Annotated in this window: 371 protein-coding genes, 1 tRNA gene, 3 rRNA genes, 5 pseudogenes and 1 riboswitch; of the genes and pseudogenes, 189 read left to right on the top strand and 191 right to left on the bottom strand. The window is 72.1% G+C overall.

Annotation, left to right across the window (positions count from 1 at the left end; all coding sequences use genetic code 11):
• Positions 1-34: 34 nt before the first annotated feature.
• The 3 genes from murC to ACZ5GH_RS25540 all read right to left on the bottom strand — a co-directional run bounded on the left by murC (position 35) and on the right by ACZ5GH_RS25540 (position 2,857).
• Positions 35-1,444 carry a UDP-N-acetylmuramate--L-alanine ligase gene (gene murC / locus ACZ5GH_RS25530; protein WP_464335329.1) on the bottom strand — a complete coding sequence of 470 codons (1,410 nt, stop codon included), beginning with the start codon at positions 1,442-1,444 and terminating at the stop codon, positions 35-37.
• 109 nt (positions 1,445-1,553) lie between these two features.
• Positions 1,554-2,015: an indole-3-glycerol phosphate synthase gene (locus ACZ5GH_RS25535; protein ID WP_387757975.1), complete on the bottom strand. Its 462-nt coding sequence runs from the start codon at positions 2,013-2,015 to the stop codon at positions 1,554-1,556.
• 56 nt (positions 2,016-2,071) lie between these two features.
• Positions 2,072-2,857, bottom strand: a complete 786-nt coding sequence (locus ACZ5GH_RS25540; protein WP_464335330.1) for a pyrimidine reductase family protein — start codon at positions 2,855-2,857, stop codon at positions 2,072-2,074.
• Positions 2,858-2,967: 110 nt separating this feature from the next.
• Here ACZ5GH_RS25540 and zapE point away from each other — a divergent pair, with 110 nt between their 5' ends.
• The 5 genes from zapE (at position 2,968) to ACZ5GH_RS25565 (ending at position 8,849) form a co-directional block, all read left to right on the top strand.
• Positions 2,968-4,011 (top strand): cell division protein ZapE, encoded by a 1,044-nt coding sequence (gene zapE, locus ACZ5GH_RS25545; protein ID WP_387758041.1) that lies wholly within the window; start codon positions 2,968-2,970, stop codon positions 4,009-4,011.
• A 304-nt stretch (positions 4,012-4,315) separates the two neighbouring features.
• Positions 4,316-4,624 (top strand): helix-turn-helix domain-containing protein, encoded by a 309-nt coding sequence (locus tag ACZ5GH_RS25550; protein ID WP_464335331.1) that lies wholly within the window; start codon positions 4,316-4,318, stop codon positions 4,622-4,624.
• A 44-nt stretch (positions 4,625-4,668) separates the two neighbouring features.
• A complete protein-coding gene (gene uvrB, locus ACZ5GH_RS25555) occupies positions 4,669-6,759 on the top strand; it encodes an excinuclease ABC subunit UvrB (RefSeq protein WP_387757983.1) in 2,091 nt (696 codons plus the stop codon).
• Positions 6,760-7,037: 278 nt separating this feature from the next.
• Positions 7,038-7,616, top strand: coding sequence for a TerD family protein (locus tag ACZ5GH_RS25560; RefSeq protein WP_387757985.1), 579 nt, complete (start codon positions 7,038-7,040; stop codon positions 7,614-7,616).
• 252 nt (positions 7,617-7,868) lie between these two features.
• Entirely contained in the window at positions 7,869-8,849 is a 981-nt protein-coding gene (locus ACZ5GH_RS25565; RefSeq protein ID WP_387757987.1) for a TerC family protein, read from the top strand.
• Between the two features lie 123 nt (positions 8,850-8,972).
• On the opposite strand, the gene ACZ5GH_RS25570 is transcribed toward ACZ5GH_RS25565, so the two are convergent.
• Both ACZ5GH_RS25570 and ACZ5GH_RS25575 read right to left on the bottom strand, forming a co-directional pair.
• Complete coding sequence (locus tag ACZ5GH_RS25570; RefSeq protein ID WP_387757989.1) at positions 8,973-9,626, bottom strand: MBL fold metallo-hydrolase; 654 nt, start codon at positions 9,624-9,626, stop codon at positions 8,973-8,975.
• A gap of 45 nt (positions 9,627-9,671) precedes the next feature.
• Entirely contained in the window at positions 9,672-10,406 is a 735-nt protein-coding gene (locus tag ACZ5GH_RS25575; RefSeq protein WP_387757990.1) for a maleylpyruvate isomerase family mycothiol-dependent enzyme, read from the bottom strand.
• Between the two features lie 267 nt (positions 10,407-10,673).
• Between ACZ5GH_RS25575 and uvrA the strand changes: the two genes are divergently transcribed.
• From uvrA to ACZ5GH_RS25630, 11 genes are all read left to right on the top strand, one after another.
• Positions 10,674-13,583 carry an excinuclease ABC subunit UvrA gene (gene uvrA, locus ACZ5GH_RS25580; protein WP_464335332.1) on the top strand — a complete coding sequence of 970 codons (2,910 nt, stop codon included), beginning with the start codon at positions 10,674-10,676 and terminating at the stop codon, positions 13,581-13,583.
• Between the two features lie 122 nt (positions 13,584-13,705).
• Positions 13,706-14,149 carry a Rieske (2Fe-2S) protein gene (locus ACZ5GH_RS25585; RefSeq protein ID WP_387757993.1) on the top strand — a complete coding sequence of 148 codons (444 nt, stop codon included), beginning with the start codon at positions 13,706-13,708 and terminating at the stop codon, positions 14,147-14,149.
• Between the two features lie 84 nt (positions 14,150-14,233).
• Complete coding sequence (gene uvrC / locus ACZ5GH_RS25590) at positions 14,234-16,273, top strand: excinuclease ABC subunit UvrC (RefSeq protein ID WP_387757995.1); 2,040 nt, start codon at positions 14,234-14,236, stop codon at positions 16,271-16,273.
• A 118-nt stretch (positions 16,274-16,391) separates the two neighbouring features.
• Positions 16,392-17,276, top strand: a complete 885-nt coding sequence (gene rapZ, locus ACZ5GH_RS25595; RefSeq protein WP_037830760.1) for an RNase adapter RapZ — start codon at positions 16,392-16,394, stop codon at positions 17,274-17,276.
• A 63-nt stretch (positions 17,277-17,339) separates the two neighbouring features.
• Positions 17,340-18,437, top strand: coding sequence for a gluconeogenesis factor YvcK family protein (locus ACZ5GH_RS25600; RefSeq protein WP_387758043.1), 1,098 nt, complete (start codon positions 17,340-17,342; stop codon positions 18,435-18,437).
• Positions 18,428-19,408: a DNA-binding protein WhiA gene (gene whiA / locus ACZ5GH_RS25605; RefSeq protein WP_049649611.1), complete on the top strand. Its 981-nt coding sequence runs from the start codon at positions 18,428-18,430 to the stop codon at positions 19,406-19,408. The genes ACZ5GH_RS25600 and whiA overlap by 10 nt, the downstream gene beginning before the upstream one ends.
• A 348-nt stretch (positions 19,409-19,756) precedes the next feature.
• A complete protein-coding gene (gene gap, locus ACZ5GH_RS25610) occupies positions 19,757-20,764 on the top strand; it encodes a type I glyceraldehyde-3-phosphate dehydrogenase (RefSeq protein ID WP_030238422.1) in 1,008 nt (335 codons plus the stop codon).
• Between the two features lie 154 nt (positions 20,765-20,918).
• On the top strand, positions 20,919-22,130 hold the full coding sequence (locus tag ACZ5GH_RS25615; protein ID WP_387757997.1) for a phosphoglycerate kinase: 1,212 nt from the start codon (positions 20,919-20,921) through the stop codon (positions 22,128-22,130).
• 6 nt (positions 22,131-22,136) lie between these two features.
• A complete protein-coding gene (tpiA, locus tag ACZ5GH_RS25620) occupies positions 22,137-22,922 on the top strand; it encodes a triose-phosphate isomerase (RefSeq protein ID WP_387757999.1) in 786 nt (261 codons plus the stop codon).
• An 87-nt stretch (positions 22,923-23,009) separates the two neighbouring features.
• Positions 23,010-23,246 (top strand): preprotein translocase subunit SecG, encoded by a 237-nt coding sequence (gene secG, locus ACZ5GH_RS25625; protein WP_380668215.1) that lies wholly within the window; start codon positions 23,010-23,012, stop codon positions 23,244-23,246.
• A 205-nt stretch (positions 23,247-23,451) separates the two neighbouring features.
• On the top strand, positions 23,452-23,739 hold the full coding sequence (locus ACZ5GH_RS25630; RefSeq protein ID WP_223245297.1) for an RNA polymerase-binding protein RbpA: 288 nt from the start codon (positions 23,452-23,454) through the stop codon (positions 23,737-23,739).
• Positions 23,740-23,824: 85 nt separating this feature from the next.
• Here the strand turns inward: ACZ5GH_RS25630 and pgl are convergent, their stop codons facing one another.
• The 5 genes from pgl to tkt form a co-directional block, all read right to left on the bottom strand.
• Positions 23,825-24,613: a 6-phosphogluconolactonase gene (pgl, locus tag ACZ5GH_RS25635; RefSeq protein ID WP_387758000.1), complete on the bottom strand. Its 789-nt coding sequence runs from the start codon at positions 24,611-24,613 to the stop codon at positions 23,825-23,827.
• Positions 24,610-25,719, bottom strand: a complete 1,110-nt coding sequence (gene opcA, locus ACZ5GH_RS25640) for a glucose-6-phosphate dehydrogenase assembly protein OpcA (protein ID WP_464335333.1) — start codon at positions 25,717-25,719, stop codon at positions 24,610-24,612. Before opcA ends, pgl begins: the two co-directional genes overlap by 4 nt.
• Positions 25,716-27,272, bottom strand: coding sequence for a glucose-6-phosphate dehydrogenase (zwf, locus tag ACZ5GH_RS25645; RefSeq protein ID WP_387758004.1), 1,557 nt, complete (start codon positions 27,270-27,272; stop codon positions 25,716-25,718). Before zwf ends, opcA begins: the two co-directional genes overlap by 4 nt.
• Positions 27,273-27,333: 61 nt before the next feature.
• Positions 27,334-28,476: a transaldolase gene (gene tal, locus ACZ5GH_RS25650; RefSeq protein WP_387758006.1), complete on the bottom strand. Its 1,143-nt coding sequence runs from the start codon at positions 28,474-28,476 to the stop codon at positions 27,334-27,336.
• A gap of 90 nt (positions 28,477-28,566) precedes the next feature.
• Positions 28,567-30,666 (bottom strand): transketolase, encoded by a 2,100-nt coding sequence (gene tkt, locus ACZ5GH_RS25655; RefSeq protein ID WP_387758007.1) that lies wholly within the window; start codon positions 30,664-30,666, stop codon positions 28,567-28,569.
• Positions 30,667-31,129: 463 nt separating this feature from the next.
• On the opposite strand from tkt, the gene ACZ5GH_RS25660 reads away from it, so the two are divergent.
• Positions 31,130-32,077, top strand: coding sequence for a heme o synthase (locus tag ACZ5GH_RS25660; protein ID WP_387758009.1), 948 nt, complete (start codon positions 31,130-31,132; stop codon positions 32,075-32,077).
• A gap of 51 nt (positions 32,078-32,128) precedes the next feature.
• On the opposite strand, the gene ACZ5GH_RS25665 is transcribed toward ACZ5GH_RS25660, so the two are convergent.
• Positions 32,129-32,770, bottom strand: a complete 642-nt coding sequence (locus ACZ5GH_RS25665; RefSeq protein ID WP_464335334.1) for a DUF2461 domain-containing protein — start codon at positions 32,768-32,770, stop codon at positions 32,129-32,131.
• 73 nt (positions 32,771-32,843) lie between these two features.
• Between ACZ5GH_RS25665 and ACZ5GH_RS25670 the strand changes: the two genes are divergently transcribed.
• The gene (locus ACZ5GH_RS25670; RefSeq protein ID WP_464335335.1) at positions 32,844-33,179 is read left to right on the top strand and encodes a hypothetical protein; all 336 of its coding nucleotides are present in this window, start codon (positions 32,844-32,846) and stop codon (positions 33,177-33,179) included.
• Between the two features lie 69 nt (positions 33,180-33,248).
• Here the strand turns inward: ACZ5GH_RS25670 and ACZ5GH_RS25675 are convergent, their stop codons facing one another.
• The 4 genes from ACZ5GH_RS25675 to ACZ5GH_RS25690 all read right to left on the bottom strand — a co-directional run bounded on the left by ACZ5GH_RS25675 (position 33,249) and on the right by ACZ5GH_RS25690 (position 36,307).
• Positions 33,249-34,412 (bottom strand): methyltransferase domain-containing protein, encoded by a 1,164-nt coding sequence (locus ACZ5GH_RS25675; RefSeq protein WP_464335336.1) that lies wholly within the window; start codon positions 34,410-34,412, stop codon positions 33,249-33,251.
• Entirely contained in the window at positions 34,409-34,543 is a 135-nt protein-coding gene (locus tag ACZ5GH_RS25680) for a hypothetical protein (protein WP_387758013.1), read from the bottom strand. Before ACZ5GH_RS25680 ends, ACZ5GH_RS25675 begins: the two co-directional genes overlap by 4 nt.
• 366 nt (positions 34,544-34,909) lie before the next feature.
• Positions 34,910-35,392 (bottom strand): ATP-binding protein, encoded by a 483-nt coding sequence (locus tag ACZ5GH_RS25685; RefSeq protein WP_464335337.1) that lies wholly within the window; start codon positions 35,390-35,392, stop codon positions 34,910-34,912.
• Between the two features lie 135 nt (positions 35,393-35,527).
• Entirely contained in the window at positions 35,528-36,307 is a 780-nt protein-coding gene (locus ACZ5GH_RS25690) for a GntR family transcriptional regulator (protein WP_464335338.1), read from the bottom strand.
• A 17-nt stretch (positions 36,308-36,324) separates the two neighbouring features.
• Here ACZ5GH_RS25690 and ACZ5GH_RS25695 point away from each other — a divergent pair, with 17 nt between their 5' ends.
• The gene (locus ACZ5GH_RS25695; protein ID WP_464336870.1) at positions 36,325-36,786 is read left to right on the top strand and encodes an NUDIX hydrolase; all 462 of its coding nucleotides are present in this window, start codon (positions 36,325-36,327) and stop codon (positions 36,784-36,786) included.
• A gap of 49 nt (positions 36,787-36,835) precedes the next feature.
• On the opposite strand, the gene ACZ5GH_RS25700 is transcribed toward ACZ5GH_RS25695, so the two are convergent.
• Positions 36,836-37,756, bottom strand: a complete 921-nt coding sequence (locus ACZ5GH_RS25700; RefSeq protein WP_464336871.1) for a COX15/CtaA family protein — start codon at positions 37,754-37,756, stop codon at positions 36,836-36,838.
• A 259-nt stretch (positions 37,757-38,015) separates the two neighbouring features.
• Here ACZ5GH_RS25700 and ACZ5GH_RS25705 point away from each other — a divergent pair, with 259 nt between their 5' ends.
• Both ACZ5GH_RS25705 and ACZ5GH_RS25710 read left to right on the top strand, forming a co-directional pair.
• Positions 38,016-39,341 carry a choice-of-anchor A family protein gene (locus ACZ5GH_RS25705; RefSeq protein WP_464335339.1) on the top strand — a complete coding sequence of 442 codons (1,326 nt, stop codon included), beginning with the start codon at positions 38,016-38,018 and terminating at the stop codon, positions 39,339-39,341.
• A gap of 373 nt (positions 39,342-39,714) precedes the next feature.
• Positions 39,715-40,413, top strand: a complete 699-nt coding sequence (locus ACZ5GH_RS25710) for an LAETG motif-containing sortase-dependent surface protein (protein ID WP_464335340.1) — start codon at positions 39,715-39,717, stop codon at positions 40,411-40,413.
• An 86-nt stretch (positions 40,414-40,499) separates the two neighbouring features.
• On the opposite strand, the gene ACZ5GH_RS25715 is transcribed toward ACZ5GH_RS25710, so the two are convergent.
• Positions 40,500-41,219, bottom strand: a complete 720-nt coding sequence (locus tag ACZ5GH_RS25715) for an ABC transporter permease (RefSeq protein WP_387758048.1) — start codon at positions 41,217-41,219, stop codon at positions 40,500-40,502.
• 47 nt (positions 41,220-41,266) lie between these two features.
• Positions 41,267-42,193: an ABC transporter ATP-binding protein gene (locus ACZ5GH_RS25720; protein ID WP_464335341.1), complete on the bottom strand. Its 927-nt coding sequence runs from the start codon at positions 42,191-42,193 to the stop codon at positions 41,267-41,269.
• Positions 42,194-42,348: 155 nt separating this feature from the next.
• On the opposite strand from ACZ5GH_RS25720, the gene ACZ5GH_RS25725 reads away from it, so the two are divergent.
• From ACZ5GH_RS25725 to ACZ5GH_RS25760, 8 genes are all read left to right on the top strand, one after another.
• Positions 42,349-43,215 (top strand): helix-turn-helix transcriptional regulator, encoded by an 867-nt coding sequence (locus ACZ5GH_RS25725; protein ID WP_464335342.1) that lies wholly within the window; start codon positions 42,349-42,351, stop codon positions 43,213-43,215.
• Positions 43,216-43,224: 9 nt separating this feature from the next.
• On the top strand, positions 43,225-44,640 hold the full coding sequence (sufB, locus tag ACZ5GH_RS25730) for a Fe-S cluster assembly protein SufB (RefSeq protein ID WP_387758023.1): 1,416 nt from the start codon (positions 43,225-43,227) through the stop codon (positions 44,638-44,640).
• Between the two features lie 62 nt (positions 44,641-44,702).
• Positions 44,703-45,935: a Fe-S cluster assembly protein SufD gene (gene sufD, locus ACZ5GH_RS25735; protein ID WP_464335343.1), complete on the top strand. Its 1,233-nt coding sequence runs from the start codon at positions 44,703-44,705 to the stop codon at positions 45,933-45,935.
• Between the two features lie 5 nt (positions 45,936-45,940).
• Positions 45,941-46,258: a bifunctional 3-phenylpropionate/cinnamic acid dioxygenase ferredoxin subunit gene (locus ACZ5GH_RS25740; protein ID WP_153463212.1), complete on the top strand. Its 318-nt coding sequence runs from the start codon at positions 45,941-45,943 to the stop codon at positions 46,256-46,258.
• 6 nt (positions 46,259-46,264) lie between these two features.
• Complete coding sequence (gene sufC / locus ACZ5GH_RS25745; protein WP_380455919.1) at positions 46,265-47,029, top strand: Fe-S cluster assembly ATPase SufC; 765 nt, start codon at positions 46,265-46,267, stop codon at positions 47,027-47,029.
• On the top strand, positions 47,026-48,294 hold the full coding sequence (locus tag ACZ5GH_RS25750; RefSeq protein WP_387758027.1) for a cysteine desulfurase: 1,269 nt from the start codon (positions 47,026-47,028) through the stop codon (positions 48,292-48,294). Before sufC ends, ACZ5GH_RS25750 begins: the two co-directional genes overlap by 4 nt.
• Positions 48,295-48,314: 20 nt before the next feature.
• Positions 48,315-48,767, top strand: a complete 453-nt coding sequence (sufU, locus tag ACZ5GH_RS25755) for a Fe-S cluster assembly sulfur transfer protein SufU (RefSeq protein WP_387758029.1) — start codon at positions 48,315-48,317, stop codon at positions 48,765-48,767.
• A 109-nt stretch (positions 48,768-48,876) separates the two neighbouring features.
• On the top strand, positions 48,877-49,209 hold the full coding sequence (locus tag ACZ5GH_RS25760; RefSeq protein ID WP_078860786.1) for a metal-sulfur cluster assembly factor: 333 nt from the start codon (positions 48,877-48,879) through the stop codon (positions 49,207-49,209).
• Between the two features lie 711 nt (positions 49,210-49,920).
• Here ACZ5GH_RS25760 and ACZ5GH_RS25765 read toward each other — a convergent pair.
• The 11 genes and pseudogenes from ACZ5GH_RS25765 to ACZ5GH_RS25815 all read right to left on the bottom strand — a co-directional run.
• Positions 49,921-50,373: a hypothetical protein gene (locus tag ACZ5GH_RS25765; RefSeq protein WP_387758030.1), complete on the bottom strand. Its 453-nt coding sequence runs from the start codon at positions 50,371-50,373 to the stop codon at positions 49,921-49,923.
• A 753-nt stretch (positions 50,374-51,126) separates the two neighbouring features.
• Entirely contained in the window at positions 51,127-51,801 is a 675-nt protein-coding gene (locus ACZ5GH_RS25770) for a YdcF family protein (RefSeq protein ID WP_387758031.1), read from the bottom strand.
• A gap of 9 nt (positions 51,802-51,810) precedes the next feature.
• Positions 51,811-52,359, bottom strand: a complete 549-nt coding sequence (locus ACZ5GH_RS25775) for a hypothetical protein (protein WP_387758032.1) — start codon at positions 52,357-52,359, stop codon at positions 51,811-51,813.
• Positions 52,360-52,535: 176 nt separating this feature from the next.
• A complete protein-coding gene (locus ACZ5GH_RS25780) occupies positions 52,536-53,429 on the bottom strand; it encodes a hypothetical protein (RefSeq protein ID WP_387758033.1) in 894 nt (297 codons plus the stop codon).
• 141 nt (positions 53,430-53,570) lie between these two features.
• Positions 53,571-54,059 carry an NUDIX hydrolase gene (locus ACZ5GH_RS25785; RefSeq protein ID WP_387758035.1) on the bottom strand — a complete coding sequence of 163 codons (489 nt, stop codon included), beginning with the start codon at positions 54,057-54,059 and terminating at the stop codon, positions 53,571-53,573.
• A gap of 167 nt (positions 54,060-54,226) precedes the next feature.
• The gene (locus tag ACZ5GH_RS25790) at positions 54,227-55,183 is read right to left on the bottom strand and encodes a thiopeptide-type bacteriocin biosynthesis protein (RefSeq protein ID WP_464335344.1); all 957 of its coding nucleotides are present in this window, start codon (positions 55,181-55,183) and stop codon (positions 54,227-54,229) included.
• Positions 55,184-55,190: 7 nt separating this feature from the next.
• A complete protein-coding gene (locus ACZ5GH_RS25795) occupies positions 55,191-56,372 on the bottom strand; it encodes a lanthionine synthetase C family protein (protein WP_464335345.1) in 1,182 nt (393 codons plus the stop codon).
• On the bottom strand, positions 56,369-59,302 hold the full coding sequence (locus ACZ5GH_RS25800) for a lantibiotic dehydratase (protein ID WP_464335346.1): 2,934 nt from the start codon (positions 59,300-59,302) through the stop codon (positions 56,369-56,371). Before ACZ5GH_RS25800 ends, ACZ5GH_RS25795 begins: the two co-directional genes overlap by 4 nt.
• A gap of 207 nt (positions 59,303-59,509) precedes the next feature.
• Positions 59,510-59,656, bottom strand: coding sequence for an FxLD family lanthipeptide (locus ACZ5GH_RS25805; RefSeq protein WP_387758329.1), 147 nt, complete (start codon positions 59,654-59,656; stop codon positions 59,510-59,512).
• Between the two features lie 64 nt (positions 59,657-59,720).
• Positions 59,721-60,956 carry a methyltransferase, FxLD system gene (fxlM, locus tag ACZ5GH_RS25810; protein WP_464335347.1) on the bottom strand — a complete coding sequence of 412 codons (1,236 nt, stop codon included), beginning with the start codon at positions 60,954-60,956 and terminating at the stop codon, positions 59,721-59,723.
• Between the two features lie 25 nt (positions 60,957-60,981).
• Positions 60,982-61,290 (bottom strand): annotated as a pseudogene (locus tag ACZ5GH_RS25815) (ATP-binding protein); the annotation flags it as partial.
• 390 nt (positions 61,291-61,680) lie between these two features.
• On the opposite strand from ACZ5GH_RS25815, the gene ACZ5GH_RS25820 reads away from it, so the two are divergent.
• Positions 61,681-63,021 (top strand): hypothetical protein, encoded by a 1,341-nt coding sequence (locus tag ACZ5GH_RS25820; protein ID WP_464335348.1) that lies wholly within the window; start codon positions 61,681-61,683, stop codon positions 63,019-63,021.
• Here ACZ5GH_RS25820 and ACZ5GH_RS25825 read toward each other — a convergent pair.
• Positions 63,018-64,046: an NAD-dependent epimerase/dehydratase family protein gene (locus tag ACZ5GH_RS25825; protein ID WP_387758337.1), complete on the bottom strand. Its 1,029-nt coding sequence runs from the start codon at positions 64,044-64,046 to the stop codon at positions 63,018-63,020. The two genes, ACZ5GH_RS25820 and ACZ5GH_RS25825, sit on opposite strands and share 4 nt — an antisense overlap.
• A gap of 127 nt (positions 64,047-64,173) precedes the next feature.
• Between ACZ5GH_RS25825 and ACZ5GH_RS25830 the strand changes: the two genes are divergently transcribed.
• On the top strand, positions 64,174-64,821 hold the full coding sequence (locus ACZ5GH_RS25830) for a Uma2 family endonuclease (RefSeq protein ID WP_387758338.1): 648 nt from the start codon (positions 64,174-64,176) through the stop codon (positions 64,819-64,821).
• 455 nt (positions 64,822-65,276) lie between these two features.
• Here the strand turns inward: ACZ5GH_RS25830 and ACZ5GH_RS25835 are convergent, their stop codons facing one another.
• On the bottom strand, positions 65,277-66,608 hold the full coding sequence (locus ACZ5GH_RS25835) for an MFS transporter (protein WP_387758340.1): 1,332 nt from the start codon (positions 66,606-66,608) through the stop codon (positions 65,277-65,279).
• Positions 66,609-66,966: 358 nt separating this feature from the next.
• Between ACZ5GH_RS25835 and ACZ5GH_RS25840 the strand changes: the two genes are divergently transcribed.
• Positions 66,967-68,589 (top strand): hypothetical protein, encoded by a 1,623-nt coding sequence (locus ACZ5GH_RS25840; RefSeq protein WP_464335349.1) that lies wholly within the window; start codon positions 66,967-66,969, stop codon positions 68,587-68,589.
• Between the two features lie 54 nt (positions 68,590-68,643).
• Here the strand turns inward: ACZ5GH_RS25840 and ACZ5GH_RS25845 are convergent, their stop codons facing one another.
• Positions 68,644-69,117 carry a VOC family protein gene (locus ACZ5GH_RS25845; RefSeq protein ID WP_387758344.1) on the bottom strand — a complete coding sequence of 158 codons (474 nt, stop codon included), beginning with the start codon at positions 69,115-69,117 and terminating at the stop codon, positions 68,644-68,646.
• 138 nt (positions 69,118-69,255) lie between these two features.
• On the opposite strand from ACZ5GH_RS25845, the gene ACZ5GH_RS25850 reads away from it, so the two are divergent.
• Together ACZ5GH_RS25850 and ACZ5GH_RS25855 are read left to right on the top strand one after the other, a co-directional pair.
• Complete coding sequence (locus ACZ5GH_RS25850; protein ID WP_464335350.1) at positions 69,256-70,638, top strand: hypothetical protein; 1,383 nt, start codon at positions 69,256-69,258, stop codon at positions 70,636-70,638.
• Between the two features lie 208 nt (positions 70,639-70,846).
• Positions 70,847-72,337, top strand: a complete 1,491-nt coding sequence (locus tag ACZ5GH_RS25855; protein WP_464335351.1) for an alkaline phosphatase PhoX — start codon at positions 70,847-70,849, stop codon at positions 72,335-72,337.
• On the opposite strand, the gene ACZ5GH_RS25860 is transcribed toward ACZ5GH_RS25855, so the two are convergent.
• On the bottom strand, positions 72,325-73,968 hold the full coding sequence (locus tag ACZ5GH_RS25860; protein WP_464335352.1) for a PucR family transcriptional regulator: 1,644 nt from the start codon (positions 73,966-73,968) through the stop codon (positions 72,325-72,327). The two genes, ACZ5GH_RS25855 and ACZ5GH_RS25860, sit on opposite strands and share 13 nt — an antisense overlap.
• A 145-nt stretch (positions 73,969-74,113) precedes the next feature.
• On the opposite strand from ACZ5GH_RS25860, the gene ACZ5GH_RS25865 reads away from it, so the two are divergent.
• The 4 genes from ACZ5GH_RS25865 to ACZ5GH_RS25880 all read left to right on the top strand — a co-directional run bounded on the left by ACZ5GH_RS25865 (position 74,114) and on the right by ACZ5GH_RS25880 (position 78,796).
• On the top strand, positions 74,114-74,710 hold the full coding sequence (locus ACZ5GH_RS25865) for a PadR family transcriptional regulator (protein ID WP_387758350.1): 597 nt from the start codon (positions 74,114-74,116) through the stop codon (positions 74,708-74,710).
• A complete protein-coding gene (locus ACZ5GH_RS25870) occupies positions 74,707-75,795 on the top strand; it encodes an FAD-dependent monooxygenase (RefSeq protein ID WP_464335353.1) in 1,089 nt (362 codons plus the stop codon). Before ACZ5GH_RS25865 ends, ACZ5GH_RS25870 begins: the two co-directional genes overlap by 4 nt.
• Before the next feature lie 282 nt (positions 75,796-76,077).
• Entirely contained in the window at positions 76,078-77,706 is a 1,629-nt protein-coding gene (gene pruA, locus ACZ5GH_RS25875) for an L-glutamate gamma-semialdehyde dehydrogenase (protein ID WP_387758354.1), read from the top strand.
• A gap of 160 nt (positions 77,707-77,866) precedes the next feature.
• A complete protein-coding gene (locus ACZ5GH_RS25880) occupies positions 77,867-78,796 on the top strand; it encodes a proline dehydrogenase family protein (protein ID WP_387758356.1) in 930 nt (309 codons plus the stop codon).
• 59 nt (positions 78,797-78,855) lie between these two features.
• Here ACZ5GH_RS25880 and ACZ5GH_RS25885 read toward each other — a convergent pair whose 3' ends face one another.
• Positions 78,856-79,449 carry a Uma2 family endonuclease gene (locus ACZ5GH_RS25885; protein WP_387758358.1) on the bottom strand — a complete coding sequence of 198 codons (594 nt, stop codon included), beginning with the start codon at positions 79,447-79,449 and terminating at the stop codon, positions 78,856-78,858.
• 147 nt (positions 79,450-79,596) lie between these two features.
• On the opposite strand from ACZ5GH_RS25885, the gene ACZ5GH_RS25890 reads away from it, so the two are divergent.
• Entirely contained in the window at positions 79,597-80,289 is a 693-nt protein-coding gene (locus ACZ5GH_RS25890; protein ID WP_464335354.1) for an RraA family protein, read from the top strand.
• A 4-nt stretch (positions 80,290-80,293) separates the two neighbouring features.
• Here the strand turns inward: ACZ5GH_RS25890 and ACZ5GH_RS25895 are convergent, their stop codons facing one another.
• The 4 genes from ACZ5GH_RS25895 to ACZ5GH_RS25910 all read right to left on the bottom strand — a co-directional run bounded on the left by ACZ5GH_RS25895 (position 80,294) and on the right by ACZ5GH_RS25910 (position 84,754).
• Positions 80,294-80,782 carry an N-acetyltransferase family protein gene (locus tag ACZ5GH_RS25895; RefSeq protein ID WP_464336872.1) on the bottom strand — a complete coding sequence of 163 codons (489 nt, stop codon included), beginning with the start codon at positions 80,780-80,782 and terminating at the stop codon, positions 80,294-80,296.
• Between the two features lie 85 nt (positions 80,783-80,867).
• Entirely contained in the window at positions 80,868-81,833 is a 966-nt protein-coding gene (locus ACZ5GH_RS25900; protein WP_464335355.1) for an SGNH/GDSL hydrolase family protein, read from the bottom strand.
• Positions 81,834-81,958: 125 nt separating this feature from the next.
• Positions 81,959-83,314: a TerD family protein gene (locus tag ACZ5GH_RS25905; RefSeq protein WP_464336873.1), complete on the bottom strand. Its 1,356-nt coding sequence runs from the start codon at positions 83,312-83,314 to the stop codon at positions 81,959-81,961.
• Positions 83,315-83,485: 171 nt separating this feature from the next.
• Complete coding sequence (locus tag ACZ5GH_RS25910; RefSeq protein ID WP_464335356.1) at positions 83,486-84,754, bottom strand: hypothetical protein; 1,269 nt, start codon at positions 84,752-84,754, stop codon at positions 83,486-83,488.
• Positions 84,755-85,083: 329 nt separating this feature from the next.
• On the opposite strand from ACZ5GH_RS25910, the gene ACZ5GH_RS25915 reads away from it, so the two are divergent.
• On the top strand, positions 85,084-85,587 hold the full coding sequence (locus ACZ5GH_RS25915) for an SsgA family sporulation/cell division regulator (RefSeq protein WP_387758363.1): 504 nt from the start codon (positions 85,084-85,086) through the stop codon (positions 85,585-85,587).
• 58 nt (positions 85,588-85,645) lie between these two features.
• Here ACZ5GH_RS25915 and ACZ5GH_RS25920 read toward each other — a convergent pair whose 3' ends face one another.
• Positions 85,646-87,085, bottom strand: coding sequence for a GAF domain-containing protein (locus ACZ5GH_RS25920; protein WP_464335357.1), 1,440 nt, complete (start codon positions 87,083-87,085; stop codon positions 85,646-85,648).
• A 529-nt stretch (positions 87,086-87,614) separates the two neighbouring features.
• Here ACZ5GH_RS25920 and ACZ5GH_RS25925 point away from each other — a divergent pair.
• From ACZ5GH_RS25925 to ACZ5GH_RS25935, 3 genes are all read left to right on the top strand, one after another.
• The gene (locus tag ACZ5GH_RS25925; protein ID WP_464335358.1) at positions 87,615-88,283 is read left to right on the top strand and encodes a phosphatase PAP2 family protein; all 669 of its coding nucleotides are present in this window, start codon (positions 87,615-87,617) and stop codon (positions 88,281-88,283) included.
• Positions 88,284-88,398: 115 nt separating this feature from the next.
• On the top strand, positions 88,399-89,520 hold the full coding sequence (locus tag ACZ5GH_RS25930) for a TIGR03364 family FAD-dependent oxidoreductase (RefSeq protein WP_464335359.1): 1,122 nt from the start codon (positions 88,399-88,401) through the stop codon (positions 89,518-89,520).
• An 11-nt stretch (positions 89,521-89,531) separates the two neighbouring features.
• Positions 89,532-90,206 (top strand): phosphonatase-like hydrolase, encoded by a 675-nt coding sequence (locus tag ACZ5GH_RS25935; RefSeq protein WP_464335360.1) that lies wholly within the window; start codon positions 89,532-89,534, stop codon positions 90,204-90,206.
• Between the two features lie 62 nt (positions 90,207-90,268).
• On the opposite strand, the gene ACZ5GH_RS25940 is transcribed toward ACZ5GH_RS25935, so the two are convergent.
• The 10 genes from ACZ5GH_RS25940 to ACZ5GH_RS25985 form a co-directional block, all read right to left on the bottom strand.
• Positions 90,269-90,898 (bottom strand): hypothetical protein, encoded by a 630-nt coding sequence (locus ACZ5GH_RS25940; protein WP_464335361.1) that lies wholly within the window; start codon positions 90,896-90,898, stop codon positions 90,269-90,271.
• The gene (locus ACZ5GH_RS25945; protein WP_464335362.1) at positions 90,895-91,581 is read right to left on the bottom strand and encodes a hypothetical protein; all 687 of its coding nucleotides are present in this window, start codon (positions 91,579-91,581) and stop codon (positions 90,895-90,897) included. Before ACZ5GH_RS25945 ends, ACZ5GH_RS25940 begins: the two co-directional genes overlap by 4 nt.
• The gene (locus ACZ5GH_RS25950) at positions 91,571-92,899 is read right to left on the bottom strand and encodes a putative T7SS-secreted protein (RefSeq protein ID WP_464335363.1); all 1,329 of its coding nucleotides are present in this window, start codon (positions 92,897-92,899) and stop codon (positions 91,571-91,573) included. The genes ACZ5GH_RS25945 and ACZ5GH_RS25950 overlap by 11 nt, the downstream gene beginning before the upstream one ends.
• Complete coding sequence (locus ACZ5GH_RS25955) at positions 92,896-93,192, bottom strand: hypothetical protein (protein ID WP_387758378.1); 297 nt, start codon at positions 93,190-93,192, stop codon at positions 92,896-92,898. Before ACZ5GH_RS25955 ends, ACZ5GH_RS25950 begins: the two co-directional genes overlap by 4 nt.
• Before the next feature lie 211 nt (positions 93,193-93,403).
• On the bottom strand, positions 93,404-93,727 hold the full coding sequence (locus tag ACZ5GH_RS25960; RefSeq protein WP_387758379.1) for a DMT family transporter: 324 nt from the start codon (positions 93,725-93,727) through the stop codon (positions 93,404-93,406).
• 1 nt (position 93,728) lies between these two features.
• Complete coding sequence (locus ACZ5GH_RS25965) at positions 93,729-94,490, bottom strand: HAD family hydrolase (protein ID WP_464335364.1); 762 nt, start codon at positions 94,488-94,490, stop codon at positions 93,729-93,731.
• 61 nt (positions 94,491-94,551) lie between these two features.
• Positions 94,552-95,637 (bottom strand): ABC transporter ATP-binding protein, encoded by a 1,086-nt coding sequence (locus tag ACZ5GH_RS25970; RefSeq protein ID WP_464335365.1) that lies wholly within the window; start codon positions 95,635-95,637, stop codon positions 94,552-94,554.
• Positions 95,638-95,658: 21 nt separating this feature from the next.
• Positions 95,659-96,504, bottom strand: a complete 846-nt coding sequence (locus tag ACZ5GH_RS25975) for an ABC transporter permease (protein ID WP_464335366.1) — start codon at positions 96,502-96,504, stop codon at positions 95,659-95,661.
• Complete coding sequence (locus ACZ5GH_RS25980) at positions 96,492-97,469, bottom strand: ABC transporter permease (RefSeq protein WP_387758385.1); 978 nt, start codon at positions 97,467-97,469, stop codon at positions 96,492-96,494. The genes ACZ5GH_RS25975 and ACZ5GH_RS25980 overlap by 13 nt, the downstream gene beginning before the upstream one ends.
• Before the next feature lie 43 nt (positions 97,470-97,512).
• Positions 97,513-98,682 (bottom strand): ABC transporter substrate-binding protein, encoded by a 1,170-nt coding sequence (locus tag ACZ5GH_RS25985; RefSeq protein ID WP_464335367.1) that lies wholly within the window; start codon positions 98,680-98,682, stop codon positions 97,513-97,515.
• A gap of 340 nt (positions 98,683-99,022) precedes the next feature.
• On the opposite strand from ACZ5GH_RS25985, the gene ACZ5GH_RS25990 reads away from it, so the two are divergent.
• Complete coding sequence (locus ACZ5GH_RS25990; protein ID WP_464335368.1) at positions 99,023-99,853, top strand: GntR family transcriptional regulator; 831 nt, start codon at positions 99,023-99,025, stop codon at positions 99,851-99,853.
• A gap of 27 nt (positions 99,854-99,880) precedes the next feature.
• Here the strand turns inward: ACZ5GH_RS25990 and tmpA are convergent, their stop codons facing one another.
• Entirely contained in the window at positions 99,881-101,464 is a 1,584-nt protein-coding gene (gene tmpA, locus ACZ5GH_RS25995; RefSeq protein WP_464335369.1) for a 2-trimethylaminoethylphosphonate dioxygenase, read from the bottom strand.
• A 257-nt stretch (positions 101,465-101,721) separates the two neighbouring features.
• Here tmpA and ACZ5GH_RS26000 point away from each other — a divergent pair, with 257 nt between their 5' ends.
• A complete protein-coding gene (locus ACZ5GH_RS26000) occupies positions 101,722-103,359 on the top strand; it encodes an APC family permease (RefSeq protein WP_387758390.1) in 1,638 nt (545 codons plus the stop codon).
• Between the two features lie 155 nt (positions 103,360-103,514).
• On the opposite strand, the gene ACZ5GH_RS26005 is transcribed toward ACZ5GH_RS26000, so the two are convergent.
• A complete protein-coding gene (locus ACZ5GH_RS26005) occupies positions 103,515-104,600 on the bottom strand; it encodes a pyridoxal-phosphate-dependent aminotransferase family protein (RefSeq protein ID WP_464335370.1) in 1,086 nt (361 codons plus the stop codon).
• A gap of 92 nt (positions 104,601-104,692) precedes the next feature.
• Here ACZ5GH_RS26005 and ACZ5GH_RS26010 point away from each other — a divergent pair, with 92 nt between their 5' ends.
• The 6 genes from ACZ5GH_RS26010 to ACZ5GH_RS26035 all read left to right on the top strand — a co-directional run bounded on the left by ACZ5GH_RS26010 (position 104,693) and on the right by ACZ5GH_RS26035 (position 110,840).
• Complete coding sequence (locus tag ACZ5GH_RS26010; RefSeq protein ID WP_464335371.1) at positions 104,693-105,784, top strand: amidohydrolase family protein; 1,092 nt, start codon at positions 104,693-104,695, stop codon at positions 105,782-105,784.
• Positions 105,785-105,922: 138 nt separating this feature from the next.
• A complete protein-coding gene (locus ACZ5GH_RS26015) occupies positions 105,923-106,600 on the top strand; it encodes a uracil-DNA glycosylase (protein WP_387758394.1) in 678 nt (225 codons plus the stop codon).
• A 126-nt stretch (positions 106,601-106,726) separates the two neighbouring features.
• The gene (locus ACZ5GH_RS26020) at positions 106,727-107,701 is read left to right on the top strand and encodes an SCO1860 family LAETG-anchored protein (RefSeq protein ID WP_464335372.1); all 975 of its coding nucleotides are present in this window, start codon (positions 106,727-106,729) and stop codon (positions 107,699-107,701) included.
• A 185-nt stretch (positions 107,702-107,886) separates the two neighbouring features.
• Entirely contained in the window at positions 107,887-108,909 is a 1,023-nt protein-coding gene (gene glnII / locus ACZ5GH_RS26025) for a glutamine synthetase (protein WP_387758397.1), read from the top strand.
• A 172-nt stretch (positions 108,910-109,081) separates the two neighbouring features.
• Positions 109,082-109,657, top strand: coding sequence for a hypothetical protein (locus tag ACZ5GH_RS26030; protein ID WP_464335373.1), 576 nt, complete (start codon positions 109,082-109,084; stop codon positions 109,655-109,657).
• A gap of 115 nt (positions 109,658-109,772) precedes the next feature.
• Complete coding sequence (locus ACZ5GH_RS26035; RefSeq protein WP_464335374.1) at positions 109,773-110,840, top strand: cobalamin-independent methionine synthase II family protein; 1,068 nt, start codon at positions 109,773-109,775, stop codon at positions 110,838-110,840.
• A gap of 83 nt (positions 110,841-110,923) precedes the next feature.
• On the opposite strand, the gene cobC is transcribed toward ACZ5GH_RS26035, so the two are convergent.
• Both cobC and ACZ5GH_RS26045 read right to left on the bottom strand, forming a co-directional pair.
• Positions 110,924-111,970, bottom strand: coding sequence for an Rv2231c family pyridoxal phosphate-dependent protein CobC (gene cobC / locus ACZ5GH_RS26040; RefSeq protein WP_464335375.1), 1,047 nt, complete (start codon positions 111,968-111,970; stop codon positions 110,924-110,926).
• A complete protein-coding gene (locus tag ACZ5GH_RS26045; protein WP_464335376.1) occupies positions 111,967-112,467 on the bottom strand; it encodes a cobalamin biosynthesis protein in 501 nt (166 codons plus the stop codon). The genes cobC and ACZ5GH_RS26045 overlap by 4 nt, the downstream gene beginning before the upstream one ends.
• Positions 112,468-112,857: 390 nt before the next feature.
• Here ACZ5GH_RS26045 and ACZ5GH_RS26050 point away from each other — a divergent pair, with 390 nt between their 5' ends.
• The 3 genes from ACZ5GH_RS26050 (at position 112,858) to ACZ5GH_RS26060 (ending at position 116,350) form a co-directional block, all read left to right on the top strand.
• Positions 112,858-114,306, top strand: coding sequence for an MFS transporter (locus ACZ5GH_RS26050; protein WP_387758405.1), 1,449 nt, complete (start codon positions 112,858-112,860; stop codon positions 114,304-114,306).
• Complete coding sequence (locus ACZ5GH_RS26055) at positions 114,303-115,334, top strand: TolB family protein (RefSeq protein WP_387758407.1); 1,032 nt, start codon at positions 114,303-114,305, stop codon at positions 115,332-115,334. Before ACZ5GH_RS26050 ends, ACZ5GH_RS26055 begins: the two co-directional genes overlap by 4 nt.
• A 122-nt stretch (positions 115,335-115,456) precedes the next feature.
• Entirely contained in the window at positions 115,457-116,350 is an 894-nt protein-coding gene (locus tag ACZ5GH_RS26060; RefSeq protein WP_387758408.1) for a hypothetical protein, read from the top strand.
• A gap of 105 nt (positions 116,351-116,455) precedes the next feature.
• Here ACZ5GH_RS26060 and ACZ5GH_RS26065 read toward each other — a convergent pair whose 3' ends face one another.
• The gene (locus tag ACZ5GH_RS26065; protein WP_387758410.1) at positions 116,456-117,409 is read right to left on the bottom strand and encodes an EamA family transporter; all 954 of its coding nucleotides are present in this window, start codon (positions 117,407-117,409) and stop codon (positions 116,456-116,458) included.
• Positions 117,410-117,555: 146 nt separating this feature from the next.
• Between ACZ5GH_RS26065 and ACZ5GH_RS26070 the strand changes: the two genes are divergently transcribed.
• From ACZ5GH_RS26070 to ACZ5GH_RS26080, 3 genes are all read left to right on the top strand, one after another.
• Positions 117,556-118,068, top strand: coding sequence for a MarR family winged helix-turn-helix transcriptional regulator (locus ACZ5GH_RS26070; RefSeq protein WP_387758412.1), 513 nt, complete (start codon positions 117,556-117,558; stop codon positions 118,066-118,068).
• A gap of 117 nt (positions 118,069-118,185) precedes the next feature.
• Positions 118,186-119,808, top strand: a complete 1,623-nt coding sequence (locus tag ACZ5GH_RS26075; RefSeq protein ID WP_464335377.1) for an SMI1/KNR4 family protein — start codon at positions 118,186-118,188, stop codon at positions 119,806-119,808.
• 109 nt (positions 119,809-119,917) lie between these two features.
• A complete protein-coding gene (locus ACZ5GH_RS26080; RefSeq protein ID WP_387758416.1) occupies positions 119,918-120,364 on the top strand; it encodes a prevent-host-death family protein in 447 nt (148 codons plus the stop codon).
• A 128-nt stretch (positions 120,365-120,492) separates the two neighbouring features.
• On the opposite strand, the gene ACZ5GH_RS26085 is transcribed toward ACZ5GH_RS26080, so the two are convergent.
• Positions 120,493-121,686, bottom strand: a complete 1,194-nt coding sequence (locus ACZ5GH_RS26085) for an FAD-dependent monooxygenase (protein ID WP_387758417.1) — start codon at positions 121,684-121,686, stop codon at positions 120,493-120,495.
• A gap of 117 nt (positions 121,687-121,803) precedes the next feature.
• Here ACZ5GH_RS26085 and ACZ5GH_RS26090 point away from each other — a divergent pair, with 117 nt between their 5' ends.
• A complete protein-coding gene (locus ACZ5GH_RS26090; protein ID WP_464335378.1) occupies positions 121,804-122,415 on the top strand; it encodes a TetR/AcrR family transcriptional regulator in 612 nt (203 codons plus the stop codon).
• Positions 122,416-122,541: 126 nt separating this feature from the next.
• On the opposite strand, the gene ACZ5GH_RS26095 is transcribed toward ACZ5GH_RS26090, so the two are convergent.
• Genes ACZ5GH_RS26095 through ACZ5GH_RS26115 form a run of 5 tightly spaced genes read right to left on the bottom strand, consistent with a single transcriptional unit; the run spans position 122,542 to position 129,164 of the window.
• Positions 122,542-123,939: a cobyrinate a,c-diamide synthase gene (locus tag ACZ5GH_RS26095; protein WP_387758420.1), complete on the bottom strand. Its 1,398-nt coding sequence runs from the start codon at positions 123,937-123,939 to the stop codon at positions 122,542-122,544.
• A 4-nt stretch (positions 123,940-123,943) separates the two neighbouring features.
• Positions 123,944-124,549, bottom strand: a complete 606-nt coding sequence (gene cobO, locus ACZ5GH_RS26100; RefSeq protein WP_387758422.1) for a cob(I)yrinic acid a,c-diamide adenosyltransferase — start codon at positions 124,547-124,549, stop codon at positions 123,944-123,946.
• A gap of 6 nt (positions 124,550-124,555) precedes the next feature.
• Positions 124,556-126,664, bottom strand: a complete 2,109-nt coding sequence (locus ACZ5GH_RS26105; RefSeq protein WP_464335379.1) for a putative cobaltochelatase — start codon at positions 126,662-126,664, stop codon at positions 124,556-124,558.
• Positions 126,661-128,175 (bottom strand): cobyric acid synthase, encoded by a 1,515-nt coding sequence (locus tag ACZ5GH_RS26110; RefSeq protein WP_387758426.1) that lies wholly within the window; start codon positions 128,173-128,175, stop codon positions 126,661-126,663. Before ACZ5GH_RS26110 ends, ACZ5GH_RS26105 begins: the two co-directional genes overlap by 4 nt.
• On the bottom strand, positions 128,172-129,164 hold the full coding sequence (locus ACZ5GH_RS26115; RefSeq protein WP_387758428.1) for a cobalamin biosynthesis protein: 993 nt from the start codon (positions 129,162-129,164) through the stop codon (positions 128,172-128,174). The genes ACZ5GH_RS26110 and ACZ5GH_RS26115 overlap by 4 nt, the downstream gene beginning before the upstream one ends.
• A 107-nt stretch (positions 129,165-129,271) precedes the next feature.
• Positions 129,272-129,404, bottom strand: a riboswitch (cobalamin riboswitch).
• Positions 129,405-129,725: 321 nt separating this feature from the next.
• Here ACZ5GH_RS26115 and ACZ5GH_RS26120 point away from each other — a divergent pair.
• Both ACZ5GH_RS26120 and ACZ5GH_RS26125 read left to right on the top strand, forming a co-directional pair.
• Complete coding sequence (locus tag ACZ5GH_RS26120) at positions 129,726-130,847, top strand: alpha/beta hydrolase family protein (protein ID WP_464335380.1); 1,122 nt, start codon at positions 129,726-129,728, stop codon at positions 130,845-130,847.
• A gap of 664 nt (positions 130,848-131,511) precedes the next feature.
• Positions 131,512-132,837 carry a hypothetical protein gene (locus ACZ5GH_RS26125; RefSeq protein ID WP_464335381.1) on the top strand — a complete coding sequence of 442 codons (1,326 nt, stop codon included), beginning with the start codon at positions 131,512-131,514 and terminating at the stop codon, positions 132,835-132,837.
• 93 nt (positions 132,838-132,930) lie between these two features.
• Here ACZ5GH_RS26125 and ACZ5GH_RS26130 read toward each other — a convergent pair whose 3' ends face one another.
• From ACZ5GH_RS26130 to ACZ5GH_RS26170, 9 genes are all read right to left on the bottom strand, one after another.
• A complete protein-coding gene (locus ACZ5GH_RS26130; RefSeq protein WP_387758432.1) occupies positions 132,931-133,809 on the bottom strand; it encodes a CDP-alcohol phosphatidyltransferase family protein in 879 nt (292 codons plus the stop codon).
• Complete coding sequence (locus ACZ5GH_RS26135) at positions 133,796-134,488, bottom strand: phosphatidylserine decarboxylase (RefSeq protein ID WP_049655656.1); 693 nt, start codon at positions 134,486-134,488, stop codon at positions 133,796-133,798. The genes ACZ5GH_RS26130 and ACZ5GH_RS26135 overlap by 14 nt, the downstream gene beginning before the upstream one ends.
• Before the next feature lie 489 nt (positions 134,489-134,977).
• The gene (locus ACZ5GH_RS26140; protein ID WP_387758434.1) at positions 134,978-136,180 is read right to left on the bottom strand and encodes an acyl-CoA dehydrogenase family protein; all 1,203 of its coding nucleotides are present in this window, start codon (positions 136,178-136,180) and stop codon (positions 134,978-134,980) included.
• 174 nt (positions 136,181-136,354) lie between these two features.
• Positions 136,355-136,858, bottom strand: coding sequence for a MaoC family dehydratase (locus ACZ5GH_RS26145; protein WP_387758436.1), 504 nt, complete (start codon positions 136,856-136,858; stop codon positions 136,355-136,357).
• 2 nt (positions 136,859-136,860) lie between these two features.
• Positions 136,861-137,823, bottom strand: coding sequence for an HpcH/HpaI aldolase/citrate lyase family protein (locus ACZ5GH_RS26150; protein ID WP_387758438.1), 963 nt, complete (start codon positions 137,821-137,823; stop codon positions 136,861-136,863).
• Positions 137,824-137,850: 27 nt separating this feature from the next.
• Positions 137,851-139,896 carry a protein meaA gene (locus ACZ5GH_RS26155; protein ID WP_387758440.1) on the bottom strand — a complete coding sequence of 682 codons (2,046 nt, stop codon included), beginning with the start codon at positions 139,894-139,896 and terminating at the stop codon, positions 137,851-137,853.
• 10 nt (positions 139,897-139,906) lie between these two features.
• A complete protein-coding gene (gene ccrA / locus ACZ5GH_RS26160) occupies positions 139,907-141,244 on the bottom strand; it encodes a crotonyl-CoA carboxylase/reductase (protein WP_464335382.1) in 1,338 nt (445 codons plus the stop codon).
• A 368-nt stretch (positions 141,245-141,612) separates the two neighbouring features.
• On the bottom strand, positions 141,613-142,536 hold the full coding sequence (locus ACZ5GH_RS26165) for a TetR family transcriptional regulator (RefSeq protein ID WP_387758443.1): 924 nt from the start codon (positions 142,534-142,536) through the stop codon (positions 141,613-141,615).
• Positions 142,537-142,739: 203 nt separating this feature from the next.
• A complete protein-coding gene (locus ACZ5GH_RS26170) occupies positions 142,740-144,515 on the bottom strand; it encodes a 3-hydroxyacyl-CoA dehydrogenase family protein (protein ID WP_387758445.1) in 1,776 nt (591 codons plus the stop codon).
• A gap of 567 nt (positions 144,516-145,082) precedes the next feature.
• Between ACZ5GH_RS26170 and ACZ5GH_RS26175 the strand changes: the two genes are divergently transcribed.
• From ACZ5GH_RS26175 to ACZ5GH_RS26185, 3 genes are all read left to right on the top strand, one after another.
• On the top strand, positions 145,083-146,561 hold the full coding sequence (locus ACZ5GH_RS26175; RefSeq protein WP_387758446.1) for a type I glutamate--ammonia ligase: 1,479 nt from the start codon (positions 145,083-145,085) through the stop codon (positions 146,559-146,561).
• Between the two features lie 3 nt (positions 146,562-146,564).
• On the top strand, positions 146,565-147,683 hold the full coding sequence (locus ACZ5GH_RS26180; RefSeq protein ID WP_464335383.1) for an amidohydrolase family protein: 1,119 nt from the start codon (positions 146,565-146,567) through the stop codon (positions 147,681-147,683).
• A 253-nt stretch (positions 147,684-147,936) separates the two neighbouring features.
• Complete coding sequence (locus tag ACZ5GH_RS26185) at positions 147,937-149,424, top strand: S8 family peptidase (RefSeq protein ID WP_387758449.1); 1,488 nt, start codon at positions 147,937-147,939, stop codon at positions 149,422-149,424.
• Positions 149,425-149,549: 125 nt separating this feature from the next.
• On the opposite strand, the gene ACZ5GH_RS26190 is transcribed toward ACZ5GH_RS26185, so the two are convergent.
• The gene (locus ACZ5GH_RS26190; protein WP_464335384.1) at positions 149,550-150,449 is read right to left on the bottom strand and encodes a HipA family kinase; all 900 of its coding nucleotides are present in this window, start codon (positions 150,447-150,449) and stop codon (positions 149,550-149,552) included.
• 91 nt (positions 150,450-150,540) lie between these two features.
• Between ACZ5GH_RS26190 and ACZ5GH_RS26195 the strand changes: the two genes are divergently transcribed.
• From ACZ5GH_RS26195 to ACZ5GH_RS26235, 9 genes are all read left to right on the top strand, one after another.
• Complete coding sequence (locus ACZ5GH_RS26195; protein ID WP_359903353.1) at positions 150,541-150,981, top strand: SRPBCC family protein; 441 nt, start codon at positions 150,541-150,543, stop codon at positions 150,979-150,981.
• Between the two features lie 245 nt (positions 150,982-151,226).
• Positions 151,227-152,381, top strand: coding sequence for a glycosyltransferase (locus tag ACZ5GH_RS26200; protein WP_387758452.1), 1,155 nt, complete (start codon positions 151,227-151,229; stop codon positions 152,379-152,381).
• A 397-nt stretch (positions 152,382-152,778) separates the two neighbouring features.
• On the top strand, positions 152,779-154,302 hold the full coding sequence (locus tag ACZ5GH_RS26205; protein WP_464335385.1) for a sugar transferase: 1,524 nt from the start codon (positions 152,779-152,781) through the stop codon (positions 154,300-154,302).
• A gap of 6 nt (positions 154,303-154,308) precedes the next feature.
• A complete protein-coding gene (locus tag ACZ5GH_RS26210) occupies positions 154,309-155,682 on the top strand; it encodes an O-antigen ligase family protein (RefSeq protein ID WP_464335386.1) in 1,374 nt (457 codons plus the stop codon).
• Positions 155,679-157,418, top strand: coding sequence for a murein biosynthesis integral membrane protein MurJ (murJ, locus tag ACZ5GH_RS26215; protein WP_387758458.1), 1,740 nt, complete (start codon positions 155,679-155,681; stop codon positions 157,416-157,418). The genes ACZ5GH_RS26210 and murJ overlap by 4 nt, the downstream gene beginning before the upstream one ends.
• A 127-nt stretch (positions 157,419-157,545) precedes the next feature.
• Positions 157,546-158,259 (top strand): polysaccharide deacetylase family protein, encoded by a 714-nt coding sequence (locus ACZ5GH_RS26220; protein ID WP_387758460.1) that lies wholly within the window; start codon positions 157,546-157,548, stop codon positions 158,257-158,259.
• Entirely contained in the window at positions 158,256-159,371 is a 1,116-nt protein-coding gene (locus tag ACZ5GH_RS26225) for a glycosyltransferase (RefSeq protein WP_464335387.1), read from the top strand. Before ACZ5GH_RS26220 ends, ACZ5GH_RS26225 begins: the two co-directional genes overlap by 4 nt.
• Positions 159,372-159,410: 39 nt before the next feature.
• A complete protein-coding gene (locus ACZ5GH_RS26230) occupies positions 159,411-160,493 on the top strand; it encodes a Wzz/FepE/Etk N-terminal domain-containing protein (protein WP_464335388.1) in 1,083 nt (360 codons plus the stop codon).
• Positions 160,490-161,647: a GNAT family N-acetyltransferase gene (locus ACZ5GH_RS26235; RefSeq protein WP_464335389.1), complete on the top strand. Its 1,158-nt coding sequence runs from the start codon at positions 160,490-160,492 to the stop codon at positions 161,645-161,647. Before ACZ5GH_RS26230 ends, ACZ5GH_RS26235 begins: the two co-directional genes overlap by 4 nt.
• Before the next feature lie 4 nt (positions 161,648-161,651).
• On the opposite strand, the gene ACZ5GH_RS26240 is transcribed toward ACZ5GH_RS26235, so the two are convergent.
• On the bottom strand, positions 161,652-162,893 hold the full coding sequence (locus ACZ5GH_RS26240; RefSeq protein WP_464335390.1) for a glycoside hydrolase family 26 protein: 1,242 nt from the start codon (positions 162,891-162,893) through the stop codon (positions 161,652-161,654).
• 373 nt (positions 162,894-163,266) lie between these two features.
• Here ACZ5GH_RS26240 and ACZ5GH_RS26245 point away from each other — a divergent pair, with 373 nt between their 5' ends.
• The 9 genes from ACZ5GH_RS26245 (at position 163,267) to ACZ5GH_RS26285 (ending at position 170,445) form a co-directional block, all read left to right on the top strand.
• Positions 163,267-164,289, top strand: a complete 1,023-nt coding sequence (locus tag ACZ5GH_RS26245; RefSeq protein ID WP_464335391.1) for a hypothetical protein — start codon at positions 163,267-163,269, stop codon at positions 164,287-164,289.
• A gap of 273 nt (positions 164,290-164,562) precedes the next feature.
• Positions 164,563-166,161 carry an ABC-F family ATP-binding cassette domain-containing protein gene (locus ACZ5GH_RS26250; protein ID WP_387758470.1) on the top strand — a complete coding sequence of 533 codons (1,599 nt, stop codon included), beginning with the start codon at positions 164,563-164,565 and terminating at the stop codon, positions 166,159-166,161.
• 327 nt (positions 166,162-166,488) lie between these two features.
• Positions 166,489-166,722: a helix-turn-helix domain-containing protein gene (locus tag ACZ5GH_RS26255; RefSeq protein WP_030059940.1), complete on the top strand. Its 234-nt coding sequence runs from the start codon at positions 166,489-166,491 to the stop codon at positions 166,720-166,722.
• Positions 166,723-167,029: 307 nt separating this feature from the next.
• Positions 167,030-167,836, top strand: coding sequence for an enoyl-CoA hydratase/isomerase family protein (locus ACZ5GH_RS26260; protein ID WP_464335392.1), 807 nt, complete (start codon positions 167,030-167,032; stop codon positions 167,834-167,836).
• Between the two features lie 215 nt (positions 167,837-168,051).
• Positions 168,052-168,534 (top strand): Asp23/Gls24 family envelope stress response protein, encoded by a 483-nt coding sequence (locus ACZ5GH_RS26265; protein WP_387758530.1) that lies wholly within the window; start codon positions 168,052-168,054, stop codon positions 168,532-168,534.
• Positions 168,535-168,591: 57 nt separating this feature from the next.
• Complete coding sequence (locus ACZ5GH_RS26270) at positions 168,592-168,783, top strand: hypothetical protein (RefSeq protein WP_387758474.1); 192 nt, start codon at positions 168,592-168,594, stop codon at positions 168,781-168,783.
• Positions 168,783-169,148: a hypothetical protein gene (locus ACZ5GH_RS26275; protein ID WP_464335393.1), complete on the top strand. Its 366-nt coding sequence runs from the start codon at positions 168,783-168,785 to the stop codon at positions 169,146-169,148. Before ACZ5GH_RS26270 ends, ACZ5GH_RS26275 begins: the two co-directional genes overlap by 1 nt.
• Positions 169,145-169,801, top strand: coding sequence for a DUF6286 domain-containing protein (locus tag ACZ5GH_RS26280; protein WP_464335394.1), 657 nt, complete (start codon positions 169,145-169,147; stop codon positions 169,799-169,801). The genes ACZ5GH_RS26275 and ACZ5GH_RS26280 overlap by 4 nt, the downstream gene beginning before the upstream one ends.
• Positions 169,798-170,445 (top strand): Asp23/Gls24 family envelope stress response protein, encoded by a 648-nt coding sequence (locus tag ACZ5GH_RS26285; RefSeq protein ID WP_464335395.1) that lies wholly within the window; start codon positions 169,798-169,800, stop codon positions 170,443-170,445. The genes ACZ5GH_RS26280 and ACZ5GH_RS26285 overlap by 4 nt, the downstream gene beginning before the upstream one ends.
• 26 nt (positions 170,446-170,471) lie before the next feature.
• Here the strand turns inward: ACZ5GH_RS26285 and ACZ5GH_RS26290 are convergent, their stop codons facing one another.
• Entirely contained in the window at positions 170,472-171,242 is a 771-nt protein-coding gene (locus tag ACZ5GH_RS26290; protein ID WP_387758482.1) for an SDR family oxidoreductase, read from the bottom strand.
• Positions 171,243-171,426: 184 nt separating this feature from the next.
• On the opposite strand from ACZ5GH_RS26290, the gene ACZ5GH_RS26295 reads away from it, so the two are divergent.
• Positions 171,427-171,834, top strand: a complete 408-nt coding sequence (locus tag ACZ5GH_RS26295) for a MerR family transcriptional regulator (protein ID WP_387758484.1) — start codon at positions 171,427-171,429, stop codon at positions 171,832-171,834.
• Positions 171,835-171,837: 3 nt separating this feature from the next.
• Positions 171,838-172,170, top strand: coding sequence for a thioredoxin (gene trxA / locus ACZ5GH_RS26300; RefSeq protein WP_387758486.1), 333 nt, complete (start codon positions 171,838-171,840; stop codon positions 172,168-172,170).
• 12 nt (positions 172,171-172,182) lie between these two features.
• Here the strand turns inward: trxA and ACZ5GH_RS26305 are convergent, their stop codons facing one another.
• Positions 172,183-172,980: an SURF1 family cytochrome oxidase biogenesis protein gene (locus ACZ5GH_RS26305; protein WP_387758487.1), complete on the bottom strand. Its 798-nt coding sequence runs from the start codon at positions 172,978-172,980 to the stop codon at positions 172,183-172,185.
• Positions 172,981-173,011: 31 nt separating this feature from the next.
• The gene (locus ACZ5GH_RS26310; protein ID WP_387758489.1) at positions 173,012-174,007 is read right to left on the bottom strand and encodes a DEDDh family exonuclease; all 996 of its coding nucleotides are present in this window, start codon (positions 174,005-174,007) and stop codon (positions 173,012-173,014) included.
• 125 nt (positions 174,008-174,132) lie between these two features.
• Here ACZ5GH_RS26310 and ACZ5GH_RS26315 point away from each other — a divergent pair, with 125 nt between their 5' ends.
• From ACZ5GH_RS26315 to moaA, 4 genes are all read left to right on the top strand, one after another.
• Positions 174,133-175,176, top strand: coding sequence for a zinc-dependent alcohol dehydrogenase family protein (locus tag ACZ5GH_RS26315; RefSeq protein WP_464335396.1), 1,044 nt, complete (start codon positions 174,133-174,135; stop codon positions 175,174-175,176).
• Positions 175,177-175,512: 336 nt separating this feature from the next.
• Positions 175,513-175,869, top strand: a complete 357-nt coding sequence (locus ACZ5GH_RS26320; RefSeq protein ID WP_387758492.1) for a DUF485 domain-containing protein — start codon at positions 175,513-175,515, stop codon at positions 175,867-175,869.
• Positions 175,866-177,485, top strand: a complete 1,620-nt coding sequence (locus ACZ5GH_RS26325; RefSeq protein ID WP_464335397.1) for a solute symporter family protein — start codon at positions 175,866-175,868, stop codon at positions 177,483-177,485. The genes ACZ5GH_RS26320 and ACZ5GH_RS26325 overlap by 4 nt, the downstream gene beginning before the upstream one ends.
• 76 nt (positions 177,486-177,561) lie before the next feature.
• Positions 177,562-178,551 carry a GTP 3',8-cyclase MoaA gene (gene moaA / locus ACZ5GH_RS26330; RefSeq protein ID WP_387758532.1) on the top strand — a complete coding sequence of 330 codons (990 nt, stop codon included), beginning with the start codon at positions 177,562-177,564 and terminating at the stop codon, positions 178,549-178,551.
• 96 nt (positions 178,552-178,647) lie between these two features.
• Here the strand turns inward: moaA and ACZ5GH_RS26335 are convergent, their stop codons facing one another.
• The 6 genes from ACZ5GH_RS26335 to ACZ5GH_RS26360 form a co-directional block, all read right to left on the bottom strand.
• Entirely contained in the window at positions 178,648-178,896 is a 249-nt protein-coding gene (locus ACZ5GH_RS26335) for a hypothetical protein (protein ID WP_387758496.1), read from the bottom strand.
• A 264-nt stretch (positions 178,897-179,160) separates the two neighbouring features.
• Positions 179,161-179,544 carry a DUF3099 domain-containing protein gene (locus ACZ5GH_RS26340; protein ID WP_387758498.1) on the bottom strand — a complete coding sequence of 128 codons (384 nt, stop codon included), beginning with the start codon at positions 179,542-179,544 and terminating at the stop codon, positions 179,161-179,163.
• Positions 179,545-179,704: 160 nt separating this feature from the next.
• Positions 179,705-180,253, bottom strand: coding sequence for an RNA 2'-phosphotransferase (locus tag ACZ5GH_RS26345; RefSeq protein ID WP_387758534.1), 549 nt, complete (start codon positions 180,251-180,253; stop codon positions 179,705-179,707).
• A 29-nt stretch (positions 180,254-180,282) separates the two neighbouring features.
• The gene (locus ACZ5GH_RS26350) at positions 180,283-181,680 is read right to left on the bottom strand and encodes a metallopeptidase TldD-related protein (RefSeq protein WP_387758499.1); all 1,398 of its coding nucleotides are present in this window, start codon (positions 181,678-181,680) and stop codon (positions 180,283-180,285) included.
• A complete protein-coding gene (locus ACZ5GH_RS26355; RefSeq protein WP_387758535.1) occupies positions 181,680-183,233 on the bottom strand; it encodes a TldD/PmbA family protein in 1,554 nt (517 codons plus the stop codon). The genes ACZ5GH_RS26350 and ACZ5GH_RS26355 overlap by 1 nt, the downstream gene beginning before the upstream one ends.
• Before the next feature lie 177 nt (positions 183,234-183,410).
• Positions 183,411-184,556 carry an MBL fold metallo-hydrolase gene (locus ACZ5GH_RS26360; RefSeq protein WP_387758501.1) on the bottom strand — a complete coding sequence of 382 codons (1,146 nt, stop codon included), beginning with the start codon at positions 184,554-184,556 and terminating at the stop codon, positions 183,411-183,413.
• 312 nt (positions 184,557-184,868) lie between these two features.
• On the opposite strand from ACZ5GH_RS26360, the gene fabG reads away from it, so the two are divergent.
• Together fabG and fabI are read left to right on the top strand one after the other, a co-directional pair.
• Positions 184,869-185,588 carry a 3-oxoacyl-[acyl-carrier-protein] reductase gene (gene fabG, locus ACZ5GH_RS26365; protein WP_464335398.1) on the top strand — a complete coding sequence of 240 codons (720 nt, stop codon included), beginning with the start codon at positions 184,869-184,871 and terminating at the stop codon, positions 185,586-185,588.
• Between the two features lie 2 nt (positions 185,589-185,590).
• Positions 185,591-186,358, top strand: coding sequence for an enoyl-ACP reductase FabI (gene fabI, locus ACZ5GH_RS26370; protein WP_359911482.1), 768 nt, complete (start codon positions 185,591-185,593; stop codon positions 186,356-186,358).
• Between the two features lie 81 nt (positions 186,359-186,439).
• Here fabI and ACZ5GH_RS26375 read toward each other — a convergent pair whose 3' ends face one another.
• Positions 186,440-187,114, bottom strand: coding sequence for a FadR/GntR family transcriptional regulator (locus tag ACZ5GH_RS26375; RefSeq protein ID WP_387758505.1), 675 nt, complete (start codon positions 187,112-187,114; stop codon positions 186,440-186,442).
• 116 nt (positions 187,115-187,230) lie between these two features.
• On the opposite strand from ACZ5GH_RS26375, the gene ACZ5GH_RS26380 reads away from it, so the two are divergent.
• The 3 genes from ACZ5GH_RS26380 (at position 187,231) to ACZ5GH_RS26390 (ending at position 189,347) form a co-directional block, all read left to right on the top strand.
• A complete protein-coding gene (locus ACZ5GH_RS26380; RefSeq protein WP_464336874.1) occupies positions 187,231-188,526 on the top strand; it encodes a CynX/NimT family MFS transporter in 1,296 nt (431 codons plus the stop codon).
• Positions 188,527-188,572: 46 nt separating this feature from the next.
• Positions 188,573-188,695 carry an SGM_5486 family transporter-associated protein gene (locus tag ACZ5GH_RS26385; RefSeq protein WP_387758507.1) on the top strand — a complete coding sequence of 41 codons (123 nt, stop codon included), beginning with the start codon at positions 188,573-188,575 and terminating at the stop codon, positions 188,693-188,695.
• A 124-nt stretch (positions 188,696-188,819) separates the two neighbouring features.
• Entirely contained in the window at positions 188,820-189,347 is a 528-nt protein-coding gene (locus tag ACZ5GH_RS26390) for a SixA phosphatase family protein (RefSeq protein ID WP_464335399.1), read from the top strand.
• Positions 189,348-189,453: 106 nt separating this feature from the next.
• On the opposite strand, the gene serB is transcribed toward ACZ5GH_RS26390, so the two are convergent.
• On the bottom strand, positions 189,454-190,710 hold the full coding sequence (gene serB / locus ACZ5GH_RS26395; RefSeq protein ID WP_387758510.1) for a phosphoserine phosphatase SerB: 1,257 nt from the start codon (positions 190,708-190,710) through the stop codon (positions 189,454-189,456).
• A 222-nt stretch (positions 190,711-190,932) separates the two neighbouring features.
• Here serB and ACZ5GH_RS26400 point away from each other — a divergent pair, with 222 nt between their 5' ends.
• The 3 genes from ACZ5GH_RS26400 (at position 190,933) to ACZ5GH_RS26410 (ending at position 195,608) form a co-directional block, all read left to right on the top strand.
• Positions 190,933-193,527, top strand: coding sequence for an ABC transporter ATP-binding protein/permease (locus tag ACZ5GH_RS26400; protein WP_387758512.1), 2,595 nt, complete (start codon positions 190,933-190,935; stop codon positions 193,525-193,527).
• A 334-nt stretch (positions 193,528-193,861) separates the two neighbouring features.
• Positions 193,862-194,959 carry a GAF domain-containing sensor histidine kinase gene (locus ACZ5GH_RS26405; RefSeq protein WP_464336875.1) on the top strand — a complete coding sequence of 366 codons (1,098 nt, stop codon included), beginning with the start codon at positions 193,862-193,864 and terminating at the stop codon, positions 194,957-194,959.
• Positions 194,952-195,608, top strand: a complete 657-nt coding sequence (locus ACZ5GH_RS26410) for a response regulator (RefSeq protein ID WP_387758514.1) — start codon at positions 194,952-194,954, stop codon at positions 195,606-195,608. The genes ACZ5GH_RS26405 and ACZ5GH_RS26410 overlap by 8 nt, the downstream gene beginning before the upstream one ends.
• 33 nt (positions 195,609-195,641) lie before the next feature.
• On the opposite strand, the gene ACZ5GH_RS26415 is transcribed toward ACZ5GH_RS26410, so the two are convergent.
• Positions 195,642-196,445, bottom strand: a complete 804-nt coding sequence (locus ACZ5GH_RS26415; RefSeq protein WP_464335400.1) for a hypothetical protein — start codon at positions 196,443-196,445, stop codon at positions 195,642-195,644.
• A gap of 150 nt (positions 196,446-196,595) precedes the next feature.
• On the opposite strand from ACZ5GH_RS26415, the gene ACZ5GH_RS26420 reads away from it, so the two are divergent.
• The 7 genes from ACZ5GH_RS26420 to ACZ5GH_RS26450 all read left to right on the top strand — a co-directional run bounded on the left by ACZ5GH_RS26420 (position 196,596) and on the right by ACZ5GH_RS26450 (position 202,701).
• A complete protein-coding gene (locus ACZ5GH_RS26420; RefSeq protein WP_097235722.1) occupies positions 196,596-197,387 on the top strand; it encodes an ABC transporter ATP-binding protein in 792 nt (263 codons plus the stop codon).
• Positions 197,388-197,507: 120 nt separating this feature from the next.
• Positions 197,508-197,930: an NfeD family protein gene (locus tag ACZ5GH_RS26425; RefSeq protein ID WP_387758517.1), complete on the top strand. Its 423-nt coding sequence runs from the start codon at positions 197,508-197,510 to the stop codon at positions 197,928-197,930.
• Positions 197,931-197,940: 10 nt separating this feature from the next.
• Positions 197,941-198,990 (top strand): SPFH domain-containing protein, encoded by a 1,050-nt coding sequence (locus tag ACZ5GH_RS26430; RefSeq protein WP_387758518.1) that lies wholly within the window; start codon positions 197,941-197,943, stop codon positions 198,988-198,990.
• 206 nt (positions 198,991-199,196) lie between these two features.
• Entirely contained in the window at positions 199,197-199,955 is a 759-nt protein-coding gene (locus tag ACZ5GH_RS26435; protein WP_387758519.1) for a sulfite exporter TauE/SafE family protein, read from the top strand.
• A gap of 46 nt (positions 199,956-200,001) precedes the next feature.
• Complete coding sequence (locus ACZ5GH_RS26440; RefSeq protein ID WP_387758521.1) at positions 200,002-200,181, top strand: DUF1272 domain-containing protein; 180 nt, start codon at positions 200,002-200,004, stop codon at positions 200,179-200,181.
• 63 nt (positions 200,182-200,244) lie between these two features.
• The gene (locus ACZ5GH_RS26445) at positions 200,245-200,550 is read left to right on the top strand and encodes a 4a-hydroxytetrahydrobiopterin dehydratase (protein ID WP_387758522.1); all 306 of its coding nucleotides are present in this window, start codon (positions 200,245-200,247) and stop codon (positions 200,548-200,550) included.
• A gap of 120 nt (positions 200,551-200,670) precedes the next feature.
• Entirely contained in the window at positions 200,671-202,701 is a 2,031-nt protein-coding gene (locus ACZ5GH_RS26450) for an outer membrane protein assembly factor BamB family protein (protein WP_464335401.1), read from the top strand.
• 106 nt (positions 202,702-202,807) lie between these two features.
• Here ACZ5GH_RS26450 and ACZ5GH_RS26455 read toward each other — a convergent pair whose 3' ends face one another.
• Positions 202,808-203,338: an HNH endonuclease gene (locus ACZ5GH_RS26455; RefSeq protein ID WP_387758525.1), complete on the bottom strand. Its 531-nt coding sequence runs from the start codon at positions 203,336-203,338 to the stop codon at positions 202,808-202,810.
• A gap of 292 nt (positions 203,339-203,630) precedes the next feature.
• Between ACZ5GH_RS26455 and tyrS the strand changes: the two genes are divergently transcribed.
• From tyrS to ACZ5GH_RS26485, 6 genes and pseudogenes are all read left to right on the top strand, one after another.
• Entirely contained in the window at positions 203,631-204,899 is a 1,269-nt protein-coding gene (gene tyrS, locus ACZ5GH_RS26460) for a tyrosine--tRNA ligase (RefSeq protein WP_387758540.1), read from the top strand.
• Between the two features lie 593 nt (positions 204,900-205,492).
• A 16S ribosomal RNA gene (locus tag ACZ5GH_RS26465) occupies positions 205,493-207,016 on the top strand.
• Positions 207,017-207,287: 271 nt separating this feature from the next.
• Positions 207,288-210,408, top strand: a 23S ribosomal RNA gene (locus ACZ5GH_RS26470).
• 108 nt (positions 210,409-210,516) lie between these two features.
• Positions 210,517-210,633: ribosomal RNA gene (rrf, locus tag ACZ5GH_RS26475) — 5S ribosomal RNA — on the top strand.
• The 16S, 23S and 5S rRNA genes sit together here, the layout of an rRNA operon.
• Positions 210,634-211,370: 737 nt before the next feature.
• Positions 211,371-212,114 (top strand): annotated as a pseudogene (locus tag ACZ5GH_RS26480) (hypothetical protein); the annotation flags it as partial.
• Positions 212,115-212,225: 111 nt separating this feature from the next.
• The gene (locus tag ACZ5GH_RS26485; RefSeq protein ID WP_464336876.1) at positions 212,226-213,191 is read left to right on the top strand and encodes a tetratricopeptide repeat protein; all 966 of its coding nucleotides are present in this window, start codon (positions 212,226-212,228) and stop codon (positions 213,189-213,191) included.
• 102 nt (positions 213,192-213,293) lie between these two features.
• On the opposite strand, the gene ACZ5GH_RS26490 is transcribed toward ACZ5GH_RS26485, so the two are convergent.
• Positions 213,294-214,664, bottom strand: coding sequence for a DUF1015 family protein (locus tag ACZ5GH_RS26490; protein WP_387758826.1), 1,371 nt, complete (start codon positions 214,662-214,664; stop codon positions 213,294-213,296).
• A gap of 93 nt (positions 214,665-214,757) precedes the next feature.
• Between ACZ5GH_RS26490 and ACZ5GH_RS26495 the strand changes: the two genes are divergently transcribed.
• Both ACZ5GH_RS26495 and ACZ5GH_RS26500 read left to right on the top strand, forming a co-directional pair.
• A complete protein-coding gene (locus ACZ5GH_RS26495) occupies positions 214,758-215,435 on the top strand; it encodes a tetratricopeptide repeat protein (RefSeq protein ID WP_387758827.1) in 678 nt (225 codons plus the stop codon).
• Positions 215,436-215,583: 148 nt separating this feature from the next.
• Positions 215,584-216,621 carry an HAD-IIA family hydrolase gene (locus tag ACZ5GH_RS26500; RefSeq protein WP_387758829.1) on the top strand — a complete coding sequence of 346 codons (1,038 nt, stop codon included), beginning with the start codon at positions 215,584-215,586 and terminating at the stop codon, positions 216,619-216,621.
• 79 nt (positions 216,622-216,700) lie between these two features.
• On the opposite strand, the gene ACZ5GH_RS26505 is transcribed toward ACZ5GH_RS26500, so the two are convergent.
• Complete coding sequence (locus ACZ5GH_RS26505) at positions 216,701-217,048, bottom strand: alkyl sulfatase C-terminal domain-containing protein (protein ID WP_387758830.1); 348 nt, start codon at positions 217,046-217,048, stop codon at positions 216,701-216,703.
• Positions 217,049-217,226: 178 nt separating this feature from the next.
• Between ACZ5GH_RS26505 and ACZ5GH_RS26510 the strand changes: the two genes are divergently transcribed.
• From ACZ5GH_RS26510 to ACZ5GH_RS26525, 4 genes are all read left to right on the top strand, one after another.
• On the top strand, positions 217,227-218,087 hold the full coding sequence (locus ACZ5GH_RS26510; RefSeq protein ID WP_464335402.1) for a hypothetical protein: 861 nt from the start codon (positions 217,227-217,229) through the stop codon (positions 218,085-218,087).
• Positions 218,077-218,325 carry a hypothetical protein gene (locus ACZ5GH_RS26515; protein ID WP_387758834.1) on the top strand — a complete coding sequence of 83 codons (249 nt, stop codon included), beginning with the start codon at positions 218,077-218,079 and terminating at the stop codon, positions 218,323-218,325. Before ACZ5GH_RS26510 ends, ACZ5GH_RS26515 begins: the two co-directional genes overlap by 11 nt.
• A 36-nt stretch (positions 218,326-218,361) precedes the next feature.
• Entirely contained in the window at positions 218,362-219,168 is an 807-nt protein-coding gene (locus tag ACZ5GH_RS26520) for a TlyA family RNA methyltransferase (RefSeq protein ID WP_464336877.1), read from the top strand.
• Positions 219,169-219,261: 93 nt separating this feature from the next.
• The gene (locus ACZ5GH_RS26525; RefSeq protein WP_387758836.1) at positions 219,262-220,167 is read left to right on the top strand and encodes an NAD kinase; all 906 of its coding nucleotides are present in this window, start codon (positions 219,262-219,264) and stop codon (positions 220,165-220,167) included.
• A gap of 132 nt (positions 220,168-220,299) precedes the next feature.
• Here the strand turns inward: ACZ5GH_RS26525 and yczR are convergent, their stop codons facing one another.
• Positions 220,300-221,799: a MocR-like transcription factor YczR gene (gene yczR / locus ACZ5GH_RS26530; protein WP_464335403.1), complete on the bottom strand. Its 1,500-nt coding sequence runs from the start codon at positions 221,797-221,799 to the stop codon at positions 220,300-220,302.
• Between the two features lie 131 nt (positions 221,800-221,930).
• On the opposite strand from yczR, the gene yczE reads away from it, so the two are divergent.
• From yczE to ACZ5GH_RS26545, 3 genes are all read left to right on the top strand, one after another.
• Positions 221,931-222,671, top strand: coding sequence for a membrane protein YczE (yczE, locus tag ACZ5GH_RS26535; RefSeq protein WP_387758839.1), 741 nt, complete (start codon positions 221,931-221,933; stop codon positions 222,669-222,671).
• A 64-nt stretch (positions 222,672-222,735) separates the two neighbouring features.
• The gene (gene recN, locus ACZ5GH_RS26540) at positions 222,736-224,493 is read left to right on the top strand and encodes a DNA repair protein RecN (protein ID WP_387758841.1); all 1,758 of its coding nucleotides are present in this window, start codon (positions 222,736-222,738) and stop codon (positions 224,491-224,493) included.
• A gap of 166 nt (positions 224,494-224,659) precedes the next feature.
• Positions 224,660-225,838 (top strand): glycosyltransferase family 4 protein, encoded by a 1,179-nt coding sequence (locus ACZ5GH_RS26545; RefSeq protein WP_387758843.1) that lies wholly within the window; start codon positions 224,660-224,662, stop codon positions 225,836-225,838.
• 17 nt (positions 225,839-225,855) lie between these two features.
• On the opposite strand, the gene ACZ5GH_RS26550 is transcribed toward ACZ5GH_RS26545, so the two are convergent.
• Complete coding sequence (locus tag ACZ5GH_RS26550) at positions 225,856-227,850, bottom strand: glycoside hydrolase family 15 protein (RefSeq protein WP_387758845.1); 1,995 nt, start codon at positions 227,848-227,850, stop codon at positions 225,856-225,858.
• Positions 227,851-228,568: 718 nt separating this feature from the next.
• Between ACZ5GH_RS26550 and ACZ5GH_RS26555 the strand changes: the two genes are divergently transcribed.
• From ACZ5GH_RS26555 to ACZ5GH_RS26600, 10 genes are all read left to right on the top strand, one after another.
• Positions 228,569-230,248 (top strand): CTP synthase, encoded by a 1,680-nt coding sequence (locus ACZ5GH_RS26555; RefSeq protein WP_464335404.1) that lies wholly within the window; start codon positions 228,569-228,571, stop codon positions 230,246-230,248.
• Positions 230,249-230,356: 108 nt separating this feature from the next.
• A complete protein-coding gene (locus tag ACZ5GH_RS26560) occupies positions 230,357-231,004 on the top strand; it encodes an NUDIX domain-containing protein (protein WP_387758848.1) in 648 nt (215 codons plus the stop codon).
• A 260-nt stretch (positions 231,005-231,264) separates the two neighbouring features.
• Entirely contained in the window at positions 231,265-233,364 is a 2,100-nt protein-coding gene (locus ACZ5GH_RS26565) for an AAA family ATPase (protein ID WP_464335405.1), read from the top strand.
• Between the two features lie 260 nt (positions 233,365-233,624).
• Positions 233,625-234,740 carry an alanine dehydrogenase gene (gene ald, locus ACZ5GH_RS26570; protein ID WP_387758850.1) on the top strand — a complete coding sequence of 372 codons (1,116 nt, stop codon included), beginning with the start codon at positions 233,625-233,627 and terminating at the stop codon, positions 234,738-234,740.
• Positions 234,741-235,165: 425 nt separating this feature from the next.
• Positions 235,166-236,233 carry a ParA family protein gene (locus ACZ5GH_RS26575; RefSeq protein ID WP_369808367.1) on the top strand — a complete coding sequence of 356 codons (1,068 nt, stop codon included), beginning with the start codon at positions 235,166-235,168 and terminating at the stop codon, positions 236,231-236,233.
• A gap of 41 nt (positions 236,234-236,274) precedes the next feature.
• Positions 236,275-236,862 (top strand): hypothetical protein, encoded by a 588-nt coding sequence (locus ACZ5GH_RS26580; protein ID WP_464335406.1) that lies wholly within the window; start codon positions 236,275-236,277, stop codon positions 236,860-236,862.
• A 349-nt stretch (positions 236,863-237,211) separates the two neighbouring features.
• A complete protein-coding gene (locus ACZ5GH_RS26585) occupies positions 237,212-238,075 on the top strand; it encodes a segregation and condensation protein A (RefSeq protein WP_464335407.1) in 864 nt (287 codons plus the stop codon).
• Between the two features lie 284 nt (positions 238,076-238,359).
• On the top strand, positions 238,360-238,953 hold the full coding sequence (scpB, locus tag ACZ5GH_RS26590) for an SMC-Scp complex subunit ScpB (RefSeq protein WP_387758950.1): 594 nt from the start codon (positions 238,360-238,362) through the stop codon (positions 238,951-238,953).
• A 62-nt stretch (positions 238,954-239,015) separates the two neighbouring features.
• Positions 239,016-240,329, top strand: coding sequence for a pseudouridine synthase (locus tag ACZ5GH_RS26595; RefSeq protein WP_464335408.1), 1,314 nt, complete (start codon positions 239,016-239,018; stop codon positions 240,327-240,329).
• A gap of 361 nt (positions 240,330-240,690) precedes the next feature.
• Entirely contained in the window at positions 240,691-241,698 is a 1,008-nt protein-coding gene (locus tag ACZ5GH_RS26600) for a helix-turn-helix domain-containing protein (RefSeq protein ID WP_387758856.1), read from the top strand.
• Positions 241,699-241,816: 118 nt separating this feature from the next.
• Here ACZ5GH_RS26600 and ACZ5GH_RS26605 read toward each other — a convergent pair whose 3' ends face one another.
• The 3 genes from ACZ5GH_RS26605 to ACZ5GH_RS26615 all read right to left on the bottom strand — a co-directional run bounded on the left by ACZ5GH_RS26605 (position 241,817) and on the right by ACZ5GH_RS26615 (position 245,964).
• Positions 241,817-242,179, bottom strand: a complete 363-nt coding sequence (locus ACZ5GH_RS26605; RefSeq protein ID WP_464335409.1) for a DUF952 domain-containing protein — start codon at positions 242,177-242,179, stop codon at positions 241,817-241,819.
• Between the two features lie 86 nt (positions 242,180-242,265).
• Complete coding sequence (locus ACZ5GH_RS26610) at positions 242,266-243,813, bottom strand: mucoidy inhibitor MuiA family protein (RefSeq protein WP_464335410.1); 1,548 nt, start codon at positions 243,811-243,813, stop codon at positions 242,266-242,268.
• A gap of 3 nt (positions 243,814-243,816) precedes the next feature.
• Entirely contained in the window at positions 243,817-245,964 is a 2,148-nt protein-coding gene (locus ACZ5GH_RS26615) for a DUF4139 domain-containing protein (protein ID WP_464335411.1), read from the bottom strand.
• A gap of 349 nt (positions 245,965-246,313) precedes the next feature.
• Between ACZ5GH_RS26615 and ACZ5GH_RS26620 the strand changes: the two genes are divergently transcribed.
• The 3 genes from ACZ5GH_RS26620 (at position 246,314) to der (ending at position 249,995) form a co-directional block, all read left to right on the top strand.
• Positions 246,314-247,399, top strand: a complete 1,086-nt coding sequence (locus ACZ5GH_RS26620; RefSeq protein WP_387758864.1) for a prephenate dehydrogenase — start codon at positions 246,314-246,316, stop codon at positions 247,397-247,399.
• Between the two features lie 256 nt (positions 247,400-247,655).
• Positions 247,656-248,369, top strand: coding sequence for a (d)CMP kinase (cmk, locus tag ACZ5GH_RS26625; RefSeq protein ID WP_401118832.1), 714 nt, complete (start codon positions 247,656-247,658; stop codon positions 248,367-248,369).
• 171 nt (positions 248,370-248,540) lie between these two features.
• Positions 248,541-249,995, top strand: a complete 1,455-nt coding sequence (gene der / locus ACZ5GH_RS26630; RefSeq protein ID WP_387758868.1) for a ribosome biogenesis GTPase Der — start codon at positions 248,541-248,543, stop codon at positions 249,993-249,995.
• Positions 249,996-250,168: 173 nt separating this feature from the next.
• Here the strand turns inward: der and ACZ5GH_RS26635 are convergent, their stop codons facing one another.
• Together ACZ5GH_RS26635 and ACZ5GH_RS26640 are read right to left on the bottom strand one after the other, a co-directional pair.
• Positions 250,169-250,993: a hypothetical protein gene (locus ACZ5GH_RS26635; protein WP_464335412.1), complete on the bottom strand. Its 825-nt coding sequence runs from the start codon at positions 250,991-250,993 to the stop codon at positions 250,169-250,171.
• A 290-nt stretch (positions 250,994-251,283) separates the two neighbouring features.
• Entirely contained in the window at positions 251,284-252,177 is an 894-nt protein-coding gene (locus tag ACZ5GH_RS26640; RefSeq protein ID WP_464335413.1) for a hypothetical protein, read from the bottom strand.
• A 592-nt stretch (positions 252,178-252,769) separates the two neighbouring features.
• On the opposite strand from ACZ5GH_RS26640, the gene ACZ5GH_RS26645 reads away from it, so the two are divergent.
• The 7 genes from ACZ5GH_RS26645 to ACZ5GH_RS26675 all read left to right on the top strand — a co-directional run bounded on the left by ACZ5GH_RS26645 (position 252,770) and on the right by ACZ5GH_RS26675 (position 258,794).
• Positions 252,770-253,555, top strand: a complete 786-nt coding sequence (locus ACZ5GH_RS26645; protein ID WP_387758872.1) for a transglycosylase family protein — start codon at positions 252,770-252,772, stop codon at positions 253,553-253,555.
• 364 nt (positions 253,556-253,919) lie between these two features.
• The gene (locus ACZ5GH_RS26650; RefSeq protein WP_464335414.1) at positions 253,920-254,342 is read left to right on the top strand and encodes a transglycosylase family protein; all 423 of its coding nucleotides are present in this window, start codon (positions 253,920-253,922) and stop codon (positions 254,340-254,342) included.
• 26 nt (positions 254,343-254,368) lie between these two features.
• The gene (locus ACZ5GH_RS26655) at positions 254,369-255,058 is read left to right on the top strand and encodes an alpha-ketoglutarate-dependent dioxygenase AlkB family protein (RefSeq protein WP_387758951.1); all 690 of its coding nucleotides are present in this window, start codon (positions 254,369-254,371) and stop codon (positions 255,056-255,058) included.
• 192 nt (positions 255,059-255,250) lie between these two features.
• Positions 255,251-256,120 (top strand): acyl-CoA thioesterase, encoded by an 870-nt coding sequence (locus ACZ5GH_RS26660; RefSeq protein WP_387758876.1) that lies wholly within the window; start codon positions 255,251-255,253, stop codon positions 256,118-256,120.
• A gap of 194 nt (positions 256,121-256,314) precedes the next feature.
• Complete coding sequence (locus tag ACZ5GH_RS26665; RefSeq protein ID WP_387758877.1) at positions 256,315-257,106, top strand: DUF1684 domain-containing protein; 792 nt, start codon at positions 256,315-256,317, stop codon at positions 257,104-257,106.
• Positions 257,107-257,185: 79 nt separating this feature from the next.
• Positions 257,186-258,583 carry an MFS transporter gene (locus ACZ5GH_RS26670; protein WP_464335415.1) on the top strand — a complete coding sequence of 466 codons (1,398 nt, stop codon included), beginning with the start codon at positions 257,186-257,188 and terminating at the stop codon, positions 258,581-258,583.
• Positions 258,584-258,720: 137 nt separating this feature from the next.
• Positions 258,721-258,794 (top strand) — tRNA-Pro (locus tag ACZ5GH_RS26675).
• A gap of 115 nt (positions 258,795-258,909) precedes the next feature.
• Here the strand turns inward: ACZ5GH_RS26675 and ACZ5GH_RS26680 are convergent.
• Together ACZ5GH_RS26680 and ACZ5GH_RS26685 are read right to left on the bottom strand one after the other, a co-directional pair.
• Positions 258,910-260,109: a tyrosine-type recombinase/integrase gene (locus tag ACZ5GH_RS26680; RefSeq protein ID WP_464335416.1), complete on the bottom strand. Its 1,200-nt coding sequence runs from the start codon at positions 260,107-260,109 to the stop codon at positions 258,910-258,912.
• Between the two features lie 10 nt (positions 260,110-260,119).
• Positions 260,120-260,779 carry a helix-turn-helix domain-containing protein gene (locus tag ACZ5GH_RS26685; RefSeq protein ID WP_464335417.1) on the bottom strand — a complete coding sequence of 220 codons (660 nt, stop codon included), beginning with the start codon at positions 260,777-260,779 and terminating at the stop codon, positions 260,120-260,122.
• A 93-nt stretch (positions 260,780-260,872) separates the two neighbouring features.
• Between ACZ5GH_RS26685 and ACZ5GH_RS26690 the strand changes: the two genes are divergently transcribed.
• The 3 genes from ACZ5GH_RS26690 to ACZ5GH_RS26700 all read left to right on the top strand — a co-directional run bounded on the left by ACZ5GH_RS26690 (position 260,873) and on the right by ACZ5GH_RS26700 (position 262,579).
• Entirely contained in the window at positions 260,873-261,154 is a 282-nt protein-coding gene (locus ACZ5GH_RS26690) for a hypothetical protein (protein WP_464335418.1), read from the top strand.
• A gap of 197 nt (positions 261,155-261,351) precedes the next feature.
• Positions 261,352-261,549, top strand: a complete 198-nt coding sequence (locus tag ACZ5GH_RS26695) for a hypothetical protein (protein WP_464335419.1) — start codon at positions 261,352-261,354, stop codon at positions 261,547-261,549.
• 556 nt (positions 261,550-262,105) lie between these two features.
• Positions 262,106-262,579 carry a TIGR00725 family protein gene (locus ACZ5GH_RS26700; protein ID WP_464335420.1) on the top strand — a complete coding sequence of 158 codons (474 nt, stop codon included), beginning with the start codon at positions 262,106-262,108 and terminating at the stop codon, positions 262,577-262,579.
• A 254-nt stretch (positions 262,580-262,833) separates the two neighbouring features.
• On the opposite strand, the gene ACZ5GH_RS26705 is transcribed toward ACZ5GH_RS26700, so the two are convergent.
• The 15 genes and pseudogenes from ACZ5GH_RS26705 to ACZ5GH_RS26775 form a co-directional block, all read right to left on the bottom strand.
• Entirely contained in the window at positions 262,834-263,025 is a 192-nt protein-coding gene (locus ACZ5GH_RS26705) for a hypothetical protein (protein ID WP_464335421.1), read from the bottom strand.
• Positions 263,026-263,080: 55 nt separating this feature from the next.
• Positions 263,081-265,075, bottom strand: coding sequence for an ABC transporter ATP-binding protein (locus ACZ5GH_RS26710; protein WP_464335422.1), 1,995 nt, complete (start codon positions 265,073-265,075; stop codon positions 263,081-263,083).
• Between the two features lie 161 nt (positions 265,076-265,236).
• Positions 265,237-265,725: an NUDIX domain-containing protein gene (locus ACZ5GH_RS26715; RefSeq protein ID WP_464335423.1), complete on the bottom strand. Its 489-nt coding sequence runs from the start codon at positions 265,723-265,725 to the stop codon at positions 265,237-265,239.
• A gap of 50 nt (positions 265,726-265,775) precedes the next feature.
• Complete coding sequence (locus tag ACZ5GH_RS26720) at positions 265,776-266,255, bottom strand: N-acetyltransferase family protein (RefSeq protein WP_464335424.1); 480 nt, start codon at positions 266,253-266,255, stop codon at positions 265,776-265,778.
• Positions 266,256-266,307: 52 nt separating this feature from the next.
• On the bottom strand, positions 266,308-266,892 hold the full coding sequence (locus ACZ5GH_RS26725; protein ID WP_464335425.1) for a P-loop NTPase family protein: 585 nt from the start codon (positions 266,890-266,892) through the stop codon (positions 266,308-266,310).
• The gene (locus ACZ5GH_RS26730; protein WP_464335426.1) at positions 266,889-267,329 is read right to left on the bottom strand and encodes an NUDIX hydrolase; all 441 of its coding nucleotides are present in this window, start codon (positions 267,327-267,329) and stop codon (positions 266,889-266,891) included. Before ACZ5GH_RS26730 ends, ACZ5GH_RS26725 begins: the two co-directional genes overlap by 4 nt.
• A gap of 383 nt (positions 267,330-267,712) precedes the next feature.
• Positions 267,713-267,910 (bottom strand): annotated as a pseudogene (locus tag ACZ5GH_RS26735) (trehalase-like domain-containing protein); the annotation flags it as partial.
• Positions 267,911-267,936: 26 nt separating this feature from the next.
• On the bottom strand, positions 267,937-268,398 hold the full coding sequence (locus tag ACZ5GH_RS26740) for a hypothetical protein (protein ID WP_464335427.1): 462 nt from the start codon (positions 268,396-268,398) through the stop codon (positions 267,937-267,939).
• On the bottom strand, positions 268,395-268,589 hold the full coding sequence (locus ACZ5GH_RS26745; RefSeq protein ID WP_464335428.1) for a hypothetical protein: 195 nt from the start codon (positions 268,587-268,589) through the stop codon (positions 268,395-268,397). Before ACZ5GH_RS26745 ends, ACZ5GH_RS26740 begins: the two co-directional genes overlap by 4 nt.
• Positions 268,590-268,673: 84 nt before the next feature.
• Positions 268,674-268,904 carry a hypothetical protein gene (locus ACZ5GH_RS26750; RefSeq protein WP_464335429.1) on the bottom strand — a complete coding sequence of 77 codons (231 nt, stop codon included), beginning with the start codon at positions 268,902-268,904 and terminating at the stop codon, positions 268,674-268,676.
• Positions 268,901-269,422 (bottom strand): hypothetical protein, encoded by a 522-nt coding sequence (locus tag ACZ5GH_RS26755; RefSeq protein WP_464335430.1) that lies wholly within the window; start codon positions 269,420-269,422, stop codon positions 268,901-268,903. Before ACZ5GH_RS26755 ends, ACZ5GH_RS26750 begins: the two co-directional genes overlap by 4 nt.
• 29 nt (positions 269,423-269,451) lie before the next feature.
• Entirely contained in the window at positions 269,452-270,987 is a 1,536-nt protein-coding gene (locus ACZ5GH_RS26760; RefSeq protein WP_464335431.1) for a Mur ligase domain-containing protein, read from the bottom strand.
• Between the two features lie 75 nt (positions 270,988-271,062).
• Positions 271,063-272,463, bottom strand: a complete 1,401-nt coding sequence (locus ACZ5GH_RS26765) for a glutamine synthetase family protein (RefSeq protein WP_464335432.1) — start codon at positions 272,461-272,463, stop codon at positions 271,063-271,065.
• The gene (locus ACZ5GH_RS26770) at positions 272,460-273,956 is read right to left on the bottom strand and encodes an amino acid permease (protein WP_464335433.1); all 1,497 of its coding nucleotides are present in this window, start codon (positions 273,954-273,956) and stop codon (positions 272,460-272,462) included. The genes ACZ5GH_RS26765 and ACZ5GH_RS26770 overlap by 4 nt, the downstream gene beginning before the upstream one ends.
• A gap of 66 nt (positions 273,957-274,022) precedes the next feature.
• A complete protein-coding gene (locus ACZ5GH_RS26775; RefSeq protein WP_464335434.1) occupies positions 274,023-275,003 on the bottom strand; it encodes a hypothetical protein in 981 nt (326 codons plus the stop codon).
• 251 nt (positions 275,004-275,254) lie between these two features.
• Between ACZ5GH_RS26775 and ACZ5GH_RS26780 the strand changes: the two genes are divergently transcribed.
• Positions 275,255-276,613, top strand: coding sequence for a helix-turn-helix transcriptional regulator (locus tag ACZ5GH_RS26780; protein WP_464335435.1), 1,359 nt, complete (start codon positions 275,255-275,257; stop codon positions 276,611-276,613).
• Here ACZ5GH_RS26780 and ACZ5GH_RS26785 read toward each other — a convergent pair.
• The 3 genes from ACZ5GH_RS26785 to ACZ5GH_RS26795 form a co-directional block, all read right to left on the bottom strand.
• A complete protein-coding gene (locus ACZ5GH_RS26785) occupies positions 276,591-278,378 on the bottom strand; it encodes a S9 family peptidase (protein WP_464335436.1) in 1,788 nt (595 codons plus the stop codon). The genes ACZ5GH_RS26780 and ACZ5GH_RS26785 overlap by 23 nt on opposite strands.
• Before the next feature lie 158 nt (positions 278,379-278,536).
• On the bottom strand, positions 278,537-279,220 hold the full coding sequence (locus tag ACZ5GH_RS26790; RefSeq protein WP_464335437.1) for a RibD family protein: 684 nt from the start codon (positions 279,218-279,220) through the stop codon (positions 278,537-278,539).
• 42 nt (positions 279,221-279,262) lie between these two features.
• The gene (locus tag ACZ5GH_RS26795; protein ID WP_464335438.1) at positions 279,263-280,669 is read right to left on the bottom strand and encodes a helix-turn-helix transcriptional regulator; all 1,407 of its coding nucleotides are present in this window, start codon (positions 280,667-280,669) and stop codon (positions 279,263-279,265) included.
• Between the two features lie 177 nt (positions 280,670-280,846).
• On the opposite strand from ACZ5GH_RS26795, the gene ACZ5GH_RS26800 reads away from it, so the two are divergent.
• The 11 genes from ACZ5GH_RS26800 (at position 280,847) to ACZ5GH_RS26850 (ending at position 291,561) form a co-directional block, all read left to right on the top strand.
• Positions 280,847-280,984 carry a hypothetical protein gene (locus tag ACZ5GH_RS26800; protein WP_167745851.1) on the top strand — a complete coding sequence of 46 codons (138 nt, stop codon included), beginning with the start codon at positions 280,847-280,849 and terminating at the stop codon, positions 280,982-280,984.
• 14 nt (positions 280,985-280,998) lie between these two features.
• On the top strand, positions 280,999-282,189 hold the full coding sequence (locus ACZ5GH_RS26805) for a cupin domain-containing protein (protein ID WP_464335439.1): 1,191 nt from the start codon (positions 280,999-281,001) through the stop codon (positions 282,187-282,189).
• A gap of 29 nt (positions 282,190-282,218) precedes the next feature.
• Complete coding sequence (locus ACZ5GH_RS26810) at positions 282,219-283,031, top strand: aldo/keto reductase (protein WP_464336878.1); 813 nt, start codon at positions 282,219-282,221, stop codon at positions 283,029-283,031.
• Positions 283,012-283,860 (top strand): hypothetical protein, encoded by an 849-nt coding sequence (locus tag ACZ5GH_RS26815; protein ID WP_464335440.1) that lies wholly within the window; start codon positions 283,012-283,014, stop codon positions 283,858-283,860. Before ACZ5GH_RS26810 ends, ACZ5GH_RS26815 begins: the two co-directional genes overlap by 20 nt.
• Positions 283,861-283,863: 3 nt before the next feature.
• Positions 283,864-284,694: a hypothetical protein gene (locus tag ACZ5GH_RS26820; protein WP_464335441.1), complete on the top strand. Its 831-nt coding sequence runs from the start codon at positions 283,864-283,866 to the stop codon at positions 284,692-284,694.
• Between the two features lie 52 nt (positions 284,695-284,746).
• Positions 284,747-285,466, top strand: a complete 720-nt coding sequence (locus ACZ5GH_RS26825; protein WP_464335442.1) for a class I SAM-dependent methyltransferase — start codon at positions 284,747-284,749, stop codon at positions 285,464-285,466.
• 705 nt (positions 285,467-286,171) lie between these two features.
• The gene (locus ACZ5GH_RS26830) at positions 286,172-287,128 is read left to right on the top strand and encodes a Rossmann-fold NAD(P)-binding domain-containing protein (protein WP_464335443.1); all 957 of its coding nucleotides are present in this window, start codon (positions 286,172-286,174) and stop codon (positions 287,126-287,128) included.
• The gene (locus tag ACZ5GH_RS26835) at positions 287,125-288,552 is read left to right on the top strand and encodes an FAD-dependent monooxygenase (protein ID WP_464335444.1); all 1,428 of its coding nucleotides are present in this window, start codon (positions 287,125-287,127) and stop codon (positions 288,550-288,552) included. The genes ACZ5GH_RS26830 and ACZ5GH_RS26835 overlap by 4 nt, the downstream gene beginning before the upstream one ends.
• Positions 288,549-289,337: a nucleotidyltransferase domain-containing protein gene (locus ACZ5GH_RS26840; protein WP_464335445.1), complete on the top strand. Its 789-nt coding sequence runs from the start codon at positions 288,549-288,551 to the stop codon at positions 289,335-289,337. Before ACZ5GH_RS26835 ends, ACZ5GH_RS26840 begins: the two co-directional genes overlap by 4 nt.
• Complete coding sequence (locus ACZ5GH_RS26845; RefSeq protein ID WP_464335446.1) at positions 289,334-290,449, top strand: radical SAM/SPASM domain-containing protein; 1,116 nt, start codon at positions 289,334-289,336, stop codon at positions 290,447-290,449. Before ACZ5GH_RS26840 ends, ACZ5GH_RS26845 begins: the two co-directional genes overlap by 4 nt.
• A 17-nt stretch (positions 290,450-290,466) precedes the next feature.
• Positions 290,467-291,561, top strand: a complete 1,095-nt coding sequence (locus ACZ5GH_RS26850) for a radical SAM protein (protein WP_464335447.1) — start codon at positions 290,467-290,469, stop codon at positions 291,559-291,561.
• 60 nt (positions 291,562-291,621) lie between these two features.
• On the opposite strand, the gene gltX is transcribed toward ACZ5GH_RS26850, so the two are convergent.
• Positions 291,622-292,983, bottom strand: a complete 1,362-nt coding sequence (gene gltX, locus ACZ5GH_RS26855) for a glutamate--tRNA ligase (protein WP_464336879.1) — start codon at positions 292,981-292,983, stop codon at positions 291,622-291,624.
• Between the two features lie 250 nt (positions 292,984-293,233).
• Between gltX and ACZ5GH_RS26860 the strand changes: the two genes are divergently transcribed.
• Positions 293,234-293,617 carry a GNAT family N-acetyltransferase gene (locus ACZ5GH_RS26860; protein ID WP_464335448.1) on the top strand — a complete coding sequence of 128 codons (384 nt, stop codon included), beginning with the start codon at positions 293,234-293,236 and terminating at the stop codon, positions 293,615-293,617.
• Between the two features lie 203 nt (positions 293,618-293,820).
• Complete coding sequence (locus ACZ5GH_RS26865; protein ID WP_464335449.1) at positions 293,821-294,582, top strand: hypothetical protein; 762 nt, start codon at positions 293,821-293,823, stop codon at positions 294,580-294,582.
• A gap of 239 nt (positions 294,583-294,821) precedes the next feature.
• Here ACZ5GH_RS26865 and ACZ5GH_RS26870 read toward each other — a convergent pair whose 3' ends face one another.
• The 4 genes from ACZ5GH_RS26870 to ACZ5GH_RS26885 all read right to left on the bottom strand — a co-directional run bounded on the left by ACZ5GH_RS26870 (position 294,822) and on the right by ACZ5GH_RS26885 (position 298,584).
• Positions 294,822-296,003: a cytochrome P450 family protein gene (locus tag ACZ5GH_RS26870; RefSeq protein WP_464335450.1), complete on the bottom strand. Its 1,182-nt coding sequence runs from the start codon at positions 296,001-296,003 to the stop codon at positions 294,822-294,824.
• Between the two features lie 2 nt (positions 296,004-296,005).
• Positions 296,006-297,250 (bottom strand): MAB_1171c family putative transporter, encoded by a 1,245-nt coding sequence (locus ACZ5GH_RS26875; protein ID WP_464335451.1) that lies wholly within the window; start codon positions 297,248-297,250, stop codon positions 296,006-296,008.
• 18 nt (positions 297,251-297,268) lie between these two features.
• Positions 297,269-297,766, bottom strand: a complete 498-nt coding sequence (locus ACZ5GH_RS26880) for a regulator component (RefSeq protein ID WP_464335452.1) — start codon at positions 297,764-297,766, stop codon at positions 297,269-297,271.
• A 107-nt stretch (positions 297,767-297,873) separates the two neighbouring features.
• Positions 297,874-298,584 carry an SDR family oxidoreductase gene (locus ACZ5GH_RS26885; RefSeq protein ID WP_464335453.1) on the bottom strand — a complete coding sequence of 237 codons (711 nt, stop codon included), beginning with the start codon at positions 298,582-298,584 and terminating at the stop codon, positions 297,874-297,876.
• A gap of 421 nt (positions 298,585-299,005) precedes the next feature.
• On the opposite strand from ACZ5GH_RS26885, the gene ACZ5GH_RS26890 reads away from it, so the two are divergent.
• Entirely contained in the window at positions 299,006-299,830 is an 825-nt protein-coding gene (locus ACZ5GH_RS26890) for an MmyB family transcriptional regulator (protein WP_464335454.1), read from the top strand.
• A gap of 4 nt (positions 299,831-299,834) precedes the next feature.
• On the opposite strand, the gene ACZ5GH_RS26895 is transcribed toward ACZ5GH_RS26890, so the two are convergent.
• A complete protein-coding gene (locus tag ACZ5GH_RS26895; RefSeq protein ID WP_449808045.1) occupies positions 299,835-300,278 on the bottom strand; it encodes a Secondary metabolite protein in 444 nt (147 codons plus the stop codon).
• Positions 300,279-300,856: 578 nt separating this feature from the next.
• On the opposite strand from ACZ5GH_RS26895, the gene ACZ5GH_RS26900 reads away from it, so the two are divergent.
• From ACZ5GH_RS26900 to ACZ5GH_RS26940, 9 genes are all read left to right on the top strand, one after another.
• Positions 300,857-301,012 (top strand): hypothetical protein, encoded by a 156-nt coding sequence (locus ACZ5GH_RS26900; protein WP_464335455.1) that lies wholly within the window; start codon positions 300,857-300,859, stop codon positions 301,010-301,012.
• Between the two features lies 1 nt (position 301,013).
• On the top strand, positions 301,014-302,051 hold the full coding sequence (locus tag ACZ5GH_RS26905) for a hypothetical protein (RefSeq protein WP_464335456.1): 1,038 nt from the start codon (positions 301,014-301,016) through the stop codon (positions 302,049-302,051).
• Positions 302,051-302,758 carry an ATP-binding protein gene (locus tag ACZ5GH_RS26910; protein ID WP_464335457.1) on the top strand — a complete coding sequence of 236 codons (708 nt, stop codon included), beginning with the start codon at positions 302,051-302,053 and terminating at the stop codon, positions 302,756-302,758. The genes ACZ5GH_RS26905 and ACZ5GH_RS26910 overlap by 1 nt, the downstream gene beginning before the upstream one ends.
• Before the next feature lie 109 nt (positions 302,759-302,867).
• Positions 302,868-303,443, top strand: a complete 576-nt coding sequence (locus ACZ5GH_RS26915; RefSeq protein ID WP_449808049.1) for a WhiB family transcriptional regulator — start codon at positions 302,868-302,870, stop codon at positions 303,441-303,443.
• The gene (locus ACZ5GH_RS26920; protein ID WP_464335458.1) at positions 303,440-304,459 is read left to right on the top strand and encodes a DUF2637 domain-containing protein; all 1,020 of its coding nucleotides are present in this window, start codon (positions 303,440-303,442) and stop codon (positions 304,457-304,459) included. The genes ACZ5GH_RS26915 and ACZ5GH_RS26920 overlap by 4 nt, the downstream gene beginning before the upstream one ends.
• An 84-nt stretch (positions 304,460-304,543) precedes the next feature.
• Positions 304,544-304,768, top strand: a complete 225-nt coding sequence (locus tag ACZ5GH_RS26925) for a hypothetical protein (RefSeq protein WP_464335459.1) — start codon at positions 304,544-304,546, stop codon at positions 304,766-304,768.
• 179 nt (positions 304,769-304,947) lie between these two features.
• The gene (locus ACZ5GH_RS26930; protein ID WP_464335460.1) at positions 304,948-305,370 is read left to right on the top strand and encodes a MobC family plasmid mobilization relaxosome protein; all 423 of its coding nucleotides are present in this window, start codon (positions 304,948-304,950) and stop codon (positions 305,368-305,370) included.
• Positions 305,367-307,112, top strand: coding sequence for a relaxase/mobilization nuclease domain-containing protein (locus ACZ5GH_RS26935; protein WP_464335461.1), 1,746 nt, complete (start codon positions 305,367-305,369; stop codon positions 307,110-307,112). The genes ACZ5GH_RS26930 and ACZ5GH_RS26935 overlap by 4 nt, the downstream gene beginning before the upstream one ends.
• A 110-nt stretch (positions 307,113-307,222) precedes the next feature.
• Positions 307,223-307,621, top strand: a complete 399-nt coding sequence (locus ACZ5GH_RS26940; RefSeq protein ID WP_464335462.1) for a hypothetical protein — start codon at positions 307,223-307,225, stop codon at positions 307,619-307,621.
• Positions 307,622-307,812: 191 nt separating this feature from the next.
• On the opposite strand, the pseudogene ACZ5GH_RS26945 reads toward ACZ5GH_RS26940, so the two are convergent.
• Positions 307,813-308,088 (bottom strand): annotated as a pseudogene (locus tag ACZ5GH_RS26945) (N-acetyltransferase family protein); the annotation flags it as partial.
• Between the two features lie 352 nt (positions 308,089-308,440).
• On the opposite strand from ACZ5GH_RS26945, the gene ACZ5GH_RS26950 reads away from it, so the two are divergent.
• Positions 308,441-309,031, top strand: coding sequence for a hypothetical protein (locus tag ACZ5GH_RS26950; protein WP_464335463.1), 591 nt, complete (start codon positions 308,441-308,443; stop codon positions 309,029-309,031).
• A complete protein-coding gene (locus ACZ5GH_RS26955; protein ID WP_464335464.1) occupies positions 309,028-311,562 on the top strand; it encodes a TIR domain-containing protein in 2,535 nt (844 codons plus the stop codon). Before ACZ5GH_RS26950 ends, ACZ5GH_RS26955 begins: the two co-directional genes overlap by 4 nt.
• Positions 311,563-311,567: 5 nt before the next feature.
• On the opposite strand, the gene ACZ5GH_RS26960 is transcribed toward ACZ5GH_RS26955, so the two are convergent.
• From ACZ5GH_RS26960 to ACZ5GH_RS26980, 5 genes are all read right to left on the bottom strand, one after another.
• Positions 311,568-312,113 carry an NUDIX domain-containing protein gene (locus ACZ5GH_RS26960; protein ID WP_464335465.1) on the bottom strand — a complete coding sequence of 182 codons (546 nt, stop codon included), beginning with the start codon at positions 312,111-312,113 and terminating at the stop codon, positions 311,568-311,570.
• 653 nt (positions 312,114-312,766) lie between these two features.
• Entirely contained in the window at positions 312,767-313,096 is a 330-nt protein-coding gene (locus ACZ5GH_RS26965) for an esterase (protein ID WP_464335466.1), read from the bottom strand.
• Positions 313,097-313,182: 86 nt separating this feature from the next.
• On the bottom strand, positions 313,183-313,395 hold the full coding sequence (locus ACZ5GH_RS26970; protein WP_360466860.1) for a hypothetical protein: 213 nt from the start codon (positions 313,393-313,395) through the stop codon (positions 313,183-313,185).
• Between the two features lie 523 nt (positions 313,396-313,918).
• Positions 313,919-314,659 carry a hypothetical protein gene (locus ACZ5GH_RS26975; RefSeq protein WP_464335467.1) on the bottom strand — a complete coding sequence of 247 codons (741 nt, stop codon included), beginning with the start codon at positions 314,657-314,659 and terminating at the stop codon, positions 313,919-313,921.
• Between the two features lie 28 nt (positions 314,660-314,687).
• Positions 314,688-315,035 carry an SPDY domain-containing protein gene (locus tag ACZ5GH_RS26980; protein WP_464335468.1) on the bottom strand — a complete coding sequence of 116 codons (348 nt, stop codon included), beginning with the start codon at positions 315,033-315,035 and terminating at the stop codon, positions 314,688-314,690.
• Between the two features lie 198 nt (positions 315,036-315,233).
• Between ACZ5GH_RS26980 and ACZ5GH_RS26985 the strand changes: the two genes are divergently transcribed.
• Entirely contained in the window at positions 315,234-315,485 is a 252-nt protein-coding gene (locus ACZ5GH_RS26985) for a hypothetical protein (protein WP_464335469.1), read from the top strand.
• Between the two features lie 7 nt (positions 315,486-315,492).
• Here the strand turns inward: ACZ5GH_RS26985 and ACZ5GH_RS26990 are convergent, their stop codons facing one another.
• The 12 genes from ACZ5GH_RS26990 to ACZ5GH_RS27045 form a co-directional block, all read right to left on the bottom strand.
• Positions 315,493-315,978, bottom strand: a complete 486-nt coding sequence (locus tag ACZ5GH_RS26990; RefSeq protein ID WP_464335470.1) for a hypothetical protein — start codon at positions 315,976-315,978, stop codon at positions 315,493-315,495.
• A 29-nt stretch (positions 315,979-316,007) separates the two neighbouring features.
• Positions 316,008-316,862, bottom strand: coding sequence for an SPDY domain-containing protein (locus tag ACZ5GH_RS26995; RefSeq protein ID WP_464335471.1), 855 nt, complete (start codon positions 316,860-316,862; stop codon positions 316,008-316,010).
• 18 nt (positions 316,863-316,880) lie between these two features.
• Positions 316,881-317,666 (bottom strand): SPDY domain-containing protein, encoded by a 786-nt coding sequence (locus ACZ5GH_RS27000; RefSeq protein WP_464335472.1) that lies wholly within the window; start codon positions 317,664-317,666, stop codon positions 316,881-316,883.
• 97 nt (positions 317,667-317,763) lie between these two features.
• Positions 317,764-318,974, bottom strand: a protein-coding gene (locus tag ACZ5GH_RS27005) for an IS3 family transposase (protein ID WP_464334099.1) whose coding sequence is annotated in 2 segments (ribosomal slippage) — positions 317,764-318,680 and positions 318,680-318,974 — 1,212 coding nt in all. Because the reading frame shifts where the segments join, the coding sequence is not laid out codon by codon here.
• Positions 318,975-319,216: 242 nt separating this feature from the next.
• Entirely contained in the window at positions 319,217-319,918 is a 702-nt protein-coding gene (locus tag ACZ5GH_RS27010) for a winged helix-turn-helix transcriptional regulator (protein ID WP_464335473.1), read from the bottom strand.
• A 15-nt stretch (positions 319,919-319,933) separates the two neighbouring features.
• Positions 319,934-320,776 (bottom strand): hypothetical protein, encoded by an 843-nt coding sequence (locus ACZ5GH_RS27015; protein ID WP_464335474.1) that lies wholly within the window; start codon positions 320,774-320,776, stop codon positions 319,934-319,936.
• Entirely contained in the window at positions 320,773-321,420 is a 648-nt protein-coding gene (locus ACZ5GH_RS27020; RefSeq protein ID WP_464335475.1) for a hypothetical protein, read from the bottom strand. Before ACZ5GH_RS27020 ends, ACZ5GH_RS27015 begins: the two co-directional genes overlap by 4 nt.
• Positions 321,420-321,908, bottom strand: coding sequence for a hypothetical protein (locus ACZ5GH_RS27025; protein WP_464335476.1), 489 nt, complete (start codon positions 321,906-321,908; stop codon positions 321,420-321,422). Before ACZ5GH_RS27025 ends, ACZ5GH_RS27020 begins: the two co-directional genes overlap by 1 nt.
• Positions 321,905-322,651, bottom strand: a complete 747-nt coding sequence (locus ACZ5GH_RS27030; RefSeq protein WP_464335477.1) for a glycosyl hydrolase — start codon at positions 322,649-322,651, stop codon at positions 321,905-321,907. The genes ACZ5GH_RS27025 and ACZ5GH_RS27030 overlap by 4 nt, the downstream gene beginning before the upstream one ends.
• Positions 322,648-323,238, bottom strand: coding sequence for a DUF4913 domain-containing protein (locus tag ACZ5GH_RS27035; RefSeq protein ID WP_464335478.1), 591 nt, complete (start codon positions 323,236-323,238; stop codon positions 322,648-322,650). The genes ACZ5GH_RS27030 and ACZ5GH_RS27035 overlap by 4 nt, the downstream gene beginning before the upstream one ends.
• A 135-nt stretch (positions 323,239-323,373) precedes the next feature.
• Positions 323,374-324,087, bottom strand: coding sequence for an HAD family hydrolase (locus ACZ5GH_RS27040; RefSeq protein WP_464335479.1), 714 nt, complete (start codon positions 324,085-324,087; stop codon positions 323,374-323,376).
• A gap of 29 nt (positions 324,088-324,116) precedes the next feature.
• Positions 324,117-325,325 carry an MFS transporter gene (locus tag ACZ5GH_RS27045; RefSeq protein ID WP_464335480.1) on the bottom strand — a complete coding sequence of 403 codons (1,209 nt, stop codon included), beginning with the start codon at positions 325,323-325,325 and terminating at the stop codon, positions 324,117-324,119.
• A gap of 899 nt (positions 325,326-326,224) precedes the next feature.
• On the opposite strand from ACZ5GH_RS27045, the gene ACZ5GH_RS27050 reads away from it, so the two are divergent.
• Together ACZ5GH_RS27050 and ACZ5GH_RS27055 are read left to right on the top strand one after the other, a co-directional pair.
• Positions 326,225-326,965 carry a hypothetical protein gene (locus tag ACZ5GH_RS27050; RefSeq protein WP_464335481.1) on the top strand — a complete coding sequence of 247 codons (741 nt, stop codon included), beginning with the start codon at positions 326,225-326,227 and terminating at the stop codon, positions 326,963-326,965.
• Between the two features lie 134 nt (positions 326,966-327,099).
• Positions 327,100-330,465, top strand: coding sequence for a hypothetical protein (locus ACZ5GH_RS27055; protein WP_464335482.1), 3,366 nt, complete (start codon positions 327,100-327,102; stop codon positions 330,463-330,465).
• Between the two features lie 161 nt (positions 330,466-330,626).
• On the opposite strand, the gene ACZ5GH_RS27060 is transcribed toward ACZ5GH_RS27055, so the two are convergent.
• The 17 genes from ACZ5GH_RS27060 to ACZ5GH_RS27140 all read right to left on the bottom strand — a co-directional run bounded on the left by ACZ5GH_RS27060 (position 330,627) and on the right by ACZ5GH_RS27140 (position 346,733).
• Positions 330,627-331,202, bottom strand: a complete 576-nt coding sequence (locus tag ACZ5GH_RS27060; RefSeq protein WP_464335483.1) for a hypothetical protein — start codon at positions 331,200-331,202, stop codon at positions 330,627-330,629.
• Positions 331,199-332,113, bottom strand: coding sequence for a DnaB-like helicase N-terminal domain-containing protein (locus ACZ5GH_RS27065; protein ID WP_464335484.1), 915 nt, complete (start codon positions 332,111-332,113; stop codon positions 331,199-331,201). Before ACZ5GH_RS27065 ends, ACZ5GH_RS27060 begins: the two co-directional genes overlap by 4 nt.
• A 45-nt stretch (positions 332,114-332,158) precedes the next feature.
• Entirely contained in the window at positions 332,159-332,377 is a 219-nt protein-coding gene (locus ACZ5GH_RS27070) for a DnaB-like helicase N-terminal domain-containing protein (protein WP_464335485.1), read from the bottom strand.
• Positions 332,378-332,596, bottom strand: a complete 219-nt coding sequence (locus tag ACZ5GH_RS27075) for a hypothetical protein (RefSeq protein ID WP_464335486.1) — start codon at positions 332,594-332,596, stop codon at positions 332,378-332,380.
• Positions 332,597-332,624: 28 nt separating this feature from the next.
• Positions 332,625-333,110 carry a hypothetical protein gene (locus ACZ5GH_RS27080; RefSeq protein ID WP_464335487.1) on the bottom strand — a complete coding sequence of 162 codons (486 nt, stop codon included), beginning with the start codon at positions 333,108-333,110 and terminating at the stop codon, positions 332,625-332,627.
• A complete protein-coding gene (locus ACZ5GH_RS27085; protein ID WP_464335488.1) occupies positions 333,107-334,888 on the bottom strand; it encodes a type IV secretory system conjugative DNA transfer family protein in 1,782 nt (593 codons plus the stop codon). Before ACZ5GH_RS27085 ends, ACZ5GH_RS27080 begins: the two co-directional genes overlap by 4 nt.
• A gap of 104 nt (positions 334,889-334,992) precedes the next feature.
• A complete protein-coding gene (locus ACZ5GH_RS27090) occupies positions 334,993-336,276 on the bottom strand; it encodes a hypothetical protein (protein WP_464335489.1) in 1,284 nt (427 codons plus the stop codon).
• Between the two features lie 132 nt (positions 336,277-336,408).
• Positions 336,409-336,906, bottom strand: a complete 498-nt coding sequence (locus tag ACZ5GH_RS27095) for a hypothetical protein (RefSeq protein ID WP_464335490.1) — start codon at positions 336,904-336,906, stop codon at positions 336,409-336,411.
• Between the two features lie 33 nt (positions 336,907-336,939).
• Complete coding sequence (locus ACZ5GH_RS27100; RefSeq protein WP_464335491.1) at positions 336,940-337,701, bottom strand: hypothetical protein; 762 nt, start codon at positions 337,699-337,701, stop codon at positions 336,940-336,942.
• A 93-nt stretch (positions 337,702-337,794) separates the two neighbouring features.
• Positions 337,795-339,348 carry a hypothetical protein gene (locus tag ACZ5GH_RS27105; protein ID WP_464335492.1) on the bottom strand — a complete coding sequence of 518 codons (1,554 nt, stop codon included), beginning with the start codon at positions 339,346-339,348 and terminating at the stop codon, positions 337,795-337,797.
• 17 nt (positions 339,349-339,365) lie between these two features.
• Positions 339,366-340,868 (bottom strand): ATP-binding protein, encoded by a 1,503-nt coding sequence (locus ACZ5GH_RS27110; protein WP_464335493.1) that lies wholly within the window; start codon positions 340,866-340,868, stop codon positions 339,366-339,368.
• A 24-nt stretch (positions 340,869-340,892) separates the two neighbouring features.
• The gene (locus ACZ5GH_RS27115) at positions 340,893-341,342 is read right to left on the bottom strand and encodes a DUF6238 family protein (RefSeq protein WP_464335494.1); all 450 of its coding nucleotides are present in this window, start codon (positions 341,340-341,342) and stop codon (positions 340,893-340,895) included.
• A 34-nt stretch (positions 341,343-341,376) separates the two neighbouring features.
• Positions 341,377-342,846: an SCO6880 family protein gene (locus tag ACZ5GH_RS27120; protein WP_464335495.1), complete on the bottom strand. Its 1,470-nt coding sequence runs from the start codon at positions 342,844-342,846 to the stop codon at positions 341,377-341,379.
• A 144-nt stretch (positions 342,847-342,990) separates the two neighbouring features.
• Positions 342,991-344,442: an SCO6881 family protein gene (locus tag ACZ5GH_RS27125; protein WP_464335496.1), complete on the bottom strand. Its 1,452-nt coding sequence runs from the start codon at positions 344,440-344,442 to the stop codon at positions 342,991-342,993.
• A gap of 22 nt (positions 344,443-344,464) precedes the next feature.
• A complete protein-coding gene (locus tag ACZ5GH_RS27130) occupies positions 344,465-345,160 on the bottom strand; it encodes a hypothetical protein (protein ID WP_464335497.1) in 696 nt (231 codons plus the stop codon).
• On the bottom strand, positions 345,160-345,468 hold the full coding sequence (locus ACZ5GH_RS27135) for a DUF6112 family protein (RefSeq protein WP_360462222.1): 309 nt from the start codon (positions 345,466-345,468) through the stop codon (positions 345,160-345,162). Before ACZ5GH_RS27135 ends, ACZ5GH_RS27130 begins: the two co-directional genes overlap by 1 nt.
• A 77-nt stretch (positions 345,469-345,545) precedes the next feature.
• The gene (locus ACZ5GH_RS27140; protein ID WP_464335498.1) at positions 345,546-346,733 is read right to left on the bottom strand and encodes a C40 family peptidase; all 1,188 of its coding nucleotides are present in this window, start codon (positions 346,731-346,733) and stop codon (positions 345,546-345,548) included.
• 572 nt (positions 346,734-347,305) lie between these two features.
• Here ACZ5GH_RS27140 and ACZ5GH_RS27145 point away from each other — a divergent pair.
• On the top strand, positions 347,306-348,052 hold the full coding sequence (locus ACZ5GH_RS27145) for a DNA-methyltransferase (protein WP_464335499.1): 747 nt from the start codon (positions 347,306-347,308) through the stop codon (positions 348,050-348,052).
• Between the two features lie 90 nt (positions 348,053-348,142).
• Here ACZ5GH_RS27145 and ACZ5GH_RS27150 read toward each other — a convergent pair whose 3' ends face one another.
• The 7 genes from ACZ5GH_RS27150 to ACZ5GH_RS27180 form a co-directional block, all read right to left on the bottom strand.
• Positions 348,143-349,078, bottom strand: a complete 936-nt coding sequence (locus ACZ5GH_RS27150) for a DUF5655 domain-containing protein (protein ID WP_464335500.1) — start codon at positions 349,076-349,078, stop codon at positions 348,143-348,145.
• Positions 349,079-349,256: 178 nt separating this feature from the next.
• The gene (locus tag ACZ5GH_RS27155; RefSeq protein ID WP_464335501.1) at positions 349,257-350,813 is read right to left on the bottom strand and encodes a type I restriction-modification system subunit M; all 1,557 of its coding nucleotides are present in this window, start codon (positions 350,811-350,813) and stop codon (positions 349,257-349,259) included.
• Positions 350,810-352,270, bottom strand: a complete 1,461-nt coding sequence (locus tag ACZ5GH_RS27160; RefSeq protein WP_464335502.1) for a restriction endonuclease subunit S — start codon at positions 352,268-352,270, stop codon at positions 350,810-350,812. Before ACZ5GH_RS27160 ends, ACZ5GH_RS27155 begins: the two co-directional genes overlap by 4 nt.
• Positions 352,267-355,860: a type I restriction endonuclease subunit R gene (locus ACZ5GH_RS27165; protein ID WP_464335503.1), complete on the bottom strand. Its 3,594-nt coding sequence runs from the start codon at positions 355,858-355,860 to the stop codon at positions 352,267-352,269. Before ACZ5GH_RS27165 ends, ACZ5GH_RS27160 begins: the two co-directional genes overlap by 4 nt.
• Before the next feature lie 144 nt (positions 355,861-356,004).
• Positions 356,005-358,695: a TIGR02391 family protein gene (locus ACZ5GH_RS27170; protein WP_464335504.1), complete on the bottom strand. Its 2,691-nt coding sequence runs from the start codon at positions 358,693-358,695 to the stop codon at positions 356,005-356,007.
• A 135-nt stretch (positions 358,696-358,830) separates the two neighbouring features.
• Positions 358,831-359,478 (bottom strand): GNAT family N-acetyltransferase, encoded by a 648-nt coding sequence (locus tag ACZ5GH_RS27175; protein ID WP_464335505.1) that lies wholly within the window; start codon positions 359,476-359,478, stop codon positions 358,831-358,833.
• A gap of 161 nt (positions 359,479-359,639) precedes the next feature.
• Positions 359,640-360,395 (bottom strand): transposase family protein, encoded by a 756-nt coding sequence (locus tag ACZ5GH_RS27180; RefSeq protein WP_464335506.1) that lies wholly within the window; start codon positions 360,393-360,395, stop codon positions 359,640-359,642.
• Between the two features lie 111 nt (positions 360,396-360,506).
• Here ACZ5GH_RS27180 and ACZ5GH_RS27185 point away from each other — a divergent pair.
• Positions 360,507-361,717 (top strand): IS3 family transposase gene (locus ACZ5GH_RS27185; RefSeq protein WP_464334099.1). Its coding sequence is split into 2 segments (ribosomal slippage): positions 360,507-360,801 and positions 360,801-361,717, totalling 1,212 coding nucleotides; the frame shifts between segments, so codons are not numbered across the junction.
• A 133-nt stretch (positions 361,718-361,850) separates the two neighbouring features.
• Here ACZ5GH_RS27185 and ACZ5GH_RS27190 read toward each other — a convergent pair.
• From ACZ5GH_RS27190 to ACZ5GH_RS27230, 9 genes are all read right to left on the bottom strand, one after another.
• Positions 361,851-362,330: a hypothetical protein gene (locus tag ACZ5GH_RS27190; RefSeq protein ID WP_464335507.1), complete on the bottom strand. Its 480-nt coding sequence runs from the start codon at positions 362,328-362,330 to the stop codon at positions 361,851-361,853.
• Between the two features lie 225 nt (positions 362,331-362,555).
• On the bottom strand, positions 362,556-363,440 hold the full coding sequence (locus ACZ5GH_RS27195) for a Pvc16 family protein (RefSeq protein ID WP_464335508.1): 885 nt from the start codon (positions 363,438-363,440) through the stop codon (positions 362,556-362,558).
• Between the two features lie 28 nt (positions 363,441-363,468).
• Positions 363,469-365,514 carry a collagen-like triple helix repeat-containing protein gene (locus ACZ5GH_RS27200; RefSeq protein ID WP_464335509.1) on the bottom strand — a complete coding sequence of 682 codons (2,046 nt, stop codon included), beginning with the start codon at positions 365,512-365,514 and terminating at the stop codon, positions 363,469-363,471.
• Positions 365,507-367,561, bottom strand: a complete 2,055-nt coding sequence (locus ACZ5GH_RS27205) for an ATP-binding protein (RefSeq protein ID WP_464335510.1) — start codon at positions 367,559-367,561, stop codon at positions 365,507-365,509. The genes ACZ5GH_RS27200 and ACZ5GH_RS27205 overlap by 8 nt, the downstream gene beginning before the upstream one ends.
• 7 nt (positions 367,562-367,568) lie before the next feature.
• The gene (locus ACZ5GH_RS27210; protein ID WP_464335511.1) at positions 367,569-369,488 is read right to left on the bottom strand and encodes a hypothetical protein; all 1,920 of its coding nucleotides are present in this window, start codon (positions 369,486-369,488) and stop codon (positions 367,569-367,571) included.
• 9 nt (positions 369,489-369,497) lie between these two features.
• Positions 369,498-371,048, bottom strand: a complete 1,551-nt coding sequence (locus tag ACZ5GH_RS27215) for a phage tail protein (RefSeq protein WP_464335512.1) — start codon at positions 371,046-371,048, stop codon at positions 369,498-369,500.
• Complete coding sequence (locus ACZ5GH_RS27220; RefSeq protein WP_464335513.1) at positions 371,045-373,135, bottom strand: baseplate J/gp47 family protein; 2,091 nt, start codon at positions 373,133-373,135, stop codon at positions 371,045-371,047. Before ACZ5GH_RS27220 ends, ACZ5GH_RS27215 begins: the two co-directional genes overlap by 4 nt.
• Positions 373,132-373,512 (bottom strand): GPW/gp25 family protein, encoded by a 381-nt coding sequence (locus tag ACZ5GH_RS27225; protein ID WP_464335514.1) that lies wholly within the window; start codon positions 373,510-373,512, stop codon positions 373,132-373,134. The genes ACZ5GH_RS27220 and ACZ5GH_RS27225 overlap by 4 nt, the downstream gene beginning before the upstream one ends.
• A gap of 2 nt (positions 373,513-373,514) precedes the next feature.
• Positions 373,515-373,889 carry a hypothetical protein gene (locus ACZ5GH_RS27230; RefSeq protein WP_464335515.1) on the bottom strand — a complete coding sequence of 125 codons (375 nt, stop codon included), beginning with the start codon at positions 373,887-373,889 and terminating at the stop codon, positions 373,515-373,517.
• 208 nt (positions 373,890-374,097) lie between these two features.
• Here ACZ5GH_RS27230 and ACZ5GH_RS27235 point away from each other — a divergent pair, with 208 nt between their 5' ends.
• Positions 374,098-375,825 (top strand): IS1634 family transposase, encoded by a 1,728-nt coding sequence (locus ACZ5GH_RS27235; RefSeq protein ID WP_464333317.1) that lies wholly within the window; start codon positions 374,098-374,100, stop codon positions 375,823-375,825.
• An 84-nt stretch (positions 375,826-375,909) separates the two neighbouring features.
• Here ACZ5GH_RS27235 and ACZ5GH_RS27240 read toward each other — a convergent pair whose 3' ends face one another.
• The 7 genes and pseudogenes from ACZ5GH_RS27240 to ACZ5GH_RS27270 form a co-directional block, all read right to left on the bottom strand.
• On the bottom strand, positions 375,910-377,451 hold the full coding sequence (locus tag ACZ5GH_RS27240; protein WP_464335516.1) for a phage baseplate assembly protein V: 1,542 nt from the start codon (positions 377,449-377,451) through the stop codon (positions 375,910-375,912).
• 3 nt (positions 377,452-377,454) lie between these two features.
• On the bottom strand, positions 377,455-378,072 hold the full coding sequence (locus ACZ5GH_RS27245; protein ID WP_464335517.1) for a CIS tube protein: 618 nt from the start codon (positions 378,070-378,072) through the stop codon (positions 377,455-377,457).
• 2 nt (positions 378,073-378,074) lie between these two features.
• Entirely contained in the window at positions 378,075-378,236 is a 162-nt protein-coding gene (locus ACZ5GH_RS27250; RefSeq protein ID WP_464336950.1) for a hypothetical protein, read from the bottom strand.
• Between the two features lie 324 nt (positions 378,237-378,560).
• Positions 378,561-379,226: pseudogene (locus ACZ5GH_RS27255) on the bottom strand (eCIS core domain-containing protein); the annotation flags it as partial.
• Positions 379,227-379,238: 12 nt separating this feature from the next.
• Positions 379,239-379,679, bottom strand: a complete 441-nt coding sequence (locus ACZ5GH_RS27260) for a hypothetical protein (protein ID WP_464335518.1) — start codon at positions 379,677-379,679, stop codon at positions 379,239-379,241.
• Between the two features lie 20 nt (positions 379,680-379,699).
• Entirely contained in the window at positions 379,700-380,143 is a 444-nt protein-coding gene (locus ACZ5GH_RS27265; protein ID WP_464335519.1) for a phage tail protein, read from the bottom strand.
• A 6-nt stretch (positions 380,144-380,149) separates the two neighbouring features.
• On the bottom strand, positions 380,150-382,045 hold the full coding sequence (locus ACZ5GH_RS27270; RefSeq protein ID WP_464335520.1) for a phage tail sheath subtilisin-like domain-containing protein: 1,896 nt from the start codon (positions 382,043-382,045) through the stop codon (positions 380,150-380,152).
• 333 nt (positions 382,046-382,378) lie between these two features.
• Here ACZ5GH_RS27270 and ACZ5GH_RS27275 point away from each other — a divergent pair, with 333 nt between their 5' ends.
• Both ACZ5GH_RS27275 and ACZ5GH_RS27280 read left to right on the top strand, forming a co-directional pair.
• A complete protein-coding gene (locus tag ACZ5GH_RS27275; RefSeq protein ID WP_464335507.1) occupies positions 382,379-382,858 on the top strand; it encodes a hypothetical protein in 480 nt (159 codons plus the stop codon).
• A gap of 58 nt (positions 382,859-382,916) precedes the next feature.
• Positions 382,917-383,750 (top strand): transposase family protein, encoded by an 834-nt coding sequence (locus ACZ5GH_RS27280; protein WP_464335521.1) that lies wholly within the window; start codon positions 382,917-382,919, stop codon positions 383,748-383,750.
• A gap of 84 nt (positions 383,751-383,834) precedes the next feature.
• On the opposite strand, the gene ACZ5GH_RS27285 is transcribed toward ACZ5GH_RS27280, so the two are convergent.
• The 4 genes from ACZ5GH_RS27285 to ACZ5GH_RS27300 all read right to left on the bottom strand — a co-directional run bounded on the left by ACZ5GH_RS27285 (position 383,835) and on the right by ACZ5GH_RS27300 (position 386,405).
• Complete coding sequence (locus tag ACZ5GH_RS27285) at positions 383,835-384,194, bottom strand: hypothetical protein (RefSeq protein WP_464335522.1); 360 nt, start codon at positions 384,192-384,194, stop codon at positions 383,835-383,837.
• Positions 384,195-384,828: 634 nt separating this feature from the next.
• On the bottom strand, positions 384,829-385,182 hold the full coding sequence (locus ACZ5GH_RS27290; protein WP_380456145.1) for a hypothetical protein: 354 nt from the start codon (positions 385,180-385,182) through the stop codon (positions 384,829-384,831).
• 71 nt (positions 385,183-385,253) lie between these two features.
• Complete coding sequence (locus ACZ5GH_RS27295) at positions 385,254-385,382, bottom strand: hypothetical protein (RefSeq protein WP_464335523.1); 129 nt, start codon at positions 385,380-385,382, stop codon at positions 385,254-385,256.
• 90 nt (positions 385,383-385,472) lie between these two features.
• Positions 385,473-386,405: an ISAs1 family transposase gene (locus tag ACZ5GH_RS27300; RefSeq protein WP_464335524.1), complete on the bottom strand. Its 933-nt coding sequence runs from the start codon at positions 386,403-386,405 to the stop codon at positions 385,473-385,475.
• A 295-nt stretch (positions 386,406-386,700) separates the two neighbouring features.
• Between ACZ5GH_RS27300 and ACZ5GH_RS27305 the strand changes: the two genes are divergently transcribed.
• The 3 genes from ACZ5GH_RS27305 (at position 386,701) to ACZ5GH_RS27315 (ending at position 392,124) form a co-directional block, all read left to right on the top strand.
• Positions 386,701-387,303 carry a toll/interleukin-1 receptor domain-containing protein gene (locus ACZ5GH_RS27305; RefSeq protein WP_464335525.1) on the top strand — a complete coding sequence of 201 codons (603 nt, stop codon included), beginning with the start codon at positions 386,701-386,703 and terminating at the stop codon, positions 387,301-387,303.
• A 73-nt stretch (positions 387,304-387,376) separates the two neighbouring features.
• A complete protein-coding gene (locus tag ACZ5GH_RS27310; protein WP_464335526.1) occupies positions 387,377-388,339 on the top strand; it encodes a toll/interleukin-1 receptor domain-containing protein in 963 nt (320 codons plus the stop codon).
• Between the two features lie 1,238 nt (positions 388,340-389,577).
• On the top strand, positions 389,578-392,124 hold the full coding sequence (locus ACZ5GH_RS27315) for a WD40 repeat domain-containing protein (RefSeq protein ID WP_464335527.1): 2,547 nt from the start codon (positions 389,578-389,580) through the stop codon (positions 392,122-392,124).
• Between the two features lie 118 nt (positions 392,125-392,242).
• On the opposite strand, the gene ACZ5GH_RS27320 is transcribed toward ACZ5GH_RS27315, so the two are convergent.
• The 6 genes from ACZ5GH_RS27320 to ACZ5GH_RS27345 all read right to left on the bottom strand — a co-directional run bounded on the left by ACZ5GH_RS27320 (position 392,243) and on the right by ACZ5GH_RS27345 (position 396,631).
• Positions 392,243-392,770: a hypothetical protein gene (locus ACZ5GH_RS27320; RefSeq protein WP_464335528.1), complete on the bottom strand. Its 528-nt coding sequence runs from the start codon at positions 392,768-392,770 to the stop codon at positions 392,243-392,245.
• Positions 392,771-393,314: 544 nt separating this feature from the next.
• Entirely contained in the window at positions 393,315-393,503 is a 189-nt protein-coding gene (locus tag ACZ5GH_RS27325) for a hypothetical protein (RefSeq protein WP_464335529.1), read from the bottom strand.
• A gap of 257 nt (positions 393,504-393,760) precedes the next feature.
• Positions 393,761-394,444, bottom strand: a complete 684-nt coding sequence (locus ACZ5GH_RS27330; protein ID WP_464335530.1) for a fascin domain-containing protein — start codon at positions 394,442-394,444, stop codon at positions 393,761-393,763.
• A 328-nt stretch (positions 394,445-394,772) separates the two neighbouring features.
• Complete coding sequence (locus ACZ5GH_RS27335) at positions 394,773-394,916, bottom strand: hypothetical protein (RefSeq protein WP_464335531.1); 144 nt, start codon at positions 394,914-394,916, stop codon at positions 394,773-394,775.
• A 223-nt stretch (positions 394,917-395,139) separates the two neighbouring features.
• Positions 395,140-396,069, bottom strand: coding sequence for a ribosome-inactivating family protein (locus ACZ5GH_RS27340; RefSeq protein WP_464335532.1), 930 nt, complete (start codon positions 396,067-396,069; stop codon positions 395,140-395,142).
• Between the two features lie 412 nt (positions 396,070-396,481).
• Positions 396,482-396,631 (bottom strand): hypothetical protein, encoded by a 150-nt coding sequence (locus ACZ5GH_RS27345; protein WP_464335533.1) that lies wholly within the window; start codon positions 396,629-396,631, stop codon positions 396,482-396,484.
• A gap of 547 nt (positions 396,632-397,178) precedes the next feature.
• On the opposite strand from ACZ5GH_RS27345, the gene ACZ5GH_RS27350 reads away from it, so the two are divergent.
• Positions 397,179-397,631, top strand: coding sequence for a hypothetical protein (locus ACZ5GH_RS27350; protein ID WP_387758932.1), 453 nt, complete (start codon positions 397,179-397,181; stop codon positions 397,629-397,631).
• A gap of 268 nt (positions 397,632-397,899) precedes the next feature.
• On the opposite strand, the gene ACZ5GH_RS27355 is transcribed toward ACZ5GH_RS27350, so the two are convergent.
• On the bottom strand, positions 397,900-399,078 hold the full coding sequence (locus ACZ5GH_RS27355) for a cupin-like domain-containing protein (protein ID WP_464335534.1): 1,179 nt from the start codon (positions 399,076-399,078) through the stop codon (positions 397,900-397,902).
• 407 nt (positions 399,079-399,485) lie between these two features.
• Here ACZ5GH_RS27355 and ACZ5GH_RS27360 point away from each other — a divergent pair, with 407 nt between their 5' ends.
• The 5 genes from ACZ5GH_RS27360 to ACZ5GH_RS27380 all read left to right on the top strand — a co-directional run bounded on the left by ACZ5GH_RS27360 (position 399,486) and on the right by ACZ5GH_RS27380 (position 406,097).
• On the top strand, positions 399,486-400,421 hold the full coding sequence (locus tag ACZ5GH_RS27360; protein ID WP_464335535.1) for a TauD/TfdA family dioxygenase: 936 nt from the start codon (positions 399,486-399,488) through the stop codon (positions 400,419-400,421).
• A gap of 177 nt (positions 400,422-400,598) precedes the next feature.
• Positions 400,599-402,344: a fatty acyl-AMP ligase gene (locus ACZ5GH_RS27365; RefSeq protein ID WP_387758936.1), complete on the top strand. Its 1,746-nt coding sequence runs from the start codon at positions 400,599-400,601 to the stop codon at positions 402,342-402,344.
• Positions 402,341-404,029, top strand: a complete 1,689-nt coding sequence (locus ACZ5GH_RS27370) for an acyl-CoA dehydrogenase family protein (RefSeq protein ID WP_387758938.1) — start codon at positions 402,341-402,343, stop codon at positions 404,027-404,029. The genes ACZ5GH_RS27365 and ACZ5GH_RS27370 overlap by 4 nt, the downstream gene beginning before the upstream one ends.
• Complete coding sequence (locus ACZ5GH_RS27375) at positions 404,026-405,768, top strand: acyl-CoA dehydrogenase family protein (protein WP_387758940.1); 1,743 nt, start codon at positions 404,026-404,028, stop codon at positions 405,766-405,768. The genes ACZ5GH_RS27370 and ACZ5GH_RS27375 overlap by 4 nt, the downstream gene beginning before the upstream one ends.
• 53 nt (positions 405,769-405,821) lie before the next feature.
• On the top strand, positions 405,822-406,097 hold the full coding sequence (locus ACZ5GH_RS27380) for an acyl carrier protein (RefSeq protein WP_387758942.1): 276 nt from the start codon (positions 405,822-405,824) through the stop codon (positions 406,095-406,097).
• 82 nt (positions 406,098-406,179) lie between these two features.
• On the opposite strand, the gene ACZ5GH_RS27385 is transcribed toward ACZ5GH_RS27380, so the two are convergent.
• Positions 406,180-407,340: a cytochrome P450 gene (locus ACZ5GH_RS27385; RefSeq protein ID WP_464335536.1), complete on the bottom strand. Its 1,161-nt coding sequence runs from the start codon at positions 407,338-407,340 to the stop codon at positions 406,180-406,182.
• Positions 407,341-407,895: 555 nt separating this feature from the next.
• Between ACZ5GH_RS27385 and ACZ5GH_RS27390 the strand changes: the two genes are divergently transcribed.
• Genes ACZ5GH_RS27390 through ACZ5GH_RS27400 form a run of 3 tightly spaced genes read left to right on the top strand, consistent with a single transcriptional unit; the run spans position 407,896 to position 455,950 of the window.
• Positions 407,896-420,801, top strand: a complete 12,906-nt coding sequence (locus ACZ5GH_RS27390; RefSeq protein ID WP_464335537.1) for an amino acid adenylation domain-containing protein — start codon at positions 407,896-407,898, stop codon at positions 420,799-420,801.
• Positions 420,801-439,973 carry a non-ribosomal peptide synthase/polyketide synthase gene (locus ACZ5GH_RS27395; RefSeq protein WP_464335538.1) on the top strand — a complete coding sequence of 6,391 codons (19,173 nt, stop codon included), beginning with the start codon at positions 420,801-420,803 and terminating at the stop codon, positions 439,971-439,973. The genes ACZ5GH_RS27390 and ACZ5GH_RS27395 overlap by 1 nt, the downstream gene beginning before the upstream one ends.
• Positions 439,973-455,950, top strand: a complete 15,978-nt coding sequence (locus tag ACZ5GH_RS27400; protein WP_464335539.1) for an amino acid adenylation domain-containing protein — start codon at positions 439,973-439,975, stop codon at positions 455,948-455,950. The genes ACZ5GH_RS27395 and ACZ5GH_RS27400 overlap by 1 nt, the downstream gene beginning before the upstream one ends.
• A 105-nt stretch (positions 455,951-456,055) precedes the next feature.
• Here ACZ5GH_RS27400 and ACZ5GH_RS27405 read toward each other — a convergent pair whose 3' ends face one another.
• Together ACZ5GH_RS27405 and ACZ5GH_RS27410 are read right to left on the bottom strand one after the other, a co-directional pair.
• Entirely contained in the window at positions 456,056-456,715 is a 660-nt protein-coding gene (locus tag ACZ5GH_RS27405; protein WP_387760771.1) for a response regulator, read from the bottom strand.
• Positions 456,712-457,917 (bottom strand): sensor histidine kinase, encoded by a 1,206-nt coding sequence (locus ACZ5GH_RS27410; protein WP_387760772.1) that lies wholly within the window; start codon positions 457,915-457,917, stop codon positions 456,712-456,714. The genes ACZ5GH_RS27405 and ACZ5GH_RS27410 overlap by 4 nt, the downstream gene beginning before the upstream one ends.
• A gap of 134 nt (positions 457,918-458,051) precedes the next feature.
• On the opposite strand from ACZ5GH_RS27410, the gene ACZ5GH_RS27415 reads away from it, so the two are divergent.
• The 3 genes from ACZ5GH_RS27415 to ACZ5GH_RS27425 all read left to right on the top strand — a co-directional run bounded on the left by ACZ5GH_RS27415 (position 458,052) and on the right by ACZ5GH_RS27425 (position 460,773).
• The gene (locus ACZ5GH_RS27415; RefSeq protein ID WP_387760773.1) at positions 458,052-458,963 is read left to right on the top strand and encodes an ABC transporter ATP-binding protein; all 912 of its coding nucleotides are present in this window, start codon (positions 458,052-458,054) and stop codon (positions 458,961-458,963) included.
• Positions 458,960-459,814 carry an ABC transporter permease gene (locus tag ACZ5GH_RS27420; protein ID WP_387760774.1) on the top strand — a complete coding sequence of 285 codons (855 nt, stop codon included), beginning with the start codon at positions 458,960-458,962 and terminating at the stop codon, positions 459,812-459,814. The genes ACZ5GH_RS27415 and ACZ5GH_RS27420 overlap by 4 nt, the downstream gene beginning before the upstream one ends.
• A 104-nt stretch (positions 459,815-459,918) precedes the next feature.
• Positions 459,919-460,773 carry an ABC transporter permease gene (locus tag ACZ5GH_RS27425; RefSeq protein ID WP_464335540.1) on the top strand — a complete coding sequence of 285 codons (855 nt, stop codon included), beginning with the start codon at positions 459,919-459,921 and terminating at the stop codon, positions 460,771-460,773.
• The last annotated feature ends 600 nt before the right edge of the window (positions 460,774-461,373 follow it).

A 461,373-nucleotide genomic window follows, 5' to 3' on the forward strand; every position in this document is an offset into this window, starting at 1 on the left:
CTCCCGGTCGCGGCGTACGTCGGACGGACGTGGGTCAGACGTTGGAGGCAACGTTCGCGAGGTGCCGCAGGATTTCCGGCCCCAGGTTGGTGACGTCCCCGGCGCCCATCGTGAGCAGCAGGTCGCCCGGGCGGGCGAGGCCGGCCAGCAGGGCGGGGGCGGCGGCGAAGGAGTGCTCGGCGGTGACCTCGGCGCCGGCCCGGCGGGCGGCGTCGAGGATCAGCTCGCTGGTCACGCCGGGGATCGGGTCCTCGCGGGCCGGGTAGATGTCCAGCACCACCGAGGCGTCGGCCAGGGCCAGGGCCCGGCCCATCTCCTCGGAGAGCTGCTGGGTGCGGCTGAACAGGTGCGGTTGGAAGACCACCAGCACCCGGCCCCCGCCGGTCAGGCCCTCGCGGACGGCCTCCAGGTCGGCGGTCATCTCGGTGGGGTGGTGGGCGTAGGAGTCGATCACCTGGACCCCGCCGGCCTCGCCCTTGAGCTGGAGGCGGCGGCGCACGCCGGTGTAGGCGCCGAGGGCCTTGGCCAGGTCGGCGGCCGGGACGCCCAGCGCGACGCCGGCGGCCAGCGCGGCCACCGCGTTGTGGGCGTAGTGCCGGCCGGGCACCGAGACGGTGAAGGCCAGCTCGGTGCCGTCCAGCAGCACGGTGACCTCGCTGGTCATGCCGTGGGCGACCACCGACAGGACCCGCAGGTCGGCGTCCTCGGCGGAGCCGACCGTCACCACGTTCAGGCCCTCGCGGCCGGCCACCCGGGAGGTGAGCTCGCGGGCGCCGTCGTGGTCGGCCGAGACCACCAGGGTGCCGCCGGGCACGATCCGGCCGACGAAGGTCTCGAAGGACTCGTAGATCTCCTCGATCGAGGCGTAGTTGGCGTGGTGGTCCAGCTCCACGTTGAGCACGATCGCCACCTCGGGCGCGTACTTGTGGAAGCTGCGGTCGCTCTCGTCCGCCTCGGCGACGAAGATCCCGCCGGCGCCGTGGTGGGCGTTGGAGCCGGGCGCGTCGAGGTCCCCGCCGATCGCGTAGGACGGGTCCAGGCCCAGCTCGCCGAGGGCGACGGCGAGCATGCTGGTCGTGGTGGTCTTGCCGTGGGTGCCGGCCACCGCCAGCGCCCGGCGGCCGCCCATCAGCGCGGCCAGCGCGTCGGAGCGGTGCACCACCGGGATGCCGCGCTCGTGGGCGGCGACCAGCTCCGGGTTGTCGGCGCGGATCGCGCTGGAGACGACCACGCTGCTGGTGCCGTCCGGCACGTGCTCGGCGGCGTGGCCGACGTGCACGGTGGCGCCGAGGGCGCGCAGCGCGAGGACGGTCTCGGACTCCTTGGAGTCGCTGCCGGAGACGCTGGCCCCGCGCACGGCGAGGATCTTCGCCAGGCCGGACATCCCGGCGCCGCCGATGCCGATGAAGTGCGGGGCGTGCAGGTCGTGCGCGGCGTCGTTCAAGGCGTGGCTCCGTACGGGCGGGGGCAGACAGGTCGGGCGGACGGAATCGTCCTCGCGGGCGGACCGCAAGGACGATTCTGCACCACCGGCGCTCCGGGCCAGGAGTCGCTCAGGAGTCGCTGGCGAACAGTCGGAGCACCGGGACCCCCACCTTGTGCCGGGCCTGGGAGGCCCAGTCGCGGTGGAAGAACTCCTCCACGAAGTGCGGCGAGGTGAGCACCACCACCTCGTCCGCCCGCTGCTCCTCGACGACCGTGCGCAGCCGCTCCAGCGGCTTCTCCTCGACCAGCTCGCCCACCGCCTCGGCGCCGGCCGAGCGCAGGTGGCGCAGGCTGTGCTCCAGCGACTCGCTGGCCACGGTCGGCGCGGTCTCGGACTCGTCGTGCTCGTGCACCACCTTGTCGAGGTGGCCGAGGGCGACGTCGTCGAGAGCCCGCAGCAGCTCGTCCTGCTTGCCGCGCGGCTGCATCAGGACGACGAAGGACACCTTCTCCTCGCCGTGGAGCGTGGTGACGAGCTCCACGTCCGCGTCGGAGAGAGCCTTTTCGATCATCAGTACCGTCTTGAACACGTGAGTCCTTCCAGTGGCCGGCCCCCGGGCCCCGGCATCGCATAACGGGATCACGATCAGGGGGTCACGGGGTCATCCGAACCCGGGTGACGCAGGTAGCGGGTGAAGAGGAATCCTTTCTGCTCGATCAATGAGACCAGCCGCATCCGCTGCACGTCCGGCATTCGGGCATCGTGCAGGATGCGCGGCGCGTCGCCGCCGGTGAGCAGCGGGGCCAGCGACAGGCACAGCTCGTCCACCAGGCCGGCCGCCGTGAGCTGCCCCAGCAGACGCGGGCCGCCCTCGGCCAGCAGCCGGGTCCAGCCGCGCTCGGCCAGGGCGGCCACGCCCGCCCGCAGGTCCACCGAGCCGGTGCCGGCGACCACCAGGTCGGCCACCTCGGCGACCGCCCGGCGGCGCTCCGCCGAGGCGTCCTCGGTGGTGATCACCACCGTCCTGACCAGCGGCTCGGTGAACAGCGGCGCGGTCAGGTCCAGCTGCAGCGAGCGGGTCACCACGGCGATCGCCGGGGCGGGCGCCTGCCCGGCCGCCGTCCGGGCCGCTGCGAACTCCCTGCGCGCCCGGGCCGGCCGGTAGCCCTCGGCGCGGACGGTCTCCGCGCCCACCAGTACCACGTCCGACAGCGCCCGCAGCACCCCGAAGATCCGCTTGTCGGCGTCCCCGGAGAGCCCCTCGGACAGCCCGTCCAGCCTGGCCCCGCCGTCCAGACCGGTCACCATGTTGGCACGCAGCCAGGGGCGCCCCTGATTCACCTGTTCGGGGTACGCGTACACGGCGGCGAGCGATTCCAGTGCGGCCGGATCGGCGAGCCGCCCGCTCAGCGGGCTGATCAACTGTTGCATGCACCCAGTCTTCCACCGCGGGGCCGCGGGCCGTTCGGACCGCGTACGGGGCAGGCGTACCCTCTACTGATGTGCCCGCAGCCTCCCACTCCGCAACCGCGACCGAGCCGATAGCCGCCGCACCCGTGTCCGGCTCCCCGATCGCGCTCACCGACCGCCGCCCCGTCGTGCCCGCCGAGCGGCTGGTCGCCGAGATGGTCCCGCCGCCCCGGTTCGCCGACGTGAGCTTCGGGACGTACCTCCCGGACCCGACCCAGCCGAGCCAGTACGAGGCCGTCCAGGTCCTGGAGCAGTTCGCGGCCACCCTCGGCGGAGGAAACGGTTCCGCGCCCAAGCGCAGCTGGTTCCGCCGCTCCGCGCCCGCGCCCACCGGCCCGGCCGGGGTCTACCTCGACGGCGGCTACGGCGTCGGCAAGACCCACCTGCTCGCCTCGCTCTGGCACGCCGCCCCCGGCCCCAAGGCCTTCGGCACCTTCGTCGAGCTGACCAACCTGGTCGGCGCGCTCGGCTTCCAGCAGGCCGTGCGGACCCTCTCCGGGCACACGCTGCTCTGCATCGACGAGTTCGAGCTGGACGACCCGGGCGACACCGTGCTGGTCTCCACCCTGCTCGGCCGGCTGGTCGAGAACGGCGTGAAGCTCTGCGCCACCTCGAACACCCTGCCGGAGAAGCTCGGCGAGGGCCGCTTCGCCGCCGCCGACTTCCTGCGCGAGATCCAGGGCCTGTCCGCGCACTTCCGCCCGATGCGGATCGACGGCCAGGACTACCGCCACCGCGGCCTGCCGGACGCCCCGCCGCCGTACACCGACGAGGCCGTCGGCGCGGCCGCGGCCCGCACCCCCGGCGCCTCGCTGGACGACTTCGACGCCCTGCTCGCCCACCTCTCCGCCGTCCACCCCAGCCGCTACGGCGCGCTGCTGGACGACGTCACCGCGGTCTGCCTGCGCGGCGTCCGGCAGGTCGACGACCAGTCCACCGCGCTGCGCCTGGTCGTGCTGGCCGACCGGATGTACGACCGCGAGCTGCCGATCACCGCCTCCGGCCTGCCGTTCGACCAGGTCTTCCCGGAGGAGATGCTCCGCGGCGGCTACCGCAAGAAGTACCTGCGGGCCATCTCCCGCCTGGTCGCCCTCGCCCGGGACAGCGCCAAGTAGGACCCGCGCCCGTAACCCCGACGCCGGTCACGCGTTGCTCCCTGGCGGAGCGAAGGGGGACGCATGGCCGGTGGAGGGTCCGCAGCGGGCTACTCGGTCGAGATCGAGCCCGAGGTCCGCGAATGGCTGCAGCAGTGCTCGCTCCCCGAGTACCGTGCGGTCGAGCGTGCCGCAGACCGACTGACCGAGGACGGCGAACTCCTGCCGTTCCCGCTCTCCAGCCATCTCGGCGGTGGGCTGCGGGAGCTACGGGTCGGCCCCGTGCGGATCACGACCACGAGGTCTACGACCGGGAGGAGCAGCGGTGAGCAGTGGCTATCACACGCGGTGGGTCGTGCCACCGGAGCACCGCGAGAGTGAGGAGTACCGGGCGGCGGGGCGGCGGATGGCGCTGGCCGAGGCCGTGTACGCCCGCCGCTCCGCGCTGGGATGGAGCCCGGCCCAGCTCGCCGAGCGGGCCGGACTGAGCGAGGAGACGGTCGAGAGCATCGAGGAGAGCGGGGTGGATCGGACGCTCCCCCTGATCGAGATGCTGGCCGCCGCCTTCGACTCCGTGGTCCGGATCGACCCGGCCCGCGCGCCCGCCATAAGGTTCGAGGCCCACGCGGCCTGACCGTAGCCGCCCCGGTTGTCGGTGGTGGGTCGTACGGTGGAGGCGTGCGTCCCATCACGAGTATTGAGCGGTCCGTGGCGCCTTTCGAGGTCGTCAGCCCCTTCCAGCCGAACGGCGATCAGCCGGCGGCGATCGCCGAGCTGGAACGGCGGATCAGGGGAGGGGAGAAGGACGTCGTGCTGCTCGGTGCCACCGGCACCGGCAAGTCGGCCACCACGGCCTGGATGATCGAGAAGCTGCAGCGCCCCACCCTGGTGATGGCGCCGAACAAGACGCTGGCCGCGCAGCTGGCCAACGAGTTCCGCGAGCTGCTGCCGAACAACGCGGTCGAGTACTTCGTCTCGTACTACGACTACTACCAGCCCGAGGCGTACGTCCCGCAGACGGACACCTACATCGAGAAGGACTCCTCGATCAACGAGGAGGTCGAGCGGCTGCGCCACTCGGCCACCAACTCGCTGCTCACCCGCCGGGACGTGGTCGTGGTCGCCTCGGTCTCCTGCATCTACGGCCTCGGCACCCCGCAGGAGTACGTGGACCGGATGGTGCGGCTCAAGGTCGGCCAGGAGATCGACCGGGACGACCTGCTGCGCCGCTTCGTCGACATCCAGTACGCCCGCAACGACGTGGCCTTCACCCGCGGCACCTTCCGGGTCCGCGGCGACACCATCGAGATCTTCCCGGTCTACGAGGAGCTCGCCGTCCGGATCGAGATGTTCGGCGACGAGATCGAGGCGCTGTACACCCTGCACCCGCTCACCGGCGAGATCATCAGCCAGGACGACTCCGTCCACGTCTTCCCCGCCTCGCACTACGTGGCCGGCCCCGAGCGCATGGAGCGCGCGATCACCGGCATCGAGAAGGAGCTGGAGGGCACGCTCGCCCGGCTGGAGAAGCAGGGCAAGCTGCTGGAGGCCCAGCGGCTGCGGATGCGCACCACCTACGACATCGAGATGCTGCGCCAGATCGGCACCTGCTCGGGCGTCGAGAACTACTCGATGCACTTCGACGGCCGCGAGCCGGGCTCCCCGCCGAACACCCTGCTCGACTACTTCCCGGAGGACTTCCTCCTGGTCATCGACGAGTCGCACGTCACCGTCCCGCAGATCGGCGCGATGTACGAGGGCGACGCCTCGCGCAAGCGCACCCTGGTCGAGCACGGCTTCCGGCTGCCCTCCGCGATGGACAACCGCCCGCTGAAGTGGGAGGAGTTCCTGGAGCGGATCGGCCAGACCGTCTACCTGTCGGCGACGCCGGGCCCGTACGAGCTGTCGCGCGGCGACGGCCAGGTCGAGCAGATCATCCGCCCGACCGGCCTGATCGACCCCGAGGTGATCGTCAAGCCGACCGAGGGCCAGATCGACGACCTGGTGCACGAGGTCCGCAAGCGGGTCGAGCGGGACGAGCGCGTCCTGGTCACCACGCTGACCAAGAAGATGGCCGAGGACCTCACCGACTACATGCTCGGTCTGGACATCCGGGTCCGGTACCTGCACAGCGACGTGGACACCCTGCGCCGGGTGGAGCTGCTGCGCGAGCTGCGGGCGGGCCGGTACGACGTGCTGGTCGGCATCAACCTGCTGCGCGAGGGCCTGGACCTGCCCGAGGTGTCGCTGGTGGCGATCCTGGACGCGGACAAGGAGGGCTTCCTGCGCTCCGGCACCTCGCTGATCCAGACGATCGGCCGAGCCGCCCGCAACGTCTCCGGCCAGGTCCACATGTACGCGGACAAGATCACCCCCGCGATGGAGAAGGCCATCGACGAGACCAACCGCCGCCGGGCCGTGCAGCAGGCCTACAACAAGGAGCACGGGATCGACCCGCAGCCGCTGCGCAAGAAGATCGGCGACATCCTGGACACCCTCGCCCGCGAGGACGTGGACACCGACGAGCTGCTCTCCACCGGGTACCGCAACCAGGGCAAGGGCAAGGCCCCGGTGCCGGCGCTGGGCGGGGAGCGCAAGCCGGCCAAGTCCCTCCCGGCCGCCGAGCTGGCGGACCTGATCCAGGAGATGACCGAGCGGATGCACACGGCCGCCGCCGACCTCCAGTTCGAGGTCGCGGCCCGGCTGCGCGACGAGGTCAAGGAACTGAAGAAGGAGCTGCGGCAGATGCGCGAGGCCGGTGTGGCGTAGTCGCACCGGAGGGGCGCGCCGGAGGGGAGACCCGCGCGGCGACCGGCACTGGCCGGAATGGCACCGGTCAAGTCCGCGGGTGTCTCAGCCTTGCCACAAACGGGGAAACCCGGGAGAGGCCGGGGTGCCGCAGGCCCTAGGCTGGCCTGCGGCATCGTGCCCTCGGGACGGGGTTGCGGGCCGTACGCAGAGGGGGCCTCAGCCGGGGGACGGCGACGGGGTGTTCCACCGTGGAGCCGCGCGGGTGTGACCGCGCGGCCGGCAGAGAGGGCAACGTCGTGTCGGTGAACCTGGCCAAGGGGCAGCGGGTCAGCCTCCAGAAGGGTCAGGGCGACGCCCTGACCGTGGTCCGGATGGGCCTCGGCTGGCAGGCCGCCCCCAAGCGCGGGCTGTTCGGCAGCCGCACCCGGAAGATCGACCTGGACGCCTCGGCGCTGCTGTACGCCGAGAAGACGCCGTCCGACGTGGTGTTCTTCTCGCACCTGGAGAGCGACGACGGCTCCGTCCGGCACACCGGCGACAACCTGGAGGGCGGCTCCGGGGCCGAGGACGACGAGGCGATCCTGGTCGACCTGGTGCACGTGCCGGTGAACATCACCCAGGTGGTGTTCACGGTGAGCTCGTACACCGGGCAGACCTTCGCCGAGGTGGAGCGGGCGCACTGCCGGCTGGTGGACGAGACCACCGGCCTGGAGCTGGCCCGCTACGAGCTGGCCGGCGGCGGGCCGCACACGGGGCAGATCATGGCCAAGGTGGTCCGGGACGGCAACGGCGGCTGGGAGATGCAGGCGATCGGCGCGCCGGCCAAGGGGCGGACCTTCCAGGACCTGCTGCCGGCGATCGACCCGTTCCTGTAGCCGTGCCGCCCGGGTGGCCCGTCAGCCCGGGTGGTTCCCGCGGGCCGGCCCCGGCAGCTCCGCGGTCTTTACCTTCTTTACCTTTCCTTGGAGCTCCTGTTACTCTCGTTGGCAGCGGAGGGGAGTATTCCTCGACAGCCGACCCCGTCATCACGGATGCCCGTCGCGGCACCCCGGGGCGCTGGCCCGATGGGCGGAAGAGACCTCCGGCAGTGACGATGACTGTCTCGCCTACCTGCCGGAGGAGCAGTAGTGGACGTTTCCGTAACCATGTGGGTCTCCACGATCCTGGTGCTGATCGCACTGGTCGTGGCCGACTTCTTCATCGGAGGGCGCAAGCCGCACGAGGTCTCGATCAAGGAGGCCGGGATCTGGACGGCCGTCTGGGTCGCCCTGGCGGTGCTCTTCGGCGGCTTCCTCTGGTGGCACTCCGGCGCGGAGCCGACGGGCGAGTTCTTCGCCGGGTACATCACCGAGAAGTCGCTCAGTGTCGACAACCTCTTCGTGTTCATCCTGATCATGGGCAAGTTCGCGGTGCCCAGGATCTACCAGCAGCGCGTGCTGATGTTCGGTGTGATCATCGCGCTGGTGCTCCGGGCGGTGTTCATCGCCGGCGGTGCCGCGCTGGTCTCCGAGTTCTCCTGGGTGTTCTTCATCTTCGGCGGCTTCCTGATCTGGACGGCCTGGAAGCTGATCAAGGAGGCCCGCGCCGAGGAGGAGGGCGAGGAGGAGTTCGAGGAGAACCGCCTGCTCAAGTCGATCACCCGCCGCTTCCCGGCCACCGAGGACTACCGCGGCACCAGGCTGTTCGTCCGGGAGAACGGCCGTCGGCTGATCACCCCGATGCTGATCGTCATGCTGGCGATCGGCACCACCGACGTGCTGTTCGCGCTGGACTCGATCCCGGCCATCTTCGGCCTGACCCAGGACCCGTACATCGTCTTCACCGCCAACGCCTTCGCCCTGATGGGGCTGCGTCAGCTGTACTTCCTGATCGGCGGCCTGCTGAAGAAGCTGGTCCACCTGTCGTACGGCCTGTCGGTGATCCTCGGCTTCATCGGCGTGAAGCTGGTGCTGCACGCCGCGCACGAGGCGGGCGCGGAGTGGGCCCCGGAGATCGGCATCCCGTTCTCGCTGGCCTTCATCGTGGTGGTCCTGGCGATCACCACCTTCACCAGCCTGCGGGCGTCGAAGAAGGCCGAGCAGGCCGAGCGCGAGAAGCTCGACGCCTGACGCCTGACGCCTGACGCCTGACGCCCGGCGCCGGTGCCCCGAGCCCGGCGCCGGCGCCCGGCACCGCCGAGGCCCCCGTGACCGCTTCCGGTCCCGGGGGCCCCGGCCGTTCGGCGGCGCGGCCTACCAGCCGCGCTCGCGCCACTCGGCGAGGTGCGGGCGCTCGGCTCCGAGGGTGGTGTCGTTGCCGTGGCCGGGGTAGACCCAGGCCTCGTCGGGCAGGACGTCGAAGATCTTCTCGGTGACGTCGCGGTAGAGCGTCCGGAACGCCTCCGGGTCGCCCCAGGTGTTGCCCACGCCCCCGGGGAAGAGGCAGTCGCCGGTGAAGACGTGCTGGTGGCCCTGGGGGTCGTCGTAGACGAGCACGATCGCGCCGGGGGTGTGGCCGACCAGGTGCCGCACGGTCAGCGCCACGTCGCCGACCCGCAGCTCGTCGCCGTCCGCGAGCAGCAGCTCGGTGGGGACCTCGATGCCCTCGGCGTCGTACTGGCCGGCGGCCGTCCGGGCGCCGGTGGTGGCGACCACCTCGGCCAGCGCCCCCCAGTGGTCGTGGTGCCGGTGGGTGGTGACGACCGTCGCGAGGTCGTCGCCGACGGTCTCCAGCAGGGTCGGGGCGTCGGCGGCCGCGTCGATCAGGAGCTGTTCGTCGGTGGCCCGGCAGCGCAGCAGGTAGGCGTTGTTGTCGTACGGTCCGACGGCCACCTTGGTGATGATCAGGTGGGCCAGCTCCCGCACGTCCGGCGCTCCGCCGACCTTGACCGCTCCGTGGTACGTCATCCGTTCGCTCCCTCTGCAGTGGCTCCTGGGATCATCCTCGCGCCGTCAGCCCAGCGGGGGAAGCTGGGGCAGGGCGGTGTCGGGGGTGCGGCGCAGGCCGTCCCCGGCGGAGCGGCCGGAGAGCCAGGCGGTCAGGGCGCGGACCGGGCCCTCGACGGTCAGGGCGGGCTCGCCGGTGCCGATCTGGCCGCGGTGCCCGGTGTCCTCGGCGACCAGCCGGACGGCGGGCAGGTCGGTGCCGTGCAGCTTGTCGGCGAGGCGGTCGAACTCGGCCACGGCGAACGGCTCGGGCCACTCGGCGAAGGTGTAGTCGGCGCCGAGGTCGACGACGTGGTACTCGATCTCGGCGAGGCGCTTCCAGACGAGGTCCGCGGCCGGGAAGACGGCGCCGGAGCGGTGGCGCACCTCGGCGGCCCAGTCCTCGTCGCGCAGCAGCGCGGCGGCCGCCGCGAAGGCCTCGTGGGATTCCCGCAGGTCGGCGAGCTGGACGTCCAGCGGGCGGCCGGCGCCGTCCTCGATGCCCTGGTCGCGGGCCTGCTCGCTGGCGTACTGCGGGATGTCGGTGCCGGTGCGGACGCCGGTCAGCAGGTTGACCAGCGAGTCGGCGTTGCGGGCGAGGTGGGCCAGCACGTGGCCGCGGGTCCAGCCGGGGAGCGCGGAGGGCTCGGCGACGGCCTCCGGCTTCAGCGCGGAGACGGTGTCCAGCATGCGCCGGGTGCTTGCCTCGACCAGGTCCAGTCGTCCGGCGGCCAGCGCGGCGGCGGAGTGCGAGTCGGTCATCGAATCTGCCTTCTGTGCGGGACGGCGCGTTGCCCGTGGGGGCCTCGCTCGTTGACCAGGCGACGCTACCGCCGAATCCGGCCGCTGAGCAGGGCCTTTTTCGGTCCGGATACGGACGGTCCAGGGGTCGTCCTCACTCGTTCGGGTGGTCTCCGCTGGACAGAGTCGATATTCGAACGTCTGAGCTATAGGCTGGCTGCCGCATGCTGGAAGAAGTACCGACTCTCATCGCAAGCCGTCTTGCCCCGGAGAAAGGCGCCAGAAGCAGTGGCCGACCGCCTCATCGTCCGCGGTGCTCGTGAGCACAACCTCAAGAACGTCTCGCTCGACCTGCCCCGCGACTCCCTCATCGTCTTCACGGGCCTCTCCGGCTCCGGCAAGTCCTCGCTCGCCTTCGACACGATCTTCGCCGAGGGCCAGCGCCGCTACGTCGAGTCGCTGTCCTCCTACGCCCGTCAGTTCCTCGGGCAGATGGACAAGCCCGACGTGGACTTCATCGAGGGCCTCTCCCCGGCCGTCTCGATCGACCAGAAGTCCACCAACCGCAACCCCCGTTCGACCGTCGGCACCATCACCGAGGTCTACGACTACCTGCGCCTGCTGTTCGCCCGGATCGGCAAGCCGCACTGTCCGCACTGCGGCCGCCCGATCGCCAAGCAGTCGCCGCAGGCGATCGTGGACAAGGTGCTGGAGCTCGCCGAGGGCACCCGTTTCCAGGTGCTGAGCCCGGTGGTGCGCGAGCGCAAGGGCGAGTTCGTCGACCTCTTCGCCGACCTCCAGTCCAAGGGCTACTCCCGCGCCCGCGTCGACGGCGCGACGGTCCAGCTCGCCGAGCCGCCGAAGCTCAAGAAGCAGGAGAAGCACACCGTCGAGGTGGTGATCGACCGCCTCACCGTCAAGGACAGCGCCAAGCGGCGGCTCACCGACTCGGTGGAGACGGCCCTGCGGCTGTCCGGCGGCATGGTCGTGCTCGACTTCGTCGACCTCCCCGAGGACGACCCGGAGCGCGAGCGGATGTACTCCGAGCACCTCTACTGCCCGTACGACGACGTGTCGTTCGAGGAGCTGGAGCCGCGCTCGTTCTCCTTCAACTCGCCGTTCGGCGCCTGCCCGGACTGCTCGGGCCTGGGCAACCGGATGGAGGTCGACCCGGAGCTGGTCGTCCCGGACGTCGAGCGCTCGCTGGACGAGGGCGCGATCCACCCGTGGTCGGCCGGGCACGCCAAGGAGTACTTCCAGCGCCTGATCGACGCGCTGGCCGGGGAGCTCGGCTTCCGCACCGACATCCCCTGGGCCGGGCTGCCCGCCCGCGCCCGGAAGGCGCTGCTGTACGGGCACAAGCACCAGGTGGAGGTCCGCTACCGCAACCGCTTCGGCCGGGAGCGCTCGTACAGCACCGGCTTCGAGGGCGCGATCCCGTTCATCCAGCGCCGGCACACCGAGGCGGAGAGCGACAGCAGCCGCGAGCGCTTCGAGGGCTACATGCGCGAGGTGCCCTGCCCGACGTGCCAGGGCACCCGGCTCAAGCCGGTGGTGCTCGCGGTCACCGTCGAGGGCAGGTCGATCGCCGAGGTCTCCTCGATGTCGATCAGCGACTGCTCCGAGTTCCTCGGCGCGATGAAGCTCAACGCCCGGGACAAGCAGATCGCCGAGCGGGTCCTCAAGGAGGTTAACGAGCGCCTGCGCTTCCTGGTCGACGTCGGCCTGGACTACCTCTCGCTCGACCGCGCGGCCGGCACCCTGTCCGGCGGCGAGGCCCAGCGCATCCGGCTGGCCACCCAGATCGGCTCCGGCCTGGTCGGCGTGCTGTACGTGCTGGACGAGCCGTCCATCGGCCTGCACCAGCGGGACAACCACCGGCTGATCGAGACGCTGGTGCGGCTGCGCGACATCGGCAACACCCTGATCGTCGTCGAGCACGACGAGGACACCATCAAGACCGCGGACTGGGTGGTCGACATCGGCCCGGGCGCCGGCGAGCACGGCGGCAAGGTGGTGCACTCCGGCTCGCTGAAGCAGCTGCTCTCCAACAAGGAGTCGCTGACCGGCCAGTACCTCTCCGGCAAGCGCTTCATCCCGATCCCGGCCGCCCGCCGCGAGCGGGACAAGAAGCGCCAGCTGACCGTCCACGGCGCCCGCGAGCACAACCTCAAGGACGTCACGGTCGGCTTCCCGCTCGGCACCTTCACCGCGATCACCGGCGTCTCCGGCTCCGGGAAGTCGACGCTGGTCAACGACATCCTGTACACCCACCTCGCCCGGGAGCTGAACGGCGCCCGCAGCGTGCCCGGCCGGCACACCCGGATCACCGGCACCGACCAGGTGGACAAGGTGGTGCACGTCGACCAGTCGCCGATCGGCCGCACCCCGCGCTCCAACCCGGCCACCTACACCGGGGTGTTCGACCACGTCCGCCGGCTCTTCGCGGAGACGCAGGAAGCCAAGGTCCGCGGCTACCTGCCCGGCCGGTTCTCCTTCAACGTCAAGGGCGGCCGCTGCGAGAACTGCTCCGGCGACGGCACCATCAAGATCGAGATGAACTTCCTTCCGGACGTCTACGTGCCGTGCGAGGTCTGCCACGGCGCCCGGTACAACCGGGAGACGCTGGAGGTCCACTACAAGGGCAGGTCCATCGCCGAGGTGCTGGACATGCCGATCGAGGAGGCGCTGGACTTCTTCGAGGCCGTCCCGGCGATCGCCCGCCACCTGCGGACGCTCAACGACGTCGGCCTCGGCTACGTCCGGCTCGGCCAGTCCGCGCCCACCCTGTCCGGCGGCGAGGCGCAGCGCGTCAAGCTCGCCTCGGAGCTCCAGAAGCGCTCCACCGGGCGGACGGTCTACGTGCTGGACGAGCCCACCACCGGCCTGCACTTCGAGGACATCAGCAAGCTGATCAAGGTGCTCAGCGGGCTGGTGGACAAGGGCAACACGGTGATCGTCATCGAGCACAACCTCGACGTGATCAAGACCGCCGACTGGGTCGTCGACATGGGCCCCGAAGGCGGCTCCGGCGGTGGCACGGTGGTCGCCGAGGGCACCCCGGAGCAGATCGCCGCCGTCGCGGAGAGCCACACCGGCAAGTTCCTGCGGGACATCCTGCCGGTCGGCTTCGCGGACGCCCCGGCCACCCCGGCGAAGAAGGCGCCGCGCAAGCGCGCGGCCGCCGTCAAGAAGTAGTCCCGTCCGACCGCCCCGCCGCTCCCGCCACCCGTACCGTCCGGGTGGCCCGGGAGCGGCGGCGTGGTGCGGCATAGACTTCCGTGGTCCCTCGCAGCCGCAGCAACCGTAGGAGCGCACCGATGTCCGAGGCCCCCGAGACCAGCCCCACCGCCTCCCGTCGCACCCTGCTCTGCGGGGCCGCGGCCGTCCTGGCGGCCGGCGGCACCGTCGCGGTCGCCGGCTGCGGCTCGTCCTCCTCTTCCTCCTCCGGCGCCGGCGCCCCCAAGGGCCCGGTCGACCTCGGCCCGGCCTCGGCGGTTCCCGAGGGCGGCGGCAAGGTCTACCGCGAGCAGAAGATCGTGGTGACCCAGCCCACCGCCGGCCAGTACAAGGCGTTCAGCGCCAAGTGCACCCACGCCGGCTGCGTCGTGGACCAGGTGAAGAACGCCCAGATCCAGTGCCCCTGCCACGGCAGCCGGTTCGCCATCGCGGACGGCGCCGTGCAGGACGGTCCGGCCCCGACCCCGCTGCCCGCGTACACCGTCACGGTCGAGGGCGGCAACCTCAAGGTGACCCCGAGCTGAGCCAGTTGACCGCCTCCCGACCGCCACGGTCCCCCCTGACGATCTCCGCCCCGCGGCCCCGCCCCCACTCGGTACGGTGGTCCCATGGCTGACCCGAGCACCTACCGCCCCGCGCCCGGTGCGATCCCGACCTCCCCCGGCGTCTACCGGTTCCGCGACGCCCACGGCCGGGTCATCTACGTCGGCAAGGCCAAGAGCCTGCGGCCGCGGCTGTCGTCCTACTTCCAGGACCTGGCCGGGCTGCACCCGCGCACCGCGACCATGGTCACCACCGCGGCCTCGGTGGAGTGGACCGTGGTCGGCACCGAGGTCGAGGCGCTCCAGCTGGAGTACTCCTGGATCAAGGAGTTCGACCCGCGGTTCAACGTCAAGTACCGCGACGACAAGAGCTATCCGGAACTCGCCGTCACCCTCAACGAGGAGTACCCGCGGGTCCAGGTGATGCGCGGGGCGCACCGGAAGGGCGTGCGCTACTTCGGACCGTACGGGCACGCCTGGGCGATCCGCGAGACGGTCGACCTGCTGCTGCGCGTCTTCCCCGTCCGCACCTGCTCCAACGGCGTCTTCAAGCGCGCCCGCCAGGTCGGCCGGCCCTGCCTGCTCGGCTACATCGGCAAGTGCGCCGCGCCCTGCGTCGGCAAGGTCTCCGCGGACGAACACCGGGCGCTGGCCGAGGACTTCTGCGACTTCATGGCCGGGCGCACCGGCAACTACCTGCGCCGGCTGGAGGCCGAGATGCAGGAGGCCGCCGCCGAGCTGGAGTACGAGAAGGCGGCCCGGCTGCGCGACGACATCGGCGCCCTCAAGCGCGCGATGGAGAAGAACGCCATCGTGCTCGCCGACGCCACCGACGCCGACCTGCTGGCCCTCGCCGAGGACGAACTCGAAGCCGCCGTGCAGATCTTCCACGTCCGCGGCGGCCGGGTCCGCGGCCAGCGCGGCTGGGTCACCGACAAGGTCGAGGACGTCGACACCGCCGGCCTGGTCGAGCACGCCCTCCAGCAGCTCTACGGCGGCGGCGAGTCCGTCCCGCGCGAGGTGCTCGTCCCGGCCCTGCCCGAGCCGGTGGAGCCGGTCCGCGAGTGGCTGGGCGGCCTGCGCGGCAGCCAGGTCGACCTGCGCATCCCCCAGCGCGGCGACAAGAAGGACCTGATGGCCACCGTGCAGCGCAACGCCCAGCAGGCGCTCGCGCTGCACAAGACCAAGCGCGCCTCCGACCTCACCACCCGCAGCCGCGCCCTCCAGGAGATCGCCGACGCGCTGCAGCTGGACTCCGTCCCGCTGCGCATCGAGTGCTTCGACATCTCCCACCTCCAGGGCGAGGACGTGGTCGCCTCCATGGTCGTCTTCGAGGACGGCCTGGCCCGCAAGAGCGAGTACCGGCGCTTCCAGATCAAGGGCTTCGAGGGCCAGGACGACGTCCGCTCGATGCACGAGGTGATCAGCCGGCGCTTCCGCCGCTACCTCCAGGAACGCGAGCAGACCGGCGAGTGGGCCGTCCCCGAGGAGGACGACGCCGACACCGGCGACGGCGGCGCCCGGGGCGAGGACGGCCGCCCCAAGCGCTTCGCCTACCCGCCCCAACTGCTGGTCGTCGACGGCGGCCAGCCGCAGGTCGCCGCCGCCAGGCGCGCCCTGGACGAGCTCGGCATCGACGACGTCGCCCTGTGCGGCCTGGCCAAGCGCCTGGAGGAGGTCTGGCTGCCCGGCGAGGACGACCCGGTGGTGCTGCCGCGCTCCAGCGAGGGCCTCTACCTGCTCCAGCGGGTCCGCGACGAGGCGCACCGGTTCGCGATCAGCTATCAGCGCAACAAGCGTTCCAAGCGACTCACCGCCGGGGAACTGGACTCCGTCCCGGGCCTCGGCGAGACTCGCCGCCGGGCGCTGCTCAAGCACTTCGGCTCGCTGAAGAAGCTCCGGGCCGCCACCGTGGACGAGCTCTGCGAGGTACCCGGCATCGGACGCCGCACCGCGCAGACTGTTGCGGAGGCGTTGTCGTCCCGTACACCCGCCGCACCCGCGGTCAACACCGCGACCGGCGAGATCATCGAGGACGGGGTCGTCGAGACCACCGAGCCGATGGCAGCAGCACCCCAGACCGCACCATCCCAGGAGACGCCATGACGGCCGACGCCGCCCGTCAGCCGGTGCGCCCCGGCCCCGCCCGCCTGCCCGGGCCGGGGAAGGGCGGCCGAGCCGTGCGCGTTCTCCCCAGCAGAAAGACCGAGAGCGGGGAACCGAAGTGACCGTGTCAGACGTGGCCGAGAACGCGCCGGAGCTGGTGATCATCTCCGGCATGTCCGGAGCCGGCCGCTCCACCGCCGCCAAGTGCCTGGAGGACCTCGGCTGGTTCGTGGTGGACAACCTGCCGCCGGCCCTGATCCCGACCATGGTCGACCTGGGCGCCCGCTCCCAGGGCAACGTCGCCCGGATCGGCGTGGTCGTGGACGTCCGCGGCCGGCAGTTCTTCGACGACCTGCTCACCTCGCTCGACGAGCTGGAGAAGCGCGGCGTCCGGCTCCGGGTCGTCTTCCTGGACTCCTCCGACGAGGCGCTGGTGCGCCGCTTCGAGAGCGTCCGCCGCCCGCACCCGCTGCAGGCCGACGGCCGGATCGTGGACGGCATCGCCCAGGAGCGCGACCTGCTGCGCGACCTGCGCGGCGAGGCCGACCTGGTGATCGACACCTCCAACCTCAACGTGCACCAGCTGCGCGCCAAGCTGGACGCCCAGTTCGCCGACCACGACGAGCCCGAGCTGCGCGCCACCGTGATGTCCTTCGGCTTCAAGTACGGCCTGCCGGTCGACGCCGACCTCGTGGTGGACTGCCGCTTCCTGCCCAACCCGCACTGGGTGCCCGAACTGCGGGCCCGCACCGGCACCGACGCGGACGTCGCCGACTACGTCTTCCAGCAGCCCGGAGCCAACGAGTTCCTGGACGGTTACGCCGAGCTACTCCGGATCGTGACCGAGGGGTACCGCCGCGAGGGGAAGCGCTACATGACGCTTGCCGTAGGCTGCACCGGTGGCAAGCACCGCAGCGTCGCCATGTCCGAGCGTCTGACCAAGCGTCTCATCGCCGACGGAGTCGAGACGGTGCTCGTTCACCGTGACATGGGACGGGAGTAACCGCCGCCTCCCTGCCGGGCCCGCCGGCGGAGTGGTCGGCGGGCCGAGGAACGCGAGGTGAGTGTGGCGGGATACGTGCCCGGGCGGCAGCCGCAGAGCAGGACCGGTGACCGGGCCGGGAGCCCGGCCCGGCCCACGGCGCCGGGCCGCCCGCGCAGCAGTCCCTCCCGCGCCAATCCGGCTCCCCGGATCACCGCGCTCGGCGGCGGACAGGGCCTGTCCGCCTCGCTGTCCGCGCTGCGCCGGCTCACCAGCGACGTCACCGCCGTGGTGACGGTCGCCGACGACGGCGGCTCCAGCGGGCGGCTGCGCGAGGAGCTGGGCGTGCTGCCCCCGGGCGACCTGCGCAAGGCGCTGGCCGCGCTGTGCGGGGACGACGACTGGGGCCGCACCTGGTCCGAGGTGATCCAGCAGCGCTTCACCGGCAACGGCGAGCTCGGCGGCCACGCGGTCGGCAACCTGCTGATCGTCGCGCTCTGGGAGAAGCTGGGCGACCCGGTGGCGGCGCTGGACTGGGTCGGCCGGCTGCTCAACGTGCAGGGCCGGGTGCTGCCGATGTCGGCGGTGCCGCTGGACATCGAGGCGACCGTCCGCGGCCACGACCCGGCCCGCCCCGGCGAGGTCACGGCCGTCCGCGGCCAGGCCGACGTCGCGGTGACGCCGGGCACCGTGCAGTCGATCCGGCTGCTGCCGGACGAGCCGCCCGCCGTCCCGGAGGCGGTCACCGCCGTCCGGGAGGCGGACTGGGTGGTGCTCGGCCCCGGCTCCTGGTTCACCAGCGTGCTGCCGCACCTGCTGGTGCCCGAGCTCGCCGCCGCGCTCACCGAGACCCGCGCCCGCCGCCTGCTCACCCTGAACCTGGCCCCCCAGCCCGGGGAGACCGAGGGCTTCACCCCGCAGCGCCACCTGGAGGTCATCGCCGACCACGCCCCCGGCCTCGCGGTGGATGCGATCCTGGTGGACGAGCGCGCCGTCACCGGCGGGGCCTTCGGCCAGGCCGACCTGGACGGCCTGGAGAAGGCCGCCGAACGGATGGGCGCCGCTCTGGTGCTCGGCTCGGTGGCCCGCACCGACGGGACGCCGCGACACGACCCCGAGCTGTTGGCGGCAGCGTACGACCGGATTTTCCGGACACATGGAAGGATCGGGCCATGGCGATGACTCCAGCGGTGAAGGACGAGATCAGCCGGCTCCCGGTCACCCGGGCCTGCTGTCGCAAGGCGGAGGTGTCGGCGATCCTGCGGTTCGCGGGCGGGCTGCACATCGTGAGCGGCCGCATCGTGATCGAGGCGGAGCTGGACACCGGCGCGGCGGCGCGGCGGCTGCGCAAGGACCTGCTGGAGATCTTCGGGCACTCCTCGGACCTGGTGGTGATGGCCCCCGGCGGGCTGCGCCGCGGCAGCCGCTTCGTGGTCCGGGTGGTCAAGGACGGCGAGCTGCTCGCCCGCCAGACCGGGCTGGTCGACGGCCGCGGCCGTCCGATCCGGGGCCTGCCCCCGGCGGTCGTCTCCGGCGCCACCTGCGACGCCGAGGCGGCCTGGCGCGGGGCCTTCCTGGCGCACGGCTCGCTCACCGAGCCGGGCCGCTCCTCCTCGCTGGAGATCACCTGCCCCGGCTCCGAGGCCGCCCTCGCCCTGGTCGGCGCCGCCCGCCGGCTCGGCATCCCGGCCAAGGCCCGCGAGGTGCGCGGCGTGGACCGGGTGGTGATCCGGGACGGCGACGCGATCGGCGCCCTGCTGACCCGGCTCGGCGCGCACGAGTCGGTGCTCGCCTGGGAGGAGCGCCGGATGCGGCGCGAGGTGCGCGCCACCGCCAACCGGCTGGCCAACTTCGACGACGCCAACCTGCGCCGCTCGGCCCGCGCCGCGGTGGCGGCCGGCGCCCGGGTGGCCCGCGCGCTGGAGATCCTCGGCGACGAGGTGCCCGAGCACCTGGCCGCGGCCGGCCAGCTGCGGATGCAGCACAAGCAGGCCTCGCTGGAGGAGCTGGGCGCGCTCGCCGACCCGCCGCTGACCAAGGACGCGGTGGCCGGCCGGATCCGCCGGCTGCTGGCGATGGCCGACAAGCGCGCCTCCGAGCTCGGCCTGCCGAGCACCGAGGCCAGCCTCACCGACGAGATGGCGATGAACTGACGTTCACGCTCCGTGACGAGACCACGGCCGGCGTCCCGCTCCCGGGGCGCCGGCCGTCGGCGTTCCCGGACGGCTCCCGGAGGGTCCCGCGGAACGGCTCCCGAACGGGCTTCCGAGCCCGCCGGTACTCCCGAATTGGTAGAGACCACTGGTCCGGGACCAACTGCCCGGCGGCTCAGGGCCGGTCGGCCTGAAATCGGGTTTCGGCCGCGCCACGCCCAGTCTCAGCAGGCGGCGCGATGTGCCGTCCCAGGCCCGGGAGGGGTAGGGTCATAGGCGGTCGGGGACTTCCCAAATCTCACCCCCGTCGGGGCCCTGCCCCGGCGTACCTAACGAGGAGATCGGTTCGTGACGATCCGGGTAGGCATCAACGGCTTCGGCCGCATCGGCCGCAACTTCTTCCGCGCGGTCAAGGCTCAGGGCGCGGACATCGAGGTCGTCGGTGTCAACGACCTCACCGACACGAAGACCCTGGCTCACCTGCTCAAGTACGACACCACCCTGGGTACCTTCCCGGGCGAGGTCTCGCACACCGAGGACAGCATCACCGTCGACGGCCACACCTTCAAGGTGACCGCCGAGCGTGACCCCGCGAACCTCCCGTGGGCCGCCCTGGGCGCCGACATCGTCGTCGAGTCCACCGGCATCTTCACCAAGGCCGAGGCCGCGAAGAAGCACCTCGCCGCCGGCGCGAAGAAGGTCATCATCTCGGCGCCCGCCACCGACGAGGACGTCACCATCGTCCTGGGTGTCAACGACGAGAAGTACGACGCCGCCAACCACCACGTCATCTCCAACGCCTCCTGCACCACCAACTGCGTGGCGCCGATGGCGAAGGTGCTGAACGAGAGCTTCGGCATCGTCAAGGGTCTGATGACCACCGTCCACGCGTTCACCAACGACCAGGTCACCCTGGACTTCCCGCACAAGGACCTGCGCCGTGCTCGTGCGGCCTCGCAGAACATCATCCCGACCTCGACCGGTGCCGCCAAGGCGACCGCCCTGGTCCTGCCGGAGCTGAAGGGCAAGCTGGACGGCACCTCGCTGCGCGTCCCGGTCCCGACCGGTTCCATCACGGACCTGGTCGTCACCCTGGAGCGCGAGGTCACCAAGGACGAGGTCAACGCGGCCTTCCAGAAGGCCGCGCAGGAGGGCCCGCTCAAGGGCATCCTGGCCTACACCGAGGACCCGATCGTCTCCTCCGACATCGTGAACGACCCGGCCTCCTGCATCTTCGACTCGCAGCTCACCATGGTGCAGGGCAACCAGGTCAAGGTGCTCGGCTGGTACGACAACGAGTGGGGCTACTCGAACCGCGTCGTCGACCTGGTCACCCTCGTCGGCGGGCAGCTCTGACCTTGCGGGAGCTGACGTGATGTAGGGGCGAGGGCCCGGACGGCGTACGGTGCCGACCGGGCCCTCGTTCCGCGCTCAAGGACTTCTCAGGCGGCCCCTGCGCCGTGCCGCCTCACTGCGCATCAACCATCTCCCCAGGAGAAACCGAATCCCCGTGAAGACCATCGAAGAGCTCATCGAAGCCGGTGTCGAAGGCAAGCGCGTCTTCGTGCGCGCCGACCTGAACGTGCCGCTGGACGGCGACACGATCACCGACGACGGCCGGATCCGCGCCGTCGCGCCGACCATCGCCAAGCTGGCCGCGGCCGGTGCGAAGGTCGTCGTCGCCTCGCACCTCGGCCGCCCCAAGGGCGCGCCGGACCCGCAGTTCTCGCTCGCCCCGGCCGCCGAGCGCCTCGGCGAGATCCTCGGCAAGGACGTCGCCTTCGCCACCGACACCGTCGGTGACAGCGCCGAGGCCGTCGTGGCCGCGCTGGGCGACGGCGAGGTCGCGCTGCTGGAGAACCTGCGCTTCAACGCCGGCGAGACCAGCAAGGACGACGCCGAGCGCAAGGCCTTCGCCGAGCAGCTGGCCGCGCTCGCGGACCTGTACGTGGGCGACGGCTTCGGCGCCGTGCACCGCAGGCACGCCTCGGTCTACGACCTGCCGGCCCTGCTGCCGCACGCCGCCGGCGACCTGATCGCCACCGAGGTCGGCGTGCTGAAGAAGCTCACCGAGGACGTCGCCCGTCCGTACGTGGTGGTGCTCGGCGGCGCCAAGGTCTCCGACAAGCTCGGTGTGATCGACAACCTGCTGAAGAAGGCCGACCGGATCCTGATCGGCGGCGGCATGGCGTACACCTTCCTCAAGGCCAAGGGCCACGAGGTCGGCATCTCGCTGCTGCAGGAGGACCAGATCCCGACCGTCCTCGGCTACCTGGCCGAGGCCGAGCAGCGCGGCGTCGAGTTCGTGCTGCCGAAGGACGTCCTGGTCTCCGCCGACTTCCCGGACCTCAAGACCAAGGCCCCGGCGAACCCCTCGACCGTCGCCTCGGACGCCATCCCGGCCGACCAGGAGGGCCTGGACATCGGCCCGGAGACCCGCGAGCTGTACGCGGCCAAGCTGGCCGACGCGGGCACGGTGTTCTGGAACGGCCCGATGGGCGTCTTCGAGCACCCGGACTACGCGGACGGCACCAAGGCCGTCGCGCAGGCCCTGATCGACAGCGACGCGTTCACCGTGGTCGGCGGCGGCGACTCCGCCGCGGCCGTCCGCATCCTGGGCTTCGACGAGACGAAGTTCGGGCACATCTCGACCGGCGGCGGTGCCAGCCTGGAGTACCTGGAGGGCAAGACCCTCCCCGGCCTCGCCGCTCTGGAGGACTGAAAACACATGACCGACCGTCTCCCGCTGATGGCGGGCAACTGGAAGATGAACCTCAACCACCTCGAGGCCATCCAGCACACCCAGAAGCTGGCCTTCGCGCTGGCCGACAAGGACTACGAGGCCGTCGAGGTCGCCGTCCTGGTGCCGTTCACCGACCTGCGCTCGGTGCAGACCCTGGTCTTCGGCGACAAGCTGAAGATCAAGTACGGCGCGCAGGACATCTCGCAGCACGACGGCGGGGCCTACACCGGTGAGGTCTCCGGGCCGATGCTGGCCAAGCTCCAGTGCACCTACGCGGTGATCGGGCACTCCGAGCGCCGCCAGTACCACGGCGAGAACGAGGAGATCGTCAACGCCAAGGTGAAGGCCGCCTACCGCGCCGGGGTCACCCCGATCCTGTGCGTCGGCGAGCCGCTGGAGATCCGCAAGGCCGGTACCCACGTCGAGTACACCCTGGCCCAGCTGGACGGCGCCCTGGCCGACGTCCCGGCCGACCAGGCCGAGTCGATCGTGGTCGCCTACGAGCCGGTCTGGGCGATCGGCACCGGCGAGGTGGCCACCCCGGAGGACGCGCAGGAGGTCTGCGCCGCCATCCGCGGGCGGATCGCCGAGCTGTACGACGCCGAGCTGGCCGGCAAGGTCCGGGTGCTGTACGGCGGCTCGGTGAAGTCGTCGAGCGCGGCCGGCCTGATGGCCAAGCCCGACATCGACGGCGGCCTGGTCGGCGGTGCCTCGCTGGACGCCGACGAGTTCGTCAAGATCGTGCGCTACCGTGAGCAGGCAGTAGGCTAACGCCGCCGCAGCAACGTAGGCTTTGGGGCCGGACCGCCGTACGCGGCCCGGCCCCTTCGCCGAAGATACGAGAGAGTTGGTCCCGTCGTGGTTCTCGGGTTCTCGATTGCCCTGATCATCTTCAGTCTGCTGATGATCCTGCTGGTGCTGCTGCACAAGGGGAAGGGTGGCGGCCTGTCGGACATGTTCGGCGGTGGCGCGATGTCCACCGGCGGCGGCTCGGCGGTGGCCGAGCGCAACCTGGACCGCATCACCATCGTCGTGGGCGTGGGATGGTTCGCGTCCATCATCGTGCTTGGCCTGCTGATGAAGTCCTCGGTCTGACGTATTCCTGACGCCCCGTAGCCCGAGCGCCTATCCTGGAGCGGTCGGGTGCGGAGGCGATGGTGGCGGATGCTTAACACCTGCTTACACTAGGACGACTTTCGCCACCGACGCGCACCGCGGCGGGTCGGCGCACCAGTACGCAGGGAGTCAGACCGTGGCAAGTGGCAATGCCATCCGTGGCAGCAGGGTCGGGGCCGGCCCGATGGGCGAGGCGGAACGCGGCGAGTCCGCCCCGCGCAACCGGATCTCCTTCTGGTGCGCGAACAAGCACGAGACCCGTCCCAGCTTCGCGGCCGAAGCGGCGATCCCGGAGACGTGGGACTGCCCGCGCTGCGGCTTCCCGGCCGGTCAGGACCAGCACAACCCGCCGGCGCCCTCGCGCAACGAGCCGTACAAGACCCACCTCGCCTACGTCCGCGAGCGGCGCACCGACGCCGACGGCGAGGCGATCCTGGCCGAGGCGCTGGCGAAGCTCCGCGGCGAGATCTGAGCACCTGCCGAACGGTCCGGGCACGACAGCACGAAGGGCGCCACCGTCCGACGACGGTGGCGCCCTTCGGCGTTGCCGGTACCGGTCAGGCCGAGGCCGGCGGGTAGAGCTGCGGCGGGATCCGCTCCGCGGCGGCGCGGTCCAGCAGCCACAGGGTGCGGCTGCGGCCGTACGCGCCGGAGGCGGGCGCCTGGAGCTCGCCGGGGCCGGACAGGGCCAGCGCGACCGCGCCCGCCTTGTCCTCGCCGGCGGCCAGCAGCCAGACCTCGCGGGCGGTGCGGATCGCCGGGAGGGTGAGCGAGATCCGGGTCGGCGGGGGCTTGGGGGCCCCGCGCACGCCGATCACGGTCAGCTCGGTCTCCCGCACGCCCGGGTGCTCGGGGAAGAGCGAGGCGACGTGGGTGTCCGGGCCGACGCCGAGCAGCAGCACGTCGAAGGCCGGGACGCCGAGCCGGTCGGCCGGGCCGGCCGCCTTCGCCAGGTCCTCGGCGTAGCGGGCGGCGGCGGCCTCCACGTCCGAGCCGTCCACCCCGTCCGAGGCGGGCATCTCGTGCACCCGCGCCGGGTCGAGCGGGACGGCGTCCAGCAGCTCGGCGCGGGCCTGGACGGCGTTGCGGTCCGGGTCGGCGGCGGGCAGGAAGCGCTCGTCGCCCCACCAGAGGTCCAGCCGGGCCCAGTCGACCGCGTCGCGCGCCGGGGAGGCGGCGATCGCGGCCAGCAGGGCGTTGCCGTTGCGACCGCCGGTGAGCACCACCGAGGCGCTGCCGCGGGCGGCCTGGGCGTCCACGATCCGGGTGATCAGCCGGGCCGCGGCCGCCTGGGCCATCAGCTCCTTGTCCCGGTGGACGACCAGCTGCGGGGTCGCGTTGGTCATGCGCCTTCCTTGCTGCCGCGCTTGCCGGCGGCCTTCCGGGCGGGCTTCTTGTCCGTCGCCTCGACGGTGACCCGGTCCGGGTTGGCCACGGCGGCCTCGACGGCCCGCTCGACGGCGTCCTCGGCCTCCTCGGAGACCTCCCGGGCGACCTTCTCGGCCGCCTCGGTCTCCGCGTTGGCCGGCTCGTCCAGCCGGTCGACGGGCGTGCGCACGGCCGTCGCGTAGATGTCGTCCGGGTCCAGCCGGCGCAGCTCCTCGGCGATCAGCTCCGAGGTCTCGCGCCGCTTGAGCGCCACCTGGCGGTCCGGCGAGCCGGGCATGGAGAGCGTGCCCAGCAGGCCGTCCGGGCGGTCCAGGGTGATGTCCCCGTCCTTGGTGCGCAGGTGCACCGCGGTGATGCCCGGGCCGTTGGTGACGACCCGTTCGACCGGCACGCGCAGCCGGTTGTTCAGCCACAGGCCGAGCAGCTCGACGCTGGGGTTGTAGGACTCGCCCTCGACCACCGCGGAGACGATGGTGGACGGCCGCTGGTCCAGCGCGGCGGCCAGCATCGAGCGCCAGCCGGTGATCCGCGTCCAGGCCAGGTCGGTGTCGCCCGGGGTGTAGCTCTGGGCGCGCTGGGCGAGCTGGCCGACCGGGGACTCGGCGGTGACGGCGTCGGTGATCCGGCGCTGGGCGATCGAGCCCAGCGGGTCCTGCGCCGGGTGCAGCGGCGCGTTGTCCGGCCACCAGACGACGGTCGGGGCGTCCGGCAGCAGCAGCGGCAGGACCACCGACTGGGCGTGCGCGGCGAGTTCGCCGTGCATCCGCAGGACGACCGTCTCGCCGGAGCCGGCGTCCGAGCCGACCAGGATCTCGGCGTCCAGCCGGGTCTCGGCGCGGGCCCGGGGCGAGCGCCCGGCGCGCTTGATCACCGCGAGGGTGCGCATCGGGTGCTCGCGGGAGGCGTCGTTGGCGGCCTTGAGGGCGTCGTAGGCGCTGCCCTCGTCGGTCACGATCACCAGGGTGAGCACCATGCCGGCGGCGCCGGAACCGCGGGCCCGGCGCGCCTCCATCAGCGCGGCGTTGATCTTGCTGGACGTCGTGTTGGTGAGGTCGATCTTCATGGCCGGCGCCAGCTCCTGCCGTCTCGTGCGAGCATCTCGTCCGCCTCGACGGGGCCCCAGGTCCCCGCCGCGTACTGGGCGGGCTTGCCGTGGGCGTCCCAGTACTTCTCGATCGGGTCGAGGATCTGCCAGGAGAGCTCGACCTCCTGGTGACGCGGGAACAGGTTGGCGTCGCCGAGCAGCACGTCGAGGATGAGCCGCTCGTACGCCTCCGGGCTGGACTCGGTGAAGGACTCGCCGTAGGCGAAGTCCATCGTGACGTCCCGGACCTCGAAGGAGGTGCCCGGCACCTTGGAGCCGAACCGCACCGTCACGCCCTCGTCCGGCTGGACCCGGATGACCAGGGCGTTCTGCCCCAGCTCCTCGGTCGCGTAGGAGTCGAACGGCAGATACGGGGCCCGCTGGAAGACGACCGCGATCTCGGTGACCCGGCGGCCCAGGCGCTTGCCGGTGCGCAGGTAGAACGGGACGCCCGCCCAGCGGCGGTTGTTGATCTCCAGCTTGATGGCCGCGTAGGTGTCGGTCTTGGACTCCGGGTCGATCCCGTCCTCGTCCAGGTAGCCGACGACCTCCTCGCCGCCCTGCCAGCCGGAGGCGTACTGGCCGCGCACGGTGTGCCGGCCGAGGTCGGCCGGGAGCTTGACGGCGCTGAGCACCTTGAGCTTCTCGGCCACCAGCGCCTTGGGGTGGAAGGACGCCGGCTCCTCGATGGCGGTGAGCGCCATCAGCTGGAGCAGGTGGTTCTGGATCACGTCACGGGCGGAGCCGATGCCGTCGTAGTAGCCGGCCCGGCCGCCGATGCCGATGTCCTCGGCCATGGTGATCTGCACGTGGTCGACGTACGACCGGTTCCAGATCGGCTCGAACATCTGGTTGGCGAAGCGCAGCGCCAGGATGTTCTGGACCGTCTCCTTGCCCAGGTAGTGGTCGATCCGGAAGACCTCGTCCCGGGGGAAGACCTCGTGGACGACCTTGTTGAGCTCCTGCGCGCTCTCCAGGTCGTGCCCGAAGGGCTTCTCGATGACCGCGCGGCGCCAGGAGCCCTGCGGAGGGTCGGCCAGGCCGTGCTTCTTGAGCTGCTGGACGACGGTCGGGAAGAACTTCGGCGGCACGGACAGGTAGAAGGCGAAGTTGCCGCCGGTGCCCTGGGCCTTGTCCAGGTCCTCGATGGTCTCGCGCAGCTTGTCGAAGGCCTCGTCGTCGTCGAAGGTCCCGTGGACGAAGCGCATGCCCTTGGCGAGCTGCTGCCAGACCTCCTCCCGGAACGGGGTGCGGGCGTGGTCCCGGACGGCGTCGTGGACCTCCTTGGCGAAGTCCTCGTCGTCCCACTCGCGGCGGGCGAAGCCGACGAGGGAGAAGCCCGGCGGAAGCAGACCGCGGTTGGCCAGGTCGTAGATGGCCGGCATCAGCTTCTTGCGGGACAGGTCGCCGGTGACCCCGAAGATGACCAGACCGGACGGCCCCGCGATGCGCGGGAGCCGTCGGTCCGAGGGGTCACGAAGCGGGTTGACGGGGGAGGGCGGGAGGTCGTCCGCGTCCGATTCCGAAGTCAACTCAGGGAAATCAGTGCTCACTTGATGGGCTCCGCTTTCGTGCGCTGGCTGTGAGCAGGGGTCACTTCTCGGCGGCGAAGGAGGCCAGCGAGGCGGTGACGGTGTCGAGCAGCTCGTTCCAGGACTGCTCGAACTTCTCGACGCCCTCGTCCTCCAGGACCTGGACGACGTCGTCGTAGTCCACGCCGGCGGCGGCGATCGCGTCCAGCACGGCCTTGGCGTCGGCGTAGTTCGGGACGATGGTGTTGCCGGTGACGACGCCGTGGTCGCCGGTGGCGTCGAGGGTGGCCTCGGGCATGGTGTTGACGGTGCCGGGGGCGACCAGCTCGGTGACGTACAGGGTGTCCGGCAGGGCCGGGTCCTTGACGCCGGTCGAGGCCCACAGCGGGCGCTGCGGCTTGGCGCCGGCGGCCTCCAGGGCGAGCCAGCGGGCGCTGCCGGCGGTCTTGCCGTCGACGCTGCCGAAGACCTCCTCGTACGCCTGGTAGGCGAGGCGGGCGTTGGCCAGCGCGGCCTTGGAGCGCAGGTTCCTGGCGTCGCCGCCGATCTTGTCGAGGCGCTTGTCGATCTCGGTGTCCACGCGGGAGACGAAGAAGGAGGCGACCGACTCGATCTGGGAGAGGTCCAGGCCCTTGGCCTTGGCGGTCTCCAGGCCGGTCAGGTAGGCGTCGATGACGGCCTTGTAGCGCTCCAGCGAGAAGATCAGCGTGACGTTGACGCTGATGCCCCGGCCGATGACCTCGCTGATCGCGGGCAGTCCGCCCATGGTGGCGGGGATCTTGATGAAGACGTTCGGGCGGTCGACCAGCCACCACAGCTGCTTGGCCTCGGCCACGGTGGTGGCGGTCTCGTGCGCCAGGCGCGGGTCGACCTCGATGGAGACGCGGCCGTCGCGGCCGTTGGAGGCGTCGTAGACCGGGCGCAGCACGTCGGCCGCGTCGCGCACGTCGGAGGTGGTGATCATGCGGATCGCCTCCTCCGTGGTGACCTTGCGCACGGCGAGGTCGCGCAGCTGGCCGTCGTAGGAGTCGTCGCCGGCGCCGGCGATCGCCTTCTGGAAGATGGTCGGGTTGGTGGTGACGCCCACCACGTGCTTGTTCTGCACCAGTTCGGCCAGGTTGCCGGAGTTCAGCCGCTTGCGGCTGAGGTCGTCCAGCCAGATCGCAACGCCTTCGTCGCTGAGGCGCTTCAGTGCGTCAGTCATGGTGCTTCAGTCCCTTGTTCTTCGTGCTTCGTGGGGTGGTCGGAGGGGGCCGCGTGCCCGCGTGCGGGCGGACACGCGGCCGCTGTGCCGCTAGCGGCTGACGGCTTCGAGGGAGCGCAGGGCGTTGTGGGCCTCGGCCACCACGCGCTCGGCGGTGATGCCGAACTCCTCGAAGAGCACCTTGTAGTCGGCGGAGGCGCCGAAGTGCTCCAGCGAGACGATCCGGCCGTGGTCGCCGACCAGCTCGCGCCAGCCCTGGGCGATGCCGGCCTCGACCGACACCCGGGCCTTGACCGACGGCGGCAGCACGCTGTCGCGGTAGGCCTGGTCCTGCTCCTGGAACCACTCGAAGGACGGCAGCGACACCACGCGGGTGGCGATGCCCTCGGCCTCCAGCACCTCGCGGGCCTTGACGGCCAGCTGGACCTCGGAGCCGGTGCCGAGCAGGATCACCTGCGGGTCGCCGGTGGAGGCCTCGGCCAGGACGTAGCCGCCCTTCGCGGTGCCCTCGGCGGAGCCGAAGACCTCGCGGTCGAAGGTCGGGACGCCCTGGCGGGTCAGGGCCAGGCCGACCGGGCCGGGGTGGCTGGTGTGGCGCTCGACGATGGTGCGCCAGGCGACGGCGGTCTCGTTGGCGTCGGCCGGGCGGACCATGGCCAGGCCCGGGATGGCGCGCAGCGAGGCCAGGTGCTCGACCGGCTGGTGGGTCGGGCCGTCCTCGCCGAGGCCGATCGAGTCGTGCGTCCAGACGTAGGTGACCGGCAGCTTCATCAGCGCGGCCAGGCGGACGGCCGGGCGCATGTAGTCGGCGAAGACCAGGAAGGTGCCGCCGTAGACGCGGGTCCTGCCGTGCAGGGCGATGCCGTTCATGGTCGAGCCCATGGCGTGCTCGCGGATGCCGAAGTGGATCGTCCGGCCGTACGGGCCGGCCGACTTCAGCGGGTTGCCGTCGGGGAGGAAGGAGCTGTCCTCGTCGATGGTGGTGAGGTTGGACTCGGCGAGGTCGGCCGAGCCGCCCCACAGCTCCGGGATCACCGCGCCGATCGCCTTGAGGGTGTCGCCGGAGGCCTTGCGGGTGGCGACGTCCTTGCCGGCCGGGAAGGACGGGACGGCCTTCTTCCAGCCCTCGGGCAGCTCGCCGGCCTGGATGCGGTCGAACTCGGCGGCGCGGTGCGGGTTGGCGGCGCGCCAGGCGTCGAAGCCCTGCTGCCACTGGTCGCGGGCGGCCTTGCCGCGCTTGATGACCAGGCGGGCGTGCTCGATGACCTGGTCGCTGACCTCGAAGGTCTTCTCCGGGTCGAAGCCCAGGACCTTCTTGGTGGCGGCGATCTCGGCGGCGCCGAGCGCGGAGCCGTGCGCCTTGGCGGTGTTCTGGGCGTCCGGGGCCGGCCAGGCGATGATGGTGCGCATCGCGATCATGGACGGGCGGGAGGTCTCGGCCTTGGCCGCGGCCAGCGCCTCGGCGAGGGCGGCCACGTCGATGTCGCCGTTGGACTTCGGGACGACCCGCTGGACGTGCCAGCCGTACGCCTCGTAGCGCTTGAGGACGTCCTCGGAGAAGGCGGTCTCGGTGTCGCCCTCGATCGAGATGTGGTTGTCGTCGTAGAGGGCGACCAGGTTGCCCAGCTTCTGGTGGCCGGCCAGCGACGAGGCCTCGGCGGAGATGCCCTCCTCCAGGTCGCCGTCGGAGACGATGGCCCAGACGGTGTGGTCGAAGGGCGACTCGCCGGCCGGGGCGTCCGGGTCGAACAGGCCGCGCTCGTAGCGGGCGGCCATCGCCATGCCGACCGCGTTGGCGATGCCCTGGCCGAGCGGACCGGTGGTGGTCTCCACGCCGGCGGTGTGGCCGTGCTCGGGGTGACCGGGGGTGCGGCTGCCGGCGACGCGGAAGGCCTTGAGGTCGTCCAGCTCCAGGCCGTAGCCGGAGAGGTAGAGCTGGGTGTAGAGGGTCAGGCTGGTGTGCCCGGGGGAGAGGACGAAGCGGTCGCGCCCGACCCAGGACGGGTCGGTCGGGTCGTGGCGCAGGAACCGCTGGAAGATCAGGTACGCGGCCGGGGCCAGCGACATGGCCGTCCCGGGGTGGCCGTTTCCGACCTTCTGGACGGCGTCCATGGCCAGGACGCGCGCGGTGTCAACCGTGCGCTCGTCCAGATCGGTCCACTCGAATGCGTTCGTCGGCGCAGTGCTCACCCTGTCTCAGGGCTCCTTCCGTATTGAAGAGTGACCCCGTGAATGGGGACCGGGTCGGCCACGGCGCTGTGGTCCCGACGCTGGGTGGTGCCGGTCACGGAGGGTAGATCCCGCTTCTGCGTGCGAGCCTACCGTCCGGGCCGTGGCTCACCCTCCGTGCTGGGACAACCGGCAATTCCGCATGCAGATTCCCACTGGGACGGTCCGCGTTGATTTGTCCCAGGCTCTCCCGATTCTCCGCCCCGCGCCGCTCCGGTGGTCAGGACGGGGTAGAGCGTGCCGCCGGAGGCTCCCGGAGGCCCCGGCCGGGCGGTTCACCCGGGGGTGTGCGTTCCGCCTCGCCGGGGGACCCCGGAGCCGGATGCGATATATGGAGCGTCTATGGTGTCGTGGTACGCGCAGAGCGGACGATTCGGGACCCTTCGTTCCTGTGGACGCCTGCGAGGATTCATCTTCAGTTGGGGTGTTAGTGACCGCCGTCGAAACCCGTCCCGCCGGGGTCACCGGGGCGACTCCTGCGCACCGGCCCTTCGGGGCCCGTGTCGGCGCGTTCGTCGCACTGACCAAGCCGCGCATCATCGAGCTGCTGCTGATGAGCACCGTGCCGGTGATGTTCCTGGCTCAGCAGGGCGTGCCGAACATGCTGCTGGTGCTGAAGGTCGTCGTCGGCGGCTACCTCTCGGCGGGCGGCGCCAACGCCCTCAACATGTACATCGACCGGGACATCGACGCGGTGATGTCGCGCACCGAGCGGCGGCCGATCGTCACCGGGATGGTGTCGCCGCGCGAGGCGCTGGTGTTCGGCGTCGTGCTGGCGGTCGTCTCGACCCTGCTGCTGGGCTACGGGGTCAACTGGCTGTCCGCCTGGCTGGCGCTGGGCGCGCTGCTGTTCTACGTGTTCGTCTACACGCTGGGGCTCAAGCGGCGCACCTCGCAGAACATCGTCTGGGGCGGCATCGCGGGCTGCATGCCGGTGCTGGTCGGCTGGTCCTCGGTGACCGACTCGGTGTCCTGGGCCGCGGTGGTGCTGTTCCTGGTGGTGTTCTTCTGGACGCCGCCGCACACCTGGGTGCTGTCGATGAAGGTCCGCGACGACTACGAGCGGGCCGGCGTGCCGATGCTGCCGGTCGTCAAGGGCAACGTGGCGGTCGGCAAGCAGGTCGTCGCCTACTCCTGGGTGATGGTGGCGGTCTCGCTGGCGCTCTGGCCGCTGGGGCACATGAGCTGGCTGTACCCGGTCGCCGCGGTGCTGCTGGGCGGGGCGTGGCTGCGCGAGGCGCACGCGCTGTACGGGCGGGCCAAGGCCGGGATCGTGGGTGCGAAGCTCAAGGAGATGCGGCTGTTCCACTGGTCGATCACCTACCTGTCGCTGCTGATGGTGGTCTGCGCGATCGACCCGTTCGTGAAGTAGGTCCTTGCAGGAGAAGAGCCCCGGTCCGTGCGGACCGGGGCTCTTCCCGTTTCAGCGGGCGGGCAGCCCGGAGGGGCCGACGTGGTCGTCCAGCCAGTCCCGCAGCGGCTGGGAGGCGTGCAGGAAGCCGGTGATCCGGGTGTAGGCGGCGCGGGTGCCCAGCCACTTCGCGGGCTCCCACTCCTGCCAGGCCACCAGGCCCTTGTGGCGCAGCAGCGCGATCCGGGGGTGGTCCTTGGGATAGCCGCGCGGGGCCGACTTGAGGGAGTCCCGGCCGACCACCCGCGGGCCCTCCCGCTCCACCCGGGCGATCACCCGCTCCAGCTCGGCGCCGGTGACGTCCTCGGCGACGGCGGCCCGGTAGCGCTCCAGCTGGTCCGGGGCGAGCTGGTACAGCCCGTTGCCGCAGGCCAGGCCGTCGGCGGAGAGCTGGATGTAGCCGCCGCTCTCCAGGTGCGCGCCGATGTGCGTCTTGTACGGGGACTTGTCGGCGCTGAAGCGGACGTCGCGGTTCGGGCGGAAGACCTTGCCCGGTCCGAACTCGGGCTCCAGCTCGGCGAGCAGCCGCTCCATCGGGGCCCGTACGGCGTCCTCGTACCGGTCCTTGTGGGCCTGCCAGAAGGTCCTGGAGTTGTCGGCTTCGAGCTGCTCGTAGAAGTCGAGCGCCTCGGCGGGCCAGCCTCTGAACGTCACCTCTCCAGTATGTGGCCCGGTGCACAGGGCGCTCCCGTCGCCAGGGCGCCTACCGGTGGGTAGCATGCGGGGCATGAGCAGCGCAGAGACCTCCACCGCCGCGTCGGACGCCCGTACCGAGCGCCGCGCCAAGCGCATCGCCAAGAACCTGACCAGCTTCGCCCGGCAGCACGGGGGCAGCGCCGACGCGGTCGTCGAGTACGTCGGCGCCGTGGCCACCCGGATCGTCGTGGTGGGCGCGGACGGCGCCTGGGGCGACCAGGTGGCCCCCAGCTACGCCGTCGGCCGCCGGGCCGCGGAGCTGGCCGGGCTGACCCTGCACGACGACTTCGAGGGCGAGCTGGGCCTCAAGGTGAAGACCGGCGAGTACGAGTGGAAGCGGATGGCCGGCATCCAGATCGGCGGCTGAGGCCCCCTTCAGCGACGACGGCGGCCCGGCTCCCTTCCCGTACGGGGGAGCCGGGCCGTTGTTTCGCGGTCACAACATGTCTGTGCGGACGGGAAGGGATGGACGGTCCAGCCGAGCCCACTGACTGTCCGCGGTGACGGTGAGCCCGAAGCGTTCGGGTGCCGGGCGGTCGTGCTCGTCCCACCAGCGGTGGGCGGTTTCGATCTCGTCCCAGAGCCGGCGCGGGCCGTGCTGCCAGACGGTGAACTGCTCGGCTCGACGCTCGACGGCCGCCCATGACCGAGCGTCCGTCGTCGCGACCCGGAGCCGTTCTTCGTCGTCCTCCCAGGCTGTCCAGACATCGCCCAGCCACAGGCCGAGAGCGAACCGCGCGTCCCAGTGGGCGCCGGTGACCTCCCATGGTGACAGCGTCGTCCCGGACTCCTCCGGCGTGTGCTCGTCGCGGACGACATCGCGGAAGATCCGCAGATCCTGCCGCTGGTTGCGCATCAGCATGAACGCGGAATGCGGGCTGAAGCGCCCCTGCGCGCGATCACGTTCGACGGTGAGCTTGAGCAGCCCCCAGCAGAGCATCGGGTTGTCCCAGGGGGTGAGGATGGTGCCGCCGGGCCGGGTCTGCTCGATCCACGCCCAGGGCACGCGGCGAACCGAACAGGTGGAGATGATCCGGTCGTACGGGTGACGGCGCGGCCGGCCCACGGAGCCGTCCCCGCAGATGAGCTCCACGTCCACGCCTGCCGCGTTCAGGGAGGCCCGCGCCTGCTCGGAGACCTCGGAGTCGATCTCGATCGAGGTGACGTGTCCGGCGCCCACGCGGTGCGCCAGCAGAGCCGCGTTCCAGCCGGTGCCGGTGCCGATCTCCAGGACGTCCATTCCGGGCCGGAGGTCGAGGTCGCGGAGCATGCGGACGACGACCGAGGGAGCCGAGGCGGAGGAGGACGGCCAGGCATCGGCCGGATCGGCCGATGCCTGGCCGTCGTCGAGCTGGGTGACGATGGGCACGTCCGCGTAAGCCGCCTCGAACCACCGCCGCTGGTCGGTCGAGAGGTCGCACGGTTCGTAGCCGCCCCGGTCGTCCTCCAACCAGATCCGCTCCGGCAGGAAGCGATGGCGCGGGACCGCCTCGATAGCCTGCTTCCACTCGCGGGGGACCGGGCCGCCAAGCGCCTCGCCTACGGTTCGGAGCAGGCCGCATACGGCGGCCGGCTCCGGTCGATGCGCAGGGTCCGTCACTTCTCGCCCTCGTCCTTCTTGTGCTTCGGCTCGGGCGCCGGGCGTGCCCCGTCGGGGGACGGCTTGCTGGTGCCGGGATCCTTCTTGCCCCCGTGCTTGCCGCCGCTGCTCTTGTCGGTTCCCCAGCCCATGGGTCCTCCTGTGATCGGTTCGTCGTCGGTGGTGCGGTGGTCGTGAGGTGCCGAGCCCCTACCGGTTCGGCGGCCGGGGCGTGGGCGGGTTCGGCGGCCGCGGCCTGGGCGGCTTCGGATCGCGCTCGGACATGCCGGTGCTCCTTTCGAGGTCGGGAGACGGGTCGGTGATCCCGCCCGCGCCGCCGGGCCGGCGGCGCGGGCGGGGGCTTCAGGGGGACCGGTTGACCAGTACCAGGGCTGCCAGCACGACATGCGATCCGGCAGCGGCGGATACCCCGTAGGCGGCCCAGACGCGCGTGGGATCAGGAGGGGATGGCAGCGGTGCGTCGTCGGGGCCGGAAGTGTCCTCCGGCGGTTGCGAGTTCACCGGGGGATCGGCGGGGGCGTCGCGAGGTCGGCGTGGACGACCTTCCCGAACGGGAGGAGCGTGACGCCCCAACGGCCGCAGGTGAGCCGGTGGACCATCGCCAGACCCCGGCCCGACGTGGCGTCGGGTCCGGCCTGGATCACCACGGGCATCGAGCGGGAACCGTCACCGACGAGGATGCGGACGGTCCGGCCGGTCGGACGGCGGACACCGACGAGCATGCGGGTCCGGCAGCCGGTCTTGAGGGAGTTGGTCGTCAGCTCGCTGACGATCACTACGGCGTCGTCCACCAAGACCTCCAGCCCCCACTCTCGCAGCTGCGCGCCGACGAACCGGCGCGCAGCTGCCACCGATTCCGGCTGGTAGGGCAGCAGCAGGTCGGCTGCCGCCAACACCGACGTCGGGTCGGAGCCAGGAGTCGCACGACTCTCCAACGAAGCGTGCTGCATGGGAACGTCCAGGACGTTGGCCTCGAACACGACCATCTCCTCTATATGAGATGCCTCCATGCACTCATGTACATGAGTAACGAGGAGAAGAATGCCTGACTCCTGTATATGAGTCAACCCGTGGCGAGAGGAATCTCGCCACGGGTTGAGGAAGTTGATCGTGAGTCAGTCGTGCGCGGGGAAGCGATAGTCCAGAACGAACTGATCGGCGGCCATGACGGTGTCGCACACTTCCACCACGCGTCCATCGGTGGTGATGGCCTCACGAACGAGATGGATCACCGGCGCACCAGGGCTCAATGAGAGCGCTTTGGCCTCGGGCTTGGTCGCGAGCCTGGCCCGGACGGACTCGGTGAACTCGGCGAGGGGGTGGCCGTGCTCTTCGAGGCGGGCGTAGATGCCGCCGCCACCGGGGTTCTCGGCGAAGACCTCAGGGATGTCCTTGACCACATCCCAGGGCAGGTATGACGTGGCCTCCTCGGTGGGTACCCCGTCGCGGAAGTACCGGCGCTTGCGGGCCAGCACCTGGGCGCCGACGGGAAGGCCCAAGCGACCGGCGATCTCAGGAGACGCTGCGGTGGGGCCTACGAACAGCACGGTCACGGATGGGACGCCGCCGGAGGTCTCCGTCTCTGCAAGGTACGCCGCCTTGCCGGCCTTGCGGTGGGCGCGGCGGAACCGGTCCGCAGACTTCCGCTGTACCGGCGGGCGCGAGCGGACGAATGATCCTCGACCGTGATGCGTCTCGATGAGCTGAGACGTTCGGAGTTCGGCGATGGCCTTGCGAACCGTCCCGGATGCGACTCCGTACCGCTGTATGAGCTCCGCCTCGCTGGGCACGGTGGCGCCGGGAGCGAGAGCGCCCGACTTGATTTGTGCGGCGAGATCAGCCGCGATCTGCAGGTACTTCGCTGTGGCCGACGAGGCCACCTCACCACTCGCCATAGTCCTTCAGGGCTCCTATCCTCCTGCACATGAGTAACAGCGTCGGGAAGTCCCAGTCAACGCCGCTCCACTCGGTGTCCGTCGCGGGGGTGGTGGTGCGCGAGGACGGCCGGGTCCTGGCGATTCGGCGGGCTGACAACGGGACCTGGGAAGCCCCGGGTGGTGTGCTGGAGCCGGACGAGGCCGTCGAGGACGGCGTGCGCCGCGAGGTCTACGAGGAGACCGGGGTCAAGGTCGGCGTGGACAGGCTGACCGGCGTCTACAAGAACGTGACCCGGGGGATCGTCGCCCTCGTCTTCCGCTGCCGACCGGAGGGCGGGGCGGAGCGACTCTCGGACGAGGCGGTCGAAGTCGCTTGGCTCACACCGGCCGAGGTCTCCGAGTGCATGGGCGAGGTCTATGCCGTACGGGTCCTGGACGCGCTTCGGGACCACACGGCACCGAGTATCCGGACCCACGACGGGCGGCACCTGCTCTGACAGCACGGCGAAGGCCCCCATCGGTTGCGATGGGGGCCTTCTGCGTGGCTCAAGCTGCGGCGGGCTCCGGCGTCCGTGGGGCCGGGGCGGCGGCGGTCTCCTCGGCCGGGCGGGTGCGCAGGGCGAGGGGGATGCGGAGGGCGGCGATCCAGGTCAGGGCGGCGAGGAACATGTGCAGGCCGACCATCAGCTCGGGGGCGTCGGTGAAGTACTGGACGAAGCCGAGTACGCCCTGGAGCAGGAGGATCGCGAGCAGTTCCTTGGCGCGGGCCCGGGCGGGCTGCGGGGCCTTGACGGCCGCGAAGACGAAAATCACCGCGATGGCCAGGCCGACCGAGACGAAGGCCAGGTCGGCGTGGGCCTGCGCCAGGCGGTCGTAGTCGATCGGGATGCGCGGGACGATCTTGTTGTCCCGGGGGGTGCCCGGGTGGTGGCCGGCGCCGGTCACCAGGGTGCCGGCGGCGACCAGCAGGCCGATGACGGTGACCAGGACGTACGAGAGCTGGTGGATCGGGCGGGCCACCGAGAGCTTCGGCGGGCCGTCCCCTTCCTTCGCCCGCTCCCACATCAGCAGCGCCACCCAGACCAGGGCCATCGCGGCGATCATGTGCAGGGCCACGGTGTACGGGTTGAGGCCGGTCAGCACGGTGATGCCGCCGAGCACGGCGTTGCTCATCACCAGCCAGAACTGTGCCCAGCCGAGCTTGGTCATGCTGTGCCGCCACGGCCGGTGGCAGCGGGCGGCCAGGATCGCCCAGCCGACCGCGGCGCTCAGCACGTAGGTGAGCATCCGGTTGGTGAACTCGACCACGCCGTAGTAGCCCATCTCGGGCGTCGGGATCAGGCTTTCCGGCGTGCAGCGCGGCCACGTCGAACAGCCGAGGCCGGAGGCGGTGAGCCGGACGGCGCCGCCGGTGACGACGATCACCACGCTCATCACCAGCGCGGCGAACGTGGCGCGGCGGACCATCGCGGCGGAGGGCTGCCAGCGCTCGGCGAGCCAGGAGAAGGGGTTAGGCACGGGGTCAATCGTAGGCGGCCTTACAGGCGATCTTGCGGCGGGGCGCGGCGCCGCGGGGCGCCGGGCGGGCGGACCGCAAAGCGGACTGTTCGGGCAAGGCGGTCATTGGTCTTGACCAATCACCGGTTTGGCCGAAAGAGTGCGGATTGGTCCATACCTTTTTTCGGGCCTCTCCCACTCCTCCCGCACGTAAGCGGAGATCCTGCACATGCGCATATCCACTTCCGCCGCCGCGCTCGCCGTCGGTGGCTCTCTCGCACTGGCCGGCCTCATCGCGCCGGCCGCCCAGGCCGTCGGCGCCGATCAGGAGTGCCGCAGTCTCGGGGTCGCCAACCTCTACGGCGAGTTCATCGAGGGCGACGACACCCACACGCCCGACGCCGAGGGTGCGGTCGCGGTCGGCGGCAACGCCGACTTCACCGGCGGCTTCTCGGTCGGCCAGGAGCTCACCGCGGCCCAGGTCGACGCGCTGCCCGGGAAGAACGCCCTGGTCGTGGCCGGCAAGATCACCGGCCACAACACCCAGGTGATGAAGGGCAACGGCGTCTTCGGCTCCAAGGCCGACGGCGCGGTGGTCCAGGCCCACCAGGGCACCGTCGGGCAGGGCCCCTCGCCGATCGACTTCAAGGCCGAGTTCGCCAAGCTGCGCGCCGCCGCGGCCTCGCTGGCCGCCGTGCCGCAGACCGCCGGCGCCGGCGTCCAGGCCGAGGGCGCCAAGCTGACCCTCACCGGCGGGGACGCGAAGTACAACAGCTTCACCGTCGAGGCGGCGAAGCTGCAGGGCGCCAAGGACGTCTTCCTCAAGGTGCCGGCCGGCTCGGTGACGGTGGTAAACGTGACCGGCGGCTCGTACGACATGGCGGCGGCCGGGACCTCCGGCTTCCACCTGTGGGACGAGGGCAGGAAGGCCTTCGTGCTGGACGACAAGCTGCAGAGCGCCGCGGGCGGGGCGGTCCGGGCCAAGCTGCTCTGGAACTTCCCGACCGCCACCAAGGTGGTCAAGAACAGCCAGGCCGCCTGGGCGGGCACCGTGCTCGCGCCGAACGCCGCCTTCGACCTCGGCAGCGGCGGGCCGGTCAACGGCTCGGTGATCGCCGCCTCGCTGACCGGCAAGGGCGGTGCGGAGACGCACCACTACCCCTTCACCGGCTGCCTGCCGGGCACCACCGTCCCGACGCCGTCCGGCACGCCGACGGTGCCGCCGACCGTACCGCCCACGGGGCCGACCGGCTCGCCGTCGGGCACGCCGAGCGCGTCGGCCTCCCCGAGCGGTTCGGTGAGCCCCTCGGGCAGCCCGTCCGTTCCGGCGACCGGCAAGCCCGGCCCGAGCGGCTCGGCCAGCCCGTCGGCCGGTGCCTCGACAGCCGCTCCGGCGGCTCCGGGCGGCCCGTCCGCCTCGCCGGACGCGGGCGGCAACCTGGCGCACACCGGCTCCGGTCCGGTGCTGCCGCTGGCGATCGGCGGTGCGGTGGTGCTGGCGGCCGGCGGCGCGATCGTGGTGGCCGCCCGGCGCCGGGCGGCGAAGAGGGCCTGAAACCGCTGAACCGGCGGTGACGGCCCGGAAGGGTCGAGCCGCCGGGAAGGCCGGGAAGGCCGGAATGGTCCGGATGTTCGTCGGCTGACCGAATCGGCGCCCCTGGTGATTGAACCCGATCACCAGGGGCGCCGTTCTGTCTTGAAGGTGACGAAGTTCATTCACGTTTGCCGAATCCACGTTCTGCGAGGTGACGGCTGTGATGGGCTGGTCATGCACATCGGAAAGACGGACGGACCGTCGATATCCGGTCGTGCGGCGGGGTGTGGCGGGGTGCGGGAGTGCCGGTAGAGTCCCCCGGACAGTCGTAGCGGGCCACCGCGAACCACTCAACACGCCTGCTGCACAGGACCGTTCGGAGGGGAAAAAGGTAATGGCACGACAGCAGCGGCACTTCGCGATCGGTGCGACGGCACTCGCCGGCACGGCTGCGGCCGGTTTTCTACTGCCCCTGGCACTGGCCACCAACGCCTCGGCGCACGTGCCGAGTTGGACGGTGACCTGCGACAAGATCGTGATCGATCTGATCAACTACAGCCCCAAGGCCGACGTGAAGAACACCGTCAGCCTCACCATCGACGGCGAGAAGGTCCTGGACGCCAAGGCCTTCCCCGCGGAGTTCCACGGCTCCTTCCCGGTGAAGGACCACAACAGCCCGATCAAGGCGAACCTGGTGGTCACCACCACGGAGAACCCGAACGAGAAGGGCTGGAACATCAACGAGACCAAGACCATCGAGCCGTGCCACACGCCGACTCCGACCCCGACCCCGACCAAGACCCCGACGCCCACCCCCACGCCCACCCCCACCAAGACGCCGACGCCGACCCCGACGCCGACCGTGACCCCGTCCACCCCGCCGGTCACGCCCCCGGCCACCCCGACCCCGTCGGCCACGCCCACCCCGAGCAAGTCCCCGACCCCGTCGCCCACCAGCAGCGCCCCGGCGCTCGCCCAGACCGGTAGCAGCGACGCGACCCCGATGATCGCGGCGGCCGGCGGCGGCGTGCTGCTGGTCGGCGGCGCGCTCGTGCTGCTCGCCCGCAAGCGCCGCGGCGGCAGCGCGAGCTGACGCTCCGCGAGCCGGCAACGGCGACCGCAACCACGACGCCCCCCGGCCACCTGGTGGCCGGGGGGCGTCGTGCGCCGAGCCGCCGGTCACTCCCAGCGGAAGAAGCGGGCGGCCGCGGCCAGGCCGAGCACCGACCAGCCGGCCAGGATGCCGAGGTCCGCCCACGGCACCCCGGCGCCGTCCTGGAGCACCGACCGCAGGCCGTCCGAGAGCGCCGAGATCGGCAGCAGCTCCAGCACCGACCGGACGGCCGAGGGGAACCTGCTCAGCGGCACGATCACCCCGCCGGCGAGCAGCAGCAGGACGAACACCAGGTTGGCGCCGGCCAGGGTGGCCTCGGCCTTCAGGGTGCCGGCCATCAGCAGGCCGAGCCCGGAGAAGGCGGCGGTGCCGAGGACCAGCAGCGCGGCGACGGTCAGCGGGTCGCCGTGCGGGGACCAGCCGAGGGCCAGTGCGATCACCGACAGCAGCGCCACCTGCAGCGCCTCCGTCACCAGGACGCAGCCGGTCTTGGCGGTCAGCAGCGCCCAGCGCGGCAGCGGGCTGGCGCCGAGCCGCTTCAGCACGCCGTAGCGGCGCTCGAAGCCGGTGGCGATCGCCTGGCCGGTGAAGGCGGTGGACATCACGGCCAGCGCGAGCAGTCCGGGGGCCAGGAAGTCGACCCGCTTGCCGGGGCCCTCGACCGCGACGATGTCCACGGCGGAGAACAGCACCAGCAGCACGGTCGGGATGACCACGGTGAGCAGCAGCTGCTCACCGTTGCGCAGCAGCATCCGGGTCTCGAACGCGGTCTGGGCGAGCAGCATTCGGCCGACGGGCGCGGCGCCCGGCCGGGGCGAGTAGTCCGTACGTGTCACGAGCGCAGCTCCCGTCCGGTCAGGTCGAGGAAGACGTCCTCCAGGCTGCGGCGCTGGACGGACAGCCGTTCGGGCAGGATGCCGGAGGCCGCGCACCAGCCGGTGACGGTGGCCACCAGCCGGGGGTCGACGGGCGCCTCGACGCGGTAGCTGCCGGGCGCGGTCTCGACGGCGGTGGCGCCCTCGGGTAGTTCCTTGAGCAGCGGGCCGAGGTCGAGGCCGGGCGGGCCGTCGAAGCGCAGCGCGCCCTCGGCGCCGTCGCGACACAGCTCCTCGACGGTACCGTCGGCGATCACCCGGCCGCGGTCGACGACGGCGACCCGGTCGGCGAGCTGCTCGGCCTCGTCCATGTGGTGGGTGGTGACGACCACGGTGACGCCGTCCCGGCGCAGGTCGCGCACCAGGTCCCAGGTGGCCCGGCGGGCCTGCGGGTCGAGGCCCGCGGTCGGCTCGTCCAGGAAGACCAGCTCGGGGCGGCCGACCACGGCCATCGCCAGGGCGAGCCGCTGCTGCTGGCCGCCGGACAGCCGCCGGTACGCGGTGCGGCCGCAGGAGCCGAGGCCGAGGCGGTCGACCAGGGCGTCCACGTCCAGCGGGTGGGCGTGCAGCCGGGCGGTGTGCCGCAGCATCTCGACGGCGCGCGCGCCCGCGTACACGCCGCCGGACTGCAGCATGACGCCGATCCGGGGCCGCAGCGCGGCGTTCTGGGCGACCGGGTCGAGACCGAGGACGCGGACGGTGCCGGCGTCGGGCCGGCGGTAGCCCTCGCAGGTCTCGATGGTGGTGGTCTTGCCGGCGCCGTTGGGGCCGAGGACGGCGGTGATCGCGCCGGCCGGGATGGTGAGGTCGAGGCCGTCCACCGCGACCTTGTCGCCGTAGCGTTTGACCAGCCCGGCGATCTGGACCGCGGGTTCGGAGTGCATACCGGCGAGTGTAAGAGGGCCCGACAGGACCGCCGGACGGCGGCCTGGATGATCGTTTTCCCAGTTCAGGTAAGGCTTACCTGCGTGATCGATGCCACCGATGAGGCATGGGTCACGGCTTGTCCCCGCGGAAGGAATTACGCAACACTGGTGTTGTGAAAAACATGCGCGAGCACGCCCAGCAGCAGGAGGTCGAGTCGGCCTCCTCCTGCGACGTGCCCGTGACGGCGGCCGAGGTGCTGCTGGACGGCCACCGGGCCACCCGGGACCGGGTCGCCCGGTCGATCCTGGACCACGGCCCGTCCTCCGCCGCCGATCTGGCGAGCCGGCTCGGCCTCACCGCCGCGGCCGTCCGCCGCCACCTCGACGGGCTCGCCGCCAGCGGCCTGGTCGAGTCCCGCGACCAGCGGGTCTACGGCAGCCGCGGCCGGGGCCGTCCGGCCAAGGTCTTCGCGCTCACCGACGCCGGCCGGGACGCCTTCTACCAGGCGTACGACCAGCTCGCCGCTGACGCGCTGCGCTGGATCGCGGACTCGGTGGGCGGCGGCAAGGCGGGCGAGGAGGCGGTCGCCGCCTTCGCCCGCGCCCGGTTCGGCAAGCAGGCCGAGAAGTACCTGGAGGCCCTGCGCCTGGCCGCCGCCGGCGAGCGCACCGAGGCGCTCGCGCAGGCGCTGAGCGCGGACGGGTACGCTGCCACGGTGCGGCGTGTCCCGTCGGCCGCGGCCAAGGCCCCGGCGGGCGCCCAGCTCTGCCAGCACCACTGCCCGGTCGCGCACATCGCCGAGCAGTTCCCCCAGCTCTGCGAGGCGGAGACCGAGGTCTTCTCCCAGCTCCTGGGCACCCATGTGCAACGGCTGGCCACGATCGCCCACGGCGACGGGGTCTGCACCACCTATGTGCCGGCACCCGGTGCCGCATCGTCGTCCGCCCGGCTGCCTTCGGGCCGCGGCTCCGATGCGGTGCCGACTGCCAGCACGTCGGAAAATTCCGCGTCCACCGAAGATTCTGCGTCCGCGCGTTAGGAAGCTCGCATGACTGACACCGTTTCGCACCCCGAGCTCGAGGGCCTGGGCAATTACGAGTACGGCTGGGCCGACCCGGACACCGCCGGTGCGGCGGCCAAGCGCGGGCTCAGCGAGGAGGTCGTCCGCGACATCTCCGCGAAGAAGAACGAGTCCGAGTGGATGCTCAACCTGCGTCTCAAGGGCCTGAAGCTGTTCGGCAAGAAGCCCATGCCGACCTGGGGCTCGGACCTCACCGGCATCGACTTCGACAACATCAAGTACTTCGTCCGCTCCACCGAGAAGCAGGCCGAGTCCTGGGAGGACCTGCCGGCGGACATCAAGGCGACGTACGACAAGCTCGGCATCCCGGAGGCGGAGAAGCAGCGCCTGGTCGCCGGCGTCGCCGCCCAGTACGAGTCCGAGGTCGTCTACCACCAGATCCGCGAGGACCTGGAGGAGCAGGGCGTCATCTTCCTGGACACCGACACCGCGCTGCGCGAGCACCCGGAGCTGTTCAAGGAGTACTTCGGCACCGTGATCCCGGCCGGCGACAACAAGTTCGCCGCGCTGAACACCGCGGTGTGGTCCGGCGGCTCGTTCATCTACGTGCCGAAGGGCGTGCACGTGGACATCCCGCTCCAGGCCTACTTCCGGATCAACACCGAGAACATGGGCCAGTTCGAGCGGACGCTGATCATCGTCGACGAGGACGCCTACGTCCACTACGTCGAGGGCTGCACCGCCCCGATCTACTCCTCCGACTCGCTGCACTCGGCGGTCGTGGAGATCATCGTCAAGAAGGGCGGCCGCTGCCGTTACACGACGATCCAGAACTGGTCGAACAACGTCTACAACCTGGTCACCAAGCGCGCCGTGGCGTACGAGGGCGCGACCATGGAGTGGGTCGACGGCAACATCGGCTCCAAGGTCACCATGAAGTACCCGGCCGTCTACCTGATGGGCGAGCACGCCAAGGGCGAGACCCTGTCGATCGCCTTCGCGGGCGAGGGCCAGCACCAGGACGCCGGCGCCAAGATGGTCCACATGGCGCCGAACACCTCGTCCAACATCGTCTCCAAGTCGGTGGCGCGCGGCGGCGGCCGGACCTCCTACCGCGGTCTGATCGAGATCGGCGAGGGCTCCAAGGGCGCCAAGTCCAACGTGCTCTGCGACGCGCTGCTGGTCGACACGATCTCCCGCTCGGACACCTACCCCTACGTGGACGTCCGCGAGGACGACGTGTCCATGGGCCACGAGGCGACCGTCTCCAAGGTCAGCGAGGACCAGCTGTTCTACCTGATGAGCCGCGGCATGACGGAGTTCGAGGCGATGGCGATGATCGTCCGCGGCTTCGTCGAGCCGATCGCGCGCGAGCTGCCGATGGAGTACGCGCTGGAGCTCAACCGGCTGATCGAGCTGCAGATGGAGGGCGCGGTCGGCTGACGACCGGCCGGACCCCGCCCACCGACTTTCGAGTTTTCGAGGAAGAGAGCACCACGACAGCCATGGCTGACGTTCAGAACACCACCGGGGCGACCACCGCCGGTTCGATCGAGGTCGGCACCGCCGGCGCGGGCGCGCAGCTCGCCGGCCCCGGCACCGGCCGGACCACCGTCCAGCAGCCGATCGACGCGCGCGTCGCGGTCAAGCCGTCCTTCGACGTGAACGACTTCCCGGTGCCCACCGGCCGCGAGGAGGACTGGCGGTTCACCCCGCTGCACCGCCTCGCCGGGCTGCACGACGGCACGGCCGCCGACGGCGAGCGGGGCGAGGACAAGGTCGAGTTCGCGCTGCCGGACGGCGTCACCGCCGAGACCGTCGGCCGGGACGACGCCCGGCTCGGCAAGGCCGGCATGCCGGTCGACCGGGTCGCCGCGCAGGCGTTCAGCGGCTTCGAGCAGGCGCTCGTGGTGACCGTCCCCCAGGACGCGGTGCTGACCGAGCCGGTCCGGATCGACGTGCGCGCCGCGGGCGGGGTCCGCTTCGCCCACGTGGTGATCGACGTCAAGCCGTTCGCCGAGGCCGTCGTGGTGCTCAACCACGAGGGCACCGGCACCCGGGCCGCCAACGTCGAACTGCTGGTCGGCGACGGCGCCAAGCTGACCTTCGTCTCGGTGCAGGACTGGGAGCGGGACGCCGTCCACGTCGCCCAGCACAACGCGCTGGTCGGCCGGGACGCCACGTTCAAGTCCGTGGTCGTGACCTTCGGCGGCGACCTGGTCCGCCTGCACCCGCGGGTCAACTACACGGGCCCCGGTGGCGAGGCCGAGCTGTTCGGCCTGTACTTCGCCGACGCGGGCCAGCACCTGGAGCACCGCCTGGTCGTCGACCACGACACCCCGCACTGCCGCTCCAACGTCGCGTACAAGGGCGCCCTCCAGGGCCAGGACGCGCACGCGGTCTGGGTCGGCGACGTGCTGATCCGCGCCGCCGCGCTCGGCACCGACACCTACGAGCTCAACCGCAACCTGGTGCTCACCGACGGCGCGCGGGTCGACTCGATCCCGAACCTGGAGATCGAGACCGGCGAGATCGTCGGCGCCGGCCACGCCTCGGCGACCGGCCGCTTCGACGACGAGCAGCTGTTCTACCTGATGGCCCGCGGCATCCCGGCCGACGAGGCCCGCCGCCTGGTGGTGCGCGGCTTCTTCGCCGAGCTGCTCCAGCAGATCGGCGTGGCCGAGGTCCAGGACCAGCTCATGGAGAAGATCGACGCCGAGCTGGAATCGGCGGTCTGAGCGAGATGACCTTCCTCCGTGCCTGCGCGCTGAGCGACCTCCAGGAGGACGTTCCCAAGCGCGTGGACCTCAACGGCGTGCCGGTCTCCGTCGTCCGCACCGACGAGGGGGTGTTCGCGATCAACGACATCTGCTCGCACGCGAACGTCTCGCTCTCCGAGGGCGAGGTCGAGGACTGCATGATCGAGTGCTGGCTGCACGGCTCCAGCTTCGACCTGCGCACCGGCAAGCCCTCCGGCCTGCCCGCCACCAAGCCGGTCGCTGTCTACCCCGTAAAGATCGAAGGGGACGATGTGCTCGTCTCCGTCAACCAGGAGTCCTGAGTACACATGGCAACCCTTGAAATCCGCGACCTGCACGTCTCCGTGGAGGCCGAGAACGGCCCGCGCGAGATCCTGAAGGGCGTCGACCTGACCGTGAAGCAGGGCGAGACCCACGCCATCATGGGTCCGAACGGCTCCGGCAAGTCCACCCTGGCCTACTCGCTGGCCGGCCACCCGAAGTACACCGTCACCGGCGGCTCGGTGCTGCTGGACGGCGAGGACGTCCTGGAGATGTCCGTCGACGAGCGCGCCAAGGCCGGCGTCTTCCTGGCCATGCAGTACCCGGTCGAGGTCCCGGGCGTCTCGGTCAGCAACTTCCTGCGCACCGCCGCCACCGCCGTCCGCGGCGAGGCCCCCAAGCTGCGGCTGTGGGTCAAGGAGGTCAAGGAGGCGATGGCCGCCCTGCAGATGGACCCGGCCTTCGCCGAGCGCAACGTCAACGAGGGCTTCTCCGGCGGTGAGAAGAAGCGCCACGAGATCCTCCAGCTGGAGCTCCTCAAGCCGAAGATCGCGATCCTCGACGAGACCGACTCCGGTCTGGACGTCGACGCGCTGCGGATCGTCTCCGAGGGCATCAACCGGGTCCGCTCGACCGGCGAGGTCGGCACCCTGCTGGTGACCCACTACACCCGCATCCTGCGGTACATCAAGCCCGACCACGTCCACGTCTTCGCGGGCGGCCGCATCGTCGAGTCCGGCGGCGCCGAGCTGGCCGACAAGCTGGAGAACGAGGGCTACGAGGCGTACGTGAAGGGGGGCGCGTCCGAGTGACGCATCCGTTTACGGGTCATAGCGGCCTCCTCGACACCGACGCGATCCGCAAGGACTTCCCGGTCCTCCAGCGACTGCTGCACGACGAGAAGCCGCTGGTCTACCTGGACAACGCGGCCACCTCGCAGAAGCCGCGCCAGGTGCTGGAGGCCCTGAACGCCTACTACGAGCGGCACAACGCCAACGTCCACCGCGGCGTGCACGTGCTCGCCGAGGAGGCCACGGCACTGTACGAGGGCGCCCGCGACAAGGTCGCGGCGTTCATCAACGCGCCGAGCCGCAACGAGGTGATCTTCACCAAGAACGCCTCGGAGTCGCTCAACCTCGTCGCCAACATGCTCGGCTGGGCCGACGAGCCCTACCGGGTGGACGCCGACTCCGAGATCGTCATCACGGAGATGGAGCACCACTCCAACATCGTCCCGTGGCAGCTGCTCTCGCAGCGCACCGGTGCGAAGCTCAAGTGGTTCGGGCTGACCGACGAGGGCCGGCTCGACCTGTCGAACATCGACGAGCTGATCACCGAGCGGACCAAGGTGGTCTCCGTCACCCTGGTCTCCAACCTGCTGGGCACGGTCAACCCGGTCGAGACCATCGTCCGCAAGGCCCAGTCGGTCGGCGCGCTGGTCGTCGTCGACGCCTCGCAGGCCGCCCCGCACATGGTGCTGGACGTGCAGGCGCTGGAGGCCGACTTCGTCGCCTTCACCGGCCACAAGATGCTGGCCCCGACCGGCATCGGCGTGCTCTGGGGCCGCCACGAGCTGCTGGAGGACCTCCCGCCGTTCCTCGGCGGCGGCGAGATGATCGAGACCGTCACCATGGGCTCGTCCACCTACGCCCCGGCGCCGCACAAGTTCGAGGCCGGCACCCCGCCGATCGCCCAGGCGGTCGGGCTCGGCGCGGCCGTCGACTACCTCCAGGGCATCGGCATGGAGAAGATCGCGGCGCACGAGCACGCGATCACCGAGTACGCCGTCGAGCGGCTGCTGGAGGTCCCGGACCTGCGGATCATCGGCCCGCGCACGGCCGTGGACCGCGGTGCCGCGATCTCCTTCACCCTCGGCGACATCCACCCGCACGACGTGGGCCAGGTGCTGGACGAGCAGGGCATCGCCGTGCGCGTCGGCCACCACTGCGCGCGGCCGGTCTGCCTGCGGTACGGAATTCCGGCGACCACGCGGGCGTCGTTCTATCTGTACTCGACGCCGGGCGAGGTCGACGCGCTGATCGACGGCCTGCACCACGTCCGGAACTTCTTCGGCTGACGGGACGGGGCAGGACGACCATGAAGCTCGACTCGATGTACCAGGACATCATCCTGGACCACTACCGCAACCCGCACGGCAAGGGGCTGCGGGACGGCGACGCCGAGGTGCACCACGTCAACCCGACGTGCGGCGACGAGATCACCCTGCGGGTGAAGCTCGACGGCGCGACGGTGGCCGACGTCTCGTACGAGTCCCAGGGCTGCTCGATCAGCCAGGCGAGCGCCTCGGTGCTCAACGACCTGGTCGTCGGCAAGAGCGTGGGCGAGGCGCAGGCCGTCCAGGAAGCCTTCCTGGAGCTGATGCAGAGCAAGGGCCAGGGCGAGGGCGACGAGGAGGTGCTGGAGGACGCGGTCGCGTTCGCCGGCGTCTCCAAGTACCCGGCACGGGTCAAGTGCGCCCTGCTCAGCTGGATGGCCTGGAAGGACGCCACCGCCCAGGCGCTCGCCCAGAACCCCACCGCGAACGACTGAACCCGCAGAGGAGGACAAGACCATGAGTGACGAGAGCACCACCACCGGCGCCGCCACCACCGGTGCCACCGGCGCCGAGGCCTCCGCTGCGGAGGGGCAGCAGCCCGGCATGATCGTCGGCACCACCGCCGGCACGGTCTCGGTCGAGGACCTGACCGAGGCCCTGATGGACGTCGTCGACCCCGAACTGGGCATCGACGTCGTCAACCTGGGCCTGATCTACGGCATCCACATCGACGAGTCCGACGTGGCCACCATCGACATGACGCTCACGTCGGCGGCCTGCCCGCTGACCGACGTCATCGAGGACCAGGCCAAGACCGCCACCGACGGCCTGGTGCAGGACCTGCGCATCAACTGGGTCTGGATGCCGCCGTGGGGCCCGGACAAGATCACCGACGACGGCCGCGACCAGCTCCGGGCGCTGGGCTTCAACGTCTGAGGTCTTCCGCCGTCAACGCCGCTGCCGCGCGAACCCACGGGGTCGCGCGGCAGCGGCGTTTCCGGGCTGCTCCTTCGCCCACCGCAGGGTGAACACCCGTGCGTGATCTGGTGTGTTGGGTAGGTCCACCGCCGTTCCCCACCATCCACCCCCCACCCGCCTGCCGGCGGGTGCCCGCCCCGGGCCCGGCCGCGTGCCGCCCGGCCGGGCGGCACGCGGCGCTGGTGGAGCCGGGTGACGTACCCGCCGGGGCCCGTCGGACCGGCAGGACAGCGTCTCTCAGGTGGCGTAGGAGTCCCCGATACGGGCCATGCGATAGCCGCAGCTTGCGCACTTCAGCTTGCCCGGCTTCATGGCGTCGATGAGGAGGACCCGCTTCTCAGCACGGTGGCAGTGCGCTGGGCTGCCGTCTCGAAGCCGAAGGAAACACAAGGGGTCGTGGAGGCCGTGGCTGAACTGCGAGCCGCAGAAGCACAGTTGGACCGATTCCACGCCGACGATGCGGAAGGCTTCTACTCCGGAGCCTCCGCGGAGTGTCGCACACCCCTCCACGGTTGGTGGTCTGAGCGCCCCGTCTCCCTTCGCCCATGCACCACGGGCCCCGCGCTACCGGGGCTGCCGCCGGAGTCGTGCGGTGAAGGGGTCGCGTCGCTTACGAGTAGCCGTAGCCGGTAGGGGCGTGGACGATGCGGCCGCGGATAGCGAATCCCGCTATCGCGGGATTGACTTAGCGAAAGCTGCTAAGTCAGCTTCTAGCTTCTTACGGAGCTTTGGAAGCGGCTGACTCTCTGCCGGGACATCGACGCGTGACATTGCGTGTGCCGTGGCAGCCACAAGGATTGCGGAGCCCTTCATCCGCTGGAAGATTTCACCAGCCCCCAAGGGGGCGAACAGCATGATGTCGGGCTCATGTTCCTCGAAGAAAGTCGAAGCCGCATTTTGTGCATATGAGATGTGTGAAAGGGTGACTTTAGCTCTTTCTGGCCTGAGGATCGGAGTGCTCGGAATGGCCTCAATGAGGATCTTTGTAAGCCGGTAAAGCTCACGGTAGATGGAACCCATTCGGCCACTTGGCCGGGCTTGGCGCACGTGGATCCCGCCGTTGATCATTCCAGCCTGAACGGCGAAATCAACATCGCTGCCGTTGATCTGATTCTCGATCATGTTCCTCCCGCCCTGTCTGCAACAGGGTAGGGCGGGTCACTCGGTTGGTCTAACCCGCGCGCCTCGGAGTACGCCGAATGGCGGGATGTGCGGTCGTTGGTGGATCACGGGTCACGGATTACGTAGTCCGTGGCTCAGGGGAGGGAGAGGAAGTCATGCGCACGCGGTGCCTTGACTGTAGGGGGTGGGCTACCAGCGGCGGCCGGTGCGACGAGCACCGTCGGGCCTACGAGGCTGGCCGTACCGGGCAGTCCCACCGGAAGCGCAAGGCGGCTATCTCTGCCGATGCCAATGCCGCGGCTCGTCTACGGAAGGCCGGGTGCAGCGACTCCGCGTGTGGTGGTCGCTACCAAGTTCTGTACGGATGCCCACGGGAAAGCCGCCGCACGGGCCCGCAAGGCCACGGAAGCGGTCACAAGAAGCCGCCCAACGCCCACAGGGCCTACGGGGGACCGCTACCCGGCACTCCGGGCCATCTGGGACGCCGTGGCCGCCCAGGTCGCTACCGAAGGCGTCATGGTGGCCGGCTCTTCCGGCGTACCGGTCGCACACCCGCTGCTGCGCTTCCTGGGGCAGCTCGACACCTCGCTGTCGGCACACGAGCGGGCCAGCGAGGCAGCCAGCGAAGCCGACCCCCATCGCGGTGGCCCAGGCTGCCGTCCGGACTGCCATGGAGGCTTACCGCCGTGAACAATCAGGGGAAACAGGTTGGGCTGATGGATGGCGCACGTCCGGCCAAGCGGCAGCCGGATATCAGGACTTGATGAGCCGTGTGTCGAAGCCGGCGCGGCTGAGCCGGTCGTAAGCGGCATGGACTTCCTCCGGGACCTCCTGCTCGACGGCGAACCCGAGCTTCGGGTACTCGACCACCCGCTGCATGTCTCCGACGAGCATGTCGATGACGTGTTTCTCGCTCCCGATGACCTTCACGTAGTCGTTGAACTCCAGCGGTACCGAGGAGCAGATCACCTCAACGTCCGGCCACAGCTTGCGGCAGGTGGCGAACGCGCGCCTCTCCATGTACGGCATGGCGATCAGCATCACGGACCGGACCTCACGGCCGGCCGAGGCCAGCACCTCACGTGAGAGGCTGATGTTCTGTCCGGTGTTCGTGGCGTTCGGCTCCAGCAGGATCGCGGACTCCGGGACGCCGAGCTCAAGGGCGTGCTCGCGAAAGTGCACCGCCTCGCCCCGGGGGAACCGCTCCGGATGGATGGGATTGGGACCACCGGTGAAGACCAGAGTCGGAAAGAGACCCTGGTGGTACAGCTCGGCCGCGTAGACCGGCACGCCGAGATCGTGACTGCCGAGACCGATCGCGGCATCGCAAGGCCGTGCTTCGTGGTGCATCTGGTGGTAGTCCCAGATGGTCTGAGCATCCCGCCACTGCTCATCCGTGATCACAAGCTGAATGTCCGCCACCCGCATACTCCTTGATCACCGGCGTCCCAGAGCAGGCCGGCGGCCGTAGTCCCGCCGGATACCGTCGATGCTCTGTAGTCGGTGACTCATACCGTACTTTGCGGCCAGTCCGGCAGCCGCGGCGAGAACGGCGAGCCCGTTCGTGGCGGTAGCCGGATCGGACAGGAGGATGTGCCCGTGCGCAGTGTCGAGGCGGACCCGCTGCATAGGCGAGTCGAGCGCGCTCGTTGAGCGGGCGATGTCGATGAAGTGCAGTGCTCCGGACAGGTCGCCGGCTCCGCGGTGCGCCAGAGCGAGCTTCTGTTGGGCGATCAACCAGTCCTTGACCTCGGACAGGTTCTCGAAGTCCCGGCTGGCGGCCCGCATGACGGAGGCAGCGTAGTCATGGTTCCCGTTCTTGCTGAGTGCGGTCCCGACCCACATGCGCGCCCTGGCCCGATCCCGGAGGCTGAGCCGGTCATCCATGGCCAGCTGTTCGTACTGACCGGCTGCGCTGTCGTGCTGCCGCGCGAACCTGCGGGTTCGCGCGGCAGCGGCGTTTCCGCGCTTCGGGCGGGTGGACACCCGTCGTGATCCGGTGTGTTGGGTAGGTCCACCGCCATTCCCCACCATCCACCCCCCTCCCGCCTGCCGGCGGGTGCCCCCCTGGCCGCGCGCCGCCCGGCCAGGCGGCGCGCGGCGCTGATGGAGCAGGGTCACGCGCCTGTCGGAGCCTCTGAGGACCGGTGGTACAGCGTGTCTCAGGCGGCGACGCGCGCAGGTCGGACCCCGGTCATCGCGGAGCGCAGAGCAGCTCGGACCCGGGCGGCGCCGGCAGCTGCCACGTCCGCTCCCTGGCCGATCGTGGGGGTTCGGGCTGCCAGACCGGCGCACGGGCGGCAGATGCCCGGTCGGGGCACGGGGTCGTGGCATTTGGCGCACTCGGCGTACCGGGCCGGTGACCGTGCGGCGGACCGGGCGGGCGGCATCTTGTGCTCCAGGCGGTAGCGGAGCACGGCGGCCGCCGAGTGCATCGGGACGGGCAGGCCCGGCAGCAGGGCGTGGGCGAGGTCGGTCGGCGTGCTGCCGCGAGCCAGCCACTGGGCGACCAGGGGAGCGAGTTCGCGCGCTTCGGCCTCGCCCAGGCGCAGGCGGGGTTCGGGGCGGATCACTCGGAACAGAGTGGCCACCGCTTCCCGCACCTCTTCGGTCTCGGAGACCTCCTCCCGTCCTTCCGGATCGACGCCGTCGCGCGGACCGGCGGGGAGGGAGGATTCTTGGTGCCGGTTCTTTACAACAGGGCCGACAGTACGACCGGCGGCCGCTTCACCGGAGGCCGGAGGGGTGGCACTCGGTTGCGCGAGCTGCGGGGTGTCGTAGACGTGGGTTTCGGTGATGATCGTGCCGTCGGGCATGCGGATCTTCTCGACGCGGTAGTACCCGGCCTCGGCCAGCTCCTTCAGCGCCTTGCGGACCGCGCCGCGCCCCTGCGGGCTGGAGTCGGCCATGTGTCGACCGTCCTCTCGCCAGCCGTCGGGTCGGGAGAGCAGATCTGCGAGCAGGCCGCGGGCGGTGTAGCTCAGCCGCCGGTACTGGAGCAGGGCGTTGGACAGCACGGTGAAGTTGCGCACGTGGGCGCTACGATGGACGCGCATCGGGAGGTTGGACTCCTGTTGCCGGACCCCGGGGTGTTGGTAGCACCGCCGGGGTCGCCTGTTTTCGGTTGGATTACGGAACGTATCACGGCAATTGACGCCGAGTGAGGCCTTTGTGAAGGCGTGACCATCTGTTTGCGGTTACCTGATGGTGAGGAATTCCCCACGTTCGACCGCCTTGCGGAGGACCACGGCGATCTCCTGGGGCAGGAGGTTGAGTGCGTCGAGGGCCCCGGCGGTGAGGGGGATCTCCTGCAGGAGGTACTTGCCCCGGCCCCGCTGGCGGAACTCGGGGCCGGTGCGGTCCTCGAAGCTCCACTTCTCGATGGTGGCGAGGTAGAAGTCCTGGCGCTCGTCGGCGGTCTGGATGGTGTGGAGGAGGCTGACGATCTCGGCCTCGCCCGCGATCTCCTCGCGGACCTCGCGCAGCAAGGCTTCCTCGGGGCTGGCGTCGGTCGGCTCGACCTTGCCGCCGACGACCACCCAGTACGGGTCGATGCCGGGTCGGATGCGCTTGATCAGCAGCATGGTGTCATTCGGGGTAAGGAGGACGGCTCGGACGCGGTGCTGCACGGTGGCTGCTTCCTGTTCGTTGGCGCGGGGCGGGCCAGTGGCGGATCCAGTCGCCATCGATGTGCAACGACTGGCCGGTGATGAAGGACGCATTGGGGCCGGAGACGAAGGCGACATCCTCGGTGGCTCCGGTCAAGGAACGCCGGGGTCGTTGGCACTAACGCCACAGGAGCGTTCTCACGATTCGAGTATGGATGTTCCGCATCGTCCGTCCCTCGATGAGTTCATCGCCTCAGTGTGGGGACTCCGAGGATGTGGTTGCGTGCGGCACGGGCGAGGGTGGCCTGATGCGGGGTGGGGATCGCGGCGCGGTTCCAGTGGAAGGCAATCATGTGCGCGAGGACGTCGCGCAGGCCACGGGTGAGGCTTCCGCACAGCGCGAGGTCGGCCAGTTCACGGCCCGCGCGGGCGAAGGCGTGGACGCGATCGGCTTCTGCGTGGAGGGCTTGGCCAGGGGCGGTCATGGCGAGGGTGTCGGCGGACAGTAGCGCTCCGATCTTGTCAGCGCCCGGTTGCGGTGGTTCTGCGGGTGCCGGGCGCATGGCGGCGACCCGGGCCCAGACATCACCCTGCTCCGTCCACTCCTGGCCGGCGGCACGGAGCATGGTGCTGCACAGCAGGACGGACAGTTCTCGCCGCCCGACGCGCCGGGTGTCCGGCCGATGGCCTTCGGCCAGGACGGCACGGCTGTCGGCGTGGAAGAGGGCGTGCGCCGCTTCGATGCCCAACGGGCCGCCGAGGGCTTCGGTTTCGGGCTCGTAGATGCCGGGTGACCAGGACGCGATCGTGCCCTGGTGCTGGAGCCGGTCCAACTGCTCGGCCAGATGGGTGCAAAGTGCGGGGTGGCCGGTGTGCAGGCGAAGCCGCCAGTACGGGTGCTTGCGGACGTACCACCAGGAGGTGACGGCGCCTCGGATTTCGGCGTCGCGCAGCGTGGGCGCGAGGTGGGCGGCCATGGCGGCCTCGGCGCTGTGCCATTCGGTGGGCCGGATGTTGACTTGCACCCAGGTGTCGGGCGGGGTGGAGATGGCGGAGCGGCCGGCGGTGCGGTAGGTCTCGGCGGCGGTGGCCAGGTCGGCGGCGTCGATGCCGAGGCGGGCGGCCTCTCGGGTGGTGTCGGCTCCGGTGAGGACGGCGAGGATCGCCTGTTCCAGACACGGCGGTTCGCTGTGGCGGGCCATGAGCGCTTCAGGCGAGGAGCAGGCAGGCGTCCCAGCCGGTGGCGGGGGCGCCGCCGCGGTCGGCCGCGTGCAGGGCCAGGCGCGCTCCGGTGGTTCCGTCGAGGAACCCCGGCTCTCGGGCGGGGAGTCGGGCGTGGAGGAGGGTGCGCAGGGCGGGCAGGTGGGCGGTGAACTGGTCCGGACTGGTGGCGTCGTGGGCGACGCGGTGGACGCTGTGCAGGAGCCCGGCGGCTCCGTGACACAGGCCGGCGTCGGTGACCAGGTCGAGTTGGGCGGGGTCGGTGATGCAGCGCAGCAGGACGTGTTCGGCGGAGCGCTTGCGGTGGGGGTCCCCGAGGGCGATGGCGGCGAGTTGCTGGGCGCGGGCTTGGCCGGGGGTGCCGTAGCACCAGCTGGGCCGGGGCGGGCCTTGCTGGAGGACTACACCGAGGCGATGTTCGTCCGCTGTGACCCACTGGGGCCACCAGGGTTCTCCGGAGAGACCGGGCTGACGGAGGGAGTCGAGCCAGTCGAGGATGCGCAGAATGGCGGCGGTGTGGCCTTCGACGGTGGCTCCTGCGAGCTTGGCCAGGGCGAGGAGGGCAAGGGGGCCGGTGATGCCGTGGGCGAGACCGAGGTTGCCGTGGCCGTCGGGGAAAGCGGCGGAGGTTCGTCCGGCGGGGTCGTAGCGAACCCACCAGCCGGGCAGGTCGGTTCCGGGCAGCGGCTCGGTGAGGCGGACGAGGTAGGTGAGGACGTCGTGCAGGGTGTCGCCGTGCGGGTCGCGCCTGAGCAGGTAGGCGCCGAAGCCGGTGAGCCCGTACAGCAGGTCGTACTCGGCAGCACGGGCGAACTCGCCGGAGTTGATGCGGGCGTGGGCCTGGTCGAGGCGGCGATGGACGAGCTGGTGGATGGCCTTGTCCAGGGTGAGCAGCGTCTTCGCGTAGCGCTCGCTGCCTGCGGCGGCGGTGTGGAGGGTGAAGGCCAGGGCCGGCGCGCCGATGAATAGGGCGGCGTTGTCAGAGCCGATGAGGGCCTGGCCGGTCATGCCGGTCAGCCAGTCCTGGACGGTGCTCCAGGAGGTGTGTCCGAGTGCGGCGCGTTCGATGTGGAGCAGGGTGATGCCCACGGCGCCGGTGGCCAAAGACTGGGCGGCGTCTGCGTCGGCGGGGCCGCACGACGCGGTGCTGCGGGCGGTGGCGGGATTCATCGGGGGCGGCTTCCCTGGTGTCGGTGGGTGAGGGCGAGCGCGGTGGCGCGGGAGAGGCGGTGGCAGTCGCGCTCGCTGTCCTGGTCGATCCCGGCGGCACGGATGTGGTGCATGTGCAGGAGCGAGGCGAGGACGGAATCCGGGTCGGGCCCGGTGTGGGTGCGTAGGGCGGCACGGTAGGCGTGCACGGCGGTGCGGCGTATCTCCCAGGCACGGATGATCTCGGTTCCGGTCTCGGCGCGTAGCCCGGCCCGGGCGTCGTCCGGATCGGCGAGGTGCAGCGTCTGCGCGAGTACGGCTCGGTCGAGGCACGGAGCACCGTCGGTGCGGGTGATGCGTTCGGCCAGCCAGGCCGCCCCGGTCCCGGTGTCGCCGGTGAAGGCGGCAGCGAGGTCGATGAAGCTGGCGGCGGTGAGGGCCTGTCGGCTCAGGCGGCCAGGCCCGGTGTGGCGTTGCTGGGCGAGGGCGGCGGTGGAGTCGGCGACGAAGACGGCTTCGGCCAGCTCCAGCAGGAGGCCGGTTCCGTAGCGTCCGGTCTCGGGCTGATAGGTGTCCCACTGGAGGCGGCCGGTGACCAGGCCCGCGGCACGCAGGGCGCTGGTCCAAGCGGCGGTTCGTCGGGCGAGGCAGTCGAACGGGCCGCTCTGACGGATGCGGAGGCGCAGGTGAGGCTCCGGGTCGCGGTAGGGGACGAACCAACAGTCCGGACCTGCGAGGGTCGCGAGCAGCTCGGGTAGGCGGGCCAGAATCGCGCTGTGCCGCACCGGCTGGGCATAGACCTTGGCGTACGCCCAGCGACTCCGAGGATCGGCCGGTTGCTCGCCGGACAACGCCGTGGCGACGGCCCCCAAGTCCACTGCCGCCGGCCGGTGCGGCTTCTGGAGACAGACGAGCGGTAGGACGATCTCCGTAGCTCGGCCGTCCGCCCAGCCGAGGTCGTTCGGGCCGGGGGCCTGCCGCAAGACGGTCCTGCCGCTGCGCTCCAGCTGGGCGCGAAGCAGTTGCCGGTGCGAGCGCTGGTCGAGGTCGAGCCGCAGGCGCTGGTCGCCGTTGCCGAGGTCGACGTACGTGGGGATCCGCAGGCGGTGGCGTACGCCGTCGAAGGCCCGCTCCCATTCCGCCGGGTTCTGGCCTCGGGCGGGGAGATCGGCGGCGTTGAGTCGCCATCGGGCGGTGGCCAGGATGATGCGTCCGTGCCGGACGGCGGGCAGCACCGGCAGGGCCTCGGCCAACGTCCCCCAGGAGAAGGGGACGAGAACGGCCGCGCGGGCGCGGGGCAGCTCGGTGAGGAACCGGGCGAGCGGGTGGGCGAAGTTGACCGCCTCGACGGCGTTGAACACCGCCGGCTCGATCACCTGCCCGGAGGCCCGGGAGAGCAGGCGCATCCGCCGGGCGTCGGAGGTCACCAGCAGGTCCCGCAGCGGCAGAGTCCCCTGGGCGTGCTCGGCGACGGCGATCACGTCGTCCAGGACCCGCGGTGTGCGGGCGACGTTGTCGGTGTCGGCCCACAGCGGCGGGCAGGATACCTGGACCCGCCGGGCATCGGTGCTCAAGGTAGGGACGTCGCGCAGCTGGGCCGAGAGGCGGCGCAGATCGGCATGGGGCAGGTGCAGGAATCTGCCGATGGTCGTGCCCGCACCCTGTGACAGGCCGGTGACCACGAGGCGGAAGTCGCGGTCGTTGAGATGCTGTCGGCTGGCGGCGTGGATCCGGACGCAAAGGTCGAGGTGGGGCGGTAGGTGATCGGCCTGCTCCCCGAGACCGGGCAGCAGCTCGGAAAGTTCGATGGCGTCCGTCGCGTCGAGGGCGGCGAGCTGCGCGGCCTTGACCAGTTGCTTGTCGCGGGCCGTCACCGGGGCGATCGGAAGATCCAGGACACTGGTGCGGTACCCGGCCGGGAAGCCCAGCCCGGTATCGGGATTCACCAGGTCCAGCAGCGGCACCAACGCTCCGATGCCGTACCGCTCCAGGAACCGCAGCTGGTAGTCGCGCCATGCCGGAGAGCCGTTCGGGTGGGGGCTGGCCTGGGCGAGCAGGGCGGCGGCAGTCTCCGCTTCGCGGGCCACCGTGTGCGGGATGACCAGGTCGGCGCCGAGCTGGAGGTCGACGGCGAGAGCGGGACGATCCGCTCCGCCGGTCAGCTCCCGCAGGCGGGCGCGCTCCTCCCGCTGTGCTCGGCTCGGAGCCACGTTGTGTGCGGTAGTCCTGCGGGCGATGTCGCCCAGCAGTCGGACGATGCCTACGACCGCGGGGATCGACTCGGCCTCGGCCTCGGTGAGCCGGTCCAAGACGTGTTCCAGCGGGTTGCAGGTCATCGGTGGCCGCAGGGCGGTGGCCAGAACGCCGTGGTGGACCAGTTGCGCGAGCATTCGGTGGGTCTGCTCGGGGCCGGCGCCGGGGTGGGCGTCTAGCACGAGTTCGGCCAGGTGGCCGAGGCGGATCGGTTGCCGGGCCGAGTCGATCGCGATACGGACAGGCTCGGTGCAGCGCAGGGCGACCTCGGTGGGTGCTCCGACGGGCTGGTGGTGGTCAGGCCGGCGGAGCGGTACCACCAGGTGGTCGCCACGCACCTTGCAGGTCTGATCGGCCGTTACCGGCAGGCGCGGCAGCAGCTCGGGGTCGCGCTCAAGCAGGTCGGCCACACCTGCGAGCCACCGGGCGTCGGGCCGGACGATCGCGCGGTGGTCCATGTTCCAGGTGCCTTCCAGCGCGTGGCCGGCCCGTACCGGGACGACGCCGGCGAACAGACCGAAGGGAGTGGCGCGGTGGCGCTGGCGCAGCAAGTAGCGGACGAGCGTCCCACCGGCCTTGCGAACGGCACGAGGAGCATCCACCCGGCCGTCGATGATGTCCTCGACGCGCGCGGCGTAGGCGGGATTGGCCAGGAGGACGGCCTCGGCGAGTTGCGGGTCCGCCCAGGTGTGGGACATCCAGGACCGCCACGCCGTTGTCGCGGTCGGACCGGCATCGAGGTCCGGCCATGGGCGGACCTCGGGTGTGCCGGTGTGTACGACGGCGCGTAACAGCGCCACGTCCAGAGCCCGGTACATGTGCGCCTCCAGCTCGGGGTCGGTGAGGTCGTTGCCCGCACCTGGTGCCGGGGCCGTGCTGGCCCCGGCACCAGGTGCGGGTGTGGATCAGGCGATGCAGCCGCTGTTGGAGCAGGCCGACTGGCAGGTCTTGCCACAGCCGTCATCGGTGCTGCTCATCAGCTCGCCGATCACGGGGCCCTGCTCGATGATCGTGACGTCCAGCTCGAAGCCGTCGTCCTGGTCCTGAGCCATGGCTCGTACCTCCTGGAGGAGTTGGGGAAGGGTGAGGTGGTGCTTCACCTGGCATCGGGGCCGGTCACGGCTTTCCGGGCCAGGAGATGGCGATGCGGGTGTGGGTCTTGTCGACCACACGGCCCGCGGGCAGCCGGTCGTCCGGAGTGCCGGCCGGGTGGACCTCGAAGCGGGCACCGGGGCCGCTCCGGTGCTCCTGGTCCCAGACGCGGATCTCGCGGACGAGGTGGGCGGCGATAGCGGCGGCGGCCGGGCCGTGCCCGTACGCGCCGAGTTCGAAGCGGGCGCGGGTCTCGTCGGTGGGCCGGACGGTGCGGTACGCGAGAGTGCCGCCCACCACGACCGTGGCCACGCCGAGCGGGGAGGCGGACGCGACAATCCCCTTGTCCCGTGCGGCCGGTGTGGCCGTCAGCCGCGTGTGACCGACCAGCGCGGTGGCCAGCCACAGGTCCAGGTCGTCGATCGGCTCCTCACCGCCGACCGTCACACCCGACCACACCTCCTGCCGAGGCGACGCCAGAGCCGCGCGCAGGGCTTCGACGTCCACCTGATCGCCGTCGTCCAGCCGCAGCCCGACCTCCTCGCCCGGCACCTCGTGCAGCAGTACCAGGCGTTCGCGGTTCTCCTCCAGGCCCTGCATCGGCACGAACCCACAGAGCTCGTACCCGGTGCTCACCAGGTGGTCGTCCTCGCGGACGAGCACGACCGACCGCATCAGGCCTCGAAGGCGCAGCGGCACGACGATCCGCCCACCAGGAGCCAGTTGCTCCACCCAGGCCGGTGGAACGTCCGGGGCCCCGACCGTGACCACGACCAGATCGAACGGAGCACGCTCCGGAACGCCGAAAGCGCCGTCTGCGGTGATAACCCTGACGTGCTCGTAGCCGGCGAAATTGAGCAGTCGGCGGGCACGGCCGGTGATCTCCGGGTCGATGTCCATGGTGGTGACCGCACCGTCGGGAGCGACGAGTTCGGCCAGGTAGGCGGCGAACATGCCGCCGGAGCCGATCTCCAGAACGTTCTCCCCGGGCCGGGGGCCCGCCTGCTCCAGCATGAACGCCTGGATACGCGCGGCGGAGACGGAACTGATGGCGAGCCCGTCCTTGTCGCGCTTGGTCACCACGGCGCGCTCCGGGTCGTAGGCGTCGGCGGGCTGCGCCTCGGGGGTGAAACGCTCGCGCGGGACACGGCCCATGACCTCGGCGATGCGCGCGGTACGGATCGTCCCGTCCTCGCGCAGCGCCGCGACCATGGCGGCGCGCAGGGTCTCCGGGGCGTTCGGTGCGGGTTCGGTGGTCACGATGTCTCCTTGGTGTTGGTACGCGCTACAGGCAGCGGGGGCGAGCCAGGACGTCGGCGATTCGAACGCTCACCCAGACCTTCTTGGTGGTGGCCGCCAGCTCCTCTCCCATGGCGTGCGCCAGGCTCCGAACGAGGAGCAGCCCGCGACCATGTTCGTCGTCGCCGTCGGCCTGAACCGCGAGCAGAGGCAGGTCGGGGCGGGAGTCCAGGACCTCGATGCGGCAGTAGCCGTCGGTCTCGTCAACCAGCACCCTGACGACGTCGCCCGGCTTGCTGGCGTGCCGGATCGCGTTCGTCGTCAACTCGACGAGGACGAGCAGGACGTCGCGAGCCCTTTCGCCGTCCGATTCTCAGCCCCACTCCCGGAGCTTGGAACGCACGATGCGACGTGCCGTGGGAACCGAGGCCACCTCCGCAGGGAAAGCGCCCTTCCAGCGATGGAGAAACCTCTCACATCCGATGGCCACCATGTGCATCGCTCCGATCGGCAGGAGCGCTTGAACGCCCCCGTTCTTGGTTGCCTGCGGGGATCAACCTTGGACTGGTAGCCGGGACAGAACTACTGGCAGACCCTGGACACTTGCCGCTCTTTGGGGTGACCGGTGGAGACAGTCCGCGGACAGTTCGGAGACACTTCCGCGCGAGTCGTGTGAGCTGAAGCCCGGCGGTGGTAGGCAGGGAACAGACGCAGTTCGCACCGGGCTGCGGCGAAGGGAACGGCGATGAACCTGTTCGATGCCTTGGTCACCGAGTCCGGCATGGACTTCCGCGGTTTCCTGGCCGAGTACAGGCGGGCCGCCGCACTGCTCCACGAGAGGACCGGCGATCTCGCCTTCAGGAACGTCGACCTGACGGACAAGAGCTTCATGCGGTGGCGCTCCGGCCAGGTCGCGCGACCCCATCACCCAGCGCCCGCGATCCTCAAGCACATCTTCGGTAGGTCGGTGAACGAGCTCTTGGCTCCTCGGAGTGACGAGCAAGTCCGATCGCTGCTCGCAGTGGTGGACCCTGTGCTCGATGAAGGAGAGATGGCCATGACCGCACGAGATGCCCGCGTCCACGCCGCCGACGCGGCTGCTCGACTCCTGCCGGATCTCAGCCTCGACCAGCTCGAAGACGACCTGGTACGCCTGGCCCGGGACACCGGGGCCAAACCGCCGCATCTGATCTTCATGTCAGCGAAGGAACTGCTCGGCGTCGCAAGGGTTCAGCTGGATCGCACCCAGGCGTTGTCGCAACGAGGACGTCTGTACCGCGTGGCCGGCCAGGCCTCAGCGCTCCTGGCCGCTTGCGCCTTCGACCTCGGCGCCATGCCCTACGCGTTCGAACTGACGCGGGCAGCAGCCCTGTACGGCCAGGTTGCCGAGCACCAGCCCCTGCAGGCATACGCCCACGGCTACCTGGCTGTCCTGTACTACTGGAGCGGTAACCCCGCCCAAGCCGTCCGCAAGATCGAGGAGGCTCGGTCGTTCTCCGGCATCGGTGCCACGGGCAGGGCGCGGCTGGCTGCGATCGCGGCCCGTGCATACGCGCATCGAGGCCGAGCTGACGAAGCTCACCGGGCGATAGTGGAGAGTGTGGCCGAGCGCGGGCGTGTCGAGGATGACTTGCACGACGGCGTGGGTGGCGAGTTCGACTTCGACCTGGAGCGGGTCGAGATGAGTAACAGCGCCAGCTTGTTGCTCCTGCGGGACAGCGCTGGCGCCGAGGCCTCTGCCCGGCGGTCACTGGAATTGATCGCTGCCCGCTCCGCGAACTCCAACCCTCTTGTCATTGTTCCCCAGGCCCGGGCCGATCTGGCTTCCGCCCTCCTGATGCGCCATGATCTGGACGGCGCCGCTGATGCGCTTGCCCCGGTGCTCACCCTCCCCCGAGAGTGGCGCGGTGCGGGCCTTACGGGCAGGGTCAACGCGGTCCGAGCCGAGTTGGCGTTGCCGGCCTTTCGTAGTGCTCAGCTAGCGCGGGATCTTGCGGACCAGATCGACGACTTCACCTTGGTAGCTGCGCCTCAGGTTCTGGGACCTGGCACGACGCGGATCGCCCTCGGTGGAGGCGGTCACTAGCGCACGCTGTTCAGGACGGCCTGCTCCTTGGCGGGCTCGATTCCGTGCTTGGCCCAACGCCTGTGCGGAACAGGCATGTTGCCTTGCCTCAGCCATTGCCAGGTGTCGGCCACGGTCTCTGCGAGCGGCCGGCTGTGGAAGCCGGCCGCGATCGCCGAGGACGAGTCGATGACGGACACGCCAGGGTGCTTCCACCACAGTGGCAGTTCGGTCCACTGTCGCAGGCCGTGGCGAAGCAAGATCTCGTCCTCCACCCAGAGCAGCTCTCCGGTACTGCCGGTCACGTCCATACACGCCTGGAGGAAGCCGCCCATCGTCTCCCGGCCGATCGGACTACCGAGGTTGTGGACCTGATGACCGACAGATAGAGCTTGGTCGAGCGCGAAGGTGGCGACGTCCCGAACATCGACCGCTTGGACCCGTCGTGTGGGGTCCCCAGGCGCGAGAATGACTCCGCCCCGCTCGGCTCGGCGCAGCCACCACGGCAGTCGGCCGACGTACTCCCCGGGGCCGAGGATCACGCCCGGCCTGAGGAGGCTCGTTCGGGCGAGACCGAACGTCTCGGTCACCATATGCTCGGTACCCGCCTTCCGTTGCCCGTAGTCGGGGTTGATGCCCGAGGCGCTGTCCGACGGCCGAACAGCGTCCGGCCCGGCACCGGCCGAAGCCACCCAGACCGGGGAACAGATGTTCAGGGGTTCAGCGGGCCAGCCTTCGTACACCGCGACCGTGGAAACGTACACGTAGCGGCCGACGACCGGCTCCAAGACGTGTGCGCCCGACCGGACAACATGCGGCGACAACTCCGAGGCCGAGGTGTCGATCACGGCGTCCCATGGGCCTTCACTGGCCAGGCGCGCCAGGTCTTCGGGGCGTTCCCGGTCGCCGTGCACGGAGGCCGCCCCGGGCACCGGGACACCGGACAGTCCCCGCGTGAACGTGGTCACCTCCCAGCCTCGTTCCAGCGCGCCACTCACGACCGCGCGGCCCAGGAACCAGCCGCCACCCAGCACGAGAATCCTCATGCGTTGATCCTGGCAGCAGCGCACTCCGGAGATAAGTCGTCAACCTCCTACTGCGCAAACCTCTCCTTTGGCGGAAAGAACTGTGTGCCACTGGTAGGGCTGCTCGCGGGCGGTGTAGGTGGGGCTCATGTCGTCTGTTGTTGCGCTCGGGCAGTGGGTCTTGCCCGAATCGCCATACGTGCTCTGGGCTCGGGGCGCGCTCGATGAGCAGCTGGGGCTACCTGAGGTGCTGCGGGTTGAGGTGGTCGGCGGAGAGTTCGTTGTGACGCCGTATCCGCCCGTGAATCACGCCTTGATGCTTCGGGACATCCACGAGTGGCTGTTCCGTGGCGAGTCCAGAGACGGGGGCTTCCCGTGGCGGGTGGTGCAGCATGTCGGCGTCGATCTTGCGGAGATCGGGGACGGTTACAGCCCTGACCTCATTGTGGTGACCGCCGAAGTGGACCTGTTGGCAAGGGCGGAGGACCGATGCCTCAGCCCGAACGAGATCAGTTTGGTGGCCGAGGTCACCGCGTGTCCCAGCGCGCACAACGACCGGCGTCCCGTGTCAGGCAAGCCCACGAAGTGGAGCGGGTACGCGCGGACCGGGGTGCCGTTCTACCTGCTGGTGGACCGTGACCCGAGGCAGCCTGGCATCACCCTGTTCGGGGAGCCGAACAGGCGCGAGGGGACGTACGAGGTGCTGGGCGAGTGGAAGTTCGGCGAGTCCGTCCGGCTGCCGAAGCCGTTCGACGTCAAGATCGACACCGTTGCCTGGAAGCCCTGGAACGCATAGGTGCAGGTGAGACGCCGCTGTCCGGGACTTCCGAAGACGTCCCGGGCAGCGGCTTTCGGTGTGGGGGCCAGGGGACGATTGAGGTTGGTGACCGCTACTGGAAGCGCATGACCGAGGCCCTTCCGGACGGCTGCACCGAAGCCCCGGCTCCGGCCGTCAAGGACATCGGCGTCCGGACCCGTTGGTGTGGCACGGGTGCCGCCCGCCGGATCCACGACGGAGGGCCTGCTTCATGAGCGCCGCGCGCCGCCCGGCCGGGCGGCGCGCGGCGGAGGCGGGGGCGGGCACCCGCCGGGAGGCGGGTGGGGGGTGGATGGCGGGGAACGGCGGGAAACCCGCTCACCGAAGCAGACGATGCGCGGGTGTTCACCTCGCGACGGGCGAAGCGGGAGTGTGGAAACGCCGCTGCCCGGGACTTCGGGGGAAGTCCCGGGCAGCGGCGTTCAGCGAGTGGGTCAGGCTGCCTTGGGCTTGCGGGCGACGGTGAGGGCGAGGGCGGCGCAGGCGAGGGCGGCGAGGGCGGCGAAGCCGCTGACGGAGGGGAGGAGGCCGTAGCGCTGGACGAGGGCGCCGACGGCGATGATGGGGGCGGAGCTGCCGAGGTAGACGATGACCCACAGGGAGCTGAGCTCGGAGCCGCGGCGTTCCGGGTCCATCGCGCCGACGGCGCTGGTGAACAGGGAGCGGAAGGCCACGCCCTGGGAGATGCCGCCGAGGACGCTGCCGATGAAGAGCAGCGCGGGGGTGCCGGTGTAGCCGGCGGCGACGACCAGGCCGAGGCCGGTGGCCAGGCCGGTCATGCCGAGGGCGGTCACCACGCGGTCGGAGGTCGGCGGCACGATCAGCTGGGTGGCGGCCGAGGAGCCGAGCAGCAGGGCGGCCACGATCGCGCCGACCAGCTTGGAGTCGGTGTGCAGCAGCTTGGCGGCGAAGGCCGGGGCCAGGCTGAGGTAGACGCCGAACACCGCGTAGGAGACGAAGCCCGCCGAGGCGGCGAGCTTGAACTCGCGGCGGCCGGTGCGCGGCAGCCGCAGGCGCTGGGGGCGCAGGTGGGCCGGGGTGGTGATGCGCGGCGGCGATGCGGGCGGGCGGTTGCGGCCGGGCATCCGCGGGTGGACCAGGGCCAGCGGCACGCAGAGCGCGACCAGGGCGACGGCGTGCAGCAGGAACGGGGTGAGCAGCGGGTCGGAGCCGCCGGCCAGCAGGGCGCCGACCACCGGGCCGAGGGCGACGCCGCCGGCCGAGCAGGCCAGGGTGATCTTGGCGGCGAGGGTCGGCTGGTCGGGCAGCAGGTCGCCGAGGGCGGCCCCGGCGGCGCCGGTGGACAGGCCGACGGCGATGCCCTGGACGGCGCGGCCGAGCGCGAGCTGCCAGAAGCTGCCGGAGGTGGCGAAGACGAGGTCGCCGGCGGCGGCCAGTGCGACGGCGGGCAGGATCAGGGCGCGCCGGCCGAGGTGGTCGGACCAGTGGCCGACCACGGCCAGTACCGGGACGAGCGCGAAGACGTAGACCGCGAACAGGACGGTGGTGTCCAGCGCGGTGAGGTGGAGCTGCTGCTGGAGGAGCGAGTAGATCGGCGTCGCGAGGTTGGCGCCGATCAGCATCAGCAGCAGGGCGGCGGCCACCAGGCCGACGCGGATGCCGCGCAGCGCGTTCCAGCGGCTGATCGCGGCGAGCTGGAGCTGGGCGCGCGGCGCGAGCTCCAGGGGAAGCAGGGCCTCCGACAGTCGGCGTCCGTCGAGCTGCGCGGTGCGCAGGCCGGAGCCGGCGGGGGAGAGGTCCGCCATGGCAGGGGTCTCCTGTGGCCGGGCACCACCGGGGTCGGCGGGGTGTGCCGGCGCGCCCGTCCGGAGGCGCTGTGGTGGTGGCCGCGGGTACGGGCTCCCTGGTGGGGCGAGGTGAGCTGAAGAGGGCCCCTCCGGCCCGGGGCGGGCGGAGGGCGGTGGGCTTCGTTGCCCTGGTGGTGCGCGCGGGGTGTGCGCGCTACCAGACCGAAGGATAAGGGGTGGGCGCACGCCCACGGCGCGCGCCCCTGGGTGCGCCCCGTACGGCCGGGCGTCGGGGGTGCCCGGCCTATACGCTGAGGTGGTGGATCGGTACGCGGCGCTGTTGGGCTGACCGCTGGCTGAGGGAGAGCGCACGACGATGGCCGGACGACGTCGCAAGAACACGGGGGCCCCCGCGGGGGAGGGCGCGGCCGAGGCGGTGCTGCCCGCCGACCTGGAGCTCCAGGACCTCTACGGGGCGTTCGCCGCGCACGGGCTGGACGACGAGGACCTGGACGACGCGGCCGTCCTGGTCCCGCCGGTGAAGCTGCCCGCCGACCGCGAGCTGGCCGAGCAGGCGAAGGCCGTACCGATGTTCGGGTACGCGCTGGCGCTGGCCCGCTGGGCCGCCCCGCACCGGACGGTGGACGAGTTCGGCGACCTCGTCGAGGAGGACCGGGCCCCCGCGGCCCGGCTGCTGGGCCTGGCCCCGGCCGAGGGCGAGGTGCCCGAGGAGGCCGAGGTCGAGGCGCTGCGGGCCTGGTCGCTGGCCTGCGACCTGGACCTGGTGGAGCTGGGCACGACCACGGAGGGCGAGCACGTCGCCGTCCCGGGCCCGGATCTGGAGCCCGCTGAGCAGGGCGACCCGGAGACCGTCCTGGAGCTGTGGCTGACCGCCGCCGGGATCGTCCGGGAGCTGGCGGTGGAGGCCGACTCGCTGCCGGAGGAGGACGGCGAGGCCGGGGAGACGCCGGCCGGGGAGGCCGAGGAGGACGAGGACGGCCTGAACGAGGTCGAGGAGGCCCGCGACGAGGCCGCCGAGCTGTTGGACGAGGCCCTGCAGGTGCTCTACGAGACCACCGCCTTCGCCGAGCCGGGCAACGAGACCGTGCCGCTGGGCGTGCTGGCCGCGCTGCTGGTGGTCCCGGAGGGCGAGGAGCCGAGCGAGGAGCTGCTCGGCGACATCACGGACGTGATGGTCGCGCTGGACCCGATGCTGGGCGACCTCGCCGAGCTCGGCCTGCTGGAGTACCGCCCGATCGACCCGGAGCTGTTCGACGAGGAGGACGGCGAGGAGCCCGCCGTGGTCGGCGAGGAGCCGCTGGACGAGGAGGAGTCGGCCCGCTTCGGACTGGTCCGGCTCACCCCGCTCGGCCAGTACGGCATCCGGCAGTGGCTGCTGGAGGACGGCTACGACGCGCCGCTGGTCGGCGACCTGGCCCGGGGGGACGCGGCCGAGCTGCTGCGCGGGGTGTGCGAGTCGGCCAACGTGCTGCCGGAGGAGGAGCTGCGGGTGTGGACCGCGGGCCGGGAGCCGGTGGCGGCGGCGCGCGAGCTGCTCGCGGCGGCGCGCGGCGCGGACGGCTACGGCCCGCTGCGCCGGATGCTCTGCGTCTCGGCGCTCAACCTGCTCGGGCCGGACGCGGCGCCGGCCGTCCGGGAGGTCATGGACGACCCGGAGCTGGGTGGCGCGGCGCGGGCCTGGCTGACCGCGCAGGGGGCGACGGACGTGCCGGTGCCGGACCGGGCGATGGCGCTGTGGACGGTGGTCGACACCTTCGCCGCCCAGCTGCTGGACAACGGTGGGGACGCCGAGCTGCTGCGCGAACTGATCACCGACCTGCCGGTGAACGGCGATCCGGCCGGGTGGTTCGGCGAGCTGTGGCGGGTCGACCACCCGTACACGGCGGATGTCTTGGAGGCGATCGGGGAGCTGCACCCGGACCGGACGCTGGCCAAGGAGGCGCGCAAGGCGGCCTTCAAGGCGCGCTCCAGGAACTGAGCGGGCAGGCTCCCGGGCGGGTGCGGGTGCGGGTGCGGGTGCGGGTGCGGGTGGTCAGGGCAGGTCCAGCGAGCCGTCCTCGGTGAAGGGGAAGAACGGGTTGTGGGCCAGCTCCCAGAGGTGGCCGTCCGGGTCCTCGAAGTAGCCGGAGTAGCCGCCCCAGTCGGTCGGCACCGGCGGCTTGACCACCACGGCGCCGGCCTCGACCGCCGTCCGCAGCGCGGCGTCCACCAGCGCGGGGGACTCCAGGTTCACCGCGAGGGTGACGCCGCGGAAGGAGGGCTCGCCGGTGGCGGGCACGCCCGCGTCGGCGGCCAGCTCCTCGGTGGGGAAGAGGCCGAGCGCCGAGTCGGCGGTGCGGAACCAGACGATCTCCGGGCTGGAGGCGGCGGAGCGCTTCCAGCCGAGCGCCTCGTAGAAGCGGGCACTGCGGTCGAGGTCGGTCACCCCGAGGGTGACGATGCTGATCCGGGCGGGGAAGGCGCCCTCGGCGGCCCGGTCCTGTGCTGCGTCGTTCTGTGCTGTCATGCCGCCCAGGGTAGGGAGGGCGGCTGACAACCGGGCCTCCTGACACGGCCGGCGCCCCCGTCCGGGGGGCGGAGCTGATGACCCGGCAGCTGCGGGCACGTAAGGTGGCGTCAGCGGTGCGGGTGCGAGGAACCGGGGGTGCGGCACAGGATGATGCGGGAGAGCGGCGGCAGGCACCAGAAGCGGGACACCGGGTTTCCGGGGTCCGCCCCGGCTCCGGGCGGGCCGGTCCGGGAGGACCGTTTCGCCGGTCCGCCCGTCGATCAGCCCGTCGACCGGCCGCTGGACCGGGCGGCCGACCAGCCCGTCGGATCCGCCGACCGGTCCGCGGAGCGGCCCGCCGACCGGTTCGCCGACCAGGAGGAGTTCTCCCGCCGGACCCTGGCGGCGGCCGACTTCCCGGTGTACGGCGTGACCGCCGGGACGGCCTCCGCCTCCGCCTCCGGCCCCGCCCCCGCCTCCGGCCCCGCCCCCGCCGACGGTGCGCCCGCCGACGCGACGCCCGCCGCCGAGGCCCGGGCCGGTGAGGCGCTGGCCGCCTTCGAGACCTCCGGCGGCGAGCTGCGCTGGGTCGAGGTGCAGTGCGGCGACTGGCGCTCGGCGGCCGGCCCGTACGTGACCGTGCGCACCTACCGGCCGGGCGCCGACCGGGTCGAGCAGCTGCCCGAGCTGGAGGACCTGGTCGAGGACGAACGGGACCGCGTCTACGAGCAGTTGGGCATCGACGAGGGCGACGGGCCGGGCCGGGTACGGGCGTTGCGCGCCTGGATCACGGTGGACGGCGAGCCCTGCGCGGTGGAGGTGCACGAGGACCGGCCGGTGCCGGAGCCCGGCGCCCCGGCGGCGGACGGGTCGGCGCCGGTGTGGGCCGGGCGGCTGCGGGTCGGCGGGCTGACCGTGACGGTGTGCGGACGCGGGGTGGACCCCGGCGCCGTGGAGCTGGGCTCGATCGGCGACTTCGAGCGCTGCCTGCGCGGGCGCACCGAGCTGCTGCGCGACCTGGCCGCCCGGCGGGCCCGCCACGTGCCGGTCGAGGAGCGCGAACTGCCGCCCGCCGTCGGGATGGAGGCGCACCGGGCGCTGATCGCGCAGACCGTCGCCGAGTCCGCCGCGATCGAGGCGCAGGTGCGGGTCGGGCGTACCCCGCGGTTGCCGCGCGGGCTGCGCGGGGAGGTCGGCGCGGTGCGCTGGGAGGCGGCGGTGCGCCAGCAGATGCGGCTGGCCACCGAGAGCCGGCAGGAGGCCGTGGCGGCGGTCACCTCGATGGTGAACCACGTCAACCGGCTTTCCCAGCAGACGCATTGGCTGGTCGGCACGGCGGAGGGCGAGGCGGCCGTCGAGGAGGTCGTCCGGTACACGGTGTTCGCGAGCGAGGTGGCGAGCCTGCCGGCCCAGCGGGCCTGGGAGCAGCTGTGGCGGGAGCGGCCGGGCGGCGGCGGGGCGGGGGTCTGGGAGGAGCAGCGGCTGGCCGAGCAGCTGTGGCTGTCGGCCTGGGAGCAGTGGCGGTCGGCGCGGCGCTGACGGGGCCGTCCGGGACGGCCGCAGGGGCTCCGGCCTCGGCGGTTCTGACGGGGACACGCGTAAAGCGGCGGTCATGCGACGGTCATCGGTCGGCAAATGGCCGCCTGGGTGTGAGGTGGACGTCATGTCGGGTTCACCCGTCCGGCGGAGCCTGCTGGGCGTCGGCATCCCGCACCGACGCCCCCGCTCATCCTCAGGAGTTGCTGCCATGTCGCTGTCCCGCCGGGACTTCGTCAACCGTTCCACCCTCGTCGGGGCCGGCGTGCTGATCGCCGGCAGCGCCGAGGCGCTGGCCAGCGCCCCGGGCGCGATCGCCGCCCCGGTCGGTGGCGAGGTCCCGGCCGCCGCGGCCGCCGGGACCAACTCGGCCGCCGGCACCGCCGTCGGCTACGGCCAGCTGGTCCAGGACCCGGCCGGCCTGCTGTCGCTGCCGAAGGGCTTCTCGTACAAGGTCCTCAACCGGGCCGGCGTCACCAAGCTGCGCACCGGCGAGTTCACCCCGAGCAACCACGACGGCACCTCCGCCTTCGAGGACGAGCGCGGCGGCAACCTGATGGTCGTCAACCACGAGCTGTCCGGCTCCCGCGACAAGTGGCCGCACCCGGTGCCGCTGACCGAGGGCCACGTCTACGACCCGGGCGCGGCGGGCGGCTGCACCATCGTGCACGCCAAGCGGGACGGCTCGGTCGAGCAGTGGGTCGGCATCGCCGGTACCTCCACCAACTGCGCCGGCGGCGTGACCCCGTGGGGCACCTGGCTGTCCGGCGAGGAGACCGAGGACAAGGCCGGCAAGAACGGCTTCACCAAGGACCACGGCTACATCTTCGAGGTCGACCCCTTCGACGACGACTACAACCGCGACCCGCAGCCGGTGAAGGCCTTCGGCCGCTACGCGCACGAGGCCGTCGTGGTGGACCCGAAGCGCGGTCACGTCTACCTGACCGAGGACGCCTCGAACCCCAACGGCCTGCTGTTCCGCTGGACCCCGCCGGCCGGCTTCAAGCACGGCCGCTACAAGCTGCGCCAGCTGGCCGCCGACGCCGGCGTGCTGGAAGCCTTCAAGGTCTTCGACGCGCAGGGCAAGTTCGTCGACGACCTCTCCCGCGCCACCAAGGTCGGCACCACCTACGGCGTGGACTGGGTGAAGGTCCAGGACCGCGACGCCAGGACCGTCTCGGTGCGCAAGCAGTTCAAGGACGGCGAGGTCACCCGCGCCCGCAAGCTGGAGGGCATGTGGTGGGGTGACGGCGGCTTCTACTTCGTCTCCAGCTACGCCCGTTCGGAGAGCCCGCTCCAGCACGACGGCCAGGTCTGGTTCTACAACCCGAGCCGCCGCACCATCACCCTCAAGGTGCTGCTGGGCGTCAACAACGACGTCTGGGGCGACCACGACAACTTCGACGGCCCGGACAACATCACCGTCTCGCCGTACGGCGGCATCGTGATCGCCGAGGACGGCGAGGGCGTCTCGCACCTGTTCGGCGCCACCGAGGACGGCCTGGTCTTCCCGATCGCCCGCAACGAGCTGAACATCGGCACCGCCGAGAAGCCCGAGTTCAGCGAGTTCACCGGGGTGACCTTCTCGGACGACGGCAAGACCCTGTTCGCCAACATCCAGACCCCGGGCATCCAGCTGGCCATCAGCGGCCCGTGGCGCCGGCTGAACGAGCACAAGCGCGGCCAGGGTTACGGCGAGTGACCCTCGGAGTGTGACCGGCTGCCCGCGGACCACTCGTCCGCGGGCAGCCGCAGTTGCAGCATCGCCAGCAGGCGCTGCTGCGGCTGGGCGAGGTCGATGCCGGTCAACTGCTCGGCGCGGCGCACCCGGTAGCGCAGGGTGTTGGGGTGGATGTGCAGGGCGTCCGCGGCCACCCGGACCTCGCCCAGCGCGTCCAGCCAGGCCAGCACCGACTCGGCGAGCCGGGTGCCGTGCCGGCGGTCGTACTCGGTGAGCGCGGTCAGCCGCGGGTCGCGCAGGCCGGTGCGCTCCTGGAGCAGCGCGACCATCTCGCTGACCAGCACCTCCGCCTGGACGTCGATCAGCGCCGCGACGTCGAGGTCCACCCCGCCGCGGCCCATCGCGTCCAGGATGCGGTCCGCCTGCGCGCGGGACTCGGGGACCCGGGCCAGGGCGTTGACGGTCGAGCCGATCGCGGCACGCAGCGGGACGCCCAGGTGCTCGCGGGCGGCCGTCACCACCTCGGAGGCCCAGTCGCGCACGGTGGTCATCGGCAGGCCGGGCGGCAGCTCCGGCAGCAGCACGTACACCCGGGAGTCGATCGGGGCGAGCAGCGCGGTGCGGTGCCGGGCGGCGGTGTGCACCGAGATCAGGCCGGTGACGTCGGAGCGGTGCAGCGCGTCGGTGGTGCGCGCGCTGTAGGCCAGCACGGTGGCCGGGCGGCGCAGGTCCAGGCCGAGGTGGGTGGCGAGCGACTGGGGGCCGGTGGAGCCCTCCAGCAGGCCGGTGAGCAGGGTCTGGGTGAGCCGGACGTCGGCGGACAGCTCCCGGCGGCGGCGCACCAGCTGGGCGGCCGCGACCCGGGCGGCGCCGACCAGGGCCTGTTCGGCCAGCGGGGCCAGCGGCTGGGCGCCCTCCTGCACCCAGATGGTGCCGAGCGGCTGCGCCCCGGCCCGGATGCCGACCGCCAGGCGGCGGCGCAGGCCCAGCTCGGGGTGCGGCTCGACCGCGATCGGGGCGTCCGAGCTGCGCAGGTGCTGGAAGATGCCCCACTCCCGGAGCTTGGACAGGTACGGCTCCGGGCCCTGCCAGCCGAGGATGGACAGCCGGCGCAGGTCGTCGACCTCGTCGGAGTCGGAGGAGCGGGAGTAGGCCAGCACCCGGCTGGAGGTGTCCTCGATCGAGACGATGCCGTTGGTGAGCACGGCGACGGTCTGGGCGAGGGAGAAGAGGTCGCCCGCGTTGGGCTCGGGGGCGCCGGGGGCGGCCGGGGCGTCCGGGCCGGCGATGATCGCCCGGGCCAGCGAGTCGAGGTGCTCCCAGCGGGTCTCGCGGCGCACCGAGAGCAGGGCGACGCCGGCGTCGGTGGCGGCCTCGCGCAGCGCGTCGGCCTGGCCGGGGCCGTCCAGCTTGACCGCGACGGCGGCGGCGCCGGCCCGGCCGGCCGCGCGCAGGGCGGGCAGCGCGGCGCGGCCGCGGGCGCCGATCGCGAGCACGAGTTCGCCGGGGGCGGCGGTCGGCGGGTCCTCCGGGTCGAGGATGGCGACGTCGCGCACCGGGACGTCCAGGCCCTGCGGGGCGGCCTGCAGCTCGACCAGCGGTTCGCCCAGCGACATCAGCAGTTGACGGAGCGGCAGGCCGGGCGTGGTCAATCCGGGCCTCCTTCATCCGCTCGGACAACGGCGTGTGGTTGATTTTAGCCGGGCGGACAGAGTCCGGACCCGTCATTTCAAAATAGTTGACTCTGACTATTCGGGACTGGATAGTCAGTACTGACCAAGAGATGAGGCACGTCTCATGGCGAAGCGACGCAAGGTGTCGAACCCGTTGGCCCTCGCGGTCCTGGCCGAACTCCTGGCCGAGCCGTTGCACCCGTACGAGATGGGGCGCCGGCTCCAGGAGCACGCGAAGGACCGCAACATCAAGTACAACCGCGGCTCGCTGTACATGGTCGTGGAGCAGCTGCGGAAGGCCGGGTTCGTGGCCGAGCAGGAGACCGTCCGCGACACCCAGCGGCCGGAGCGCACCGTCTACGCCATCACCCCCGACGGCAGGACGGAGCTCCGCGACTGGATGCGCGAACTCGTCGCCGAACCGCAGCACGAGTACCCCGCGTTCGGGGTCTCGCTGTCGCTGCTCATGGTGCTCCCGCCGGCCGAGGCCGTGGAGCTGCTGGAGCGGCGGAAGGCCGCGCTGACCGCCGAGGTGGCGGGCATCACGGCGGAGCTGCGCAAGGCGGCGGCCGAGGGCGTCGGCTGGCTCTTCCTGATCGAGGAGGAGTACCGGGTCGGCGTACTGCGGGCCGAGACCGCCTTCGTCGAACGCCTGGTCGAACAGCTCCGGGAGCCGGAATTCGTCCGGACCTGGCACGAGACCTTCGGGAGGCTGCAATGAACGAGACGCGAACCGTGGACAGGGCCCTGGTCATCGGTGGCGGGATCGCCGGACCTGTGACGGCGCTGGCGCTGCGCCGGGCCGGCGTCGAGGCGGAGGTCTTCGAGGCCTACCGGACCTCCGCCGAGGGCATCGGCGGGACCTTCATGATCGCGCCCAACGGACTGGCCGCGCTGGCCGCCGTCGGGCTGGAGGCGGAGGTCGGCGCGGTCGGCCAGCCCGTCGGACGGACGGTCATCGAGGACGCCCGGGGCGGCGTCCTCGCCGAGCTGCCCGACGTCCGCGGCCGGGTGATGCGGCGCGCCGAGCTCTACGCGGTGCTGCAGCGGCGGCTGCGGGAGGAGGGCGTCCCCGTCCGGTACGACAAGCGGCTGGTCGGCGTCGAGGAGCACGCGACCGGCGTCACCGCCCGGTTCGCCGACGGCACCACCGCCGCCGGCGACCTGCTGATCGGCACCGACGGCACCCGCTCCGTCGTCCGCGGGCTGATCGACCCGGCCGCGCCCGGCCCGCGGTACACCGGCCTGATCGGGGTCGGCGGGTACAGCGCGCACCGGCTCACCGGCCCGCGCGCGGCCGGGGAGTCCATCCACTTCGCGCAGGGCGCGCGGGCGTTCTTCGGCTACTGGGCGCTGCGGGACGGCGCCGGGACCGCCTGGTTCAGCAACATCCCGAGGCCCGAGCAGCTGACGCCGGAGCAGGCCCGCGAGGTGTCGCGGGAGGACTGGCTGGCGCTGGCCCGCGACCTGCACGCCGACGACCTGCCCGCCCGGGAGGTCCTGGCGGCGGCGGACACCGCGAGCGTCGAGGTCTTCCCGCGGCTGGAGATCATGCCGTCCGTCCCGCACTGGTACCGCGACCGGATGGTGCTGGTCGGCGACTCGGTGCACGCCCCGTCCAACAGCTCCGGCCAAGGGGTCTCCCTGGCCGTCGAGAGCGCCGTCGAACTGGCCCGCTGCCTGAGCGGGCGGCCCGACCTGCCGAGCGCCCTCGCGGCGTACGAGGCGGCCCGGCGGCCGGTGGTGGAGGAGGTCGCCGCCAGGGCGGCGGTGGTGAACGGCCGGAAGGCGAGCGCCGGCGTGTGAGCCGGTGGTGCGCGCTGGGATCCGAGCCGGGGTTCGAGCCGGAGCTCGGACCCCCGGTCCGAGCCGGGGCGTGTGAGCCGGTGGTGTGACCGGTGCGGCCGGTGAGGGCGGTTCGTGACCGCCGCGTGACCCGATTCGTCGGGCCGGACAACGCCGTACGGGGGAATTTAGCCGCTCGGCCAATCATGTGGCCCGGTGGCCAGGAATAGCGTTCGTGCTGTGGCCGGCGTGCGACCCGCGCCGGCAGTCCCCCCGCACTGAACGAAGGAGAGCGTGCGCTCTATGGACGCTGTGACCCAGGTCCCCGCGCCGGTGAACGAGCCGGTCCACAGCTACGCCCCCGGGAGCCCGGAACGGGCTCGTCTGGAGGCCAAGCTGAAGGAGCTGGGCGGCCAGGAGCCGGTCCAGCTGACCATGACGATCAACGGTGAGCGCCGGATGGGCGGCGGCACCGAGATCCACGTCGTCCAGCCGCACAACCACGCGGCTCGGCTCGGCACCCTGCGCAACGCCACCCAGGCCGACGCGCAGGACGCCATCGACGCTGCCCTGGCCGCTGCCCCGGCCTGGCAGGCGCTCTCCTTCGACTCCCGCGCCGCGATCTTCCTCAAGGCCGCCGACCTGCTGGCCGGCCCCTGGCGCGAGACCCTGGCCGCCGCCACCATGCTCGGCCAGTCGAAGACGGCCCAGCAGGCCGAGATCGACACCCCCTGCGAGCTGGTCGACTTCCTGCGCTTCAACGTGCACTTCGCCCGCCAGATCATGGCCGAGCAGCCGATCTCCTCGGACGGCGTCTGGAACCGCAGCGACCACCGCCCGCTCGAGGGCTTCGTCTACGCGATCACCCCGTTCAACTTCACCGCGATCGCCGGCAACCTGCCGACCGCGCCCGCGCTGATGGGCAACGTGGTGCTGTGGAAGCCGTCCCCGACCCAGCAGTTCTCCGCGCACCTGCTGATGCAGCTGCTGGAGGAGGCCGGCCTGCCCAAGGGCGTCATCAACATGGTGACCGGCGACGGCCTGGCCGTCTCCGAGGTCGCGCTGAAGCACCCGGCGCTGGCCGGCATCCACTTCACCGGCTCCACCGCCACCTTCCAGCACCTGTGGCGCGAGGTCGGCAACAACATCGCCGGCTACCGCACCTACCCGCGGATCGTCGGCGAGACCGGCGGCAAGGACTTCCTGGTCGCCCACCCGTCCGCCGACCCGAAGGTCCTGAAGACCGCGATGACCCGCGGCGCCTTCGAGTTCCAGGGCCAGAAGTGCTCGGCGCTGTCGCGGGCCTACGTCCCGGCGTCGATCTGGGCCGGCCTCAAGGACGAGTTCGCCGCCGAGGTCGACGGCCTCACCATGGGCGACGTCAGCGACCTGTCCAACTTCATGTCGGCCGTCATCGACGAGCGCTCCTTCGCCAAGAACAAGGCCGCGATCGACCGCGCCCAGGCCGACCCGCAGGTCGAGGTCCTGGCCGGCGGCACCTACGACGACTCGGTGGGCTACTTCGTCCGCCCGACCGTCCTGGTCTGCCAGGACCCGGCGAGCGAGTACTTCAAGGACGAGTACTTCGGCCCGATCCTGGCCGTGTACGTCTACGAGGACGAGAAGTACGAGGAGATGCTGGCCCAGATGGAGTCGGTGTCCGCGTACGGCCTGACCGGCTCGATCATCTCCCAGGACCGCGCCGCGGCCCAGGACGCGATGCACAAGCTGCGCTTCGCCGCCGGCAACTTCTACATCAACGACAAGCCGACCGGCGCCGTCGTCGGCCAGCAGCCCTTCGGCGGCGGCCGGGCCTCGGGCACCAACGACAAGGCCGGTGCCAAGCAGAACCTGGCGCGCTGGACCTCGACCCGCTCGGTCAAGGAGACGTTCGTCCCGCCGACGGACTACCGCTACCCGCACATGGGCTGACCAGCCCCTCCGACCGCACGGCTCGTCCAGTAGCCACCGGTCACCCGCGACGCCCGGTCCCGCAGCCGGGCGTCGCCCCTCCGGGGCGGCGGGCACACCCCCGCCGCCCGCCGCCCCGGCCTTTCTGCCACCCTTGGAAACACCAGCTCCAGGAGTCACGATGCTCCGTTCCGCCCTTCTCGCGGCCTCCCGGTCCCCGCAGGTCCGCACCGTGGTCGAGAAGTTCCCCCCGACCCACGCGATAGTCGAGCGCTTCGTCGCCGGCGACGTCCTCGACGACGCCGTCACCGCCACCGACGACCTGATCGCGACCGGCCGCAAGGTCACCCTGGACCACCTCGGCGAGGACACCCAGGACGCCGCCCAGGCCGCCGGCACCGCCGAGGCGTACGAGCACCTGCTCAAGGCCCTCAAGGAGACCGGCCTCGCGGCCGGCGCCGAGGTGTCGGTCAAGCTGTCGGCCGTCGGCCAGTTCCTCCCGGTGGACGGCGAGAAGATCGCGCTGGAGAACGCCCGCCGCATCTGCGCGGCCGCCGCCGACGCGGGCACCACCGTGACCCTCGACATGGAGGACCACACCACCACCGACTCCACCCTGGCCATCGCGCGCGAGCTGCGGGCGGACTTCCCCTGGCTGGGCGTCGTGCTGCAGGCCTACCTGCGCCGCACCGAGGCCGACTGCCGGGAGTTCTCCGGCGCCGGCTCCCGCGTGCGCCTGTGCAAGGGCGCCTACAAGGAGCCCGAGTCGGTCGCCTTCCAGGGCAAGCACGAGGTCGACCTCGCGTACGTCCGCGCCCTGAAGATCCTGATGGCGGGCGAGGGCTACCCGATGATCGCCTCGCACGACCCCAACATGATCAAGATCGCCGGCCAGCTGGCCCAGTGGAACGGCCGCAAGCGGGACTCCTTCGAGTACCAGATGCTGTTCGGCATCCGCCCCGAGGAGCAGCTGCGCCTCGCCGGCGAGGGCAACACGATGCGCGTGTACCTCCCGTACGGCCAGGAGTGGTACGGCTACTTCATGCGCCGCCTCGCCGAGCGCCCGGCCAACCTGACCTTCTTCCTGCGCGCCATGGCCACCCGCGGCTGACCCGGCGCCAACAGGCCACGGCCCGCACCCCTGACGGGGGGTGCGGGCCGTTCGCGTTCCTAGAGGAAGTCCTTGGTGTCCAGCTCGAATTCGAACGGGGTGGGAAGGGCGAGCGGTTCGCCGAAGGCCGCCAGGTGTACCTCCGTGTACTCCTCACGGTGCGGCTGGCTGAAGAGGCTGACCTGGGACTTCTCCCGATCGATGAGGAGATAGAGCGGGATGCCGGCTCGCGCGTAGCAGTGGCGCTTGGCGATGCGGTCCTGGTCGGGCTTGCTCGATGTGACCTCGGCGACCATGGCCACGCCGTCCGGTTCCATCCAGGGCGGGGCGCCGCGGAAGAGGCGGAGTTCTCGCGGCGCGAACGTCGCATCGGGGATGACGTGGTTCTTCGGACAGAGGCCGCCGCTGATCAGGCGGAGGCCCTTGCCGCCGGACACTTGCATGTGGACCGCTGATTTGGCCTTCACCTGGTCGATGAGAAGGTCGATGTAGTCCTCGTGATCGCCGTCCGGCGGTGGTGCCACGATGATCTCTCCCTCGATGAGCTCGGCCCGGAAGCCTTCGGGGGAGTGCAGGCTCAGGAAGCTCTCCAGCAGGATGTCGGCCTGCGATGGGGAGCCCGTGATCGGTTGCTCATGCGCCACAGCACTCATGATGCCCCTCCTTCAGGTGGTCGTCACGCTATTCGCTGCTCGGCGGGGTTGTGCCGTATGCGGCGGAGTTTCACTCGATGGTGTGAGTTTGAAGCCCGGCATAGGATCCGGGCTGGTGAACTTGGCTGTCGGTGAGAGGAGTTGGGGATGCTGAAGGAATTCTCGGAGCTGTCGACGCCGTTGGTGGCGGATGCCTGCGTGCGGCTCGGGGTGGGGTTGCGGGTGGCGCCGGCGGGGGTGGGGGCGGTGGTGTCCGGGGCCCGGGTGGCGGGGCGGGTGCTGCCGGTGCGGCACTACGGGAGCGTGGACGTGTTCCTGGAAGCGTACGGGGCGGCCCGGGACGGGGACGTGCTGGTGGTCGACAACGGCGGGCGGACCGACGAGGCCTGCATCGGGGACCTCGCGGTGCTGGAGGCGCGGGCCGCCGGGGTGGCCGGGATCGTGGTGTGGGGGCTGCACCGGGACACCCCCGAGCTGCGGGAGATCGGGCTGCCGGTGTTCAGCTACGGGGCGCTGCCGCTCGGACCGCTGCGACTGGACGACCGGGAGCCGGAGGCGCTGCTCACGGCGGGGTTCGGGCCGCACCTGGTGAGCACCGGGGACGTGGTGTTCGCCGACGCGGACGGGGTGCTGTTCGTGCCCGCCGACCGGGCCGCCGAGGTGCTGGAGACGGCCGGTGCGATCGCCCGGACCGAGCGCGCGCAGGCCGCGCGGATCGCCGCCGGGGACACCCTGCGCCGGCAGACCGCCTTCGACGAGTACCTGGAGCGGCGCGCCGCCGACCCGGCGTACAGCTTCCGGCAGCACCTGCGGCGGGTCGGCGGGGCGATCGAGGAGTAGGGGGTTACAGCGGCCGGTACATGACGTGCAGGCCGACGTAGCCCTCGACCGGGTGGTGGAAGGCCTCGGGGACGGTGCCGACGATCTCGAAGCCGAGCGACTCGTAGAGCTTCACGGCGTGGTGGTTGGCGGCGACCACCGCGTTGTACTGCATGGCGCGGAAGCCGGACCGGCGGGCCCAGTCGAGGGTGTACTCGACCAGGGCCCGTCCGATCCCCCGGCCGTGGTGGGCCGGGTCGACCATGTAGCTGGCGCTGGCCACGTGCGAGCCGTTGCCGGGGCGGTTGCGGTTCATGTTGGCGGTGCCGAGGACCCGTCCGTCCTCGTCCACCGCGACCACCGTGCGGTTCGGGGCGGCGAGCATCCACCACTCCCGGCCCAGCTCGGACGGCATGTCCAGGGGGTAGGGGAAGGTCTCGCCGGCGGCGACGATGGTGCGGAAGAAGGGCCAGATGGCGGGCCAGTCCTCGGGGACGGCCTCGCGGATGTCGATGGGCATCGGACCAGGATGGGGCCCGGCGGGCGGGCCGGCCAGCGGTTTTCCGCGGCCCGCCCACCCACCGGGCGCGGGCCGGCGGTCAGCCGCCGAGGACGGCGTCCTCGATCAGGGCGGCGGTGTGCGCCTGGCCGGTCGCGTTGGGGTGCACCACGGCGTACTTGAGGGGCAGGACGCTGGTCAGCACGCCGTCCAGCCAGTGGTCGGCGTCGCAGACGCTGTGGCCGGCGCTGGCGGGGTAGAGGTCCACGAAGGTGTCGCCGTGGGCGGCGGTGCTCCGGGCGACGACCGCGTTGAGCGGCTCCAGCAGCGCGGTGCGGGCCCAGGCGAGGTCGCCGGTGGTGAATGTGCCGAACTGCAGGGGGTTGCCGTACTGGCAGCGGGCGGCGTCCTCGGGGACGAGGTGCGGGTAGCCGACGGTGAGCACCCTGGCGGACGGGGCCTTGGCGTGCAGCGCGGTCAGCATCCGGTCGTAGTCGTCGCGCAGCCGGTCGAGGCGGTCGGGCAGGCTCGCGTCGAACTTGTCCTTGCAGGGCGTGCCCCGGCCGAGCTGGACGGCGCCGAGTTCGATGCAGCTCTTGAGGATCTCGGCGAAGCCGAGGTCGTTGCCGCCGATCCCGACGGTGACCAGGTCGGTGGCCGGGTCGACGGCGTCGATCTGCGGCGGGACGGCCGGGTAGGGGCCGTTGGGGTCGGTGCCGAGCGGCGGGAGCGGACGGCCGAGCGGGGACTGCGCGCTCGCGCGGACGCTGTCGGTGGTGGCGCCGCTGCAGCTGACGTTGCGCAGCTCGACCAGGGAGCCGAGGTCGCGGCGGAGGATCTCGGGATAGGACTTGACGGTGCGGGCGCAGCCGTCGCGTGGCTCGGTCTCGGCGCCGGTGGCCTCGATGACCCCGGCGGTGTAGGAGTCGCCGAGGGCCGTCCACCGCAGTGCGGTGGCGCGGTCGCCGGGCCGGGCGGCGGCCTGGGCGGTGGTGGGTGTGACCAGCCCGGCGGCGAGCACGGTGGCGGCGCCGGCGACGGCGAGGCGGGACAGGAAACGTGGCACGGCTCTCCTCCTCGGGGTGCGGGGGAGAGTGCGATTCACCCCCCGGAGAGTCAATCGAGTCGTCGCGGAGACGACTTGATGCCCCTGGGGGGTGAATCCGCGGGTGCTGAGGTGACGCGGGTGGGCTACAGCGCGGCGGCGGCGGGCTCGATCATCGCCCGCGCGGTCTTGCCGTCGACGTACTCGCCGAGCGCCGTCATCTCCCACTCGCCGCCCGGGCGGCGGACCAGCTTGCACATCATCACACCGGTGTGGGGCTCGGAGTTGGTGAGGTCGAAGCGGACCAGCTCCTCCTCCGTCCGGGCGTCCAGCAGGCGGCAGTAGGCGTCGCGCACGTCGGTGAACTTCTGGCCGGAGAAGGAGTTCACGACGAAGACCAGCCCGTGCACCTCGGCCGGCAGGCCCTCCAGGTGGACGGTGATCACCTCGTCGTCGCCGCCCCGGCCGCCGACCAGGTTGTCGCCGGAGTGGGAGATCGCGCCGTCGAAGATGCTCAGCTTCATGAACCAGGCCGTCTCCAGCCGCTTGTGCCGGGCGTCGAAGGCCAGGCAGGAGGCGTCCAGGTCGACGTCGCGGCCGCGGGCGGCGGACTTCCAGCCGAGGGCCATCCGGACGGAGGAGAGGAACGGGCGGCCGTTCTTGACCAGGGAGACCGAGCTGCCCTTGGCGAGGTTGACCCGGCCCTTGTCCAGGGTGATCTTGGCGGGGGCGGCCGGGGCGGGGGGCTCGGCGTACGCCGGGGGTGCCGCGGGCGGGGCGGCCGGGACGGCGGTCTGGCCGGTGGCGAGGGCGATCCGCGGGTCGACCGGGGCGGTCGTCGGCGCGGGAGGTACGGGAGGCACCGGAGGCGCCGGGGACACGGGCGGTGCGGCCGGCGGGGTCGGAAGCTGGACGGTCCGGTCCAGCGGGCGGGGCGGGGCGACCGCGGCCTCGGGAGCCGGCGGCGCGGCCGGCGCGGCGGGGGCCGGGGTGGACGCCGGGGCCGGGGAGTCCTCGACGGAGACGCCGAAGTCGGTGGCGATGCCCGCCAGGCCGTCGGCGTAGCCCTGGCCGACCGCGCGCACCTTCCAGGCGCCGCCCCGCTGGTAGACCTCGACCACGATGAGCGCGGTCTCCACGCCCAGCCGCGGCGGGGTGAAGGTGACCAGCACCTCGCCGGTGTCGGCGTCGCGGACGGTGGCGGTGGGCTCCATCCCGGCGAAGGTGGAGACCTGGTCGGCGGGGCTCGCGGTGACCACGATCTTGGTGATGCCGGCCGGGACGGCCCGGGTGTCGACGGTGATCGCGTCCGGGGTGCCGGCGGTGGCCGGGCGGTGGCTGACGCCGGGGCCGTCCGGGGCGTTGAAGAAGACGAAGTCGTCGTCCGAGCGGACCTTTCCGGCGTCGGTCAGCAGCAGGCCGGAGACGTCCAGCGCCTTGGGCGCGGCGACCTCCACGGTCACTCGCGCGGCGGTCAGCGGTGCGTTGCCGCCTTGGGTCAGGACGGTGGACACGGACTCCTCCTCGGGTGCGGAACGGCGGCCCGGCCGGGGCCGTCGGGGGCGCCGGGCCGGGTGCTGCTCACAGTAACGAACGAGGGTGCGGGGATGCGCCCGTCGGGAACGGCCTGCCGACGGATCGTCGGAGGACTGTTACACCCGGCCGTCGGCAGGTCAGCGCGCCACGGTGGCCGGGGCGGTGGTCGGGGCGGTGCCCGGGACGGCGTCCGGCTCGGGGGCCGGAGCGGCGGGCGGGACACCGGGCGCGGACGGTTCGGCGGCCGACGCCGGCACCGGCCCGAACCCGCCGAGCGCGGCGACCGCGCGGGGGTGGTCGAGGGCGAAGGCGGAGACGCTCCAGCTCTCCGCCGGGGCCGCCTTGCGCGCCGTGACGGACGGTTCGGCGGCCGGACGGGCGCCGCGGACCACGAAGGTGTAGTGGCCGGGCCGGACGTCGGTGCCGGGCGGGGTGGTGAAGCGGTAGACCAGGGTGCCGCGCTCCTGCTGGGCGGTCACCACGGCGCCCGGCAGGTCGGTCCAGGCGGCGCCGGGGCCGGGGGCCGACTCGCCCGGGGCGAGCCGGAACTCGGCCTGGAAGGCGGTGACCGGCTCGGCCACCGCGAGGGCCAGCTGGTGGCGCAGCCCGTCGCGGCCGAGCGGGGAGAGCAGGGCGGCGCCGGACAGCGCGTGGTCCGCGTCCGGGGCGGTGCCGGGGCCGGCCGGGCCGCCCGCGTCCGGGGCGCCGGCGGCGCCGACGGTGTCCGGGAGGGGCGCGGCGGGCGGCGCCGGGTACGCGGGCGCGGCCGGCCGCGGTCCGGGGACGTTCGGCGCCAGGCCGGAGCCGGCCGGCGCGTAGCCGGGCTGCCCGGAGCCCGGGGGCGGCACCGAAGGGGAGGGGGAGGGCGAGGCGCCGGTCGGGGCCGGGACGCCGGCCTCGGTGCCGGTGAGCTGGGTGCCGGGGGCCGGCGCGTCCTGCCCGGCCGAGGCCTGGCCGCCGGTCTGGGGCGTGCCCGGGCCCGCGGTGCGGGGCGCGGGCGGGGTGACGGCGACCGGCGCGGCCGCCCCCGAGGGGCGGGCCGGGACGTGGGCGGAGGCGTGCGTCGAGGGCCGGCCCGTGGCGGGGCGGCCGGAGGCGGCGGACGACGGGCCGTCGGTCGGGGTCTGCGCCGAGACCGTCTCGGCCTGGTCGTCGGCGCCCGGCGTGGGCGGCGGGGTGCTGCCGACCCGGGCGACACCGGCCCGGCGGCCGATCCCCTGCTGTTCGTTGAGCAGCAGCGTGGTGGCGATGCTGATGCCGACCACGGTGGACATCGCCATCGCGGCGCCGGAGAAGCGCACGGTGGGCAGCCGGAACAGGCCGCCGAACGGGCGCGGCCGACCGTGCCGGCCCTGCCGTGCGGGCTCGTGCCGTACGTCCCGCGCGGTGTCCTCGCGCACAGCCAACGGACCCCTCCCTCCCCGAAGCCGCCGTCGCGTCGCCGTATTCTCCCACGCGCCGCCGCCGGGCCCGGCTCCGGCCGCACGGGGCCGGTGTTCCGCGCGGGCCCGCGCGGGGAGGGGGAGAGCGTACCAGCGGGGCGACCGCATGCCGATCACCCGCGTCACTTCGTGGACGGCCCTTCCCCACACGGAAGTTGACGCTCCATCCGACAGGGGCGAGGGGCGGCGGCCGCCCCGGCCGGGGGGTCGTTGCAACCCCCTTGCAACCCTTGCCCGCCCTACCGGGCGTGACGCAGGCTGAGGACATCCCACGCCGTCCCGGAGAGACCGTCATGCCGCCCGACCCGCTGTCCGCAGCCTCCAGTGCACCCCTCGCCGCCACCCCCACGGGCGGCGATGGGGTCGGCTCCACCGCCGCTCCGGCGGCGGTGGAGGAGGAGGTCCTGATCCTGCGGATCTCGCTGGGCGAGGAGGTGGTCGGCGAGGTGCGCACCCGGTTCCGGTTCGACGCCGCGCGCCCGTACGAGGTGCTGCTGACCTTCCACCTGGGGCGGCCGGACGAGGCCGACTGGGTGTTCTCGCGCGAGCTGCTGCGCGACGGCCTGCGCACGCTGAGCGGCCAGGGCGACGTCAAGCTGTGGCCGGCGTACTGCCCGTGCCACGGCGCGACGCTGCACCTGGCGCTGGAGTCCCCGCACGGCAGCGCGCTGCTGGAGGCCTCCAAGCCCCGGGTGCAGGCCTGGCTGGACCGCACCTACGCGCTGGTCTCCGAGCACCAGGAGCGCCGCTGCGGCCCCACCGACGCCGATCTGGCCGCGCTGCTCGCCGACGGCTGACGCGCCCCGCGACGCGCCGGGGGCGGCGTCGGGCGACCGGACGGCAGGGGGCGGCGCGTCAGCGGCGCTCCGGCGACTCGGCGACGCGCGGCGGCGGGAGGGGCGGCGGAGCGCCGGGCAGCCGGGCCGTCCCGGCGGCCAGCGCGGCCCGCAGCCGCCGGACGGCCGGGGCCGAGGAGGCGGGCAGCAGGTCGTACGGGTCGTCCGGCCCGTCCACGGTGACCAGCACCGACTCGGCGATCCGGTACGGCCGGTGGGCCAGCAGTCCGCCCAGGTAGCGGCGCAGCCGGGACAGCTCGGCGCGGACCGTCACCGTCCGGCCCGCGTCGCCGAACAGCGCCTCGGCGAGCTGGGCGGCGGTGCTGCCCTCCCGCCCGGTGGCGAGCAGGAGCAGCAGCTCGGCGTGGCGCGGGCTGAGCGGGTGCGACCAGCTGTCGGACGCGCCCCGGACGGACACCTCGGGGCGGTCCGGGCGGCGCAGGTCGAGCCGGAGGTGGGCGCCCTCGGCCTGTTCGGCGGTCACCGTCCCGGCGCCGTCCTCCTCGGCCGGCCGGACCGGGCGCACCAGCCAGCCGTCGGCGAGCGGCTCCAGCACGCACTCGCCGAGGCCGGGCACCCAGTGCACGGTGGCCGGGGTCCAGCCCTCGCTGGGCACCCGCAGCCGGCTGGGCGGCGGCAGCCCGGCCGCGGCGGCCGTCCACCCGGCCGCGTCCACCACCAGGGCCGGGCCGCCGACCCGGGCGAGCAGCGGGGCGGCCAGGGCGCGCAGCTGGTGCAGCGCCTCCAGCCGGTGGGCGCGCAGCTCGGTCTCGGCGAGCCGGGCGGCGGTGGCGGTGAGCTGGAGCAGGTACGGGCGGACGGTGTGCGCCGGGCCGCTCAGGTTGACGGCGCCGACCAGCTGGCCGGTGCCGGGGTCGCGCACCGGCGCGGCCACGCAGGTCCAGGAGTGGTGGCTGCGCAGGTAGTGCTCGGCGGAGTGGACGTGCATCGGGCGCTGGGTGCGCAGCGCGACCGCGATGCCGTTGGTGCCGACGCTCTCCTCGACCCAGCGGGCGCCGGTGATGAAGCCGATCCGGTCGGCGCTGCGGCGCAGGCCGCGCTCACCCTCCTGCCAGAGCACGTGGCCCTCGGCGTCGGCGACGGCCAGCAGCAGTGGGGCCGCGCCGCCCACCTCCAGCAGGGTCTCGCGCAGCACCGGCAGGACGGCGTCGAGCCCGCTGGTGCGGCGGCGCTGTTCTATTTCGCCGGGGCCCAGCAGGACGGTGGCGGCGCCGGTGTCGGGGTCGAGGCCGAGGCGGCGCAGCCGGGCCCAGGAGTCGCCGATCTCGGGGCGGGGGTCGAGCCGGCCGGGGCCGTCGGCCTCCTCGGCGCGGGCGGGAGCGGCCAGTTCCCGGGCGGCGGCGTCGGCGAGGGTGCGGTCGTGGACCTTGGCCAGCTCCGCCGCGGTCGGCGGGGTGCGGCGCTCTGGTCGTCGGGACTGCCGTCCGGTCTGCCGCACTCGTTCCGCTCCTCGCCGCCGTTCGAGGACGCGTCGGGGCCGACGCGCTGACGAAAGCGTACGGGTGCGGTGGGCCGCTGGGGACGGGGTCCGGCAAGTCCGCATACCGGGCGGTACGAAACGGGGGCCGGCGTCGTGGGTCCGGTGCTGGGCGGTCGGCCGTGCCCGGGGCGTGACCGGCGCACGGAGGCGCGTGGGGGGCGCGTGTCCGGATGCTGGGCAGGCGAGGGGGCGCGGCCCGGCCGGTGGGCGCCGGGCCGGTCCGTACGGTGGCCGCCGGCCGGGCCGGCGTGGGGGCGGTCGGAGGGGCCGCGCGCTGCCCGTCCCCACCGTACGGGAGGTCCGCGTCGCCGCGGTGCGCGCCGGGTGCCCGCGGCAGTGCGCACCGGTGACGCGCTGGGTTCGTCCGTACCCGGAAACGACGGATATCTGCTGCGGATCATCGGTCTGGTAGTAGTTGTCTCCTGTTCCCCATTGTTCTCGAACTGTTTCGCGCCCGTCGGGTGCGACGTCACGGAGGTGACGCGTGATGCCCTCCCGGGTGCTCGCCGTGTACGACGGCAGCGGTATCGACGGCGACCTGTACACCCGGGTCAACCGCTGGGCGCAGTCGGCCCCGCACTGGCTGGACGAGCTGATCAAGGTCTGGTCGGCGTTCGGCCTCGGGCTGTTCGCGGTCTTCATGGTCCTCGCCTGGTGGCGGGCGCGCGGCGCGGACTCGGCCGTGATGGCCAGGGTGCTGGCCTCGCCGGTGGTCGTGTTCGTCGCCTACGGCGTCAACTCGGTCTTCAAGGGCGCGGTCGAGGAGATCCGGCCGTGCGCGCAGATCCACGGCAGCGTCGCGCTGGAGACCTGCCCGGGCACCGGGGACTGGTCCTTCCCGAGCAACCACTCGGTGATCGCCTTCGCCGCCGCGGCCTCGCTCTGGTTCGTCGACCGGCGGCTCGGCTGGGTGGCCGGCCTGTTCGCGGCGCTGATGGCCGCCTCCCGGGTCTGGGTCGGCGTGCACTACCCGCACGACGTGGCGGCGGGCGCGCTGGTCGGGTTGCTGGTCGCGGTGGTGCTGACGCCGCTCGCCGGACGCTGCGGACCGCTGGTGGACCGGATGCGGGCGGGCGCGCTGCGGCCGCTGCTCGGGGCGGGGGAGCTGCCGCTGGTCGGCCACGGCCACTCCGCCTACCGGGCGCAGCAGTACTGACCCCCGGCGCCGCCGGAGGATGACCGGCGGGTTGTCTGTACAACTTTTCAGGTGGTTCATCTGCGGGACGGCGCGCCGACGCCCCCTGGACACCTGGGCGCACCAGCCTGGCCGCATGAGAGTCATCGTCGTAGGAGCGGGCGTGCTGGGCACCATGCACGCCTGGCAGGCAGTCGAGCGCGGCCACGAGGTCGTCCACCTGGAGCGCGAGACCGAGGCGCGCGGCGCCTCGGTGCGCAACTTCGGCCTGGTCTGGGTCAGCGGCCGGGCGCGGGGCGAGGAACTGGACACCGCGCTGCGGGCCCGCGAACTGTGGGAGTCCATCGGCGCCCGCGTCCCGGACCTCGGCTTCCGGGCCAACGGCTCGCTCACCGCGATCCGCACCGAGGCCGAGTTCGCCGTCGCGGAGCAGGCCCTGGCCCTGCCGGACGCCGCCGCCCGCGGCTACCGGCTGCTCGACGCCGACGAGACCCGCGCCGCCAACCCGGCCCTGCGCGGCGAGCTGCTGGGCGCCCTGTGGTGCGGGCGTGACGCCGCCGTCGAGCCCCGCACCGCCCAGCCCGCGCTGCGCCGGTACCTGGAGTCCACCGGCCGGTACACCTTCCTGTCCGGACGCGAGGTGCGCGACGTGGTCGGCGAGAACGCCGTCCGCGACGACCACGGCGACGTCCACACCGGCGACCTGGTGGTCCTCTGCACCGGCGCCTGGCTCGGCGGCCTGGTCCGCGAGCTCGCCCCCGCCCTGCCGGTCCGCCGGGTCCGGCTCCAGATGATGCAGACCGACCCGCTCGGCGAGACCCTGACGACCTCCGTCGCCGACGGCGACAGCTTCCGCTACTACCCCGCCTTCGCCGGCACCGCCCTGGACCGGCTGCGCGCGACCCAGCCGCAGCCGCCGGTCGCCGCCGAGCACCGGATGCAGCTGCTGATGGTCCAGCGCCGCGACGGCGGACTGACCATCGGCGACACCCACGAGTACGACCAGCCGTTCGGCTTCGACGTCGTCGAGGACCCGTACGACCACCTGGCCGGCGTCGTCGAGGACCTGCTCGGCCGCCCGATGCCGCGGATCCGCCGCCGCTGGGCCGGGGTGTACGCGCAGTGCGTCGACTTCACCCGGGTCGTCCACCGCGAGCGGGTGCGCGACGGCGTCTGGCTGGTCACCGGCCCGGGCGGCCGCGGCATGACCTGCTCGCCCGCCATCGCCGAGACCACCGCCGAACTCGCCAACCTGTGAGGACCACTGTTGTGACTACCGACATCCGCCTGGTCGTGCTCGACATGGCCGGCACCACCGTGGCCGACGACGGCCTGGTCGAGCAGGCCTTCACCGCGGCCGCCGCGAAGCTCGGCGTCGAGGCCGGCAGCCCGGAGTTCGACCCGATGCTGGCCCACGTCCGCGCCACCATGGGCGAGTCCAAGATCTCCGTCTTCCGCCACCTGTTCGGCGAGGAGGAGAAGGCCCAGCTGGCCAACGCCGCCTTCGAGGCCGCCTACGACGAGCTGGTCGACGCCGGCCACTGCGCCCCGCTGCCCGGCGCCGCCGAGGCCATCGCCGAACTGCGCGGCCGAGGCCGCAAGGTGGTGCTCACCACCGGCTTCTCCCGGACCACCCAGGACCGCATCCTGGACGCCCTCGGCTGGCAGTCCGTCGCCGACCTCACCCTCTGCCCGGCCGAGGCCGGCCGCGGCCGCCCGTACCCCGACCTGGTGCTCACCGCCCTGCTGCGCACCGGCACCGACTCGGTGCGCCGGGTCGCGGTCGCCGGCGACACCGGCTACGACATGCTGACCGGCACCCGGGCCGGCGCCACGGTCGTCGCCGGCGTCCTCACCGGCGCCCACGACGAGGCCCGCCTGCGGGCCGACGGCGCGACCCACGTCCTCGCCTCGATCGCCGACCTGCCCGCCCTGCTGGGCTGACCCGGCACACCGGCGACGGGCGGGCACCACGCGGTGCCCGCCCGTCGCCGGGGCGAATGCGCTCAGGCGGGCGACGGACCGGGCCTGCGTACGGACCAGAGCACGGTGCCGGCGATCAGCACGTTGCAGCCGATGAACAGCAGCGGGTAGGCAGGGGAGCCGACCTCGCCGGGCAGCTTGGGGGCGACCCGCCCGGCCGGGTCCATCCGGACGGCGACCACGTCACCGCGCTTGAACCGGGCGTCGGGCTCCTCGAGCGGGCCACCGGGGACCTCGTCGTTCAGCTCCGTGGCGGCGAGGGTGTACGCCCGTCCGGTGCCGTGGAGCGAGTCGGTGACCTTCTCGTCGAGGACCACGGCATCCACCGTCCGGCCCGAGCCCAGGATCAGGTTGGTCCAGGCTACGGAACCCGAGAGGTACGCGACGAAGGCGACCGCGCAGACGGCCGTGCCGTAGACGAACATCCTCTTCTGGAACGCGGGGTTGGTGTCGGCGTCGCGGCGCAGGGCGAACGCGATCAGCATCACCAGGGGGTAGCCGAACCCCACCACGGTGGCGAGGAACGAGTTGACGTAGACGTCCAGCGCGATGACGGCGACGAGCATGGCGGTGGAGAGGGCGACGAGGACCAGCGCACCCCCGACTCGGCGCGGCCCGCTCCGAGTGCCCTGCTCGGACTGGTCGAGGGTCACCCGAAGGCCTTCCGGATGTTGTCCCACTGCTCGCGCGGCAGGGCGTCGCGGCTCTCGTCCCGGGGCGGGTGGAAGGAGATGCCCCGGTACGCGGCGGCGACCAGCGGCAGCCACTCGTCCCAGTGGTCGACGTCCTCGGTGGTGAAGACGGCGGCGACCACGTGCCGGCTCCACGGGTGCGGGACCAGCAGTTCGAGCTGGCGGACCGTGGTGACGGCCGGCTCCGGCACGCCCCAGACCGCGCCGGGCACCGGGACGGTCAGTTCGCGGGCGGCCAGGGCGGCGCGGCCGATCGGCAGCTCCACCACGCCGACGTCGGCGTCCGGCCAGGCCTCGGCCAGCTCCGCGGCGACCCGCGCCGGGTAGCTGCCCGACGGGCCGAGGTCCTGCGGGCGGAGGAAGACGGAGAGCACGCCGTGGATCGGACCGCCGTCCTCGGCCCGGACCAGACAACCGGAGACGTGGACCGCGCCTTCCCGCAGCTGGGCCTGGAGCGCGGTCTCGGACGCGATCACGGCGGCGAGCTTCTGCTCGGCCCCGGCCTCGGGGAAGAGCGCGTCCAGTCGCTCCGCGAGCCGGGCCATCCGGTCGCCCGGGTCCTCGTCCAGGTCGACGGCCGTGAAGCCCGCGGGCAGGTCGAGCCAGAGCGGAGGGTTGGTGGCCCCCGGAGTCTCAACGGCCATAGCCGGCCGCCCATCCGCCCATGCCGAGCAGGTTGCCGACGGTGGACACGCTGCCGATGACGACGTTGGCCTTGCCGCCTCCGGCCACCATGCCCGCCGAGCCGACGACGCTGTTGCCGCCGGTGGTGTAGTTGACCGCACTGGCCAGGTCGTCGCTCGGGCTGTCCTGCGTGAGCGCGTACGCGGTCGGGGTGTTGAGCCCGGCGGTGGTGGCGGCCTGCACGCCGTCGGAGATGTTCATCGCCGCGGCCCTGGAGACGCCGAGCTTGACGGCCGGCTTCTCGATCGCCGTGGTGAACACCGGGTTGGCCGGGTCGATCGCCCGGGCGGCGGTCCGGACCTCGGTGGATCCGGCGGAGACCGCGCCGCGCACGCCCGCGCCGGCGGCGCGGGCCTCCCGGACGGCGGTCACGCCCTTGGCCGCGACGCCGACGCCGGGGATCGCGCCGAGGACGTCGCCGCCCAGGGTCAGCCAGTTGCCGATGTACTTCTGCGGCGGCCACAGCTGCCCCTTGGCCGCGTACTGGGTCGCGTGCGCGCCCGCGGCGGCGGCGCTCAGCAGGAGAGCCGGCAGCGCGAAGGCGGGGAAGAAGATCGCCGCGACGCCGCAGACGCCGGCCGCCACCGTCAGGAGGTCCGCGCCGTGGTTCTTGAACCAGTCGCCGACCTTGCTGAGCCAGCCCGGCTCCGGCGGCGCCTTGCTGTCGGCGGCCTTGCGGACGGCTTCGGCCGTCTTCCGGGCGTCCGACTCGTGGGTGCCGGCCAGTTCGTGGGCCTGCTGCTGGAGGCCGGCCAGCTCGTTGGTGGCGCTGGTGAGCAGGTTGGCGGCCGAGTCCAGGTGGCTCTTCGCCTTGTTGTAGCGCTGTTCGGCGGCGGCGAGGCCGGCGTCGTCGGGGAAGTGCTGCCCGGCCAGTCGGAGGTCGGGGGCGGCGGCCGCGGCGCTGTGGGCGTGCTCCGCCTCCTCCTTGCGCTTCTTGGCGGCGACCGCGGAGGCGGCCAACTCGGCGGCCTTGGGCTGGTGTTCGGTCAGCGCCTGGTACCAGACGTCGAGTGCCGTGTAGGCGGCGGTGATCGAGTCGGAGGCGTCCTGGAGGTAGCCGGGCAGCTTGCCGAACTGCGTGGCGAACTGCTTGGCCGCCTCGCCCGTCCACTCGCCCTGGTTGCCGGAGAGCTGGGCGAGCGTGGTGTGCACGCCGCTCAGGTGCTGGCCCACCCGGCGCAGGCCGTTGCTGAGCGCGGTGACGGCGGCGGGGTCGCCGGGGGTGGGGTTGAAGCCGAGGCCGGACCAGTCGGGCGCCGGCGGCGTCGGGGCGGTCACGACTTCCCCGCCGGGGCCAGGACCTTGACGATGCTCTGCTCGGTGCCGTCGTAGTTCTTCCGCACCTGTTCGAGGCCCTGGTCCAGGACCTTGACGCACTCGCGGACCTTCTTCAGGCCGAACTGCCACTTGTCCTTGAAGTGCCCGCAGGCCTCGTCCAGGAAGTCGAAGCCGGTGCCGGTGTGGCCGGCCGCCTCGAAGGCCTTGAGCCCCTGTTCGAGCTCGTCGCCGCAGCCTCTGAGGTCCTGGGCCAGCTTGGTGAGGAATTCGGTACTGACTCTGAAGTCGGCCACTTTCGCCCCCCGATGCGTCTTTTGTCGGACCGGGCGAGCATAGCCCCGACCAGTGCGTCGATGATCGCCGCTGCGGGGGTCGGGGACAGGATGTTTGCGCGACCTTTACGGGCCGTCGACGCACTCTTGACGCCGACGGTCCCAGTGTGAGGCGTACACGGACGATGGGGTGCCGGCGGCGCCGGTGGTCGGTACCGGAGGTGACGGCACGTCAGGAATGGCCGCCCTTGAGGTTGAGCACGACCACCCCGACGATCACCAGCGCGATGCCCAGCCACTGGAGCCTCCCGAGCGACTCGCCGAAGGCGACCACGCCGATCCCGGCGACCGCCGCGGTGCCGGCCCCGGACCAGACCGCGTAGGCGATCGAGACGGGTATGTGCTTGAGCGCGCGGCCGAGCAGCACGAAGGAGAGCGCGTAGCCGACGCCGACGCCGAGGCTCGGCCAGAGCCGGGTGAACCCCTCGGTGAGCTTGAGGCAACTGGTGGCGCAGACCTCGCTGACGATGGCGAGGGCGAGCAGGAGATAGGGCATGTCAGGGTCGAACCGCGCCGGCCGCGGCGAGCTTCCCGAGCAGGGCGAGGTCGGCCAGCTCCAGGCTCGCGAGCAGGGTGATCCGCTCGCCCCGCGGCATCGGCACCGCGGTGGACGGCACGGCGAGCACGGCGCAGCCGGCCGCGGTGGCGGAGGCGACGCCGGTCGGGGTGTCCTCGACGGCGAGGCAGACGGCCGGGTCCAGGCCCAGCCGCTGGGCGGCGGCGAGGTACGGGTCGGGCGCGGGCTTGGTGCGCTCGGTGTCCTCGGCGGCCAGGGTGACGGCGAACCAGTCCCGGCCGATGGCGGACAGCACCAGGTCCACCACCCGGCGCGGGGAGGCGGAGACCAGCGCGGTGGGCACCCGGGCGTCGCGCAGCGCGGCGAGCAGGGCGAGCGCGCCGGGGCGCGGCACGGTCTCGGCGGCGACCTTGGCGGCGAAGGACTCGCCCAGCCGGGCGGCGAGTTCGGCCTCGCCGAGGGCGGTGCCGCTGACCCTGTGCAGGTGGGCGGCGGTGTGCTCGACGGCCTGGCCGAGCACCTCGGGGGCGTCCCGGTCGGTGAGCGGGTGGCGCAGCTCCTCGGCGAGTTCGGCGGCGGTCCGCCACCACAGCTGCTCGGTGTCGACCAGGGTGCCGTCCATGTCGAACAGGACGGCGGCGGGCAGCGCGGCGGCGGGCCGGGCGGGGTGCGCGGGTCCGGCGGAGTGCGCGGATCCGGAGGAATCGGGCCCGGTGGAGTCGGGCACGGCGGTGTCAGGCATGGCGGTACCTTCGGTGGTTCTTCCGGTGGTTCTTCGGACGGAGCGGGGAGGTACGAGGCTCTCAGGCGGCGCGGCGGTCCACCAGGACCGGGCGGTCCGGCAGGGTGAGCGCGGCCCGCGCGCCGGCCGGCAGCGCGGCGGCGGCCTCGGTGGGCAGGTCGGCCTTGACCTCGGTGCCGTCGTCCAGCCGGACGGTGAGCCGGGTGACGGCGCCCAGGAAGGACGCGGTGACCACCAGCGCGGGGCCGTCCTCGGCCGGGGCCAGGAGGACGTTCTCCGGGCGCACCAGCACCTGGAGCTCGCCGTCGGCCGGGATCGCGCCGTCCACCGGGTGCCGGCGGCCGAGCACCTCGACGCCGTCCGACGTCCGGGTGCACGGGATGCGGCTCATGGTGCCGACGAACTCGGCGACGAAGGCGGTGGCCGGTCGGCCGTACAGCTCGGACGGGGCGGCGCACTGCTCCAGCCTCCCGGCGCGCAGCACCGCGACCCGGTCGGCCATCGACAGCGCCTCCTCCTGGTCGTGGGTGACGAACAGGGTGGTGATGCCCAGCTCCTGCTGGAGGCGGCGGATCTCCTCGCGCAGCTGGAGGCGGACCTTGGCGTCCAGCGCGGACAGCGGCTCGTCCAGCAGCAGGACGCGCGGCTGGAGGGCGAGCGCGCGGGCGAGCGCGATGCGCTGCTGCTGGCCGCCGGACATCTGGTGCGGGTAGTGCTCGGCGCGGTGCGGCAGGCCGACCAGCTCCAGCAGCTCCTGGGCCCGCCTGCGGCGCTCGGCCTTGCCGGTGCCGCGCATCCGCAGCCCGAAGGCGACGTTGTCCAGCGCGGTCAGGTGCGGGAAGAGGCTGTAGGACTGGAACACCATGCCGGCGTCGCGCTTGTGCGCGGGGATCGCGGTGATGTCCCGGCCGTCGACCAGGACCTCACCCGAGTCGTGCTGCTCGAAGCCGGCCAGGATGCGCAGCGCGGTGGTCTTGCCGCAGCCGGACGGGCCGAGCAGGGCGAGCAGTTCGCCCGGGCGGACGGTCAGGTCCAGGCCGTCGAGGGCGGTGGTGGCGCCGAACGCGCGGCGCAGGGAGCGGAATTCGACGGTGGCGCTGCCGGGGGAGAGCGTGACGCCGTCGGCGGTGGCGGTGGCCGTGGTCATGACTGGTGACTCCGGGGGGTTTCAGGAGGTGGCGGTCTTGGCGTGGCGCTCGCGCCCGGCGGTGGCCAGCAGGAGCAGCAGCAGCCAGGTGAGCAGCAGGCTCAGGATGGAGACCGCGACCGACATGTGGGCCTGGCTGTTGCCGACCGAGTAGATCCAGACCGGGAAGGGCTGGAAGCCGAGGATCGACGCGGCGGTGAACTCGCCGAGCACCAGGGCCAGGGTGAGGAAGGAGGCGTTCAGCAGGGCCCCGCGCAGGTTCGGCAGGACGACGGTGAACACCGCGCGCGGCCAGCTCGCGCCGCAGTTGCGGGCGGCCTCGACCAGGGTGCGCACGTCCATCGAGCGCAGGCCGGCGTCCAGGGCGCGGTACGCGAGCGGCAGGGCCATCAGCACGTAGGCGATGACCAGCACCAGCGGGAAGTCCGGGTCCTGGACGAACACGAAGGTCTGGAAGAACGGGGTGTCCATCAGGTAGTCCGGTCCCCAGCGGAGCACGCCGATGAGGCCGGCGGTCAGCGCGACCGGCGGGACGACCAGCGGCAGGGTGCAGAGCACGTCGATGACCGGGCGCAGCTTCGGCGAGCCGAGCCGGACGGCGATCAGCGCCGGGACCAGCAGGAGCAGCAGCACCACCACGGTGACCAGGGCGAGGCCGAGGGTCAGCCAGAGGCTGTCCAGGAAGCCGGGGGCGGAGAGCAGCCCGGTGTAGGCGTCGAGGCTGAGGCCCTTGGGGTCGTCGATCGAGAACCAGAAGGAGGCCGCGAGCGGGACGAGGAAGTAGACGCCGGCGAGCAGCAGCACGGCGCCGCGCCACCAGCGCACGGTGCGGCGGCCGGGGCGGGCGGGGGTGGTCAGCTGAGCCATCGGGCGCTCCGGCGCTGGAGGGGGAGGTACACGGCCATCACCAGGACGGCCACGACGATCATGTTGAGGCTGAGGGCGAGGGCGAGGTTGCCCTGGCCGACCAGCACGTTGCCGGAGAGCGCGTCCGCGATCGAGCGGCTGACCAGCGGGACGGTCGCGCCGACCATGGCGGCGGCCGTCGCGTACGCGGCGAAGGCACTGCCGAAGAGCAGCACGAAGCCGCCGAGCAGGGAGGGCAGCAGGATCGGCAGCGCGACGTGCAGCCAGTACTGGAGGGTGGTGGCGCGGTTGTTCTGGGCCGCCTCGCGCCACTGGGTCCGCAGGCCGTCCAGGGCCGGGGTGATGGTGAGCACCATCAGCGGGACGAGGAAGTACAGGTACACGATCGTCAGGCCGGTGAAGGAGTACAGCGACCAGCCGTGGTCGGTGAGGTGCAGCAGCTTGGTGATCTCGCCGGCGTTGCCGAGGGTGGCGACGAACGCGAAGGCGAGCGGCAGGCCGCCGAAGTTGGCGAGCACGCCGGAGGCGGTGAGCACCGCCTGGCGCAGCCAGCCGTGCCGGGAGGTGACGACGGCCTGGGCGAGCGGCAGGCCGAGCGCGGTGGCGAGCAGCGCGGTCAGCGCGGAGAGCTTGAGGCTGCTCAGCATGGCCGTCCGGTAACCGCCCTGCACGGAGGCCGTCAGGTTGTCGAAGGTGAACTGCCCGGCGCCGGTCTCCGCGTCGCTGGAGGTGGTGAACGCGCCGATCACGATGGCGACGGTGGGCAGCCCGAAGCCGATCAGGAAGAACAGCAGCAGCGGTACGGCGGCCAGCCAGGACGCGCCGCCGAGGCGGGCGAGCGGGCGGCGCCGCGGGGTGGGCGCGGTGGTGGCGGGGGAGGTCGTGGCGGTGGCGGACGCCCCCGCGCCGCCACCGGGGGAGGTGGCGGCGGGGGTGGTCGGCACCGGGGTGGGAGCCGTGGTCATGAGTGCCTTTTCTCAGCCCGAAGTGCGGTGCGCGGCGCGGGTGTCAGCCCGCGATGGCCTTGGTCCAGTTCTCGGTGACGACCTTCTTGGCCGCGTTGATCTGGTCGACGGTCGGGAAGGTGGTGAACGGCTTCTCGACGGTGGGCAGCTTGGCGGCCGCGGGGGCGTCCAGGGTGCCGTCCTTCTTCAGCGCCTCGAAGGTGGAGGGGGTGGCGTAGCCGCCGAGGAAGAGGTTCTGGCCCTCGGTGCTGAACAGGTACTCCTGCCACAGGCGGGCGGCCGCCGGGTGCGGGGCCCACTTGTTGACGCCCTGGTTGTAGAACTGGGCGTAGGAGCCGTCGACCGGGATGGAGACCTTCCAGTCGACGCCCTTGTCCTTGAACTCGTCGGTGTAGCCGGCGTTCAGGTAGGACCAGTCGATCGAGATCGGGGTCTCGCCCTTCTCGATGGTGGCCGGGGTCGACTCGACCGGGTTGAAGTTGCCGGACTGCTTCAGCTTGCCGAAGAAGTCGATGCCGGGCTGGATGTCGTCCAGCGAGCCGCCGTTGGCGAGCGCGGCCGCGTAGACGCCGCCGAAGGCCGAGCCGGACTTGGTCGGGTTGCCGTTGAGGGCGACCTGGCCCTTGTACTCCGGCTTGAGCAGGTCGGCGAAGGTCTTCGGGCAGTTGGCGATCTTCTTGGCGTCGCAGCCGATGGAGACGTAGCCGCCGTAGTCGTTGACGGCGGCGCCGTTCGCGTCCTTCATGGTGTCCGGCACCTTGTCGAAGGTGGCCACCTTGTAGGGGGCGAGGATGCCGTCCTTGACCGCCTGGAGGGCGAAGGCGCTGCCCAGGTCGACCACGTCGGGGGCGCGGTCCTGGCCCTTGCGGGAGTTGATCGCGTTGATCTCGTCCTGGCTGGAGCCGTCCGGGTTCTCCTCCTCGACCTCGATGCCGTACTTCGCCTTGAAGCTGTCGATGATCCTGCCGTAGTTCGCCCAGTCCCGGGGCAGCGTGATGACGTGCAGCTTGCCCTCCTTCTTGGCGGCGGCGACCAGGCCGTCCATGCCGCCGAAGTCGGCGGCGGAGGTGGCCGTCTTGGCGTCCTTGGCGCCGCCCTTGGCGGTGTCGCCGGACTTGGCGCTCGAACCGGCGGAGCCGCAGGCGGTGAGGGAGAGCGCGGCGGCGGTCAGGACGGCCGCGAAGGCGGCGGCGCGGGCGCGGTGCACGGTCACGGGGAGGTCTCCTGTTGAGGGGGCGTACTGCGAGGGGCGTTCGCGGGGGGCCCGCGGGCTTGCGTCTCGCGAAGGGCGGCGGACCGGCCGGCTGAGCGATCGATCGACGTCGTCCGAGTTGACTAGCCAACTTCGCTGACGGCAGTAAGTACGCCGGAGCCCGGTGACGGGAAGGTGAACGGACGGCCCAGAACCGGGGTCGGCTGCGGGAACGGTGGAATCCGGCCATCGGAGCGCGATCCGTTCGGTGCGATGCTTCGAAGGCGCAGCGGGATAAGGTCGGGCTGTCCGCGCCGGTACGGCTGCGCAGGACACCGCCCCAGGAGGGACATTGACTGACGTGGCAACTGAGCCCCAGCGCCCCGAGGCCGAGGGGCGCCCGGCAGCCGGGGGCCACTCGGCCGCCGGGGAGAGCCCGGCCGAGCGCCCCGGCGCGCTGTACCGGAAGGTGGCCGCCGACCTGCGCGAGGCGATCACCACCGGCGCGTTCGGCGAGGCCGGCCGGCTGCCCGCCGAGGGCGCGCTGGCCGAGCAGTACGGCGTCTCCCGGGGCACCGTCCGCCAGGCGCTCGCCGTGCTGCGCTCCGACGGACTGGTCACCTCCCGCCGCGGCACCCGCCGGGTGGTGCTCGGCGGCGCCCGGGTGCAGAGCTTCTCCGAACTGCTCAGCTTCACGCACTGGGCGTACTCGATGGGCGAGGAGCCCGGCGGCATCCTGGACTCGCTGGTGCGCCGCCCGGCCGACGCCGCCGAGCGCGAGCAACTGCGCCTGGAGCCGGGCGCCGAGGTGTACGTCATCGTCCGGCTGCGCACGCTGTCCGGCACGCCGGTGATGGTCGAACGCACCGTCTACCCGCCGCGGGTGGGCGAGATCGTCGCAGAGCTGCCGCCGGACGTGGTCTCGCACACCGAGGTGCTGCGCGAGCACGGCATCCTGTTCACCGACGCCGACCACACCATCGACATCGTCCCGGCCAACGCCGAGGACGCCCGGCTGCTCGGCTGCCGCCGGGGCGGTCCGCTGCTGCGCGAGCGGCGCCGCACGACCGACCCGACGGGCACGCCGGTGGAGTGGTCCCAGGACCGCTACCTGCCCGGGACGGTGGCGTTCAGCGTGCACAACTCCCTTGCCACTTCGGCCCTTTCGCGGCACGCGCGGGAGCTGGACTGAGCCGGCCCCCGCGCCGCGCCGGCGTCCTCACCGCATGAGCGCGGCGAGCAGCGGGCGGTAGTGCTCGAAGCCCGGCACCGGGGCGCCGGCCACCTTCGCCCGCTCGTCCCAGCGCCGTACCGCCACCGCGTCCCGGGCGCCCGGGAGTTCGGCGAAGGCGGCGGCCCGCCGCTCGTCCATCGGGCCGCCCTGGACCTCCAGCGTGTACGCGGAGGCAGCGGAGAGCCGCTCCCGGTACCCGGGCTCGACCGCGCACAGGTAGCGCTTGGCGGCCACGTGCAGCCGGACCGGCTCGGTGACCTCCGGGCCGAACCACTGGGCCAGCCAGTCGGCCCCCGAGTCGCTGTGGCGGTTGTCCCGGCCGTCCATCAGGTCCCGGCCGTGCAGGGCGCCGTGGAAGTGCCCGACGTCGTGCAGCAGTGCGGCGGCGACCAGGTGCGCCGGCGCCCCGGCGGCCTCGGCGGCAGCGGCGGCCTGGAGCATGTGCTCGGCCATGGTGACCTCCTCGCCCAGGTACTCCCCGGCGCCCTCGCCGGCGAACAGCTCGGCGATGGTGTCCAGGGCGGCGGCGCGGCGGTGCAGCACGGCGAGGGTGCTGTTCAGCGCGTCGAGGTCGGCGTAGCAGCCCTGGAGGTGCCGGTGGCCGTCCTGCTGGAACGCCGTGCGGGCGTGCAGCAGACGGGTGTTGTCGAAGACCAGGCAGTCACCGGGGCCGAGGCGGAAGGCGAGCCGGAGGCCGGGGCGCAGGGTGACCGCGGCGAAGCGGCGGTAGGCGGCGTAGAAGGCGTCCAGGTCGTCCGGGCCGATCCCCCGGACGGTGCCGATCGAGCGGTCGTTGAACCTGACCTCGCGGATCCGGCCCCGCGGGTCCACCTCGATCAGCGGCCGGTCGGCGCGCAGCTCGGTGCGGCGGTCGCGGAAGACGAACGGGACGGGCGTGCGGGTGAGGACCTCGAACGCGTCCGGCGCCTCCTCCCGGAGGACCGCGGCGGCCCGGAACCCGTCCACCAGCCCGGAGTCGCCTCCGGTCGCCGAGTTCTCCAGGCAGTGCAGCAGCTGGAGGGTCGGCACCGGGTCCCGGTACGGGTTGTCGGTGTGCGGAGCGATGGCGGCGCTGGTGAAGGCGAGGTTGTTCGGGTCCGGCTCGACCCGGACGTCGAACAGCTCCCCGTAGTTGGTGACCCGGACGTACCCGAAGCTCTCCGCGACCCGCAGCACCTGCCGCTCCACGGCCGGCACCCCGCGCAGCACGGCGAAGCCGTCGCGCCGTACGGCGGCCAGCACCGCGGCCCGCTCGGCGGGGTCGTCCAGGTAGGCCTCCCACCGCGCCCCGGGGAGGCCGGCCGCGAAGTCCGCGGCCGTCCAGAGCCGCTTGCCGTGCTCGGTGCGTCCGTCGTCGCCGTCCGCCCGGTCGAGCCACTCCAGCGGGTAGCGGGAGCGGTGCCCGTCCGACCAGCGCACCTCCAGGTGCCCGTCGGCCTCCGTGCTCCCGGCGACCGCCAGGCCGTCCGGCAGGTCGTCGATCCGGAACAGCTTCTGCCCGTTGCGCGGGTCCCGGCACTCGGGGCACGGGCAGTTGTCGCGCAGCCAGTACGGCGGCAGCTCGGTCACGGTCTCCTCCTCGGCGGCACTACGGCTGTCGTAGGGCCTGAAGTTGTATAGCCAACTTCGGGCTCTATCCGGGAGCCTGCCTGCCTCCGGTGAGTTCCACGTGCCGGGCGGGTGAACGCTTCGGGAACTGTGCCGGCGGGCGCCTGCGACCGGCTGTTCGAGTGAGGGGCGCGGGGCGCGGGGCGTTTCGGGGCGGGGCGGCGGTGGCGCTGCGGCACTGTCGGAGGACTTCCTCCTGCTTCGAGAGGCGATCGGCCATGGCCCATTCCTCATCCAATCCGCCCGGCTCGGGGCACACCGCGCTGCGGCGCGAGGTCGGTGTCATCGGACTGCTCTGGGCCTCGGTCGGCGCGATCATCGGCTCCGGCTGGCTGTTCGGGGCGCAGAAGGCGGCGGTGGCGGCCGGGCCGGCCGCGCTGCTGTCCTGGGGCATCGGCGCGGTGGCGATCATCCTGCTGGCGCTGGTGCACGCCGAGCTGGGCGGGCTGTTCCCGGTGGCCGGCGGCACGGCCCGCTACCCGCACTACGCCTTCGGCGGGTTCGCCGGGATGTCATTCGGCTGGTTCACCTGGCTGCAGGCCGCGACCATCGCGCCGATCGAGGTGCAGGCGATGATCAACTACGCCCGGCACTGGACCTGGGCGCGCGGCCTGCTGCACGACGACCTGACCCTCACCGGGACCGGCTTCGTGGTCGCCGCCGTGCTGCTCGGGCTGTTCGTCGCCATCAACTTCCTCGGCGTGCGGCTGCTCGCGCACACCAACAGCGCGGCCACCGTGTGGAAGGTCGCCGTCCCGGTGCTGGCCATCTTCGCGCTCGGTCTCACCGAGTTCCACGGCTCCAACTTCGACGTGCACGGCTTCGCGCCGGACGGCGCCAAGGGCGTGCTCACCGCGATCAGCAGCAGCGGGGTGATCTTCGCGCTGCTCGGCTTCGAGCAGGCCATCCAGTGGGCGGGGGAGAGCCGCAACCCGCGCCGGGACATCCCGCGCGCGGTGCTCGGCTCGGTGGTGATCGGCACGATCGTCTACGTGATGCTCCAGGTGGTGTTCATCGGCGCGCTGCCGCCGGAGACCTTCGCCCAGGGCTGGAGCGCGCTCGACTACCCCGGGATCAGCGGGCCGTTCGCCGGCCTGGCGACCCTGATCGGCCTGGGCTGGCTGGCCACCGTGCTGTTCATCGACGCGGTCGTCTCGCCGGCCGGCACCGGGCTGGTCTACATCACCTCCAGCTCGCGGGTCACCTACGGCCTGAGCCGCAACGGCTACGCGCCGCAGGCGCTGCAGTCCACCGACAGGCGCGCGGTGCCCTGGCTCGGCCTGCTCATCGCCTGGGCGGCCGGGGTGATCTGCTTCCTGCCCTTCCCGAGCTGGCAGCGGCTGGTCGGCTTCATCACCTCGGCGGTGGTGCTGATGTACGCGGGCGCCCCGCTGGCCTTCGGGGTGCTGCGCAAGCGGCTGCCGAAGATGGAGCGCTCGTACCACCTGCCCGGCGGCGCGGTGATCTCGCCGCTGGCCTTCGCGGTGGCCAGCCTGGTCATCTACTGGTCCGGCTGGGACACCCTGTGGCGGCTGGGCCTGGCGATCGTGATCGGCTACCTGCTGCTCGGCGGGTACTCCTGGTACGCGCGCTCCAAGGGGGTGCCGAACGCGCCCCGGATGGACTTCCGGGCCGGGCAGTGGCTGCCGGTCTACCTGATCGGGATGGGCCTGATCTCCTGGCAGGGCACCTTCGGCGTGGGCGCGCGCGGGAACCTGCCGCTCTGGTGGGACATCGTCGTCGTGGTGGTGTTCTCGCTGGTCGTCTACTACTGGGCGCTGGCGATCGCGCTGCCGGCGGAGGAGATCGAGCGGAACATCCGCGGCGTCGAGGTGGTGGGCGTCAACGGGCACTGACACCCGGACACGGCAGCGGCCCTCGGAGGACGTCCTCCGAGGGCCGCTGCCGCGCGTGGTGCCGGCTGCCCCGGGCCGCCGGGCCCGAACGGTCGCGTTCCGGCCCGGGCCCGAACGGTCGCGCGCCGGCCCGGCCCGGACCGCCGTGCCCCGGCTCAGGCCCGGACGGTCGCGCTCCAGGCGGCCTCGGCGGCGGCCAGGGCGGGCGCCGGGTCGGCCGAGGTGGCGGCGGCGAGGCCGGTGAGGCAGGCGCGGACGGTGTCCAGCGCGGCCGCCTGCCCGTAGTGGTTGACCCGCAGCATCGAGCCGGCCAGCGCGCCGCCGCCCGGCTGGACCGGCAGGGCCGGGTCGAGGCGCGCGGCGAGGGCGGTCGCGTCCACGCCGTCCGGGGTGCGCACGGTGGTGGCGACCGGCGCCGCGTGGGCGTCCTCGACGACGTACGGGGCCAGGGTGCCGAGCGCGCGGACGCCGGCCCGGGTGGCGGCGGAGGCGGCGCGGTGGCGGGCGATCACGGCCGGCAGGCCGTCGGCGGCGATCCGGTCCAGGCAGGCGCCGAGCGCGAGCATCTCCAACTGGGCCGGGGCGTGCGGCAGGACGGCGCGGCCGGCGTCGGTCCAGCGCTCCTTCCAGTCCAGCAGCGAGAGGTAGGAGCGGCGCGGGGCGGCCGGGTTGGCGGCGATCCGCTCCCAGGCGCGCTCGGAGACGGAGACGGCGGAGACCCCGGCCGGGCCGCCCATCGCCTTCTGGCCGCCGATGACGCACAGGTCGACGCCCCACTCGTCGGTGAGCAGCGGCTCGGCGGCGACGGAGGCCACCGCGTCGAGCATCAGCAGCGCGCCGTGCTCGCGGACCGCGGCACCGATCCCGGCGACCGGGTTGGTGTTGCCGGTGGCGGCCTCGGCGTGCACCAGGGAGACGAAGTCGATCTCCGGGTGGGCGTCCAGGGCCTCGGCCACCTGTTCGGCGCTCACCGCGCCGTCGAAGGGCACGGCCAGGTCGACGACCTCCGCCCCGCAGGAGCGCAGCCAGTTGCCGAAGGTCTGGCCGTACGGGCCGGTGACGATGTTGAGGGCGGTCGAGCCGGGGTGCGCGGCGCCGCGGATGGCGGCCTCCAGGGGCAGGAGCGCCTCCCCCTGGGTGACGATCACGTCGGCCCCGGTGTGCAGCAGCGCGGCCACCCGGTCCTCGATCGCCGCGAACTCGGCGGCGCTGAGCGGGGGCAGGTCGAGGAAGGGACTCACGTCTTGATCGCCTTTCGCGGGGTGGGGTGCGGAAACGAGTCTGCCGCATCGTGACTGCTTACACGGCACCCGCCCGTCGGTAGAGTGCGGCCATGAACGATGGCGCGGTGCTGCACGTGCGGGGTCGGGTGCTGGTCGGTCCGCAGGACGTCCGGGACGAACTCTGGGTGGTGGACGGCCGGGTGAGCTTCACCCGCCCGCCGACCGCCGGGGACGTGCGGACGGTGACCGGCTGGGTGCTGCCCGGTCTGGTGGACGCGCACTGCCACGTCGGCCTGGACGCCCACGGCGCGGTGGACGCCGAGACCAGCGAGAAGCAGGCGCTCACCGACCGGGACGCCGGCACCCTGCTGATCCGCGACGCCGGCTCGGCCGCCGACACCCGGTGGATCGACGAGCGCGAGGACCTGCCCCGGATCATCCGGGCCGGGCGGCACATCGCCCGCACCCGCCGCTACATCCGCAACTACGCGCACGAGATCGAGCCCGGGGACCTGGCCGCCTACGTCCGGGCCGAGGCCCGGCGCGGCGACGGCTGGGTGAAGCTGGTCGGCGACTGGATCGACCGCGAGCGCGGCGACCTCGCCGCCTGCTGGCCCGGGGACGCGCTGGCCGAGGCGATCGCGGCCGCGCACGAGGAGGGCGCCCGGGTCACCGCGCACTGCTTCTCCGCCGAGTCGCTGCCGGACCTGCTGGCGGCCGGGATCGACTGCGTCGAGCACGCCACCGGGCTGACCGAGGAGCTGATCCCGGCCTTCGCCGAGCGCGGGGTGGCGATCGTGCCGACCCTGGTCAACATCGCCACCTTCCCGGACCTCGCGGCCGGCGGCGAGGCCAAGTTCCCGGCCTGGTCGGCGCACATGCGGCGGCTGCACGAGCGCCGGTACGACACCGTGGGCGCCGCGCACGACGCCGGCATCCCGGTGTTCGTCGGCACCGACGCGGGCGGCTCGCTGGCGCACGGGCTGGTCGCGGACGAGGTGGCGGAGCTGGTCAGGGCGGGGCTGAGCCCGGCCGAGGCGCTGTCGGCGGCGAGCTGGGGGGCGCGCGCGTGGCTGGGGCGGCCGGGGCTGGAGGAGGGCGCGCCGGCCGACTTCGTGGTGTACGCCCAGGACCCCCGGGTGGACGTCCGGGTGCTCGCGGACCCGCGGCTGGTGGTGCTGCGGGGGCGGCCGGTCGGGTAGCCGCGCCGGGGGTCGCGGGAGCGGCCGGCCGGGTCGCCGCGGGGGCCGGCCGGACGGCCGCGGACCCCTCCCGACCGGCGTCGATCGCATGATCATCCGCTGAAAGCCCTGTCGGTGTAGGCCGATAGGGTGGCGACCATGGCACCGCGTCCACTGAACGAGATCGTCGAGCCCGGCTGGGCCGCCGCCCTGGAACCCGTCGCCGGACGGGTCGCCGCGATGGGCGACTTCCTGCGCAACGAACTGGCCGCAGGCCGTACCTACCTGCCCTCCGGCCCGAACGTGCTGCGCGCCTTCCAGCAGCCCTTCGCCGACGTGCGGGTGCTGATCGTCGGGCAGGACCCGTACCCCACCCCCGGCCACGCCGTCGGGCTCAGCTTCTCGGTGGCGCCGGAGGTGCGGCCGATCCCGGCGAGCCTGATCAACATCTACCGGGAGTACGGTACCGACCTCGGCCTGCCGCAGCCCTCCAACGGGGACCTCACCCCGTGGACGAACCAGGGCGTGCTGCTGCTCAACCGGGTGCTCACCGTCCAGCCGCGCAAGAGCGGCGGGCACCGGGGCAAGGGCTGGGAGGCGGTCACCGAGCAGGCGATCCGGGCGCTGGTGGCGCGCGGCGGGCCGCTGGTGGCGATCCTGTGGGGCAGCGACGCCCGCAACCTGCGCCCGCTGCTGGGCAGCGTCCCGTCGGTGGAGTCGGTCCACCCCAGCCCGATGTCGGCCGACCGCGGTTTCTTCGGCTCGCGGCCGTTCAGCCGGGCCAACGAGCTGCTGGTGCGGCAGGGGGCGCAGCCGGTGGACTGGCGGCTGCCGTAGCAGAGGTGCGTAAGCACAGAACGCCAATCTCACTCCAACGGGTGAAATGACTTTCTGTGTTACTCATGTGACGGATTGTTCGAGAAGACTGGCGGCTCATCGTTTCATCTGTGTGGGGGTATCGCCATGTCTTCTCGTCGAATCGTTTCCGCCGCCGCCGCCGCCGCGGCCGCGGCCGTGGCGGCGAGCACACTGCTCACCGCCGCTCCCGTCCACGCCGCCGAGCCCGCCCCGTCGCCCGGTAAGGCGCGCGCCGTCACCGCCGAACTCGACCTGGACGTCAGCCTGTTGAACAAGTCGGTGGACGTCCCGGTGAACATCGCGCTGAACAAGGTGGAGTCGCCGGCCCAACGCGACAGTTCCGTCCTGACGGCCACGGTGGCCGGGGTCGACCAGACCGGCCCGGTCGAGCTCGTCAAGGCCGACGTCGGGAAGTCGGTGACCCGCGTCGACGCCAAGGGCGCCACCGCCTCCGTCAAGCTGGTCAACGCCGACGTGCACGCCCCCGGACTGCCCGCCACCGCGCTGCTCGGTCTGGAGGCGATGAGCGCCGAGGCGACCTGCCCGGTGGACGGGCGGCCGACCGCCGACGTCCTCGCGCCGGTCAGGCTCAGCGTGCTCGGCAAGCCGGTCACCGTCGGGCTGTACGGGCCGACCAAGGTGGACGTGCCGCTGATCGGCAGCGTCTCGGTGGAGTTCTCCAAGAAGACCGTCACCACGACCACCGCCGCCGCCTCGGCCCTGGAGGTGCAGGTGGAGGTGAACCCGCTCAACCTGAACGTCGCCAAGGTCACCGGGAAGATCACCGTCGCCTCGGTGAGATGCGAGAAGCCCTCCGCGCCGGCGGCCACCCCGTCCGGCCCGGCCACCCCGAGCCCCGCGCCCACCAGCGCGGCCGCCGCCCAGCCCGTCGCCGACACCACCGCCTCGCGCACCGCCGTCCCGCAGGCCGCGGTGGAGAAGGCGGAGAAGCTGGCCGCCACCGGCGGCAGCAGCGCCACCGGGCCGCTCGCCGCGGGGGCCGCTGCCCTGGTCGCGGGCGGAGCGGCCGCGCTGTGGGCCACCCGGCGCCGTCGCGCCGCGCACGCCCGTCGTCACTGACCACGCCGGTGCCGTCACCGGCGGCACCCGGAGCGGCGGGAGTGCCGCCCCCGGCACTCCCGCACCGTGACCGTGCCAATGCGGACGGTTGGTTCACCTGCGTGTTACATGAGAGGAACAACCGGGAAACGGCGGCTTGCGACGCTACGCGGGCACCCACCACCCAGCAATGCGAGGGACACGCCGTGGCAATCAAGGCCGAGTACATCTGGATCGACGGCACGAAGCCGACCGCGAAGCTCCGTTCCAAGACTCGCGTCCTGCCCAACGCCGACAAGATCCCGACCTGGGGCTTCGACGGTTCCTCGACCAGCCAGGCCGAGGGCCACGCCTCGGACCGCGTGCTGGACCCGGTGAAGGTGGTGCCGGACCCGATCCGCGGCGGCGACCACATCCTGGTGCTCTGCGAGGTCCTGGAGACGGACGGCACCCCGCACGTCTCCAACACCCGCGCCCTGCTGCGCGAGGTCGCCGAGAAGTACGCCTCCCAGGAGGCGATCTTCGGCATCGAGCAGGAGTACACCTTCTTCAAGGGCTCCCGCCCGCTCGGCTTCCCGGAGGGCGGCTTCCCGGCCCCGCAGGGCGGCTACTACTGCGGCGTCGGCGCCGAGGAGGTCTTCGGCCGCGAGATCGTCGAGCTGCACCTGGACCGCTGCATCGACGCCGGCCTGGCCATCTGCGGCATCAACGCCGAGGTCATGCCCGGCCAGTGGGAGTTCCAGATCGGCCCGGTCGACGCGCTGAGCGTCTCGGACGACATGTGGATCGCCCGCTACCTGCTCTACCGCACCGCCGAGGAGTTCGGCATCGACGCCACCCTCGACGCCAAGCCGGCCCGGGGCGACTGGAACGGCGCGGGTGCCCACACCAACTTCTCCACCAAGGCGATGCGCGAGGGCTACGACGCCATCATCACCGCCTGCGAGTCGCTCGGCGCCTCCCAGGAGAAGGTGCTGGAGCACGTCAGCCAGTACGGCGACGACATCCAGTCCCGCCTGACCGGCAAGCACGAGACCGCCCCGTGGAACGTCTACAGCTACGGCGTCTCGGACCGCGGCGCCTCCGTGCGCATCCCGTGGCAGGTCGAGGTGGAGAAGAAGGGCTACATCGAGGACCGCCGCCCGAACGCCAACGTCGACCCCTACGTCGTCACCCGCCTCCTGATCAACACCTGCTGCGAGGCCCTGGAGAAGGCCGGCCAGGTCTGATCCACCGCCGCACCCGGCACCCGCACCGCACCGCGGTGCACCCGCAGCACGCCGCAGGCCCCCTCCCGCCCCGGGACGGGGCCTGCGGGCGTTCCCCGGTGCCCGGTACGGGGCCCGATCGTGACCCGCGAACCGCTGGTCAAGCGTCTCCGCCGGGCCGAGAATTCAAGGCATGACCCAGCAGCCCCTGCTCCTCCTCGACGTGGACGGACCGCTCAACCCCTACGCCGCGCCGAAGCGGAAGCCCGAGGGCTACGCCACCCACCGGCTGCGCCCGTCCTGGTGGGTGGCGAAGCAGGAGCACCTGGCGGCGGTCCAGGCGCGGCAGGCGACGCGCGCCAGGCACGCCAAGCCGCCCGCCGTCCGGGTCAAGCCGCTGCGGGTCTGGCTGAACCCGTCGCACGGCGAGGAGCTGCTGGCGCTGCCGTACGAACTGGTTTGGGCCACCGGGTGGATGGGCGAGGCGAACACCCTGATAGGGCCGCACATCGGCCTGCCCGAACTGCCGTACATCCGCTGGACCGACCTGTTCGGCGTGAACCCGGACGGACTGCACTGGAAGACCAGGGACGTGGTCGCCTGGGCCGCCGGGCGCCCGTTCGTCTGGGTGGACGACGAACTCGGCCCGCGGGACCAGGAGTGGATCACCGCCCACCACCCCGGGCCGGCGCTCGCCCTGCACGTCAACCCCCGGATCGGGCTGCTGGCCGAGGACTTCGCCAGGCTGCGGGAGTGGGCCGAACGCTAGTGCTGCGACGGGGGCGTGAACCGGGGGCGTGGGGGCGCGCAAGGTGTGAAGGGCCGGGGGGAGTGCGCCGCGCGCCCCATTGTGGACCCGGCACCACCCTTTCTAACGTCCACTCATGACCATCATCACGGAGCCCATCGGCAGCATCCCGCGGCCGCGCATCCTGCTGGACGCCCTCGCCGAGCACGCCGAAGGGCGGCTCTCCGACACCGATCTGAAGAAGCTGCAGGACGAGGCCACCGCCGACACGCTGGCCAAGCTGGAGGAGCTGGGGTGCCCCGTCCTGGTGGACGGCGAGCAGGCCAAGCCGAGCTTCGTCACCTACCCCCTCGCCGGGCTGGCCTCCCTCGCCGGGGACGGCGCCGTCATCCCCTTCGCCGACGGGCACACCCGGCAGCTGCCGCGGCTGACCGCCGGCCCCTTCCGGTACCAGGTCCGGGCCGAGAGCTATCTGCGCGACGCCCGCCGCCACACCGCGCGGCCCGTCAAGCAGGCCGTGATCGCGCCCTCGGCGCTCAGCCTGCTCTACCCGGCCGACGGCATCGACGGGTACTCGCGCGAGGAGTTCCTGCGGGACCTCGCCGCCGAGGCCGAGGCCGACATCCGCGGCTGCCTGGACGCGGGCGCCCACGTCGTCCAACTCGACTTCACCGAGGGGCGGTTGTCACTCAAGCTGGACCCGTCGGGCGGCCTGCTGGAGGACTTCGTGGCCCTCAACAACCAGGTGCTGGAGCGGTTCACCGAGGAGGAGCGGGCCCGCCTCGGCGTGCACACCTGCCCGGGCGGGGACCAGGACTCCACCCACAGCCTGGACGTCGACTACGCGGAGCTGCTGCCCAGGCTGTTCCGGCTCAAGGTCGGCAACTTCTACGTGCAGCTGGCGAGCGAGGCCGACCCCGAGCGCGTCCTCGCCGTCATCGCGGATCAACTGCGCCCGGGGATCCGGGTGTTCGTCGGCGTGACCGACCCGATCGACCCCCGGGTGGAGAGCCCGGAGGAGGTGCGCGACCGGGTGCTGGCCGCGGCCCGGTACATCCCGGTCGACCAGCTCGGCACCACCGACGACTGCGGGTTCTCGCCGTTCGCCGACGACGCCTCGACCTCGCGCGACACCGCCTTCGCCAAGATCGCGGCCCGGGTGCGGGGCACGGCCCTGGCGGCGGAGGCGCTCGGGGTCCGGTAGGCCCGCGCCACGCGCCGTGTCCGGCCCTCCTCGTCCGTCCGGCCGGTCGGGCGGGCCGGCGAGGAGGGCCGATCCCGCGGCGTTCAGGCCGAACCGAGCACGGCCCCCAGGGCATCGAGGAAGCGGTCGGTGGTGGCCTCGTCCCGGACGGCGATCCGCAGCCACTCCTCGCCCAGCCCCGGGAAGGTGTCCCCGCGCCGGACGGCGAAGCCGTGCTCGCGCAGCCGCTGCCGGACGGCCGCCGCCTCCGGCAGCCGTACCAGGACGAAGGAGGCTGCCGGTTCGCCGTACAGCCGTACGGACGGGAAGGCGGCCAGGCCCTTCACCAGGTGCTCGCGCCGGAGCGCCAGTTCGGCCGCCGCCCGCTCCGCCTCGGCGAGCGCCGCCGGGGCGCTGCACGCCTCGGCGGCGGCCAGCGCCGGGGTGGAGACCGGCCAGAGCGGCTGGGCGGCGCCCAGCTCGGCGATCAGCGGCGCCGGCCCGAGCACGTAGCCGATCCGAAGCCCGGCCAGGCCCCAGGTCTTGGTGAGGCTGCGCAGCACGACGACCCGGCCGGGCAGGCCCCGGACGGAGGCGAGGGACTCCCGTTCGCCCGGCACGGTGTCCATGAACGCCTCGTCCACCACCAGGGTGCGCCCCGGCCGGGCCAGGGCGGCGACGGCCTCGGCGGGGTGCAGCACGGAGGTCGGGTTGGTCGGGTTGCCGAGGACGACCAGGTCCGCCGCCTCGGGGACGGCGCCCAGTCGGAACCCGTCCCCGGGGGAGAGCAGCACCCGGTGCACCCGGTGTCCGGCGTCCCGCAGGGCCGCCTCGGGCTCGGTGAACTGCGGGTGCACCACGACGACATGACGAGGTGTCAGCACCCGCGCCAGCAGGACGAAGGCCTCCGCGGCGCCCGAGGTGAGCAGCACCTCCCCGACCGGGCGGGCGTGCCGGGCGGCCACCGCGGCGCGCGCGGCGCTCTGGTCGGGGTAGGCGGCGAGGTCGCCGAGGGTGGCCGCGAGGTGCTCGCGCAGCCAGGCCGGGGGAGTACCGGTGCGGACGTTGACGGCGAGGTCGACCAGGCCGAGCCCGTCGGCGCGGACCTCGGCGTCGCCGTGGTGGCGCAGGTCGGGTTCGGGGGCGGTCACGAGGGATCTCCTAGCGGGGCGGTGCCGGCGGTGCCGGGGGTGGGCGGTGCCGCTGCGGGCGGACGGTTCGGGTGGTCGTCGGGGCTCGCGCCGGGCGCGGCGGAGCGGGCGATCGCGACCGTGGCCCGTGCCGACTTCCGCTTGGTGACCACGAGCCGGCCGCCCGGCGCGCTGGCCAGCGCCGCCGCCTCGGCGACGCTCGCGGTGCCGACGGCGGTACCGACCGCGGGGGAGGGGTTCGGCACCGGCACGCCCGCCAGCGCCTCGGGCGGGTGCTCGTCCACCGGTACCCCGGGGAGGTGGTCGGCCGTCCAGCGCACCGCCGGATGGTCCGCCTTGCCCGCCACGGTGGCCAGCCGGGCCACGGCGGCGAGCGGCAGTCCGGCCTCCCGGAGGGTGTCCGTCAACAGCCGCAGCACCTCGGTCCGTTCGGCGCCGCTGCTCGCGCCGATGCCGACCACCAGGGTGCGCTGGGCGACGGCGACCAGTCCGCTCACGTGCCGCACCCTTTCGTCCCGAGCTCCGGTGATCCCACCACGCCCGGCCGGAACGGGTCAATCGCGGCGGGTGTGACGTCCGACGCCGTTCCCGGCGGGCGGAGCGGGGGCGGGGCTGGTGGGGCGTCCGACGCCGTTCCCGTCGCCTCGGTCCGTCGCGGGCCCACCCGGGCACTGCAGCTGTTCGCCTGTTCTTCACCCGCGTTGTGCGGTACACGACACCATGACGCTCCTACTGTTCTCGGCGCTCCCGCCCGGGAAGCCCCGACATCCGGAGGACCCCATGGCCTTCGCACGACCGCGCACCCCCGTGACCCCCGCCCCCGGCGCCCCCGCCGCCACCCCGCCCTCGCGCCCCGGCCGCGCCACCGGATCCCGGAACTGACGCCCGTGTACGTCGCGGACTCCCGCAGCTCGAAGGCCCCGGCCGCGTCGGGCCCCACCGCGTCGACCCCCGCCGGGCCGGCCGCCGGGCGGGGGCGACGGGCCGCCGTGCCCGGCGCGGTCGTCGCCCTCGGCGCGGTCAGCCTGGTCACCGACGTCTCCTCCGAGATGGTCACCGCCGTCCTCCCCCTCTACCTGCTCACCGGCCTCGGCCTCTCCCCGCTCGGTTTCGGCCTGCTCGACGGCATCCAGAACGGCTTCAGCGCCCTGGTCCGGCTGGTCGGCGGCCACCTCGCCGACCGCCGCGGCCGCGACGGGGCCGCCCGCCACAAGGCCGTCGCGGCCGTCGGGTACGGGCTGTCCGCGCTGTGCCGGCCGCTGCTGCTGTTCGTCCACACCGTGCCGCTGATCGGTGCCGTGATCGCCGTCGACCGCACCGGCAAGGGCCTGCGCACCGCGCCCCGGGACGCGATGATCTCGCTCGCCACCGAACCCGCCCACCGCGGCCGGGCGTTCGGGGTGCACCGGGCGATGGACACGGCCGGCGCCCTGCTCGGCCCGCTCACCGCCTTCCTGGTGCTGCGGCTGGCCGGCGGTCCGCTGCTCGCCGACGGCGGCGAGCGGCACGGCTACGACGCGGTGTTCACGGTCAGCTCGTGCGTCGCGGCGCTCGGCGTGCTGATCCTGCTGCTGTTCGTGCCGAACCGGCAGCAGGGTGACGACTTGTCGACTTCCGCGCCCTCGCTGCGCGACAGCCTCACCCTGCTGCGGCTGCCGGGGCTGCGCCGGTTGACGCTCTGCGCCGTCCTGCTCGGCCTCACCACCGTCAGCGACTCCTTCCTCTACCTGCTCGTCCAGCGCCGGCTGGACCTGCCCGTCGGCCTGTTCCCGCTGCTGCCGCTGGGCACCGCCGCCGCCTTCCTGCTGCTCGCCGTCCCGCTCGGCGCGCTCGCCGACCGGATCGGCCGCCACCGGCTCTTCCTCGCCGGGCACGGGGTGCTGCTGCTCGCGTACGGGCTGCTGCTCTCCCCGCTGCGCGGGCTGCCGGTGGTGGTCTGCGTACTGGTGCTGCACGGCACCTTCTACGCGGCGACCGACGGCGTGCTCGCCGCCGCGGCCGCCGACGCCGTGCCCGCCGAGCAGCGCGGCGCCGGGCTGGCCCTGGTCGGCACCGGGCAGGCGCTGGCCCGGTTCGCCTGCTCGCTGCTGTTCGGCGCGCTGTGGGGCGTGGTCGGCGGCCCGGCGGCGCTGGGCTGGTCGGCGGGGGCGCTGGCGCTGTGCGTGCTCGGCGCGGCGGCGGTGCTGCGCCCGTCCGGACCCGCCGCGGACGGGTCCCGGTCCGACGCCGGGCGGCCCGAGCCGGGCGCCGGGCAGCCCGAGCCCGACGCCGGGCTGCCCAGCGCCGCCGGGCAGCCCGATCCCGATGCCGCCAAGACCCAGGAGGAGACCCGATGAACCTGCGGAACCGGACCAGGGTGATCATCCTGCTGGTGGCCGTCGTGCTGCTCGGCGCGGTCGGCACCGGGGCCGTCCTGTACGCCGCCGACCGCACGGCCCGCCGGGACCGGGCCCAGCCCGGCGGGCCGTCCGTCGAGTCCGGCCCGGTGTCCCTCCAGGCGCACGACGGCGGACGACGGCTGCTGTTCCGCAACATGGCCTGGGGCCCGCACCGGGACGAGGTCACCTCCGTCGCCGCCGACCACCCGGACGGCCCGCGCACCGCCTCCGGCGTCCAGTGCCTGCGCTTCCACGCCGCCGCCGGCACCGGCGTCTGCCTCCAGGCCCAGCACGGCGCGCTGGAGGACACCTACCGCGCCGTGGTGCTGGACGACCGCCTGCGCGAGCTCCGCTCGTTCCCGGCGGCCGGCATCCCCACCCGCTCCCGGGTCTCCCCGTCCGGGCACCTCGCCGCCTGGACGGTCTTCGTCAGCGGCGACTCCTACGCGGGCAGCGACTTCTCCACCCGCACCTCGATCGTGGACGTCCGGGACTGGAACCTGCGGGAGAACCTGGAGGACTTCGCCGTCGTCCTGGACGGTCACCCGTACCAGGCGCACGACGTCAACATCTGGGGCGTCACCTTCGCCGACGACACCACCTTCTACGCCACCCTCGCCAGCGCCGGGCGGACCCACCTCGTCCGCGGCGACCTCGCCGCCCGCACCCTGACCACCCTGCACGACAACGTCGAGTGCCCCTCGCTCTCCCCGGACGGCACCCGCGTCGCGTACAAGAAGCGCGTCCCCGGCCTGCCCGCCGACTCCCCGTGGCGGCTGTACGTGCTCGACCTCGCCACCATGACCGAGACCGCCACCGCCGAGCAGCGCAACATCGACGACCAGGCGCTCTGGTCCGGCGACGGCACCCTGCTCTACGCGCTGCCCGGCGACTACGGTGCCGACCTGTGGACCGTCCCGGCGGACGGTTCGGGCAGCGCGCGGCAGGTCACCGGGGCCGCGGTCGCCCCCGCCTACCTGGGCTGAGGAACTCTGGGCTACGGTCCCACGTCGAGCAGAGTGTGACGTCCTGATCAGGCGTCCGGAACGAATGTCCTGATCAGGCGTCCTGATCGAGCGTTCTGATCGAACGGGGGAGCGAGACAACCGTGGACGGCATCCCACCCGAGCGCATGGTGACCGACTCGTGGCCGGCCCTGCACGGCCGCCCGGTCCTGCGGCGCACCGTCGCCGTCGGACTGGTGCTCTGCGTGTCCGTCGCCGCCGCCCTGGTGGTGCGCGGCGTCAACACGCTGACCGCCGGCCGCGTCGGCCGCGAGACCGACCGCGACCGCGCCGAACGCCTGGCCGGCCTCCACCCCTCCCAGCACCCCGGCCTCGGCCGCTTCTACGTCCCGGTCGGCGCCGTCTACACCCACACCTCCGACGGCGCCCCGGTCGCCTACCTGCACTACCGCCTCGGCGGCGGCAGGGCCCCGGGCCTCGGCGACTTCCTCAGCGCCTACGACCTGCCCTCACCCGGCCCGGCCGCCCGGCTGCCGGCCGACCTGCTCGCGGCCCTCGGCGGCGACGAGCCGGCCGAGGCACCGGAGCTCCCCGAGTCCCCGCTGCCGCCGGCCGTCGGCCCCTCCCCCGCTCCGTCCGGGACCGCCGCCGAGAGCCCGGCACCGACGGCCGATCCCGCCGACCCCGGCGGCCCGCCCGGCCTCGCCACGGAGCCCGGTGAGCCCCCGGCCGACTCCGGGGGGCTCACCGCCGACTCCGAGGCGTCCGTCGCCGATCCGACCGTCGCCGACCCGACCGTCGCCGACCCGGAGGCCCCGGCCGCCGAGCCGGCCCCCGCCGTCGCCCCGGCTCCGGCGCTGGAGGAGCCCACCCCCGAGGACCCCGCTCCGGCCGTGACCCCCACCCCGACCTGGACCGCCTCGCCGAGCCCCACCGGCCTCCCCGGCCACGCGCCCACCGCCCGCCGGATCTATGTGGCCACCATCCCCGGCGGCCTCCCCGGCGCCGCCGACATCTACGTCCGCGCCACCGGCTGACCCACCGCCCGCGGCCCGTCCGCGCGCCCCTGTCGGCCGTCGGCAGCACGCCCGCGCCCCCGCCGTGGACTTCGGCGGGGGCGCGGGCGTTCGGGACGGTGCCGGTCAGCGGGTGACGGCCGGTTCGCGCCGGGGGGCGGGGAGGACCGGCGCCGCGGCCGGCACCGGCGCCGGAGCGGGGGCCTGGCTCGGGGCCGCGGCGCGGCGGGCGGGGGCCTGGCCGGCGAGCATGGCGGCGAGGGCGAGGAGGAGGCCGAGCACCTGCCAGGGGGTCAGGGTCTGGCCGAGGACGACGAGGCCGCCGAGGGTGGCGACGACCGGGTTGATCAGGCCCAGGAACGAGGCCGGGCCGGCGCCGAGGTGCTCGATGCCGCGGAACCAGAGGAAGTAGCCGAGCGCGGTGCCGACCAGGCCGAGGTAGCCGAAGCCGGCCAGGTTGGCGGCGCTCAGGGCGGGCGGCGCGCCCTCGACGACGGCGGCGAGCGGGACGAGGAAGACCGAGCCGGCCAGGAGCTGCCAGGCGGTGAGGTCGAGCAGGGTGGCGCCCTCCGGGCGGCCCCAGCGGCGGGTGAGGACGGTGCCCATGGCCATCAGCGCGACCCCGGCGACCATCGCGGCGATCCCGACGCCGTTCAGCCGGGCACCGCTCTTGAGCACCAGCAGGGCCACTCCGCCGACCCCGACCAGTCCGGCGACCACCGCCCGCCGGCCGGGCCGCACCCGCAGCACGCCGATCGAGAAGCCGGTGACCAGCAGCGGCTGGATCGCCCCGATGGTGGCGGCCACGCCGCCGGGCAGGCGGTAGGCGCCGACGAACATCAGCGGGAAGAACAGCCCGATGTTGAGCATCCCGAGCACGGCCGCGCGCCCCCACCAGCGCCCCTTGGGGAGTCGGCGGCCGATCAGCAGCAGGAGCAGTCCGGCGGGGAGCGCGCGGAGCGCGGCGAGCAGCAGCGGGCGGCCCTCGGGCAGCAGCTGGGTGGTGACCAGGTAGGTGGTGCCCCACGCGGCCGGGGCGAGAGCGGCGGTGGCGGCGATCGCTGCGCGCTTGCGGTCCATGACGTCCCCCTGAACGTTGATTATCTGAACGTTGAGATATTTCTACGCCCAGGATCGGCGAACGTCAAGTATGTGAATGTTAAGATATCTGTGTAGGGCAGACGGACGGACGACTTCGGACAGACGGCTCCGGGAGGGCGACGGACATGCAGCAGCAGCGCGACACCGTGGACGACATCGTCGAGCAGTGGGCCCGGGCCCGCCCCGACCTGGACGCCGGGCCGATGGCCCTGATCGGGCGGCTGCGACGGCTCAACGCCCGGGTCGACAACGCCCTGCGCGAGTACTTCACCGAATGCGGCCTGGACTCCTCCGAGTTCGACGTGCTGGCCACCCTGCGCCGCTCCGGCGAGCCGTACGAGCTCAACGCCCGCGCGCTGCTCAAGTCCGCGATGGTCACCTCCGGCGCCATCACCAACCGGGTCGACCGGCTGTCCGCCAAGGGCCTGGTCGAGCGCAACCCCTGCCCGACCGACCGCCGCGCCGTCCTGGTCCGCCTCACCCCGGCCGGCAAGGACCTGATCGACGGCGCCCTGGCCGGCCACGTCCGGAACGAGGAGCGCATCCTCTCGGCCCTCGATGCGGAGGAGCGCACCCGGCTGGACGCCCTGCTGCGCAAGCTCCTCATCGCGCACGGGGACACCGAGCCGCTCCTCTGAACCCGGTCGAACCCGGTGCCGGGCGCCTCCGGGGCGGGGTGCGGCACCCCGCCCCGGGCGGCTGTCGGCGGCCCCTGCCATGCTGTCCCGCACCACGGAGCACGAGGGGGCGGGGCAGTGATCGAGGGCACCGGGCAGGTCGAGGAGCCGATGGCCGGCGTGGCGCGGCGGATCGCCGAGGGCATCGCCGCCGCGGCGCCCGAGGGCTGGACGGAGGCCGTGCTCGCCGTCTCGGCGGGGCCGGGCGGGCTCTCGTACTCCGGTGACCACGTCGTGCCCGGCGCGGCCGGCCGCGGCACACCTGTGCAGGCGCGCTTCGGGGAGCTGTACGAGCTGTCCGAAGGCGTCCGGCGGGCCCGCGGCTGGCAGCGGATGTCGCTGGAGCTGCGCTGCCGCCCGTCCGGGGAGCACGAACTGACCGCGTTCGACGACTCCCTCGACAGCCTGCGCTCGTCGGGCGACGGCTTCCTCGCCGTCCTGGACGACGACTACCGGCTGCCGGTCCCCGGCGCGGACCAGGAGCCCGGTACCGCCGCCCCGGCCGGCGACCCGGCCCTCGCCGTCGCGCACTTCCGCACGTACCTGGAGCGCCGCGCCGCCGTCCTCGGCCGTCCGGACCAGCTGCCGCCGGCCGCCTCCGACGCCGGGATCGAGGCCGTCGAACGCCGCCTCGGCCACGCCCTGCCCGCCGATCTGCGGGCCCTCTACCGGATCGCCGACGGCGACCGGGTCGACGGCCGGCACGGCCACCTCGTCGGCGGCTACGGCTGGCTGTCGCTGGCCGGCGCGGCCGCCGTCCACGAGCGCGTGAGCGCTCCCGACTGGTTCGGCTGGAGCCTGGGCTGGAACGCGGTGGTCCTCGACGCCGACCCGCCCCAGACGGTGCGCCGCTGCGGCGCCCACCCGGCCTGGCTGCCGTTCGCCACCGGCGGGGACGGCAACTACCTCGCCGTCGACCTCGCTCCGGCCCGCGACGGCCGGCCCGGCCAGGTGATCCGGATCGGCCGCGACCACGACGAGGGGCCGCAGTACGTCGCCGAGTCCGTCACGGCCCTCTTCCGCCGGTACTCGGACCAGCTGGCGGCGGGCGCGTACGAGGTCGACGAGGACTGGATCGGGCTGACCGGCGAGGCCTTCCGGGAGGAGGCGTCCGGCACCGACCGGGCGTCCGTCCGGCGGGAGGTCATCGGCGCCGTCCCGGATCCCGTCCCGCCGCAGCTCCAGGCGCTGCACGTCAACGACGCGGCCGGGTCGGTCGACCTCTCGCCCCTCGCCGCCGCGCCCCTGCTGCGGCGGCTGCACCTCAACCGCTCCGTCACGGCGGACCTGACGCCGCTGCGCGAGCTGCCCGTGGAGTCCCTGCGGGTCACCCTGGCGGGCGGCGACCTGACCCCGCTGGCGGGCCACCGCGAGCTCCGGGCACTGGAGTTGGCGACACCCGCGGACGGTGACGCGGTGCCGCTCGACCTCGCCGCGCTGCGGACGGTGCCGAACCTGCGCGCCCTGGACCTCTCCGGCGCCGCCGTCCGCGACCTGACCGTCCTGGCGGACCTCCCCGAGCTGCGCTACCTCGCGCTCGACGGCCGGCAGTGGGCGCGGCTCTCGGCGGCCGACCGGATCCCGGCCGGCCTCGCCGCCGTGCGCCTCGCGGACCGTGCGGCCCCGATGGCCGACGCCCTGGCCTGGGCCGCCGGTCTCGGCCTCGACACCGGGGGCGCCCTCCGCCTGCGGCTGCGCTGACGGGCGGCGCGGCCCGTCGCGGGGCGAGCGGACCGCCCGGGGCCGGGGGCCCGATCGGCATTGACCTCGGAAGAAGTTCCGAACTACCTTCTGGCCATGCCGACCCCCCGTGTCGTTCTCCGAGCTGTCGAAGAACTCCAAGCGTGTCGCGGACACCGTGGAGCGGGCCCGGCGCGTGCGCGTCACGCGGCGGGACGGTGAGGACCTGTACCTCACCACCGAGCGCCACGACCGTCAGCGCGAGGAGACGGCGGACGTCACCGCGCGTCTGTTCGCCGCGCTGATCGGCAGCGACGAGGGCGCGCGGGCCGTGCTGCCGGCCCTTCCCGCCGTCTTCCCCTGGACCAATCACCTGTCGGCCGAGGAGGTCCGCGAGTTCGTCGTCGACCTCGTCGACGCGACGCGTGACGTCGTCGAGCTGGACGTGCACGCCGGTCTGCACCGGGTGACAGCCGAGTGGCGGGCCACCGCCAGAGTCCTCGCGGACCCGGACCTGACGGCCGAGCTCACCGCACCCCTCCCCGGCGACGATCACGGCGAGGTGGTCGAGCCGTGAGCCCTGGCCGTGGCGACGACGTCCCCGTCGCCACCCGTCGGCGGTCGGTCGTCGCGCCCGGCCGGGTGCCGGTCAGGCCTCGGTAGCGGTGCCCGGCGTCGATCCCGTTCGGCGGTGGGGTGCTCCGCTCACCGTGCTCCGCGCAGGGCCGGCGGCTGCCAGTCGTACGTCGGGGCGGAGCGGCTCAGCAGGGCGCGGGCGGGGAGGAGGCCGGCGAGGGTGAGGGCGGTGGTGCGCAGGGCGGTGGCGGCGGGGGAGCGGAGGGCGACGAGGTCGCCGATGCGGCGGGAGCCGGCGACGACGGCGGTGGTGCGGGGGAGCCGGGCGGCGGTGTAGTCGGGCAGGGCGGCGGCCGGGTCGGCGCCGGGGGTGAGCATGGAGGCGAGGACGAGGGCGTCCTCGATGGCCTGGCAGGCGCCCTGGCCCAGGAAGGGGCACATCGCGTGGGCGGCGTCGCCGAGCAGGGCGACCCGCCCGTGGTGGTGGGCGGGCAGCGGGTCGGCGAGGTCCCAGACGTCGTGGCGCAGGACGCGCTCGGGCTCGGCCAGGGCGAGCAGTTGCGGCACGGGGGCGCACCAGTCGCCGTACCGGCGCAGCAGTTCGGCCCGCTCGTCGCCGTCGGCGGCGCGCTCGCCGGCCGGGGCGAGGGCGGCGCCGTAGAGGTAGACCCGGCCGTCGGCGAGCGGGACGATCCCGGCGAGCCGCCCGCGGCCCCACACCTCGCCGACGGCCGCCGGGTGGCGGTCGGGGGCGACGATGGTGCGCCAGGTGGTGAAGCCGCTGTAGCGGGGGCCGGGATGCCCGGGGAAGAGCAGGCCGCGGGCCGCGGAGCGGATGCCGTCGGCGGCGACCACCAGGTCGGCGCTCTCCTCCCCGTCGGCGGTGCGGACGACGGCGGGCCCGGTGGCGTCGCCCGGGGCGACGAGGGTGGCGGGCGATCCGGTGCGGACGGTGCCCGCCGGGAGCGCGTCGACCAGGGCGTTGATGACGTCGGCGCGGGCCACGGCGGCGATGGTGTCGCCGAAGCAGGCCTCGAACGCCGAGGTGCTGGTACGGGCGAGCCAGCGGCCGGAGGGGTGGCGCAGGCCGATGGCGGGGTGCGGGGTGGCCAGGGCGCGCAGGCGCCCGCCGACGCCGAGCCGGTCGAGGGAGCGCAGGGCGTTGGGGGCCAGGGCGAGCCCGGCGCCGACGGGTTCGAGGGAGTCGGCGCGCTCGTGGACACGCACGGGGAAGCCCTGCCGGTGGAGGGCGAGGGCGGCGGCGAGCCCGCCGATGCCGCCGCCGATGACGATCGCCTGATGCCTGTCCCGCGGGCTGCCCATGGGTGGGCTCCTCTCCTCGCACTACATCCGTAGTGTCCGTCTGCCGGCACCGTACTACAGATGTAGTTCGCGGGGCACTGCTGCTGTAGTGAATTGGCTCGCCCGAGGAGAAGGGCCATGATCGGACCCATGACACCCCCGCGCCCGATCCTGATCGCCGACGCCGCCATCGCCCTGATCGCCGAGCGCGGCCTGCGCGGGCTGACCCACCGCGCGGTGGACGAGGAGGCGGGCCTGCCCGCCGGCTCGACCTCCAACCTCGCCCGGACCAGGGCCGCCCTGCTCGAACTCGCGCTGACCCGGATCGCCGAGCGGGAGACCGAGGACCACCCGGACCTCATCGCCGAGCCCCCCGCGGCGGCCCCGCCCACCCCCGCCGCCGCGCGGGACCTCCTGGTCCGGGTCGGCGCCGATCTGCTGCACCGGGCGCTCACCAGCGGCCGCCGGCTCACCGTGGCGCGGCTGGAACTCGCCCTGGAGGCCACCCGGCGGCCCGAACTGCGGGTGGTCTACGACCGCTTGGGCGGGCGCTTCGCCGACATCGCCGCGGCGCTGCTCGCGCAGTGCGGTTCGGCCGAACCGACGGCGGACGCCCGCCGTCTGATCCGCTGGTGCGACGGGGTGCTGTTCAACGCGACGGCGGGCAGCGGGCACTGGAACATCCCGGCGCCGGAGGAACTGCGCGACGAGGTGGCGCGCTACCTGGCCGCGCTGCTCGACCGGCGGTAGCCCGCCGCCCCCGTCCCGGCCGCCTACCGCCCGGCCGTCTACCGCGCGGCCGTCTACCGCGCGGCCGTCACCCGCGCGGCCACCGCCGGCTCGCAGCGCCCCCGACCCCGAGCCCCGGCCGCCGAACTACGCGGCCCCGCCCGGCCCCGCCGCGAGGTCCCGCGCCGCGAAGTCCGCCGCCGCGGCCGCGAAGGAGGACGCCAGCGCCGGTGCGCCCGCCCAGTGCAGGTGCAGGTACGAGGCGTGCACGTTGCCGCCCGCGAAGCCCTCCGTGCGGGGGCCGGTCGGCAGGCGCCAGCCCCAGGCGGGGAGTTCGCCCGCGCCGGGCTCGCAGACCGTGCGGTGGAACTCGTGGCCGCGCAGCCTGGTGCCGGCCGGGGCCAGCGGGGAGTCGTGCAGGGCGACCGCCTCCCGGTAGCCGAGGGTGAGCCGTTCGGTCATCCGGGCGTCGGTGGGCAGCACGCCGCACATCGGCAGACCGTCCAACTCCCGCCCCAGGTAGAGCAGTCCGGCGCACTCGGCGGCGATCGGCCCGCCCGCGGCCGCGAACCCGGCGATGGCGGCGCGCAGCGGGGCGTTGCCGCTCAGCTCGCGCACGTACAGCTCGGGGAAGCCGCCGCCGATGACCAGGCCGGCCGCCCCCTCGGGCAGTGCCGAGGCGTGCAGCGGGTCGAACGGGACCACCTCCGCGCCCGCCGCGCCGAGCAGTTCGGCGTTCTCGGCGTACGAGAAGGAGAAGGCCGGGCCGCCCGCGACCGCGATCCGCGGCCGGCCGGCCACCGGGGTGGCCTCGGCCGACGGGTCCCACGGCTCGGCGTCCAACTCCGGGGCGGACCGGGCGAGTTCCAGCACGGCGTCCAGGTCGACCGAGGAGGCCACCAGTTCGCCCATGTCGGCGACCGCCTTGAGGGCCTCCGCCGAGCGCTCCACCGCCGGGATCAGCCCGAGGTGGCGCGACGGAGTGGCGACCGCCGCGGAGCGGCGCAGCGCGCCCAGCACCGGGACGCCGGAGCCCTCCTCCAGGGCCTCGCGCAGCAGTTGCTCGTGCCGGTCGGAGGCGACCCGGTTGAGGATCACCCCGGCGAGCCGCACCTGCGGGTCCCAGGAGGCGAAGCCGTGCACCAGCGCGGCCACCGAGCGGGACTGCGAGGAGCCGTCCACCACCAGCACCACCGGCGCCCGCAGCAGCTTGGAGACGTGTGCCGTGGACGCCAGCTCCCCGCGCCCGGAGGCGCCGTCGAACAGGCCCATGACCCCCTCGACCACCGCGACGTCCGCCCCGGCCGCGCCGTGCAGGAACAGCGGCGCGATCCGCTCGGGCCCGCACAGGAAGGCGTCCAGGTTGCGGCCCGGGCGCCCGGCGGCGAGCGCGTGGTAGCCCGGGTCGATGTAGTCGGGGCCGACCTTGTGCGGCGACACCGCCAGCCCGCGCGCGGCGAGCGCCGCGATCAGGCCGGTGGCGACGGTGGTCTTGCCGGCGCCCGAGGAGGGCGCGGCGACGACGAGGCGGGGGATGCTGCTCAACGGTCTACCACTCGATGCCGCGCTGGCCCTTGCGGCCGGCGTCCATGGGGTGCTTGACCTTGGTCATCTCGGTGACCAGGTCGGCGAAGCCGGTCAGCGCGTCGGGGGCGTACCGGCCGGTGATGACGACGTGCTGGCTTCCCGGGCGGTCCGCGAGCACGGCCACCACCTCCTCCGGGTCGATCCACCCCCAGTGCATCGGGTAGGTGAACTCGTCCAGCACGTAGAAGCGGTAGGTCTCGGCCGCGAGGTCCCGCTTGACCTGCTCCCAGCCCTCCTTGGCCGCCTCCTCGCTGGACATCTCCTGCTCGGCGGAGCGCTGGATCCAGGACCAGCCGGAGCCCATCTTGTGCCAGTCGACGGTGCCGCCCTCGCCGGAGGCGCCGAGCACGCGCAGCGCGTTCTCCTCGCCGACCTTCCACTTGGCGGACTTCACGAACTGGAACACCCCGACCGACCAGCCCTGGTTCCAGGCCCGCAGCGCCATGCCGAACGCGGCCGTGGACTTGCCCTTGCCGGGGCCGGTGTGCACGGCGGTGATCGGCAGCGTACGGCGCTGGCGGGTCGTCAGGCCGTCTTCGGGGACGCTCTCGGGGACACCCTTGGGCATGTCGGCTCAGGCCGCCTTTCGCATCGAAGCAGTCGAAGTGGCACCACGGTTCCCGGTGCGGTTCTCGCGGACGAGCGAGGCCACGCCCTCGGCGCGCAGCTCGTCCAGGCTGACGGCGGTGCCGCCGAGCAGCCCGGCCAGGGTACGGGCCAGGCCCAGGCGGACCGGGCCGGACTCGCAGTCCAGCACCACGCTCGCGGTGCCCTGCGCCGCGAACAGCGCGGCCGCGCGGCGCGACCGGGCGAGCGCGTCCTGCCCGCCGGTGGCCCGGCCGTCGGTCACCACGACCAGCAGCGGGCGCCGGCTCGGGTCGCGCAGCCGCTCCACCCGGAGCACCTCGTGCGCGCGCAGCAGGCCGGCGGCCAGCGGGGTCCGCCCGCCGGTGGGCAGCGACTCCAGCCGGGCCGCGCCGACCTCCACCGAGGAGGTGGGCGGCAGCGCCAGCTCGGCGCCGGCGCCCCGGAAGGTGATCATGCCGATCTTGTCGCGGCGCTGGTAGGCGTCCATCAGCAGCGACAGCACCGCGCCCTTGACGGCGGTCATCCGCTGCCGGGCGGCCATCGAGCCGGAGGCGTCCACCACGAACAGCACCAGGTTGGACTCCCGTCCCTGGCGCACCTGTTCGCGGAAGTCGTCCTTCTTCAGGACCAGGGCCCGCCCGGTGCGCCCGCGCGCCGCCTGGTGGGGCGCGGCGGCCTGGAGGGTGGCGGTCAGGTGCAGCCGGCCGAGCACGCCCTGCGGGCGGCGGGCGCGGATGGTGTGCCCGCCGGTGGTCTCGGCGGGGGAGCGGCGGCCCTGGGCGCCGTGCCCGGTGCCCTTGACGGTGAACAGCCGGGTCCGGTACGGGTCCCCGGCCGCGACCGGCGCCGACTCCCGCGCGGGGGAGGGCTGTTGGGCCGGTACGGGCGGCTGCGCGGGCTCCTCGGCGGCCTCCGGGCCGTCCGGGCCCTCGCGGCCGTCGAGACCGCCTTCGGGGCCGGACGGCTCGGGGGCGCCACCGCCGTCGGGGCCACCGCCGTCGGGACCGTCCCCGTCCGGACCGCCGTCCTCCGGACCGCCGTCGGGACCGGGCCCGTCACCCTCGGGCTCCGGGTCGTCCTGCTGCGCGTGCTCCTCCAGCGTCCGGTCCAGCTGCTCCTCGTCCAGCCCGGGCGCGTCGAAGGGATTGCGGCGGCGCCGGTGCGGCAGCGCCAGCCGGGCGGCCTTGCGGACGTCCTCCTCCAGCACCTCGGTGCGCCCGTCCCAGGCGGCCAGCGCGACGGCGGTGCGGGCCATCACGATGTCCGCGCGCAGCCCGTCCACCTCGAACGCGGCGCAGACGGCCGTGATCTGACGCAGCGCCACGTCGGCCAGCTCGACCTGGGGCAGCAACTCCCGCGCCGCGGTGATGCGTTCGGCGAGCGCCCGCTCCTCCTCGGCGAACCGCGCGGCGAAGCCGGCCGGGTCGGTGTCGTACGCGAGCCGTCGGCGGACCACCTCGGCGCGCTCGGCCGGGTCCCGGGTGGCGGCGATCTCGACGGTCAGGCCGAACCGGTCGAGCAGCTGCGGCCGCAGCTCGCCCTCCTCCGGGTTCATGGTGCCGACCAGCAGGAAGCGGGCCGCGTGCCGCACCGACACGCCCTCGCGCTCGACGTAGGAGCGGCCCATCGCGGCGGCGTCCAGCAGCAGGTCCACCACGTGGTCCTGGAGCAGGTTCACCTCGTCGATGTAGAGCACGCCGCGGTGGGCCCTGGCGAGCAGTCCGGGCTCGTAGGCCTTGACGCCCTCGGCCAGCGCCCGCTCCAGGTCGAGCGAGCCGACGATCCGGTCCTCGGCCACGCCGACCGGCAACTCGACCAGCTGGGAGGGCCGTTCGGAGGCGGACGGGGAGACGTGCGGCCCGTCCGGGCACTGCGGGTCGGGCGCGCCCGGGTCGCAGGCGAAGCGGCAGCCGTCCACGGTGGCGATGGACGGCAGCAGGCCGGCCAGCGCGCGCACCATGGTCGACTTCGCGGTGCCCTTCTCGCCGCGCACCAGCACGCCGCCCACGGCCGGGGAGACCGCGTTCAGCAGTAGCCCGAGCCGCAGGTCGGCCATGCCGACGATCGCGGTGAACGGATAGCGGACGTCGGTCATGCGTCACTCCCAGGGGCCCCGGGCGGCAGGAACGGCAGCGATCCGGCCGCCGGCACCCCGCCCTCGATCAGCTTCCACAGCGCGTCGGTGTCCGCGTGTTCCTCGATCAGGTCGCCCAGCCGGTCCAGCCGGGCCTCGCGCGCCGCGGCGAAGGAGGTGTCCGGCGCCGGGACGAACGCCCGGCCGGACGACTCGGCGACCTCGCGCAGGAGTTCACGGCGGAACCCGTCGTTCTCCAGCGCGCCGTGCCAGGTCGTGCCCCGGACCGCGCCCACCCGGCAGCCGTCCAGGAACGGGGTGCCGCCCTCGACCGCCACCACCCCGTGGTGGATCTCGTAGCCCTCGACCCGCTGCCCGTACGCCTCGCCGACCGGCCGCGCCAGCACCTTCTCGGCGCCGAACCGCACCCGGGTCGGCAGCAGGCCGAGCCCGTCGACGGCGCCCGCCTTCGACTCGACCTCGTCCACGATGGAGTGCGCCAGCATCTGGTAGCCGCCGCAGACCCCGAGGACCGGCAGTCCGGCCGCCGCCCGTGCCTTCAGGGCCGGCTCCAGGCCGCGCTCGCGCAGCCAGGCGAGGTCCGCGACGGTGGCCCGGGTGCCGGGCAGCACCACCAGGTCGGCGTCGGCCAGCTCCTCCGGCCTGGTCGCCCAGCGGACCAGCACGCCCGGCTCCTGCGCGAGCGCGTCCAGGTCGGTGAAGTTGGACAGCCGGGGGAAGCGCACCACGGCCACCCGCAGCACGTCCGCGCCGAGCGGTCCGGGCCCGTCCGTCCGGTCGACCACGGTGGACAGGTCCAGCGAGTCCTCGGCGTCCAGCCAGAGCCCGGGCAGCATCGGCAGGGTGCCCAGCACCGGACGTCCGGTCAGCTCGTGCAGCATCTCCAGCCCGGGCGCCAGCAGCCGCGAGTCGCCGCGGAACTTGTTGACGAACCAGCCCGCCACGTGCCGCTGGTCCTCCGCCGACAGCAGTGCCAGCGTCCCGTACATCGCGGCGAAGACCCCGCCGCGGTCGATGTCCCCGACCACCACCACCGGCAGGGCGGCGGCCGTGGCCAGGCCCATGTTGGCGATGTCGCGGTCGCGCAGGTTGATCTCGGCCGGCGAGCCCGCGCCCTCGCAGACCACCACGTCGTAGCGGCTGCGCAGGTCGGCCAGGCACTCCAGGGCGCGCTCCAGCAGGACGGGCTTGCGCTCGCGGTAGTCCAGCGCGCCCACCTCGGCCACCGGCCGGCCGAGCAGCACCACCTGGCTGCGGCCGTCCGCGCCGGGCTTGAGCAGCACCGGGTTCATCGCCGCCTCCGGCTCCACCCGGGCGGCCTGCGCCTGCATCGCCTGGGCGCGGCCGATCTCGGCGCCGTCGGCGGTGACGAAGGAGTTGAGCGACATGTTCTGCGCCTTGAACGGCGCGACCCGCACGCCCTGGCGGGCGAGCCAACGGCAGATCCCGGCCGTCACCACGCTCTTGCCCGCGTCCGAGGTCGTCCCCGCGACCAGCAGCGCGTTCGTCATGCCCGCCCCCTCTTCTTCATCAGCGTCCGCAGCAGGACGTGCCCCGCGACCGTCGTACCCAGCGCCAGTGCGCCCACCCGCCGGGAGAGCGCGCAGGCCCGTTCGATGTCGTCCACCGTGACCGGGCGCAGCTCCGCGCCCAGCACCGGCCGGTCCTCCACCTGCTCGCCGTACCGCAGCGTCCCGCCCAGCCGCACGCCCACCGCGCCGGCGAACGCCGCCTCGGCCTGGCCCGCGTTCGGGCTCGGGTGCGCGGAGCCGTCGCGCCGCCAGATCCGCCAGGCGGTCCGGGGTTCGGGCGCGGCGGCCACCGTCAACAGTGCCGTCAGCCGGGCGCCGGGCCAGCCCGCCAGGTCGTCCAGCCGGGCCGAGGCCCAGCCGAACCGGGCGTAGCGCGGCGAGCGGTGGCCCACCATGGCGTCCAGGGTGTTCACGGCGCGGAAGGCCAGCAGTCCGGGGGTGCCGGCCAGGGTGCCCCAGGCCAGCGCGTTCACCACGGCGTCGGCGGTGTTCTCGGCCACCGACTCGACCACGGCCCGGGCGATCTGCTGCCCGTCCAGCGCGCTCGGGTCCCGCCCGCACAGGTGCGGCAGCCGCTCCCGGGCGGCCGCGAGGTCGCCCGCGGCGAGCGAGCGGCCGATGGTGCGCGCCTCCCGGGTCAGCGAGGTGCCGCCGAGCACGGTCCAGGTCGCGGCCGCCGCCAGCGCGGCCCGGCCCAGCGGGCGCCGGCCCACCGTACGGTCCAGGGCGAGCGCGCCCGCCGCGACCGCGCCCACGCACAGCGCCGTGTACCCGGCCCCGGCGGCGCGGCCGTCGCGCCACACCCTGCGCTCCAGCCGGATCGCGGCGCTGCCGAAGACGGCCACCGGGTGGCCCCGGCGGGGGTCGGCGAAGCGGGTGTCGGCGGCGTAGCCCGCGGCGGCGCCGAGCGCGAACGCGGCGGCGCGGGTCAGCGGGCGCGGAGCGGGGGAGGCGGTGGGCGGGGTCATCGGCCGCACGGCGGAAGGCAGCTCGGAGTCCGGCCGGGCGGGGCAGCCTGCATCGCGTGCGTGTCCTCACTCAGGGTCCGCGCCCTGGATCGACGTGACGGGGGCGAGAGTCTCCTGGCTTCCGGGTCGAACGCACTCCCGGAGCCTTCCAGCGGCCGTCGACGGCCCGCCGTGGCGATGTTCCGAGCGTGCTCCCCGGTGACAGTGGCGGGACCGCGCCGGACTTCCACCGGCTTCCTCTCCATGCCTCCGTTTGGCCCCAGGATCCCATCACGGGCCCGAACCGGGAGTCAACCGAGGTCACGGAGGGGTTGGTCACACGCCGGCCCGCTGGCACCCCGTGGGATCGCCCGGCACCGGCAGGCGCCGGCAGCGGCACCGGCCCGGGCGGTCGCCCTCCCGACCGTCCCCTCCTCGGGCCCGCCCGCCCGCCGCCCGCCCGCCGCCCGGGCGACCCGGACGGCCCATCGGGGTGGCCGTCCGGGTGGCCGTCCGGGCGGGGCGCAGGTGAACTGGTGCTCGAACACCGTCCGGTCCGAGAGCAACAGAGCGGGGAGCGATATGCGTTGGGGAACCGCCGCCGTCGTGGCGGCCGCCGCGGTCGGGGCCACCGCGGCCGGGGCCGCCGTGCTGGTGATCGGCCGTCGGGCCTCCGAGCGGATGGTCCGTCCGGCGCCCGCCGTCCAGGAGTCGGCGCCGGTGGTGGTCCGCGGCCTCGCCCCCGGCCGGGTCACCTTCACCCGCGGCCCCGCGAGCCTGCGCCCCGGCCGCTGGGCGGTCGAGTGGGCGGACGGCGGGCACGCGGTGGTCGAGGAGGTCCTGCACGGCGACGAACGGGGCGTCACCCGCCGGCTGGTCCGCGCCGACCGGGGCACCCTCGCCCCCGGGACCGAGGTCCGCTTCACCCCCCGGGTCCACCTCGGCGACCCCTCCGAGGCGCTCGGCCTGGCCTTCGCCGACACCGCCGCCGACGGCGAGCTCGGCGCGCTGCCCGCCTGGCGGCTCCACGGCAAGCGCGGCACCTGGGTGATCCTGGTGCACGGCCCCGGGGCCGACCGCCAGCAGACCCTCCCGGTGTTCCCCGTGCTCGACCGGCTCGGCCTGCCCGCCCTCGCCGTCACCTACCGCGGCGACCGGGGCGCCCCCGACTCCCCGGACGGGCTCAGCCACTTCGGCGAGACCGAGTGGCGCGACGTCGAGTCGGCGGTACGGCTGGCGCTCGACAGCGGCGCGGGCAAGGTGGTCCTGTACGGCTGGTCCCTCGGCGCGACCATGGTCCTGCAGACCGCGGCCCGCTCCGTCTGGTCGCACGCCGTCCGGGGCCTGATCCTCGACTCTCCCGTGCTCGACCTCCCGGCCTCCGCCCGCCGGGACGCCGCCCGGGCCGGTTTCCGGGGCGTCGCCGCAGAGCTTGGCGCCCTCGCCGCCGAGGGCCGCACCGGCGTCGACCTCGCGGACTCCGCCCGTCTCGCCGAGGGCACCGACCTGCGGGTGCCCACCCTCGTCCTGCACAGCCCGGAGGATCGGATCGCCCCCTTCGGCACCGTCGAGAAGCTGGCCGCGGCCCGCCGCGACGTGGTCAGCCTCCAGCCCTTCCCCGGCGCCGACCACGCCACCCTCTGGAACACCGCCCCGGACCGCTACACGGAACTCCTCCGCCGCTGGCTCACGCCGCTGCTGTAGCCCGGGAGCCCCCCCTCGCGCGCGCCGCGTTTTCGGCCGGGTCACGACGGTTTCCCGCCGCGCTTCCCCCCGGTCCGCGAATGGCGCTTTCTCCCGTTCCGCCCGGCGTGCACGAGAAGTCGGCCCGGCCGACTTCTCGTGCGGTGCGCTTCCCCCGCCCCGCCCGCCATCCGTCCGGAATCGGGCTGGACAGCCCCGCCGGGCCGGGGCGGCGCGGATCCCCCGCGCGAAAACCACCCCGCGGTCGGGGGCAACAATGGGCCCCGGCTCGTTACCCCCCACCCGTACGCAGGGTGACCGGGCGAGCATTCCCGGCAACCGGGGGGTGACGAGTGGCATGGCCAGGTCACACGTTTCCGGCCAGGCGGTATGCCGTTGTTGCCCGATCTTGCGGAGGTGCCGCCACCGGTCGCCCGGTCGTACGGACAACCGGATGTGACAGAAGGCCGGTGCAAGGGGAAGACTGCTCGACGTGACGTCTCGGAACCCGCGCGACCGTGATGCCCCGCTCCCGCCGACGATCGGTACCGGTGCGACGGTGACCCGTCTCCCCGGAACGGCCCAACGGCCCGCCGGTGGCAGGCCGGGCGGGGCGGGTGTCCCCCGTAACGGAGTACCCCGGCGACGAGGGCCCGCTCCGGCTCCCGGGCGCGGCAGGGTTCCCGTGCCGGAGGGCTTCCCGGCACCCGCCGAGCTGGCGCCGCTGGCCCGCCGGATGCTGGTGGACGCCGTCCGGGTCGCCCGCTGGGCCGGCGAGCTGGCCGAGGTCGACAAGCGCGGCGAGCTGCTCCCGGAGGACGCCCGCGCGGCGGGCCGGGCGCTGGCCATGACGGTCGGCGCGGCCACCAAGGCCTGGGGGCGGGCGCTGCTGGTGGGCCTGGTGGAGCCCCGCGACGGCGGAGCCGGCCCCGGCTGGCGCCTGCACGCCTGGGAGCACGACGACGAGGCCGTGGTGCGCGGCTGGTCGGCGCTGTTCGACGCCTGGACCCTGCTCGCCCCGGTGCCGCCCGCCGCGCTGCGCGGCGTGTTCGCCGTCCTGGCCGGGCAGGCCGTGGACCAGGCCCCGCAGCTGCTCTCCTTCCTCCACCTGGTGGACGGCCCGGTCGCCGAGAGCGAGCTGCTGGAGCTGCTGCGCCGCGGCCTGGACGAGCGCCGGGTCGGTGCGGGCCTCGGCGGGCCGGGCCTGTCGCCGGTGCCGCACGCGGCCTCGGCGGTCTCTGCCGTCCGGGGCACCTGCCGCGCGCCGCAGATCGACACCCCGGCCGCGCCCTCCGACGTGGCCGCCGTCCTGGACTGGATGCTGGACGGCCTGGCGGCCGTCGGCGCCCTGGAGCGCAGGAACGACGCCGCGGAGCTGTCTCCGCTCGGCCACTGGGCGGTGCGGGCGAAGCTGGAGGAGATCTGCACGGTCGCGCAGACCGCGGCCGGGCACATCGAGCAGAGCGCCTTCGAGCTGCTGAACGCCTGTGCGGACTACTCGCCGGGCCCGGCCCGCGCCGAGTTCCGGGCCTGGGTCGCGGCCCGGCCCGCGGACCGGGCGGTGGGCGAGCTGCTGGACGCCGCCCAGGGCGACGACGCGCTGGTGCGCGGGCTGGCCTTCGAGGCGCTGCGGGTGGCCGGCGGTCCGGCCGAGCAGGCGGTGCGCGCCGCCGTGGACGAGCCGGTGCTGCGCCCCTACGCGCTGCTCTGGCTGGCGGAGCGCGCGGACGAGGGGGTCTCCCCGGCGGACGTGCTGGGCGCGGAGGACGCGGCCTGGCTCTGGGTGGACACCGCGGCCGCGGTGCTCGACCACGGCGAGACCGAGCTGCTGGTGGGCCACGTCGAGGGCGCCTCGGCGGGCGACCCGGTCCGGCTGTTCGCCCGGGCCCGGCAGTCCGGCCACCCGCGGGCGGCCTCGGTGCTGACGGCGGTCTCCGGCGTGCACCCGGACCCGGCCGTGGCCCGGGCGGCCCGCCGCTCGGCGTTCAGCGTGCACACCGGCGGCGCCTGAGCCCGCGGCCGCGGCGCCCGACCGCGACGACGCACGGGAAAGGGCCCGGAACCACCAGGTTCCGGGCCCTTCGCCGTGCGACGGCTTCGGGGATCAGCCGATCCGCGACTCCGCCCGCCGGGCGCGGACGTCGCCGACCTTCTGGCCCACCTTCCGGCGGATGACCAGCAGCGGCGCCATCGCGGCGAGCGTGATCTGGGCGAACGCGCCGACGTGCATCAGCCTGTCGCCACCGGGCAGACCGGTGGCCCAGGCGGCCAGGCAGCCGATGGAGACCACGATCCAGCAGAGCGTGGCGGTGGCCAGCAGCCCCTGCGGCTTGGGGTACTCGATCCGGCTGACCATCAGGTACGCGGCGCCGAAGATGGCGAGCAGACCGGGCAGGAACGGCGGGTCGAGCAGCACGATGGCGATCACCGTCATCGCGCCCATCGGGCAGGGCATGCCCTGGAACACCCCCGGCCGCATCTTGACGGCCGAGAAGCGGGCCAGCCGCAGGACCACCGCGAGCAGCACCGTGATGGCGATGAGCGCGGACAGCTTGCTGTTGGAGCCCTGGGAGACCATGCCCCAGACCGCGACGAAGTAGGCCGGCGCGATGCCGAAGCTGATCAGGTCCGCCAGGTTGTCCAGTTCCGCTCCGAGGGCGGAGGAGCGCAGCTTGCGCGCCACCAGGCCGTCGAAGAGGTCGCACATCGAGCCGATCAGCAGCAGCGTGACCGCCGTGGCGGCGCTGTGCCGGTCCGGCGCCGCGTCCGGGTTGGTGATGTGCGGGACCAGGACCCCGGTGGTGATCGAGTAGATCGCCAGGAAGCCGCAGACGGCGTTCCCCAGGGTCAGGAAGTCGGCGGTGGACAGGTGTTGGGGAGAGCGCGGGGCGCGCAGCTCGCGGTCGCGCGCCCAGCGGCGGCGGCGCAGGGCCGTCTCCTCGTCGTCCAGGCCGACGATTGTCTCAGGTTCAGTCACGGTCAAGGCGCGTCACCCCGGCTGTGGTCTTCTGGCCGACCTCGACGCCGACCTCGACGCCGGCCGGCAGGTAGGTGTCGACCCGGGAGCCGAACCGGATCAGACCGATCCGGTCGCCCTGCTCGACCTTGGTTCCGGCGTCGACGTACGGCACGATGCGGCGGGCCACGGCCCCCGCGATCTGGACCATCTCGATGTCGCCGAGTTCGGTGTCGAAGTGCCAGACGACCCGCTCGTTCTGGTCGCTGTCCTTGTTGAACGCGGGGACGAAGCCGCCCGCGACGTGCTCGACCGACGTCACCGTGCCCGGCAGGGGCGCGCGGTTGACGTGGACGTTCAGCGGGCTCATGAAGATCGCGACCCGGGTGCGGCCGTCCGGCCAGGCGTCGATGCTCTGCACCACGCCGTCGGCGGGGGAGATCACTCTGCCCGTGCCGATCTCACGCTCGGGGTCGCGGAAGAACCACAGCATGCCGGCGCCGAGCGCGCAGGCGGGAACCGCCGCCAGGGCCCACTTGCCGCTGCGCCGGGTGAGGGCGGTGGTCACGGCGGCCGTGGCGAGGGTGGGGACGAACCAGGGGGTGGCTCCGCGCGCGATGGTCACGCGGGGTCGCCGACCGGCCGTCGGGGCTGCGAGGGCATCGCGGTCCGTGACGGAGGTGTGAGGGGACGGGCTGATGGGCATCGAAGACCTTTGTCGCGGGGGATCATGGCCGCTGGACGGGGGCCACCGCGGGATCGGTAATAGAGGGACGGCTTGCTGTCCCGGTGGATGCTATCGGGAGCACACGGTGGGTGGGCAACCCGCCTGCTCGTTCATGTGTCCGGTGGCGGCGCGTGTGCGCGTCCACTCCTACGACCGTAGCTCGACCCGGTCCGGTTCCCAAGGGACCGGACAGGGCTGGTGACTCTTGTCTCAACGGGTGCGCCGACGGAACCCGGCGGGGGAAACGGCCGTAGCGGCCGGAAGCGGGTGTGCGGAAGCGGCCGCAGGGCGCGTCCTTGCAGCTGTACGCCCTGCGGCCGCTTCCGGAGGGCCGTGCCGGACCGGGGCGGACCAGGCCCGGGCCCGTGACGGGGCACGGCGCTCCGCCGGGACGGGCCCGCACGCCCGTCGACCGGCGGTTCGAGGGGGCCGCCCGGCGACGTGTTCGGTCGGCGGGCGGCCCGGGGATCAGTCGGCGATCCGGTACTCCTCCAGGAGCCGGCGCCCGACGATCATCTTCTGGATCTCCGCAGTACCTTCACCGATGAGCAGCATCGGGGCCTCGCGGTAGAGGCGCTCGATCTCGTACTCCTTGGAGAAGCCGTAGCCGCCGTGGATGCGGAAGGCGTCCTCGACGACCTCCTTGCAGTACTCGGAGGCGAGGTACTTGGCCATGCCGGCCTCGAGGTCGTTGCGCTCGCCGCCGTCCTTCTTGCGGGCGGCCATCACCATCATCTGGTGGGCGGCCTCGACCTTGGTGGCCATCTCGGCGAGCTTGAACTGGATCGCCTGGTGCTCGGCGATCTTCTTGCCGAAGGTGGAGCGCTGCTGGGCGTAGGAGATGCCGAGTTCGAAGGCGCGGCGGGCGACGCCGCAGCCGCGGGCGGCGACGTTGACGCGGCCGACCTCGACGCCGTCCATCATCTGGTAGAAGCCGCGGCCGGGCACACCGCCGAGGACGCGGTCGGCCGGGACGCGGACGTCCTGGAGCACCAGCTCGGTGGTGTCGACGCCCTTGTAGCCCATCTTCTCGATCTTGCCGGGCACGGTCAGGCCGGGAACCCGGGGGTTCGGGCCGAAGCCGGCCTCCTTCTCGATCAGGAAGGTGGTCATGTTCTTGTACGGGGTGTCGCCGCCCTCGTCGGTCTTGCAGAGGACCGCGACCAGGGTGGAGGTGCCGCCGTTGGTGAGCCACATCTTCTGGCCGTTGAGGACGTAGGACTCGCCGTCCTTGACGCCCTTGGTGGAGATGGCCGAAACGTCGGAGCCCAGGCCCGGCTCGGACATCGAGAAGGCGCCGCGGATCTCGCCGGCCGCCATCCTGGGCAGGAAGTGGTCCTTCTGCTCCTGGGTGCCGTGGGCGTTGATCATGTGCGCCACGATGAAGTGGGTGTTCACGATGCCGGAGACCGACATCCAGCCGCGGGCGATCTCCTCGACCACCAGGGCGTAGGTGAGCAGCGACTCGCCGAGGCCGCCGTACTCCTCGGGGATGGTGAGGCCGAACAGGCCGAGCTGCTTCATGCCCTCCACGATGGCGGTCGGGTACTCGTCCTTGTGCTCCAGCTCGGTCGCGACCGGAATGATCTCCTTGTCGACGAAATCCCGCACGGTGGCGAGGATGTCCCGCTGGATCTCGGTGAGGCCGTCGGTCTGTGCGAGGCGTCCCATCGTGCGGCTCCGGAAGTCTGAAAGTGGCGGGGGGGGGGGGATTCTTCGGGGGCCCTGCCGGCGTGGCTGCGGCAGCAGGGCCCCCGACCGGGTGGGGGTCGGCCGATGACGGCGGCCTTCCCCTCCGGGGTCTGGAGAGGGGCCCCTATAAGAGGGGCCCGGTGAAGGGGAGGGTCAGGAGAGCGGGGTGGGACGGCCGGGCTGCTCGCCGCCGCGCTCCTGGGTGTACGTCGCGGTCGGCACCATCACCTTGCGGCGGAAGACGCAGACGACCGTGCCGTCCTGCTTGTACCCCTTGGTCTCGACGTACACGATGCCGCGGTCGTCCTTGGACTTGGACGGCCACTTGTCGAGCACGGTGGTCTCGCCGTAGACGGTGTCGCCGTGGAAGGTCGGCGCGACGTGGCGCAGCGACTCGATCTCCAGGTTGGCGATCGCCTTGCCGGAGACGTCCGGGACGGACATGCCGAGCAGCAGCGAGTAGACGTAGTTGCCCACCACGACGTTGCGGCCGAAGTCGGTCGTCTTCTCCGCGTAGTTGGTGTCCATGTGGAGCGGGTGGTGGTTCATGGTGAGCAGGCAGAAGAGGTGGTCGTCGTACTCGGTGACCGTCTTGCCGGGCCAGTGCTTGTAGACCGCGCCGACCTCGAACTCCTCGTAGGTGCGTCCGAACTGCATGGTCACGCCTCCGGGATCTCGAACTTGGTGGTGCGCTGCATGCCCGCGGCCCGGCCCTTGCCGGCGACGACCAGCGCCATCTTGCGGCTGGCCTCGTCGATCATCTCGTCGCCGAGCATCGCGGAGCCCTTGGCGCCGCCCGCCTCGGAGGTGCAGTAGTCGTACGCGTCGAGGATCAGCTCGGCGTGGTCGTAGTCCTCCTGCGAGGGCGAGTAGATCTCGTTCGCGGCGGCGACCTGGTCCGGGTGGAGCACCCACTTGCCGTCGAAGCCGAGCGCGGCCGAGCGGCGGGCGACCTCGCGGTAGCCCTCCTGGTTGCGGATCTGGAGGTACGGGCCGTCGATCGCCTGGAGGTCGTTGGCGCGGGCGGCCATCAGGATGCGCATCAGGATGTAGTGGTAGGCGTCGGCGTCGTAGCCGGGCGGCTGCTCGCCGACCACCAGCGACTTCATGTTGATGGAGGCCATGAAGTCGGCGGGGCCGAAGATGATGGTCTCCAGCCGGGGCGAGGCCTCGGCGATGGCGTCGACGTTGATCAGGCCCTTGGCGTTCTCGATCTGCGCCTCGATGCCGATCCTGCCGACCTCGAAGCCCATGGTCTTCTCGATCTGGGTGAGCAGCAGGTCGAGCGCCCTGACCTGCTCGGCGTCCTGCACCTTGGGCAGCATGATGCAGTCGAGGTTGGGGCCGGCACCCTCGACCACGGTGATCACGTCGCGGTAGGTCCAGTGGGTGGTCCAGTCGTTGACGCGCACGACGCGGGTCTTGTCGCCCCAGTCGCCGTTGTTGAGGGCGTCGACGATGTTGTGGCGCGCGCTCTCCTTGACCAGCGGGGCGCAGGCGTCCTCCAGGTCCAGGAAGACCTGGTCGGCCGGGAGGCCCTGGGCCTTCTCCAGGAAGCGCGGGTTGCTGCCCGGTACGGCGAGGCAGGAGCGGCGCGGGCGCAGGCGGTTGACAGCAGTCATGAGGGTCTTTCGGTTCCTTCCCAGTGGTCAGCTGGTCAGCTGGTCAGTCGTGGCCGCGGTCGGTGCGGGCGTCCACGGCTGGAGCTTGTTGGCCAGCCGGATCTCGTCCACGATCCGGCCGATGATGGTCGTGATCCCGAAGTCCTTCGGGGTGAACACGGCGGCGACGCCCGCGGCCCTGAGGGCCTCGCCGTCCGCCGCCGGGATGATGCCACCCACGATCACCGGGACATCCTCCACCCCGGCGCGGCGCAGCCGCTTCAGGACGTCGGGTACCAGCTCGCCGTGCGCGCCGGAGAGGATCGACAGGCCCACGCAGTGCACGTCCTCCGCGACGGCGGCGGAGACGATCTGCTCCGGGGTCAGCCGGATGCCCTGGTAGACCACCTCGAACCCGGCGTCGCGGGCCCGGACGGCGATCTGCTCGGCACCGTTGGAGTGCCCGTCCAGGCCGGGCTTGCCGACCAGCAGGCGCAGCTTGCCGGCGCCCAGCTCCTCGGCGGTGGCGGCGACCGCGGCGCGGACCTGCTCCAGCTCGCCGCCGGGCTCGGCGGCCACCGCGACGGGGGCGCCGCCGACGCCGGTGGGCGCGCGGTACTCGCCGAAGACCTCGCGCAGGGCGAAGGCCCACTCGCCGGTGGTGACCCCGGCCCGGGCGCAGGCGAGGGTGGCCGGCATCAGGTTGGCCTCGGTGGCGGCGACGGCCTTGAGCCCGGCCAGCGCCTCCTGGGCGGCGGCCTCGTCGCGCTCGGCGCGCCAGGCCTCCAGGGCGGCGAGCACGGACTGCTCGGAGGCCGGGTCGACCACCATGATCGCGGTGTCGAGGTCGGCCGTGAGCGGGCTCTCCTCGGTGGTGTCGAAGCAGTTGACGCCGACGATCCGGTCCTCGCCGGACTCGATCCGGGCCCGGCGGGCGGCGTGCGAGGCGACCAGGTTGGACTTCAGGTAGCCGGACTCGACGGCCGGGATCACCCCGCCCATCTCCAGCACCTTGTCGATCTCGGCCTCGGCGCCGGCCAGCAGCTCGGCGGTCTTGGCCTCGATCACCTGGGAGCCGTTGAAGATGTCGCCGTACTCCAGCAGGTCCGACTCGTAGGCCAGCACCTGCTGGATGCGCAGCGACCACTGCTGGTCCCAGGGCCTGGGCAGGCCGAGCGCCTCGTTCCAGGCGGGCAGCTGGACGGCCCGCGCGCGGGCGTCCTTGGAGAGGGTGACGGCCAGCATCTCCAGGACGATCCGCTGGACGTTGTTCTCCGGCTGCGCCTCGGTCAGGCCGAGCGAGTTGACCTGGACGCCGTACCGGAAGCGGCGCTGCTTGGGGTCGGTGACGCCGTAGCGCTCCAGGGTGACCTTCTCCCACAGCCGGGCGAAGGCGCGCATCTTGCACATCTCCTCGACGAAGCGCACGCCGGCGTTGACGAAGAAGGAGATCCGGGCGACCACCTCGCCCATCCGCTCGGCCGGCACCTGGCCGGAGTCGCGCACGGCGTCGAGCACCGAGATGGCGGTGCACATCGCGTAGGCGATCTCCTGGACGGGCGTCGCCCCGGCCTCCTGCAGGTGGTAGCTGCAGATGTTGATCGGGTTCCACTTGGGGATGCTGCCGACCGTGTAGGCGATCATGTCGGTGATCAGCCGCACCGACGGGCCGGGCGGGAAGACGTGCGTCCCGCGCGACAGGTACTCCTTGACGATGTCGTTCTGGGTGGTGCCGGTGAGCTTGGCGACGTCCGCGCCCTGCTCCTCGGCGACCACCTGGTAGAGCGCCAGCAGCCACATCGCGGTGGCGTTGATCGTCATGGACGTGTTGGTCCGTTCGAGCGGGATGCCGTCGAACAGGGTGCGCATGTCGCCGACGTGGCCCACCGGGACGCCGACCCGGCCGACCTCGCCGCGGGCGAGGACGTGGTCGGAGTCGTAGCCGGTCTGGGTCGGCAGGTCGAAGGCGACGGACAGGCCGGTCTGGCCCTTCGCCAGGTTCCGCCGGTAGAGCGCGTTGGAGTCGCTCGCGGTGGAGTGGCCGGCGTAGGTGCGCATCAGCCAGGGCCGGTCGCGCTTCTGAGGCTCAGTCATCGGACCCGTCTCACACGTTGCGGAAGCGGTTGATGGCGGGCAGGTGCTTCTCCCGCAGCTCGTGGTCGGTGACGCCGAGGCCCTCCTCGGGCGCCAGGCAGAGCACGCCGACCTTGCCCTGGTGCTTGTTGTGGTGCACGTCCAGGGCGGCCTGGCCGGTCTCCTCCAGGGAGTAGACCTTGGACAGGGTCGGGTGGATCCTGCCCTTGGCGATCAGGCGGTTGGCCTCGAAGGCCTCGCGGTAGTTGGCGAAGTGCGAGCCGACGATCCGCTTGAGCGACATCCACAGGTACCGGTTGTCGTACTGGTGCATGTAGCCGGAGGTGGAGGCGCAGGTGACGATGGTGCCGCCCTTGCGGGTGACGTACACCGATGCGCCGAAGGTCTCCCGGCCCGGGTGCTCGAAGACGATGTCCACGTCCTCGCCGCCGGTGAACTCGCGGATCTTCGAGCCCAGGCGCTTCCACTCGCGCGGGTCCTGGTTGTTCTCGTCCTTCCAGAACCGGTAGCCCTCCGCCGAGCGGTCGATGATCGCCTCGGCGCCCATGGCGCGGCAGATCTCGGCCTTCTGGTCGCTGGAGACCACGCAGATCGGGGTGGCGCCGCCGGCCAGGGCGTACTGGGTGGCGTACGAGCCGAGGCCGCCGCTGGCGCCCCAGATCAGCACGTTGTCGCCCTGCTTCATGCCGGCGCCGTTGCGCGAGACCAGCTGGCGGTAGGCGGTGGAGTTGACCAGGCCGGGGGAGGCGGCCTCCTCCCAGCTGAGGTGCCTCGGCTTGGGCAGCAACTGGTTGGTCTTCACCAGGGCCAGCTGGGCCAGGCCGCCGAAGTTGGTCTCGAAGCCCCAGATGCGCTGCTCCGGGTCCATCATCGTGTCGTTGTGGCCCTCGGGGGACTCCAGCTCGACCGAGAGGCAGTGCGCGACGACCTCGTCGCCGGGCTTCCAGGCGTTGACCCCGGCGCCGGTGCGCAGCACCACGCCGGCGAGGTCGGAGCCGAGGACGTGGTACGGCAGGTCGTGGCGCTTGGTGAGCGGCGACAGCTGGCCGTAGCGCTCCAGGAAGCCGAAGGTGGAGACCGGCTCGAAGATCGAGCTCCACACGGTGTTGTAGTTCACCGAGCTGGCCATGACGGCGACCAGGGCCTCGCCCGGGCCCAGTTCGGGCAGGGCGATGTCGTCGAGGTGAAGGGACTTGCGGGGGTCCTTGTCGCGGCTGTCGAGGCCGGCGAACATCTGCTCCTCGTCCTTGTGGAGCGTCACCGCCCGGTAGGACTCGGGGAGCTTGAGCGCCGCGAAGTCCGCCGACGTGCTGTCGGTGCTGAGGATCGCGTCGAGGATTTCCTGCATGGCTGCCTCCGAAGGCGTACCTGTGTGAGGGGCACAGGGCGTCTGGGGGAGCCGGGAGCGGACACCGGCTTCGCTGAGGTGGGTGGTGGGTGGGTCAGGCTGGGTGCCCGGGGTGGACCGGGCCTGCTGGCTCTGCTCCCGGGGTGTGGGAGCGCCGGACGACGGCGCGCCGAGGTGGGGAGCCGCGGCGCCGCGACCGGTGGGTAACAAGGTAGTGGCACCCTGTGCCACTCGTAAAGACACCGGGTGTCACGAATTCGGACGGCCTCCGGGGTCGCTCGACGCGCGTTGCGCGGGCATGCGAAGGGCCCGCGCCGACTGCTCGGCGCGGGCCCTCGACACTGCTCTGACCTGCGTAAACGTTGCCGCTATGACTCCCGGGCGCCACTCAGCGCGGCCCGGATGCTGTCCACCACGACCTCCAGCGGAGCGTCCGTCCGGGCGACTGTGATGAGTACCTCACCTCCGGGACTGGCACTCAGTGCGCTCTCCGCCCCGGTGTCCCCGGGGGTCCCGTTGGCACCCGGTGCCACCACCGATCCCCGGCGTCTGGCACCCGGTGCGCTGGCGGCCCAGAAGGTCCGCCGGATCACCTCGAAGGAGTGGTCCAGCTGCGCCTCGACGTCGCCCCGGCCGCCGGCCCGCAGCCAGCGCCGCAGCACGTGGTTGTGCGCCGCGACCACCGCCGCCGCCGAGACCTCGGCCAGCATCGAGTCGTCCTCGCCGCCGCGCTGCCAGCCGGACGGGATGGACTCGCCGGTGTCGAAGCGCCCCAGCAGGTAGCGGGTGAACAGCCGCTCGTAACGGGCCACCACGGCGATCTCCCGCTCGCGCAGCGCCGGGACCTGGCGGATCAGCTGGTACCGCGCGACCGACACCCCCGGGGTGGAGGCGTACATCCGCAGCACCTCCTTGATGCCGCGGCAGACCACGTCCAGCGGGTGCTCCTCCGGCTCGGCACTGGCCAGCAGGTCGGCCACCCGCACCAGGGTGTCGTCGTGGTCCGGGAAGATCGCCTCCTCCTTGGACCGGAAGTACCGGAAGAAGGTGCGCCGGGCCACCCCGGCGGCGGCCGCGATCTGGTCGACCGTGGTCTCCTCGTAGCCCTGCGAGGCGAACAGCTCCATCGCGGCCGTGGCCAGGTCCTGGCGCATCTGCTGGCGCTGCGCCGCCGCCCGGCGGCTGCCCGGCCCGCCCTCCGGTCCGGTGCCCCCGGTCGAGGGGGCGGTCCGGTCGGTGCCGCCGTGCGGCCCGGCGGGGTGCTGCGGGGAGGTTGACTGAACCCGATCCATGTCCGGAACGCTACACGGCCCGGACGGAGCGGCCGCGGCCCTTCCCCGCCGCACCGGCGCGACCGGGCCGGTCACGGCCGGGCGGGGCCAGCGGGAGGACACCGTCCCGGGGCTCCAGCCGGGGCGCGTGGAGGCCGCGGAGGGCGCGGAGCCGTACGGCGGGGCGCCGTTCCCGGCGGCCGTGCCACCGGCCTGCGGCGTGGTCACCGGCGCGCGTGGTCGCGGAAGCCGCGGCCGGTCTTGCGGCCCAGGCAGCCCGCCGCGACCAGGTGCTCCAGCAGCGGCGCGGCGGCCAGGCCGGGCTCGCGGAACTCCTGGTGCAGCACCTGCTCGATGGTCAGCGAGACGTCCAGGCCGACCACGTCCAGCAGCTCGAACGGGCCCATCGGGTAGCCGCAGCCGAGCTTCATCGCGGTGTCGATGTCGTCCACCGTCGCGTAGTGCTCCTGAAGCATCCGCACCGCGTCGTTCAGGTACGGGAAGAGCAGCGCGTTGACGATGAAGCCGGCCCGGTCGCCGCACTCCACGGGGTGCTTGCGGACCTTGGCGGTCAGCTCCAGCACGGTCGCGGTGACGTCCGGCGCGGTCAGCACCGTGGAGACCACCTCGACCAGCTTCATCGCCGGGGCCGGGTTGAAGAAGTGCATGCCGATCACGTCCTGCGGCCGCGAGGTGGCGGTCGCGCAGCTGATCACCGGCAGCGAGGAGGTGGTGGTGGCGAGCACCGCGCCCGGCCTGACGATCTTGTCCAGGGTGGCGAAGAGCTCCCGCTTGACCGCCAGGTCCTCGGCGACCGCCTCGACCACCAGGTCCACCTCGGCCAGCTCGGCGTACTGGCCGACCGGGGTCACCAGCGCCAGCGCGGCGTCCCGCGCCTCGGCGGACAGCCGGCCCTTGGCCACCGAGCGCTCCAGCGACTTCGCCAGCTGCGCCTTGGCCCGCTCGGCCTTCTCCTGGCTGCGGGCGGCCAGCAGCACCGGGTGCCCGGCCTTGGCGAACACCTCGGCGATGCCGGTGGCCATCGTCCCCGAGCCGCAGACGCCGACGGTGCGCACCTCCCGGCCCGGCACCTTCGGCAGGGCCGGCCCGGTGGCCGCGTCCACGGCCCGGGAGGAGCCCGGCGCCTCGTAGGTGTAGAAGCCGCGGCCGGTCTTGCGGCCCAGCAGCCCGGCCGCGACCAGCTGGCCGAGGATCGGGGCGGGGGCGTGCAGCCGGTCCCGGGACTGCTCGTACATCGCCTCCAGCACGGTGCGGGCGGTGTCGACGCCGATCAGGTCGAGCAGCGCCAGCGGGCCCATCGGCAGGCCGCAGCCGAGCCGCATCGCGGCGTCGATGTCCTCCCGCGAGGCGTACTTGGACTCGTACATCGCGGCGGCCTGGTTCAGGTAGGCGAACAGCAGGCCGTTGACCACGAAGCCGGCCCGGTCGCCGGCCGCCACCGGCTCCTTGCCGAGGTCCCGGGCGAAGGCGGCGGCGTCCTCGGCCGTCCGCGGCGAGGTCAGCACGGTGCGGACCACCTCGACCAGCTTCATGCTGTGCACCGGGTTGAAGAAGTGCAGGCCGAGCACCCGCTCCGGGCGGGCGGTCGCGGCGGCGATCCGGGTCACCGAGAGCGCGGTGGTGCCGGTGGCCAGCACGGTGGTCTCCGGGCAGATCCGGTCCAGCTCGGCGAAGACCTCCCGCTTCAGCTCCAGCTGCTCGGGCACCTCCTCGATCACCAGGTCCGCGTCCGCGGCGGCGGCCAGCTCGTGGCCGACCGAGAGCCGGGCCAGCAGCCCGGCGCGCTCCTCGGCGGTCAGCCGCTCCCGGTCCACGGCGTGCGCGGTGGCCTCCTCGATCCGGGCCAGCGCCCGGGCGGCCGAGTCCTCGGTGGCCTCGATGCCGATCACCCGGCGGCCGCTCTTGGCGACCGCCACGGCGACGCCGGCACCCATCGTGCCGAGGCCGACGACGGCGACAGTGGGGAAGGGACGCTCCATCTGTCCTGACTCCTAGTCATGAAGGGCCCGCGCGTGCTCCGGCGGGCACGCCGCCGCGCCCGTACGCCGGGGGCGGCCGCCGCCGGAGGAGGGTCCACGCGCGGGGGCTGGGGAGATGACGGGTGCGGCGCATCGGGCAGCGGCCGGTCCGCTCCGGCCGAACTGCGGATGTGCCGTGGTGCTCAGGCGCTCGAAGGTGAAGGAAGCGACTCTGATACGAGGAGGAGACCCGGCCCGCCGCGGTCCGCGGCACCTGCCGGTGAAGAGCGCACCGCGCGGGCGCCGGAGAAACGGCGACCGCGGCCTGCCGCCGGTGCGGCTCCCGAAGCCCGGCGGTGGTGCGTGTCCGGCCACTGTAGCGAAGCTACTCGCGAGTAGGAAGGGGGCGGAGGCGAAAACCCGCCACCGCCTGCCCTCGCACGCGGACGCCGACCACCTGGAGCGGACCGCGCGGCGGAGCCGGCCGCCGGGTTCGCCCCGAACGGGTGAACGGGTGAACAGGGCTGCCAATAGGACCACCCGATAGGGGAGTTACCCGACCGTGACCGGCGGGGCAGCATGGGAGGCATGACCCCCGGAACCGCCTCCGCCGGCCCCGCCGCGCCCGATCCCACCGCTCCCGGTCCCGCCGAGCCGCCCGTCAGCGCCGACCGGCTCGCCGCCGCCGCGGCGGCGGCCGTCGCGCTGCCCTCGCGCGCCGAGCGGGCCGAGCGGGCCGGGGAGGTGGCCGACCGGCTGCGCACCGAGGCCGTCGAGGCGGTGGCCGTCACCTGGGTGGACAACGCCGGCGTCACCCGGGTCAAGGCCGTGCCGCTCGGCGGCCTGGCGCACGCCGCGCAGTGGGGCGTCGGCACCGCGCCCTGCTTCGACGTGTTCCTCGCCGACGACACGATCACCACCAGCCCGATCATCGGCGGCCCCACCGGGGACCTCAGGCTCTACCCGGACCTCGACCGGGTCGTCCCGCTGGCCGCCCAGCCCGGCTGGGCCTGGGCCCCGGGGGACAGGTACACCCAGGCCGGCGGCTCGCACCCGGGCTGCCAACGGCTGTTCGCCCGCCGGGCCCAGGCCGTGGCGGCCGCGCGCGGGCTGAGCCTCAAGGCCGGCATCGAGGTCGAGTGGACGGTCGCCCTGGCCGGCACCCCGCAGGATGAGCCGCGGTACCCGACGCACGGCCCGGCGTACGGGATGCACCGGGTCACCGACCTCTCCGACTACCTGCGCGACGTCCTCACCGCCCTCGGCAGGCAGGGGCTGGGCGTCCTCCAGATCCACCCCGAGTACGCCCCGGGCCAGTTCGAGGTCTCGGTCGCCCCCGAGGGCCCGGTCGCCGCCGCCGACACCTCCGTCCTGGTCCGGCACACCGTCCGGGCCGTCTCCGCCCGGCACGGCCTGCGGGCCTCCTTCGCCCCGGTGGTCGAGACTGGCGTCGTCGGCAACGGTGGGCACCTGCACGTCAGCCTCTGGCGGGACGGCCGCAACCTCGGCCACGGCGGCCCCGGCCCGCACGGCCTGACCGCCGAGGCCGAGGGTTTCCTCGCCGGGGTGCTCGACGCGCTGCCCGAACTGCTGGTGCTGGGCTGCTCCAGCCCGGCCGGGTACCTGCGGCTGGTGCCCTCGCACTGGGCCGGCGCCTACCAGTGCTGGGGCCTGGAGAACCGCGAGGCCGCGCTGCGCCTGGTGACCGGCTCCACCGGGGAGCGGGCCGCCACCGCCAACGCCGAGGTCAAGTGCTTCGACGCGAGCGCCAACCCGTACCTGGCGGTCGGCGGGGTGATCGCGGCCGGCCTCGCCGGGCTGGACCAACGCCGAGCCCTCCCACCGGAGTTCACCGGGGATCCGGCGGCCGCCGAGCCCGGTACGGTGCCCCGGCTGCCGACCGGCCCGGCCGAGGCGATCGCCGCGTACGAGCGCTCCGCGGTGCTGCGCGAGGCGCTCGGCGAGCCGCTCTACCAGGCGGTGCTGGCGGTGCGCCGGGCGGAGCGGGAGCAGTACGCGGCCGTCACGCCCGAGGAGCTGGTCGCGGCCACCCGCTGGCGGTACTGAGCGGTGGCCCGGCCGCAGGGCCCCGCGCTGGTCGACCACCACTGCCACAGCGTGGTGGCGGCCGAGCTCACCGACGACGCCCTGGCCGGGCTGCTCACCGAGTCCGACCGCCCGCCCGCGCCCGGCTGCTCGCCCTTCGACAGCGCGCTGGGCCTGGCGGTGCGGCGCTGGTGCCCGCCCGTGCTCGGCCTGCCGGCGCACGCCCCGGCCGCCGACTACCTGGCCCGGCGGCGGGAGTTGGGCGCGGCCGAGGCCGCCGGGCGGCTGCTGGCGGCGGCCGGGCTGGACACCTGCCTGGTGGACACCGGGCTGACCACCGCCGCGGGCCACCCGCTGCTGCCGCCCGCCGAACTGGCCGAGGCCACCGGCGCCTCGGTGCGCGAGGTGGTCCGGTCCGAGTCGGTCGCCGAGACGGTGGCGTGCGGCGCCGCGGACTGGCCGCGGGCCGTCGCGCAGGCGCTCGGGTCGGCCGCCGCCGGGGCCGTCGCGGTCAAGTCGGTGCTCGCCTACCGGCACGGCCTGGCCGCGCCCGCCGAACGCCCCGCCACCGCGGCCGTGGTGGCCGCGGCCGGTGCCCACCTGCGCGCCGGGCGGGTCCGGCTGACCGACCCGGTCCTGCTGCACCACCTGCTCTGGACGGCCGTGGACGTCTGCGCCGAGCTCGGCCTGCCGCTCCAACTCCACACCGGCTTCGGCGATCCGGACCTCACCCTGCACCGGGCCGACCCGTCGCTGCTGACGGACTTCGTGCGGGCCGCCGAGCCCAGCGGCGTCCCGCTGGTGCTGCTGCACGGCTACCCGTACCACCGGCAGGCCGCCTGGCTGGCCCAGGCCTTCCCGACGGTGTACACCGACCTCGGGCTGACCGCCTCCTACACCGGGCCGCGGGCGGCCGCGGTGCTGGGCGAGATGCTGGAGTTGGCCCCGTTCGGGAAAATGCTGTTCTCCACCGACGCCTACGGCCTGCCCGAACTGTATTTGGTGGGCACCTGTCAGTTCCGGTACGGACTGGGTGCGCTGCTCGCGGCCTGGCGGGCCGACGGAGCCTGTTCCGCGGCCGACGCCGAGCGGCTGACGCGGTCGGTCGCGGCCGACAACGCCCGTCGGCTGTACGCGTTGTAGGGATGCGATCAGTGCTGGTGGCCGATGTCGTGACGGGTGTGGCCGCACGTCGGCGAACCATCACTTTTTAACACTCTTGACCTCTGTTTCCTGTGTTGGGGCCGGTTGTCCGTAGGCCCTGTTCCTGGTCACGATGTGACGATTAGATGACTACCCCTTGCGCTTATAACCAAATATTCATTAGCGTCCCGGTCATTCCCAAGCGCACCTGCCCATCGCAGCTGCCGCCTGACGAGCCGGGAGGCCAACCCTCATGCGTGTTCCTCGGATCAGTCGTACCCGGTACGCGGCGGTGGGCGTCGTACTCGCCACCGCCGGCGCCCTCGCGCTGCCGGCCGGTACCGCTGTCGCGGCCCCCACGGCCGACTCGACGACCGGTCCGCTGCTGAGCTACGTCGTCAACACCAAGGCCAACCACGGCCAGGTGCAGAAGGTCGAGAAGGCCATCGCCGGCCTCGGCGGCACGGTGGTCCAGTCGTACGAGCAGGTCGGCGTCGTGGTCGCCCGCTCCAACGACACCAAGTTCGCCGAGAAGCTGCGCCTGGCCAAGGGCGTCGACTCGGTCGGCGCCAGCCGCACCAAGGGCATCCAGGCCTCCGACCAGGGCAAGGCCGAGGTCGCCACCGACTCGGCCGCCGTGGCCGCCGCCCCGGGTGAGGACCCGGACGAGGCCTACCAGTGGGACATGCGGCAGATCGGCGCCGACAAGGCGCACAAGATCTCGCTCGGCAGCCGCAACGTCACCGTCGGCGTGCTGGACTCCGGCATCGACGCCACCCACGAGGACCTGGCCGCCAACGTGGACGCCTCGCAGTCGGTCTCCTGCCTCGACGGCAAGACGAACACCGACTGGAAGGCCTGGCAGCCGACCACCAGCGACCACGGCACCCACGTGGCCGGCACCATCGCCGCCGCCAAGAACGGCAAGGGCATCGTCGGCGTCGCGCCGAACGTGAAGCTGGCCGCCGTCAAGGTCGTCGACGACGGCGGGTTCATCTACCCGGAGAACGCGGTCTGCGGCTTCGTCTGGGCCGGCGAGCACGGCTTCAAGGTGACGAACAACAGCTACTTCGTCGACCCGTGGATGTTCAACTGCAAGACGGACAAGGACCAGGCCGCGATCTCGGAGGCCGTCCGCAAGGCCGTCGCCTTCTCGCAGCGCAAGGGCGTCCTCAACGTCGCCGCCGCGGGCAACGAGAACATCGACCTGGCGCACAAGACCGTCGACGTGGCCAGCCCGGACGACACCACCCCCACCACCCGCCCGGTCACCAACGACTGCCTGTCGCTGCCGACCGAGCTGCCCGGTGTGGTCGCCGTCTCCGCGGTCGGCTCCGACGGCGTCAAGGCGTACTACTCCAGCTACGGCAAGGGCGTCGTGTCCGTCACCGCCCCGGGTGGCGACCGCCGCTTCCAGTTCCCGAACACCCCGGACAAGGACGGCCGCATCCGGTCCACCATTCCCGGTGGCAAGTACGGCTACATGCAGGGCACCTCGATGGCCACCCCGCACGTCGCCGGCGTGGCCGCGCTGCTCGCCAGCACCTTCCCGTGGGCCAGCCCGGACGAGCTGACCGAGCTGCTGACCACCCACGCCGAGTCCGTCCCGTGCCCGACCGGCGAGTTCAACCCGGGCGGTGCCGGCACCTGGAAGGCCACCTGCGAGGGCGGCGCCGACGACAACGGCTTCTACGGCGCGGGCCTGGTCAACGCCGAGAAGGCGGTCCAGTGGTGGCGCTGACGCGCTGACCGCGGACAGCTCTGAACAGTAGAACCGGGGAGCGGGCCCAGTGGGTCCGCTCCCCGGTCGCGTTCCCGCACCGAAGGCCCGCGGCGGCCTCCGCCCCCGCACGCCGGCCGGCCCGGTCAGTCCTCGTCGAAGTGGTGCTCCCAGACCGTCTCCACCGACGGCTTGCCGTGCAGGTCCGGCACCTCCTGCAGCCAGGCCGGCCGCCCCGCCCGGGTCCGGGCCGCCCGGCGCCGCTCCGCCTCGCGCAGCTGCTCGGGCGTGGCGAAGCCCTCCGGCAGCCACTCCTCGGAGAGCACCACCCGGGCGGCCAGGTGGGTGACGTAGGCGTGCCGGACGGCGTCCACCGAGTCGAAGCCGGGCTCGTCGGCCAGCCACTCGTCCGGGACCAGCGCCACCACCTCCTCCAGCAGCGGCACGGTGACCAGCGGTCCGAGCTCCTCGTCGGCCAGCCGGACGTCCGGGGCCGAGCCGCCGAGCGCGTGCGCGCTGAGGTCGTACCGCCTGCCGACCGACGCCTCGGCGCCGGCCCAGCGGTGGTGGAAGATCAGCGCGGCGCCGTTGTCGATCAGCCAGAGCCGCCCGTGCCAGACCACCAGGTTGGGGTTGTGCACGGTGCGGTCGACGTTGCCGGTCAGGGCGTCCAGCCAGACCACCCGGCCGGCCTCGGCGGAGTCCACCGCGATCATCCCCGGCCGGAAGTCCCGCGCGCCGGGCAGCAGGTCCATCCCGAGGTTCAGCCCCGCGCTGGCCTTGAGCATGTCCTGGATCTCGGTGTCCGGCTCGTCCGCGGCGACGACCGGGTCGAAGTCCACCAGCCGCAGCTCCGGCACCCGCAGGCCCAGCCGCCGGGCCAGCTCGCCGACGATCACCTCGGCGATCAGCGCCTTGCGGCCCTGCGCGGCCCCGGTGAACTTGACCACGTACGTTCCCAGGTCGTCGGTCTCCACCACGCCGGGGACGGAGCCGCCGGCGCGCAGCGGGTCGACGTAGCGCACAGCAGTCACCAGATCGAGCACACCGGCCACCCTATCCCGGCGCGTCGCGGGCGTGAGCCTGTGATTGGCTTGCCGGACAGAGCGGTTCCCACCGGACGAGGAGAGCAAGGTCATGGGACAGGTGCAGGCCACCACCGAGCGGGTCTACGACGCCGCCCCCGAGCGGGTGTACGAGGCGCTGGCCGACTACCAGGTGACCCGCCCGAAGCTGCTGCCCGCGCAGTACAGCGAGTACGAGGTGCGGGTCGGCGGCACCGGCGCCGGCACCCAGGTGCACTGGCGGCTCCAGGCCACCGAGAAGCGGGTGCGCGACTGCCTGTTCACCGTCTCCGCGCCGGAGCCCGACCAGCTGGTGGAGAAGGACGCCAACTCCAGCATGGTGATCACCTGGACCGTCTCGGCCGTCGGCGAGGGCCGTTCCAAGGTCACCGTGACCGCCACCTGGCAGGGTGCGACCGGCATCGGCGGCTTCTTCGAGCGCACCTTCGCCCCGAAGGGCCTGAACCGGATCCACGACCAGGTGCTGGCCAACCTCGCCGCCGAGGTCCGCTGAGGCCACCGGCGTCCGCCGGATCCACCGAGGTCCCGCCCGGGTCCGGTCCCGTCCGGGTCCGCGTGCCTCGATCCGCGTGCCCGGACCGGCGAGCCCGGATCCGGCCATGCGATCGAATCGCTTGGAGATCCGATCGGTTCGGCCACCCGTACGACCCGAAAGCCGTACGGGTGGCCGAACCGCCACCTGCGGGTGACGGGGGCCGCCCGGCACGGGGGAGCCACCCTAGGCTCGCCGCCGTGCATATGACGATCCTTCACATTTCGCAACCGGTGGACGGCGGGGTCGCCCGCGTCGTCGCCGATCTGGTCCGGGGGCAGCGGGAGGCCGGCCACCGCGTCCTGGTCGCCTGTCCGCGCGGCGGGCGGCTGGCCGAGGAGGCCGCCGCCGTGGGCGCGCTGGTCCAGGACTGGCCCGCCCGGCGCCCGCCCGGCCCGGGCACCCCCGCCGAGGCCTGGCGGCTGCGCCGGATCGTCCGGGCGGCTTCACCCGACGTGGTCCACCTGCACAGCGCCAAGGCCGGGCTGGCCGGACGGCTCGCGGTGCGCGGCACGGTGCCGACCGTCTTCCAGCCGCACGCCTGGTCCTTCGCCGCCGTGGACGGTGCGACGGCCGCCGCCACCCTGCGCTGGGAACGCTTCGCGACCCGCTGGGCGCACCGGCTGCTCTGCGTCAGCGTCCAGGAACGGGCCGACGGCGTGGCGGCCGGGGTGCACGCCGACTGGGCGGTGGTCCCCAACGGCGTGGACGTGCGCCACTACGCGCCCGCCGACCGCCGAGCCGCCCGGATCGCGCTCGGCCTGGACCTGGACGCCCCGCTCGCGGTGTGCGTCGGGCGGCTGTGCCGGCAGAAGGGCCAGGACGTGCTGCTGGCCGCCTGGCCGGAGGTGCTGCGCCGGGTGCCGCGGGCCCGGCTGGCGCTGGTCGGCGGCGGGCCGGAGGAACAGCGGGTGGCCGAGCTGGTCCGGGCGAGCGCCGAGCCGTCCCGGGTCCGGTTGGTCGGGGACGTGCCGGACCCGCGGCCGTGGCTGGCGGCGGCCGACCTGGTGGTGCTGCCCTCGCGCTGGGAGGGGATGGCGCTGGCCCCGCTGGAGGCGATGGCGGGCGCCCGCCCGGTGCTGCTGACCGACGTGCCCGGCGCCCGGGAGTGCCTGCCGCCGTCCGAGCTGGCGCACGCGGTGGTCCCGCCCGAGGACGCGCCGGCCCTCGCCGCCCGAATGGGGGACGCGCTGTCGGATCCGATCGAATGCGAGCGGCGCGGCGCCCGGCTGCGCGACCACGTGGTCGGCCGGCACGACGTGCGCACCGTGGTCGAACAGGTGGACGTCCTCTACCGCCACCTGCTGGGCGCGGGACCGGCCTCGGGGCGGCGCCGGGCCCGTGTCCCAGAGCGGATCTGATCGTTTCACATGCCGTGAATGCCCGCCGTTTCCGGCGTTGTCGTATTCGCACCCTCGACCGGATACGGAGGCGAGGCGTCAAATCCGAAATAACTATTAATGGGCGGCGGGAAATGAATCGGCAAGTCAACTCCCGCCCTGTACCGCCCGGTTCTGTATTGTCGGATTTTGCCTGCTTCGTTCGGATTTCCTTCCGGGAATTAACGGCTGAGCCCCTCGCGACCGACTTCTCGCTGACCGGTTCCTTCGCGATCGGCCCCGCCGCCGGGCCCACGAAAGCCCCATGCGGCAGCAGGCGCTGTCAGGACCGCGCCCGCCGGGCCGGGACGGCCGCCCCGCGCCAACCGGTGCCGGGGCACCGTCACCCCGGGCACACAGCAGGGGAGATCGTGCGCTGATGACCATTGACCACGACCGTGTGCACCGACCGGCCGGGCCCCTGTCCGGCCCCCGCCGCCCCGGCACCGGGCTGCTCGACCGGCCGGCCGGAGCGGCGCACCCCCGGGCCGTCCCACCGCCGCACCGGCCCCGCGGGACGGCCCGCTCCCGGCTGGCCCTGTCACTCGCCCTGGTCCAGGCCGACGTCATCGCGCTGTGCTCCGCCGGCGGCATCGCCAACCGGGCCGTCGACCCCGCCGCCCCGCTCGACCCGCTGCTCGGCGTCCCCGCCGTCCTGCCCCTGCTGCTCCTGCTCAACCTGACCGGCGGCCTCTACCGCTCCCGGCTCACCCTCTCCGTCCTGGACGAACTGCCCGCACTGGCCGCCCGGGCCGTGGTCGCCACCGCCTTCGCCGTCACCCTGTCCGGCTGCCTCGCCGACCACTGGCTCGGCTTCGGCCCGGTCGGCCCGGCCCGGCTCACCGTCCTGCTCGGCGCCCAGCTGCTGATCGCCGCCGTCGGCCGCGCCGTCCTCTACCACCTGGTCCGGCGCAGCCGCCGCAGCCGCCCCAGCCCCGTCCTGGTGCTCGGCGCCGGCCGGCTCGGCCGCCGGGTCGCCGTCGCCCTGCGCGAGCACGGCGAGTACGGGATGCGCCCGGTCGGCTTCCTGGACACCGACCCGCCGCTGCTGCCCGGTGACAACGACCTGCCCGTGCTCGGCGGCAGCGAAGTACTGGAGCGCGAGGTGCGCCGGCACGGCGTCCAGCACGTGATCGCCACGGCCGGCGCCGCCGACGAGGCCGAGACCGCCGCCACCCTGCGCGAGGCCGCCCGGCTCGGCTGCCAGGTCTGGCTGGTGCCCGCGCTGCGCGAGTACGGCTCGCTGGCCACCGCCCCGGTCACCGGCGGCGACCACCTGTGGGGCTACCCCTGCCTGCGGGTCGGCCGCCCCGCGATGCGCCGCCCCGGCTGGGCCGCCAAGCGCGCCCTGGACATCACCGCCGCCGCCCTCGGCCTGCTGCTGCTCGCCCCCGTCCTGGGGCTCTGCGCCCTCGCCGTCCGCTTCGACACCGGCCCCGGCGTGCTCTTCCGCCAGCAGCGCACCGGCCTGAACGGCCGGGTCTTCACCGTCCTCAAGTTCCGCACCCTGCGCCCGAACGACGAGCACGAGTCCGCCACCCGCTGGAACATCTCCCAGGACCACCGGATGGGCGCCGTCGGCCGGCTGCTGCGCAGGAGCTCGCTGGACGAGCTGCCCCAGCTGTGGAACGTCCTGCGCGGCGACATGAGCCTGGTCGGCCCGCGCCCCGAACGGCCGTACTTCGTCATGCGGTTCGGCCAGGCCTACCCCGAGTACGCCGACCGCCACCGGGTCCCGGTCGGCCTCACCGGCCTGGCCCAGGTCAACGGCCTGCGCGGGGACACCTCCATCGAGGACCGGGCCCGCTTCGACAACCGCTACATCGAGAGCTGGAGCCTCTGGCAGGACGTCAAGATCCTGTGCCGCACCGCGGTCCTGATGCTCCACCCGGACGGGAGCTGACCCCGCGTGGCCCTGACCCTCCCCGCCTTCCCCCGCCCGGCGTTACGCAAGGCCCTGCCCGCGCTCGCGGAGCGCACCAGCCCGCTGGCCGCCGCCACCGTCCTGCTGGTCTGCGTGCCCACCGGGGAGAAGGACGTCGCCGCCGCCGTCCACGTCACCGCCGCCGACCTCGCCTCGCTGGCCCTGGTCGCCCTCACCGCGCTCAATCTGCTGCGCGGGCGGCTGCCCGCGGTCGACCGCACCACCTGCGCGCTGTTCGGCGGGATCGTCGCCGCCGCCGCCGTCGCCACCATCGGCTCGATCGACCCGGCGGCCGCCGTCACCGGCTTCGTCCGGCTCACCCAGGTGTTCGTCCTGGTCCCCGCCGCCGTCCTCTGCTCGTTGCGCGACCGCACCGACCAGCGCCTGGTCCTCGGCTCCTTCGTGCTCGCCGCGCTGATCCAGGGCGTGGTCGGCGCGAAGCAGTACCTCACCCACACCGGCGCCTCCTACACCGGCGAGCCGATCCGGGCCGTCGGCACCTTCGGCGCGCTCGACGTCATGGCGATGTCCAGCGTGGTCAGCTTCGGGCTGCTGGCCGCCCTGGCGCTGGCCCTCGGCGAGCGCGGACCGGGCGGCGACGCCCGGCTGCGCCGCGCGATGTTCGCCGCCGCCGCCTTCCTCGCCTTCCCGCTGGCCGTCTCCTTCAGCCGCGGCAGCTGGATCGCCACCGGCCTCGCCGCCACCGTGCTGCTGCTGCGCGCCGACGCCCGGCTGCTGGTGCGCGGCGCCGTCCTCGGCCTGGCCGCCGCGGTCGTCCTGGTCGGCGGCCTCGGCCTCGGCGGCTCCGGCGTCACCAAGCGGCTCGGCTCGATCGGCTCCGTCTCGGCCGCCCCCGACCAGTCCGTCTCCGACCGGTACGACCTGTGGTCCACCGCCGGCCGGATCTGGCAGGACCACCCCGTGCGGGGCGCCGGACCCAAGGCCTTCCAGCAACTGCGCGACAGCCACGCCCCGTTGCGGCTGTCCTCCGGCAGCGACGCCGCCGACGCCACCATCGGCTTCCAGCGCGAACCGCTGCTCTCCCCGCACAACATGTACTTCCTGGTGCTCAGCGAGCAGGGCCTGATCGGCATCACCGCCTACGCCGCGCTCTTCCTCACCCTGCTGATCGGCTGCCTGCGCCACCGCCACGGCCCCGGGCTCGCCGCACTCGCCCTGCTCACCTGGGTGCTGGTGGACTTCCTGTACGCCGACATCGGCGGCACCACCACCGTGCTGACCTCCGTCGTGCTCGGCCTCGCCGCCCGCGCGGCCGCCCACCGCCCCGAGCCCCCCGCCACCGGCCCGGCGACCACCACGGCGACCACCGGTCCAACGACCACCGGAGCCGCCCGGTGACCACCGACCGGCCGACCGCCGTCGCCTCCTCCCTCCCGGCCCCCCGCGGCGCCCCCGGCGGGGCCCCCGCCGCCGAGCCCCTCCCGGCTCCCCGACGCGGCTTCCTCGCCAAGGCCTTCGGCGTCACCGCCGTGCTCAGCGCGGCCGGCTCCGGCCTCGGCCTGCTGCGCGACCTCCTGCTGGCCCGCTACTTCGGCGCCAACCAGGGCACCGACGCCTTCCTGGTCGCCTGGACCGTCCCCGAGACCGCCGCGCCGCTGCTGATCGAGGACGCCATGTCCTTCCTCATGGTGCCCGCCTTCGCCCTCGCCCTGGTGCTGCGCGAGGAGGACCCGGACGCCCCCGACCCGGTCCGCCAGCTGGTCCGCGCCACCCTGCCGTGGCTGCTGACCGCGCTCAGCGGCCTCGCCCTGGCCGCCGCCCTGCTCGCCCCGCAACTGGTCGCCCTGCTCGCCCCCGGCCTGCCCGACCCCGGCCTGGCCGTCACCTGCACCCGGATCACCGCGGTCACCGTGCTGCCCTTCGGGGTGGCCGGCTACCTCGCCGCCGCGCTGCGCGCCCACCACCGCTTCACCTCCCCGGCCGGCATCTACGTCGCCTACAACCTCGGCATCCTCGCCGTCCTGCTCTGCCTCCACTCCTACCTCGGCGTGCGCTCCGCCGCCCTCGGCGTCGCGGCTGGCAGCCTGCTGATGGCCGGCCTGCTGGTCGGCCCGTTCCTGCGCCGGCTGCGCCAGGGCCCGCCCGGCACCGGCCGCGGCCGCCGCGCACGCCGGACCCTGGTGCTGATGCCGCTCGCCCTGCTGCCGGTGGCCGCCTTCACGCTCACCCGCCAGTCCCAGGTCTTCGTCGAGCGCTTCCTCGGCTCGGCCCTGCCGCCGGGCACCATCTCGCACCTCAACTACGCCGCCAAGGTCTCCCAACTCGCCATGACGGCGGGCATCCTGATCTGCACCGTCACCTTTCCGCTGGTCGCCCGGGCACTCGCCGCCGGGGACCTCACCGCGGCCCGCGACCGGGTGGAGAAGGACCTCGGCCAGGCGGCGGCGGTCGTCCTGCTCGGCACCGCCTTCCTGATGGCCTGCGCCCCCTCGGTGGTCTCGCTGCTGTTCGAACGCGGCGCCTTCGGCCCGCACGACACCGCCGCCACCGCCGACGTCATCCGGGTGTACAGCTTCGGACTGCCCGCCCAGGCGCTGATCGGCGTGATGATCCGCCCGTACTTCTCGCTGCGCCCGGTGGTCCGCCGGGCCGACGACCCGGGCGCCGAGGACGGCCGCCGCCGACTGCTCGACTGGTACCCGGCCGCCGCGATGGTGCTCGGCCTCGGCGTCACCGTCACCACCGGCCTGCTCGCCACGCCCCGCTTCGGCGCCCTGGGGCTGGCCGCCGGCAACGCGGCCGGCATCACCGCCACCGCCGCCCTGCTGCTGCACGGCCTGGTGCTGCGCGGCATCCCGCTGCGGCTGCGCCGGGTGCTCGGCGGCCACGGCCGGCTGGTGGCCGCCGCCGCCGGGGCCACCGTGCTCGGCGCCGCCGTCGCCGGACCGCTCGCCGACCCCCTGCTCTCGACCCTCCTCGGAGGCCTCACCGTGGCGCTGGCCTTCGCGGCCCTCGGCACCGGGCTCGGCGCCCGTGAGGTGCGCGGCCCGGTCCTCGCCGCCGCGCGGGCCCTGGGGCCCGTCCGGAACCCGCCAACCGTCGCCGAAGAAGGGAAGCGTCCCGATGGACGATGAACCGGGAACCGTCCGGTCGGTTCGGGCGGGCGCCGGCAGCGCACCGCCGCGCCGGGCACGACCGCCCCGGAGCCGCCAGCCGGCCGGTGGACCGCCGGTCTCCGGCTCCGCCTCGCCGTGGATCCTGATGTACCACTCGGTGGCGGTCGAGAAGGAGGACCCCTACCGGCTCACCGTCAGCCCCGAGCGGTTCGCCGAACAGATCGCCTGGCTGCACCGGCGCGGCCGGCGCGGCGTCTCGGTCCGCGAGCTGATGCGGGCCCGAGCCCTCGGCCGGGACGACGGACTGGTCGGCCTCACCTTCGACGACGGCTACGCCGACTTCGCCCGGTACGCGGTGCCGATCCTCCAGGCGTACGGCTTCACCGCCACCGCGTACGTGGTCGCCGACCTGCTCGGCCGGGACAACGACTGGGACACCGAGGGCCCGCGCAAGAAGCTGCTCACCGTCCAGGAGGTCACCGAACTCGCCGCCGCCGGCTGGGAGATCGGCTCGCACGGCCTCGGCCACCAGGCGCTGCCCGGCCTGCCGGCCGAGGCCCTCGCCGTCCAGGCCCGGGAGAGCCGGCGGCTGCTGGAGGAGGCCGTCGGCGGCCCGGTCACCGGCTTCTGCTACCCGTACGGCGCCGTCGACCTGCCCGCCGCCCTGGCCGTGCGCGACGCCGGGTACGACCACGCCTGCGCCATCGCGCACTCCCCGCTCACCGGCCGCTTCGCCCTGCCCCGCTGCTACGTCGGCGACCGCGACGGCGCCTGGCGGCTGCGCGCCAAGAGGGGCCGGCACCGGTGGCGCGACGTGGTCACCGGGCTGCGCCACGGCCGGCGGGGGAGCCGGCCATGAGGGTGCTGCACATCGTCACCGGCCTGGCCTCCGGCGGCGCCGAGCGCCAACTCCACCTGCTGCTGCGGCACCTGCCGGCGCACCAGCAGTGCGAGGTGCTCGCCCTGACCAACCCCGGCGCGGTCACCGCCGCGCTGCGGGCCGACGGCGTCACCGTCCACCACCTCGGCATGCGCGGCAACCGGGACCTCGGCGCGCTGCCCCGGCTGGTCCGGCTGGTTCGGGCCGGCCACTACGACCTGGTGCACACCCACCTCTACCGGGCGCAGCTGTACGGCCGGCTGGCCGCCCGGCTGGCCGGGGTGCGCGCGGTGGTCTCCACCGAGCACTCGCTGCACGCCGGGGTGATCGAGGGCCGCCCGGTCACCCGGGGCGTCAAGGGCCTCTACCTGGCGGCCGAACGGCTCGGCGGCACCACCGTCGCGGTCTCCCGCCAGGTCGCCCAGACGCTGCGCTCCTGGGGCGTCCCGGCGGCCCGGATCGCGCTGATCCCGAACGGCATCGACACCGCCCGCTACAGCCTGCCGCCCGCCGAACGGGCCGCCGTCCGCCGCCGGATCCGGGCCGAACTCGGCCTGCCGTACGGCGGTTGGGTGGTCGGCGGGGTGGGCCGGCTGGTTCCCGGCAAGCGCTTCGAGGTGCTGGTCGAGGCGCTCGCCGACCTCGACCCGGCCACCCGGCTGGTGCTGGTCGGCGAGGGCCCGGAGCGTGCCGCGCTGGAGCGTCGGGCCGAGGAACTCGGCGTCCGGGACCGGCTGGTGCTCACCGGGGAGCGCGACGACGTGCCCGAACTGCTGGCCGCCCTGGACGTGCTGGCCGCCCCCTCCGACGCGGAGACCTTCGGCCTCGGCGTCCTGGAGGGCCTCGCGGCCGGGCTCCCGGTGCGGCACAGCGCCTGCCCGGCGCTCGACGAACTGCCGCCCGGCGCCGCCCCCCAGGCCCGCCGCATCCCCTCCGAGCCCGCCGCCTACGCCGCCGCCCTGCGCGACCTGCGGCCGCTCGGCGGGCACACCGCCGACCCGCTGCCGCACCCCCCGGCCGTCGGCCACTACGACATCGCCCGGGTCGCCTCCGACCTGGGCGCCCTCTACGACCGGCTGGCCCGCGTCTGACCGCCAGCCACCGCCGTACCAGACCCAAGGAGCAACCCCATGACCACACCGCGCCGAAGCGCCCGCCGCCTGGTCCGCCGCTGGTGGCCGGTGGTGCTCGCGGTTCCGCTGGGTGCCGCGGCCGGCGCCGGGTACGCCGTCGTCGCCCACCCGTCGTACGCCGCCAACGCCTACGTCCTCGTGGTCGCGCAGAACCCCGGGGAGGCCGCGATCGCGACCAACTTCGCCCAGGCGTACGGCCGGCTGGCCGGCCAGCCGCAGGTCCTCGCCGTGGCGGCCGCCGAGACCGGCCGCACCCGGTCCGAGCTGGCGTCCCTGGTGCACGGGACGACCTCCCCGGACGCCCCGATGATCGAGATCACCGGCACCGGGCGGCGCCCCCAGGAGGCCGCCCGGAACGCCGACGCGGTGGCCCGCTCGCTGGTCTCCTTCGCCAACACCAGCAGCCGGGACACCAACGTCCGGCTGGTGACGCTTTCCCCCGCCGCCGCGCCGGACAGGCCGACCACGCCCTCCGGGAAGCTGGACGTGGCGGTCGGCGGCGCGGCGGGGCTGCTGCTGGGCTCGCTGGTGATGATGACCCGCCGCCGGGGCGGCTCGGGGACGCCGGAGGCCGCCGACGGGAGCCCCGAGGCGCCGCGGACGCTGCGGGCGCTGCGCGCCGCGAAGGCGTCGGAGGCCCCCGCCGCCGCGCCGGTGGCGGTCCCGACGACGCCCCGCCCGCGCCGCGAGGAGCCGGCCACCGCCGGGGCCGGGCCCGACTCCGCGCCCCTCGCGCCCGAGGCCGCGAGCACGCCCGAGCCCGCGGCCGAGGCGGCCGCGACCGAGGACGCCAAGGCGGAGGCTGCTAAGGCGGAGGGCGCGAAGGCGGAGGGCGCGAAGGCGGAGGACGCGAAGACCGAGGGCGCGAAGGGCGAGGGCCAGAAGAGCGAGGCCGGGAAGGCCGACAGGAAGGCCGGGAAGAAGACCGCCGGGAAGGCCGGCCGGCGCACCGGCGCCGAGCCCGCGGCGGCCGAGCGGCCCCCGGTCGAGGAGCCGGCCCCCGCCGTGGACGAGCCGGCCCCCGCCGCCGAGGAGCCGCCCGCCGTCCAGGAGAAGGCCGCGGCCGGGAGCGGCCGATGAGCACCGGGACCCGCAGAAGCAGCCTGCCCGCCCAGCTGACGGCGCCGGTCTGGACCACCGAACTGCGGTCCGAGGACGACGCCCTGGACGTCCTCGCCGGGGAGTGGGACGACCTGGCCGCCCGCTGCCGGTCCGCCACCTTCTTCCAGGCCGCCGACTGGCAGCGCTCCTGGTGGCGCCACTACGGCCGCCCCGGCCGCCTCCTGGTGGTGCTGGTCCGCCGGGCCGGCCGGCTGGTCGGCGCGGGTGCCTTCGTGCGCCGCGGCGGACCGCTCGGCGGCCTGACCGGCCTCGGCGGCGGGCTGGTCGACTACACCGACGTCCTGCTCGACGACGAGTTCGCCGACCGGGCCGCCGCCGAGTTCGCCGCCGCGCTCCCGCTCACCCGGCCCTGGCACTGGCTGGAACTGCGCGAGGTGCACCCCGAGGCGGCGGTGCACCGGGTCTACCAGCACTGGCGCGGCAGCCGCCGCCGGTACCAGGACTCGCTCTGCCAGTACCTGCCGGCCGTCCCGATGGACCGGCTGCTCAAACGGGTGCCCGGCAAGACCGCCCAGCGCAGCCGGGTGAAGCTCCGCAAGATCGCCGAGGCGGGGGTGAAGGTCCGCACCACCCCGGTGGCCGAGGTGCCGCAGGCGGTGGACGGGTTGCTGCGGCTGCACTTCCTGCAGTGGCGGGCGCGCGGCGTCACGCCCGAGCACCGCACCGAGCGGTTCGCCCGGCACCTGACCGAGTCCACCACCGGGCTGGTCGCCGCCGGCCGGGCCACCGTCCACCAGTTCCACCTGGACGGCCAGCTGGTGGCGGTGAACCTGCTGCTGCTCTGCCCGTCCTTCGGCGGGCTCTACATGTACGGCGCGCACCCGGTGCTGCGCGAGCGGCTGGACATCGCCGGACTGCTGTTCGGCGCGGCGCTGGACGAGACGGTCGGCGCGGGCGTCCCGGTGCTCGGTCTGCTGCGCGGCCAGGAGCCGTACAAGCAGCGCTGGCGTCCGGACCAGCTCGCCAACCAGCGGCTGCTGCTCGGCCCGGCGGGCGCGGCGCCGGCGGCCGCCGTCCGGGCCGCGGCGGTGCGGGCCCGGCAGACGGCGGCGCACCAGCTGCGCACCCGCTTCCCCCGGCTCAAGGAAGCGCTGCTGGCCCGCCGCCGCTGACGTCTCAGGGCCGGCCGTGCGCCGCGCCCGTCGGCCGGCCCGTCGACTTGCCCTTCGCCGGGCGGGCCGACGGGCCGGCCTTCGCGCTGGGCGCGGCACCCGGCACGGCCGGTGCGGCCGGTACCGCGTGCGACTCCGGCGGGCTGGGCGGCCCCGCCACCGCGGGAACGTCCGACGCGGCCGCCGACGGCCCGGCGGTCGGCGCCGGCGCCCCCTTCGACCCGGACATCAGCTGCTTGAACGCCGCCGTCGAGCGCGGATTGCGTTCGCACTGGAAGAAGCCGTGCGGACAGTAGTCGGTGACGGTCTGGTAGGCGGTGTCGTGGGTGCGGATCCAGTCGACCATCCGCTGCACGAACTCGGGGTTGTCGCCGTTGCGGAACAGCCCCCACTCCGGGTACGAGACCGGCTTGCCGCGCTTGGCGGCGAACTCCACCTGGTCCTGGAGGCCGTACGGCTCGTGCACGTAGTCGTCGAAGTCGGCGCCGGCGGGCTGGTCGTAGTTGTCCATGCCGATGATGTCGACCACGTCGTCGCCGGGGTAGCACTTGGTCCACGGGATGGCGTCCAGGCCCCGGCTGGGGGCGAAGTCGAAGCGGAAGCGCTGCCCCGGCACCGAGCGCATCACCCCGACGATCCGCCGCCAGTACGTCTTCCAGGCGGACGGGTCGGGCTTGCAGCGGTGGGTGTACGTGGTGCCGTTCATCTCCCAGCCGAGGGTGAGCACGGTGTCCGCGCCGCCCATCGTGACCAGTCGGCGCGCGAGTTTGAGGAAGTGCCCGTCGAAGTCCCCGCGCGCCCCCTGGCCGAGCAGCTTCTCGACCTCGTCGTCCGACACGCCCGCCTCGTTGGGCACCAGCATCGGCACCCCGAGCACCAGCAGCCGGGACGGATCGGCCTGCCGCCACTGCGACCACAGGCCGAGCACCGCCGGCTCGCCCTCGATGTCGCTCCAGCCGTTGCCCGCCAGGTAGGTGTGGCCGACCTGGATGTTGGCGTCGCCCAGCCACTGGGCGTACCGGCCGATCTGCGGGATGTAGTCGTCCCAGGAGCCGACGAAGGCGCCGAACGGCGGTTCGTGGCTCGGCCGCTGGACCACCGGGCGGGGTGCCGGGCCGCGCGGCTCGATGGCGTCCGAGGAGAGGGCGTGCCGTTCGGTCTGGCTGAACGGCGTCCCGGCCGGGACGCTGGCCGTGGCCATCAGCAGCAGGGTGGCGGCGGCCAGCGTCAGGCGGCCGATTCGCATGGGTGCTCTCCTCCGGGACGTCGTGTGAGCGGGGCGTCACGGTCTCGGCGTGGACGGACCGTGACGCCCCGCTCGCCGACAGTAGGCCCAAAGGAGGACCGAAACCCCGGATGTCACCCCAAAGTGGGCGCCAATCGAACGCCGTCTGACGCAACGGCCGGCCGCCGGCGGCCATGTATCAGCTCTGTAACGGTCCCGTCGGGCCCCTCCGGCCCGCTCCGGCGCACCCTCCGGGGCGCGCCGCGGCCCCGACGGCGCAGGTGGGCGGGTGGACGTGCGGGGAGGGCGCGCGGACCCGGGCGGACGCCCGGCAGCGCGTTCCGGCGACGGAACCGGGCTGACTCGCGAGCCCGGTGACAGGTACGCTCCGGCCGTGTCCTGGAAGCCGCTGCGTGTACTGACCCCCCGCTCGATCCTGCCTGCCTCGGCGGTGATGCTGGTCCTTGCGGCCGGAGCGGCGGCGCACGCGAACAAGCCGGTGCCGTTCGGCGACCGGGTCGCGGGGCCGGGCGACGCGGGCGCGACCCCGGTGAAGTCCGAGTCGCTCAGCTCGGCCGACCTCGACCTGCGGGTCGGCCCCGGCCTGGAGGCCTTCCACAAGGGGACCGGTGAGCAGGCCTGGTCCTACCGCCGCGAGGGCGCCGAGGCGCTCCACCTGGCGATGGCCGGCGACAACGCGATCGTGGTCTGGGACGACGGCATGGTCACCTCGGTGCGCCCCGGTGACCACGAGGTGCGCTGGCACCGCGCGGTGCCGGGACTGTCGGACTGGCTGCGCGGCGACGGCGAGCCCGGCGCCGACAAGCGGACCGACGCCCAGCGCAAGCAGCTCGCCAGGCAGCGGGCCGCGGGTGCGCTGCACACCGTCCAGCGGGACGGCTCGCCGTGGCTGGCGCTGGTGACGCCGAACCTCACCATGGGCCTGCGCGACGCCGACGGCGACCTGCGCTACAACGACAAGCCGGCCAACGGCTGCGTCTACGACCCGCTGCGCGCCGTCCACACCGACTACGCCGTGCTCATCCCGCGCACCTGCACCAACAGCGCCGGGCAGGCCGTCTCCGGCGGCATCACCGGCTACCGGCTGGACAGCAACGGCTGGGCGACGAGCACCGGTCCGGCCGCCACGGTCAAGGTGCTGGACCGCAGCCGGGTGGAGATCACCGACGGCCCGATCGTCCCGCCCAGGGTCTTCGACACCAAGGCGGCCGCGCCCGAGACGGCCTGCGGCAGCGTGGACGCGCCGTTCGCGGCGGTCCGGCCGCAGGGCGGCTGCGCGGCGGAGCCGACCCCGGTCGACCCGGCGGCCGCGGGCACCGCCCCGGACGCCGCCGCACCGGACGCCGCGGCGGCCACCGGAGCCCCCGCGGGGGACCAGCCGCCCGCGCCGCAGTAGCGGGCCGGGCCCGCCGGCGCCGGCCCGCGGCCGGGGACCGGCAGCGAGAGGGCCGACGGGCGAGGGGGTCGGTGGATACCCCGGGACGGTACTTCCCCGGGGCCGGCACGGCGCCCGGTAGACTTGCCGCCATGGCTATCTTCTCCGGGCAATAGCGGGCGGCGGCGCCGCGAGGGCCGCGCCGACCGCCGATGAAGCCCCCCCTCACGCCAACCCGGCCCCGGGTACGTCCCACCCGGCCGCCCGCCCACGTCCCAGGAGTAGTCCCCAGCCATGATTTCCGCCAACGCCCTCGAACTGCGCGCCGGTGCCCGGATCCTGATCGAGTCCGCGAGCTTCAAGGTCGCCGCCGGCGACCGGATCGGTCTGGTCGGCCGCAACGGCGCCGGCAAGACCACGCTCACCAAGGTGCTGGCCGGCGAGGGCCTGCCGGCCGCCGGTACCGTGACCCGTTCGGGCGAGGTCGGCTACCTCCCGCAGGACCCGCGCACCGGTGACCTGGACGTCCTCGCCAAGGACCGCATCCTGTCCGCCCGCGGCCTCGACACCGTGCTGAAGAAGATGCGCGAGAACGAGGACCGGATGGCCAATGGCAAGGGCGCCACCCGCGACAACGCGATGAAGAAGTACGCCCGGCTGGAGACCGAGTTCCTCACCAAGGGCGGGTACGCCGCCGAGGCGGAGGCCGCCACCATCGCCGCCGCGCTGGGCCTGCCGGACCGCATCCTCAACCAGCCGCTGCACACCCTCTCCGGTGGTCAGCGCCGCCGCGTCGAGCTGGCCCGGATCCTCTTCTCGGACTCCGACGTGCTGCTGCTCGACGAGCCCACCAACCACCTGGACGCGGACTCGATCGTCTGGCTGCGGGACTTCCTGAAGACGTACAAGGGCGGGTTCATCGTGATCTCGCACGACGTCGACCTGGTCGAGACGGTCGTCAACAAGGTCTTCTACCTGGACGCCAACCGCTCCTGCATCGACGTCTACAACATGGGCTGGAAGCAGTACCAGCAGCAGCGCGAGGACGACGAGAAGCGCCGCAAGCGCGAGCGGGCCAACGCCGAGAAGAAGGCCGCGACCCTGAACGCGCAGGCCGACAAGATGCGCGCCAAGGCCACCAAGACGGTGGCCGCGCAGAACATGGCCCGCCGCGCCGACAAGCTGCTCTCCGGCCTGGAGCAGGTGCGCCAGAGCGACAAGGTCGCCAAGCTGCGCTTCCCGGAGCCGGCCCCCTGCGGCAAGACCCCGCTGACCGCCAGCGGCCTGTCCAAGTCCTACGGCTCGCTGGAGATCTTCACCGACGTCGACCTGGCGATCGACCGCGGCTCCCGGGTCGTCGTGCTGGGCTTCAACGGCGCCGGCAAGACCACCCTGCTGCGGATGCTGGCCGGGGTGGAGCAGCCGGACACCGGCGAGGTGATCCCGGGCCACGGCCTGAAGATCGGCTACTACGCCCAGGAGCACGAGACCCTGGACCCGGACCGCAGCGTGCTGGAGAACATGCGCTCGGCCGCGCCGGACACCGACCTGGTGCAGATCCGCAAGATCCTCGGCTCCTTCCTGTTCTCCGGCGACGACGTCGACAAGCCGGCCGGGGTGCTCTCCGGCGGTGAGAAGACCCGTCTGGCGCTGGCCACCCTGGTGGTCTCCTCCGCCAACGTGCTGCTGCTCGACGAGCCCACCAACAACCTCGACCCGGCCAGCCGCGAGGAGATCCTGGGCGCGCTGCGCGAGTTCTCCGGCGCGGTCGTGCTGGTCACCCACGACGAGGGCGCGGTCGAGGCGCTCGACCCGGAGCGGATCATCCTGCTGCCGGACGGCGTGGAGGACCTCTGGAACCCGTCGTACGCCGATCTGGTCTCGCTGGCCTGACCGGAAGTAGACGCGAGATCCGCTTTTCGGATGAGAATATCTAGTCCTTTCGGCGTGTCCGGGAATGAAGTAGACCCGGATTCCGTTTAAGGACTTTCCGTCGGCCCGCCACTCGATCGTGGTCGGGCCGACGCTGCTGATCAGCCCTTTCTCGGCGAACGCCGACATCCGCCCGGGGGCGTGCACGCTGGGTGAGCGCCCCGATGCGCTCGGATCACCACCGACGGACCACGCATTTCCGACATCGACCTTGTCGAATGGGTGGCCAGGACGCGGTGGATGGGTGATCATGGGAATCTGACCGAGCAACGCTACGAGGAGGCACGGGTGGCCGAGACTCTGAAAAAGGGCAGCCGGGTGACCGGTGCCGCGCGTGAGAAGCTCGCGGCCGATCTCAAGAAGAAGTACGACTCCGGGGCGAGCATTCGCGCTCTCGCGGAGGAGACCGGTCGTTCGTACGGCTTCGTGCACCGGATGCTGAGCGAGTCCGGAGTGATCCTCCGGGGCCGCGGCGGTGCCACGCGGGGCAAGAACAAGGCGACCGCCGGGGCCGGTTCCTGACGGCTCGTCGGCTATTGGCTCGATGACGCGGCGGCAGGGCGCCGACCGAGGAGACGACGGCTGGCCATCAGCCCGGCGTCCGCCCTCGGGTCGTGTGGACCGGCCGCCGATCGTCATGTCCGGGGTTTCGTCCGTCCCCCGTTGATTCGATTCCGTTCGTTTTTCCTTCGTTCTCCATTTCTCCTCGGCCGCGCCCGCCGTCGAGCGCCGCGAGCCCCGTCGATCTTTCCGGTCCGGGGCCCCTGCCCTCGCGCGTCGAGTTTTGTTACTCTCCGGTAGCCAAGTCCCTCGCCACCGGAGGCCCCCCATGACCGCTCCCGCCACCGACCCGCAGGCCCCGAGCTGGGAGCGGGACGGCGTCCGCCTGGAGATCGACGGCGAACTCGCCGTCGTCACCCTGTGCCAGCCGAAGCGGCGCAACGCCCAGTCGCCCGCGCTCTGGCGCGCCCTCGCCGCCGCGGGCCGCGAGCTGCCCGGCAGCGTCCGGGTGGTGCTGCTGCGCGCGGAGGGGGTCTCCTTCTCCGCCGGGCTGGACCGGGCCATGTTCACCCCCGAGGGCATCCCCGGCGAGCCCACCTTCCTCCAGCTCGCCGCCTCCTCCGACCAGGAGCTGGACGACGCCATCGCCTCGTACCAGGAGGCCTTCACGTGGTGGCGCCGCCCGGACCTGGTCTCCATCGCGGTGGTCCAGGGCCACGCCGTCGGCGCGGGCTTCCAGCTGGCCCTCGGCTGCGACCTGCGGGTGGTCGCCGAGGACGTCCAGTTCGCGATGAAGGAGACCTCGCTGGGCCTCGTCCCGGACCTGGCAGGCACCAAGCCGCTCACCGAACTCGTCGGCTACGCGCGGGCGCTGGAGATCTGCGCGACCGGCCGCTGGGTGGGCGCCGAGGAGGCCGCCGCGATCGGGCTGGCCAACCTGGCCGTGCCGGGCGAGGAGCTGGACTCCGCCGCCCGCGACCTCGCGGCGGCCCTGCTGGCCGCTCCGCGCGGAGCGGTGATCGAGACCAAGGCCCTGCTGCAGGGGGCCGCCGGGCGCTCCTTCGACGGGCAGCGTTCGGCCGAACGGGCGGCCCAGGCCCGCCGGCTCCGGGAGCTCGCCGGGATCGGCGACTGACCGTACGGCCACGACGCGGGGCCCGGCCCCGGGGAGACCTCCCCGGGGCCGGGCCCTTTCCCGTGCGCGGGGGCGGGTTCTCCCGTACGGGTGCGGGCGTCGGCGCTCGACGGGCGGGGGACGTGGCGAAATGCCAGAGTTGGGGAGGTTTGCGATATAGCTGGAGCCGTACGACGGGAGAAGCGCCCATGCCTGACACTCCGACGCCCGCGACCATGCACAAGCACACCGGTGCCGCCCCGATCTCCGGTCCGCCGGGTGGCGGCGGCGCCAAGCCGGTGGGGGAGCGCGGCCGCACCGCGCTGGCCGTCGGCGTGGTGGAGAAGATCGCCGGGATGGCCGCCCGCGAGGTCGCCGGGATCCACGCGCTCGGCTCCGGGCTCGCCCGGACCTTCGGCGCGATGCGGGACCGGGTGCCCGGCGGCGGCAAGCCCAGCGTCGGGCGGGGCATCAAGGCCGAGGTCGGCGAGAAGCAGACCGCGATCGACATCGCCCTGGTGGTCGAGTACGGCGTGGTCATCCCCGAACTCGCCCGCCAGGTGCGGGAGAACATCATCAACGCGGTGGAACGGATGACCGGGCTGGAAGTCGTCGAGGTCAACATCGCGGTCAACGACGTCCACCTCCCGGACGAACCGGAGTTCGAGGAGGAAGAGGAGCCGGTGGCCGCGTCCGGGCAGCGGCCGAAGCTCAAGTAGCGCGTCCCGAACGCGGGTTCGGGTCCGACGGGGTAGCGGGAGACGAGGGAGTAGCGGATGAACCTGGCCATCGTCGGCCTGGTGGTGGGTATGGCCCTCGGCTTCGCCGGGTACTTCGGCGGGTTCGCGGCCTTCCTGCTGGTGGCCGCGCTCGGGCTGGTCGGCTTCGTGATCGGACGCCTGCTGGAGGGCGACATCGAGCTGGGCGAGCTCGGGGACCTGCTCCGCGGCCGTGACCGGCGCCGCTGATGGCGGGCTCCGCGTCGGCTCCGGCCCCGGTGTCCGGTCCGGTCCCCGCGCCGGGGCGTCGCGGGCGGCTCCGGGTCGCCGACCGGGTGTACGCCCGGATCGCGGCCCGGGCCGTCCGGGAGGTGCTGGCCGAGGCCTGGCCCGCCGGACGGGCGAAGGGGGCGCCGCCGCACGTCTCGGTGGCCGTGCCGGGGAGCACGGTGACGGTCCGGGTGGTGCTCGAACTGCCGTTCCCCTCCGACATCGCGGCGCTGGCCGCGGCGGTGCGGGCGCGGACGGCCGAACGGGTGGCGGGGCTGACCGGGGCGAGGGTGTCGGAGGTGGTCGTCGTGGTCGAGAAGCTGGTGACGGGGAGCGCCCGGTGAGCGAGGAGGTGCCCGGACCGGAGGCGGCGCCGGAGGGCCGGCGGGGGAGGGTGCGACGGCTACGGGCCCCGCGGACGGCCGCGGCGGCGCTGGTGGCGACCGGGGTGCTGGTGGTGGCGGGGGCGCTGCTGTACGACGTGGTCGCGGTGCGGGCCGGGCACTCGGCGCGGCGATGGCGGGCGCAGCTCGCGGACGAGCTGGCGACGCGCCACCTCGACGACCTGGCGGTGCTGGTGGGGGCCGGCGCGGCCACCCTGCTCGGCGGCTGGCTGCTGTGGCTGGCCGTCACGCCCGGGCTGCGGCGGTGGCTGGTGCTGCGGCCGTACGGGGGCACGACCGCGGCCGTCGACCGGGCCGGGGTCGGGCACCTGCTGGCGGACCGGGCGGCGGGCCTGGACGGGATCGACCACCTGCGGATCGGGGTCGGGCGGCGGCGGGTCCGGATCTCGCTGGTGGGAGTGGCGGACCCGGCGCTGGTGCAGCGGCAGCTGCGGGACGAGCTGGAGCGGGTGGGGTTGGGGCGGCCGCTGCGGCTGGACGTACGGATGGCGCGGGGGGCCGCGGCCGCGGTGGCGGAGGAGCCGGACCCGGGGGCCGGTCCGGGCGCTGCGACGGGTGCCGGGACGGCTGGCGGTGAGGGGGTGGCGGGGTGACGCGCACGGTCGTCAACCGGGTGCTGCTGGGGGTGGTGGGGGCGGTGCTGCTGGCGGCCGGGGTGCTGGTGCTGGCGGGCGGGCTCGACCTGTACCGGCGGCTCGGCGTGCACCCGCCGCACTGGTGGCCGCTCACCTCGCCCGACCAGCCGGTGGTGAGCGGGCGTTCGCGGGGGCGCTGGGTGGCGTCGGCCTGGTGGTGGCCGACGGTGATCGGCGGGCTGGCCGTGCTGGTGGCCGGGACGGCGTGGTGGCTGGTGGCGCAGCTGAGGCGCACCGGGCTGTCCAGCATCGCGGTGCCGACGCCGGGGGTGGGCGGGCTCCGACTGCGGGTCGGTGCGCGGGCGTTGGAGGAGGCGATGGAGGACCGGACGGTGGAGCTGCCGGAGGTCGAGCGGGCCGGGGTGCGGCTGGTGCGGGCGTCCGGCCACCCGCGGTTGCGCGGGGCGGTGCGGTTGTGGCCGGGCGGGGACCCGGCCGCGCTGGTGGAGCACTTCGAGGACGGGCCCCGGGCGGACGCGTGCGGGAGCCTGCGGCTGGCGGAGCTGCCGGCCGAGCTGCGGATCCGGGTCCTGCAGGCGGCCTCCGCCGAGCCGCGGCACGGGCGGGGCCGACGGGGGCGGAGGCGGCCCAGGGTGGAGTAGCGGGGCGGGCCGGGCGGCGGCGGGCGTCAGAGGGTGCGCAGGGCGCCGCCGTCGACCGGGACCATGAGGCCGGTCAGGTAGGAGGCGGCGGGGGAGAGCAGGAAGGCGGCGACCTTGCCGAACTCCTCGGGGGTGCCGTAGCGGCCGAGCGGGATGCCGGCGCTGGCCTGGGCGCGGGCGGCGTCCGGGTCCGGCGCGAGGCCGTCGAGCTCGCGGACCCGGTCGGTGTCGATCCGGGCCGGGAGCAGGCCGACCACCCGGATGCCGCGCGGGCCGAGCTCGTCGGCGAGGCCCTTGGCGGCCATCGCGAGACCCGGGCGCAGGCCGTTGGAGATGCCCAGGCCGGGGATCGGCTGGCGGACCGAGCTGGAGAGCACGAAGCCGATCACCCCGCCGTCGCCGAGGGCCGCGGCGGCGGCCCGGGCGATGCGCAGGGCGCCGAGGAACACCGACTCGAAGGCGTCGCGCCAGGCGTCCTCGGGGGTGGTTTCGACCGGGCCGGCCTGGGGGCCGCCGACGCTGATCAGGACGCCGTCGAGCCGGCCGAACCGCTCGGTCGCCTCCCTGACCAGCCGATCGGCGGTGCCGGGGTCGGAGTTGTCCGCCACCAGGCCGTGCGCGGTGCCGGGGCCGGCCAGGGCGTCCAGTTCGGCGACGGCCGCGTCCACGGCCTCCTTGCTCCGGCCGCTCACCAGCACCCGGGCGCCGTCGGCGGCCAGCTCCCGGGCGGCGGCGAAGCCGAGGCCGCGGGTGGCGCCGGTGACGACGTATGCCTTGTCCTTCAGTCCGAGATCCATGGGGACATCCTGCAGGGTGCCGGCGGGCCGGGGTAGCGGAGGGGGTCGTCGGACGGAGGCCGACGGGCGTGCGGACCCGGGGACGGCTGCCGGTGTTCCCCCGGCCGCTGGCATTGACGTGGGTGTCAAGGTCTACCGTCGTTCCGGCGGCGCGCGCAGGCGCGCCGGGAGGAGCGGGTTCAGCATGCGGATCGGGGAGCTGGCGGAGCGGGCGGGGACGACCACGCGGGCGTTGCGGTACTACGAGCAGTTGGGACTGCTGCCGGCCCGGCGGGCGGGCAACGGGTACCGGGCGTACGACGAGGGGGACCTGCGGCTGCTGCGGGAGATCCGGACGCTGCAGGACTTCGGGTTCGGCCTGGAGGAGACCAGGCCGTTCGTGGAGTGCCTGCGGGCGGGGCACCCGGAAGGGGACTCGTGTCCGGCGTCGCTGGAGGTGTACGAGCGCAAGCTCGCCGAACTGGACGACTGCATCGCGCGGCTGCGGGAGGCGCGGGCGCGGGTGGCCGGGCAGTTCGAGCGGGCGGTCCGGGCGCGGGACGACCTCGCTGCCTCCGAAGGATCACCACGGTGTGAACTGACGAAGGAGTAGACGATGGTGCGGATCGCAGGGGTGCCGGCGGTGACGGACGACACGTTCGCCGCGGAGGTGCTGGCGGCCGAGGGGCCGGTGCTGGTGGACTTCACGGCCGACTGGTGCCCGCCGTGCCGGATGATGGCGCCGGTGCTGGCGGACATCGCGCGGGAGGAGGCGCACCGGCTGCGGGTGGTGAGCCTGGACGTGGACCACAACCCGCGGACGCAGGCGGCGTACGGGGTGCTGTCGATGCCGACGCTGATGGTCTTCCGGGACGGGCAGCCGGTGCGGTCGGTGGTGGGCGCGCGGGCGAAGGCCCGCTTGCTGCGGGAGCTGGACGACGTGCTGTAGGGCCCGTCGGCGCTACGCCGGCACGGCGTCGAGCGGCACTTCGGCCTCGGCGGCCTGCTTGGCGCGGTCCCTGGCCTCGCGGCGGGCGAGCACCCAGACGCCGACCGGGATCATCGCGGTGAACAGCCACCACTGGACGGCGTAGGCCATGTGCGGGCCGATGTCGGAGTGGTTGGGCTCGGGGATCAGCTGGGGCTGGTCGGCCGGGGCCGGGGTGGTGCCGGTGAGTTCGAGGTAGCCGCCGAGGAGGGCGGCGCCGGTCAGCCTGGCCTGCTCGTCGGTGTTGATCAGGTTGAACTGGCGGTCCGGCAGGCCGGTGCGGTCCTTGATGCCGCTGCCGCCGTACGTCTCCTCGGCGCGCATCCGGCCGGTGAGGGAGACCTCGCCGGCCGGGGCGGCCGGGACGGGCGGGTACTCGGTGGCCCCGCTGCCGGAGGCGACCCAGCCGCGGTTGACCAGGACGGTGCCCTTTCCGTCGGCGAGCCGGAAGGGGGTCACGACGAAGTAGCCGATCGTCCCGTTGGAGTCGGTCCGCTTGCGGACCACGAACTCGTGTGCCGGGTCGTACTGTCCGGTGGCGGTCGCCGCGCGCCAGGTGAGGTCCTTGGGGACCGCGAAGCCGGGGGTCGGCGACAGGGTGTCGAAGGGGACGGGCGCGGCCGTGAGGGCCTGGCCGATCAGCTCGTTCCGGGCCACCCGGGCCTCGTGGCGGTGCAGCTGCCAGAACCCCAGCTTGATCGTCGCGGGGATCAGCAGCAGCGCGACCAGCATGGTGATCAGCCACTGGCGGGTCAGCAGAAAACGGTACACATGGGAACGGTACGCCGACCTCACAACCGGCTCACGCACCGGGGTGCGGGGCGACCTCGCGCAGCAGCTGGAGGAAGGCGTCCTCGCGGACGATGGGCGTGCCGACGTCACGGGCCTTGCGGGCCTTGCCGCTCCAGCTGTCCGGTTCGTTGGTGACCAGCAGGCTGGTGAGGCGGCTCACCGAGGTCGCGATGTGCAGGCCGGCCTCGACCGCGCGGTCCTCCAGGACCTCGCGGTCGGTGGCGGTGTCGCCGGTGATGGCCACCCGCATGCCCTGGACCAGCGGCTTGCCGTCCTCCCAGCGCCCCGGGTTGGGGTACGGGCAGGGCGGCCGCTTCCTGGCCTGGCGGTACGAGTTGCCGGTCCAGGTGCTGCGGCCGGGCGCGGCGGGCTCCTCCTCGCCGAGGTCGGTGACCGCGACGCACTTCTGCAGCGGCAGCGGCACGCCGCCGTCGCGGGCGAGGTGGAGGCTGGGGCGGAAGGCCTCGGCGAGCACCCGGGCGTCGTCCAGGGCGTTGTGGGCGTGGCGCTGCCGGACGCCGAAGTGGGCGGCGAGCGAGGACAGCTTGCCGTTGGGCAGCGGCAGGCGCAGGTCGCGGGAGAGGACCATGGTGCACAGCCGGTGCTCGACCGGGGCGCGCAGGCCGGCCCGGGAGAACTCGCGGGAGATCATGTTCCAGTCGAAGAGCGCGTTGTGCGCGACCAGGACGCGGTTCTCCAGGCGGGTGGCGAACTCGTCGGCGATCTGCGGGAAGGTCGGGGCGGTGGCGAGCAGTTCGGCGGTGAGGCCGTGGATCCAGACCGGCCCCGGGTCCCGCTCGGGGTTGACCAGGGTGTACCAGTGGTCGACGACGTCGCCGTCCGGGTCCAGCTGGTAGACGCCCGCCGAGATGACGCGGTCCGAGCGGCCGAGACCGGTGGTCTCGACGTCGACGACCGCGAAGCCCCCGGTGGGTGCGGCGGAGCGCTGCGCGGGGACCGGTGCGGTCCGCGGCGCTCCGTACGTCTCGGGCTGGATCGGTTGCATGGTCCAACAGGATAAGGGGCCGGACGGGTGGCTCCGGCCGGAATGTTCCGACCGACCGTCCGGAATAGAGTGGTCGGCGGGGGTGTCGTACACCTGGTCGATATCGTTCAGCTAAGGAACAGCGCATGCGTGCCACCGTGATTCACGGCCCCAACGACATCCGGATCGAAGAAGTCCCGGACCCGGTGATCCAGCAGCCGACGGACGTGGTGCTCCGGGTGGTGAACGCCTGCATCTGCGGCAGCGACCTGTGGGCCTACCGCGGGGTGGCGCAGCGGGTGGCCGGGCAGCGGATCGGGCACGAGTTCCTGGGCGTGGTCGAGGAGGTCGGCGCCGACGTGCGCGGCTTCGCCAGGGGCGACCTGGTGGTCGCGCCGTTCGTCTGGTCCGACGGGACGTGTGACTTCTGTCTCGAGGACCTCCAGACCTCCTGCCCGCACGGCGGGTTCTGGGGGCAGGTCGGTTCGGACGGCGGCCAGGGCGAGGCGGTCCGGGTGCCGTTCGCGGACGGGACGCTGGTGAAGCTGCCGAAGGAGGCGGCGGGCGACGAGAAGCTGCTGCCCGGGCTGCTGGCGCTGTCCGACGTGATGTCGACCGGGCACCACGCGGCGGTCTCGGCGCGGGTGCGGCCCGGCTCGACGGTCGCGGTGGTCGGCGACGGCGCGGTGGGCCTGTGCGGCGTGCTGGCGGCGCACCGGCTGGGCGCGGGCCGGATCATCGCGCTGGGCCGGCACACCGCCCGTACCGAGCTGGCCGTGCGCTTCGGGGCCACGGACGTGGTGGCGGAGCGCGGCGAGGCAGCGGTCGAGGCGGTGAAGGAGCTGACCGGCGGTCAGGGCGCGCACGCGGTGCTGGAGGCGGTCGGCACCGAGGAGTCGATGCGGACGGCCATCTCGATCGCCCGGGACGGCGGCGCGGTGGGGTACGTCGGGGTGCCGCACGGCGGCAGCGCGGGCGTCGACATCGGCCAGATGTTCGGCCGAAACGTTTCGCTGAACGGCGGCGTCGCCCCGGCCCGCGCGTACATCCCCGAACTGCTGCCGGACGTGCTCTCGGGCGCCATCGAGCCCGGTCTGGTCTTCGACCGCACCGTCGACCTGGACGGCGTCCCGGACGGCTACCGCGCGATGGACGACCGCTCGGCCCTGAAGGTGCGGATCGCCTTCTGACGCCTCGGCCTCCCGGCCGCCGGCCCGTGCCGCCCCCCGCCCGGGGGCGCGGCACGGGCCGGTCGCGTTTCCCGGTGCCGTTTCCCGATGTCGTTTCCCGAGGGGTCTCCCGGTGGCGGTGGGACCCGGGACCGTGTGCGGCGTGGTGCCAAGATGGGATGTTTTTCGGCCAATCGGATGGTGCGAGGGGGCGAACGGTCGACTGATCGCGATCAACCCCTTCCGGGGCGGGCAGGACGCTCCTAGCATTGCGCGGCGCGCACCAGACGTGTGACGCCCCTCACGTTCGATCGTTCCCCCCGTGTGACTAATACGCCGAAGGAGTGAGGAGACAGCGTGGATTCGCCGCCGCTCACCACCGCCGCCACGGAAGCCCAACTCATCGACGACAGCGATGAGTTCAGGAAGCTGCGGCGCTCGTTCCGGAGCTTCGCCTTCCCGGTCACCATCGGTTTCGTGCTCTGGTACCTGCTCTACGTGCTGCTCTCCTGCTACGCCCCGGGGCTGATGCGCACCAAGGTCCTCGGGCACGTCAACCTGGCCCTGGTGCTCGGGCTGCTGCAGTTCGCGACCACCTTCGCCATCGCCGCCTGGTACGCCCGCTACGCGGACCGGCGGATCGACCCGTCCGCCGCGGCGATCCGCGAGGCGCACGGCGCCGTCGTCCACGCTCCCCGGGAGTCCGCCGAATGAGCCTGCTCGCCAGCTCCGCCACCGAGCACCGCGGCCTGACGATGACCCTGTTCGGGGTCTTCGTCCTGGCCACCCTGGTCATCACCGTCCGGGCCGGGCGGCAGAACCGGAGCGCCTCCGACTTCTACGCCGGCGGCCGCGGCTTCACCGGCTTCCAGAACGGCCTGGCCATCTCCGGCGACTACATGTCCGCCGCCTCCTTCCTCGGCATCGCCGGGTTGATCGCGCTCAACGGCTACGACGGCTTCCTGTACTCGATCGGCTTCCTGGTCGCCTGGCTGGTCGCGCTGCTGCTGATCGCCGAACCGCTGCGCAACTCCGGCCGGTTCACCATGGCGGACGTGCTCGCCTTCCGGATGCGCCAGCGCCCGGTGCGCACCGCGGCCGGGGTGTCCACCATCGTGGTGTCGATCTTCTACCTGCTCGCCCAGATGGTCGGCGCCGGGGCGCTGGTGGCCCTGCTGCTGGGGGTCACCGGGGACGGCGCCAAGCGCTGGACCATCCTCGCGGTGGGCGCCCTGATGATCATCTACGTGGTGATAGGGGGCATGAAGGGCACCACCTGGGTGCAGATCGTCAAGGCGGTGCTGCTGATCGTCGGCGCCGCGCTGATGACCGTCCTGGTGCTCGCCAAGTACCACTTCAACCCCTCGGAGCTGCTCGGCGCGGCCGCCTCCGCCAGCGGCAAGGGCACGGCCTTCCTCGAACCCGGGCTGAAGTACGGCGCCAGCGACACCTCCAAGCTCGACTTCATCAGCCTGGGGATCGCCCTGGTGCTCGGCACCGCCGGACTGCCGCACATCCTGGTCCGCTTCTACACCGTGCCCACCGCCAAGGCGGCCCGGAAGTCGGTGCTCTGGGCGATCGGCATCATCGGCGTCTTCTACCTGATGACCCTGGCCCTCGGCTTCGGCGCCGCGGCACTGGTCGGCCGCAGCGGCATGGTGGCCGTCGAGGGCAAGACGCCGTCCGGGAACACCGCGGCGCCGCTGCTCGCCGAGCAGCTCGGCGGCGGGGCCGGCACCACCGGCGGGGCGGTCATGCTCGCGGTGATCTCGGCGGTCGCCTTCGCCACCATCCTCGCCGTGGTCGCCGGTCTCACCCTGGCCTCCTCGGCCTCTTTCGCCCACGACCTGTACGCCAACGTGATCCGGCGCGGCAGGGCGAGCGAGCGGGAGGAGGTGCTCTCGGCGAAGTGGGCCGCCGTCGCGATCGGCGCGGTCTCCATCGTGCTCAGCCTCTACGCGGGCAAGCTCAGCACCGCCGCCCTGGTCGCGCTGGCCTTCGCGGTGGCCGCCTCGGCGAACCTGCCGACCCTGCTCTACTCGCTGTTCTGGAAGCGCTTCACCACCACCGGCGCGGTCAGCTCGGTCTACGCCGGCCTGGTCTCCTCGGTGGTGCTGGTGATGTTCTCCCCGGTGCTGTCCGGAAGCGACAAGTCGCTCTTCCCGCACTCCGACTTCCACTGGTTCCCGCTGGAGAACCCCGGGCTGGTCTCCATTCCGATCGGCTTCCTGGCGGGCTGGATCGGCACCCTGCTGTCCGGGGAACGACCCGACCCGGCGAAGTACGCTGAACTGGAGGTCCGCTCGCTGACCGGACTGGGCGCCCACTGATCGTCCCGCGATGACTATGCTGGCCCGGCCCGCCGTCACGGTGGCCGGGCCGGTCGCATCTCGGGGAAGGACGCACGTGCTGCTCGACACCTTCGGACGACAGGCCGTTGACCTGCGGGTCTCCCTCACGGACCGGTGCAACCTGCGGTGCACCTACTGCATGCCGGAGGAGGGCCTGCAGTGGCTGGCCAAGCCTGACCTGCTGACCGACGAGGAGATCGTCCGGCTGGTCACCGTCGCGGTGCGCGACCTGGGCGTGCGCGAGGTCCGCTTCACCGGCGGCGAGCCGCTGCTGCGCCCCGGACTGGTCGCCGTCGTCGCCGCCTGCGCGGAGCTGGAGCCGCGCCCCGAGCTCTCGCTGACCACCAACGGCATCGGGTTGGCCCGTACCGCGACCGCGCTGCGCGACGCCGGGCTCGACCGGGTCAACGTCTCGCTGGACACCCTCGACCCCGAGGTGTTCCACACCCTCACCCGCCGCCACCGCCACCAGGACGTGCTGGACGGGCTGGCCGCCGCCGAGGCCGCCGGGCTGGCGCCGGTGAAGCTGAACGCGGTGCTGATGCGCGGGGTCAACGACCACGAGGCGGCCGACCTGCTGTCGTGGTGCCTGGAGCGGGGCTACGAGCTGCGCTTCATCGAGCAGATGCCGCTGGACGCCCAGCACGGCTGGGACCGCTCGTCGATGGTCACCGCGACGGAGATCCTGGAGCTGCTGCGGGCCCGCTTCGAGCTCACCCCCGAGCCGTCCGCGCGCCGGGGCGCGGCACCCGCCGAACGCTGGCTGGTGGACGGCGGGCCGGGCCGGGTGGGCGTGATCGCCTCGGTCACCCGCCCGTTCTGCCGGGCCTGCGACCGCACCCGGCTGACCGCCGACGGGCAGGTGCGCAACTGCCTGTTCGCGACCGGGGAGACCGACCTGCGCACCGCGCTGCGCTCGGGCGCGGACGACGTCGAGCTGGCCGCGCTGTGGCGGGCGGCGATGTGGGGCAAGAAGGCCGGGGCCGGGATCGACGACCCGGAGTTCCTCCAGCCCGACCGGCCGATGTCCGCGATCGGCGGCTAGGCCGGCGCCCCGGGCGGCCGTCCGGCGGCTCGGCGGTCAGGCCGACGTCCGGCGGTCAGGTCGGCGCCCCGGCGGCTCTGCCGGCCGTCCCGGCGGTCAGGCCGGCTTCTCGGAGTCCCCGGTGCCCTCGGCGTCCTCCGGGGTCCAGTCGGCGAAGGCGACGACCTCCTTGAGGAAGCCGCGCACCCCGAGGAACTGGGACAGGTGCTCGCGGTGCCCGTCGCAGGCGAGCCAGGTCTTGCGGCGGTCCGGGGTGTGCAGCTTGGGGTTGTTCCACACCAGCACCCAGCCGGCGTCCGCCCGGCAGCCCTTGGCGGAGCAGATCGGCGTCTGCGGGGTGTCCATCGGGCCGTCCTCAACGATTGGCGGGTACGTCTGCACCGCCAGTCTGTCACGCCCGCGCGGGCCGGCCGGATCCGGGCATGGCGACGCCGGGCAGCCACGGGGGGAGCCGCCCGGCGTCGGTCCGTCGCTCCGACGGGGGATGCGGAGCGCGTACGCAGTATGTCACGCCAAGACCCTCGGATGGGGAGGTCTTGCATGATTAATCTGAGGTTCTTCTGAGCTTTCGCCAAGCCGAACGGGGGTGAAGCGACACGAAACGGACGGTCAGTCCACGTCCTGTGAAGGATCGGTGGGAACCGCCTCCGCCTCTTGCGCACCGGCCTTCGCGCCCGCCCCACCCGTCCCACCGGGGCCGAGCATCAGCGGGGTGTCGAGCGGGATGTCGAAGGTGCTCGGCAGCCCCGGGGCCCGCTCCCGGCCCGCGTTGGCTATCAGCACCGCGAAGTACGGCAGCAGCACGGCGCCCGCCAGCGCGGCGAACGCCAGCACCCGCTGGACGTCCCACAGCACCACGGCGAGAAGCACGCACGCCGTACGGGCCAGCATCGAGATGACGTAGCGGCGCTGGCGCCCCCGGACGTCCTCGGTGAGGCTGCTGCGCGCACCGGTGATCCGGAAGACCTGCCCGCCGTCGGCACTCTTGCCCATGTGTCCTACCGCCCTCGTCACGCACCCCCGCGCCTGGCCGCGCGGCCTCCTCACGGTACGCCCGGACACGGGCGGCGACGAGACCGGGTGGGCCGGACCCACCCGGTCGGGTACGCGAAGGGCCCTGTCCGGCGGAGCGGACGGGCCCTTCGGGTCGCGGTTACGAGCGCCGGGAGAGGTACTGCGGGGGTACGGCGTCGGTCAGCCAGACGCCGTTCTCGCTGAGCCGGAACTCGTGGCCGGCCGCCGTCATCGCCGCCGCGTTCACGGTCAGCACCACCGGACGGCCGTGCCGGGCGCCGACCCTGGTCGCCGTCTCGGTGTCCGCCGAGAGGTGGACGTCCTGGCGGGCCATCGGGCGCAGGCCCTCGTCGAAGATCGCCGCCAGGTGCCGGTCGGCGGTGCCGTGGTAGAGCACGGGCGGCGGCACGGCGGCGGCCAGGCCGAGGTCGACCGCCACCGTGTGGCCCTGGTTGGCGCGGATCGAGAGACCGTCCGGCGAGTAGCCGAAGCGGCGCTTGTTGTTGCTCGCCACGACGTGGTCCAGCTCCGCCCGGGTGAGCGGCCGGCCCCGGGCGGCGAGCGCGGCGAGCAGCTCGTCGACCCGGACCCAGCCGGCCGCGTCCAGGGAGACCCCCACCAGCCCGGGCTCGTGCCGCAGGATGCGCGACAGCATCTTGCTCGACCTGACCAGGCGCTTCTCGTCCATCATGTCCCTCGTCCCCCGTCGGTCAGTGGCTAGGAGGCCTGGCTGACCGAACTCATGTTGAAGTCCGTGACTCGCACGGGCGGCATCGCGGTGCGGGTGACGTCGTCACTCCACTCGCGGGGCAGGCAGCGCTCGGTGCGGCCCACCTCGGTGATCCGGTTCAGCAGGTCCACCGGGGACTCGTTGAACCGGAAGTTGTTGACCTCGCCGACGACCTCGCCGTTCTCCACCAGGTAAACGCCGTCCCGGGTGAGGCCGGTGAGCAGCAGCGTCGCCGGGTCCACCTCGCGGATGTACCAGAGGCAGGTGAGCAGCAGGCCGCGCTCGGTGCGGGCGATCATCTCGTCCAGGGTCGGCGCGGACTCCTGGTCGGCCGTCTCCAGCACGAGGTTGTCGATCGCCGGGCGCAGCGGCAGGCCGGTGAGGGCGGCCGCGTGGCGGCTGGTGATCAGGTCGTTCAGCACGCCGTCGCGGATCCACTCGGTGGCGGCGATCGGCTGGCCGTTGTCGAAGACCGAGAAGTCCCCGCCGGTGGAGTGGGTGAGCACGAACGGCGCGGCCTCCAGGCCGGGCTCGTGCGGGTCGGAGCGCAGCGTCAGCGGCAGGGGGCTGAGCTTCTCGCCGATCCGGGTGCCGCCGCCGGGCTTGGCGAAGACCGTCCGGCCCTCCTGGGCGTCCCGGCCGCCGGAGGACCAGTTGAGGACGATCAACAGGTCGGCGACGGCCGAGGGCGGCAGCAGCGCCTCGTAGCGCCCGGCCGGCAGCTCCACCTTGCGGGCGCCCCAGCCGAGCCGCCTGGTCAGCTCGGCGTGCAGGGCGGTGACGTCGACGTCGGCGAAGTCCCGGGTGGCGGCGCCCACCCAGGCCGAGCCGGACGGGTCGGCGGACTTGGCGTTGATCTCGACCATGCCGGTGGGCTGGTCGTGGCGCAGCCGCAGGCCGGTGGAGCTGCCGAGGTAGCTGGAGGTCATCTCGTGCCGGGCGAAGCCGTACAGCAGTTCGCCCTGGGCGGCGGCGCGGGCGAAGGCCTCGCCGAGGGCCGGGCCGAAGGCGTCGAAGACCTCGATGGAGGTCACCGCGGGCGGTTCGGTGAAGTCCGGCGAGGCGGGCCGGCCGGCGATCAGCGGCTGGGCGTCCTCGGCCGGTCCGGCCGCGCGGGCGGCCTCCTCGGCGGCCCGCACGAGGTCTTCCACCTCCTCCGCGGTGACGGCCTCGCGGGAGACCACGCCGGAGGCGGTGCCCTCGGCGCCGGCCACGGTGGCGATCACGGTGAGGCGGCGGCCGCGGGTGACGCCGTTGGTGGTCAGCGCGTTGCCGGCCCAGCGCAGGTTGGCGGTGGACTCCTCGTCGGCGATCACCACGCAGCCGTCGGCGCGGGAGAGGCCGAGTGCCAGCTCGACGAGTTCGTGGGGCTGCTTCGCGGTCATCAGTGACCCGCCTCCTGCTGGGTGTTGAGCACGTTGACGTTGCGGAACAGCGCCGACGGGCAGCCGTGGCTGACCGCCGCGATCTGGCCGGGCTGGGCCTTGCCGCAGTTGAAGGCGCCGCCGAGGAGGTAGGTCTGCGGGCCGCCGACCGCCGCCATCGAGCCCCAGAAGTCGGTGGTGGTCGCCTGGTAGGCGAAGTCCCGGACCTGGCCGGCGAGTTCGCCGTCCTTGATGGCGTAGGCGCGCTGCCCGGTGAACTGGAAGTTGTACCTCTGCTGGTCGATCGACCACGAACGGTCGCCGACGATGTAGAGGCCGTTCTCGACCTGGGCGAGCAGGCCCGCGGTGTCCGGGCCGTCGGCGGCCGGCTGGAGCGAGACGTTGGCCATCCGCTGCACCGGGACGTGCGCGGGGGAGTCGGCGAAGGCGCAGCCGTTGGAGCGCTCGAAGCCCTTCAACGCGGCGATCCTGCGGTCGAGTTGGTAACCGACCAGGACGCCGTCGCGGACCAGGTCCCAGGACTGGGTGGCCACGCCCTCGTCGTCGTAGCCGATGGTGGACAGGCCGTGCTCGGCGGTGCGGTCGCCGGTGACGTGCATCAGCTCGGAGCCGTACCTGAGCGAGCCCAGCTGGTCGAAGGTGGCGAAGGAGGTGCCGGCGTAGGCGGCCTCGTAGCCGAGCGCGCGGTCCAGCTCGGTGGCGTGGCCGACCGACTCGTGGATGGTCAGCCAGAGGTTGGTCGGGTCGAGGACCAGGTCGTAGCGGCCCGCCTCGACGCTCGGCGCCCGCATCTTCTCGGCCAGCAGGACGGGCAGTTCGGCGAGCTCGGCGTCCCAGTCCCAGCCGGTGCCGGTGACGTACTCGTAGCCGCGGCCGACCGGCGGGGCCAGGGTCTGCATCGAGTCGAAGGCGCCGGTGCGCTCGTCGACCGAGGTGGCCTCCAGGTCGGAGTGCACCCGGATCCGCTGCTGGGTGGTCACCGTGCCGGCGGTGTCCGCGTAGAACTTGTTCTCCTGGACGGTCCGCAGCGCCGCCTGGACGTGCGAGACGCCCTCGGCGGCCAGCAGCCGGGAGCTGCGCTCGGCGAGCAGCGCGGTCTTCTCGGCGTCCGGCACCTCGAAGGGGTTGACCTCGTACGAGGAGACCCAGGTGACGTCCCGGTACACCGGCTCGTCGGCCAGCTCGACCCGCTCGGTGGAGCCGGCCGCCCGGCCGATCCCGCCGGAGAGGCGGGCCACCGCGACGGCCTGCTCGGCGACCCGGGCGGCCGCCTCGGGGGTGAGGTCCACGCCGGCGGCGAAGCCCCAGGCGCCGTCCAGCACCACCCGGACGGCGAAACCGAGCCGCACGCTGTCGGAGGTGCCGGCCGGCCGCGCGTCGCGCAGCCGCCAGGAGGCGCTGCGGATCCGCTCCAGGCGGAAGTCGGCGTGGCTCACGCCCAGTTCGCGGGCCCGGGTGAGAGCCGCGTCGGCGAGGGGGCGCAGCGGCAGGGCGAGGAACAGCGGGTCGACGGCGCGCCCGTTCGGCGCGCCGGAGCGATCGGCCGGAGGGATCGGAGGCAAGCGGGCTCCCAGGTCACGGAGGGTGGTGGTGCGGCGCCACAGGGGCGCCCGCACCGCATCATTTCCCGTCCACCGGGTTTCCGGCCAGCGCATTTCGACCGGTGCGCCGCGGTTCTGGCCAGGACGGCCCCCGCCGGGTCCCGCCCCGCCGGGGGCCGGTGCGGGCCGTCAGCCGACGGCCTCCCACCAGCCGTCGAGCTCCGGCGGGTTGTCGACGTCGACCCGCTCGCCGGGGCGCGGCACCGCCAGCGGGACGGCCTGGTCCTTGGCGGCCTTGACCAGCCGCTCGATCGGCTCGGCCCAGGGGTGCAGGCCCAGGTTGAAGGTGCACCAGTGGACGGGCACCAGCAGGCCGGCGGTCAGGTCCCGGTGGGCGAGGACGGCGTCCTCGGGGGTCATGTGGATGTCCGCCCAGGCCGCGTCGTAGGCGCCGATCTGGACCAGCGCGGCGTCGAACGGGCCGTGCTGCTCGCCGATCCGGGCGTAGCCCTCGAAGTAGCCGGAGTCGCCGGTGTAGAAGACCCGGCGGTTCGGGCCGGCGACCACCCAGGAGCCCCACAGGGTGGTGTTGCGGGTCAGCCCCCGGCCGGAGAAGTGGTGCGCCGCGGTGAGGGTGAGCACCAGGCCGCCCAGGGTGCAGGTCTCGTCCCAGTCCAGTTCGATGATCCGGTGCTCGGGGACGCCCCAGCGGCGCAGGTGGGCGCCGATGCCGAGCGGCACCGCGAACGGCGCGGACTGGCTGCGCACCAGGCGCTTGACCGTCGCCATGTCCAGGTGGTCGTAGTGGTCGTGCGAGATCAGCACCGCGTCGACCTGCGGCAGCTCCTCCAGCTCCACCGGCACCGGGTGCAGCCGCTTGGGGCCGACGTGCGCGGCGGGGGAGCAGCGGTCGCTCCAGATCGGGTCGAGCAGCACCCGGAAGCCCTCGACCTCCACCAGCACCGAGGCGTGCCCGTACCAGGTGACCTCGACGCCCTCGGCGGCCGGCCCGGGCGGGGAGGCGGGGCGGACGGTCGGCACCGGGTGGGCGGGGACGCGCCCGGCCCGCTCGAACAGCATCCGGCGGGCGGTGGCGCCGTCGAAGCCGGGCGCCCCGGCGGTGCGGGCGAGCGTGGAGGGCGCGTTGTGGAAGACGCCGTCGCGGTACTGCGGGGAGTTGCGCACCCGCTCCTCGCGCTCGCCGTCCGGCCGCCGCCCGAACGCCGCGGGCAGGTCGCGCAGCGACCACGCGGCCGCGCCCAGGCCGGCCGCCAGGGCGGTGAGGGCCAGCAGTCGTCCGCGCCGGGGGGTGCTCCCGGGCCGTGCCTTGGTCATCCGTTCTGCCTTCGTCGCTCGCCGGGACGGTAGGGGATCGGTACGGCAGGTCCCGGGCCGGCCCGCACCACGGGGGCAACGGGTGCGCCCGTCCGTGTGGTTCCCGTACAGTCGCCCCGATCCGGGCAGCGCCCGGGCCTGGGCGGTGTCCGCGGCCGGGGCGGCCGGGGTGGCCGCGGATTGTCGGATTGCGACAGATCCGCCGGTAAGGCGCTGTGGGAGCCCGATGCGCCGCCGCCGCCGACCGCCCGATAGCGTCACACTGCGTACGCATTCCGACGTACGCGCTCACACACGGAGAGAGGTGGATCGTTGAGCCGCTCGGTTCTCGTCACCGGAGGAAACCGGGGCATCGGCCTCGCGATCGCCCAGGCCTTCGCCGAAGCGGGCGACAAGGTGGCCGTCACCAGCCGCTCGGGCGAGGTGCCCGAGGCGCTGGCCAAGCACGACGTCCTCGCGGTCCGCTGCGACATCACGGACGCCGCGCAGGTCGACGCCGCCTTCACCGAGATCGAGCAGAAGCACGGTGCGGTCGAGGTGCTGGTCGCCAACGCGGGCATCACCAACGACACCCTGCTGCTGCGCATGACGGAGGAGGACTTCACCTCCGTCGTGGACACCAACCTGACCGGCACCTTCCGGGTGGTCAAGCGCGCCTCGAAGCTGATGATGCGCGCCCGGAAGGGCCGCGTCGTGCTGATCTCGTCCGTGGTGGGCCTGTCCGGCTCCCCGGGCCAGGCCAACTACGCCGCCTCCAAGGCCGGCCTGGTCGGCTTCGCCCGGTCGCTGGCGCGCGAGCTCGGCCCGCGCAACATCACCGTCAACGTGGTCGCCCCCGGCTTCGTCGACACCGACATGACCGCCGTGCTCAGTGACGAGCGCCGCGCGGAGATCGTCTCGGGCGTGCCGCTGGGCCGCTACGCGGCGCCCGCCGAGGTCGCCTCCACCGTGCGGTTCCTCGGGTCGGACGAGGCCGCGTACATCACTGGAGCCGTCATTCCCGTCGACGGCGGATTGGGCATGGGTCACTGATCATGAGCGGAATCCTCGAAGGCAAGCGGATCCTGATCACCGGTGTGCTGATGGAGTCCTCCATCGCCTTCCACACCGCCAGGCTCGCGCAGGAGCAGGGCGCGGAGATCATCCTCACCGCCTTCCCGCGCCCGAGCCTGACCGAGCGGATCGCCAAGAAGCTGCCGCACCCGGTCAAGGTGCTGGAGCTGGACGTCTCGAACCCGGAGCAGCTGGCCGGCATCGCCGACCAGGTCCGTGAGCACCTGCCGACCCTGGACGGCATCGTCCACTCGATCGGCTTCGCCCCGCAGGACGCGCTGGGCGGCAGCTTCCTGGACACCCCGTGGGAATCCGTGGCCACCGCCATGCACGTCTCGGCGTACTCCCTGAAGTCGCTGACCACGGCCCTGCTGCCGCTGATGCAGGACGGCGGTTCGGTGGTCGGCCTGACCTTCGACGCGCAGTTCGCCTGGCCGCAGTACGACTGGATGGGCCCGGCCAAGGCCGCCCTGGAGTCGACCAACCGCTACCTGGCGCGCTACCTGGGCGAGCGGGACATCCGCTGCAACCTGATCTCGGCCGGGCCGATCGGCTCGATGGCCGCCAAGTCCATCCCGGGCTTCGGCGACCTGGCCGACACCTGGAACCACCGCTCCCCGCTGAAGTGGGACCTGAGCGACCCGGAGCCGGCCGGCCGCGGCATCGTCGCGCTGCTGTCGGACTGGTTCCCGAAGACCACCGGCGAGATCATCCACGTCGACGGCGGTCTGCACGCCATCGGCGCCTGACGCTCCGCCCGTACGCCGCTGCCCGGCACCCCTCCTCGGGGGTGCCGGGCAGCGGCGTTTCCGGCTCGCGCGGGCGGGCGGTCAGGCCTCGGCGGTGGCGCAGGCGCCGATGGCGCGGCCGGCCTCGACCGAGGCGCGCTGGGCGTCGCCGGCCCGGATGGCCTCCAGGATGGTGTGGTGGCCGATGTAGCGCTCGGCGATCAGCTCGGGGCCGACGTCGTGCCGCAGGTGCTGGCGGGTGACCTCGCCGAGGTCGGCGTAGACGGCGAGCAGGACGTCGTTGTGGGAGGCGGCCACCACGGCCTGGTGGAAGGCGGCGTCGGCCTGGACGAAGTCCTCGGCGTCGCCGGAGTGCCAGGCGGCCTCCCGGCGGGCCAGCGCGCCGTCCAGCAGCTCCAGGTCCCGGGGGGTGCGGCGGTGGGCGGCGAGGCCCGCCGCCGAGGTCTCCAGCGCCGCCCGAAGCTCGGCGACCTGGCCCTGGTCGGCGTCGGCGAAGCGGCGGTGCATCACCCCGGCGAGCTCGCTGGTGGCCAGCACGTAGGTGCCGGAGCCCTGTCTGATGTCGAGCAGGCCGTTGTGGGCGAGGGCGCGGACGGCCTCGCGGACGGTGTTGCGGGCGACGCCGAGCTGCTCGACCAGGGCGGCCTCGGTGGGGATGCGCGAACCGACCGGCCACTCCCCGGAGGTGATCTGGGCGCGCAGCTGGGCGATCACCTGGTCTGACAGCGGGGTGCGCCTCGGCGAGGACAGCGCCACGGGGGACTCCTTGCGACTACGGCTCGGGTGGGGCCTGGGTGGGAGGTGGCCGGAGGATGAACGGTCGGCACATCATGCCAATTCCAAGGTGCATCAATTCATCCCATCATTCTATGATGCTCTCCATGTCCGTAGCAGAGACCACCGCTTCCGCCCGGACGGAGGGCCGGCCGCCGCGCGCGGAGCAGCCCGCCGCCTCCGGCTCCGCCAAGTACCTGGGCTGGCTGTTCGCCGTCGCGATCGCCGCCGCCTTCAACCTGCGCCCCGTGGTCACCAGCCTCGGGCCGCTGCTCGACCAGGTCCGCGACGACCTCGGGATGAACCCGACGCTCGCCGGGCTGCTCACCGCCGTCCCGTCGCTGTGCTTCGCGCTGTTCGGCTTCGCCGCACCGGCCGCCGCCCGCCGGATCGGCCCGATCGCGGTCGTCACGGCCGGGATGGGCGCGATCACCGCGGGCGTGCTGGCCCGCTCCTTCGCCGGCGGCACGGCCGTGTTCCTGCTGCTCACCGCGCTCGCGCTGGCCGGTGTCGCGGTCTCCAACGTGCTGCTGCCGGTCGTGATCAAGCGCTACTTCCCGGAGAAGGTCGGTCCGATGATCGGCCTGTACTCCATGGCGCTGTCCGCCGGCACCGCGCTGGCGGCCGCCGTCACCGTGCCGCTGACCAGCGCGCTCGGCGGCGACTGGCGCTACGGCCTCGGCGTCTGGGCCGCCCTCGGCGCGCTCGCCCTGGTGCTCTGGCTGCCGGTGCTGATCGCCAGGCGCGAGCGCGGCGAGCGGTCGGGCGGCGCCGCCGTACCGGTCAGGCTGCCGATCACCCGCAGCCGTACCGCCTGGGCACTGGCCTGCTTCTTCGGCTTCCAGGCCACCGGCGCGTACGTGGTGATGGGCTGGCTGCCGAAGATCTTCCAGGACGCCGGCATCGACAAGGGCACCTCCGGGGTGCTGCTGGCGGTCACCATGGTGATCGGCGTGCCGGTTTCCTTCGTGCTGCCCAACCTGGCCGCCCGGCGCGGCGACCAGCGGCTGTTCGTGGTCGTGCTGGCGGCCTGCGGGATCGCCGGGTACACCGGGCTGGCACTCGCCCCGGCCGGCGGGTCCTGGGTCTGGGCGGCCCTGGTGGGCCTGTCCAACTGCGCCTTCCCGCTGGTGCTGACGATGATCGGCCTGCGCGCCCGGACGGCCGGCGGCGTCGCGCAGCTGTCCGCCTTCGCCCAGGGCGTCGGCTACCTGATCTCCATCCCCGGCCCGATCCTGATCGGCCGGCTCTACGACGTCACCGGCGAGTGGTACCTGCCGCTGGGCTTCCTGGCGCTGCTGCTGGTGCCGCAGATGCTGTTCGGCCTGCGGGCGGCGCGCGCCCGGCACATCGAGGACGAGGCGGTGCACCCGGCGGAGCGCGCCGCGGCGTGACGCCCCGGCGGCCGGCGGGCGTGTTCGGGATGGGAGAATTCCGGACATGCCCGTTCTCGACCCCAACCCCACCGACGGCCGCAAGCAGCTCGGCCGCATCGCCCTCGCCATCGCCGCCATCGTGGTGCTGGTGGCGATCATCGCCACCATCGCCCCCAACCTGGACTGACGGACGCCCGTACGCCGCCCGGCGCCCAGGTGAACGGGGCGGTGGCGACACTCCTCGTCCCTCGGAGTGGCGGCATCCGGGAGCGTCGCGCCACCGGGCCGCTTTTCTGCCAAGCTTGCTGGGTATGAGCGCCGACACGCCCCGCAGGATCATCGTTCTCCGCCATGCCAAGGCCGACTGGCCGGACGGCGTGGACGACCACGACCGGCCGCTGGCCGACCGGGGCCGCCACCAGGCCCCGGACGCCGGCCGCTGGCTGGTCGACTCCGGCATCAACCCCGACTACGTGATCTGCTCCACCGCGCTGCGCACCCGCGAGACCTGGAAGCTGGCGGTGCACGAGCTGCCGCACCGGCCGCAGAAGACCGTCTACGAGGAGCGGGTCTACGAGGCCAGCCCCGGCGAGATCATCGCCGTGCTCCAGGAGACGCCCGAGGAGTACTCGGACGTGGTGCTGGTGGGCCACAATCCGGGGGTGCTGGGGCTGACCCAGGTGCTGGCCGGGGACGCGGGCGACCCGGACGCGCTGGAGCGGCTGCGGCTCGGCGGCTTCCCGACGGCGGCGATCGCGGTGCTCAGCTTCCGCGGCTCCTGGAAGGGCGTCGAGCCGGGCGCGGCCGAGCTGGTCTCGTACCACACGCCGCAGGAGTGATCCCCGGAACTGACCCGAAGGGCGCGCGGAGCTGATCCGCGCGCCCCTCGGGCGCGTCCGCGGCCGTGCGGGGCGGGGCCCACGCCACCGGCCGGGGCCGGGCCGTCTACTCGGTCGGGGTGCCGTGCAGCGCGTCGGCCGCCTCGACCTCCTCGCGGGTGATGCCCAGCAGGTACAGCACGGTGTCCAGGAAGGGCACGTTCACCGCCGTGTCGGCGGCCTCCCGCACCACCGGCTTGGCGTTGAACGCCACCCCGAGCCCGGCCGCGTTCAGCATGTCCAGGTCGTTGGCGCCGTCGCCGATCGCCACCGTCTGCTCCAGCGGCACCTTCGCCTGCTCGGCGAAGCGGGCCAGCCAGCGGGCCTTGCCCGCCCGGTCCACGATCTCGCCGACCACCCGGCCGGTGAACCGGCCGTCCACCACCTCCAGGGTGTTCGCCGCCGCGAAGTCCAGGCCCAGCTGCTCCACCAGGTGGTCGGTGACCTGGGTGAAACCGCCGGACACCACCGCGACCTGGTAGCCGAGGCGCTGGAGCGTACGGATCAGGGTGCGCGCGCCCGGCGTGAAGCGGACCTCGGCGCGGACCTTCTCGGTCACCGAGGCGTCCAGCCCGGCCAGCAGTGCCACCCGGGCCCGCAGCGACTCGGCGAAGTCCAGCTCGCCGCGCATCGCCGCCGCCGTCACCTCGGCGACCTCCTCCTCGCAGCCCGCGTGGGCGGCGAACAGCTCGATCACCTCGTCCTGGATGAGCGTGGAGTCGACGTCCATGACCACCAGGCGCTTGGCCCGGCGCTCCAGCCCGGCGGCGACCACCGCGACGTCCACCCGCTGGGTGGCCGCCTCCTGGGCCAGCGCGGCCCGCAGCTCGTCCGTGGCCACACCGGAGACGGCCAGCTCGACCGCCGTCACCGGGTACTTGGCGAGCCGGAAGACCCGGTCGATGTTGCCGCCCGAGGCGGTGATCCGGGAGGTGAGCGCGGAGACGGCGGCGGCGGTCAGCGGGTTGCCGAGCACCGTGACGTGCGAACGGCCCTCGCGGCGCGGCCGGTTGTCACCGATGCCGGAGAGGATCTCGGCCTGGAGCTTCTGCTCGTCGGCCCAGCGGTGGACGGTGGCCCGCAGCCCGCCCTCGGCGCCGGGCGAGGGGGGCGGGGTGATCAGGGCGCACAGCGTGATGCGGCCACGGGTGACGACCTGCTCGATGTCGATGACGTCGACGCCGAAGCCGGCCAGCGTCGCGAAGAGGCCGGCGGTGATGCCGGGGCGGTCCTTGCCGAACACCTTGACGAGCAGGGTGCGCTCGTCCGCGGTCCGGTGCTGGGCGGCGGGGAGGGGCTCAGCGGCCAGGGGCGATGCGTTCATGGTGGCTCCCACGCTACCGGGCGCCCGACGGCCCGGGGGCACCCGTCCCACCTCGCGGGACGGCACCGGCCGGGGCTCGGTCGCAGCCTGGTCACAGTCACCCGGGCCGACTTTCATCGGCGGTCGACGGGCTGGAATGATTCCCCCCGTCAGTCACAGGAACATCGCACCCCGGCCGGGGGCCACAATTCGGGGGAACCGAGAGAGCGGGGCAGGCGCGCAGTGCCGCAACTCGTCATTGAGATCAACGGACAGCAGCGGACTCTGGAGCCCGGGCGGTCCTACACCATCGGGCGCAACCCGCAGTCGGACTTCCCGTTCGACGACGCACGGGTGTCCTGGCACCACGGGACCATGAGCTTCAACGGCAGCGGATGGCAGCTGGACGACCACGGCAGCACCAACGGGACGTACGTGGCCGGCGCCCGCACCATGCAGGCCCAGCTGTTCCCCGGTGCCGTGGTCAACCTGGGCAACCCGGAGAACGGCCCCCGGCTCGGCTTCTCCGCACCCGCGCACGCCGCGGCTCCGCAGGCCGCCCCGATGCACGAGGCCGCCACCAGCCGCGGCCCGGTGCCCGCACCCCACCAGCCCGCCCCGCAGCAGGGCTGGCCGCAGCACGACCCGTACCAGCAGCCGCAGCAGGCCTGGCCGGGCCAGCCGCAGGCGCAGCCGCCGTTCCCGCAGCAGCAGTACGCGCCGCCGCAGGCCCAGCCGGCCCCGCAGCAGCCCCAGCACGGCGGCTTCCCGGAGCAGCAGGGCTTCCCGGCCCCGCCGCAGCACGGCGGCGGTCCCCAGCCGACCGTCATCCGCAACCTGACGTCGGCGATGCGCACCGTCCGGATCGGCCGTGCGCTCGACAACGACATCGTGGTGTCCGACCTCCAGGTCTCCCGCCACCACGCCGAGCTGCGCCAGCTCCCGGACGGCCGCTACGAGATCGTCGACCTCGGCAGCCACAACGGCATCTTCCTCAACGGCCAGCGCGTCCAGCGCCAGCTGATGGGGCCGCAGGACCGCCTGACCGTCGGTCACTCCGGCTTCGTCCTGGTCGGCGACCAGCTGCAGGAGTTCGTCGAGACCGGCGCCGTCTCCTTCTCCGCCCGCCACCTGACCGTCGAGGTCGAGCACAAGGGCGCCAAGAAGATCCTGCTCAACGACGTCAGCTTCGGCGTCCCGGAGAAGTCCCTGGTCGCGGTCATCGGCCCGTCCGGCTCCGGCAAGTCGACCCTGCTGCGCGCCCTCACCGGCTACCGCCCGGCCGACCGCGGCGACGTCCTGTACGACGGCCGCAACCTCTACAAGCAGTTCGCCGAACTGCGCTCGCGCATCGGCCTGGTGCCCCAGTCGGAGATCCTGCACAAGGAGCTCACCGTCCGCACCGGCCTCAAGTACGCGGCCCGGCTGCGCTTCCCCGGCGACACCGAGGCGCGCGAGCGCGAGGCCCGGATCGACGAGGTGCTGTACGAGCTGCGCCTGGACAAGCGCGCCGACAACAAGATCACCGCGCTCTCCGGCGGTCAGCAGAAGCGTGTCTCGGTCGCCCTGGAGCTGCTCACCAAGCCGTCGCTGATCTTCCTGGACGAGCCCACCTCGGGCCTCGACCCGGGCATGGACCGCGAGGTCATGCAGATGCTGCGCGGCCTCGCCGACGACGGCCGCACCATCCTGGTCGTCACCCACTCGGTGGCCGAACTCGCGCTCTGCGACCGGCTGCTGGTGATGGCTCCGGGCGGCTCGGTGGCCTACTTCGGCCCGCCGGACGAGGCGCTGCACTTCTTCGGGTACGAGACCTGGGCGGACGTCTTCCAGGCCTTCGAGAACTACCCCGACCACGACTGGGCCGGCCGCTACCGCGGCTCGGTGCACTACCAGCAGTACTCCGCCCCCGACGTGGAGTCGGGCGAGGCGAAGCACGTCCAGGTCGCCCAGGAGGCGATCCGCCCGCCCAAGCCGCAGAGCTGGGGCTCGCAGCTGTGGACGCTGATGCGCCGCTACATGTCGGTGCTCGCCTCGGACCGCGGCTTCCTGGCCCTGTCGGTGCTGCTGCCGGCGGTCATCGGCGCGGTCAGCGTGCTGATCCCCAACGAACCGGGGCTCGCGCCCAACCCCAAGACGCAGCTCCACCTCAACAGCGGCGCCGCGACGATCATGCTGATCCTGGCGATCGGCGCCTGCTTCTCCGGGGCGGCCAACTCGGTCCGCGAGTTGATCAAGGAACGGGCGATCTACGAGCGAGAACGAGCCACCGGGCTCTCCCGCTCGGCGTACATGATGTCCAAGATCATCGTGCTGGGCTTCTTCAGCGTGATCCAGGGCGCCATCATCTCCGCCGTCGGCTTCCTGCCGCGCAAGCTCCCCGAGACCGGCCTGATCGTCAAGAACCTGCCGGTCATCGAGATGACCCTCGGCATGATCCTGCTGAGCTTCGCCGCGATGATGTTCGGCCTGATGATCTCCGCGCTGGTGAAGACCGCCGAGAAGACCATGCCGCTGCTGGTCATGTTCGCCATCGTCCAGGTCGTCTTCACCGGCTGCCTCTTCCAGATCTTCAGCAAGCCCGGACTGGAGCAGGTCGCCTGGCTGATGCCGGCCCGCTGGGGCACCGGCATCGTGTCCACCACGCTCGACCTCTCCGTGCTCATGGGCCCCTGGAACAAGGACTTCCAGAACCCCAACTACGACCCGCTGTGGGAGCACAGCGTCGCCCAGTGGGCGATCGACGCCGGCGTGCTGATCGTCATCTCCGTCGTCATCGGCGTCATCGTGACCCGGCTCCAGCGCCGGCACGAGCCCGAGGTCATGCAGAAGGGCTGACCCCTTCTCCGACTCCGCCCGAGGGGCGGCCTCCCACCGGGGGGCCGCCCCTCGGGCGTTCCCGGCGTTCCCGGCGGTCGCGTCGCGGCCCGGGCGGTCGAGAGCGGTCCCGCCCGCCCCGGACGGCGCTCGGCGGCCCCGGGGCGGGCCCTGCGGCCTAGGTCCCCGGACCTGGGCCCGGAGCGGCCGGGGACGGACGCGGCGCCCGTCACGGCGGCGGTAGTTTGGCGGTATGCCCAGCACCACCGGAGACCACCGGGCCCACCACGGCCCGCTGCCCGCCTGCGAACCGTGCTTGTCCGGCATCGAGGCCGTCAGCCAGGCCCTGCTCGCCATGAGCCGGCACCTCGAGGTCCGTGAGGTGCTGCGCCGCATCACCGCCTCCGCCCGCGGACTGCTCGGCGCCGAGTACGCGGCCCTCGGCGTGCCCGACGACCACGGGGGCTTCGCCCAGTTCGTCGTCGACGGCGTCACCGACGAGCAGTGGCGGGCCATCGGCCCGCTGCCCCGGCAGCACGGCGTGCTCGGCGCGATGCTGCACGAGACCGGCCCCACCCGGCTCGTCGACGTCCGCAAGGCACCCGCCTTCGAGGGGTGGCCCGCGGCCCACCCCGACATGGACGCCTTCCTGGGCATGCCGATCCTGGACACCGACGCGGCCGAGGACGAGCCGCAGGTGATGGGCGTCATCTTCCTCGCCAACAAGCGCGGCGGCGGCCTCTTCACCGACCACGACGAGGAACTGCTGCGGATCCTCGCCGCGCACGCCGCCCTCGCCCTGTCCAACGCCCGGCTGTACGAGCGCAGCCGCGAACTCACCCTGGCCGGCGAGCGCGCCCGGATCGCCCACGACCTCCATGACGCCGTCTCACAGAAGCTCTTCTCGCTCCGGCTCACGGCCAAGGCGGCCGCCAAGCTCGTCGACCGCGACCCGGCCCGGGCCCGCGCCGAGCTCGCCGAGGTCGCCCGGCTGGCCGCCGAGGCGGCCGACGAACTGCGCGCCGTCGTCGTGGAACTGCGGCCCGCCGCCCTGGAGGAGGACGGGCTCAGCGCCACCCTCGCCTCCCAGGTGCAGGTCCTCGACCGGGCGCACACCGCCGACGTCGCCTTCGCCGCCGACGGCGTCCGGGCGCTGCCGCCCGCCCAGGAGGCCGCAATGCTGAGAGTCGCCCAGGAAGCGCTGCACAACGCGCTGCGCCACTCCGGCGCCCGCCGGGTCACCGTCACGCTGGCCGGGACACCGGCCCGCGGCGCGCTGCTGCGGGTGCACGACGACGGGCGCGGCTTCGATCCGGAGTCCGTCCGCCGGGCCGGCCGCCACCTCGGCCTGGCCTCGATGCGCGACCGCGCGGCCGCCGTCGGCGGCACGCTCACCCTGGAGTCGGCCCCCGGCCGGGGGACGCTCGTCGAGATGGAGGTCCCCGGTGCCTGAGAGCACACCGTCGATCCGCGTGCTGCTGGTCGACGACCACCAGGTGGTCCGGCGCGGACTGCGCACCTTCCTGGAGGTCCAGGACGACATCGAGGTGGTCGGCGAGGCCGCCGACGGGGCGGAGGGCATCGAGCGGGCCCGTGAACTCGACCCCGACGTCGTCCTGATGGACCTCAAGATGCCCGGCGTCGACGGCATCGAGGCGCTGCGCACGCTCAAGGGGGAGGGCAGCCGGGCCCGGATCCTGATCGTCACCAGCTTCACCGAGCACCGCACGATGGTCCCCGCGCTGCGGGCCGGAGCGGCCGGGTACGTCTACAAGGACGTGGACCCGGAGGCGCTGGCCGGGGCGATCCGCTCGGTGCACGCCGGCCACGTCCTGCTCCAGCCCGAACTGGCCGAGGCGCTGCTCTCCGACGACGGCCCGCGCGCGCCGCAGGGCCGCGGCGGCACGCTCACCGAGCGCGAGCGCGAGGTGCTCGGCCACATCGCCGACGGCCGCTCCAACCGGGAGATCGCCCGCAGCCTGCACCTCTCGGAGAAGACGGTGAAGACCCACGTGTCCAACATCCTCATGAAGCTGGACCTGGCCGACCGCACCCAGGCGGCACTCTGGGCCGTCCGCCACGGCGCGACCCGGGAGGGGTAGCGCGCGCGACGGCGGCCCGGGACCCGGCACGCCTCAGCGGTCGTCCCGCTCGTCGACGAGGGCGTTGTAGGCGGCCACCTGGGCGCGCCGGGCGGTGCGCCGCAGCGGGGCCAGGACAGACTGGCGGGCCGCCATCTCCGAGGCGCTGACGGCGGCGCCGTGCCCGCCGGAGGCGATGGCCAGCAGCGCGGACACCTGACGGGCCGACTCCAGGACCCGGGCGGCCCGGGGCGGGTAGCCGGGGGCGAGCAGCTCGCCGTGGCCGCGGCGGCGGTAGGCGTCCAGCGCGCGCAGGGCCTCGGGCCCGGCACCGGCCACGTCGAGGCGGGTGAGCAGCACGGTCGCCTCCCGCAGCCCGTCCGCCAGCTCCCGCTCGGCCTCGTGCAGCGAGGGAACGTCCGCCGGAGGGGCGTCGTCGACCTCGGAACAGCGCCACAGCACGGTGGCCGAGCGGTCGCCGGCCGGGCCGTACACCTCCACCTCCGGCACCAGCCCGAGCGGCGCGCCCACGGCCAGGACGGCCTCGCCCGCGTCCATGGCCCGCTCGTTGAACGCCTTCGGACCGGTCAGCCCGATCGGGTGCCCGGCCGAGGGCAGCGCGAGCCGCAGGCCCCGTACGCCGAGCACCCGCAGCCGCCCCAGCGCCCAGGTCAGCCCGTGCCGCTCGCCGGGCTCGTCACCGGGCAGCCCGGTCACCCGGTGGACCTCGTCCGAGCCCAGGACGGCCGCGGCGGCGTCGTCCGGCGGCACCAGGCCCGCCAGCAGGGCGTTGCCCCATGCGGTGAGCCGCCCCGAACGGGGCTCTTCGTACGGATTGTCGGCAGGAGTCACGAGCATCCGGCCAGCCTACGGAATCGGCGGTCATCCGCGTGGCGTAGGTTTGCCCATGCGTGTGCGGCGCACTTACCCCGTGCCCACCGGCCGCCGGAGTAGGCTCGCCGCCCGCACCGACGGCCGAGAATCTTGTTTTTTGGGGAAGGCATAGGCATGAGCGACGTGCTGGAGCTGGTGGACGTATCCGTGGTCCGGGAGGGGCGCGCGCTGGTCGACCAGGTCTCGTGGTCCATCTCCGAGGGCGAGCGCTGGGTCATTCTGGGCCCGAACGGCGCCGGCAAGACCACGCTGTTGCAGATCGCCTCCTCGTACCTGTTCCCGACCTCGGGCAAGGTCACGGTGCTGGGCGAGAAGCTCGGCGAGATCGACGTCTTCGAGCTGCGCTCCCGGATCGGCCTGGCCGGTGCCGCGATGTTCGACAAGCTGCCGGCCGAGCAGACCGTGCTCCAGACCGTCCTCACCGCCGCGTACGGCATGACGGTCAGCTGGCAGGAGACCTACGAGCAGTCGGACGAGGGCCGGGCCCTCGCCCTGCTCGACCGCCTCGGCATGGCCGGCCTCACCGACCGCAAGTTCGGCACCCTCTCCGAGGGCGAGCGCAAGCGCACCCTGATCGCCCGCGCCCTGATGACCGACCCCGAGCTGCTGCTGCTCGACGAGCCGGCCGCCGGCCTGGACCTCGGCGGCCGCGAGGACCTGGTCCGCCGGCTCGGCGCGCTCGCCCAGGACGAGTTCGCCCCGGCGATGGCGATGGTCACCCACCACGTCGAGGAGATCGCGCCCGGCTTCACCCACGTCCTGATGATCCGTCAGGGGAAGGTGCTCACCGCCGGCCCGATCGACACCGAGCTGACCGCCCGCAACCTCTCCAAGTGCTTCGGCCTGCCGCTGACCCTGGAGCGGCACGGAGACCGCTGGTCGGCCCAGGGTCTGCCGCTGGGCTGACGCCCCGTCCGTCCGCCCTCCGGAAGGCCGTCGGGAACCGGTCGTACGCGCGACCGGTTTCCGCCCCTCGACCTGCGGGAACTGTCCGCCTCGAAGGCCTTCGCTCCCTAGGATGGACGTGTGGACAGCTGGATCTGGTGGCTCCTGGCCGCCGCAGGGCTCGGCATACCGCTGGTGCTGACCGCGATGCCGGAGTTCGCCATGTTCGCGGTCGGGGCGCTGGCCGCCTCCGGCGTGGCCGCACTGGGCGGGGGAGTGGTCCTGGAGACCGTGACCTTCGTCCTCGTCTCGGTCGCCCTGGTGGCGTTCGTCCGCCCGATCGCCTACCGGCAGCTCCAGCGGGGCCCGCAGGTCAAGATGGGCATCGAGGCGCTCCAGGGCGCCACCGCGGTCGTCGCGGAAACCGTCGACGGGGAGGGCGGGCGGATCAAGCTGAACGGCGAGATCTGGTCGGCCCGTGCGCTCCACCCGGGCCAGGTGTACCAGCCCGGGCAGCAGGTCGACGTCGTCGAAATCCAGGGCGCGACCGCCCTGGTCGTCTAGGGGAGAGTCCGTGGAACCCGTCCTTATCGTTTTGGTCGTCCTGGTCGTGGTGGCCTTCATCGCGCTGATCAAGACGATCCAGGTCATCCCGCAGGCCAGCGCCGCGATCGTGGAGCGCTTCGGCCGCTACACCCGGACGCTCAACGCGGGGCTGAACATCGTCGTCCCGTTCATCGACCGGGTCCGCAACCGGATCGACCTGCGCGAGCAGGTCGTGCCGTTCCCGCCCCAGCCGGTGATCACCCAGGACAACCTGGTCGTCAACATCGACACCGTCATCTACTACCAGGTGACCGACCCCCGCGCCGCGACCTACGAGGTCGCCAGCTACATCCAGGCGATCGAGCAGCTCACCGTCACCACCCTGCGCAACATCATCGGCTCGATGGACCTGGAGTCCACCCTGACCTCGCGCGAGGTCATCAACGCCGGCCTGCGCGGCGTCCTGGACGAGGCCACCGGCAAGTGGGGCATCCGGGTCAACCGGGTCGAGCTGAAGGCGATCGAGCCGCCGACCTCCATCCAGGACTCGATGGAGAAGCAGATGCGCGCCGACCGCGACAAGCGCGCCGCGATCCTCACCGCCGAAGGCCAGCGCCAGGCCCAGATCCTCAAGGCCGAGGGTGAGAAGCAGGCCGAGGTGCTCAAGGCCGAGGGTGAGGCGCAGGCCGCGGTGCTGCGCGCGGACGGTGAGGCGGCCGCGATCCGGACGGTCTTCGAGGCCATCCACGACGGCGACGCCGACCAGAAGCTGCTCGCCTACCAGTACCTCCAGACCCTGCCCGAGCTGGCCAAGGGCGACTCCAACAAGCTGTGGATCATCCCCAGCGAGGTCGGCGACGCGCTCAAGGGCCTCGGCGGCGCCTTCACCGGCCTGACCGGCAACGGCGGCGTGAACGGCGGCGCGGTCGCGGCGCCCAGCGTCCCGCAGACGGCCCCGGCGGCCACCCAGGTGCCGCTGGACCCGGCGTCCGGCCCGCGGCCGGTGGACACCGAGAAGGGCGCCGCCCGCCCCCGGGTGGACCCGGCGCGGGAGTACCCGAAGATCGACCCGGAGTGACGGCTCGGACCGTGCCGGCGCGTGTCTGACGGTTCGCCTCGGATCAGGGCCCGTCGCCGGGAGGCGGCGGGCCCTCGGCCTGTCGCGGCGCCGGCCCGGGCGGACCGGGCGCTGTGGCGTGCGTCCCGAATCGTGGGAGGGTCTGGTCGGGCCGTACGGCCGTCCGGCATGATCCCCTCGGACAGGACCGAGAGGAGAGCCGACCCATGACGCTCTGGGAGTCGATCGCCGTCCTGGTGGCGGGCGTCGGTGCCGGGATGATCAACGTGATCGTCGGTTCCGGCACCCTGATCACCTTCCCGGTCCTGCTCGCCGTCGGCATCCCCCCGGTCACCGCCAACGTCTCCAATGCCTTCGGCCTGGTCCCCGGCTCGCTCAGCGGCGTGATCGGGTACCGCCGTGAACTGGCCGACCAGGGCCGCCGCGTGCTGCGGATGGGCACCGCCTCGCTGCTCGGCGGGCTGCTCGGCGCGCTGCTGCTGGTCAGGCTGCCGAGCGGGGCCTTCGACGCGATCGTCCCGGCGCTGATCCTGCTCGCGCTCGTCCTGGTGGTGGTCCAGCCCCGGGTGGCCAAGGCCGTCGCGGCCCGCCGCCGCCCCGACGGCGATCCGGACGGCGGCCCGGTGCTGCTGGTCGGCGTGTTCCTGACCGGCATCTACGGCGGCTACTTCGGCGCCGCGCAGGGCGTGCTGCTGATGGCGCTGATGGGCATGCTGCTCCAGGAGGAGCTCCAGCGGATCAACGCGGTGAAGAACGCCCTGGCGATGATCGTCAACGCGGTCGCAGCGCTCTTCTTCCTCTTCACCTCGACCGTGAACTGGGCCGCCGCCGGGCTGATCGCGGCGGGCTCGCTGGTCGGCGGTCTGCTCGGCGCCAAGGTCGGCCGCCGGCTCCCGCCGACCGCGCTGCGCGCCGTCATCGTGGTGGTCGGCCTGGTGGCCGTCACCAAGCTGTTGCTGAGCTGAACGAACGTCAGACCGTCTGACCGTCCGCACATCGGAGGAGTACGCCATGGCCCTGGAGATGCGTGAGCGCTGCGAGCGCTGCGAGGTGTCGCTGACCGCGGACGGCGGCGCCTCGATATGTTCCTACGAGTGCACCTTCTGCCCGGACTGCACCGAGGCCATGGCCGGCGCCTGCCCCAACTGCGGCGGCGAGCTGGTGGTCCGTCCGCGCCGGAAGGCCGCCTGACACCGGACCCCGGACCTCCTGGGGCCCGGTACCCCGGACCGACGACCCACCAGGAGCGCGGCGATGAGCAGCAGGGCACGGCTGAGCGAGGACGAGATCACGGCGGCCCTGGCGGCGCTGCCGCAGTGGGAGCGGGAGGGCGGCAGCATCGTCCGGACCGCCGCCGCCCCGGACTTCCCGGCCGCGATCCGGGTGGTCGGCGCCGTCGCCGAGCAGGCCGAGGCGCTCGACCACCACCCCGACATCGACATCCGCTGGCGCACCCTGCGCTTCGTGCTGTCCACCCACAGCGCCGGCGGCCTCACCGGTCTGGACCTCACCCTCGCCGCCCGGATCGACGAGGCCCTGCGCGCCGAGTCGGCCGGCTGACCGACCGTACGGCCGGAAGCGGGGGACCCGGACGACCGAGGGCCCGGGCCGCGCCCCCGGGCGGGCGTGAGATGCTGACTGCCGCATCGGCAGGCAGGCGGCTCGGGAGGGACGGAACGGATGGCGCAGGAGCCCTTCGGAGACGCCCACCCCCGACAGCCCTGGCCGCCCCGGGGCGACGCGGACTGGCCGAACGACGGGTACGGGGGGTACGCCGAGCAGCAGCAGGCGCCGGAGCAGCCGTCGCCGTGGCAGCCGCAGGCGGGTCACGGCCCGGAGGCGTACGGGCAGCAGCAGCCGCAGGCCGGCCAGGGCGACCAGATCGGCTACGGGCACACCGGTTACGACCACGGCGGGTACGGCCAGAGCGGGTACGGGCAGGGCGGTTACGACCAGAGCGGCTACGGGCACGCCGGTTACGACCAGGGCGGGCACGGCCGGACCGGCCAGGCCGAGGGCGGCTACGTCCAGGGCCAGTACGGCGAGCAGGGGCAGTACCAGCCGTATCCGCCGTACCAGGACCACCCGCTGCAGCACCAGCCGTACGCGCCGTACGCCGCCGCGCAGCAGCCCGCCGGTGACGGGCTGTACGTCCCGGCGGGGGCGGAGTACTCGGCGGACGGCTACGTGCACATCGAGGAGGCCGAGCCGGCGCCCGCGCCCGTCCCGGAGGAGCCCGCCGAGACCTCTCCGCAGGCCCCCGGCGTGACGGCCGAGCCCGTCGCGCCGTCGCGGGCCGCCGCCCGCCGGGGCGCCGGCGGCGGTTCCGGCACCGCCGCGGGCTCCGGCTCCGCACTCTCCGCCAGGGCCCGGAAGGCCGCCGGCGCGGTGCTGACCGGCGATCACGTGCCCAGTCGCAAGGCCCTGCTGGTGCGGACCGGCGCCGGGGTGGCCGCGCTGGGCGTGCTGGCGGTGGCCGGGCTGATGGTCGGCACCGAGGGCGGCGGCAGCGCGGCGGCGAGCAGCGGCGGTGAGCCGGGCTTCGCGGTGGCGCACACCCGGGCGTGGGCCGCGCAGCCCGCCGCGGCCGGTCCTGCCGGGGGCGACGACACGCTGGTCGGCAGCTGGCCGCTGGCCGACGCGGTGGTCCGGGCCGACGGCTCCGGGGTGCACGCGTACGACCGGGCGGGCGGCAAGCTCGCCTGGTCGGTGGAGCCGCCGGCCGCCGGGGCCGTCCCGTGCGGGCTGTCGGCGGGGGTGAACCAGGCGGGCCTGGGCGCGGCGCTGTTCCGTCCGCAGGCCGATCCGAAGAGCCCCTGCACGCTGGTGGTCGCCGTGGACACCAAGACCGGCAGGACCGCCTGGACCAAGGCCCTCTCGGACGCCAAGGGCGCCTACTCGGCCCGGGTCGGCGTCACCGAGGACAAGGTGATCGCGGTCGGCGACGACCGGGTGCTGGCCTGGGAGTCGGCCGACGGGAAGGACGTCTGGCAGTACACCGGCCAGGGCAAGTTCTGCACGCTGTCCGGCGGGGTCAGCGGCAAGACGGTGCTGGTCGCCTCCTCCTGCGCCGACTCGACCCCCACGGACCAGGCCGTCGCGCTGAACACCGCCGACGGCAAGGTCAGTTGGTGGCGGGGCCTGAACAACCAGCCGAAGACGGTGACCGTGCTGTCCGCCGAGCCGGCCGTCGTCCTCACCACCGGCGAGAAGCCGGAGAACGACCGGGTGTTCGCCTGGGGCACCGCCGGCGACCCGGCCGCCGAGATCCCGGTGGCCGTCGACGGCGGCCGGCTGGACGTCGCCCACGGTACGTTTTCGGCCACTCCCGGCGTGTACTTCGAGGGCCGCACGATGGTCACCACCCTGACTCCGCCGAACGGCGGCGGGCAGGTGGCCGCGGTCGGCTACGACCTGGACACCGGCAAGCAGCGCTGGAAGGTGCCGACCGCCGCCAAGGGCGCCGTCCGGGCCGTCGGCATCGACGGCGGGTCGCTGGTGCTCGCCGCCGACGAACGCCGCGACCAGCCCGCCCGCCTCAGCCGGTTCCCGCTGGCGGGCGGCCAGGAGGCCACCGGCGGCAACTTCCCCTCCGGCACCGGATCGCTGCTGATCTCCGGACGGGTGCTGATCGGCGGCGGGCAGGTGGTCGTGGTGCCCGAGCACTCGACCAACTACGGCACGGCGGCGGGGTACCAGGCGAAGGACTGACGCCTTCCGCCCTGCCTGCTCCACGCCCGCCGCCGTCACCGCCGTTGCCGGCCGCCGTCCGTCGCCTCCAGTCGCTTTCAGTCGCCGGGTGTCGTCGGATGTGTGCTCAGGCCGCCGAGACGGGCCGGCCCGGTACGACCGGCAGCCAGTCGGCGAGGTCGCGGACCTCCGAGCTGCGCAGACCGAGCGCCAGCATCAGGCTGGCCTGCGGCGTCGGCTCGAACGGGCGGCGCAGCAGCTTCATCCCGGCCTGCTCCGGCGTGCGGTCCGCCTTGCGCTGGTTGTCCTCCGCGCACGCGGCGACGGTGTTGATCCAGCTGTCGGCACCACCGCGCGACCTGGGCTGGAGGTGGTCCACCGTGGTGGCCCGCCGCCCGCAGTACGCGCAGAGGTGCTGGTCCCGGGCCAGGACACCCCGCCGCGACCACGGAGCCCGTTGTCGGAACGGCACCCGTACGTACCGTTGCAGTCTGATCACCCGCGGCACCGGGACGGCCACGCCCGTCCCCCGGATCGAGCGCAGCGGATGCGCCTGCTCCACCACCGCCTTGTCCTGGAGCACCAGGACGACGGCGCGCTGGAGCGACACCGTCGTCAGGGGCTCGTAGCTCGCGTTCAGAACCAGCGTGTTGCGCACTCGGCACACCCTTCCCGCGGGCGTGCCACGGCGGCACGACCGTCTCCACACACGTCACTGCCGCCGCACGGCGGTGGAACCACTCTGAATGGGCCCGCAGCCGTCGAACAACGGAATTTCCGGTATCGGGGAGGGGCCGGGGGACGGACGCCGCCCGACCGGTGTGGCGCCTCGGGGGAAACTCGCTGGCCGGGACCGCGTAGGCTCTATCAGGCTGGAGTCGTACCGACCCGGGGCCCGACCGAACCGGGCCGGCACTGGGCGGACGCCCGATCGAAGGAGAAGCGTGACCGTGACGGACATCGTCGACGAGCTGCGGTGGCGTGGGCTGATCGCCCTGTCCACCGACGAGGACGCACTGCGCAAGGCGTTCGCGGACGGCCCGGTCACGTTCTATTGCGGCTTCGACCCGACGGCCCCCAGCCTGCACCTCGGCAACCTGGTGCAGATCCTCACCATGCGCCGCATCCAGCAGGCGGGGAACCTCCCGCTCGGCCTGGTCGGGGGCGCCACGGGCCTGATCGGCGACCCGAAGCCCACCGCCGAGCGCGTGCTCAACGACCCCGAGACGGTGGCCGGCTGGGTCGAGCGGCTGCGCGGCCAGATCTCGCGCTTCCTGGACTTCGACGGCCCGTACGCGGCGCGCATGGTCAACAACCTGGACTGGACGTCCGGGATGTCGGCGATCAGCCTGCTGCGTGACGTGGGCAAGTACTTCCGGGTCAACAACATGATCGCCAAGGAGGCCGTCGCCCGACGGCTCAACTCCGACGCGGGCATCAGCTACACCGAGTTCAGCTACCAGATCCTCCAGGGCATGGACTACCTGGAGCTGAACCGCCGCTACGGCTGCACGCTGCAGACCGGCGGCAGCGACCAGTGGGGCAACCTCACCGCCGGCACGGACCTGATCCGCAAGGCCGACGGCAAGTCCGTCCACGCGCTGGCCACGCCGCTGATCGTCAAGGCCGACGGCACCAAGTTCGGCAAGACCGAGTCCGGCACGGTCTGGCTCGACCCCGAGCTGACCACCCCGTACGCCTTTTACCAGTTCTGGCTGAACGCGGACGACCGGGACGTCTCCAACTTCCTGCGGATCTTCAGCTTCCGCTCGAAGGAGGAGATCGAGGAGCTGGAGCGCGAGACCACCGAGCGCCCCGCCGCCCGCCTCGCCCAGCGGGCCCTCGCCGAGGAGCTCACCACGCTGGTGCACGGCGCGGAGCAGTACGAGCGCGCGGTCGCCGCGTCCAAGGCACTGTTCGGTCAGGGCGACCTCGCCGACCTGGAGGCCCCGACCCTGGCCGCCGCCCTGGCCGAGGTCCCGAAGGCCGAGGTGACCGAGCTCCAGACGGTGGTCGACCTGCTGGTCGCCGTCGGCCTGTCGCCGAGCCGCTCGGCCGCCCGTCGGACGATCAAGGAAGGCGGCGCCTACCTCAACAACGTCAAGGTGACGGACGAGGAGGCGGTGCCGTCCGAGGCCGACCTGCTGCACGGCCGCTGGCTCGTGCTGCGGCGCGGCAAGCGGAACCTGGCGGCGGCGGAGCTGGTCGCCGCCGGCTGACGCTTGGCGCGCTTGGCTGAGAACGCACCCGCTCTGAGCTGCGGCTTTGAGCCCCGAGGGCCGGATCTGGACAGATCCGGCCCTCGGGGTTTGACGGTGTCGTCCCGATGGCCTAGTGTTGAACGAGTCGCTGGAGCGGCCATCCACTCAGCTCGACCCACCCTCACCCCGGTCCCCATGAAAGTGGGCTCATTGGCGTTCCCGTCAACCAGGGTGAGTGTGAATTTCGAGTGACACTCGGAATGAGCTAAAGTGGTGGACGTCGCGAAAGTGGCCCCGGCCAGTTCGGGAAATCGGATGAATGAAACTCCGGAAAACGGGGCGGAAAGCGTCTGATAAGCTGGAAACACGGAAGAACGAAGCCCGGAGGGCCTGCTGGAAGGCGGCTCGAAGGAAGCGTCCGTTCCTTGAGAACTCAACAGCGTGCCAAAAGTCAACGCCAGATATGTTGACATCCCCGGCCTCGGTCGTTTGATCGGGGTTGGAGATTCCTTTTGAAACAAACACTAGCGAGGACGCAGTGCGCGGGGCCGCCCTATTCCGGTGGTTGCCGTGCCGCTCAACGCGGGTGTCGACCCGATTACGGGTAAACATTCACGGAGAGTTTGATCCTGGCTCAGGACGAACGCTGGCGGCGTGCTTAACACATGCAAGTCGAACGGTGAAGCCCTTCGGGGTGGATCAGTGGCGAACGGGTGAGTAACACGTGGGCAATCTGCCCTGCACTCTGGGACAAGCCCTGGAAACGGGGTCTAATACCGGATACGACCTTCCTCCGCATGGGGGTTGGTGGAAAGCTCCGGCGGTGCAGGATGAGCCCGCGGCCTATCAGCTTGTTGGTGGGGTAATGGCCTACCAAGGCGACGACGGGTAGCCGGCCTGAGAGGGCGACCGGCCACACTGGGACTGAGACACGGCCCAGACTCCTACGGGAGGCAGCAGTGGGGAATATTGCACAATGGGCGAAAGCCTGATGCAGCGACGCCGCGTGAGGGATGACGGCCTTCGGGTTGTAAACCTCTTTCAGCAGGGAAGAAGCGCAAGTGACGGTACCTGCAGAAGAAGCACCGGCTAACTACGTGCCAGCAGCCGCGGTAATACGTAGGGTGCGAGCGTTGTCCGGAATTATTGGGCGTAAAGAGCTCGTAGGCGGCCTGTCGCGTCGGATGTGAAAGCCCGGGGCTTAACCCCGGGTCTGCATTCGATACGGGCAGGCTAGAGTGTGGTAGGGGAGATCGGAATTCCTGGTGTAGCGGTGAAATGCGCAGATATCAGGAGGAACACCGGTGGCGAAGGCGGATCTCTGGGCCATTACTGACGCTGAGGAGCGAAAGCGTGGGGAGCGAACAGGATTAGATACCCTGGTAGTCCACGCCGTAAACGTTGGGAACTAGGTGTTGGCGACATTCCACGTCGTCGGTGCCGCAGCTAACGCATTAAGTTCCCCGCCTGGGGAGTACGGCCGCAAGGCTAAAACTCAAAGGAATTGACGGGGGCCCGCACAAGCAGCGGAGCATGTGGCTTAATTCGACGCAACGCGAAGAACCTTACCAAGGCTTGACATATGCCGGAAACACCTGGAGACAGGTGCCCCCTTGTGGTCGGTATACAGGTGGTGCATGGTTGTCGTCAGCTCGTGTCGTGAGATGTTGGGTTAAGTCCCGCAACGAGCGCAACCCTTGTTCTGTGTTGCCAGCATGCCTTTCGGGGTGATGGGGACTCACAGGAGACTGCCGGGGTCAACTCGGAGGAAGGTGGGGACGACGTCAAATCATCATGCCCCTTATGTCTTGGGCTGCACACGTGCTACAATGGTCGGTACAAAGGGCTGCGATGCCGTGAGGCGGAGCGAATCCCAAAAAGCCGGCCTCAGTTCGGATTGGGGTCTGCAACTCGACCCCATGAAGTTGGAGTTGCTAGTAATCGCAGATCAGCATGCTGCGGTGAATACGTTCCCGGGCCTTGTACACACCGCCCGTCACGTCACGAAAGTCGGTAACACCCGAAGCCGGTGGCCTAACCCGTAAGGGGAGGAGCCGTCGAAGGTGGGACCAGCGATTGGGACGAAGTCGTAACAAGGTAGCCGTACCGGAAGGTGCGGCTGGATCACCTCCTTTCTAAGGAGCAATATGCCGCTTGCAGGCGAATGTCCTGCACGGTTGCTCATGGGTGGAACGTTGACTATTCGGCACAGGAAGAGATCGGACGTTAGTACTGCTTCGGCGTGGAACGCGTTCTGGGATTGACTGTGTCGGGCACGTTGTTGGGTCCTGAGGGAACGGGTTGACCGTTGTCTCAGTGCCGGCCTCACTTGAGGTGGTCTTCGGATCGTCGAGGGTGGGTGACTGGTCGTTGTTTGAGAACTGCACAGTGGACGCGAGCATCTGTGGCCAAGTTTTTAAGGGCGCACGGTGGATGCCTTGGCACTAGGAACCGATGAAGGACGTGGGAGGCCACGATAGTCCCCGGGGAGCCGTCAACCAGGCTTTGATCCGGGGGTTTCCGAATGGGGAAACCCGGCAGTCGTCATGGGCTGTCACCCGCTGCTGAACACATAGGCAGTGTGGAGGGAACGCGGGGAAGTGAAACATCTCAGTACCCGCAGGAAGAGAAAACAACCGTGATTCCGGGAGTAGTGGCGAGCGAAACTGGATGAGGCTAAACCGGAATGGTGTGAGACCCGGCAGGGGTTGCCGTTTCGGGGTCGTGGGATTTTTCTTGACCGGTCTGCCGGCCGGTCGGCGAGTCAGAAACCGTATGGGTAGTCGAAGGACATGCGAAAGGTCCGGCGTAGAGGGTAAGACCCCCGTAGACGAAATCTGTACGGCTCGTTTGAAGAACACCCAAGTAGCACGGGGCCCGAGAAATCCCGTGTGAATCTGGCGGGACCACCCGCTAAGCCTAAATATTCCCTAGTGACCGATAGCGGATAGTACCGTGAGGGAATGGTGAAAAGTACCGCGGGAGCGGAGTGAAATAGTACCTGAAACCGTGTGCCTACAAGCCGTGGGAGCGTCGTTCACGTCTTCGGACGTGGGCCGTGACTGCGTGCCTTTTGAAGAATGAGCCTGCGAGTTTGCGGTGTGTAGCGAGGTTAACCCGTGTGGGGTAGCCGTAGCGAAAGCGAGTCCGAATAGGGCGGTTGAGTTGCATGCCCAAGACCCGAAGCGGAGTGATCTAGCCATGGGCAGGTTGAAGCGCGGGTAAGACCGTGTGGAGGACCGAACCCACCAGGGTTGAAAACCTGGGGGATGACCTGTGGTTAGGGGTGAAAGGCCAATCAAACTCCGTGATAGCTGGTTCTCCCCGAAATGCATTTAGGTGCAGCGTCACGTGTTTCTTGCCGGAGGTAGAGCACTGGATAGGCGATGGGCCTTACCGGGTTACTGACCTTAGCCAAACTCCGAATGCCGGTAAGTGAGAGCGTGGCAGTGAGACTGTGGGGGATAAGCTCCATGGTCGAGAGGGAAACAGCCCAGAACACCGACTAAGGTCCCTAAGCGTGTGCTAAGTGGGAAAGGATGTGGAGTCGCAGAGACAACCAGGAGGTTGGCTTAGAAGCAGCCACCCTTGAAAGAGTGCGTAATAGCTCACTGGTCAAGTGATTCCGCGCCGACAATGTAGCGGGGCTCAAGCACATCACCGAAGTCGTGTCATTGCAGCGTGAAGACCTAACGGTTGCTGTGATGGGTAGGGGAGCGTCGTGTGCCGGGTAAAGCGGCGGTGGAAACCAGTCGTGGACGGTATACGAGTGAGAATGCAGGCATGAGTAGCGATACAAGAGTGGGAAACTCTTGCGCCGATTGACCAAGGGTTCCTGGGTCAAGCTGATCTGCCCAGGGTAAGTCGGGACCTAAGGCGAGGCCGACAGGCGTAGTCGATGGACAACGGGTTGATATTCCCGTACCCGCTTTGAAGCGCCAACGCTGAACCTCTTGATGCTAAGCCCGTGAAGCCGGCCTGGAGTCTTCGGACGAAGGGACGTGGTGGAGCCGGTGACCCAACGGGGTAGTAGGTGAGCGATGGGGTGACGCAGGAAGGTAGTCCAGCCCGGGCGGTGGTTGTCCCGGGGTAAGGGTGTAGGCCGTGAGGTAGGCAAATCCGCCTCACATGAAGGCTGAGACCTGATGCCGAGCCGATTGTGGTGAAGTGGATGATCCTATGCTGTCGAGAAAAGCCTCTAGCGAGTTTCATGGCGGCCCGTACCCCAAACCGACTCAGGTGGTCAGGTAGAGAATACCGAGGCGTTCGGGTGAACTATGGTTAAGGAACTCGGCAAAATGCCCCCGTAACTTCGGGAGAAGGGGGGCCATTCCTGGTGATGGGTCTTGCACCTTGAGCTGGGGGTGGCCGCAGAGACCAGCGAGAAGCGACTGTTTACTAAAAACACAGGTCCGTGCGAAGCCGTAAGGCGATGTATACGGACTGACGCCTGCCCGGTGCTGGAACGTTAAGGGGACCGGTTAGCTTGGTTTCGACCAGGCGAAGCTGAGAACTTAAGCGCCAGTAAACGGCGGTGGTAACTATAACCATCCTAAGGTAGCGAAATTCCTTGTCGGGTAAGTTCCGACCTGCACGAATGGCGTAACGACTTCTCGACTGTCTCAACCATAGGCCCGGTGAAATTGCATTACGAGTAAAGATGCTCGTTTCGCGCAGCAGGACGGAAAGACCCCGGGACCTTTACTATAGCTTGATATTGGTGTTCGGTTCGGCTTGTGTAGGATAGGTGGGAGACTGTGAAGCAGCAACGCCAGTTGTTGTGGAGTCGCCGTTGAAATACCACTCTGGTCGTGCTGGATGTCTAACCTGGGTCCGTGATCCGGATCAGGGACAGTGTCTGGTGGGTAGTTTAACTGGGGCGGTTGCCTCCTAAAGGGTAACGGAGGCGCCCAAAGGTTCCCTCAGCCTGGTTGGCAATCAGGTGTTGAGTGTAAGTGCACAAGGGAGCTTGACTGTGAGACTGACGGGTCGAGCAGGTACGAAAGTAGGGACTAGTGATCCGGCGGTGGCTTGTGGAAGCGCCGTCGCTCAACGGATAAAAGGTACCCCGGGGATAACAGGCTGATCTTCCCCAAGAGTCCATATCGACGGGATGGTTTGGCACCTCGATGTCGGCTCGTCGCATCCTGGGGCTGGAGTAGGTCCCAAGGGTTGGGCTGTTCGCCCATTAAAGCGGTACGCGAGCTGGGTTTAGAACGTCGTGAGACAGTTCGGTCCCTATCCGCTGTGCGCGTAGGAGTGTTGAGAAGGGCTGTCCCTAGTACGAGAGGACCGGGACGGACGAACCTCTGGTGTGCCAGTTGTTCTGCCAAGGGCATGGCTGGTTGGCTACGTTCGGGAGGGATAACCGCTGAAAGCATCTAAGCGGGAAGCCTGCTTCGAGATGAGCACTCCCACCTCCTTGAGAGGGTAAGGCTCCCAGTAGACGACTGGGTTGATAGGCCGGATATGGAAGCCCTGTGAGGGGTGGAGTTGACCGGTACTAATAGGCCGAGGGCTTGTCCTCAGACGCTCGCGTTCACTGTGTGGTTCCCGGGTAACGAACAGTTATCACCGGCGAACAAGAAAACACTTATCAACTGAAAAGTGTGTTTCGCTGAATACCCGATAGGGTTTCGGTGGTCATAGCGTGAGGGAAACGCCCGGTTACATTCCGAACCCGGAAGCTAAGCCTCACAGCGCCGATGGTACTGCAGGGGGGACCCTGTGGGAGAGTAGGACGCCGCCGAACAATTATTCAAGGCCGCGGCCCCAGCGACTCGCTGGGGCCGCGGCCTTTTTGTGTTTTGCGAACGTGAAGAAGGCCGGCAGAACCGGGACTTCCGCCCAGACGCGGAGGGACCCGGCATGTCGGACAATGGAGAAGGTACGCGGGCCAGCAGGCCGGCGTCGAAACCGCGTGGCGGCAGCGGAGTTGATCGCTCGGCCCGCGGTGAAGCTGAAGCAGCAGAAGGAGTCACCACGATGTCGAACCAGCCCCAGGACCGTCCCGAGCGCCGATCGGACGACGGCCGAGGCTACGAGCCCCGGTCCCGCGGGGGCTGGTCCAACGACCGTGGTGGCCACCGTCGTGACGACCGTGATGACCGTCCGCGTCGTGACGACCGCCCGGCCGGTGGCGGCTACGGCCGTGACCGCGACGACCGCGGCGGCGACCGCGGTGGCTTCCGTCGTGACGACCGTCCGTCCGGTGGTTTCAACCGCGACCGCGGCGACCGCCCCTCCGGTGGTGGCTTCCGCCGTGACGACCGCCCCTCGGGTGGCTTCAACCGTGACCGCGACGACCGTGGCGGCGAGCGCGGCGGTTTCCGTCGTGACGACCGTCCGTCGGGTGGCGGCTTCCGTCGTGACGACCGCCCGAGTGGCTTCCGTCGCGATGACCGTGATGACCGTCCGCGTCGGGACGACCGTCCGGCCGGTGGCGGCTACGGCCGTGACCGCGACGACCGCGGCGGCGACCGCGGTGGCGACCGCGGTGGCTTCCGCCGCGACGACCGCCCGTCCGGTGGTTTCAACCGCGACCGCGGCGACCGCCCCTCCGGCGGCGGCTACGGCCGTGACCGCGACGACCGTGGCGGCTTCCGCCGCGACGACCGTCCGGCCGGCGGTGGCTTTCGCCGCGACGACCGCCCCTCCGGTGGCGGCTTCCGCCGTGACGACCGCCCCTCGGGTGGCTTCAACCGTGACCGCGACGACCGTGGCGGCGAGCGCGGCGGTTTCCGCCGTGACGACCGCCCGGCCGGCGGTGGTTTCCGTCGTGACGACCGTCCGGCCGGTGGCGGCTTCAACCGTGACCGCGACGACCGCGGCGGCGACCGCGGTGGCTTCCGCCGCGACGACCGCCCGTCCGGTGGTTTCAACCGCGACCGCGGCGACCGCCCCTCCGGCGGTGGTTTCCGTCGCGATGACCGCCCCTCCGGTGGCGGCTTCCGTCGTGACGACCGCCCGAGTGGCTTCCGTCGCGATGACCGTGATGACCGTCCGCGTCGTGACGACCGTCCGGCCGGTGGCGGCTACGGCCGTGACCGCGACGACCGCGGCGGCGACCGTGGCGGCTTCCGTCGTGACGACCGTCCGTCCGGTGGTTTCAACCGCGACCGCGGCGACCGCCCCTCCGGTGGCGGCTACGGCCGTGACCGCGACGACCGTGGCGGCTTCCGCCGCGACGACCGTGGTGGCGAGCGCGGCGGGTTCCGCCGGGACGACCGCCCCTCCGGTGGCGGCTACCGCCGGGACCGTGACGACCGTGGCGGCGACCGCCGGGACGACCGCGGCCGTCGGGACTACGACGACCGCCGGGGCAACTACGAGCCCGTCAAGCGCCTGCCGATCCCGGAGGACGTCACCGGCTTCGAGCTGGACGCGGACGTGCGCCAGGAGCTCAAGAGCCTGCCCAAGACCCTCGCGGACGACGTCGCCCGCAACCTGGTGATGGTGGCCCGACTGCTCGACAGCGAGCCGGAGGAGGCCTACCAGTTCTCGCGCGTCGCGCTCCGTCTGGCCTCCCGCGTGGCGGCCGTCCGTGAGGCGGCCGGCTTCGCCTCCTACATGACGCAGCGTTACTCCGAGGCGCTGACCGAGTTCCGCGCCGCCCGTCGGATGACCGGCCGGGCCGACCTGTGGCCGGTGATGGCGGACTGCGAGCGCGGTCTGGGCCGTCCGGAGCGGGCGCTGGCGATGGCCGGCGAGCCCGAGGTGAAGCAGCTGGACAAGGCCGGCCAGGTCGAGATGCGCCTGGTCGCGGCCGGTGCCCGCAGCGACATGGAGCAGTACGACGCCGCCGTCGTGACGCTGCAGAGCCCGGAGCTGGCCTCCAGCGCCGTGCACCCGTGGACCGCGCGCCTGCGCTACGCGTACGCCGAGGCCCTGATCGCGGCCGGTCGCGCCGACGAGGCCCGTGACTGGTTCGCCAAGGCCGCCGAGGCCGACACCGAGGGCAGCACCAACGCCTCGGAGCGGCTGGCCGAGATCGACGGCGTGGAGTTCACCGACACGCTCGACCCGGAGCTGGACGAGGGCGAGACCGAGTCGACGGACGCCCCGGCGAAGAAGCGCGGTGGCGGCGACAACGCCGACGACCGCGTGATCTTCGAGGACGAGGAGGACGTCGAGGAGTTCTACGACGAGGACGACCTCGAGATCGACGAGGACTTCGACGGCGTCGTCCCCGAGCGCGCCCAGCAGGCCCGGGACACCAAGGCCGAGGACACCAAGGCTGAGGACACCGAGTCCGAGGTCGCCGAGGCCGAGGAGACGAAGGCCGCCGAGGCCGACGCCGACAAGAGCTGAGCGGACTCCCGCGCAACGCCGTGAGGCCCCGCCGTTCCCGAGGAATCCGGGAACGGCGGGGCCTCACGGCGTTCCGGCCCGAGATCGGGCGGGGTGGTGGTGTCAGCCCAGTGCGAGGTTGCGCAGCACCAGCCCGGTGGCCGGCTTCGGACCGAAGGAGGTGGACTTGCGCGGCATGGTGACGCCCTGTTCGGCCAGCCGTCGGACCACGGACTCGCGGACCGGGTGCAGCAGGACGGCGGTGCCGCCGGTGCGCGCGGCCTCCTGCTCGGCGGCCACGGCGGTGTGCAGGTAGCCGATGTCGTCCGGGCCGTCGGGTACGTGCCAGGTGTGGTCCAGCAGGGTGGCGTGCAGGACGGTGGCGTCCAGATGGCGCCACTCCTCGGGGCGGCCGTGCGGCACGGTGGCGTCGAGCAGGGACTCCTCGGGCTCTCCGAGGAGCCAGTAGACGCCGTCGCCGCCGGTCACCACGAAGCCGTTGCCGCCGTGCCGCTTCTGGTCGGCCAGGGCCTGGAGGGCGGCGGTCAGCGGCCCGGGGACCTCCTTGACCTTCCACTGGTCGCCGAGCCGCTCCAGCGCCTCGGCCACCGGCAGCCGGTACAGCACGCGGTGGATGGCGCGGACCCGCAGCGGGTAGCGGGCGGTGTCCACCAGGAGCACCATGCCGCGGTCCCAGGGGCTGCGCGGCAGGTGGCGGTGTTCGCGCTGGAGACGCAGGTACATCTCCCAGCGGTGGTGTCCGTCGGCGATCAGCGCCCGGCAGGTGGCGAGGTCGCGGCTGATCTCGGCGAGCTCGGCGGGGTCGGTGACCGCCCACAGCCGGTGGTGGGTGCCGTCGCTGGTGGCGGTGGAGAGCAGCGGCTCGCCCTCGACGGTCCGCTCGATCACGCCGGAGGCGCCGCCGTCGCCCCGGTAGGTGAGCAGCAGCGGTTCCAGGTTGGCCCGGGTGGTGCGCATCAGGCCGACCCGGTCGGCGACCGGCCGCGGCATCACGTCCTCGTGCGGGAGTACCACGCCGCCCTCCCGGCCGCTCACCGCGAGCGCGCCGATCAGGCCGCGCTGGAGCAGCTCGGGGGAGTCGTCGGTGGCCGGCACCCGTTGCTCGTAGACGTAGAGCGCGGGCTCCGGGTCGGCGGCCAGGACGCCCTCGCGTTGCCAGTCGGCCAGCAGCCGGGCGGCGTGCCGGTAGCGGGTGTCGCGGTCGGGGCGGTCTCCGGCGTCCTCGGGCTCGGGCCTGGGCAGGATCAGCCGGACCACGTTGTGCGGGTCGGCCGTCTCCAGGTCGAGCCGGCGGCCCGGGTCGACGACGTCGTACGGCGGGGACATCACCGCGGCCAGCGCGCCGACCCGGTCGGGGACGTAGCGCAGGCCGCGGAAGGGGAACAGGGACAGGCCGGCCGTGGCGACGTGCCCGGGGTTGCCGGGGCCGCCCTCGGGAGTCTCGACTCCGTCTTCTGCACTGGGTGTGCTCATTCTGGGCATCGTAACCGGGTACGCGTTGTTGAGAGATCGGAATGCCCGTGCCGTCTTCGTGGGCCGGGTGTGCGACCGAGGGCGAGGTACGGCATGGACGACGGGCAGGAACGGGTGGAGGACGGCGGCCCGGCCGGGTCGGGCGGGCCCGTCGGCGACACCCACGGGAACGCTCCGACCGACGGCGCTCCGGGCCCTGGCGCGGACGACGACGGCCTGGCGGGCGGAGATCCGCCGGGCGGCGGAGTGCCGCGGCAGAGCCGCTCCGGGGAGCCCACCGGAGACGTGTACGACTGGTTCCGCCGGGGCGCCCGGCTGCTGGCACAGGGGCACCCGGCGGCCGCCGAGCAGCTGCTCAGCCGGGCGGCGGCGGCGGAGCCGCACTCGCGCAGCATCCGGGAGGCGCTGGCGCGCGCCCAGTTCGACGCGGGTGCGTACGCGGCGGCGCTGGAGAACTTCCGGGCCGTGGCGCTCGCCGACCCGGCCGACGACTACGCTCAGTTCGGGTGGGGTGTCGCGGCGGCCCGACTGGGAGACTTCGAGACCTCCGCCGAACACCTGGCGCTGGCCGTGGCGATGCGGCCGGAGAGCGACCACTACCGGCAGGCGCTGCGGCAGACCCGGGCGACCCTGGCGGCCCGCGCCGGGGCGTACGGTCCGCTGCTGCCGGGAGCACCCGGATACCTGGCGCCCCCGGCGGGCGGCGGGGAGCCGGCCGACGGGACGGCGGACGACGGTGGTGCCGGCCACGGTGCCGATGGCGGGCCCTGACCGCTCGGGGCGGCCCCGCGGACTCCCCGACAGGCCCCTGACGGGGGACGTGCCGCACAAGGGCGTGCGGGACGGACGGCGCGGTGAACGACGGCGCAGTGAACGACGGCGCAGTGAACGACGACGCAGTGAATGAGGTAGCGCAGCCATGACCGAGACGGCCAACCCCGTGCGACGGACCGCCCCCGGCGGCAGCGAGCGGCCGCTGACCGACGCCTACGACACCGCGCTGCTGGACCTGGACGGCGTGGTCTACGCGGGAGCCCACGCGATCGAGCACGCGGCGGACGCGCTGGACGCCGCCCGGGCGGCCGGGATGCGGCTCGCGTACGTGACCAACAACGCCTCCCGCCCGCCGCGGGTGGTGGCCGAGCACCTGACCGAGCTGGGTATTCCGGCCGAGCCGACCGACGTGATCAACTCGGCCCAGGCCGCCGCCCGGCTGGTCGCCGAGAAGGTGCCGGCCGGGTCGAAGGTGCTGGTCGTCGGCGGCCTGGGGCTGGAGGAGGCGCTGGCCGAGCTGGGGCTGGTCGCCGTCCGCTCGCTGGCCGACGGGCCGCTCGCGGTGGTCCAGGGCTTCGACCCGTCGGTGGGGTGGAAGGACCTCGCGGAGGCCTCGTACGCGGTGCAGAGCGGGCTGCCGTGGGTGGCGTCCAACCTGGACCTGACGGTGCCGAGGGCCCGCGGCATCGCGCCCGGCAACGGCACCCTGGTGGCGGCGGTGCGGGCGGCGACCGGGGTGGAGCCGGAGGTGGCGGGCAAGCCGCTGCCGCCGATGCACCGGGAGACCGTGCTGCGCACCGGCGCGCAGCGGCCGCTGGTGGTCGGGGACCGGCTGGACACCGACATCGAGGGCGCGTTCAACGGCGGGGTGGACAGCCTGCTGGTGTTCACCGGGGTGACCACCCCGGAGCTGCTGCTGGCGGCCCCGGTCGAGCACCGGCCGACCTACCTGGCGGCGGACCTGCGCGGACTCCTCGTCCCGCACCCGGCGGTGGCGGCCGTGGACGGCGGCTTCGGGTGCGGCGGATGGGTCGCGGGCGTCGGCTCCGGCGTGCTGCGGCTGTCCGGGACCGGTGACCGCTGGGACGGCCTGCGGGCGCTGTGCGCGGCGGCGTGGACGGTGCTGGACGCCGGCGGCGCGCCGGTGGACGGCCGCAAGGCGCTGGCCGACCTGGGGTTCTGAGCACCGGTCCAGGGCCGTCGGGGGCCGCTCCAGTGGCGCGGCCCCGCCGTCCTCGGCGGCGCGGCCCCGGCGGCCGGGCTCAGAGCAGGGTGCGCAGCCGCAGCAGGTCGCGGAACCCCGCCTCCAGCTTGACCCGGCCGCTTGCCCACGCGGAGGCGAAGTTGAGCCCGCCGCCGACCAGCGCGACCAGGTCGTCGCTGCTCATGGTGAGCCGGATCTCCGCCTTCTCGGCCGGGGCGCCCGGGGACGCCACCACGTCCTGGATCCGGCCGTCCCGCAGCTGCCCGGTGAAGGTCAGGTCGAGGTCGGTGATCCGGCAGCTCAGCGAGCGGTCGAGGGCGGCGGCCTTGCGGACGTCGCCGGTGGACTTCGCCATGTTCCGGCTGAGCTGCTCCAGTGCCTCCTGGCACTCCTCGGCGTTCGCCACGGGGCGGGCTCCCTCCCCCGGTCGCTACGGTGCTGACTGCGGGCCACGGTACCTCAGGAGGGTTTTGGCGGTAGCGTCGTCAGTGGGGTGCCCGGAAACGCCCGGGTACTGAGGGCGACGCAGCGACGCGCGTAGGCGATTGGGAGGCACCCGGATGCTGCCGAGGACGGTTCGGGGAGTGGTGGAGACCGCCGCCGGGGTGGTGGAGGAGGTCGGCAGGCGGGTCGTCGGGACGGCGAGTTCGGTCCTGGAGAAGGCCGGGGTCGACCTGGCCGGGGTCGAGCGTCGGTTGGGCGGCCAGTTCCCGCCGTCGGTGGAGACCCTCCAGACCCTCGCCGGGGAGGCGGTCACCGCCGGGCGCGCCGGGGTGGACCTGGCGGTCGGCGTGGCGCGCACCGAGGCGGAGAAGGTCTTCGAGAAGGTCGGCGACCAGGTGACCAAGGTCGGCGTGGTGCTGGCGTACCTGGAGACCAAGCTGCGCGAGGTCGAGGAGGAGGCCCCGGCGGCCGCGTCCGGGCCGGGGCCGGACGAGCCCGAGGAGCCGGTGCCGGCGCCGCGGGCCGCCGACCTGTTCGGGCGCGGCTGGGAGTTCGAGGAGGAGCGGTCGGCTGCCGGGACGCCGGGCGAGCCGATAGTCGCCGAGCGGGTGGAGGTGGACGAGCCGGTCGAGTTCGATCCGCCGGTGCCGCCCGTCCCTCCGGCGGCCGGAGCCGCCCGGGCCCCGCTGGAACAGCCCGCGGCGCCGGAGGACGACGCCGCCGGGAAGAGCGCGGAGCCGAAGAGCACGGCGAAGAAGTCCGAGCCCGGGCAGACCGCGGCGAAGAAGTCCGCGGCCAGGAAGACCCCGGCGAAGAGGACGCCGACGACGAAGGGGAGCACGGCCGAGAAGGCCGCCGCGAAGAAGACGACCACGGTCAGGAAGACCGCCGCCGCGCAGGCCGAGGCCCAGCCGGGGACGCCCGTGAAGCGGGCGGCGAGCAGGAAGACCACCGTCCGCAAGGCCACCAGCGCGAAGAAGCCCGATGCCCGTGACGAATGAACCGCCCCTGCCCGGGTGCCCGCCCGAGCCCGTCCGGGGCGCCGAGCCACCGGGCGCCGTGCCGCCGGAGGCGGAGCCGCTGGGCTTCGAGCCGGTCCCCACCGGCCACCCCGGGGTGGACGCCGGCCTGGCCCGGCTGGAGGCTCTGGACGGGGCCCCGGCGGAGGCACACGTCGCGGTGTACGAAGATGTTCACCAGCGGCTCGTCGACACACTGGCCGCGCTCGACCAGGAATGACCCGCAGGATCCGTAGGAGCTGAAACACCAGTGGCAGTGGCACGACGCCGACTCGACGCGGAACTGGTCCGCCGCAAGCTGGCCCGGTCGCGTGAGCACGCGTCCGAGCTGATCGCGGCCGGCCGGGTGACCGTCGGCGGCACCACCGCGACCAAGCCGGCCACCCAGGTGGAGACCTCGGCGGCGGTCGTGGTGGCCAAGGACGAGAACGACCCCGACTACGTCTCGCGCGGCGGTCACAAGCTCGCCGGCGCGTTCGCGGCCTTCGTGCCGCAGGGCCTGGTGGTCGAGGGCCGCCGGGCGCTGGACGCGGGCGCCTCCACCGGCGGGTTCACCGACGTGCTGCTGCGGGCCGGGGCCGCGCACGTGCTGGCGGTGGACGTCGGCTACGGGCAGCTCGCCTGGTCGCTGCAGAGCGACGAGCGGGTCACCGTGATGGACCGCACCAATGTGCGCGAGCTGACCCCGGAGCTGATCGGCGGCACCCGGGTGGACCTGGTGGTGGGCGACCTGTCGTTCATCTCGCTGGGCCTGGTGCTCCCGGCCCTCGCCTCCTGCGCGGCCGAGGACGCGGACCTGGTGCTGATGGTCAAGCCCCAGTTCGAGATCGGCAAGGAGCGCCTGGGCAGCGGCGGGGTGGTGCGCAGCCCGCAGCTGCGCGCCGAGATGGTGTGCCAGGTCGCCGAGCAGGCGTGGGAGCTCGGACTGGGCGTGCGCGCGGTCACCGCGAGCCCCCTGCCAGGGCCGTCCGGCAACGTCGAGTACTTCCTCTGGTTGCGCCGGGACGCTCCGCGGCTGGACCCCGCGGAGGCGGACCGGGCCGTGGCGGAGGGCCCCCGGTAGGGTGCCTTGCGAGCGTCCGGCCCGTCATGTCGTATGGCGTGGCCGCACCGGGGCCAAGGGCGACCCGGCAGGCGTTAGGGAGAGGGCAGCGGCATGAGCGATGAAGCACGTACGGTCTTCCTGATCGCGCACACCGGCCGGGAGGCGGCGCTGCGCAGCGTCGAGGCCTTGGTGCACGGGCTGCTGAAGGCCGGGCTCCGGATCAGACTGCTGGAGGCCGAGGCGGTCGACCTGGACCTGCCGGAGGGCGTCGAGAAGGTGGCCGAGGGCCCCGGGGCGGCGGACGGCTGCGAGTTGATCCTGGTGGCCGGCGGGGACGGGACGCTGCTGCGGGGGGCGGAGCTGGCGCGGTCGCACGGGCTGCCGATGCTCGGGATCAACCTGGGCCGGGTGGGCTTCCTCGCCGAGGCCGAGCGGGACGACCTGGCCGTGGTGGTCGAGCGGGTGGTGGACGCCGACTACGAGGTCGAGGAGCGGATGACGATCGACGTCATCGTCCGCACCAACGGCGATGTGGTGCACGAGGACTGGGCGCTGAACGAGGCCTCGATCGAGAAGGCGGCGCGGGAGCGGATGCTGGAGGTGGTGACCGAGGTGGACGGCCGCCCGGTCTCCAACTTCGGCTGTGACGGCGTGGTGTGCGCGACGCCGACCGGGTCCACCGCGTACGCGTTCTCCGGCGGCGGGCCGGTGGTGTGGCCGGAGGTGGAGGCGCTGCTGATGGTGCCGATCTCCGCGCACGCGCTGTTCGCCCGCCCGCTGGTGACCTCGCCGGAGTCGGTGCTGGCGGTCGAGGTGCAGCCGAAGACCCCGCACGGCGTGCTCTGGTGCGACGGGCGGCGCTCGGTCGAACTGCCCGCCGGGGCGCGGGTGGAGGTCCGCCGGGGCCGGACCCCGGTGCGGCTGGCCAGGCTGCACCGGGCGCCGTTCACCGACCGGCTGGTCGCCAAGTTCGCGCTGCCGGTGACGGGTTGGCGCGGCCGGGCCGACCACCACTAGCGGTGTCCGGCCGCCACCGCCGGCCGGCGGTGACCGGTCGGCCGGCCTCCCTTGGCCGGTACGGGCGTTCGCGCCCGTACCGGCCAAGGGCGTTCGGGCGGCCGTGTTCGACCGCCGAGTGCTGACGTGTCGTCAGACCGCCAGCGGCTGGGCCTCGTCGGCCGGTTCGAGCCGGCCGCCGGCCGCCGCCCGGGCGGCCACCGCGGCGAGGCGTTCGACGGCGGCGGGAACGGTCGCGGCGGGCACGGTGAGCGGGATGCGGATGTGGTGCTCGAAGGCGCCGTCCGAGCCGAAGCGGTTGCCCGAGGCGATCCGGACCCCGCCGCGCTCCCCGGCCCGGGCCAGCGCGGCGCCGGACAGGCCGCCGGTGGAGACCCACAGCGCGAGTCCGCCGGGCGGCATCGTGAAGGTCCAGGCGGGCAGCCGTTCGGGCAGGGCGGCGGCGAAGGCGTGCGCGCTGGCCCGCAGCCGGGCCAGCTGGTGCTCGCGGACCTCGGGCAGCGGTTCGCCCAGCAGCTCGGCGGCGATCAGCTGGTCCAGCACCGGGGTGCCGACGTCGCTGTGGACCCGCTCGTTGGCCAGCCGGCGCACCAGCGCGGGCGCGGCCCTGACCCAGCCGATCCGCAGGCCGCCCCAGAGCAGCTTGCCCGCCGAGCCGACGGTGACCACCTGGGCGGAGCGGTCCAGGGCCGCCGTCGGGCGCGGCAGCGGCGTGGCCGGCGGGACGCCCCAGCCGAGTTCGGCGGTGGTCTCGTCGGCCAGCACGACGCTCCCGGCGGCCCGGGCGTCGGCCAGCAGCTCGCGGCGCCGCTCCTCGTCGACCAGCGCGCCGGTCGGGTTGTGGAAGTCCGGGATCACGTAGGCGACCCGCGGCCCGGCGCCGCGCAGCACCCGCCGCCACTCGTCGAGGTCCCAGGTGGGCCGTGGCGTCCAGGTGTACGGCACCGGGACCAGCCGGGCGCCGGTCAGCCGCAGTGCCGACAGGGTGTGGGCGTAGCTGGGCGCCTCCACGGCGACCCGGTCGCCGCGGCCGATCAGCGCCCGCTGGACGAGGTGCAGGCCGCCCATCGCCCCGGTGGTGATCAGGATCTGGTCGGGTGTGGTGGGCAGGCCGCGGTCGGTGAAGCGGCGGGCGACGGCCTCGCGCAGCACCGGGACGCCGGTGGGGTAGTGGCCGTGCCCGGAGGCGTAGTACGGCAGCTGTTCGACGGCCCGGGCGGCGGCCCGGCCGAACCAGGGCTGCGGGGCGGGCGGGGCGGCGACGCCGAGGTCCAGGATGCGGTCCTGCTCGTGCGGCGGGACGGGGTGCAGGGCCTCGCCGGGCGGCGGGGCGCCCTCGGGCAGGGCGGTCCAGCTGCCCGCGCCGCGCCGGCTGTGCAGGTAGCCGTCGCCGCGCAGGGTCTCGTACGCGGTGGCGACGGTGGTGCGGCTCATCGCGAGGGCGGTGGCCAGCTCGCGTTCGGCGGGCAGCCGGGCGCCGACCGGCAGTCTGCCCTCGGTGACCAGCAGCCGGATCTGTCCGGCCAGGGTGCGGTAGGCGGGTCGGCGGGCGGCGGCCGGCTCGGGGAGCCGGGCGGTGGAGAGCAGCCGGGCCAGCGCGGGCGGCGTGACGGTGGTGTGCCAGTCGGCCATGGCGAATCAGTCCACTCGCTCGGGATTGGCCCTGGAGGGGGCCGTTTTGGCCTGGCCATCATGGCAGGGCGGCCGTACCGGCCGCCACCGCCGGGCCGTCCCGGTGGTGCAGCACCACCGCAGGAGCACCATTGGCCACCCCGTCCACCGCGGCCCCGTCCACCCCCGCCGTCCGGTCCACGACCACCTCCGCCACGACCGCCGTGGGCCCGGTGCCCGCCGCCACCCGCCCGGCCGGGCTCGCCGTCCGGGTGTTCGGCGACACCCATGCCCTGGGCCGCCGGATCCCCCAGCTGTTCGTCGGCCTCGCCCTGTACGGCGTGAGCATGGCGCTGATGCTCCGGGCCGGCCTCGGCCTCGACCCCTGGGACGTCCTGCACCAGGGCCTGCAGCGCACCGTCGGCCTCTCGGTCGGCGCCTGGGTGACCGTCTGCGGCGCCCTTGTCCTGCTGCTGTGGATCCCGATGCGCCAGCGCCCGGGCCTGGGCACCGTCGCCAACGTGCTGGTGATCGGCGTGACCATGGACCTCACTCTGCGGGTGATCGGCGGCCCCGGCGCCCTGCCCGCCCGGATCGCCCTGACGGCCGCGGCGATCGCGCTGAACGGCCTGGCCAGCGGCCTCTACATCGGCGCCCGGCTCGGCCCCGGCCCGCGCGACGGCCTGATGACCGGGCTGCACCGGCGCACCGGCCGCTCGCTGCGGCTGATCCGCACCGGCATCGAGGTGACGGTGCTCACCGTCGGGCTGCTGCTCGGCGGCACCGCCGGGGTCGGCACCGTCGCGTACGCGCTGGCCATCGGCCCGCTGGTCCAGCTCATCCTGCCCTGGTGCACCGTGCCGGCACCCGCGGAGGACTCCCGGAAGGGATGAACTTCGGGGCACGGAGTTGCCGCGCGCCGTTGTCGCTCGTCGCGCGCCGGGGGTGGAACCTCGTATGGTCGTCTCCGTGTTGGACGAGATGCGGATACGGGATCTTGGGGTCATCGACGACGCGGTGGTCGAACTCGCCCCCGGCTTCACCGCCGTGACCGGTGAGACCGGCGCAGGAAAGACCATGGTGGTGACCAGCCTCGGCCTGCTGCTCGGCGGCCGCGCCGACCCGGGCCTGGTGCGCAACGGCACCGGACGCGCCGTCGTGGAGGGCCGGCTGGAGCTTCCCGCCGACTCCCCGGCGGCGGCCCGCGCGATCGAGGCCGGGGCCGAACTGGACGACGGCGCGCTGCTGATCAGCCGGACCGTCTCCGCCGAGGGCCGCTCCCGGGCGCACGTCGGCGGCCGGTCCGTCCCGGTGGGGCTGCTCGCCGAACTCGGCGAGGACCTGATCGCGGTGCACGGCCAGACCGACCAGCAGCGCCTGCTGCGCCCGGCCCGCCAGCGCGGCGCCCTGGACAGGTACGCGGGCGCCTCGGTGGCCGAGCCGCTGGCCCGCTACCGGGAGACCTACCGCGCCCTGCGGGAGGTCTCCGCGACCCTGGAGGAGCTGACCACCCGGGCCCGCGAGCGCGCCCAGGAGGCCGACCTGCTGCGGTTCGGCCTGGACGAGGTCGCCGCCGCCGAGCCGGTGGCCGGCGAGGACGTGGAGCTGGCCGCCGAGGCCGAGCGGCTCGGCCACGCCGACGCGCTGTCCTCCGCCGCGACCCTCGCCCACGCCGCCCTGGCCGGCGACCCGGTCGACCCGGAGGCGCTGGACGCGGGCACCCTGCTCGCCCAGTCCCGCCGGGCCCTGGACGCCGTGCGCCACCACGACGAGCGGCTGGCCGCCCTGGCCGACCGCCTCAACGAGGTCGGCTACCTGCTCGCCGACGTGGCCGGCGACCTGGCCGGCTACGCGGACGACCTGGACGCCGACCCGGTGCGCCTGGCCGCCGTCGAGGACCGCCGGGCCGTGCTGGCCCAGCTGCTGCGCAAGTACGGCGGCGAGGAGAACACCCTCGCCGAGGTGCTCGCCTGGGCCGAGGCCGGGGCGGCGCGGCTCGCCGAGCTGGACGGCGACGACGACCGGATCGACGAGCTCGGCGCCCGGGAGACCGAGCTGCGGGCCGAGCTGGCCGAGCTGGCCGCCGAGGTCTCGCAGGCCCGGCACGACGCGGCCGGCCGGTTCGCCGAGGCGGTCTCCGCCGAGCTCGCCGAACTGGCCATGCCGCACGCCCGGGTGACCTTCTCGATCAGCCAGGTCGACGACCTGGCCGGGATCGAGGTCGGCGGGCGCACCGTCGCCTACGGCCCGCACGGCGTGGACGAGGTCGAGGTGCTGCTCGCCCCGCACCCCGGCGCCCAGCCGCGCCCGATCGCCAAGGGCGCCTCCGGCGGTGAGCTGTCGCGCGTGATGCTCGCCGTCGAGGTGGTCTTCGCGGGCGCCGACCCCGTCCCCACCTACCTGTTCGACGAGGTGGACGCGGGCGTCGGCGGCAAGGCGGCGGTCGAGATCGGCCGCCGGCTGGCCAAGCTGGCCGAGTCGGCCCAGGTCGTGGTGGTCACCCACCTCCCGCAGGTGGCCGCGTTCGCCGACCGGCACCTGGTGGTGGAGAAGACCAACGACGGCACCGTGACCCGCAGCGGTGTCAAGGTGCTGAACGACGAGGAGCGGGTGCGCGAACTCTCCCGGATGCTGGCCGGTCTGGAGGACTCGGAGCTGGGCCGCGCCCACGCCGAGGAACTGCTGGCCGCCGCCCGGGCCCCGCGCCGCCGCTAGCCGGAGCCGGCGGCCCCCTGCGGACACCGGCGACGCGCCCCGTGGCGCCGACTGTCCAAGAGGGCCGCCGACCTGGCATGGTGGCGGCTGGACACTGGCTTCCCAGCCCCGAGCGCCGCCCGGCGGGCAATCCTCGCGAAGCGGCGCGCGAACCTGATCGAGTCGGATGCGAGACGACGTGGACCATTCCGCCGCCCGGGCCACCGCGGCCGTCCCCGAACCGGGGCAGCTGCACGTGGTACTCGTCCTGGCCGCCAGCACCGGCGGCATCGGTGCGCACGTGCGCTCCCTGGCCCAGGGCCTGGTCGCGCACGGAGTGAACGTCACGGTCTGCGCGCCGGCCGGTACGGACGCGCTGTTCGGTTTCTCCCGTACGGGGGCCAGGTTCCACACCGTCGACATCACCCCCACCGCCGGCGCCCGCAGCGACGCCACCGCGATCGGCGAGCTGCGCCGGGCCTTCACCGGCGCCGACGTGGTGCACGCCCACGGGCTGCGCGCCGGGCTGCTCTCCGACCTGGCGCTGCGCACCGCGGGCCGCTTCCCGGGCCTGCGCCCGGAGACCCCGCTGGTGGTCACCTCGCACCACGCGCTGCTGGCCACCGGCATGGAGCGCCGGCTGCAGCGGCTGATGGAGCGCCGGGTGGCGCGCGCCGCCGACCTGGTGCTCGGCGCCTCCTCCGACCTGGTCGCCCGGGCCCGCGAGCTGGGCGCCACCGACGCCCGGCTGGGCCCGGTGGCCGCCCCGCCGATGCCCGAGGGCCGGCTCGGCCGCCCCGAGGCGCGCGCCGCGCTGCTCGGCGACGGCCCGGACCGCCCGCTGGTGCTGGCGGTCGGCCGACTCGTCCCGCAGAAGGCCTTCGGGCTGCTGCTGGACGCCACCCGGGAGCTGTCCTCGCTGACCCCGGAGCCGCTCGTCCTGCTCGCCGGGGACGGCCCCGAGGCGGGCGCGCTGCGCGAGCGGGTGGCCGCGGAGAAGCTGCCGGTGCGGCTGCTCGGCTACCGCACCGACGTGCCCGACCTGCTGGCCGCCGCCGACGTGGTGGCGGTCTCCAGCCGCTGGGAGGCCCGCTCGCTGGTGGTGCAGGAGGCGGTGCGGGCCGGCGTGCCGGTGGTCGCCACCGCCGTCGGCGGCATCCCCGAACTGGTCGGCGACGCCGCCGTGCTGGTGCCCTCCGGCGATCCGGCGGCGCTCGGCCGCGCGGTGCGCGACCTGCTGGCCGACCCGGCCCGCCGCGAGCGGCTGGTGGCGGCCGGCCGGCAGCAGGCCGAGACCTGGCCGGACGAGTCCGCCACCGTCGCCCAGGTGCTCAGCACCTACGACGAGCTGGTGCAGCGCGGGTAGGGACGGCCCCCGGACGGTCAGACGGTGGCCCGCTCGACCCGGTCGGCGGCCGGCCCGTCCGGCTGGGCGGACAGGTACGCGGCGCCGCAGGCGGTCAGCCGCAGGGCGGTGTCGATCAGCGGCACGTGGCTGAAGGCCTGCGGGAAGTTGCCGACCTGCCGCTTGAGCCGCGGGTCCCACTCCTCGGCGAGCAGCCCGAGGTCGTTGCGCAGCGAGAGCAGCTTGTCGAACAGCTCGCGGGCCTCCTGGACCCGGCCGATCATGGCGAGGTCGTCGGCCAGCCAGAACGAGCAGGCCAGGAAGGCGCCCTCGTGGCCGGAGAGGCCGTCGACGTTGTTGCCGCTCTCGTCGTGGGTCGGGTAGCGCAGCACGAAGCCGTCCTCGGTGGACAGTTCGCGCTGGATCGCCTCGATGGTGCCGATCACCCGCTTGTCGTCCGGCGGCAGGAAGCCGACCTGGGGGATCAGCAGCAGCGAGGCGTCCAGCTCCCGGCCGCCGTAGTACTGGGTGAAGGTGTTGCGCTCCGGGTCGTAGCCCTTCTCGCAGACGTCGGCGTGGATCTGCGCGCGGAACTCGCGCCAGCGCTCCAGGTGGCCGCCGGCCGGGGCGTCCTCGGGGGTCTGCTCCAGCAGCTTGATGGTGCGGTCGACGGCGACCCAGGCCATCACCTTGGAGTGGACGAAGTGCCGGCGCGGGCCGCGGACCTCCCAGATGCCCTCGTCCGGCTCCTGCCAGTGCTCCTCCAGGTACTCGATCAGGCGCAGCTGGAGGTGGTGGGCGTGGTCGTTGCGGACCAGGCCGGTCATGTGGGCCAGGTGCAGCGCCTCGACGACCTCGCCGTAGACGTCGAGCTGGAGCTGGCCCGCGGCGCCGTTGCCGACCCGGACGGGCTGGGAGCCCTCGTAGCCGGGCAGCCAGTCCAGCGAGGACTCGGTGAGCTCGCGCTCGCCGGCGATGCCGTACATGATCTGGAGGTTCTCCGGGTCGCCGGCGACCGCCCGCAGCAGCCACTCGCGCCAGGCGCGGGCCTCCTCGCGGTAGCCGGTGCGCAGCAGCGAGGAGAGGGTGATGGCGGCGTCGCGCAGCCAGGTGTAGCGGTAGTCCCAGTTGCGTTCGCCGCCGATGTCCTCGGGCAGCGAGGTGGTGGGGGCGGCGACGATGCCGCCGGTGGGGGCGTAGGTGAGGCCCTTGAGGGTGATCAGGGAGCGGATCACGGCCTCCCGGTAGGGGCCCTGGTAGGTGCACTGGTCGGCCCACTCGTGCCAGAAGTCGGCGGTGGCGTCCAGCATCTCCTCGGCGTCCGGGGGCCGGGGCGGGTCGAGGTGGGAGGCCTGCCAGGTGAGGGCGAAGGCGATCCGCTCGCCGGCGGTGACGGTGAAGTCGGCGTAGGTGGTGAGGTCGCGCCCGTAGGTCTCGGCCTCGCCGTCCAGCCAGACCGAGTCGGGGCCGGCGACGGCGACGGTGCGGTGGCCGCCGTCGGCCTGTTCGACGCGGTGCACCCAGGGCACGATCCGGCCGTAGGAGAAGCGCATCCGAACGGCCGAGCGCATCCGCACGGCGCCGGAGACGCCCTCGACGATCCGGATCACCTGGGGGACGGCGTCCTTGCCGGCCAGCGGGCGCGGCGGCATGAAGTCGATCACCCGGACGGTGCCGCCCCGGGTGTCCCACTCCTGCTCCAGGATCAGCGAGTCGCCCCGGTAGCGGCGGCGGTCCGCCGGCACGGCGGGGACGGCGGCGGTGGGCGGCGGGACCCGCAGGTCGGTGTCGGCGATGCGGGCCCGGCCGTCGGCGGGGCGCGTGGCGGCGGCCGGGGCGGAGGCCCCGGTCGGGCCGACCTCGGCCGGGCCGATCCGCCAGAAGCCGTGTTCATCGGTGCCGAGCAGGCCGGCGAACACGGCCGGCGAGTCGAAGCGGGGGAGGCAGAGCCAGTCCACCGCCCCGTCCCTGCTGACCAGGGCAGCGGTCTGCATGTCCCCGATGAGTGCGTAGTCCTCGATACGGCCGGCCACGTGGATCTCCAGTTCGCAATGTGGTCAGGGCATCGGCGAGCGGAGGGAGCGAGCGGGTTGCGGGGCCGGAGGTCCACCCCGGGACGTCCGGCCCGCCGGGGGTGGTGGCGGGCCCTGCTGGAGTGTCCGCGGGGCTCGGTCGAGCCCCTGGAGTGGGTGGGGATGAGCGGGAATACGGGGAGGTCCGGTCGCGCATCGGGGACCGGGAGTCGTCCTGACCCTCCCACGCCCTCCGCGTGCTCGTGCTGTCGGCGATGCGTCCGAGCAGCTTACGACGGACGAAAGGGGCGAAGCACGCGGGCGCAGCCCGGTGTGGCGCCGCAATTCGGCGGAAATGCCGTGCATCGCGAGGGCGTGGCGCAGGATGGTCCGGAAGGATCAGCTCCGCCTGGTCCGCCCGGAGGAGCCGGAATGGTCCGTACGGGCACCTCGCTCTGGCCCGGTCCGGTGGGTTGTGCGACCGGTGTGACACCTGCGGCGTGTGATGCGCCGGTGGTGCGCCCCGCGCGCGCTCCCGGCGCGGCGCGCGTGGCCCGAACGGCGACCGGGTCGACGCACTGATACCCTGGTATCCCGTGGACCGGCGGGATCAAACGCCCCGGACCAGCCGAACCGACGACCCAACGAGCGCCGCGCACCGAGCCGGCCTCCCGTCGCCCGGCGAACCCCGAGCTCCCGCCCACGTCTCCTTCGACACGCGACCCACGGGAGCCCCCTCTTGGCACAGCCCCATTCCGGCAAGGCAGCGAACGGCCGCGCCGTGACGACCAAGCACCTCTTCGTCACCGGGGGTGTCGCCTCTTCGCTCGGAAAGGGGCTGACCGCCTCCAGCCTGGGCGCGCTGCTCAAGGCCCGCGGCCTGCGCGTGACGATGCAGAAGCTCGACCCGTACCTCAACGTGGACCCGGGCACCATGAACCCGTTCCAGCACGGCGAGGTGTTCGTCACCGACGACGGCGCCGAGACCGACCTGGACATCGGCCACTACGAGCGGTTCCTGGACACCAACCTGCACGGCTCGGCGAACGTCACCACCGGCCAGGTGTACTCGACCGTCATCGCCAAGGAGCGCCGCGGCGAGTACCTGGGCGACACCGTCCAGGTCATCCCGCACATCACCAACGAGATCAAGTCCCGGATCCGCCGGATGGCGACCGAGGACGTCGACGTGGTGATCACCGAGGTCGGCGGCACCGTCGGCGACATCGAGTCGCTGCCGTTCCTGGAGGCCGTCCGCCAGGTCCGCCACGAGGTCGGCCGGGACAACGTGTTCTTCGTGCACGTCTCCCTGCTGCCGTACATCGGCCCCTCGGGCGAGCTGAAGACCAAGCCGACCCAGCACTCCGTCGCCGCGCTGCGCAACATCGGCATCCAGCCCGACGCCATCGTGCTGCGCGCCGACCGCGAGGTCCCGCAGGCGATCAAGCGCAAGATCTCGCTGATGTGCGACGTGGACGAGGAGGCCGTGGTCGCGGCCATCGACGCCAAGTCGATCTACGACATCCCCAAGGTGCTGCACGGCGAGGGCCTGGACGCCTACGTGGTGCGCCGCCTGGACCTGCCGTTCCGCGACGTGGACTGGACCACCTGGGACGACCTGCTGCGCCGCGTCCACGAGCCGCAGCACATCGTCAAGGTCGCCCTGGTCGGCAAGTACATCGACCTGCCGGACGCCTACCTGTCGGTGACCGAGGCGCTGCGCGCCGGCGGCTTCGCCAACAACGCCCGGGTCGAGATCAAGTGGGTCACCTCGGACGACTGCGAGACGCCCGAGGGCGCCCGCGAGCAGCTCGGAGACGTGGACGCGATCTGCATCCCCGGCGGCTTCGGCGACCGCGGCGTCAACGGCAAGGTCGGCGCCATCACCTACGCCCGCGAGAACAAGGTCCCGCTGCTGGGCCTGTGCCTGGGCCTGCAGTGCGTGGTCATCGAGGCGGCCCGCAACCTGGCCGGCCTGCCGGAGGCCAACTCCACCGAGTTCGACGCCGCCGCCAAGCACCCGGTCATCTCCACCATGGCCGAGCAGCTGGCCATCGTCGACGGCAAGGGCGACCTGGGCGGCACCATGCGCCTGGGCCTGTACCCGGCCAAGCTCGCCGAGGGCTCGATCGTCCGCGAGGTCTACGGCGGCGAGCAGTACGTCGACGAGCGCCACCGCCACCGCTACGAGGTCAACAACGCCTACCGCGCGGACCTGGAGAAGACCGGCCTGGTGTTCTCCGGCCTCTCGCCCAAGGGCGACCTGGTCGAGTACGTCGAGTACCCGCGCGAGGTGCACCCCTACCTGGTGGCCACCCAGGCCCACCCGGAGCTGAAGTCCCGTCCGACCCGCCCGCACCCGCTGTTCGCGGGCCTGGTCAAGGCGGCCATCGAGATCATGACGGCGGACTCCGAGTAGTCCCCGGCCGCCGTAGACAGCGGTCGTTCACCGGACGGCGGCCCCGCGATTCCCGCGGGGCCGCCGTTCGGCGTTAGATTGTGTCGTACTGACGAAAAGGGGAGAGCGATGGACGAGCAGAGCCGCCAGGTGATCGCCGACGTGGCCGAGGAGTGGGAGGTCCGGGCGAGCGGGACGCCGTTCCAGGGCAAGGTCACCGGCGTGCGCAGCGAGGAGGTCCGGATGCCCGACGGCAGCTGGGCCCGCCGCGACTACCAGACCCACCCCGGCTCGGTCTCGGTGCTCGCCCTGGACGACGAGCAGCGGGTGCTGGTGCTGCGCCAGTACCGCCACCCGGTGCGCCAGCGGCTCTGGGAGCTGCCGGCCGGCCTGCTCGACGTGCCCGGCGAGAACCCGTGGCGCGCCGCGCAGCGCGAGCTGTACGAGGAGGCGCACTGCAAGGCCGGCACCTGGCGGATCCTCGCCGACTACTACACCTCCCCGGGCGGCACCGACGAGGCGCTGCGGATGTTCATCGCCACCGACCTGGCACCGGCCGACGGCGACCGCTACGCGGCCGAGGGCGAGGAGCAGGAGATCGAGGTCGCCTGGGTGCCGGTGCCGGAACTGATCCGGCTGATCCAGGCCGGGAAGCTGCACAACCCGACCCTGATCACCGGCGCCCTCGCCGTGCACGCCGCGCTCACCGGCCCGGACGGGCTGGACGCGCTGCGCCCGGCGGACTCGCCCTGGCCGGCCCGTCCCTTCGAGGCCTGAGCCCGCCCCGGCGGGGTGCGCGCGGCCCGTGCGTCGCCCCCTGCCGCCCCGGCATCGCCCGGCGCGTCGCGGCGGACGTTGAGTCGTTGGGGTGATTTGCCGATTCGTACGACCGGATGTCACCTCGGCTGAGCCGGACGGTCGAACTACGCTTCGCAGACAGGGCGCCCGTACCGGGCCGCCCCCGCTGAGCTCGGGGGCCGGGCACCGGAAGCCGAGCGTCGGATGCCGAGCGCGGGATGACGTCGGGAGTGGCACGGGTGGCGAGGAAGACGGCGACGATGGATCCCGGCCCCGGCGCGCCCGCCGGGGCCGTCCCGGGCCTGGAGCGGCTGCCGGCCGGGCCCGCGCTGTTCGTGGGGCGGCGCGCCGAACTGGCCGCGCTGCGGGCGGCCGCCGCCCGCCCGGCGAGCGGGCGCTGCCCGGTGCTGGTGCTGGCCGGGCGCCCCGGCTCCGGACGGACCACGCTGGCCGCCCGCTTCGCCCGTACCGTCGCCGCGGACTTCCCGGACGGCGTGCTGTTCGTCCGGATGTCCGCCCCGGACGGCGGCCGGGTGCCGCCCGCCCGGGCCGCCCGGCTGCTGCTGGAGCAGCTCGACCCGCGGACCGCCGTACCGCTGCCCGGCGCGGGCGAGGACGGGCGGGACGAGCCCGGCTGCGTGGCGCTGCGCGAGGCGCTCGCCGGGCTGCGGGTGCTGCTCGTGCTGGACGACGTCCGGGACGCCGGGCAGGTGTGGCCGCTGCTGGCCGACGAGCCCGGCTGCCTGGTGCTCGCCACCACGGCCGGGCCGCTCACCGGGATCGAGGACATCGACCCGGTGATCCTCGGCGGGCTGGACCGGCAGGCCTCCGGCGAGCTGCTGGCCGACCTGGTCGGCGGCACCCGGATCTCCTGCGACCCGGTCGGCGGGGCCGACCTGGCCGAGGCCTGCGCCGCCCGGCCGGCCGCGCTGCGGCTGATGGCGGGGTGGCTGCGCGGGAACCCGAAGACCGCGGTCACCGACGCGGCGCGCGAGCTCAACCGGGTGGTGGGGGAGGAGACGGGAGCCGCCAGGGCCTCCGCGGAGCCGGCCGCGGCCGCCGCGGTGGAGGAGAAGGAGAAGGACAGGGGGAGGGAACGGGCCGGGGCGCCGAACAAGAACAAGAAGGAGAAGGAGGGGGAGCGGGCGGCGAAGCCCCCGGGTACTCCTCCGGCCGGGCCCGCCAAGGCGGCCGCCGCCGCGGTGACCGGGTCGGCCGGCGACCCGGCGGCCTGGGTGAAGCCCGGACCGGAGCCGGCCGAGCCGGTGCCCGTCCCCGACAACGACCCGCTGCTCGGCGCGTTCACCCTGCTGTACCGCGGGCTGCCGGCCGCCCAGGCGCGGATGCTGCGCACCCTCACCCTGGCGCCGGCGCAGACCGCCGACCCGCGCACCGCCTCCGCCCTGGTGGGCTGCCCGGTGCCGGACGCGGCCGCGACGCTGGCCGCGCTCGCCGAGCGGGAGCTGCTCGGCGAGGAGGCGCCGGCCGCCGACGGGACCCCGCGCTACCGGGTGCCCGGGCGGCTCTACCCCCGGCTGGTCCGGCTGCGCGAGCAGGAGGACCGGCCCGCCGAGACCGAACTCGCCCGGGCCCGGCTGCTGGAGCGGCTGGTCCGGCTCACCGAGTCGGCCCGGGCACTGCTGGACCCGGCGGCCGCCCCCGGCCCGGAGCCGCTGCCCGCCCCGCTGCGGCTGCGCTCGGCGGCGCACGCCCGGGAGTGGCTGCTCGGCGAGCGGGAGCTGCTGCTCGGCGCGGTGGCCGACGCGATCGGCCAGGGCGACCTGGACGGTTCGGCCGGGCGGCTGGTCACCGCGCTGCTGCGGACGCTGCCGCTGACCGGCGCCGCCGCCCCCGCCGACCTCTACCGGCTGCACGAGCTGGTGCTGACCGTCGCCGAGCGCGGCGCCCGGCCCCGCCGGGCCTCGGCCGCACTGCTCAACCTGGGCGACCTCCAGGCCTCGGCGGGCCGCTGGGAGGCGGCCGCCGTCCACTACCGGGCCGCCCTGGAGCACGCCCGGAAGGCCGACGACGAACCGCTCTGCGCCCGGGCCCTGGAGAGCGCCGCCAACTGCCACCGGGCGCTCGGCGACGCGGTGCGGGCCGCCGACTGGTACGGGCGGGCGCTCGGTCTGCGGCAGGCGCTCGGGGACCACGCGGCGGAGGCCCGGCTGCTCGCCCGGGTGGCCGAGGCGCACACCGCGCAGCGCCGCTTCGACGAGGCCGACCGGGAGTACCGGGCCGCGCTCGCGGTGCTGCGCCGGCTGGGCGACGAGCGGGGCCGGGAGGCCGTCGCAACGGCCCTCGCGGACCTGCGGGAACGCGTCGACGCCGGGTGGTGACGGGCGTTTCGGAGGTATTGTCGAAGATGCCCGGTTAGGACGTCTTTGGCGGGTAAGTCGCAGGGGAAGCCTACGAACCTGCCAATGTGTGCGGGAAAATTATTCACTTTGGAAGGCTGACACGCCGACTGGGCTTCATTACACTCGGACTCAGTCGCGCAGCGATCCCCGCCCCGGGCTGCCCGGAGGCTTCCCCACGTGCGCGTCGCCCACCGGTCTTCTCCGGTCGGGACCCCCATGGCAAGAGGACGTGTTCAGTCGTGAAGGTCGGCATCCCCCGCGAGGTCAAGAACCACGAGTACCGCGTGGCCATCACGCCCGCCGGCGTGCATGAGCTGGTCCGCAACGGACACGAGGTCTACATCGAGGACAACGCCGGTCTCGGCTCCTCGATCCCGAACGAGGAGTACGTGGCCGCCGGCGCCACCATCCTCCCCACCGCCGACGAGGTGTGGGCCACCGCCGACCTGCTGCTGAAGGTCAAGGAGCCCATCGCCTCGGAGTACCACCGGCTGCGCAAGGGCCAGACCGTCTTCACGTACCTGCACCTGGCGGCCGACCGGGCCGGCACCGACGCGCTGATCGCCTCGGGCACCACCGCCATCGCGTACGAGACCGTGCAGCTGTCGAACGGCGCGCTGCCGCTGCTCGCCCCGATGTCCGAGGTCGCGGGCCGGCTGGCCCCGCAGGTCGGCTCGTACCACCTGATGCGTCCGGCCGGCGGCCGCGGCACCCTGCCGGGCGGCGTGCCCGGCACCCACCCGGCCAAGGCCGTCGTCATCGGCGGTGGCGTCTCCGGCTGGCACGCGGCCACCATCGCCATCGGCATGGGCTACGACGTGACCCTGCTGGACCGCGACATCAACAAGCTGCGCGAGGCCGACCGCATCTTCGGTACGAAGATCAAGGCCATCATGTCCAACTCGTTCGAGCTGGAGAAGGCCGTCCTCGACGCCGACCTGGTCATCGGCGCGGTGCTGATCCCGGGCGCCAAGGCCCCGAAGCTGGTCACGAACGAGCTGGTCTCCCGCATGAAGCCGGGCTCGGTGCTGGTCGACATCGCGATCGACCAGGGCGGCTGCTTCGAGGACTCGCACGCCACCACGCACGACGAGCCGACCTTCAAGGTCCACGACTCGGTCTTCTACTGCGTGGCCAACATGCCGGGCGCCGTCCCGAACACCTCCACCTACGCGCTGACCAACGCCACCCTGCCGTACGTGCTGGAGCTGGCGAACCGCGGGTGGAAGGAGGCGCTGCGCCGCGACGCCGCGCTCGCCAAGGGCCTGAACGTGCACGAGGGCCAGATCACCTTCCCGGCCGTGGCCGAGGCCTTCGGCCTGGAGTCGGTCTCCCTGGAGAGCGTGCTCGCCTGAACCCTCTGACCGCCCGGCGGTCGTTCGCCCCCGACCCGATCACTTCGGGCCGGGGGCTTCGCCGTGCCCGTGATCAGCGGGTCGACCGGGTAGGTCGCTCTGTCGTCAATATCCGTCGGTCATGTCACCCGCCCGCAGAAACGTTGGGGCCGGTGACCCTCTCATCCCTTGACAGCAGCCCGCTCGATAGTCGACACATCCTGCCCACTACCGTGGATTGTGTTGCTGCGAACGCCTTGAACGGCCTAGAGTCGCAAACCGTCGGCATGCTGCCACGCTGACGAATCGACATAGAGTCCTGGATGCCCAAGGAGGTAAGACGACTTGTGAATGAGTCGACAATTGCTCCCGGGGGTGGTCAGCCAGGACTGGCGGAACTCACCGCCGGCCAGCCGAGTGAGGAGCCCGGGGCCCGGCAGCCCTCCGTGGGCTCGGCCGAGGTCGGCTCGGTCGCACTCCGTACCTTCGAAGCACGCCAGAACACAGCACAGGTGACCACGGTGACCGATCACGACGCCGACTTGGCGGCCTACGGCCTGGCCTACGGCGAGTTCGCCTACGGCGCCTACGACGACCCGGACGCCGAGTACGAGCCGGACCCGGAGTACGCCGCCACGCTGGCCCCCGACGCCGCGCGCCAGCGCCGCGAGCGGGTCGGCCCGACCGGCCGCCCGCTGCCGTACTTCCCGATCCCCGCGCCGGTGGCCGAGCACGGCCCCGCCCAGATCATCGCCATGTGCAACCAGAAGGGCGGCGTCGGCAAGACCACGTCGACCATCAACCTGGGCGCGGCGCTGGCCGAGTACGGCCGCCGGGTGCTGCTCGTCGACTTCGACCCGCAGGGCGCGCTCTCGGTCGGCCTCGGCGTCAACCCGATGGAGCTCGACGTCACCGTCTACAACCTGCTCATGGAGCGGGGCCTGACGGCCGATGAGGTGCTGCTCAAGACGGCGGTCCCGGGGATGGACCTGCTGCCCTCCAACATCGACCTCTCCGCCGCCGAGGTGCAGCTGGTCAGCGAGGTGGCCCGGGAGTCCGCGCTGGCGCGCGCCCTGAAGCCGCTGCTGCCCGACTACGACTACGTCATCATCGACTGCCAGCCCTCGCTGGGCCTGCTGACGGTCAACGCGCTGACGGCCGCTCACAGCGTGATCGTCCCGCTGGAGTGCGAGTTCTTCGCGCTGCGCGGTGTCGCGCTGCTGACCGAGACCATCGAGAAGGTGTGCGAACGGCTCAACCCGGACCTGCGCCTGGACGGCATCCTGGCCACCATGTACGACTCGCGCACCGTGCACAGCCGCGAGGTGCTGGCTCGCGTCGTCGAGGCGTTCGGCGAGCACGTCTTCCACACCGTCATCGGGCGGACCGTGCGCTTCCCGGAGACCACCGTCGCCGGCGAGCCCATCACGACGTACGCGACCAACTCGGTCGGGGCCGCCGCCTACCGCCAGCTCGCCAGGGAGGTGCTCGACCGGTGCCGCCCCGCCGAGTGAGTCTCCCGGGTGCCGACGAGCTGTTCCGGACCACGGGGGGGATGGCGCTGTCGCCCTCCCTCGCGCCGCGTCCGGCCGCCGAGGCAGCCAGACCGGAGACCGCGCGGACCGTCAACGGCCAACCGGACGGCGCCGAGGCCGCCACGACCGCCCAGGGCGCCCAGGACGACCGGCAGGTGACGCCGGAGCAGCAGGCGGCCGCCACGGTGCCGGCGCCCGCGCAGCCGCCCGTCCAGCGGGCCGGCACGGCCGCCGGGCCCGCACCCGCCGCAGGCGTCGCCGCGGCCGGGAAGACCGTCTCGGGGGGTCGCGGTGCCGGCTCGGCCCCGGCGCCCCGGACGCACCAGGGCGCCGTCGAGGAGCAGCCCGGTGCCGCCGGGCGCGCCCGGCCGCGCGGCCGCGCGCCGCGCCGGCCCAGCGGGCGCGAGCGGCACGACGAGAAGATCACGGTGTACGTGTCCGCCGAGGAGCTCATGGACCTGGAGCACGCCCGGCTGGTGCTGCGCGGCGAGCACGGCCTGGCCGTGGACCGCGGGCGGATCGTCCGGGAGGCCATCGCGGTCGTCCTGGCGGACCTGGAGCAGCGGGGCGAGGCCTCGATCCTGGTCCGGCGGCTGCGCGGCCGGTAGGCGGCGCGGAGGGCGGCCGGCGGTTCCGCCGGGCGTCGAGGGGGGCCGCTGGCCCGGCGTGGGGAGGCCGCCGGTCGGGCGGCAGGGCGCCGCGGGGCCCCGGGCGGGGCCGCGGGGGCCGAGAGCCTCGGGACGGCCGCCGTAGGGCGCTCCTGGGCCTGTGGGGCCGTCTGAGGGAAGCGGGACGCCGTGGCTGGTCCGGTTGGACCGGATCGACGGGACGGGCGCGCCTGAGGGCCCCGTACGGGCTCGTGGAAGCCGGCGGGCGCCGGTTCCGGACCCGCTGGAGCGGCGTGTCGGGTGGCCCCGGGGCGGAGGCGGGGACGGGGACGGGCGAAGATGGACCGTCATGCCCAGGACCGCCGAACCAGCCGCCGCCGCGAACGCGACCGAGGACGAGTCGCGGGGCGGCTTCCGGGTACGGCTGGACAACTTCGAGGGCCCCTTCGACCTGCTGCTCAGCCTGATCGCCAAGCACAGGCTGGACGTCACCGAGGTGGCGCTGGCCACCGTGACGGACGAGTTCATGGCGTACATCCGGGCGATGGGCCCGGACTGGGACCTGGACGCGGCGACCGAGTTCCTGGTGGTGGCCGCCACCCTGCTCGACCTCAAGGCCGCCCGGCTGCTGCCCGTGGCCGAGGTCGAGGACGAGGCGGACCTGGCGCTGCTGGAGGCCCGCGACCTGCTGTTCGCCCGGCTGCTCCAGTATCGGGCGTACAAGCGGGCGGCGGCGCTGTTCGGCGAGCGCTGGGCGGCCGAGCTGCTGCGCCGGCCCCGGACCGCCGCCCTGGAGCCCCGGCACGCGGAGCTGCTGCCCGAGGTGGTCATCACCGTCGGGCCGCGGCGGCTCGCCGAGCTGGCGGCCAGGGCGATGGCGCCCCGACCCGCGCCGGTCGTCTACGTGGACCACATCCACACCCCGCCGGTGAGCGTGCGCGAGCAGGCGGGGCTGGTGGTGGGGCTGCTCACCGAGCTGGGCGAGGCCTCGTTCCAGCGGCTGGTCGAGGACGCGCCGGACGACCTGGTGGTGGTCGCCCGCTTCCTGGCGCTGCTGGAGCTGTACCGGGAGCGGGTGCTCGCCTTCGAGCAGCCGGAGGCGCTCGGCGAGCTGCTTGTGCGCTGGGTGGCCGAGGAGGGCCGGGCGGCGGTCGAGGTGACGGACGAGTTCGACCGGCCGACGGGCGGGGTCGGGGAGGACGGACGGCGATGAGCGGCGGGAACGAGGGCGGGCGGCCGGTGCGGCGCCCGCTGGGGCTGCCGGGGCGGCCGCGGGCCGAGGAGTGGCTGGAGCCGGCCTTCGAGCTGCTGCCGGACCCGGTGGAGGCCGCGGAGGCGGTGGAGGCGGGGGAGCCGGTGGCGGACGAGGCGCGTGTCGTGCACCAGAAGTCGGCTCCGTCGACTTCCGGTGTCCCTGATGCCTCCGGTGTCCCCGGCGCCTCCACGGCCGAGGGGGCCGCCGACGCCGGGCTGCGGGCCGATCTGGAGGCCGTCCTGATGGTCGTCGACGAGCCGGTGGCGGAGGAACGGCTGGCCGAGGCGCTGGAGCGGCCCCGGGCCGAGGTGGCGGCCGCGCTGCGCGAACTGTCCGCCGAGTACACCTCCCAGGGCCGCGGCTTCGACCTGCGGCTGGTCGCCGGCGGCTGGCGGTTCTACAGCCGGGAGAGCCGCTCCGCGGCCGTCGACCGCTTCCTCCTGGACGGCCGGCAGGCCCGGCTCACCCAGGCCGCGCTGGAGACCCTGGCGGTGGTCGCGTACCGGCAGCCGGTGTCCAGATCGCGGGTTTCCGCCGTCCGTGGTGTGAACTGTGACGGCGTGATGCGTACCCTGGTACAGCGAGGACTGGTGGAAGAGGCCGGATCCGAGCCCGAAACAGGTGCGATCCTGTATCGGACGACGAACTACTTCCTGGAACGGATGGGGCTCCGCGGCCTGGACGAGCTGCCGGAACTCGCTCCCTTCCTGCCCGAGGTCGACGACGTGGAAGCGGAGTCCCTGGAGGGCACGATGATCGCGGAGGCGGTCGCCGCCGCTGCCGCGCAGGCCGCGGACGGCAGTGGCGAGGCCGGTCGGGCCGGGCCCGATCGGTAGGGGGCGGTGAGGTCGGCCGAAACGACCGCACATCCCAGACGGAACGACGTACGGACACTTTGATGCGTAGCAGTGGCAACGGCAGGAACAGCAGCGGCGGCGGGAGCGGTCGCGGCGGACAGGGCGGGGGCCGGGGCGGCGGCTCCTACGGCGGCAGCGGCGGCGGTCGCGGCGGCTCGGGCTCGCGCGGAGGTTCGTACGGCGGCAGCGGCGGTGGCCGCGGCGGCTCGGGTTCGGGCGGAGGTTCGTACGGCGGTGGCCGCGGCGGCTCGGGTTCGGGCGGAGGTTCGTACGGCGGTGGCCGCGGCGGCTCGGGTTCGGGCGCGGGCTCGCGCGGCGGTTCGTACGGTCGTGACGACCGGCGCGAGGGCCGCCGGGACGACCGTCGCTACCCGGACCGCCCGCTGCGGCCCGAGGAGCGCCGGTACGACCGCCCCGAGTACGGCGGCGGCCCCAACGCCACCCCGGCCCGCGGCGGCTTCGCCGGCCGGCGCCCCGGCCCGGCCCCGCGCCCGCGCCGCGAGGGCCAGGGCGCCCCGGGCGACCCGCGCCGCCAGCCGCAGCGCTCCCGCGAGCTCCAGGCCAAGATCGAGGACGCCGTCCTCGCCCGGCACGACAAGCCGGCCGTCAAGCTGCCCAAGACCTTTGGCGAGCCCGAGGGCGAGCGCCTCCAGAAGGTGCTGGCCCGGGCCGGCATCGGCAGCCGCCGCGCCTGCGAGGAGCTGATCGAGCAGGGCCGGGTCGAGGTCAACGGCAAGCGCGTCACCGAGCAGGGCAAGCGGGTCGACCCGCAGAACGACGAGATCAAGGTGGACGGCCTGACCGTCGCCACCCAGTCCTACCTGTTCTTCGCGCTGAACAAGCCGGCCGGCGTGGTCTCCACCATGGAGGACCCGGACGGCCGCCAGTGCCTGGGCGACTACGTGACCAACCGGGAGACCCGGCTGTTCCACGTCGGCCGCCTGGACACCGAGACCGAGGGCATCATCCTGCTCACCAACCACGGCGAGCTGGCCCACCGCCTCACCCACCCGCGGTACGGCGTGACCAAGACCTACCTGGCCGCGATCCAGGGCCCGATCCCGCGCGACCTGGGCAAGCAGCTGGCCCAGGGCATCGAGCTGGAGGACGGCTACGCCCGCGCCGACAGCTTCAAGGTCATCTCCAACGTCGGCAAGAACTACCTGGTCGAGGTGACCCTGCACGAGGGCCGCAAGCACATCGTCCGCCGGATGCTGGCCGAGGTCGGCTTCCCGGTCGAGAAGCTGGTGCGCACCCACTTCGGCCCGATCGCCCTGGGCGACCAGAAGTCGGGCTGGCTGCGCCGCCTGACCAACCCGGAGGTCGGCCAGCTGATGCGCGAGGTCGGCCTCTAGACCCCGCCGTCGACGGGCCCCGGGCCCGTCCGCTCCGCCGGAGCCCCCGGTCGCACCTTTCGCGGCCGGGGGCTCCGGCGTTCGCGGGCGGTCGTTCGCGGGCGGTCGTTCTCGGGCGGTCGTTCCCGGGGGGGGTGAACGTCCGCGCATGGATGTCCACGTTCCGGACAGGTCGTGTGAGCCGGGACGCAACCGCTGGTCACGGCCTTGTCAGTGTCATGATCCGTGGCCGAGGATGGCCACCGGAGCACCACCCGCCGCGTGGCGGGACTGCGCCAGCACGGGGCGTGCCGGCCGGGGTGGGTGCGGGCCGAGGGAAACCGGGCCACCGGAGAACGGGCGAGCAGGGGGAGAGGGCGTCGTGTCCGATGCAGCACTGGGGCGGGTCGGCGGACAGGCCCTCGGCGCGCTGGGACTGGCGGAGCCGGACGGGCAGGTCTACGCGGCGCTGGTGGCCAACCCGCAGTCCACGGCCGAGGAGCTGGCGGAGAGCTGCGGGCTGACGTTCCAGCAGAGCGTGCGCGCACTGGACCGGTTGGCGCAGCAGGGCATGGCCACCCGGGCGCCGGTGGACCGGCACCGCTACCTGCCGGTGCCCCCGGACGTCGCGATCGGCACCCTGATCGGCCACCGGGAGTCGGAACTGCGCTACGCCCGGGCCGAGATGCACCGGTTGATGGACGCCTTCCGGGAGGCCTCGCGGTACACCGACCCGGCGCACTCGGTGGAGGTGCTGACCGGCGGCGAGGCGATCGCCCAGCGGCTGGAGCACATCACCGAGACCAGCCAGTACCAGGTGCGCGGCTTCGACCGCCCGCCGTACATCCAGGACCCGGTGGCGCCGCTGACCCTGCAGCGGCGGCGGCTGCGCGAGGGCGTGAAGTTCCGGACGGTCTACGACCGGGAGGCGGTGGCCTGGCCGGGGCGGCTGGAGAAGAACATCCTGGTCGGCGTCGCGGACGGCGAGGAGGCGAGGGTCCGGCCGACCCTGCCGATGAAGATGATCATCTCGGACGACCGGATGGCGATCATCCCGATCAGCGTCGGCGACAGCGTGCTGGACGCCGCGTACGTGATCCACCCCTCCGCGCTGCTCCAGGCGCTGGACACGCTGTTCGAGGCGGAGTGGGAGCGGGCCGTCCGCCTGCAGGCGGCGGTCGGCGCCGAGGACGCCGGGGCGGAGCCGGAGGCCGACCACCGCAAGCTGCTGGGCCTGCTGGCGGCCGGGCTCACCGACGAGTCGATCGCCCGCTCGCTCGGCTGGAGCGCCCGGACCACCCAGCGCCGGCTCCAGAGCCTGATGCGCTCGCTGGGCGCCACCACCCGCTTCCAGGCCGGGATGGCGGCCCGGGAACGGGGATGGCTGTAGGGCCCGGTCGGTTCGTCGGTCGGCCGGCGCGGGCGCGGGGACGATCGGCGGGGCGGGGCCGGGGAGGATCGGCGGGGCGGGGCCGGGGAGGTGACCTCGCCCGGCCCCGCCCGCGCCGTCAGCTCCAGGGGCTGAGCGAGGCCCAGCGGCCGTCCGGCCCGCGCTCGACCTTCTCCAGGCCGACCACGGCGGTGCGGTTCAGCCGCCCGTAGATGTGCGGGAACAGCACGCCGGGGGTGGCCCCGGGCGGCGGGGCGCCGTGCGGGGCCTCCCACTTCACCATCGGCTCCACCAGCGACTCCTCGATCAGCAGCACCATCAGCGGGTCGGGAGCGTCGGCGAAGAAGGCGTTGGCCACCGCCAGCGCCGTCGGCTCGTCCGCCGAGCAGTGGATGAACCCGTCGGTGAGCAGCGAGGTGGTGGCGTACGGGCGGCCCGGGTCGGCGAGCCAGTCGTCCAGGGGGGCGAGATGGAGGATCATGCTTCCTTTTCTACCCGTTGTCTCCGGTTCGGACCTGAGCGGCCGTCATCGGCACGGTGGTGTCCGCCGCCGGGCCGCCCCCGCGGTCAGAGCCCGGCCACCTTGGCGGAGGCGGACACCTCGTACACCAGGGTGAGGGTGCGCCGGGCGCCGGGGGCGAGCGGGACGTCCCAGCGGACGATGCCCTCGCTGTCGAAGGAGTCCGGCGCCGGAGAGCACTCCTCCTTGCGCAGCCGCACCTCGACCGCGGACACCTCGGAGACCGGCACCCGTTCGCGCACGGTCACGATCCGCTCGTCGTGCTCCTCCGGGCCGGAGAAGCGGGACAGGTGCAGCCGGACCGTCCGGGTGGTGGTCTGGCGGCCGGTGAGGCCGGCGGTGGCCTGGCGCTCCTCGACCTCCCGGACCACCCGGTAGCCGTCCGAGCTGCCGAAGGACAGCTCGGCGTCGGCGCCGGCGGCGGTGAAGCGCAGCTCGCCGCGGCCGGTGAAGCCGCTGCCGCGGACCAGCTCGACCGGGCCGGACAACAGCGGGTGCCCGGCCGCGTTGCGGAACCGGACCACCTGGGTGACCAGCGGGGACAGCTCAGGGGCGCAGGCGTACTCGCCGGCCGCCGCGGCGGTGAAGGCCCCCAGCGGCACCCGGTGCGCGCGGCCGTCGGAGGGCACGGTCGCGGGGGCGGGGGCGGGCAGCACCCGGACCTCGCCGCCGTCGTCCACGCCCGGCACCCCGGAGGACGGGCCCAGGGTGGCGACCGCCTCCTCGCGCAGCTCGACCTCGACCGTGCGGCGCTCCTCCTCGGTGCGCTCGCGCAGCACCAGGACGTCCTCGGCGACCGCGGGCGGGGCGGTGGCGAGGGCGGAGCGGGCGGTGGAGAAGGTGAGCCGGGCGTTCGTCCAGTCCTCGCCGGTGCGCTGCCAGACCACCGCCTCCGACTCCAGGCGCAGCTCGCCGCCGTCCAGGGTCGCCCGGTAGGAGGGGCGCCACAGCGCACAGGGCACCAGGTGGGAGACGGTCAGCTCGGCCGGGCCGGGGCGCGCCGCCTCGACGGTGAGCTCCAGGTGGGCGGTCAGCTCGGCCGGGTCCTCCTCGGCCTCGTCCAGCGCGATCAGGGCCTGCGAGCGCTGCTGCTCCAGGCGGCGCAGCCGGGAGTGGGTGGCGCGCAGCTCCTCGCCGTGGCGCTCGCGCTCGGCGTCCACCCGGCCCAGCTCCCGCGCCCAGCGGTTGGGTTCGAGCTCCCCGAGGCCGGCGCCCTCGCCGATCTCGCGCAGCAGGTCGGCGGAGAGCTGGGCGAGCAGCGCCAGCCGGGCCTCCAGCCGGGCCCGGGTCTGGTCGGCCAGCCGGGTCTCGGCGTCCAGCCGGTGCAGCCGGTGGCGCAGCTCGGAGTCCTCCGGGCCGGGCGGCAGCGGGGTGCGCGGCATCCAGCCGCGCACCAGCCGGGCGTCCAGTACGCGGACGCCGTCGGTGGCGGACTCGGCGCGCAGGGTGCGGTCGACGGCGAGGGCGGTGAGCGGGCCGAGGCGCAGCCGCTGCACGCCCGCGGCGAGCCCGATCGTGGTGCCGCGCTCGACCTGGCTGCGGTCCTCCAGGCAGGTCACGGCGGTGACGGGGAGGGGAAGGGTCTCGACGGTCATCGCTCAGTTCCTCCGGTTTCCGCCGACGATGGCCTTTCCTGCCGGGATCTTGATCAGGTAGCCGCCGTCCAGCTCGGCGCGTCCGCCCGGGGGCAGGTCGACCCGCCAGAGCCGGGTGCTGGGCGGGCAGTCCGGCGTGGAGACGGTCGGGGCGTGCCAGTCGGCCCGCTCCTCGATCCGGATCTCGGCGTCGGAGGTGACCGGCACCCGCTCGCGGACCTCCACGGTGACGGCGCGTGCCAGCCGGTTGGCCAGCTGGACGTGCACCCGGTGGTCGAGGACGGTGCTGTTGCCCTTCAGCATGCCGGTGGCGGACTCGTGCAACTCGGTGCGGCGCGCCACCTCGATGCTCTCGGCGACGCCGATGCCCAGCCGCCTGGTGCCGCCGGGCGCCAGGGTGGGCAGGGCGGCGGTGAGCAGGAACTCGTCGTCCACGGTGACCTCCACCGGGCCGGCCAGGACGGCCCGGTCGGTGCGGTTGGCCAGCACCAGGGTCGCGTACACCTTCTCCTCGACGGCGGGGACGGTGACGTACTCGGGGCGGACGGCGAGCGGGATCTCGTCGACGGTGACGGTGTGCCAGGTGCCGTCGGACGGGATGTCGGCGGGGGCGGCGGCGTCGAAGCGGTGGTCGAAGGAGCCGGCGGACTCGCGGGGCGGGACGGCGTGCCGGGGCAGGGTGAGGGTGCGGAGCTGTGCGGTGCCGCCGGCGCGCAGTGGCCAGGCCTGTTCGATCCGTTCGGGGCGGGGGTGGAGGGTGCCGCGGCGGGCGGCGGGCTCCTCGGGGCCGGCCAGGACGAGGTCGGGGTAGTCGAGCAGGGTGGCGTCCGGGACGATGCCGGGCGGCGGCGGGGGCGGGGCGGCGTGGCCGACGCGGCGGCGGGCCTCCGCGGGCGGGAGGCCGCCCGGGGCCTGGGGCAGCGGTGCCACCGGGGCGGCGGCCGGGGCCGGCGGCGGTGGGCCGCCGTAGCCGGCGAAGCCGCCGGGGGCTGGGGGCGCGGGCATCGGCTGGTCGGCGTTCAGCAGGCCGCCGCCGTACGCGGCGGGGGCGATCCGGTCCTCGGCGGCGAAGGCCTCGGCCCGGGGGCCGCCCGGGCGGGCGCCGCCCAGCCGGGCGGAGCGGGCGGCGCCGCCGGGGACGGGACGGCGGGTGGCGGGCTCGGGGCGGTCGGCGCCGGCCGCGTCGTAGCCGGCGAAGAGGTCGTTCAGGCCGGCCGGGGGCTCGCGCCAGCCGGAGGGCGGCGGGGCGGGCTGGCTGCGGCCGATCCGCAGCGAGGCGAGCCGGGGCAGGTCGGTGCGGCGGTCGAGGTCGGCGGTGGACAGGGCGAGGCGCACGCCCGTCCAGTCCTCGCCGGTGCGCTGGGCGACGGCGGCGCGCAGCACCAGGTGGGCGGTGTCGGCGCCGGTCCGGTAGGACAGCCGGTAGGCGGGCACCCAGCGGGCGGCGGGGACGCCGTACTCCAGTTCCAGTTCGAGCGCTGGGGCGGGGGGCGGCTGAGTGCCCGCGGTGCCCGGGGTGGCGAGGGTGAGCAGGACGGTGGTGCTGGTCCCGACCGGCTCGGCCCGGTCGGCGGTGGACGCCCGCTCCAGCCGGTCCTCGGCCAGGTAGAGCTCGTGGTCGGCGAGTTCGAGCTCCTGGGTGAGCTCCTCGGCGCGTTCCTGGAGCCGGGCCAGCCGCTCGTCGACGAAGTCGGCGAGCTCCAGCCAGGCGTCGGCGGGCGTGCGGCGCAGCGGCTCGTCACGGCGGCGCTGCGGCGGTACGGCGCGCAGCGCGGCGGTCTCGGCGATCGCGGCCAGGACCAGCCGCCGGCGCTCGTCGAGCGCGTGATGGTGTTCGCGTGCTTCCTCCAACGCCCGCTGCAACTCCGGGAGTTCGTCCTCCTCGCGGAGTTCGGCGAGCAGTTCGAGGCGGGCCTCGGTGACCGCGGTGCCGGCCGGTCCGGAGAGCACCCGGGCGCGCAGCGAGCGGCCGTCCAGGGCGGCGGGCAGGCCGGTCAGCCGCAGCCGTCCACCGGGCGGGACCGGGACGGTGGCGCGCCGGCGGCACACCGCACCCTCGGCGTACACCACGACGGAGTCCAGGACCGACGGGTGGGCCGGTACAGCCGGCGGTTTCGACTGCCCGCTCCGGCCGCTGTGCTGATCGTCCATGCGCAACCCCTTCGTTCGCGTGGCGCCCGCCGCGTGGCGCTCGTGGTGGTGCCTGTGGTGTCCGTGCTGCTGTTCGCGGTGCTGCTCGTGGTGTTGCCCGCCTTCTCCGGGCGGCCAGTCTGCCCGGCTTCGGTGCGGGCGTCGCAGGATTTCCGGGTGCGGCGTGTGCACTGTGTGGGACGGGGGCGGGTCCGTGGCGGTTGCCGGCGCCGGAAGCTGCCGGGACCGCCGTACCGGTTGCCGGGTGGAGTGTGGGGACTTCGGCGGGGTCGATGAGGGAGGATGGGCCGCGGGTGCTCCCGGACGGTCCCGGCACCTTCGAGAATCGTGATGAGGAGAGCGACCCGCCATGCGCACTGCCGTCGTCGTCGGCACCGGACTGATCGGCACCTCCGCCGCGCTCGCGCTCACCGCCCGCGGGCTGACGGTCCATCTGGAGGACGCCGACCCGGACGCGGCCCGCACCGCCGAGTCGCTCGGCGCGGGCACCACCGACCCGGCCGACGGCCCGGTGGACCTGGCGATCATCGCCGTGCCGCCCGCGCTGGTCGGCAAGGTGCTGGCCGACTGCCAGCGCCGCAACCTGGCGCACTGGTACACCGACGTCGCCAGCGTGAAGGCCGGCCCGGGCAGCGAGGTCGCCGAGCTCGGCTGCGACACCGTCCACTACATCGGTAGTCACCCGATGGCCGGCCGTGAGCGCTCGGGCCCGCTGGCCGCCCGCGCCGACATCTTCGAGGGCCGCCCCTGGGTGCTCACCCCGACCGCCGACACCGACACCGAGACGCTCAACGCCGCGCTGGAGCTGGTCGCGCTCTGCGGCGCGGTGCCGATCGTGATGGACGCCGCCGAGCACGACCGGGCGGTCGCCCTGGTCTCGCACGCCCCGCAGCTGGTCTCCTCACTGGTCGCGGCCCGGCTGGAGAACGCCGACGAGACCGCCATAAGGCTCTCCGGGCAGGGCGTGCGCGACGTCACCAGGATCGCCGCCTCCAACCCCGGCATGTGGGTCGACATCCTCTCCGCCAACGCGGGCGCGGTCGCCGACGTCCTGGAGGGCGTGGCCCGCGACCTCGGTGAGACGGTCACCGCGCTGCGCGCCATGGAGGCCGCCGAGGAGGGCGAGCGCCAGGCGGGCGCGGCCGGGATCGAGGCGGTCATGCGGCGCGGCAACACCGGCCAGGCCCGCATCCCCGGCAAGCACGGCGCGCCGCCCACCCGGTACGAGACCGTGGCGGTCGTGCTCGGGGACCAGCCGGGCGAGCTGGGCCGGCTGTTCGGCGAGGTCGGCGACGCCGGGGTCAACATCGAGGACGTCGCCATCGAGCACTCGACCGGGCAGCAGGTCGGCTTCGTCCAGCTGTCGGTGGCGCCGACGGCGGTGAAGCGGCTGACCAAGGCGCTGCGGGCGAGCGGCTGGAGCGTCCGGGACTGAGGCTCCGGGCGGGGCCGGGGATACCGGGGCCGGGGTCCAGGGGCCGGGGCCGGCGATGCCGGGCCGTCGGGCCTGGTTGATCGGCGGCGTCGGTTGGTCGGGGCGGTTGCTCAGGGTCGACTAGTCTGGGTCGGTTGATCGGCCCGGACGGCCGCGGAGTCCGTCCCGGCGGCGGTCCATTAACCTTGAGGGAGACAATCCCCGGCCGCCCGCCTGCCCAGGCCCCGGCTCCCATGCTCAGAGAGAGGTTCGCCCCGTGGACACTGCCGACCGAGCGCACGCCCCGGTCGTCGTCGCCATCGACGGACCCTCCGGCTCCGGCAAGTCGACCGTCTCCCGGGCGGTCGCGGCCCGGCTGGGCCTGAGCTTCCTGGACACCGGCGCCATGTACCGGGCGATGACCTGGTGGATGCTGGCCAACGAGGTCGACGTCGAGGACGCGGAGGCGGTGGCCGTCGCGTGCGGCAAGCCGGTGATCGTCTCGGGCACCGACGCCGACGGCCCCACCATCACGGTGGACGGCCAGGACGTGTCCGGCCCGATCCGCGGCCCCGAGGTGACCGCCAAGGTCAGCGCCGTGTCCGCGGTGCCGGCCGTACGGTCCCGGCTGGTGGAGCTCCAGCGCGGCTGCGCCGAGGTCGCCGAGCGCGGCATCGTCGCCGAGGGCCGGGACATGGGCAGCGTGGTGTTCCCGGACGCCACCGTCAAGGTCTTCCTGACCGCCTCCGAGGAGGCCCGGGCCACGCGCCGGGCCGCCGAGCTGCGCGCCAAGGGCGTGGACGAGGCGACCATCACCGCGATGGCCGCCGACCTCGCCCGCCGGGACGCCGCCGACTCCTCCCGGAAGACGGCCCCGCTGACCCAGGCCGCGGACGCGGTCCTGGTGGACACCAGCGACCTCACCCTGGAGCAGGTGATCGACCGGATCGCCGGATTGGTGGAGGAGCGGGCCGGACTGTCCGCGGTCTGACCGGCCGCCGTCGGTCCGACCAGGGCCGGCCCGAACCCCTTCGGGCCGGCCGACGAGTGAACCGCGGGCCGTCGAGGTGCCGCGGAGACAACCATCGCGCTGCCCCGAGCGGGGCAGGTACGCACGGCACGCCCCTGGGAAGGGCCGGGCCGGGAAACGGAACAGACGAACATGACCGCAGAGCACGCCGCCACCGGCCACGGTGAGCTGGACGCCGCCGACTACGCCGAGTTCATGGCGCTCGCCGCCGAGGAGGGCTTCGACCTCGACGGCTTCGACGCCGGGGACGGCGCCGAGCATGTCCGACTGCCGGTGCTGGCCGTGGTCGGCCGGCCCAACGTCGGCAAGTCCACCCTGGTGAACCGCATCATCGGCCGCCGCGAGGCCGTCGTCGAGGACAAGCCGGGCGTCACCCGCGACCGGGTCACCTACGAGGCCAGCTGGAACGGCCGCCGCTTCAAGGTGGTCGACACCGGCGGCTGGGAGATCGACGTCCTCGGCATCGACGCCATGGTGGCCGCCCAGGCCGAGCTGGGCATCGAGCAGGCCGACGCGGTGCTGTTCGTGGTGGACGCCACCGTCGGCGCCACCGACACCGACGAGGCCCTGATCAAGATCATCCGCCGGGCGGGCAAGCCGACCGTCCTGTGCGCCAACAAGGTCGACGGCCCCTCCACCGAGGCCGAGGCCGCCTACCTGTGGTCGCTCGGCCTCGGCGAGCCGTTCCCGGTCTCCGCCCTGCACGGCCGCGGCTCGGGTGACCTGCTGGACGCCGTCATGGACGCGCTGCCCGAGGCCCCGCCGCAGACCTTCGGCGACGCCGCCCCCGGCGGCCCGCGCCGCATCGCGCTGATCGGCCGCCCGAACGTCGGCAAGTCCAGCCTGCTGAACAAGGTCGCCGGCGAGGAGCGCGTCGTCGTCAACGAGCTGGCCGGCACCACCCGCGACCCGGTCGACGAGATGATCGAGCTCGGCGGCAAGACCTGGAAGTTCGTGGACACCGCCGGCATCCGCCGCCGGGTCCACCTGACCGCCGGCGCCGACTTCTACGCCTCGCTGCGCACCGCCTCCGCGCTGGAGAAGGCCGAGGTCGCGGTCGTCCTGATCGACGCCAGCGAGACCCTCGCCGAGCAGGACACCCGGATCATCTCGATGGCCGTCGAGGCCGGGCGCGCCGTCGTCGTCGCCTACAACAAGTGGGACCAGCTCGACGAGGAGCGCCGCTACTACCTGGAGCGCGAGATCGAGCGCGACCTCGTCCAGGTGCAGTGGGCCCCGCGGGTCAACGTGTCGGCCAAGACCGGCCGGCACATGGAGAAGCTCGTCCCGGCGATCGAGACCGCGCTGGAGGGCTGGGAGACCCGCATCCCGACCGCGCGCCTGAACGCCTTCCTCGGCGAGCTGGTCGCCGCCCACCCGCACCCGATCCGCGGCGGCAAGCAGCCGCGCATCCTGTTCGGCACCCAGGCGGGCATCCGTCCGCCGCGCTTCGTGCTGTTCGCCTCGGGCTTCCTGGAGGCCGGCTACCGGCGCTTCATCGAGCGCCGGCTGCGGGAGGAGTTCGGGTTCGTGGGGACGCCGATCTCGATCTCGGTGCGGGTCCGGGAGAAGCGCAGGAAGAAGTAGTACGGGAGAGGGAACGGTCGGTCCGCTGACCGACCGACGGCCGGAGGGCCTCGCCACGGTGGTGGCGGGGCCCTCCGGTGTTTTTGGGGGGTGGTGCGGGCCGGGTTCGGCGGGGCGTGGTGGGGCGAGGTGGAGCCGGTGCGGGGATACGTGCGCGGGGCGTGGGCCGGGCGTCAGTGGAGCTCGACGGCGGGGCCCGGGGGCAGGGAGAGCATCTGGCGGTGGCGGCCGCCGGAGGGCCGGGTGGGGACGAGGCCGGTGACCGTACCCGTCACCGGGGCGGGCGCGGGCGGCGCCGGGGGCACCGGCGCGGGGACCGACACCGGGTGCGGGGCCGCGCCCAGGTAGCCGGCCGCGACCCAGCCCTGTCCGTTGGTGAACTGGGCTGCGGGGACGGCGGGTTGGTCCTGGGCGGGGATCGCTGCGGCGCGGCCGGGGGCGTCGCCGGTGGGGGCGGTGGAGGTGGCGGGCTCGGGGTGGCCGACGGAGTGGCCGTGCCCGTGGCCGTGGTGGTGGCCGGTGGCGGGACCGCCGGTGTGGGAGTGGGAGTGGCTGTTGGCGTGGGCACCGGGCTGGCCGCCGCCGTGGCCGTGTTGTTGGGCGGTGGTGTGGCCGTGCGGTTGGGCCGTGGCCTGGCCGTGCGGTTGGCCGCCGGTGGGGCCGGGGCCTTGGTGCTGGTGGCTCGGCATGAACTGGGGGAGTCCCGGCGTCTGCCCGGCGAGGGTGTGGAAGGCCTGCTGCTGGGGCGGGTACGGGCGTTGCTCGCCGACCATCGGGTAGCCGTCGCGGACCGCGAAGCCGGTGAACTTCAGGTCCTCCTCGCCCGAGCGGTCGCCGGGCAGGGCACGGAAGAGGCGCCGGTACTCGGAGTACAGCTCGTCGTAGATCGGCGTGGCGGAGTGCGGGTGCTCGGCGTCGTACGACGGGCGCATGCCCGGGATCGAGCGCGAGGCGGTGGCGGACCGGCCGGGGGACGCGGAGACGTCGTAGCTGTACACGTAGGGGCCAACGAGTGAGAGGGGCGGGGGATGCGGGGGCGGGAGCGGGGGCGCTTCCACACGCCGGAGTGCGGGACGGGCGGCCGCGCCGGGTGGGGAGCGGGCACGCCGGGGGTGCGAGCGGGCGCGCCGGGGCGGGGCGCGGGTCGGCTCGGCTCGGGTCGCGGGGGCTGGTCGGGTCGCGGGGCGGCAGGCGTTCGCCGGAAGGCGGCCACGGGGGTGGGTGGCCGCCTTCCGGCGGGTCGGGGCGCGGAGGCGGGGGAGGCGGGGACGCGGGACGCGGGGGCGGATCAGGTGCCGGCGAGCGGGAGGGAGGCGGCGACCACCTGGCCCAGCGCCACCGCCCGCTCCAGCGCCTGGCGCAGCAGGTCCTCGCGGGGCTGGCGGCCGACCATGCCGGCCGGGACGGCGTACATCGTCACCTCGGACAGCTGGCTCGCGGCCATCCGCCAGGCGTCGGTGACCTGGAGCGGCTGGTGCGCCTGCCACCAGCCGGTGCTGCCGCCGGCCGCGGCGGGCTGGAGGATCGCGTGCAGCTTGCCCATCGCGACCAGGACCGACCAGCCGGGCAGCTGGTCCGGGGTCTCGTCCAGATCGGTGACGGGCTGGAAGCCGGCGTCCTGGAGCAGATCCAGGAACTCGTCCTCGCCCGAGGTGCTGCCGGGCCGGCCGACGGGCCCGGTCGGCTCGACCACCAGCGAGGCGTGCCCGACCTTGCCGTGCAGCACCAGTCCGCAGGTGATGCCGAGGATGGCGGCCTGACCGGGGGCGGTCGGCTGGGTCGGGGCGGGGCCGACGGGCGCGGCCGGGGCCGGTGCGGGGGCGCTCGGTGCGACGGCGGGGGTGCCGGGGAAGCCGGGGGCACCGGGAACGCCGGGGGCGGCGAGGTCGGGGCCGCCGCCCGGCTGGGACTGGCTGATGCTGCGGACGGCGCCGACCAGCTGCTCCTCGGCGACCGGCACGACCTGGGAGGGGATGCAGCGGGCGTGCGCGAAGGCGAGGACGGCGGTCTCCTCACCGACGAACAGCACGGTGCTGGTGGGCTCCATGTGCGTGTCGCCGGGGGTCCGGCAGGAGGTGCACTCGTAGCTGTCGGGAGCGCGGTCGCCGCCTAGCAGGCGGTCGGCCTCGTCGTCGCCGATCTCGGACCGGACCTCGTCGCTGACGTCGAGCATGCGCGGCACAGGGTCTCCTCGGATGGGTGTGGATGGCGGTTCGCGGGCGGACACGGGGAGGTCGCCATGCCCAACGGGCCCTTGTGTCGGGCGTCACGGGTGCCCGTCGAGGCTGACGGGAATTGCCTCGGATCCGACCGCGCGGCGTGTTGTCGTGGTCGCAATCTGTCGATGTGGGTGCCGGGACTGCCGGAATCAAGCGGTGAGGTGAATCACGGAATCCGGGTGTTTGATCTAGGAAACAATGGCCAAACCCGACATTTCGGGCGTGATTCCCTGGTCATTACCGCCGGTAACCCTTGGCTGAGCTGGGCGGACCGTTGAAGTTTTGGCTTCCCCGTCGACCGCCTCGTAGCTTCTTGGTCGGCGCAACGAGCGCCACCCGGGTTCACCCCCGACGCACGGCCCCCCGGTCCGCCGGGCGCGGCAGGTGCCCGCCGACACGATCGCTCGAACAGGTCGTCGGCGCGCGGCTGGGTGACCGGGGCGGCAGCGGCACGTCCGATACGTGCACGGCCGTCCGACGGACGCGGCAAGCGAACGCGGCCCCTCACGGGGTCTGGTTCCGCATGCCCGCCCCGGGGCTGTCGAGAGGAACCTCATGACCTTCCGTAACGAGACCGCCGCTGCCACCACCTCCACCGCCACCAAGCGCAACCGCGTTCGGATGGCCGTCGTGGCGGGCGCCGCTGTCGCGGCCCTGCCGGTGGCCGGCCTCGTCACGGCCACCTCGGCCTCCGCCGCCTCCGTCGCCACCTGGGACGCCGTCGCCCAGTGCGAGAGCGGCGGCAACTGGGCCATCAACACCGGCAACGGTTTCTACGGCGGTCTGCAGTTCACCTCCAGCACCTGGGCCGCCTTCGGTGGCACCGCCTACGCCTCGCAGGCCAACCTGGCCACCAAGGCGCAGCAGATCGCCGTCGCCGAGAAGGTCCTCGCCTCGCAGGGCCCGGGCGCCTGGCCCGTCTGCTCCGTCAAGGCCGGCCTGACCAAGGGCGGCGCCCCGGCCGCCGTCGACACCTCGGCGGGCTCGACCGCCGCCAAGCCGGCGCAGGCCCCGAAGGCCGCCGCCAAGCCGGCCGAGGCCCCGAAGGCCGCCCCCAAGGCCCAGGCCGCGCCGAAGAACGACGCCGTCGCGCCGAAGGCCGCCGCCAAGGCCGACGCCCAGAAGTCCGCGCCGAAGGCCGACCAGGGCGCCAAGTCCTGGAACCGCTCGAACGACGCCAAGCCGGCCGCCAAGGGCAGCTACACCGTCAAGGCCGGTGACACCCTGAGCTCCATCGCCGCCGCGCAGGGCCTGGACTGGCACGACCTGTACCAGAACAACGCCAAGGTCATCGGTGGCAACCCGGACCTGATCCTCCCGGGCCAGACCCTCAGCATCTGAGGTCCGCTCGGGCGCCTGGGGCCCGGTGCGTAGCCGGTACCGGCTACGCGGGCTCCGGCGGTACGTCGGCGCCGCCCTGCGGTGCCGCCCGCTCGGGCGGCGATCTGCTGACGTGGCGATGTGCTCGGCTTCCACGGCCGCTTCTCCGCCGCGCGGGTTCCTCCCGCCGGTCGGGGGAGCGGCCGTCGGCGTTGCGCGGGGTGCGTGGGGTGCGCGGGGTGCGCGGCGTTGTGGGGTGTTGTGCGGTGTCTCGCATTGCTGACGCCATTCACAGCGCTTACGGCGGTTTCGAGGTCTAACGCGTTTGTGGCGTTCGGCCGAGTGCATGGGCGAGGGGCGGGCGGCGCCCCTAGGGTCGGCTGCCATGCCACCTTCATGTGATGAGCGCTCAGGTCTCGGCCGGTTCGTGGTGGGCGCGGGCACCGCCGTGGCGGTGCTGCTGGCCGTCTCGTCGGGCGGGGTACGGGTCCGGGCGGCCGTCCGGGTCGCCGACCTGGTGTGGGACGAGCTCGCCGACTGCGAGAGCGGCGGCGACTGGCGGGCGGACACCGGCAACGGCTTCTACGGCGGCCTGCAGATCCGGCCGTCCACCTGGGCGGAGGCCGGTGGTCCGCGCTTCGCCGACCGGCCGGACCACGCGAGCCGACGCGAGCAGACGACCGTCGGCGAGGATATCGTCCGCCGTCAGGGGTGGGAGGCCTGGCCGTCCTGCGCCCGGGAGTTGGGGCTGCTCGGGGGCGCGCCCGCGGCCGGCGCCGGGGCTGGGCCCGGGGCTGGGCCCGGATAGCCGCGGTGCGGGAGGATGGTGGGGTGATCCAGGACGAGCTGTTCAGCGATCCGGGCGGGTCCGCGGGCGCGCGCGAGCGCTCCGAGCCGGCCCCCGGTGCCGTCCTGCTCCCCGGCTGGCTGGACCTCGACGCGCAGCGCCGCCTGGTCGCGGCCTGCCGGGAGTGGGCCCGTCCGCCGGCCGGTCTGCACACCGTGCGGATGCCCACCGGCGGGATGATGTCCGTCCGGATGGTGAGCCTCGGCCTGCACTGGTACCCGTACGGGTACCGGCGGGTCGCCGAGGACGGCGCGCCCGTCAAACCGTTCCCGCCGCTGCTCGGCGACCTGGCGCGCAGGGCCGTCGCCGAGGCGTACGGGACCGCGCTGGGGGAGGTCGCGGGCGCGGCGTCGTACGAGCCGGACATCGCGATCGTCAACCACTACGCCCACGGTGCGAAGATGGGCCTCCACCAGGACCGCGACGAGCGGGCGGACGCGCCGGTGGTCTCGCTCTCGCTGGGTGACGGCTGCGTGTTCCGGCTGGGGAACACCGAGACCAGGACCCGGCCGTGGACCGACCTGGAACTGCGCAGCGGGGACCTGCTGGTGTTCGGCGGCCCGGCCCGGTTCGCGTACCACGGGGTGGTGCGGACGCTGCCGGGGACGGCCGATCCGGCGCTGGGGCTGGTCGGGCGGCTCAACATCACGGTGCGGGAGTCGGGGCTGGGGGAGTAGGGGGAGGGTGGGGTTCGTCGGGGCTGCTGGCCTACTCCTCTCCTCGTTCACCCGGTTACGCGTCTACTCGTCTACTCGTCTACTCGTTCGAGTGAACTGGAGGCTTCGGACCGATGCGCGGGAATGACCCGGGTCGCCGGAGAATTCGAGTGAGCTGGAGAATTCGTTCGGAGTCCGAGAGGAAGCGTGCGCATGGGAACCCCCGTCGACGACCTTGTCGATCTGCTCGACCTTGAGCAGATCGAACTCAACATCTTCCGCGGGCGCAGCCCCGAGGAGGCGCTGCAACGGACGTTCGGCGGCCAGGTCGCCGGGCAGGCGCTGGTCGCGGCGGGGCGCACGGTGGACGACGAGCGCCCGGTCCACTCGCTGCACGCCTACTTCCTGCGCCCCGGGGTCCCCGGCGTGCCGATCGTCTACCAGGTCGACCGGATCCGCGACGGCCGCTCCTTCACCACCCGCCGGGTGCTCGGCATCCAGGGCGGGCGGTCGATCTTCGCCCTCACCGCGGACTTCCACAGACCCGAGGAGGGCGGCATCGACCACCAGTACCCGATGCCGCCCGTCGCCGCCCCCGAGGACCTGCCCAGCGCCCTGGACGAGGTCGGCTCCCGGCTCGGCGAGCTGCCCCCCTTCATCAGCCGCCGCCAGCCCTTCGACATCCGCTACGTCGACCGGCTGCGCTGGACGGAGGAGGAGCTGGAGGGCGTCGAGGCGCGCAGCGGCGTCTGGCTGCGCACCAACGGCTCGTTGCCGGACGACCCGCTGATCCACGTCTGCGCCCTCACATACGCCAGCGACATGACGCTGCTGGACGCCGTCCGCGCCCCGGTCGAGCCGCTGTGGGGCGAGCGGAACTTCGACATGGCCTCGCTCGACCACGCGATGTGGTTCCACCAGCCGTTCCGGACGGACGACTGGCTGCTGTACCAGCAGGAGTCCCCGATCGCGCACGGCGCGCGCGGCCTGGCGCGCGGGCAGATCTTCGACCGGCACGGCCGGCTGGTGGTGTCCGTGGTGCAGGAGGGGCTGTTCCGGCCGCTGAAGCGCCGCGACGGGTAGGTGGTCGTGGGGCCCGGTGGTGTTGCCCGGCGTTGCCTCGTGTTGTGCCCCGTGTCGGCGCGCCGCAGCCGTGTTGCGGTTTCGGCGGCTTCGGGTCGACGGGAATGATCCGTCCGCGTGGACGGTGTTGTGGATGACCGAGACGGGCGGCCCGAACCGCGGGCCGTCCGCGGACCGACCGGGAGGGTGAACCGATGACGGCGACTGCCGCGGAGGACTGGAAGCACTGGAGCGACGGCCGGGCGGCGACGGTGAGCGCGCCGCACGGCCAGCTCGCACTCACCGGCACGCACTGGCTGGAGCCCGAGCCCGCCGAGATCCCGGGCCTGCCCGGGCGCTGGTGGGCCGACGCCGAGGGCGTCCGGGTCCGGGCGGAGACGTCCGACGGCATCACGGTCGACGGCGCCGACGCCCCGGTGGACGGCGAGGCGCTGCTCCGGCCGGACAGCGACCCGGCCGCCGACACCGCCACCCTGGGCGCCCTGCTGCTCGTCCCGATCGAGCGCGAGGGCGAGCTGGCCCTGCGGGTCTTCGATCCGGCCTCCCCGCGCCGGGCCGCGTTCGCGGGCATCTCCGCCTACCCGTACGCGCCCGAGTGGGCCGTGTCCGCCGTCTTCACCCCGTTCGAGGACGGCGACGCGCGGTCGGTCGTGGTCCCGAACGCCGACGGCCGGGAGCGTCCGCTGGCCGTCTCCGGGCAGATCGCCTTCACCGTGGCGGGCGAGCACCGGACCCTGACCGTCAGCCGGTCGGGCCGGCGGCTCAGCGGCGTGATCGCCGACGCGACCAGCGGCATCGACACCTACCGCTTCCGCTTCATCACCCTGCCGGCGCCGGACGCCGACGGCCGCACCGTCCTCGACCTCAACCGGGCCTACCTGCCGCCGTGCGCCTTCTCGGACCACTTCATCTGCCCGTTCCCCCCGCCGGGCAACCGGCTGGACTTCGCGGTGGAGGCGGGGGAGAAGCAGGTGCTGAACCGGTAGCGGGTGGTGGGGACGGCGGGTCCGCTGGGGCGGGCCCCGGTGCGGGGCGGCCCCGGGGTGGAGCGGAGCATGGGGGGCTATGTCGAACAATCAACATTCCACTCCGTCCCCCTCACCCGCCCCGTTCGGCTCCGCCTCCCCGTCTCCCTCCTCCGCCTCCCCGTCTTCCCCCTCCGCCTCCTCTGCGCCACTCTCCAGTCCCTCGTCAGGGGGCGGACCGGAGCCGGAGGCGGCCGCCGACTCAGCCTGGTACCGGCGGGCCTTCGCCGACCTCAGCCCGCTGCGCGACCACGCCGACTACCGCCGGGTCTGGGCCGGGCAGGCCGTCTCCTCCATAGGCCAGCAGATGACGGCCGTCGCCGTCTCCGTCCAGGTCTACGACCTGACCGGCTCCGCCTTCGCGACGGGCCTGGTCGGCATCTTCTCGCTCGTCCCGCTGGTCGTCTTCGGCCTCTACGGCGGCGCGATCGCCGACACCGTCGACCGGCGCCGACTGGGCCTGATCGGCTCGGCCGGTCTGGCGGCCGTCTCCGCCGTCCTGGCCGCGCAGGCGCTGGCCGGCCTCGGCCTGGTCGCCGTCCTGTACGCCGCCGTCGCCGTCCAGGCCGGCTTCTTCGCGATCAGCTCGCCCGCCCGCTCGGCGATGATCCCCCGACTGGTCCCCAGCCACCAGCTCCCGGCCGCGAACGCGCTGAACACCGTCAGCATGAACCTCGGCCTCACCGTCGGTCCGATGCTCGGCGGCGTCCTCATCGGCGCCTACGGCCCCCAGGCCGCCTACCTGATCGACACCGTCGCCTTCACCGGCACCCTCTACGCGATGTGGCGCCTGCCCGCCATGCGGCCGCTCGGCGACCGCAAGGGCCGCGCCTCCGTCCTCGACGGCCTCCGCTTCCTGCGCGAGCAGCCCAACCTGCGCACCAGCTTCCTCGCCGACCTGGCCGCCATGGTCTTCGGCATGCCGCGCGCCCTCTTCCCGGCCATCGCGGTCACCTTCTACGGCGGCGACGCCGGCACCGTCGGCCTGCTGGTCTCCGCCCCCGCGGTCGGCGCCCTGGTCGGCGCGCTCTTCTCCGGCTGGGTCGGCCGCGTGCACCGCCAGGGCGTCGCCGTCCTCGCCGCCGTCGCCGCCTGGGGCCTGGCCATCGCCGCCTTCGGCGCCCTCCACAACCTCTGGCTCGGCCTCCTGCTGCTCGCGGTCGCGGGCTGCGCCGACACCGTCAGCATGATCTTCCGCAACACGATGATGCAGGTCGCGGCCCCGGACGAGATGCGCGGCCGCCTCCAGGGCATCTTCATCGTGGTGGTGGCCGGCGGCCCCCGCCTCGGCGACTTCGAGTCCGGCACCGTCGCCGCCCTCACCAACCCCGCCACCTCCGTGATCACCGGCGGCCTCGCCTGCGTCGCCGCCGTCCTCCTCCTCGCCGCCCGCCGCCCCGCCTTCCTCACCTACGACGCCCGCCACCCCACCCCCTGACCCCACCCACCCCAGAACCTGGCAGCGAGCACCCCCCGACGTGCTGTATTGTTTTCCACGTCGCCGGGACAACCGGAGACAAGGTCGAGAAGCCCACAGCAGAGCCCCCCCAGGCCCCGCTGCAGGCACCGAGACCACGGGACGTGGCGCAGCTTGGTAGCGCACTTGACTGGGGGTCAAGGGGTCGCAGGTTCAAATCCTGTCGTCCCGACTGGAGTTCGCTCCATTGTCGCAGGTCAGGGCCTTGTTTCACGAGAGTGGAGCGGGGCCCTTGATCGTTTTCAGGGCCTGCCTCTCACAACTTCTCACATCGGTGATGATCATGGTCAGCCGAGCAGCTCGCCGAGCTTCTCCGAGCCTGCCTTGAGGCTCTGTGGGTCGGGGTGCACGTAGACCCGCTTCGTGAAGCTGAGGTCCGAGTGACCGGCCCAGGCGGAGACCACGGTGTCCGGGACGCCGTTGTTGGCCATCCAGGAGAGCGTGGCGTGGCGGGCGTCGTAGAGGCGAACCTTTCGAATGCCGGCGTGCTCCATGAGTTTGTACGCCTCGCGCCGGAGCTTGTCCGTCTTGAGCGGGTTTCCCAGCTCGTCCACGAGAACATATCCCGTGTCGTTGTAAGCGGTTCCGGCCGCCAGTTTCTCCGCCGCCTGGATCGCCTTGAAACTCTTCAGGGCCTTGAGGGCGGGTGCCGGGAGGGGAAGAGTGCGCTTTCCGGCTTCGGTTTTGGTGTCCTTCTCGACGACCTTGTTGCGCGATCCCTTCTCGAGTGTGCGGTCGTAGACGATGGTGCGGGTGTTCTGGACGGCGATCGTGCCGCCTGCGTTGAGGTCGACGTCCTCGTCCCAGCGCGCGCCGCAGACTTCGGCGGGGCGTTCGGCGATGAGCGCCAGCATCATTGCGGCGTAGAGGCGGTGACCCTTGATGGCGCCGAGGAACGCCTTGACCTCGGCCTCGTGCCACGGGATGTTGTTGGGCTTGTTCGCCTCGGCCTTCTTCTTGGCTTCGCGTGAGATCGTGACGTGCTGGGCGACGTTGCGCACCACCAGGCCGCGGCGTACGGCGAGGTTCAGGGCGGCGCGCAGGCGGCCCAGGGCCAGGCGCACGCTCCTGACCCCGAGTCCGGTGCCGGGCCGCCCGCCGCGACGACGACCGCTCGTCAGCATCCAGTCCACGAGGGCCTCGATGTCGTCCTCGGTGAGGCTCTGGAGCTCCTTGTGGCCGCTGTGTGCGCGCACTGGGACCATCGCGCTCTCGTAGTTGGATGCGGTCCCTTCCTCGACGTCGCGCGTCGCGCTCTTGAGCCAGATGTCCAGCAGGTCGTTCAGCGTTATCTTGCTCGGGGCCACGAACGCGCCGGTGCCGAGCTCGTGACGTATGCGGGAAAGCTCGGCCATCGCCTCCTTCTTGGTCTTGAAGGTCCGAGTGAGCTGCTTGCGCTTGCCCTCGGCGGTGACGCCGATGTCAACGACCAGGCGGTAGCGGACGCTGCCGTCCTTGTGGACGATCTTGCGTATGGGTTCCTTCACGTAGTTTCCTTCATTCTCTGTCTTCTGTGCGTACTGCGTCCTCGGCCTGATCGACGGCCGAGAGATCGTCGGGGAGCGCGGGCGGGACGAGACCCCGCTCACGCATCCGCTTCCGGAAGGAGGCCAGCTCCTTGCGGTCAGCGTCCGCGTACTCCTCATAACCAGCGGCCAGCTCCAGAAGAGCGGCTTTGCGGTCCGGGGCCGGTGTGGTGCTCGCGGCCCGGCGCCGCTCTGTTGCCAGTGCTGCGGATGCTCTGGCTGCGGCGGCGAGGTCGGCGTGCGCCCGGAAGGTGTCCAGCACGTCGCGAGCGCTCCCCGGTGGCGCCGGATCTGCGGCCGGTGTCTCCCCGGTGAACCAGGCAAGCGCATCCCAGGTGGGGACCTCCTGGTCGGGCAGAACCTCGACGGTCTCGGCGGAACCTAGAGGGAACAGCAGGGTGATCGGTGGCACCCCGAGCACGTCTGCGAGGACGGCGAAGTCGGTGAGCGTGATGGTGCTCCGGCGTCCTGATTCCAGGTTCTTGATCGTCTGATCGGTGATCTCCGGCAGACCGCGAGCGGCGCAGCCGTCTGCGACCGCCGACATCGTGAGGCCGGCCGCCTTCCGGGCCTCGCGCATGGACTGTGCTACCCGGGTGGTGAAGGTCGTCGACCAATGCTCTGGTGTCATGGATGCACTTTACGATCAGAAAAAGTGCTGCCGCAACTCCGTGATACAAACTGATGGTGTCACCACGGCACGTCTAGCGATCAGGAGAGCATCATGACGGCACCCGCCTCTGGCGGCATGAGCGCGCCCGAACTGCTCGCTCTTCCGGTGGCGATCGACCTCGACACGGCCAACCGGGCGCTGAGGATCGGCCGGTCCACCGGGTATGCGCTCGCGAAGGCAGGCGAGTACCCCGTCCGCGTCCTGCGACTCGGCAGTGCCTACCGCGTTGTGACCTCGGAGCTGCTGGCGCTGCTCGGCGTCACGGGCTGCGGAGGGGCGGCCGAGGGCCGCGAAGCCTTCGGAGCGGGAGAGGCGCACAAGTTGTGTGCGTAGAAGGCTCATCCTGGCCGCCCATGCGAGGCGGCCAGGATGAATGCGGTGGTCAGTTGGCGTCTGATCGTGGCGTCTGATCGTCGGGTCGACCGTGGAACCTCACCACAAGAGCGGCACCAGGACGTGCCGGCCGTTCCCCGCTCGCCCGGATCGCGACCGCGCGCTGGGGTCGCGTGGTTACCTGCACGGTAGGCGACGTGGTGGGCTTGCAGCTGTCCTTCGGCTTCAGCAGCCCGGGCCAATTCGGCGCGGAAGCCAAGGCGTTCACGATCGATGTGTGCGAGGCCCTGCTGTCCGCCGAGCCGTCAGACATATTTGCGGAGGCCGTGCGCACGGAGGCCGTCATCGCCCGCCGTCCTTGGCGGCGCCGGGGCTGGGGTCTGGTGCTGGCGTAGTGAATTCCAGCAGTGGGTTGGTGATGGCCTCGCGCCATCGCCCGCGGTGACCGGCGGCGCGGAGTCGGAAGTACACGGTTTCGCGGTGCTCGTCGGCGGCGGTGCCGAAGTGCCCGTCGATGTTGTGGGCGAGCAAGTAGTGGACGAGGACCAGGCTCCCGGCTGGACCGGTGACCTGGAGCGGGGCTGGCAGCTCGACGGGCGGGTATGGAATGGCGTCGCGCAGCGCGTCTGCTCCGTGTTCGTGCAGCCAGGTGGCGGTACGCAGGTGGCTGCCGGGCCCGACCCACAGGGTTGCCGCGGGCGCGCTGGCTCTGGTCGGTCAGCAGGCGGCCGGCCAGAACGGTGAAGGGCCCGGGGCAGCCGTCGGTGGACGCCGTCGCTCCACAGTCTGGCAGTCTCGTGGTCGGCGGGCGCCCGCGGGCGAGGGTGCGGATCCGCACGCCGCCTCTCGAAGCCTGCGGCCGCACTCGCCCACCGGCGCTGCGCGGGGCGCCGGCCTCTGTTCCGGTGTGTACTGGCGGCTTGCTTGCCGGCGGTTGCGGAAGGAGCGGTGATGATCCAGGTGGCGGTGTGCGGGCCCGCGGAGTGCAGTGCGGCCGAGGCGGCGGCGGCCCGGGAGGTCGGTGCCCTGTTGGCGCGCTCGGGCGCGGTCGTGCTCTGCGGGGGCTACGGCGGTGTCATGGCCGGCGCCGCGCAGGGGGCGGCAGGAGCGGGCGGCCTCGTCATCGGCGTTCTGTCGGGCGCGGACCGGTCCGGAGCTTCGCCCCACCTGACGGCTGCCGTCGCCACCGGCATGGGCCAGGCCCGGAACAGCGTCCTGGTCGGATCCGCAGATGCGGTCATCGTCGTCGGCGGGTCGTGGGGGACGCTCTCCGAAGTGGCGATGGCCGTGCGGCAGGGCGGCAAACCGGTGGTGGGTCTGGGCGGTTGGCAGATCACCGATGCGCACGGCGAGCCCGTCCCGGGCCTCGTTGCGGCGGACAGCCCGGCCGCTGCCGTCGGGCTCGCGCTGGAGGGCCTCGACTGACACGGCGGCGTATGGGCCGCTCCCTCCGGGCCAACTCCGCACCACCGAGCGGGCCGTGCGGGGTCGGTCCGGCCGCGTTCACCGGAGCGTGGCCGCGATGTCGCTGTGCCGTCACCTCCCCGGTCGTGACGCCATTGCGCCACCAGTGTCGTGCAGGGCATCTGTGCGGTGCGCCCGCTCGTTGACGACGTGGTCCGTGTCCTCAACACTGAGCTGACTGTCGCAGACCTGGCCGAGGACATCACCGAGATCGGCTACCCCACCGAGTACGCGGGAGCCTGCAGGTTGCCCCAGATCAGGTCGGGGCTGTGTCCGGCGTAGTCGCGGGTGGCGGCGGTGAGTTCGTGGAAGGCGCGCTGGACGTGCTCGGTGCCGCAGCCCAGCAGGTCGTCCCACGAGGTGGCGGGGGCTGACGGCTGCGGCTTGGGCGGGGTTGGTGTACTCACTGGCTTCTCCCTGCTGGTCGGATCAACTCGGATCGGGGGCTGCGGAACGAGCGGCTTAGGCGCTGGCGGTGGTCGGGGCCGTCTGGTGGGGTAGGCGGTCGCCGAGGTCGTACTGGGCGGCTTGGAGGAGGTAGGACTCGCGGTAGCGGGTGGCCGGTTGCTGGGTCATCAGCTCGGTGTGGGTGCCCTGTTCGATGAGGCGGCCGTGGTCGAGGACGAAGATGTGGTTGGCCTTGGCGGTGGCGCCGAGGCGGTGGGTGATGAGGATGACGGTGACGCCGAGGGCGGTGAGTTGGCGGATCTGCTCGAACGCCTCGACTTCGGTTTCCGGGTCCATGGCGGAGGTTGGTTCGTCGACCACCACGAGGGCGGGAAGGCGGCCGTGGGCGTCGGGTGTGGTGAGGCGCAGGTGAGTGCGGGCGAGGGCGACCTTCTGCCACTGGCCGCCGGACAGGCCAACACCACCTTCGAAGCCCTTGGCGATGAGGGTGTCCCAGCTGCGGGGCAACTCTTCGATCACGGGGTGGAGGTCGGCGTAGTCGGCGGCAGTCTCCAGCTGCCGCTGGTCGCACGGGACGTCGGGGCGGCCGAGGAGCAGGTTGGCGCGCAGGGTGAAGGACCAGCGCTGGAAGTTCTGTGCGAGCAGGGCAACGCTGCTGAAGAGCTGGTCGCGGTCGGCGGTTGCGGTGTCGATGCCGTCCCACCGGACGCGGCCCTGGTGCGGTTGGTAGACCCCGCACAGGATGTTGGCCAGGGTGGACTTGCCCGAACCGTTGGCTCCCACCAGGGCGATGACCTTGCCCCGGGGGATCGTGAGGGTGACCTTGTCCAGCGCGGGGGTGTCGCGGCCGTCGTAGGTGAAGGAGACACCCTCGACGGTGATCGTCTCGGGGCGCTCGGGCAGCGGTGTGCCGCCGGTGGGGATCGCCCGGCGGTGGCCCTCGCGGCGCAGCTGGTCGAGGTCGCGGACGAACAGCGATTCCTCGTAGAGACGGTTGATCTGGGAGACCAGGCCGCCGATGCTGGCCGAGCCGGTGCGGATGGCCACCACGGCGGTGCCGGCGGCGGCGAGCGGGATCGCACCGCTCATGACGAGCGAACCCAGCAGGGCGAAGGCGCCGACGGTGGCCGCGCCGGCCAGCGTCGCGGAGAGCAGGTCGGTGCGGGCCCGGGCTCCAGCGAGGCGGGCCTGCTCCTGCTCGGCGGCACGGGCCATCTGCTCGTAGTGGTGGAGGATGAACGGCCCGCAGGCGTGCACCCGCAGCTCTGCCGCAGAGTACGGGCGGATCAGCATGTCCGCCAGCGCCGTGCTGGCCCGGGAGTGCTGGAGCCACGCCCGCGTGGAGGCGTAGTGGCGGCGGGCGGTGCGTACAGCGCCCCAGCCGCGCGGGGCGGTGATCAGCACCAGCATGGGCAGCAGGGCGGGGTGGAGGACGGACAGGACGCCAGCGGCGGAGACGAGGCCGAAGGTGGCGGTGAGGACGGAGGTGGCCTGGCCGATGATGCTCTGCAGGGACATTGCGCCCCAGCGGGCGCTGTCCACCTCGGCGAGGAACGCCGGGTCCTCGATCGCCTCCAGCTCGGAGCGGCTGACGATGCCCAGGAACTCGATGGTGGCCCTGCGGAAGACCGCCGGTTCCAGCCGCCCGCCGGCCCAGCCCGAGGCTGCGGACAGCACCGAGGACAGGCCCGCGATCACCCCGACCGCCACGATCGCCGGGAGAGCGGCCCGCAGCACGTCGGCGACATGGCCGGGGGCGAGCAGCGCGGCCAGAGCGTGGTTGGTGGCGATCAGCGCGAAGGCGGCGGCCAGGCCGCGCAGGACCTCGGCGCCGACCAGGGTCAGCAGCGCCGCGCGGTCGGCCTGCCATGCCATCCGTCCGGCCAGGCGCAGGAAGTGCGGCATCTGCCGCGCGACCGCCCAGAACGTCACCTTGCCGCTGGCCATCTCGTGCTTGGCCCAGCCGTAGTCGTAGCGCATCGGCCCGCCGAACAGGAGCTGCTCGCTGTCCGGCACCGGGTCCGTCCAGGTCTTGGGCGTGCTGGTCACATACTCCCTTTCGTAGAGGGGGGAACGCGGTGGTCGGGTGCCAGTGCCGTCAGGGTTCGGCGTAACCGTGGGGCGACGGGTGCGGACCAGGGCGGGGGGCGAGCGGTCGGAACCATGCCGGGCGAGTGCGCCCGCCCGGCATGGTGCCCGGCTGGCGCCGGTCACGTCTCGACGAGCTGCCGTTGTCCGGAGGCGGGGTCGAATCCGTGGGTGGAGAACGCGGGCCCGCCGGCCAGGTACGCCTCCACCGCGGCCTTGGACGTCGGGAACATCGGGCTGGGCAGGACGGCGGTGGCGGGGTGCCAGCGCACCTCCAGGTGCTTATCCGGCTCGACGTTGGCCAGCTCGCCCGTGAACTCGCTGGTGGCGAAGACGAAGAGAACGAACCCGCCGCGCCCGTCCCAGCCCTCCTTGGCCTGGATGGTGTGCACCAGGCGCAGGTCGGACGGCCGGGCGATGAGCCCGGCTTCCTCACCCAGCTCCCGGGCGGCAGCGTCGGGGATCTCCTCCCCGGGGTCGACCTTCCCGCCGGGGATCGTCCATGCGGGCCCCGGGGTCCAACTGCGCTGCGCGTAGTGGACGGTGGCGATCCGGTCGGTGTCCAGGTCGTGCGCGATGACGCCGACCGACAGCCTGCTCGTCTCGTGCATCAGGGTGCTCCTCGTTGAAGTGGCAGGGCGGGAGGGCGGAGCTGCGGAGGTTAGCCGGTCCGCCCTGGTGAGGTGGAGCGCAGCGTCATGAAGCCGTCGACGGGCTCGAAGCCCAGGCTGCGGTAGAGCGGGGCGCCGGCGTCGGTGGCGCGCAGTTCGATGGAACAGCCGCGTTGCTTGATCGCGGTGACCAGGGCGCTGGTGACGGCACGGGCGAGGCCCTGGCGGCGGTTGCCGGGGTCCGTGACGACCGTGTGGATCCCGGCCCACTGCCCGGTCGGGTACGTGGGGCCGCAGTAGCCGCGGTAGACGATGCCGACCGCGCAGGCGGTGAGGCTGCCGCCGGGGCCGTCGGCGACGTAGGCGAGCAGGTTGGGGTCGTTGCCCAGGCGCTGGAGCATGTCGTCGCGGAAGGTCGTTCGCCACTGGTCGGTGACCGGTTCGCCGGTCAGCACGGCGACGCGCAGCCGAAGCAACTCGTCAGCGTCCTGCGGCGTGGCAGGGCGAACACGCGGATCGGGTAAGGACACTTCAGTTCTCCTCTCAACAGGTGGAGCGGACACGACGGTCGAGCAGCTGCTTCTAGTTGTCGCGGGCGGGCAACTCCGAGAGCGCGGTGTCGCGCATGATGCGGTCGACCGTGTCGCGCAGGGTGCTGTCGCTGCCGATGACGGTCTCGATTCCGCCCGGTAGAAGGTCGTGTTCGCGGTACCAGTCGCGCAGTTCCCGCTCGGTGACGGCCGCCAGGTATTCGCGATCGGCCTTCGAGGCGTGGCGGACCAGCGTTTCGTCGATCGGGATGTCGAGGTAGTAGCAGCGGGTGACGCCGAGATGGTCGTCCACCAGGCGTTGGAGCATCTCGCCGTAGTGATCGGCGTACAGGATGCCCTCGATGACGACGTGGTAGCCGGCGCCCAGCGCGTACCGGGCCACCGTGTCGATCAGGCCGATGTTCGCGCCGCCCGGCCGGTCCCGCTCGCGCAGCACGATGCGGCGCAGGTTGTCCTGCGCGACCACGGCCAGGCCCCGCCCGAACCGGTCCCGAACGCCCGCCGCTACCGACGACTTGCCCGACGCCGAATTTCCCCGAACGACCACAAGACGGGTCTCCGCGCTCCCCACAGGCGCTCCGGCCGCCGGGAGCCCCGGGTGGCTCGTGGTGCTCATGCCGGCCATCCGGCGACGGACAGCGGGCGACCGGCGGTGATCTGCGCGAGCGCATCGGCGGTGTAGCCGACGATCGGCTCCGGAAGCCCGTCCAGCGGCCAGAAGCGGAGGGCGGCGCACTTGTCCGGTTCGCGGTTGGTGACCTTGCCGGTGTACACGCGCGGGGCGAAGAACAGCTGGAGGCGTCCGGCACCGTCGTCGGCGTCAAGGTGGTGGAGGGTGTGCACCAGGTCGAGGTCCTCCTCCCGGATGGTGATGCCGAGTTCCTCATCGGCCTCGCGAGCCATGCCGGCCAGGACGGACTCTCCCGCTTCGAGGTGGCCGGCCGGAGCGTGCCAGTGGGGGGAGGCGAACGTGGTGTTGGCGCGCTGTCCGAGCAGCACCCGGCCGTTCTCGATCAGGACCAGGTGGACTCCGACAACCAGCGTGTGTGGCACGGGACGTCTCCTTCAGGGGCGGGAGGGAAACGGCGCGGGGAGCGCGGCCGGTTCAGGGCGGCGAAGCTGCGATCAAACTGGTGATCGTTCGTCGTACGTGAGTGCATGGGCGGGTGTTCCACCGTAGGCGGCCCGGCGGGGCCGCGTCGGCGTGTCGCAACAGATGCCACACGATCCGGTGAACGTCCCCAACTCGTCATGTTGGTAAGGCGGTTGCGGGTCGAACAGGGCAGTGTGCCACGAGGCGCTGACAATCGGGCCGTGCTCTGCGGGAAGCGGGCGGTCACGCCTCCGCCAGGGCGGTGATCCGGTTCTGGAGGCGCTCGGTGTTGCAGGTGCTTCCGAGGAGTGGCGCCCGTCAGCTGCCAGGAGAACCTGTCGGCAGCGGGGCCGATGCGCCAGAAGCCGTGTTCCTCGGTGCCGAGCAGGGCGGCGAAGACGGCTGGGAAATCGAACCGGGGCAGGCACAGCCAGCTGATGGTGCCGTCGAAGCGGACGAGGGCGCCGGTGGCAGTGTTGCCGATGAGGCCGTGGCCCTCGATGAGGGACCGGTAGCTGTGCGGGGCAGAGAGCGTGGGCATGGTGTTCCTGACAGCGGTGGCGGCGTTCAGCGCCGGGCGGTGGCCGGGGAGCTGAGGTGGTCGAGAGAAGCGCGAACGGCGGCGGCGAGATCGGTGGCGACGGCCAACCGGGGCATCGTGCCAAGCAGTTCGGCGCGGACGAACCGCTGGACGCGGTCTTCCCCGTCGCACCCGACGACCAGTCCGGTGCGCGAGCGGTGGAGGAGCCGCTGCCGGACATCGAGGACCTGCTGCGCGCCGTGTGGGCACCATAGGAGGACGACGCCGATCCGCCGCAGGTTGTGCTCCTGCCAGCCGGCCGGTGTTCCCGTCCCGGAGCCGAGGTGGGTGAGGGGCTGGGGGTTGAGGACGGTTCCGGTGAAGCCGGCCGCGGCCAGGAGGGCGACGGCGTGGGTCTGCCAGCCGGGACGGCCGGCGCCCGAACCGGCCAGGTAGAGCGACGGGGCGCCGTCGGAGGTGTAGTGCTCCGGGTACTCGACCAGTCTCACCGCGCACCGCCGGAGACGGTGGCTGGCACGGGGGCGCCCGCAGCCAGAAGCATCGGCGCGGCCCCCGACAGGCGGGTGACAGGCAGCTCGGCCAGCGCGTTGGCGTCGAAGGGGATGCCTGCGCGGTTGATCAGGTGGCGGTCCAGGTCGCAGGCCGCCAGTCCGTTGGCAGGTGGTCGTAAGGTGCTCATCTTTTCTCTGGGGTCGAAGGGGTGCGGCCCAGGCCCGAACGGCCGCCATGGGTGGTGCGATGCTCAGCCGGCCGGCGAGTACGGCTACTGAGGGGAGGAGCCGGACCGGCGTTTGGGCGCAGAGCGTGAGGCGATCAGCCGGTCAGCGACGGCAAGGGTGCCGAAGGCCACGAGGACGAAGATCGCCAGACAGAGCGGCTGCGCGAGCTTGGTGCGGTGCTGGAGGAGGTAGACGGCGGCGGCCCCGACCTGGACTCCCAGCAGGAAGCAGACCAGCCCGACGGCGGCCCGGCCGCTGGTGCGACGGGTGTTCACGCCGCTCGGCCGCAGGGTGTGGTGACACGGTCGACTGGCTCGGCGGGCCACGTGGGGTCGATGTCGCTGAGCAGGACCAGGCCAGCCAGCACGCCGGCGATGCTCGCCTGCAGCTGGTTACGGACCCCCAGCCAGGAGCGCAGGTCCCGGCCGTACCCGCGCATCGTGCCGGTCGAGACGCCGAAGTCGGCCGCCAGCTCCGGGGCGGTGCGCCCGCCGACCCAGCCCACGAGGACCCGCTGGAGGCGCCGCGGGAGCTGGACCGCGGTGGTGAGCGCGGTGCAGGGCTGGGTCGTGCCGGTGACGATGCCGTGCGCGGCGCCCCAGGCGACGAGTTGCAGCACGGTGCGCGTGCCGGTGGCCGTGAACAGCGCGCGGACGGCGGCGTCGACCTCGGAAGGGACCAGGGTGAGGGCGGGGTCGGCCGCGATCGTGCGGGTCTGGGACTCGGCGGCGATGTGGACGAGGAGCCGGATGTCGCGTTCGGGCAGATTGTGGGCGGGCAGGGTGGTAGCCATGGCGGCAGCTCCGGTGATCGGCGGGCGGTTCACGGACGGTCAGTGGTGGGGGGACCGGTTCGGGTGAGGCGGTCCAGCAGCCGGGGACCGAGGCGGGCGGCTTCGCCGGTGCCGATGACGAGCACCAGGTCGCCGGGCTCGGCGAGGTGGGTGACGAGCTGCTCGACGCCGGGTTCGCACGGACCCAAGCAGGCTCGGTGGACGCGGTCGGCGCTCAGGGCCGTGGTGGCGGCGGTGGCGACGGTGTCGAGTGGGTCGGGGACGTTCAGCGTGGTCAGCGGGGTGGCGGCCGGCAGCAGTACGGCGTGGTCGGCCTTGGCGAGGGCGGCGCCGAGCTCGGCGGCGTGGGCGCTGGTGCGGGCGATGCCGTCCGGCTCCAGCACCGCGATGACCGAGCCCTCGGTCAGGAACCGGGCGGCCTCGACGTCCGCCCTGACCTCCTGGGGGTGCCGGGCACGGGAGTCGCGGACGGTGATCTGCGCTCGGGTAGCCCCGAGTTCGGTCAGGGAGCGCTCCACCCCTTCGAAACGGGCGAGGCGTTCGGCGATGGCCTTCGCGTTCTCGCCGGCAACGAGGGCGGTGGCGATGGCGGCGCAGGCCGCCAGGGCGTGGTGGTCGCCGGTGATCGGCGCGACGAGCTGGTGTTGCTCGCCCTGATGGCACAGGGTGAGGAGGTAACCGGTGCCGAGCCAGCGGGGCTTGAGAACCCAGACGTCGGCGCTCTCGTCGAGGCCGACGGTGACGACGGTGGGGCCGGGGCGGTCGGTGAGCCTCTCGTGCACGATCCTGGCGCCGGTGTCCCAGGTTGGCAGGACCACGGTGCCGGCGGATCGGGCGAGGCTGGTGGCGGCGTCCAGGGCTTCGATGTTGTCCGCGAAGTGCGGGGCGTTCGCTGCGACGGCGGTGATCAGCGCTACCGACGGGGACGGGCGCCGGTAGAGGTTCGGGCCGTGCGGGCGGTAGGTCCAGGATCCGGGGGGTGCGGCCTCGTGCGTGCCGGCGTCCGGGCACAGGTCCACGACGAGGCGTCGGCCGCCGCCCTGGCCGGGGGTACCGCCAACGGCGGGGGCGTTGAGGATCCAGCCGGTTCGGCCGTCGGCCAGGGCCGCGGCCAGAACGGCTGCCGCGGTCGTGGTGCCGTGGCTGCCGCCGACGGCGACCAGCAGATGGCCGAAGTCCTCGCAGAGCATGGCGAGCGCGTGCGCGCGGGCGAGCACCGGCAGTCCCATGGCCTGGGCCCGGTCGAGTTCGGGATGCGGGGCGACGACTACCCCGGACCACACCACGGCGGTGCGGTCGTTGCGGATGTGCCGGGCGTCGGAGCCGACCGTGAGTTCTACGCCGGCCGCGCGCAGCCGGTCGGCGGCGGGGCTGTCCTGGTAGGCGGGGTCGATGCTGCCGGTGACGTCCAGGCCGCGGGAGGCCAGCCACAGGGCCAGGCCCTCCATGCCGGACTCGGTGGCGCCGACCAGGTGGGTCTTGGTCAGCAGGCCGGGCCCGGTGGGGGCGGGCTTCGCGCTCTTCTTCTGGGGGTGGACGGTGGTGTCCATGAGGGTCTCCGGCATGGTCAGGAACAGGGGGTGGGGTGGAACCGGGACGGCCGCGGGCTCGGGGGTATGGCTCCGCGGCCGTCCCGGGGCTCAGGCTTGGGCGAAGCCGCGTGCCAGCTCGGCGTCGGTGACGCGGGCGGCGTGATGGTCGACGTCCAGGCGGGCGAGGGAGGCGAGGTGGGTGACGACGTGCTCGCCCAGCAGCGCGGAGGCGAGGGGGCTGGTCTCGAACGCCTTGATGGCGTGCCAGGCGTGGCGAGGCACCTCGGGCAGGTTGTCGTCCCAGTCGGCGGCGCCGGTGACGGGTTCGCCGGGCTTGAGATCTGCGGTGACGCCGTGGCGCACGGCGGCGACGGCGGCGGCGAGTGCGAGGTAGGGGTTGGCGTCCGCGCCGGGCAGGCGCACCTCCAGGTGCAGGCCCGGTCCGTGGCCGACCACCCGCACCGCACAGGAGCGGTTGTCTCGTCCCCACGCGATCCTGGACGGTGCGAACGGGCCCCCGAGGCGCTTGTAGCTGTTCACGTACGGCGCCCACAACGGAGCGGTGGCGGGCAGCACCTCGAGCAGCCCGGCGACGGCCCACTCACCCAGCTCCGACAGCGTGTGCGGGTCGTCGGCACGGGCGAGGAGCGGCTTGCCACCCGCCCACAGGGACAGGTGCAGGTGCATCCCGGAGCCCACCCCGTCCGCCGGGGCCGCCATGAACGTCGCCGCCATGCCCTGCCGGTCCGCCAGCGCCCGCGCTGCGTGCTTGAACAGCACGTGCTGCTCGCAGGCCTCCCGGGCCGGACCGTAGGGGAACGTGACCTCGATCTGGCCCGGGGCGCTCTCCAGCTTGACCGCCTCGACGGGAAGCCCCGCCCCGGCCAGGGCCTGCCGCAGCGACCGCGAGAACCCGCCCGCCGCGGTCGTCCGGTCGAGGGAGTAGTCGCGGTTGTCCCACGTCACCGGACGCAGCCTTCGCCAGCCGACCGCCGCCGCGGCGGCGGTCGTGCCCTCGTAGACGACAAACTCGGTCTCGATCCCGACCCGCACCTCGTAGCCCAGGCCCTGGAGTTGGTCGAGCTGCTCGTCCAGGATGGTGGCCGGGGCCAGCGGATGCGGCCGGTCACCGTCGACCGGGTGGGCGAACACCACGGCAGTGCCCGGCTCCCACGGGAGCACCCGGGCACGGCCGAGATCGGGCACCAGCCCGATGTCGCCGAAGCCGGACTCCCAGGAGAACGTGCCGCTGTCCTGGGGCGTCATGCCCAGGTCCGTGCCGATCACGTACCCGCACACCTCCGGGCGGATCCGCCCCGACGCCAGCCGAGCGAGCAGCACCCCGGCCTCGAACTCCTTGCCCTTGAGCCGTCCCTGCGGATCGACGGTGGCCAGCATCACGGTGTCCAGGCCCAAGACCTCCACCAGCTCCGTCAGTCGGCCGACCAGCGTGGTGGTGTCGACGGACGGGGCCGAGAGGGAGCGGGCGGTGCGCATCGCGGGCCTCATACGATCTGCTCCTCGACCGCGGCCAGGTGCGGATCTTGGACAACCGGCACGGAGAACCGCTTTCCGGCCAGCCGCCACCACAGCGCCGCCAGCCCCAGGACTACCAGCAGGGTCACGGGGGCGTAGTTGAACGACTCCACGGTCACCGGGTAGCGCTGCGGCAGGCACACCAGCACCGTGAGCACGACCACCCACGCCACCGCCGTGATCCCGACCGGCCGGCTCCATCGGCCCAGGTTCCACGGCCCCGGGACGAAATGGTCCCGCTGCCGCAGCCGCAGGTAGACGGGGACGATGTATGACGGTGTCATGCCGATGACGTTGACTGCGGTGACCGCCCCGTACGCAGCCGCGTTCCACATCGACGGCACTGCCAGGACGAACGCCACCGCCACCGACAGCCACACCGCCGCCACCGGAACCCTGCGGGGCGATACCCTGCGCCAAGTCGCTGAGCCGGGCAGTGCGTTGTCCCGGGAGAAGGCGTAGAGCATCCGCGAACACGCGGTGACCTCGGCGGATCCGCAGAACAACTGGGCACCGATCACGATCAGCAGCAGGGCCTTCGCCCCGGTGGTCCCGAGTGCGTCCAGGAAGACCTGTGCGGGCGGCACGTCCGCCGCGGCGGTGCCTGCGTAGTCCTGCACCGCGAACAGCAGGCCGGCCAGCAGCACGAACCCGGCGATCAGGGAGACCCAGATCGAGCGGACGATGCCCTGCGGTGCGGCGACCCGCGCGTTCGTCGTCTCCTCGCTCAAGTGGGCGCTCGCGTCGTAGCCGCAGAAGGTATAGCCCGCCAGGAACAGGCCGACCGCCGACACGTAGATCGGGTTCGACCAGCCGGTGCCGTTGGCGAAGTGCCCGAACACCCAGGAGGGGGACTGGTGGTGGGAGGGGACGACAGCGAGCACGCCGACGATCACCAGCACGCCGCCGATGTGCCACCAGACCGAGATGCTGTTGAACAGGCTGACCGCCCGAACGGCGAAGACGTTCAGCAGGGCGTGCAGCACCAGGACACCGGCGAAGATCGTGAGGATCAGGCCGGGGGTTGCCTCCACTCCCCACTGCAGGTCGGCGAACGCCGCGATGAACGAGGCGGCGCCGTAGTCGATCCCGGCGATCCCGCCCAGCAGGCCGAGAAGGTTCAGCCAGCCCGTCGTCCACCCCCAGCGCGGGCCGCCCAGCTGCCGGGCCATGTAGTAGAGGCCGCCGCTGGTCGGGTAAGCGGAGGTGACCTCGGCCAACGCCATGCCGACCAGCAGCACGGCCAGGCCCACACCCAGCCAGCCCCACATCATCACGACGGGGCCGCCACTGAGCAGGCCGAATCCGAACAACGTCATGCAGCCGCTGAGGACCGAGATGACCGAGAAGCTGACGGCGAAGTTGCCGAACAGGCTCATCCTGCGCACCAGTTCGGGCTTGATCCCGAGTAGCTGCAGATGGTCGTCATCCTCGTGGGGAAGGGGAATGGGCTCAGAACGCGGCATGAGGAAGCCTCCGAGGAAGGTCGGTGGTGTCGGGTCCCGGTTCGCTCACCGGGGCGGGAGAAGAGGTCAGCGGCCGGCGGCGCACGACTGGGCCAGGGCCTGCCGGAAGAGGTCGTCCGGCCGATCACCGACGCTCACCCACGGCTGGGACGACACGAACGGCGACATCACCGCGAACACCTCGGCAGCATCGACGGGACGACGGGCCGCCCAAAGCGCGTGCGCCAGATGGCTCTCGTCCACCACCGGCCACCGACCCTGCTCGCCGGGCGCCGCCCGCCAGTTCTCGTACGCCCGAAGCACCGCGGCACGGACTCTCTCGTCGCTCGTCCACTGCAGCTGGGCCGCGTCCCTGCGCGCCGCACGGCGATACCGATCGACGAACACGTACAGCGGAAGGGCGTGCAAGGGCGAACCCGCTGGCGCGCCGGGCAGGAAAGCCGCCAGGAACTCGGTCGCCATGCCGGTGCTACCGCGGGCGAGCCAGACGCGGAGCATCCGGTGGAACGCCTCCCGGTTCCAGGGGTCCGCCCGTCGGGCCTGGGCGAGAAGCCCCCACGGCCCGGGCGGAAGCATCAGGTCGGGCGCCGGAACCCGGTGCTCGGGACGGGACTGGCCGAGATCCAGCTGCGCCAGCGCGAGCAGGCAGATCCACGGCACCGGGTCGTCGGTGAGCGTGGTCGCAGCCTCCCAGCACAGCTCCCGGGCCGAGTGCTCCAGCTGGGCAACCGTCCGGGGATCCGTCGGCCGCGCACTCGCCATGAGAGCCCGCTCCACAGCCGCCCGCGCCAGGAGAGTCACCAGCCCGACGCTGCCAGCGGCCTCGGCTCGCCAGTGGTCGAGGACATCCGTACGCGACGCGACAGCGGCGAGCACCTGGGTACGAGCCGTCCACGCCGGCCAGTTGCCCCACGAACTCGCCAGCACCGCGCGGGCAGCCATCCAGCGCCCCTGCTGCAACTCCTCCACAGCCCCACGAAGCTCACCGTCGTGACCAGCAGGGTGCTGGACGAACCGACCTGGATCAAGGGCGAAGGCTGTGTCCACGGCCGGTGTCCTTTCTGGAGGCGATGCCGATTGCGCCCGAAACACGGGCGGGAGGGCTGGGCAATCGTCGGGCCGCCGGAGCCTGTGCGATGGGCGGGGCCGACTGGCGCTGCCGGATTTTGGGTGGGTCATACGGAACCACCAGCCAAAGCCCGTGTGACAGTGCAGACTTGTTGCATCGTGCGGCGTTGATGTTGAAAATCTGCCCACGACCTGCGAAGTCAGCGGCAAAAATTCTCTGAGGGAGCGCAATGACGCGATGGGGACGGCTCGCTGTGTTGCGCAGGGCCGCCGGCTACACCCAGGAACAGTTGGCGACGGCGATAGATGTAGACCGGACGACAATCCATCGGTGGGAGAACGGCAAGGCAACGCCGCACCCGTGGCAGTTGCCGAAGCTCGCCAAACTCCTGAAGGTCTCCCAGGACGAGTTGCGCTCCGCCGTCTTCGGGACCCCGGATGCTGCTTGCGCTCCCCGATCGGGTGCAGAGGCGGAGCGCGGCGAGTCTGCGGCGGCAGCGCTTTCACAGCCGGGACTAGGTATCACCTGGCAAGGAGCCGCTTCCGAGCTTGGCGATGTCGGACCGCGGCTCGCCGCGGTAGACGCCTTGATCAGCGACTGGGCATCCGTCAACTCGAACACTCCACCTCCCGCCCTGTCGCTGTGGGTCACGGTAGAAGACGTCATTGTCGCGGAGGGCATGCTCGGCATGTTCCGCCAGCTCGACCACACCCACGGAGCCCGTCAGCACTGGCGGCAGGTCAGCTCCTACATCGACACCGAACTCGAAGGCCTGCTGCGACGGCCTGCCGTCGATGAACAGGTCGCGCGTCAACGTGCCCAGCTCACGGTCGGGTTCTGCGAGCTTGCCGGGTACCAAGCCGTCGACATCGGCAACCCCAATCGGGCCCTCGAGTACTACCAGCGCGCCTTGGCCCTGACGACGACAACCGGCGATCAGGCGTACGGTGCCTACCTCGTGGCAGTGAACCTCGGACACCTCGCCCTGCACTGCGGGAACCCGGAGACCGCCCTGCGGTGGGCCTCCTCCGCCCGCACCGCAGCCGGTACCGCCGCGAGCCCGGCCACACGGGCGGCCATCACCGCCGTCGTCGCCCGCGCGAACGCCAGAATGCTGAGGGAAAGCGAGGCGACCCAGCTGATCCTCGAAGCCGAGAAGCTCCTCGAAGCAGCCAGCGTGGAAGACGAACCCACCTGGATCCGCTACTTCACCCACGCCTACCTCGCGGATGAGGTCGCCCACTGCCTCCACGACCTCGGCCGTGCGCCGGACGCCAGGATCCAGCTTGCCGACGCCCTCGGAGGCGTCGGCAAGGACAAAGTCCGCCGGCGCGCGATCGACGCCGCTCTGCTCGCCGCGACCTGGCTGCGCAGCGGGGACGTCGACCAGGCGTGCGCGGTCGGCCGCGATGCCGTCGCCTACGCCGCCAGGACAGGATCAGGCCGGTGCGTCGAGCGGGTGGCCGGCATCCTGGCCGACCTGCAAACACACGCCGACTACGTCGCGGTCCGGGAACTGCGCGAGTTCGCCCGGGCCGTGCTGCCGGACGCCGACAGGCTGGCGGTCATGCTGGCAGGCGGCTCATGATGCGCCGGTAGAAGTCGAGTTCGGCGCGGAGCGCCTGCTCCCGTGCCAAGGGCGCCGACAGGTAGTGGTCGCCGCCTTTCAGCAGCAGGCTGCCATGGTCACCGCCTCGGCCGGCCAGCTCGTCGGCGAAGCGCATGGCCTCCTCCGCAGACGTGATCGTGTCGGCGGAGCCGTGGATCACCAGCACGGGGCAGCGGACCCGCTCGGGCTTCACCGCGCCGGCCGGGCCTCGCAGCGCAGCTGCGTGCGGACGCTGAAACGCCGGAACAGACAGCTCCCACCGAGCGGGGTCGATGATCGCCGAGATGGCCGTAGCGGCAGTGAACGGTCCCGGACGGCATGCCGCCTGGAGCGCCGTGTATCCGCCCGCGCTCGCCCCGCTGACGAACACCGCTCCAGGAGTCGCCTGGCCGATCCTCAGGAGATGTTCCGCGACGGCCGCGCAGTCGTCGACGTCGTAGGCGCCCCAGTGGCCGTGCAGCGACTGCCGGAAGGCGCGTCCCTGACCCGTACTGCCTCGGTAGAGAACTTCGGCGACGGTGAAGCCGTGGCTGACGAAATACTGAGTGACCCAGTCCAGTCGGAGGGGGACATCGTCTGTCGGACCGGGATGGGCCCGGATGAGGAGAGGACCCGGTCGCGTGTCTCCGGGCGGCAGGTGCAGCAGGAAGCGCACCGGCCCGCCCGGACCCGCGATGGTCTCGACCGAGGGAGGAACTGGCCTCCAGAGCACAGGGAACTCGCGAGCGTTGCCGACCGGGAGGGCCTGGGCGTCCGCCCGTGCTGCCAGAGCGACCGACCAGATGGCCGGCGGACTGCTTGCCGTGGAGCCGACCACGGCCAGGAGGCTGCCGTCGACGGTGACGTACGGCTTCACGGACGTGAGATTCGAGCCGAGCCGTCGCCGACGGCTCTCGGTGTCGACGGCGAGCAGCTCGGTGGCGAACCCGTCCATCACCGTCAGCACGACGGTGCCGTCTCCGGTGAAACCGTACGACTGGTAGCCGCCCTCCCAGGGCGCGGGCGCGCAGTCCGCGTCGATCGGCGCGACTGCCTCCACCACGCCATTGCGCAGCCGGTACAGGTTCCACCACCCTGTCCGGTCCGACATGAAGTACAGCAGGCCGTCCGGTCCCCAGGACGGCTGCACCACCGACTCATCGGAGCCGCCCGCCACAACGCGGGTCGGCCCGACGGTGTCCGATCGGATGTCGGCCAGCACGAGGCGAGTGCTGTCCCACGGCATCTGGTCGCGCTGCCACTCCACGTACGCCAGGGTGCCCGCCGCCAGCCGAGGAGAGCCAAGGAACTCGCGGGAGCGAACCAGCACCCGGGCGTGCCCGGTCGCGGACACGGCGATGATCTCGTCCACGGTGTCGTCCCCGCGAACCGCGAGCAGACCGCCGCCCGGTGCCGGAGCGAGATCTCCGTACTGCGCGGAACCGACGACAGAGTCGATCCGCTCGGGCACGCGGCCAGCCACTTGCCGGAGGAGGGAACCGTCGTCACCGACGAACCAGACTCCCTCCGATGTCACCGTGAAGGCGCCGCCACCGTAGGCGTGGAGCTGACCTCCGACTGAGAAGTCGGGGGGCGTCACCGCGACGGCTGTGCCTGACCGGTCGGCGCGCATGACCCGGCGGCATCCGCCGTGATCGGGATCCGACTGCAGCCACCACAGTGAGCCCGACGCCGACCGGAGCTCGTCGTACGCCACTACCTTCCGGGCCACCCACTCGGGCGGGAGCCCGATGCCCTCAGTCATACAGTCGCGGTCCTCTCAGCATGCGCTGCTGGCTGCTCGTCGGCTATCCGCCGCCTGGAGAGCCACCGTACCCGGCCGTGGGCCGAGGAAGCCTTCGAGGCCAACAGCGGTAGCTCTCCCGCACGGGAGCTCTACGACGGGCGTGGCGCCCCCGAAGATCAGTCGGACGTCGGCTTGGGGGCGTACCTCAGCAGCACGACATCGCCGATCGTCCGGGCTTCCAGAAGTGCCATCCGGTGGCCGCTTCCACCGGGGTAGTTCGCCGGGTGGAGGAAGCGTGGTGCGGCGGCTTCGCCGACGAGCAGCGGAGCGATGGCGAGGTGGATCTCGTCGGCCAGGCCCTGGGAGAGGAACTGGGTGTGGATCTGCCCGCCGCCCTCGACCATGAGGCGCTCGACACCGCGGGTGGCGAGGTCGTCGAGCAGTGCGCCGAAGTCGACGGTGGGGCCGGTGCTCACGACGTCGGCAAGGCCGTCGAGCGTTTCTCGAAGCTTCGGTGCGGCAGCGTCGGTGGTGTAGACGACCTTCTTGTCGCCGAAGTGCCAGAACTTGAGGTCCCGGCCCAGGTCGCCGCTGGCGGAGATGGTGACCTTGAGCGGGTACTCGGGCTTGCCGGCCGCGATCCGGTCGGCGCGGCGCTTGTCGCTGTTGACCAGCAGGCGGGGATTGTCACTGCGCAGGGTGTTTCCGCCGATGAGGATGGCGTCGGATTCGGCTCGGACCTGGTCGACGCGGTCGAAATCCTCCGCGTTGGACAGCAGCAGACGCTCGGGGGAGGCATCGTCGATGTGACCGTCGACGGAGGTCGCGACACTCAACAGGACGAAGGGGCGGGAGGCCATCGGCGGTCCATTCTCTCGGGACAACGGGGCTCTGATTGGTCATCACACTTCATGGAGCAGGACGCTGTCGAGCGCCTGCCGGAAGTTGGCGACTTCCGGTACGCCTCGACACCCTTGCAGCAGGGTGTCGAGGTGCGCCAGCTCGGTGAGGATCCGGGCCGACCCGGTCGTCGTCGCAATCGACAGCGCCGAGGTGGCGGTTGTGGCGGCGTGCTCGGGACCGGCGGTGTGGAACTGGGCGATCGCCGAGCGGGCGAGGTAGACACCGCGGTCTCGCTGGTAGCTCGCGGGCAGGGACCGGATCGCCTTCTCAAAGCCGACTGCCGCCTCCCGGTGGCGCCCCAGGGACGACAACGCCCGGGCGCGCTGAGCCTCCACGTAGGCCTCGTTGAGCCACCGGCCTCGGCCGAACGGTGCCTCCGGCGGCCTAGCGAGCAGCGCGAGAGCTTGGTCGAACGCGTTCTGGGCGGTCCTCTCGTCGCCGAGCAGCGCGTGTCCGTGGGCCGCGTACACCGCGCCCATGGCGGTCAACCGAGTTCCCGCGCCGGCCAAGCGCTGGGCCGCGGTGGCGAGGTCGATCGCCTCGACGGAGTCCTGCATGTCGCCGGCGAGCTGTGCCTTCCGCGCCATGATGTAGGCGGTCAGGTCCTGTTCGCCGGAGGCGCTCGCCCAGTCGACAGCGCGGTCTGCCCAATACTGGGCGGCACGGTGATCGCCGCTGTCCTGGTAGAGCCAGCTGCAGAACTCGGCGTACTCGGCCTGCACTTGCAGAAGGTCGTGCCGGTCCCGGCCGGCGGCTTCGCGGCGAAGGTGCTGGATGAGTCGCACGTGCTCCTGGGCCGTGGCGACGACTCCGCGAGGACCCAGGACGTTGTCGCACTCGACCAGCGACCTGCGGAGCAACCGCATGTTCTCGACCGGGTGGATCTCAGTGGAAAACACCGGCGGGACTGCCCGGACACCGGATGCTGCGGATCCCGCTGAGGGTGTGACGCCCAGGACAGCTGTGCCGCCTCGCAACAGGGGCCGACGTGGCAGGCTCACGAAGACGATCCTCCCGTCAGCCGTCCGACAGCCGACCCGGACGCCGCCGTCCATGAGGGCCATGGACGCCACGCCGGCCGTGATCTCCTCGGCGCCGGCAGCCTCCCAATCCGGTGTCGCAGCCTTCCGCCCAGCTCCCTCCAGCTGCGAAGTGCTCTGCACCGGCGCCACGTTGTCGCTTGGCCCGGTCCGCTCAGGGGCGTCCAGTAGCGCCTCGGAGAGTTCCTGCTGACCAACCCTCAACAGGTCGGCGAGCTTCGGCATCTGCCACGGACGGGGCACAGCCTGACCGCGATCCCATCGGCCCACTGTCGTCCGGTCGACCCCCATCGCGATCGCGAGGGACTCCTGCGTGTACCCCGCGCTCACGCGCAACGCGATGAACCGCTCGCGCCGTGCCCCCATCGACCGTCCCTAAGCCTGCCGGAACCCGCTTGCGCCAGAAGCTGCCAGGCCAGCGGACGCTTTGCCGCACAGATGCAGCATCAATGCATCAATTCTGCTCTGTTCAAAGACGGTTCGCAGCGCTTTCGTAGGTCTCGCCGGACACCCCGGCGATACCACTGGAAGAGAGGACAAGGCATGGAGAGCACCACGCCCGCCGTTCACGACGACGAGGGCGGCCTGCTGGTCGCCGTCCGCAACATCCGAGCCGCCCGTTCCCGGGCCGACGTGCCGTCCGACAACACCGGCGGCCGATCCGACCAGAACGACACCTGAGCAGGACGCCCACGATGCCTGAGACCGCCTCGTGGGCGGTGCGCCTGGGTGGGGACCACTTCCTCACCCAGGCGCTCCACCGCTCCTACGCCGTGATCCCCGCAGAAGGAGCCCAACGCGCGCCCCTCCTGTCCTGGGACGATCTGAACACCATCCTCGCCACCCACCGCATTGAGCCGCCCCGCTTGCGACTCTCGCAGGACGGCCGGACCGTCCCCGTCAGCCGGTACTCGACGCCGACCACCAACCGACGCGGGGTGACCTGGAACCGGCTACACCCCGCCCAGCTTCACGCCAGGCTCGCCGAAGGCGCCTCCCTCGTCGTGGACGCGATCGACGAGATCCACCCGCCGATCCGAAGCGCCGCCGAGGACCTGGAACGCTTCGTCGGCACAACCGTGCAGACCAACGCCTACGCGTCCTGGACCGAGCAGGAGGGCTTCGGCCGGCACTGGGACGACCACGACGTGATCGTGGTCCAGCAGTACGGGGCGAAGCGATGGCGGCTGTGGGAGCCGACCCGGCAAGCACCCACCTTCCGCGACGTGGACTCACCGGACGAGCCCGAAGGCGAGCCCGTCGCGGACTTCGTCCTCCACCCGGGTGACGTCCTCTACCTGCCTCGCGGATGGTGGCACAGCGTCACCGCCGACCAGGGCACCGAGTCGCTCCACCTCACGTTCGGACTCGTCGCCCAGACCGGCGCCACCCTCGTCGGGTGGCTGGTGGATGAGCTGCACGAGAGCACCGTTATGCGGATGGACATTCCGTGCCACGCCGCGGCGGACGCGAAGGCCGCGTACCAGAACGAGCTGCGGACCGCAGTGCTCACCGCGCTGTCCGACCCCAACCTGATCGACCGCTGGGCACGGTCCACCGGCACCACCCACTTCGGCCGACCGGCACCGTCCCTGCCCTACGTGGACTCCCTTCCCGCGGACAAGGAGATCGCGGTGCGACTCACCGCCCCGCGCGCCGAACTCACCAGCAACCCGGGCGCCGGGACCGTCACCCTGTCCGCAGCCGGCACCGCGTGGGACTTCGCCGAGCGCGCCGCCCCCGCCCTGCGGATCCTGCTGACCGGGGACACCGCCAGCATCGGCGAACTCGCTGACGCCGCCGGCCTGGAGGTCAAGGACGCGGCAGGCGTCCTGACCGCCCTCGTCCAAGGCCAGGCCCTCGCCGTCGTCAAGGCCAGCCGGTGAGCCCGGTTCTCGGCCTGGGGACCTACCGAGTGCGCGCCGCCGCCGACGCGGCGCGCACCGTCCTCACAGCCGGAGCCCGATGGATCGACACCGCCCCCAACTACGCCCACGGCCAGGCACACCGTGACCTCGCCCCCGTCCTCGCCGAGCACCCGAACGCCAAGGTGACGACGAAGACCGGCTTCCACCCGGGCGGCCGCCACAGCCTCGCTCCTGCGGACGTCCGCGCCCAGACGGAGGAATCGCTCGCCGTTCTCGGCCGTGCCGACCTCGTGTTCGTCCACAACCCCGAGCGATCGAGCCACAGCCGGAAGCAGCTGCACCACAACCTCGGGGCCGCATTCGCGGTGCTGGAAGAACTCGCGGACGCTGGCCGCATCGGGGGCTACGGCGTCGCCACCTGGTCCGGCTTCACCGAGCAGGCGTTCACCGTCGCCGAGCTGGCCGGGCTCGCCCGGGACGCCGCCGGATCAACGGACCACCACCTTGTTGGCGTGCAGATGCCGGTCAGCCTCGTCATGGCCGAGCCTCTCGCCCTGGCCCTCGACGGTGGCGGGCCGCTGATCCACGCGCGCGACGCCGGAATCACCACGTTCGCGTCCGCCCCACTACACGGCGGTGAACTGCCGGGCCTGATGACACCCGAACTGGTGAACCTCATCGCGCCGGGATCGACCCCGCACGCCGCCGCGTTCCAGGTCATCGGAGCGTGCCCGGCGCTGGACGTCGTCCTCACCTCGACCAGCACCCGTCGGCACTGGGACGATGCCAGGACGGCCCTCGCCGAACCGATCCCCGACAAGCGACTCAGGACGGTGCTTGATGCCCTTTCAGCCGGATGACGACACCCGGCACAGCCTGACGGCAGCACACCAGAAGGCCGCCGCGTTCCTCGGCCTCGTGTGCACCGAACCACCGGTCTTCGGTACCTCCGGAACCACCGTCGGTCGCCGGGCCGAGGGCATCTGGCTCCGCGTCTCCAGAAGCAGCCGCCACCGGGCGCCCCGGCCGACCGGCCAGGGTGCCCTCGGCGCGGAGCAGCTCATCCCCGCGTCCGTCCCGCGGCCCCGGCTCCACGACACCGTTGATTGGACCGAGGCCGGCTGGTTCTACCAGGCCGACGTCTTTGACCTGGTAGGTCCCGCGGTCTCCTCCACGCCGGATCTTCGCGACGACCCTGGCCTGGACGACGGCTGGTGGACCGCGCTGAAGGACGCGCTGGCCGGCATCGCGGAAGCACCCAGTGCGAAGATCACTCTGCGCCAGACGTGGGTTGAAGAGGTCTTCCCGAAGTACCTCGGCATCCCGGCCCCGGCCGAGGTCGAGCGGACCACCGGGCACGGTGATCTGCAGTGGGCCAACTTGACCACCGGGCCGCTCAAGATCCTCGACTGGGAACGCTGGGGGCTGGTGCCGGTCGGCTACGATCCCGCAGTCCTGTGGGTCAGCAGCCTCCTCGTGCCCGAGGTCGCGGACCGCATCCGCGCGGAGTTCGCCGACATCCTCGACACTCCTGCCGGACGTGTCGGTCAGCTGATCGCTCTCGCAGAGATGCTCCAGGCTGTTGATCGGGGGTACTACCCAGAACTTGCCCCTCTCCTCGCTGACCAGGCACGTGAGCTGACCGGGGTCACCCCGCCGCAGGGCACCGCCCCCGACCTCGTCCGGTAGACCATGGACCTCCGGCAGGAGCCCGTCCATCACGTCCTGGACCAGGTGGAGCAGCGCCTCGGCACGGGGCTGGACCGGACCAGCATGGTGCGCAAGCGCCGGACAGTCGGAGCCCGCACCGACCGCGGCAGCTGGGTCCGGGTTGAACGACGCCCATGGGCGCGAGCCCAGGAACAGGGCTGGGGCGGGGTCGAAGCCGCAGCGGTGTTGGTCGGCGTGGCGATGCCACGTTGGTCCAGCTCGGCAGCATGGCAGGACCCAGACGACGGAGCGATCTGGCAGGCGGACGAGACCTCGCTGCTGCCGGACCGCCCGGTCGGTTCGGCAATCGCGGCCGCCGATCCGACGCTGCCGGATGCGTGGTGGGGTCCGCTGAACGCCTCGCTGGCAGCGCTGGCCGGTCAGCGTACGACCCGGGTGGCGACCCCGGACACCGAACGGATCACGCAGCAGCTGGTCGACGACACGATCCGGGCCGCCTTCCCGGAGACAGTGAACACGGGCGTGGACCACTGGTGCCCGGCGCACGCGGATCTGAACTGGGCAAACGTCACGGGCCCAGGCGAGTTCTGCATGTTCGACTGGGAGGACTGGGGAATGGCGCCCCGCGGACTCGACTCGGCGTCGCTGTATGCCGCCTCCCTCGCCGTACCAGCGCTCGCGGACCGGGTGAGGAGGGAACGCCGGGCAGACCTTGAGGGCCGCGACGGGATGGTGATGCAGTTGTTCGTGCTGGCGAAGATCGTCGGACCGCACGCTGGCACGAATGACCCGCGAACGGGGCCGGCGCAGCGGGAGGCCACGCGGCTGATCCAGGCTCTTCAAGGGGGCTGAACGTCACCCTGACTGCAAGGCACCAAAGTCAGCGAACAGGGAAGGAGTACGCATGGACCCCACCGCGCGCCCACCGGGCGGTCACGACTCCGAGGACATCGCGAGCTCGAAGGAGCGAGGCTGGCGCGATCTTGCGCCCATCGACGACGCCTACCAGGCGGGCGAGATCACGGCCACCGAGTGGCACTCCGCCGTCCTGGACGTCATCGAACCGGCATACCTCAACGGCGACAACCCGCGGGCCCAGTCCGGCCACAGTGGCGACGAGACCCGGTGGCGAGAAGCCCGCGGCCTGCTCGTCGACCTGCTCCCGCCCCACGGCGGGACGTTCCTCGACGTCGGATGCGCCAACGGCCACCTGATGGAGAGCCTGACCAACTGGGCGGCTGAAGTAGGGATCGTCATCGAGCCCTATGGGGTGGAGATCTCCATGGTCCTCGCCCACCTCGCCCGAACCCGCTGCCCGCAGTGGGCGCATCGGATTCGGACCGCCAACGCGATGGGCTGGAAGCCTCCGCATCGCTTCGATGCCGTCCGCACCGGCCTGGACTACGTGCCGACGGACCTGCGCGGCGCTTACGTCGCCCATCTACTGGACCACGTCGTCGCCCCTGGCGGCCGACTGATCATCGGCGTCTACAACGAGGAACGAGACCAGACCACAACGCAGGACCTGCTGCGGTCCTGCGGCTACACCCCGGCCGGCACTACCACAAGAAACCACCGGCACCCCAAGATCCAGTACAAGGGCCTCTGGCTGGCCAACGCTTGAGTAAGCGCTTAGCCGCTGGCGCCGGAGCACGCGCCTCCCCGGTTCCCTGACGGGCAGCGCGCTTGTCTCAGCAGACCGACACCGTCGGCGATGCGCCAGCCATTGCGAGTAGTGCTGGCACGGAGGCCAGAGCACGGCCCATGTCGGCGTCGAACTCGCCGTCTTCGAGTTCTAACAGGAACGCCTTCCACTTGTTGGCGTCGAATCGCGGGATGGTGTCCTTCGGATCGGCCGAGTGCCGAAGGTCACGGCACCGTCCGGGAGGAACGCCACGCTTCCAGTCGGTCGGGGTCGCTACCGGGCGCCCCAGCCATACTGCGGTGCTGAGATCGAGGGCGTAGAGGGCCTGCCTTGGCGACGCCCGCAGGGTGGCTCATACCGCGACCAGCCCGCCAGCGAGAAGCGCGGCGGCAAAGTGCTGCATCGACTGATTGCTGGTCCGGATCGGCAAAGAACTGTCAGACGGCGGGACCGTGGCGGGGCTCCACGTGCTTTCCGTACTGGCCGCGAGCCTCGAATTCTGCCCCTGCTCACGGGAAAGTGCGTCCGTCTCACGCTGGATGGAGCCGAGCGCCAGAGATAGGACGCGGTAACACCACTTCGCATCGCCGGGCACCCAGCGGTCCCGCCATGGCTGCCCGCGGGGCCCCGTACATCGACGGCGCTTCTTGCCGGCGCCAGACCACTGGAACTGAGGAGGTACTCATGGCCCAGACCGCTGATCCACCACGCGATGACAGGATCAGCTCGGCAGTTGCCATAGGCCGGATCGCATGGTGCGCCTACAACGACGCCACCACCCACTCGCTGGGGGAGCTCGGAGCATCGTTTCAGCAGCTGGACGGCGTCGTCGGTACGGATTCGACGACCGGGTTGTTGCTGCGTACCTGCCACCGTGTCGAGTGGTACGAGGCGGAACCCGCGATGGCGGCCACCGCGCCGCTCTCGATCCGGTTCAGTCGAAGGATCACCGGCCACGAGGCCGCCGCTTCCCGGCTGGCTCAGATCGCCGCCGGCACGATGTCCCTGATCCTCGGGGAGCAGTTCGTCTTCCAGCAGGTCCACGCGGCCTTCGACCGGTTGCCCACTGACCATCCTCTCCGGCCGGTGGGGGCAGAGGCGCTCCTGCTCGCCAGTCAGGCGCGGCGAGGGTTCGGCCTCCGAGCCCGACTCGACTACCGCGACCTCGCCCGAACCCTCCTGGACGCGTCGACCGCACACCCGCCCAACCTGGTCGTCGTCGGGGGAGGCATGCTCGCACAAGCCATCGCTCATGAACTCGGCGACGATCGCCGTGTCTTCCTCCTGACCCGCAGCCCCAAGAAGCTTCGCCGGATCCTGCGGTCCGGGTCCGCCAGAACGACCGTTCTACGGATCGCGGACCTGCCCGACACCGTACGGGAGAGCGGCTTCGACCTGGTGCTCGCGACGTCCGGGCTCACGCCACAGTACCGCGACCACATCGCACGCCTTGTGGACGCCGCCGCCCGTCGGCTGGTCGTCGACCTGTGCGCGACGCCCGTCCTGCATGAGCGCTCGAACTACCAGCACCTGCATCACCCAGCCGTCACCGACCTCATCGAGGACGCCAACCGACCGGCCGTCGAGGCCGCTCGCGCTGCCTCCTCCTGGATCGAGAGCCACTACGGAGGCCGCAGTTGACCACGATCATCGACACGCTGGTGGTCGGCGCCGGCCCCGCTGGGCTGCTCGCCGCCGATCGCCTCGCTGAGAACGGAGTACGGGTGCTGCTGGTTGACGCCGGCCGCCCTTACCAGCGTCGCACCTGCCCGGTGGACCTCATGCGGTCCTGCAACGGCTGCAAGGGCATCTGCAACGTGATCTCCGGCTTCGGCGGCTCGATCCACTACGGAGACGGGGTCAAGCTCTCGCAGTTCCCCAGCGGCCGGCGGCTGGCCGAACTCCTCGGCGCCGACCGCGCCGAGGCCCTCGCCGACCGGGCGGTGTGGCGGCTGTGCGGTCCGGTGCAGCCTGCCTTTCGCGGAGCCCGCACGGTCGCCGGACCGTTCGACGTCAAGGACTACCCGGTGGCCTCGCTCAGCGCGCAGCAGGTCCGCACGTTGATCGAACGGCTTCACCGCCGCATCACAGCTGCCCCGGGCACCGAGTTACGGATGCAGACACAGGTCACCTCCCTCCGTCCGCTCGGACACGGGTGGCAGGCCGAGATAGTCGGGCAGTCCGGCACCAGCGAGACCGTGCAGGCGAGCTCGGTGGTCGTCGCGGTCGGTCGGCGCGGCCAACGCTGGTGGCAGCAGACTCTTCGGCGAATCGGGCTCTCGTACTCCGCGCCCGCTCCCTCCGTGGGGGTCCGCTTCGAGGCCCCGACTGCACTCCTACGGCGCGGTTCCGACATCCACGAGGACTTCAAGACCACCATCGTCACCAACGGCGTGAAGATCAAGACGTTCTGCTACTGCGCCGGTCCGGGTGGCGGCCGAATCAAGTTCACGGACTACGGCGACCACACCCTCCTCGACGGCCACGTCATCCCTGAAACGAAGACAGGCAGCACTGCGAACTTCGCCCTCCTTGCACAGCTCCGGGCCCCTGACGGCACCCCGCGCACCTCCGCCTGGGTCGACGAGAACCTCCTCATGCCGTACCGGGCGCTGAGGACCGACCGGCCGGGAAAGCCCGTCCTCCAGTGGTACCCCGACTTCCGCAGCCGTGTTCTCACCTGCACCGAACTTGAGCAGTTCGCCAAGCTCAGCGGCTTCCACCCCTCGCTGCGCGACTACCAGGTCGCCGACCTCGCGGGCATGCTGCCCCAAGACATCCACACTGCTCTGTGCAGCGCCTTCGAAGACCTGATGGCCTACTTCACCGGCGGTGCCCTGACCGGTCCCACCGCGTCCCAGGTCGCCGTGATCGGCCTCGAGCTGGAGAACCTCTGGGACGAGCTGAAGCTCACCGACGGCCTCGAGACCACGGCTCCCGGTCTGTACGCGGCCGGCGACTGCACCGGGCTGGCCCAGGGCATCCTCCAGGCCGCGATCGGCGGCCTCGTTGCGGCCGAGGCCATCACCGGCCACCCCGGCCGCACTACTGGGCAGACTGCATGACCGCCACCCAGGCCGTCATGGAGGCCAGCCGAGCCGCCGTTGAGATCTTCGGCGACGACCTCCTGTGCTCGTTCGTCGGTGGCTCGTACGCACGCGGCAGCAACAAGCAGGCCAGCGACATCGACCTGTTCGTCGTTACCGCCCGCAGCGACCACGACCGGGAGCGGCTCTTCGCCGAGCGTCTGCGCGACGTCCACTTGGCCGCCGGCCTCGACTTCGACCACTGCGGAGAAATCCTCACCATCGACACCCTGAGCACCCTGCTTGCCTTCACGGAAAACTGCATCGCGGCGGTGCCGGCCGTTCAGCGGTCCGCCTGCTACCTCGCCGACTGTCCGCTGTCGGTGTTCCGCAAGGGTGACGTGGTTTTCAAGTTCCTCATCGACCCGAAGACCGCCGTCCACGACCCGGCGGGCCTGCTGCCGGCGCTCGAAGCCCGGGCCGCGGCCTACTTCTCCGCCTGGCCGATGCCCCGGATCCAAGAGCACAAGGGCCGGTTGCGCCTGCCCCCCGGCAGCCCGCAACAGCGGCTCGCTGGCCTGTGGCTGTCCAGAGACGCCACCGACGCATGGACCGACACCCCTGTCGGAATCGGCCTGGAGCGCTGGTTCGGGACCGAGTTGCCTGCCCGATCCGCAGCCCTGCACCAGGCTGCCCCCGTCACTTCGCCAGCTCTGGACGGTATCGGCTGCCCGCTGCCCGTCGCCGCCGACACCACCCTGGCGGCCTCCCTGACCGCCCAGTGCCTCGCCTTCCTCCACACAGAACCGGAAGGACACCGATGACCACCGTCTCCCTCGGCATGCCCACCCCGCGGCTGCCGATCTACCGCCAGACCCGCGAACGGTTCGTCTTCCTCTACCCCACCACCGCCTGCAGCCTGCGCTGCAAGACCTGCTACGTGGGCAACGACCGCCTCAACGCCGCCAACACCATGAGCGTCGAGACCGCCGTCAAGATCATGGACTACTTCCGGATCACCGGAGGCCACGACAAGCTCTACCTCCTCGGCGGCGAGCCCACCATGCACCCCGAGCTGCCCGCCATCGTCAGCGAGGGCCGCAAGCGCGGCTACCAGGTCACTATCAGCAGCAACGGCGACTTCGACGACGACCTGTTCGACAAGATCCCGCCGAGCACCCTGAACAGCTTCAACTTCTCCCTGGAGTCCGCCGACCCGCGCATTCACCGCAAGATCCGCGGCAACCCCACCAACTACGACAAGGTCATCCGCCACATCCGCCAGGCGCGCGAACTCGGCTACCAGGTCCGCGTGATGTGCACCGTCTCGCAGACCAATCGCGAACGGGCCCTCGACCTCATCCCCTTCCTCGCCGAACTCGGCGCCCACACCCTCAGCTACCACAACCTCGGCAAGACCGGGAACGGCGCCCGCTTCCTCCAACCGCTCAACCCCACCGAGTGGATGGACTTCTGCGCCGAGATCGAAGCCTTCCCGCCCGAGCCGCGCCTGGCCGTCTACTACCCGCCGACCTTCGTCAAGGCCGACGACCAGGCGGCATGGTTCGACCGCGGCTACCCCGGCTGCCCCGCCCGCACCCTCGACCGCCCGCACGTCTACCCCGACGGCACCGTCTTCGCCTGCCCCGTCTTCATGGACAACGGCCGGCACTACGCCACCTTCGACGGCGACCGGCTCGTCCTGAACCCCGACCCGAACAACGAACTCAACGCCTACCTCACCGCCGACCCGGTGTGCACCGGCTGCCCCAACACCGACACCTGCGGCGGCGGCTGCCCCGCCTACTCCCAGATCCCCGCCTACCAGGACGACGGCTTCTACTCCTGCGACCGCGACACCACACCGCTGTGCATCCTGTGGACGGTCTCCGCCTGGGGCGCCCGCGAAGACGACTCGCTGCACGCCCTGCGCTGAGAAAGGAGACGATCACCGTGACCGACACCCTCGCGCACGCCGCCGCGCACGCCACTGCGGCCAAGGAACCGTTCCTGTTCCTCTACATCACCGAGAAGTGCCAACTGCGCTGCAAGCACTGCTACATGGGCGACCGCCTCGATGCCGAGCGGCGTATGACCCCCGCCATGGTCGAGGACATCCTGTCCAGCCTCCGGGTCGCCTACGGCCAGTACAAGGTCTACCTGCTGGGCGGCGAGCCGACCACCCACCCCCAGTTCGGTGACATCCTCGACATCTGCAAGGCTCAGGGGTACAAGGCTGTCCTGACCTCCAACGGCCTCATCGCCCCGAAGACCTGGCCGCTGCTGCGGGGCCGCCTCGACTCCTTCTCGTTCTCCCTGGACGGTGCCCGCCAGGAGACGCACGAGCAGATGCGCGGCGAGAAGACCTGGCGGCCCCTACTCACGAGCATGAAGCGCGCCGTCGCCGACGGCTTCCAGACCCGCGCCATCTTCACCGTCACCACCGCGAACCGGGCCGACGTGTTCGACGCCATCGACCTCGCCGACTCCATCGGCCTGGAGATGCTCTCCTTCCACTACTTCACCCCCACCGGCCTGGGTCTGGACAAGCCCCACTTCCAGATCCCGCCGGCCGAATGGGTGGAGCTGTGCGCCCAGATCCGCGAAGCCGCCGCTGGCCGCCGCGTGCGCGTCTTCTACCCGCCCGCGTTCGCCACCGCCGATCAGTTCCCGGCTCTGCGGGCCGCCGGATACGGCGGCTGTACCGCCCGCAACCTCGAACGCCTCGCGATTTTCCCCGACGGCCGGGTGTACATCTGCTCGGCGTTCTTCGACACCGACCTTCACTACGGCGAGTTCCGCAACGGGGCGATCCACCCCCGCCTCCAAGACGGCATCAGCGAACTCACCCTCGTCAACACCATCTCCGCGAACTGCCGCACCTGCCCGCACAGTTCCACCTGCGGAGGCGGCTGCGCGGCCTACGACCACTTGCAGAAGACCCTGGTCAGCAGCGACTGCGACCGCACCACGATCCCGGTCTGCCCGCTGTGGTCGATGCCCGCCGAACCGGAGGGAACCGAACACCGCCTCGTCGACCTGCGCTGAGCAACCGGAAGACGAGCAAGGCCCGCACACCCACCACCAGGGCGTGCGGGCCCCCGGGCATCACGCCAGCTCGGCCAGAGCCTTGTCCAGGCGCACCAGGGTCCGCTCGCGGCCGAGCACCTCCAACGACTCGAACAGCGGCAGCCCCACCGTCCGGCCGGTCACTGCCACCCGGACCGGAGCCTGGGCCTTGCCCAGCTTCAACCCGAAGGCGGCCGCCGTCTCCTCCAAAACCGCCTTGAGCGAGGCCGTCTCCCACACGGCCTCGGCCAGCCGCCGCCGCGCTTCCCGAAGCAGGTCCGCCGACCCCTCCTTCATCGCCTTCGCCCACGAGGCCTCGTCGCGCACCGGCTCGTCCAGGAACAGGAAGTCGACGTACGCGGTGATCTCCGACAGCACCGAGATCCGCGTCTGCGCCAGGCCGGCCACGGCGGCGAACTGCGCCGGATCGAACGCCTCCGCCGACCACGGGACCCGAGGCGCGGACACCCACGGCGCGCACGCCGCCACGAACTCGTCCACCGGAAGTGCCCGAAGGTACTCGCCGTTGAACGAGGCCAGCTTCTTGACGTCGAAGAACGCCGAGGAGCCGTTCACGTCCTCCACGCGGAACAGCTGTTCCAGCTCGGCGTACGGACGGATCTCGACGTCGTCCTTCGGGCCCCAACCCAGCAGCATCAGGTAGTTGACCATCGCCTCCGGCAGGTAGCCCTCGGCCAGGTAGTCCTCCAACGCCACCTTGTCGCGCCGCTTGGAGAGCTTCTGCCGCTTCTCGTTCACGATGACCGGCAGGTGCGCCCACACCGGGGGCTCGGCGCCCAGAGCGCGCCACAGCAGCTGCTGCTTAGGGGTGTTCGAGAGGTGTTCCTCGCCGCGGATCACCTGGGTGATGCCCTCGTCGAGGTCGTCGACCACGTTGGCCAGCAGGAAGACCGGGCTGCCGTCGCCCCTGGCGATCACGAAGTCCTCGATGGCGGCGTTGGGGAACTCGGGATTGCCGCGGATCAGGTCGACCACCACGGTGACCCCCTCGTCAGGGGTGCGGAAGCGCAGGGCCCGGCCGGCTTCGAAGCCCAGGCCGCGTTCGCGGCAGAACCCGTCGTAGCCGAGCTGCTGGGAACCGGTGCGCTCGGTCACCTGCTCGCGCGTGCAGTCGCAGTAGTACGCGAGGCCGGCCTCGTACAGTCCGGCGGCGGCCTCGCGGTGCCGGGTCTCGTTCTCCGACTGGAAGTAGGGGCCTTCGAACGTGGGGTCCGCCTTCGAGATGCCGATGGACGCAAGCGCGCTGATGATCCCCTCGGTCCACTCCTCGCGGTTGCGGGCCGCATCGGTGTCCTCGATCCGCAGGACGAACGTGCCGCCGCGCTGTCGTGCGGTCGCCCAGTTGTAGAGAGCCGAGCGGGCGCCACCGACGTGGAACATGCCAGTAGGGCTCGGAGCGAAGCGGACGCGGACGGGCGAAGGGGCAACAGTCATGCGAACACGGTAGCGGCGCCGGTGGGTTCGAGTTGCCGTTCACCGTGATCGATGTTGACCTGATGGTGGACAGGGGCCGCGCCCCCGGGCGTCCAGAGGCGTATCGCGAGGTCACCCGATCGAAGGACGAGCCGATGTGGATGTACGGAGAGCGACAGGCGAAGACGCGCTTCCGATAGCCCGCCTTCGCGCAGAGATGATCAAGGCGCCCCCGACAGGCCGGTGGTTCGAGAACCTCACCGCCTACCTGGAGGATGGGCTTACCCGCGCCGAGGGCATGGCCGGATTCGTCGTCTACGGGCCGACTGGACAACTCATCTCGGCCGCGCTCGGAACCATCTACCAGGCGCCACCTGGACCGACATACAGCGGGCGAACAGGGTACGTACATCTTGTTCTGACGGAACCGGGGTACCGCCGCCAAGGGCATGGTCGGGCCGTCACGGTCAGGCTTCTTGCCTGGTTCTGGGAGCAGGGATGCGGGCTGGTCAGCCTTACCGCGAGCGCTGACGGTGAGCAGCTATACCGCTCGCTCGGTTTTGAGGAGAATGCCCGCTCCATGAGGCTCTTCGGGCCATGAGCAAGTGGGCCTGGGGCAGTGCAGCTTCTTCGAGGCGACGGTACTACTTGCCGCCCGGGGGCGTAATTCCCCAGGCTGTCATCCCGTCGTTCCAGAGCGGTGTTCGGAGGCCAGCGTGCCCAAAGGCGGCCCGAACTACCGCCCTGAGCAGAGGCACCGCGAATTCGCATGACAGCTGCCGCTGGCTCCGCGGTCATCGGCCGATGACCATAGAACCGGACCTTCTCGGTCTGCGCATCATCTGCCCACCGCCGGGCGAGGGCGGCGTGGAGGTCCGCCCGATCGTCAATGGCCGGGATCTTCTGGCCGACGTGTTCCCCGGTGGCGTGGGAGGCTCCCGGTACCTGGGAGTAGGCCCCCGGTATCTGTTGGGCCGGGACGGGCCGTTGCATGCCACTGTGACGCCCCACGAGGTTCGTCTCGCTTGGTCCGGGTGTGGCGTGGAGATGTGCTGTGGTGCCCTGTACATGACGGTCAGGCGTGACGGGGAGCATATCGTCTGGGAGGGCTGGCGTGACCCGGCCAATCAGGACTTCGACCTGCCGGAGCTTCGGTTCACCGCGGGTCAGTACGAGGCCGAGGTCCTGCGAGCCGGGGAGGACCGCGGTTGGGAGTGGCCGGCAGGAGCGGTTGCGCGGCTGCTTGAGGCGGGGCTGAGGGGACGCGGGGACTGGCTGGTCAGGTGGGACTGCGAGTTGGAAGGCGTCTGGGCCTCCCGCAAGGAACCCGATCGAATCCACGTCGTCCTGATGCATCCCCGTAATCGGGCCGATGCGGATCGGCCCTGGCTCCAGTTCGGGATGACCCTCCCGATCTCCGCAGACGACCCATCGGACCAGGCCGAGCACCTTGAAGCGCGGCTGACCGCAGGCGATCCCCGTGCCACCGCCGAGGTCTGGGGAGGTTCGCATGATGCCGAGCAACTGGGCTACCCATGGCCGCCGGTCGACCCGCTGTTCATGTGAACGACAGGGGAAGCGAGGTTGGGCCTCTCCTGCCCTTGGGCATCCACTGGCAACCGCCGTCCCCATGGGGAAACGTGACCGTGCGGAATTACGTGACGCTGACCATGTAGATCGTGGGGAAAGGCGTGACCGCCGACAGTCTCGTGCGACTGCATGTCCATCTCGCGGAAGCTGTCGGCAGATCAGCCATTGCCGGATACCCACGCAGAGCAGCGCTCCGCTACGCAGAAGCCGCTGGCTTACAGAAGGACGGGGAGCGATTCCAGCCCGCGGACGAGCCGCGAGTGCCGCCAGCGGAGCTGGTCGGCGGGCTCAGCTAGTCGAAGGTTGGGGAAGTGGGCGAGCAGCACACGTACTGCGGTCGCCACCTCAGCGTGCGCGAGCGGTGCGCCGAGGCAGCGGTGGATGCCGTGGCCGAAGGTCAGGTGTGTGCGGGCATCCTCCCGCCCCAGGTCGAGCCGATCCGGGTCTGCGAACCGGGCGGGGTCGCGGTTGGCGGCGCCCGGGCTGACGAACACTGGGCTGCCTGCCGGAATGTCCGTCTCGCCTACTCGGACCGGTTCGGGAGCCCAGCGCCAGGTGGCGATGGCGACGGCGGAGTCGTAACGCAGGAGCTCGTCGACCGCGCTCTCGATTCGGTTCGGGTCCGACCGCAGAAGCTCTAGCTGGTCGGGGTGCTGAAGGAGTGCCAGGACGGCATTGCCGATCGCGGCGGTGGTTGTCTCGTGTCCGGCGACCAGGAGCAGCACCGCCAACGAGACCAGCTCCTGCTCGGTTAGCTGGTCGCCGTCGCTGTCCCGGACAGCGACCAGGGCGGACAGCAGCGCATCGTCCGGGGAGCGGCGCTTGGCCGAGACCAGCTCGGCCGTGAATTCGGCGAGGGCGTGGGAGGCGGTGTCGATCCGCTGGGGGTCGCCGGCGGTAAACAGGTCCCTCGACCACGCCCGAACGCGGTCCCGGTCGGCAGCCGGGACGCCGAGGAGCTGGCAGATCACGGTGACAGGCAGCGGGATGGCGAGGCTCTCGATGATGTCGACCTGGTCTCCGAGCATCCACGATTCGAGCAGCTCGTCGGCGAGGTCGACAATGTACGGGCGCAGGCGATCGACGGCACCGGTAGTAAAGGCCTTCGTGACGAGGCGCCGCAGTCTGGTGTGGTCCGGCGGATCCGTGGCCAGCATGTTCTGCGAAACGGCAGGGTGGAGGCTGCGGCCGGTCTCCTTGCCCGCGAAGAAGCGCGCCGTGTCCTTCGACAGTCCAGGATCGGCGAGCGCCTGCTTCGCCTCGCTGTAGCCGGTCACCACGTAGCCGGCCTTGTGTCCGGTGCCTGGGAGCTTCTGTACAGCGCCGTTGCGCCGGAGCGCCTCGTACGTCGGGTACGGATCCCGGAGGAAGTCGGGGTCCTGGAAGGGACTGCTCATGGTCATCCGTTCGCGGTCTCGGGAACCAAGGAGGGCTGTCGTACGGATCGGACGATGCTGCTCGCGGCGTAGGCCCGCGCGACCGAGCGTAGCCAGGCGGTCTCGGCGCGGAGGTCTCCCGCGCGGGCCTCAGTGCCGGGCGCCTGCGGAGCACGATCGGGTTCGGGGCAGCCACCGCCGACCATCGTCCGCAGGGCGACGGCCAGCACGGCAGCCTCGACCACTGCACGGCCCTCGGCCGCGTCGACGAGTCCATGGCGTTCCACTTCTCGGGTTGCCGCCTGCTGGACCGCGAGCGACCGGTAGGGCCGGAGAGTGAGGACGGCGTCGCTGATCTCAACGACTCGGCGCTGCAGGAGGAAGTCGGCTTCGGCCGTGGCGGCGTCCGGTTGGAGGACGAGCCCGGGCATCGCGGCGGTGAGGTCGAGCCAGAGCGGCTCGAGGTCGGCGAGCGACCGAAGCTCCCAGCGCTGCTGGAGGTAGCGCGTCAGCGGCCAGAGGAGCGCCGGGAGGGTCAAGCCCAAGGTGATGAGCAGCACGCTGACTGCTGGAGCGGTGACAGCGAAGGCACAGTTCACCGGAGTGATCAGGCTCGTGCAGCGGTCATGCCCGGGGATCGCTTCCCAACCGAGGGTCGCTGCAACGGCATTGATCGTCTTGTACGTCGTGTAGACGAGAGCGAAGACGCAGCCGACGGCGGTGGTGCGAAGCCCGACTCGCTGGCTGGTGCGAGTGGCGGTGCGCGACCGGGTCCAGGTCTGGGCAAGGCAGTCGAAGATCGCGTAGGCGAGGAAGCAGATGTAGGCCAGCGAATACAGGTGCAGGGTGACGGGGGCTTCGTCGAGGGAGCCTTGACGCTCGGAAGCGCTCCACACGAGGGAGGGCGGCGTGAGCGCGAAAGCCGCTGTCATCGTCGCGACGGCCAGGGCCAGGAGCCGGAGACGGATCCGGAGCCGGCGGCGGGCCTCCGCAGCGGGGTAATTGAGGAAGAGCAGGACCGAGGTCACACTCGCTGCCGCGGAAAGGGTCGCGGAGTTGCTCACCAGCCGGGAGAAGTCGATCGCGATTGAGTCCTCCAGCTTGCGAACCACCGGAGCGTAGGCGCTGAATGCAACGGCGAAGCAGGCGAGGAAGGCGGACATGCTCATTGTGCCGGCCGGGCGCTGGCCAGCTCGGCGTCTGAGCGCCCAGTAGAGGGAAGCTGCCAGCAGGAGGATGGGCATCCCGCCGAAGATGGCGCTGATCACGTGAGTTCCTTGGAAGGGTCAGGAGAAGATGGCGTCCCAGCGCTCGTCGGCTCGAGCCGGACGAGGCGATGGGTGGAGCCTCTCGCGGTAGGCGCGCTGGCGGATGAGCGTGGCCAGGAGTTCGGCCTCGCGCTCGTCTGCCGTGGTGTAGGTGGTACGGCCCGACATCCGCAGCGCGAGTGTCGGGTTGAACCCGATGCTCTCGGCGACGCCGTCGCCCAGAGCCAGGGAACCCGGGTGGTCGCAGAGGATGTGGCTGATCTCGTGCGCCAGGATGTGCATCTGGTGCGCGGCGGATGTGCCCTGCTCGACGAAGAGCAGGTCGGCCGACGGCGTCTCGACTCGGATGCCGCACGGCGTGGAGTTGCCGGTGTCTGCCGGGAGTTGGCGGAAGACGATCGGCTTGCCCCGCAGGGTGGCTACCGCTTCGCGGAGTTGCTGGGTGCCAAAGCGATGGGGCAGTTCGAGGAGGGCGAGGCGCTGCTCGCATGCAGCTCGGAGCTGGCTGCTGTCCATGGTCACCCCTGGAAGAAGACGAGCCTGTTGGGGAAGCCGTACAGGACGTGGTCGGGCGATCAGCAGGGTGCGGGAGTTGTATCCCGCGTCAGGGAAGCGGTGGAGCGTCAGTGCCCCATGGCGGCGCCGCCGTCGACCGGGATGACCGCCCCCGTGATGTAGCCGGCCTCGGTGCTTGCCACGAAGCGGACCGCCGCCGCGATCTCGCTGGGCTGGGCGATTCGGCCCAGCGGAACCCGGGTGACGATCTCGTCGAGCCGCTCCTGGCCCAGGACGGCGGTCATATCGGTCGCCGTGAGCCCAGGGGCCACCACGTTCGAGGTAATGCCCCTGCTGCCGTACTCCCGAGCCACGGAGCGGGCGAACCCGATCAGGCCGGCCTTGGACGCGGCGTAGTTGGCTTGGCCGGCCTCGCCCGCAAGCGCAACCGCCGACGAGATGAACACCAGCCTGCCGCCTCGCCGTGCGCGCAGCATCGAGCGCAGGGCTCGCTTGGCACATCGGAAGGCCCCGGTCAGGTTGGTCTCGATGGCCGCAGCCCAGTCGTCCTCTGACATGCGGAGAAGGAGGGTGTCGCGGGTGACGCCAGCGTTGACGACGACCGCCTCGACCGGGCCGTGCTCGGCTTCCACTGCCGCGAACGCCTGCTCGACATCTGCGGGCGACGTCACGTCGCACTTCACGGCGAACAGCCCCGCAGGAGCCTCGCCGGACCGGGAGGTGACCGCCACCTGGTCTCCGTGGTCGGCCATCTGGCGAGCGACCTCAAGACCGATCCCGCGGCTTCCGCCGATGACCAGAACAGAACGACCCGACATGGTGCTCTCCCGTACACGCGCTGACGACGACAGGTGGGGGCAGGCAGCCCGTCACGGCTCTGCGCCGGAGGACACTCGAACCTGCGCTCTAACCATGCCGGGCGTTAAGAGGAAGTGACGCTTCCGGGAAATCATGCTTCCGCTTACGCATCGTGACGAGGCGCCGCCAGATCACCTCGCCGATCTTGGCGCGCGAGATGCGCCGCACATCGATTGCTGGGCGTAGTCGACCCTTAACCATGGCGGTCTACGCCCGTTGCATTCCAGCGGTGGCAGGCGGTGGAACGTTAAACATTCGCATGCGCTGAGTAGCGAGCGAAGTGCAAATCAGATGTTCTGACAAAATGTCAGTTGATCTGTGAGTTGCGCCACGACATCGGAGGAGCCTGGAAATCGAGAGCGGAGGAATAAGCTCTCGGCTGTGGATAATCCGGGAATCGGGTCGGGTCTGCATGATGATCCCGCGCAGTCTCTGAGTGAGCTTCTGCGTTCGTGGCGTGCGCGCGTGGATCCTCGACGAATTCCGGGGCTGGTCCGTGAGGGCCGGCGCGGCTCGGGGCTGTCTCAGATGGACGTTGCCTGGCTCACCGGCGTGACTGATCGCTGGTATCGCGAGCTGGAGCTGGGGCGCCAAGCGAACTTTAGTCCGGACTTTCTCGACCGGCTCGCCCTGGCATTGAGGCTGTCCGAGGCGGAGCGCGAGGTGCTGTATCTGAGGACTGTGGGGCACCCGCCCCGCCAGCGCCCAGCCGTCGACGCCGAAGCGGTCAAGATCCTCGACGAGGGGATGCAGCAACTGCTGGATAACCAACTGCCCAATCCCGCCTATCTGTCGGATGAGGCGTGGAACGTCTTTGGGCACAACCAGCCCCAAATCGAGTGGTTTCCCTGGATCCCTTACGAGCCCAATGTCATGAAGTGGGCTTTCCTGTACCCGGAGGCGCGCGTTCAGCTCGTCCGGTGGGCAGAGGACTGGGCCGGCCCGATGCTTGCTCAGTTGCGGTACGCCTGCCTCCAGGATCCTGAAAAGGCGGATCTCCAGCAGGTTGCGCGCGAAATTCTCCAAGGCAGCCCGGAGGCGCGGGAGATGTGGGAGCACGCGGAGCTGATTCATCATCCGGACGGCGACATTCGGCGGCTTCGGCTGCCGTATCACGGCGAGCAGGAGATCGCGGTCCGGATGATGGTCCTCGCGCCGCTTCGGCGGACCACTGTGCGACTCATGATCCTTATGCGCATGGACTGAGCGGCTATTCGCTCAGGTCGACGCCTGGAAGATCGTCGGACGGGAGCCCTTCCAGCACTCGGGCCTGCTCGATGACGGTGTGCACCATCTTGAGGCTCGCGGTGGAAAGGCCGGCGGACCGAAGGGCGACCGTCGCGATCTGCTGGTCCCGCATCGCGGCGACGAGCTGGATCTCGGCGGCGGTGCGCTCGGCCACCTCATCGTCGAAGAAGTAGCCGGCGGGCACGCCGAAGAAGTCGGCGAGGGCCTTGATGGTGGCCATCTTGGGGTTGCTTCGCGCACCGGTACGCAGTTGCTGGATGCCGCTGGCGGTGATGGCGCCTTCGCCGGCCTCCTTGATGGCGTTGGCCACCTCGGCGTACGTGTACGGGCCGCGACCCTTTGGGTGAACCTCCCGGAACAGCTTGTCTAGCCGGTCGGCGAACGTTCGCCCTGCTCCGTTGATCATGCCCACCTCCTGTCGTCACGACCAGTGTAGCCACTGCAGTGTGTGGCCTCGCCCCCTGAGGCTCAAATCTCGACACAGCAGTTGACTCGATGGCGCAACTGGAGTGTACGTTGGTCCTGCCGAAACGGGCTCAGCAGTGGAAATCCCCTGGTGGGGCGCCAGGCAAACGCTCTGGACTGGCCGCGCAGGTGCCCCCTATGGTGCTGCTCCCGCAAGCAGCCCGGGCGGGGCCAGCAGGTTGGCCCCAGCCGCACCGGGGCTTGCACAGACCCAGAACTGAGCGGAAATGAGACCGGCGCCCGGGAGCTACCAACTCCCAGACGCCGGGCCGGCATCCCGAAGGGTGCCGATTCACAACCACGCACGCAGCGGGACTTCTTTGCACGAGACCGCTGCATGCGCTCCTACGAGCCACGGAGTATCGCATGCCTGCCACGCCCAGGGGAACTGCCCACCCGGATCGAGAGCGTCACCGTCGGCTCGCGTCCCAGCTCAACGACATAATCCCCGGCGCTGCCATTCTGCGGATCAGCCTGACTGATCCGAACCACCGGTGGCCCCACCCCCATGCCTCCGCAGTGGACACGGCCGGTCAGCCGATCAACATCACCCGCGTCACCGCCAAGGTCGCCGCCCGCTGGGTGCTGCGGACGTGGCCCGACGCCGACTGGAGCCTGCCCCACACCCTGGACCTCGACACCGCAGAGCTCGCTCTCGCCGGTCGGGGCCGCTGACATGGCTCGCATCCGATCGGTCAAGCCGGAGACCTGGGTTTCCGAGACGCTGGCCGAGGTGTCCATACCGGCGATGGTCACCTTCCTCGGCATGACCAACCATGCCGACGACCACGGCAGGCACCGCGACCAAGCCGCGATCATCTACGGCCTGATCTGGCCGCTGCGCGACGAGATCAGCCGGGCGGACGTCGAGGAACACCTTCGGCAGCTCGCCGCCGTCGGCGCGATCTGCCGGTACACCGGCTGCGACGGCCGCAAGTACTTCCACTATCCGACCTGGCACAACCACCAGAAGATCGACAAGCCGAGCCTGTCCCGGCTGCCCGCGTGCCCGCACTGCGAGCCGGAGCGGTGCGGCGTCTGCAAGGGCCCCTGCATCCAGCGGGCCGCCCTCGTCGACGCTGCGGGAACCGTTGACCAGCAAGCCCCGAGTGCTCGCGGCGAGTTCGCCGAGCCCTCGGCGAACGCTCTCGCCGGGCTCGACCAGCTCCCCGAGCCCTCGTCGGCACCGCCCGCTCGCCTTGATTCTGGCGATGGCGCTGACGCAACTGCCCACCCCGCGACGGCTCCGATGCAGAGGAAAACCGCAGGTCAGGCGATATTCGCCGAGGGCTCCCCGAAGGTTCGCCGAACCCTCCCGGAGCCCTCGGCGCCTGGATCTAGGATCTTGGATCCTGGATCTTCTTTCCCTACGGGGCGCCAGGCGCCCGACGCGGACACCGTCTCGGCCAACCAGCTGATCGGCGAGTACGTCGCCGCCTGCACCGAGCGTCCGCCGGGCAGCGTGCTCGGCCACCTCGGCAAGGTCATCAAGACCCTGCTGGACGAGGGCATCGCGGCCGAGCACGTCCGGGCAGGACTGCGGCGGTACGCCGAGATCCAGGGCCACCCGTCCCGGCTGCCGAGCCTGGTCAACGACGCCATGAACGCAGGAGGCGCCGGTTTGGCGCGGCCGGGATTCCGGCCTAACGTGCCCGCACACCAGGCGTGGACCAACCCGGTCGACGCCATCGCCGCCTACGCCGAGGAGCTGTGATGCGCACCCACCGCGACCCGCAGACCCTCGCCGACGCCCCCTCGGTGCTCGACCGGATGGCCCAGATCCTCGCCGCCCGGGGCATCGACCAGCACGCGGTCGACGCCCTCCCGGACGACGCGGAGCCGTACTCGCCGGAGGAGGCCCTGTCCGCCGGGATGCCGCCGCGCTACCGCGACGCGGTCGCCGAGCACCCGCAGGTGCTGGACTGGGTGCGGCAGGTCGCCGTCCAGGCCGTCGCCCCGAGCCTGGGCGCCCGCCGCCAGGTCGCCACCGGCCCGAGCCTGCTGATGGCTGGAGTCGTCGGCGCAGGCAAGACCCACGAGGCGTACGGCGCCGTACGCGCCCTCGTGCAGGCTGGCATCGGGGTGCGCTGGCGCGCCACCACCGCCGCCGACCTCTACGCCGAACTGCGGCCGAGCTCGGACACCGATGCCGAGCGGGTACTGGCCATCTACAGCCGGGTGCCGCTGCTGATCCTCGACGACCTCGGCGCCGCCAAGAGCTCCGAGTTCGTCGAAGAGCAGACCTACCGGCTGATCAACCGCCGCTACAACCACATGCTCCCGACCTTGATCACCAGCAACCTGCCGATCAAGGACCTCCGTACCTGCCTCGGTGACCGCGTCACCTCCCGGCTCGCTCAGATGACCACCCGGGTCGCCTTCGAGCCGGTCGACCACAGACGCCTCCAGCGCGCGGCCTGACCGCTGCCGCGCGCCCGGCCGCCCACGGCGAGCCGCCCAACCTTCACCGACCCAGCGCACCTCTCCGCCGACGCCGCCCGCGCGCGGAGAGCGATCGGAGCAACCCCGCATGACCACCACCACGACCGGCCCTGTCCGCCACCGCTCGCTCGGTGACCACACCTGGCAGGACCAGGCCGTCTGCACCCCGACCGAGTACAACCCCGTCGACCCGGAGACCTTCTTCCCCGGCCCGGAGGAAGCCGACAAGATCGCCATCGCCAAGGCCCTGTGCGCCCAGTGCCCCGTCGCCCGCACCTGCCTGGACGCTGCCCTGGAGACGGGCGACACCCACGGCATCCGGGGCGGCCTCACCGAGGAGGAACGCGAACCCCTGCACACCAGGCTGGCCCACCGCCTCGACTACAGCCGCGTCAACGCCACCCTCGCCGGACGCGACATCCACCTCACCAAGGCCGAGCGCCGCGCGGTCGTCCTCGCCGGGTACCGCCAGGACGTCCCCGTCGAACGCCTCGCCTGGCTCCTCAAAATCTCCCCCGAGCACGCCCTCAAGCTGTACCGCGAAACCCGCCGCGCGATCCGCCACCGGCAGATCGCCGAAGAGGCCGCCCGCGCCGCCTCGGTCGACCACGGCGACACCAGCATCGAGCAGCTGACCCGCGACGACTTCGGGACGGCCGCATGAGCACCACCACCGTGACCGCCCCGGCCGCCGCCCACGTCACCGGCTGGGACCGGGCCGTCGTCATCGCCCTCGGCGCAGCAGGCTGCGCGCTCTCCTACGACGCGCTGCAGCAGATGGCCATCGCCATCCACGTGAGGGGCTTCCTCACCTACCTCTTCCCGATCATCGTCGACGGGTTCATCGCCTACGGGGTACGCGCCCTGCTGGTCCTGCGCACCGCACCGCTGAGGGCCCGCGCCTACGTGTGGACGCTCTTCGGCGCGGCCACCGGGACGAGCCTGTGGGCCAACGCCCTGCACGCCGTCCGACTGAACGAGCAGAACACCACCATGGGCCTTCGGCTGGGCGACACGGTGGTCGCGGTGCTGTCCACCATCGCCCCGCTCGCCCTGGCCGGCGCCGTCCACCTCTACATCCTCATCGCCCGAGGACCGGTCAGCCCCACTGACCGGGACGGTCACGGCGGCCGACCGGCCGAGGCTGACCCCGGTCAGGTCACCACCGAGGAGGTCGCACTGACCGAGCGTCCGGCGGCGCTGACCGCCGGTCAGGACAGCGCGGGTCACCCCGCCTCCGGTCAGCCGGTCAGCAGCCCGGTCACCGTACCGACGCCGCAGCCGCAGCTGACCCCGGTCAGCGCGGTCAGCCTGCACAAGCCCTCTGACCTGGGCGGTCACCCGGCCGCCGACCGGCCGGTCACTGACCGGCCGCCGGTCAAGCCGCCGGTCACCGCCCCGCGGGTCAGCCGCACCGAGGCCACCGGTCAGCCGGTCAAGACCCCGGTCACCGCTCCGCCGGTCACTGACCGGGACAGTGACCGCCGCACTGACCTGGACACCGAGGACCTGCTGAAGATCGCCCGGCAGGCGGTCAGGGAGGAGGACAAGCTGACCCGCAAGGTGGTCGCCGAGGCGATCCGCGGTCAGCAGATCCCCCTGTCCAGCGACACCCTGACCCAGCTGATGGCCCAGCTCCGCGCCCAGCACGGTCAGCCGGTCACCGCAGACCAGGACTGACCTCCACCCGACCGCCGGGGTGACCGACACGGTCACCCCGGCCGGTCACCCACCCGAACCACCACCGAACGGGAGCACCCCCGCATGCGCACCACCCCCGCCACCTGGGCCGAGGCGGACTCCTGGCTCGCCGTCCTGCACCAGCGCGGCCACCTCCACCGCGTCGAAACCGGCCCGGACGGCACCCGCAGCGTCCAGCGCGGCCGGCACTCCCGCCCCTGGACCCTCCGCCACCCCGTCCTCGCCCTCGACTTCGTCGAGGACCTCGTCCGCGAGATCCGCAAGCGCGACACCGAGGCCAGCCGGTGACCGCGCCCGGCCAGGACGGCACCACGGCGGGACCGGAGCGTGACCGTGATCAGGCTCCTGGCGGAGCAAGTTGTGGGGTAAGGAGTCCTTACCCCGCCCCCGCCCCGAAGGGGGCGGAGGCTCCCCGGTCGCCGGCAGGCCCAGGGGTGCCTGCCGACGACCGGGGAGTCGGCCCAGGGGTGCCGACCACGGGGGACGAGCAGCCGTCGACCGCTGTCCGCATCGTGCCGCGCCGACGCCTTCGCCAGAGCGTCCCGCGTACCAACCGCATCTGCCCGCGCTTCAGCGACGCCGAGTGGACCCTCCTCCAGCGCGCCGCCGACCGAGCCGAACTCGCCCCCGGCGGCTACACCGCAGCCGCCGCCGTGGCCGCCGCCGCGAGCACCGACCCCAGCGCCGCGGTCGCCGACTACCGGCGCGGCATCCAGGAACTCATGGAGTCCAACCGCCAGCTCGGCGCCGTGGGCAACAACCTCAACCAGCTGGCCCACTACGTGAACGCCGGCGGGCAGCCGGGCGCCGAACTCCGGCAGCTCCTGGCCCGTGTCGAAGCCTCGATCGATGCAGTCGACGAGGCCGTCGACTGGCTGGTCCGCCGGTGATCCCCAAGATCCGTACCGGCACCGACCGCAGCTTCCCCCTCATCGACTACCTCTTCGGGCCCGGCAAACACGAGGAACACACCGACCAGCACCTCGTGGCGAGTTGGAACGGCTTCGCGCCGGACCCCGGCCCCAACCCCGAACGGCACCAGGTCGCCAAGCTCGCGAACCAACTCGACCAGCCTGTCAAAGCTCTCGGCAAGCAGGCACCGGCCACCAGGATCTGGCACTGCTCGGTCCGCACCGCCCCCGGTGACCGGCACCTCGACGACGCCGAGTGGGCCGCCATCGCCCGCCGCATCGTCCACGCCACCGGCATCGCCCCCGAAGGCGACACCACTGCCTGCCGCTGGGTGGCCGTCCGTCACGCACCCGACCACATCCACATCGCCGCGACCCTGGTCCGTCAGGACGGCCGCCTGGCCGGCCTCAGCTTCGACAAGCGCAAGGCCCAGGCCGAGGCCCGCCTCATCGAGAAGGAGTACGGCCTGCGACAGCTCAACCCCGGCGACGGCACCGCCGCCAAGAACCCCACCAGCCAGGAGCACTTCAAGGCCGAGCGCACCGGCCGCACCGAGACCCCGCGCGAGACCCTGCGCGAAGCCGTCCGCCAGGCCGTTGCCGGAGCTGCCACCGAACAGGAGTTCTTCACCCGCCTGCGCGAGGCCGGCCTGCGGCTGAAGGTGCGCAACGCCCCCTCCGGCGACGTCCTCGGCTACAGCGTCGCACTGCCTGGCGACCGCAATCGCGACAGCGAGCCCATCTGGTTCGCCGGGAACACCCTTGCCCCCGACCTTTCCCTCCCACGGATCCGCCGCCGCCTCGACGCCGGACCCGCAACCGACACCCCGGAACCGAGCGCCACGTCGACCCGCGCTGACCGGTCCGCACCCGCATACCGCCGACGCGAGGCCGCCGGAACCGCCGAGCGGGCTGCCGCCCTCCTCGACCAGGACGACGACCAGGCCGCCGCCCAGCTCGTCGGCGCCGGGGAGATCCTCGACGCCCTCGCCCAGACCTCCCCGGCCGCCACCCGCGCCGAACTCCGAGAAGCAGCCCGCGCCTTCGAACGCGCCACCCGCAGCCACGTCCGCGCCGAGAACGCCGACATCCGCGCCCTGCGCTCGGCCGCCCGCGGAATCGTCCACGCCGGCAGCGCGCTCGGCCGAGGCGAGGACGGCGGCGCCACCGCCATGGTCCTCTCCACCCTCGTCCTCGTCGCCCTGGCCGCCGCCCGCTGGCACTCCGCCCGCGGCCACGCCCAGCAGGCCGCCGCCTCACGCCAAGCCGCCGAACACCTACGTGCCGCCTACCAGCAGGCCGGCGCCACCCCGATGCGGACGATGCGCGAGATCGGCCGTACCCTGCCCGAGCTCGAGCGCCGCCGCCACCAGGCCATCATCCGCGCCGCCCTCGGCCAGACGGACACCCTGGCAGGCCCGGTCCGCGATTACGATGCCCTAGCCGCCGTGCTCGCCGAAGCCGAGCAGGCCGGCCACGACCCGCAGGCGCTGCTCGCGGAGGCCACCTCCTGGCGGGAACTCGAAACCGCCCGCGACACCACCGACGTCCTCGTCTGGCGCATCCGCCGCATCGCCGACCTGCCCGCCAACCCCCAACGGCCGCGCACCGGAACGACCGTCGACACCCGGTCCAGGACCGAGCCGACGCGGACCCGCACCACACAGCCGGCACCAGCCTGGCCCGCGACCGACCCGCGCCGCCCGGCACCCCGCCGCTGACGGGTGGTCCGGCGGACACACCGCCATCTGCCGGACCACCCCGAAACCCTCTCGACACCCGGTCCCACCAGGTGTTACGCAAGAACCCGAGCACCGCGAACGGAGAGCCTGTGCCCAGAACCACCGAGCAGACCACCACTCCGGCCCCGATCACCGCTCCGACCCCGACCAGCACCGACCCGCTCCTGCAGCTGAAGTACGAGACCCAGCCTCCGAGCGGCCCGGAGGCCGTCCGCCTCGTGCAGTGCCCCACCGAACTGGCCCTGCGCGGAATCCCGGTGACCTGCTCCGGCTGCCGGGCCCGGCGCGACTGGCTGCTGATCAACCACCGCCGCCACGTCTGGATCCGCTGCCGCTGCGGGGCCGAGTGGCTGGAGCCAGAGATCACCCGCCGGGACTTCGACGCCATGCTCGCGGCCAACCCGAGCTGGACACACTACCGGACCCTCGCCGAGGCGCAAATCGCCCTGGGGTTCGACGGGATCTTCGCCGGTCTGTACCTGGAGTAACGAGCGGTATTGCAGCGGATCCAACATGCGGCATCCGCTGCTGTCGGCTCTGACTAGCTGCTCTGTGACGGAGCAACCTTGGGGTTGCTCCCTCAGCTGGCTTCGGACCAGGTCTGGCGCACCAGATGCAACGATGTTGCGCTCAATGCAACACGGCGAGGCCACCCCCGGAGCCGACCGGCCCGCGATGCTCAATCTCCCCCGGTTCGGGACACGGTGGGGCTTCGGCGTTCGACGAAGGTGACGTCACGGCAGACGCCGTGGTGTCGGCCGATGCGTTCGCGGGTGCCGATGACTCGGAAGCCCGCACGGGCGTAGAGGGCGAGGCTGGCAGAGTTCTCGGGGAAGATGCCGAACTGTATGGCCCAGATCCCGGCAGCCTCGGTGGAGACGATCAAACCATCGACGAGGGCGGCGACGACTCCTCGCCCGCGTGCTTCGGGATGGACGTAGACGGAGTGCTTGATTTCCTGTCAAGTCAGCGTGTTGAGAGCGCACCCGCTGCCGCGCCACCGCAGCCGTGCGGACCGCCGTTCACGATCTCCACGCCGCCAGACACGAGCAGCATGCGCTTTACTGGTGGAGATCACTTATTGCTGGGCTGCGGTATTCAGATGCATCTCCTTCCGAGGAGCCCCCGAGGCCCCTTCCCTCGTCCAGCCGTGCGGCGGCTCGCTCGATGGGCATTTGAGCCGCGCTCGGCGACCTAGGCGCCTGCCGTCGCCGCAATCCTGTTGCCGCCGTCTCTTTGCACTGCGGCCTCCCAAAGCTCCCGTGACTGATCTAGCATCTGACAGATCGACACCTGCAGGGGGGCGCATGCGGCGGAAGCGGCTGAACGTCAAGATCACCATTCCCTTCCTGGGCGAGATCGGTGGTGAGTGGGAGCCCGACGACGCCGAGCAGAGGGCTGCGTGGGAGCTCTACGTCGAACTGGTGACGCGAGTGCCCGTCGCCCCGTTGCATGAGGACGAAGGTTCGGCGCGTGAGGCGTTGACCTCCATGTACGTCCTCTTCGCGACGGTCCGCGACATCCTCAAACGGTACGGCCCCGACGTCGCGCCACCTGGGGCACAAAACGAGGTGTCGTTCGGGATCCTCGCCGTCACCGTGCTCAACAGGGCAGTGCGGCCCGTCCTCAGCAAGTGGCATCCGCGGCTCACGGCCTGGGAGAGCTCTGCGCCGGCAGATCGTTCCGCCGTTGAGCATGAGAGCACCTGGCAGGAGATCGGCGCTCTCCGAGCCGATCTCGACTCACTGCGTCTGGTTCTCTTGGAACTGGCCCAGGCACTGGGCAGTGTGGCAGGGGCAGCGGATCTGATTGGGCCCTCGGAGGTTGTCCCCGCCCAGGCTCCGCCAATGTCCGTCTCGTCTCAGCCGCCCACCCCGAGAGGACCGGCCGTTCCGTGATCAAGGCGTTCTTCTCCTACTCGACTCAGGACGCCGCCTTTGTGCGAGAAGTAGCGTCCGAGGTCGGCCGGGCCTTCGCCACGATCGACTACCGATCGTTCCACGCTGGTGGCGATATCCTCGACTCCATCGACGAGGCCCTCAAGGAATCAGCGGCCTTTGTTTTCTTCCTCAGCAAAGCCGCCCTGGCCTCCCCCTGGGTAGGGCACGAGATCCGTGAGGCACGGTTCCAGGCAGCGATGGGGCGGATCAGGAACGTCCTGGTGGTTCGCCTTGACCAGGACATCGCGCCCGAGGATCTGCCGGAGTGGCTAAACCGCACCAAGCACATCACGACGATCGCGGCGAAGCCTGCCGCACGCAAGATCAGAACTGTGATTGACGATCTGGTGCGTCAAGGTCAGAGCCCCCGCTTCGTTGGCCGGGCCACCGAGATCGCGGCGCTTCAGGACGTGTACTCCGCGCCGGAACCGGGAGCAGAGAGCCAGGTCGCCTGCGTGACAGGGCTTCCCCGCATCGGCCGACGCTCCACGTTGACCAAGATGGTCCGCGAGTCACTGGATCTGGAGACCCTCCTTGTCATCGACGTGGAACCCGGTGACACCGCGCAGGCCCTCGCCGCGAAGCTCTCTGCGCTGGTCGATCCTTCAGAAACCCCCGAAGAGTCTCTGCAGCGAACCAGAGAGATCACTGCACTCAGCGACGCGCAAGCCCTTGCACATGTGCTGGCCAAGTTCCAGGAGATCTGCCAGTACCACCAGATGCCTGTACTCCATGACGAGGGTGGGCTTTTGGACAATGACGGCGACATCGCACCGTATATCCTGGACCTGATCGAGTCGCTGAGTCAGTTTCCCGACATCGTCACGGCGTTGCTCACGAACAGGCGACCCTCGCCGGATCACTTCATCGCGCGAGGAATGCGTCCGCTCAGTGTGGTCCATCTACGGCCTCTGGACGATGCAGACATCAGCCGTCTCGTCGGCCTCATGGCGAAGGCCCGTCAGATCACCTTGGCTCCCGCGATCGTCAAGGAGATAACCACAGCGATCCGCGGCTATCCGCCCTCGGTCACATTCGCGCTGGAACTGATCACAGCTTACGGGCCCGACCTTGGGATCCGTGGTCGGACGCTCTCAGATTTCGGCTCGTCGCCGCTCACCAGCTACCTCAAACAGAACAAGTTCAGCGGCCTGGAACAGAAGATCCTCCGCGTCATGGCGGCGAACAGCCCGCTGCCGCTCTCCGTCCTGCAGGAGGCGACCAGTACGTCGGACGACGGTATCGAGAAGGCTCTGATCCATCTCATCGACGTTTCGCTGATCGCCCCGACTGCCGCCGGCTGGTACGAGGTATCCGGGCCCGCCGTGGACGCGATCCGCCGCGAGTTCGGCGCCTGCAGCAAGGCCGAGTACGGGGCGGTCGCGAGCAGACTCGACGACTTCCTGACCCAGTCCGAGGATGGAACTGACTACTTGGCACTGCAACGCGCCCTGTTCCGCGCTATGGACAAGGCCGGGCAGCAGTCCACTCCCCGGGCGTACGCCCTGCTCACTGACCGAGTGAAGCTGGCCGAGCAGTACTACCACGAGCAGGAGTACCAGCGCGCCGTCGACATGGCGACCGACGCGCTCGACGCTGATCCCAGCATCCACCAGGCCCGAACGACGCTCATTCGCGCCCAAGTGAAGCTCAGCGAGTTCGCGGAGGCGGGCGACCACATCGCAGAGCTCAGGAAGCGTGGTCAGATCCGTGACGCGCTCTTCCTCACAGGCTTCCTGGAGAGGCACAAGGGCGAGCACAGAGTGGCCCTGAACTACTATCAGAAGGCACTCGATAGCGGGCGCGGTGGTATGGCTATCCACCGCGAGATGGCCGACTGCTGTCTTCGTCTGGGCGATCTACGGCGCGCTGACGAGCACATCTCGCGAGCTGCGGAGAAGCAGCCCGACAACCGTTACGTCGTGGACCTGAAGATCCAGATCGCCTGCAAGTTGGGCGATCGGGACACAGCGCTCTCGCTGCTCGTGCGCCTGGCGGACATCGATCGCGCCGAGATGGTCAGCCACCGCACGTCACGCGTGGAGTACCTCTGTGGCGGCATGGAAACCGCTTACGAATTCGCCCAGAAGGCAGTGGAGAAGTCCGACAACGTACGCTTCGAGGTGCTTGCCAACTATGTGCTCTGCGCTCTGCGCACCTCACGCGTCGACGAGGCAAGCACAGCCTTGGACCAACTCGACCGCAAGTTCAGCAAGCAGCGCCGTGACATCCGAACCGGTCTCAGGGCGCGGCTGAGCATTGCCCAGCAGGACTACCAGAACGCGTACGCATACACCGAGCAGTTCATCAGCCCCGAGCGTCCCGTCCACCTCCTGATCCGGCGGGACGCCCTGCGGGGAATGCTTGACCGGACCGCGCTAGCCCCGCAGCGGCGTGCTGATCTAAAGGCGGAGCTGAAGCGGTGCGAGGACCGGCTTGCCGGCCGTGAGGAGGACTTTGACCTGGACGCGCGGGGCGACCTGGCCTGACGGATTCAACGGATCCGCTCTAGGGCCAGCATTGTAACCAGGGCCGCGCTGGCCGCACACCGCAGGCGTCCATCCCGGACCGCGAACATTGCTTCATCCAAAGAAATGTGATGGACAACCATGTCTGCCTCTCCGGGTTCCGGTGCGGCATGGGACGGCACGGGATCGACCGCGCTCCACAGGTGGACGCGGGCGGGCGTAAACGCGGGCAGGGCCTGGAGCGAGTCCCTGTCGTCCCATTGTCCGTCGCGGTAGCCAGTCTCCTCGGTCAGCTCCCGCTGGGCCGCTGTGCGACTGTCGCGGTCCGCTGGATCTACGGACCCGCCCGGCAACTGCCACATCGGTCCAGCAAGGTAGTGGTACTGCTCGACAACGAGAAGTGCCCCGTCGACCAACGCGGCTACCCGCACCTGGTCCGGCAACTGCACCCAGTCGTAGGCGCCTCGCTCTCCGTGTGGAAACGTGACCTCATCCCGGTAGGCGGTGAGCCATGGTGTCGCGCAGAGCGGCACCCGGCCGCGGCGTGTCCACGGCCCTCGTCGTTCGGTCATGATGGAAGTCCTGCCGGAGGTTCACCAGTTCGGCCTCAGCGTGCTGCGATGCCTGGACGGATTCCCCGACACCACGGCGGCCCCGCACCAGTTTCCCACGGTTAAGGTCCCCCGTCGAAACGTGCCGTGAGGTATCCGGTCCAGTCTCGCTTGATGAATCTGCCTCAGCGGACAGCGGTGTTGATGTGGATGCCGAGCAGGTCGGCGAGGACTGCAGCTGGCAGGTCGGCGGCCAGGGCGCACAACGTGCTGTCACGCGGGGGCGAATGCGGGTGTCGAGCTGGTTGAGTTTGATGGCGAGTCGATCGTGGTCCATGCAGGTGCCGGGGCGGAAAACCGGGGAACAGCAGCTGGCTGTCCGGAGCCAGTTCGCGCAGGGCCGGGCGTCGGGTGAACGGCCGGCAGCAGGAGCCAGTCGATGGAGCAGGTCAGCCAGCGCTGGCGGCAGGAGGACGGGGCTCCGGTCGAGGGTTAGGTAGGCATGAGGCCCCTTCGTAGAAATTTGCGAAGGGGTGAGCGTGACGATGCGCTGGGGAACCTGGCCGTAGAGAAGCTCGGTGTTCCGGTGACGAGCGTCCGCGGCGCCGGGCGGGTGGGCGTACGGCGAGGCCGCCCCGGCCGGGTTGGCGCGGGGCGGCCTTGTTCGGTGGTGTTCAGGAGTCGGCGAGCCGGTTGGCGAGTTCGAGGGCTGCGGTGGCCACGGCGAGGGCTGAACACAGGCCGGTGACCTCGTAGAGGGTGGGGCGCACCAGGCGGGGCCAGTCATCGGGGGCAGCGGACCAGGTGGCGAGGTGGACGTCGGTGGTGGCGAGGCCGAGGCGGGCGGTGACGTCCCAGCCGGCCCCAGGGGCGGGCTCCCACCGGAGCGAGATGCGGCCGAAGGGGAGTCTGAGCACCGTGGTCGGGATCCAGAGGACCTCGATCGGCTGGTCGGGCGGTGTGGGGACGCGGCGGACGAGCGCTCCGCTCGCCCACGGTGGCATGGGGTGCAACGCGAACCTGTCGAGCGGCTGCGGGAAGCTGAAGCGGTAGCTGGTCGGGATGCGGTTCTCCTTCGGTCGGGGCGGGTTCAGGCCCAGGCGAGTTCTTCACGGACAGCGGTGGGCAGGTAGCCCTCCTGGCCGTCCTCGGCCAGGTAGACGAGGCCGTTGTGGACCACGACGTCCGAGGTCAGCAGGTGGGAGAACGGCCAGTCCGGGTTCACGGCGAGCCGGACACGCAGGTTCGGGTCGAGGTTCTGGAGCTGGGCGATCAGGTGGGCGACGGTCAGGTGCTGCGGCACAGTTGTCTCCTCGGCGTGCTGGCCGGACGGGTGTCGGGGTGGATCAGGGGCGCTGCGAGTTGGGTCGGGGACGTTACGCGGGCGGCCGGGGTGTCCGGCGGAGAGGAAGAACGAGGACGGGTTCGTCGGCGGGCCACGGGTCGCAGGACTCCCAGGGAAAGTCCCGGGCGAGGATCACGGTGCCTTCCGGCCCCTCGACCTCGGGCAGGCCGCAGACACCGCATCCGCACGTCGGGTCGTACGGTCCGGGGCCTGCCAGGTAGGGGGCGGAGGCGAAGTACTCGGTGCGGCGGTAGCGCCCGGGGGCAGCGGATGCGACGGCGGAGACGATCAGGTCGCCGGAGCGGACCTCGTCGGCACGGACGATCCGCAGGGCCGGGCTGGCGAGGACGCGACGGGAGGCGCGGTGTTCGGTGACGGCGGTGACGATGAGCGGGTGGAAGTCGACGTGATGGGTGCTCGTTGGCGGCGTCCCTCGTGGTGGGTTGGTGCCCCGGGTTGGGCTGGGGCAGCTGGCGGTGGTTCAGCCGGCGAGGCGGTACGAGCGCAGGGGCAGCGGCTCGCCCTCGGCAGCGAGGAGCACCAGGCCGTCGTCGGCCAGGCGGTCGAGGGATCTGGCGACCGCGCGGTCGCGCAGGCCGAGGGCGGTGCCGATCTGGCGGACCCGTGCGCCACCGGGCGACTTGGCGAGCTCGGCGACGACACGGGCGTCCCGGCGCAGGCCGCTCTCGTGGACGTCGTCGAAGGCCAGCAGCAGGCCGCTCGCGCTGAGGGCGAGGCCGAGGACGAACGCGGCGGACTGCGGCGGGACGGAGAAGGCGTTGGCCAGGCCGAGCGCGGCGATGGCCGGGCCGGGGATACGGGTGAGGTCGATGGTGATCGTCAGAGTGGTCTCCTTCGTCGAAGCCGGTTGCGGCGATGGGTGGTAGGAGCGCTGGCGCGGAATGGGCAGGGCTTCGCCGCCGTGGGCCTCGATCAGGTCCCGCACCAGGGCGACAGGGACGTTCGGGTACACGGACTCGGTGGGGTCGTCATCCTCGGAACCCGGGTCGAGATATGTGCTCCAGGTGCCCCACGGTTCGGGGCGCCGGGTAGGGAAGCCGACCTCCAACGTCTGGGCGGGCAGCAGGAACACGTCGGCGGGGGCGAGCACCGAGAGGCAGAAGCCGTCTGCGCACACGATGTGCGGGTCGTCCAGGGCAAGGCCAAGCGCGTTGCGCGCGGTGCCGTGGGTGATGCGGCGGTCCAGCCGGGGTGTGGGCAATGGGTCCTCCAAGCAGGGGTGTTGGGGATCAGCGGGTGGGGTTGGCGATGAGCGCGGCGAGGAACCCGGCGACGGCCTCGGTGGGGGTGTGGATGCCGAACTCCTGGGTCCAGGCGTCGGCGTCGGTGGGCTGGACCTGGACGCGCCAGACGATGCCGCGCTGCCAGGCGCCGTGGTCCTCGGGCAGCCAGCCGACGTAGACGCGACCGTCCGGGCTGGTGCAGTGCACGTTGGCCTCGGGGGTGTCGACCATCGGCCAGCCGAGGCTGTCGAGCAGCGTGAGGACCGGCTCCGCGCTGTGGTCGCAGGAGAGCCAGGAACGGTCCTCGGCGGTCGGGCGGAGAGGGGCGGGCAGGAAGCTGCTGGGGGTGTTCACGGGGGCCGGTCCCTTCGTTGACCTGCGGTTTCGGCGGCACGAGTACGTTGACATGCCGCATACCGAAGTTCGTAGTCGTTTCCCCGGGCCGGCGGTCTGCCGTGGGCGAACTGGGAGGGAATGGATCGGAGCACACGGGTGCTGAACCAGGGCTACGGCGCGGGGCCGTAAGTGGCGCGAAGGGGGACGAGGGCGTTGGTGCCGAGCAGAGGCCGGGACATGGCGGCGCTGGAGCGCAAGATCCGGGCGGCGGGGCGGGCGTGGACGATGGGCGACATCGTGATGATCGCCGAGGGCCAATGGGCCGTCGCCACGACGAGGCGCGCCGAGCGGGAGCAGGTCGAGGCGCGGCTGGCGGACGGTCAGCGGATGGAGCTGACCTTGGAGGAACTGGCCCGCATGGTGGGCGCCGCCGACCCGGGCGCCCACCACGACCGGGCCGCGGACTGACCGGCCGCTACCGGCGGTTCGCCACGGGCTGGACCGGAGCGGCAGCGGCCGGTGGGGCGGGCTGGCCGATGGGCAGCCCCAGGGGGCGGGGAGCCTGCGAGGTGCGGGCGGTGGCGGCCCGGACGCGCTCGGCGGCCGGGCCGTCTTCGGCCTTGAGCGCGTGCCCGCGGGCGTCGATGACGCTGCGGATCGCGTGCAGCGCAGTGTTGCTCTCGGCGTAGGCGGTCCGCAGCGCGCTCGCCGATTCGGTGATCCGGTCGAGGTCGTAGAAGGCGGGGACCTGGCCGGGCCGGGTGAGGGCGTGCAGGCGGTCCTGGTGCACGGCAGCGGAGTTGGACACGACCACGAGGTGGGACCGGGTGTGCATCGCCGCGCGCAGCATGGGGTCCTCGACGGGCACGCGGGGCGCGGTTTTCTCCAGTTCGGCGATGGGTCGGCCCCAGGAGCGTTCGATCATCGCGTCCGCGTGGTCGAGGGCGGTGGTGTCGGGCACGGCGTTCTCCAGGGTGCTGGTGGGGGCGGTCAGTGGGAGCGCCCGGCGAGGGCGGGCTGCCGGGGTGCCGGCGGCGGGGTCGCGGTGGTGTAGGCCAGGGCGGAAGCGGGCCTACGGGGCGCTGCGGGCGAGCGGGCGGTGGCGGCCTGGATGCGGGAGACCTCCAGCGGGGTCGGCGCCGCCGGGACGGCGATGGCTTGCCGCGGTAGGCGGTTGAGGGCGGAGGGCCGCAGGTAGCGCTCGACCGGTCCGGGGTTGGCGACGGCCGTGGCGAGCGCGCCGAGCACCTGGTCGGGGACGCCTGAGGAGGCGGTGGCGTACCAGCGATGCTCGGGCGGTCCGACTTCGAACAGCCACCGTTCCGCGTCACCGGCCATCTCGGCCTCGTGGCGCAGGTGGCCGCGCCGCCGATGCAGCGTGACGAGCTGATCGGGTGTCTGGAAGGCGGTGGCGGAGGATTGGGAGTCGATCCGCCAGCCGCTGCGCAGGAGGCCGTTGGTGGTGTCGAGTCCGATCCTGGCGCTACCGCCCAGGACGGTGCCGGGGTCGTAGGTGTGGACGGTGGCGAGAGCGGTGGTGAACTCGCCGACGATCTCCGGCGGGGCCTGAAGGTTGAAGGTGACCAGCCACTGCGGCGGCGCGAACGCGTGGGTGTGGGCGCTGATCGACCACAGCTCACCGTGCTCGCCCTCGGGCAGGAAACCGCAGCGGACGGTGTGATCAGGGGTGGTGACGAAGACGTTGCCCAGGTCGTCCCGGCTGAAGTTCCAACCCGCGTTGATCAGCGGCTTGAGTCCGGGGTCGCCGGTGTGGGTGGGGCCCGCGAGGAAGCGGGGCGAGATGCGGTACTCGCGCGGACGCTCGAGCCAGGGGTAGTCCGACATGGGGAGGCTCTCCTTCGGTCAGCGGCGGCGCGGGCTGACGGCCCCGGTCGAGTTCGGTGCGCCGGCAGGCGCGGGCGGTTCCTCGACGCTCAGGGAGAAGGACGCCGGTGCTGCGCGTCCGGTGGTCACGTGGGGGCGGTTCGCGCGCGGGATTTCCGTCCGGAGCCGCCTGGCCGGATGCACGGCGAGGGCGATGGCGGCGTTACAGAGGAGGTAGAAGGGGACGCCGATGGTGAAGTCCGCCTGCCAGAGGGGACTGTGGGGACTGCCGGCGATCACGCTCCAGGACGCCGGGAACTGGCCGTCCAGCTCGGCCTCCGGCGGTTGGTGACCCACCCAGTGGCGGTAGAAGGCCCGGCCGTCCGGGGCTATCTGGTCGTGAAAGCCATGCGGGCTGTTCGGGTTCGGCCACCAACCGCGCTCGGCCAGCAGGGAGGCGGGGTTGCCCGGCCGGTACCGCGGACCGCCTTCGAGGTAGTCGCGGTGGTTGCTGCGCAGACCGTCGATGAGAGGGGTGGTGAACGCGGCGGTGATCTCGGCCGGCGTGCCGGGGCCGAACCTGGCGGCCCAGAGCCTCTCGCCGCCGGGGGCGACGTAGCCCTGAACGGTCCAGGACCCCTGTCCGGCCGCAGGCTCGTGGGTGACGGTGGCGCGCCCGCAGGGACTGGCGTAGCGGAGCAGGTCGGCGGTTTCGGTCCTGGACCAGCCGGGGGCGGTGTCCAGCGGGAAGGTGACGGTGAAGGGGTCGCCGGGGCCGGCGAGGTAGACCGGGGTGACGAGCAGAAGGGGGGAGGCGGAGGGCACGGGATGCTCCTGATGGCGGGGAGCGGGCCTGTGCGCCGTCGTCGGTGACCTGACGACGCACGAGCCCGGGCCCTGACCCCGGATGTTGGACACGGGGTTATGCGGCTTGGGCGAGTGTAGTTGATGTTGTGCTGAGGGCGGTCTCGTAGGCGATCGGGCTGCGGTATCCGAGGCTGCTGTGGCGGCGGACTGTGTTGTAGCGGTGGAGCCAGCGGAAGAGCTCCAGGCGGGCCTCGCGCTCGCTTGACCAGCTCTTTCGGCCTTGGAGGGTCTCGCGTTTCGCCGTCGCGTTGAAGCTCTCCGCGAGCGCGTTGTCAGCGCTGGACCCGACCGCGCTCATCGACTGCCGGACGCCGGCCCGGCGGCAGGCCTCGGCGAAGACCCTGCTGCTGTACTGGGAGCCGTGATCGGTGTGCATCACCGCCCCGTGCAGGCTGCCGCGGGTCCGCTCGGCCGCGGCCAGGGCGTCGATGACCAGCTCGGCGCGCATGTGGTCGGCGATTGCCCAGCCGGCCAGCCGGCGCGAGCACAGGTCGATCACGGTCGCGAGATAGCAGAACTTGCCGCCGCCGACCGGCAGATACGTGATGTCGCCGACGTACTTCCGGTTGGGCTGCTCGGCGGTGAAGTCGCGGCCGACCAGGTCCGGGGCCTTCGCCGCGGCGGGGTCCGCGATGGTGGTGCGGTGCTTGCGCCGCAGCCGCAGCCCGGCGATCTGGGCGGCGTTCATCAGCCGGGCGACCTTCTTGTGGTTCACGACGTCGCCCTGGTCGCGGAGCTCGGCCGTGACGCGCGGGACGCCGTAGGTGCCGTCCGAGGCGGCGTGGACCGCGCGTATCCGCGCGGTGACCTCGGCGTCCGCGGCCTGCCGGGCGGCGCGGTCGGGGGCGGTGGTCTGCCAGTAGTAGAAGCTGGACCGGGCGATGCCCAGGACCTGGCACAACCGCTTGACGCCGTAGCGGCGCTGGTGGTCGGCAACGAACTGGCAGCGGTTCACCAGCGCGTCTCCCCTGCGAAATACCGGGCGGCCTTGCGCAGGATGTCGCGCTCCTCCTCCAGCTCGCGGATCCTCTTGCGCGCGGCCGCCAGCTCGGCCTGCACCGCGTCAGCGGCCGGAACCGCCGCGAGAGCCCCGGCCGCCGAGTGCGAGGCGGGACGGCGTCCGTCGGCGGTCCGAATCCAGTTGCGCAGGGTCTCGGTGTTCACCCCGAGGTCCTCGGCGACCGACTTGATCGTCGCCCCCGGCCGGGACCGGTACAACGCGACCGCGTCCACCTTGAACTGCGGCGGGTAGTGCTTCATCACCATCTGTGCAGGACTCCTGTCCACCCGGACCATCAAGATCCAAGTGTCTCTGGTGTCCAACATCCGGGGTCAGGGCCCCCCGTAGGGACGGCAACGGTCGGGTCTGGCTGGGGTGTTCATGGCGGTCACCTGCTGCGGGAGGAACTGGAGGCGGCGGTGACGGCAGCCGGAACGCGCGGCTGCGGCAGCGGGGCGTGGCTGAACAGCGTGGAGGGGGCGGAGCTTCGCCGCAGGGCCGCCGCGGTTCAGGCAGCGCTCGCTCCGGTGACCGGGGCGCCGAGGGTGCGGGTCGCGGCCGGCACCTGGACCTTGGGCACGGACGAGTGCCGGTCCTCCCATTGCTGCACCGCTGCGAAGACGGGGCCCAGGGCCCGTCCGGCGTCGGTCAGGGTGTAGGGGTCGCCGTGCCGGTGGCCGGTCCGGGTGACCAGCCCGTCCGCCTGCATACGGTTGAGGCGGGTGGCGATGAGCTGCTCGTAGACGCCGACCTGCTCGGCGAGATGGCTGACACGCATGCTGTCGCTTGCCGAGAGCAGCCGGACCACCTCGGTGGTGTCCAGCAACTGCAGGCGGTGCAGCGCGTCCTCGATGCGGTCGGACCGTCCCTGGGGTGTGTGGTCAAGATGGTCCGAGGACCACTGGGCGAGGGCCCGGTAGACCGGGCCGAGCGTGCGCGCTCGGTCGGTGAGCCGGTAGGGAGTCGTTCGGTCGAACTGGGCGTCGCGGGCCACCAGAGCGGCGGTGGACATCGTGGTCAGCCGCTTGCTGGTGTACGTCTGGCTGAGCGTCGGGAAGTACTGGCCGAAGTCGCGAACGCGTAGCTCCGGCCCGTACTTGGCGATCGTGTGGACGAAGGCGGTGGTCCACTTCGGGGCGAGCTGGCGCAGGGTCGTCTGGACGGTCTGCGCGTTGCCGCGGGTGAACTCGGCGGTGAGGGGCTGGGACATGGCGGTGGTTCCTGGTCAACGGGCGCGGGTCGGCTGGGCGGACGGGGAGGGGGCGGATGGCGCTGGCTCGGCGGCAGGTGATGCGGTGGGGCCGGTGGCGCTACGGGAGAGCGCGGCGGATACGCGCTGGTCTGCGGCGCGTGAGGCATCGAGGAGGGCCTGGCCGGCGGGCGTCAGCGAGAGCAGGTGGCCGGGCCGGTAGGGCGAGGTGCTGGTGTCGGCGACGACGAGGTCTTCGGCCATCAGCGCCTCGACGGTGTGCAACCAGACCGACGGACGCTCGCCACTGCCGTCCGAGAGGAACGCGAAGTGGTACAGGGCGTCTTGGCGCAGCCATAGACCACCGTGGTCGATCGCCGCCAGGGCCTCGAACTCCCGGATGCGGGGGTCGTACCCGGACGGCGTGCTGGGCAGGTCGGGCTCGGCGGCCAGCGCCTGCGAGGCCGTGGCGGCTGCGTGCTTGAGAGCGAGCGGTCTCTCAGGCACAGGCAGGCCGGCCTCGGTGCACCGCTCGTAGGCGCTGACGGCACCGGTGAGCTGCTCGAAAGCCGCGCCCCGGCGAGCGCTGAGCAGTTCGACCTGGAGTCCGGCGGACTGCATGATGCCGTTGACGCCGCGCATGGAGGCGTGGTCTCCCCGGGCGATCGGTGCCAGGCGTTCGATCACCTGCTGTGCCTTGGCGGTGAGGTCCTGGTGGAGCCGGTCGACCTCGCGGGCGGAGGTGGCGACCATGAAGGCGAGGCGCGTGAGGGGGCTTTCGCCGGGGTGGCGCGCGTACAGCTCCCAGGGGTTCTCGACGCCGAGCTCGTCGAACACCAGGTGGGCGCCAGGGTTCGTCAGTGGGTCGTGGGGGTTCACTCGGCCGTCTCCATCCGGGCCAGGAGGGAGCGGACCAGGGTGGGCAGGCTGCCGGGGCCCTCCCCGCCGAGCGGGACGGCGCTGACCGATTCGTCCATGAGCTCGCGGGCGTCCTCGAACAGGCCAGCCGTGATCTCCGTGCACGCCTCGGCGAAGGCGGCGCAGGCGACCAGGGCCCGGCCGAGAACCCGGAGGTAGAGACCGGGCGGCAGGCCGGCCTCGGCGGCGAGGGCGGTGACGGCCTCCCGGTCCTGCGGGGAGTAGACGGACAGGTCGAAGCCCTTTATCTCATCGGGGGTGGTAGCTGCAGTGCCCATGGCGGGGATGCCGGCGTGGGTGCACAGGAGGTCGACGATCTGGGTGAGTTCGGAGAGGGACTCGGTCAGCCAGCCCAGGGCGGAGGCGTAGGAGGCGACGGTGAACAGGACGGCGGGGGTGGCCGGGTACTCCTCGGCCAGCAGGTCCTCCAGGCGGAAGGCCAGTTCACCGACCACATCGGGCCCGGCGGACAGCGGGCCGAGGATCGGCTGGAGGTAGGAGCGCGACGGCGGGGTGGGGTGCTGGGCGGTGACGATGCCGGAGACGGCCTCGGCCGCCTCGATGAGCCAGGTGGCGAGGTCGGCGTGGGTGGGAGCGGTGGTCATCAGCGGGCCTTTCGGGCGGTGGTGGTGGCGTAGCCGGGGGAGGTGGTGGTGTAGGCCGGGCCGGTGCCGCGGTCGGGTGCCGGGGCGGTGGAGCGGGCGCGGGCGGCGCGGACGCGGGCCTCCTCGGCCGGGCCGAGGCCGGAGGGGAGGTTGAGTCCGGTGCGGCCCAGGCGGTTCTGGGCGGAGCGGTAGACCTGGTAGTCGAGCCGGGGACCGGCGGCGACGAGGTACACCTCGCGTCGGTGCCGGGAGTCGGTGGGGGCGTCGCGGAACTGCACGACCAGGCGGTGGCTGGCCCACTGCTCGCCGACGCCGAGGTAGATCTTGTGGCAGCCCTCCAACCGGCCTTCGAGGCGCTTGGCGACGCGCTCGCCGTGCACGAGGTCCTGCAGGTGCAGCAGGGCCTGGTCGCGGACGGCGTCGGGGAGTTGGCGCAGGTCGGCGATGGCGTCGGGGTGGGCGGCGAACCCGTACTTCGCGCGGCTCACAGGGACCGCCCCCGATCCGGCTGTGCGACGGCGGCTGCTGCCGCGGGTGCGGACGCCGCGACGACGGCGGTGATCGGGGCGGTGCTGCGGGCGAGTGCGGCGCGGGTGCGCAGGGCGTCGGCGTCGCGGCGGTACTCGGGCGGCTGCGGGAGCGGAATGCTCTGTGCGTCCAGCCAGTTCTCGGCGGCGGCGTAGTCGGGGAACGCGCCTTCGCGGACCGTGTAGGTGTCTTGGTCCGGCTGGGACTGTTCGATGAAGACCCGGACCGGCAGCTCGGTGGCGTTCTTGTCCATGGCCATGGTCCACGCCCGGGTCGGGTCCTCATCGGCGGCCTTGACCTCGATGAGCTCGTAGCGCTCGCCGGAACGGTGGATCTGGTCCTCGATCCGGGTGGTGAGTTCATCGGCCGGGGCGAAGGGGGTGCGCAGTTCCATCGCCTCGGGCGGACAGCCGCGGTCGGCGAGCCACTTCCGCGCGAACGCCACGTTGGCGTGTGTGAAGCTGTCCATCGCGAACGTTCCCCGGGCCCGGTCGCGTTGGACATCGAACGTGGCGATGTTCGGCAGGTTCCGCTCGACGTCCCACGTGGCGGCAGTGTCGAAGGTGAGGAAGAGGCTGCGCTCGCCGATGTCGTGCCGGGCCAGGAGGTCGTAGTCGCTCTCCCAGGTGTACCGCCACAGGTGGTCGGAGTGGTCGTCGGCGGGGGACAGGCCGTCGACGTCGAAGTCGAGATCGGTGCTCATGCTGCGAGTCCCAGCTGGTCGGGGGTGGATAGGAGGCGATGGGCGGGCCGGGAGGGGCTGGTGGTGCACGCGGCGAACGGTCCGTCGGGGGAGCGGAGTTGGAGGAGGGCGTGGTCGAGGTGGTCGCGGTGCCACGTTGAGGGCCCGGTGCGGCCGGCCTCGGCGGCGGTCAGCTGCTGCCACGCGAGCCACAGGGCGTGCAGGCGGGCGACAGCCTCGGGGTGCTCGTACCAGCGCGCGCACCAGGGGCGGGTGGAGCTGATCTCCCGGCCGTAGGTGGGCAGCAGGAGGTGGGTGACCCAGTTCGCCAGCCCGGCCAGCTCGGCGGCGTACTGCGCGCCGCCCATCGCCAAGATGAACAGCGGAGCAGGTGCGCCGGGTTCGCCCTCGGTAGCGGGGCCCGGCTGCTCTGAGCCGGGCCCTGCGTCGGGCTCGGTGTCGGCTTCGGAGCTGAGGCGGTCCAGAAGCACGCCGTGCTGGCGGACCTCGGCCATGGTGCGGTTGAGCGCGCTGACGAGGTCGTCGAGATCCTCGTCGGGGATGCGGATCGGCTCGGGCTCGGAGGCGCCCGGCAGCGGGTCGGACATGGCACATCCAGGGGGTTCGAACGGACAGGGGACGGGGCGGTGGGTCTTCTTCGGGGGGTCATGGCTGGTCTCCGGTGGTGCGGGTGAGGAAGAGGATCCGCAGGATCGGCGGTTTGGTACGGCCGCCAACTCGTGCTAGACGCAGGCGGGGTGAACAGCCCGGGCGCTGGCCAGACGCAGGCCGAGAGTGACGGCGTCGGCGAGGGTGTCGGTGAGCGGGTGACCGGCGGCGGCGAGCTTGGTGGGGTGGTGGAGACCGCCGATGTGCAGCACTGCGAGCGCCCCGTTGGCGTGGGCGGCGTCCGCGTCGTCGATGGCGTCGCCGACCAGCAGCACCCGGTGCGCCTGGTCGTCGAGGCCGAGCGCGGTGAGGTGGGCGGTCAGCGGTGCGGCCTTGGTGCCGCCGGAGGGGCCGGTTCGGCCGTCGATCCGCTGGAAGAAGTGCCCGATGCCGGCCTGTTCGACCTCGCGCTCCAGGGTGTCGTGCGGGCACAGCGACAGCAGCGACTGGGTGTGCCCGGCCTCGCGCAGGGCGGTCATCAGCTCGACGGCGCCCTCGCGCACGCGCACCGGCTGGGCGCGCAGGTGGGCGAGGAAGGCGTTGTCGCTGGAGATCCACTCCTGCTCGGTGATCGTCCGGCCGAGCAGGCGGGCGTAGAAGTTCGGGATCGGCATGGTGTGCTTGGCCCGGTAGGTCTCCCGGTCGACCGCTTCGCCGCCGAGGGCGGGCAGGGTCGCGTTCAACGCGCAGACGTGGTCGTCGAGGTCGTCCTTGACTGTCCCGTTCCAGTCCCAGACAACGTGCATGCGGGTGGCGGGAGTTGCGGCGGCGAAGAAGACGGTGTTCACGGCGTGGTCCTTCGGAATGAGCTTGGTGATCAGGCGGAAAGGCGGTCGTTGAAGCGGTGCAGCAGCCACAGGGCGGTGGCGGCCCCGGTGAGCGGGACGGCGGCGACGAGCAGGGGGCCGGCAGCTTCGGCGAAGGAGGCCAGTCCGGTTCCGGCGGCCTGGCCGATGCCGATGCAGGCGATGAGCCAGGCGAAGGCCTCGGTCGCTTCGCCTTCGGGGGCGAGGCGGTCGATGCTGAGGAAGGCGGCGGTCAGCAGCGGGGCGAGGAAGGTGCCGGGCAGGACCGCGCCGAGCACGGCGATGGCGGGCGCGGGGTCGGGCAGCAGGGGCAGCCATCCGGCCGCGAAGCCGATGGACGCGGCGACCAGGTGCTTGGCGGGGGCGCCGGGCCAGGCATGTCGGCCGTAGGCCAGGCCGCCGAGCATGCTGCCGATGGACAGCGCGGCCGGCATCACCCCGGCCAGCCACCCGGCGTGGTGGCGCTCGGCCGCGCTGATCGCCAGGACGTTGACCGCGCCGAGCGCGACACCAGTGCCGATCAGCGCGGCGAACAGCACCCGAAGGCCCGGCACCCGCAGTGGACCCATCCAGTGCACCGCTTCGGTGAACTCGGCTGGCGTCCAGGCGCGGGAGGGGCTGGCGGTGACGACCAGGCCGGTGCCGAGCAGGCCGAGCGCCGCGGTTGCAACCAGCGCGGTGGTCGCCCCGGCGCCGGCGGCGAAGCCGGAGACCAGCAGGGGACCGGCGACGAACACCAGGCCCTGGGTGCTGCTGTCCAAGGAGAGAGCGGTGCGCTGATGTTCGGGATCGGGCAGAAGGTGCGGCCACAGCGCCCGGAGCCCGGCCTCGAGCGGCGGCGTTGCCAGCCCCGCGACCAGGACGGTCAGCGCGGCGAGCACTGGGTGGCGGGCCGGGCCGCTGCACGGCAGCAGCAGGAACGCCGTGCTGGCCGCGATCGTGGCGGGGACGTGGACCTGGGTTTGGCCGTGGCGGTCGATCAGGCGCCCGAGCAGCGGCTGTCCCAGGGCCGAGGCGAGGCCGTAGAGGGCGCCGAGCAGTCCGGCCAGGGCGAGCGAGCCGTGTTCGGCGCGCACCAGCAGCAGGATCGCGATCGGCGCCATGCCAGTGGGCAGGCGGCCGATCAGGGTGCCGCCCAGCAGCCGGGCGACGTGCGGCGAGCCCAGGACAGCGCGGTAGCCGCTGCCCTGGGCTGGGCCGGTGGCGGTGGTGGTGCTCAAGGAGGATGTCCTTCGGTTCTACGGCCGTCGGCGCGCGGGCGCGCCGGGCCGGGGCATGCGCAGGCATGACAGCCCCCTCGGTTGGTGCGGCTGCGGAGAGAAGAGTCCGCGGATTCCGGGATTTGGTACGGCCGGGAAAAAGAGGTAGAAGCCCCTCACCCGGCACGGCAGCGCGGCAGCACGAACGGCGGCGCCAGCAACTCCAACGCACGGAAGACCTGTTGGCCCACAACACGGTTGCCGAGGCGTGACGTGCACCAGTACGTGGCCGTTAGTAGGAGTAATTTGGCCAGCCCCGCGACTGCGCCGCGCGGTGTTGGGGTCAACAACGCCACCCGCCCGCTGGGTCGGCGGGCGACACCGAGCAGATGCGCGCTCTGCACCGGCTGCCGGGGTCTGCGCAGACGGCTGCGCCCTCGGCGCGAGCAGGCCGAAGGCGTACGCTAACTCGCGGTCTAGCACTGCGACATGAGGTCGGCTAGGGGTGGATTGATGCTGACGTGGATCGAGGCTGTGGCATTCGGAGCGGGCGGTGGACTGATCGCCGAAGCAGTCGTCACGTACGGACGTCTGCATACCTGGCAACAGGCACGACATATGGCGCGGGCGACAGAGGCCCCGCTCCCACCACTCGGCAACTTTGTCGATCCACTCGCGGACTCGCTCGCCGCACTCTTTCGCGTGGCGCTGGGAGGCGCGGCCGGGTGGTTGCTCCACACCGAGGTCACAGGCGTCTACGCGGCGGCGACCGTGGGAGCCTCCGCGCCCGCGCTATTGGCCCAGATCGGCCGGGCGACTACTCCGGATCAGGCTCTACGCAGCCCGGGCGGAGCAGTGCCGGATGCACTTCCGGCGCCGACGGGTCGCGAGGGGACATCTCCCGTCCGTGGGGAGGCGTCGTGACTGTCGGCTCGGTTGCCCGTCGCTCCTGGCGCTCGTTCACCGGAGGCATGGTTGCTCACCATACTCCGGCCGGGGTGCGTGCACGTGATGGGTACACGCTGTGGCAGCGGTTCTGGGCCTCGTTCATCGGTGCGGACCTGCCCTCCGGACACCTCGACACTGTGACTCTTCTCCTGAAGAAACCGGCCGAGGACCGGCATCCGGCGACTCGTGAGGCTTCGATCGATCGGTCACGGACCAACCCGCTCGCTCCAGGCTGGTTCTCTCTCCCGCGGCTTCCGCAGGCCGGCGGTCTGGCTGCTGCGGGAGGCGACACCGTGCTGCTCGAGGCATCGTCCCCGGACGGCACCGCTCGTTTCCTCGTGCGCAGCCACGGGGACTCCGTTCCTGAGTACAGCCTGGAACTCGTCGTGCGCGGCATCGAGGGCGCCGCACCACTGATGACGGCGGTCAGGTACGCGGGTCCGGTCGGTCCTGAGCGGGTGCTGCTTGTGCCCGTGGTGCAGGGGCGTTTCGGTCCCGCCGCCTCGTACGTCCGGCTCCCGGGCTTCGTTGGGGAGGGTTGGGCAGCCTCCGTGCCGGTTCCGGTGGGTCCGGACAGTGTGTGGGACGTCGCGACGGTCGCGCTGTCGGTCGGCGCCTCGCTCAATGATGCGACCCGTGATGCCTGGCGCCGGGTGCGGGCGCGGATTTCGGACGCCGGTCTGCGTCGCGTCATCGACGAGGAACTGCGGTGACCGGGGCAGCGGGGCCTGGGCATCGCGCGAGTACCCGGGAGGGGGCCCGGTCGGAGGCGGTGGCGACCCGCCGAAGGGACTGGCGCTGGCCTGGGACCCGTGTCGCTCCCACCGCTCGGACAACGGTCGAGAATGTGCTGGGGCGCGCATCCGGCCCGCAGGCCGCAGTCCGGGAGCTGTTGGGCGAGTCGGCGCTGTGGTGGAACTGCTGCAGCGAGGCGGTCCGGGACGATCCGGCATGGCTTGCCGGTCGCGACTGCGAGGATCTGCGCGCCTGGCTCGGGGCAACCGCATCGGACCAGGAACAGGCCGCGGTGGTGCGAGCCGATCATCCTCTCCTCCTGGCCAGGGCGCTGGTTGCGCCGAAGGGTGGTACCGGGGAGCACGACGCCGCACTGCTGCGGCTGCTGGGGGCGTGGGACGGCAGCGGGCTGCTGTGTTCCGAGGCCGCTCCTGGGCCCGCGCAGCCCTCCGGCAAAGGACTCGCCGAACTCGCACCGCGACTCGCCGGCGGAATCGACGCGCTCCTGCAACGGAGCCAGCAACTGCGCCATGCCGCGGCTGCTGGCGGGCCGTCGTCGGCTGCTGAGGGACTTCTTGTGATCGCCGCGCTCATGATGGCAGGCATCGCACCGCGCAGGCGTCCTGTCGTCCGGGTCCCCGTGGTCTTCGGCCGGTCACCCGGACCAGGCGCAGAGGCCCCAGCCGCTGAGGGCGTCACCGGCATTTTGGAACTGCGCGAGTTCCCTCCGGGACCTGCGGGGCTTCATCCCGACCCGCGGACGATGGATGGGGTCCGCAGCCCGAACGGCCAGTTCGCCGCAGCGCTGGGCGACGCCTGGCGCCTGGCCGGTCCGCGGCGCGAGGGCCGCTGCGTGGTGTGGCGGATCGTCCTGTCCGACGAACCTGCGGCTCCGGACCGGATCGAGGGACCTTCGCTTGGCGCGGCCTTCGCGCTCGGGCTCCGTGCCCTGCTGCTGCGGCGGCCCGGTGCGGCCTGGTTCCGCGATGTCTTCTACGGGCTGCGCCCGCGCACCGCAGTGACCGGCGCTGTCGACGCGGACGGCCGCTTGCTCAGGGTCGCCGGCCTGGACGCCAAGCTGCTTGCCGCGCGCCGCAAGGGCTTTCGCCTAGTGGCACCCGAGGCGAACCGGCTCGAAATCTCCGCGGCGGCTCCCCGTTCTGGCGAGGTGAGGTTAGCTGCCACCTTACGCGAAGCCGATCGGTACGCCCGGCAGTTCCGCACCGGCCGCATGGCCGTTTCGGCGCTCGTCCTCGCCTCTGTGACGGCCGGAGTCTTTGCCCTGCACCAGCGTGACCTGGCACAGGTCCGGCAGCAGAGCGCGCTGGCCAGTCAGGTCGCCGCACGAGCGGATCAGCTACGCGCCACCGACCCTTCGCTCGCGGCCAGGATCGACATCGCGGCGTACCGCCTCAGCCCCACCGGCGATCTCTACACGCGCCTGGTCGAAGACGCGAGCCGGCCACTGTCCACCGTCCTGAGGGACTTCTCCGGCAGCGTCAACGCGGTGGCGTTCAGCCCCGATGGGCGCACCCTCGCCGCCGTCGGCAGAGACGACGCCACCAAGGGCACGCTGCGCCTGTGGGACATGGCGGACCAAGCACACCCGGTGCTCCTCGGCGAACCTCTACGGGTGAACAATGCCAGCGCGGTGGTGTTCAGTCCGGACGGTCGCACCCTCGCGACCGCCGGCGTCAGCACCGGGGACACGGTGAAGTTGTGGGACGTGACGGACCGGACCCGTCCCCGGGAACTCGGCCCGCCCCTCCTCAACACCCCCATGGGCCCGCTGCTGTTCAGCCCCGACGGGCGCATCCTTGCTACCGGCAGCAAGCGGGTCGAGGACGAGCAGCTGTGGGACGTGACGGACCCCGCGCACCCGGCGCCGCTGGGTCTGCCCCTCCAGCACGCATCGGCAGTCAACGCCGTGGCGTTCAGCCCGGACAGCCGCACTCTCGCCACCTCCTCTCTGGAGGACGGGGCCCGGCTGTGGAACCTCTCGAGCCCCGCCCATGCCACGCCGCTGGGCAAGATCTGGACCAGTGTCAGCTCGCTGACGTTCGGCCCGGACGGCCACACACTCGCCACCTCCGATCACGGCAGCGTGCGCCTGCTGAACGTCGCCGACCCGGCCCACGTGGTCGCCCTGGGCAGCCCCCTGACAGGCTCCACCAACGCCGTCCCCGCAGTGGCGTTCAGCCCAGACGGACGTATCCTCGCCACCGCCTTCGCCGACCACACCGTACGGCTGTGGAACACCGCGAACCCCGCACACGCCACGTCCCTTGCCCCACCCCTGGCCGGCCATACCGCCGACATCTCCTCCGTGGCGTTCGGCCCAGACGGGCACACCATCGCCACCGCCTCCGCCGACCACACCGTGCGGTTGTGGCATCTGCCCACCGCCCTGCTGACCGACCACACCGACGTCGTCACCGAGACGCGGTTCAGTGCCAACGGCCGCCTCCTCGCCACCGCCTCCGCCGACCACACCGTACGGCTGTGGAACACCGCCGATCCGGCGCGTCCGACCCCGCTCGGCCGCCTTGAGGGCTTCACAGACCCCGTCGTCTCGATGGCGCTCAGCCCGGACGGCCGCATCCTGGCCACCACGGTCTTCTCCGAGAACCGCGTGGTCCTGTGGAACGTGACCGATCCAGCCCACCCCGCCGCACTCTCCCAGATCACGAACTTCTCCACCGGCGTCACCGTGGTGGCGTTCAGTCCCGACGGACGGACCCTCGCCACCGTCACCTCCACCGGAATCGTCGGCGGCGATAAAAGCGTGAGGCTGTGGGACACCTCGAACCCGGCCCATGCCCGCCTGCGCGCCCAAATGCCCACCGGCGCCGTCAGCGTGGGCGGCACAGTAGCGTTCAGCCCCGACGGGCGGACCCTCGCAGCCTCCGGCAGCTACGCCGGAGAGACGATGCAGCTGTGGGACGTGACCGACCCGGACCATCCGGCCCGCTCCGGCCCGCCCCTCGCCCAAGGTTTCAGTTCGATGGCGTTCAGCCCGGACGGCCGGACCCTCGTGACGACCACCACCACAGGCATCGCCGACGCTCCCGGCTACGGCACGATCCAACTATGGAACATCTCCGACCACGCCCACCCCACCCCCCTTGGCCAACCACTCAGCGGCTACACCAGCGCTGTCAAAGCGGTGGCTTTCAGCCCCGACGGGCACACCCTCGCCACCGCCGGAACCAATGTGCGTTTGTGGAACGTCACGGACCCGGCCCACCCTGCCGCGATCGGTCAACCCCTCGCCGTCGGCACCGCGGAACTCTTTTCACTGGCATTCACCCCGGACGGCCAAGCCCTCGCCATCGGCGGCTACGACGACACGGTACGGCTGTGGCCACTGGGAGAGGACCAGTCTGTCCAACAGATCTGCACGAACACGGACACCCCGACCCGCCCGCAGTGGCAGCAGTACCTCTCCGTACTCCCCTATCACTCAACCTGCGGCTAACGACGGATTACGGTCCCACCGCTGGGTTCGAGCTGTCTGCTGCCGCCTCCGGCCACAGCGGCAGGGCTTCCAGCCCAGTGCCGCAGGACTGCAGGGCGAGGGGTTCGCTGGCGGGGGTGTGCATGGCGGATCCGTTCGTGGGGGCTGGCGTGGTGGGTGGTTCAGCGGAAGCGCGCGGCGGAGAAGGCCGGCGACGCAGGGGGCGGCGCTGGGTTCGGTGCGGGCCTTGCCGCCACGGCGGTGGCCGAGCGGCTTCGGGCGGCCTGCACTCGGTTGTCGTCCGGCGCGATGACCGACGCCGCCTGCCGCAGGGTCCGAGCAGCCTGCTGGAGCTCGCCGCGGGCGTTCTCCGAGGCGAAGCCGACGACGTGCCTGGCATTCTGGCGAAGCCCCTGGGCCTTCAGATCGTGGCGCTTGTCGTCTGTACGTTGCAGGTACGTGAGTTGCTCGGCGGCCTCCCCGAGGTCGGAGGCGGCCCGACCGAGATGCCCGATCGCTTCGGCGTACGCACGGGCGGCACGGAGCGCATGGTCGGGTGCGGGCTGATCGGTGATGCGGGTGGTGAACTCGGTGCCCATGGCCGTGATGAGGGAGCCGAGTTGGGAGATCTGACGGCTCAGGGCGACAGGGTCCGACACCTGGACGGGGAATCCGGCAGCGGGCAGCAGGTCCCTCTGCTGCTCCAGGGTGGTCGCGTGCTCGTGAAGGGTGACGGACTCGCCGTCGGGGGTGTTCACAGGAGGCTCCGGGAGGGGTGGTGCGGGGCGGCGCGGTCGTGGCTCCGGTTCGGCGTCGGGCTGATGGGAGGGACGCGGTCCGGTGTTGGGGTGTTCCGGGCAGGCGCCGGCGTGGGGCTGCGGGCGAGCGCCGCCTGGACGCGGGCCGCTTCGCCGACGGCGGGCCGGCACTGCGGGTCGGACGGGGACGTCGCCGTGAGCCAGCGGGCCCGCACCTCGTCGAGCGGGCCGAGGGCGTGCAGCGCATGGCCGATCAACTGACCCGGTGCGAGGCGCCGGTTGTCGGCGTGGGCGGCGATCTGCAGCGCGGCGCCAGCAGCGGTGCGGGTGACGGAGGAACGCAGGAGCCGCTCGCCGAGCCACTCAGCCGAACCCGCCGCCCCGTCTCGCAGCACGGGCCCGAGCCGGTCCTCGGTGAGCGTGCCGTCCGCCAGCAGGCCGCGCCGCTGCACCTCCAACAAGGCGGTGACCGGGTCGATCGGCTCACCGCGATGGTGGAGCGCGCCCAGGCAGCGGTAGAGCTGGCCGTGGCCGGGATCGGCGAAGTCCTGGGGACGCAGCCAGTCGAAGACCTCCTCGATCGCTCCGTCCTGGTTCACGAGCAGCGCCAGCAGGAACTGCTCGTCTTCCAGCTGGGCCGCCGCCGGTTCGTCACCGGCAGCGGTGATCGGCAGTACCCCGGGAGCGACGGCGCGGGGCTGGCTCCCCCACCGGGCGGCGAGTTCCTCCAACACGCCCACGAGGAAATCGGCTTGGGCGACGGCGCCCTGGACCTCGGCTTGGCCTGCGCCCTCCTGGGCGACGGCGAGCAGGCGGGCAGCGTGCTCGGCGACGGTGCGGTGGATCGAGCCCTCCAGCACCATGCGCCCGTAGACCGGAGCATGGGCCGGGCGGGGACAGGCGGCGATCAAGGTGTGCGGGTACGAGGCGGTGAGCCCGCGCACGTGCTTGCCGGCCTAGGCGAGCGTGTCGGTCAACCACGCCAGCGGCACCGCGCCCTTGGCGGTGAACGCCGGGTGCCCGTCGGAGCGGAGCCCGCGCAGCGCCGTGAACAGAGCCTGATGCGCGGGCCGGTAGAAGTCGCGGGCCTCCAGCCAGTCGAGGTTGCCGAGCTGGCGCGGGTCGAGCAGGACCGCGCCGAGCACGGCCTGCTCGCCCCGAAGCAGCGGGTCCATCTACCGCTCCCGCTGCTGGGCGCGGAGCTGTTCGACCGCGCGGTCGGCGGCGGCTTTCGCGGCGGCGAAGCGGTCCAGCTCACCGGTGAACGTGGGGTCGGTGGCCGGGATCGAGCCGTCGCCAGCAATCAGCCACCACTGGCTGCCCCGGCGGACGACCGGCGCAGCGGTGAGCGGCGTCGGACGGCCACGTCGGGTGGGCGAGTTGTTGTCGGACATGGAGAGCTCCTCGGGGAGTTGGGCGGATTCAGCGGCGCCGGCGGGCTGGGGGCGCGGCAGTTGGTGCGGTGGCCGGCGTCTCGGTCGCAAGGGCCCTGGGCCGGGCAGGCGAGGCGGCGGTGGCCGCGCGGACCCTGGCCTCGTCCGGTGCGGGGCGGCCGTGGGCATGCACGGCCTCGGCGGTTGCGGTGAAGCGGCGCTGGGAGGCGTCAAGGCCGGACGGCGGTGCCCACCGGGCGGCGTTGGCGGTGAGCGCCGGGGCGAGGGCGGCGACCTCGCTCGCGGGAGCCGAACCGCAGGCGAGCAGCCGGGACTGCGCCGACCACAGGTCCAGGAACCAGTTCCCGTCATCCAGCAGGACAGCCTGTACGTGGGCAGTACCCGGGGCATCCTGGTAGACCCACGTGCCACTGCGTGGTTGACGCCAGCTTGGCCCGGCGAACGGTGGATCGGGCACTGCGACTTGGGAGCCGAACCCCGAGCGGTTGAGGGCGGAGGCGTTCGAGATGGTCATGCCGCCAGCCCGAATCCGTCGTGGTCACGGGACTTGGCGAGGGCCCGTTCGGTGATGGCCTGGGTGGCGCGGGCGGAGGCCGGGCCGATCTGCTTGGCGGAGCGCTCCTTGTACCAGGGCTTGAGGTCGAGCATCGCGACCCGCATGCCGGTGGCGAACAGGAGGATCTTGCCCTTGGGGAGCGCGCGGATCTCGTCCGGCGGCAGAATCCGTTCGGTGCGCATCGACACCGAAGTCGACTTGCCGCCATCGGAGTTGGAGACGGAGATGGTCTGCACGTCGTGCTCGCCGATCTGCCGGGAGAGGCGGTCCGCGAAATCGGCGTCGTCGATGCCCGAGCCGATGATCTTCGTGGTGGCGGCGGACCAGAGGGCGTCCATGCCGGCCTCGCCCCAGCAGCGCTGGCCCTGCCGGTAGGACTGCAGGATGGTGATCGGGATGACGCCCCGGCTGCCCAGGTGGGAGTAGAGGTCGGGCAAGTCCGAGATCTTGCAGACGTTCGCGGCCTCGTCGAGGACGCACAGGGCAGGCGGGTCGAGCCGGCCGCCGTTGCGTTCGGCGACGATGACGGCTGCGCGCATCATGGCGTCCGCCGCAGCCGCGATGATCGCCGAGGCGGAGCCGCCGCCGTCCTTGCTGAGCAGGAAGAGCGTGTCCCGGGAGGAGGCGAAGTCGAACGGCTTGAACTCGGGCAGGCCGGGCGCGGGGGTGACCCACGCGGCGATCTCCGGGTCCAGCAGGCAGCTCGCGTACTGCCTCGCCGTTTCGTAGATGCCGTCGCGCGTTTCGGTGGCCCCGGTGACGGTGCCCTGGAGCTGGGCGGCGACGGCGTGGTGGCCGGCGTCGCCGAGCAGGTCGACGGGGGTGCGGTCGGCCGGGGAGGCGAGCCAGGCCAGCACGTCGGTGATCGGACGGCGGTGGCTGGCGGCGGCCAGGAACAGCGCCCCGAGCGTGTTGGCGGCAGCGGTGGACCAGAAGTCGGAGCCGCTCGCCTCGTCCACGCTCGCGGTCACGAAGTGCCCGGCCAGGCGCTTGGCGCCAGCGAGGTCGCGGGCGTCGGCGAGGATGTCCCACCACATCTCGCGCGGGTGGTGCGCGATCTGCTGCGGGTCCAGCGTCCAGACCTTCCCGACCTTCGCGCGGGCGTCGACGCACGCCGTGTACGCGTCGTTGGCGGCCTTGTTCGAGGTGAGCAGGACGGGGCCGGGGGCGGCGAGGATCGCGGGGATCGCGATCCCGGACGTCTTGCCGGAGCGGGGCGCCATGATGGCGACCATCACGTCCTCCCAGGAGGCGCGGACCTCGGCCCGGCCGGGGGAGAGCGTGCCGACCAGGATGCCGCGGTCGGCCGGGGCGATCTCCTTCTGGTCCTTCAGGCTCGGGCGAAGGCTCCTGGCCTTCTGTGTGATTTCCTTGTCGAGCAGCGGCGCGATGTCCGCCCTGCGAGCCAGGCCGCTCTTCGCCCCGGCGCGCCGGCGCAGCACGATGACGAGCGCAGTGCAGCCGAGGAGAGCGGTGACCAGACCGGGGACGATGCGCGCGCCGACCAGTACTGCGGTCGGGGTGAGGTGCGGCCACAGCCGTTCGGGGTGGAGCAGCGCGTCGGTGACGCGGAACGGAGTCCAACCGCCGGATCCGACGAGGGCGTTGGTGAGGTTGCCGGTCAGCCAGGCGAGGCTGCCGAAGGCGAGGGCTGCGCCGAGGACGCCGAACAGGAGATAGAGGAGCGCGTCGGTGCCGGTGCTGGTCGACGGCGCGTTGGTGCGCGGGGCAGGCAAGGGAGGTTCCAGGTGGGTGCGAGCGGGCGGTGGGCGGGGCGCGCTCGGCTCTGGTACGGCTCACGGAACTTGCTCTCCTTCGAGGGGGGAGGTGGAGGAACGTTTCAGCGGGTGCGGCCGGCGCCGGAGACCGCTGCGGCCGACACCGGCACCGGTGCGGCAGGGCCAGCGGTTGTCCGCGGGCCGGCTGCGGCGGCGGCAGGGGAGACGGCAAGCGCTGCGCTGGTGACGGCGGGCGAGGGGTAGACAGCCGCGGTCTGCTCCGGGCGGGCGAGTTCGCGCGCGTCGGGCGGAGCGCCGAGGGAGCGCAGATCGCCGACGGCGTCCACGAGTTCTGCCTCGGCGGTGCTGACCCATTCGGCAGCGGTGGAGAAGCGGTCGGATAGCTCGTACTCGTTGGGGTCCAGGTTGGTGACCTGCTCCGCTGCAGCCTCCAGCGCTTCCCGCAGTCGGGCGAGGATGCCGTCGTCGGGGTCGAGGAGCTGGTCGATCGCCTCGGCCGCCTGGGCGGGGGTGGCGGCGCCGCGGATGCGGTCGGTCAGTTGGAGGACCTGCTGGCCGGTGACCTTGAGACCGTTTGGGTCGGTGGGCGTGGTCAGCCGGTTGAGGTCGAGCTTCGGGTCGAGGTCGACGCTGTAGCGGGCGGCGCGCAGCATCTCGGTGGCGTGGGTGGCGATGGCGGCCCGGTCGGCGGGGGCGGTAGTGGTGGGCAGCCGGTGCCGGCGGCCGTACCAGTCCTCGGTCTGCCGGAATCCGGCTGTTCGGAGCAGGGTGGCGGACAGGTCGTCGCTGGAGCCCTTGGCGGTGACGCTGCCGCTCGGCTCGATGCTGATGGTGATAACGGGGGCGGGCATCCGGTAGTCCTTGGCGGTGGTGATGGAGGGGGCGGACCGGGTGAGGCCGAGTTCGGTGGCGATACGGTTGCACTCGGCCTGCACGTGGAAGGCGTCCCGGTACGTGCTGCGGATGCGGCCGTCTTCGCGGACGACGGTGGCGACGATGTGCACCGAGCGGTCGAGGTTGCGGATCGCGGCCCACCGGCAGCCGTCCGGGTCGCCGTCGGGGGCGAGACCGGCTGCGGTAACCAGGCGCCGGGCGACGTCGGCCCACTGGGCGTCGGTCAGGTCCGGTTGGCGGGGGTCGGAGCGCACCGAGCACAGCCATACCGGCCGTTCGGGCGCGCGGGCGCCGATCCGCGTGGTCGGGGCGTCCAGCACTCCGCCGCCCAGGACTTCCTGAGGGTCGCCGAAGAGGGGCAGCTGCTTGTCGGCACCGCGGTAGTCGGCGGCGATCAGCCGGGGCCGCAGCCGGTGGCGAGGATCCTCCGGCCCGTAGAGGGCGGGAATCAGCGCGGCCGTGGTGGCGGCGCGTTGAAGGTGGGCGATCACGGCGTCCCCTCTCGGACGATCGGTCGGCGTGCCCGGCGGCGCGGGCTGACGGGGACGAGGATCCGCAGGATTCGCGGTTTGGTCCGGCCGCCGACCGGTGGTAGAAGTCCGCCGCTGGGCACCGCCCGAAGGTCACACGAAGGGGTTCTCCGTTGGCCGGTCGGCGTCGGTCGCGGCATCCAACAGCTCGGGCAGGTCCCCGGGGTCGGACGCGCGCTGGTCGATCCACCAGCCGGCACGGGTGATGGTGCGGGCCTGGTCCTCGATCCGCTCCCACGTGGACTCCGGCATCCCGCGGTCCAGGACCAGCGCGGCGTAGGAGGCGGCGAGGACCTGGTGGCGGGAGCGGGTGCCCCAGGTAGTGCCCTTCTCGGTGCCCTCCAGCGGCGGCATCCGGTACTGCTCGGACCAGGCTTCCGATTCGGCCTGCTCGGCCGCCCGCTTGGCCTCCAGCCACGCCGCCCTCTCCGCCTCGTCGCCGGCCTTCGCCGAGCGCCAGCAGTCCGTGCACTCCTGCTTGGCCAGCCACTCGGCGAACCCGGCCCGCCGGTCGGCCGGGCGGTCGCCGAGGTTCCGTTCCACCTCGTGCCCGCACGAGTGGGTGATCTGCCAGACCTTCTTCACAGCCATGTCTGCTCTGCTCCTTGGGTATCGGGGTGGTGGTCAGCGAGCACGCGCGAAGGCGATGCGCGGATCGACGGCCGCCGGCGGCGGGACGGCAGGCGCCGCAGTGGCGCGCGGCCGGGACGGCGCGGCGGCGAGGACGGCCTCGTCGACGCGGAACTTGCGCGTGGTGAACGCCTGGTGGGTCGTGGCGCGGTGGGCGGCGACGTCTGCGGCGAGCTGCGGTTGCACGGCCACGCGCAGGTCGCCGGCCCCGTGCATGGCCGTGGTCGCGGAAGCCAGACGCTCCAGTGACTCGCCCCGGCCGACCGTGGAAGGAAGGGTGTAGACGTCGAGAGGGTGGTTGAACTGCCAGCCGTGGGCTTCGAGGATCTCTCCGCCGCGCTCGACCGCGTTGACCGTGTCGGCGGTGGCGGCGACGATCCCGAGCCGGGGGTGTTCGGCGAAGGCGATGTCCGGCTCCGGAGCGGGCTGTCGGTGGCTCTCGGGCTCGTCAACGCCGGGGTGTGCAAGGACCCGTGGCGCCTCGATGGTGTTCGCAGGGACCAGGGACATGTCGGTGTCGACGCGGTAGCCGGCGCCGGTGAGTAGCTTGGCGGCCCAAGCGGCGCGCTGATCAGCCTCGCGCTGCTGGTCGGTGAGCGTGAAGAGATTCGGGTGGCTTGGAATCCGCCGGAAGTCGAGGCGTTCCAGCATCCACTCGGCGGCGGCCGACTGGGTGGGGAGAGCGGCGACGATGCCGTGCTCGGGGTGGCGCCCGATGGCGACTTCGGGCAGGTGGCTGGGATCGGGGGAAGACACGGTGGAACTCCGCTTCGCGGTACGGACGGTGAGGGCGCGGGACGGGGAGCGGTCTGATCGGGCGAGACATGGCGGGCACCTTCCTGGCGGGGTTCACCGACGGGGCCCGGTGGAACGGACGGGGCCGGTGACTGCGGCGAGAACGGCTTCGGTCGGGTGGCCGGTGAGGGTGCGGGTGGAGGCGGGGGAGGTGGCGAGCGCGGCGAGCACCCGGGCGTCGACGCCGCTCGCCGCGGTCTGCGGGGCGGGCCGGGCGAGGCCGTGGTGGGCGGTGCGCCGGTCAGCGAGGTCGCCGCGCATCGCCCGGATCTCCCGCACGTAGCCCTCGGCCATGGTCGCGATGTAGCGCAGACGCGCCGCGTAGTGCGGATCGGACGCGCCGCCCAGCCCCTCCCACCAGGAGGCCGTCTCGTGGAGGGTGCCGACGACCTGGTCGAGGACGCCGTCGCCGGGAGCGGTCAGCTCGCTGAGCGCTTCGACCACCTCCCGGGTGTGCCCGGCCTCCGAGATGGCCTCGGTGACCTGGGCCAGCGAGTGTGTCGGCGGCAGTGTCGGCGGGAGGGTGGCGTCGAGCAGTTCGGCCGGACAGGCAAAGGCGTAGCCGTTGGCCTGCAGGTGGTCGACGGCCCGGGTCACGGCAGCGCGGCGCTCGTCGGGGTCGACCATGGCGGCCGGGAGCCGGTGGTAGGTCTCGTGCACCCGGACGACGGGGACGAACCCGGCGCGGTGAAGTACTGAATCCGCACTGACCCGCACGGCCTGAGTCTGGCGCAGGGGCGGAGCGCCGAGCCGGTCCAGACGCTCGCCGATGGAGGCGAGCATCGATTCGACGCTGCGACCGCGTCGTGCGTCCGGGCCGGTCGGCTGGCTGTCGTACAGCACCTCGCGGGACCTGGTGCGGGGGTCTTCGCGGAATGCGGACCAGCCGACGACCTCGCCGTTGCCGGTGCGAGGGACGATGAACATGAGGCCTTCGTCGGGCAGTTCAGCTTCGATGTACGGGCCGGGCCGGGTCGTGCAGGGGAGTCCTCGTTCCGCGAGCGACCTGGTGATGTCGGGGAACGGGTCGTGCGCCGCCGGGCGGATGGTGTGGTGCACGTACGCGTTGACGCCGGAAGCGGTTTCGGTGAACTGGACGATCAGCTGGTCGGGTTGCATGGCGTGCTCCTGCTGCGGTCGCCCCCGGGCACCGGGGGCCGTGGCACTGATGATGCGGAGATCCAGGAGTTTGGTTCGGCCGGAATCTGCTGGTACAGCAGAGGGTCGCCGGGCCGGGCGCCGCGCATCTGGACGCGGTGGTGCCGGCGCCGCTGGGGCTGGGGCGCTCTGGTCCCGGAGGTGACTGGAGCGGGCGATGGCGGCCTTGATCTGCGCCTCGCGGTCCGGGACGGGGAAGCCGATCCGTTCGAAGTAGACCCGCACGTACACCTCGTCGGCAGCGCCGAAGGCGCCGCCGGGCCGGAACAGGGCGTAGGTGGACCCCCACTGCTTGCCGGTGCTGCTGGTGTGGGTAAGGACGAGGTCCCAGCCGGAGCCGAGGTAGGGGCGGGAGTCGCGGCGGGCGGCGAGGATCTGCTCGAACGCGGTGAAGTCGGCCGGGGTGAGGCGGGAGTGGTCGAGGTAGGACTCGTTGTCGTTGTAGGACAAGGCAGTTGGCGTCTTTCTCAGGCAGCGAGTCGGAAGTCGGTGTCGTAGAGCTCGCGTTCGCGCGGGTGGAGGAGGTGCTGCACGATGAAGCTCAGGCCCGCGACCTTCCACAGGCCCCGGCCGCGGGTGAGGGCGGCGATGGCCTGGGCTTCGACACCGGTGAGGCCGAGCAGGGACATGGACACCTGGACCTGGTCGGGTTCCTGGCGGTAGATGATCCGGGTGGAGCAGTCGGCGAGCAGGCCCTCGGCGAGGACGCGTCCGCGCGATCCGGCGTCGCCCGCGGACAGCAGGTCGGAAAGGCGGTGCAGGATCAGGAGGTTGGCGATGCCGAGGCCGCGGGAGAGCTTCCACTGCTGCTGCATGCGCTCCAGGAGGCCGAGGTGGCGCATGATCCGCCACGCCTCGTCGTAGATCACCCACCGCCTGCCGCCGGTGGGGTCGGCGAGCGCTGCCTCCATCCAGGCCGAGGCGCAGGTCATCGCGAGGACGAGGGCGGTGTCGTCGCCGCTGCTGCCCAGGCGGGACAGGTCGATGGAGAGCATCGGGGCGTTCGGGTCGAACGTCACGGTGGAGGGTGCGTCGAACATCCCGCTCAGGTCGCCGCTGACCAGGCGGCGCAGGGCGTGGGCGAGGTCGTCGGCGGCGTGGCCGATCCGCCCCTCGTCGCCGAGGGTGGCGTCCAGGCGTTCGCGGGTGCCGAGCAGGCGGGCGATGTCGCCGAGCAGCGGCACCGTGTTGTTCGCGGTGGCGTCGGCGACGGCCAGGTCCAGGGCGGCGGACAGGCCGGTGTGTTCCATCGGCAGCAGATCGCGCTTGAGGACGGTGGCCGCGAGGCTCGCCAGGAGGAGCAGGCGGCGCTTGCGGACCTCGCTGGTCCAGTCCTCCTCGCTCACCCCGTCCGGCCGCTGCGGCGCGTCCAGCGGGTTCAACCGCCCCGGCAGGCCGGGGCCGAGCGCGATGGTCTGCCCGCCGAGTGCCTCGGCCAGGCCGGACCACTCACCCTTCGGGTCGGACGGCACGTAGATCTTGTATCCGTGGGCGATGGCGCGGGTCGCGATCGACTTGGCGAGCGCGCTCTTGCCCATGCCGATGACGCCGCACAGGATCGCGTTCGGGTTCGTGAAGCCCTCTATTCGGCCGGAGTTGTAGAGCGCGAACGGGTCGTAGCAGAAGGAGCCTTCGGCGTGGAGGTCGCGGCCGATGAAGATGCCCTCGGCGCCGAGGCCGGCCTCGGCGAGGAAGGGGTAGGCCCCGCCGGCGACGGCGGTGGTCATGCGGTGTTTGGGCAGGCGAAGGCGGCTGCCGCGTGCGGAGGCGGGGCCCGGCCGCCCGGAGACGGGGTAGGTGGGCTGCAGGTCGGGGTCGGCGCCCTCGTGTTCGCGGCGCTTGGCCGGGGCCTGGGCGGTGCGGGCCTTGGTGCGGGCTTCGGCGAACTCAGCGCGTGCGGCGCGCTGCTGGGCGCGGGTGGTCTTGCGCGGGACGAAGAGGTGGGAGGCGGTGGCGCGGTTCCTGGGCATGATCGCGTATCCGGGATGGTCGGGTCAGCGGCGGGTGAGGCCGGTGAACGGGGAGTGCAGGTCGGCGGGGGTAGTGCGGCGGCGGACCAGCTGGGCTGTCTCCTGGTGGCGTCGGCAGATGGTCAGCTCGGGCGCGCCTTCGGGCAGACGCGTCCGGCAGGCGTCCGGGCCGGGGACCTCGCCGGTGCCGGGCCGCGGGGAGCAGTGGTAGGCGGCGTGGAGGTGGTCGGCGGCCTGCCACAGACGGGTGCGCGCGGCCTTGAGGTGGTCGCCCTCCCCGGGCAGCAGCGGGAAGGTGCGCTGGGCGTGGGCGTCGAGCAGGCCGTGCAGCGAGACCAAGTGCTCGTGGAGCGAGTCGAGTTCGGCACGGGAGGCGACCAGCGGCCCGGTAGGGATGTTGAGCGCGCGGTGGAAGTCGATCGCGGCGGTCGCGTAGGGGACGAAGTCCTGGGCGGTGGCGGTGGTGGCCGGCATGAGGGTGCTCTTTCGGATTCGAGACGGGCCGGCATCAGGCGGCGAGGGCGAAGGGCAGGGCGGCGGCGGTGAACGCCTCGGCCTGCTGCCAGGTGAGCGGGCGCAGGTCGAGCTGGGCGCCGACGGCCGCGGTCTCCACTACGGCGCAGGCGGAGCGCAGTTCGTCTTCGGTGTCGGCTGAGACGGTCAGCAGGCCGGTCAGGGCGACGTCGGCGTGCCCGGCGATCAGCTGGCGCTCGCGGTCCTGGATGTCCTGGTACTCCACCGAGTCGGCCTCGGAGGCGACCTGTCCCTTGCGGGCCCGCTCGGCCGAGTCGGCGATCACCGATGCCTTCTTGCGGCGAACGTCGCGCATCGCGGAGTCGATGTCCTTGGGCTCGTAAGCCAGGGAGACGGTGCGGCGCACACCGGAGGCGAAGAGCACCTGGTGGAGGAAGCCCGGGTTGACCTGGGTACGGGGCCAGTTCTCCACCCAGTAGGTGGAGTGGTGGGCGGAGTCCGTCGAGATGTGGTCGGCCTTCTCCAGGACGACCACGGGGCCGGCGGCGGCCGGGTCGGCGGCTGGGCGACCGTCCTTCGACCAGCGGTCCAGCGCAGCACGGGACTTGGGGTCGTAGGCGGTTCGGGCGACGGCGGCGATCTCGCCGGCGTTCAGCCAGCCGGTCGGGTTGAGGCCGGCGGTGCGCGCGGACTGCTCGAAGGAGCTGGTCAGCTGGGCGAGGACCGCGAAGCCGCCGGTCAGGCCACCGCCAGCCTGCGAGATCAGGCGCTTGGCGGCCTTGAAGTCGAGGGCGATGGCCACGTATGCCTCGTGCGGGGCGCTGGCCGGGCCCGCGTTCTGGATCAGCTCGCCGTACAGGGCTCCCGCGAGCGGCGCGTCGGGGTGGCCGTTCTCCTCCCAGTGGCGGCGAAGCCCGTCGCCGGAGTCGGGCACGGTCCGCTCGATCACCTGGATCCGGGCGACCTGGCCGGTACGGGCGAGCGCGGCCAGCGCCCGGCCCCACCCGTTCACGTTCGCGTTCTGGGTGCCAGGGTCCAGGAGAGCGTAAGCGCGGCTGCTGACCTTCACGATCGCGGTGAGGGTGCCGGCGTGCGGGTCGTGGACGGCACCGTAGCGGCGGTCGGGGGCGGTGACCACACGCAGGCTGGCCGCACTGCCAGGCAGGTGCAGCAGGCCCTCGCGCACCGGCCGGGAGGAGGGACGGACGAGCCAGATGAGCTGTCCGCGGAACCGGCGCAGCGCGTAGCGGACGGCGATCGGAGCCCAGTCGGCGAGGATACGGCCCCGGTAGCGGACGAACACGAACGGGGCTATCACGCCCCACACGGGGAGGAACTGGAGGGCGCCGGTGACGCCCCGGGTGGTGAGGACGGCGAGCAGGAGCAGGCCGGCGGCGGCGGTGGTGATCAGCTGCGGTGCGCTCAGGCCGAGCAGGATGCCGCGCTTGGAGCGGTGGGGGAACTTGACGGACACAGGGGTGGCATCGGGCGTCGAGGAGGACATCGGGGTTCCAGAGGGGGGGTGAGCGTGCGGGCGGCGGGCGGGAGCGCGGCACTCTTCTGGACTGCATCGAGGGACTCCTTCCCTGGTCGTGGGGCCCGGGGCGGGCGGCGGGCCGCCGCCCGCCCCGGGGAAAGGGGGTACCGGTCAGGAACCGGGATTGCTCGGCCGGTTCGGGTAGACGAACCGGACCGGATCGGGAGCAGAGGCTCCGCTCGGCGCAGGCACGCTCGTCGCGGGCGGTGCCGGAACGGCGGGGACCGCAGGTGCCGATGGCGCAGGCACGCCCGGTCCCGGGGCCGCACCAGGTGCGGACGGCGCGGCCGAGCCCTCCGAAGCGCTCCGGATGCTCGGGGCGACCGGTGCCTCCTGGCCGCCGGACTTCGACGGACCCTCACCGCCACCGGAGGAGGCCCGGGTGATCAGCGCCGGAATGCCGGGCCGGGTGACCAGGGCACGTCCGCGGTCGCCGGGCGCGCTCGGATCCTCGCCGAAGCGGAACTTCGTCGGCTGCTGCGCGGGCCCGGCGTCGATGCCCTCCTTACTGACCCGCCCGGTCGGATCGATGCCGGAGGAGACGCCGCCGCCGTCCATCCCCGGGACCTGGCTGGGGCCCTGCGGGGCCGGAACACCGGTACCCATCTGCATCGCGAGGCCGGCAGCGGTCTTCGCGGCCCCGGCGGCAACCGCCATGCCGGCGACACCGGTGCGGTGCATGTCGTCGTGGCCGCTGCCGTCGGTTGCCCAGTGGATGAACTTGTAGACGGCGTAGGGGCACAGCAGGACGAGCACCATGATCACGACACCGGCCATGACGTCCGAGAGGGCGGCCATCCCGTCCTTGGCGTCGGAGTTGCCGATCGCGGAGACGCCGGTGATGAACACGACGGTCATCAGGAGCTTGGAGACCACCAGGGTGGCGGTGGCCTCGATCCAGCCGCGCCGCCAGCGCTGGGCCACCTCCCAGCCGCCGCCGGCCCCGGCGAAGCTGGCGAGCACGACCATGATCAGGACGCCGACCTTGCGGGCCACCATCACGCCCCAGTACAGGAACGCGCCGATCGCGCATCCGACGGCGACCAGGGCTGGGATCGCCCAGCCGAGCCCGTACATGAAGCCGAGCTCGGACACCTTGATGATCCGCCGGATCGCGTCCTCCAACGACGTGCCCGCCGCCTTGAACAGCCCGGCGGACAGGGCATCGACCACGGTTACCGCCACGGCGGTGAAGGAGATCGCGCAGAAGGAGAACAGGACACCGGTCATGGTGCCCCAGGCCGCACGGGCCAGGGCCCGGTCGTCCCTGCGCCAGGCGGCCAGGATCAGCTGCGCACAGAACGTACCGACGGTCAGGACCAGGCCGATCGGCAGGATAAGCTGATAATTGCTCCTGAACCAGGGGGCATTCAGGTCGATGGCCGTGGTCTGGTCGACCGCTCGCGAGGCGAGGTTGACGGCGCTGGTCGCCAGCTCCGTCATCGACTTCGTGATCCACGCGCCGATGCCGTCGGTGATGCTCTTGCCCGGGTCCGAGACGAAGTTGATCGCGTCGACCGCGTCGCAGACCTGGTTGATCATCGGGATGTTGCAGACATCCATGAGGGGAACCTCCTTCCTCGGGTCAGGGCGAGACGGTCGGCAACACGCCGACCAGAGCGCAGGGACGGTCGGGGCGGCACTGGACGGCGAGGGTGGACGAGCGGTCCTCGGCCCCGCCCTGCGGCGCACCGTTCCAGGAGATCGACTGCTTGCCGGTCACGGTGACGGCGTAGATGTACGCCTGCTTGATCGCTCCCGGATCGGCCTGCAGCGCCCTGGTGAACGTGTCCGGGAAGTGCGCCTCCTCCACGGTCGCGGTGGCGAACTGGCCGGAGTCGGCCATCCGCCCCCACAGCAGAGGCGAGGGCACCGGACGGTCCACCGAATCGGCGTCGACGTAGCTCCCCTCGGGCGTCAGCCACCGGTGCAGGCTAGCCACCAGCTCCGACTGCGAGTACGAGCGGGTGTCGTACGACCACAGCGCCACCGCCGCCGCCTTCGCATAGGCGATCGGATCGTGCGTCGACGGCGGACCCGGCAGCGAAGCGGCACCGTCCTTCGGCCCCGCCGACGCGGACACGGCCGGTGTGGGAATGGCGGGCGAACTCACGATGTGCGAAGGATGGTTGGGCGCGGGCCGGGTGCCGCGGGTGAAGTAGGCGAGTGCGCCGGCCAGGACCATGAGGGCCACCAGGACCACCAGGCCGAGCAGCGCCCGGCGGCGCACGCGCGATGCGCCGCCGGACACGCCTTCACGGGTGATGGAACGTTTCTGCATCAGTGGACCTGGCCGCCCAGCCCGGAGAAGAACGCCACGATGCCGTTCGCCGCGCCGATCAGCAGCGCGGCGCCCGCGCTGACCAGCACGCCCTTCTTGCCGTTGGCCTCGGCCTGGTGGCCGCCGGAGTGGTGGCCCCAGGCCCACACCCCGGCGCTCACCGCGAGCGCCCCGACGATCGCGATGATCCCGAACAAGTTGATCGAGCCCATCACCTGCTTGAGCACCGAAAGTCCGGGCAGGCCACCCTCGTTGGGGGTGATGCCGGGGTCGTATGCGAGCTGCGTGACCGCGTCCGCGAGGTACATGAAGAACTCCAGTTCGGATGTGGGCGCGCGAAGGCAAGCCCGGAGAGGGAGAAGAACGGTGAGAGGAGAGGCGCCGGTCAGACGATGCGGCGGGCCGCGAGGATCTCCGGACGCCATTCGGCGAGGGTCGAGATCTTGACCACGTCACCGGTCTTGGGAGCGTGCACGATCAGCCCCGAGCCGATGAACATCCCGACGTGCTCCGGCACGGCGGCACTTCCCCGGGTGAACAGCAGGTCACCGGGCTTGAGCGCGTCCGTCGACACGGCGGTGCCTTGCTTGACCTGGGCGTAGGTGGTCCGTTCCAGGGAGACGCCGGCGGCCTTGTAGGCCATCTGCATCAGCGAGGAGCAGTCGCACCGGCCCATCGGGTCCGGCCCGTGCGCGTTGGCGCACGACCCGCCCCACTGGTATGGGGTGCCCAACTGGCCCAGCGCCCAGCGGATCGCGGTCTGGACCTGCTGCGGCGCGTCCGCCGGGACCGTGTACCCGCTCGGCAGAGAGCCGGCCGGGATCGTCCCGAAGTCGGTGCCGTCGCCGGCCGTCGTCGACGTCGCGCAACTGCTGGTGCCCGGCGAGGGGCTCGCGGTGGCGCCGGCTGAAGGGGACGGTGTCGGCGTCGGGCTCCCTCCGGGCAGCGGCGAGGCCGTGCCGGCGGGAGCGAGCAGCGGCTCGATCGCCTTCTGCAACGCGGTCGCGAGCGGCTCCCACTTCGCATAGGCGTCGGGGTAGCCGCTCCTCTGCACCGCCTGGGCGGTCTGGGTGACGGTCATCGACTGCCACCCACTGACCTGGTTGAGCGCCTCGTAGAACTTCGTCGAGGCGTACACCGGCTGCATGATCTGCGCCGCCGTGCCCCAGCCCTGCGAGGGCCGCTGCTGGAACAGGCCCAGCGAGTCCCGGTCGCCCCCGTTGACGTTCCGCAGTCCGCTCTCCTGCAGGGCGGTCGCAAGGGCGACGATCTGACCACGGATGGGAATGTGCATGGCGACGCCCGTGGCCTGGATGGTCTTGGCGTTGGGGACTTGCTCGTCCGGCTTGTCCAGCCCTGCCACGCTCGGAGCGCTGAGTGGACTGGAGCCCTTGAGGATCGACTCCACCTGCGCCGCGACAGCGGAGCTGTCCACACCCTGTGGACCACCGCCCGGCGGACACGATCCGGACGTGGCCGACGCGTTGCCCGCGCCGACGATCACCACCGGCAGGGCGAGCAGCAGCGGGCCGCAGGCGACGACACCGACGAGCGCACCGACAGTCTTCTTCACGGCCGCCGCCGATCACCCGGGCGGCGCCCGGCGATTGACGGAGGCGGATGAGGGCACGGGTGTGCCAGGGCATGCTGCATTGCAGCGGCTCCTTGCGGGGTTCGTAGGAGGGCGCGGTGCCGGCCTCTCGTGCGAAGAAGTCGCCGGCACCGCGCCGGTGGTGAAACCGCCCTTGCTCAGGGCGGGCCCGGATCACGGGAGTTGGTAGCTCCCGGACGCCGGTCTCGGGTCACACGCGGCAGCCAGCCGCGCTCGTAATCTCAGCCGGAACACAGCGACTCCTCAGGGCGGGGGTAGGGGACAGCGATCCGTAGACAGCCCTGGTTGGACGAGGCAGCGCGGATCAATGCACGCCGAGCCGGGCCGAGTTGGCCCCTGCCCGGTTGGCATGGCGAGACAGTAGACGCGAAATCCGGCCGCACCAAACGACCCCCCACCAGGGCCGATCCCCAGGGAACCGCTCGTTAGGTGCGGCCGTCGATCGCCGCTACCGTCCCCGTCATCCCCGCTCCTGGCGGCAGCCGCCGGGCGTCGCCCGGAGCGGGCCCACCCCTGTCCTGAAAGAGGAACCCGTGACCTACACGCTGCACCGAGGCGACGCCCTGACCGTGCTGAAGACCCTGCCCGCCGAGTCCGTCAACGCCGTCATCACCGACCCGCCGTACAACTCCGGCGGACGGACCAGCTCCGAGCGCACCAGCCGCGACGCCCGCACCAAGTACGTCACCAGCGGCAGCGCCCACGACCTCCAGACCTTCCCCGGCGAGAACCGCGACCAGCGCTCCTACCGGGCGTGGCTCACCGACCTGCTGACCGAGGCGTACCGGGCGAGCACCGAGCACGCGGTCGCGATGGTCTTCTCCGACTGGAGGCAGGAACCCACCACGAGCGACGCCCTGCAGATGGCCGGCTGGACTTGGCAGGGCACCATCCCGTGGATCAAGCCCGCCAGCCGACCGCGCAAGGGCGGCTTCAAGCAGTCCGCGGAGTTCATCAGCTGGGGGACCAAGGGCACCCTCGACAAGAGCCGGGCGATCTACCTGCCCGGCCACTTCATCGCCTCCCAGCCCCGCAAGGACCGGGTGCACATCACCCAGAAGCCGGTGGAGATCATGCAGCAGCTCGTCCAGATCTGCCCCGAAGGCGGAACTGTCCTCGACCCCTTCGCCGGCAGCGGCTCGACCGGCGTCGCCGCCCTGCGCGAGGGCCGGCAGTTCGTCGGCGTCGAACTCTCCCCGCACTACGCGGAGATCGCCGACCAGCGGCTGCGAGCAGAGCTGACCCAAAACGACTTCGTCCTCGCCGGACCGGAGGCGTGACCGTGAGAACGCCGGGCAGCCAGCGCTGTCCGGGCCGCAGAGGCAGAAGGGCGGCTGGAGCATGATGCTCCAGCCGCCCTCGCGCCTTCATCAGGCCGCTTGCACCGCCCGTTGGATCAGCGGCACCGCCTTCTCCAGGTCGGCCGCCGAGGCGATCCGCACCTCAAGGTCCCCGGTGCCCAGGTGCCCGATCCCGCGCATGTCGCGCGTGAAACCCTTCTCCAGCTCCACCGTGTCCGGGTGCAGCCGTAGGTACAGCAGGATCGCTCGGTGTGAAGCCGACGGCCGGAAGATCACGCTCGCCACGTTCTGCAGACGGCGGTAGGCGATGTAATGCCGGAGGGCGACGACCTCCACCTCGCCCGACGCGGTGAGCACCTCGTCCAGCTCGCCGTACAGATCCTGGAGGCACTCTGGGACGTCAGCCGGAACCGGCAGCTCCTCGGCCTCGACCGCAGTCGACGGCACCACGGCCGCCTTCGAGCGGCGGACAGCCGCCGGGCTGACGGCCCCCGAGACCGGTTCGACGAGCTGAAGGCTCAGCAGGCCGCCGTCGAAGATCCGATAGCGCACCAGCTCGATCCGCCAGGACCGGCCCAGATCACCGACCGCGACCCGGTCGTGATGCGAGTACCCGGCCGCGATGCACAGCGCCCGCGGAGCGCGCCAGTCGATGGACTCGGCCGCTTCTGGGCCCAGCTTCTCTCTGACGAGCGCCTCGAACTCGTGCCGGCAGCTCTTCAGCCAAGTCAGGTAGGAGACGGCTTGCGAGACAACGCCGCTGTCGTTGCCTTTCTTGAACTCGACCACGACGGGCACGCTGTTCTCGTCCAGGCCGAGCGAGTCCACCCGCCCTCGGTGCCAAGGGCCGGTCGGGTACTCCGACGCCAGGAACCGGATGCCGAGCATGCGCTCCATCCCGGCCTCAACCCGGCGCTGCAGCTCCACCTCCAGCGCCACCGTCGAGCCCCGCAGCTCCACGTCCCGGCCGTCCGCCCCGAGCCGAAACACCTTGAGATCGCTCACCGATCCCCCTTCGCACGATCGTACGAGGAGACCAATCGAATGAGGGGGCCCGGTATTCCGCCTCTTGCCATGTTCCCGGGAAGATCAACTCGCCGGGGAGGACTGGAACATTGGGCACTGATGCGCCCAGTCGCCCCTGACGTCGGTCAGACCACCGCAGGGCCGTGACGGGCTCGCGTCAGCCGGTGGCCTCTGCTACTTCGTCCTCGTCGACAAGTTCATCCGGGTCCACGCCGAGGGCTTCGGCAATGGCCTCGAACTCGGCCAGCGCCGCTTTCAGGTCCTCCACGATCTCTTGGGCGATCACTCCCGGCGGCAGCTGGCTGTCCGCGTCGTCCAGCGCCGGATCCTTCATCCACGTGATGTCGAGATTGACCTTGTCACGTGCCATCAACTCGTCGTACGTAAAGGGCTTGAAGCGCCCCGACTCCAGCTCTGTGCGCTCGGTGCGAGGCTTGCCCGACAGGTATGCGTCCACGAACTCTTGAAGGTCGGCCTGGCGCAGGGGCCGTGTCTTCAGAGTGAAGTGCTTTGCTGTGCGCAGGTCGTAGACCCAGGTCGTGGTGGTGTGGGGCTTGCCGTCGGCCCGCGGAGCCTTCTTGTCGAAGAACAGGACGTTCGCCTTCACGCCTCCGGCGTAGAAGATGCCAGTGGGCAGCCGCAGGATGGTGTGGAGGTCAAAGTCCTGCAACAGGCGGCGCCGAATCTTCTCACCGGCTCCACCTTCGAAGAGGACGTTGTCCGGCAGAACGACGGCCGCTCGGCCATTGATGGCCATCAGCGACATGATGTGCTGAAGGAAGTTGAGCTGTTTGTTGGTGGTGCTGGCGCGGAAGTCGTCTCGGTCGTAGGAGATGTCCTCGCGTTCGGACTTCCCATCGGTGCCGATCACAGTGATCGCGGACTTCTTTCCGAAGGGCGGGTTCGCAAGGACGAGCGATGCGTGACGCGATGGCTTCTGAGCGAGGGCGTCCTCTACCTTGATCAGGGAGGGGCCGTCACTGTGGCCGATGCCATGAAGCAGCATGTTCATCGCAGCGAGGCGGGCTGTGCCGGGCACCAGCTCGGTGCCGAAAATGTTGCTCTCCAGGGCAAGCCGTTGCTCTCGGGACATGCTGCTGCCGTAGTGCTTGCGGATGTATTGGCGGGCGGCGATGAGGAACCCGCCAGTGCCACACGCCGGATCGGTGATCGTGTCCTCGAGCGTGGGCTGGGTGACCTCGACCATCGCGTCGATCAGCACACGAGGTGTGAAGTACTGGCCGGCACCAGTCTTGGTGTCTTCGGCGCCCTTGGCCAAGAGGCCTTCGTATGCGTCGCCCTTGAGGTCGGTGCCGGTGCCGGTCCAGTCCTGAGCGCCGATCAGGTCGACGGCGAGCTTCTGCAGCAGCGCGGGCTCGGTGATTCGGTTCTGCGCCTTGGCGAAGATCGTGCCGAGAGTTGTGCCGGGCTGCTTGGCAAGCTCAGTGAGAGTGTTGCGGTACTGCTCCTCCAGGGCGCTGCCGGTCTTGGACACGAGTGCCTGCCAGTCGAACCCGGCAGGGATGATGCGCGCTGCGGAGGGATCGTCGGCGAAGGGGTCGTTGGCGATCTCGTCGGCCATCTTCAGGAAAAGCAGATACGAGAGCTGCTCGACGTACTCGATGGTGGACAAGCCGTTGTCACGAAGCACGTTGCAGTAGTTCCAGAGCTTGGCTACCAGTGCGCTGGTCTGGGGGGTAGCGGCGGTGGTCATACGTCGAACTCCTGCTGAGCGGTGGCGGTGCGACTGCGCTGCGGGGCACGTCGGCGAGAGGTCTTTGCGGTGTTGGCCGCGCGCTCGGCCGCGGCGCGGGCGAGCAAAGCATGTGCGGGTTCGTCGTTGGAATCTTGATGAGCGAGTCGGCCGGAAAAGGCCCGAACGAGCAGAGCGCGGCGGAGCGACGCGGACCGCTGGCCGGATCGTTCGACCAGCCCCAACACACTGTCCATCACCGAAAGGTCGTCCTCGATACGCTCAACGATTCGCTGCTGCTCACCCTCGGGCGGAACGGGCAATGGAAACTTCTTGATCTTCGACAGGCTGATGGACGCAAGGTTCACGCTCTGCTTGCCGTTGCGCTCGAACCAGAGGCCTGAGCTATTGGCGTACCAAGACAGGAGCTTGGGATCGATCTCACCAGCGAACACTCGGGCCCTAAACACATGGTTCTGATGGATGGCCCCTGGGACCTGCCCTTCCCAGACCCAGCCACGGCCGAGCTTGTCGCGGTCTCCACCCTCGTTCATGAGAACGTCACCGGACTGAAGTGCCAGCGCCTCGGCCTTCTTTGGCGGCACCCTGATCAGGGAGACCTGATCCAGGTCCAGCCGGCCACGCTGGACGTTGGCGACTCGGAGATAGGGGACTTCGGGCAGGTCAGGGTCGCTCTGCTTTTTACTGTCCTTGGTGACACCGCCGACAACCTCGGCCACATCCTCCAGGCGGCTCCAACGCCATTCAGATGGGACGCGCGGCAGGTCACCGTCGATGGTGCCAGCAGGGGAAGGGGCGGTAGCTGCGTCTGCATCCGCGCCCACAGTGTATCCGAAGGTCGGATTCGATACCGTGTCACGCAGTCTCCGGAGACGGGTGGAGCATTGCTTGACGGATACCTCAGCCGCGTCGAGTCGAGAGAGGTGGTCTTCGAGGGCTTCGACAATTCGGCGCTGTTCCGCAAGCGGCGGGAGCGGGATACTGACCCGCTCAAGAATCTTCTGGTTGATCTTGTAGATTCCAGCAGTCGTCCTTGCCGCGCCTTCAATCTGATCGCGAGTGTGCTTGGAATCCCACAGGTACTTGAGATACTGCGGGAGGATAATGGACGGGTTCGTGCGAATCCTGATCATCGTATCGGGGAATGCCACTGGTGAAGGGACCGAGCGGACGAGCGCTCCCCTCCCGACGAGGCTTCGAGTGCCGTTTCCCCTACTGACGAGGAAGTCACCCTCCTCGACCAGATACGGAAACGCCTCGTCCTCCGTCCAGGCGCCGTCCTTCTGTTCTGCTGTGTCGACGCCATTGGCCTTCAGCGCGGTAAGGCGCAGAACAGGGAACCCGCCCGCAAGGGTCTTGACGGAGCGTCCGTTGATCAGTTCCTGACTGAGTACATCCGCCAGCGTCGTCCATGCCCAGCCTTGCGGCAGAGGCTTCCGGTTACTGTTCTCGCTCACGCCAGTTCCTGGTTCAGTTCCGTCAAGAGTTTGCGTGCCGACCCGGCGTCTCCGCCGAACGCGGCGATGAAGCCACGGCTGCCTCCGCGCTCGGTGAAAGGCTCATGTCGGAGAGCCTCCACCTCGACACCAACGTCGCTGGCCACGCGGTCACAGATCCGCTGCAGCCACCACAGTTGATCCTCGCTGTAATTTGCCCCGGCCTGCCGCTGGCGTAGCAGCCAGCCGGCGAATCGTTCCTCGACCGAGGTTCGGTAGGGCCGCAGCTCGCTCTCGGCGCCGAGCTCGTACCGGATGAGCGAGATCAGGTCCGGGATGCCCGCCGCTTTGCCGTTCTGGGAGACGGCACGGCCCAGGTCCTCGTACGCCTGCCACAGTATCTGAGGAGTCCAGTCGTACTGCGGGCGCTTGATGTACGCGGCGAGTTCCCGGAGTGCAGCATAGGCGGCGTCCGGGGCCACCCGCTTCTGTCCGAGGGCGATCTCGATCGCCGTCAGCTCGTCACGGCGGCTGTCCAGGAGGGTGTGCCAGTCGGTGACGTACTTCTGTGCGCGTTCCTCGCGGGGCACCTCACGGAGGGTGGTGATGGTGGCGACGGTCACCTCGTCGATCGTCAGATCTTCCTGGCGCCGTATTCCCATGATGACCTTGCGGAGCTCGGCGTTGGCCAGCGGTTTGATCGCCCCAAGGATCTCTTGGCGCGCTGCTGCCGGTCCCTGCTCCTGCATGATCCGTTCCTGGCGGTCCGGATCGCAAGCATTGCTCAGCCACCCGGTGATGGTCACCAGAGTGACGCCGCCTGCGGCGTGGGCGATCGTCTCGTGCTGTTCGTTCGTGAGCTGTTTGCTCAGGCGGCTCAGCCGTCGCGCCAGCACCTCGGTCTCCTCGGCGGTGATTGCCTTGGAAGCCGCCCTATCGAGCAGCTTCTGCAGTGACATCCCGGGAGCTGTGGGAAGCGGCTTGGCTTCCACCAGCTGCGTCTGGGTTACCCCCGCAGCGTCGATGAGCAGGAACCGGTCCTTCACCACGGGCGGGAACGCCTCGTCTGCGCCTGGGGTGACCTCGCTGAGCTCGGTCGGGTCGATCGACCGTGCGCCTCGACCCTTCATCTGCTCGAACAGCACTGCGCTCTTGACCGACCGGAGGAAGATGACGCACTCGAGCGCGCGCACATCGGTACCCGTGGCGATCATGTCGACGGTCACGGCGATTCGCAGGCGCGGCGAGTTGCGCAGGTCGTTGATCAGCTCATCCGGGTTCTGACCATTCTCCCGGCTCTTGTAGGTGATCTTCGCGGCGAACTCGTCGCCGCGCCCGAAGACCTCCCTGGTCTGCTTCAGTACCTCTTCCGCGTGCGCTTCGCTGACCGCGAAGATCAGGGTCTTGGGGACATCCTGGCGGCCGGGAAACCAGCGCTGCCAGTTGTCCCGGTAGGTCTGCAGGACCGTGCGGATGTCATCTTCGGCGATGACCGTGCGGCCGAGTTGCTGGCCCGAGTAGGCGAAGTCGTCCTCGAGTTCCTCCAACCGTCGCCGCCGCGACGCCCGGTCGAGTATGGGGACCGTGGTCCCCGCCTCGATGGTGGAGCCCTCCTTGTGGACGTCCGTTAGCAGCTCCACCACGTCGAAGTCGACGTTGACGCCGTCGGCGACTGCCTTGGCGAAGGAGTAGCTGGAGACCAGGTTCTGGTCGAAGAAGCCCTTGGTCTGCGGTGTGGGAGTGGCGGTGAGCCCGACTAGGTGGGCGTCGAAGTACTCCAGGACGCCTCGCCACAGTCCGTAGATCGAGCGGTGGCATTCGTCGACCACGATGAGGTCGAACGACTCGATCGGCACGGCCGGGTTGTATGCGATGTCGATCGGCCGGCCGCTCTCGAAGGCGTCGTCGGTCTGATCCTCGCGGTCATCCGCTGCGTCGTCGTCGATCAGTGGCTGGTCGCGCAGCAGCGAGTGCATCTTCTGGATGGTGCCGATGACCACCGAGGAGGTTTCCTGGAGCCCGGCCGCGCCCAGCCGATCCACCCCGTACAGCTCGGAGAACTTCCGGCCGTCGTCCGGGGTGGTGTAGTTGCGGAACTCGGCGAGCGCCTGCTTGGCGAGGTTGTTCCGGTCCACCAGGAACAGCACTCGCTTGGCCTGCGAGTACTTCAGCAGCCGGTAGACCTCCGTCACCGCGGTGAACGTCTTACCGGCGCCGGTGGCCATCTGGATCAGCGCTCGTGGGCGATCCGCAGCGAGTGAGCTCTCGAGTCCGGTGATCGCCTCGATCTGGGCCGGCCGAAGACCCCCAGTTTCCAGCGCGGGCATGGAGCGGAAGCCAGCCCTCAGGGTCGGAGTATGCGGCTGCTCGTCGGCACGCCGCATCCATGCCGAGATCGTTTCGGGCCGGTGGAAGGTGAAGACCTGCCGAGAGCGGGCCTCCGGATCGATCCGGTTGATGAAGTAGGTCTCCGCGCCCGTTGTCGCATAGCGGAACGCGAACGGCTCGCTTTCACGCCACACGGCGAGCCGGAACTCCTTGAGGACTCCGCGAGCGTAGCGATCGTTCTGGGCCAAGGCCCGGCTCAGTACCTCGCCCTCTCGCTTGGCCTCGACGACGCCAACGATCGAACCGTCGACGTATAGGACGTAGTCGGCGCGTCCCGTGGCCACGGTGAACTCACGGACGGCCACGCCGCGGCCCGCAAGTGGATTGAGGTCCTCGCGATCCTGGATCACCCAGCCCGCTTCGAGGAGCATCTGGTCGATGACCTCACGAGCCTGGACCTCGCTCAGCGGCTTGGGCCTCTGCGCCCGCTCCACGATCGCTTCGCGCGCCGCGCGCGCGACCGGCGTCGGCTGCCTGCGAGCCTGCTCGTAGTCCTGTTGCTGAGCCTTGCGAAGTGCGGCGATCTCGCGCTCGAGCTGCTCGAGCCGCGAGGCCAATTCGGCGCGACTGGCCGCAGCACTCTCGACCAGTTTCGCGGCCTCATCCTGCGCACGCTGTTCGGCCCTAACCTGCTCCTGCCGGGTTTCCGCCAGCCTCGTCCGGGACAGCGCGAGGGCGCGACGGTAGCTCTCCAGCTCCGAGTGAACCTTCGCGATCTCTGCAGGGTCTGTGACGCCCTGGTCGGCCGTGGGAGCAGTCGGGGGGACGAAGGCAGTGACTGTCCGCTTGCCGGAGACCGAGAGGTGGAACCAGCTGCCCAGTTCGTAAGCGGTCTCGACGGCCTTGAGCGCGCGGACCGTGTCGAACAGGTGCTGGTGCGCTGCGCGGTTCCTCCCCCTGCGCAGCTCGTCGAAGGCGTTACGCACCTGAGGGGTAAGCGCGCCGATGCGAGTAAGGGCGTCCAGCCGATCGACCTGCCGGTCACCCTCGACCCGCAGGCCAACCCTGGTGACGAGCTCCTCCGTCAGCACCTCACCGAACTGGCCGGCCTGGACCAGAGCTGCGTTGGGATTGGTGAAGACGGTTGCCTCTGCCAGGGCGCCGTAGAGCGCGAGCAGAGGCTGGTACTGGAAGAGCACACCGAAGTTCGGGGACCGTCGGGCAAGATCCCGAAGCCGCTCGTCCATATGCTCCATCCGTCCACCGCACGCGAGCGTGCCCATCCGCTGATCGAGTCGCAGCGACCTAGATTACGCAAAAAGCGTGCAGCCCGTGCACGATCCGAAGACTGGTGGGCTCGGAGTAGCGCCCCTACCCACCAGCCTCGCCGCGGAATCGATCACCTCAACCGCCTGCTGGGCAGGCGGTCACGCCAGGACGCGCCGTACAGCGCCTGCGCCGAACTCGGCGATGTAAATGTCTCCCGACTCAGAGACCGCGAGCTGACTCGGGTTCTTGAGTCCGGCGGCCACCTTCCTGATCCGCCTGTTCTCGAGGCGGAGCAGCCTGCCTGTCTCGAAGTCGCTGAGCAGGATCCCTTCGTGGCTCCAGGCCACCCCGCTCAATCCGACCAGAGTCTGGCCTTCCAGCAGGTCTACGGGATCACTGTCCGGCGCCTTTAGCGAGACGTTCCACAGCCGGTTCCGGCGCTGGTGGGGCGGATCCGCTGCATCGGGGGAACACAGCACGTGTAGCAAGCCATCCGCGTGCGACAGGGCGATGGGCTGGCCCGGCACAGAGCCGAGCGGCGTGGAAGTGCCGTCCATCCTTACCCGCTGAAGCGCGCCGGTGTACATGGCGACGATCAGGTCGTCTTCGTCCCAAGCGAACGCCATCGGTGTGCCGGCGGGCCCTCCCGAGAGCCTGATCAGTTTGCTGCTGCCGTAGTCGCTGCTGTGGTGGAGCACCAGAATCCCCGGGCGATCAACAAGCCGAACGGCGAGTTCCCCGTCGCTTCGGGCGGCCATGGAATCGGTCCCGAGGTTGTGCAGAAGGCGAGAGGGGACTGCGGCGACCATGCGGTAGACGCCGTCTGGTCCGGCCCGCCACAACTCCTGGCCTCGCGTGCTCACCACTAGCCCCTTGGGAGTCCAGGCGACGCCGGCCACCGGGGGCAGACCGGAAAGGAATGTGGTGACGGTGCCGCTCGGGTGGGCCGCGATCTCCAGGCTCGCCTCTGCGGTGCATCCGCCGTGGAGGCAACGGAGCACGCTATTGCCGGGCTCCTTGGCGAAGACCGCTCCTCCCTTGAAGATTGCGACCTTCTCATTGCTGGACTCGACCTGGGGGTCATCGACCGGGGCGGTCCAGGTTGCGGTGCCGTCGGTGAAGTGCCCCATCACTCGTAGGGGAGTCCTGCTCTTGCCGCGCAGCAGCAGGTGCGATGGCTCGATGCTGATCTTCATGAGGCGCTCGGGGTGGGCAGGGGCAACCGGCTGGCCATCGAAGACACCGTTGTCGTCCCACACCTTGCGCAGCGGGTCACCAGGCCGGTTGCGCACCCAGGCTGCTCCTACGGCATGGTCGGATGCGGCCCAATGCCAGGCGACATAGTGGCCAACCTGGTAGGTCTCCCGCGTCGCCACGATCCGCTCGCCCGGCACCCCCGCTTCGAGCGTCGCCAGCCGCACGCCCGCCAGATCCAGTTGGTGCTTCCCGGTCGCATCCGCGAAGAGCGGAATGTTTACCTCAACTACTCGGTACCAGTTCGACTGGCCCGGCGCGAGAGTGATCCACACCACATGGGCAGACCCCTGGCGAGTTCCGTCCACCAGGTGAATCCGATGTTCCCCCGCGGGCACACCGGCCACGTCGACGGTCAGTGTGCCCGTCTGGTAACTGATCTTGTCGAGCTTGTACTTCTCATCCAGCCAGACCTCCACCTGGCTGCCGGCCCGCTCGACCCACAACGTGAGCGTGGTCCCTTGATCGTGGCGGTACCCCCGGACCGCCGGGGCTCGATCGACATCACGGTCCAGAAGGTCCAGCAGCGAGCTCGCATGCGCGAGGATCCGCAAGCACTCGCGCCGTGACCGACAGGGAAGCAAAGGGCGGTCCTTGTGGGAGCGGTCGCCCTTGAACAGTCCGATCGCTCCTGCGAAGAGCTCGAAGAGGCGATCGGCGTCCCGCTCCCGGTCTGAGATGCGGATCGGGTCCTTCTTCTCCTTGAACGCGGCCATGACGAGCTCGTTGCCGATTGCGAGGCTGCCGGTCCGCTGCTGCACCTCGTGCTCGAGTCGCCGGAAAGCGGCAAAGATGGCGTCGTCGAAGCGATCCGCCTTCAACAGGTCGGCGCAGACTTCGACGACCTCCGGACGCAGAAGCGTCAGATGGACGGCCAACTCCCCGTCTCCTGCGGCTGGCAGCACAGGCTCGTCGGCCCCTGCCAGGGAAGCAGCCCTTGGCGCCAGCAGCTCGGGGAGCCGGCTCCCGTCGGTGCTGTCGTTGCCTGCGAAGTCGAGTAGATCGTCAACTCCACGGATCTTTCGATACGGCCGAGTCCCTCGCCTGTTCACGCTGAACTGCCACTGCCAAGGGCTGGTTGGTTGCCTGCCGCTCCCCCGCCACAGCTGTGGAAGCAGATCTGCTAGTACGAACAGACGTCCCATCAGCTCCCGTGCCTGCGCGACCTGACTGTCCGGGGGAACAGACTCGCCACCAGGTGAGCTCAGAGGCAGTGCCAGGTGGGCGGCGAAGTCCAGACTTGCGGCGACGAGTTCCTTCTCGGGATTGGCAGAGCTCTTCTGTTCCAGTTCCACAGTCCATTTGACGAACTCGCTCAGGCGAGTCAGATCGTCCGTGCCGCCCTTGCAAGCTGCCACTCCTCGGAGGGTGAGCCGTACCTCGTCGTTGTCTGAGTACCCATGCGCATGCCACGGCCCGGCGATGTAGCGAGAGCTGATCGCGACCAGGGCCGCTTGGGCGTCCTCGATCCCGAGTTCGCGGTCGGCTTTGAGGTCGACAGCCGTAAACGTAGGCCAGGAGCCTCGCTGGCCCATCAACTCGTAGACAGTCTGAAGTAGAAGCTGGTCCTGAGAGCTCAGCGCGTCGTCATCCACGGCATGATTCTCGTCTGCGGACTGGCGTCCGCGCACGAAGATCGCGGAGCTGGGGCGGCTGCTACCGCGGGGGAGTGGCCGGAGTGGACTTGGCGGCACCCCGACCTGCCCCGGAAGCCTGTGACGGGGACTCTCTCACTTCGGGTCTCTCTTCATCTCCTCGATGGCGGTCTTGACGGCGTCCTCGTCACGCGAAGGGACGTAGGAGATTCCCTCCTGAAGGCTCTTGAACGCCACCAGGTTTTCCTCCCTCTCCGGGGGCACCGCAACGTAGTATCGGGGGGTCGCGCACACGAGCGCCTTGTCCGACTGGAAGCCGCACGAGGCGTAGAACCCGGTCAGTGCGGGCTCGTGCTCCAGAGCCAGGAACCGGTAGCCCTTGGACCGGTACAGCTTCTCCGCGGCGGCCAGTAGGCGCCGGCCGATCCCCTCACCGCGCCGGTCGGGGACGACAGCGATGCCTTCGACATGAGCGAACCGCGTTGCGGCGTCCCTCTGAAGCGCGAGGTCCTGGAGCTGTTCCTTGATCCAGAACCACGGCGGCGCGCAGCGGATGGCGCCGACAGGTCGGCCCTTGTCATAGGCCCCGATGTACGAGATGACTCCGGCGGCGGTGGTGTCGCGGCTGGGCCACGTGGCCAGTGCACTCTCCCGGTGTTCGGGGTCGATCAGCGCGAGGACGCCGGCGAACTCCTCCTCCTCGCCAGGCCGCGCGGCCCGGATGATCACACTGTTCTGCGTGGGGTACTCGCCCCGTTCCTTACGCTTCTTCGCCTGACCCATGGCTCAGCTCTACACCTCAGCGTGGACTGCTGTCCTGGGTACTGCGGAACTTCACCATTGAGCTCGGTTCAACTTGAAAGTGCAGGTCACGGGGCTGGCATGGGTCGCGGCTGGGGTACTCGTGCTGGTGGGGACCGTGATCGGTAGCAGGTGATCGTCCGTCAGCGCTGGACCTCGGTGTTCGTCAGCACGAGGAGGGCCCGCAGCAACGTGGTCGCGTGCCGGGCGTTCATGCGGACTTTGGTGAGGATTCGCCAGTTCTTCAAGCCGGCGAAGCCGTGCTCGTTGGCCGCGCGTTCGCGGCTGACCAGCCGGTTCGCCTCCTTCTGGGCGGCGGTCAGCGGATGGCCGCGCGTCGCCCGCCGACCGGTGATGATCACCGGGTCGCCGGGATCGTCGTCCAGGCCGACGAAGCCGAGGTCGGCCAGGGCGCCCAGGCCGGCGTCCCGCAGGTGGGCAGTGATCTTGTTGTGGCGGGCGGTGGTGATCTCACTGGATCGGCCCGGCTTCGACGCCGAGATCCACAGCAGGTTGCCCCGCTCGTCGGTCAGGGCCAGGAACAGCAGGCCGTGGGCCTTGTGCTTGCCGCTGTAGTTCGACCGGTTCTCGTCCCCGGTGCGTCGGCGGGTGCGGACCAAGGTGCCGTCGAGCAGCACAACAACACCACCCGTGCGGGTGATTCTCCTCAGGGCGCGGTCCAGGCGCGGGGCCCGCGCGGCCAGCAGTTCGATCACCTCCAATAGCCAGCGGCGGACCGTAGAGGCGGAGATGTCGTTGCCGCCCGCCATGTCGGAGAGCCGCTGGTCGTGGCGCAGGACCGCGAGGACGATCAGGGCGATCTTCCCGGGCGGCAGCTTTCGCCAGCGCGAGCCGATCTTCTTCAGATGGCCGCGGATCAGGCCGCAGACCAGATCCAAGGTGGCGCTGGACAGCTCCAGGCGGCACTGGTAGACGGGCCCTGACCCCGGATGTTGGACACCAGAGACACTTGGATCTTGATGGTCCGGGTGGACAGGAGTCCTGCACAGATGGTGATGAAGCACTACCCGCCGCAGTTCAAGGTGGACGCGGTCGCGTTGTACCGGTCCCGGCCGGGGGCGACGATCAAGTCGGTCGCCGAGGACCTCGGGGTGAACACCGAGACCCTGCGCAACTGGATTCGGACCGCCGACGGACGCCGTCCCGCCTCGCACTCGGCGGCCGGGGCTCTCGCGGCGGTTCCGGCCGCTGACGCGGTGCAGGCCGAGCTGGCGGCCGCGCGCAAGAGGATCCGCGAGCTGGAGGAGGAGCGCGACATCCTGCGCAAGGCCGCCCGGTATTTCGCAGGGGAGACGCGCTGGTGAACCGCTGCCAGTTCGTTGCCGACCACCAGCGCCGCTACGGCGTCAAGCGGTTGTGCCAGGTCCTGGGCATCGCCCGGTCCAGCTTCTACTACTGGCAGACCACCGCCCCCGACCGCGCCGCCCGGCAGGCCGCGGACGCCGAGGTCACCGCGCGGATACGCGCGGTCCACGCCGCCTCGGACGGCACCTACGGCGTCCCGCGCGTCACGGCCGAGCTCCGCGACCAGGGCGACGTCGTGAACCACAAGAAGGTCGCCCGGCTGATGAACGCCGCCCAGATCGCCGGGCTGCGGCTGCGGCGCAAGCACCGCACCACCATCGCGGACCCCGCCGCGGCGAAGGCCCCGGACCTGGTCGGCCGCGACTTCACCGCCGAGCAGCCCAACCGGAAGTACGTCGGCGACATCACGTATCTGCCGGTCGGCGGCGGCAAGTTCTGCTATCTCGCGACCGTGATCGACCTGTGCTCGCGCCGGCTGGCCGGCTGGGCAATCGCCGACCACATGCGCGCCGAGCTGGTCATCGACGCCCTGGCCGCGGCCGAGCGGACCCGCGGCAGCCTGCACGGGGCGGTGATGCACACCGATCACGGCTCCCAGTACAGCAGCAGGGTCTTCGCCGAGGCCTGCCGCCGGGCCGGCGTCCGGCAGTCGATGAGCGCGGTCGGGTCCAGCGCTGACAACGCGCTCGCGGAGAGCTTCAACGCGACGGCGAAACGCGAGACCCTCCAAGGCCGAAAGAGCTGGTCAAGCGAGCGCGAGGCCCGCCTGGAGCTCTTCCGCTGGCTCCACCGCTACAACACAGTCCGCCGCCACAGCAGCCTCGGATACCGCAGCCCGATCGCCTACGAGACCGCCCTCAGCACAACATCAACTACACTCGCCCAAGCCGCATAACCCCGTGTCCAACATCCGGGGTCAGGGCCCGACAAGGCCGTCAGGGCCCTCGGCGGGGCTGGTTTTCTTTCGCATGGAATCCCCAACTTCCGCCGGGGGCTCTTGCGTTACGCCGAAATTCAGCCGGTACAGGTCATGCGGAAGTCAGGGGCAGGGCGGTGAAGCGGCCAGCGGGGGTGCGGTGCAGCCATCCCCGGTCCGCCAGGCGCTTGAGCTTGTCGCGGACCGGCTCGACCTGCCCGGGTCCAGTGCCCCTGCCGAGCTTGACGCTGACATCCTTGGCCGGAACCGGCTCCGACGCCGCCGTCACGATCTTCATGATCGCTTGGTAGTCCGCGGGCAGCGTGCTGGGGTCCATACCGTCCTCGCGGTGCGGGACCAGCAGCATCCCGCCCGCCCCCGGCGAGGTTGTGACCCGCCCGAACTCCTCGGCCATGGCCGGGTCGTCGGCCGTCCCGGCCCGCTGGGCGTCGGCGAACTGCCCGAACACCACCTCCGCGGCCTCCAACCGGGCGACCTCGGCGTCGATCTCGGCGAGCTCCTTGCGCAGCCGCTCGGCACGGTCGGCCAGCACCACCCGACGCTGCATCACCCACACCAGCACATCCGCCACGAGCGTCCCCTTCCCGCGCCCCTCCCACGGAGCGTACGCGGCGGCTACGGCCCGGCAGAGCGATTCCGGCGAAGCGGTCGCGCGGCAGACGATCACCTGCTACCGATCACGGCCCCCACCAGCACGAGCACCCAGCCGCAACCCATGCCAGCCCGTGACCCTGCAGCTTCAACATGAACCGAGCTCCTTGGGAATCAGTGATCCGAGCGTGCAAACCCACTGGGCTCACTCAAAGGTGACATCGTAGCCGTCGCCTGATCCGGGGACGTCGATCTCACGTACCCGTTCCCCCAGGCTGGTGGTCCGAACCCGGAACCTGTACAGGCCGGCGGCGAGGCGGTCGACGGTGTAGCGGCCCTGGGCGGTGGTCTCCGTGGTATGCACCGGGGAGCCGTTTGGAGTCTCGACGCGCACCCAGGCACCCGGGATAGGGGCACCCGCCGTGTCCAGCACGGTGCCGCCGATCCGGACCATGACCTCGGTGCGCGCGGGGCCCGGTTGCCCGAGCCCGGTAATCTGGGTGGTGACCAGCGGGCCGAGTTCGTCGGCGTCGAATGCGACCGGCACGGTCACGGTGAGGTGGATCGCGGGGCGCCACGGCTGTCGGCCGCCCATCGTGCCCCAGAACTCGGCATACTTGGGGAAACCGTCGCCAGGCAGTACTCCGGTCGGCAGCTCGGCGTCCGCTAGCAGTGAGGGAAAGCTGGAAGGCAGGTCGCCGTAGATCTCGGTCGGCTTCAGCGGCTGGGCAGCGAGCAGGACGGCAACGGCGCGGTAGAGCAGCGCGTGCTCGTCGACAGTCGGCTCGATCGTCTGGTTGGGTGCCGACGGGCTCCAGGCGGTGATCAGGTAGTGCAGGTCGATCCGGGAGGGTGCGAGCTCACTGAACACCCGGCCCCCGACATCGGTTTGGGAGCGTTCGTTGGTGCGCAGTCGCCGGTTCTCCCGCAACTCCACCAGGTACACGCTGAGCGCCATGTGGGAGAGGGTGCTGACGAAGGTCCGCCAGTTTTCGTCGGGCGGCTCGAACCGTACCTGCCCCTCGTCGGTCAGGTGGTCGACTCGCGAGATCAGCAGGTGCCGCAGCATTCGGTCGATGTGTTCGATCATGACGCTCCCGTCGCTGGCCGGTCCGAGGCTACTGCCAGATCCTCCCGGTCGTGTCCCGAATCGTTACGTGGCTTTCGCGGGCCAGCTCGATGATCCGCTCCGGAATCCGGAGGAACTGTTGCGGAACTTCGAGAACGTAGCGGCCTTCCACGAATCTTCCGGCCAGCTTCCCCTCGATCACTAGTGCTTTATCAGGATACTTGAGGGCGAATTCCTGGAAATGCTTCAGCATGGTGAACTCGTCAACGAGGGCGATCTGCCCGTTTTTGCTGGCCAGGCTCTTCACGGAAATGATCTCGCCTGCTTCCTCGTCATAGTAGTCGAGCCGGTTGCGGCGTCCCCGCTTGTCATAGATGGGAACCTGCCCGCGCCGTTGCGGTGAGGCCAGGCTCTTCTCGAACTCCGTGCCTTCGCGCGCCTCTTGCAGGAGTTCCTGGAGTGACTTCTTCGTGCTCATTCCCTGCTGTGCCAGTACATCGACCTCGTCGATCAGCAGGTCTTCTGTGTGCGTTTCAGCTTTAGGCTTCCTGCGTGCCTTGGGCGTGGCTTTGCTGGGAGGTACGGGTTTGGGTGAGGCCGTCGCGGACTTGGCTGGAGCCGTGGCCGGTTTCTTGGGCGGGGACGTGGCGGTGATCGCGCGCTTCGTCCTGGGCCGGGTCGTGGGTTCGAGCTCGCCCACGACCGCCGTCTTAGTGGCGACCCGAACCTTCGGCGCCTCCGTGGCGACCCGAACCTTCGGCGCCTCCGTGGCGACCCGAACCTTCGGCGCCTCCGTGGCGACCCGAACCTTCGGCGCCCCCGTGGCTACCCCAACCTTCGGCGCCTCCGTTGCCACACGTTTGCGTACCGAAGGCTCTGACGTGCGGGTACGGGGCGGTTTTGTGGCAGAAGGTTTCGGGGTGGCGGGTGGCTTGGGGGCGGCCATGGCTGCACCCTCCTCGAGGGCTGTGACGGCGGCTTTGGCAGCGTCCTTCTCGACGAGGCCGAGCAGCTTCCGCAAGCGTTTGAGCAGCTCGAAGAACGGCTTCATGACGGGTTCCAGCCACTTCATGGGCTTGCTCACCAGTGCCCCGATGAGTGCCTCGATCGCCGTGATCGCCTCGCCTACCTGCTGGACGATGTTGCCGGCGTGGGCCAGCAGGCCGCCGAGCCTGCCCAGCTGGGCGCCGATCGCGGCCACCGCCTCCCCTGCGCCGAGGCTGAGAACGGTCAGCAGCGTGTTACTCACGACGGCCCCGACGTCGTAGCCGAGGTTGTAGCCGCGCCTGGACCACTGGGTGTCGGTCATTTTCTTGCGGGTTTCGGTGGCCCACTGCTCGAGTTGGGCCGCCGGGCCGGCCGGGGCCGCGCCGGGCCGCTTGGGCTCCTCCTTTTCCTCCTTGCCGGAGAAATGCAGGGCCACGGCTTGGGCGGCACGGCTGCCCGCCGCGCCTGCAGCCTTCTCCACGGTGTCGGACAGCTCAACCACATGCTTGAGGAGTTCGGCCGCGGTGAGGGTGTTTCGCGCGTTGTTCAGGAAGTTCTGGAACTCGGTTCCAAGGGCGCGGGCCTCAGCCATCAGCTCCTTTGGGTGTTCCCAGGCCGCGCGTCCCAGGTCGATCGCCATCCTCTGCATCTGCTCGGCGAGTACGGCAATGCCGAACAGATTGGTGACCGGGCTGACCAAGCCCAGAATCGCCCCGGCCTCATATGCCAGTACGAACTCCGCCATGTTCTTGGGCGTGGCCAGTTCCTTGAGGCCCGCTGCCGCCCCCTCCAGGGACGCCTCCTTCGCCAGGGTGAAGACGAACCCGCGGATGGCCGCCGCGGCGATCTGCTGCTGCGGGCCGGAGCCGGTGAGTTCGCTGGTGAAGAAGTCGATGGCCCAGCTCGCCAGATAGCCGAGGACGCCGGACGGCTCCGGTGGCTGGGCGGCGGCAGCCTGATGGGCTGCTTGGTTGCCGGCGGCTCGCTGGACGTCCAGCAGGTCACTGCCGGGGCCGGGCGGGGCCTTGGCGGCTTCGGCGATCGGGCCGTCCGAGGCGGTGGTATCCGTCTTGGCGGGCTCCGTGGTCTTCTTCACCGTGTCAGCCATCGGGCACCCCGAGCAGGTCCTCGTCGGTGAGCGTCTTGCCCATCTTCTGGTATTCGCGGCGCACCGCGTGCAGCACGTGAGCCATCGTCACAGGCCCTGGGCCGGCCAGGAACGCGGCGGCCAGGGCGATGTTCTTGATGTGGCCGCCGCTGAGCGTGAACTGTGCGGCCAGTGCGTCGGTGTCGATGTCGGGAGCGAGTGGGGCGCCCTGCGGCCAGATGCCTCGCCAGATCCTGGCCCGGCTCGCCTCGTCCGGGAACGGGAACTGGATGGTGAACGCCAGGCGGCGGGTGAACGCCTCATCCAGGCTGTGCCGCATGTTCGTGGCGAGCAGAGTGACGCCCTGGTATGCCTCCATCCGCTGGAGCAGGTAAGCGACCTCAATGTTGGCGTAGCGGTCATGGGCGTCCCGCACCTCACTGCGCTTACCTAGCAGAGCGTCGGCCTCGTCGAACAGGAGGATGGCGCCTGCCCGCTCGGCGGCGCCGAAGATCCTGTCGAGGTTCTTCTCCGTCTCGCCGATGTACTTGCTGACGACCCCTGCCAGGTTGAGCCGGTACAGATCCAGGTGAAGCTCGCCGGCGACGACCTCGGCGGCCATGGTCTTGCCGGTGCCCGGCGGCCCGGCCAGCAGCACGCCGACTCCGGTTCCCCTGGACAGCTTGCGCCCGAACCCCCAGTCGCCCAGGACCCGGCCCTGTCCGGCCACCCGCGCGCAGATCTCGCGCAGCGCGCAGATCTCGTCCTCGGGCAGCACCAGGTCGGCCCAACAGGCCCGGGGCTCGATCCGGTCGGCCAGCTCCGTGAACTCGTGCCCGGCCGTGGTACGGGCGGCCGCCGACAACTCGGCCAACGTGTCGCCGCGTGCCAGGCCGGCCGCCTCGGCGATCGCGCGGGGGGTGAGGGGGAAGCGCCCCGCCAGTACGTCGAGGTCGTCGGCCACAACCGCCCGCCCGTCCAGCGCCGAAGCCCAGCACGAGCGCCGCTCGGCCGCCTCCGGTGGCGCGAACTCGACACTGTGTACAGCGAGCGGAGAAGGCGTCGGCGGCCACGGCGCGGTCCCGGCCAGCACGACCGGCCCCGGCGCCTCGGCCAGGGCGCGCACCGCGAGTTCCCGCCGCTGCCCGTCCAGTGTGTCGGCCCGGTCCAGATAGGGCACCGCACCGTACAGTTCGGCCTCGCGCAGGCAGCAGCGGAGGGCTTCGTCGAACGCCGCGGGGTCGGCCGGGGCCAGCGCCAGGTCGCCGTGGAACAGCGGCCTGCCCAGCCCGGCGGCGGCCGCCTGGGCGACCTGGCCGCGCCCGGAGCCGGGCTGGCCGCGCAGGTAAAGCCGCTGCCCGGCGACGAGCAGGTCTCGTAGGTCCGCAGCCCTGTTCGCACCCCAGCTCGAGTCGGAGTCCTCACCGGCGTGGACGAGCCGACACCAGACGGTCAGGCGCCGGTCCAGGCCGGAAACGTCGAGCAGCACGTCAACGATCTGCTCATCCGGCACGACGTACCGGGCGAGCAGCGACGGTTCCACCTGGTGCGGGTCGGCGACCAGCCGCACCAGCCGGTGCCGCAGCAGCGGGGCGTCGGCAGCGAAGTCGCACCGCCGCCGCATCTTCTCGGCGACACCGCAGCACAGAAGATTGAGCGTCAGCTCCACAGTCGGCCGACGCCGGGTCACATCGTCCTGGAGGTAGCCGTACAGCCGCTCGTAACGCAGGTCGACCTCCGGGGCGAGCGCCACGAGCAGCACGTTCAGCTCGAACACGGACAGTGCATACCGCTCCGCCAGCCATGCCAGTCCGGGCATGTCGGCGGCGGTGCCCGGCCCGGTCGGAGACGCGGCGGGGGCGCGGCTCAGCATCCGTGTCACGTCGTCGGCACCGATGTGCAAGCCGCGAAAGGAATCCCGTCCGGCCCCGGCCCCGTACGACGCCTGAGCCGCCGCTACGGCCTCCGCCAGCCGGGCGTCGAGCCGTCTCAGGCAGTCGAGGAACGGCATGGGGGAACGCTCGCCGTCGCAGTCCTCCGGCGGCGCATCGAGGCGTTCCGTCGTCACGACAGCCTCATACCTGGTCGTCATGTTCCGCGCGCACCGCCCGCATGCTGTGGCCGATGGCCAGGTCGGGGGTTGCGCCGTGCGGCTCCGGGTGCCGGTAGCGGCCGTACTCCTCGCCTTCCTTGTCGCTCTCCACGACCAGCGGATTGGCCAGCGCGTACGGATCATGTCGAACCCCGGTGACCTGCCAGCAGACCTCGGTGCCCGGCTCGCCGCCGGCGATGGCGAATCGGTTGTCCGCCAGCTTCCGGGACACGTGAAGGTTCGGGGCCGGGCGGCCCAGAGGAGTGAGCTGGTAGCGGAACCGCTCATTGAGCGCCTCGAACCAGTCCGGTAGCGAGATCTCGGCCTCGCCGCTCTCGTCCAGGACGAGCTCCCCGTCGTAGATGTTCTTCATCTCGTTGCTCTCGACGCCCCCGTGACTCAGGTACCGGCCTGCGGGGTCGAGCGGATGGTCGATCTTGAACTGGAGAAAGCTCTTGGTCAGCGTGCCTCTAATGTCGACGTTCCCCCACATCAGGGCCGCCTGCTGCCCGCCATCACCAGAAGGGATGAGGACCAGAGAGGGAAATTCGCCAGTTTCACTATAATTGATCACCTTGATGCCGATGGCCTCCTCGGCGATCACGTTCACTGCACTCTCGAGGTTGATGCGATCCTTGCTGCTCCCGAACACGTCCAGCCGAGTCCCAGCCGAGGGGTTGTTGTGGCCGACGGCGAGTGTGCCGCCCCTGATGGCGAATGCCAACTTCCATTCGCCCCAGGCCTTGTCGTAAAAGGTGGGGGTGCCGCGGAAGCCGGCGGTACCCGCGTTACCCTCGATGTTGATCGCGAACACTTGCCGCTTGTTGCCGTTGAGGATCCCGATGGCCGTGCCGTTGGACTGCGCGACCAGAGGAACGTTGGAGACGAGCGCTGTGCCGTCGCTGTCCTCCCCGCCGAATCCGCCCGTGTCGATGGCGTGCACACGCCCGAGTGCCTCGGTGCGCCCGACGCAGAGCCGGTCGCGGACCACGGCGTCGCCGTTCACGTCCAGGGTCGTCTCCGGCGGCGTCTCCTTGCCGATGCCAAGAGAGCCCCGGACCAGGGCGACGCCCTTCACGTCCAGAGTGTTCTGGGGGACGGACGGGTCGGCTGGCGTAAGTACGGTTCTGCCGTTCACGTTGAGCAGGCCGGAGTTGGTGTGCACCGCAAGCAGCGCCGCGGCGTCCCGGCGGGCGACGCCGAAGTAGGACGCCTGCAGATGCGCTGCGCCGCCGCCGGAGGTGCGCAACACGGCGGCCGGTTCGTTGTAGACGCTGACCAGGGTCCCGGGGTCAGCGTCTACTTCATCTACGAGGCTCAGCAGTTCGATCTTGCCGACTGAGATCCCAGTGGCCCTTCGCCTGTCCGCGGCCGTGTTCATGACCGTGCCGTCTTCGTCGAGCTCTACCCAGGCCAGGATGATCTCCTCGCCGTCGTCGGGGAAGGTATCGACTGCGCGCAGCTGAAGTAGGGGGGTGGTTTCGGTGTTGAAGGTGCCTGACCCAACCCCGGCGAGGTTGAACGTCTCCTCCCAGCCGATCGTGAGGAAATACTTCCCGGACAGTCCGACCGTGGACAACGCCACGCCCTCTGCGGTCACTGGGACCATGCTGTCCTGGACCAGCTTGGCATGGCCGCCGACGACCAGGGGGATCAGCCGGCCCCGTGCGTCCAGTGCTACCCCTGGTAGTACCTGCAGCCCGGCCTGGCCGATCGTGGCAGTGACCTTCAGCCCGGAGGCCACCCCCCAACTGTGCAGCTCCGAGCCGTGCATGCGGTGCAGTGGTCCGAAGTACCCCTCCTGGTCCTGCCGGCTCTCCTGCAACCCTGTGTCGCCCTGCCGTGGCTCGGGCGGGTCGACCGTCGGGTCCACATAGCTGGTACGGATCAGCTTCTCTGGCATGTGGTGCTCCTAGTGGGCGCCGATGGCGGTGAGCCGGGTGGTCAGGGTGGACGCGGGCCGTTCCCGGTCGAGGGTGTCGGCAATGCTTCCCAGGGCGGCCCGTTGGTCCTTTTCGGTGGCCCCTGTGCTGGCGAAGTGCACGATCACCCCCAGTTCGTTGGCCGACGCGCGGAAGTTCCGCCGGGGGCTGGTGTCCTTGCTGTTGAACGGCTCACCTCCGTCGCACAGGTAGGCGGTGCCCTCGCGCCAGACCATGCCGCGGGGGAAGACGAGGCCCCCCTGCTTCGTGGCCGTGGTCACCCGCGGCGGGTTGGCGCGCAGGTCCACCCGGTAGAGGGCGGCGGGGCGCAGTGTGTTGTACAGGTAGGGGTGATGGGAGTCTTGGTCGGGCTGGAGTCCCACGTCGAGGACGAGCAGTACGTTCGTGTCCTCCTGGACCACGGCATACGGTGCGAGCAGTGGGTTGTCCGCCGCGGGGACGGCGGCCAGCAGCGGTGCCGGGGCGTCTCCGGCCCGGTCGACGCGGAACAGGTCGGCTGGCCCTTCGGCGCGTGCGTCACCGATGAGGAGGTGACCGTCGGCGGCGATCGTCATTGACCGGGGACCGGTCAGCCCCGGCAGCGGGATTGTGCGAGGCTTGGCGGCCGGGGCGGCCAGGTCGATGTCGACGATCCGTTTGTCCTTCTTGTTGAGGATCAGCAGGTGCCCGGAGTCGATGGCCGCCGCCGCGATGTCCACGACGGTCCGCACGGATGCGTGCAGCTGCACCGTCTCCTGCTGGAACGGGGTGTCCGAAGCCAGCCGGGACAGCCGTAGACTGTTCGGCTGCACATCGAGCACGTAGAGCTTCCAGCCAGGTGGCGTGGGATCGACCGCGACGGCCACCGGCGCGTTGAGGTCCCAGTCGGCCGAACCGAGGGGACGCGGCACCGGCGGCCCTCCGGCCTGGTCGGCGTACGCGCCGGTCCGGGTGATCCGCCAGACGCCCGGCTTGGGTTTGCCGCCGACGCCGCCCGCGTCGCCGACGATGAGATCGCCGCCAGGGGTGATGGCCAGACACTGCGGGCTGACCAGGCCGGGGTAGGCGAGCGTACGGTTGGGAGCTGGTCGGATGTACGGACCCTGGGAGAGCAGGGCGTGCACGCAGGTCTCCCGGCCGGGCACCGGCCGGGCGAACAGGACCTTGGCGCCGGCGTCGAGGGTGATCCGCTGTCGCTGCGGCATGGCGACGGCCTGGTCGAGCAACCCGGCCAGCCCGCCGAGCGTGCCCCGGAGCAGGTGCAGGCGCATGACCTCGGCCACGACCCGCCGTTGCTGCGCCGGGGTCCGGCCGGGCCGCAACTCGAAACCCAGCCAGCCGGCGAGCCAGGGGAGGAACTGCTCCGGGGTGCGCGCGGGGTCGTACAGGTCGGGCAGCGTGTCGATGGTCAGTGCGACGGGGGTGCTGCGCGTCGCGATGCCGTCGTCGATCCCGCTCAGTAGCTTCTCGAAGATCTCCAACATGCGACCCAGGTCCGGTGACCGCAGAACGGGCGGCAGGTAGTCGAGGTAGCTGCTCATTCTTCCGCCCCCGTGGTCTCACAGGAGCCGAAGCAGACCAGTTCGTAATCGGTGACCTGCACCTGCGGGCCGAAGGCCGTCGGGAGCGAGATGGGCCGGTGGAGGTCGGGGTTCCACTGCTCGCCGGTCTGGTGGTAGGGCGGAGGGGTGACCGGCCGCATCCGCAGGTCGGCGAGGTAGCCGATCTCGCTTTTCAGCCTGACCGCCTCGTACATGTCAGGCAGGTAGACGCTCTGGCCGACCTGCCAGCCGTGCCCGCCCGGCCCTCCGTGCACCGGGTGCAGAAATGCGGCGACCTGGCTCCTGACCCACTCCTTCTCCGCCGCGAGACCGCTGGTCAGGTTCAGGTCGATGGCCCGTTTGAAGACCCGTACGTCCACCGTGACCTCGATCGGCAGGTAGCGGGGGAGGTGGACCTCCAACTGGGCGGTCACCTCTCGGCGCGGGTCCAGGGCGGCGATCACGTCGTGGATGAGTTCGACCCACGGTTGCGGCTGCGGTTCGGCCACGCCGAGGTCGGGCACGATGATCAGGTTCACATGGCCGGGTGCGCGGGAGATGGAGGCGAATGTCCACGGGTCGCCCTTCAGCCATTTCCCGGACGGGCCGTCATTGTCCTGCGTCCGGGGCGCCAGGCAGCGGGCGATCGCGACGCCGGGCACCTTGCGGGCGAGGAACTCATAGTCCTCGGCGGTGATCGCCCGGTCCCGGGTGCGCAGCAGAAGCGGCGCCTGAGTCTTGGTCTCCTCGATGGGCTCCTCGTCCACACCGCCCGTGCCGGGTACCGGGTTGGTCACCGAGACGATCCCCGGCACGCCCTCGGCGAGCGTGGTGACCATTCCGGCCAGCACGTTGCCCCCGGCGGCCGTGGCGACGTGGCGGTAGACGGCGGTGATCTCGGCGCCCTGCGGCGGCATGGGTCCCACATCGCCGAAGACGACTTCCCCAGTAACCGGGTCGAGCCTGACGGCTTTGTTCCGCCCTTCCACCTGTTCCTCGGCGAGTACCCATGGCTCAGCGTCGACCATGATCTTGACGTGGTCGTACGGGGAGTCTCCGCCGGGCTGCCGGTACACGGGCCGGTTTCGCAGCTCGAAGACCTGGCGGGGGGCTCGCCCGGCCGTGCCGAGCTGTTCGGGTGCGTCCCGGCCCGCGGTCAGGGCAGTGGTCGCCGGAACTGTGCTGGGCAGCAGGTGGCGTACGCGGACCAGTGCTTCCTGTACGGGTTCACCCGGCTCGTTCTCGTTGCCCAGCTTCAGTCCGATCCAGCGGCGTGGCTTGCCCGCGTCCGGTTTCGGCTGGTTCGGCTGGAATGGCCAGCCTGCGGGATCCACGGTGGCCCACTGCGGTGTGGTGGGCAGCCGCAGCCGTACCTGACCTGCCTGGGTCAGGCCATGGGTGGTGTCCTGCTCGACGGTCAGGGCGGGCCAGTTGGCCGGATCGGCACCGTTGGCCGAGAACAGCCAGCTGACGGTGGCGGGCTCGCCTGATGCCGCCTGGCCCGGGTCGCCGTACACCTCCAGCAGCTCGATCGGCTGCGTGAAGGCGGGGTCGAAGCCGAGCAGCAGGTACCCGGTACCGCCGTCGGGGACGCGTACCTCCACGCCGTCCGTGATGCCGGTCATGTCCGCGATGGCAGCCGCGGGTGCCGGCGGTGCGACGTAGCGGACGGTCATCGACAGCCCTGCGGGCAGAGCCAGGAGTTCGGCCTCGGTCTGGAAGACCACCGGCGCCTGCGACTCGCTGCCGATGGTCTGCACGCGGGTTCCTGCGGGAACAGTGGCGGTCTGGCCGGTCTGCGCGGTGAAGGTCAGCAGGGTGCGGGCGGGGGTGGCGGGAAGACGGGTGATATCAAGTAGGTTGAGGAAGGCGACGTAGTTCTTCTCCGGCACCTGGTTGAGCCGGTAGATGAGGCCCTCGACGAGCCAGGCGAACAGCTCGATCAACGCGATGCCGGGGTCGCTCGGACCGCGGTCGGTCCACTGTGGGGCGTACTGGCCGATCAGCTCCTTGGCCTCGGCGACCAGGTCGGCCCAGCACCGGTTGTCCAGGTCGGGCAGGGGCAGCCGGCCGCGTTCCGCGCTCATGAGGGCTGCTCCAGGGGGAACGACAGGGTGAGGGACTGCCGGTCTCCGTTGCCCCGGATCCCGTACGTGATGTCGATCATCAGTGCGGCGGAGCTCAAGTCGTTGGCAACCGTGACCTCGGTGACCTCGATCCGCGGCTCCCATCGTGCCAGTGCGTACTTCACGTAGTGCCGGGCCAGATTGGCGGTGGCCGGTGTGTTGGGTGCGAAGGCCAGGCTGTGCAGCCCGCACCCGAAATCCGGATGCATGATCCGCTCACCGGGCCGCGTACTCATGACGATCACGATCGACTGCCGGATCCGCTCCACTCCCGAGGACTCGGCGATCGCGCCGGTGGCGTCGAAGCCCACCGGGAAGGCCACACCCTTGCCGTCCATGCTCACTCCCCCTTCAGACAGCTTTGGTTGGCGACCGCTTGCAACTTTCCCTGCCCCGGCGGTTTTGGAGGATCGGGTTGCGGAAAGGGAGGGCCGAACCCGTCGGTCGCTGCCGCGAACCCTGCCGTGGTGAGGACTGGTACGCCGTCAACGGTCAGCCGGGTGGCCGATCCGCCGACCGGCGGCCAAACGTTCAGGCATTTCTTCAAGGGCGCCTGATCCTGCTTTTTGCATCCGGTCACGGCGAGGCCGACCACGTCCGGCGCCGTCAGCACGCTCACCCCGGCGACGGTCAGCGCGTGCGCCGCGGTCGGCGTCACGCTGCCCTTGCTCTGACAGGTGAGAGTGCTCGCCCGGGTCAACACCTCTGCACTCATACCGGCCCACTCACATCCATCGTGCCCTCCACCTTCACCCGGACGTCCTGGCCCGCGTTCCGCGTAATTCGGGGGGTCTGGAGTTCCTGCCGGGTTGAAGGTGCAGGTCAGTGGGTTGGTGGCTGGTGACGTAGTCGGATTCGCCTAGAGACGCGATTTTGCGGATTCGCCTGCGCCGACCTGGAGTTGGTCCGTAGGGTCTGGAGTCGTGTACGTGAAGACGACGAAGCGGGAGAACAAGTCCGGCACGGTCCGGTACCTGCACCTGGCCCACAACGAGTGGGATCCGGTGAAGGGCCGGGCGGTCCCGAAGGTCCTGTTCACGTTCGGCCGTGAGGACGACCTCGACCGGGACGCGGTCAAGCGCCTGGTCGCGTCTCTATCGAGGCTGCTGGAGCCGGGTGAGGCACTGGCGTCGACGGCGGCGGGTGACCTGGAGTTCGTCTCGTCGGTCCCGTTCGGCGGCACCTACGTCCTCGACCAATTCTGGCGGCGGCTGAGGATCGACAGGATCGTCGGGCAGGTCGGGCAGCCCAAACGGGGCCGGCGCCGGGACATGTCGGTGACCGAGCGGGTGCTGTTCTCCCTGGTCGCGAACCGGGCCCTGGCGCCGTCGTCGAAGCTGGCCGCCGCGGACTGGGTCACGCACGACGTGCACGTCGAGGGCCTGCCGGCCACCGACGACGACGCCTGCTACCGGGCGATGGACTGGCTCCACGAGGTGACCGACGACCTGGAGAAGCGGGTGTTCGACGAGGTCGCGAACCTCCTCAACCTCGAGGTCGACCTGCTGTTCTTCGACACCACCAGCACCTACTTCGAGCTGGAGGAGGCTGACGAACCCGTTGCCCGCGACGCCAAGGGCCGCCTCCTGACGGATGACGGCCCAACCGCCGAAGAGGACGGCGAGTCCGCGGAGCAGGCCGGGTTCCGCACCTTCGGCAAATCGAAGGACTCCCGCGACGACCTGCCGCAGATCGTGATCGGGATGGCCGTCACCAGGGACGGGATCCCGGTCCGCGTCTGGTCCTGGCCCGGCAACACCGGTGACCAGAAGCTGATCCGGCAGGTCAAGGACGACATGCGGGACTGGACCCTGAGCAAGATCGTGTGGGTCACCGACCGGGGATTCTCCAGCGAACGCAACCGCCGCTACCTCCGCCAGGGCGACCACGCCTACATCGTCGGCGAGAAACTCCGCTCCGGCAGCCCGGAGGTGAAGGCCGCCCTGTCCCGCCAGGGCCGCTACAGCGAGATCGCCGGGAACATGCGGGTCAAGGAGGTGCGGATCTCCGACACCGAACGGTTCGTGATCTGCCACAACCCCGAAGCCGCCACCCGTGACCAGCACATACGCGAACAGCTCGTCTCCCAGCTCACGACCCTGATCGAAGGCACCGACAAGCTCAGCGACTTCAAGCGTGGCGAACTCCGCGGCAAGCTCGCCGACAAGCCCGGCCTCAACCGCTACCTCCGCACCACCCCGGCCGGCAAGCTCCGCATCGACACCGCGAAGATCAAGGCCGAGGAGAACCTCGACGGCAAGTACCTGCTGCGATGCTCCGACCCGCAGTTGTCGGCCGAGGACATCGCCCTCGGCTACAAGCAACTCCTTGAAGTCGAGCGGGGCTGGCGGGACATGAAACAGATCATCGACCTGCGGCCCGTCTATCACCGGCTCGAGGAGCGCATACGCGCACACGTCGTCCTCTGCTGGCTCGCCCTGCTGCTGATCCGCATCATCGAGACCACCACCGACGCGACCTGGACGACCGTCCGCCGCGAGCTCGACCGGCTCCACCTTGGCACGTTCACCGGCCCTACCGGCCTGTTCCGACAGGTCACCACCCTCACCAAGCCCCAGGCCGACCTCCTGGCCAAGCTCGGCATCCCCGCACCGAAGCAGATCATCGCCCTCGAACCCGCACCCCGCTGACCAGCACAAACACCAGCGCCTAGAGAAACGACTCTCAGGCGCCCTCACCTATGTCCGCGCAGGTCACACCCCAGATCCGCAACTCTAGGCCGCTGAATTACGCGGAACGCAGGCCTGGGCGACGATCTCGATGTCGCCGGTCGGGGTGAAGGTGAGCGAGCTGCCCGACTTGTGTTCCACGACCACCTTCTCCATGCCAGGGGTGTCGTCGAGGGTGACGCTGTGGCCGGCCGGGGTCTTGATCCGGCGTACCGTGTTGACCCCCGGCGGGGCGATCACCGGCTTGGCGGTAGTGGTGCTCCACAGCGAGCCGATGACGTACGGCCGGTTGAAGTCGCCGTGCTCGAAGGCCACCAGCACCTGGTCACCCGGGCTGGGCAGGCAGAACATTCCCGCGTCCGGCCCCGACATGGGCGTCACGACGGGCGCCGCCACGACGTCGGGGATGTCGGAGAACCAGGGGAAGCGGATCGCCACCTCGTACCGGGCGGGGTCCGCGGCCACCACCTCCGCTACCGCGACGCCCTGCGGGGACTCGGGCCGGTCCGGCGGGGGATCCTCCGACAGTGCCTTGCGCAGCAACTGCGTAACGTGCGCCCCGGCGCGTTGGGTCACCTCGAACTCGGTGCGGTAGCCCCGTGAGTCCAACGTGTGGACAACCCGCCTCAGCCGGTACATGCCGCTGAACCGCCGTCCCACGCCTCGGACCGCCACGAAGCGGCCCGCGCGCAGTTCGGGCATCCCCATGCAGGTGCCCGTCGCCTCGTACATGCCCTCCAGTAGTTGCTGCAGCAGGGATTTGGCCAGCGCGATCGCGTCGAGCGGCGTGGTGACCGGCTTGCCGCGCACCACCCGCCGGCCCAGCCCGGTCAACGCCCCCAGCGCTGCGCTGCCCAGCCGCTCAAGGATCGCGTCCAGGTCCAGCGCGGTGGCGCTCATCACGCCAACGATGCTCTGGGCGAGTTCCTGGCTGTAGCCGCGTACCACTTGAAGCCCCGCCATTCCGGCATTTGTCACCCGCGGGCTGAAACTCGACAGATTGCTGCCCCACTCCAGCACCGGTGCCGCGGTCTGCGGGCGGGGAAAGCGGAAGTACAACTTGTCCCACCACACATACACGTCGAAGAAGTTGGCCGCCGCGCGTTCCTTGAGCAGCGCCATGTCGGTGGAGGTGCGGTGCAGCACGGTGTGCGGGAAAGGCGTGGGATCGACGACCGGGATCAGACCGGCCTCCAGCGCAATCTGCGCAGCGATGGCGCTGTCGTTGGTGAAGCGGAACGCAGGCCGGTCCGGCATCTCGTGCCGCAGCCGGTGCGACCTGTCGTACCCCCGGATGGTGAACGTGGGCGCACCCGACTCGGGGAAGTCGGGCTCGATCGAGGCGATCTCACCCAGCATCATGGGTGTGAGCCGCCCGCCGTAGCCGATGTGGATTTCGACGCTCTTGCCGAGGTCGAAGAGTGCGGAGTCGGTGAACCGGTTGCCGCTGTTGTCCAGCACGACGGTGAACATGTCAGCCAGATCCAGCGAGTTGTCGTAGCGGACACTGAGCAGGTGGCGGCTCACGTCGGCGGCGAGCGTGGCGCCGCTGACCCTGATGTCGGCTCTGGGTGCGAACGTGTCCATGGCTCACCGGTCCGGGATGACTAGCGGTCGGCCGGGCGGCAGGCGCAGCGGGTCGGGCAGGTGGTTGGCGTCGGCGATCTCTCGCCAGCGGGCCGGGTCGCCCAGGTACGTGGCGGCGAGACCGGGCAGTGTGTCCCGGTCGGTGATGTTGTGCACGGTCGGCGGGCCGACGAAGAAGGCCTGCTGCGTGTCGAACTCCACCTCGGTGTACTCGCGGAAGGTGGCCGACACGCAGGCCCGTACCGGGGTGCCGTCGGGCAGAAACATGGTGAACCGCTGGTCGGCGGCGGCCAGAACGCATCGGAATGCGAACCTTCCCATGACGAACAGCAGCACGGGCGGGGCGAACGTGCGCGGCGCCGGGTCCAGCAGCCGCGCCATCCGCTGGGTGTATGCCCGGACGTCGGTCTGCTGTTCGTAGGTGTCGAAGAACAGTTCCATGGTGAGGGTGCGGGTCCGGCCACGCACGTACTGGACCGGCGAGGCGGCCAGCCCCGGGATCCCGATCTCGGCGAGCTCGTTGCCCTGCTCGATCCGGTACTCCTCGGGGTTGTACAGGACCGGCGTCCGCTCACCGGTGAGGGTGTCGACGATCAGCGCCTTGGAGAGTTGCACGGCCACCGCTAGGCCCCCCGTTCCAACTCGATCGCGAGGTCGGCCCTCAGCTGGCGTGCCGCCTGGTCGCGCAACTCACCGTGCAGTACCTCACGTACCACGTCGCGCAGCGCCCCGGGGTCCAGGGCGGCGGAGGACAGTTCGGCATGCCGGTCGGGACGCGCGGTCATGGGCCGGGCAGCGGGGGCGGCCGGGGCTGTCCCCGGGTGCGCTGACGGGGAGGGCGTCGGCGGCGCGGACACGGGAGGCGTCAGCGGCCATGCCGAAGTCGCGTGGTGCGGCGCCGGGGCTGTCCCCGGGTGTGCTGACGGGGAGGGCGTCGGCGGCCATGCCGAAGTCGCGTGGTGCGGCGCCGGGGGCTGTGCAACCGGTGTACCCATCACGCCATCGAGGTACAGCTGCTCGACGGCAAGTGCGGCCCGCTCCTCCTCGGCCGCGCCCGCCGTGGTCGACCGGTGCGGGGCGCCTCCGGTGCGGCCCGGCTCGGTCGCGTGCCAGAGCTCATGGGCGAGCAGCGCGATATTCTCCGGCCGCGTGGACCCACGGCTCGCGAGGAAGGTCTCTTCCCCGATAGTGACGGCGTCCGCGCCGTACGCTGCGGCGACCCGGTCGGCGTGTTCGTCGTCGTGGATCCGCACCCGGTCCACACCGGGTCCCACCATGGGGACCAGCCGTTCCCGCAGGTCTCCCCGGAGTGGCCGGCCCCTGTCCCCCGGCGGGCGCTGGAGAGAAGCCGGGTTGGTCGGCGCCGGCCAGGTCACTTCCTGTAGCGCCTTGTCCCCGACCGGCGGCATGTAGGTCTCGCTCCGGCGACGCGGGCTCGCCTCCGGCACCGGCAGCGTACGTTCCCGCTCCAGCACCGGCGCGAGCGCGTCCAGCCATCCCGGCCTGGCCGTCCGGCGTGCCCGAAGTGCCCGCGTCTGCGCGGCCAGTCGTTCTCCCAAGGTCGGGCCGTACGCAGCGCCGCCAGAATGCCCGCTGTGTACGGCAACGGGTTCCCGCGTATCCTCTCCTGGCGATACGGCGGGAGGAAGGCCATGGGGTGCCGGGGGTAAGCCGGTTCCCGGTGCTTTCCGGTCACCCCACTCGTCGCGCGTCATTCGGTCACCCCCTATCCACCTGGGCGAGCACGGTGCGCAGCCAGCGGCGGCGCTCGGCATGGTCGAGGTTCATCAGCTCGGTGTGGGTCCAGTGGACATGGCGTCCCAGTTGGGCGACCTCCTGGTAGACCCCTTCCAGGGGGTAGCCACGGATTCCCCCGGCAGGGGTGCCTCCATCTCGAACCCGGCCTCGCAGTGCGGGCAGGTCACCGCCATCACCGGCGGTGACAGGCCGTTGAGGCGGTTGTAGATCTCCTGCAGGTAGGTGAGGTCCTGGGAGAACAGGCTCTCGATGACCGCCGGGTTCACCTCGGGCAGGGTGCCGAGCCGGACCACCACCCGGGCGAGCAGAATCACGATCAGGTACGTGGGCAGCGCCCGCACTCTCGGATCCTTCATCGGCAGGATCTCGTCGGCCGCGGTCGCCAGCCGCATCACCCCGTCGCGGTGCAGCGTGCCCTCGACGTCGAGGTAGCCCAGCGGCAACGTGAACTCGTACTCCGTGCTGAACACGGAACCGTTGTCCGGCACGCTCACACCACCCGGGTGATGCCCTCGTGCACGAGGACGAGTGTTTCGACCGCCGTCTCGTGTCCGATGGCGTTGAAAGCCGGCCCGTCCCACTTGGTCGGCCAGGCGTTGACGAAGTTCCAGCGCACCACCTCACGCTTGTTAGCGAGGTCGTACACGACGATCGAGCCGTTCTTGCGCTGCACCCGGCCCTCGATGATGGCCTGGCGCCACTCCCACAGTTCGGTGGAGTCGGTCAGCCCCCATTTGAGGGTGATGTCGGAGTAGGTGGTCTTGCCGGGACCCTTGAGGACGGTCGTGTTCTGGCCGCCCTGCCTGGTCTCGATCACCTCGGTGACCGACTCGATGCCGGTGCACTCCATGAAGCTGGCCTGGGCGATGCCGTCCAGCTCGACCAGGAAGTTGAAGTTGACATACGGGTCGACCCGCAATCCTGTCTGCACCATCGCGGCCTAGCCCTCCTGTACCTGGGAACCACCTTGCGACATGCCGATCCGGACCTCCACGAACTCCGCGGGCCGGACCGGCGCGACCCCGATGTCCACCACGAGCCTGCCGAGATCACGGACGCCGGCCGGGTTGTTCTCGTCGTCGATCTTCACGTAGAAGGCTTCGGCGGCGGTCGCGCCGAACAGTGCGCCGTCGCTCCACACCCGGGTGAGGAACTCGTTCACCGTATGTTGGACCCGCTTGCGCAGCGACAGGTCGTTGGGCTGGAAGACCGCCCAGCGCAGCCCCTCCTGCAGGGACTCCTCAATGAAGAGAAACAGACGGCGCACGTTGACGTACCGCCAGGTCGAATCCTGCCAGGGCGCGATGGTCCTAGCCCCCCACACCACCGGCCGCGTGCTCCCGGCGAACGCCTGGATCACGTTCACCCCGTTGTCGTTCAGCTCACCCTGCTCGGCCACGTCCAGAACCCGCGTCACGCCGAACGCACCGGCGATCGGCTCGTTCGCGGGCGCCTTGTGCACCCCCTGCCGGGCGTCGCTGCGCGCGTACACTCCGGCCAGGTGGCCCGACGGGGGTACCGCCACCGTGCCGCGGCCCGCCGGATCGGAGATCACCAGCCACGGGTAGTACAGCGCCGCGTAGCCGTGCTCGGACGTCAGCTGTTCCCTGTATGCCAGCACCCCGTCCTCCGCCAGCGCGGATGTGGCGTCCGGAGCGTCAAGCACTGCGAACCGGTCGCGCATCTTCTCGCAGTGATCCACCACCTTCTGCTGCACGGTGGGCAGCCTCACCGCGTCCGGCACGCAGACGATGTTGACGTCACCGACCCGCTCCAGTTCGGCCAGCGCCGCCTCGTACACGGCGAGCTCGATGCCTTCGCCCCTGTCGGCCTCGCCGCCGGCCAGTGAGGTCGCGGCGAGGACCGCCGGCAGGTTGGCTGGCGCCGCGTGGGTGCCAGGTTCGTCCGGCAGCGCGACCTCGATCAGCGTGGAAGAGACCACCCCGGCGAAGTAGCGGCTGTGGCGGGGGTCCATCGACAGGTTGTTGAAGGCCTCGGGGACGGCGTTCGGGCTCGTGACCTGCAGCGAGAACTCGGCCGAGGTCACCACGGGTGGCGCGGTGTAGGCGTTGACCAGTGCCTCGCCGATCTCGATCACGTCTCCGCTCACCCCCTCGACGACGACCGACTCGCTCGTGTCGGCCTGCTTAAGGGTGAGCAGGGTGCCCCGTTCGATGCCCTGCGGCTTGTCGACGCGGAAGCGCCGCTGCCCCGGCTTGAGGTCGGCCGTGCGTACCGTCTTGTCCTGGACGCTGTCGGCCAGAGGGGCCGTCAGAATGAGCTCATTGCCGCGTACCCGGTCGATCTCCGCGAACGTGCCGTCGATGTCGACGAGGTCTCCGGGGACGAATCGCCTGGCCTCCTCCACCGTGGGCATCGTGACCACTCTTCCCGCGGCGGATGCGTGCGCCACCTCCGCCTGCAGCACCTTGGCATCCCCCACGATCCGCGCGTCACCGACAGCGACCTTGATCGCGTTGCCCGCCGGGCCGTCGTCCCGCGCCCGGACGACCAAGGCTGTGGCCGCCGGCGTCCCCCGGTCGTTCAGGTCCAGTGACGCCTGGGTGGCCGTGCCGATCCGCACCACGTACGCGACAGTGCCGCCGTTGTCGAAGAACCCGCGCACTGCGTGCGCCAGGTAGCGCCGCGGGGCGGTGATGTAGTCACCGAACTGCGCCGTGAACTGCGTCCAGTTAGTGACCTTTATCGGTTTCCCCGTGGCTCCGCGCAGTGCCGGTCCGATGAAGGCCGCTGTGCTCGTGCCGACTCCGGTGACGGGGCCGGCGACGGTCAGGGGTTCATCGACATAAACACCTGGCGCTCGGTGGTCCCCCATGCAGGCCTCCTGGCGTGTTGTGAAACTCGAACCCCTTATAACCAAGGTCGCTGTCGGGGGCATGAGTACTGACCTACTCATATCTGAGCGTGCGAGCCATACCCGGAATGAAGCACGGTCTTTCATGGTTCCTCTAAATGGCGCATTGAGCTCGGTTCATGTTGAAGCTGCAGGGTCACGGGCTGGCATGGGTTGCGGCTGGGTGCTCGTGCTGGTGGGGGCCGTGATCGGTAGCAGGTGATCGTCTGCCGCGCGACCGCTTCGCCGGAATCGCTCTGCCGGGCCGTAGCCGCCGCGTACGCTCCGTGGGAGGGGCGCGGGAAGGGGACGCTCGTGGCGGATGTGCTGGTGTGGGTGATGCAGCGTCGGGTGGTGCTGGCCGACCGTGCCGAGCGGCTGCGCAAGGAGCTCGCCGAGATCGACGCCGAGGTCGCCCGGTTGGAGGCCGCGGAGGTGGTGTTCGGGCAGTTCGCCGACGCCCAGCGGGCCGGGACGGCCGACGACCCGGCCATGGCCGAGGAGTTCGGGCGGGTCACAACCTCGCCGGGGGCGGGCGGGATGCTGCTGGTCCCGCACCGCGAGGACGGTATGGACCCCAGCACGCTGCCCGCGGACTACCAAGCGATCATGAAGATCGTGACGGCGGCGTCGGAGCCGGTTCCGGCCAAGGATGTCAGCGTCAAGCTCGGCAGGGGCACTGGACCCGGGCAGGTCGAGCCGGTCCGCGACAAGCTCAAGCGCCTGGCGGACCGGGGATGGCTGCACCGCACCCCCGCTGGCCGCTTCACCGCCCTGCCCCTGACTTCCGCATGACCTGTACCGGCTGAATTTCGGCGTAACGCAAGAGCCCCCGGCGGAAGTTGGGGATTCCATGCGAAAGAAAACCAGCCCCGCCGAGGGCCCTGACGGCCTTGTCTACCAGTGCCGCCTGGAGCTGTCCAGCGCCACCTTGGATCTGGTCTGCGGCCTGATCCGCGGCCATCTGAAGAAGATCGGCTCGCGCTGGCGAAAGCTGCCGCCCGGGAAGATCGCCCTGATCGTCCTCGCGGTCCTGCGCCACGACCAGCGGCTCTCCGACATGGCGGGCGGCAACGACATCTCCGCCTCTACGGTCCGCCGCTGGCTATTGGAGGTGATCGAACTGCTGGCCGCGCGGGCCCCGCGCCTGGACCGCGCCCTGAGGAGAATCACCCGCACGGGTGGTGTTGTTGTGCTGCTCGACGGCACCTTGGTCCGCACCCGCCGACGCACCGGGGACGAGAACCGGTCGAACTACAGCGGCAAGCACAAGGCCCACGGCCTGCTGTTCCTGGCCCTGACCGACGAGCGGGGCAACCTGCTGTGGATCTCGGCGTCGAAGCCGGGCCGATCCAGTGAGATCACCACCGCCCGCCACAACAAGATCACTGCCCACCTGCGGGACGCCGGCCTGGGCGCCCTGGCCGACCTCGGCTTCGTCGGCCTGGACGACGATCCCGGCGACCCGGTGATCATCACCGGTCGGCGGGCGACGCGCGGCCATCCGCTGACCGCCGCCCAGAAGGAGGCGAACCGGCTGGTCAGCCGCGAACGCGCGGCCAACGAGCACGGCTTCGCCGGCTTGAAGAACTGGCGAATCCTCACCAAAGTCCGCATGAACGCCCGGCACGCGACCACGTTGCTGCGGGCCCTCCTCGTGCTGACGAACACCGAGGTCCAGCGCTGACGGACGATCACCTGCTACCGATCACGGTCCCCACCAGCACGAGTACCCCAGCCGCGACCCATGCCAGCCCCGTGACCTGCACTTTCAAGTTGAACCGAGCTCATTGGGGCCAATGCCATGTCGCCCGTTCGAGCACTGACGAGCTGGTGCGTGCCAGGCGGTCAGGTGGTCGGCGACGGTCTGGTTGGGGTCGGCGTTGAAGCCGCCGGCCTGGCCCTCGATCTTCCGGCGCAGGGCGGTTCGGGCGGCCTCGGCGGTGGGGTAGCCGCCGCGGCGGACGATGTTGCGCCGTTGGTCGGGGGAGGGCAGGTCGAGGGAGAAGGTCCAGGTGCCGTGATCGGGGTCGGCGGCGAGCTTGGGGCAGAGGGTTCCGAGCTGCTTGCCGTTGTGGTCGCGGCAGCCGCACCGGCGGAAGACATGCCCGGCGTGGGCTGCGGAGCGCATGATGATCGCTCCCAATGATGGTTGGGTGGGTTGCCATGCCATGGTCGCGTGACTGGTATCAGCGGTGGGGAACCACGTACTCACCCTGCGCTCACGGCGTACGGAATGGCCGTCCGACCTGCGGCGCTCCCTTGTCGTGGCGATAAGTGCGATCGAGCTTGGGCATGGCAGCACCTCGTGGATCTCGGAGGGGCGCGCCATGTGTCGTGATCGTCCTGACCAGTGCCTTGATCGGATAATCCTGGGCAATACGGTCACGGCCTCTGTTGTTCGTCGCGTCGTGGGTACGGTCCGCTCTGTGAGCGTCAGTACGCTTGGCCGTCGCTGGCTTGATGTGTGGGGTGTCCGTGTCGGATGGCGCTGCGGCGGTCACGGCAGGCGTGACGCCGAAAAACGGTGTTGTCCATCAGGTGCATACCGGCAGTATGGCGGGGCCCGGAGATTCGGGCGATGATCAGTCAACTCGCGCCTTCAACCAGGCCGAACGCGCGGATCACCGCAGAGAACCCACGCGAATGAGAATTTGACGTGCCCCCGATGCAGGGCCGTTGCAAAGTTCGGTGATCTTGTGTGACTGAGCGCTTCAGCTGGCCAGTGAGTGGTCGAGGTGGCCGGTTGAGCGTTCGGCTCGCTGTCAGTCGTCCTCGGGCCGGACGCGGCCGCCTCGGGCGCATGCCAGCACCGTCGTGGCTGCGGCGTTGAAGAAGAGCATGAACCCCCAGGCGCGATCCGCTGTCTGGATCAGGCCGATGCGCAAGGGTTCGTCTCCTGCTTGTTCGAGGATCCCAACGGTCTCGGTGAGGCCGAGCGTCGCGACCCCGCGCCTCTGGGTGGTCCGGAGGCGGCGCCGGTAGACGCCGAAATGCTGGTTGGCGGGGATGAGGCTGTCCCAGACCGTGAAGGTGCCTCCGGAGAGCAGGGCGTCGCGTGCGGGGCCGCAGGCCGGCGTCTGGTCGGCGAGCATCTCGGCGAGGTCGTCGCGTGTCATGCGACAGATCCTGCCGGGCGTTGCTCAACTGGCCAACTGAAATGCTCAGTCACATCTTGTGACTGTGCTGGTCAGGCGAGGCCGAGGAGGTCGAGCGGGCGGCTGAAGGGCTCGTAGGAGGCGTGCCGGAGGCCGGCGGCGATGTTGCGGTGCCCGTGCCGCCGCAGCGTGTTGATCGCCAGGTTGCGGAGGGTCGCCATGTTCTCGGGTCCATGGCCGGTACGGATCTTCGAGGTGTCCTCACGGAAGGCGGTGTCGCGGACGAAGTGCAGCCGGTTCTCGATGGTCCATTACGACCTGGCCAGCCGGCCGAGGCGCTGGGGCGAGGCCTGGTGCGAGGTCAGGTCGGTGATCGCGTAGATGGTCTGGCGGCTGACGATGCCGGTCTTGAGGTCGGTGCGGTAGCGCAGGATGCGTGCGGCCTGGACGGCGTGGGGGAAGTCCAGGTCGAGGTCGGTGACGGTGAGGGCTCTGGTCACACGGGTCTCCTTGCGGCCGTGGCCGGCCTCGCGGTCGTAGTGGCGTGCGGTGACCTCCTTCCACGGCAACGACCGCAGCCTGCGATGCAGTTCGGGCTGGTTGGCCTTGACCACCAGCAGGTAGTGGGCCTTCTTCTCCTCGACCAGGAAGCGAACGTGGGCGCGTTGGGTGTGCAGGGCATCGGCCGTGACCGTGATTCCGGTCAGGCTGTAGGGCTTCAGTAGCGAGGCGAAGCAGGTGATCTCGTTGGTCTTGTCGGGAACCCGCAGCTGGGTGACGGTCCGGCCATCGTCGGTCATCGCGGCCAGCAGGTGGGCGGCGGGCGAAGTGTCGTGTCGGGAGCCGCGGGCCGTCTTGCCGTCCACGGCCACCGATTCCGAGCCGACCGGATCGGCGCCGGTCAGGTCGGCCAGGCCGCCCGGGCAGACCAGAGCGATGACTCGCCGGATCGTGGCGGCGCTCGGTGCGACGCGCATGCCCAGCGCGCCTGCGACCCTGGCGCCCAGCCGGACCAGGGTGTGCTGCGGAGCGTTCGCGGCCCACTGGCCGATGGCCGCGTACGAGCGCGCGCCGGAAACCACCGCCGAGGCGGCGACCAGGAGCACCGCCACGAACGGGTGACGCACCCCTCGCCGTCGACGCGGATCGGGCAGCAGCCGCAACCGCTCCACCAGCGACAATCCTGCCACGCCGTCCAGAGCGGGCGACTTGATCAGGCAGACGGTGGCAGACTGGCGGCACATCGAAGCTCCGGCGGCTCAGGGCGACTTGGGAAGGTCACCCCGTTCAACCGGAGCTTCGTTGCGTTCGTGACGGGCCAGGCCCGGACCCCTGCATCGCCATGACCTGCGGGCTCACGTACTCACCGGGACTTTGAAACAGCCCTGGCCCCCGATGACCTCGGCAGTGTCAGTACCACCCGGCAAGACGGAGTGTGTCCGTCAGCGATGTCCAACAACATCGACCAGGGGCGTGGACACGAGTGCGGCGGCCTCGGCAGGGAGTTGGGACCGGGCTGCCGTCTGCCACACTGGCAGCATGCATGCCTTTATGTCGCACAGCCAGAGGGACAAGGGGCTGGTTACCCCATTTGCGGCGCAACTCCGCCTGGCCGGCGTCGACATCTGGCTGGATGAGTGGGAGTTGCATCCCGGTGATTCGATCGTGGGCAAGGTGAGCCAGGCCCTGGAGATGGTCGACACCGTGCTGTTGTTCTGGTCCAAGCACGCCGCTGCCTCCACATGGGTAAACACGGAGATGGAGTCCGCCCTCGCCCGCCGGCTGGCTGATGAGTCCATGCGGATCATCCCGCTGCGGCTTGACGACGCAGAACTGCCCGCGCTCTTGCGCCCTCTACTGTGGGTGTCCCTGGCCGAGGGCGAGAGCGAGCAGGCGGTGCGCCGAATTCTGGGAATCAATACCCAAGCTGAACTGCTCAAGCGTATGCAGCAGACGATCGAAGAGTCCGGGCTGGAGTATCGGTACTTCCACGGCTATGGGGTGGTCGTGGGATGCCCGAATTGCGGAGTGCCATCGTTTGAGCTGGAGCAGACGTACGGAGTGGATCACTTCCGCGATGACCAGTACGCCGGAGTAAGGTGCCCGAACTGCGGCTGGCTGGAGGGAGGTGAGGTCTGGTGAAGTGCCCCACCGAGAGCTCACCTGTCTGGATGAGCCAGCCTGAGCCTGCAGGAATCATCAAATAGGAGACGCATTGACCGCATTATGGGGGAAGGCTGCGCTCGGGAAGATCTTCATCTCACATTCCTCGGCTGACAAGCCGTTTGTGCGCCGTAGAATCGAAACGCCCCTGAGGGAAGCGGGGTATGACACATGGCTTGATGAGAAGGAACTGCTTGCGGGAGATCCACTACCCCGCAAAGTATCCGAGGGGATTCGAGATGCGAAGGTAGTCATCGTCGTTATCTCGGCCACTTCCGTGGAATCAAACTGGCTCAGGTATGAACTAAATATAGCCGCGGACTTTATGATCAAACGTGGACTTCGCCTGATTCCAGTTGTCGTCGACGACGTGCGGCTGCCGCCTGAGACAGAGGGCCTTTTGCATGCGGACATGCGCAAAAACATTCGGGGTGGGATTCGGAAGATTATGGCGACGCTGGAACTTGAGGCGTCGCGATATCCCCAGCCCCCGGATCCTGTGTCCGTGACATCCGAGAGCAGCTATCTGAGACAGCGTGCATACAAGGACCTGCTAAGCAGCGAGTCCGATGGCGGGTCCTTCGAAGCTTTCATGGACCTGTCGGCTACGCGGTCGGTCGACTGGAGTGGCATCACCGTGCGTGACGTCGATGTCCGCGTCAACATAGTACATTCTTACGGCCGCAAGATAATATTTAGTCCTAGCGACTTCGATGGATGGCTGGGTCAACTAGAGGAGACATCCAGTGATTTTGCCATTCTAGTCATCGAGGGTCGCCTTTCGGGGGATTCAGAGTCGAAATTCGATCAATCCACCCAAGGCGTTTGGATGCAGAGCATTCCCATGGCTGTTTTTAATGGTGGCCGCGCACGTATTGTGGTCGAGGTCAGTCCTGAGGGATCGGCGGATCAGGCCGAGGGGCGACTTCGCGATGCTGTCCGCTTGATTTCTCTATGCATTGAGAACCGGGAGCCATCTTATTTGGATGCGATCACACCGGCCCGCGAGAATTAGACTGGCTGAGCAGATCACCCTAGCCTGATCAGACGTGCGGTGTCGGCAGTCGGCAGCCGTTTGGGGATGGGTCGTTGCGCGCTCGGGCGCCGCGTCTGTGCGCCCGCACCCTCGCCGGCATCGCTCAGGAGATCTACACTCTGCTGACGGTCCACCGGGCCCTGCGAATCACGATCACGGATGGCGCTGACGGTACCCCGACGGCGGACCCGGACCGGGCATTTTCATCATTGCGCTGGAATCCGCCCGCGACCAGGTGGCCCAGGCCGCAGGCGTCATCGCCGACGAGAACGTCGATCTCGTCGGTACCATCGGCTGATGCCCGACCGACGCCTGCGAGTCAGCCCCCGCGCGGTCAAACGGCCATTGTCTCGCTACGCGTACAAGAGTCTGAGAGGCGACCGTCGCACCTACAAGGCCACCATCAGCATCGACATCCTGGCAGCTCCACCGGCCTTGCCTGCCGACGCTCCTTCACGAGGTCGTAGATCCTGCGCAGCCCCGGCTGGGGGCGGCTGACAGTGAGCAACGCGTGGAACTGGGCTGTGGCCCGGGGGCATGGCTGTTGACGATCACGTGCTTGGTTGGGGCGAAGCCGAGTGCCGGACGGTCGGTGTGAATCTTCTCTAGGGCCTCGATGTCCTGCCCGGGAGCCGACGCGGTCGCCGCGTGCGCGATGACGTCAGGCAGACTCTCGTCGCAGGTTTCGGGCTCATGATCCGTATGCCTGACCCACACGACCCCCGGCTCATGGCTGTACTCCCGGGCCCTTGCGGCGAGTGGAGATCATCAACAGCATCCCGAATCTGAGGCAGAGCTGTTCACCTGGCAGCTCGACACGCTTGCCGAGCAGCGCTGGTGGGACGCCTGAGCCACTCATACTGATATGGGGCACCCATATTGTCTGCAGCGGTCGACTTTAATGGAGGCGCGCCGTGGCGTTGCGATCAGTGTTACGTTCACAGTTCTCTAGGCTTTCGAGTTCTTGGGCTCGACGGGGCGCGGATGAAGCGGGTTATGATGCATTTATCTCCTATGCCCGCGAGCCGGACGCCATCCTTGCGGCCGCATTGCGCGACGGCCTTCACTCATTCGCGCGCCCCTGGTACCGCCTCAGAGCGTTGAGAGTCTTCCGGGATGAGTCAAGCCAATCGGCGACCTCGGAGATGTGGCCATCGTTTGAGCGAGCACTGAGAGCATCCAGATTCCTCATTCTCCTTGTCTGTCCGGAGGTGAAGATGAGGAAGTCAGTCATCCGTGAGATTCGCTGGTGGCTGGAGCGCGATCCCGCGGGCCGTAACCTGATCCTGGTGCTCACTGCTGGAAAACTAGCATGGAACGACGAAGCTCGCGACTTCGAAAAGCTGGTTAAAGACGAGCGAACTGGCGAGCTTGAGGAATCCGCGTTGCCCGCAGAGTTGTACGGCGTCTTCCAGCATGCGCCTTTATATCTGCCTTTCGATCGGGCGGATGATCCTAATCAGCTCACCCTCTTGAATCCGAAGTTCCGTGCTCCTCTTGCCCAACTCGCGGCGCGGATCCACGGCCGGCCCGTTGACGAGCTGGAAGGTGAAGATGTAACGCAGCACAAGCGGAGAACTCGGATGATCCGCGCTGCAGTCGCTGGCTTGGCTACGTTGGCGCTCGCCGCGAGTGCAGCGGCCGTCGTTGCCTTCCAACAGCGGCAGATGGCCGTGGAGCGTCTCGCTATTGCGAATTCGCGCCAGCTGGCGGCCACTGCCGAGCTTAGGAGTCAGAGTGATCTACAGACAGCGATGTTGCTCAGCGCTGCTGCCTTCGAGATCAGTAACACTGCCGAAGCCCGGGCGAATCTCGTGCAGCAACTGCAGCGCAGCCAGCACGTGGAACGGTTCGTGGCTGGGCCGGGCAGGGCTGTCAGCGGTCTTGCGCTCAGCCTTGACGGCCGCATGCTCGTCTCGGTCAGCGCAGACGGCAGCCAGCTCCTGCTGTGGGACCTGGATCATCCCAAGGCCCCGGCTCGTACGTTGCAAGGCAGCCGTGATGCCTACTCGGCGGTGTTCAGTCCCGACGGGAAGACTCTCGCGGTTGAAGAGGTTGACAAGGTTGTCCTATGGGATCCCCTCTTGGGAACGGCAAAGGCCACGTTCAGCGGAACCGGACGCCCTGCCTTCAGTCCAGACGGACGTCTCCTCGCCATCCCCGGCATTGACAACACTACCCGGTCCTATCCCTCAGGCAAGATCACCCTCTGGGACGTTGCCACTCACACAGAGCTGGGCAGCATGCTTGGTGACGCGGGCGAGGCCACTGGCCTCTTCAGCCCAGATGGCCGGATCCTCGCGATGAACCAGGGAGCCGACGTTCTATTGTGGGACGTCAGCACCGGTACTTTGTTAGGGACTCTGACCGGCGGTCACACCCGCGGGGTGTTCGACATGGCTTTCAGTCCAGACGGACGGATGATCGCCACTGGGGGCCACGACGCCAAGCTGATCCTCTGGGACGTCGAGAAACGTACAACCCTGGCGACTTGGGAGCGGGACGGCGATGTCAATGCCATTGCTTTCAGCCCGGACGGCAGAATCTTGGCCGCCGGCGACAATAGCGCTGGCATCAGCCTATGGGATGTAGCCAACCGAACCCAGCTCGACAGCCTCGGCGGCGGTCACACCAGCGCCGTTCTCGACATCGTTTTCAGCCCGGACGGGCGAACACTGATCTCCTCAGGCAATGACGGCAGACTGGTCATGTGGAACGTCATTCCGCAGAACCCAATGATCGTGACCACGGTGCCAGGCACGGGGAATGACTATTCCGGTAGCCCCGCATTCAGCCCCGACGGGAAGATTTTGGCGATCCCCACCGATGGAGGAGTCCTCCTCTGGGACATCCCGAGACAGGTTCGACTGGCTGATCTGCCCGGCTCAGGAAACCACCCTGCCTTCAGCCCGGACAGTCGAACCCTCGCCACCATTGCGGGTACAGACGTCCTTCTCTGGGACGTCGCTCGCCGCGCCAAGACGGCGACCCTGACAGGCGTCACGCCCTCCGATCCGGCGAGCACGGGGGTTGTCTTCAGCCCAGACGGCAGCATCCTTGCCACCGCGGCCAACCGTGCTGTGATTCTGTGGGATGTGGCCCGCCGCGAGCGGGTCGCTACGCTCACCCCCCAAGAGAGCGAGGACTACCAGGTACACGGCCTGGCTTTCAGTCCCGACGGTCGACTCCTAGCCGCCGGAGGCTATGGCTTTAATAGAATCATCATTTGGGATGTCACGAAGAAGGCCCAGTACAGTGCATTCTCTAGCGGCAGCGGCGACCCCGTATACCGGCTGAGCTTCAGTCCTAAGGGCGACGTCCTCGCTTGGAAGGCCCTGGAAAGCGCGAACACCGCCGTCGGCGGCGACTTTGGCATCATCCTATGGGATCTCAAGGCGAAGGCGAGGCGTACTACTTACACCCTTCATGCCTCGCTCGGCGAAGCTGTTGCCTTCAGCCCGGACGGGAGCATGCTCGCCTCTGACGGTGGCGGCGTCAGTCTCTGGTCGATTGCGCAAGGCGAACGGATGGCCATCTTGACCGTTCCCTGGAAGCCGGACCCGGCCTATCTGCGCGGCCCGGTCTTCAGCCCCGACGGCCGTCTCCTGGCGGCGACTGGATCCGACAACACCATCATTCTCTGGGACGTCGACGCCAAATCATGGGTCCAACGTCTGTGCCTGAAAGCCGGTCGGGCCATCACGCGAGGCGAGTGGGAGTCGGTCCTGCCTGGCCAGCCGTACCACTCGGTCTGCGGACAATGAACCGACCGGCTCTCTGAGGGTGCTGGTCCATGTGCGGTTTTTCTTTGGGCCACTTCACGCCAGGACGCGCACATCGCTCCTGACATAGATTGCCGGACCAGAGCCCGCGAACACCTCGTCAGTTCTCGGTTGGTACTCCCTCGAGGAGGTTGGGAACTCCACAGGCGGTGGCGAGAAGGTGGGCGTACGCGGTGAGGATCTGACGGGTATCGCGCAGCGCTGCCCGGAGCTCGTCAGCCTGTGGCCAGGCCTGCTCGTGCTCGCGGGGAGACTGCCCGGTTGGCCGGCGATTCTCCCAATCCTGCAACAGAGGGTGCCAGTGTGCCAGCAGTGGGCGCAGACCGTAGTTGAGCATGGCAACAGCGAGGTAGCCGAAGTTGTACTGCCCGTCTCGCTTGGGCTGCGCCACGTCGGGACCGTGTCGACGTAGCACCTCTCGGGTTGTACCAAATACCGAGTACAAGCTGTTCAACGCTTCACGTAGGAGTCCTTCGTCCTCACGTAGAGGCACGACGGCCACCCGAGTTACCAATTCGATGTACAACTCCCAGGCGGCCCGTCGCTCAGCGTCGTTCGGTTCCCAGGTGCCACTGATCTCGAGCACGTGCAGGTTTAGCTTGACGTCCACGCTCTTTGGTGCGCGCATCGCGCCCGTCCCTTCTCATCCTGTCGCTGCCGCCTGCATCGCGGTTGACCGCGACTCCTGCCTGCCCTGGCGGTCGACGATATCGTCTTTAGCTCTGTAGGTGCCGAGAACCGCGTCCAGGCTGGTCACGGAACACTGGTATCTCGTACGGGGCGCCGAGGCATAGGTGGGGACGGCATCGGGACTCCGGAGGAGGGGGAGCATCCTTACGGGTCAGAGTGTGAGGCAGGTCACTTGCGAACTCCTGCTCGCGTGCTGCCTCTCACGAGGTTCTCACGGATTGGGTGCCATGAGGTGCCATCAGGCGTCATGCGTGGTGGACAAGGTGGGCCCTGACCTGCGGGATTCGGACTGATGAACACTAGACGGACGCCCTTTCGACCGCTGGGGGTCAAGGGGTCGCAGGTTCAAATCCTGTCGTCCCGACAGTGATGTCGGAAGGCCGTTGATCGGGAGAAATCCCAGATCAGCGGCCTTTTTGTTGATGGCCCGGCAGGTAGTGGGCGACTGTGGCGCCGCCGTTTTGCGATCTCGCTGGGATCAGTCAGGGACCGCAGCCGTTGGCCGACGGGCCGCCGCAGCAAGTTGCGGCGGCCGCGCATTCGCGTTTACACCAGGTCGCCGGCCTGCCAACCCGGGGGACCTTCGGCAGTCCGATCAGGGCGTCGATGTTCAGGTGCTCGGCGAGCAGGGCCTTGGGGTTGCGGCCGTCGCTCACCTCGACCTGCCACAAGGCCAATTGTCAGACAGGCCTCAGGAGCCTGCATCCTGCTCACCCGGTGCAAAGGCCTTCCGGCCAGGCCGGCGGGTACCTCGCCGGCCTGGCCCTGGAGGGCGCCTGTGGATTCCTGTCCAAACCGGGTCAAGGAATGGCCGCAGGGGAATCGGTAGATCACCAACGTGGGCCCTGCCACGGGCACATCGTCAGCGGCTCCTCCCGCGATGATTCCGCGGCAATCCCGGCATGGTGCTCATCCGGCGCCCGGGCCGCTAGGCCAGGTCGATGAAGAACTTCTCGTCGTCCCCGCCGTTGGCGTTGATCTGGCAGTTCACCGTTCCACCGGGACCAGTGGCAGCGGTCACGCCGCTGCCGGTGACCATGCGCAGATAGATGTTCGGGAATGCCGTCGCGGACTCGAAGGAGAACGAGCCGTCCGGCTGCGGACGCAGCCGGAACATCTCGTAGGGGTGCGCGCCGAACTGGCAGTTGACCGCTCCACCACCCGCCATGGTGTTGGGGACGCCGGCGCCGTCCATCCGCAGGAACACGTTCGGGAAGGCCAGCGATTCGAAGGCGTACGAGCCGTCACCCTGCGGACGCACCCTGAACGACGTCCACTGGCCGGGCCCGTACTGACAGTTGACCTTCCCCGCGCCACTGCCGGCGAAGGCAGTCACGCCGGTCCCGTCCATGCGGAGGTGCACGTTCGGGTAGTGCGTCGAGTGGATCGTGACGGGGGTGTCTCCGAGCTTTTCGAGGTCGGCTGCTGACAGGGGCATGGTGGCCTCTCTTCTTCGGATCGGGTGCATCGCGGACGAGTCGATCCCGGCGCCGCCGGCGGCGGCTTGTTGCGGCGCGGAATTCCTGAGCCTGTGGCGCATGTCGAACCGAAAATTGCGGCGCAATATCACAGCGGAACTCTTTGAGCGGACCAGGCGCCCGGCGAACTCCACGAGTCACTCTTCGCGCAAATTCCGAAAATGGCAAGGAAGCGGCATTGATCCCGCCGCTCGCGCTCGCCGCCCCTCTTGCCTTTCCTGCCCCCTCAGGCCCGACCGACTGTAATCCCGCAGATACATGCTGTCTAGGTTCACTGCCTGATGTGGACGCGCTCCGGCCGTTCGCCACCCGACTTCCCCGCCGCCCTACTTCGCCTCCCGCGTGGTCGGATGCCGCGATCAACGTGATGGGTGCGCTGCTGTGTGTGCGAGGCCTGGGAGCACGCCTGGGCGCCGGCGCTTGATGGTCGGCCTGACGCGTCTGCGCGCGGTCCCGGCAGGGTCAGAACAGCGCGTCCTGTCTCGGGGCGGTGAGGGTGGCGCGGGTCGGGTTGAACACGCCGAGGTGCATGGAAGTCCTGGGGCGGGCGGCGATGTTGCCGACGAGGAAGTTGCCTGGCCTGCTCGGGAGTTGGGCGGTCACCATCGTCGAGATGCTGCTCGGTGAGTGCGCCTGGGCCTCCGGCGCGATCGCCGCGCCGCAGGTGCTGGAGTCTGCCCTCCATGGGTCGTTGACGCCCGGGCGCTGCCGATCCCGCCACGCCTGGCCGAGGTGCTGCGGTCGTGTTTCCCACCCGCGACTTCATCCACCTGCTGAAGTCGGCGCGGCCCGGCGCCGGCGCCGGAAGGGGCGCCGGGCCGGGGACCGGTCAGAGCTGGTCAGTGTTCCAGTCCCCGTTGTCCGTGTGGGGGTGGCCCATGGTCATCCGCACGTACCGGCGGACCTGGTCGAGGTTGCCGACCTGCCCGACGGTCGGGATGTCGACCGGGGTGGAGTTCTGGCCCGAGGAGACGCGGGAGTAGTACCGGGACAGGGCGTCCCAGGAGTTCTCCAGGTACTGCTGCTGGATCGGCAGGTCGCGGACCTCCCAGTTGTTCATCGCCGCACGGAAGGTGCCCTCGACGTCGTTGAAGCGGGCGGCCTCGGAGAGTGCCTGGATCATCAGGCTCAGCGACCGGGCGGTGGCCTGGCGGTTGCCCCACGGGTTGCTCTCGCCCGCGAGCTGGACGATGGAGTACCGCATGTCGATCCAGCTGATCGGCATGGCCTCCCGGCCCCGGCCGGCGGCGGTGCTGAGCGAGTTGTAGTTCGAGCCGATGTTCAGGGTCTGGACGTTGTGGTTGACCGGCGGCGCGGGAGCGGTGGTCTCCGTGATCCGCGACTGGAGGGCGTTGTCGATGTCGCTGAACTGGTAGGTGATGCCCTGCTCGTTGGAGAAGCCCCAGATGTACAGGTTGGAGGGGTTGATCCAGATGTCGGTGTGGCGGCGCTGGCCCCGGTCGTCGGGCGCGGTCAGCGAGACCTGGACGAGGCCGACGTCCTCCAACTGCGTCTCCTGGCTGTTGTAGCCCGCCACCGCCGCCCGCAGGCTGGCCAGGAAGGCGGAGTACCGGATCCGCTCGTCCCCGCTCGGGCCGTTCTCCGACAGGTCGAACCACACGTGGGACATCTGTCGCCACTCGGTGCGGGCCTGGGCGGTCCCGGCTGCGCCGAGCACGCCCGTGAGGGTCATGCTCAGACCCACGCCGGCGAGGAGGACGGCACGGAGCCGTGCACGGACGGTGGTGCGCTTCTTCATCTTCTTCTCTCGTGTACTGCCGGAGCCGGGTCCTGACGGCCGATCCGGTTCGCGGAGGCGCCGACAGGGGCGCCGCGGGGTTCTTCCGGGCAGCATCGTGGCATGGCGGCGGATGGCCGGTGCATGCCGGGAACGGGACGCCGCGAGCCCTGCGGGAGGGGTGGCCGGACGGCCGTGGAGGCGGTCGGCGGCGGAGCCGCGCGCTCCTCGTTGACGACTGAGTCGTGATCAACAGCATTGCATGACAGGCAAATTGATGGAACATCATGAACTGATGGAGGGGATGCTCCACGCGGCGTTCGACCGGGGCCGCACCCGCCCGTCGACGGCGGTGGCGGGCGGGGTGGCGGTGCGTCGCTCCCGCAAGCGTGCAGGGTGGGTGCAGAGGTGGGCGCGGACGGTCAACAGCGGGTCAGGTCGGGCGGGGCGGGGCGAGCACCCGGTGGATCCGGTGCTCGGTGCCGAGGAGCCGGTGGGGGTCGGGGGCACTGATGAGGGACGTGGCGCCGGTGCGGCGGACGTTGCTCTCGATGGCCCGCGCGCCCGCACGGAGCGCGGGCACTGGGTCCGGGTGCCGGGCGGCGGGTTCGTTGCGGAGACGCCCGCGGCCCGGACGCGGGGGTGCGCGTCCGGGCCGCGGGGCCTGCTGCCGGGGTGGCGGCGGAGTCCAGCCGGCGGGGTTCAGCCGACGAGGGTCTCGTCGAGGGCGTCGAGGCCGTCGGCGTAGACGCCGGTGAACAGGTAATGCAAGTGTCCGCCCGTGCCACCCCCGGGGACCGTCCGGACGGCTCTCGCGGCTCCAGCTGGAGCGCGCCCCCGCCCATCACCACGATCCGGTCGGCGCCGGTCACCGTGGACGGGGGCTCAGAGCCATGCGAACAGGAATCCACCCCGTACGGGCGCGACAGCATCGAGATCGTGGGCGGGTCGGGGCGCGCGGAGCGCCGGGTCGAATTTCCGTTGTTCCGCCGCAGAAGCTGTTCAACTGCGGCCGTCGACGCCCCGGAACCGGTCGGCTAGCGTGGCGAATCGCCGATCCGTCGGGAAAGGCCGGCTCTCCACTGGCGGACGGCACTTCGAATGTTCACCTGTCGTACGAGAGGACACCGATGAGGATTCGCAAGGCCATTTCCGCGACGGTCGTCGCAGCGACCGCTGCCGTTGGCATCGTCACCGCAACCGGTGGTGCGGCCCAGGCCCAGACCGCCTGGGTGCCGCCGTTCCAGAAGTGCACGTCATTCGATCAGAACGGGTTCAAGGGCGACGTCTGTGTGGACCGGGTCGGCTGGGGCCCGCAGGAATTCATCGGCTTCGGCCAGATCGAGTCATTCCCCGCCAACTGCGCAAAATTCCGGGTCGATGTCGCTGACCCCGATGGCACGGCGGTGCATTCCGTGAACGACATTCCCTGCACCACCGGGCACGTCGGCACCGCTCGGTATCTCGCCGAGTTGCACGTGAACGGCAGGGGGTACGCCCGCCTGGTCGCCTTCGACGGTGCGGGGAAGACGCTGCTGTCGGTCAACTCCGAGATCATCGTCTCCCCGTACGACAACCACTGAGGAGCCGGGGCGTTTCTCCCGGGTCACCGGATCGTCGGTTGACGTGACTCGTTGACCGACGCCCGGTGTTGCCCCGATCGAGCCGCTTCTGCCGGACCGCACGCCTCGGCGTAGGGGGCGGTGGCGGGATCACCGTCGGGTGATCCCGCCACGGGGCGGCTCGTGGGCCGGCCTCCCGGTGTCCCGCTGCGTGGTGCTGCGCCGGGGCGGGGATCCGGTGGGGCCGGGTTGGCGCGCAGGACGAGGCTGCGCGCCACGGCGGCGGTGGTCAGGAAGCGGGCTGGTCCCACCTGAGGCGGGAGCGGCGGAGTCGCTCGATCAGGTGTCGCACCTCCGGGGCCGGGGCGGGACGGCCCGGCTGGGCGGTCGCGGCGAGGGCCAGGCCGCGGCGGGCCAGGTCGGCTTCCTCGGGGGACCAGGCGCCGCACCGCTCGAGTTCGGTGAGTGCGGCGTCGAAGCCTCCGCCGGGCGAGACGCCCAGCCCGGCGCAGGCCTCCTTGGCGGCGGCGACGACGAGCCCGCCGCAGAGTCGCGCCGCGACACCGGCCTCACCCTGCTCGGCCACCCGCTCGGCGAGCGCCAGGACGGCGTCGGAGCCGTTGCCGAGGGCGCGGAGGTCGTGGATGGGGAACAGGCCGCGGACGTCCTCGATGACGACGTCCATGTGGAGCTGCCGGAAGAACGAGGGGCAGGCACAGTCCCGGACGTCCGCCCGCCACCAGTAGTTGACGGAGACGGAGATGTCCGGTGCGGAGACCTGGTGCCACCAGAAGGCCGGGATGAAGAGCAGGTCGCCCGGCTCGACGACGGCCTCCCAGTACTCGGCCTGCGCGAAGCGCGGGTACTTCTCCAGGTCGGGGGCGTTCACGTCGACGCTGCTCAGGTGCCGGGTGCGGATGTCGAGCGCTCCGGGATAGAGCAGTTCGCTCTGGGAGGGGTTGAAGAGCATGAACCTCTTCTTCCCGTCGAGCTGCGCGAACAGGTTGTTCATGTTGTCGTAGTGGAGCGGGGTGTTCGAGGATTCCGACGCCATCCAGAGATTGATGTCGCTGATGACCTCGGCCGGGATGTAGGGGGGGATCACCAGATCGTCCCGGAGTTCCGGGAGGGAGCCGGGGATCGACATCTGCTGCATGCTGAGCCGGCGGCCGCTCGCCGTGTCCCGGAACTCGGTGGCGAGTCGTGATCCGCGCATCGGCTCGAAGTGCAGACCCCGTGCCTCCGGCTTGTAGCGGAACCCGCCGTCCGCGTCCGCGATGCTGACGGGCACCTCACGGTCGCCCAGTCGTTCCGAGAGGTATTCGGGAGTCCACCGGTGCATCGGGCCGAGAGCCGGGGCGCCGCGGATTATCAACGGCGTCGTGCTGAGAACCGGAGCGCGGAGAATGGGCTCCTCGGGGAATGAGGCGACGACTTCCACGTGCCCCAGCGACCGGGCTCCCAGCATGACGGCTCTCCATTCCGGCGGAACAGGCGAAGGAAAAGCCGATGCTACGGACAGGGTCCGGTGTGCACAACGGCGGGAACCTGCGCGCGGATTCACTTCGTCGGGTATTTCCGGTTCGTTCAACCGGGACGCCGCCGCACTTGAACACGGGAGGTTGGCGGCCCGTCAGCCGCTGCGGCACACTCCGGAGGGACCGGGTCCCGGCCGCCCCGATCACGTCGGCCCAGCCCGGACCCGCCGCTCACGGTCGTCCCGCCCGGCGGGGGCCGGTGGGCGGAGAGGTCCGGCCCGGGCGACCGGGCCGGCGGACGACGTCACAGCCGGCGGACCACGTCACGGCACCGCCCGGTATCCGCACGGGCCGCACCGGCGAGTCGCGCGCCGCTTCGGAAGGGAACACCCGACGCATGAGCCAGAGCACAGCATTCCCCCTCGTGATCGAGTCCCACGGGGGCGAGCGCCTCGTCGAGCGGGTCGAGGACCAGCGGAGCACGCTGCGCGCCTCCCTGCTCGAGCACGGAGCCCTGCTCTTCCGCGGATTCTCGGTGCCGGACGTGACCGCCTTCGACTCCGTCGTCCGCGGGCTGTCAGGGGACCCGCTCACCTACACCGAGCGCTCCTCGCCGCGCAGCGCGATCCAGGGGCAGGTGTACACCTCGACGGACTACCCGCCGAACGAGGAGATCTTCCTGCACAACGAGAACTCCTACCAGCAGTCCTGGCCCATGGCGCTGTACTTCTACTGCGTGCAGCCGCCGGCGACGTTGGGGGCGACCTCCCTGGCCGGCACCCGAGGGGTGCTGGCCAGGCTCGACGACTCGGTGCGCGAGGAGTTCACCCGCCGGGGCTGGCAGGTGGTGCGGAACTTCCACCCCGGGATCGGGCTGCCCTGGCAGCACGTCTTCAACACCGAGGACCGCGCCGCCGTGGAGGCGTACTGCGCGGCGAACGGCATCGAGTCGGCATGGCTGCCGGACGGCGGCCTGCGCACCACGGCGGTCCGCAAGGCCGTGCACCGCCACCCCGTCACCGGCGAGGAGGTCTGGTTCAACCACGCCGCCTTCTTCCACGTCACGACCCTGGACGAGGTGATCCGGGAGGGGCTGCTGGAGCTGTTCGACGAACCCGACCTGCCGACGAACACCTACTTCGGCGACGGCGGGCGCATCCCCGACGACGTCATCGCCCACGTCCGGGACTGCTACCGCGCCGAGACCGCGCGCTTCGACTACCGCGAGCACGACGTGCTGGTCATCGACAACATGCTGACCTCGCACGGCCGGGAGCCGTTCACCGGCTCGCGCCGGATCGCCGTCGCCATGGCCGAGCCCCTCACGCCCTAGGGCGTGCCAGGATCCGCGCCCGGAGGGGATCCGATGGACGGGTCCCACCGAAGCCGGTCCGCGCCGGACAGTCCTTCCCCGCTCGCCCGGCGCGGTTCTCCGCTGCGCAGGCCGGGCCGCTACGACCGCTACGCGGGCACGTGCCGCCCGGCACGCCCGCGCGGAGAGGAGAGCCCAGTGAACCCGACCCACGAGGCCAGCGTGGTCCACCTGCTGCGCCGCCACGCGGCGGAGCGAGGCGACCGGACGGCCGTCACGTACGTCGCCGACCACGAGTCGCCCGACGGTGCGCGGAGCCTGACCTACGCCGAACTGGACGCCGAAGCCCGCCGGGTGGCGTCCTGGCTGCAGGAGCGCTGCGCGCCCGGCGACCGTGCGATGCTGCTGCACCCGGCCGGACTGCCCTTCGTCACCGCCTTCCTCGGCTGCCTCTACGCCGGGGTCGTCGCGGTGCCCTCGCCGATGCCGGGCCAGTTCCAGTACCAGCAGCGCCGGGTGGCCCGGATCGCCGGCGACGCGGACCTGGCCGTGGCGCTGACCGACGTCGGCCAGCTGGGCGAGGCGCAGCAGTGGGCCGGCGCCGGCGGACTCGGCCTGCCCGTCGCCGCCAGCGACGCCCCCGACTTCGGTGACGCGGCGGCCTGGCGCGACCACGCCGCCGCGGCCGGGGACCTGGCGCTGCTGCAGTACACCTCCGGCTCGACCGGCGACCCCAAGGGCGTCATGGTGGACCACGCCAACCTGCTGCACAACGCGGACAGCTTCGGCCGGGCCCTCGGCTTCACCGAGCGGACCAACTTCGGCGGCTGGATCCCGCTCTACCACGACATGGGTCTGATGGCGCAGACCCTGCCCGGTCTCTTCCTCGGCAGCCAGGTCGTGCTGATGTCGCCGATGGCCTTCCTCAAGCGCCCGCACCACTGGCTGCGGCTGATCGACCGCTACGACATCGGCCTCTCGGCCGCGCCGAACTTCGCCTACGAGCTCTGCACCCGGCGGGTCACCGACCAGCAGATCGCCGAACTCGACCTGTCGCGCTGGCGGTTCGCCGCCAACGGCTCCGAGCCGAACCAGGCCAGCACCCTGCGGGACTTCGCCGAGCGCTTCGCCCCGGCCGGCTTCCGGGCCGAGCAGTTCGCCCCCTCCTACGGGATGGCCGAGGCCACCGTCTTCATCTCCGCCCGCTCGACCCGGCCGCCGGTCTTCCGCGCCGTCGACGCGCAGGCGCTGGAGAAGCACCTCGTCCAGGACCCCGAGCCGGGCGCCCCGGTGCGCGAGCTGGTCGGCTGCGGCGACGTGCCCGACCTCGACGTGCGCATCGTCGACGAGAACGGCAACGTGCTGCCCGACGGCACCACCGGCGAGATCTGGCTGCGCGGCCCGAGCGTGGCGAGGGGCTACTGGGGCCGCCCGGACGCGACCGAGGAGGCCTTCCACGCCCGCACCGCCGACGGCGACGGGCCGTACCTGCGGACCGGCGACCTCGGCGCCCTCGTCGACGGCGAGATCTTCGTCACCGGCCGCACCAAGGACCTGCTCATCGTGCACGGCCGCAACCTCTACCCGCACGACATCGAGCACGAGCTGCGGCTCCAGCACCCGGAACTGGCCACCCTGGCCGGCACCGCCTTCACGGTGCCGGTGCCGCAGGAGGAGGTCGTGGTGGTGCACGAGGTCCGCGGTCGGTTCACCGAGGAGCAGCTGCGCGAGCTCGCCGCCGCCCTGCGCGCCACGGTGCACCGCGAGTTCGGCGTGCACGCCGCGGGCGTCGTGCTGCTGCGCCCCGGCGCCGTCCGCAAGACCACCAGCGGCAAGGTGCAGCGCGGCGAGATGCGCTCCCTGTTCCTGTCCGGCGACCTCACCCCGATCCACGCCGACCTGGCCCCCGCCGTGCGGGCGGTCCTGCCGGGAGCGGCCGGGTGAACGCGCGGGTGCCGCGGTGGCCGGCCGGCCTGGCCGGCGCGCTGGCCGCGGCGATGGACACCGCGGCCGCGGCGGGCGGCCCGTTCAGCGGGCGGCGCACCGCGGAGCTGGACGCCGCGGAGGCCTTCCCCGACCTGGAGTGCGCCCTGCTGGACGCCGTCGGCTTCCCCCGCGCCTACGTCCCCGCCCGGCTCGGCGGCGCTCCCGGCGGCCTGCCCGAACTGGTCGACGCGCTCCGGACGGTGGCCGCCCGGGACCTGACCGCCGCGGTCGCCCACGGCAAGACCTTCCTCGGCTCGGTGTCGACCTGGGTCGCCGGGACCGAGGAACAGCAGCGCGCGCTGGCCGAGCTGGTGCTCGACGAGCATGCGGTGGCGGCCTGGGGCCTGACCGAGCCCGGCATCGGCAGCGACCTGCTGGCGGGCAGCCTGACCGCCGTCCCCGACCCGGACGGCGGGTGGCGGCTCACCGGCGAGAAGTGGCCGATCAACAACGCCACCCGCGGGCGGCTCGTCTGCGTCCTGGCGCGCACCGGACCGGACGGCGGACCGCGCGGGTTCAGCCTCTTCCTGGTCGATAAGTCGACCCTGCCGGACGGCGCCTGGCAGCCGCTGCCCAAGGAACCCACCCACGGCATCCGGGGTGCGGACATCAGCGGGATCCGGCTGACTGACGCGCCCGTCCCGGCCGAAGCGCTGATCGGCGGCGTCGGCGACGGCCTGGGCATCGTCCTCAACGCCCTGCAGCTCACCCGCACCATGTGCGTCGCGCTGTCCTTGGGCGCCGGTGAACACGCGCTGCGCCTGGCCACCGGGTTCGCCGCCGGCCGTGAGCTCTACGGCACCCGGCTGCTGCTCCTGCCGCTGGCCCGGCGCACGCTCGGCCGGGCCGCCGCAGCCCTGGCCCTGGCCGACGCCGCGACCCTGCTGGCGGCGCGTTGCGCCCACGGGCTCACCGGCGAGATGAGCACGGTCTCGGCCGCCGTCAAGGCGGGAGTGCCCTGGATCGTCCAGCAGGTCGTCGACGATCTCGCCGAACTCCTGGGCGCGCGGGGATTCCTGACGGAGCACCACGCCGACGGAGCCTTCCAGAAGGTGGAACGCGACCACCGGATCGTGGCCGTCTTCGACGGCAGCACCGCGGTCAACCGCTCCCTGCTCATCTCCCAGTTCCCGCTGCTGGCCCGGCTGATCGGCACCGGCCGCCACGATGCCGCCGGGCTCGCCGCCGTCACCGGGCAGGCCCCGCTGCCCGACCTCGACCCGCGCTCCCTGCGCCTGGTGAGCCGTACCGGCTGCAGCGTGGTCCAGGCGGTGCCGGACGCCGCCGGGCGGGTCGCCGACCTGGCCGCCGCCGGCGCCCTGCCGGAGCGCGCCGCCCGACTGGCCGCCCTGCTCGCCGCGCAGACCCGGGCGCTCGCCGACGCGATGGCGGAACTGCCGCCCAGCGGCGGCAACGCGCCCGCCGCGGCCTTCGCCGTCGCCCGCCGCTTCGAGCTCTGCTTCGCCGGCGGCGCCGTCCTCCACCTGCTCGCCGCGGCCGGCGGCCCGGAGCGCGCGGTGCCCCTGACCGCGGCCCTGGAGCGCTGCCTGGAGCTCCTGGTGCCCGGCCACCGGGCGCCCGCGGACGCCTACGAGCCCCTCGTCCCGTCACCCGCGCACCCCGTGGAGGAACCGGTCCGATGACTCCCGTCGACTCCGCTGCGAGCACGCCCCCCGCGGCGGCCACCGACCCGATCGACCGGCTGGAGGCCCTGTTCGGCGACGCCGGGGACCCCGCCAACCCGGTCGGCCGGGACGCGGTGCTCGCCGCCGACGCCCGGGGCGCCCTGCTGACGGCCGGCGAGGGCCTGCTCGACGCCTTCGGGCTGAACGCCCACTTCGTCCCCGAGGCCCTCGGCGGACGCTTCACCGGCCCCGAGGAGCTCATCGGCGTCATGCGCGCCGTCTACCGGCGCGACCCCTGCCTCGGCCTCGGCTACGGGGTCGGTTCCTTCATGGCCGCCGTCAACGTCTGGACCGCGGGCAGCGCCGAGCAGCAGGCCCGGCTCGCCGACCGGCTGCTCTCCGGCGACCGGGTGGCCTGCGGCTACCACGAGCTGGCCCACGGCAACGACTTCGCCCGCGCCGAGGTCTCCGCGCTGCCCGGACCGGACGGCCGGCTGCGCCTCAACGGCCGCAAGGAGGTGGTGGCCAACATCACCCGGGCCGGCGCCGTGGTGCTCTTCGCCCGCACCAGCGAGGCCGCCGGCAGCCGCAGCCACTCGCAGCTCCTGGTGGAGACGGACCGGCTGCCGCCCGAGGGGGTCACCCGCCTGCCCCGCTTCGGCACCGTCGGGATGCGCGGCGTGCCGCTCGGCGGCATCGAGTTCACCGACTGCCCCGTCCCGGCCGACGCCGTGGTCGGGACCCCCGGCCACGGTCTGGAGACCGCCCAGCGTTCCTTCCAGCTCACCCGGATCGCCCTGCCCGGCATGACGGCGGGCCTGCTCGACACCGCGCTGCGCACCGCCGTGCGCGGGATGCTCGGCCGCCGGCTGTACGGTGGCACCGCCGCCGACCTGGCCCTGTCCCGGACGGTGCTCGCCGAGGCGTTCGCCGACCTGCTGCTGGCGGACGCGTTCGTCACCGTCGCCGCTCGCGCGGTCCACACCGCGCCCGCGCAGTGCGCCGTCTACGCCTCGGCGGTCAAGCTTCTGGTGCCCACCCTGCTGATGTCGGCCGTCCGGCGGCTCGGCGACCTGCTCGGCTCGCAGTTCTACCTGCGCAACGCGGAGCAGCCGCTGTTCCAGAAGCTGCAGCGCGACGTGCTGCCTTCGGCGTTCGGCCACGCCTCCCGGGTCTCCTGCCAGTCCGCCCTGCTGCCCCAACTGCCACTGACCGCGCGGCGTACCTGGAACAAGGAGGACGGGCCGGCGATGCCCGCCGCCACCTTCCGACCGGGAGAGCGATCGGCGCCGATGGACTTCGGCGGGCTCGCCGTCACGGCGGGCGGCCGCGACCCGCTCTCCCGGACGCTGCTCGACGGGGCCGAGCGGCGCACCGGCGAGGAGCCGGCGATCGCCGCGCGGGCCGCCGAACACGCCGCTCTGCTGCGGGCGCTCGCCGCCGACGCGGCCGTGCTCGATCCTGGCCGGCTGGGCCCCGCGGCGCCGCCCGAGGCCTTCGACCTGACCACCCGCTGGGCTTCCGCGCTGGCCGCGGCGGCCTGCCTCGGCCTCTGGTGGGAGCGGCCGCGGGACGGGCGGGCCCCGGGTGCCGAGCCGGACTGGGTGCTCGCCGCACTGCACCGGCTGGGCGTCCACGACGGGCGCCACCACGACCCGCTGCCCGAGCAGCTCACCGAGCGCCTGTACGCGGAACTCCTCCGACGCCACGACGCCGGCCTCACGTTCGACCTCGCGTGCCGCCCCACCGGCGCGTGAACCCATCGCACATCCAAGACGCCCTTCACACACCCAGGACCCAGGGAGGTTCCATGACCGACGCCATCGACAACGCGAACGCCGTCGACACCGAGGCCGTCCGGCAGTGGCTGCGCGGCTGCGTGGCCGCCAGCGTGCGCATTCCCGAGGAGAGCATCGACTTCGAGGCACCGCTGTCCCAGTACGGCCTCGACTCCGTCTACGTGTTCAGCCTCTGTGCGGACATCGAGGACCACTACGGCATCGAGGTGGAACCCACGCTGCTCTGGGACCACCCCGCCATCGGCCCGCTGGCGGAGGCGCTCGCCCCGCTGATCGCCGACCGGTAGGCCGGTGGACGCCACATGACGAAGGAGGGCCGCCGGGCGAACCGGCGGCCCTCCTTCGTCATCCGGCAACCGGCGGGCGCGGTCAGGCCGTGGTCAGCCGGACCGGCAGGCGCTCCGGGCCGTTGACGACGATCGAGTCCAGCAGCTTGGGCTCGCCGGCCAGCTCGATCCTTACCTTGCGGTCGAGCAACTCGCCGTAGAGCAAGCGCAGTTCGACCTTCGCCAGCATGCTGCCGAGGCAGAAGTGCTCGCCGAAGCCCAGGGCGAGGTGCCGGTTCGGCTTGCGGGTGACGCTGAAGGTGTCGGGGTCGTCGAAGACCGTCTCGTCGCGGTTGGCCGACGGCAGCCAGAAGACCACCCGGTCGCCCTCCTCGATCTTCTTGCCGTGGATCTCGGTGGCCCTGGTGGCGGTGCGCATGATGTGGGTGGCGGTGGAGGTCCAGCGCAGGACCTCCTCCACCGCGGACGGCAGCAGCTCCCGGTCGTCGACCAACCGCTTCCACTGGTCGGGGCGTTCGAGAAAGGCCAGCATGCCCCCGGCGGCCGATATCCGGGTGTTCTCGGTGCCGCCGACCAGCAGGTTGTCGCAGTTCAGGATGACGTCCTCCGCGCCGAGCCGCTCGCCGTCGACGGTGGCCGTCGCCAGCACGCTCACCAGGTCGTCGCCCGGCCGCTTGGCCTTCTCCGCCTGGAGCGTCTCGAAGTACCCGAGGATGTCCAGGTGGGCGAACCGGCGGTCGAGCGGGTCGCCGGCGGCGAAGGCCCGGCTGGTCAGGTCGTAGAGGTGGTCCCAGTCGGACTCCGGCACCCCCATCATCTTGCAGATCACGTAGAGCGGGACGCGCGCGGCGACGTCCGACACGAAGTCGCAGTCACCCTGCCGCAGCGCCTCGTCCACGATCCCCTTGGTGATGCCCGCCATCTCCGCCTCGATCGAGCGGACCGAGCGCACGGAGAACCACTCGTCCACCAGCCCGCGCAGCTGACGGTGGCGCGGGGCGTCGGTGAGGGCGAGGGTGCGGCCGCCGCCCGGGTCGGCGCCGTGGTCGGCGGGCCGGAGCAGGATGCCGTGGGCCGAGCTGAAGGTCTCCGCGTCCCGGTAGGCGGTGCGCACGTCCTCGTAGCGGGTCAGCGCCCAGAACCCGGGCAACTCCTTGGCCGGGTGCCAGTACACCGGGTCGTTGGCCCGCAGCCAGCGCCACTGCACAAAGGGGTCGCCGCGTGAGTACAGTCCGGGATCCACCAGATCGATCGGCGGGGCCGATTCGGCCGGCGCATTGTGCATGGGAATGCCTCACAGGTTCGTCGGAATTCGAGACCGAAATATCATGCCCCCGGTCGGGGTGTTGGCGGAATGTCGTCCGGAACGCCTCGGACGGGGGCCGGCGCCGGGTCGTCGAGTGCCTTTCCGCGTGCCCTGTCAACCGTGTTCGGGCGGTCCTTCCGCACGGTGTTCAACCGGCGCGTCGGCGCAGTTGAACGACGCGCCCCGATCGGCCTGGTCACGGGCCGGGCAGGGCCGGGCGGGCAGTTCTCGCTCATTGATCGCATCCTCGTCCCTGAGCCATAGTGGATCACGTCCCGGGCGGTGGAGAGTGCGTGCCGGGGGAAACGTGTACGGCGTCGACGGCGCCCTCGCGGCAGCGGCCGAATTCGCGATTCCGGGACGCCGAGTATTCAGTTCCGGCTGGTCCGCCTCATGGCTGCATTGCAGGGTGTCGGTCGAACCGGCGCCCTGCCCGAGGTTCGTGCCTTCGCCTGCCAGCCGATGAGACGAACCGAATGGGAGTGCGCGGGAATGGCTACGTCTGAGGGTGGACTCCGAGAGCTGCTGGGCGGTCAGCTCGCGATCTGGTACAGCCATCAGCTGGCGCCCGACAACCCGTACTTCAACGGTGGCGAGTACCTGGTGCTCGACGGCGAGGTGGACCTCGACCTGCTGGTACGGGCCTCGCGCCGGCTGATGGACGAGGCGGACGCGGTCCGGCTGCGGATCCGCGAGGTCGACGGGCAGCCGCGGCAGTACTTCCACGACGCCGCGGACTACCCGGTGGACGTCGTCGACGTCAGCGGTGAGGACGACCCGCTCGCTGCCGCCGAACGTCTCATGTGGGAGGACATCCGGCAGACGCGGGGGGCGGCCGACCGCGCCCTCTACCGCATCACGGTCTTCACCGCCGGCCCGCGCCTCACCCTCTGGTACCAGCGCGCCTACCACGTCATCCTGGACGGCCGGAGCATCGCGCTGATCGTCGGCCGGCTGTCGCAGATCTACAACGCGCTGCTGAAGGACGCCCCGGTGGAGGACTCCGCCCTCCCGTCCAGCACCGTGCTGATGGACGCGGAGCGCGACTACCGGGCCTCCGCCGACTACGAGGCGGACCGGGAGTACTGGGAGGGCGTCCTCGCCGGGCTCCTGGAGGGGGAGGGCCGCGGCGGTAGCTACGCGGGGCGGGCCCAGCGGGCCCCCGTCCGGTTCCTGGAGAACGTCGACGACACGCTCGGCGAGCGCCTGAAGGGGGCGGCCCGCGGGCTGGGCACCAACTTCGCCGGCCTGATGATCAGCGCCGCGGTGCTCTACCAGCACCACGTCACCGGGAAGCGGGACGTTGTCGTCGGCGTGCCGGTGAGCGGCCGCCTGGGCACGCGGGACCTCGCGATCCCGCTGATGACCAACAACGTCCTGCCGATCCGGGTGGAGATCACCCCGGACACCACCGTCGGCGACCTGGTGCGGCGGACCACCCGCGCGCTCTTCCGCGGCCTGCGCCACCAGCGCTACCGCTACGAGGAGATGCTCCACGACGCCGCGCTCGGCGAGGGCGACGTGTGGGACCTGATGATCAACGTGATGTCCTTCGACATCTACTCCCTGCCGTTCGGCGACTGCGCCGTCACCGCGCGCAACCTGGCCAGCGGGCCGGTCGACGGCACCCGGATCGACGTCTACGACCGGTCCGGCCTGGAGATCGCCGTCGACGTCAACCCCGACGCCCCCGACCTCGCGCCGGGAGAAGAGGTCTTCCGCCGCTTCCTCGCCCTGGCCTCCTGGCTGGTCTCCGCCGGTGCCGAGGCGCCGGTCGTCCGGTCCGGCGCGCTGGACGGCGAGGAGCGCCGACGGGTGCTCGTCGAGTGGAACGACACCGCGGTCGAGTTCGGCGGCTCGCCGGTGCCGGAGCTGTTCGCGGCGCAGGCGACCCGCACCCCGGACGCGGTGGCGGTGGTCGCGGACGGCGCCGAACTGTCGTACGCGGAGCTGGACGCCCGCGCCAACCGCCTCGCGCACCTCCTGCTGGGCGAGGGGGTCGGCCCCGAGTCGGTGGTCGGCATCTGCCTGCCGCGGGGCGTGGACGCGGTCGTGGCGATCCTCGCCGTCTGGAAGGCCGGCGCCGGCTACCTGCCGATCGACCCCGAGCACCCGGCGGACCGCATCGCCTACCTGCTGGCCGACAGCGGCGCCGCCGTGACGCTGACCGACGGCGCGACCCCGGCCGAGCGGTTCGCCGGCGGCTCGCGGGTGGTCGCGCTGGACGGCGCGCCACTGGCCGCCCGACTGGCCGCCCTTCCCGCGACGGCGCCCGAGGTGCCGCTCGCGGCGGACGGCCTGGCGTACGTGATCTACACCTCGGGTTCGACCGGCCGTCCGAAGGGCGTCGCGGTCACCCACCGCGGCCTCGCGAACTACACCCAGTGGGCGGCCGGTTCGTACCGCACCGCGGGAGGTGCGCCGCTGCACTCCTCGCTGGCCTTCGACCTGACGGTGACCAGCGTGGTCGTGCCGCTGGTCTCCGGTGCGCCGGTGGTGGTGAGCCGCGAGGGCGGCGCCGAGGGGCTGGCCGAGCTGCTGCGCTCCCCGGTCGGTGGCTTCGGCCTGGTGAAGGCCGTCCCGGCGCACCTGCCCGTGCTCGGCGAGATGCTGACCGACGGACAGCTCGCGAACGCCGCGGCCACCTGGGTGGTGGGCGGCGAGGCACTGCCGGGCCCGGCAGTGCGCGACCTGCTGGAGCTGGCCCCCGGGTCGGTCGTGGTGAACGAGTACGGCCCGACCGAGACGGTGGTCGGGTGCTCCGTCTTCGAGGTCCGGGCCGGGCAGGAGCTGGGCGACTCGGTGCCGATCGGCCGGCCGATCGCCAACATGAGGCTGTACGTGCTCGACGACTTCCTGCGGCCGGTGGCGCCCGGGGTCGCGGGCGAGCTCTACATCGCGGGCGTCCAGCTGGCGCGCGGCTACGTGAACCGCGCGGGCCTGACGGCCGAGCGTTTCGTCGCGAACCCGTTCGAGTCGGGTGTGCGGATGTACCGCACCGGCGACGTCGGCCGCTGGACGCGCGGGGGCGAGCTGGAGTACCTGGGGCGCGCGGACGAGCAGCTGAAGGTCCGCGGCTACCGCATCGAGCCGGGCGAGGTCGAGGCCGTCCTGGCGTCCCACCCGATGGTCGCCCGGGCCGCGGTGGTCGCCCGCGAGGACACGCCCGGCGACGTGCAGCTCGTCGGCTACGTGGTACCCGCCGGCGAGGCGGAACAACTGGACGACCAGGTCCGGGCGTTCGCCGCCGAGCAGCTGCCCGCGCACATGGTCCCGGCCGCGGTCGTGGTCCTCGACGACCTGCCGCTGGCGATGAGCGGCAAGCTGGACCGCAAGGCTCTGCCCGCCCCCGACTTCGGTGTCCGCGCGGGGGCCGGACGGGCCCCGGCGAACGCGCGCGAGGAGATCCTCTGCGCGGCGTTCGCGGAGGTCCTCGGCCTGGAGCGGGTCGGCGTCGACGACAACTTCTTCCAGCTCGGCGGCCAGTCCCTGATGGCGATCCGCCTGGTGGGCGCGATCCGCAAGCTCGGCGTCTCCGTCTCGGTGCGGGCGTTCTTCGAGTCCCCGACGCCGGCCGGCCTCGCCCAGTCCGTGGGCGCCGGGGAGGTCGCCGTCCCGGCGAACCTGATCCCCGCCGACGCGACCGCGCTCACGCCCGGAATGCTGCCGCTGGTCGACCTGTCGGCCGAGGAGCTGGCACGCGTCGTCGCCACGGTGGCCGGCGGTGCGGCCAACATCGCGGACGTCTACCCGCTGGCGCCGCTGCAGGAGGGCCTGCTCTTCCACCACCTCATGGCCGACGGCGACGACGACACCTACATCGCCTCGTTCGTCCTGGAGTTCGACTCCGAGGGCCGGCTCGACGCCTTCGCCGACGCACTGCAGCAGGTGCTGGACCGACACGACATCTTCCGGACGGCGATCGTCTGGGAGGGGCTGCGTGAGCCGGTCCAGGTGGTGTGGCGCAAGGCCGAACTCCCGGTGACCGAGGTCGTCCTCGACCCGGCGGCCGGGGACCCGGTCACCGCGCTGCCGACGGCGGTCGGCCGGACGGTGGACCTCACCCGCGCCCCACTGCTCGGGCTCCACGTGGCCGCCACCGCGGACGGCCGCCGGCTCGCTCTGCTGCAACTGCACCACCTGGTGCAGGACCACACCACGGTCGAGGTGCTGCTCGCCGAGATCGAGGCCGTCATGGGTGGCCGCGGCGCCGAACTGCCGCAGCCGCTGCCGTTCCGCGACATCGTGGTCCAGGCGCGAGCGGGTCTCGACGGGGGAGCGCACGAGCGCTTCTTCGCCGACCTGCTGGGTGACGTCACCGAGCCGACCGCGCCGTTCGGACTGCTGGAGACGCGCGAGGCCGGCGCCGAGTCGGTCGACGCCGAAGTGCGGATCGCCCCCGACCTGGAGCGCAAGCTCCGCCGGGTCTCCCGGAAGGTCGGTGCCAGCCCCGCGACGCTGATGCACCTCGCGTGGGCCCGCGTGCTCGCCGCGGTCAGCGGCCGGGACGACGTGGTGTTCGGCACGGTGCTGTTCGGCCGGATGAACGCCGACGCCCAGGCGGACCGGCAGCTCGGCCCCTTCATGAACCTCCTGCCGGTGCGGGTGAAGACCGGGGAACTGGGTGTCCTGGCCGCCGTGGGTGCGGTGCGCAGCCAGCTCGCCGCCCTGCTGGAGCACGAGCACGCGCCGCTCGCCGTGGCGCAGAACGCCAGCGGGGTGGACGGCGAGGGCCCGCTCTTCGCCTCGATGTTCAACTTCCGCCACAACGACCGCTCCGTCAGCAAGAGCGGCTCCCTCTTCGAGGGGGTCGAGCTGCGCTACTACCGGGAGTACACCAACTACCCGCTGGCGGTGAACGTCGACGACGACGATGACGCGATGCGGGTGACGGTCGACGTGTCGCCCCAGGTGGACCCGCGCCTCGTCATATCGCTGCTGTGCACGGCGACGTGGAACCTGCTGGTGGCCCTGGAGCGGGCGATGGCGGGCGGCCAGGAGATCGCGCTGAACGCGGTCCAGGTGCTGGCTCCTGAGGAGCTTCACCGGGTTTTGGTGGAGTGGAACGACACGGCTGTCGGGGGTGTGGTGTCGACGTTGCCGGCGTTGTTCGAGGCGCGGGTGGCGTCGTCGCCGGATGCGGTGGCGGTGGTCTTCGAGGGTGTGGAGGTGTCGTTCGCGGAGTTGGATGCGCGGGCGAACCGTCTGGCGCGGTTGCTGATCGGCCGGGGCGTGGGTGCGGAGTCGGTCGTCGCGGTGGCGTTGGAGCGCGGTGTCGATCTGGTGGTGGCGCTGCTGGCGGTGGTGAAGGCCGGTGGGGCGTATCTGCCGGTGGACCCGTCCTATCCGGCGGAGCGGATTGCCGTGGTGTTGGAGGATGCGGCTCCGGCCGTGGTCCTGACGGCGCGGTCGTTCGCCGGTGTGGTTCCGGCCGCGGCTTCGGTGGTGGTGCTGGACGAGTCGGGCGTGGTCGAGGAGTTGTCGGGTCTGCCGGGCACGGTTCCGGGTGTTCGGGTGCTGCCGTCGCAGCCGGCGTATGTGATCTTCACGTCGGGTTCGACGGGTCGTCCGAAGGGTGTGGTGGTGCCGCACGAGGGCATCGTGAACCGTCTGGCGTGGATGCAGTCCCGTTATGGACTGTCGCCTTCTGACCGGGTGTTGCAGAAGACGCCGTTCGGGTTCGACGTGTCGGTGTGGGAGTTCTTCTGGCCGTTGCTGGAGGGCGCGACGCTGGTGGTGGCGCGTCCGCAGGGGCACAGGGATCCGGAGTACCTGGCCGCCTTGATCGCGGGGCGGGGGGTGACGACGGCGCACTTCGTGCCGTCGATGCTGGAGGCGTTCTTGGCGGAGCCGGCGGCAGTGGCGGCGGGTGCGTGCCTGCGTCGGGTGGTGTGTTCGGGTGAGGCGCTGTCGTTGGAGCTGCAGCAGCGGTTCTTCGAGGTCTTCGAGGGTGTGGAGCTGCACAATCTGTACGGGCCGACGGAGGCGTCGGTCGATGTCACGGCGTGGCAGTGCGTGCCGGGGCAGGCGGCTGGTGTGGTGCCGATCGGCGCGCCGATCGCCAACACCCGCCTGTACGTGCTGGACGCTCGGCTTCAGCCGGTGCCGGTGGGTGTGGCGGGTGAGCTGTATCTGTCCGGTGTGCAGTTGGCGCGTGGCTACGCGGGTCGTCCCGGACTGACGGCGGAGCGTTTCACCGCGAACCCGTTCGAGCCTGGTGCTCGCATGTACCGCACCGGTGACGTCGCCCGTTGGAACGCGGACGGCCAGGTGGAGTACCTCGGCCGCGCCGACGAGCAGGTGAAGATCCGTGGCTTCCGGATCGAGCCGGGCGAGGTGCAGGCCGTCGTCGCCGCGCACCCGCAGGTCGCGCAGGCGGCCGTGGTGGCACGCGAGGACACGCCCGGCGATGTCCGCCTGGTCGCCTACGTCGTCCCCGTCGACGGTGCTGGCTCCGAACTTCCCGCAGTAGTGCGGGAGTTCGCCGCGCGTAGTCTGCCGGAGTACATGGTGCCCTCGGCGGTCGTCGTGCTGGACGCGCTGCCGCTGAGTGTGAACGGCAAGCTGGACCGCAAGGCCCTGCCCGCCCCCGCGTTCACCGCCGGTGCGGGTCGAGGCCCGGCCAACGCCCGCGAGGAAGTCGTCTGCGCCGCCTTCGCCGAGGTCCTCGGCCTCGAAGGCGTGGGTGTCGACGACAACTTCTTCGCCCTCGGCGGCCACTCCCTGCTGGGCATCCGCCTCGTCGAGCAGCTGCGCCTGCGGGGCGTCGCGGTATCGGTGCGGACGCTGTTCCAGTCCCCGACCCCGGCCGGGCTGGCGGCGTCGACCGGCGCCGTCCAGGTGGACGTGCCGGCCAATCTGATCCCCGCCGACGCGACCGCGATCACCCCGGAGATGCTGCCGCTGGTCGAGCTGACCGCCGAGGAGATCGCCAGGATCGTCGCCACCGTCGAGGGCGGCGCGGCGAACATCGCGGACGTCTACCCGCTGGCCCCGCTCCAGGAGGGCCTGCTCTTCCACCACCTCCTCGCAGACGGCGGCGAGGACGCCTACGTGCTGCGGGCGGCCCTGGAGTTCGACACCAGGGCCCGGCTGGACGCGTTCGTCCAGGCTCTCCAACTGGTCGTGGACCGGCACGACATCTTCCGTACGTCCTTCGTCTGGGAGGGCCTGCGCGAGCCGGTGCAGGTGGTGTGGCGCAAGGCCGAGCTGCCCGTCAGCGAGGTGTCCCTCGCCTCGGACACCACCGATCCGGCGGCCGAGCTGCAGGCCATCGTCGGCTCCACGATGGACCTGGGCCGCGCCCCGCTGCTGCGGGTGGACTACGCGGCGCTGCCGGGCGGGGGCTGGATGGCGCTGGCCAGGATGCACCACACGGTGCGCGACCACACCGCGCTGGAGGTCGTGCTCAGCGAGGTCCGGACGATCGTGGCCGGCCGCGAGGCCGAGCTGCCCACGCCGCTGCCGTTCCGCAACTTCGTCGCGCAGGCCCGCGGCGGTGTCCCGCGGGTGGAGCACGAGCGGTACTTCGCCGGCCTGCTCGCGGACGTGGACGAGCCGACCGCGGCGTACGGGCTGCTGAACGTGCGCGGCGACGGCGCGGACTCGGTGCACGGGGTGACGACGCTCGGGGACGGGCTCGCCGCCCGCCTGCGGGAGACCGCGCGCCGGCTGGGCACCAGCCCGGCGACGCTGATGCACGTGGCCTGGGCCCGGGTGCTGGCCGCGGTCAGTGGTCGCGCCGACGTGGTGTTCGGCACGGTGCTGTACGGCCGGATGAACTCCGGGGCCGGGGCCGACCGGGTGCCCGGACCGTTCATGAACACCCTGCCCGTGCGCGCCCTGACCGACCGCCACGGCGTGCTCGCCGCCGTCACCGCGATGCGCGACCAGCTCGCCGAACTGCTGGAGCACGAGCACGCGCCGCTGGTCGCGGCGCAGCGCGCCAGTGGCATCGTCGGCGACTCCCCGCTGTTCACCTCCTTCATCAACTACCGCCGCAACGAGGGGCAGAGCGCCGAGGAACGCACGGGCGCGGTGATGGAGGGGACCCGTCTGCTGCTGTCGCGGGAGCGCACCAACTACCCGCTGGTCATCCTGGTCGACGACAACGACGACGGGATCGAGGTCGCGGTCGACGCGGTGGCGCCGATCGACTCGGCCGAGGTGGGCGCGCTGGTGCGCACCGCCACCGAGAACCTGGTCGGCGCGTTGGAGGCGGCGCTCGACGGCGGCCCGGAGCTGCCGCTGAGCGAGGTCCGGGTGCTGACGGAGGCCGAGCACTCGCGGCTGCTCACCGAGTGGAACGACACGGCGACCGAGGCGCCGGCCGACACGGTGGTCGGCATGTTCGCGGCCCAGGCGGCGCGGACCCCCGACGCGGTCGCGATCGTCGCCGACGGCGAGCGGGTGTCGTACGCCGAGCTGGACGTCCGGTCGAACCGGCTCGCGCAGTACCTGCTCGGCCAGGGCATCGGGGCCGAGTCCGCGGTGGGCCTGGCGCTGCCCCGCGGCGTCGAGATGATCACCGCGATGCTCGCGGTCTGGAAGGCCGGCGCGGGCTACCTGCCGATCGACCCCGAGCAGCCGGCCGACCGGGTGGCGTTCATGCTCACCGACAGCCGGGTGGCCCTGGTGCTCACCACCGAGGAGGTGCTCGACGACCTGCCGGCCGGCCGGATCCGGTCGGTCGCGCTGGACGACACGCTGACCGGGATGCAGCTGGCCGCGGCGCCCGGGACCGCGCCGGCGACGGTGGCGGACCCGGCCGGCCTGGCCTACGTGATCTACACGTCCGGCTCGACCGGCCGCCCGAAGGGCGTGGCGGTCACCCACGGGGCGCTGGCCAACTACGTGGCCACGGTGCCGCCGAGGATCGGTCTCACCGGGCCGGGCGCCCGGTACGCCCTGCTGCAGGCCCAGGTCACCGACCTCGGCAACACGGTCCTGTTCGCCAGCCTGGTGACCGGCGGTGAGCTGCACATCCTGGAGGAGGGGGCGGTCACCGACCCCGCCGCGGTCTCCGGCTACCTGGCCGAGCACGGCATCGACCACCTGAAGGTCGTCCCCTCGCACCTCGCGGCGCTGAGCGCGGTGGCCGGCCCGGAGCAGATGCTCCCGGCGCGGTCGCTGGTGCTCGGTGGCGAGGCGGCCGCCCCGGACTGGGTGCGGGAGCTGGTGGCGGCGGCCGACGGTTGCGAGGTGTTCAACCACTACGGTCCGACCGAGACCACCATCGGGGTCGCCACCACCCGGCTGACCGCCGAATCGGTCGCCGACGGAGTGGTCCCGGTCGGCCGGCCGGTCGGCAACACCCGGTTCTACCTGGTGGACGCCCGCCTCCAGCCGGTGCCGGTGGGCGTCGCGGGCGAGCTGTACGTGGCCGGCGCCCAGCTGGCCCGCGGCTACGTCCGGCGCCCCGGTCTGACCGCGGAGCGGTTCGTCGCCAACCCCTTCGAGCCGGGCGGCGCGCGCATGTACCGCACCGGCGACCTCGCGAAGTGGACCGCGGACGGCCAGGTGGTCTTCCTCGGCCGGGCCGACGAGCAGGTGAAGATCCGCGGCTACCGGATCGAGCCGGGTGAGGTGCAGGCGGCGCTGGCCGCGCACCGGCAGGTCGCCCAGGCGGCCGTGGTGGCCCGCCGGGACGCCCCTGGTGAGACGCGCCTGGTCGCGTACGTGGTACCCGGTGCCGGCGCGGACGCCCAGGACCTGGCCGCGCAGCTGCGGCAGTTCGCGGCCGAGAAGCTGCCCGAGCACCTGGTGCCGTCCGCCGTGGTGGTGCTGGACGCGCTGCCGCTGGCCGCCAACGGCAAGCTGGACCGCAAGGCCCTCCCGGCCCCGGACTTCGCGAGCCGGGCCGGCTCCGGCCGGGGCCCCGCGGACGCCCGCGAGGAGATCGTCTGCGCGGCCTTCGCCGAGGTGCTGGACCTGGAGAAGGTCGGCGTCGACGACGACTTCTTCGAGCTGGGCGGGCACTCCCTGGTGGCCGTCCGGCTGGTGGAGATCCTCCGCGGGCAGGGCGTCTCGGTGTCCGTCCGCACCCTGTTCGACAACCCCTCGCCGGCCGGCGTGGCGGCCTCGGTCGGCGCCGAGCGGATCACCGCGCCGGCCAACCGGATCCCGGCGGACGCGCGGGAGATCACCCCGGAGATGCTCTCCATGGTGGAGCTGACGGCGGCGGAGGTCGCCGCGGTGGTCGCGGCCGTCCCCGGCGGGGCGGCCAACATCGCGGACGTCTACCCGCTCGCCCCGCTCCAGGAGGGCCTGCTCTTCCACCACGTGCTCGCGGACGGCGGCGACGACGCCTACGTCATGCCGGCGGTGCTGGAGTTCGACTCCCGGGCACGCCTGGACGCCTTCGCCCGGGCCATGGACCAGGTGGTGGAGCGGCACGACATCTACCGCACCGCCTACGTCTGGGAGGGCCTGCGCGAGCCGGTGCAGGTGGTGCTGCGGCACGCGCCGATCTCCGTCACCGAGGTCGCGCTGGACCCCCGGGGCACCGACGCGATCGCCGAACTGGTCGCCCTCGGCGGCCACTCGATGGACCTGGTCGACCCGCCGCTGATCACCCTGCACGTCGCGGCCGCCCCCGGCGGCCGGTGGCTGGCCCTGATCCGGGTGCACCACCTGGTGCGCGACCACACCGCGCTGGTCGTCCTGCTGACCGAGGTCCGGGCCTTCCTGACCGGCCGCAGTGCCGAACTGCCCCGGCCGCTTCCGTTCCGCGACTTCGTCGCCCAGGCGCGCGGCGGCGTCCCGCGCGAGGAGCACGAGAAGTACTTCACGGCCCTGCTGGGCGACGTGACCGAGCCGACCGCCCCGTTGGGCCTGGTCGACGTGCGCGGCGACGGCGCGGGCCTGGAGCGCGAAGCGGTCGCGCCCTCCCCCGAGGTGGACGCGCGGCTGCGCGAGGTGGCCCGCCGCCTCGGCACCAGCCCGGCGACGTTGCTGCACGTGGTCTGGGGCCGGGTGCTCGCGGCGGTCTCGAACCAGCCGACCGTGGTCTTCGGCACCGTCCTGTCCGGTCGGATGAACGCCGCCGCCGGTGCCGACCGGATCCCCGGCCCGTTCATCAACACGCTGCCGGTGCGGGTGCGCGAGCCGCGCCTCGGCGTGGTGGCGGCCGTCGCCGCCATGCGCAGCCAGCTCGCCGAGCTGCTGGAGCACGAGCACGCCCCGCTGGTGGTCGCTCAGCACGCCAGCGGCGTGGCCGCGGGCAGCCCGCTGTTCACCTCGTTCATCAACTACCGCCGCAACGCCGGCCAGAACCTCGACGAGCGCTGGAACGAAGAACTAGACGGCATCCAGCTGGTGTTCGCGAACGAGCGGACCAACTTCCCGCTGGCGCTGATGGTCGACGACAACGGCGTGGACCTCACGCTGGCCGTGGACGCGGTGGCCCCGGCCGACGGCGCCGCGGTGGGCGGGATGGTCCGCACCGCGATGGCCAACCTCGTGTCGGCGCTGGAGACCGCGCTGGACGGCGGCCCCGAGCTGCCGCTGGACGCGGTGGCCGTGCTGGACGAGGGTGAGCTTCACCGGATGCTCGACGAGTGGAACGACACCGGCCGCGGTCTGGCGGCGGCCACCCTGCCCGAGCTGTTCGCGGCGCAGGCCGCGGCGCACCCCGACGCGCCGGCGCTGGTTGCGGACGGTGTGAGCCTGACGTACGCCGAACTGGACGCGCGGGCCAACCGGCTGGCGCGGCTGCTGATCGGCCGCGGCGTGGCCCCGGAGTCGGTGGTCGCGGTGGCCCTGGAGCGCGGGGTCGACCTGGTGGTCGCCCTGCTGGCCGTGGTCAAGGCCGGTGGCGCCTACCTGCCGCTCGACCTCTCGTACCCGGCGGAGCGCATCGCCCACATGCTGGCGGACTCCGCGCCCACCGTGGTGCTCACCGACGGCCGGGGGGCCCTGGTGGCCCCGGGCCTGGACCGGGTGGAGCTGGACGACGCCGCGACGGTCCGCGAGCTGGCGGCCCTGGCCGACGGCCCGCTGGGGGCGGCCGAGCTGCGCGCGGCGCTGGGCGCGGACAACGCGGCCTACGTCATCTACACCTCCGGCTCCACCGGGCGGCCCAAGGGCACGGTCGTTCCGCACCGGGCCGTCGACCGGCTGGTGCGCGGCTCCGGCTTCCTGCCGCTCGGCCCCGGCGACGTCGTCGGCCAGCTCTCCTCGGCCTCCTTCGACGCCGCGACCCTGGAGATCTGGGGACCGCTGCTCAACGGCGCGACGCTCGCGGTCGCGGCACCGGGCGCGCTGTCGATGGCCGAGCTCAAGGCCTTCCTGACCGCCCACGCCGTCGACACGGCCTGGCTGACGGCGGGCTTGTTCCACGAGGTGGTCGACCAGGACCCGTCGGCCCTGGCCGGGCTCCGCCGCCTGCTGGCCGGCGGTGACGTCCTCTCGCCCGCGCACTGCCGCCGGCTGCTGGCCGTCCTGCCCGGGATCCGGCTGTTCAACGGCTACGGTCCGACCGAGAACACCACCTTCACCACCGTGCAGGAGGTCCTCGCGGCCGACCTGGTCGAGGGCGCCGTCTCGGTGCCGATCGGCAGCCCGATCGCCGACACCCGGGTGTACGTGCTGGACGCCGCGCTGCGCCCGGTGCCGGTCGGGGTCGAGGGCGAGCTCTACACCACCGGTGCGGGCTTGGCCCGCGGCTACGACCGGCAGCCGGCCCTGACGGCGGAGCGCTTCGTGGCCTGTCCCGTCGAGCCGGGCGCGCGGATGTACCGCACCGGCGACCGGGCGCGGTGGACGGCGGACGGGCGGTTGGTGTTCGTCGGCCGGGCCGACGACCAGGTGAAGATCCGCGGCCTGCGGATCGAGCCCGGTGAGGTGGCCGAGGTGCTGGCCGGCCACCCGCGGGTGGCGCAGTCCGCGGTGATCGTCGGCGAGGACGCCTCCGGCGGTCGGCGGCTGATCGCCTACGTCGTCCCCGTCGACGGCTCCGCCGGCGAACTGCCTGCGGACGTCCGGGAGTTCCTGGCCGACCGGCTGCCCGAGTACCTGGTCCCGGCGGCCGTCGTGGTCCTCGACGCCCTGCCGCTGACCGCCAACGGGAAGCTCGACCGGGCCGCCCTGCCCGCCCCCGCGTACGCGGCCGGCGGCGGCCGGGGCCCGGCCGACAGCCGCGAGGAGGCCGTCGGCGCCCTGTTCCGCGAGGTGCTCGGCCTGGAGGCCGTGGGCATGGACGACGACTTCTTCGCCCTGGGCGGCCACTCCCTGCTGGCCACCCGCCTGGTGACCCGGGTGCGGGAAGTCCTGGGCACCGAACTGCCGCTGCGGGCGGTGTTCGAGGCCCGAACCGTGGCCGGGCTGGCCCGGCGCGTGGGAACCGAGAAGTCAACCAGGCCGGCTCTGCGGCCGATGCGCAACCACGAGGAGTCCTGATGGTTCCCCTGTCCTTCGCCCAGCGCCGGCTCTGGTTCATCGGCCAGCTGGACGGCCCGAGCGCCCGGTACAACCTGCCGGTCGTGCTCCGGCTCACGGGCCGGGTGGACGGCGTGGCGCTGAACGCGGCGCTGCGGGACGTCATCGGCCGCCACGAGGTGCTGCGCACCCTCTACGCGGTCGCCGACGGCGAGCCCCACCAGCACATCCTCGGGTCCGACGAACTCGACTGGGACCTCACCCTGGCCGAGGTCGCCCCGGAGGAACTGGACGAGGCCGTCGCGGCCGCCGCCCAGTACGCCTTCGACCTGTCGCGGGAGATCCCGGTCCGGGCCGCGCTGTACTCGACCGGCCCGGAGGAGCACACCCTCGTCCTGACCGTCCACCACATCGCCGGCGACGGCTGGTCGCTGCGGGTCCTCGCCCGGGACCTCTCGGCCGCGTACGGGGCGCGCCTCGCGGGCCGGGCGCCCGAGTGGGAGCCGCTGCCCGTCCAGTACGCCGACTACGCGCTCTGGCAGCGCGAGCTGCTCGGCGACGAGGACGACCCGGAGAGCCGGCTGGCACGGCAGGTCGCCTACTGGCGCGGCGCGCTGGCGGACGTCCCGGAGGAGCTGGCGCTGCCGACCGACCACCCGCGTCCCGCCGTCGGCTCCTACCGGGGCCACCGGGTGCCCCTGGAGGTGCCCGCCGACGTGCACGCCGGGCTCGCCGAGCTGGCGCTGGCCGAGGGGGTCACCCCCTTCACGGTGCTGCGCGCCGCCCTGGCCGTCCTGCTCTCCCGCCTCGGCGCCGGCACCGACGTCCCGATCGGCTCGGCGGTCGCCGGGCGCGCCGACTCGGCCCTGGACGACCTGATCGGCTTCTTCGTCAACACCCTGGTCATCCGTACCGACCTGACGGGCGACCCCAGCTTCCGGGAGCTGCTGGCCCGGACGCAGGAGACCGCCCTGGCGGCCTTCGAACACCAGGACGTGCCCTTCGAGAAGCTCGTCGAGGAGCTGGCCCCGGCGCGTTCGATGGCGCGCCACCCGCTCTTCCAGGTCGTGCTGAACCTCCAGAACAACGCCGCGGCGGTGCTGGAACTGGCCGGTCTGCGGGTCGAGGTGGCCGGGGCCGGGATCCACGGCGCCAAGTTCGACCTCGAGGTCGACTGCTGGGAGACCTTCGACGCGACGGGCCGCCCGGCCGGTCTGCGCGGCTCGCTGACCGTGGCCGCCGACCTGTTCGAGGAGGCGTCGGTCGGGCCGCTGGCCGGGCGCCTGGTGCGGGTGCTGTCCCAGCTGGTCGCCGACCCCTCGGCGCCGGTGAGCGGCGTCGAGGTGCTGGACGCCGCCGAGCGCGCACGGGTGCTCGGCGAGTGGGCCGGAGGCCGGCCGGCCGAGCCGGCCGCGTTCCTGCCCGAGCTGTTCGCGGCGCAGGTGGCGCGGACCCCGGAGGCCACCGCGGTCGTCTTCGGCGACGAGGCGCTCAGCTACGCCGAGCTGGACGCGCGGACGAACCGGGTGGCGCGCCGCCTGGTCGGCGCGGGCGCGGGTGCGGGTGCCGTGGTCGGGGTCTGCCTGGAGCGCGGTGCCGACCTGGTGGTGGCCCTGCTGGCCGTGCTGAAGGCCGGCGCGGCCTACCTGCCGCTCGACCCGGAGTACCCGGCGGAGCGGCTCACGTACGTGCTGGCGGACGCCGCGCCGGTGTGCGTGCTCACCTCGGAGGAGTGCGCCCCCGCACTGCCGGAGGGCGTGGCGCGGCTGCTGGTCGCCGACCCGTCCGCCGCCGACCCGTCCGGCGCGGAGCCGGACGGCGCGCCGCCGGTCGCGGCGGTGCGGGCACAGGACGCCGCGTACGTCATCCACACCTCCGGTTCGACCGGCCGGCCCAAGGGCGTCGTGGTCCCGCACGCCGCGCTGGCCGCGCACCTGCGGGGCGCGGCGGAGCGGGTGCCGCTGGCGGCCGGCGACCGGCTGGTGGCGGTGACCACGGTGTCCTTCGACATCGCGGCGCTGGAACTGTTCCTGCCCCTGCTGTCGGGCGGGACGGTGGTGGTGGCCCCGCGTGACGTGGTCCGCGACCCGGCCGCGCTGCTGGAACTGGTCGTCTCCTCGGGCGCGACGGTCGTGCAGGGCGTCCCCTCGCTCTGGCGGGGCGTGCTGGAGGCCGGCGCCTGGCCGGCCGACGTGCGGATGCTGGTCGGCGGCGAGGCGCTGCCGGGCGAGCTGGCGGCCCGGATGGCCGCCACCGGCGCGCCGGTCGTGAACGTGTACGGACCCACCGAGGTGACCGTCTGGGCCACCTCCGCCCCGGTCACGGGCGAGGGGCCCGTACTGGTCGGCCGGCCGTTCGCCGACGTGCGGGCGCACGTCCTGGACGAGCGGCTCCGGCCGGTCGCCCCCGGCGTGGCGGGTGAGCTGTACCTGTCCGGCGCCCAGGTGGCCCTCGGCTACCTGGGCCGGCCGGGGCTGACGGCGGAGCGCTTCGTCGCCTCGCCGTACGGGCCGGGGGAGCGGATGTACCGCACCGGCGACCTCGCGCGCTGGACCCGTGACGGGCAGCTGGAGTGCCTGGGCCGGGCCGACGACCAGGTGAAGGTCCGCGGCTTCCGGATCGAGCCGGGCGAGATCGAGGCGGTGCTCACCGCCCACGACACGGTGGCGCAGACCGCGGTGATCGCCCGTGAGGACGTACCGGGCGACGTCCGCCTGGTCGCGTACGTCGTCGCCCGGGCCGGCGCGACCGTGGACGGCGCGCGGCTGCGCGCCCACGCGGGGCAGAGCCTGCCGCCGTACATGGTGCCGTCGGCGGTCGTGGCGCTCGACGCCCTGCCGCTGACCGCCAACGGCAAGCTGGACCGCAAGGCCCTGCCTGCCCCCGGGCAGACCGCGGCCGCCGACGGCCGCGGCCCGGCGACCGTCCAGGAGGAACTGCTCCGCGGGGTCTTCGCCCAGGTCCTGGGACTGGCCGAGGCCGCGGTCGGAATCGACGAGGACTTCTTCGCCCTCGGCGGCCACTCCCTGCTCGCGACCCGGTTGATCAGCCGGATCCGCGCCGTCCTGGGCGTCGAGGTGCCGCTGCGGACGCTGTTCGAGACGCCCACGGTGGCGGGTCTCGCGGCCCGGCTGGTGGACGCGGACACGGCCCGGCTGGAGCTGACCGCGGGTGAGCGGCCGGAGCGCGTGCCGCTGTCCTTCGCCCAGCGCCGGATGTGGTTCATCGGCCAGCTGGAAGGCCCCAGCGCCACCTACAACATCCCCGTCGCCCTTCGGCTGACCGGTGACCTCGACCGTCAGGCCCTCCACGCCGCGCTGCGCGACACCCTGGCGCGCCACGAACTGCTGCGCACCGTGTTCGCGGTGGGCGAGGACGGCGAGCCCTGGCAGCGGATCGTCCCGGTCGAGGAGCTGGACTGGGAGCTGTCGGTGGTCGAGGTGGCGCCGGAGGGGTTGGACGCCGCCGTGGCGGGGGCCGCCGGGCACCTGTTCGACCTGTCGGCGGAGGTGCCGATCCGGGCCTGGCTCTTCTCCACCGCGCCGGACGAGCACGCCCTGGTGGTCGTGGTGCACCACATCGCGGCCGACGGCTGGTCCTGGGCGCCGCTGGCAGCGGACGTCTCGCGCGCTTATGCGGCGCGCAGCGCGGGCCGGGCGCCGCAGTGGGCGCCGTTGCCGGTGCAGTACGCGGACTACGCGCTGTGGCAGCGTGAGCTGCTGGGTGAGACCGGTGACCCGGAGAGCCTGGCCGAGCGCCAGATGGACTACTGGCGTGGTGCGTTGGCGGGTGTTCCGGAGGAGTTGGCGCTGCCGGTGGACCATGTCCGTCCGGCGGTGGCGTCGAACCGGGGTCATGAGGTGCCGGTGGCGGTTCCGGCGGTGCTGCACGCGGAGTTGGCGCGGGTGGCGCGGGCCGAGGGCGTGACGATGTTCATGGTGCTGCAGTCGGCGTTGGCGGTGCTGTTGTCGCGGCTGGGTGCGGGTACGGATGTGCCGATCGGTGCGGCGAACGCGGGCCGTACGGATGCGGCGTTGGACGATCTGGTCGGGTTCTTCGTGAACACGCTGGTGGTGCGGGCGGACCTGTCGGGTGATCCGACGTTCCGTGAGGTGCTCGGCCGGGTGCGGGAGCGCAGCCTGGAGGCGTTCGCGCACCAGGACGTGCCGTTCGAGCGGCTGGTGGAGGAGTTGGCGCCGGCCCGGTCGATGGGGCGGCACCCGCTGTTCCAGACCGTGTTCACCATGCAGAACAACGAGCACGCCGTGGTCGAGCTCCCCGGGGTGCAGGCGTGCCCCCTCTCGACGGCCGCCGAGGTGGCCGCGCGTTTCGACCTGGACGTGCTGCTGGGCGAGGCCTTCGACGCGCAGGGCGCACCCGGCGGGCTGCGCGGCGCGGTGATCGGTGCGGCGGACCTGTTCGAGGCGGAGTCCGTCGGGCGGATCGCGGAGCGCCTGGTGCGGGTGCTGGAGCTGGTGGCCGCCGACCCGGGCGTTCGGCTGAGTGCGGTGGACGTGCTGTCAGCGCGGGAGCGTTCGCAGGTGCTGACCGAGTGGAACTCCTCGGCGGTGGACTTCGGTTCGGTGCTGGTGCCGGGGCTGTTCGCGGAGCGGGTGGCGCGGACGCCGGATGCGGTGGCGGTCGTGGCCGACGGTGAGCGGGTGTCGTTCGCGGAGCTTGACGCGCGGGCGAACCGGCTGGCGCACTACCTGCTCGGCCAGGGTGTGGGCGCGGAGTCGTTGGTGGGTGTCTGCCTGCCGCGCGGTGTGGACGCGGTGGTGGCGGTCCTCGCCGCGTGGAAGGCGGGCGCGGGCTATTTGCCGGTTGATCCGTCGTACCCGGTGGAGCGGATCTCGTTCATGCTGGCGGACAGTGGCGCGGTGCTGACGCTCACCGATGAGGAGGTGTTGGACGAGCTGCCGGCGGGGCGCAACCGGTTGGTGGCGGTGGACAGCGCGCTGATGGTGATGCAGTTGGCCGTTCAGCCGGAGACGGCGCCTGTCGTCGAGGTGTCGGCGGACTCGCTGGCGTATGTGATCTACACGTCGGGGTCGACGGGTCGGCCGAAGGGTGTGGCGGTCACGCACGGCGGTCTCGCCAACTACGCGCGTTTCGCGGCGGGTTCGTACGGGGCGGAGGGTGGTGCGCCGCTGCATTCGTCGCTGGCGTTCGACCTGACGGTGACGAGTGTGGTGGTGCCGCTCATCTCGGGTGCGCCGGTGGTGGTCAGCCGTGAGGGCGGGGCCGAGGGCCTGGCGCAGCTGCTGCGCGATGGCGGCGGTTTCGGCCTGGTGAAGGCTGTTCCGGCTCATCTCCCGCTGTTGTCCGACATGTTGTCGGAGGGGCAGTTGGCGAAGGCGGCGGGCCGGTGGGTGGTCGGTGGTGAGGCGCTGCCGGCCGGTGTGGTGCGGGACCTGCTGGAGCGCGCTCCCGAGTCGGTGGTGGTGAACGAGTACGGTCCGACGGAGGCGACGGTCGGCTGCGCGGTGTTCGAGGTCCGCGCGGGTGACGAGGTCGGTTCGGTGGTGCCGGTCGGTCGTCCGGTGGCGAACACGCGGCTGTATGTGCTGGACGACGCGCTGCGTCCGGTGGCGCCGGGTGTGGCGGGTGAGTTGTACATCGCGGGTGTGCAGTTGGCGCGCGGGTACGTCAGGCGCCCGGGTCTGACGGCGGAGCGTTTCGTCGCCAACCCGTTCGAGCCGGGTGTGCGGATGTACCGGTCGGGTGATGTCGCGCGTTGGCGTGTGGATGGGCAGTTGGAGTTCCTGGGGCGTGCGGACGAGCAGGTGAAGGTCCGTGGGTTCCGGATCGAGCCGGGTGAGGTCGAGAGCGTCGTCGCCGCGCATCCGCAGGTCGCGCGGGCGGCGGTGGTGGCCCGGGAGGACGTGCCGGGTGACGTGCGTCTGGTGGCGTACGTCGTCGCCGACGACGAGGCGTCCGCCGAACTCGCCGACACCGTGGTGGCGTTCGCGGCCAGGCGGCTGCCGGAGTACATGGTGCCGTCGGCGGTGGTGGTGTTGGAGGCGCTGCCGCTGACGGGCAACGGGAAGCTGGACCGCAAGGCCCTGCCCGCCCCGGACTACGCGGCCGGCGCGGGCACCGGCCGGGCCCCGGCGAACGCTGGGGAGGAGGCGCTGTGCGCGGCCTTCGCCGAGGTGCTGGGCCTGGAGAACGTCACCGTCGACGACGACTTCTTCCAGCTCGGCGGCCACTCCCTGCTGGCGGTGCAACTGGTCGAGGTGCTGCGCCGGCACGGTGTGTCGGTGTCGGTGCGGGCGCTGTTCGACACGCCGACCCCGGCTGGCCTGGCGGCCTCGACGGGTGCGGAGGAGGTCGCCGTTCCGGCGAACCTGATCCCCGTCGACGCGGTCGAGATCACGCCGGAGATGCTGCCGCTGGTCGACCTGTCGGCCGAGGAACTGGCGCGTGTGGTGGCCTCGGTGGAGGGTGGCGCGGCGAACGTCGCGGACGTCTATCCGCTGGCGCCGCTGCAGGAGGGACTGCTGTTCCACCACCTGATGGCGGAGGGCGGCGAGGACGCCTACCTGATGCCGGTGGTCATCGAGATGGACGCGCGGGAGCGAGTGGACGCCTTCGTGGCCGCCCTCCAGCAGGTCGTCGACCGGCATGACATCCTGCGGACGTCCTTCGTGTGGGAGGGGCTGCGCGAGCCGGTCCAGGTGGTCCGGCGCAAGGCCGAACTGCCGGTGACCGAGGTGGCCCTGGACCCGGCGGCCGCCGATGCGGCGGCCGAACTCCAGTCCGTCGTGGGCCTGTCCATGGACCTGGGCCGGGCACCGCTGATCAGCGTGCACGCGGCGGCGCTGCCCGAGGGCGGGCGCTGGCTGGTGCTACTGCGGCTGCACCACCTGGTGCAGGACCACACGGCGCTGGAGCTGCTGCTGCACGAGGTGGCGGCGTTCCTGGCCGGTCGCGGCGGTGAACTGCCGAAGCCGCTGCCCTTCCGCGACTTCGTCGCGCAGGTGCGCGGTGGTGTCGGGCGGGCGGAGCACGAGCGGTACTTCGCCGGTCTGCTGGGTGATGTGACCGAGCCGACCGCCCCCTACGAGCTGGTGGACGTCCAGGGTGACGGTACGGCGGTCGAGCGCGCCGTGGTGCCGCTGGCGGCGGAGACGGTGGAGCGGCTGCGCTCCGTGGCGCGCCGGGTGGGTACGAGCCCCGCGACGCTGATGCACGTCGCCTGGGCCCGGGTGCTCAGCGCGGTCAGCGGCCACGCGGACGTGGTGTTCGGCACGGTGCTGTTCGGCCGGATGAACGCCGGCGCGGGCGCCGACCGCGTCGCCGGCCTCTACCTCAACACCCTCCCGGTGCGCGTGCGGTCGGGTGAGCTGGGTGCGCTGGAGGCGGTGCTGGCCATGCGCGGTCAGCTGGCCGAGCTGCTGGAGCACGAGCACGCCTCGCTCGCCCTCGCCCAGCAGGCCAGCGGCCTTCCGGGGAGCACCCCCGTGTTCACCTCGCTGATCAACTACCGTCACAACACCGGTGCGGAAAGCGAGAAGCAGGGCTATGCCCGACCCGAGGGCATGCGGGTGCTCTCCTCCCGGGAGCGCACCAACTACCCGCTCGGCGTCTCCGTCGACGACCACGGCGACGCGATGTCGCTGGCGGTCGACGCGGTAGCGCCCATCGCGCCGGAGGCGGTCGGCCTGCTGCTGCGCACCGCCGTCGAGAACCTCGTCCCCCTGGTCGAGGACGCCCTGGACGGCGCGCCGGACACGCCGCTGCACGCCGTCCGGGTGCTGGCCGCTGAGGAGCGGCGTCGGTTGCTGGTGGAGTGGAACGACACGGCGGTGGAGGTCGGGTCGGGGACGGTGCCGGAGTTGTTCGCGGTGCAGGTGGCGCGGGATCCGGGTGCGGTGGCGGTGGTCGATGGCGGTGTCGGGCTGTCGTACGGCGAGTTGGACGCGCGGTCGAACCGGTTGGCGCGGTTCCTGGTCGGTCGTGGTGTCGGTGCGGAGTCGGTGGTCGGGGTCTGTCTGGAGCGTGGTGCCGAGCTGCTGGTGGCGGTGCTGGGTGTGCTGAAGGCCGGTGGTGCCTATATGACCATCGATCCGGAGTATCCGGCGCAGCGGGTGGCGTACATGTTGGAGGACGCCGAGCCGTCGGTGGTACTGGCGTCGGACGGCACGCTGGCTCTGGTGCCGGGGGCGCTTCCGGTCGAGGGACTGGACCTCTCGGGGCTGGACGACGGTCCGCTGGACGTGGTGGTCCGGGCCCAGGACTCGGCGTACGTGATCTACACCTCGGGATCGACGGGTCGGCCCAAGGGCGTGTTGGTGTCGCACGCGGGTGTGGCGAGTCTGGTGGCGGGTCAGGTCCGTGATCTGGGTGTGGGTGCCGGTTCGCGGGTGGGTCAGTACGGGTCGGTGGGCTTCGACGCGTTCGCGTGGGAGTGGTTCATGTCCCTGTTGACCGGCGCGACGCTGGTGGTGATTCCGCCGGAGCGGCGGGTTGGTGAGGCGCTGCCCGGGTTCCTGGCGGAGTCGGGAGTGACGCATGTGGCGTTGCCGCAGGCGGTGCTGGCGACGCTGGACGAGGGTTCGATCGCGTCCGATGTGGTGCTGGTGACGGGTGGTGAGGCGTTGCCGGTGGAGGTGATGGCGCGCTGGTCGCGTGGTCACCGTCTGTTCAACTCCTTCGGTCCGGCCGAGACGACGGTGGACGCCGCCTGCTGGCTCTGCGATCCGCTGGCCGACGAGGTGGCGATCGGGGCGCCGGTGGTGAACACCCGGGTGTTCGTGCTGGACGAGTTCCTGGCGCCGGTGCCGGTGGGCGTGCCGGGTGAGCTGTACGTGGCCGGTGCCGGTCTGGCACGCGGCTACCTGGGGCGTCCGGGCCTGACGGCGGAGCGGTTCGTGGCGAACCCCTTCGGCGGCGCGGGCGAGCGGCTCTACCGCACCGGTGACCGGGCCCGCTGGACGGCCGACGGGCGTCTCGTCTTCGCCGGCCGCACCGACGACCAGGTGAAGATCCGCGGCTTCCGGATCGAACCCGGCGAGATCGAGAACGTGATGGCCTCCCACCCGGGGGTGGCCCAGGCCGCCGTGGTCGTCCGCGAGGACGAGCCCGGCGAGAAGCGCCTGGTCGCCTACGTCGTCGCCGCCGACGGCCCGCACGCCGACCTGCCCGCGCTGCTCACCGGACTGGCCGCGGAGCGGCTGCCCGCGTACATGGTCCCCTCGGCGGTGGTGGTGCTGGAGGCGCTGCCGCTGACCGTGAACGGGAAGCTGGACCGGGCGGCGCTGCCCGCCCCGGCGTACGCGGCCGGTGCCGGGCGTGCTCCGGCCAACGCGCGTGAGGAGGTCGTCTGTGCGGCCTTCGCCGAGGTGCTCGGCGTGGAGGGCGTCGGCGTGGACGACGACTTCTTCCGGCTCGGCGGGCATTCGCTGCTCGCGGTCCGCCTGGTCGAGGTGCTGCGCGGCCACGGCGTGTCGGTGTCGGTACGGGCACTGTTCCAGACACCGACCCCGGCCGGGCTGGCGGCATCCACCAGCGCCGTTCAGGTGGCGGCTCCGGCGAGCCTGATCCCCGCCGACGCGCGGGAGATCACCCCCGAGATGCTCCCGCTCGTCGACGTGACCGCCGACGAGGTCGCCCGTATCGTCGCCGCCGTTCCCGGTGGCGCGGCGAACATCGCGGACGTCTACCCGCTCGCCCCGCTGCAGGAGGGCCTGGTCTTCCACCACCTGCTGGCCGACGGCGGCGACGACGCCTACGTGACCCCGGTGGTGTTCGAGCTGGAGTCCCGCGAGCTGCTGGACGCCTTCACCGGCGCCCTGCAGCAGGTGGTGGACCGCCATGACATCTTCCGGACCTCGCTGGTCTGGGAGGGCTTGCGCGAGCCGGTCCAGGTGGTCTGGCGCCGAGCGCCGCTCTCCGTCGAGGAAGTGGCCCTGGCCGCCGACGACTCCGACCCGGTCGAGCGACTCGTGGCCGTCGGCGGTTCGTCGATGGACCTGGGCCGGGCGCCGCTGCTGACGCTGCACGTCGCGGCGCTGCCGGACGGCGGCCGGTGGCTGATGCTGCTCAAGGTCCACCACGCCGTCCAGGACCACGCCGCGATGGAGGTGGTGCTGGCCGAGGTTCAGGCCTTCCTGACCGGCCGGGGCGACTCGCTGCCCGCGCCGGTGCCGTTCCGCGAGTTCGTCGCGCAGGCGCGTGGCGGGGTGGCGCAGGTGGAGCACGAGCGGTACTTCACGGAGCTGCTCGTCGACGTGGACGAGCCGACCGCGCCGTTCGGCCTGGTCGACGTGCGCGGCGACGGGGCGGACACCGTCCGGCTGCGGGTGCCGTTCGGGGCGGAGCTGCACGACCGGCTGCGCGCGGTCGCCCGCCGACTGAGCACGAGCGCGGCGACCGTCCTGCACGTCGCCTGGGCGCGGACCCTCGCCGCCGTGTCGGGCCGCTCCGACGTCGTCTTCGGCACCGTCCTCTTCGGCCGGATGAACGCCGGCGCGGGCTCGGCGAACACCCCCGGACCGTTCATCAACACCCTGCCCGTTCGGGTGCGCACCGGTGAACTCGGCGCGCTGGAGGCCGTGTCGGCGATGCGCGGCCAGCTGGCCGAGCTGCTGGAGCACGAGCACGCCTCGCTGGCCCTGGCCCAGCGTGCCAGCGGACTGGCCGGCGACACCCCGCTGTTCACCGCACTGCTCAACTACCGCCACAACCCCGGCAGTTCCGAGCGCGAGAGCGGCGACCGCAACCGCGGGTTCGAGGGCTTCGAAGCGAAGTTCTCGCGCGAGCGGACCAACTACCCCCTCGCGGTGTCCGTGGACGACGACGGCGAGTCGATCGCGCTGGCCGTGGACGCGGTGGCCGCCGTCGACGGCGAGGCCGTCGCCCGGCTCATGTGCACCGCCGCCGAGAACCTGGTCGCCGCCCTGGAGGCCGCCCTGGACGGCGGCCCCGAGCAGCCGCTCGCCGCGGTGCCTGTCCTCGACGGGGCCGAGGCGCGTCGATTGCTGGTGGAGTGGAACGACACGGCGGTGGAGGTCGGGTCGGCGACGGTGCCGGAGTTGTTCGCGGTGCAGGTGGCGCGGGATCCGGGTGCGGTGGCGGTGGTCGATGGCGGTGCCGGGCTGTCGTACGGCGAGTTGGACGCGCGGTCGAACCGGTTGGCGCGGTTCCTGGTCGGTCGTGGTGTCGGTGCGGAGTCGGTGGTCGGGGTCTGTCTGGAGCGTGGTGCCGAGCTGCTGGTGGCGGTGCTGGGTGTGCTGAAGGCCGGTGGTGCCTATATGACCATCGATCCGGAGTATCCGGCGCAGCGGGTGGCGTACATGTTGGAGGACGCCGAGCCGCGGGTGCTGCTGGCCGCGGCCGCTACCGAGGGCGTGCTGCCCGGTGCGGTGCTGCTGGACGACCGCGAGGTCGTGGCCGCCCTGGCGGAGCTGGACGCCGGGCCGCTCGCCGGGCCGGGGCCGGCCCCGGCCAACCCCGCGTACGTGATCTACACCTCGGGGTCGACGGGTCGGCCCAAGGGTGTGCTGGTGTCGCACGCGGGTGTGGCGAGCATGACGGCGGGCCACACCCGGATGCTGGGCGTCCGTGCCGGGCACCGGGTCGGCCAGTTCGCCTCGGTGGGCTTCGACGCGTTCGCGTGGGAGTGGTTCATGGCTCTGCTGACCGGCGCGACCCTGGTGGTCATCCCGCCGCAGGAGCGGACCGGCGATCCGCTGGTGCGGCTGCTGGCCGAGCAGGCCGTGACCCATGTGACGCTGCCGCCCGCGGTGCTGGCGACGCTCGACGAGGGCTCGGTCGCCGAGGACCTCGTGCTGGTGACGGCGGGCGAGGCGCTGCCGCCCGAGACGGCGGCCCGCTGGGCGCGCCGCCGGCGGATGTTCAACGCCTACGGCCCCGCCGAGACGACGGTGGACGCCACCTGCTGGCCCTGCGACCCGGACGCCGCCGACGAGGTGGCGATCGGCTCACCGGTGGTCAACACCCGGGTGTTCGTGCTGGACGAGTTCCTGGCGCCGGTGCCGGTCGGCGTGGCCGGTGAGCTGTACGTGGCCGGTGCCGGTCTGGCGCGCGGCTACCTGGGCCGTCCTGGTCTGACGGCGGAGCGGTTCGTGGCGAACCCCTTCGGCGACGCGGGGGAGCGGCTCTACCGCACCGGTGACCGGGCCCGCTGGACGGCGGACGGGCAGCTGGTGTTCGTGGGCCGCGCGGACGACCAGGTGAAGATCCGCGGCTTCCGGATCGAACCGGGCGAGGTCGAGACCGTGGTGGCCTCGCACCCGGGGGTCACCCAGGCCGCCGTGATCGTCCGCGAGGACGAGCCCGGCGAGCTGCGCCTGGTCGCCTACACGGTGCCGGCCGCCGTCGACGCTGCGGCCGCACTCCCCTCCCTGCTCCGAGAGTTCGCCGCGGAGCGGCTGCCCGCGTACATGGTCCCCTCGGCGGTCGTGGTGCTGGACGCCCTGCCGATGACCGTGAACGGCAAGCTGGACCGGGCCGCCCTGCCCGCCCCCGCGTACGCGGCCGGCGGCGGCCGGGGCCCGGCCACCCTCCAGGAGGAACTGCTCTGCGGGGTCTTCGCCCAGGTGCTGGGCCTGGAGAGCGTCGGCGTGGACGAGGACTTCTTCGCCCTCGGCGGCCACTCGCTGCTCGCCACCCGCCTGATCGGCCGGGTCCGGACGGTCCTGGGCGTGGAGGTGCCGCTGCGGACGCTCTTCGACGCTCCCACGGTGGCCGCGCTCGCCGCCCGCCTCGCCGGCGCCGGTACCGCGCGGACCGCACTGGCCGCCGGTGAGCGGCCGGAGCGGCTGCCGCTGTCCTACGCGCAGCGCCGCCTCTGGTTCATCGGACAGCTGGAGGGCCCGAGTGCCACCTACAACGTCCCGGTCGCGCTGCGCCTGACCGGCGCGGTGGACCGTGCGGCGCTGAACACGGCGCTGCGCGACGTCATCGGCCGGCACGAGGTGCTGCGCACGGTGTTCCCGACCAAGGACGGCGAGCCCTACCAGCGGATCCACGAGCTCCACGAGCTGGATTGGGAGCTGACGGTCACCGAGGTGGCCCCGGCCGAGCTGGACGCCGCCGTCGCCGAGGCGGCGGGGTACGCCTTCGACCTCGCCACCGAGGCGCCGATCCGGGCCTGGCTGTTCGAGGGCGGCCCGGAGCAGCACGTCCTGGTGGTGACCATGCACCACATCGCCGGAGACGGCTGGTCCACGACCCCGCTGGCGGCGGACCTCTCGCAGGCCTACGCGGCGCGCTGCGCGGGCCGGGCGCCGGAGTGGGAGCCGCTTCCCGTCCAGTACGCGGACTACGCGCTGTGGCAGCGGGAACTGCTCGGCGACGAGCAGGATCCGCGGAGCCTGTTCTCCCGGCAGACGGCCCACTGGCGCGAGGCGCTGGCCGGCGCCCCCGAGGAGCTGGACCTGCCGTTCGATCACCCGCGGCCGCCGATCGCCTCCCACCGCGGCCACCAGGTGCCGCTGACGGTGCCGGCCGAGGTCCACGCGAAGCTCGCCGAGCTGGCCCGGGCGGAGGGCGTCACCCCGTTCATGCTGCTGCAGTCCGCTCTGGCGGTGCTGCTCGCCCGGCTGGGCGCGGGCACCGACCTTCCGATCGGTGTGGCGAACGCGGGCCGTACGGATGCCGCGCTGGAGGACCTGGTCGGCTTCTTCGTCAACACCCTGGTGCTGCGGACCGACCTGTCCGGTGACCCGGCGTTCACCGAACTGCTGCGCCGGGTGCGCGAGACCAGCCTGTCGGCCTTCGAGCACCAGGACGTGCCGTTCGAGAAGCTGGTCGAGGAGCTGGCGCCGGTCCGCTCGACGGCGGTTCAGCCGCTGTTCCAGGTGATGCTCACGCTGCAGAACAACGCGCGGGCCGTCGTCGACCTGCCGGGGGCGGAGGCCGCCGGGACGGCGTCGGGGGTGTCGGTTTCCAAGTTCGACCTCGAGGTGGCGGCGAGCGAGGCGTTCGACGCCGACGGCCGTCCGGCCGGGATCCACGGCGCCGTGATCGTCGCGGCGGACCTGTTCACCCGGGAGACGGCCGAGCGGTTCGCCGAGGGCCTGGTCCGGGTGCTGGGTGCGGTGGCCGCCGACCCGCGGCAGCGGGTGAGCGCGGTCGAGGTGCTGGCCGCTGAGGAGCGGCGTCGGTTGCTGGTGGAGTGGAACGACACGGCGGTGGAGGTCGGGTCGGGGACGGTGCCGGAGTTGTTCGCGGTGCAGGTGGCGCGGGATCCGGGTGCGGTGGCGGTGGTCGATGGCGGTGTCGGGCTGTCGTACGGCGAGTTGGACGCGCGGTCGAATCGGTTGGCGCGGTTCCTGGTCGGTCGTGGTGTCGGTGCGGAGTCGGTGGTCGGGGTCTGTCTGGAGCGTGGTGCCGAGCTGCTGGTGGCGGTGCTGGGTGTGCTGAAGGCCGGTGGTGCCTATATGACCATCGATCCGGAGTATCCGGCGCAGCGGGTGGCGTACATGTTGGAGGACGCCGAGCCGCGGGTGCTGCTGGCCGCGGCCGCCACCGAGGGCGTGCTGCCCGGTGCGGTGCTGCTGGACGACCGTGAGGTCGTGGCCGCCCTGGCGGAGCTGGACGCCGGCCCGCTCGCCGGGCCGGGGCCGGCCCTGGCCAACCCCGCGTACGTGATCTACACCTCGGGGTCGACGGGTCGGCCCAAGGGCGTGCTGGTGTCGCACGCGGGTGTGGCGAGTCTGGTGGCGGGTCAGGTCCGTGATCTGGGTGTGGGTGCCGGTTCGCGGGTGGGTCAGTACGGGTCGGTGGGCTTCGACGCGTTCGCGTGGGAGTGGTTCATGTCCCTGTTGACCGGCGCGACGCTGGTGGTGATTCCGTCGGAGCGGCGGGTTGGTGAGGCGCTGCCCGGGTTCCTGGCGGAGTCGGGGGTGACGCATGTGGCGTTGCCGCAGGCGGTGCTGGCGACGCTGGACGAGGGTTCGATCGCGTCCGATGTGGTGCTGGTGACGGGTGGTGAGGCGTTGCCGGTGGAGGTGATGGCGCGCTGGTCGCGTGGTCACCGTCTGTTCAACTCCTTCGGTCCGGCCGAGACGACGGTGGACGCCGCCTGCTGGCTCTGCGATCCGCTGGCCGGCGAGGTGGCGATCGGGGCGCCGGTGGTGAACACCCGGGTGTTCGTGCTGGACGAGTTCCTGGCGCCGGTGCCGGTGGGCGTGCCGGGTGAGCTGTACGTGGCCGGTGCCGGTCTGGCGCGCGGCTACCTGGGGCGTCCGGGCCTGACGGCGGAGCGGTTCGTGGCGAACCCGTTCGGCGGGTCGGGCGAGCGGCTCTACCGCACCGGTGACCGGGCCCGTTGGACGGCGGACGGGCAGCTGGTGTTCGTGGGCCGCGCGGACGATCAGGTGAAGATCCGTGGCTTCCGGATCGAACCCGGCGAGGTCGAGAGCGTCCTCGCCGCTGATCCGCGGGTCGTCCAGGTGGCGGTCATCGCGCGGGAGGACGAGCCGGGTGACAAGCGTCTGGTGGCGTATGTGGTCGCGGACGGTGCGCCGGGCGACCTGCCGGGGCTGCTCACCGGACTGGCCGCGGAGCGGCTGCCCGCGTACATGGTCCCCTCGGCGGTGGTGGTGCTGGAGGCGCTGCCGCTGACCGTGAACGGGAAGCTGGACCGGGCGGCGCTGCCCGCCCCGGCGTACGCGGCCGGTGCCGGCCGTGCTCCGGCCAACGCGCGTGAGGAGGTCGTCTGTGCGGCCTTCGCCGAGGTGCTCGGCGTGGAGGGCGTCGGCGTGGACGACGACTTCTTCCGGCTCGGCGGGCATTCGCTGCTCGCGGTCCGCCTGGTCGAGGTGCTGCGCGGCCACGGCGTGTCGGTGTCGGTACGGGCACTGTTCCAGACACCGACCCCGGCCGGGCTCGCCCTGTCGGCGGGTGCCGGCCGGGCGGTGGACGTCCCGGTGAACCTGATCCCCGCCGACGCCGTCGAGATCACCCCGGACATGCTGCCGATGGTGGAGCTCTCGGACCGGGAACTCGCCACCGTGGTGGCGGCCGTTCCCGGCGGTGCGGCGAACATCGCGGACGTCTACCCGCTCGCCCCGCTGCAGGAGGGCCTGCTCTTCCACCACCTGCTGGCCGACGGCGGCGACGACGCCTATGTCACCCCGCTGGTGTTCGAGCTGGAGTCCCGCGAGCTGCTGGACGCCTTCACCGGCGCCCTGCAGCAGGTCGTCGACCGCCATGACATCTTCCGGACCTCGCTGGTCTGGGAGGGCCTGCGCGAGCCGGTCCAGGCGGTCTGGCGCCGAGCGCCGCTCTCCGTCGAGGAAGTGGCCCTGGTCCCGGACGGCACCGACCCGGTGCAGCAGTTGCTGACCATCGGCGGTTCGTCGATGGACCTGGGCCGGGCGCCGCTGCTGACGCTGCACGTCGCGGCGCTGCCGGACGGCGGCCGGTGGCTGATGCTGCTCAAGGTCCACCACGCCGTCCAGGACCACACCGCCCTCGAGGTGGTGCTGGCCGAGGTGCAGGCCTTCCTGACCGGCCGGGGCGACTCGCTGCCCGCGCCGGTGCCGTTCCGCGAGTTCGTCGCGCAGGCCAGGGGCGGCGTGGCGCAGGCGGAGCACGAGCGCTACTTCACCGGGCTGCTCGCCGACGTGGACGAGCCGACCGCGCCGTTCGGCCTGGTCGACGTCCACGGTGACGGGGCGGACGCGGTCCGGCTGCGGGTGCCGTTCGCACCCAGGCTGCACGACCGGGTGCGCGCGGTCGCCCGCCGGCTGGGGACGAGCGCGGCGACCGTCCTGCACGTCGCCTACGCGCGGACCCTCGCCGCCGTGTCGGGCCGCTCCGACGTCGTCTTCGGCACCGTACTCTTCGGCCGGATGAACGCCGGCGCGGGCTCGGCGAACACCCCCGGACCGTTCATCAACACCCTCCCGGTGCGCGTGCGCACCGGTGAACTGGGTGCGCTGGAGGCCGTGTCGGCGATGCGCGGCCAGCTGGCCGAGCTGCTGGAGCACGAGCACGCCTCGCTCGCCCTGGCCCAGCGCGCCAGCGGACTGGCCGGCGACACCCCGCTGTTCACCGCGCTGCTCAACTACCGCCACAACCCCGGCAGTTCCGAGCGCGAGAGCGGCGACCGCAACCGCGGGTTCGAGGGCTTCGAGTCGCGGTTCGCCCAGGAGCGGACCAACTACCCGCTCGTGGTGGCGGTCGACGACGACGGCGAGTCGATCCACCTGACCGTGGACGCGGTGGCCGCCGTCGACGGCGAGGCCGTCGCCCGGCTCATGTGCACCGCCGCCGAGAACCTGGTCGCCGCCCTGGAGACCGCCCTGGACGGCGGCTCCGAGCAGCCGCTCGCCGCGGTGCGGGTACTCGGCGACGACGACCTGCACCGGCTGCTCGACGAGTGGAACGACACGGGGGACGCGTCCGAAGGCGCCCTGGTGCCCGAGCTGTTCGCGGCCCAGGCCGCGCGCACCCCGGACGCCGTCGCCGTGGTGTCCGGCGGCGCCGAGCTGACGTACGCCGAACTGGACGCCCGGGCGAACCGGCTGGCGCACTACCTGGCCGGCCGCGGCGTCGGTCCCGAGTCGGTGGTCGCGGTGGTCCTGGACCGCGGTGTCGAGCTGGTCGTCGCCCTGCTGGCGGTGCTGAAGGCCGGCGGCGCCTACCTGCCGGTGGATCCGGAGTACCCGGCGGACCGGGTGGCCTACACCATCGACGACGCCGGCACCGCCCTCGTGCTGACCACGAGCGGCCCGGCCAAGGTCCTGGTCGGCCTCGGGGCGCCCGTGGTGGCCCTCGACGACGCCGCTGTCACGGCGGAGTTGACCAGGCTGCCCTCGGATGTGCCGCCCGCGGACGGGTGTGCCGCACCGCTGCCGGAGCAGCCGGCGTACCTGATCTACACCTCCGGCTCCACCGGCCGCCCCAAGGGCGTCGTGGTCCCGCACGGCGCGCTCGCCGCGCACCTGGGCGGCGTGCGGGAGCGGGTCCGGCTGACGGGCGGTGACCGCCTGGTGGCGGTCACCACGGTGTCCTTCGACATCGCGGCGCTGGAGCTGTTCCTGCCCCTGGTGTCCGGCGCGTCGGTGGTGGTGGCCCCCCGCGAGGTGGTCCGCGACCCGGCGGCCCTCACCCGGTTGGTGGTCTCCTCCGGAGCGACCGTGGTGCAGGGCGTGCCGTCGCTGTGGCGGGCCCTGCTGGACGTGGACGGCTGGCCCGCCGGAGTGTGGGCGCTGGTCGGCGGCGAGGCCCTGCCGGCCGAACTGGCGCAGCGCTTCACCGCGCTCGGCATCGAGGCGGTCAACCTGTACGGCCCGACCGAGGCGACGGTGTGGGCGACCTCCGCGGAGGTGGCCGCCGGTCCGGTACTGGTGGGACGCCCGTTCGCCGGTGTGCGCGGGTACGTCCTGGACGCCCGGATGCAGCCCGCTCCGGCCGGTGTGGCGGGCGAACTGTACCTGTCGGGCGCCCAGTTGGCGCGCGGCTACGCGGGCCGTCCCGGTCTGACGGCGGAGCGGTTCACCGCGAACCCGTATGAGCCGGGGGAGCGGATGTACCGCACCGGCGACCTCGCGCGCTGGACCCGCGACGGCCAGCTGGAGTGCCTGGGCCGCGCCGACGACCAGGTGAAGGTCCGCGGCTTCCGGATCGAGCCGGGCGAGATCGAGGCGGTGCTCGCCGCCCACGACACGGTGGCCCAGGCCGTCGTGGTCGTCCGCGAGGACAAGCCCGGCGACCAGCGACTGGTGGCCTACGTGGTGCCCGCCGGGGCGAGCGGGGAAGAGGCCGAGGGACTCGTGCAGGCACTCCGCCTGGCGGTCCAGGACCAGCTGCCCGCGTACATGGTCCCGTCGGCGGTCGTGGCGCTGGACGCCCTGCCGCTGACCGCCAACGGGAAGCTGAACCGCAAGGCCCTGCCCGCCCCCGAGTTCGGCGCGGGCGCGGGCGCGGGCCGGGCACCGGCGAACCGGCAGGAGGAACTCCTGTGCCGGGCGTTCGCCGAGGTCCTGGGCCTCGACAGCGTGGGCGTGGACGACGATTTCTTCGCCCTCGGCGGCCACTCGCTGCTCGCCACCCGACTCATCAGCCAGATCAGGGCGCTGCTGCGGATCGACGTATCGCTGCGCACGCTCTACCGGACACCGACGGTCGCCGGACTCGCCCGGCAGCTTGGAACACAGAAGACAGCCAGGCCAGCACTGCGGCCGATGCGCACCACCGAGGAGCAGCACTGATGATCCCTCTGTCCTTTGCCCAGCGTCGGCTCTGGTTCATCGGCCAGCTGGACGGCCCCAGCCCGGCCTACAACCTCCCGATCGTGCGGCGGCTGTCCGGCGGACTGGACCCGACGGCGATGAACGCCGCACTGCGCGACGTCATCGGCCGGCACGAGGTGCTGCGCACGGTGTTCCCGACCAAGGACGGCGAGCCCTACCAGCGGATCCACAAGCTCGACGAGCTGGAATGGGAGCTGGCGGTGTCCGAGGTGGCGCCGGAGGAGCTGCACGCCGTCGTGGGCGAGGCCACGCGGTACCTGTTCGACCTGGCGTCCGAGGTGCCGATCCGGGCCTGGGTCTTCTCCACCGCCCCGGACGAGCACGTCCTGGCGGTCGTGGTGCACCACATCGCGGGTGACGGCTGGTCGATGGGGCCGCTGGCCCGGGACGTCTCCGAGGCGTACGCGGCCCGTTGCGCGGGCCGGGCGCCCGCGTGGGAGCCGCTTCCGGTCCAGTACGCGGACTACACGCTGTGGCAGCGTGAACTGCTGGGCGACGAGAACGACCCGGCCAGCCTGATGCACGCTCAGCTGGACTACTGGCGTGGGGCCCTGGCGGGTGCGCCGGAGGAACTGGCGCTGCCCGTGGACCGTCCGCGTCCGATGGTTTCCTCCCACCGCAGCACCACCGCTCCGGTGGAGGTTCCCGCCGAGGTGCATGCGCAGCTCGCGGAACTGGCCCGGGCCGAGGGCGTGAGCATGTTCATGGTGCTGCAGTCGGCGCTGGCCGTGCTGCTCTCGCGTCTGGGCGCGGGCACGGACCTGCCGATCGGCACCGTCGTCGCCGGCCGTACCGACGTGGCGCTGGACGATCTTGTCGGGTTCTTCGTGAACACGCTGGTGGTGAGGGCGGACCTGTCGGGCGATCCGACGTTCCGCGAGGTGCTCGACCGGGTGCGGGAGACGACCCTGTCGGCCTTCGACCACCAGGACGTGCCGTTCGAGAAGCTGGTCGAGGAGCTGGCGCCGACCCGGTCGATGGGGCGTCATCCGCTGTTCCAGACGGTGTTGACGTTGGAGAACAACGCGCAGGCCGTGCTCGACCTGCCCGGTCTGTCGGCGGGCGGGCTGCCGACGGGCGAGCGGACGGTCCGGTTCGACCTGGACGTGCTGCTGGGCGAGGCGTTCGACGCGCAGGGCGCACCGGCCGGTGTGTACGGATCGGTGATCGGTGCGGCGGACCTGTTCGATGCGGCGTCGGTCGAGCGGCTCGCGGTGTACTTCGTGCGCGTGCTGGCCGCTGTGTCCGCTGACCCGCAGGCGCGGGTGAGCGGAGTCGAACTGCTCGACGACGCCGAGCACCGTCGTGTGATGGTGGAGTGGAATGCCACGGAGGAGGAGGTTTCGGCTTCCTCGGTGGTGGAGTTGTTCGAGGCGTGGGTGGCGTCGTCGCCGGATGCGGTGGCGGTGGTGGCCGGTGGTGAGCGGGTGTCGTTCGCGGAGTTGGACGCGCGGGCGAACCGGTTGGCGCATTTCCTGGTGGCTCAGGGTGTGGGTGCGGAGTCGGTGGTGGGTCTTGCCCTGCCGCGTGGTGTGGAGATGATCGCGGGGATCCTGGCGGTGTGGAAGGCGGGGGCGGGTTATCTGCCGGTCGACCACGCGCAGCCGGCGGACCGGGTGGCGTTCACGCTGAAGGACAGCCGGGTGGCGCTGGTCGTCACGACGGATGAGATCCTCGGTGAGCTGCCGTCGGTCGGGGTCCGGCTGGTGGCCATCGACGCGACGTTCACGGCGATGCAGCTGGCCGCCCTGCCCACGACCGCGCCCGGGGTGGCGGTTGCCGGGGATGGTCTGGCGTATGTGATCTACACGTCGGGTTCGACGGGTCGTCCGAAGGGTGTGGCGGTCACGCACGGCGGTGTGGCGAACTATGTGTCGTCGGTGCCGGGTCGGGTCGGGTTCGGTGTGCCGGGCGGGCGGTATGCGCTTCTTCAGGCGCAGGCCACGGACCTGGGGAACACGGTGGTGTTCGCGAGCTTGGCGACGGGTGGTGAGCTGCACGTCCTGGAGGAGGGGGCGGTCACTGATCCGGCGCGGGTGGCGGCGTATCTGGCCGAGCAGGGGATCGACTTCCTGAAGGCGGTGCCCTCGCACCTGGCCGCTCTGGCGTCGGTGGCGGGTGTGGGGGGTGTGCTGCCGGGGCGTTCGCTGGTGCTGGGTGGTGAGGCTGCCGCGCCGGAGCTGGTGCGCGAGCTGGTCGAGCGGGCGGGTGAGCGGGGGGTGTTCAACCACTACGGCCCGACCGAGACGACGATCGGTGTCGCGACCACGCGGTTGAGCGTTGATGATGCCGCCGGTGGTCTGGTGCCGGTGGGTGCGCCGGTGGCGAACACCCGGTTCTATGTGCTGGACGGGTTCCTGCGGCCGGTGCCGGTGGGTGTGGCGGGTGAGTTGTATGTGGCGGGCGTGCAGGTGGCGCGTGGTTATGTGCAGCGGCCGGGGTTGACGGCGGAGCGTTTCGTCGCGAACCCGTTCGAGTCGGGTGTGCGGATGTATCGCACGGGTGACCGGGCGCGGTGGACGGCTGATGGCCGGGTGGTGTTCCTGGGGCGTGCGGACGAGCAGGTGAAGGTCCGTGGGTTCCGGGTGGAGCTGGGCGAGGTCCAGGCCGGGATCACCGCGCATCCGCTGGTCGGGCAGGCCGCGGTGGTGGCCCGGGAGGACGTGCCGGGTGATGTGCGTCTGGTGGCGTATGTCGTGGCGGACGATCCGGACGAGGACGCGTCGGGCCTGCCGGCCGCGGTGCGGGAGTTCGCGGCGCGTCGTCTGCCCGAGCACATGGTGCCGGCCGCGGTCGTGGTCCTGGACGCGATCCCGTTGACCGGCAACGGCAAGCTCGACCGCAAGGCCCTGCCCGCCCCGGAGTACACCAGCGGGACGGGTCGCGGTCCGGCGAACGCGCGCGAGGAGATCCTCTGCGCGGCGTTCGCCGAACTGCTGGGACTGGACAACGTCGGCGTCGATGACGACTTCTTCCGGCTCGGCGGACACTCGCTGCTGGCGGTGCGCCTGGTCGAGGTGCTGCGTAAGCAGGGCGTGTCGGTGTCGGTGCGGGCGCTGTTCGACAGGCCGACGCCGGCCGGTCTGGCGGCCTCGTCCGGCGTGGCGGAGGTGTCGGTACCGGCGAACCTCATTCCGGCCGACGCGACCGCGATCACGCCGGAGATGCTGCCGCTGGTCGACCTGACCGCGGAGGATGTCGAGCGGGTCGTCGCGACGGTGGACGGCGGTGCGGCGAACGTCGCGGACGTGTATCCGCTGGCGCCGCTGCAGGAAGGCCTGCTGTTCCACCACCTGATGGCGGAGGGCGGCGAGGACGCGTACCTGATGCCGGTGGTGATCGAGTTGGACTCGCGGGAGCGCGTGGACGACTTCGTCCATGCCTTCCAGCAGGTGATCGACCGGCACGACATCTTCCGCACGTCGTTCGTCTGGGAGGGCCTGCGCGAGCCCGTGCAGGTGGTGTGGCGGCACGCCCGGCTGGCAGTGAACGAGGTGGCCCTCGACCCGCAGGCCGCCGACCCGTCGGCCGAACTCCGGGAAGTCGTCGGCCTGTCCATGGACCTGGGGCAGGCGCCGCTGATCAGCGTGCACGCGGCGGCGCTGCCCGAGGGCGGGCGCTGGCTGGTGCTGCTGCGGCTGCACCACCTGGTGCAGGACCACACCGCGCTGGAGGTGCTGCTGCACGAGGTCCGGGCGTTCCTGACCGGTCGCGGCGGTGAACTGCCGAAACCGCTGCCGTTCCGCGACTTCGTCGCCCAGGTGCGCATCGGGCAGGAACGGACCGAGCACGAGCGGTACTTCACCGAACTGCTCGGTGACGTGACCGAGCCCACCGCACCGTTCGAGGTGGTCGACGTCCAGGGCGACGGCACCGCCGTGGAGCGCGCCGTGGTGCCGCTCGCACCCGAGACGGTGGAGCGGCTGAGGGCGGTGGCACGTCGGGCCGGGACCAGCCCGGCGACGCTGATGCACGTCGCGTGGGCGCGGGTGCTCGCGGCGGTGTCCGGCCACGCGGACGTGGTGTTCGGGACGGTGCTGTTCGGCCGGATGAACGCGGGTGCGGGCGCCGACCGGGTGGCAGGGCTCTACATGAACACGCTGCCGGTTCGGGTGAAGACCGGTGAGCTGGGTGCGCTGGAGGCCGTGACGGCGATGCGCGGCCAGCTGGCCGAGTTGCTGGAGCACGAGCACGCCGCGCTCGCCGTGGCCCAGCAGGTCAGCGGCCTCGCGGCCGGCACCCCCGTGTTCACCTCGCTGCTCAACTACCGCCACAACACCGGCAGGGCCCCCGAGCAGGAGGATGACCGCGGTCTGGACGGCATCCGCGTGGTGTTCTCCAAGGAGCGCACCAACTATCCACTCGGCGTCTCCGTCGACGACAGCGGCGACGAGATGGCGCTTGCGGTCGACGCGGTCGCACCGATCGACCCGGGCGCCGTCGGCGTGCTGCTGCGGACGGCTGTCGATGGACTGCTCCCCCTGCTGGAGCGGGCCCTTGACGGCCAGGAAGACGCCGAGCTCCGCACGGTCCAGGTGCTGCCTTCCGAGGAGCTTCACCGGGTGTTGGTGGAGTGGAACGACACGGCTGTCGGGGGTGTGGTGTCGACGTTGCCGGCGTTGTTCGAGGCGCGGGTGGCGTCGGTGCCGGATGCGGTGGCGGTGGTCTTCGAGGGTGTGGAGGTGTCGTTCGCGGAGTTGGATGCGCGGGCGAACCGTCTGGCGCGTCACTTGGTCTCGCAGGGTGTGGGTGTGGGTTCCGTGGTGGGGGTGTGCCTGGAGCGCGGCGTGGAGTTGGTGGTGGCGCTGCTGGCGGTGGTGAAGGCCGGTGGGGCGTATCTGCCGCTGGATCCGGAGTATCCGGCGGAGCGGGTCGGCTACGCGGTGGAGACGGCGGGTGCGCGGGTGGTGGTGTCCACCGGTTCGCTGGCGGGTGTGCTGCCCGTCGGTGTGGTGCGGGTGCTGGTGGAGGACCCGGCCCTGGCTGGGCTGGACGACGGTCCGCTGGATGTGGTGGTGCTGCCGTCGCAGCCGGCGTATGTGATCTTCACGTCGGGGTCGACGGGTCGTCCGAAGGGTGTGGTGGTGCCGCACGAGGGCATCGTGAACCGTCTGGCGTGGATGCAGTCCCGTTATGGACTGTCGTCTTCCGACCGGGTGTTGCAGAAGACGCCGTTCGGGTTCGACGTGTCGGTGTGGGAGTTCTTCTGGCCGCTGCTGGAGGGCGCGACGCTGGTGGTGGCGCGTCCGCAGGGTCACAGGGATCCGGAGTACCTGGCCGCGTTGATCGCGGGGCGGGGGGTGACGACGGTGCACTTCGTGCCGTCGATGCTGGAGGCGTTCTTGGCGGAGCCGGCGGCAGTGGCGGCGGGTGCGTGCCTGCGTCGGGTGGTGTGTTCGGGTGAGGCGCTGTCGTTGGAGTTGCAGCAGCGGTTCTTCGAGGTCTTCGAGGGTGTGGAGCTGCACAATCTGTACGGGCCGACGGAGGCGTCGGTCGATGTCACGGCGTGGCAGTGCGTGCCGGGGCAGGCGGCTGGTGTGGTGCCGATCGGCGCGCCGATCGCCAACACCCGCCTGTACGTCCTGGACGCTCGGCTTCAGCCGGTGCCGGTGGGTGTGGCGGGTGAGCTGTATCTGTCCGGTGTGCAGTTGGCGCGTGGTTACGCGGGTCGTCCCGGGCTGACGGCGGAGCGTTTCACCGCGAACCCGTTCGAGGCGGGGGTGCGGATGTACCGCACCGGTGACGTCGCCCGTTGGAACGCGGACGGCCAGGTGGAGTACCTCGGCCGCGCCGACGAGCAGGTGAAGATCCGTGGTTTCCGGATCGAGCCGGGCGAGGTGCAGGCCGTCGTCGCCGCGCACCCGCAGGTCGCGCAGGCGGCCGTGGTGGCACGCGAGGACACGCCCGGCGATGTCCGCCTGGTCGCCTACGTCGTCCCCGCCGACGGAGCAGTCGAAGTGTCGGACTCTGTAAGGGAGTTCGCTGCGCGCGGTCTGCCGGAGTACATGGTGCCGTCGGCGGTCGTCGTGCTGGACGCGCTGCCGCTGAGTGTGAACGGCAAGCTGGACCGCAAGGCCCTGCCCGCCCCCGCGTTCACCGCGGGCTCCGGTCGAGGCCCGGCCAACGCCCGCGAGGAACTCGTCTGCGCAGCCTTCGCCGAGGTCCTCGGCGTGGAGAACGTCGGCGTGGACGACGACTTCTTCGCCCTCGGCGGCCACTCCCTCCTCGCCGTCCGCCTGGTGGAGCACCTCCGCCGGCTGGGTGTCTCCGTCTCCGTACGGTCGTTCTTCCAGTCCCCGACCCCGGCCGGGCTGGCCGCCTCCACCGGTGCGGTCCAGATCGAGGTCCCCGACAACCTGATCCCCGCCGACGCGATCGCGATCACCCCGGAGATGCTGCCGCTGGTCGAGCTGACTGCCGAGGAGATCGCCAGGATCGTCGCCACCGTCGAGGGCGGTGCGGCGAACGTCGCGGACGTCTACCCGCTGGCTCCGCTCCAGGAGGGCCTGCTCTTCCACCACCTCCTCGCAGACGGCGGCGAGGACGCCTACGTCCTCCCGGCGGTCCTGGAGTTCGACTCGCCGCAGCGGCTCGACGCGTTCGTCCAGGCGTTCCAGCAGGTGATCGACCGGCACGACATCTACCGGACCTCGATCGTCTGGGAGGGTCTGCGCGAGCCCGTGCAGGTGGTCTGGCGCCACGCCGCCCTGACGGTCACCGAGATGGCAGTCGACCCGCAGAGCGCCGACCCGGTGGCCGAGCTGGTGACACGGGTGGGCTCGTCGATGGACCTGGGCCGCGCTCCACTGATCACCGTTCACGTCGCGGTGGTCCCCGGCACGGACCGTCGGCTCGTGTTGGTGCGGCTGCACCACATGGTGCAGGACCACACGGCACTGGAGGCCATGCTCGGCGAGGTGGCGGCCTTCATGACCGGACGCGGCGCCGAACTGCCGCAGCCGCTGCCGTTCCGGAACTTCGTCGCGCAGGCCGGCGCCGCAGGCGCCCGCGCCGGGCACGAGCGGTACTTCACGCAGCTGCTGGGGGACGTCGACGAGCCCACCGCCCCGTACGGCATGGCCGACGTGCGGGGTGACGGCGCCACCGCGGCGACGGCCGTCGTGCCGTTCGAGCCGGAACTGAACGACCGGCTGCGCGAGATCGCCCGGCGCCTGAGCACCAGTGCGGCGACGCTGATGCACGTCGCGTGGGCCCGGGTGCTCGCGGCGGTCTCGGACCGCCAGGACGTCGTCTTCGGCACCGTGCTCCTGGGCCGCATGAGTGCGGGAGCGGACTCGGGACAGGTGCTCGGCCCGTACATCAACACCCTTCCGGTGCGCGTCCGTACCGGCGAGCTGGGGGCGCTGGCGGCCGTGTCGGCGATGCGCCGTCAGCTGGCCGAGCTGCTGGAGCACGAGCACGCGTCGTTGTCCGTGGCGCAGCGGGCCAGCGGGGTCGGTGCCGACGTGCCCCTGTTCACCTCGCTCTTCAACTACCGCCACAACGCGGCCCCGAGTGCCGCGCCGGCTCAGGCCGACGACTTCTCCGACATCCGGCAGGTCTTCGCGCAGGAGCGCACCAACTACCCGTTGAGCGTGTCGGTCGACGACAACGGCGACTCGATCGCGCTGGCCGTCGACGCGGTGGCCCCGATCGACCCGCGGGCGGTGGGCGTGCTGCTGCGCACGGCGGCCGAGCAGCTGGCCGGCGCGCTGGAGACGGCGCTGGCGGGTGGCGCGGACCAGCGGCTGAGCACCCTTCCGGTGCTGGCCGAGGACGAGCTGCGGCGGGTCCTCACCGAGTGGAACGACACGGTGGCCGAGGTGTCCCCGGTGTCCGTGATCGGGCAGTTCGAGGAGTGGGCGGCCAGGACCCCGGACGCGGTGGCGGTCGTGGCCGACGGCGTGGAGGTGTCGTACGCGGAGCTGGACGTCCGGGCGAACCGCCTGGCGCACCACCTGGCGGCCCGGGGAGCGGGCCCGGAGTCGGTCGTCGCACTCGCTCTGGGGCGGGGCGTGGACCTGGTCGTCGCGGTGCTCGCGGTGATGAAGGCGGGCGGTGCGTACCTGCCGATCGATCCGGAGTACCCGGCCGAGCGGATCGCGTTCATGGTCGAGGACGCGGCACCGGCGCTGGTGCTGGCCTCGGCGGCCACGGCCGGGGTGGTGGCCGGGGTGGGTGCTCCGGTGGTGCTCGTCGACTCCCCGGAGGTGCTCCGGGAACCGGCCGGATCGGCCCTGGCCGGACGGCCCGCGGCACTGCCCGGGCAGCTGGCGTACGTGATCTACACCTCGGGGTCGACGGGTCGGCCGAAGGGCGTGGGCATCCCGCTCGGAGCGTTCGCCAACACGGTGGCGGCGCTGGCGCGCTTCGGGGCCGGTCCGGGTTCCCGGGTGGCGCAGTTCGCGTCGGTGAGCTTCGACAACTTCTGCCTGGAGTGGTCGCTGGCCCTGACCTACGGCGCGACGTTGGTGGTGGTTCCGCCGAACCGGCGACTGGGTGGGGAACTGGCGGACTTCTTCGCGGAGTCCGGGGTGACGCACGCCACCCTGCCGCCGGCGGTGCTGGCGGGCCTGGACGTCGGTTCGATCGGTGCGGAGGTCGTGCTCGAGGTCGGCGGTGAGGCGTGCTCGCCGGAGCTGGTGGACCGCTGGGCCGACGGGCGGCAGCTGTTCAACACCTACGGTCCGACCGAGACGACCGTCGACGCGCTGAGCTGGCGGGCGCGGCCCGGCGTGGCGCAGGTGCCGATCGGTGTGCCGATCGGCAACACCCGGGCGTTCGTGCTGGACGGCGCGCTGTCGCCGGTCCCGACGGGCGCGGCCGGTGAGCTGTACCTGGCGGGTGCCGGCCTGGCCCGGGGGTACGTGGGCCGGGCCGCCCTGTCGGCGGAGCGGTTCGTCGCCTCGCCTTTCGGTACGGGCGAGCGGCTCTACCGCACGGGTGACCTGGTGCGCCGGAACGCGGACGGCGAGGTGGAGTACCTCGGCCGGGCGGACGAGCAGGTGAAGGTCCGCGGCTTCCGCATCGAGCTGGGCGAGGTCCGGTCCGCGGTCGCCGCGCACCCGCGGGTCGCGCAGGCGGCCGTCGTGGTGAGGCGCGAGGCGGCGGGGAACGCCCTGCTGGCCGCGTACGTGGTCGCCGCCGAGGGTGCCGGTGCCGCAGCCGGACTTCCCGCCGCGGTGCGGGAATTCGTCGCCGAGCGGCTCCCCGCGTACATGGTGCCGTCCGCCGTGACGGTGCTGGACGCGCTGCCGCTGACGGTGAACGGCAAGCTCGACCAGAGGGCCCTGCCGGCCCCGGAGTACGCGACCGGCAGCGGCCGCGGCCCGGCCACGCTCCAGGAGGAGCTGCTGTGCGGCGTGTTCGCCCGGGTGCTGGGTCTGCCGCAGGTCGGTGTGGACGACGACTTCTTCGCCCTCGGCGGCCACTCGTTGCTGGCCACCAGGCTGGTGAGCAGGATCCGTACCGTCCTCGGGGTCGAGGTGCCGCTGCGGCTGCTGTTCGACGCCCCCACGGCGGCGGGTCTGGCGGCCGGTCTGACGGACGCCGGGACGGCGCGGACGTCGCTGACGGCGGGTGAACGCCCGGAGCGGGTCCCGCTGTCGTACGGCCAGCACCGCCTGTGGTTCCTCGGGCAGCTGGAGGGCCCGAGCGCGACCTACAACGTGCCGGTCGCGCTGCGGCTGCTCGGCCGGCTCGACGAGGACGCCCTGAACGCGGCGCTGCTGGACGTGATCGGCCGGCACGAGGTGCTGCGCACGGTCTACCCGGTGGTGGACGACGAGCCGTACCAGGTCGTCCTACCGGCGGAGGGCCTGGACTGGCGGCTCTCGGTGGCCGAGGTGGCGGCCGGGGCCCTGGACTCGGCGGTGGCCGAGGCCTCGGGGCACCTGTTCGACCTGGCCTCCGAGCTGCCGATCAGGGTGTCGCTCCTGCGGACCGCTCCCGAGGAGCAGGTCCTGGTGGTGACGATCCACCACATCGCCAGTGACGGCTGGTCGACGGGCGTGCTGGCCCGCGACCTCTCGGTGGCCTACGCGGCGCGCCGCGCGGGCGGGGCGCCGCAGTGGGCACCGCTGCCCGTCCAGTACGCGGACTACGCGCTGTGGCAGCGCGGTCTGCTGGGTGACGAGCGCGACCCGGAGAGCCTGATCTCCCGCCAGGCCGACTACTGGCGCGGTGCGCTGGCGGGGGCACCGGAGGAGCTGGAGCTGCCCTTCGACCGCCCGCGCCCGGCGGTGCCCTCGCACGTCGGCCACCAGGTGCCGGTCGCGGTCCCCGCCGAGGTGCACGCCCGGCTGGTGGAGCTGGCCCGGGCCGAGGGCGTGACGGTGTTCATGGTGCTGCAGGCCGCCCTGGCGGTGCTGTTCTCGCGCCTGGGCGCCGGCACGGACATCCCGATCGGCTCGCCCAACGCCGGCCGGACCGACGACGCGCTCAACGACCTGGTCGGCTTCTTCCTCAACACCCTGGTGGTGCGCACTGACCTGTCCGGCGACCCGACCTTCCGTGAGGTGCTCGGCCGGGTCCGCGAGCGCAGCCTGGAGGCGTTCGCGCACCAGGACGTGCCGTTCGAGCGGCTGGTGGAGGAGCTGGCGCCGAACCGCTCGATGGCCCGCCACGCGCTGTTCCAGGTGATGCTCACGCTGCAGAACACCGAGGCGGCGGTGCTGGAGCTGCCCGGCCTGCGGGTCGCGCAGCGCGCGGCCGGCCGACCGCTCGCCCGGTTCGACCTCGACGTCATCGTGTCCGAGGTGTTCGACGAGCAGGGCGCCCCGGCCGGTGTGCTGGGTTCGGTGACCGCGGCGGCGGACCTGCTCGACGAGGCCTCCGCGGCGCGTCTGGTGGCCCGGCTGGTGCAGGTGCTGGACGCGCTGACCGGTGACCCGCGGGTTCGGCTGAGCGCGGTGGACGTGCTGGGCGCCGCCGAGCGCGAGCGGCTGTTGGTGGAGTGGAACGCGACCGACGCCGAGGTGCCCTCGGGCACGGTGGCGGAGCTGTTCGCGGCGCAGGTGGCGCGGGATCCGGGCGCGGTGGCCGTGGCCGCCGACGGTGTCGAGGTCTCGTACGGCGAGCTGGACGCCCGGGCGGACCGCCTGGCGCGGTACCTCGCGGGCCGGGGCGTGGGTGCGGAGTCGATCGTCGGAGTCTGCCTGGAGCGCGGCGTCGAGCTGATGGTGGCGCTGCTCGCGGTGGCGAAGGCCGGCGGTGCGTACATGCCGATCGATCCGGCCTACCCGGTGGACCGCATCGCGTACATGCTGGAGGACGCCCGGCCCGCCGTGGTGCTCGCCTCCTCGGGCACGGCGGCGGTCGTGCCGGGCCCGGTGGTGCTGGTGGACGCGCCCGAGACGGTGGCGGAGTCGGCGGCGCTGGAGGAGGAGCCGCCGGCCACCCCGGTGGTGCGGGTGGAGAACCCGGCGTACGTGATCTACACCTCGGGTTCGACGGGGCGCCCGAAGGGTGTGCTGGTGTCGCACGCGGGTGTGGCGAGTCTGGTGGCGGGCCATGTCCGCTACCTGGGGGTCGGTGCCGGGTCGCGGGTGGGCCAGTTCGCTTCGGCGGGCTTCGACACCTTCGGCTGGGAGTGGCTGATGGCGCTGCTGAGCGGCGCGGCCCTGGTGGTGATCCCGCAGGAGCGCCGGCTGGGCGAGGCCCTGCCGCACTTCCTCGCGGAGCAGCGGGTCACGCACGTGACGCTGCCCCCGGCGGTGCTGGCGACCCTCGACGAGGGGTCGATCGGCGCGGACGTGGTGCTGGTGACCGCTGGTGAGGCCTGTCCCCCGGAGGTGATGGCGCGCTGGGCGCGTGGTCACCGGCTGTACAACTCCTACGGTCCGACCGAGACCACGGTGGACGCGACGCTGTGGCTCTGCGACCCGGTGGCGGGGGAGGTGGCGATCGGCTCGCCGGTGGTGAACACCCGGGTGTTCGTGCTGGACGAGTTCCTGGCGCCGGTGCCGGTGGGTGTGCCGGGTGAGCTGTACGTGGCGGGTGTGGGTCTGGCGCGCGGCTACCTGGGGCGTCCTGGCCTGACGGCGGAGCGGTTCGTGGCGAACCCGTTCGGCGGGTCGGGGGAGCGGCTCTACCGCACGGGCGACCGGGCCCGCTGGACGGCGGACGGGCGTCTCGTCTTCGCCGGCCGCACCGACGACCAGGTGAAGATCCGCGGCTTCCGGATCGAACCCGGCGAGATCGAGAACGTGATGGCCTCGCACCCGGGGGTGGCCCAGGCCGCCGTGGTCGTCCGCGAGGACGAGCCCGGCGAGAAGCGCCTGGTCGCCTACGTCGTCGCCGCCGACGGCCCGCACGCCGACCTGCCCGCGCTGCTCACCGGACTGGCCGCCGAGCGGCTGCCGGAGTACATGGTGCCGTCGGCCGTCGTGGTGCTGGACGCCCTGCCGATCACCGTGAACGGCAAGCTGGACCGCAAGGCCCTGCCCGCCCCCGAGGAGCGCTCCGCCGCGGGCCGGCTCCCGGCCAACCCGCGCGAGGAACTGCTCTGCGGCGTCTTCGCCCAGGTCCTCGGCGTGGAGAGCGTCGGTGTGGACGACGACTTCTTCGCCCTCGGCGGCCACTCCCTGCTCGCCGTCCGCCTGGCCAGCCGGGTCCGGGCCGTGCTCGGCGTGAACGTGGACATCCGGCTCCTGTTCGACGCGCCGACCGTCGCGGCACTGGCCGCGCGGCTCACGGACGACGGGCAGAACCGGCCGGCCCTGACGCCGATGGAACGCCCCGACCGGATCCCGCTGTCCTTCGCGCAGCGCCGGATGTGGTTCATCGGCCAGCTCCAGGACGCCGGCGCCGCGTACAACATCCCGATGGCGCTGAAGCTCCCGGCGCAGATCGACCGCCACGCCCTCGGCGCGGCCCTGCGGGACGTCCTCGGCCGGCACGAGGTGCTGCGCACCGTGCTGCCGACGCAGAACGGCGAGCCCTGGCAGCGGATCGTCCCGGTCGAGGAGCTGGACTGGGAGCTGTCGGTGGTCGAGGTGGCGCCGGAGGGGTTGGACGCCGCCGTGGCGGGGGCCGCCGGGCACCTGTTCGACCTGTCGGCGGAGGCGCCGATCCGGGCCTGGCTGTTCGAGGCCGGGCCGCAGGACCGGGTGCTGGTCGTCGTGGTGCACCACATCGCCGGTGACGGCTGGTCGTGGGCACCGCTGGCCCGGGACCTGTCGGTGGCGTACGCGGCGCGCAGCGCGGGCCGGGCGCCGCAGTGGGCGCCGTTGCCGGTGCAGTACGCGGACTACGCGCTGTGGCAGCGTGAGCTGCTGGGTGACGCCGGTGACCCGGGAAGCCTGATGTCACGTCAGATCGATTACTGGCGTGGTGCGTTGGCGGGTGTTCCGGAGGAGTTGGCGCTGCCGGTGGACCATGTCCGTCCGGCGGTGGCGTCGAACCGGGGTCATGAGGTGCCGGTGGCGGTTCCGGCGGTGCTGCACGCGGAGTTGGCGCGGGTGGCGCGGGCCGAGGGCGTGACGATGTTCATGGTGCTGCAGTCGGCGTTGGCGGTGCTGTTGTCGCGGCTGGGTGCGGGGACGGATGTGCCGATCGGTGCGGCGAACGCGGGTCGTACGGATGCGGCGTTGGACGATCTGGTCGGGTTCTTCGTGAACACGCTGGTGGTGCGGGCGGACCTGTCGGGTGATCCGACGTTCCGTGAGGTGCTCGGCCGGGTGCGGGAGCGCAGCCTGGAGGCGTTCGCGCACCAGGACGTGCCGTTCGAGCGGCTGGTGGAGGAGCTGGCGCCGGCCCGGTCGATGGGGCGGCACCCGCTGTTCCAGACCGTGTTCACCATGCAGAACAACGAGCGGGCGGTCCTCGACCTGCCGGGCGCGGGCGTCAGCGGGGTGGCCACCGGCGCCGCCACGTCGGCCCGCTTCGACCTGGACGTGCTGCTGGGCGAGGCCTTCGACGCGCAGGGCGCACCCGCCGGCGTGTACGGCGCGGTGGTCGGTGCGGCGGACCTGTTCGAGGCGGACAGCGTGGGGCGGATCGCGGAGCGCCTGGTGCGGGTGCTGGAGTTGGTGGCCGCCGACCCGGGCGTTCGGCTGAGTGCGGTGGACGTGCTGTCAGCGCGGGAGCGTTCGCAGGTGCTGACCGAGTGGAACTCCTCGGCGGTGGACTTCGGTTCGGTGCTGGTGCCGGGGCTGTTCGCGGAGCGGGTGGCGCGGACGCCGGAAGCGGTGGCGGTGGTCGCGGATGGCGTGGAGGTGTCGTTCGCGGAGCTTGACGCGCGGGCGAACCGGCTGGCGCACTACCTGCTCGGCCAGGGTGTGGGCGCGGAGTCGTTGGTGGGTGTCTGCCTGCCGCGCGGTGTGGACGCGGTGGTGGCGGTCCTCGCCGCGTGGAAGGCGGGCGCGGGCTATTTGCCGGTTGATCCGTCGTACCCGGTGGAGCGGATCTCGTTCATGCTGGCGGACAGTGGCGCGGTGCTGACGCTCACCGATGAGGAGGTGCTGGACGAACTGCCGGCGGGGCGCAACCGGTTGGTGGCGGTGGACAGCGCGCTGATGGCGATGCAGTTGGCCGCTCAGCCGGAGACGGCGCCTGTCGTCGAGGTGTCGGCGGACTCGCTGGCGTATGTGATCTACACGTCGGGGTCGACGGGTCGGCCGAAGGGTGTGGCGGTCACGCACGGCGGTCTCGCCAACTACGCGCGTTTCGCGGCGGGTTCGTACGGGGCGGAGGGTGGTGCGCCGCTGCACTCCTCGCTGGCGTTCGACCTGACGGTGACGAGTGTGGTGGTGCCGCTCATCTCGGGTGCGCCGGTGGTGGTCAGCCGTGAGGGCGGGGCCGAGGGCCTGGCGCAGCTGCTGCGCGATGGCGGCGGTTTCGGCCTGGTGAAGGCCGTCCCCGCTCATCTCCCGCTGTTGTCCGACATGTTGTCGGAGGGGCAGTTGGCGAAGGCGGCGGGCCGGTGGGTGGTCGGTGGTGAGGCGCTGCCGGCCGGTGTGGTGCGGGACCTGCTGGAGCGCGCTCCCGAGTCGGTGGTGGTGAACGAGTACGGTCCGACGGAGGCGACGGTCGGCTGCGCGGTGTTCGAGGTCCGCGCGGGTGACGAGGTCGGTTCGGTGGTGCCGGTCGGTCGTCCGGTGGCGAACACGCGGCTGTATGTGCTGGACGACGCGCTGCGTCCGGTGGCGCCGGGTGTGGCGGGTGAGTTGTACATCGCGGGTGTGCAGTTGGCGCGCGGGTACGTCAGGCGCCCGGGTCTGACGGCGGAGCGTTTCGTCGCCAACCCGTTCGAGCCGGGTGTGCGGATGTACCGGTCGGGTGATGTCGCGCGTTGGCGTGCGGATGGGCAGTTGGAGTTCCTGGGGCGTGCGGACGAGCAGGTGAAGGTCCGTGGTTTCCGGATCGAGCCGGGTGAGGTCGAGAGCGTCGTCGCCGCGCATCCGCAGGTCGCGCGGGCGGCGGTGGTGGCCCGGGAGGACGTGCCGGGTGACGTGCGCCTGGTGGCGTACGTCGTCGCCGACGACGAGGCCGACGGCCTGCCGGAGCAGCTGCGGAGCTTCGCCGCGCAGCGGCTGCCGGAGTACATGGTCCCGTCCGCCGTCGTGCTCGTGGAGGCGCTGCCGCTGACGGGCAACGGGAAGCTGGACCGCAAGGCCCTGCCGGCCCCGGACTACGCGGCCGGCGCGGGCACCGGCCGGGCCCCGGCCAACCGGCAGGAGGAGCTCCTGTGCCAGGCCTTCGCCGAGGTGCTGGGGCTGGCGAAGGTGGGCGTCGACGACGACTTCTTCGAACTCGGCGGGCACTCCCTGCTGGCGGTCGAACTCGTCGCGCGGATCCGTGCCGTACTGGAGGTCGACGTCCCCATCCGGGCGCTGTTCGACTCGCCGACCGTGGCGGGACTCGCGCAGCAGCTCGGGACCGAGAAGTCGACCCGGCCGGCCCTGCGGCCGATGCGTGACCGGGGCGGGCGGTGATGACACCGCACTGACCGGACCGGTCGGGCGAACGCCGACGGCCGGCCGCCGCAGTCCGTGGAAGCGGATGCGGCGGCCGGCCGTCGGGGGCGGGACCCGCCGGGCCTACGGGGTCACCAGGCCGGCCTCGTAGGCGATGATCACCAGCTGGACCCGGTCGCGGGCGTTGAGTTTGGCCAGCAGCCGGGTGACGTAGGTCTTGGCGGTGGCGACGCTGATCACCAGGTGCTCGGCCAGCTCGGTGTTGGACAGTCCCTGGGCGACCAGGGTGAGGACCTCGCGCTCGCGGTCGGTGATACCGGTGATGGTCCGCCGCGGCTTGGCGGCACCGGAGGCCGACGGGCGGCCCGCGAACTCCTTGATCAGCCGCCGGGTGACACTGGGGGCGATCAGCCCGTCGCCGCCGGCGACCACCCGTACCGCGGCCAGGATCTCGTCCAGGGCCATGTCCTTGACCAGGAATCCGGAGGCGCCGGCCTGGAGGGCGCCGTAGATGTAGTCGTCGTCGTCGAAGGTGGTGAGCACCACGATCTGGGCCTTGGCCGGGCCCTCGGTGATCTTCCGGGTCGCCTCCAGACCGTCCATGCCGGGCATCCGGATGTCCATCACCACGACATCGGGGTCCAGCGCGGCCGTCAGCTCCACCGCCTCGGCGCCGTCGCCGGCCTCGCCGACGACCTCCAGATCGGGGGCGTCGGCGATCACCATCTGCAGGGCGGCGCGCACCAGCGGCTGGTCGTCGGCCAGCACCACTCGGATCGTCATCGGACTCCTTCCGGAACGGGAAGACGGGCGGCCACGCGGAAGCCTCCCTCGGGTAGTGGTGCGGCGGAGAACTCACCGTGCAGCAGGCCGACCCGCTCGCGCATGCCCACCAGCCCGAAGCCGGACCCGGTGGTGCTGCCCGGGGAGTGCTGGTGGCCCCGGTTGAGGACCTCGATGGACAGCTCCGACGCCTGGCAGTCGATGGACACCTGGCAGGCTTTGGTGTCCGCGTGCCGCGTCACGTTGGTGACCGCCTCCTGGATGATCCGGAAGGCCGACATGTCGATCTCCGGGGGGAGGTGGCGCCGCTCGCCGCTCCACCGCACGTCGACCCGGACGCCGGCGGCCGTGGTGGTCGCCGCGAGCTGGTCGACGTTCGCCAGGCCGGGCCCGGGCTCCATCGGGACCCGCTCGGCACTGGAGCCCGGCTCGGGCTGGCGGAGCGCGACGAGCATCCGGCGCAGCCCGGACAGCGTCTCCCGGCTCGCCGTCTCGATCTCGCCCAGCGCGGTCCGGGCCCGGTCCGGCTGGGTCTCGATGACCCGGCGGGCGGCGCCCGCCTGCAGGGCGACGATGCCGATGGTGTGCGCGACCATGTCGTGCAGTTCGCGGGCGATCCGCAGCCGCTCGGTGGTGACCGCCTGGGCGGCGGCCTCGGTCCTGAGCTGTTCCGCGTGGTCGCGGGCCTGGTGCATCGAGCGCCCGATCAGCAGGGCGATGACGGCCAGCAGCACCGCTCCCTGGGCGTCGCTGGTGTCGGTGCGGGGGACCATGCCGACGTGCAGGACCAGGACGCCGATCAGCATGCCGGCCGCGATGCGCGCCGTGCGCCGGGGGCGGGTGGCCGTGATGACGAGCAGGGCGATGTCCGCCGAGATGAACTGCAGCGGCGGGAACTGGGACCCGTACGACCAGCCGTTGGTCACTCCGACCGAGGCGGTGATCAACAGGGCGAGGCCGGCCAGCGGCCGGCGGGTCAGCAGCGCACTGCCGGCCAGGGCGACCAGCGCCGCCACGGCCACCATGTTCCAGTCGCGGCTCGTCGCCGTGCGGCCGCCCATGGCGATGCTGTTGAACCAGGCGGCGGCTCCGCCCTGCCCGACGAGCAGCGTGGGGTAGACGGTGACCACCAGCCAGGTGAGGGCCGTCCAGGCGCCCGGTGGCACGCGCTTCAACCGCGGGAGAGTCATCGTGGCGTACATACGGCGATGGTAGCCAGGCGCTCCCGGCCGGACATCGGACCACGGGTGTCATGCCGTGGTTGACACGCCGGCCCGCGGAAGTGTCACCACTGGTCTGATGCACTGAACACCGCGCCGACGGCACGATGGACCGCATGATCGAAGTCCACGAGCTGACGAAGCGCTACGGCAAGAAGCTGGCAGTCAACAACCTGACCTTCACCGTCAATCCGGGCCAGGTGACCGGCTTCCTCGGCCCCAACGGAGCCGGCAAGAGCACCACCCTGCGGATGATCCTCGGTCTGCACACCCCCACCAGCGGCACCGTCACCGTGGACGGCCGCCCGTTCCGCTCGCTGCCCCGCGGACTGCGGCACGTCGGCGCCCTGTTGGACGCCGGCGACGTGCACGGCGGGCGCACCGCCCGGGCCCACCTGCGGGCGCTGGCCCGCAGCAACGCCATCCCGCGCAGCCGGGTGGAGGAGGTGCTCCGGGAGGCCGGCATCGTGGATGCGGCGGACCGCCGGATCGGCGGGTTCTCGCTCGGCATGCGCCAGCGCCTCGGCATCGCCACCGCACTGCTCGGCGACCCGCCGGTGCTGCTCTTCGACGAGCCGCTCAACGGGCTCGACCCGGAGGGCGTGCACTGGGTGCGCGGCCTGTTCCGCCGACTGGCGGCCGAGGGGCGCACGGTCTTCGTGTCCAGCCACCTGATGTCCGAGATGGAGCACACCGCCGAGCAGCTCATCGTCCTCGGCAAGGGCGAGCTGATCGCCGCGGAGAGCGTGGCGGACTTCGCGGCCCGCGGTGCCCGTCGGAGCGTGGTGGTCCGCACGCCGGACCCGGCGGCGCTGCAGCCCCTGCTGGTCTCCGAGGGGGCGCAGGTGGAGCGCGAGGCCGACGGGAGGCTCACGGTGGTCGGACTGGACGGGGACCGGATCGCCGAGATCGCGTTCCAGAACCGCATCCTGGTGAACGAACTGACCAACCACACCAGCTCGCTGGAGGAGGCGTTCATGGAGCTGACCGCCGACAGCGTCGAGTACCTCGCGGGGGAGAAGAAGTGACCGCGCCGACGACCTCGAAGACGGCCGGGGCGCCGGTCGTGCCCCCGCTGGAGCCCAAGGCCCGTTTCGGTGACCTGGTCGCCGCCGAGTGGATCAAGCTGTGGTCGCTGAGGTCGACCCCGTGGGCCTTCGCCGCCACGGTGCTGCTGGTCCTGACGATCACCCTCTTCGGCGCCATGTCGGACGCGCAGCACTTCGCCGGCTTCGACGACGACCAGAAGGCGTACTACCGCGCCTTCGGGTCGGTGGCGGCCACGTTCTCCCAGGGCGCCGCCACGATGGTGATCGTCGGTGCCGGGGCGATCGGGGCCATCGCGGTCCTCGGTGAGTACACCTCCGGCATGATCCGGACGACCTTCACGGCGGTTCCGGCCCGCAGTTCGGTGATGGCCGCGAAGCTGGCGGTGGTCGCCGTGGCCACGACCGTCCTGGGCGTGGCCACGGCGCTGGCCTCGTACGGCGCCGCCCAGGCGGTGCTGTCCGGCCAGGACGCCGCCGTCGGCCTCGGGCACCCCGGGATCCTGCGCCTGCTCGTGGCCTCCGCGGTGCTGGCTCCGGTGTCGGCGCTGGTGGGCATGGGGATCGCCGCGGTGATCCGGCACAGCGTGCTCACCATCGTGGCGACGATCGCCGTGCTCTTCGTGATTCCCTCGATGCTGAACAGCCGGAGCCAGTTCGGTGCGAGCCTCGTGCACATGACGATCTCGCAGGCCTGGCAGCGCATCGGCCACGAGCAGGCGACCACGGAGATGTGGCCGTGGACGGTGGGCGGCGCGTGCGTCGTGCTCGCCGTCTGGTCGCTGGTCGCCGGGGCGCTGACCGTCTACACGGCGAGCCACCGGGACCAGTGAGCGGTGTACCCACCGCCGAACGACTCGACCGACCGAACCGGCACGCTGGAGGCGCTCGTGGGAGCGACCGCCGACAGGGCCGAGCACCTCGCAGGAGAGAGCACGTGACTGCGCCGACGACGACGGAGACGACCGTGGTGCCCGCTGTGTCACCCCCGGAGCCCAGGGCCCGTTTCGGTGACCTGTTCGCCGCTGAATGGATCAAGCTGTGGTCGCTGAGGTCGACCCCGTGGGCCTTCCTCGCCACCGCGGCACTGGTCCTCACCAGCACTGTCTCCATCGCCCTGGGAGACGTCGACGAGTACGCCCGGGCCGGCGAGCCGCAGCGGGAGCTCTTCCGGACGCTCGGACCGCTGGCGGAGGCGTTCCCGTACGGCGCCGCCACGATGCTGATCATCGGCGCCGGGGCGATCGGGGCCATCACGGTCCTCGGTGAGTACACCTCCGGCATGATCCGGACGACCTTCACGGCGGTTCCGGCCCGCAGTTCGGTGATGGCCGCGAAGCTGGCGGTGGTCGCCGTGGCCACGACCCTGTTCGGCGCCGGCGTGGCGCTGGCCTCGTACGGTGCCGCCCAGGTCGTCCTGTCCCGTCAGGACCTCGCCGTCGGCCTCGGGCACCCCGGGATCCTGCGCCTGATCGTGGCCTCCGCGCTGCTCGCCCCGATCGCCGCCCTCGTGGGCATGGCGGTGGCGGCGGTGGTACGGCACAGCGTGATCACCATGGTGGCGACGGTCGCCCTGCTCTTCGTCCTCCCCTCGCTGCTGAACGACCGCAGCCACCTCAGCGTGAGCCTCCTGCACATGACGGTCATGCAGGCCTGGGACCGCATCGGCCACGGCCAGTCCCCGGCCTCGGAGTGGCCCTGGACGGACGGGGGAGCCGCTCTCGTCCTCGTCGTCTGGGCGCTGGCCGCCGCGACGCTGGCCGCCTTCTCCGCGAACCGCCGGGACCAGTGAGGGGGTTTCGCCCGACACCGTCGCGCAGGCGCGGGCCGATTCGGCCCGCGCCTTTTCCGTGCTGCTTCCGTTGCCGCGAATGCGCGGTCCTGATCGCGGACCGGTGAACCGCCCCGCCTCCCTGATCCGTGAATCCCCGGGTCGTCCGTTTGTCAAGAATTCGCGCGGCCCGGGTTTTCCGCCCTGTTCAACTGCCCCTGTGAAGGCAGTTGAACAGGGCCGCCGCATTCCCCTCCGAAGGCCGTGATCGCGCCGCCCGGACCGGCCCCTCGCACGCGGGCCGAACATTGATCATCAGTCGAGCCGTGGGTCATAGTGACTGCCGGGGAAAACGGCGCTCCACGCTGTCGAAACACCTAGATAAGGGGACCTCTCGCCCAGGCCGGCAACCGTCTCGACGCGGTGCTGCCGGAAGCCGTGATCGAGCGAGGGTCCGTGTACCAACGGTTGTGTGAACCGGCCGGACGGAGCGATTTCCGGACGGTCCGTACAGCCCTGCCCTCCGCCGCTGCCATCCGTGCCGGCCGGCGGGCGGGGCGAACAGCCGGAGTTCACCAGTCAGCCTCGGCCGACGTCGCGGCGAGGACGTAAGCAGGAGGG

The organism is Kitasatospora sp. Xyl93 (genome assembly GCF_055383135.1).

What these genes read in the sequence shown, in the direction of transcription:
- ACZ5GH_RS27380 (WP_387758942.1), top strand. Translation starts at nt 405,822, where the DNA reads ATGACCGACGCCATCGACAACGCGAACGCCGTCGACACCGAGGCCGTC.
- ACZ5GH_RS27285 (WP_464335522.1), bottom strand. Translation starts at nt 384,194, where the DNA reads ATGCGCTCCGCAGCCCACGCCGGGCATGTCTTCCGCCGGTGCGGCTGC.
- ACZ5GH_RS27220 (WP_464335513.1), bottom strand. Translation starts at nt 373,135, where the DNA reads ATGAGCGCGGAACGCGGCCGGCTGCCCCTGCCCGACCTGGACAACCGG.
- ACZ5GH_RS26545 (WP_387758843.1), top strand. Translation starts at nt 224,660, where the DNA reads ATGCGAGACGACGTGGACCATTCCGCCGCCCGGGCCACCGCGGCCGTC.
- ACZ5GH_RS26995 (WP_464335471.1), bottom strand. Translation starts at nt 316,862, where the DNA reads ATGTCGGACTACCCCTGGCTCGAGCGTCCGCGCGAGTACCGCATCTCG.
- ACZ5GH_RS25965 (WP_464335364.1), bottom strand. Translation starts at nt 94,490, where the DNA reads ATGCCTGACACCGCCGTGCCCGACTCCACCGGGCCCGATTCCTCCGGA.
- ACZ5GH_RS26085 (WP_387758417.1), bottom strand. Translation starts at nt 121,686, where the DNA reads ATGGGCAGCCCGCGGGACAGGCATCAGGCGATCGTCATCGGCGGCGGC.
- ACZ5GH_RS26315 (WP_464335396.1), top strand. Translation starts at nt 174,133, where the DNA reads ATGCGTGCCACCGTGATTCACGGCCCCAACGACATCCGGATCGAAGAA.
- ACZ5GH_RS26325 (WP_464335397.1), top strand. Translation starts at nt 175,866, where the DNA reads ATGAGCCTGCTCGCCAGCTCCGCCACCGAGCACCGCGGCCTGACGATG.
- ACZ5GH_RS26140 (WP_387758434.1), bottom strand. Translation starts at nt 136,180, where the DNA reads ATGGGACGCCTCGCACAGACCGACGGCCTCACCGAGATCCAGCGGGAC.
- ACZ5GH_RS26815 (WP_464335440.1), top strand. Translation starts at nt 283,012, where the DNA reads ATGCCCTTTCAGCCGGATGACGACACCCGGCACAGCCTGACGGCAGCA.
- ACZ5GH_RS26830 (WP_464335443.1), top strand. Translation starts at nt 286,172, where the DNA reads ATGGCCCAGACCGCTGATCCACCACGCGATGACAGGATCAGCTCGGCA.
- cobO (WP_387758422.1), bottom strand. Translation starts at nt 124,549, where the DNA reads ATGCCCAAGGGTGTCCCCGAGAGCGTCCCCGAAGACGGCCTGACGACC.
- ACZ5GH_RS26165 (WP_387758443.1), bottom strand. Translation starts at nt 142,536, where the DNA reads ATGGATCGGGTTCAGTCAACCTCCCCGCAGCACCCCGCCGGGCCGCAC.
- ACZ5GH_RS27135 (WP_360462222.1), bottom strand. Translation starts at nt 345,468, where the DNA reads ATGTACCTCGCGGACGCGGTCACGCAGCTCGCATACGACCCCGGCATC.
- ACZ5GH_RS25865 (WP_387758350.1), top strand. Translation starts at nt 74,114, where the DNA reads ATGGCGAAGCGACGCAAGGTGTCGAACCCGTTGGCCCTCGCGGTCCTG.
- ACZ5GH_RS27350 (WP_387758932.1), top strand. Translation starts at nt 397,179, where the DNA reads ATGAGGATTCGCAAGGCCATTTCCGCGACGGTCGTCGCAGCGACCGCT.
- ACZ5GH_RS25805 (WP_387758329.1), bottom strand. Translation starts at nt 59,656, where the DNA reads ATGGCTCAGGACCAGGACGACGGCTTCGAGCTGGACGTCACGATCATC.
- ACZ5GH_RS26690 (WP_464335418.1), top strand. Translation starts at nt 260,873, where the DNA reads ATGACGGCACCCGCCTCTGGCGGCATGAGCGCGCCCGAACTGCTCGCT.
- ACZ5GH_RS26415 (WP_464335400.1), bottom strand. Translation starts at nt 196,445, where the DNA reads ATGCTCGTGACTCCTGCCGACAATCCGTACGAAGAGCCCCGTTCGGGG.
- ACZ5GH_RS26840 (WP_464335445.1), top strand. Translation starts at nt 288,549, where the DNA reads ATGACCGCCACCCAGGCCGTCATGGAGGCCAGCCGAGCCGCCGTTGAG.
- ACZ5GH_RS27375 (WP_387758940.1), top strand. Translation starts at nt 404,026, where the DNA reads ATGACTCCCGTCGACTCCGCTGCGAGCACGCCCCCCGCGGCGGCCACC.
- ACZ5GH_RS27010 (WP_464335473.1), bottom strand. Translation starts at nt 319,918, where the DNA reads ATGTCCCAGCCCCTCACCGCCGAGTTCACCCGCGGCAACGCGCAGACC.
- ACZ5GH_RS25975 (WP_464335366.1), bottom strand. Translation starts at nt 96,504, where the DNA reads ATGGCTCAGCTGACCACCCCCGCCCGCCCCGGCCGCCGCACCGTGCGC.
- gltX (WP_464336879.1), bottom strand. Translation starts at nt 292,983, where the DNA reads ATGTTCCACGTCGGTGGCGCCCGCTCGGCTCTCTACAACTGGGCGACC.
- ACZ5GH_RS26390 (WP_464335399.1), top strand. Translation starts at nt 188,820, where the DNA reads ATGAGCGCCGACACGCCCCGCAGGATCATCGTTCTCCGCCATGCCAAG.
- ACZ5GH_RS26015 (WP_387758394.1), top strand. Translation starts at nt 105,923, where the DNA reads ATGGCACCGCGTCCACTGAACGAGATCGTCGAGCCCGGCTGGGCCGCC.
- fabI (WP_359911482.1), top strand. Translation starts at nt 185,591, where the DNA reads ATGAGCGGAATCCTCGAAGGCAAGCGGATCCTGATCACCGGTGTGCTG.
- ACZ5GH_RS27215 (WP_464335512.1), bottom strand. Translation starts at nt 371,048, where the DNA reads ATGAGCAGCTACCTCGACTACCTGCCGCCCGTTCTGCGGTCACCGGAC.
- ACZ5GH_RS27195 (WP_464335508.1), bottom strand. Translation starts at nt 363,440, where the DNA reads ATGATCGAACACATCGACCGAATGCTGCGGCACCTGCTGATCTCGCGA.
- ACZ5GH_RS27035 (WP_464335478.1), bottom strand. Translation starts at nt 323,238, where the DNA reads ATGTCCGACCCGCTGCCGGGCGCCTCCGAGCCCGAGCCGATCCGCATC.
- ACZ5GH_RS27020 (WP_464335475.1), bottom strand. Translation starts at nt 321,420, where the DNA reads ATGACCACCGCTCCCACCCACGCCGACCTCGCCACCTGGCTCATCGAG.
- tpiA (WP_387757999.1), top strand. Translation starts at nt 22,137, where the DNA reads ATGACCGACCGTCTCCCGCTGATGGCGGGCAACTGGAAGATGAACCTC.
- ACZ5GH_RS26795 (WP_464335438.1), bottom strand. Translation starts at nt 280,669, where the DNA reads ATGGGGGCACGGCGCGAGCGGTTCATCGCGTTGCGCGTGAGCGCGGGG.
- opcA (WP_464335333.1), bottom strand. Translation starts at nt 25,719, where the DNA reads ATGAAGATCGACCTCACCAACACGACGTCCAGCAAGATCAACGCCGCG.
- ACZ5GH_RS26170 (WP_387758445.1), bottom strand. Translation starts at nt 144,515, where the DNA reads ATGGAGCGTCCCTTCCCCACTGTCGCCGTCGTCGGCCTCGGCACGATG.
- ACZ5GH_RS27230 (WP_464335515.1), bottom strand. Translation starts at nt 373,889, where the DNA reads ATGAGTGCAGAGGTGTTGACCCGGGCGAGCACTCTCACCTGTCAGAGC.
- ACZ5GH_RS25830 (WP_387758338.1), top strand. Translation starts at nt 64,174, where the DNA reads ATGTCGTCTGTTGTTGCGCTCGGGCAGTGGGTCTTGCCCGAATCGCCA.
- ACZ5GH_RS25970 (WP_464335365.1), bottom strand. Translation starts at nt 95,637, where the DNA reads ATGACCACGGCCACCGCCACCGCCGACGGCGTCACGCTCTCCCCCGGC.
- ACZ5GH_RS26145 (WP_387758436.1), bottom strand. Translation starts at nt 136,858, where the DNA reads ATGCAGTTCGGACGCACCTACGAGGAGTTCGAGGTCGGCGCGGTCTAC.
- ACZ5GH_RS26865 (WP_464335449.1), top strand. Translation starts at nt 293,821, where the DNA reads ATGACCATAGAACCGGACCTTCTCGGTCTGCGCATCATCTGCCCACCG.
- ACZ5GH_RS26350 (WP_387758499.1), bottom strand. Translation starts at nt 181,680, where the DNA reads ATGACCGCGAAGCAGCCCCACGAACTCGTCGAGCTGGCACTCGGCCTC.
- ACZ5GH_RS27400 (WP_464335539.1), top strand. Translation starts at nt 439,973, where the DNA reads ATGATCCCTCTGTCCTTTGCCCAGCGTCGGCTCTGGTTCATCGGCCAG.
- ACZ5GH_RS27250 (WP_464336950.1), bottom strand. Translation starts at nt 378,236, where the DNA reads ATGACCGCGCGTCCCGACCGGCATGCCGAACTGTCCTCCGCCGCCCTG.
- ACZ5GH_RS26770 (WP_464335433.1), bottom strand. Translation starts at nt 273,956, where the DNA reads ATGCCGCGTTCTGAGCCCATTCCCCTTCCCCACGAGGATGACGACCAT.
- ACZ5GH_RS26175 (WP_387758446.1), top strand. Translation starts at nt 145,083, where the DNA reads ATGACCCCCGGAACCGCCTCCGCCGGCCCCGCCGCGCCCGATCCCACC.
- ACZ5GH_RS26360 (WP_387758501.1), bottom strand. Translation starts at nt 184,556, where the DNA reads ATGACCAAGGCACGGCCCGGGAGCACCCCCCGGCGCGGACGACTGCTG.
- ACZ5GH_RS25795 (WP_464335345.1), bottom strand. Translation starts at nt 56,372, where the DNA reads ATGAATCCCGCCACCGCCCGCAGCACCGCGTCGTGCGGCCCCGCCGAC.
- ACZ5GH_RS25585 (WP_387757993.1), top strand. Translation starts at nt 13,706, where the DNA reads ATGTCCGAGGCCCCCGAGACCAGCCCCACCGCCTCCCGTCGCACCCTG.
- yczR (WP_464335403.1), bottom strand. Translation starts at nt 221,799, where the DNA reads ATGGCCGACTGGCACACCACCGTCACGCCGCCCGCGCTGGCCCGGCTG.
- ACZ5GH_RS26825 (WP_464335442.1), top strand. Translation starts at nt 284,747, where the DNA reads ATGGACCCCACCGCGCGCCCACCGGGCGGTCACGACTCCGAGGACATC.
- ACZ5GH_RS27405 (WP_387760771.1), bottom strand. Translation starts at nt 456,715, where the DNA reads ATGACGATCCGAGTGGTGCTGGCCGACGACCAGCCGCTGGTGCGCGCC.
- pgl (WP_387758000.1), bottom strand. Translation starts at nt 24,613, where the DNA reads ATGACCAACGCGACCCCGCAGCTGGTCGTCCACCGGGACAAGGAGCTG.
- ACZ5GH_RS26660 (WP_387758876.1), top strand. Translation starts at nt 255,251, where the DNA reads ATGGGAACCCCCGTCGACGACCTTGTCGATCTGCTCGACCTTGAGCAG.
- ACZ5GH_RS26605 (WP_464335409.1), bottom strand. Translation starts at nt 242,179, where the DNA reads ATGATCCTCCATCTCGCCCCCCTGGACGACTGGCTCGCCGACCCGGGC.
- ACZ5GH_RS27335 (WP_464335531.1), bottom strand. Translation starts at nt 394,916, where the DNA reads ATGGTGACCGCCCAACTCCCGAGCAGGCCAGGCAACTTCCTCGTCGGC.
- ACZ5GH_RS25925 (WP_464335358.1), top strand. Translation starts at nt 87,615, where the DNA reads ATGCCCTCCCGGGTGCTCGCCGTGTACGACGGCAGCGGTATCGACGGC.
- ACZ5GH_RS25770 (WP_387758031.1), bottom strand. Translation starts at nt 51,801, where the DNA reads ATGCGGGTGGCGGACATTCAGCTTGTGATCACGGATGAGCAGTGGCGG.
- ACZ5GH_RS25780 (WP_387758033.1), bottom strand. Translation starts at nt 53,429, where the DNA reads ATGCGCGTCCATCGTAGCGCCCACGTGCGCAACTTCACCGTGCTGTCC.
- ACZ5GH_RS27130 (WP_464335497.1), bottom strand. Translation starts at nt 345,160, where the DNA reads ATGCAGAAACGTTCCATCACCCGTGAAGGCGTGTCCGGCGGCGCATCG.
- der (WP_387758868.1), top strand. Translation starts at nt 248,541, where the DNA reads ATGACCGCAGAGCACGCCGCCACCGGCCACGGTGAGCTGGACGCCGCC.
- ACZ5GH_RS26275 (WP_464335393.1), top strand. Translation starts at nt 168,783, where the DNA reads ATGGCGGGCTCCGCGTCGGCTCCGGCCCCGGTGTCCGGTCCGGTCCCC.
- ACZ5GH_RS27155 (WP_464335501.1), bottom strand. Translation starts at nt 350,813, where the DNA reads ATGACCACCGCCGCTACCCCCCAGACCAGCGCACTGGTAGCCAAGCTC.
- ACZ5GH_RS27200 (WP_464335509.1), bottom strand. Translation starts at nt 365,514, where the DNA reads ATGGCTGACACGGTGAAGAAGACCACGGAGCCCGCCAAGACGGATACC.
- ACZ5GH_RS26685 (WP_464335417.1), bottom strand. Translation starts at nt 260,779, where the DNA reads ATGACACCAGAGCATTGGTCGACGACCTTCACCACCCGGGTAGCACAG.
- ACZ5GH_RS27165 (WP_464335503.1), bottom strand. Translation starts at nt 355,860, where the DNA reads ATGGGCACGCTCGCGTGCGGTGGACGGATGGAGCATATGGACGAGCGG.
- ACZ5GH_RS25710 (WP_464335340.1), top strand. Translation starts at nt 39,715, where the DNA reads ATGGCACGACAGCAGCGGCACTTCGCGATCGGTGCGACGGCACTCGCC.
- ACZ5GH_RS27080 (WP_464335487.1), bottom strand. Translation starts at nt 333,110, where the DNA reads ATGACCATCTCGAACGCCTCCGCCCTCAACCGCTCGGGGTTCGGCTCC.
- ACZ5GH_RS27225 (WP_464335514.1), bottom strand. Translation starts at nt 373,512, where the DNA reads ATGGACGGCAAGGGTGTGGCCTTCCCGGTGGGCTTCGACGCCACCGGC.
- ACZ5GH_RS26405 (WP_464336875.1), top strand. Translation starts at nt 193,862, where the DNA reads ATGAGCCGGCACCTCGAGGTCCGTGAGGTGCTGCGCCGCATCACCGCC.
- ACZ5GH_RS26205 (WP_464335385.1), top strand. Translation starts at nt 152,779, where the DNA reads ATGACCATTGACCACGACCGTGTGCACCGACCGGCCGGGCCCCTGTCC.
- ACZ5GH_RS27240 (WP_464335516.1), bottom strand. Translation starts at nt 377,451, where the DNA reads ATGGACACGTTCGCACCCAGAGCCGACATCAGGGTCAGCGGCGCCACG.
- ACZ5GH_RS27075 (WP_464335486.1), bottom strand. Translation starts at nt 332,596, where the DNA reads ATGTCCGACAACAACTCGCCCACCCGACGTGGCCGTCCGACGCCGCTC.
- ACZ5GH_RS27120 (WP_464335495.1), bottom strand. Translation starts at nt 342,846, where the DNA reads ATGTCCTCCTCGACGCCCGATGCCACCCCTGTGTCCGTCAAGTTCCCC.
- ACZ5GH_RS27030 (WP_464335477.1), bottom strand. Translation starts at nt 322,651, where the DNA reads ATGAGCACCGATCTCGACTTCGACGTCGACGGCCTGTCCCCCGCCGAC.
- ACZ5GH_RS27300 (WP_464335524.1), bottom strand. Translation starts at nt 386,405, where the DNA reads ATGTGCCGCCAGTCTGCCACCGTCTGCCTGATCAAGTCGCCCGCTCTG.
- ACZ5GH_RS26235 (WP_464335389.1), top strand. Translation starts at nt 160,490, where the DNA reads ATGAGCACCGGGACCCGCAGAAGCAGCCTGCCCGCCCAGCTGACGGCG.
- ACZ5GH_RS26805 (WP_464335439.1), top strand. Translation starts at nt 280,999, where the DNA reads ATGCCTGAGACCGCCTCGTGGGCGGTGCGCCTGGGTGGGGACCACTTC.
- ACZ5GH_RS25785 (WP_387758035.1), bottom strand. Translation starts at nt 54,059, where the DNA reads ATGGCGACTGGATCCGCCACTGGCCCGCCCCGCGCCAACGAACAGGAA.
- ACZ5GH_RS27095 (WP_464335490.1), bottom strand. Translation starts at nt 336,906, where the DNA reads ATGGCTGTGAAGAAGGTCTGGCAGATCACCCACTCGTGCGGGCACGAG.
- ACZ5GH_RS26880 (WP_464335452.1), bottom strand. Translation starts at nt 297,766, where the DNA reads ATGGACAGCAGCCAGCTCCGAGCTGCATGCGAGCAGCGCCTCGCCCTC.
- ACZ5GH_RS26150 (WP_387758438.1), bottom strand. Translation starts at nt 137,823, where the DNA reads ATGACTGCTGTCAACCGCCTGCGCCCGCGCCGCTCCTGCCTCGCCGTA.
- ACZ5GH_RS27315 (WP_464335527.1), top strand. Translation starts at nt 389,578, where the DNA reads ATGAGGAAGTCAGTCATCCGTGAGATTCGCTGGTGGCTGGAGCGCGAT.
- sufU (WP_387758029.1), top strand. Translation starts at nt 48,315, where the DNA reads ATGAAGCTCGACTCGATGTACCAGGACATCATCCTGGACCACTACCGC.
- ACZ5GH_RS25690 (WP_464335338.1), bottom strand. Translation starts at nt 36,307, where the DNA reads ATGGCGAGTGGTGAGGTGGCCTCGTCGGCCACAGCGAAGTACCTGCAG.
- ACZ5GH_RS26295 (WP_387758484.1), top strand. Translation starts at nt 171,427, where the DNA reads ATGCGGATCGGGGAGCTGGCGGAGCGGGCGGGGACGACCACGCGGGCG.
- ACZ5GH_RS26340 (WP_387758498.1), bottom strand. Translation starts at nt 179,544, where the DNA reads ATGGGCAAGAGTGCCGACGGCGGGCAGGTCTTCCGGATCACCGGTGCG.
- tal (WP_387758006.1), bottom strand. Translation starts at nt 28,476, where the DNA reads ATGACTGACGCACTGAAGCGCCTCAGCGACGAAGGCGTTGCGATCTGG.
- ACZ5GH_RS26820 (WP_464335441.1), top strand. Translation starts at nt 283,864, where the DNA reads ATGGACCTCCGGCAGGAGCCCGTCCATCACGTCCTGGACCAGGTGGAG.
- ACZ5GH_RS26910 (WP_464335457.1), top strand. Translation starts at nt 302,051, where the DNA reads ATGCGCACCCACCGCGACCCGCAGACCCTCGCCGACGCCCCCTCGGTG.
- scpB (WP_387758950.1), top strand. Translation starts at nt 238,360, where the DNA reads ATGGTCGTCGACGAGCCGGTGGCGGAGGAACGGCTGGCCGAGGCGCTG.
- ACZ5GH_RS25700 (WP_464336871.1), bottom strand. Translation starts at nt 37,756, where the DNA reads ATGGTCCGCCGCGCCACGTTCGCCGCGCTGGTGATGAGCGTGGTGATC.
- ACZ5GH_RS26115 (WP_387758428.1), bottom strand. Translation starts at nt 129,164, where the DNA reads ATGACCCCGCCCACCGCCTCCCCCGCTCCGCGCCCGCTGACCCGCGCC.
- ACZ5GH_RS26915 (WP_449808049.1), top strand. Translation starts at nt 302,868, where the DNA reads ATGACCACCACCACGACCGGCCCTGTCCGCCACCGCTCGCTCGGTGAC.
- ACZ5GH_RS26560 (WP_387758848.1), top strand. Translation starts at nt 230,357, where the DNA reads ATGGACGAGCAGAGCCGCCAGGTGATCGCCGACGTGGCCGAGGAGTGG.
- ACZ5GH_RS26925 (WP_464335459.1), top strand. Translation starts at nt 304,544, where the DNA reads ATGCGCACCACCCCCGCCACCTGGGCCGAGGCGGACTCCTGGCTCGCC.
- ACZ5GH_RS25835 (WP_387758340.1), bottom strand. Translation starts at nt 66,608, where the DNA reads ATGGCGGACCTCTCCCCCGCCGGCTCCGGCCTGCGCACCGCGCAGCTC.
- ACZ5GH_RS26610 (WP_464335410.1), bottom strand. Translation starts at nt 243,813, where the DNA reads ATGACCGTCGAGACCCTTCCCCTCCCCGTCACCGCCGTGACCTGCCTG.
- ACZ5GH_RS26755 (WP_464335430.1), bottom strand. Translation starts at nt 269,422, where the DNA reads ATGGCTACCACCCTGCCCGCCCACAATCTGCCCGAACGCGACATCCGG.
- ACZ5GH_RS26070 (WP_387758412.1), top strand. Translation starts at nt 117,556, where the DNA reads ATGCAGCAGCAGCGCGACACCGTGGACGACATCGTCGAGCAGTGGGCC.
- ACZ5GH_RS25915 (WP_387758363.1), top strand. Translation starts at nt 85,084, where the DNA reads ATGCCGCCCGACCCGCTGTCCGCAGCCTCCAGTGCACCCCTCGCCGCC.
- ACZ5GH_RS25790 (WP_464335344.1), bottom strand. Translation starts at nt 55,183, where the DNA reads ATGGCCCGCCACAGCGAACCGCCGTGTCTGGAACAGGCGATCCTCGCC.
- ACZ5GH_RS26870 (WP_464335450.1), bottom strand. Translation starts at nt 296,003, where the DNA reads ATGAGCAGTCCCTTCCAGGACCCCGACTTCCTCCGGGATCCGTACCCG.
- ACZ5GH_RS26385 (WP_387758507.1), top strand. Translation starts at nt 188,573, where the DNA reads ATGCCCGTTCTCGACCCCAACCCCACCGACGGCCGCAAGCAGCTCGGC.
- ACZ5GH_RS25720 (WP_464335341.1), bottom strand. Translation starts at nt 42,193, where the DNA reads ATGCACTCCGAACCCGCGGTCCAGATCGCCGGGCTGGTCAAACGCTAC.
- ACZ5GH_RS26335 (WP_387758496.1), bottom strand. Translation starts at nt 178,896, where the DNA reads ATGGACACCCCGCAGACGCCGATCTGCTCCGCCAAGGGCTGCCGGGCG.
- ACZ5GH_RS26105 (WP_464335379.1), bottom strand. Translation starts at nt 126,664, where the DNA reads ATGACCGACGTCCGCTATCCGTTCACCGCGATCGTCGGCATGGCCGAC.
- ACZ5GH_RS26860 (WP_464335448.1), top strand. Translation starts at nt 293,234, where the DNA reads ATGATCAAGGCGCCCCCGACAGGCCGGTGGTTCGAGAACCTCACCGCC.
- ACZ5GH_RS26495 (WP_387758827.1), top strand. Translation starts at nt 214,758, where the DNA reads ATGGACGACGGGCAGGAACGGGTGGAGGACGGCGGCCCGGCCGGGTCG.
- ACZ5GH_RS26725 (WP_464335425.1), bottom strand. Translation starts at nt 266,892, where the DNA reads ATGAGCACCACGAGCCACCCGGGGCTCCCGGCGGCCGGAGCGCCTGTG.
- ACZ5GH_RS26960 (WP_464335465.1), bottom strand. Translation starts at nt 312,113, where the DNA reads ATGACCGAACGACGAGGGCCGTGGACACGCCGCGGCCGGGTGCCGCTC.
- ccrA (WP_464335382.1), bottom strand. Translation starts at nt 141,244, where the DNA reads ATGCAGGAAATCCTCGACGCGATCCTCAGCACCGACAGCACGTCGGCG.
- sufB (WP_387758023.1), top strand. Translation starts at nt 43,225, where the DNA reads ATGACTGACACCGTTTCGCACCCCGAGCTCGAGGGCCTGGGCAATTAC.
- ACZ5GH_RS27290 (WP_380456145.1), bottom strand. Translation starts at nt 385,182, where the DNA reads ATGACACGCGACGACCTCGCCGAGATGCTCGCCGACCAGACGCCGGCC.
- ACZ5GH_RS27070 (WP_464335485.1), bottom strand. Translation starts at nt 332,377, where the DNA reads ATGGACCCGCTGCTTCGGGGCGAGCAGGCCGTGCTCGGCGCGGTCCTG.
- ACZ5GH_RS25825 (WP_387758337.1), bottom strand. Translation starts at nt 64,046, where the DNA reads ATGAGGATTCTCGTGCTGGGTGGCGGCTGGTTCCTGGGCCGCGCGGTC.
- ACZ5GH_RS27115 (WP_464335494.1), bottom strand. Translation starts at nt 341,342, where the DNA reads ATGCCGGCCACCACCGCCACCGCCCAGGACTTCGTCCCCTACGCGACC.
- uvrC (WP_387757995.1), top strand. Translation starts at nt 14,234, where the DNA reads ATGGCTGACCCGAGCACCTACCGCCCCGCGCCCGGTGCGATCCCGACC.
- ACZ5GH_RS26220 (WP_387758460.1), top strand. Translation starts at nt 157,546, where the DNA reads ATGTACCACTCGGTGGCGGTCGAGAAGGAGGACCCCTACCGGCTCACC.
- ACZ5GH_RS25575 (WP_387757990.1), bottom strand. Translation starts at nt 10,406, where the DNA reads ATGACCGACTCGCACTCCGCCGCCGCGCTGGCCGCCGGACGACTGGAC.
- ACZ5GH_RS26120 (WP_464335380.1), top strand. Translation starts at nt 129,726, where the DNA reads ATGCGTTGGGGAACCGCCGCCGTCGTGGCGGCCGCCGCGGTCGGGGCC.
- ACZ5GH_RS26620 (WP_387758864.1), top strand. Translation starts at nt 246,314, where the DNA reads ATGCGCACTGCCGTCGTCGTCGGCACCGGACTGATCGGCACCTCCGCC.
- ACZ5GH_RS26525 (WP_387758836.1), top strand. Translation starts at nt 219,262, where the DNA reads ATGAGCGATGAAGCACGTACGGTCTTCCTGATCGCGCACACCGGCCGG.
- ACZ5GH_RS26195 (WP_359903353.1), top strand. Translation starts at nt 150,541, where the DNA reads ATGGGACAGGTGCAGGCCACCACCGAGCGGGTCTACGACGCCGCCCCC.
- ACZ5GH_RS26920 (WP_464335458.1), top strand. Translation starts at nt 303,440, where the DNA reads ATGAGCACCACCACCGTGACCGCCCCGGCCGCCGCCCACGTCACCGGC.
- ACZ5GH_RS27305 (WP_464335525.1), top strand. Translation starts at nt 386,701, where the DNA reads ATGCATGCCTTTATGTCGCACAGCCAGAGGGACAAGGGGCTGGTTACC.
- ACZ5GH_RS26020 (WP_464335372.1), top strand. Translation starts at nt 106,727, where the DNA reads ATGTCTTCTCGTCGAATCGTTTCCGCCGCCGCCGCCGCCGCGGCCGCG.
- ACZ5GH_RS26785 (WP_464335436.1), bottom strand. Translation starts at nt 278,378, where the DNA reads ATGACTGAGGGCATCGGGCTCCCGCCCGAGTGGGTGGCCCGGAAGGTA.
- ACZ5GH_RS25680 (WP_387758013.1), bottom strand. Translation starts at nt 34,543, where the DNA reads ATGGGCTGGGGAACCGACAAGAGCAGCGGCGGCAAGCACGGGGGCAAG.
- ACZ5GH_RS25800 (WP_464335346.1), bottom strand. Translation starts at nt 59,302, where the DNA reads ATGTCCCACACCTGGGCGGACCCGCAACTCGCCGAGGCCGTCCTCCTG.
- ACZ5GH_RS26645 (WP_387758872.1), top strand. Translation starts at nt 252,770, where the DNA reads ATGACCTTCCGTAACGAGACCGCCGCTGCCACCACCTCCACCGCCACC.
- ACZ5GH_RS26585 (WP_464335407.1), top strand. Translation starts at nt 237,212, where the DNA reads ATGCCCAGGACCGCCGAACCAGCCGCCGCCGCGAACGCGACCGAGGAC.
- ACZ5GH_RS25630 (WP_223245297.1), top strand. Translation starts at nt 23,452, where the DNA reads ATGGGCGAGGCGGAACGCGGCGAGTCCGCCCCGCGCAACCGGATCTCC.
- ACZ5GH_RS26420 (WP_097235722.1), top strand. Translation starts at nt 196,596, where the DNA reads ATGAGCGACGTGCTGGAGCTGGTGGACGTATCCGTGGTCCGGGAGGGG.
- ACZ5GH_RS26765 (WP_464335432.1), bottom strand. Translation starts at nt 272,463, where the DNA reads ATGAGGCCCGCGATGCGCACCGCCCGCTCCCTCTCGGCCCCGTCCGTC.
- ACZ5GH_RS26270 (WP_387758474.1), top strand. Translation starts at nt 168,592, where the DNA reads ATGAACCTGGCCATCGTCGGCCTGGTGGTGGGTATGGCCCTCGGCTTC.
- ACZ5GH_RS26380 (WP_464336874.1), top strand. Translation starts at nt 187,231, where the DNA reads ATGCTCTCCATGTCCGTAGCAGAGACCACCGCTTCCGCCCGGACGGAG.
- ACZ5GH_RS27360 (WP_464335535.1), top strand. Translation starts at nt 399,486, where the DNA reads ATGAGCCAGAGCACAGCATTCCCCCTCGTGATCGAGTCCCACGGGGGC.
- ACZ5GH_RS25705 (WP_464335339.1), top strand. Translation starts at nt 38,016, where the DNA reads ATGCGCATATCCACTTCCGCCGCCGCGCTCGCCGTCGGTGGCTCTCTC.
- ACZ5GH_RS26090 (WP_464335378.1), top strand. Translation starts at nt 121,804, where the DNA reads ATGATCGGACCCATGACACCCCCGCGCCCGATCCTGATCGCCGACGCC.
- ACZ5GH_RS26445 (WP_387758522.1), top strand. Translation starts at nt 200,245, where the DNA reads ATGAGCAGCAGGGCACGGCTGAGCGAGGACGAGATCACGGCGGCCCTG.
- ACZ5GH_RS25765 (WP_387758030.1), bottom strand. Translation starts at nt 50,373, where the DNA reads ATGATCGAGAATCAGATCAACGGCAGCGATGTTGATTTCGCCGTTCAG.
- ACZ5GH_RS26290 (WP_387758482.1), bottom strand. Translation starts at nt 171,242, where the DNA reads ATGGATCTCGGACTGAAGGACAAGGCATACGTCGTCACCGGCGCCACC.
- ACZ5GH_RS26895 (WP_449808045.1), bottom strand. Translation starts at nt 300,278, where the DNA reads ATGATCAACGGAGCAGGGCGAACGTTCGCCGACCGGCTAGACAAGCTG.
- ACZ5GH_RS25670 (WP_464335335.1), top strand. Translation starts at nt 32,844, where the DNA reads ATGAGCAGCGCAGAGACCTCCACCGCCGCGTCGGACGCCCGTACCGAG.
- ACZ5GH_RS25855 (WP_464335351.1), top strand. Translation starts at nt 70,847, where the DNA reads ATGTCGCTGTCCCGCCGGGACTTCGTCAACCGTTCCACCCTCGTCGGG.
- ACZ5GH_RS26110 (WP_387758426.1), bottom strand. Translation starts at nt 128,175, where the DNA reads ATGACGAACGCGCTGCTGGTCGCGGGGACGACCTCGGACGCGGGCAAG.
- ACZ5GH_RS25960 (WP_387758379.1), bottom strand. Translation starts at nt 93,727, where the DNA reads ATGCCCTATCTCCTGCTCGCCCTCGCCATCGTCAGCGAGGTCTGCGCC.
- ACZ5GH_RS26345 (WP_387758534.1), bottom strand. Translation starts at nt 180,253, where the DNA reads ATGGACGAGAAGCGCCTGGTCAGGTCGAGCAAGATGCTGTCGCGCATC.
- pruA (WP_387758354.1), top strand. Translation starts at nt 76,078, where the DNA reads ATGGACGCTGTGACCCAGGTCCCCGCGCCGGTGAACGAGCCGGTCCAC.
- ACZ5GH_RS27295 (WP_464335523.1), bottom strand. Translation starts at nt 385,382, where the DNA reads ATGGCGACCCTCCGCAACCTGGCGATCAACACGCTGCGGCGGCACGGG.
- ACZ5GH_RS25880 (WP_387758356.1), top strand. Translation starts at nt 77,867, where the DNA reads ATGCTCCGTTCCGCCCTTCTCGCGGCCTCCCGGTCCCCGCAGGTCCGC.
- ACZ5GH_RS27395 (WP_464335538.1), top strand. Translation starts at nt 420,801, where the DNA reads ATGGTTCCCCTGTCCTTCGCCCAGCGCCGGCTCTGGTTCATCGGCCAG.
- ACZ5GH_RS26010 (WP_464335371.1), top strand. Translation starts at nt 104,693, where the DNA reads ATGAACGATGGCGCGGTGCTGCACGTGCGGGGTCGGGTGCTGGTCGGT.
- ACZ5GH_RS27265 (WP_464335519.1), bottom strand. Translation starts at nt 380,143, where the DNA reads ATGGTGCAGACAGGATTGCGGGTCGACCCGTATGTCAACTTCAACTTC.
- ACZ5GH_RS26265 (WP_387758530.1), top strand. Translation starts at nt 168,052, where the DNA reads ATGCACAAGCACACCGGTGCCGCCCCGATCTCCGGTCCGCCGGGTGGC.
- ACZ5GH_RS26650 (WP_464335414.1), top strand. Translation starts at nt 253,920, where the DNA reads ATGCCACCTTCATGTGATGAGCGCTCAGGTCTCGGCCGGTTCGTGGTG.
- ACZ5GH_RS27320 (WP_464335528.1), bottom strand. Translation starts at nt 392,770, where the DNA reads ATGCGCGCACCAAAGAGCGTGGACGTCAAGCTAAACCTGCACGTGCTC.
- ACZ5GH_RS26760 (WP_464335431.1), bottom strand. Translation starts at nt 270,987, where the DNA reads ATGCCGGAGACCCTCATGGACACCACCGTCCACCCCCAGAAGAAGAGC.
- ACZ5GH_RS27210 (WP_464335511.1), bottom strand. Translation starts at nt 369,488, where the DNA reads ATGCCAGAGAAGCTGATCCGTACCAGCTATGTGGACCCGACGGTCGAC.
- ACZ5GH_RS26200 (WP_387758452.1), top strand. Translation starts at nt 151,227, where the DNA reads ATGACGATCCTTCACATTTCGCAACCGGTGGACGGCGGGGTCGCCCGC.
- ACZ5GH_RS26670 (WP_464335415.1), top strand. Translation starts at nt 257,186, where the DNA reads ATGTCGAACAATCAACATTCCACTCCGTCCCCCTCACCCGCCCCGTTC.
- ACZ5GH_RS26745 (WP_464335428.1), bottom strand. Translation starts at nt 268,589, where the DNA reads ATGAGCACCTTACGACCACCTGCCAACGGACTGGCGGCCTGCGACCTG.
- ACZ5GH_RS26595 (WP_464335408.1), top strand. Translation starts at nt 239,016, where the DNA reads ATGCGTAGCAGTGGCAACGGCAGGAACAGCAGCGGCGGCGGGAGCGGT.
- ACZ5GH_RS26440 (WP_387758521.1), top strand. Translation starts at nt 200,002, where the DNA reads ATGGCCCTGGAGATGCGTGAGCGCTGCGAGCGCTGCGAGGTGTCGCTG.
- ACZ5GH_RS27355 (WP_464335534.1), bottom strand. Translation starts at nt 399,078, where the DNA reads ATGCTGGGAGCCCGGTCGCTGGGGCACGTGGAAGTCGTCGCCTCATTC.
- ACZ5GH_RS26950 (WP_464335463.1), top strand. Translation starts at nt 308,441, where the DNA reads ATGCGGCGGAAGCGGCTGAACGTCAAGATCACCATTCCCTTCCTGGGC.
- ACZ5GH_RS27390 (WP_464335537.1), top strand. Translation starts at nt 407,896, where the DNA reads ATGGCTACGTCTGAGGGTGGACTCCGAGAGCTGCTGGGCGGTCAGCTC.
- ACZ5GH_RS26260 (WP_464335392.1), top strand. Translation starts at nt 167,030, where the DNA reads ATGACCGCTCCCGCCACCGACCCGCAGGCCCCGAGCTGGGAGCGGGAC.
- ACZ5GH_RS26055 (WP_387758407.1), top strand. Translation starts at nt 114,303, where the DNA reads ATGAACCTGCGGAACCGGACCAGGGTGATCATCCTGCTGGTGGCCGTC.
- ACZ5GH_RS25715 (WP_387758048.1), bottom strand. Translation starts at nt 41,219, where the DNA reads ATGCTGCTCGCCCAGACCGCGTTCGAGACCCGGATGCTGCTGCGCAAC.
- ACZ5GH_RS26240 (WP_464335390.1), bottom strand. Translation starts at nt 162,893, where the DNA reads ATGCGAATCGGCCGCCTGACGCTGGCCGCCGCCACCCTGCTGCTGATG.
- ACZ5GH_RS25870 (WP_464335353.1), top strand. Translation starts at nt 74,707, where the DNA reads ATGAACGAGACGCGAACCGTGGACAGGGCCCTGGTCATCGGTGGCGGG.
- ACZ5GH_RS26580 (WP_464335406.1), top strand. Translation starts at nt 236,275, where the DNA reads ATGGCGCTGTCGCCCTCCCTCGCGCCGCGTCCGGCCGCCGAGGCAGCC.
- ACZ5GH_RS25945 (WP_464335362.1), bottom strand. Translation starts at nt 91,581, where the DNA reads ATGGCCGTTGAGACTCCGGGGGCCACCAACCCTCCGCTCTGGCTCGAC.
- ACZ5GH_RS26800 (WP_167745851.1), top strand. Translation starts at nt 280,847, where the DNA reads ATGGAGAGCACCACGCCCGCCGTTCACGACGACGAGGGCGGCCTGCTG.
- trxA (WP_387758486.1), top strand. Translation starts at nt 171,838, where the DNA reads ATGGTGCGGATCGCAGGGGTGCCGGCGGTGACGGACGACACGTTCGCC.
- ACZ5GH_RS27340 (WP_464335532.1), bottom strand. Translation starts at nt 396,069, where the DNA reads ATGAAGAAGCGCACCACCGTCCGTGCACGGCTCCGTGCCGTCCTCCTC.
- ACZ5GH_RS26250 (WP_387758470.1), top strand. Translation starts at nt 164,563, where the DNA reads ATGATTTCCGCCAACGCCCTCGAACTGCGCGCCGGTGCCCGGATCCTG.
- ACZ5GH_RS26225 (WP_464335387.1), top strand. Translation starts at nt 158,256, where the DNA reads ATGAGGGTGCTGCACATCGTCACCGGCCTGGCCTCCGGCGGCGCCGAG.
- ACZ5GH_RS25820 (WP_464335348.1), top strand. Translation starts at nt 61,681, where the DNA reads ATGAACCTGTTCGATGCCTTGGTCACCGAGTCCGGCATGGACTTCCGC.
- sufD (WP_464335343.1), top strand. Translation starts at nt 44,703, where the DNA reads ATGGCTGACGTTCAGAACACCACCGGGGCGACCACCGCCGGTTCGATC.
- ACZ5GH_RS26780 (WP_464335435.1), top strand. Translation starts at nt 275,255, where the DNA reads ATGACGCGATGGGGACGGCTCGCTGTGTTGCGCAGGGCCGCCGGCTAC.
- ACZ5GH_RS25740 (WP_153463212.1), top strand. Translation starts at nt 45,941, where the DNA reads ATGACCTTCCTCCGTGCCTGCGCGCTGAGCGACCTCCAGGAGGACGTT.
- ACZ5GH_RS27175 (WP_464335505.1), bottom strand. Translation starts at nt 359,478, where the DNA reads ATGGGTCAGGCGAAGAAGCGTAAGGAACGGGGCGAGTACCCCACGCAG.
- ACZ5GH_RS25890 (WP_464335354.1), top strand. Translation starts at nt 79,597, where the DNA reads ATGCTGAAGGAATTCTCGGAGCTGTCGACGCCGTTGGTGGCGGATGCC.
- ACZ5GH_RS26030 (WP_464335373.1), top strand. Translation starts at nt 109,082, where the DNA reads ATGACCCAGCAGCCCCTGCTCCTCCTCGACGTGGACGGACCGCTCAAC.
- ACZ5GH_RS26700 (WP_464335420.1), top strand. Translation starts at nt 262,106, where the DNA reads ATGATCCAGGTGGCGGTGTGCGGGCCCGCGGAGTGCAGTGCGGCCGAG.
- ACZ5GH_RS27280 (WP_464335521.1), top strand. Translation starts at nt 382,917, where the DNA reads ATGCGAAAGAAAACCAGCCCCGCCGAGGGCCCTGACGGCCTTGTCTAC.
- ACZ5GH_RS25980 (WP_387758385.1), bottom strand. Translation starts at nt 97,469, where the DNA reads ATGACCACGGCTCCCACCCCGGTGCCGACCACCCCCGCCGCCACCTCC.
- ACZ5GH_RS26500 (WP_387758829.1), top strand. Translation starts at nt 215,584, where the DNA reads ATGACCGAGACGGCCAACCCCGTGCGACGGACCGCCCCCGGCGGCAGC.
- ACZ5GH_RS26135 (WP_049655656.1), bottom strand. Translation starts at nt 134,488, where the DNA reads ATGCCCATCAGCCCGTCCCCTCACACCTCCGTCACGGACCGCGATGCC.
- ACZ5GH_RS26790 (WP_464335437.1), bottom strand. Translation starts at nt 279,220, where the DNA reads ATGGCCTCCCGCCCCTTCGTCCTGTTGAGTGTCGCGACCTCCGTCGAC.
- ACZ5GH_RS26000 (WP_387758390.1), top strand. Translation starts at nt 101,722, where the DNA reads ATGGCCCATTCCTCATCCAATCCGCCCGGCTCGGGGCACACCGCGCTG.
- ACZ5GH_RS26615 (WP_464335411.1), bottom strand. Translation starts at nt 245,964, where the DNA reads ATGGACGATCAGCACAGCGGCCGGAGCGGGCAGTCGAAACCGCCGGCT.
- ACZ5GH_RS27415 (WP_387760773.1), top strand. Translation starts at nt 458,052, where the DNA reads ATGATCGAAGTCCACGAGCTGACGAAGCGCTACGGCAAGAAGCTGGCA.
- ACZ5GH_RS25540 (WP_464335330.1), bottom strand. Translation starts at nt 2,857, where the DNA reads ATGCAACAGTTGATCAGCCCGCTGAGCGGGCGGCTCGCCGATCCGGCC.
- ACZ5GH_RS27125 (WP_464335496.1), bottom strand. Translation starts at nt 344,442, where the DNA reads ATGGATGTCTGCAACATCCCGATGATCAACCAGGTCTGCGACGCGGTC.
- ACZ5GH_RS25760 (WP_078860786.1), top strand. Translation starts at nt 48,877, where the DNA reads ATGATCGTCGGCACCACCGCCGGCACGGTCTCGGTCGAGGACCTGACC.
- ACZ5GH_RS25570 (WP_387757989.1), bottom strand. Translation starts at nt 9,626, where the DNA reads ATGACGTACCACGGAGCGGTCAAGGTCGGCGGAGCGCCGGACGTGCGG.
- ACZ5GH_RS25845 (WP_387758344.1), bottom strand. Translation starts at nt 69,117, where the DNA reads ATGACAGCACAGAACGACGCAGCACAGGACCGGGCCGCCGAGGGCGCC.
- ACZ5GH_RS26065 (WP_387758410.1), bottom strand. Translation starts at nt 117,409, where the DNA reads ATGGACCGCAAGCGCGCAGCGATCGCCGCCACCGCCGCTCTCGCCCCG.
- sufC (WP_380455919.1), top strand. Translation starts at nt 46,265, where the DNA reads ATGGCAACCCTTGAAATCCGCGACCTGCACGTCTCCGTGGAGGCCGAG.
- ACZ5GH_RS26435 (WP_387758519.1), top strand. Translation starts at nt 199,197, where the DNA reads ATGACGCTCTGGGAGTCGATCGCCGTCCTGGTGGCGGGCGTCGGTGCC.
- ACZ5GH_RS27410 (WP_387760772.1), bottom strand. Translation starts at nt 457,917, where the DNA reads ATGTACGCCACGATGACTCTCCCGCGGTTGAAGCGCGTGCCACCGGGC.
- ACZ5GH_RS26310 (WP_387758489.1), bottom strand. Translation starts at nt 174,007, where the DNA reads ATGCAACCGATCCAGCCCGAGACGTACGGAGCGCCGCGGACCGCACCG.
- ACZ5GH_RS26965 (WP_464335466.1), bottom strand. Translation starts at nt 313,096, where the DNA reads ATGCCACCGTGGGCGAGCGGAGCGCTCGTCCGCCGCGTCCCCACACCG.
- serB (WP_387758510.1), bottom strand. Translation starts at nt 190,710, where the DNA reads ATGAACGCATCGCCCCTGGCCGCTGAGCCCCTCCCCGCCGCCCAGCAC.
- ACZ5GH_RS26905 (WP_464335456.1), top strand. Translation starts at nt 301,014, where the DNA reads ATGGCTCGCATCCGATCGGTCAAGCCGGAGACCTGGGTTTCCGAGACG.
- recN (WP_387758841.1), top strand. Translation starts at nt 222,736, where the DNA reads ATGGTCGTCTCCGTGTTGGACGAGATGCGGATACGGGATCTTGGGGTC.
- ACZ5GH_RS26230 (WP_464335388.1), top strand. Translation starts at nt 159,411, where the DNA reads ATGACCACACCGCGCCGAAGCGCCCGCCGCCTGGTCCGCCGCTGGTGG.
- ACZ5GH_RS26450 (WP_464335401.1), top strand. Translation starts at nt 200,671, where the DNA reads ATGGCGCAGGAGCCCTTCGGAGACGCCCACCCCCGACAGCCCTGGCCG.
- ACZ5GH_RS25930 (WP_464335359.1), top strand. Translation starts at nt 88,399, where the DNA reads ATGAGAGTCATCGTCGTAGGAGCGGGCGTGCTGGGCACCATGCACGCC.
- ACZ5GH_RS26185 (WP_387758449.1), top strand. Translation starts at nt 147,937, where the DNA reads ATGCGTGTTCCTCGGATCAGTCGTACCCGGTACGCGGCGGTGGGCGTC.
- ACZ5GH_RS26490 (WP_387758826.1), bottom strand. Translation starts at nt 214,664, where the DNA reads ATGAGCACACCCAGTGCAGAAGACGGAGTCGAGACTCCCGAGGGCGGC.
- ACZ5GH_RS26845 (WP_464335446.1), top strand. Translation starts at nt 289,334, where the DNA reads ATGACCACCGTCTCCCTCGGCATGCCCACCCCGCGGCTGCCGATCTAC.
- ACZ5GH_RS26155 (WP_387758440.1), bottom strand. Translation starts at nt 139,896, where the DNA reads ATGACTGAGCCTCAGAAGCGCGACCGGCCCTGGCTGATGCGCACCTAC.
- ACZ5GH_RS26885 (WP_464335453.1), bottom strand. Translation starts at nt 298,584, where the DNA reads ATGTCGGGTCGTTCTGTTCTGGTCATCGGCGGAAGCCGCGGGATCGGT.
- ACZ5GH_RS25885 (WP_387758358.1), bottom strand. Translation starts at nt 79,449, where the DNA reads ATGAGTGCTGTGGCGCATGAGCAACCGATCACGGGCTCCCCATCGCAG.
- whiA (WP_049649611.1), top strand. Translation starts at nt 18,428, where the DNA reads ATGGCGATGACTCCAGCGGTGAAGGACGAGATCAGCCGGCTCCCGGTC.
- ACZ5GH_RS27270 (WP_464335520.1), bottom strand. Translation starts at nt 382,045, where the DNA reads ATGGGGGACCACCGAGCGCCAGGTGTTTATGTCGATGAACCCCTGACC.
- ACZ5GH_RS26035 (WP_464335374.1), top strand. Translation starts at nt 109,773, where the DNA reads ATGACCATCATCACGGAGCCCATCGGCAGCATCCCGCGGCCGCGCATC.
- ACZ5GH_RS27110 (WP_464335493.1), bottom strand. Translation starts at nt 340,868, where the DNA reads ATGCCCAGGAACCGCGCCACCGCCTCCCACCTCTTCGTCCCGCGCAAG.
- ACZ5GH_RS26665 (WP_387758877.1), top strand. Translation starts at nt 256,315, where the DNA reads ATGACGGCGACTGCCGCGGAGGACTGGAAGCACTGGAGCGACGGCCGG.
- ACZ5GH_RS25840 (WP_464335349.1), top strand. Translation starts at nt 66,967, where the DNA reads ATGGCCGGACGACGTCGCAAGAACACGGGGGCCCCCGCGGGGGAGGGC.
- ACZ5GH_RS26715 (WP_464335423.1), bottom strand. Translation starts at nt 265,725, where the DNA reads ATGCACGAGACGAGCAGGCTGTCGGTCGGCGTCATCGCGCACGACCTG.